The sequence below is a fragment of the Pseudomonas spartinae genome (assembly GCF_965197125.1).
Classification (GTDB): Bacteria; Pseudomonadota; Gammaproteobacteria; order Pseudomonadales; family Pseudomonadaceae; genus Aquipseudomonas; species Aquipseudomonas composti_A.
In genome coordinates this window covers 1-451,542 of record NZ_CBDAMB010000002.1, presented here as the reverse complement: position 1 = coordinate 451,542, position 451,542 = coordinate 1, and the positions used below count along the sequence as shown (strand labels likewise).

At 64.0% G+C, this 451,542-nt stretch carries 425 protein-coding genes, 1 tRNA gene, 1 other RNA gene, 4 pseudogenes and 1 riboswitch (1 of these 432 only partly in view); of the genes and pseudogenes, 260 read left to right on the top strand and 171 right to left on the bottom strand.

The genetic code is table 11. The features are described from left to right. Both ACN8M7_RS05960 and pbpG read left to right on the top strand, forming a co-directional pair. Positions 1-466, top strand: partial view of a choline sulfate utilization transcriptional regulator gene (locus ACN8M7_RS05960; protein WP_490260102.1) — the 3' portion only. It extends 455 nt beyond the left edge of the window; the window shows 466 of its 921 coding nt (coding positions 456-921); its start codon lies beyond the left edge, outside the window; the stop codon is at positions 464-466. 88 nt (positions 467-554) lie between these two features. Beyond that, positions 555-1,457, top strand: coding sequence for a D-alanyl-D-alanine endopeptidase (gene pbpG / locus ACN8M7_RS05955; RefSeq protein WP_490260101.1), 903 nt, complete (start codon positions 555-557; stop codon positions 1,455-1,457). Between the two features lie 142 nt (positions 1,458-1,599). Here the strand turns inward: pbpG and ACN8M7_RS05950 are convergent, their stop codons facing one another. Together ACN8M7_RS05950 and ACN8M7_RS05945 are read right to left on the bottom strand one after the other, a co-directional pair. Further along, complete coding sequence (locus ACN8M7_RS05950) at positions 1,600-2,493, bottom strand: LysR substrate-binding domain-containing protein (RefSeq protein ID WP_490260100.1); 894 nt, start codon at positions 2,491-2,493, stop codon at positions 1,600-1,602. A gap of 85 nt (positions 2,494-2,578) precedes the next feature. Further along, positions 2,579-3,322 (bottom strand): SDR family oxidoreductase, encoded by a 744-nt coding sequence (locus tag ACN8M7_RS05945; protein WP_490260099.1) that lies wholly within the window; start codon positions 3,320-3,322, stop codon positions 2,579-2,581. Positions 3,323-3,526: 204 nt separating this feature from the next. Between ACN8M7_RS05945 and ACN8M7_RS05940 the strand changes: the two genes are divergently transcribed. Both ACN8M7_RS05940 and ACN8M7_RS05935 read left to right on the top strand, forming a co-directional pair. Further along, a complete protein-coding gene (locus ACN8M7_RS05940; RefSeq protein WP_490260098.1) occupies positions 3,527-4,969 on the top strand; it encodes a SulP family inorganic anion transporter in 1,443 nt (480 codons plus the stop codon). Between the two features lie 203 nt (positions 4,970-5,172). Further along, positions 5,173-6,669, top strand: coding sequence for a YdgA family protein (locus ACN8M7_RS05935; RefSeq protein WP_490260097.1), 1,497 nt, complete (start codon positions 5,173-5,175; stop codon positions 6,667-6,669). Between the two features lie 125 nt (positions 6,670-6,794). Here ACN8M7_RS05935 and trpA read toward each other — a convergent pair whose 3' ends face one another. Then, the gene (gene trpA / locus ACN8M7_RS05930; RefSeq protein WP_490260096.1) at positions 6,795-7,604 is read right to left on the bottom strand and encodes a tryptophan synthase subunit alpha; all 810 of its coding nucleotides are present in this window, start codon (positions 7,602-7,604) and stop codon (positions 6,795-6,797) included. Further along, complete coding sequence (gene trpB / locus ACN8M7_RS05925) at positions 7,601-8,812, bottom strand: tryptophan synthase subunit beta (RefSeq protein ID WP_490260095.1); 1,212 nt, start codon at positions 8,810-8,812, stop codon at positions 7,601-7,603. Before trpB ends, trpA begins: the two co-directional genes overlap by 4 nt. Positions 8,813-8,936: 124 nt before the next feature. Between trpB and ACN8M7_RS05920 the strand changes: the two genes are divergently transcribed. The 7 genes from ACN8M7_RS05920 to ACN8M7_RS05890 all read left to right on the top strand — a co-directional run bounded on the left by ACN8M7_RS05920 (position 8,937) and on the right by ACN8M7_RS05890 (position 15,977). Continuing rightward, positions 8,937-9,827, top strand: a complete 891-nt coding sequence (locus ACN8M7_RS05920; protein ID WP_490260094.1) for a LysR family transcriptional regulator — start codon at positions 8,937-8,939, stop codon at positions 9,825-9,827. 121 nt (positions 9,828-9,948) lie between these two features. After that, positions 9,949-10,815, top strand: coding sequence for a methylenetetrahydrofolate reductase (locus ACN8M7_RS05915; protein ID WP_490260093.1), 867 nt, complete (start codon positions 9,949-9,951; stop codon positions 10,813-10,815). 170 nt (positions 10,816-10,985) lie between these two features. Then, positions 10,986-11,492 carry a sigma-70 family RNA polymerase sigma factor gene (locus ACN8M7_RS05910; protein ID WP_490260092.1) on the top strand — a complete coding sequence of 169 codons (507 nt, stop codon included), beginning with the start codon at positions 10,986-10,988 and terminating at the stop codon, positions 11,490-11,492. Next, positions 11,489-12,430: a FecR domain-containing protein gene (locus tag ACN8M7_RS05905; RefSeq protein ID WP_490260091.1), complete on the top strand. Its 942-nt coding sequence runs from the start codon at positions 11,489-11,491 to the stop codon at positions 12,428-12,430. Before ACN8M7_RS05910 ends, ACN8M7_RS05905 begins: the two co-directional genes overlap by 4 nt. A 96-nt stretch (positions 12,431-12,526) precedes the next feature. Continuing rightward, positions 12,527-14,935, top strand: coding sequence for a TonB-dependent receptor (locus tag ACN8M7_RS05900; protein WP_490260090.1), 2,409 nt, complete (start codon positions 12,527-12,529; stop codon positions 14,933-14,935). A gap of 132 nt (positions 14,936-15,067) precedes the next feature. Further along, a complete protein-coding gene (locus ACN8M7_RS05895; RefSeq protein ID WP_061238904.1) occupies positions 15,068-15,283 on the top strand; it encodes a dodecin in 216 nt (71 codons plus the stop codon). Between the two features lie 112 nt (positions 15,284-15,395). Beyond that, positions 15,396-15,977 (top strand): hypothetical protein, encoded by a 582-nt coding sequence (locus ACN8M7_RS05890; RefSeq protein ID WP_490260089.1) that lies wholly within the window; start codon positions 15,396-15,398, stop codon positions 15,975-15,977. A 9-nt stretch (positions 15,978-15,986) separates the two neighbouring features. On the opposite strand, the gene ACN8M7_RS05885 is transcribed toward ACN8M7_RS05890, so the two are convergent. From ACN8M7_RS05885 to ACN8M7_RS05870, 4 genes are all read right to left on the bottom strand, one after another. Then, a complete protein-coding gene (locus ACN8M7_RS05885) occupies positions 15,987-17,216 on the bottom strand; it encodes a nucleoside recognition domain-containing protein (RefSeq protein WP_490260088.1) in 1,230 nt (409 codons plus the stop codon). 132 nt (positions 17,217-17,348) lie between these two features. Beyond that, positions 17,349-17,810 (bottom strand): inhibitor of vertebrate lysozyme family protein, encoded by a 462-nt coding sequence (locus ACN8M7_RS05880; protein WP_490260087.1) that lies wholly within the window; start codon positions 17,808-17,810, stop codon positions 17,349-17,351. 10 nt (positions 17,811-17,820) lie between these two features. After that, the gene (locus tag ACN8M7_RS05875; protein WP_082768045.1) at positions 17,821-17,985 is read right to left on the bottom strand and encodes a DUF1328 domain-containing protein; all 165 of its coding nucleotides are present in this window, start codon (positions 17,983-17,985) and stop codon (positions 17,821-17,823) included. 19 nt (positions 17,986-18,004) lie between these two features. Beyond that, complete coding sequence (locus ACN8M7_RS05870) at positions 18,005-18,202, bottom strand: hypothetical protein (RefSeq protein ID WP_490260086.1); 198 nt, start codon at positions 18,200-18,202, stop codon at positions 18,005-18,007. A 374-nt stretch (positions 18,203-18,576) separates the two neighbouring features. On the opposite strand from ACN8M7_RS05870, the gene ACN8M7_RS05865 reads away from it, so the two are divergent. Continuing rightward, positions 18,577-18,981 carry an acyl-CoA thioesterase gene (locus ACN8M7_RS05865; protein ID WP_061238909.1) on the top strand — a complete coding sequence of 135 codons (405 nt, stop codon included), beginning with the start codon at positions 18,577-18,579 and terminating at the stop codon, positions 18,979-18,981. A gap of 62 nt (positions 18,982-19,043) precedes the next feature. Here ACN8M7_RS05865 and ACN8M7_RS05860 read toward each other — a convergent pair whose 3' ends face one another. Next, positions 19,044-20,144: a TRAP transporter substrate-binding protein gene (locus ACN8M7_RS05860; protein ID WP_490260085.1), complete on the bottom strand. Its 1,101-nt coding sequence runs from the start codon at positions 20,142-20,144 to the stop codon at positions 19,044-19,046. Positions 20,145-20,387: 243 nt separating this feature from the next. Between ACN8M7_RS05860 and ACN8M7_RS05855 the strand changes: the two genes are divergently transcribed. The 3 genes from ACN8M7_RS05855 to ACN8M7_RS05845 all read left to right on the top strand — a co-directional run bounded on the left by ACN8M7_RS05855 (position 20,388) and on the right by ACN8M7_RS05845 (position 23,306). Further along, positions 20,388-20,933: a TRAP transporter small permease subunit gene (locus tag ACN8M7_RS05855; protein WP_061238911.1), complete on the top strand. Its 546-nt coding sequence runs from the start codon at positions 20,388-20,390 to the stop codon at positions 20,931-20,933. Continuing rightward, a complete protein-coding gene (locus ACN8M7_RS05850; RefSeq protein ID WP_490260084.1) occupies positions 20,926-22,302 on the top strand; it encodes a TRAP transporter large permease in 1,377 nt (458 codons plus the stop codon). Before ACN8M7_RS05855 ends, ACN8M7_RS05850 begins: the two co-directional genes overlap by 8 nt. A gap of 104 nt (positions 22,303-22,406) precedes the next feature. After that, the gene (locus ACN8M7_RS05845) at positions 22,407-23,306 is read left to right on the top strand and encodes a D-hexose-6-phosphate mutarotase (protein ID WP_490260083.1); all 900 of its coding nucleotides are present in this window, start codon (positions 22,407-22,409) and stop codon (positions 23,304-23,306) included. On the opposite strand, the gene ACN8M7_RS05840 is transcribed toward ACN8M7_RS05845, so the two are convergent. From ACN8M7_RS05840 to purE, 6 genes are all read right to left on the bottom strand, one after another. After that, positions 23,303-23,767, bottom strand: a complete 465-nt coding sequence (locus tag ACN8M7_RS05840) for an FAD/FMN-containing dehydrogenase (RefSeq protein ID WP_490260082.1) — start codon at positions 23,765-23,767, stop codon at positions 23,303-23,305. The two genes, ACN8M7_RS05845 and ACN8M7_RS05840, sit on opposite strands and share 4 nt — an antisense overlap. 31 nt (positions 23,768-23,798) lie before the next feature. After that, positions 23,799-24,332, bottom strand: coding sequence for a DUF3299 domain-containing protein (locus tag ACN8M7_RS05835; RefSeq protein WP_490260081.1), 534 nt, complete (start codon positions 24,330-24,332; stop codon positions 23,799-23,801). 64 nt (positions 24,333-24,396) lie between these two features. Further along, positions 24,397-24,642 (bottom strand): GlsB/YeaQ/YmgE family stress response membrane protein, encoded by a 246-nt coding sequence (locus ACN8M7_RS05830; RefSeq protein WP_017676370.1) that lies wholly within the window; start codon positions 24,640-24,642, stop codon positions 24,397-24,399. Positions 24,643-24,707: 65 nt separating this feature from the next. Next, complete coding sequence (locus tag ACN8M7_RS05825) at positions 24,708-25,469, bottom strand: substrate-binding periplasmic protein (RefSeq protein WP_490260080.1); 762 nt, start codon at positions 25,467-25,469, stop codon at positions 24,708-24,710. Between the two features lie 55 nt (positions 25,470-25,524). Next, positions 25,525-26,610: a 5-(carboxyamino)imidazole ribonucleotide synthase gene (locus ACN8M7_RS05820; RefSeq protein ID WP_490260079.1), complete on the bottom strand. Its 1,086-nt coding sequence runs from the start codon at positions 26,608-26,610 to the stop codon at positions 25,525-25,527. Positions 26,611-26,757: 147 nt separating this feature from the next. Continuing rightward, positions 26,758-27,249, bottom strand: a complete 492-nt coding sequence (gene purE / locus ACN8M7_RS05815; protein ID WP_061238918.1) for a 5-(carboxyamino)imidazole ribonucleotide mutase — start codon at positions 27,247-27,249, stop codon at positions 26,758-26,760. Positions 27,250-27,524: 275 nt separating this feature from the next. Here purE and adhP point away from each other — a divergent pair, with 275 nt between their 5' ends. The 4 genes from adhP to ACN8M7_RS05795 all read left to right on the top strand — a co-directional run bounded on the left by adhP (position 27,525) and on the right by ACN8M7_RS05795 (position 30,954). Then, a complete protein-coding gene (adhP, locus tag ACN8M7_RS05810) occupies positions 27,525-28,547 on the top strand; it encodes an alcohol dehydrogenase AdhP (protein WP_061238919.1) in 1,023 nt (340 codons plus the stop codon). Positions 28,548-28,665: 118 nt separating this feature from the next. Then, the gene (locus ACN8M7_RS05805; RefSeq protein ID WP_490260078.1) at positions 28,666-29,460 is read left to right on the top strand and encodes a hypothetical protein; all 795 of its coding nucleotides are present in this window, start codon (positions 28,666-28,668) and stop codon (positions 29,458-29,460) included. A 72-nt stretch (positions 29,461-29,532) separates the two neighbouring features. Next, on the top strand, positions 29,533-29,880 hold the full coding sequence (locus ACN8M7_RS05800; protein ID WP_061238921.1) for a hypothetical protein: 348 nt from the start codon (positions 29,533-29,535) through the stop codon (positions 29,878-29,880). An 81-nt stretch (positions 29,881-29,961) separates the two neighbouring features. Further along, positions 29,962-30,954, top strand: a complete 993-nt coding sequence (locus tag ACN8M7_RS05795; protein WP_490260077.1) for an AraC family transcriptional regulator — start codon at positions 29,962-29,964, stop codon at positions 30,952-30,954. Between the two features lie 393 nt (positions 30,955-31,347). Here ACN8M7_RS05795 and ACN8M7_RS05790 read toward each other — a convergent pair whose 3' ends face one another. From ACN8M7_RS05790 to ACN8M7_RS05770, 5 genes are read right to left on the bottom strand one after another with little or no spacing between them, the layout of a single operon-like run. Next, positions 31,348-33,384, bottom strand: a complete 2,037-nt coding sequence (locus ACN8M7_RS05790) for an LTA synthase family protein (RefSeq protein ID WP_490260076.1) — start codon at positions 33,382-33,384, stop codon at positions 31,348-31,350. Then, positions 33,381-33,968: a hypothetical protein gene (locus ACN8M7_RS05785; RefSeq protein ID WP_490260075.1), complete on the bottom strand. Its 588-nt coding sequence runs from the start codon at positions 33,966-33,968 to the stop codon at positions 33,381-33,383. Before ACN8M7_RS05785 ends, ACN8M7_RS05790 begins: the two co-directional genes overlap by 4 nt. After that, positions 33,961-35,241, bottom strand: coding sequence for a sialidase family protein (locus ACN8M7_RS05780; protein WP_490260074.1), 1,281 nt, complete (start codon positions 35,239-35,241; stop codon positions 33,961-33,963). Before ACN8M7_RS05780 ends, ACN8M7_RS05785 begins: the two co-directional genes overlap by 8 nt. Positions 35,242-35,251: 10 nt before the next feature. After that, entirely contained in the window at positions 35,252-35,554 is a 303-nt protein-coding gene (locus tag ACN8M7_RS05775; RefSeq protein ID WP_490260073.1) for a PepSY domain-containing protein, read from the bottom strand. A 53-nt stretch (positions 35,555-35,607) separates the two neighbouring features. After that, positions 35,608-35,877: a PepSY domain-containing protein gene (locus tag ACN8M7_RS05770; protein ID WP_490260072.1), complete on the bottom strand. Its 270-nt coding sequence runs from the start codon at positions 35,875-35,877 to the stop codon at positions 35,608-35,610. Positions 35,878-36,089: 212 nt separating this feature from the next. On the opposite strand from ACN8M7_RS05770, the gene ACN8M7_RS05765 reads away from it, so the two are divergent. The 3 genes from ACN8M7_RS05765 (at position 36,090) to ACN8M7_RS05755 (ending at position 41,531) form a co-directional block, all read left to right on the top strand. Continuing rightward, positions 36,090-37,118, top strand: coding sequence for a histone deacetylase family protein (locus ACN8M7_RS05765; protein ID WP_490260071.1), 1,029 nt, complete (start codon positions 36,090-36,092; stop codon positions 37,116-37,118). Positions 37,119-37,244: 126 nt separating this feature from the next. Further along, the gene (locus ACN8M7_RS05760) at positions 37,245-38,339 is read left to right on the top strand and encodes a polyamine ABC transporter substrate-binding protein (RefSeq protein WP_061238929.1); all 1,095 of its coding nucleotides are present in this window, start codon (positions 37,245-37,247) and stop codon (positions 38,337-38,339) included. 327 nt (positions 38,340-38,666) lie between these two features. Continuing rightward, positions 38,667-41,531, top strand: a complete 2,865-nt coding sequence (locus tag ACN8M7_RS05755; RefSeq protein WP_490260070.1) for a M48 family metallopeptidase — start codon at positions 38,667-38,669, stop codon at positions 41,529-41,531. A 130-nt stretch (positions 41,532-41,661) separates the two neighbouring features. Here ACN8M7_RS05755 and ACN8M7_RS05750 read toward each other — a convergent pair whose 3' ends face one another. Further along, positions 41,662-42,183 carry a DUF2127 domain-containing protein gene (locus ACN8M7_RS05750; RefSeq protein WP_061238930.1) on the bottom strand — a complete coding sequence of 174 codons (522 nt, stop codon included), beginning with the start codon at positions 42,181-42,183 and terminating at the stop codon, positions 41,662-41,664. Positions 42,184-42,375: 192 nt separating this feature from the next. On the opposite strand from ACN8M7_RS05750, the gene ACN8M7_RS05745 reads away from it, so the two are divergent. Then, the gene (locus tag ACN8M7_RS05745; protein ID WP_061238931.1) at positions 42,376-42,696 is read left to right on the top strand and encodes an EthD family reductase; all 321 of its coding nucleotides are present in this window, start codon (positions 42,376-42,378) and stop codon (positions 42,694-42,696) included. 94 nt (positions 42,697-42,790) lie between these two features. Here the strand turns inward: ACN8M7_RS05745 and ACN8M7_RS05740 are convergent, their stop codons facing one another. Then, positions 42,791-43,687, bottom strand: a complete 897-nt coding sequence (locus tag ACN8M7_RS05740) for a LysR substrate-binding domain-containing protein (protein WP_061238932.1) — start codon at positions 43,685-43,687, stop codon at positions 42,791-42,793. Between the two features lie 215 nt (positions 43,688-43,902). Between ACN8M7_RS05740 and aspA the strand changes: the two genes are divergently transcribed. Both aspA and ACN8M7_RS05730 read left to right on the top strand, forming a co-directional pair. After that, on the top strand, positions 43,903-45,327 hold the full coding sequence (aspA, locus tag ACN8M7_RS05735) for an aspartate ammonia-lyase (RefSeq protein WP_490260069.1): 1,425 nt from the start codon (positions 43,903-43,905) through the stop codon (positions 45,325-45,327). A 131-nt stretch (positions 45,328-45,458) separates the two neighbouring features. Beyond that, positions 45,459-46,712 (top strand): dicarboxylate/amino acid:cation symporter, encoded by a 1,254-nt coding sequence (locus tag ACN8M7_RS05730; protein ID WP_490260068.1) that lies wholly within the window; start codon positions 45,459-45,461, stop codon positions 46,710-46,712. Between the two features lie 120 nt (positions 46,713-46,832). On the opposite strand, the gene pdxR is transcribed toward ACN8M7_RS05730, so the two are convergent. Next, entirely contained in the window at positions 46,833-48,299 is a 1,467-nt protein-coding gene (gene pdxR, locus ACN8M7_RS05725; RefSeq protein ID WP_490260067.1) for a MocR-like pyridoxine biosynthesis transcription factor PdxR, read from the bottom strand. Between the two features lie 97 nt (positions 48,300-48,396). Between pdxR and ACN8M7_RS05720 the strand changes: the two genes are divergently transcribed. From ACN8M7_RS05720 to ACN8M7_RS05710, 3 genes are read left to right on the top strand one after another with little or no spacing between them, the layout of a single operon-like run. Next, positions 48,397-49,029, top strand: coding sequence for an FMN-binding negative transcriptional regulator (locus ACN8M7_RS05720; RefSeq protein ID WP_490260066.1), 633 nt, complete (start codon positions 48,397-48,399; stop codon positions 49,027-49,029). 17 nt (positions 49,030-49,046) lie between these two features. Continuing rightward, entirely contained in the window at positions 49,047-49,487 is a 441-nt protein-coding gene (locus ACN8M7_RS05715; RefSeq protein ID WP_490260065.1) for a GNAT family N-acetyltransferase, read from the top strand. Further along, positions 49,487-50,158 carry a GNAT family N-acetyltransferase gene (locus ACN8M7_RS05710; RefSeq protein ID WP_490260064.1) on the top strand — a complete coding sequence of 224 codons (672 nt, stop codon included), beginning with the start codon at positions 49,487-49,489 and terminating at the stop codon, positions 50,156-50,158. The genes ACN8M7_RS05715 and ACN8M7_RS05710 overlap by 1 nt, the downstream gene beginning before the upstream one ends. Positions 50,159-50,318: 160 nt before the next feature. Here the strand turns inward: ACN8M7_RS05710 and ACN8M7_RS05705 are convergent, their stop codons facing one another. After that, positions 50,319-51,137 (bottom strand): helix-turn-helix domain-containing protein, encoded by an 819-nt coding sequence (locus ACN8M7_RS05705; RefSeq protein ID WP_490260063.1) that lies wholly within the window; start codon positions 51,135-51,137, stop codon positions 50,319-50,321. Between the two features lie 158 nt (positions 51,138-51,295). On the opposite strand from ACN8M7_RS05705, the gene ACN8M7_RS05700 reads away from it, so the two are divergent. The 3 genes from ACN8M7_RS05700 (at position 51,296) to ACN8M7_RS05690 (ending at position 54,325) form a co-directional block, all read left to right on the top strand. Next, positions 51,296-52,735, top strand: a complete 1,440-nt coding sequence (locus ACN8M7_RS05700; RefSeq protein WP_061238940.1) for an alanine/glycine:cation symporter family protein — start codon at positions 51,296-51,298, stop codon at positions 52,733-52,735. Between the two features lie 129 nt (positions 52,736-52,864). Continuing rightward, the gene (locus tag ACN8M7_RS05695; protein WP_490260062.1) at positions 52,865-53,854 is read left to right on the top strand and encodes an asparaginase; all 990 of its coding nucleotides are present in this window, start codon (positions 52,865-52,867) and stop codon (positions 53,852-53,854) included. A 27-nt stretch (positions 53,855-53,881) separates the two neighbouring features. Next, positions 53,882-54,325 carry a GNAT family N-acetyltransferase gene (locus ACN8M7_RS05690; RefSeq protein WP_490260061.1) on the top strand — a complete coding sequence of 148 codons (444 nt, stop codon included), beginning with the start codon at positions 53,882-53,884 and terminating at the stop codon, positions 54,323-54,325. Between the two features lie 6 nt (positions 54,326-54,331). Here the strand turns inward: ACN8M7_RS05690 and ACN8M7_RS05685 are convergent, their stop codons facing one another. Both ACN8M7_RS05685 and glsB read right to left on the bottom strand, forming a co-directional pair. Next, positions 54,332-54,727 carry a RidA family protein gene (locus tag ACN8M7_RS05685; protein ID WP_490260060.1) on the bottom strand — a complete coding sequence of 132 codons (396 nt, stop codon included), beginning with the start codon at positions 54,725-54,727 and terminating at the stop codon, positions 54,332-54,334. 68 nt (positions 54,728-54,795) lie between these two features. Then, positions 54,796-55,704, bottom strand: coding sequence for a glutaminase B (gene glsB, locus ACN8M7_RS05680; RefSeq protein ID WP_490260059.1), 909 nt, complete (start codon positions 55,702-55,704; stop codon positions 54,796-54,798). 381 nt (positions 55,705-56,085) lie between these two features. On the opposite strand from glsB, the gene ACN8M7_RS05675 reads away from it, so the two are divergent. Continuing rightward, a complete protein-coding gene (locus ACN8M7_RS05675; RefSeq protein ID WP_490260058.1) occupies positions 56,086-57,015 on the top strand; it encodes an AEC family transporter in 930 nt (309 codons plus the stop codon). Here the strand turns inward: ACN8M7_RS05675 and ACN8M7_RS05670 are convergent. Next, positions 57,005-57,646 carry a hypothetical protein gene (locus ACN8M7_RS05670; RefSeq protein ID WP_490260057.1) on the bottom strand — a complete coding sequence of 214 codons (642 nt, stop codon included), beginning with the start codon at positions 57,644-57,646 and terminating at the stop codon, positions 57,005-57,007. The two genes, ACN8M7_RS05675 and ACN8M7_RS05670, sit on opposite strands and share 11 nt — an antisense overlap. 408 nt (positions 57,647-58,054) lie before the next feature. Between ACN8M7_RS05670 and coxB the strand changes: the two genes are divergently transcribed. From coxB to ACN8M7_RS05650, 4 genes are read left to right on the top strand one after another with little or no spacing between them, the layout of a single operon-like run. Further along, complete coding sequence (gene coxB / locus ACN8M7_RS05665) at positions 58,055-59,179, top strand: cytochrome c oxidase subunit II (RefSeq protein WP_197432162.1); 1,125 nt, start codon at positions 58,055-58,057, stop codon at positions 59,177-59,179. A gap of 4 nt (positions 59,180-59,183) precedes the next feature. Then, complete coding sequence (gene ctaD, locus ACN8M7_RS05660; protein WP_061238948.1) at positions 59,184-60,767, top strand: cytochrome c oxidase subunit I; 1,584 nt, start codon at positions 59,184-59,186, stop codon at positions 60,765-60,767. 10 nt (positions 60,768-60,777) lie between these two features. After that, a complete protein-coding gene (locus ACN8M7_RS05655; RefSeq protein WP_061238949.1) occupies positions 60,778-61,326 on the top strand; it encodes a cytochrome c oxidase assembly protein in 549 nt (182 codons plus the stop codon). Positions 61,327-61,337: 11 nt separating this feature from the next. Next, entirely contained in the window at positions 61,338-62,225 is an 888-nt protein-coding gene (locus ACN8M7_RS05650; protein ID WP_061238950.1) for a cytochrome c oxidase subunit 3, read from the top strand. 7 nt (positions 62,226-62,232) lie between these two features. Here ACN8M7_RS05650 and ACN8M7_RS05645 read toward each other — a convergent pair whose 3' ends face one another. Then, the gene (locus ACN8M7_RS05645; protein ID WP_490260056.1) at positions 62,233-62,436 is read right to left on the bottom strand and encodes a twin transmembrane helix small protein; all 204 of its coding nucleotides are present in this window, start codon (positions 62,434-62,436) and stop codon (positions 62,233-62,235) included. A gap of 69 nt (positions 62,437-62,505) precedes the next feature. On the opposite strand from ACN8M7_RS05645, the gene ACN8M7_RS05640 reads away from it, so the two are divergent. From ACN8M7_RS05640 to ACN8M7_RS05620, 5 genes are read left to right on the top strand one after another with little or no spacing between them, the layout of a single operon-like run. After that, positions 62,506-63,237 (top strand): SURF1 family protein, encoded by a 732-nt coding sequence (locus ACN8M7_RS05640; RefSeq protein WP_061238952.1) that lies wholly within the window; start codon positions 62,506-62,508, stop codon positions 63,235-63,237. Beyond that, entirely contained in the window at positions 63,212-63,790 is a 579-nt protein-coding gene (locus tag ACN8M7_RS05635) for a hypothetical protein (protein ID WP_490260055.1), read from the top strand. Before ACN8M7_RS05640 ends, ACN8M7_RS05635 begins: the two co-directional genes overlap by 26 nt. 55 nt (positions 63,791-63,845) lie before the next feature. Beyond that, positions 63,846-64,904, top strand: a complete 1,059-nt coding sequence (locus ACN8M7_RS05630) for a COX15/CtaA family protein (RefSeq protein ID WP_490260054.1) — start codon at positions 63,846-63,848, stop codon at positions 64,902-64,904. Positions 64,905-64,932: 28 nt separating this feature from the next. Then, a complete protein-coding gene (gene cyoE / locus ACN8M7_RS05625) occupies positions 64,933-65,823 on the top strand; it encodes a heme o synthase (protein WP_490260296.1) in 891 nt (296 codons plus the stop codon). An 8-nt stretch (positions 65,824-65,831) separates the two neighbouring features. Beyond that, positions 65,832-66,464, top strand: coding sequence for an SCO family protein (locus ACN8M7_RS05620; protein WP_061238956.1), 633 nt, complete (start codon positions 65,832-65,834; stop codon positions 66,462-66,464). Positions 66,465-66,578: 114 nt separating this feature from the next. Here the strand turns inward: ACN8M7_RS05620 and ACN8M7_RS05615 are convergent, their stop codons facing one another. Next, a complete protein-coding gene (locus tag ACN8M7_RS05615; RefSeq protein WP_490260053.1) occupies positions 66,579-67,529 on the bottom strand; it encodes a homoserine kinase in 951 nt (316 codons plus the stop codon). Between the two features lie 17 nt (positions 67,530-67,546). Beyond that, entirely contained in the window at positions 67,547-67,831 is a 285-nt protein-coding gene (locus ACN8M7_RS05610) for a DUF2782 domain-containing protein (RefSeq protein WP_061238958.1), read from the bottom strand. Between the two features lie 215 nt (positions 67,832-68,046). Between ACN8M7_RS05610 and polA the strand changes: the two genes are divergently transcribed. Beyond that, positions 68,047-70,842 (top strand): DNA polymerase I, encoded by a 2,796-nt coding sequence (gene polA / locus ACN8M7_RS05605; RefSeq protein ID WP_490260052.1) that lies wholly within the window; start codon positions 68,047-68,049, stop codon positions 70,840-70,842. Positions 70,843-71,277: 435 nt separating this feature from the next. On the opposite strand, the gene yihA is transcribed toward polA, so the two are convergent. Beyond that, complete coding sequence (gene yihA, locus ACN8M7_RS05600) at positions 71,278-71,925, bottom strand: ribosome biogenesis GTP-binding protein YihA/YsxC (RefSeq protein ID WP_061238960.1); 648 nt, start codon at positions 71,923-71,925, stop codon at positions 71,278-71,280. Between the two features lie 241 nt (positions 71,926-72,166). On the opposite strand from yihA, the gene ACN8M7_RS05595 reads away from it, so the two are divergent. From ACN8M7_RS05595 to ACN8M7_RS05575, 5 genes are all read left to right on the top strand, one after another. After that, positions 72,167-72,457 carry a c-type cytochrome gene (locus ACN8M7_RS05595; protein ID WP_061238961.1) on the top strand — a complete coding sequence of 97 codons (291 nt, stop codon included), beginning with the start codon at positions 72,167-72,169 and terminating at the stop codon, positions 72,455-72,457. A gap of 50 nt (positions 72,458-72,507) precedes the next feature. Next, on the top strand, positions 72,508-73,113 hold the full coding sequence (locus ACN8M7_RS05590; RefSeq protein WP_061238962.1) for a c-type cytochrome: 606 nt from the start codon (positions 72,508-72,510) through the stop codon (positions 73,111-73,113). A 154-nt stretch (positions 73,114-73,267) separates the two neighbouring features. Continuing rightward, a complete protein-coding gene (locus ACN8M7_RS05585) occupies positions 73,268-73,894 on the top strand; it encodes a thiol:disulfide interchange protein DsbA/DsbL (RefSeq protein WP_061238963.1) in 627 nt (208 codons plus the stop codon). Between the two features lie 19 nt (positions 73,895-73,913). Beyond that, the gene (locus tag ACN8M7_RS05580; RefSeq protein WP_490260051.1) at positions 73,914-74,786 is read left to right on the top strand and encodes an endonuclease/exonuclease/phosphatase family protein; all 873 of its coding nucleotides are present in this window, start codon (positions 73,914-73,916) and stop codon (positions 74,784-74,786) included. 5 nt (positions 74,787-74,791) lie between these two features. Beyond that, a complete protein-coding gene (locus ACN8M7_RS05575) occupies positions 74,792-76,669 on the top strand; it encodes a diguanylate cyclase (RefSeq protein WP_490260050.1) in 1,878 nt (625 codons plus the stop codon). A 33-nt stretch (positions 76,670-76,702) separates the two neighbouring features. On the opposite strand, the gene ACN8M7_RS05570 is transcribed toward ACN8M7_RS05575, so the two are convergent. Continuing rightward, positions 76,703-78,241: a nucleobase:cation symporter-2 family protein gene (locus ACN8M7_RS05570; protein ID WP_490260049.1), complete on the bottom strand. Its 1,539-nt coding sequence runs from the start codon at positions 78,239-78,241 to the stop codon at positions 76,703-76,705. Positions 78,242-78,470: 229 nt separating this feature from the next. Here ACN8M7_RS05570 and ACN8M7_RS05565 point away from each other — a divergent pair, with 229 nt between their 5' ends. Next, positions 78,471-79,061, top strand: coding sequence for a MarC family protein (locus ACN8M7_RS05565; RefSeq protein WP_490260048.1), 591 nt, complete (start codon positions 78,471-78,473; stop codon positions 79,059-79,061). Then, positions 79,058-79,840 carry an N-acetylmuramoyl-L-alanine amidase gene (locus ACN8M7_RS05560; RefSeq protein ID WP_490260047.1) on the top strand — a complete coding sequence of 261 codons (783 nt, stop codon included), beginning with the start codon at positions 79,058-79,060 and terminating at the stop codon, positions 79,838-79,840. Before ACN8M7_RS05565 ends, ACN8M7_RS05560 begins: the two co-directional genes overlap by 4 nt. Before the next feature lie 3 nt (positions 79,841-79,843). On the opposite strand, the gene ACN8M7_RS05555 is transcribed toward ACN8M7_RS05560, so the two are convergent. Both ACN8M7_RS05555 and ACN8M7_RS05550 read right to left on the bottom strand, forming a co-directional pair. Continuing rightward, entirely contained in the window at positions 79,844-80,248 is a 405-nt protein-coding gene (locus ACN8M7_RS05555) for a DUF1330 domain-containing protein (protein ID WP_490260046.1), read from the bottom strand. Between the two features lie 224 nt (positions 80,249-80,472). Next, a complete protein-coding gene (locus ACN8M7_RS05550) occupies positions 80,473-80,865 on the bottom strand; it encodes a response regulator (RefSeq protein WP_490260045.1) in 393 nt (130 codons plus the stop codon). A 131-nt stretch (positions 80,866-80,996) separates the two neighbouring features. On the opposite strand from ACN8M7_RS05550, the gene ACN8M7_RS05545 reads away from it, so the two are divergent. From ACN8M7_RS05545 to ACN8M7_RS05520, 6 genes are all read left to right on the top strand, one after another. After that, positions 80,997-84,494: a response regulator gene (locus ACN8M7_RS05545; protein WP_490260044.1), complete on the top strand. Its 3,498-nt coding sequence runs from the start codon at positions 80,997-80,999 to the stop codon at positions 84,492-84,494. Beyond that, a complete protein-coding gene (locus ACN8M7_RS05540) occupies positions 84,494-85,303 on the top strand; it encodes a CheR family methyltransferase (protein WP_061238972.1) in 810 nt (269 codons plus the stop codon). Before ACN8M7_RS05545 ends, ACN8M7_RS05540 begins: the two co-directional genes overlap by 1 nt. Beyond that, positions 85,300-85,911, top strand: coding sequence for a chemotaxis protein CheB (locus tag ACN8M7_RS05535; RefSeq protein WP_061238973.1), 612 nt, complete (start codon positions 85,300-85,302; stop codon positions 85,909-85,911). Before ACN8M7_RS05540 ends, ACN8M7_RS05535 begins: the two co-directional genes overlap by 4 nt. Next, positions 85,905-87,092, top strand: a complete 1,188-nt coding sequence (locus tag ACN8M7_RS05530; RefSeq protein WP_490260043.1) for a hybrid sensor histidine kinase/response regulator — start codon at positions 85,905-85,907, stop codon at positions 87,090-87,092. Before ACN8M7_RS05535 ends, ACN8M7_RS05530 begins: the two co-directional genes overlap by 7 nt. Before the next feature lie 175 nt (positions 87,093-87,267). Next, positions 87,268-87,582 (top strand): hypothetical protein, encoded by a 315-nt coding sequence (locus ACN8M7_RS05525; protein ID WP_490260042.1) that lies wholly within the window; start codon positions 87,268-87,270, stop codon positions 87,580-87,582. Between the two features lie 18 nt (positions 87,583-87,600). Beyond that, positions 87,601-87,786 carry a PA3371 family protein gene (locus ACN8M7_RS05520; RefSeq protein ID WP_490260041.1) on the top strand — a complete coding sequence of 62 codons (186 nt, stop codon included), beginning with the start codon at positions 87,601-87,603 and terminating at the stop codon, positions 87,784-87,786. A 95-nt stretch (positions 87,787-87,881) separates the two neighbouring features. On the opposite strand, the gene ACN8M7_RS05515 is transcribed toward ACN8M7_RS05520, so the two are convergent. Together ACN8M7_RS05515 and algB are read right to left on the bottom strand one after the other, a co-directional pair. Then, entirely contained in the window at positions 87,882-89,678 is a 1,797-nt protein-coding gene (locus ACN8M7_RS05515; RefSeq protein ID WP_490260040.1) for an ATP-binding protein, read from the bottom strand. 13 nt (positions 89,679-89,691) lie between these two features. Next, the gene (gene algB, locus ACN8M7_RS05510; RefSeq protein ID WP_490260039.1) at positions 89,692-91,044 is read right to left on the bottom strand and encodes a sigma-54-dependent response regulator transcription factor AlgB; all 1,353 of its coding nucleotides are present in this window, start codon (positions 91,042-91,044) and stop codon (positions 89,692-89,694) included. 212 nt (positions 91,045-91,256) lie between these two features. Here algB and ACN8M7_RS05505 point away from each other — a divergent pair, with 212 nt between their 5' ends. The 17 genes from ACN8M7_RS05505 (at position 91,257) to ACN8M7_RS05425 (ending at position 109,099) form a co-directional block, all read left to right on the top strand. After that, positions 91,257-92,087: a BON domain-containing protein gene (locus tag ACN8M7_RS05505; RefSeq protein ID WP_490260038.1), complete on the top strand. Its 831-nt coding sequence runs from the start codon at positions 91,257-91,259 to the stop codon at positions 92,085-92,087. 64 nt (positions 92,088-92,151) lie between these two features. After that, a complete protein-coding gene (locus tag ACN8M7_RS05500) occupies positions 92,152-92,586 on the top strand; it encodes a PA2169 family four-helix-bundle protein (RefSeq protein WP_490260037.1) in 435 nt (144 codons plus the stop codon). Between the two features lie 908 nt (positions 92,587-93,494). Continuing rightward, a complete protein-coding gene (locus ACN8M7_RS05495; RefSeq protein WP_490260036.1) occupies positions 93,495-94,463 on the top strand; it encodes a PstS family phosphate ABC transporter substrate-binding protein in 969 nt (322 codons plus the stop codon). Between the two features lie 185 nt (positions 94,464-94,648). Next, entirely contained in the window at positions 94,649-96,934 is a 2,286-nt protein-coding gene (locus ACN8M7_RS05490; RefSeq protein ID WP_490260035.1) for an ABC transporter permease subunit, read from the top strand. A 221-nt stretch (positions 96,935-97,155) separates the two neighbouring features. Further along, a complete protein-coding gene (gene pstA / locus ACN8M7_RS05485) occupies positions 97,156-98,772 on the top strand; it encodes a phosphate ABC transporter permease PstA (protein WP_490260295.1) in 1,617 nt (538 codons plus the stop codon). A 66-nt stretch (positions 98,773-98,838) separates the two neighbouring features. Beyond that, positions 98,839-99,672 (top strand): phosphate ABC transporter ATP-binding protein PstB, encoded by an 834-nt coding sequence (gene pstB / locus ACN8M7_RS05480; RefSeq protein ID WP_061238983.1) that lies wholly within the window; start codon positions 98,839-98,841, stop codon positions 99,670-99,672. Between the two features lie 162 nt (positions 99,673-99,834). Further along, on the top strand, positions 99,835-100,563 hold the full coding sequence (gene phoU, locus ACN8M7_RS05475) for a phosphate signaling complex protein PhoU (protein WP_061238984.1): 729 nt from the start codon (positions 99,835-99,837) through the stop codon (positions 100,561-100,563). A 135-nt stretch (positions 100,564-100,698) separates the two neighbouring features. Continuing rightward, on the top strand, positions 100,699-101,607 hold the full coding sequence (locus ACN8M7_RS05470) for a response regulator (RefSeq protein WP_490260034.1): 909 nt from the start codon (positions 100,699-100,701) through the stop codon (positions 101,605-101,607). Between the two features lie 161 nt (positions 101,608-101,768). Then, entirely contained in the window at positions 101,769-102,665 is an 897-nt protein-coding gene (locus tag ACN8M7_RS05465; protein WP_490260033.1) for a peptidoglycan DD-metalloendopeptidase family protein, read from the top strand. Positions 102,666-102,965: 300 nt separating this feature from the next. Further along, positions 102,966-104,261: a flagellar filament capping protein FliD gene (gene fliD, locus ACN8M7_RS05460; RefSeq protein ID WP_490260032.1), complete on the top strand. Its 1,296-nt coding sequence runs from the start codon at positions 102,966-102,968 to the stop codon at positions 104,259-104,261. Next, on the top strand, positions 104,261-104,659 hold the full coding sequence (fliS, locus tag ACN8M7_RS05455; RefSeq protein ID WP_490260031.1) for a flagellar export chaperone FliS: 399 nt from the start codon (positions 104,261-104,263) through the stop codon (positions 104,657-104,659). The genes fliD and fliS overlap by 1 nt, the downstream gene beginning before the upstream one ends. Continuing rightward, positions 104,643-104,960: a hypothetical protein gene (locus ACN8M7_RS05450; RefSeq protein ID WP_061237108.1), complete on the top strand. Its 318-nt coding sequence runs from the start codon at positions 104,643-104,645 to the stop codon at positions 104,958-104,960. Before fliS ends, ACN8M7_RS05450 begins: the two co-directional genes overlap by 17 nt. A 3-nt stretch (positions 104,961-104,963) precedes the next feature. Next, on the top strand, positions 104,964-106,037 hold the full coding sequence (locus ACN8M7_RS05445) for a flagellar hook-length control protein FliK (protein WP_490260030.1): 1,074 nt from the start codon (positions 104,964-104,966) through the stop codon (positions 106,035-106,037). Between the two features lie 28 nt (positions 106,038-106,065). Continuing rightward, positions 106,066-106,536, top strand: coding sequence for a flagellar basal body-associated FliL family protein (locus ACN8M7_RS05440; RefSeq protein ID WP_061237112.1), 471 nt, complete (start codon positions 106,066-106,068; stop codon positions 106,534-106,536). Between the two features lie 16 nt (positions 106,537-106,552). After that, a complete protein-coding gene (locus tag ACN8M7_RS05435; protein WP_061237114.1) occupies positions 106,553-107,287 on the top strand; it encodes a FliA/WhiG family RNA polymerase sigma factor in 735 nt (244 codons plus the stop codon). 1 nt (position 107,288) lies between these two features. Then, positions 107,289-108,161, top strand: coding sequence for a flagellar motor stator protein MotA (motA, locus tag ACN8M7_RS05430; RefSeq protein ID WP_061237116.1), 873 nt, complete (start codon positions 107,289-107,291; stop codon positions 108,159-108,161). After that, the gene (locus tag ACN8M7_RS05425; RefSeq protein WP_061237118.1) at positions 108,158-109,099 is read left to right on the top strand and encodes a flagellar motor protein MotB; all 942 of its coding nucleotides are present in this window, start codon (positions 108,158-108,160) and stop codon (positions 109,097-109,099) included. Before motA ends, ACN8M7_RS05425 begins: the two co-directional genes overlap by 4 nt. A gap of 10 nt (positions 109,100-109,109) precedes the next feature. Here ACN8M7_RS05425 and ACN8M7_RS05420 read toward each other — a convergent pair whose 3' ends face one another. The 10 genes from ACN8M7_RS05420 to glcD all read right to left on the bottom strand — a co-directional run bounded on the left by ACN8M7_RS05420 (position 109,110) and on the right by glcD (position 120,624). Beyond that, positions 109,110-109,586 (bottom strand): hypothetical protein, encoded by a 477-nt coding sequence (locus tag ACN8M7_RS05420; RefSeq protein ID WP_490260029.1) that lies wholly within the window; start codon positions 109,584-109,586, stop codon positions 109,110-109,112. After that, entirely contained in the window at positions 109,583-110,419 is an 837-nt protein-coding gene (locus tag ACN8M7_RS05415) for a winged helix-turn-helix domain-containing protein (protein ID WP_490260028.1), read from the bottom strand. Before ACN8M7_RS05415 ends, ACN8M7_RS05420 begins: the two co-directional genes overlap by 4 nt. A 325-nt stretch (positions 110,420-110,744) precedes the next feature. Beyond that, positions 110,745-111,644 carry a lateral flagellin LafA gene (gene lafA, locus ACN8M7_RS05410; protein ID WP_037004255.1) on the bottom strand — a complete coding sequence of 300 codons (900 nt, stop codon included), beginning with the start codon at positions 111,642-111,644 and terminating at the stop codon, positions 110,745-110,747. A gap of 192 nt (positions 111,645-111,836) precedes the next feature. Then, the gene (locus ACN8M7_RS05405; protein ID WP_003242223.1) at positions 111,837-112,004 is read right to left on the bottom strand and encodes a rubredoxin; all 168 of its coding nucleotides are present in this window, start codon (positions 112,002-112,004) and stop codon (positions 111,837-111,839) included. 113 nt (positions 112,005-112,117) lie between these two features. Next, a complete protein-coding gene (locus ACN8M7_RS05400) occupies positions 112,118-113,818 on the bottom strand; it encodes an L-lactate permease (RefSeq protein ID WP_061237125.1) in 1,701 nt (566 codons plus the stop codon). A 268-nt stretch (positions 113,819-114,086) separates the two neighbouring features. Further along, positions 114,087-116,264 (bottom strand): malate synthase G, encoded by a 2,178-nt coding sequence (locus ACN8M7_RS05395; RefSeq protein WP_490260027.1) that lies wholly within the window; start codon positions 116,262-116,264, stop codon positions 114,087-114,089. Positions 116,265-116,374: 110 nt separating this feature from the next. Next, positions 116,375-116,773: a heme-binding protein gene (locus ACN8M7_RS05390; RefSeq protein WP_490260026.1), complete on the bottom strand. Its 399-nt coding sequence runs from the start codon at positions 116,771-116,773 to the stop codon at positions 116,375-116,377. Positions 116,774-116,848: 75 nt separating this feature from the next. Continuing rightward, a complete protein-coding gene (glcF, locus tag ACN8M7_RS05385) occupies positions 116,849-118,066 on the bottom strand; it encodes a glycolate oxidase subunit GlcF (RefSeq protein ID WP_490260025.1) in 1,218 nt (405 codons plus the stop codon). 3 nt (positions 118,067-118,069) lie between these two features. Then, complete coding sequence (gene glcE, locus ACN8M7_RS05380; protein ID WP_490260024.1) at positions 118,070-119,125, bottom strand: glycolate oxidase subunit GlcE; 1,056 nt, start codon at positions 119,123-119,125, stop codon at positions 118,070-118,072. Further along, entirely contained in the window at positions 119,125-120,624 is a 1,500-nt protein-coding gene (gene glcD, locus ACN8M7_RS05375) for a glycolate oxidase subunit GlcD (RefSeq protein WP_490260023.1), read from the bottom strand. The genes glcE and glcD overlap by 1 nt, the downstream gene beginning before the upstream one ends. Positions 120,625-120,861: 237 nt before the next feature. Here glcD and glcC point away from each other — a divergent pair, with 237 nt between their 5' ends. Then, entirely contained in the window at positions 120,862-121,635 is a 774-nt protein-coding gene (glcC, locus tag ACN8M7_RS05370) for a transcriptional regulator GlcC (protein ID WP_061237137.1), read from the top strand. Between the two features lie 115 nt (positions 121,636-121,750). Here glcC and flgA read toward each other — a convergent pair whose 3' ends face one another. Further along, positions 121,751-122,365, bottom strand: coding sequence for a flagellar basal body P-ring formation chaperone FlgA (flgA, locus tag ACN8M7_RS05365; protein WP_490260022.1), 615 nt, complete (start codon positions 122,363-122,365; stop codon positions 121,751-121,753). Here flgA and ACN8M7_RS05360 point away from each other — a divergent pair. From ACN8M7_RS05360 to madM, 24 genes are all read left to right on the top strand, one after another. Continuing rightward, positions 122,364-122,558 (top strand): hypothetical protein, encoded by a 195-nt coding sequence (locus tag ACN8M7_RS05360; RefSeq protein ID WP_231740091.1) that lies wholly within the window; start codon positions 122,364-122,366, stop codon positions 122,556-122,558. The genes flgA and ACN8M7_RS05360 overlap by 2 nt on opposite strands. Positions 122,559-122,647: 89 nt before the next feature. Beyond that, positions 122,648-123,001, top strand: a complete 354-nt coding sequence (gene flgB / locus ACN8M7_RS05355) for a flagellar biosynthesis protein FlgB (RefSeq protein WP_061237139.1) — start codon at positions 122,648-122,650, stop codon at positions 122,999-123,001. Positions 123,002-123,003: 2 nt separating this feature from the next. Further along, on the top strand, positions 123,004-123,432 hold the full coding sequence (flgC, locus tag ACN8M7_RS05350) for a flagellar basal body rod protein FlgC (protein ID WP_490260021.1): 429 nt from the start codon (positions 123,004-123,006) through the stop codon (positions 123,430-123,432). Further along, positions 123,432-124,109 (top strand): flagellar hook assembly protein FlgD, encoded by a 678-nt coding sequence (gene flgD, locus ACN8M7_RS05345; protein ID WP_490260020.1) that lies wholly within the window; start codon positions 123,432-123,434, stop codon positions 124,107-124,109. The genes flgC and flgD overlap by 1 nt, the downstream gene beginning before the upstream one ends. Before the next feature lie 36 nt (positions 124,110-124,145). After that, positions 124,146-125,333, top strand: coding sequence for a flagellar hook protein FlgE (gene flgE / locus ACN8M7_RS05340; protein WP_490260019.1), 1,188 nt, complete (start codon positions 124,146-124,148; stop codon positions 125,331-125,333). Positions 125,334-125,342: 9 nt separating this feature from the next. Beyond that, positions 125,343-126,074, top strand: a complete 732-nt coding sequence (locus tag ACN8M7_RS05335) for a flagellar basal body rod protein FlgF (RefSeq protein WP_490260018.1) — start codon at positions 125,343-125,345, stop codon at positions 126,072-126,074. A gap of 109 nt (positions 126,075-126,183) precedes the next feature. Continuing rightward, on the top strand, positions 126,184-126,969 hold the full coding sequence (gene flgG, locus ACN8M7_RS05330; RefSeq protein WP_061237150.1) for a flagellar basal-body rod protein FlgG: 786 nt from the start codon (positions 126,184-126,186) through the stop codon (positions 126,967-126,969). Positions 126,970-126,974: 5 nt separating this feature from the next. Further along, a complete protein-coding gene (gene flgH, locus ACN8M7_RS05325; RefSeq protein ID WP_490260017.1) occupies positions 126,975-127,637 on the top strand; it encodes a flagellar basal body L-ring protein FlgH in 663 nt (220 codons plus the stop codon). Between the two features lie 9 nt (positions 127,638-127,646). Further along, entirely contained in the window at positions 127,647-128,741 is a 1,095-nt protein-coding gene (locus tag ACN8M7_RS05320) for a flagellar basal body P-ring protein FlgI (protein WP_061237153.1), read from the top strand. 3 nt (positions 128,742-128,744) lie between these two features. Further along, entirely contained in the window at positions 128,745-129,869 is a 1,125-nt protein-coding gene (locus ACN8M7_RS05315; protein WP_490260016.1) for a lytic transglycosylase domain-containing protein, read from the top strand. 3 nt (positions 129,870-129,872) lie between these two features. Continuing rightward, positions 129,873-131,240 carry a flagellar hook-associated protein FlgK gene (flgK, locus tag ACN8M7_RS05310; RefSeq protein ID WP_490260015.1) on the top strand — a complete coding sequence of 456 codons (1,368 nt, stop codon included), beginning with the start codon at positions 129,873-129,875 and terminating at the stop codon, positions 131,238-131,240. 23 nt (positions 131,241-131,263) lie between these two features. Further along, a complete protein-coding gene (flgL, locus tag ACN8M7_RS05305) occupies positions 131,264-132,181 on the top strand; it encodes a flagellar hook-associated protein FlgL (protein ID WP_082767984.1) in 918 nt (305 codons plus the stop codon). Between the two features lie 15 nt (positions 132,182-132,196). Beyond that, a complete protein-coding gene (locus ACN8M7_RS05300; RefSeq protein WP_490260294.1) occupies positions 132,197-133,222 on the top strand; it encodes a hypothetical protein in 1,026 nt (341 codons plus the stop codon). Between the two features lie 302 nt (positions 133,223-133,524). Continuing rightward, positions 133,525-134,307, top strand: a complete 783-nt coding sequence (locus ACN8M7_RS05295; protein WP_490260014.1) for a type IV pili methyl-accepting chemotaxis transducer N-terminal domain-containing protein — start codon at positions 133,525-133,527, stop codon at positions 134,305-134,307. A gap of 78 nt (positions 134,308-134,385) precedes the next feature. Beyond that, positions 134,386-135,357: a sensor domain-containing diguanylate cyclase gene (locus tag ACN8M7_RS05290; RefSeq protein ID WP_490260013.1), complete on the top strand. Its 972-nt coding sequence runs from the start codon at positions 134,386-134,388 to the stop codon at positions 135,355-135,357. 105 nt (positions 135,358-135,462) lie between these two features. Further along, complete coding sequence (mdcA, locus tag ACN8M7_RS05285; RefSeq protein ID WP_490260012.1) at positions 135,463-137,124, top strand: malonate decarboxylase subunit alpha; 1,662 nt, start codon at positions 135,463-135,465, stop codon at positions 137,122-137,124. Continuing rightward, entirely contained in the window at positions 137,124-138,002 is an 879-nt protein-coding gene (locus tag ACN8M7_RS05280; RefSeq protein ID WP_490260011.1) for a triphosphoribosyl-dephospho-CoA synthase, read from the top strand. The genes mdcA and ACN8M7_RS05280 overlap by 1 nt, the downstream gene beginning before the upstream one ends. Before the next feature lies 1 nt (position 138,003). After that, on the top strand, positions 138,004-138,303 hold the full coding sequence (locus ACN8M7_RS05275; RefSeq protein WP_275546606.1) for a malonate decarboxylase subunit delta: 300 nt from the start codon (positions 138,004-138,006) through the stop codon (positions 138,301-138,303). Continuing rightward, a complete protein-coding gene (locus ACN8M7_RS05270; protein WP_490260010.1) occupies positions 138,296-139,147 on the top strand; it encodes a biotin-independent malonate decarboxylase subunit beta in 852 nt (283 codons plus the stop codon). Before ACN8M7_RS05275 ends, ACN8M7_RS05270 begins: the two co-directional genes overlap by 8 nt. 2 nt (positions 139,148-139,149) lie before the next feature. Further along, positions 139,150-139,956, top strand: a complete 807-nt coding sequence (gene mdcE / locus ACN8M7_RS05265) for a biotin-independent malonate decarboxylase subunit gamma (RefSeq protein WP_490260009.1) — start codon at positions 139,150-139,152, stop codon at positions 139,954-139,956. 9 nt (positions 139,957-139,965) lie between these two features. After that, positions 139,966-140,598: a malonate decarboxylase holo-ACP synthase gene (locus ACN8M7_RS05260; protein WP_490260008.1), complete on the top strand. Its 633-nt coding sequence runs from the start codon at positions 139,966-139,968 to the stop codon at positions 140,596-140,598. Then, positions 140,595-141,521, top strand: a complete 927-nt coding sequence (mdcH, locus tag ACN8M7_RS05255; RefSeq protein WP_490260007.1) for a malonate decarboxylase subunit epsilon — start codon at positions 140,595-140,597, stop codon at positions 141,519-141,521. The genes ACN8M7_RS05260 and mdcH overlap by 4 nt, the downstream gene beginning before the upstream one ends. Positions 141,522-141,583: 62 nt before the next feature. Continuing rightward, positions 141,584-141,985 (top strand): malonate transporter subunit MadL, encoded by a 402-nt coding sequence (gene madL / locus ACN8M7_RS05250; protein ID WP_061237175.1) that lies wholly within the window; start codon positions 141,584-141,586, stop codon positions 141,983-141,985. Between the two features lie 5 nt (positions 141,986-141,990). Further along, entirely contained in the window at positions 141,991-142,755 is a 765-nt protein-coding gene (gene madM / locus ACN8M7_RS05245) for a malonate transporter subunit MadM (protein WP_061237374.1), read from the top strand. A 90-nt stretch (positions 142,756-142,845) separates the two neighbouring features. Here the strand turns inward: madM and ACN8M7_RS05240 are convergent, their stop codons facing one another. Beyond that, positions 142,846-143,523 (bottom strand): RraA family protein, encoded by a 678-nt coding sequence (locus ACN8M7_RS05240; protein ID WP_061237177.1) that lies wholly within the window; start codon positions 143,521-143,523, stop codon positions 142,846-142,848. Between the two features lie 645 nt (positions 143,524-144,168). On the opposite strand from ACN8M7_RS05240, the gene dctP reads away from it, so the two are divergent. The 14 genes from dctP (at position 144,169) to ACN8M7_RS05170 (ending at position 157,563) form a co-directional block, all read left to right on the top strand. After that, positions 144,169-145,155, top strand: coding sequence for a TRAP transporter substrate-binding protein DctP (dctP, locus tag ACN8M7_RS05235; RefSeq protein ID WP_490260006.1), 987 nt, complete (start codon positions 144,169-144,171; stop codon positions 145,153-145,155). A gap of 15 nt (positions 145,156-145,170) precedes the next feature. After that, positions 145,171-145,692 (top strand): TRAP transporter small permease, encoded by a 522-nt coding sequence (locus tag ACN8M7_RS05230; RefSeq protein ID WP_490260005.1) that lies wholly within the window; start codon positions 145,171-145,173, stop codon positions 145,690-145,692. Continuing rightward, positions 145,689-146,477 (top strand): TRAP transporter large permease, encoded by a 789-nt coding sequence (locus ACN8M7_RS05225; protein ID WP_490260004.1) that lies wholly within the window; start codon positions 145,689-145,691, stop codon positions 146,475-146,477. The genes ACN8M7_RS05230 and ACN8M7_RS05225 overlap by 4 nt, the downstream gene beginning before the upstream one ends. A gap of 8 nt (positions 146,478-146,485) precedes the next feature. After that, positions 146,486-146,986 (top strand): TRAP transporter large permease subunit, encoded by a 501-nt coding sequence (locus ACN8M7_RS05220; protein WP_490260003.1) that lies wholly within the window; start codon positions 146,486-146,488, stop codon positions 146,984-146,986. A gap of 4 nt (positions 146,987-146,990) precedes the next feature. Further along, positions 146,991-147,929 (top strand): SMP-30/gluconolactonase/LRE family protein, encoded by a 939-nt coding sequence (locus tag ACN8M7_RS05215; RefSeq protein WP_490260002.1) that lies wholly within the window; start codon positions 146,991-146,993, stop codon positions 147,927-147,929. A 136-nt stretch (positions 147,930-148,065) separates the two neighbouring features. Next, positions 148,066-148,770 carry an IclR family transcriptional regulator gene (locus ACN8M7_RS05210; protein WP_061237185.1) on the top strand — a complete coding sequence of 235 codons (705 nt, stop codon included), beginning with the start codon at positions 148,066-148,068 and terminating at the stop codon, positions 148,768-148,770. A 340-nt stretch (positions 148,771-149,110) separates the two neighbouring features. Beyond that, a complete protein-coding gene (locus ACN8M7_RS05205) occupies positions 149,111-150,091 on the top strand; it encodes a hydroxyacid dehydrogenase (RefSeq protein WP_490260001.1) in 981 nt (326 codons plus the stop codon). Between the two features lie 133 nt (positions 150,092-150,224). Then, positions 150,225-151,196: a Bug family tripartite tricarboxylate transporter substrate binding protein gene (locus tag ACN8M7_RS05200; RefSeq protein ID WP_490260000.1), complete on the top strand. Its 972-nt coding sequence runs from the start codon at positions 150,225-150,227 to the stop codon at positions 151,194-151,196. Then, the gene (locus ACN8M7_RS05195) at positions 151,193-151,669 is read left to right on the top strand and encodes a tripartite tricarboxylate transporter TctB family protein (RefSeq protein ID WP_490259999.1); all 477 of its coding nucleotides are present in this window, start codon (positions 151,193-151,195) and stop codon (positions 151,667-151,669) included. The genes ACN8M7_RS05200 and ACN8M7_RS05195 overlap by 4 nt, the downstream gene beginning before the upstream one ends. Positions 151,670-151,684: 15 nt before the next feature. Then, on the top strand, positions 151,685-153,169 hold the full coding sequence (locus ACN8M7_RS05190; RefSeq protein ID WP_490259998.1) for a tripartite tricarboxylate transporter permease: 1,485 nt from the start codon (positions 151,685-151,687) through the stop codon (positions 153,167-153,169). Positions 153,170-153,171: 2 nt separating this feature from the next. Next, a complete protein-coding gene (locus tag ACN8M7_RS05185; protein WP_061237194.1) occupies positions 153,172-153,972 on the top strand; it encodes an amidohydrolase family protein in 801 nt (266 codons plus the stop codon). A gap of 597 nt (positions 153,973-154,569) precedes the next feature. Next, entirely contained in the window at positions 154,570-155,550 is a 981-nt protein-coding gene (locus tag ACN8M7_RS05180; protein WP_490259997.1) for a Bug family tripartite tricarboxylate transporter substrate binding protein, read from the top strand. Positions 155,551-155,605: 55 nt separating this feature from the next. Beyond that, complete coding sequence (locus ACN8M7_RS05175; RefSeq protein WP_490259996.1) at positions 155,606-156,049, top strand: tripartite tricarboxylate transporter TctB family protein; 444 nt, start codon at positions 155,606-155,608, stop codon at positions 156,047-156,049. A gap of 11 nt (positions 156,050-156,060) precedes the next feature. Further along, positions 156,061-157,563, top strand: coding sequence for a tripartite tricarboxylate transporter permease (locus ACN8M7_RS05170; protein WP_061237200.1), 1,503 nt, complete (start codon positions 156,061-156,063; stop codon positions 157,561-157,563). Positions 157,564-157,575: 12 nt separating this feature from the next. Here ACN8M7_RS05170 and ACN8M7_RS05165 read toward each other — a convergent pair whose 3' ends face one another. Beyond that, on the bottom strand, positions 157,576-158,487 hold the full coding sequence (locus ACN8M7_RS05165; protein ID WP_490259995.1) for a LysR family transcriptional regulator: 912 nt from the start codon (positions 158,485-158,487) through the stop codon (positions 157,576-157,578). Between the two features lie 340 nt (positions 158,488-158,827). Here ACN8M7_RS05165 and ACN8M7_RS05160 point away from each other — a divergent pair, with 340 nt between their 5' ends. The 9 genes from ACN8M7_RS05160 (at position 158,828) to ACN8M7_RS05120 (ending at position 173,887) form a co-directional block, all read left to right on the top strand. Beyond that, the gene (locus ACN8M7_RS05160) at positions 158,828-159,433 is read left to right on the top strand and encodes a glutathione S-transferase (RefSeq protein ID WP_490259994.1); all 606 of its coding nucleotides are present in this window, start codon (positions 158,828-158,830) and stop codon (positions 159,431-159,433) included. 449 nt (positions 159,434-159,882) lie between these two features. Further along, entirely contained in the window at positions 159,883-162,654 is a 2,772-nt protein-coding gene (locus ACN8M7_RS05155) for a bifunctional glycoside hydrolase/polysaccharide deacetylase family protein (RefSeq protein WP_490259993.1), read from the top strand. Then, complete coding sequence (locus ACN8M7_RS05150; RefSeq protein WP_490259992.1) at positions 162,632-166,234, top strand: tetratricopeptide repeat protein; 3,603 nt, start codon at positions 162,632-162,634, stop codon at positions 166,232-166,234. The genes ACN8M7_RS05155 and ACN8M7_RS05150 overlap by 23 nt, the downstream gene beginning before the upstream one ends. A 27-nt stretch (positions 166,235-166,261) precedes the next feature. Beyond that, the gene (locus ACN8M7_RS05145) at positions 166,262-166,780 is read left to right on the top strand and encodes a penicillin-binding protein activator LpoB (protein WP_490259991.1); all 519 of its coding nucleotides are present in this window, start codon (positions 166,262-166,264) and stop codon (positions 166,778-166,780) included. Positions 166,781-166,785: 5 nt separating this feature from the next. Continuing rightward, positions 166,786-168,153: a PelD GGDEF domain-containing protein gene (locus ACN8M7_RS05140; protein ID WP_490259990.1), complete on the top strand. Its 1,368-nt coding sequence runs from the start codon at positions 166,786-166,788 to the stop codon at positions 168,151-168,153. Next, on the top strand, positions 168,131-169,120 hold the full coding sequence (locus ACN8M7_RS05135; RefSeq protein WP_490259989.1) for a HEAT repeat domain-containing protein: 990 nt from the start codon (positions 168,131-168,133) through the stop codon (positions 169,118-169,120). The genes ACN8M7_RS05140 and ACN8M7_RS05135 overlap by 23 nt, the downstream gene beginning before the upstream one ends. Then, on the top strand, positions 169,117-170,643 hold the full coding sequence (pelF, locus tag ACN8M7_RS05130; protein WP_490259988.1) for a GT4 family glycosyltransferase PelF: 1,527 nt from the start codon (positions 169,117-169,119) through the stop codon (positions 170,641-170,643). Before ACN8M7_RS05135 ends, pelF begins: the two co-directional genes overlap by 4 nt. Continuing rightward, a complete protein-coding gene (gene pelG, locus ACN8M7_RS05125; RefSeq protein WP_061237215.1) occupies positions 170,644-172,014 on the top strand; it encodes an exopolysaccharide Pel transporter PelG in 1,371 nt (456 codons plus the stop codon). It abuts the gene before it with no gap. 289 nt (positions 172,015-172,303) lie between these two features. After that, positions 172,304-173,887 (top strand): aldehyde dehydrogenase (NADP(+)), encoded by a 1,584-nt coding sequence (locus tag ACN8M7_RS05120; RefSeq protein ID WP_490259987.1) that lies wholly within the window; start codon positions 172,304-172,306, stop codon positions 173,885-173,887. Positions 173,888-173,999: 112 nt separating this feature from the next. Here ACN8M7_RS05120 and ACN8M7_RS05115 read toward each other — a convergent pair whose 3' ends face one another. From ACN8M7_RS05115 to paaF, 24 genes and pseudogenes are all read right to left on the bottom strand, one after another. Continuing rightward, complete coding sequence (locus tag ACN8M7_RS05115) at positions 174,000-174,194, bottom strand: hypothetical protein (protein ID WP_490259986.1); 195 nt, start codon at positions 174,192-174,194, stop codon at positions 174,000-174,002. 278 nt (positions 174,195-174,472) lie between these two features. Next, entirely contained in the window at positions 174,473-175,030 is a 558-nt protein-coding gene (locus tag ACN8M7_RS05110; protein ID WP_490259985.1) for a cytochrome C, read from the bottom strand. Positions 175,031-175,045: 15 nt separating this feature from the next. Further along, positions 175,046-175,567 carry a methylamine dehydrogenase light chain gene (locus tag ACN8M7_RS05105; RefSeq protein ID WP_061237223.1) on the bottom strand — a complete coding sequence of 174 codons (522 nt, stop codon included), beginning with the start codon at positions 175,565-175,567 and terminating at the stop codon, positions 175,046-175,048. Between the two features lie 16 nt (positions 175,568-175,583). After that, positions 175,584-176,195 (bottom strand): methylamine dehydrogenase accessory protein MauD, encoded by a 612-nt coding sequence (mauD, locus tag ACN8M7_RS05100; RefSeq protein WP_490259984.1) that lies wholly within the window; start codon positions 176,193-176,195, stop codon positions 175,584-175,586. 3 nt (positions 176,196-176,198) lie between these two features. After that, positions 176,199-176,738, bottom strand: coding sequence for a MauE/DoxX family redox-associated membrane protein (locus ACN8M7_RS05095; protein ID WP_490259983.1), 540 nt, complete (start codon positions 176,736-176,738; stop codon positions 176,199-176,201). Between the two features lie 9 nt (positions 176,739-176,747). After that, positions 176,748-177,905 (bottom strand): amine dehydrogenase large subunit, encoded by a 1,158-nt coding sequence (locus ACN8M7_RS05090; RefSeq protein WP_490259982.1) that lies wholly within the window; start codon positions 177,903-177,905, stop codon positions 176,748-176,750. A gap of 256 nt (positions 177,906-178,161) precedes the next feature. Beyond that, positions 178,162-178,917: a methyl-accepting chemotaxis protein gene (locus tag ACN8M7_RS05085; RefSeq protein ID WP_490260293.1), complete on the bottom strand. Its 756-nt coding sequence runs from the start codon at positions 178,915-178,917 to the stop codon at positions 178,162-178,164. Between the two features lie 102 nt (positions 178,918-179,019). Continuing rightward, positions 179,020-180,012: pseudogene (locus ACN8M7_RS05080) on the bottom strand (methyl-accepting chemotaxis protein); the annotation flags it as partial. A 341-nt stretch (positions 180,013-180,353) separates the two neighbouring features. Continuing rightward, positions 180,354-181,679, bottom strand: a complete 1,326-nt coding sequence (locus ACN8M7_RS05075; protein ID WP_490259981.1) for an alginate export family protein — start codon at positions 181,677-181,679, stop codon at positions 180,354-180,356. 224 nt (positions 181,680-181,903) lie between these two features. Continuing rightward, the gene (paaZ, locus tag ACN8M7_RS05070; protein WP_490259980.1) at positions 181,904-183,964 is read right to left on the bottom strand and encodes a phenylacetic acid degradation bifunctional protein PaaZ; all 2,061 of its coding nucleotides are present in this window, start codon (positions 183,962-183,964) and stop codon (positions 181,904-181,906) included. A 58-nt stretch (positions 183,965-184,022) separates the two neighbouring features. Further along, positions 184,023-185,255: an OprD family porin gene (locus ACN8M7_RS05065; protein WP_490259979.1), complete on the bottom strand. Its 1,233-nt coding sequence runs from the start codon at positions 185,253-185,255 to the stop codon at positions 184,023-184,025. Between the two features lie 28 nt (positions 185,256-185,283). Next, positions 185,284-186,927, bottom strand: a complete 1,644-nt coding sequence (locus ACN8M7_RS05060; protein ID WP_092379229.1) for a cation acetate symporter — start codon at positions 186,925-186,927, stop codon at positions 185,284-185,286. Continuing rightward, positions 186,924-187,232: a DUF485 domain-containing protein gene (locus ACN8M7_RS05055; RefSeq protein WP_490259978.1), complete on the bottom strand. Its 309-nt coding sequence runs from the start codon at positions 187,230-187,232 to the stop codon at positions 186,924-186,926. The genes ACN8M7_RS05060 and ACN8M7_RS05055 overlap by 4 nt, the downstream gene beginning before the upstream one ends. 164 nt (positions 187,233-187,396) lie before the next feature. After that, positions 187,397-188,473, bottom strand: coding sequence for a 1,2-phenylacetyl-CoA epoxidase subunit PaaE (gene paaE / locus ACN8M7_RS05050; protein WP_490259977.1), 1,077 nt, complete (start codon positions 188,471-188,473; stop codon positions 187,397-187,399). A 51-nt stretch (positions 188,474-188,524) separates the two neighbouring features. After that, positions 188,525-189,049: a 1,2-phenylacetyl-CoA epoxidase subunit PaaD gene (gene paaD, locus ACN8M7_RS05045; protein WP_061237242.1), complete on the bottom strand. Its 525-nt coding sequence runs from the start codon at positions 189,047-189,049 to the stop codon at positions 188,525-188,527. Beyond that, positions 189,036-189,797, bottom strand: a complete 762-nt coding sequence (gene paaC, locus ACN8M7_RS05040; protein WP_061237244.1) for a 1,2-phenylacetyl-CoA epoxidase subunit PaaC — start codon at positions 189,795-189,797, stop codon at positions 189,036-189,038. The genes paaD and paaC overlap by 14 nt, the downstream gene beginning before the upstream one ends. A 10-nt stretch (positions 189,798-189,807) precedes the next feature. Next, positions 189,808-190,089 (bottom strand): 1,2-phenylacetyl-CoA epoxidase subunit PaaB, encoded by a 282-nt coding sequence (gene paaB, locus ACN8M7_RS05035; protein ID WP_061237246.1) that lies wholly within the window; start codon positions 190,087-190,089, stop codon positions 189,808-189,810. Between the two features lie 50 nt (positions 190,090-190,139). Next, positions 190,140-191,132, bottom strand: coding sequence for a 1,2-phenylacetyl-CoA epoxidase subunit PaaA (paaA, locus tag ACN8M7_RS05030; protein ID WP_092379239.1), 993 nt, complete (start codon positions 191,130-191,132; stop codon positions 190,140-190,142). A gap of 416 nt (positions 191,133-191,548) precedes the next feature. Next, the gene (gene paaK, locus ACN8M7_RS05025) at positions 191,549-192,865 is read right to left on the bottom strand and encodes a phenylacetate--CoA ligase PaaK (protein WP_490259976.1); all 1,317 of its coding nucleotides are present in this window, start codon (positions 192,863-192,865) and stop codon (positions 191,549-191,551) included. A gap of 171 nt (positions 192,866-193,036) precedes the next feature. Continuing rightward, complete coding sequence (gene pcaF / locus ACN8M7_RS05020) at positions 193,037-194,257, bottom strand: 3-oxoadipyl-CoA thiolase (protein ID WP_490259975.1); 1,221 nt, start codon at positions 194,255-194,257, stop codon at positions 193,037-193,039. Continuing rightward, a complete protein-coding gene (paaI, locus tag ACN8M7_RS05015) occupies positions 194,250-194,699 on the bottom strand; it encodes a hydroxyphenylacetyl-CoA thioesterase PaaI (RefSeq protein ID WP_061237255.1) in 450 nt (149 codons plus the stop codon). The genes pcaF and paaI overlap by 8 nt, the downstream gene beginning before the upstream one ends. Then, positions 194,686-196,209 carry a 3-hydroxyacyl-CoA dehydrogenase PaaH gene (paaH, locus tag ACN8M7_RS05010; protein WP_061237257.1) on the bottom strand — a complete coding sequence of 508 codons (1,524 nt, stop codon included), beginning with the start codon at positions 196,207-196,209 and terminating at the stop codon, positions 194,686-194,688. The genes paaI and paaH overlap by 14 nt, the downstream gene beginning before the upstream one ends. 4 nt (positions 196,210-196,213) lie before the next feature. Further along, entirely contained in the window at positions 196,214-197,005 is a 792-nt protein-coding gene (gene paaG, locus ACN8M7_RS05005; RefSeq protein ID WP_061237259.1) for a 2-(1,2-epoxy-1,2-dihydrophenyl)acetyl-CoA isomerase PaaG, read from the bottom strand. Between the two features lie 41 nt (positions 197,006-197,046). Beyond that, positions 197,047-197,820 carry a 2,3-dehydroadipyl-CoA hydratase PaaF gene (paaF, locus tag ACN8M7_RS05000; protein WP_490259974.1) on the bottom strand — a complete coding sequence of 258 codons (774 nt, stop codon included), beginning with the start codon at positions 197,818-197,820 and terminating at the stop codon, positions 197,047-197,049. 397 nt (positions 197,821-198,217) lie between these two features. On the opposite strand from paaF, the gene paaN reads away from it, so the two are divergent. The 5 genes from paaN (at position 198,218) to ACN8M7_RS04975 (ending at position 203,119) form a co-directional block, all read left to right on the top strand. After that, positions 198,218-199,927 carry a phenylacetic acid degradation protein PaaN gene (gene paaN, locus ACN8M7_RS04995; RefSeq protein ID WP_490259973.1) on the top strand — a complete coding sequence of 570 codons (1,710 nt, stop codon included), beginning with the start codon at positions 198,218-198,220 and terminating at the stop codon, positions 199,925-199,927. Then, a complete protein-coding gene (gene paaY / locus ACN8M7_RS04990) occupies positions 199,914-200,513 on the top strand; it encodes a phenylacetic acid degradation protein PaaY (protein ID WP_061237265.1) in 600 nt (199 codons plus the stop codon). Before paaN ends, paaY begins: the two co-directional genes overlap by 14 nt. 91 nt (positions 200,514-200,604) lie before the next feature. Further along, on the top strand, positions 200,605-201,528 hold the full coding sequence (paaX, locus tag ACN8M7_RS04985) for a phenylacetic acid degradation operon negative regulatory protein PaaX (RefSeq protein WP_061237267.1): 924 nt from the start codon (positions 200,605-200,607) through the stop codon (positions 201,526-201,528). A gap of 74 nt (positions 201,529-201,602) precedes the next feature. Further along, positions 201,603-202,523 (top strand): transcriptional regulator FeaR, encoded by a 921-nt coding sequence (gene feaR / locus ACN8M7_RS04980; protein WP_061237269.1) that lies wholly within the window; start codon positions 201,603-201,605, stop codon positions 202,521-202,523. Positions 202,524-202,732: 209 nt separating this feature from the next. Next, on the top strand, positions 202,733-203,119 hold the full coding sequence (locus ACN8M7_RS04975) for a c-type cytochrome (RefSeq protein WP_061237271.1): 387 nt from the start codon (positions 202,733-202,735) through the stop codon (positions 203,117-203,119). A gap of 111 nt (positions 203,120-203,230) precedes the next feature. Here ACN8M7_RS04975 and ACN8M7_RS04970 read toward each other — a convergent pair whose 3' ends face one another. The 3 genes from ACN8M7_RS04970 to ACN8M7_RS04960 all read right to left on the bottom strand — a co-directional run bounded on the left by ACN8M7_RS04970 (position 203,231) and on the right by ACN8M7_RS04960 (position 206,395). Continuing rightward, positions 203,231-204,718, bottom strand: coding sequence for an aldehyde dehydrogenase family protein (locus ACN8M7_RS04970; protein ID WP_490259972.1), 1,488 nt, complete (start codon positions 204,716-204,718; stop codon positions 203,231-203,233). Positions 204,719-204,860: 142 nt separating this feature from the next. Then, on the bottom strand, positions 204,861-205,922 hold the full coding sequence (locus ACN8M7_RS04965; protein WP_092379276.1) for an extracellular solute-binding protein: 1,062 nt from the start codon (positions 205,920-205,922) through the stop codon (positions 204,861-204,863). A gap of 396 nt (positions 205,923-206,318) precedes the next feature. Beyond that, a tRNA-Arg gene (locus ACN8M7_RS04960) sits at positions 206,319-206,395 on the bottom strand. Between the two features lie 346 nt (positions 206,396-206,741). On the opposite strand from ACN8M7_RS04960, the gene gabD reads away from it, so the two are divergent. Both gabD and gabT read left to right on the top strand, forming a co-directional pair. Further along, the gene (gabD, locus tag ACN8M7_RS04955) at positions 206,742-208,193 is read left to right on the top strand and encodes an NADP-dependent succinate-semialdehyde dehydrogenase (protein ID WP_061237276.1); all 1,452 of its coding nucleotides are present in this window, start codon (positions 206,742-206,744) and stop codon (positions 208,191-208,193) included. Positions 208,194-208,349: 156 nt separating this feature from the next. Next, on the top strand, positions 208,350-209,630 hold the full coding sequence (gabT, locus tag ACN8M7_RS04950; protein ID WP_061237278.1) for a 4-aminobutyrate--2-oxoglutarate transaminase: 1,281 nt from the start codon (positions 208,350-208,352) through the stop codon (positions 209,628-209,630). Between the two features lie 204 nt (positions 209,631-209,834). Here gabT and ACN8M7_RS04945 read toward each other — a convergent pair whose 3' ends face one another. The 3 genes and pseudogenes from ACN8M7_RS04945 to ACN8M7_RS04935 form a co-directional block, all read right to left on the bottom strand. Further along, a complete protein-coding gene (locus tag ACN8M7_RS04945) occupies positions 209,835-210,203 on the bottom strand; it encodes a CZB domain-containing protein (protein ID WP_490260292.1) in 369 nt (122 codons plus the stop codon). Between the two features lie 27 nt (positions 210,204-210,230). Further along, positions 210,231-210,503, bottom strand: a pseudogene (locus tag ACN8M7_RS04940) (methyl-accepting chemotaxis protein); the annotation flags it as partial. 582 nt (positions 210,504-211,085) lie between these two features. Then, entirely contained in the window at positions 211,086-211,445 is a 360-nt protein-coding gene (locus ACN8M7_RS04935; protein ID WP_490259971.1) for a cupin domain-containing protein, read from the bottom strand. A 255-nt stretch (positions 211,446-211,700) separates the two neighbouring features. Here ACN8M7_RS04935 and ACN8M7_RS04930 point away from each other — a divergent pair, with 255 nt between their 5' ends. Then, positions 211,701-213,194, top strand: a complete 1,494-nt coding sequence (locus tag ACN8M7_RS04930; RefSeq protein ID WP_061237284.1) for an aldehyde dehydrogenase — start codon at positions 211,701-211,703, stop codon at positions 213,192-213,194. A gap of 194 nt (positions 213,195-213,388) precedes the next feature. Next, complete coding sequence (locus tag ACN8M7_RS04925; RefSeq protein WP_490259970.1) at positions 213,389-214,546, top strand: MFS transporter; 1,158 nt, start codon at positions 213,389-213,391, stop codon at positions 214,544-214,546. Between the two features lie 6 nt (positions 214,547-214,552). Here ACN8M7_RS04925 and ACN8M7_RS04920 read toward each other — a convergent pair whose 3' ends face one another. Next, complete coding sequence (locus ACN8M7_RS04920) at positions 214,553-216,007, bottom strand: aminotransferase-like domain-containing protein (RefSeq protein WP_490259969.1); 1,455 nt, start codon at positions 216,005-216,007, stop codon at positions 214,553-214,555. A 182-nt stretch (positions 216,008-216,189) separates the two neighbouring features. Here ACN8M7_RS04920 and ACN8M7_RS04915 point away from each other — a divergent pair, with 182 nt between their 5' ends. Beyond that, complete coding sequence (locus ACN8M7_RS04915; protein ID WP_061237290.1) at positions 216,190-216,414, top strand: DUF1127 domain-containing protein; 225 nt, start codon at positions 216,190-216,192, stop codon at positions 216,412-216,414. Positions 216,415-216,478: 64 nt separating this feature from the next. Here ACN8M7_RS04915 and ACN8M7_RS04910 read toward each other — a convergent pair whose 3' ends face one another. Next, complete coding sequence (locus tag ACN8M7_RS04910) at positions 216,479-217,792, bottom strand: NAD(P)/FAD-dependent oxidoreductase (RefSeq protein ID WP_490259968.1); 1,314 nt, start codon at positions 217,790-217,792, stop codon at positions 216,479-216,481. A gap of 250 nt (positions 217,793-218,042) precedes the next feature. Here ACN8M7_RS04910 and ACN8M7_RS04905 point away from each other — a divergent pair, with 250 nt between their 5' ends. After that, a complete protein-coding gene (locus ACN8M7_RS04905) occupies positions 218,043-218,396 on the top strand; it encodes a YkgJ family cysteine cluster protein (protein WP_061237294.1) in 354 nt (117 codons plus the stop codon). A 16-nt stretch (positions 218,397-218,412) separates the two neighbouring features. On the opposite strand, the gene dadR is transcribed toward ACN8M7_RS04905, so the two are convergent. Further along, entirely contained in the window at positions 218,413-218,901 is a 489-nt protein-coding gene (dadR, locus tag ACN8M7_RS04900) for a transcriptional regulator DadR (RefSeq protein WP_013713454.1), read from the bottom strand. A gap of 156 nt (positions 218,902-219,057) precedes the next feature. Between dadR and dadA the strand changes: the two genes are divergently transcribed. The 6 genes from dadA to ACN8M7_RS04870 all read left to right on the top strand — a co-directional run bounded on the left by dadA (position 219,058) and on the right by ACN8M7_RS04870 (position 225,436). Next, positions 219,058-220,356 carry a D-amino acid dehydrogenase gene (gene dadA, locus ACN8M7_RS04895; RefSeq protein ID WP_061237296.1) on the top strand — a complete coding sequence of 433 codons (1,299 nt, stop codon included), beginning with the start codon at positions 219,058-219,060 and terminating at the stop codon, positions 220,354-220,356. Between the two features lie 39 nt (positions 220,357-220,395). After that, positions 220,396-220,743 (top strand): RidA family protein, encoded by a 348-nt coding sequence (locus tag ACN8M7_RS04890; RefSeq protein ID WP_490259967.1) that lies wholly within the window; start codon positions 220,396-220,398, stop codon positions 220,741-220,743. A 171-nt stretch (positions 220,744-220,914) separates the two neighbouring features. Continuing rightward, positions 220,915-221,988, top strand: coding sequence for an alanine racemase (gene alr, locus ACN8M7_RS04885; RefSeq protein WP_061237298.1), 1,074 nt, complete (start codon positions 220,915-220,917; stop codon positions 221,986-221,988). 103 nt (positions 221,989-222,091) lie between these two features. Continuing rightward, positions 222,092-222,640 (top strand): cupin domain-containing protein, encoded by a 549-nt coding sequence (locus ACN8M7_RS04880; RefSeq protein WP_061237300.1) that lies wholly within the window; start codon positions 222,092-222,094, stop codon positions 222,638-222,640. Positions 222,641-222,753: 113 nt separating this feature from the next. Continuing rightward, positions 222,754-223,176 carry a c-type cytochrome gene (locus ACN8M7_RS04875; protein WP_490259966.1) on the top strand — a complete coding sequence of 141 codons (423 nt, stop codon included), beginning with the start codon at positions 222,754-222,756 and terminating at the stop codon, positions 223,174-223,176. Between the two features lie 127 nt (positions 223,177-223,303). Continuing rightward, positions 223,304-225,436 (top strand): acetyl-CoA hydrolase/transferase C-terminal domain-containing protein, encoded by a 2,133-nt coding sequence (locus ACN8M7_RS04870; RefSeq protein ID WP_490259965.1) that lies wholly within the window; start codon positions 223,304-223,306, stop codon positions 225,434-225,436. A gap of 10 nt (positions 225,437-225,446) precedes the next feature. Here the strand turns inward: ACN8M7_RS04870 and ACN8M7_RS04865 are convergent, their stop codons facing one another. The 3 genes from ACN8M7_RS04865 to rep form a co-directional block, all read right to left on the bottom strand. Continuing rightward, the gene (locus tag ACN8M7_RS04865; protein ID WP_490259964.1) at positions 225,447-226,019 is read right to left on the bottom strand and encodes a xanthine phosphoribosyltransferase; all 573 of its coding nucleotides are present in this window, start codon (positions 226,017-226,019) and stop codon (positions 225,447-225,449) included. Between the two features lie 144 nt (positions 226,020-226,163). Continuing rightward, positions 226,164-226,646 carry a UPF0158 family protein gene (locus ACN8M7_RS04860; protein WP_490259963.1) on the bottom strand — a complete coding sequence of 161 codons (483 nt, stop codon included), beginning with the start codon at positions 226,644-226,646 and terminating at the stop codon, positions 226,164-226,166. 127 nt (positions 226,647-226,773) lie between these two features. Beyond that, a complete protein-coding gene (rep, locus tag ACN8M7_RS04855; protein ID WP_061237310.1) occupies positions 226,774-228,783 on the bottom strand; it encodes a DNA helicase Rep in 2,010 nt (669 codons plus the stop codon). A 270-nt stretch (positions 228,784-229,053) separates the two neighbouring features. Between rep and ACN8M7_RS04850 the strand changes: the two genes are divergently transcribed. Further along, positions 229,054-230,733, top strand: a complete 1,680-nt coding sequence (locus tag ACN8M7_RS04850; RefSeq protein WP_490259962.1) for a putative bifunctional diguanylate cyclase/phosphodiesterase — start codon at positions 229,054-229,056, stop codon at positions 230,731-230,733. A 20-nt stretch (positions 230,734-230,753) separates the two neighbouring features. On the opposite strand, the gene ACN8M7_RS04845 is transcribed toward ACN8M7_RS04850, so the two are convergent. After that, entirely contained in the window at positions 230,754-232,139 is a 1,386-nt protein-coding gene (locus ACN8M7_RS04845) for a NorM family multidrug efflux MATE transporter (RefSeq protein WP_490259961.1), read from the bottom strand. 139 nt (positions 232,140-232,278) lie between these two features. Here ACN8M7_RS04845 and ACN8M7_RS04840 point away from each other — a divergent pair, with 139 nt between their 5' ends. The 3 genes and pseudogenes from ACN8M7_RS04840 to ACN8M7_RS04830 all read left to right on the top strand — a co-directional run bounded on the left by ACN8M7_RS04840 (position 232,279) and on the right by ACN8M7_RS04830 (position 235,332). Beyond that, complete coding sequence (locus ACN8M7_RS04840) at positions 232,279-233,193, top strand: LysR substrate-binding domain-containing protein (RefSeq protein ID WP_490259960.1); 915 nt, start codon at positions 232,279-232,281, stop codon at positions 233,191-233,193. Positions 233,194-233,355: 162 nt separating this feature from the next. Beyond that, positions 233,356-234,474, top strand: a pseudogene (locus ACN8M7_RS04835) (Cache 3/Cache 2 fusion domain-containing protein); the annotation flags it as partial. Continuing rightward, the gene (locus ACN8M7_RS04830; protein WP_490260291.1) at positions 234,472-235,332 is read left to right on the top strand and encodes a methyl-accepting chemotaxis protein; all 861 of its coding nucleotides are present in this window, start codon (positions 234,472-234,474) and stop codon (positions 235,330-235,332) included. The pseudogene ACN8M7_RS04835 and the gene ACN8M7_RS04830, both read left to right, overlap by 3 nt. A 1-nt stretch (position 235,333) precedes the next feature. Here ACN8M7_RS04830 and ACN8M7_RS04825 read toward each other — a convergent pair whose 3' ends face one another. Next, a complete protein-coding gene (locus ACN8M7_RS04825; RefSeq protein ID WP_490259959.1) occupies positions 235,334-236,827 on the bottom strand; it encodes a YifB family Mg chelatase-like AAA ATPase in 1,494 nt (497 codons plus the stop codon). Between the two features lie 102 nt (positions 236,828-236,929). Beyond that, positions 236,930-237,190 (bottom strand): accessory factor UbiK family protein, encoded by a 261-nt coding sequence (locus ACN8M7_RS04820; protein WP_037052746.1) that lies wholly within the window; start codon positions 237,188-237,190, stop codon positions 236,930-236,932. A gap of 409 nt (positions 237,191-237,599) precedes the next feature. Between ACN8M7_RS04820 and glnK the strand changes: the two genes are divergently transcribed. The 4 genes from glnK (at position 237,600) to sutA (ending at position 240,446) form a co-directional block, all read left to right on the top strand. Then, positions 237,600-237,938 carry a P-II family nitrogen regulator gene (gene glnK / locus ACN8M7_RS04815; protein ID WP_003096476.1) on the top strand — a complete coding sequence of 113 codons (339 nt, stop codon included), beginning with the start codon at positions 237,600-237,602 and terminating at the stop codon, positions 237,936-237,938. A gap of 332 nt (positions 237,939-238,270) precedes the next feature. Further along, positions 238,271-239,521: an ammonium transporter gene (locus ACN8M7_RS04810; protein ID WP_490259958.1), complete on the top strand. Its 1,251-nt coding sequence runs from the start codon at positions 238,271-238,273 to the stop codon at positions 239,519-239,521. A 98-nt stretch (positions 239,522-239,619) separates the two neighbouring features. After that, complete coding sequence (locus tag ACN8M7_RS04805; protein WP_061237317.1) at positions 239,620-240,045, top strand: secondary thiamine-phosphate synthase enzyme YjbQ; 426 nt, start codon at positions 239,620-239,622, stop codon at positions 240,043-240,045. Between the two features lie 77 nt (positions 240,046-240,122). After that, on the top strand, positions 240,123-240,446 hold the full coding sequence (gene sutA / locus ACN8M7_RS04800) for a transcriptional regulator SutA (RefSeq protein ID WP_490259957.1): 324 nt from the start codon (positions 240,123-240,125) through the stop codon (positions 240,444-240,446). A 187-nt stretch (positions 240,447-240,633) separates the two neighbouring features. Here the strand turns inward: sutA and ACN8M7_RS04795 are convergent, their stop codons facing one another. From ACN8M7_RS04795 to lptM, 6 genes are read right to left on the bottom strand one after another with little or no spacing between them, the layout of a single operon-like run. Next, on the bottom strand, positions 240,634-241,335 hold the full coding sequence (locus ACN8M7_RS04795; RefSeq protein WP_490259956.1) for an HAD family hydrolase: 702 nt from the start codon (positions 241,333-241,335) through the stop codon (positions 240,634-240,636). Then, positions 241,332-242,234 carry a tyrosine recombinase XerC gene (gene xerC, locus ACN8M7_RS04790; protein ID WP_490259955.1) on the bottom strand — a complete coding sequence of 301 codons (903 nt, stop codon included), beginning with the start codon at positions 242,232-242,234 and terminating at the stop codon, positions 241,332-241,334. The genes ACN8M7_RS04795 and xerC overlap by 4 nt, the downstream gene beginning before the upstream one ends. 57 nt (positions 242,235-242,291) lie before the next feature. Further along, the gene (locus ACN8M7_RS04785) at positions 242,292-242,990 is read right to left on the bottom strand and encodes a DUF484 family protein (RefSeq protein WP_061237321.1); all 699 of its coding nucleotides are present in this window, start codon (positions 242,988-242,990) and stop codon (positions 242,292-242,294) included. Continuing rightward, positions 242,987-243,817, bottom strand: a complete 831-nt coding sequence (dapF, locus tag ACN8M7_RS04780) for a diaminopimelate epimerase (protein ID WP_061237322.1) — start codon at positions 243,815-243,817, stop codon at positions 242,987-242,989. The genes ACN8M7_RS04785 and dapF overlap by 4 nt, the downstream gene beginning before the upstream one ends. Before the next feature lie 10 nt (positions 243,818-243,827). Next, positions 243,828-245,075, bottom strand: coding sequence for a diaminopimelate decarboxylase (lysA, locus tag ACN8M7_RS04775; protein ID WP_061237323.1), 1,248 nt, complete (start codon positions 245,073-245,075; stop codon positions 243,828-243,830). 13 nt (positions 245,076-245,088) lie between these two features. Then, positions 245,089-245,214 carry an LPS translocon maturation chaperone LptM gene (lptM, locus tag ACN8M7_RS04770; RefSeq protein WP_017361215.1) on the bottom strand — a complete coding sequence of 42 codons (126 nt, stop codon included), beginning with the start codon at positions 245,212-245,214 and terminating at the stop codon, positions 245,089-245,091. A gap of 170 nt (positions 245,215-245,384) precedes the next feature. Between lptM and ACN8M7_RS04765 the strand changes: the two genes are divergently transcribed. From ACN8M7_RS04765 to ACN8M7_RS04745, 5 genes are all read left to right on the top strand, one after another. After that, positions 245,385-246,422, top strand: coding sequence for an AraC family transcriptional regulator (locus ACN8M7_RS04765; RefSeq protein ID WP_490259954.1), 1,038 nt, complete (start codon positions 245,385-245,387; stop codon positions 246,420-246,422). A 70-nt stretch (positions 246,423-246,492) separates the two neighbouring features. Continuing rightward, positions 246,493-246,825 carry an iron donor protein CyaY gene (gene cyaY, locus ACN8M7_RS04760; RefSeq protein WP_490259953.1) on the top strand — a complete coding sequence of 111 codons (333 nt, stop codon included), beginning with the start codon at positions 246,493-246,495 and terminating at the stop codon, positions 246,823-246,825. Then, a complete protein-coding gene (locus ACN8M7_RS04755) occupies positions 246,815-247,012 on the top strand; it encodes a DUF1289 domain-containing protein (protein WP_490259952.1) in 198 nt (65 codons plus the stop codon). The genes cyaY and ACN8M7_RS04755 overlap by 11 nt, the downstream gene beginning before the upstream one ends. Before the next feature lie 117 nt (positions 247,013-247,129). Then, complete coding sequence (rnk, locus tag ACN8M7_RS04750; RefSeq protein ID WP_061237327.1) at positions 247,130-247,537, top strand: nucleoside diphosphate kinase regulator; 408 nt, start codon at positions 247,130-247,132, stop codon at positions 247,535-247,537. Between the two features lie 57 nt (positions 247,538-247,594). After that, the gene (locus ACN8M7_RS04745) at positions 247,595-248,395 is read left to right on the top strand and encodes a lipase family protein (protein ID WP_061237328.1); all 801 of its coding nucleotides are present in this window, start codon (positions 247,595-247,597) and stop codon (positions 248,393-248,395) included. On the opposite strand, the gene ACN8M7_RS04740 is transcribed toward ACN8M7_RS04745, so the two are convergent. From ACN8M7_RS04740 to argH, 8 genes are all read right to left on the bottom strand, one after another. Continuing rightward, positions 248,392-251,250: a class I adenylate cyclase gene (locus ACN8M7_RS04740; RefSeq protein ID WP_490259951.1), complete on the bottom strand. Its 2,859-nt coding sequence runs from the start codon at positions 251,248-251,250 to the stop codon at positions 248,392-248,394. The two genes, ACN8M7_RS04745 and ACN8M7_RS04740, sit on opposite strands and share 4 nt — an antisense overlap. A gap of 118 nt (positions 251,251-251,368) precedes the next feature. Continuing rightward, positions 251,369-251,623: a TIGR02647 family protein gene (locus ACN8M7_RS04735; protein ID WP_061237330.1), complete on the bottom strand. Its 255-nt coding sequence runs from the start codon at positions 251,621-251,623 to the stop codon at positions 251,369-251,371. Further along, complete coding sequence (locus tag ACN8M7_RS04730; RefSeq protein WP_490259950.1) at positions 251,620-252,438, bottom strand: substrate-binding periplasmic protein; 819 nt, start codon at positions 252,436-252,438, stop codon at positions 251,620-251,622. Before ACN8M7_RS04730 ends, ACN8M7_RS04735 begins: the two co-directional genes overlap by 4 nt. Before the next feature lie 86 nt (positions 252,439-252,524). Further along, a complete protein-coding gene (locus tag ACN8M7_RS04725; RefSeq protein ID WP_061237332.1) occupies positions 252,525-252,800 on the bottom strand; it encodes a hypothetical protein in 276 nt (91 codons plus the stop codon). A 27-nt stretch (positions 252,801-252,827) separates the two neighbouring features. Continuing rightward, the gene (locus tag ACN8M7_RS04720; protein WP_490259949.1) at positions 252,828-253,580 is read right to left on the bottom strand and encodes an endo alpha-1,4 polygalactosaminidase; all 753 of its coding nucleotides are present in this window, start codon (positions 253,578-253,580) and stop codon (positions 252,828-252,830) included. Positions 253,581-253,647: 67 nt separating this feature from the next. Continuing rightward, a complete protein-coding gene (locus ACN8M7_RS04715; protein WP_490259948.1) occupies positions 253,648-254,133 on the bottom strand; it encodes a GNAT family N-acetyltransferase in 486 nt (161 codons plus the stop codon). A gap of 19 nt (positions 254,134-254,152) precedes the next feature. Further along, a complete protein-coding gene (locus ACN8M7_RS04710; protein WP_490259947.1) occupies positions 254,153-254,395 on the bottom strand; it encodes a hypothetical protein in 243 nt (80 codons plus the stop codon). A 37-nt stretch (positions 254,396-254,432) separates the two neighbouring features. Then, positions 254,433-255,827, bottom strand: a complete 1,395-nt coding sequence (argH, locus tag ACN8M7_RS04705; protein WP_490259946.1) for an argininosuccinate lyase — start codon at positions 255,825-255,827, stop codon at positions 254,433-254,435. 385 nt (positions 255,828-256,212) lie between these two features. Here argH and ACN8M7_RS04700 point away from each other — a divergent pair, with 385 nt between their 5' ends. The 8 genes from ACN8M7_RS04700 (at position 256,213) to ACN8M7_RS04665 (ending at position 263,695) form a co-directional block, all read left to right on the top strand. Beyond that, positions 256,213-257,295, top strand: a complete 1,083-nt coding sequence (locus tag ACN8M7_RS04700) for a sensor histidine kinase (RefSeq protein ID WP_061237336.1) — start codon at positions 256,213-256,215, stop codon at positions 257,293-257,295. Next, on the top strand, positions 257,292-258,038 hold the full coding sequence (locus tag ACN8M7_RS04695) for a LytR/AlgR family response regulator transcription factor (protein ID WP_013713492.1): 747 nt from the start codon (positions 257,292-257,294) through the stop codon (positions 258,036-258,038). Before ACN8M7_RS04700 ends, ACN8M7_RS04695 begins: the two co-directional genes overlap by 4 nt. Positions 258,039-258,171: 133 nt before the next feature. Beyond that, positions 258,172-259,110, top strand: a complete 939-nt coding sequence (gene hemC, locus ACN8M7_RS04690; RefSeq protein ID WP_490259945.1) for a hydroxymethylbilane synthase — start codon at positions 258,172-258,174, stop codon at positions 259,108-259,110. After that, positions 259,107-259,877, top strand: a complete 771-nt coding sequence (locus ACN8M7_RS04685) for a uroporphyrinogen-III synthase (protein WP_490259944.1) — start codon at positions 259,107-259,109, stop codon at positions 259,875-259,877. The genes hemC and ACN8M7_RS04685 overlap by 4 nt, the downstream gene beginning before the upstream one ends. A gap of 12 nt (positions 259,878-259,889) precedes the next feature. After that, a complete protein-coding gene (locus ACN8M7_RS04680) occupies positions 259,890-261,023 on the top strand; it encodes a uroporphyrinogen-III C-methyltransferase (RefSeq protein WP_490259943.1) in 1,134 nt (377 codons plus the stop codon). Then, positions 261,020-262,267, top strand: coding sequence for a heme biosynthesis HemY N-terminal domain-containing protein (locus ACN8M7_RS04675; protein WP_490259942.1), 1,248 nt, complete (start codon positions 261,020-261,022; stop codon positions 262,265-262,267). The genes ACN8M7_RS04680 and ACN8M7_RS04675 overlap by 4 nt, the downstream gene beginning before the upstream one ends. 151 nt (positions 262,268-262,418) lie before the next feature. Continuing rightward, complete coding sequence (locus tag ACN8M7_RS04670) at positions 262,419-262,910, top strand: disulfide bond formation protein B (RefSeq protein ID WP_061237341.1); 492 nt, start codon at positions 262,419-262,421, stop codon at positions 262,908-262,910. A gap of 311 nt (positions 262,911-263,221) precedes the next feature. Next, a complete protein-coding gene (locus ACN8M7_RS04665) occupies positions 263,222-263,695 on the top strand; it encodes an Rsd/AlgQ family anti-sigma factor (RefSeq protein WP_061237342.1) in 474 nt (157 codons plus the stop codon). A 59-nt stretch (positions 263,696-263,754) separates the two neighbouring features. Here ACN8M7_RS04665 and ACN8M7_RS04660 read toward each other — a convergent pair whose 3' ends face one another. Next, positions 263,755-264,402 (bottom strand): FKBP-type peptidyl-prolyl cis-trans isomerase, encoded by a 648-nt coding sequence (locus ACN8M7_RS04660; RefSeq protein ID WP_490259941.1) that lies wholly within the window; start codon positions 264,400-264,402, stop codon positions 263,755-263,757. A 136-nt stretch (positions 264,403-264,538) separates the two neighbouring features. Here ACN8M7_RS04660 and ACN8M7_RS04655 point away from each other — a divergent pair, with 136 nt between their 5' ends. Further along, positions 264,539-265,483 (top strand): AlgP family protein, encoded by a 945-nt coding sequence (locus ACN8M7_RS04655; protein ID WP_490259940.1) that lies wholly within the window; start codon positions 264,539-264,541, stop codon positions 265,481-265,483. On the opposite strand, the gene ACN8M7_RS04650 is transcribed toward ACN8M7_RS04655, so the two are convergent. Beyond that, on the bottom strand, positions 265,480-265,923 hold the full coding sequence (locus tag ACN8M7_RS04650) for a TIGR02444 family protein (protein WP_490259939.1): 444 nt from the start codon (positions 265,921-265,923) through the stop codon (positions 265,480-265,482). The genes ACN8M7_RS04655 and ACN8M7_RS04650 overlap by 4 nt on opposite strands. 38 nt (positions 265,924-265,961) lie before the next feature. On the opposite strand from ACN8M7_RS04650, the gene ACN8M7_RS04645 reads away from it, so the two are divergent. The 6 genes from ACN8M7_RS04645 to ACN8M7_RS04620 all read left to right on the top strand — a co-directional run bounded on the left by ACN8M7_RS04645 (position 265,962) and on the right by ACN8M7_RS04620 (position 272,137). Further along, positions 265,962-267,875, top strand: coding sequence for an ATP-binding cassette domain-containing protein (locus tag ACN8M7_RS04645; RefSeq protein ID WP_490259938.1), 1,914 nt, complete (start codon positions 265,962-265,964; stop codon positions 267,873-267,875). Then, on the top strand, positions 267,875-268,414 hold the full coding sequence (locus tag ACN8M7_RS04640; RefSeq protein ID WP_061237347.1) for a mechanosensitive ion channel family protein: 540 nt from the start codon (positions 267,875-267,877) through the stop codon (positions 268,412-268,414). Before ACN8M7_RS04645 ends, ACN8M7_RS04640 begins: the two co-directional genes overlap by 1 nt. A gap of 74 nt (positions 268,415-268,488) precedes the next feature. Further along, positions 268,489-269,121, top strand: a complete 633-nt coding sequence (locus ACN8M7_RS04635) for a LysE family transporter (protein WP_490259937.1) — start codon at positions 268,489-268,491, stop codon at positions 269,119-269,121. 158 nt (positions 269,122-269,279) lie between these two features. Next, positions 269,280-271,175: an FTR1 family protein gene (locus ACN8M7_RS04630; RefSeq protein ID WP_490259936.1), complete on the top strand. Its 1,896-nt coding sequence runs from the start codon at positions 269,280-269,282 to the stop codon at positions 271,173-271,175. A gap of 124 nt (positions 271,176-271,299) precedes the next feature. Next, positions 271,300-271,635 (top strand): enhanced serine sensitivity protein SseB C-terminal domain-containing protein, encoded by a 336-nt coding sequence (locus ACN8M7_RS04625; protein WP_490259935.1) that lies wholly within the window; start codon positions 271,300-271,302, stop codon positions 271,633-271,635. A 52-nt stretch (positions 271,636-271,687) separates the two neighbouring features. After that, positions 271,688-272,137, top strand: a complete 450-nt coding sequence (locus ACN8M7_RS04620; RefSeq protein WP_490259934.1) for a YaiI/YqxD family protein — start codon at positions 271,688-271,690, stop codon at positions 272,135-272,137. Positions 272,138-272,230: 93 nt separating this feature from the next. Here the strand turns inward: ACN8M7_RS04620 and ACN8M7_RS04615 are convergent, their stop codons facing one another. Together ACN8M7_RS04615 and elbB are read right to left on the bottom strand one after the other, a co-directional pair. Continuing rightward, the gene (locus ACN8M7_RS04615; protein WP_490259933.1) at positions 272,231-272,698 is read right to left on the bottom strand and encodes a thioesterase family protein; all 468 of its coding nucleotides are present in this window, start codon (positions 272,696-272,698) and stop codon (positions 272,231-272,233) included. A gap of 187 nt (positions 272,699-272,885) precedes the next feature. Next, positions 272,886-273,545, bottom strand: a complete 660-nt coding sequence (elbB, locus tag ACN8M7_RS04610) for an isoprenoid biosynthesis glyoxalase ElbB (RefSeq protein WP_490259932.1) — start codon at positions 273,543-273,545, stop codon at positions 272,886-272,888. Positions 273,546-273,709: 164 nt separating this feature from the next. Here elbB and ACN8M7_RS04605 point away from each other — a divergent pair, with 164 nt between their 5' ends. Continuing rightward, the gene (locus tag ACN8M7_RS04605; protein ID WP_490259931.1) at positions 273,710-274,954 is read left to right on the top strand and encodes a sterol desaturase family protein; all 1,245 of its coding nucleotides are present in this window, start codon (positions 273,710-273,712) and stop codon (positions 274,952-274,954) included. On the opposite strand, the gene ACN8M7_RS04600 is transcribed toward ACN8M7_RS04605, so the two are convergent. Next, positions 274,922-275,476, bottom strand: a complete 555-nt coding sequence (locus tag ACN8M7_RS04600) for a DedA family protein (RefSeq protein ID WP_061237355.1) — start codon at positions 275,474-275,476, stop codon at positions 274,922-274,924. The two genes, ACN8M7_RS04605 and ACN8M7_RS04600, sit on opposite strands and share 33 nt — an antisense overlap. 413 nt (positions 275,477-275,889) lie before the next feature. Here ACN8M7_RS04600 and hemB point away from each other — a divergent pair, with 413 nt between their 5' ends. Continuing rightward, a complete protein-coding gene (gene hemB, locus ACN8M7_RS04595; protein ID WP_061237356.1) occupies positions 275,890-276,903 on the top strand; it encodes a porphobilinogen synthase in 1,014 nt (337 codons plus the stop codon). 19 nt (positions 276,904-276,922) lie between these two features. Then, positions 276,923-279,106 (top strand): polyphosphate kinase 1, encoded by a 2,184-nt coding sequence (gene ppk1, locus ACN8M7_RS04590; protein ID WP_061237357.1) that lies wholly within the window; start codon positions 276,923-276,925, stop codon positions 279,104-279,106. A gap of 230 nt (positions 279,107-279,336) precedes the next feature. Here ppk1 and ppx read toward each other — a convergent pair whose 3' ends face one another. The 6 genes from ppx to ACN8M7_RS04560 all read right to left on the bottom strand — a co-directional run bounded on the left by ppx (position 279,337) and on the right by ACN8M7_RS04560 (position 284,279). After that, a complete protein-coding gene (gene ppx / locus ACN8M7_RS04585) occupies positions 279,337-280,839 on the bottom strand; it encodes an exopolyphosphatase (protein WP_490259930.1) in 1,503 nt (500 codons plus the stop codon). A gap of 85 nt (positions 280,840-280,924) precedes the next feature. Beyond that, positions 280,925-281,437 carry an ureidoglycolate lyase gene (locus tag ACN8M7_RS04580; protein WP_490260290.1) on the bottom strand — a complete coding sequence of 171 codons (513 nt, stop codon included), beginning with the start codon at positions 281,435-281,437 and terminating at the stop codon, positions 280,925-280,927. A 5-nt stretch (positions 281,438-281,442) separates the two neighbouring features. After that, positions 281,443-282,174 carry an amino acid ABC transporter ATP-binding protein gene (locus ACN8M7_RS04575; protein ID WP_490259929.1) on the bottom strand — a complete coding sequence of 244 codons (732 nt, stop codon included), beginning with the start codon at positions 282,172-282,174 and terminating at the stop codon, positions 281,443-281,445. Beyond that, positions 282,161-282,811, bottom strand: coding sequence for an amino acid ABC transporter permease (locus ACN8M7_RS04570; protein WP_197432113.1), 651 nt, complete (start codon positions 282,809-282,811; stop codon positions 282,161-282,163). Before ACN8M7_RS04570 ends, ACN8M7_RS04575 begins: the two co-directional genes overlap by 14 nt. After that, positions 282,808-283,473: an amino acid ABC transporter permease gene (locus tag ACN8M7_RS04565; protein WP_490259928.1), complete on the bottom strand. Its 666-nt coding sequence runs from the start codon at positions 283,471-283,473 to the stop codon at positions 282,808-282,810. Before ACN8M7_RS04565 ends, ACN8M7_RS04570 begins: the two co-directional genes overlap by 4 nt. Positions 283,474-283,493: 20 nt before the next feature. After that, entirely contained in the window at positions 283,494-284,279 is a 786-nt protein-coding gene (locus ACN8M7_RS04560) for a transporter substrate-binding domain-containing protein (protein ID WP_490259927.1), read from the bottom strand. A 287-nt stretch (positions 284,280-284,566) separates the two neighbouring features. Between ACN8M7_RS04560 and ACN8M7_RS04555 the strand changes: the two genes are divergently transcribed. The 17 genes from ACN8M7_RS04555 (at position 284,567) to ACN8M7_RS04475 (ending at position 307,800) form a co-directional block, all read left to right on the top strand. Beyond that, complete coding sequence (locus ACN8M7_RS04555) at positions 284,567-285,271, top strand: FadR/GntR family transcriptional regulator (protein ID WP_490259926.1); 705 nt, start codon at positions 284,567-284,569, stop codon at positions 285,269-285,271. Between the two features lie 96 nt (positions 285,272-285,367). Next, entirely contained in the window at positions 285,368-285,694 is a 327-nt protein-coding gene (trxA, locus tag ACN8M7_RS04550) for a thioredoxin TrxA (RefSeq protein ID WP_003458627.1), read from the top strand. Between the two features lie 310 nt (positions 285,695-286,004). Next, positions 286,005-287,264, top strand: coding sequence for a transcription termination factor Rho (gene rho / locus ACN8M7_RS04545; protein ID WP_061237364.1), 1,260 nt, complete (start codon positions 286,005-286,007; stop codon positions 287,262-287,264). A gap of 133 nt (positions 287,265-287,397) precedes the next feature. Beyond that, the gene (gene ubiD, locus ACN8M7_RS04540; protein ID WP_490259925.1) at positions 287,398-288,864 is read left to right on the top strand and encodes a 4-hydroxy-3-polyprenylbenzoate decarboxylase; all 1,467 of its coding nucleotides are present in this window, start codon (positions 287,398-287,400) and stop codon (positions 288,862-288,864) included. After that, positions 288,864-289,829, top strand: a complete 966-nt coding sequence (locus ACN8M7_RS04535) for a CDP-6-deoxy-delta-3,4-glucoseen reductase (RefSeq protein ID WP_490259924.1) — start codon at positions 288,864-288,866, stop codon at positions 289,827-289,829. The genes ubiD and ACN8M7_RS04535 overlap by 1 nt, the downstream gene beginning before the upstream one ends. A 576-nt stretch (positions 289,830-290,405) precedes the next feature. Continuing rightward, complete coding sequence (locus tag ACN8M7_RS04530) at positions 290,406-292,052, top strand: ShlB/FhaC/HecB family hemolysin secretion/activation protein (RefSeq protein WP_490259923.1); 1,647 nt, start codon at positions 290,406-290,408, stop codon at positions 292,050-292,052. Between the two features lie 33 nt (positions 292,053-292,085). Further along, a complete protein-coding gene (locus ACN8M7_RS04525) occupies positions 292,086-299,054 on the top strand; it encodes a two-partner secretion domain-containing protein (protein WP_490259922.1) in 6,969 nt (2,322 codons plus the stop codon). 35 nt (positions 299,055-299,089) lie between these two features. Further along, entirely contained in the window at positions 299,090-299,428 is a 339-nt protein-coding gene (locus tag ACN8M7_RS04520; RefSeq protein ID WP_490259921.1) for a hypothetical protein, read from the top strand. Positions 299,429-300,159: 731 nt separating this feature from the next. After that, a complete protein-coding gene (locus tag ACN8M7_RS04515; RefSeq protein WP_490259920.1) occupies positions 300,160-300,378 on the top strand; it encodes a hypothetical protein in 219 nt (72 codons plus the stop codon). Beyond that, positions 300,375-300,614 (top strand): hypothetical protein, encoded by a 240-nt coding sequence (locus ACN8M7_RS04510; RefSeq protein WP_490259919.1) that lies wholly within the window; start codon positions 300,375-300,377, stop codon positions 300,612-300,614. Before ACN8M7_RS04515 ends, ACN8M7_RS04510 begins: the two co-directional genes overlap by 4 nt. Positions 300,615-300,914: 300 nt before the next feature. Beyond that, positions 300,915-302,606, top strand: a complete 1,692-nt coding sequence (locus ACN8M7_RS04505; RefSeq protein ID WP_490259918.1) for an Hsp70 family protein — start codon at positions 300,915-300,917, stop codon at positions 302,604-302,606. A 1-nt stretch (position 302,607) separates the two neighbouring features. Beyond that, on the top strand, positions 302,608-304,146 hold the full coding sequence (locus tag ACN8M7_RS04500; RefSeq protein WP_490259917.1) for a hypothetical protein: 1,539 nt from the start codon (positions 302,608-302,610) through the stop codon (positions 304,144-304,146). A 386-nt stretch (positions 304,147-304,532) separates the two neighbouring features. Next, a complete protein-coding gene (locus ACN8M7_RS04495) occupies positions 304,533-304,991 on the top strand; it encodes a hypothetical protein (RefSeq protein WP_082768034.1) in 459 nt (152 codons plus the stop codon). Between the two features lie 115 nt (positions 304,992-305,106). Next, positions 305,107-305,802, top strand: a complete 696-nt coding sequence (locus tag ACN8M7_RS04490) for a transposase (RefSeq protein WP_490259916.1) — start codon at positions 305,107-305,109, stop codon at positions 305,800-305,802. A 90-nt stretch (positions 305,803-305,892) separates the two neighbouring features. Next, entirely contained in the window at positions 305,893-307,068 is a 1,176-nt protein-coding gene (locus ACN8M7_RS04485) for a hypothetical protein (RefSeq protein ID WP_490259915.1), read from the top strand. A gap of 124 nt (positions 307,069-307,192) precedes the next feature. Beyond that, positions 307,193-307,552: a DNA/RNA non-specific endonuclease gene (locus ACN8M7_RS04480; RefSeq protein ID WP_490260289.1), complete on the top strand. Its 360-nt coding sequence runs from the start codon at positions 307,193-307,195 to the stop codon at positions 307,550-307,552. Beyond that, positions 307,474-307,800, top strand: coding sequence for a hypothetical protein (locus tag ACN8M7_RS04475; protein WP_490259914.1), 327 nt, complete (start codon positions 307,474-307,476; stop codon positions 307,798-307,800). Before ACN8M7_RS04480 ends, ACN8M7_RS04475 begins: the two co-directional genes overlap by 79 nt. A gap of 62 nt (positions 307,801-307,862) precedes the next feature. On the opposite strand, the gene ACN8M7_RS04470 is transcribed toward ACN8M7_RS04475, so the two are convergent. Further along, entirely contained in the window at positions 307,863-307,985 is a 123-nt protein-coding gene (locus ACN8M7_RS04470; protein WP_082768031.1) for a SymE family type I addiction module toxin, read from the bottom strand. Between the two features lie 220 nt (positions 307,986-308,205). Further along, positions 308,206-309,186, bottom strand: coding sequence for an NADPH:quinone oxidoreductase family protein (locus ACN8M7_RS04465; RefSeq protein ID WP_490259913.1), 981 nt, complete (start codon positions 309,184-309,186; stop codon positions 308,206-308,208). Positions 309,187-309,341: 155 nt separating this feature from the next. Here ACN8M7_RS04465 and ACN8M7_RS04460 point away from each other — a divergent pair, with 155 nt between their 5' ends. Further along, a complete protein-coding gene (locus tag ACN8M7_RS04460) occupies positions 309,342-309,746 on the top strand; it encodes a flagellar basal body-associated FliL family protein (protein ID WP_061238633.1) in 405 nt (134 codons plus the stop codon). Between the two features lie 87 nt (positions 309,747-309,833). On the opposite strand, the gene ACN8M7_RS04455 is transcribed toward ACN8M7_RS04460, so the two are convergent. From ACN8M7_RS04455 to ACN8M7_RS04435, 5 genes are all read right to left on the bottom strand, one after another. Further along, a complete protein-coding gene (locus tag ACN8M7_RS04455; RefSeq protein WP_490259912.1) occupies positions 309,834-310,958 on the bottom strand; it encodes an ABC transporter permease in 1,125 nt (374 codons plus the stop codon). Then, entirely contained in the window at positions 310,958-313,663 is a 2,706-nt protein-coding gene (rbbA, locus tag ACN8M7_RS04450; protein ID WP_490259911.1) for a ribosome-associated ATPase/putative transporter RbbA, read from the bottom strand. Before rbbA ends, ACN8M7_RS04455 begins: the two co-directional genes overlap by 1 nt. Next, the gene (locus ACN8M7_RS04445; protein WP_490259910.1) at positions 313,660-314,727 is read right to left on the bottom strand and encodes an HlyD family secretion protein; all 1,068 of its coding nucleotides are present in this window, start codon (positions 314,725-314,727) and stop codon (positions 313,660-313,662) included. Before ACN8M7_RS04445 ends, rbbA begins: the two co-directional genes overlap by 4 nt. A gap of 68 nt (positions 314,728-314,795) precedes the next feature. Continuing rightward, positions 314,796-316,652, bottom strand: a complete 1,857-nt coding sequence (locus ACN8M7_RS04440; protein WP_490259909.1) for a sensor domain-containing diguanylate cyclase — start codon at positions 316,650-316,652, stop codon at positions 314,796-314,798. 49 nt (positions 316,653-316,701) lie between these two features. After that, positions 316,702-317,151 (bottom strand): EVE domain-containing protein, encoded by a 450-nt coding sequence (locus ACN8M7_RS04435; RefSeq protein ID WP_061238628.1) that lies wholly within the window; start codon positions 317,149-317,151, stop codon positions 316,702-316,704. Between the two features lie 195 nt (positions 317,152-317,346). Here ACN8M7_RS04435 and ACN8M7_RS04430 point away from each other — a divergent pair, with 195 nt between their 5' ends. After that, positions 317,347-317,478, top strand: a complete 132-nt coding sequence (locus ACN8M7_RS04430; RefSeq protein ID WP_256579501.1) for a hypothetical protein — start codon at positions 317,347-317,349, stop codon at positions 317,476-317,478. A gap of 54 nt (positions 317,479-317,532) precedes the next feature. Here ACN8M7_RS04430 and ACN8M7_RS04425 read toward each other — a convergent pair whose 3' ends face one another. From ACN8M7_RS04425 to ACN8M7_RS04410, 4 genes are all read right to left on the bottom strand, one after another. Further along, entirely contained in the window at positions 317,533-318,129 is a 597-nt protein-coding gene (locus ACN8M7_RS04425; RefSeq protein ID WP_490259908.1) for a 5-formyltetrahydrofolate cyclo-ligase, read from the bottom strand. A gap of 49 nt (positions 318,130-318,178) precedes the next feature. After that, positions 318,179-318,357, bottom strand: a non-coding RNA gene (gene ssrS, locus ACN8M7_RS04420) — 6S RNA. 65 nt (positions 318,358-318,422) lie between these two features. Next, on the bottom strand, positions 318,423-318,728 hold the full coding sequence (locus ACN8M7_RS04415; RefSeq protein ID WP_061238626.1) for a cell division protein ZapA: 306 nt from the start codon (positions 318,726-318,728) through the stop codon (positions 318,423-318,425). Continuing rightward, positions 318,725-318,934, bottom strand: a complete 210-nt coding sequence (locus ACN8M7_RS04410) for a TIGR02449 family protein (protein ID WP_003458652.1) — start codon at positions 318,932-318,934, stop codon at positions 318,725-318,727. The genes ACN8M7_RS04415 and ACN8M7_RS04410 overlap by 4 nt, the downstream gene beginning before the upstream one ends. 190 nt (positions 318,935-319,124) lie before the next feature. Here ACN8M7_RS04410 and ACN8M7_RS04405 point away from each other — a divergent pair, with 190 nt between their 5' ends. From ACN8M7_RS04405 to ACN8M7_RS04345, 13 genes are all read left to right on the top strand, one after another. Then, positions 319,125-319,679, top strand: coding sequence for a YecA/YgfB family protein (locus ACN8M7_RS04405; protein ID WP_490259907.1), 555 nt, complete (start codon positions 319,125-319,127; stop codon positions 319,677-319,679). An 18-nt stretch (positions 319,680-319,697) separates the two neighbouring features. Further along, positions 319,698-321,032 carry a Xaa-Pro aminopeptidase gene (pepP, locus tag ACN8M7_RS04400; RefSeq protein WP_490259906.1) on the top strand — a complete coding sequence of 445 codons (1,335 nt, stop codon included), beginning with the start codon at positions 319,698-319,700 and terminating at the stop codon, positions 321,030-321,032. A 4-nt stretch (positions 321,033-321,036) separates the two neighbouring features. After that, the gene (gene ubiH / locus ACN8M7_RS04395) at positions 321,037-322,221 is read left to right on the top strand and encodes a 2-octaprenyl-6-methoxyphenyl hydroxylase (protein WP_490259905.1); all 1,185 of its coding nucleotides are present in this window, start codon (positions 321,037-321,039) and stop codon (positions 322,219-322,221) included. 16 nt (positions 322,222-322,237) lie between these two features. Beyond that, positions 322,238-323,455 carry a 2-octaprenyl-3-methyl-6-methoxy-1,4-benzoquinol hydroxylase gene (locus tag ACN8M7_RS04390; RefSeq protein ID WP_490259904.1) on the top strand — a complete coding sequence of 406 codons (1,218 nt, stop codon included), beginning with the start codon at positions 322,238-322,240 and terminating at the stop codon, positions 323,453-323,455. A 39-nt stretch (positions 323,456-323,494) separates the two neighbouring features. After that, positions 323,495-323,806, top strand: a complete 312-nt coding sequence (locus ACN8M7_RS04385) for a YceK/YidQ family lipoprotein (protein WP_490259903.1) — start codon at positions 323,495-323,497, stop codon at positions 323,804-323,806. Positions 323,807-323,899: 93 nt separating this feature from the next. Then, the gene (locus ACN8M7_RS04380) at positions 323,900-324,901 is read left to right on the top strand and encodes an extracellular solute-binding protein (RefSeq protein ID WP_490259902.1); all 1,002 of its coding nucleotides are present in this window, start codon (positions 323,900-323,902) and stop codon (positions 324,899-324,901) included. A 126-nt stretch (positions 324,902-325,027) separates the two neighbouring features. After that, entirely contained in the window at positions 325,028-326,644 is a 1,617-nt protein-coding gene (locus ACN8M7_RS04375; protein ID WP_490259901.1) for an ABC transporter permease, read from the top strand. 298 nt (positions 326,645-326,942) lie between these two features. Further along, the gene (gene gcvT / locus ACN8M7_RS04370; protein ID WP_490259900.1) at positions 326,943-328,025 is read left to right on the top strand and encodes a glycine cleavage system aminomethyltransferase GcvT; all 1,083 of its coding nucleotides are present in this window, start codon (positions 326,943-326,945) and stop codon (positions 328,023-328,025) included. Positions 328,026-328,253: 228 nt separating this feature from the next. Continuing rightward, the gene (gene gcvH / locus ACN8M7_RS04365; RefSeq protein WP_061238619.1) at positions 328,254-328,643 is read left to right on the top strand and encodes a glycine cleavage system protein GcvH; all 390 of its coding nucleotides are present in this window, start codon (positions 328,254-328,256) and stop codon (positions 328,641-328,643) included. A 377-nt stretch (positions 328,644-329,020) separates the two neighbouring features. Then, a complete protein-coding gene (locus ACN8M7_RS04360) occupies positions 329,021-329,335 on the top strand; it encodes a metalloregulator ArsR/SmtB family transcription factor (protein WP_490259899.1) in 315 nt (104 codons plus the stop codon). After that, a complete protein-coding gene (locus ACN8M7_RS04355; RefSeq protein WP_490259898.1) occupies positions 329,332-329,766 on the top strand; it encodes a YeeE/YedE family protein in 435 nt (144 codons plus the stop codon). Before ACN8M7_RS04360 ends, ACN8M7_RS04355 begins: the two co-directional genes overlap by 4 nt. Positions 329,767-329,768: 2 nt before the next feature. Continuing rightward, positions 329,769-330,188 (top strand): DUF6691 family protein, encoded by a 420-nt coding sequence (locus tag ACN8M7_RS04350; RefSeq protein ID WP_490259897.1) that lies wholly within the window; start codon positions 329,769-329,771, stop codon positions 330,186-330,188. 14 nt (positions 330,189-330,202) lie between these two features. Beyond that, entirely contained in the window at positions 330,203-330,391 is a 189-nt protein-coding gene (locus ACN8M7_RS04345; RefSeq protein ID WP_061238615.1) for a YgaP family membrane protein, read from the top strand. Positions 330,392-330,474: 83 nt separating this feature from the next. Here the strand turns inward: ACN8M7_RS04345 and aguA are convergent, their stop codons facing one another. The 5 genes from aguA to ACN8M7_RS04320 all read right to left on the bottom strand — a co-directional run bounded on the left by aguA (position 330,475) and on the right by ACN8M7_RS04320 (position 336,224). Next, positions 330,475-331,581: an agmatine deiminase gene (gene aguA, locus ACN8M7_RS04340; protein WP_490259896.1), complete on the bottom strand. Its 1,107-nt coding sequence runs from the start codon at positions 331,579-331,581 to the stop codon at positions 330,475-330,477. 70 nt (positions 331,582-331,651) lie between these two features. After that, complete coding sequence (gene aguB / locus ACN8M7_RS04335) at positions 331,652-332,533, bottom strand: N-carbamoylputrescine amidase (RefSeq protein WP_490259895.1); 882 nt, start codon at positions 332,531-332,533, stop codon at positions 331,652-331,654. Positions 332,534-332,769: 236 nt separating this feature from the next. After that, complete coding sequence (locus ACN8M7_RS04330) at positions 332,770-333,411, bottom strand: TetR/AcrR family transcriptional regulator (RefSeq protein WP_061238612.1); 642 nt, start codon at positions 333,409-333,411, stop codon at positions 332,770-332,772. Between the two features lie 197 nt (positions 333,412-333,608). Then, positions 333,609-334,667, bottom strand: a complete 1,059-nt coding sequence (locus ACN8M7_RS04325; RefSeq protein WP_490259894.1) for a polyamine ABC transporter substrate-binding protein — start codon at positions 334,665-334,667, stop codon at positions 333,609-333,611. A 177-nt stretch (positions 334,668-334,844) separates the two neighbouring features. Continuing rightward, positions 334,845-336,224, bottom strand: a complete 1,380-nt coding sequence (locus ACN8M7_RS04320) for a glutamine synthetase family protein (protein ID WP_061238610.1) — start codon at positions 336,222-336,224, stop codon at positions 334,845-334,847. Positions 336,225-337,024: 800 nt separating this feature from the next. Between ACN8M7_RS04320 and ACN8M7_RS04315 the strand changes: the two genes are divergently transcribed. The 7 genes from ACN8M7_RS04315 (at position 337,025) to ACN8M7_RS04285 (ending at position 345,448) form a co-directional block, all read left to right on the top strand. After that, on the top strand, positions 337,025-338,383 hold the full coding sequence (locus ACN8M7_RS04315; protein ID WP_061238609.1) for a glutamine synthetase family protein: 1,359 nt from the start codon (positions 337,025-337,027) through the stop codon (positions 338,381-338,383). 85 nt (positions 338,384-338,468) lie between these two features. Continuing rightward, entirely contained in the window at positions 338,469-339,836 is a 1,368-nt protein-coding gene (locus ACN8M7_RS04310) for an aspartate aminotransferase family protein (RefSeq protein WP_061238608.1), read from the top strand. A gap of 137 nt (positions 339,837-339,973) precedes the next feature. After that, positions 339,974-341,071, top strand: a complete 1,098-nt coding sequence (locus tag ACN8M7_RS04305) for a polyamine ABC transporter substrate-binding protein (protein ID WP_490259893.1) — start codon at positions 339,974-339,976, stop codon at positions 341,069-341,071. A gap of 205 nt (positions 341,072-341,276) precedes the next feature. Beyond that, positions 341,277-342,368, top strand: a complete 1,092-nt coding sequence (locus ACN8M7_RS04300) for a polyamine ABC transporter substrate-binding protein (protein WP_061238606.1) — start codon at positions 341,277-341,279, stop codon at positions 342,366-342,368. Between the two features lie 53 nt (positions 342,369-342,421). Continuing rightward, positions 342,422-343,576, top strand: coding sequence for a polyamine ABC transporter ATP-binding protein (potA, locus tag ACN8M7_RS04295; protein ID WP_490259892.1), 1,155 nt, complete (start codon positions 342,422-342,424; stop codon positions 343,574-343,576). Between the two features lie 23 nt (positions 343,577-343,599). Further along, a complete protein-coding gene (locus ACN8M7_RS04290; protein WP_490260288.1) occupies positions 343,600-344,481 on the top strand; it encodes an ABC transporter permease subunit in 882 nt (293 codons plus the stop codon). A gap of 82 nt (positions 344,482-344,563) precedes the next feature. Further along, positions 344,564-345,448 carry an ABC transporter permease subunit gene (locus ACN8M7_RS04285; RefSeq protein ID WP_061238603.1) on the top strand — a complete coding sequence of 295 codons (885 nt, stop codon included), beginning with the start codon at positions 344,564-344,566 and terminating at the stop codon, positions 345,446-345,448. Positions 345,449-345,565: 117 nt separating this feature from the next. Here ACN8M7_RS04285 and ACN8M7_RS04280 read toward each other — a convergent pair whose 3' ends face one another. After that, positions 345,566-346,930, bottom strand: a complete 1,365-nt coding sequence (locus ACN8M7_RS04280; protein WP_490259891.1) for a CYTH domain-containing protein — start codon at positions 346,928-346,930, stop codon at positions 345,566-345,568. A gap of 112 nt (positions 346,931-347,042) precedes the next feature. On the opposite strand from ACN8M7_RS04280, the gene ACN8M7_RS04275 reads away from it, so the two are divergent. The 4 genes from ACN8M7_RS04275 to argA all read left to right on the top strand — a co-directional run bounded on the left by ACN8M7_RS04275 (position 347,043) and on the right by argA (position 351,776). After that, on the top strand, positions 347,043-347,720 hold the full coding sequence (locus ACN8M7_RS04275) for a TIGR00153 family protein (RefSeq protein WP_061238601.1): 678 nt from the start codon (positions 347,043-347,045) through the stop codon (positions 347,718-347,720). A gap of 39 nt (positions 347,721-347,759) precedes the next feature. Then, on the top strand, positions 347,760-349,031 hold the full coding sequence (locus tag ACN8M7_RS04270; RefSeq protein WP_061238600.1) for an inorganic phosphate transporter: 1,272 nt from the start codon (positions 347,760-347,762) through the stop codon (positions 349,029-349,031). Positions 349,032-349,245: 214 nt separating this feature from the next. Further along, a complete protein-coding gene (gene argE, locus ACN8M7_RS04265; RefSeq protein ID WP_061238599.1) occupies positions 349,246-350,412 on the top strand; it encodes an acetylornithine deacetylase in 1,167 nt (388 codons plus the stop codon). 65 nt (positions 350,413-350,477) lie between these two features. Beyond that, positions 350,478-351,776, top strand: coding sequence for an amino-acid N-acetyltransferase (argA, locus tag ACN8M7_RS04260; protein WP_490259890.1), 1,299 nt, complete (start codon positions 350,478-350,480; stop codon positions 351,774-351,776). A gap of 113 nt (positions 351,777-351,889) precedes the next feature. On the opposite strand, the gene rmf is transcribed toward argA, so the two are convergent. The 4 genes from rmf to ACN8M7_RS04240 form a co-directional block, all read right to left on the bottom strand. Further along, positions 351,890-352,081: a ribosome modulation factor gene (gene rmf, locus ACN8M7_RS04255; RefSeq protein WP_061238597.1), complete on the bottom strand. Its 192-nt coding sequence runs from the start codon at positions 352,079-352,081 to the stop codon at positions 351,890-351,892. 217 nt (positions 352,082-352,298) lie between these two features. Further along, positions 352,299-353,879, bottom strand: coding sequence for a glutamate--cysteine ligase (gshA, locus tag ACN8M7_RS04250; protein ID WP_490259889.1), 1,581 nt, complete (start codon positions 353,877-353,879; stop codon positions 352,299-352,301). A 102-nt stretch (positions 353,880-353,981) separates the two neighbouring features. Then, entirely contained in the window at positions 353,982-354,368 is a 387-nt protein-coding gene (locus ACN8M7_RS04245; RefSeq protein WP_061238595.1) for a PaaI family thioesterase, read from the bottom strand. After that, positions 354,365-356,692, bottom strand: coding sequence for a Tex family protein (locus ACN8M7_RS04240; protein WP_490259888.1), 2,328 nt, complete (start codon positions 356,690-356,692; stop codon positions 354,365-354,367). Before ACN8M7_RS04240 ends, ACN8M7_RS04245 begins: the two co-directional genes overlap by 4 nt. 204 nt (positions 356,693-356,896) lie before the next feature. Here ACN8M7_RS04240 and ompR point away from each other — a divergent pair, with 204 nt between their 5' ends. The 3 genes from ompR to ACN8M7_RS04225 all read left to right on the top strand — a co-directional run bounded on the left by ompR (position 356,897) and on the right by ACN8M7_RS04225 (position 362,891). Further along, positions 356,897-357,634, top strand: coding sequence for an osmolarity response regulator transcription factor OmpR (ompR, locus tag ACN8M7_RS04235; protein WP_061238593.1), 738 nt, complete (start codon positions 356,897-356,899; stop codon positions 357,632-357,634). A gap of 85 nt (positions 357,635-357,719) precedes the next feature. Beyond that, on the top strand, positions 357,720-359,036 hold the full coding sequence (locus tag ACN8M7_RS04230) for an ATP-binding protein (RefSeq protein ID WP_490259887.1): 1,317 nt from the start codon (positions 357,720-357,722) through the stop codon (positions 359,034-359,036). Between the two features lie 96 nt (positions 359,037-359,132). After that, a complete protein-coding gene (locus ACN8M7_RS04225; RefSeq protein ID WP_490259886.1) occupies positions 359,133-362,891 on the top strand; it encodes a bifunctional diguanylate cyclase/phosphodiesterase in 3,759 nt (1,252 codons plus the stop codon). A 6-nt stretch (positions 362,892-362,897) separates the two neighbouring features. On the opposite strand, the gene ACN8M7_RS04220 is transcribed toward ACN8M7_RS04225, so the two are convergent. Genes ACN8M7_RS04220 through rimB form a run of 3 tightly spaced genes read right to left on the bottom strand, consistent with a single transcriptional unit; the run spans position 362,898 to position 365,163 of the window. Continuing rightward, positions 362,898-363,794: a S66 peptidase family protein gene (locus tag ACN8M7_RS04220; RefSeq protein ID WP_490259885.1), complete on the bottom strand. Its 897-nt coding sequence runs from the start codon at positions 363,792-363,794 to the stop codon at positions 362,898-362,900. After that, positions 363,791-364,696, bottom strand: coding sequence for a 30S ribosomal protein S6--L-glutamate ligase (gene rimK / locus ACN8M7_RS04215; protein WP_061238589.1), 906 nt, complete (start codon positions 364,694-364,696; stop codon positions 363,791-363,793). Before rimK ends, ACN8M7_RS04220 begins: the two co-directional genes overlap by 4 nt. Continuing rightward, the gene (gene rimB / locus ACN8M7_RS04210) at positions 364,693-365,163 is read right to left on the bottom strand and encodes a retropepsin-like aspartic endopeptidase RimB (RefSeq protein ID WP_490259884.1); all 471 of its coding nucleotides are present in this window, start codon (positions 365,161-365,163) and stop codon (positions 364,693-364,695) included. The genes rimK and rimB overlap by 4 nt, the downstream gene beginning before the upstream one ends. Before the next feature lie 113 nt (positions 365,164-365,276). Between rimB and ACN8M7_RS04205 the strand changes: the two genes are divergently transcribed. Next, positions 365,277-365,708 carry an RNA-binding S4 domain-containing protein gene (locus ACN8M7_RS04205; RefSeq protein WP_061238587.1) on the top strand — a complete coding sequence of 144 codons (432 nt, stop codon included), beginning with the start codon at positions 365,277-365,279 and terminating at the stop codon, positions 365,706-365,708. 123 nt (positions 365,709-365,831) lie between these two features. Here ACN8M7_RS04205 and ACN8M7_RS04200 read toward each other — a convergent pair whose 3' ends face one another. Beyond that, entirely contained in the window at positions 365,832-366,626 is a 795-nt protein-coding gene (locus tag ACN8M7_RS04200; protein ID WP_490259883.1) for a phosphatase PAP2 family protein, read from the bottom strand. Positions 366,627-366,842: 216 nt separating this feature from the next. On the opposite strand from ACN8M7_RS04200, the gene hslO reads away from it, so the two are divergent. The 3 genes from hslO (at position 366,843) to ACN8M7_RS04185 (ending at position 371,537) form a co-directional block, all read left to right on the top strand. Further along, positions 366,843-367,730, top strand: coding sequence for an Hsp33 family molecular chaperone HslO (gene hslO, locus ACN8M7_RS04195; RefSeq protein WP_061238585.1), 888 nt, complete (start codon positions 366,843-366,845; stop codon positions 367,728-367,730). A gap of 168 nt (positions 367,731-367,898) precedes the next feature. Continuing rightward, positions 367,899-369,440, top strand: a complete 1,542-nt coding sequence (locus ACN8M7_RS04190; protein ID WP_061238584.1) for a phosphoenolpyruvate carboxykinase — start codon at positions 367,899-367,901, stop codon at positions 369,438-369,440. Positions 369,441-369,608: 168 nt separating this feature from the next. Then, positions 369,609-371,537 carry a RecQ family ATP-dependent DNA helicase gene (locus ACN8M7_RS04185; protein WP_490259882.1) on the top strand — a complete coding sequence of 643 codons (1,929 nt, stop codon included), beginning with the start codon at positions 369,609-369,611 and terminating at the stop codon, positions 371,535-371,537. 6 nt (positions 371,538-371,543) lie between these two features. On the opposite strand, the gene ACN8M7_RS04180 is transcribed toward ACN8M7_RS04185, so the two are convergent. From ACN8M7_RS04180 to ACN8M7_RS04160, 5 genes are read right to left on the bottom strand one after another with little or no spacing between them, the layout of a single operon-like run. After that, positions 371,544-372,143 (bottom strand): ABC-type transport auxiliary lipoprotein family protein, encoded by a 600-nt coding sequence (locus ACN8M7_RS04180; protein WP_490259881.1) that lies wholly within the window; start codon positions 372,141-372,143, stop codon positions 371,544-371,546. Continuing rightward, positions 372,140-373,057, bottom strand: coding sequence for an MlaD family protein (locus ACN8M7_RS04175; RefSeq protein WP_061238581.1), 918 nt, complete (start codon positions 373,055-373,057; stop codon positions 372,140-372,142). Before ACN8M7_RS04175 ends, ACN8M7_RS04180 begins: the two co-directional genes overlap by 4 nt. Next, positions 373,058-373,843 (bottom strand): ABC transporter ATP-binding protein, encoded by a 786-nt coding sequence (locus tag ACN8M7_RS04170; protein ID WP_490259880.1) that lies wholly within the window; start codon positions 373,841-373,843, stop codon positions 373,058-373,060. Then, positions 373,840-374,979, bottom strand: coding sequence for an ABC transporter permease (locus tag ACN8M7_RS04165; RefSeq protein ID WP_490259879.1), 1,140 nt, complete (start codon positions 374,977-374,979; stop codon positions 373,840-373,842). Before ACN8M7_RS04165 ends, ACN8M7_RS04170 begins: the two co-directional genes overlap by 4 nt. Positions 374,980-375,025: 46 nt before the next feature. After that, positions 375,026-375,502, bottom strand: a complete 477-nt coding sequence (locus tag ACN8M7_RS04160; protein ID WP_490259878.1) for a hypothetical protein — start codon at positions 375,500-375,502, stop codon at positions 375,026-375,028. Positions 375,503-375,610: 108 nt separating this feature from the next. On the opposite strand from ACN8M7_RS04160, the gene ACN8M7_RS04155 reads away from it, so the two are divergent. The 4 genes from ACN8M7_RS04155 to ACN8M7_RS04140 all read left to right on the top strand — a co-directional run bounded on the left by ACN8M7_RS04155 (position 375,611) and on the right by ACN8M7_RS04140 (position 379,870). After that, complete coding sequence (locus ACN8M7_RS04155) at positions 375,611-377,095, top strand: flavin-containing monooxygenase (RefSeq protein WP_490259877.1); 1,485 nt, start codon at positions 375,611-375,613, stop codon at positions 377,093-377,095. Between the two features lie 145 nt (positions 377,096-377,240). Further along, positions 377,241-377,408 carry a hypothetical protein gene (locus tag ACN8M7_RS04150; protein ID WP_197432151.1) on the top strand — a complete coding sequence of 56 codons (168 nt, stop codon included), beginning with the start codon at positions 377,241-377,243 and terminating at the stop codon, positions 377,406-377,408. 235 nt (positions 377,409-377,643) lie between these two features. Next, positions 377,644-378,564 (top strand): aldo/keto reductase, encoded by a 921-nt coding sequence (locus ACN8M7_RS04145; protein WP_490259876.1) that lies wholly within the window; start codon positions 377,644-377,646, stop codon positions 378,562-378,564. Position 378,565: 1 nt separating this feature from the next. Then, the gene (locus tag ACN8M7_RS04140; protein WP_490259875.1) at positions 378,566-379,870 is read left to right on the top strand and encodes an NTP/NDP exchange transporter; all 1,305 of its coding nucleotides are present in this window, start codon (positions 378,566-378,568) and stop codon (positions 379,868-379,870) included. Here the strand turns inward: ACN8M7_RS04140 and ACN8M7_RS04135 are convergent, their stop codons facing one another. Further along, positions 379,871-380,788, bottom strand: coding sequence for a LysR family transcriptional regulator (locus tag ACN8M7_RS04135; protein WP_490259874.1), 918 nt, complete (start codon positions 380,786-380,788; stop codon positions 379,871-379,873). 298 nt (positions 380,789-381,086) lie between these two features. On the opposite strand from ACN8M7_RS04135, the gene ACN8M7_RS04130 reads away from it, so the two are divergent. The 6 genes from ACN8M7_RS04130 to ACN8M7_RS04105 all read left to right on the top strand — a co-directional run bounded on the left by ACN8M7_RS04130 (position 381,087) and on the right by ACN8M7_RS04105 (position 387,851). Further along, positions 381,087-382,328 (top strand): 3-hydroxyacyl-CoA dehydrogenase, encoded by a 1,242-nt coding sequence (locus ACN8M7_RS04130; protein ID WP_490259873.1) that lies wholly within the window; start codon positions 381,087-381,089, stop codon positions 382,326-382,328. Beyond that, entirely contained in the window at positions 382,325-384,115 is a 1,791-nt protein-coding gene (locus ACN8M7_RS04125) for an acyl-CoA dehydrogenase C-terminal domain-containing protein (protein WP_490259872.1), read from the top strand. Before ACN8M7_RS04130 ends, ACN8M7_RS04125 begins: the two co-directional genes overlap by 4 nt. A 129-nt stretch (positions 384,116-384,244) precedes the next feature. Next, positions 384,245-385,408 carry an iron-containing alcohol dehydrogenase gene (locus tag ACN8M7_RS04120; protein ID WP_490259871.1) on the top strand — a complete coding sequence of 388 codons (1,164 nt, stop codon included), beginning with the start codon at positions 384,245-384,247 and terminating at the stop codon, positions 385,406-385,408. Positions 385,409-385,494: 86 nt separating this feature from the next. After that, a complete protein-coding gene (locus ACN8M7_RS04115; RefSeq protein ID WP_490259870.1) occupies positions 385,495-385,929 on the top strand; it encodes an acyl-CoA thioesterase in 435 nt (144 codons plus the stop codon). A gap of 93 nt (positions 385,930-386,022) precedes the next feature. Then, positions 386,023-387,087, top strand: a complete 1,065-nt coding sequence (locus tag ACN8M7_RS04110; protein WP_490259869.1) for a DUF2157 domain-containing protein — start codon at positions 386,023-386,025, stop codon at positions 387,085-387,087. Further along, positions 387,084-387,851, top strand: coding sequence for a DUF4824 family protein (locus ACN8M7_RS04105; protein WP_490259868.1), 768 nt, complete (start codon positions 387,084-387,086; stop codon positions 387,849-387,851). Before ACN8M7_RS04110 ends, ACN8M7_RS04105 begins: the two co-directional genes overlap by 4 nt. On the opposite strand, the gene ACN8M7_RS04100 is transcribed toward ACN8M7_RS04105, so the two are convergent. Together ACN8M7_RS04100 and ACN8M7_RS04095 are read right to left on the bottom strand one after the other, a co-directional pair. Then, complete coding sequence (locus ACN8M7_RS04100; RefSeq protein WP_490259867.1) at positions 387,845-388,288, bottom strand: glycine zipper domain-containing protein; 444 nt, start codon at positions 388,286-388,288, stop codon at positions 387,845-387,847. The two genes, ACN8M7_RS04105 and ACN8M7_RS04100, sit on opposite strands and share 7 nt — an antisense overlap. 112 nt (positions 388,289-388,400) lie before the next feature. After that, entirely contained in the window at positions 388,401-389,489 is a 1,089-nt protein-coding gene (locus ACN8M7_RS04095; RefSeq protein WP_490259866.1) for a substrate-binding domain-containing protein, read from the bottom strand. A 197-nt stretch (positions 389,490-389,686) separates the two neighbouring features. On the opposite strand from ACN8M7_RS04095, the gene ACN8M7_RS04090 reads away from it, so the two are divergent. From ACN8M7_RS04090 to lysM, 6 genes are all read left to right on the top strand, one after another. Next, on the top strand, positions 389,687-390,181 hold the full coding sequence (locus ACN8M7_RS04090; protein WP_061238565.1) for a formate dehydrogenase subunit gamma: 495 nt from the start codon (positions 389,687-389,689) through the stop codon (positions 390,179-390,181). Next, entirely contained in the window at positions 390,178-391,749 is a 1,572-nt protein-coding gene (locus ACN8M7_RS04085; RefSeq protein ID WP_490259865.1) for a formate dehydrogenase beta subunit, read from the top strand. The genes ACN8M7_RS04090 and ACN8M7_RS04085 overlap by 4 nt, the downstream gene beginning before the upstream one ends. Positions 391,750-391,764: 15 nt before the next feature. Next, on the top strand, positions 391,765-394,599 hold the full coding sequence (gene fdhF, locus ACN8M7_RS04080) for a formate dehydrogenase subunit alpha (protein WP_490259864.1): 2,835 nt from the start codon (positions 391,765-391,767) through the stop codon (positions 394,597-394,599). 100 nt (positions 394,600-394,699) lie between these two features. Then, positions 394,700-394,948, top strand: a complete 249-nt coding sequence (locus ACN8M7_RS04075; protein WP_061238562.1) for a formate dehydrogenase subunit delta — start codon at positions 394,700-394,702, stop codon at positions 394,946-394,948. A gap of 70 nt (positions 394,949-395,018) precedes the next feature. Further along, positions 395,019-395,846 (top strand): formate dehydrogenase accessory sulfurtransferase FdhD, encoded by an 828-nt coding sequence (gene fdhD, locus ACN8M7_RS04070; RefSeq protein ID WP_490259863.1) that lies wholly within the window; start codon positions 395,019-395,021, stop codon positions 395,844-395,846. 74 nt (positions 395,847-395,920) lie between these two features. Further along, complete coding sequence (gene lysM, locus ACN8M7_RS04065; RefSeq protein WP_490259862.1) at positions 395,921-396,358, top strand: peptidoglycan-binding protein LysM; 438 nt, start codon at positions 395,921-395,923, stop codon at positions 396,356-396,358. A 93-nt stretch (positions 396,359-396,451) separates the two neighbouring features. Here the strand turns inward: lysM and yrfG are convergent, their stop codons facing one another. Further along, positions 396,452-397,117: a GMP/IMP nucleotidase gene (gene yrfG / locus ACN8M7_RS04060; protein ID WP_490259861.1), complete on the bottom strand. Its 666-nt coding sequence runs from the start codon at positions 397,115-397,117 to the stop codon at positions 396,452-396,454. Between the two features lie 124 nt (positions 397,118-397,241). Here yrfG and nudE point away from each other — a divergent pair, with 124 nt between their 5' ends. Both nudE and cysQ read left to right on the top strand, forming a co-directional pair. Continuing rightward, entirely contained in the window at positions 397,242-397,808 is a 567-nt protein-coding gene (gene nudE, locus ACN8M7_RS04055) for an ADP compounds hydrolase NudE (RefSeq protein WP_061238558.1), read from the top strand. Continuing rightward, positions 397,805-398,629, top strand: coding sequence for a 3'(2'),5'-bisphosphate nucleotidase CysQ (gene cysQ / locus ACN8M7_RS04050; protein WP_490259860.1), 825 nt, complete (start codon positions 397,805-397,807; stop codon positions 398,627-398,629). The genes nudE and cysQ overlap by 4 nt, the downstream gene beginning before the upstream one ends. Positions 398,630-398,733: 104 nt before the next feature. On the opposite strand, the gene ACN8M7_RS04045 is transcribed toward cysQ, so the two are convergent. The 8 genes from ACN8M7_RS04045 to gshB form a co-directional block, all read right to left on the bottom strand. After that, positions 398,734-400,641 carry a beta-ketoacyl synthase gene (locus ACN8M7_RS04045; RefSeq protein WP_490259859.1) on the bottom strand — a complete coding sequence of 636 codons (1,908 nt, stop codon included), beginning with the start codon at positions 400,639-400,641 and terminating at the stop codon, positions 398,734-398,736. Positions 400,642-401,069: 428 nt separating this feature from the next. Next, positions 401,070-402,341: a dihydroorotase gene (locus ACN8M7_RS04040; protein WP_490259858.1), complete on the bottom strand. Its 1,272-nt coding sequence runs from the start codon at positions 402,339-402,341 to the stop codon at positions 401,070-401,072. Further along, a complete protein-coding gene (locus tag ACN8M7_RS04035; protein WP_011920651.1) occupies positions 402,341-403,348 on the bottom strand; it encodes an aspartate carbamoyltransferase catalytic subunit in 1,008 nt (335 codons plus the stop codon). Before ACN8M7_RS04035 ends, ACN8M7_RS04040 begins: the two co-directional genes overlap by 1 nt. 11 nt (positions 403,349-403,359) lie before the next feature. Continuing rightward, complete coding sequence (gene pyrR, locus ACN8M7_RS04030; RefSeq protein WP_278620352.1) at positions 403,360-403,863, bottom strand: bifunctional pyr operon transcriptional regulator/uracil phosphoribosyltransferase PyrR; 504 nt, start codon at positions 403,861-403,863, stop codon at positions 403,360-403,362. 30 nt (positions 403,864-403,893) lie between these two features. Next, positions 403,894-404,331, bottom strand: coding sequence for a Holliday junction resolvase RuvX (gene ruvX, locus ACN8M7_RS04025; RefSeq protein WP_156458571.1), 438 nt, complete (start codon positions 404,329-404,331; stop codon positions 403,894-403,896). Further along, positions 404,328-404,897 carry a YqgE/AlgH family protein gene (locus ACN8M7_RS04020; protein WP_490259857.1) on the bottom strand — a complete coding sequence of 190 codons (570 nt, stop codon included), beginning with the start codon at positions 404,895-404,897 and terminating at the stop codon, positions 404,328-404,330. The genes ruvX and ACN8M7_RS04020 overlap by 4 nt, the downstream gene beginning before the upstream one ends. Before the next feature lie 176 nt (positions 404,898-405,073). Continuing rightward, positions 405,074-405,970, bottom strand: coding sequence for an energy transducer TonB (locus ACN8M7_RS04015; RefSeq protein ID WP_490259856.1), 897 nt, complete (start codon positions 405,968-405,970; stop codon positions 405,074-405,076). A gap of 88 nt (positions 405,971-406,058) precedes the next feature. Beyond that, entirely contained in the window at positions 406,059-407,015 is a 957-nt protein-coding gene (gene gshB / locus ACN8M7_RS04010; protein WP_490259855.1) for a glutathione synthase, read from the bottom strand. Positions 407,016-407,258: 243 nt separating this feature from the next. On the opposite strand from gshB, the gene pilG reads away from it, so the two are divergent. From pilG to ACN8M7_RS03970, 8 genes are all read left to right on the top strand, one after another. Further along, the gene (gene pilG / locus ACN8M7_RS04005) at positions 407,259-407,666 is read left to right on the top strand and encodes a twitching motility response regulator PilG (RefSeq protein ID WP_003458788.1); all 408 of its coding nucleotides are present in this window, start codon (positions 407,259-407,261) and stop codon (positions 407,664-407,666) included. A 47-nt stretch (positions 407,667-407,713) separates the two neighbouring features. Then, positions 407,714-408,079 carry a twitching motility response regulator PilH gene (gene pilH / locus ACN8M7_RS04000; protein ID WP_013713612.1) on the top strand — a complete coding sequence of 122 codons (366 nt, stop codon included), beginning with the start codon at positions 407,714-407,716 and terminating at the stop codon, positions 408,077-408,079. 42 nt (positions 408,080-408,121) lie between these two features. Further along, positions 408,122-408,661 (top strand): chemotaxis protein CheW, encoded by a 540-nt coding sequence (locus ACN8M7_RS03995; RefSeq protein ID WP_061238548.1) that lies wholly within the window; start codon positions 408,122-408,124, stop codon positions 408,659-408,661. Between the two features lie 81 nt (positions 408,662-408,742). Continuing rightward, positions 408,743-410,779 (top strand): methyl-accepting chemotaxis protein, encoded by a 2,037-nt coding sequence (locus ACN8M7_RS03990; protein ID WP_490259854.1) that lies wholly within the window; start codon positions 408,743-408,745, stop codon positions 410,777-410,779. Between the two features lie 60 nt (positions 410,780-410,839). After that, positions 410,840-411,700, top strand: a complete 861-nt coding sequence (locus ACN8M7_RS03985; protein WP_061238637.1) for a protein-glutamate O-methyltransferase — start codon at positions 410,840-410,842, stop codon at positions 411,698-411,700. A gap of 25 nt (positions 411,701-411,725) precedes the next feature. Next, positions 411,726-418,994, top strand: a complete 7,269-nt coding sequence (locus ACN8M7_RS03980) for a hybrid sensor histidine kinase/response regulator (protein ID WP_490259853.1) — start codon at positions 411,726-411,728, stop codon at positions 418,992-418,994. Then, entirely contained in the window at positions 418,991-420,010 is a 1,020-nt protein-coding gene (locus ACN8M7_RS03975) for a chemotaxis protein CheB (RefSeq protein ID WP_061238545.1), read from the top strand. Before ACN8M7_RS03980 ends, ACN8M7_RS03975 begins: the two co-directional genes overlap by 4 nt. A gap of 10 nt (positions 420,011-420,020) precedes the next feature. Continuing rightward, positions 420,021-420,491, top strand: coding sequence for a chemotaxis protein CheW (locus ACN8M7_RS03970; protein ID WP_490259852.1), 471 nt, complete (start codon positions 420,021-420,023; stop codon positions 420,489-420,491). 79 nt (positions 420,492-420,570) lie between these two features. On the opposite strand, the gene ACN8M7_RS03965 is transcribed toward ACN8M7_RS03970, so the two are convergent. The 3 genes from ACN8M7_RS03965 to ACN8M7_RS03955 all read right to left on the bottom strand — a co-directional run bounded on the left by ACN8M7_RS03965 (position 420,571) and on the right by ACN8M7_RS03955 (position 424,516). Beyond that, positions 420,571-422,052 (bottom strand): alanine/glycine:cation symporter family protein, encoded by a 1,482-nt coding sequence (locus tag ACN8M7_RS03965; RefSeq protein WP_490259851.1) that lies wholly within the window; start codon positions 422,050-422,052, stop codon positions 420,571-420,573. Between the two features lie 211 nt (positions 422,053-422,263). Continuing rightward, positions 422,264-422,983, bottom strand: a complete 720-nt coding sequence (locus tag ACN8M7_RS03960) for a 16S rRNA (uracil(1498)-N(3))-methyltransferase (RefSeq protein ID WP_490259850.1) — start codon at positions 422,981-422,983, stop codon at positions 422,264-422,266. 129 nt (positions 422,984-423,112) lie between these two features. Beyond that, complete coding sequence (locus tag ACN8M7_RS03955) at positions 423,113-424,516, bottom strand: adenosylmethionine--8-amino-7-oxononanoate transaminase (protein WP_490259849.1); 1,404 nt, start codon at positions 424,514-424,516, stop codon at positions 423,113-423,115. A 256-nt stretch (positions 424,517-424,772) separates the two neighbouring features. On the opposite strand from ACN8M7_RS03955, the gene ACN8M7_RS03950 reads away from it, so the two are divergent. Together ACN8M7_RS03950 and ACN8M7_RS03945 are read left to right on the top strand one after the other, a co-directional pair. Then, positions 424,773-425,318 carry a cytochrome b gene (locus ACN8M7_RS03950; protein ID WP_061238540.1) on the top strand — a complete coding sequence of 182 codons (546 nt, stop codon included), beginning with the start codon at positions 424,773-424,775 and terminating at the stop codon, positions 425,316-425,318. Positions 425,319-425,376: 58 nt separating this feature from the next. Further along, on the top strand, positions 425,377-425,952 hold the full coding sequence (locus ACN8M7_RS03945; RefSeq protein WP_061238539.1) for a YceI family protein: 576 nt from the start codon (positions 425,377-425,379) through the stop codon (positions 425,950-425,952). A 233-nt stretch (positions 425,953-426,185) separates the two neighbouring features. Here ACN8M7_RS03945 and rhlE2 read toward each other — a convergent pair whose 3' ends face one another. The 5 genes from rhlE2 to ahcY form a co-directional block, all read right to left on the bottom strand. Beyond that, positions 426,186-428,090, bottom strand: coding sequence for an RNA helicase RhlE2 (gene rhlE2 / locus ACN8M7_RS03940; protein WP_061238538.1), 1,905 nt, complete (start codon positions 428,088-428,090; stop codon positions 426,186-426,188). A 202-nt stretch (positions 428,091-428,292) separates the two neighbouring features. After that, positions 428,293-429,036 carry a substrate-binding periplasmic protein gene (locus ACN8M7_RS03935; RefSeq protein WP_061238536.1) on the bottom strand — a complete coding sequence of 248 codons (744 nt, stop codon included), beginning with the start codon at positions 429,034-429,036 and terminating at the stop codon, positions 428,293-428,295. 52 nt (positions 429,037-429,088) lie between these two features. Then, the gene (gene ppnN, locus ACN8M7_RS03930; protein WP_490259848.1) at positions 429,089-430,462 is read right to left on the bottom strand and encodes a nucleotide 5'-monophosphate nucleosidase PpnN; all 1,374 of its coding nucleotides are present in this window, start codon (positions 430,460-430,462) and stop codon (positions 429,089-429,091) included. Between the two features lie 82 nt (positions 430,463-430,544). Further along, the gene (metF, locus tag ACN8M7_RS03925) at positions 430,545-431,390 is read right to left on the bottom strand and encodes a methylenetetrahydrofolate reductase [NAD(P)H] (RefSeq protein ID WP_061238532.1); all 846 of its coding nucleotides are present in this window, start codon (positions 431,388-431,390) and stop codon (positions 430,545-430,547) included. Between the two features lie 77 nt (positions 431,391-431,467). Continuing rightward, on the bottom strand, positions 431,468-432,874 hold the full coding sequence (gene ahcY, locus ACN8M7_RS03920; RefSeq protein WP_156458566.1) for an adenosylhomocysteinase: 1,407 nt from the start codon (positions 432,872-432,874) through the stop codon (positions 431,468-431,470). An 8-nt stretch (positions 432,875-432,882) separates the two neighbouring features. Further along, a riboswitch (S-adenosyl-L-homocysteine riboswitch) is annotated at positions 432,883-433,035 on the bottom strand. Between the two features lie 182 nt (positions 433,036-433,217). On the opposite strand from ahcY, the gene ACN8M7_RS03915 reads away from it, so the two are divergent. The 3 genes from ACN8M7_RS03915 (at position 433,218) to ACN8M7_RS03905 (ending at position 434,729) form a co-directional block, all read left to right on the top strand. Then, positions 433,218-433,607, top strand: a complete 390-nt coding sequence (locus tag ACN8M7_RS03915; RefSeq protein ID WP_490259847.1) for an acyl-CoA thioesterase — start codon at positions 433,218-433,220, stop codon at positions 433,605-433,607. Between the two features lie 125 nt (positions 433,608-433,732). After that, positions 433,733-434,119, top strand: a complete 387-nt coding sequence (locus ACN8M7_RS03910) for an MAPEG family protein (protein WP_490259846.1) — start codon at positions 433,733-433,735, stop codon at positions 434,117-434,119. A gap of 160 nt (positions 434,120-434,279) precedes the next feature. Beyond that, positions 434,280-434,729 carry a c-type cytochrome gene (locus ACN8M7_RS03905; RefSeq protein WP_061238526.1) on the top strand — a complete coding sequence of 150 codons (450 nt, stop codon included), beginning with the start codon at positions 434,280-434,282 and terminating at the stop codon, positions 434,727-434,729. On the opposite strand, the gene ACN8M7_RS03900 is transcribed toward ACN8M7_RS03905, so the two are convergent. Further along, entirely contained in the window at positions 434,723-435,118 is a 396-nt protein-coding gene (locus ACN8M7_RS03900; RefSeq protein WP_061238525.1) for a DUF1090 domain-containing protein, read from the bottom strand. The two genes, ACN8M7_RS03905 and ACN8M7_RS03900, sit on opposite strands and share 7 nt — an antisense overlap. A gap of 83 nt (positions 435,119-435,201) precedes the next feature. Then, a complete protein-coding gene (ligB, locus tag ACN8M7_RS03895) occupies positions 435,202-436,899 on the bottom strand; it encodes an NAD-dependent DNA ligase LigB (RefSeq protein WP_490259845.1) in 1,698 nt (565 codons plus the stop codon). Positions 436,900-436,989: 90 nt separating this feature from the next. On the opposite strand from ligB, the gene ACN8M7_RS03890 reads away from it, so the two are divergent. Then, the gene (locus ACN8M7_RS03890) at positions 436,990-437,208 is read left to right on the top strand and encodes a hypothetical protein (RefSeq protein WP_061238522.1); all 219 of its coding nucleotides are present in this window, start codon (positions 436,990-436,992) and stop codon (positions 437,206-437,208) included. 62 nt (positions 437,209-437,270) lie between these two features. Here the strand turns inward: ACN8M7_RS03890 and metK are convergent, their stop codons facing one another. The 3 genes from metK to ACN8M7_RS03875 all read right to left on the bottom strand — a co-directional run bounded on the left by metK (position 437,271) and on the right by ACN8M7_RS03875 (position 440,418). Then, complete coding sequence (gene metK / locus ACN8M7_RS03885; RefSeq protein WP_490259844.1) at positions 437,271-438,461, bottom strand: methionine adenosyltransferase; 1,191 nt, start codon at positions 438,459-438,461, stop codon at positions 437,271-437,273. Beyond that, on the bottom strand, positions 438,462-439,463 hold the full coding sequence (locus ACN8M7_RS03880; RefSeq protein ID WP_061238520.1) for an ArsR/SmtB family transcription factor: 1,002 nt from the start codon (positions 439,461-439,463) through the stop codon (positions 438,462-438,464). It abuts the gene before it with no gap. A gap of 73 nt (positions 439,464-439,536) precedes the next feature. Continuing rightward, positions 439,537-440,418 (bottom strand): LysR family transcriptional regulator, encoded by an 882-nt coding sequence (locus tag ACN8M7_RS03875; RefSeq protein WP_490259843.1) that lies wholly within the window; start codon positions 440,416-440,418, stop codon positions 439,537-439,539. Between the two features lie 109 nt (positions 440,419-440,527). Here ACN8M7_RS03875 and ACN8M7_RS03870 point away from each other — a divergent pair, with 109 nt between their 5' ends. The 7 genes from ACN8M7_RS03870 (at position 440,528) to fba (ending at position 447,942) form a co-directional block, all read left to right on the top strand. Continuing rightward, positions 440,528-441,682, top strand: a complete 1,155-nt coding sequence (locus ACN8M7_RS03870; RefSeq protein ID WP_490259842.1) for a TDT family transporter — start codon at positions 440,528-440,530, stop codon at positions 441,680-441,682. 109 nt (positions 441,683-441,791) lie between these two features. Next, positions 441,792-443,792 carry a transketolase gene (tkt, locus tag ACN8M7_RS03865; RefSeq protein ID WP_490259841.1) on the top strand — a complete coding sequence of 667 codons (2,001 nt, stop codon included), beginning with the start codon at positions 441,792-441,794 and terminating at the stop codon, positions 443,790-443,792. 104 nt (positions 443,793-443,896) lie between these two features. Further along, positions 443,897-444,952 (top strand): erythrose-4-phosphate dehydrogenase, encoded by a 1,056-nt coding sequence (gene epd / locus ACN8M7_RS03860; RefSeq protein WP_490259840.1) that lies wholly within the window; start codon positions 443,897-443,899, stop codon positions 444,950-444,952. A 12-nt stretch (positions 444,953-444,964) separates the two neighbouring features. Next, on the top strand, positions 444,965-446,125 hold the full coding sequence (locus tag ACN8M7_RS03855) for a phosphoglycerate kinase (RefSeq protein ID WP_490259839.1): 1,161 nt from the start codon (positions 444,965-444,967) through the stop codon (positions 446,123-446,125). 104 nt (positions 446,126-446,229) lie between these two features. Continuing rightward, the gene (locus ACN8M7_RS03850) at positions 446,230-446,415 is read left to right on the top strand and encodes a hypothetical protein (protein WP_061238514.1); all 186 of its coding nucleotides are present in this window, start codon (positions 446,230-446,232) and stop codon (positions 446,413-446,415) included. A 12-nt stretch (positions 446,416-446,427) separates the two neighbouring features. Next, positions 446,428-446,754, top strand: a complete 327-nt coding sequence (locus ACN8M7_RS03845; RefSeq protein WP_061238513.1) for an MliC family protein — start codon at positions 446,428-446,430, stop codon at positions 446,752-446,754. A gap of 123 nt (positions 446,755-446,877) precedes the next feature. Further along, positions 446,878-447,942, top strand: a complete 1,065-nt coding sequence (gene fba, locus ACN8M7_RS03840; protein WP_490259838.1) for a class II fructose-bisphosphate aldolase — start codon at positions 446,878-446,880, stop codon at positions 447,940-447,942. An 86-nt stretch (positions 447,943-448,028) separates the two neighbouring features. Here the strand turns inward: fba and ACN8M7_RS03835 are convergent, their stop codons facing one another. Then, positions 448,029-448,712, bottom strand: a complete 684-nt coding sequence (locus ACN8M7_RS03835) for a polysaccharide lyase family 7 protein (protein WP_490259837.1) — start codon at positions 448,710-448,712, stop codon at positions 448,029-448,031. A gap of 359 nt (positions 448,713-449,071) precedes the next feature. On the opposite strand from ACN8M7_RS03835, the gene ACN8M7_RS03830 reads away from it, so the two are divergent. From ACN8M7_RS03830 to ACN8M7_RS03820, 3 genes are read left to right on the top strand one after another with little or no spacing between them, the layout of a single operon-like run. After that, positions 449,072-449,548: a hypothetical protein gene (locus ACN8M7_RS03830; RefSeq protein ID WP_490259836.1), complete on the top strand. Its 477-nt coding sequence runs from the start codon at positions 449,072-449,074 to the stop codon at positions 449,546-449,548. Between the two features lie 13 nt (positions 449,549-449,561). Continuing rightward, positions 449,562-450,662, top strand: a complete 1,101-nt coding sequence (locus tag ACN8M7_RS03825) for a PQQ-dependent sugar dehydrogenase (protein WP_490259835.1) — start codon at positions 449,562-449,564, stop codon at positions 450,660-450,662. Positions 450,663-450,701: 39 nt separating this feature from the next. Further along, complete coding sequence (locus ACN8M7_RS03820) at positions 450,702-451,202, top strand: YgjP-like metallopeptidase domain-containing protein (protein WP_490260287.1); 501 nt, start codon at positions 450,702-450,704, stop codon at positions 451,200-451,202. Between the two features lie 42 nt (positions 451,203-451,244). Here the strand turns inward: ACN8M7_RS03820 and ACN8M7_RS03815 are convergent. Further along, positions 451,245-451,379 (bottom strand): annotated as a pseudogene (locus ACN8M7_RS03815) (DUF2789 family protein); the annotation flags it as partial. Further along, a partial coding sequence (locus ACN8M7_RS03810) for an integrase core domain-containing protein (RefSeq protein ID WP_490260286.1) occupies positions 451,376-451,542 on the bottom strand: 167 nt, incomplete at its 5' end. The gene ACN8M7_RS03810 and the pseudogene ACN8M7_RS03815, both read right to left, overlap by 4 nt.

Sequence of the window (451,542 nt, the reverse complement as noted above, 5' to 3'; positions counted from 1 at the left end):
CCGCTTCAAGCACGGCGAGGCGCACCTGCTGTTTCGCGAGGAGGTGTTCCCGGTGTGCAGCCCGCGCCTGCTCGGCGAGCGTCAGCCGCCCCTGCCGGTCGCGGCGCTGGCTGACCTGCCGTTGCTGCACCTGCGCCCGGAGCACCGCTCACGCTGGTTCGACTGGGATGGCCTGTTCCGCGCCCTGGGTATCGCCGGCTTGCCGACGCCCGGCGCGCTGCGTTTCGACAATTACACCCTGCTGATCCAGGCGGCGATTGCCGGGCAAGGCGTGGCCATCGGCTGGCGCCATCTGGTGGATGAACTTCTCGCCCAGGGACTGCTCTGTCGTCTGGGGGACGCCGAGGCACATTCGGCACTGGGCTATTACCTGGTGCTGCCCGAGCGCAAACGTCGCCAGCGCCTGACCGCGCGTTTCGTCGACTGGTTGCAGGCCGAGCTGGATTCGCCAGCAGCGAGCGTTTGATCGGGCCATACTGCAAGAGCGCAGGCGGAGTCCCTATACTGGACGCCGCCGTCTCCTCGGCTTTCTCAGACAACCGGTGAAGTGAACCGTGAAACTCCGTCATTCGATTTTGGGCCTGCTGCTGTGCGGCAGCCTTGTTGTTTCGAACCTCCAGGCCGCGCCGGCCCAGTCCAAGCAGGAGCTGGCCGCCGGTAGTGCGCTGCTGATCGACCTGAAGACCGGCAAGGAGCTGTATTCCAGCAACCCTGACCTGCGCCTGCCGATCGCTTCGGTGACCAAGCTGATGACCGCCATGGTGACCCTCGACGCCAAGCTTTCGCTTGATGAGAGGCTGCCCGTCAACATCCGCGACACCAAGGAAATGCAGGGCGTGTTCTCCCGTGTGCGCGTGGGCAGTGAACTCAGCCGCCGCGACATGCTGCACCTGGCGCTGATGTCCTCGGAGAACCGCGCGGCTGCCAGCCTCGCCCACCATTATCCGGGCGGCCAGGCTGCGTTCATCAAGGCGATGAACGCCAAGGCGAAGGCGCTGGGTATGAACCACAGTCACTTCGTCGAACCAACCGGCCTGTCGGAAGAGAACGTTTCCACGGCTCGTGACCTGGCGCTGATGGTCAAGGCGGCGGCTCAGTATCCGCTGATCCATCAGTTCACCACCGACTCGGAGGCTACGGTCGCGTTCCGCAAGCCGAATTACACATTGGGTTTTCGTAACACCAATGCGCTGGTACGCAAGGCCGACTGGAACATCAACCTGAGCAAGACCGGCTTCACCAATGCCGCTGGTCGCTGCCTGGTGATGGCCACCACCATCGCCAATCGTCCGGTGGCCTTCGTGGTGCTCGGCGCCTTCGGCAAGTACACCCACATGGCCGATGCCAACCGCCTCAAGCGCTGGATGGAAACCGGCAAGGTCACCCCGGTGCCGGCCGCTGCGCTCAGCTACAAGCAGCAGAAGCTGGCCGAATGGAGCCTGCAGGCCAAGCAGTGATCTGCACCGATGCACGAAGGGCGACTCGATGAGTCGCCCTTTTTCGTTGTGCTGTCATGTGGCCCGGATGCAATCCGGGGCAACAGTCACAAGGCCGCGGATTGCATCCGGGCTACGCTCAATCTTTCTCAGTCGTGGTGCGTCAGCGCGGGCCGCCCAGCCTTTCGCTGAGGAAATCGAGAAAACAGGTGATGCGCGAGGCCAGCGCGGTGTTGCGGTAGTACACCGCATTGATCGGCTGGCGCACCTCGACGCGCTGCTCGGCCAGCACCTCCACTAGCGCGCCGCTGGCGCGGGCGGCATCGGTCATGAAGTCCGACAGGCACACCAGCCCTTCACCGGCCAGGGCCAGTTCGAGAACAGTGTCGCCGCTGGAGGCGCGCAGGCTCGGGGTGATGCGCCAGCGCTCGCCCAGGGCATGGCGCAGCGGCCATTCGTTGAGGCTGTCCGGCTCGGTGAAGCCAATCAGGGCGTGCCCGGCCAGCTCTTCGGTGCGCGTCGGGGTACCGTGCTGGCGCAGGTACTCCGGGCTGGCCAGTACGCGGCGGCGGCTGTGGCACAGCGGCCGTGCATGCAGGCTGGAGTCCGGCAGGTTGCCGATACGGATGGCCAGGTCGGTACGCCGCTCCAGCAGATCGATGATGCGGTCGTCGCTGTTCAGCTCCAGCTCGATCTGTGGGTAGAGTGCACGAAACTCGCCGATCAGCGGCACGATCACATGCAGCATGAAGGGCGAGGCGGTGTTGATGCGCAGGCGCCCGGCCGGTGCCTGGCGGCGCAGGGCCATCTGCTCCTCGGCTTGCTCGACACTGATCAGGATGCGCCGCGCCTGCGCCAGGAACACCTCGCCCTCCTCGGTCAGCTCCAGGCGCCGGGTTGTGCGGCGCAGCAGGGTGACGGCGAGCTTCTCCTCCAGCCGGCTGAGGGCACGGCTGACGCCAGACGCGGTTTGTTCGAGCTGCTCGGCGGCGGCGCTGATCGAGCCGCAGTCGACCACGCTGACGAAGGCGAGCATTTCTTCCAGGCTGGTCTTCATTGTTGATCTTCAGTCACAGGCGTCAGCAAATTTGCTGAGGTTTCGAGCAAGAGTCTGCCGAGCACGGCCAGTGCCGGCAACTCGGTCAGCGTCCACCGGCGATGTCGATCAGGGCGCCGGTGGTATAGCTGGATTTGTCATCGAGCAGCCAGACGATGGCCTCGGCGACCTCTTCGGCACGCCCGGCGCGACCCAGTGGCGTGGCCTTGCCCAGGCGCTCGGCGCGATCCGGCTGGCCGCCGCTGGCGTGGATCTCGGTGTCGATCAGCCCCGGTCGCACGGCGTTGACCCGTACGCCCTCGCCACCCAGTTCCTTGGCCAGGCCGCGGGTCAGCACGTCCATGGCGCCCTTGGCGCCGGCATAGTCGACGTACTCGAAGGGCGAGCCAAGACTGGCTGCCACAGATGACACCAGCACCATCGAGCCGCCCTCGCCGCCACGGCTGCGGGCCATGCGCCGGGCACCTTCGCGCGCGGTCAGGTAGCTGCCCAGCACGTTGACGTCGAACATGCGCTGCAGGCGTTCGCCGCTCATCTCCAGCAGCGGCATGGGTGGGGCGACTATGCCGGCATTGATCACCAGCGCGTGCAGCGGGCCGAGCGTGTCCATGGCCTCGAACAGGCGCCATACATCGTCTTCCTCGGCGACGTCGCCCCGTATGGCGATGGCCTTGCCGCCCATGGCTTCGATCTGCGCCACCACCTCATCGGCGGCGGCGCGGTCGCTGCGGTAGTTGATGCCGACCGTCCAGCCCTGAGTGGCTGCCAGCAAGGCGGTGGCGCGACCGATGCCGCGGCTGGCACCGGTAATCAGCAGGTTCTTGCTCATCAGGCTGACTCCTCTTCGTTGTGGTCATCATGCGTAGGGTGGACGACGCTTCACCCGTCCACCACTTGGCGAGCCAGAAGGTGGACAAAAACAGCGTTGCCCACCCTACGGCAGAGGCTCGCCGGGGACCAGTGGGCAGGGCGGGTGGCCGCCAGCGGACACGGGGGTTACCATGCGCGCCCCTTTAGCGATCTGCACCTGCTCATGAAACCTGCACGCCTGCGCGCCGACCTGCTGGCCGGCCTGACCTCGTCCTTCGCTCTGGTACCGGAGTGCATCGCCTTCGCTCTGGTGGCCCAGGTCAACCCGCTGATGGGCCTGTACGGCGCCTTCATCATCTGTACCCTCACCGCCCTGTTCGGTGGCCGCCCCGGCATGATTTCCGGCGCCGCCGGCTCGATGGCGGTGGTGATCGTCGCCCTGGTGGTGCAGCACGGCGTGCAGTACCTGCTGGCCACGGTGCTGCTCGGTGGCCTGATCATGCTCGCGTTCGGCCTGCTACGCCTGGGCAAGTTGATCCGCATGGTGCCGCATTCGGTGATGCTCGGTTTCGTCAACGGCCTGGCGATCATCATCGCCCTGGCCCAGTTCGAGCACTTCCAGCACGACGGCCACTGGCTGCAGGGCAAGGCGCTGTACCTGATGCTCGGTCTGGTGGCGCTGACCATGTGCATCGTCTACCTGCTGCCGCGTGTGACCCGTGCGGTGCCACCGGCGCTGGTGGCGATTCTTGGCATCGGCGCGATGGTCTACCTGCTGGATCTGCCGACGCACACCCTCGGCGATATGGCGCATATCGCCGGCGGCCTGCCGAGCCTGGTACTGCCGGACATTCCATGGACGCTGGACACCCTCGTCATCATCGCCCCTTACGCCGTGCTGATGGCCATGGTCGGTCTGCTGGAAACCCTGCTGACGCTGAACCTCACCGACGAGATCACCGCCACGCGCGGCCACCCGGATCGCGAGTGCGTGGCGCTCGGCGTGGCCAACATGACCTCCGGCCTGTTCGGCGGCATGGGCGGCTGCGCGATGATCGGCCAGACCGTGATCAACCTCAGCTCTGGCGGGCGCGGGCGGCTGTCTGGCGTCGTCGCCGGGGTGATGATCCTGCTCTTCGTGCTGTTCCTCTCGCCGCTGATCGAGCGCATCCCGCTGGCGGCACTGGTGGGGGTGATGTTCGTGGTGGCGCAGCAGACCTTCGCCTGGGGCTCGCTGCGCGTGGCCGGCAAGGTGCCGGCCAACGACGTGCTGGTGATCGTCGCGGTGACCGCCATCACCGTGGCCACCGACCTGGCCACGGCCGTACTCTGCGGCATCGTCATCGCTGCGCTCAACTTCGCCTGGCAGCACGCCCGCGAGCTGTATGCCGACAGCGATATGCAGGCCGACGGCAGCAAGCTGTACCGCGTGCACGGCACGCTGTTCTTCGCCTCCTGCACCACCTTCCTGGCGCAGTTCGAACCGGCCGACGATCCGCAGCAGGTGACCCTGGACTGCCGTCACCTGAGCTTCGTCGACTACTCGGCCATCGCCGCGCTGAAGACCCTGCGTGAACGTTACGAGCGCGCCGGCAAGCACCTGCGCGTGACCCACCTGTCCGAGCGCTGCAAGCAGCTGCTCAAGCGCGCTGGCTCGGACCACTGAGTCGCTAAGCAGCCGGGCGCGGCCGCTGGCCGACGCCTGGTCTGCCAGGTAGCGCCGGCCTCGCCCGGGGACAATTGCCGGCAACTGTGATCACCGTCACCCTGCCCTGTGGAATGGTAGCAATACGCCTGCTAGCATCCGCCGCCCAACGCATAATCGGTCGACAGGACGCGCCCGTACGGCCACACACGCAAGGACTCAGCATGAAAAAGACTACCCTGGCCGTTGCCATTCCCCTCGCTATCGTCGGCGTCTCCGTTGCCGGCGCCTGGTACACCGGCACTCTGGTCGAACAGCAACTGCAGGCCGCCGTCAGCCAGGCCAATGCCTCGCTGGCCGAGGAGGTGCCGCACCTCAAGGCCCAGGTTCAGATGGTCGAATTCGAGCAGGGCGTCTTTTCCAGCCGTGCTCGTTACACTTTCAGCTTTGCCACCGGGCCCAATGAGGAGCCGCTGATCCTGGCCTTCAGCGACAAACTCGAGCATGGCCCGTTTCCGCCCTCGCGGCTGGCTGCCGGCAAGCTCGCTCCGGTCATGGCGCAGAGCCACTTCAGCCTGGAGCAGAATGAGCTGACCGCGCCGCTGTTCGCAGCGGCCGGCGGTAAATTGCCGTTAACGGGTGAAGTCGCGCTGAATTATGACCAGAGCCAGAGTGGCCGCATCGACTTGGCTGCGCTGCAATACAGCGACAGCAAGGGCACCCTGCGTACCTCCCCGGCGGGCCTGGACATCAGCGTTTCCGGCGACAGGAAACGCGTCAACCTCAGCGGGCAACTGGCCGAATTCGATTTCGACATTGCCGAGAGCCGCAACGACCGGCCGGTCAGCCTGAAAGTGCGTGACCTGAGTATGCAGGCTGAAAAGCAGAAAAACGCCAGCGGCTTTGCCCTGGGCCCGAGTTCAGTCACGATCAGGAGCATGACGATCCAGTCATCTCCAGAGATGCAGATCGAACTGCAGGACGCGGTGATCGAGGAAGCCCTGACCCAGAACGGTGGCAGCCTGGATCAGAGCATGGCCTATCGCATTGATCGGGTGTTGGTGCAGGAGCAAGAGGTCGGCGGCGTGAAGCTGGCCCTCAGCGCCCGTCATCTCGACGAGACCGCGCTCAAGGCGCTCGAGGACGCCTATAACCAGCTGATACTGAGCAGCCTGGAAGGTCAGGAGCCTGGTAGCGACATCGGGGAAGAATTCAAAGGCCTCACCCTGGCCCTGTTGGAAGGCGCCCCGGTGCTGGCCCTGGACGAGTTCTCGCTGAACACTGCCAACGGCCAGGGTAAGGCCGCGCTGTCGTTCAACCTGCGCAAACCCGCAGACGATGCCAGCAGCCCGCAGGAGCTGGCGCAAAGCGCGCTGGCCGCTCTGAAGGCCGATTTCAAGCTGGACAAGGCGGTGATCGGCGATCTGGCCAGGGTGCAGGGCACACTGGAGGGCGCGGCCAGCGGCGCTGTTGACCCGCAAGCCCTCGCTCAGCAAGCGGAAATGATGACCGAGATGTTCAGTGGCATGGCGCTGGCCTCGCAGTGGGTGGTGGAAGACGGCAATGCCCTGCGTGGCTCGCTGACCTATGCGGACGACCAGGTGACCTTCAACGGCAAGGCCATGAGCGTCGCCGAGTTCATGGCCTTCGCCATGGGCAGTGGCCCGGGTATGAACGGTCTGGACGACGACAGCGAACTGGAGCAGTACGGCCAGGAGTAACGCCGGTTCGCCTGCAAGCGCCCGCTTCAACGCGGGCGTTTTTGTTTCTGCCCGAGGCTGATGTCGGGCAACAAAAAACCGCTGACAGCCCAGGCCATCAGCGGTTTTTGTATGGCCTGCGTTGCTCAGCGGCGCGCGTTGCGCACACCCTCGGCCAGCTCGCGGCACAGGCCTAGTACGCCGTCGATGGCCTGCTGCGGGCTTTGCGCCTCGGCGATCTTGTCGATCAGCGCCGAGCCGACCACCGCGCCCTCGGCGCGCTTGGCCACTTCGGCGGCGTGCTGCGGGGTGCGGATGCCGAAGCCGATGCACACGGGCAGGTCGGTGTGGCGACGCAGGCGCGCCACGGCTTGCTCGACGTGATCCATGGTCGCCGCGCCGGCACCGGTGACGCCGGCCACCGACACGTAGTAGACGAAACCGGAGCTGCCGGCCAGTACGGTGGGCAGGCGCTCGTCGTCGGTGGTCGGCGTGGTCAGGCGGATGAAGTCGATGCCTGCACTCTGCGCCGGCTCGCACAGCTCGTCGTTGTGCTCCGGCGGCAGGTCGACCACGATCAGGCCGTCGACGCCAGCTTCCTTGGCGTCACTGATGAAACGCTCGACGCCGTAGCAGAAGATCGGGTTGTAGTAGCCCATCAGCACCAGCGGCGTGCTCTGGTTGCCGGCGCGAAATTCGCGAACCATCTGCAGGGTCTTCAGCATGTTCTGCTTGCCGTCCAGCGCGCGGATGTTGGCGAGCTGGATGGCTGGGCCGTCGGCCATAGGATCGGTGAAGGGCATGCCCAGCTCGATCACGTCGGCGCCGGCTTCCGGCAGGCCCTTGAGGATTTCCAGCGAGGTGGCGTAGTCGGGATCACCGGCGGTGATGAAGGTGACCAGCGCGGCGCGGTTTTCCGCCTTGAGTTCGGCGAAGCGGTTGTGCAGGCGGCTCATGCGTGTTTCTCCTGTTCGCCCATGTGGTGCATCACGGTTTGCATGTCCTTGTCGCCACGACCGGACAGGTTGACCACCATCAGGTGATCCTTGGGCAGCTTGGGTGCGCGTTTGAAGGCTTCGGCCAGTGCATGGGCGCTTTCCAGGGCCGGGATGATGCCTTCCAGGCGGCAGCAGTGGTGGAAGGCTTCGAGCGCTTCGTCATCGCTGATCGGTACGTACTCGACACGCTTGATCTCGTGCAACCAGGCGTGCTCGGGGCCGACGCCAGGGTAGTCGAGGCCGGCGGAAATCGAGTGGGCATCGGTGATCTGGCCGTCCGCGTCCTGCAGCAGGAAGGTGCGGTTGCCGTGCAGCACGCCCGGCGCGCCGCCGGCCATGCTCGCCGCATGCTTACCGGTGTCGATGCCGTGGCCGGCCGCCTCGACGCCAACGATCTGCACGCCTTCGTCATCGAGGAAGGGGTGGAACAGGCCGATGGCATTGGAGCCGCCGCCGATGCAGGCCACCAGCGAGTCGGGCAGGCGCCCTTCCTTGTCGAGGATCTGCTCACGTACCTCATTGCCGATCACCGACTGGAAGTCGCGCACCATGGCCGGGTACGGGTGCGGGCCTGCGGCAGTGCCGATCAGGTAGAAGGTGTTGTGCACGTTGGTCACCCAGTCGCGCAGGGCCTCGTTCATCGCATCCTTGAGCGTGCCGGTGCCGGCGGTGACCGGGATCACCTCGGCGCCGAGCAGCTTCATGCGGAAGACGTTGGCCTGCTGGCGGTCGATATCGGTGGTGCCCATGTACACCACGCACTGCATGCCGAAGCGCGCGGCCACGGTGGCGGTGGCCACGCCGTGCATGCCGGCGCCGGTCTCGGCGATGATGCGCTGCTTGCCCATGCGCTTGGCCAGCAGGATCTGGCCGATGCAGTTGTTGATCTTGTGCGCGCCGGTGTGGTTCAGGTCTTCGCGCTTGAGGTAGATTTTCGCCCCGCCGAAGTGCTCGGAGAGACGCTCGGCGTAATACAGCGGGCTGGCGCGGCCGATGTAGTCGCGCTGGAAATAGGCCAGCTCTTCGAGGAAGGCCGGATCGTCCTTGGCCTTCTCGTATTCGGCGGCCAGCGAATTGATCAGCGGCATCAGGGTTTCGGCGACGAACTGACCGCCGAAGCGGCCGAACAGGCCGCGGGCGTCGGGGCCGGTGCGAAATGAGGTCATGGCGTGCTCCTTGTCGACAGCGCGTAGCTGGCAGGGCGAGTGAGTGATGGGGCCATTCTACCTCTGGCCGACTCGGGGAAAAGCGATTAGATTGCAGTGAAATGTCAGGAAAAGTCACGTATCGATGAGTCGAGAACTGCCCCCGCTCAACGCCCTGCGCGCCTTCGAGGCCTCAGCCCGCCTACAGAGCATCAGCAAGGCGGGTGAAGAGTTGCACGTCACCCACGGTGCCATCAGCCGGCAGATTCGTGCGCTGGAAGAACACCTTGGCCTGAGTCTGTTCGACAAGGACGGGCGCGGCGTGAAACTCACCGATGCCGGGTTGCGCTTGCGTGATGTCACCTCCGAGAGTTTCGAGCGCCTGAGTGGCGTCTGCGCCGAGCTGCGCCGCGAAACCCAGGAGCGCCCTTTCGTCCTCGGCTGCTCGGGCAGCCTGCTGGCGCGCTGGTTCATCCCGCGCCTGGATCGCCTGCAGCGCGAGCTGCCGGATCTGCGCTTGCAGCTGTCGGCCAGTCAGGGCGAGCTGGATCCGCGCAGCGCCGAGGTGGATGCCACCCTGCTGTTCGCTGACCCGCCCTGGCCGAGCGATATGCATGTGTTCGAGCTGGCGCCGGAGCGCATCGGCCCGGTGCTCAGCCCGCGCTACGCCAACCATGGGCAACTGCGCGCGGCCAGTGTCGAAGCGCTGTGTGCCGAGCCACTGCTGCACACCACCTCGCGCCCGCAGGCCTGGCCGCAGTGGGCGCAGGCCCGGGGGCTGGCCACCGGGCGGCTGCGGCTAGGGCAGGGGTTCGAGCACCTCTACTACCTGCTGGAGGCGGCAGCTGCCGGGCTCGGCGTGGCCATCGCGCCGCAGACGCTGGTGGCCGATGACCTGCGTGCCGGTCGTCTGGTCGCGCCCTGGGGCTTCGTCGAGACCAGCGGCTGCCTGGCGCTGTGGACGCGCCGCGCCGACCCGCGCAGCGAGCGCCTGGCGCACTGGTTGACGAAGGAACTGGCGCCAACTCCGGACTGATCGGCCAGGTCGCCTCTGCGGCACGCCACGACGCTACCAGCGACGTGGCGTGCGAGGTCGCTTGCTAGCATCACGCGACTTTCATCCGCATAGCGGCCTGGCCGGTTCAGACGAGGCGCCAATGTCCAACCTGTGCAACAGTTCAGTCGGTTTCGCCCCCTATACGCTGGAGGTCACGGGCAAGGGTATCCACGAAGTCGAGCAGGCGCGGGCGGCGATACCGGCGGGCACACCGATCAACATTGCCTTTCTCGGCAATGAGGACCATGCCCTGCGCATCCGTGCGGCGCAGGTCATCCGGGCCTGTGGCGCCGAGCCGGTGCCGATCATTTCCTCACGCCGACTGCGCTCCGAGGCGGACCGCGACGAACTGCTCGGCGCGCTGGTCGCCCAGGCCGCGCCGAAGCGCTTCATGTTCGTTGGCGGCGATCCGGCCACGCCGGCCGGGCCGTATCAGGATTCCCTGGCGTTGCTGGCCAGCGGCGTGCTGGAGCGCCACGGCATCGAGCAGGTGGTGATCACCGGTTACCCGGAAGGACACCCGAAGATCGACAGCAGCGAGCTCATGCGCGCGTTGAAGTGGAAGCTGGATTTTCTCCGTGAAACCGGCTGCGCGGCGGAGATCACCACGCAGTTCGGCTTCGATGCCGAGGCAGTGGTGCGCTGGATCGAGCAGCTGCGCCAGCAGGGCATCGACACCCCGGTGCGCATCGGCGTGCCTGGCCCGGCGGATGTCGGCAAGCTGCTGCGCTTCGCCCGTCAGTTCGGGGTGGCGACCTCCGCGTCCATCCTGCGCCGCTACGGATTGTCGATGACCAACCTGATGCAGCGCGTGGGCGCCGAGCGCTACTGGGATCAGTTGCAGGCTGGGCTGGGTGGCCGGCAACTGGGCCGCATCGGCTGGCACCTGTATCCCTTTGGCGGGGTCGAGGATGGCGTCAACTGGATCAATGCCCGTTTGGGCGGCCTGGACGAGTCGAGGCGCTAACAGGCCGGTGCAAAACCACCTCGGCTTTGGCTTCCTGTATCACTCTGCCTCCTGCATCCCTGCAGTCGTGGTCTAGGTTTGCAACGGTCTGTTATGCGGCGGGAAGATTGCCAAATTGGCCCGGCAAAGATGACAATGCAATTCATTGTCATTTGATATGAAGTCGCGCCATGCCTGCCGAAGCCCAGGTGCTGCATACCCTTTACCGTGATCATCACCGCTGGCTGCAAGGCTGGCTGCGGCGGCGCCTGGGCAACCGTTGCGATGCCGCCGATCTGGCGCAGGACACCTTCGTGCGCCTGCTGCGTGCCGGCAATGCCGCAAGCATCCGCGAACCGCGTGATTACCTGGCCACCGTGGCGCGCGGCTTGATGGTCGACTTTCTGCGCCGGCGCTCGCTGGAGCAGGCCTACCTCGAGGTACTGGCCAGCCAGCCGCACGCCGAGCAGCCCAGCGCCGAGCAGCAGGCGCTGCTGCTGGAAGCGCTGATGGAGGTCGATCGCATGCTCGCCGGCCTCGGCCACAAGGTGCGCGAGGTGTTCATCCTGTCCCAGCTCGATGGCCTGACCTATGCGCAGATCGCCACTCGTCTGGGTATTTCCCTGCGCAGCGTGAACAACTACATGGCCCGCGCCGTGGAGCATTGCTGCCTGCTGCAGGCCGGCTGGCAGTCGTGACCGAGGCCCAGCGCGCCGCTCTCAAGGCCGCCAGTGGCTGGTACGCGCGACTGTGCTCCGGCGCCAGCGATGCCGACGAGCAGCAGGCCTGGCAGTGCTGGTATGACGCCGACGCGCTTCATCGCCAGGCCTGGCAACAGATCGAGAAGCTGCGCGAGCAACTGGGGCTGCTGCCCGGCCCCATCGCATCATCCACCCTGCGCGGCGTCGACCATGGCCGTCGGCGCCTGCTCGGCAGCCTGGCTCTGCTGGCAATGGCGTTGCCGCTGGGCTGGTTCGCCTGGCACAGCGATACCCGCCGCTACTGGCTGGCCGACTACCGCAGTGGTGTGGGCGAGCGCCGCCAGTGGCAACTGAGCGACGGCAGCCGGCTGATGCTGGGCACGGCCAGCGCCGCGCAGTGGCATGCCGACGGGCAGCGACGGGTGTTGCGTCTGCTCAGTGGCGAGGCGCTGCTTGATAGCGTCGATGAGGCGCGACCGCTGCTGCTGGAAACCCGCTACGGCGTGGTGCGCAGCCATGGCGCGCGCTTCTGCGTGCGCAGCGACGCGCACCATTGCCAGGTCGCGGTGTTGCAGCAGCGCGTGGAGGTTGCGCCTTTGCACCATCTGCACGACATGCACACGCTGGCCGCCGGGCAGCAGCTGCGCTTCGATGCCGAACGACTCGGGCCGCCACGCGCCAACGATGCTGCCACGACGGCCTGGACGCAGGGCAGCCTGCTCGCGCTGGATCGGCCGCTGGGCGAGGTAATCGCTGAACTGGCGCGCTATCGCCACGGTGTGCTGCGCCTCGACCCGGCTCTGGCCGGGTTGAAGGTGTCCGGCAGCTTCCCCTTGGCCGATACCGATCGTGCCCTGGCGGCGCTGGAACACAACCTGCCGCTACGTGTGGTGCGGCGCAGCGATTACTGGGTGACGCTGGTGCCAAAGGTCTAGCTGGTAAATATATTCAGTGTTGTTTGCACTTTTTTCTCGACTGGCGCGGCCCTCCTGAAAAACCGGCTACAGGCCTTCAACCTTCAGGGGAAATCCATGCGTCATCCTTGCTGCAAACTGCATTCGCTGAGCGCCGCCATTCAGGCCGTGCTGCTTTGTTCCTCCCTGTCACTGCTGGTGCCGGTGGCCAGTGCCGCATCAGCAGAGCCCGCCGTACAGCAGCAGTCCTTCGACATTCCCGCTGGCTCCCTGGCCGAGGCGCTCAACCAGTATGCCAGCGCGGCCGGCGTCGCCCTCTCGTTCGATGCCGGGCTGCTGCAGGGGCACAGCAGCCCGGGCCTGCAGGGCAGCTATCCGCTCGAGGAAGGCTTCGCCCGTCTGCTGCAAGGCAGTGGCTTGCGCGTGGTGCGCCAGGCGCCGGGGGTCTATGGCCTCGAGGCGCTGCCGGCGCAGCGTAAGACGGGTAGCGATGTGCTGCAGCTGGATGCGATGACCGTCAGCACCCTGCGCAGTGACAGTGCCGTGGGCGAGACCAGCCAGCGTGTGACGGTCATCGACCGCCAGCAGATCGAACAGCAGCTGGCCCTGAGCAGCGATCCGGGCCAGGTGCTGAGCAACCTGATTCCGTCCTACTCGCCGAGCCGGCAGAAGATGTCCAACGCCGGTGAAACGCTGCGTGGCCGTACCCCGCAGTTCCTCGTCGACGGCGTGCCGCAGGCCAGTTCGATTCGTAACGACGGGCGCAGCAGCTACACCATCGACCTGGCGCAGATCGAGCGCATCGAGGTGATCCATGGTGCCTCGGCCGAGCATGGCGGCGGCGCCACTGGCGGTATCGTCAACTTCATCAGTCGTCGCCCCGAAGGCAACGGCATCAGCCAGCACGCCGGGGTCAGCCTGGAGAGCGATGACCGTTTCAGCAAGGACGGCCTGGGCTACAAGCTGAACTACCGGCTCAGTGCCCAGCAGGGTGACTGGGAAACCCTGTTCGGTGCTACCTGGCAGGAGCGTGGTGCCTTCTACGACGCCAATGACGAGCTGATCGGCGTCGCCTACCCCGGCGAGATTCAGGACACCCGCGACCACGACCTGATGTTCAAGCTCGGTTACTGGCTCGACGATGTCCAGCACCTGCAGTTCAGCGCCAACCACTATGAGCTCCGGGGCAACAACGACTACGTACCGGTGCTTGGCGACCGCGCCGCAGGCATCCCCTCCACGGCGCGCAAGGGTGATCCGCAGGGCGACCCGGCATTCAACGAGAACCGCCAGTACAGCTTCAGCTACAGCAATCAGGACCTGTACGGCAACGTGCTCGACCTGCAGCTTTATCACCAGCGCTATCGCGGTCAGTTCGGCGCGCTGCTTTCGGGCTCGTTCCAGGATCCGAACATCGCCCCGGTCGGTACCCTGTGGGAGCAAAGTCGCAGCGATTCGGAAAAGTGGGGCGGCAAGCTGACCCTGCGCCGCAAAGGCCTGTTCGACGGGCTGCTCGACCTGAGCGGTGGCGTCGATCTGTTGCGCGACAAGGGCGAGCAGGTGCTGGTGCAAACCGGTCGCAGCTACGTGCCGCCGTCCACCTACGATAACCAGGCCGGCTTCCTCCAGGGCGACCTGCACCTGACCGACAAGCTGACCCTGATGGCCGGTGTGCGCCGCGAGCATGCCGAGCTGGATGTGGATGACTTTCACACCGTATGGGGCACCAACAACGCCGGTGGGGTGAGCGTCAGCGGCGGCAAGGTGTCGTTCGGCAAGACCCTGAGCAACTATGGCTTCACCTACCAGGCCACTGACTGGGCGCAGCTCTACGGCGGCTACTCAGAAGGCTTCGGCATGCCCGACATCGGCCGTGTGCTGCGTGGCCTCGACGAGCCGGGGCAGGACGTGGAGAGTCTGCTGGAGCTGGAGCCGATCATCACCCGCTCGCGCGAAGTGGGCCTGCGCCTGAGCTTCGAGCGGGTGGACATGGAGCTGAGCTACTACGAGTCCTTCTCCAACCTTGGCGAGCGCCTGTCGGTGAGCGCCGACGGTAACTACATCGCCAATCGCGAGCGGGTCGAGATCCAGGGCTACGAGCTGACCGGCAACTGGCACCTGAACGAGCGTCACAGCCTGCGCGGCAGTTACGCCCACAGCCAGGGCAAGTCCGACACCGATGATGACGGCAAGGTGGACACGCGCCTGACCGGCCTGAACATCGCGCCGGATCAGTACAGCCTGGGCTGGCAGGCCAACTGGAGCGACGACTGGTCGAGCTACCTGCAATACAACTACTACGTCAGCCGCAGCTTCGACGATCCGCGCCTGGACTTCGACGGCTACGCCCTGCTCTCGGCCAGCGTCAGCCGCCGTCTGCCAGTGGGCAGCCTGTCGCTGGGCATCGACAACCTGCTCGACGAGGATTACTTCAGCTACTACTCGCAGTCGGCGCGCATCGCCGATGACTACAACTTCAAGGGGCGGGGTCGCACCTTCACCCTTGGCTATCAGCTGGACTTCTGAGGTCAGCGTGCGTGCTGGAGCCTGCGTTGTGGTTTCCAGCGCGCCATCGGCATCCGGGTGAGGGCGATACAGATGACACTTATGCGCGGCGGGCTAGTCTGAACAAGAACCTTCAAGACACAGGAGTCTTCCATGTCCAGCCACCACACCTACAAGAAGATCGAGATCGTCGGCTCGTCCCCCACCAGCATCGAGGAGGCCATCGAAAATGCCCTGGCCGAATGCGCCAAGAGCGTACACAACATGGACTGGTTCGAAGTGGTCGACACCCGCGGCCATATCGAGAACGGCAAGGTGGCGCACTACCAGGTCACGCTCAAGGTCGGTTTTCGCCTGAGCGGTAGCTGAGGCGTCGATGTGCTGAGCGAGGCTGTGGCACCGCGCACAGCGGCGATGGCTGCCGCTGGCGGGGGGCGGCGCATTCGGGCAAGCTGCCTGCGCCAATTCAGGGAGGAATGTCATGTTCAGACTCATGCTGCTGATCAGCCTGCTATCGCTCGCAGGCTGTATCGACAACAAGCCGCCCGTCGCCGAAGAGCGCCGTCTGCTGCTCAGTGGCGAGGATTTCGCCGCCTACGAGGCACCGCAGGGTGGCCGCTACGAAAAGCTGGTGACCTACGCTGCGCGCAGCATCGACCTTAGTTTCGAGAGTAGCGATAGCGACTGGTTCTACCTGTACAGCGGCGTCTCGCTCTACCCGCGCGCCGGTGATGCCTTGATGACCAGCTACGCCGAAACCTTCGGCGCCTCGTTCGGCCTGCGTGAGAGTGGCTTGGCGCAGCAGGATCTACCGCTGGAGACCGAGTTGGCCAGTCGCGTCAGCCTCAAGCTGCTGACCCAGGACGGCGAGCCGGTGGGCAACCTGTTCTATGCCACGGTGGGCAACAAGTCGATGTTCACCATCTTCACCGGGGTGTACTTCGAGCAGGCCGAGGATTTCGAGGCGTTCATCGCGCCCAAGCTGCGGCAACTGCGAGCGTACCAGCACACCGATCCGGTGTTGGCCTGGGCCGGCGACAAGCTCGGTTTCGGCGCTGACTGAGCCCAGTGCTCAGCCGAAGAACCAGTAGGTGACGCTGATCGCGGCGATGACCCCCGCCAGCTCCGCCAGCAGGGCACAGCCGACCGCGTGGCGAGCTCGCTGGATACCCACCGCGCCGAAGTACACGGCCAGCACGTAGAAGGTGGTCTCCGTGCTGCCCTGGACGATTGCCGCGGCCAGCGCCGGGAAGCTGTCCACGCCATGGGTCTGCATGGTCTCGATCAGCATGGCGCGTGCCGCGCTGCCGGAAAATGGCTTGACCAGGGCGGTGGGCAGGGCATCGACGAAGCGCGTGTCCCAACCGAAGGTTTCCACCAACCAGCGGATGCCGTCGAGGCCAAATTCCAGGGCCCCGGACGCGCGTAACACACCGATGGCGCAGAGCATGGCCACCAGATACGGCAGCAGGCTCTTGGCGATATCAAAGCCCTCGCGCGCGCCCTCGATGAACTGTTCGTAGACCTGGACCTTGCGCAGTGCGCCGACTACCAGGAACGCCAGGATCACGCCGAACAAGGTCAGGTTGCCGAGCAGCGAGGACAGTGCGGCCAGGGCGGTGGCGCTGAGGCCTGCGAGCAGAGCCATGAACCCGCCGAGCAGCAGCGCCCCGGGGATCAGGTACGCCAGCACCACCGGGTCCCACAGGCGCAGGCGCTGCATCAGCGCGACCGACAGCAGGCCGACCAGGCTGGAGGCGCTGGTGGCCAGCAGGATCGGCAGGAATATCAGGGTCGGATCCTCCGCTCCCTGCTGCACGCGGTACATGAAGATCGACACCGGCAGCAGCGTCAGCGATGAGGCGTTGAGTACCAGAAAAAGAATCTGCGCATTGCTCGCCACCAGCTTGTTGGGGTTGAGCTCCTGCAAGCTGCGCATGGCCTTGAGGCCGATGGGGGTGGCCGCGTTGTCCAGGCCCAGGCCGTTGGCGGCGAAGTTCATGGTGATCAGGCCCAGCGCCGGATGGCCGCGTGGCACTTCCGGCATCAGCCGCGCGAACAATGGGCCCAGTACGCGTGCCAGGGCATCCACCAGGCCCGCCTGTTCGGCGATGCGCAGCAGGCCGAGCCACAGGGTCATGGTGCCGAACAGCAGCACCATCACTTCCACCGACAGCTTGGCCATGGCGAACAGGCTCTCGACCATGGCGGCGAACACTGCCGGGTCATCGCCTATCAGCCAGCGGGAGAAGCCCGCGACTGCTGCCACCAGGAAAAAACTCAGCCACAGGCCATTGAGCATGCCGCACCCCCTCGTCGTTCTGGCGGGGGATGATAACGCGTCGTCCCTTCGCATGGGACGCCTGGCACACTGCCGTCAGCCGGCGGTGCGGCGGTCAGGTCGCTTCGCTGCCTCGAGCAGCGGGTTCCGTCCCTAGTACCAGTTCGGGTCGCTGCGCAGCTGTTCCATCAGCATCTGCTGGACTTCCTCGTCCGGCTCGCCCAGCCAGCGCAGGCTGGCGTGTTCACTGGGGGCGCGATCCTCGGGCAGGCCATCCGGTACCTGCACGTATAGCGCATAGGCGTCGTCGTCTTCCCATTCGAAAGCGACATAGGCGCGTTGCCCGAAACACCGCTGCGCTTCGCATATCTGGCCAACCAGGTAGCGATCACTGTCGGCCTCCACGGCCTGCATGGGGGTGGACAATCCACTGAGATTGATCAGCCACTCCGGCAGGCGTTCTTCATCCTCTACCAGATCCTGCCAGGCTTCGCGGTACTCGGCATTGCTGGTGAGCAATTCGCCTGGATGGAAGCTGGCGTCACGGTCGGCGGCCTGAGCCGCCAGGGCGCCGCCCATCAGCAGGGCGGCGGCAATGGCGTGTATCGACTGCATCTATGGCTCCCTACATGCGTGGGCGACGGCCCATGATGAACGAGACGATGAACAGCACCAGGAACACCACGAATAGAATCTTGGCGATACCCGCAGCGGTGCCGGCGATACCACCGAAGCCCAGTACAGCGGCGATGATGGCGATGATCAGGAAAGTGACTGCCCAACTAAGCATGGTGTTTCTCCTTGGTGGATCAGTGGGTAATGGCCCAGGCAGGCCAGGGGTTTTGCGCGTTGCTCGGGTTCGCAGGCCGGGGCGTGGTGCCCGTTGGCAGCTCCAGCTCTGCAGTATTCCGGTTTGCACGCAGGGTATGGCCTGGCAGCACGACGCTGGCGAGCGTCAGGCTGAGCAGAAGTGGCAAGGTGGCGAGCACCAGAGCGACTGTCCACATGGCGGTTCTCCTGTTGCGTGCAGGACGGATGGCGCGTGTCGCTGGCATATCCGTCTGTTGCTTTTCTTGCATCGCGACCGGCGCATGACCGGTTGCCCACTGAGAACATTGCAGCGCCCGTGCCAGACTTTTGCTTTATGTAAAAGCCATTAAAATCATTGGCTTACATTATTTTGATGGCATTCTGGGGCAGGCATACTGCCCGAATGGGGCTTGCGCGGTCGTGCGTTTTGCCCGACGGACGCAGCTAGAGCGGGGCTTTGCGGCCCACCACAGTGGTCGCCCCTCGACCGCGCAGTCGGTATACTCGCTGCACCCGTGTGCCCTGCGGGTTCCGCGCCCAGAACAACAACCGCGCCGCGAGTCTCGAACCGATGAACGACTACGAACAGGAAGACCCGATTCCCCAAGGTGACCTCGCTCTGCAGATCACCGCGTTGCCGCGTGAGACCAATGGTTTCGGTGATATCTACGGCGGCTGGCTGGTGTCGCAGATGGATCTCGCCGGCACGGCCATGGCCAACAAGGTTGCCGCTGGCCGCGTGGCGACCGTGGCCATCGATCGCATGGCCTTCCTGGTGCCGGTGGCGGTGGGAGCGCAGCTGTCGTTCTATACCCAGACGCTGGAAGTGGGGCGCAGCTCGATTCAGATGATGGTGGAAGTGTGGAGCGACGACCCATTGTCCAACGAATGGCGCAAGGTCACCGAGGCGGTCTTCGTCTTCGTCGCCATCGATGGCAGCGGTCGTACCCGTCCGGTACCACCGCGTCGCGGCTGACAGGCTACGCAGCAACGAAAACGCCGGCTTAGAGCCGGCGTTTTGCTGTGCGCGCTGCGGGTTTAGCCGCGGATGTTGTAGATATCCTTGTCGGCGACTTCCGCGTAGGCGTACAGACGATCGAGATAGGCCTTCTGGTGCTCCCAGACCTTGGCTGCGGCCGGATCGGCTGCGGCGCTGGCCTCGACCACTTCAGCAGATACTTCCTTGAGGCGCGCCAGTACGTCGTCCGGCAGGCGGCGAACTTCTACACCGTCGGCCTTGAGCTGCTCCAGGGCTTCCATGTTCTTCGCGTTGTAGTCGTCGAGCATGTCGCCGTTGACGTCACGCGCGGCGGCGCGAACGATGGCCTTGAGATCGGCCGGCAGGGTTTCCCAGGCCTTGAGGTTGACGTCCAGTTCGAACAGAACGCTCGGCTCCTGCCAGCCTGGGGTGTAGTAGTACTTGGCGGCTTTGTGCAGGCCCAGGGCCAGGTCGTTGTATGGACCGATCCACTCGGTGGCGTCGATGGCGCCGGTCTGCATGGCGGTGAAGATCTCACCGGCCGGCATGTTGACCACGGTACCGCCCATCTTGGTCAGCACTTCGCCGCCCAGGCCCGGGGTACGCATCTTCAGGCCCTTGAAGTCGTCGACCGAGTTCATTTCCTTGTTGAACCAGCCGGCGGTCTGCACGCCGGTGTTGCCGCAGGCCATCGGCAGCACGCCGAACGGCTTGTAGACCTCTTCCCAGAGGGCTTGGCCGCCACCGTAATGCAGCCAGGCGTTCATTTCCTGAGCATTCGGGCCGAACGGCAGAGCGCAGAAGAACTGTGCGGCCGGTACCTTGCCCTTCCAGTAATACGGTGCGCCGTGACCCATCTCGGCGGTGCCGCGAGAGACTGCATCGAACACTTCCAGCGCTGGTACCAGTTCGCCGGCTGCGTACACCTTGACCTTCAGGCGGCCGTTACTCATTTCATCGACCAGCTTGGCGAAGCGTTCGGCCCCCACGCCGACGCCCGGGAAGTTCTTCGGCCAGGAGGTAACCATTTTCCAGATGAAGGTCTGGGAACTCGAACCCTCTTGGGGTGCGGCGGCGCTCTTGGAATCTTCTTTGCAGCCAGCCAGTGCGGTTGCTGCAAGGCCTACGCCCGCTGCGGCGAGTATGTCGCGACGTTTCATGCAATGCTCCTTCTTGTTGTATTGGTCTTACCACGGGATCGCCGAAGGTAGACCGGGCGTGAATAACATAGGGTGTCGTGACCTACAAGCCTAGCTATTACGACTAAAGTTGTACGGGCATTGCTGCATTACCGGTAGCCTGCCTAGAATCGCCGGCCTGCGGCCCACAAGGACGCGGGCGGCGTGACGTGTAGCCAACCGGTTTGCCGTCCTGTCTCCTACTCATAACGATAAGGACTCACTATGTCCGACAAGCCTTCACTTCCCCTTGCTCTTGCATATCTGATCGATGCCATCAACGCCTGGTTTGGTAAGGCTTGCGCCTGGCTGACCGTGTTTCTGGTGATCGGCACCGCCATCGTCGTGGTGCTGCGTTACGGTTTCGGTATCGGCGCGACCGCCCTGCAGGAGGCGGTGCTCTACGCTCATGCGCTGGTCTTCATGGGCGCCGCGGCCTGGGTGCTGCAGCGCAATGGTCACGTGCGCGTGGACATTTTCTACCAGAAGTTCAGCGGCCGCCGTCAGGCGCTGGTCGAGATTCTCGGTAACCTGCTGTTCCTCCTGCCGGTGGCACTGTTTCTCGGCTGGGCCAGCTGGGACTACGTCAGCAACGCCTGGTCGACGTTCGAAGCGTCCAGCGAATCCGGCGGCCTCAAGTTCGTCTATCTGCAGAAAAGCATCATTCTGGTGCTGGTCGTGAGCCTGGTAATGCAAGGTATTTCCAATCTGATCAAGGCACTCTACGTCTTCAGCGGTCGCCTGCCGGCTCCGGAGGTGAAGCATGGCTGAGTTGATGGCGATTCTGCTGTTCATCAGTATCTGTGCGGCCCTGATGGCCGGCTTTCCGGTGGCGTTCACCCTGGCCGGCGTTTCCCTGCTGTTTGCCGCGCTCGGCGTGGTTACCGGCACGTTCGACCCGGGCTACCTGAGCGCCCTGCCGAACCGCCTGTTCGGCATCATGAACAACCAGACCATGCTCGCCGTGCCGCTGTTCGTGTTCATGGGAGTGATGCTGGAACGTTCACGGGTGGCCGAGGATCTGCTCGAGTCCATGTCGCGTCTGTTCGGCACCCTGCGTGGCGGCCTGGCGATTTCCGTGTGCGTGGTCGGTGCGTTGCTGGCCGCGTCCACCGGCATCGTCGGGGCCACCGTGGTGACCATGGGCCTGCTGGCGCTGCCGACCATGTTGCGTCGCGGCTACGATCCGGCCATCTCCACCGGCACCCTGGCGGCTACCGGTACGCTGGGGCAGATCATTCCGCCGTCGATCGTGCTGGTACTGCTGGGGGACGTGATGTCCAGCGCCTATCAGCAGGCGCAGCTGAAGATGGGCATCTTCTCGCCGAAGACCGTTTCGGTTGGTGACCTGTTCGTCGGGGCGCTGCTGCCCGGCCTGCTGCTGGTCGGCCTGTACATTGCCTACATCATCTTCGTCGCGATCTTCCAGCCGAAGAAACTGCCGGCGCTGCCGCAGGAGGAGCTCGGCCCGATCGAATGGGGCAAGCTGGCCAAGGCGCTGATTCCGCCGCTGATCCTGATCGGTGCGGTACTCGGCTCCATCCTCGCCGGCTATGCCACACCGACCGAAGCTGCCGCGCTGGGCGCTGTGGGTGCCATGCTGCTGGCGCTGAGCAAGAGCAAGCTGAACTTCGGTCAGCTCAAGGAAGTGGCCTATGGCACCACCGAAATCAGTGCCATGGTCTTCATGATCCTGATCGGTGCCTCGCTGTTCTCCCTGGTGTTCCGCGGCTTCGGTGGTGAGGTACTGATCGAGGACGTGTTCGCCCAGCTGCCTGGCGGTGTGCTCGGTGCATTCTTCCTGGTGATGCTGGTGATCTTTCTGCTCGGCTTCATCCTCGACTTCATCGAGATCACCTTCGTGGTGGTGCCGATCGTCGGTCCGGTGTTACTGGCGATGGGGCTCGACCCGATCTGGCTGGGCGTGATGATCGCGCTGAACCTGCAGACGTCCTTCCTCACGCCGCCATTCGGTTTCGCGCTGTTCTACCTGCGTGGCGTGACGCCCCCGAGCATTCCCACCAGCACCATCTACAAGGGTGTGTTGCCGTTCATCCTGATCCAGATTCTGCTGCTGGTGATTGCCTATATCTTCCCTGGGCTGATCACTTGGCTGCCGGAACAGGTCTATGGTCCATAGGTCATAACATGCAGTGAGCAGACGCCCGTCCCTGTGACGGGCGTTTTGCTTTATGTGCATGGCATGCTTCAAATAGACGTTACTCAACGGAGCGAGAGGCCCTCATGAGCAAAACCCAAGTCGAACGCGTGGAGCTCGATCAGCTCACCTGCTGGCGCATACGGGCGCAGCACAGCGAGCTGCTGGTCGCCCAACAAGGCGCGCAGATTCTCAGCTATCAGCAAGATGGCCAGCCGCCGTTGATCTGGTTGAGCCCCGATGCGGCCTATCGACGTGGCCAGAGCGTGCGTGGCGGTGTGCCCATTTGCTGGCCCTGGTTCGGTGACCTGCGGCGCAATCCGCAGGCGGTGCAGGCGCACTATCAGCTGGACGAGGCCCCCGCCCATGGCCTGGTGCGCAATTTGGACTGGCAGTTGCTGAGCATTGCCGAAGAGGAGGACGGGGTCAGGCTGCGCTTTGCCTTCGACGCACGCGAACGACCATTGCCGGGTTGGCCGCGCGATGCCTGCGTGCACTTCGAAATCGGCCTGGGCGACGATCTGCAGCTGCGCCTGGAGACCGAGAACCGCAGCGATCACCCGCTGGTGCTGAGCCAGGCCCTGCACACCTACTTCGCCGTCAGCGATGTGCGCCAGGTTGAGGTGCAAGGCCTGCAGAGCTGCCGCTATATCGACACCCTGCAGGATTGGCGCGAGCTGCGCCAGGAAGGGGCTGTCGGGTTCAGCGGCGAGACCGATCGCATCTACCGCGACACCGCGGCGCGCCTGAGCATCATCGACCCCGCCTGGCAGCGGCGCATCCACCTGGATGCCCGTGGCTCACGTTCGGCGGTGCTGTGGAATCCCTGGATCGACAAGGCCAAACGCCTGTCGCAGTTCCCTGACGATGCCTGGCAGAACATGCTGTGCATCGAGACGGCCAACCTGCTGGATGACGTCGTGCAGTTGCAGGCCAGGCAACGGCACAGCCTGGAGCTGCGTCTGTCCAGCGAGTCGCTGAGCTAGTCTGCCTGTTGCAGTGCCTGGCGCAGCGCCTGCGCATCGCGATAGGTGCGCTGCTGGGCCAGCTTGCCATCCTCCAGCTGCAACCACAGCACCTCGCCCTCGCCCGCCGGATAGCGCGGGGCGATGCGCGCGTCGCGGTCGAGAAGGATGCGGTAGTTGTAGTCGCGCATCTTCGGCAGGGCGAAGAGGCTGGCGATGATGCGGGGCATGCGGCTGACATCGGCGAGGAAGACCGCCTGGCGTTGTTCCAGGTAACCCTTGGGCTGGCCTTCCAGCGCAGCGTTGACCAGCTTGGCACCGTCCATGTCGCGGGCGACCAGCAGGATCCGGGTCTCGTCATTCAGGGTGTAGGGCGCGTCGAACTGATCCAGCAGCGTCCAGGGTGCCAGGCGTTCGCCGGGCTCCATGGCCAGTGCAGCGGTGGACAGCAGGCACAGCAACATCAGGGCAGCAGCTTTCATGCTGGAACTCCTAGCGGGGGAATGGAGGCGGTTAGAGGTCTTCGTCGGTCACCAGGCGTACTTCGCCGGCGTCCATGGCATAGGCGGCGTCGGCTAGGTCGTTGCTGATCGCTTCCACCTTGAGTTTGCCGCTGACCCAGATGGGCGCGTAGATGTCGTCGAGCACGATGCCCTTGGGGTAGCGCACCAGTACCAGCTGGTTCGGTGGCGGTGGTGGAACGTGGATGCAGGCACCCGGGTAGGGCACCAGGAAGAACAGCGTGCTGTTGCCTTTCTCGTCGTTCTCCAGCGGTACCGGGTAGCCACCCAGGCGGATGGCCTTGCCGTCGAGTGCAGCGACGGTCTTGGCCGAGTACATCACCGCCGGCAGGTTCTTGTCCTGCTGGCGCAGGCCGCCTTCGCTGTAGAAGGTGCTGTCGCCTTCCGGGCTGTCGTGGCTGATCTCGGGCATCTCCTCCAGGGCTTTGCGATCCTCGGGGGGCATCAGGGTGAGCCAGTCGGTTTCCGGCAGTTCGGCGTGGGCCAGGCCGGTACAAAGGAGCAGGGCGAGCAGCAGGTGGCGCATGGGGTATGGCATCTCGTGGCGGCGTTAGCGAGGAGCCGAACTTTCGGCTCCTGATCCGGGCCTGTCAGCCCTTCTTGATTGCCCCGTAGATTACCAGCAGAACGATGGCGCCGATCACCGCGCCGATAAAACCGGCAGCCTGACCAGCCTGGTAGATGCCCAGCGCCTGGCCGCCGTAGGTGGCCGCGATGGAGCCGCCGATGCCGAGCAGGATGGTCATGATCCAGCCCATGCTGTCATCCCCAGGTTTGAGAAAACGTGCGATCAGACCGACGATCAGGCCGATGAAGATGGTGCCGATTATGCCCATTGGCGTGTCTCCTTGATGAGTGCCGCTTGTGCGGCAGGCTCTGCATGGGACAGGCTGGTGAGGTGTCAGTTCGCCTCATCCGGTGGTTTGACCCCATAGCGCTGGTAGATCAGGGTGATCTCGCCATTCTCGCGCATGCGCTCGAGCTCCGCGCCCAGGCGGTCGTAGAGTTTACGGCGGTCACGCTGGTAGCGCTTGAGCGATGCGCCGAAGTGATTGCCCAGTACCTGCTGGTGGGTGTAGTGAGCGTAGCTGTAGTCGCGAAAATCCATCGCCTGGAATTGCGCCTCCATCGGCGCGATGTCGAGCACGGCGATGGTGTCCAGGCGCCCGGCGCGGAACATCGCTGCCAGTTGCGCATCGTCGCTGGCATAGACGCGGCCCAGCAGGTCATCGCTATCGAACGGCTCGAAATAGGCTGTGCCGCGCTTCACGCCGAGTGACAAGTCATACAGATCGTCGTAGCGGCTCAGTCTGGCCTCTTCGCCTGGGTGCACGATGAAGCGTACGTTGAGCGGCTGGCTGCCGATACTGGGCAGGAAGTGAATGTACTGGCGGCGTGGCTCGGTGAGCAGAACGCGTGGCACCAGGTCGACGCGACCTGAACGCAGGTCGTCGAGGCTACGCAGGAAGGGGGCTTCGCGCCAGTGCAGGTCTATGCCAATGCGGTGTGCCGCGGTCTCCAGCACGCTGATCAATGGGCCGCTGGGCAGGCCATCGACTGCGCGCATTTCCGGTGGCCGCTCACGGAAGTCGACACGCAGTACGTCGTCGCCAACGCAGGTCAGTGCGAACAGCAAGGACAGCAAGGAAAGGAGCAGTTTCATGGCCAGGCTCTTGAGCGACCACCGTCGTTCAAGAGTCTAGCTGCGAATTGTCCGGTTAGCCTTTTGCTATCAGTGCCTGAACGGCTGCGATGCCGCTATCGAGGCTGGCGCGATCGGCACTGCGCAGGGTGGCATGACCGACCTTGCGCCCGGCCTTGAAGGCTTTGCCGTAGTGGTGCAGGTGGCAATCGGCGATGCTGATCACCTTGTCTACCGGCGGTACTTCGCCAATGAAGTTGAGCATGGCGCTCTCGCCCAGCTTGGCCGTCGAGCCCAGCGGCAGGCCGGCGACGGCGCGCAGGTGGTTCTCGAACTGGCTGCACTCGGCGCCTTCGATGGTCCAGTGCCCGGAGTTGTGTACGCGCGGGGCGATCTCGTTGGCCTTCAGGCCGCCGTCGACTTCGAAGAATTCGAAGGCCAGCACGCCGACGTAGTCGAGCTTGTCCAGCACGCGGCCGACGTAGTCCTCGGCCAGCGCCTGCAGCGGGTGATCGGTGCTGGCGATGGACAGGGCGAGGATGCCGCTATCGTGGGTGTTGTGTACCAGCGGGTAGAAGCGTGTTTCGCCGTCACGGGCGCGCACGGCGACCAGCGATACTTCGCCGGTGAAGGGCACGAAACCTTCGAGAATGCACGGCACGCTGCCCAGTTCGGCGAAGGCGCCGGTCACGTCCTCGGCCCTGCGCAGGACCTTCTGACCCTTGCCGTCATAGCCCAGGGTGCGGGTCTTCATCACCGCCGGTAGGCCGATGCTGGCCACGGCGGCATCGAGATCGGCCTGCGACTGAATGTCGGCGAACTCCGGAGTGGGAATGCCCAGCTCGCGGAACATGGATTTTTCGAACCAGCGGTCACGGGCGACGCGCAGGGCTTCAGCGCTCGGGTAGACCGGCACGAACTGCGAGAGGAAGGCCACGGTTTCCGCCGGCACGCTCTCGAATTCGAAGGTCACCAGGTCGACCTCATCGGCCAGCTGGCGCAGGTGATCCTGATCGCCGTAGTCGGCGCGGATATGTTCGCCCAACGCCTGCGCGCAGGCGTCCGGCGCCGGGTCGAGAAAAGCGAAGTTCATGCCCAGCGGGGTTCCCGCCAGGGCCATCATGCGGCCCAGCTGGCCGCCACCGATCACACCGATTTTCATAACAAAGCCCCTTTTCAGCAGGTGGCGAGACCAAGCAGTTGAACGCTGCCCGCAGCGCAGGAAGCGGAGTTTACGCCGGTAAATGAGCATTCCGAGCAGCGGACAGGGTGCCAATGCGCCGTGTCGCAGCCCTTGATGGAATGGGCTTCAGGCCTCGCGCGGATCCGGGTTGCTCAGCACGGTATCGGTCTGCTCCTGGCGGAACTGCTTCAGCGCTGCGTGGAACTGCGGGTGCTGGTGACCGAGGATGCTGGCCGCCAGCAGCGCCGCGTTGACCGCGCCCGCCTTGCCGATGGCCAGGGTGGCGACCGGAACACCGGCCGGCATCTGCACGATCGACAGCAGCGAGTCGACGCCCGAGAGCATGGACGACTGTACCGGCACGCCGAGCACCGGCAGGTGGGTCTTGGCCGCGCACATGCCCGGCAGGTGGGCTGCACCACCGGCACCGGCGATGATCACCTGGATGCCGCGTGCTTCTGCCTCTTCGGCGTACTGGAACAGCAGGTCCGGGGTGCGGTGGGCGGAGACCACCTTGACCTCGTGGGGAATGCCCAGCTTGTCCAGCATTTCGGCGGTGTGGCTAAGGGTGGACCAATCGGACTTGGAGCCCATGATCACGCCAACCAGTGCGCTCATCGTCGTGCCTCTTCTCTCGGGCGCCTCGCGGCGCGTCAAAAACCAACAAGCCACGCGGGCGGGCCAGCGTGGCTTGTCATGATTCGTTGGCCGGGTGCTGCCGGCCGAAGGCCGCGCAGTATAACGCAAAGCCAGCGGTGTCGGGCAGTGGCGATGACCGTTCGTCATGCAGGCGCTGGCAGTGAGGCAAAACCGCGCAAACCTTGCTCTGGAGCAATGCTCACATGGGCTGTGCGCACACACTGGGCGGACACTCGCATGGAAGAGGAACAGTGATGAACCAGACCATGAAAGCTGCAGTGGTCCACGCCTTCGGCGAACCCCTGCGTATCGAAGAGGTAAAAGTCCCTCTGCCAGGCCACGGCCAGATTCTGGTGAAGATCGAAGCCTCGGGGGTATGCCATACCGACCTCCACGCGGCTGAGGGCGACTGGCCGGTGAAACCGAGCCTGCCCTTCATTCCAGGCCACGAAGGGGTTGGCTACGTGGCGGCGGTCGGCAGCGGCGTGACCCGTGTGAAGGAAGGCGATCGCGTCGGCGTGCCCTGGCTCTATACCGCCTGCGGATGCTGCGAACACTGCCTGACCGGTTGGGAAACCCTCTGCGCAAGCCAGCAGAACACCGGCTATTCGATCAATGGCGGTTATGCCGAATACGTGCTGGCTGACCCCAATTACGTCGGCATCCTGCCGAAAAATGTCGACTTCCTCGAGATCGCGCCGATCCTCTGCGCCGGGGTGACGGTGTACAAGGGGCTCAAGCAAACCCAGGCGCGCCCTGGCCAGTGGGTGGCCATCTCCGGTATCGGTGGCCTTGGTCACGTTGCCGTGCAATACGCCCGCGCCATGGGGCTGCACGTGATCGCGGTGGACGTCGACGACGCCAAGCTGGAGCTGGCGCGCAAGCTCGGTGCCAGTCTGACCATCAACGCGCGCAAGGAAGACCCGGCCGAGGTGGTGCAGCGCGATATCGGCGGCGCCCATGGCGTGCTGGTCACCGCAGTGTCCAACGCCGCCTTCGGCCAGGCCATCGGCATGGCGCGCCGGCATGGCACCGTGACGCTGGTCGGCTTGCCGCCGGGCGACTTTCCGACGCCGATCTTCGACGTGGTGCTCAAGGCCATCACGATTACCGGCTCCATCGTCGGTACTCGTGCCGATCTGCAGGAAGCGCTGGACTTCGCCGGTGAAGGCCTGGTCAAGGCCACGGTGCACAGCGACACGCTCGATAACATCAACGGCATCTTCGAGCAGATGCGTGGCGGTCAGATCGAGGGGCGCGTGGTGCTGCAGTTCTGATTCGAAAAGGGCCTCGGACGAGCCGATTTCCTACAGAACGGACGCGGACGGGCGCACAGATCGATGCCAGGTCGCTGGCTATACTGTGCGCCCTTCATCCGTACAAGGAAGTGTCGTCATGAAACAGTACGTTTCGCTCGTTGCCCTTTCCCTGCTCTCCCTTCAAGCCGCTGCGCTGGATCTGGCCAAGCATCCGCAGGTCTTCGATGCCGGCCAGGGCGTCAGCCTGGCGCTGGCCCCTTCTGCCGATGGCAAACAGGCCCTGGTGCAGGTACGCGGCATCAACCATCCGCTCGACGAGGTGGTGTTTCTCACCGAGGTCCGCGAGCTGGGCAACGAGCAGCGCGACTACGGCATCCGTCTCGATGGCCGCGACTACAACCTGCTGAACAAACGCCGCGCCTGGGGTGGTGAGAGCTACCAGCTCAACCTGCCCAACACTCAGGGCTTCGAACTCAGCTACGACGAAGACAGGAGCAAGGCGCTCAAGCCGGCCGAGTTGCTCGCGAGCTACCAGAAGCAGGAAAAGGATGGCGTGCAGGCGCGCCTGGCCGCCTTCGATCGCAAACAGCGTGTGGCGGACTACAGCGCACGTCTGCAGGACGCGGATGGCGAAGCCAGCAAGGCTTGCGGCACCCCGCTGGCGACCAAGGTGGACTGGAGCGCGCTCAGCGATGAGCAGCTGATGAGCCTCAGCGTGCCGAGCTTCTGTGGCGAGGTGGTCAACCAGATGGCCTACCTGTGCGGCAAGGACGACCGCTACAAGGCCGAGGCCAAGACCCTCAAGGGCGTCGACTGCCGCTTCGGCGAGGCGATGAAACTGCGCGAGCAGGATGGGCAACTGCAGTTCACCACTCGCTCGGATGAAGCCAACCAGGGCGACTTCATCAACGCCATCCTGCGTAACCGCTGAGCCTGACGCCGGGGCGAGATTGGCCCCGGCCGCGCTGAACCTATCCTGCAACTAGCAAACCAACGGGTCACTATGAAATACACCAAACTGTTCGCTCCCATCCTTCTCGCCGGCTTGGTCAGCGGTTGTGCTTCGGTGGCGGTCAGCGACAATGTGCTGAGCCAGCGCACTTCGCTGGCCTTGGGCCTGACGCCGGATCAGTTCACCATCAGCAATCGCGTCGACGGCGGTGTTCGCACTGACTACAACGTGAAAACCCGTGACGGTAAGAACTATGCCTGCTACGTGACAGGCAGCGTCTCCGTTCTGGGGCCGGTAGTATCGGACGCCTTGTGCAACACCATGGGTGGCAACGATCAGCCCGCCCAGCCAGTCAGCAACTCCTGCAATGCCTTGCTGAAGGCAGCCGGACGTTGCTGATAGCTGCTATGTACGCTGCCTGTTAAAGGCAGCGGCATATTTTTTGCGTTCCTTTCCTCGTTTGCACCCATGGAACGCATCATGCTGCACGCCTCGCTGACCACCCTGCACGTGGTTTCCCTGATCCTGCAACGCTTCGCCGACCAGCCCGAGCTTCACCCGCAATTGCTGGCCGGGAGCGGGATTGGTGCGGCTGATCTGGACAATGCCGACGTACGCATCACCCGGGTGCAGGAGCAGCAGGTCTGCGCCAATGCCCTGGCCCTGCGTGCAGACATGGGGCTGGAGCTGGGGCGCAGCCTGCATGTTTCCTCCTATGGGCTGCTCGGTTACGCCGCGCTGTCCGCTGATACCCTTGGTGACGCCCTGCGTCTGCTGTTGCGGTACCCGGCGTTACTTGGCACCTATTTTCGTCTGGAACTGTTGGTAGACGGGGAGCTGGCCTGGATAAGTGCCAGCGACTACAGCGATCACGCAGCGCTGGAAGCTTTCAACGTGGAAATGTGCCTGGCCTCCATGAGGCTCACCTGCGATGAGTTGCTTGGCCAGCCGCTACCCGTGAGCCTGGCCTGCTTTCGTCACCTACGTCCAGGTTATGCGGCGCGCTATACCGAGAGCTTTCCCTGTCCGCTGCACTTCGAGGCGCCGCGCAATGCGTTCGCCTTTCCCGCCGCCTTATTGGAGCGCCGCCTGCCGCTGGCCGACAGCGTCACCCATGTCGACATGGTGGAGCGTTGCCGCCGCCTGAATACCGAATTCAGCAGCCGCCAGGCCTGGCTGGAGCGCGTGCGACAGCTGCTCGCTGCGCAGATGGCCGAGCCGCCGGGACTGGAGAATCTGGCGCAGCAGATGCACTGCTCACCGCGCACCCTGCGTCGCCACCTGCAGGAGCTGGGCACCAGCTATCAGGGCCTGCTCGACGAGCTGCGCTTCGAGCGCGCCAAGACGCTGCTCGGCGAGGAGCAATGGCCGGTATGTCGCATCGCCGAGGTACTCGGCTTCAGCGAGACGGCCAGCTTCCGTCATGCTTTCCAGCGCTGGAGCGGCGTGCCGCCGAGTCGCTTTCGCGCGTAGCCCGGATGCAATCCGGGACTATCCGGCACCTTTTCCCCAGGTTTAGTCCGGGTTACCGGCGATCACTGCGGGAGCGGCTTCAGCCGCGATAAAAGCTCGCCGCTGAAGTGTCTCCTACAGGTCGGGCTCATTTCTCTGCTTGCACGTTGCGGTACATCTGCTGCCCGTAGCCCGGATGTATTCGGGCTACGGGCGATCACCGTAGGAGCGGCTTCAGCCGCGATAAAAGCTCGCCGCTGAAGCGGCTCCTACAGGTCGGGCTCATTTCTTCGCTTGTACGTTGCGATACGTCGCTGCGCGTAGCCCGGATGTATTCGGACTACGGACGATCATCGTAGGAGCGGCTTCAGCCGCGATAAAGGCTCGCCGCTGAAGCGCCTCCCACAGGCGGGCTCATTTCTCCGCTTGTACGTTGCGGTACATCTGCAAGCGTGCGGCCTCATGCAGGCCGCGGCTCAGCGCCAGCAGGCGCTGGAATTCCTCGGGGTGACGTTCGGCGACGTTGTCGCGCGGTGTCGGCGAGCGCAGGTCGTGCAGGGTCGGCGAGCTGCCGTCGTGTTGCATCTGCACAAGAAAATCACGGGTCACTGCGCCGATCACCGGGAAGGTGCCTTCCTGCAGCACCAGCGGCACCACGCGTTCGCCTTCCGGCGCGGGTCGTTGCAGGTCGCGACCCAGCCCGCCGTTGTCGAAGGGTACGCCGACCAGTCCGGCCACGCTTGGCAGCAGGTCGGCCAGGCCCACGGCCTCATCGAACTCGCGCGGCGCCAGCCATTTCGGTGCGTGAATCAACAGCGGCACGTTGTTGCTCTCCAGCCCCAGTTGCTCGAAGGCCGGCGCCATGTGCGGGATCTGGCTGATACGGGTGTTGTGGTCGCCGAAGAAGACAAAAATGCTGTCGTCGTAGAAGCCGTGCTCCTTGGCCAGCTCCATCAGCCGACCGATATTGAAGTCCAGCAGACGCACGGCGTTGTACTGCTCGACGCTGCGCGAGCCGGCCTGCTGCACCTGTTCCAGCGGCAGGTCGAGCGCCTCGAAGCCGTCGTTGTCTTTGGGGATGGTGAAGGGGCGGTGGTTGCCGGAGGTCTGCAGGTAGGCGAAGAAGGGTTTGTCCTTGGGCAAGGCGCCCAAGATGCGCGTGCTTTCCTTGAAGAAATCCAGGTCGGAGATGCCCCACACGTCCACCTGCGGCGACTGCCAGTGGCGTTCCTCATAGAGCTGCACGTCGTCGATGCTCTGGCGGATCAGCGCATTGATATTGGCCCAGCCGGCGTTGCCGCCAATCATGTAGAACTTCTCGTAGCCATCGAGTGCGTTGATCAGCGTGCGCTGGCGGGCGATCAGCGGGTTGCGCGTGGCCGTCTCCTGGCGCGACACGTCGGGAATGCCGGTGATGCTCGCCCACACCGTCTTGGCGGTGCCGGTCACCGGCACGTAGAAGTGGCGGAAGAACCAGCTCTCCTTGGCCAGACGATCGAGATTCGGTGTCGGGTTCAGCGGATTGCCGTAGGCGCCCACGGCGCTGGTGCCGAGGGATTCGAGCATGACGAAAATCACATTGGGCTGGCGCTCGGCCTGGATGCGGTGGGGCTGCAGCGGCTGCTGGCGGAAGAAGTTCAGCCCTTGCGCATCACGTTCGCTGACGCCCAGATAATCGGCCACCACCTCGTAGTGCTCACGCGTGGCCGCCACGTCGAAGGCGGCGGGTTCGAGCTTGAGGGTGTCGAAGAGAAACAGCGCCGGGTTGATCCCGAGTGCGCCCACCTGGCTGTTGCCGCTGTAGAAGGCATCGCTCCAGCGCAGCGGCACCGGGTTCTCCAGATTCAGCGCGCTGGCGCGACCGAGCAGACCGAAGAACACCAGCACGCTCACCAGCGCCGCGCCGCCAAGGGCCGGCAGCACGCCGACCCTGCCGCTGGCGGGGCGATCCAGGGTGGCGCGTTCCAGGCGCAGCAGCGCCCAGGCCCACAGCACCACACCGGCCAGCCAGGCGAGGGTTATCCACAGCACCGGGTAGGTTTGCCAGAGCATGCCGGCGGATATCTGCGCATCGTCGGCAAAGCGCAGCACTGTGGCGTTGAGGCGCACGCCCAGATAGGCGTAGTGGCCGAAGTCGAGGATGTACAGCAGACCCAGCGCCGCCACGGCCAGCAGCAGGTAGCCGCGCAGCAGCCAGCGCACGGCGCGAAAGCGCGCGAGGCGCAGTTTGGGCAGCGCCAGCAGGATGCCCACCGGCAGCATCAGCAACAGGGCCAGGCGCAGGTCGAAGCGCAGGCCAATGCCAAGGGTGTGCAGCACGTCCGGGTCGCTGAGGCTGTCGACAGCGGAGAAGCCCAGCAGAAACACCCCACGCAAGGCGGCGAAGAGCGCGAACAGCAGCGCCGTCAGGCCTGCCAGGTAATGCAGGCGGCGCGATTTCAGCCAGCTCATGCGAGGTTCCTTGTACGAAGCAGCAGCCAGCGTCCGCCTGCCAGAAGCAGCGCGCCGAGGCTATAGAGGGCCAGGTAGGGGTCGATCAGGTAATCCCAGTAGTTTTCCGAGGCGCCCAGGCGCAGGGCAAAGGCCAGGGTCGCCAGCACCAGCGTCAGGGCGCCGAGCCAACTGCGCTGAACGATCAGCACCGCGCACAGCAGGCCCAGCACCAGCAGCATGGGCCGTGGCTCGAAGCCGAGCTGGTAGGGGTCGGCGTAGCTCAGGCCCAGTGCCGCCGGGTAGAGCAGCACGGCCATGCCGGCGAACAGTGCCAGGCTGGCCAGACGATCACGGGCGCCGGCAGGTGCCACGCCGAAGCGGCACAGGGTCGCCCAGCCGAGCAGCACCAGGCTGGGCACCGACAGGTCGCCGATATAGGTGCGCAACTGCAGCGCCAGGCTGATGCCCTGCACTGGCACCAGGCTGAGCAGCAGGCAGGTCAGTAGCTTGACCACTTGCTGCGGGCGGCCGCGGCCAAAGGGGGCCAGCACGAGGAAGGCGAGCAGGGTGAAGGACAGGTGCGGCAGCCAGAAGTCAGTCATGCGGGCGGCGCTCCGACAGCCAGGCTTCGTTGAAGGCCAGGTGCTTGATGAACATGTCGTTCCACGAATAAACGAGGTGATAGGTGCCCTCACGGTCGCGGGCGAAGTAGGGGTACTCGTAGTCGAAGGTGCAACCCTCGGCGCTGCACATGCGCGCGGTCACCCGTTCGAGGAACTGCGCCTGCTGCTCGGGCTTGCCGCCGCTGGCGCGGAACTTCTCGCTGACCACGGCGGGGAAGTCGCCTGGCGCGATCGGCTCGCCCCAGGGGTTGGGGCTCTCGTCCAGCTCGCCAAGGGTGTGCCAGTTGCCCAGCTTGGCGTCGGTGGCGTAGAGGGTCAGGCGAAAGCGCCCGTCCTCCAGGTCGTTCATCGCCACCAGCAGGCTGCCATCGGGGCGGCCCACCGCCGCCAGGGACGAGTTGGGGTTGCTCGGCTCCACCGGCTCTGGCCGGCTCCAGCTACGCCCGGCGTCCTCGCTGTAGCTGGCCAGCACGCGATGGTGCTGCTCGCCGGCATAGCGCAGCAGGGCCACGGCCCGGCGCTCGTCCAGCGCCACCACGGTCGGCTGCAGGGAATAGCGGCCCTTGCCGATGCGGTACTTGCCCAGTACCTCGCCGCTCGCGCTCAGGTGCAGGTACTCGGGAAACTTGCCGAGGAACTCGTGGTACACCGGCAGGCCGATGCTGCCGTCGGCATGGAACACCGGCGCGGCGCGTACCAGGGTGCTGATGTTGAGAAAGGGGCTGGTGACGAGCTGCCGGGGGGCCGACCAGGTCTTGCCGAGGTCATCGGAGACCATGGCGTTGACCGCGCTACCGGCCCAGCCGCCGAGCGATACCGAAACGTAGAACAGCCACAGGCGGTTGTCCGGCGCCAGGCTGATCACCGGGTTGCCCAGCTTGCGGATGTGCTTGCCGACCGCGCGCTGGGTCGACTCGCGGCTGGCCAGTACGCGTTCGGCACTCCACTGGCCGCTGGCGGCATCGTAGCGCGCGGCGCGGATCTGCACGTCAGCCGCTCCTTCACGGCTGCCGGCGAACCAGGCGGCCATCAGGTCGCCGCCGGGCAGGCCAGTGATCGAGGCGGAGTGGACGAAATCCTCCAGGTCGGAGGAGGCGAAGTGCGCGGCCAGGGTCGGAGTCGCATCGCTCGCAGGTGGCGCCGGCTGGTTGGCGAAGGGTGCCAGGGCATGGGGCGCGGCGCCGAACCAGGCGCAGGCGAACAGCGTGGCCGCGCCCAGCAACAGGGCGCAGGTCTTGAAGGTCGAGGTCATGGTCGGTGCGTCAGGGATGGCTGGGATGCGCCAGGCGCGAGGTGGCGACTTCTTCTACCGGGTGGGCGTCGACCGGGTCGTAGTAGACCTCCAGCTTGTGCCCTGCGGCGTCGAAGCCGTAGATCTCGTAGCAGTGGCCGGGGGTGATGCGGAACTTGGTGATCTGCACGCCCTGGCGCTTCATCTGCTCGCGAAACTGCGACTCCGGCATCCAGGCGCTGCGGTCGGGACGGGCGCAGTCGGTGTCTGCCAGCAGCGGCGCGGCGCCGAGCAGCAGCAGGCCGCCCAGCGTGATTCGGGCAAAAAGGGGCATGGAGGCGCTCTCGTCACGAGGCGCCGGCCGCCAGGGCCGGCGCTGGGCTGCGATCAGTCTTCGATCTCGGTCTTCACGGCCTTGCCGCTGACCGGGTCGTGGTAGATCTCGACCTTGCGGCCTTCCTTGTCGAAGCCGTAGATCTCGTAGCAGTTGCCGTCGGTGACCTTGAACTTGTTGATCTTGTAACCATCGGCCACCAGCTTGGCCTGGAACTGCTCGGGGTCTTGCCAGGTGGAGCGGTCGGCCGTGGTGCATTCGGTCTTGGCGAAGGCCGGCGCGGCGCAGGCGAGCAGGGCGGGAACGAGCAGTAGACGACGCATGGTGAGGCTCCTGATGGGGTTCGGTGCCGTCACCTTCGGCGTGCTGGCTTAACGAAAACTTAAGGCTCACACCCCGTTACATCTTGCCGTCGGGCATCGGGGTGGCAGGGCAATTTGGCCATTTCGATCCCCTTTTGGCCGTTGTCAGCGTTCTCCCGTGAGCTGCAGCAAGCGAACAATGCAGGCACAACAACGAGCCTGGAGCGCTTTGCATGCTCACCTACTACAGCGACGACCACCACCTGCACCACGGCAAATGCGAGCTGATCGACGGGCAACTGATGCCCTGCTTCGAGAAGCCGCAGCGCGCCGACCACATCCTGCAACGGGTCAAGGATCGCCAGCTCGGCGACGTCCTTGCGCCCAGGGATTTCGGCCTGGCGCCCATCGAACGCATCCACAGCAAGGCCTATCTGGAATTCTTCAAGAGTGCCTGGGCGCGCTGGCAGGAACAGGGTGGCAAGGGCGACCTGCTGCCGTTCACCTGGCCGGCGCGCACCCTGCGGCGGATGATCCCCAATGACCTGCACGGCCAGCTCGGCTACTACAGCTTCGACGGCGGTGCGCCGATCACCGCTGGCACCTGGCAGGCCGCCTACAGCGCCGCACAGGTGGCGCTCAGCGCCCAGCAGGAGATCGCCAATGGCGCGCACAGCGCCTTCGCCCTGTGCCGTCCGCCAGGCCACCACGCCGCTGGCGACGTGATGGGCGGCTATTGCTACCTGAACAACGCTGCCATCGCCGCCCAGGCCTTCCTCGACCAGGGGCGCAAGAAGGTGGCCATCCTCGATGTCGACTACCACCACGGCAACGGCACCCAGGACATCTTCTACCAGCGCAGCGACGTGCTGTTCGCCTCGATCCACGGCGACCCCACCGAGGAATTCCCGTTCTTCCTCGGTTATGCCGACGAACTGGGTGAAGGCGCGGGCGAGGGCTACAACTTCAATTACCCACTGCCCATGGGCAGCACCTGGGACACCTGGAACGCCGCGCTGGAGCAGGCCTGCCAACGCATCGTCGAATACGGCGCCGAGGTGGTGGTGGTGTCGCTGGGTGTGGACACCTACATGGAAGACCCGATCTCGCAGTTCAAGCTCGACAGCCCGGACTACCTGACTATGGGCCGGCGCATCGCCGCGCTGGGCCTGCCGACGCTCTTCATCATGGAAGGCGGCTACGCGGTGGAGGCCATCGGCGTCAACGCGGTCAACGTACTGGAAGGCTTCGAAGGCGCCTGATCGGCGCGTAGGGTGGACGACGCTTTTTTCGTCCAGCGTCATGCGCACGGTAGGCGGATGAGCGTCAGCTGCGCGCTCCGGGCCACCCAACCAAAAGACCAACAACGACACTTCAGGGGTGAAACGATGAAAGCCATCAAACAGATGCTCGGCGCCGCCTTGTGCGGCGCCACCCTGCTTAGCGCTGCGGTGCAGGCCAAGGAACTGCGTGTGTACAACTGGGCCGACTACATCCTGCCGTCGGTGCCCAAGGACTTTCAGAAAGAGTCCGGTATCCAGATCACCTGGGACACCTTCGAGACCAACGAGGCGCTGGAGGCCAAGTTGCTCACCGGCAACTCCGGCTATGACCTGGTGATCCCCTCCAACCAGTTCCTCGAAACCCAGATCAAGGCCGGCGTCTTCGCCAAGCTGGACAAGTCCAAGATTCCCAACTGGAAGAACCTCGATCCGGCGCTGCTCAAGCTGCTGGAGAAGAACGACCCGGGCAACCAGTACGGCGTGCCCTACATGTACGGCACCGTGCTGATCGGCTACAACCCGGACAAGGTCAAGGCTGCACTCGGCGACGACGCCCCGGTCAACAGCTGGGACCTGGTGTTCAAGCCCGAGTACATGGAGAAGCTGAAATCCTGCGGCGTGGCCATGCTCGACTCGCCTACCGAAATCATCCCCATCGCCCTACACTACCTGGGCCTCGATCCCAACAGCAGCAACCCGGCCGACTATGACAAGGTCACCGAACTGCTGCTGAAAGTGCGCCCCTACGTGGCCTACTTCCATTCGGCCAAGTACATGACCGACATCGCCAACGGCGACATCTGCGTGGCCATCGGTTATTCGGGCAGCTTCTACCAGTTCGCCAACCGCGCCAAGGAAGCCGGCAACGGCGTGAAAATCAACTGGCGCCTGCCGAAAGAAGGCGCGCCGATCTGGTTCGACACCTGGGCCATCCCCAAGAGCGCGCAGAACAAGGATGAGGCGCTTGCCTTCATCAACCACCTGCTCGAACCCAAGGTCATCGCGCCGATCAGCGATTTTCTCGGCTACCCCAACCCCAACGTGCCGGGTATGGAACTGGTGAGCAAGGAAATCGCCGCCGACCCCGATCTGACTCCGACCCCGGAGATGCAGAAATCGCTGTATGTAGTGCAGCCGCTGCCGCAGAAGATCGAGCGCGTACGTACGCGTGCGTGGACGTCGATCAAGTCGGGCAAGTGATTCGTCACTAACGGCTCGCGGCTGAAGCGGCTCCTACAGACCCAGCACGAGCATACCGATGGTGCCCACGCTCTGCGTGGGTGCCTTCGAAAAAGCACTCAGCCGAAGCGGAGCGCGCACCTGCAGGTGCGCGTTTTTCGTTGTGCTCACCCTCTGGCTTTGCGCTGTGCTTCAGCTGCCAGCCGATGAATGGCCATGCAAAAATAAGTCGAGCGTCACACCAGGCCCTGGACGAATCGCATCCGACTGGTAAAAACTCTCGCCCTGCAACCCCCTGTGCAATGGACGCCCTTGAATGCCGAACAGGCTTCGAGACAAGGACACGATATGGAAGATCTCTACCCCGCCGGGCCCAGCGATGTGCCCGCAACGCTGACCCGCCCCAGTTCCGTCTACAAACGCCAAGCCTGGCTCGCCGTCGGCAGTCTGGCCTTGTTCGTCGCGCTGTATTTTGCTTTGGCAGGCTGGTTCGGCTGGACCGCCTGGCGCCTGATCAGCAGCGGCCTGGCCGGCAGTGAAGACGCGATCGTGCATTTTCTGGTTGGTGGCTGCTCCGCCTTTCTCTGTGTGTTCATGCTCAAGGCCTTGTTCTTCGTGGAGCGCGGTGGTGCGTCGAATCACGTCGAACTGCGCCCTGAAGAGCAGCCACAGCTCTTCGCCTTTCTCTACCGGCTGGCTGACGAGGCCGGTGCACCGCGGCCGCATCGCGTGTATCTATCGGCGCGGGTCAATGCGGCTGTGTTCTATGACCTGTCGATCCTCAACCTCCTGTTTCCCTCGCGCAAGAACCTGGAGATTGGCCTGCCCCTGGTCAATATCCTCACCTTGAGTGAGTTCAAAGCAGTGCTGGCCCACGAGTTTGGTCACTTCGCTCAGCGCTCCATGGCCATCGGCAGTTGGGTCTACATCGCCCAGCAGATCGCGTCCCACATCATCGCCAAACGTGACGCGCTGGATAAGCTGCTGCGCGTGCTGTCGAAGTTCGACCTGCGTGTTGCCTGGATCGGCTGGCTGCTGTCGTTGATCGTCTGGTCGATTCGTTCGCTGCTCGATACCGTGTTCCGCCTAGTGGTGCTGGCGCAACGCGCCTTGTCACGGCAGATGGAGTTCCAGGCCGACCTGGTCGCGGTTTCCCTGACCGGCAGCGACGAACTGGTGCATGCCCTGCACAAGCTGCAAGCCGCCGACGAGGCATGGGATCGCACCCTGGCCTTCGCCAACAGCGAATACCAGCGGGGCCGCTCGGTGCAGGATCTGTTCAGCATCCAGACCCAGGTTCTCGAGCGGGTCACGCAGATTCTCAACGACCCCTGCTATGGCAAGGTTCCACCTCGTTCCTGCCCTTCCCCGGAACAGCACCGCGTCTTCGTTTCTGGTTTTGCCCAGCCGCCGCAGATGTGGTCGACTCACCCGGCCAACAGCGACCGCGAAGAAAATGCCAAGCGCCTGTATCTGCCCGCTCCTCACGACGCGCGTAGCGCCTGGGTGTTGTTTGACGAGCCGACAGCGCTGCGCCAGCGCCTGACCAGTGACTTCTTCCACGGCGCGCAGCTTGAGCCCGTTACTCTGGAAGAATCCCTGCGCAACCTGGCCGACCGCTACGACATGCTGCAATACGCCCCCGACTACCAGGGAGCCTATCTGGGTCGCAGCCTGACGCGTCATGCCGAGCAAGCCGCCGAGCTCTATCAGGATTCGACGTCCATTACCGACCTACACGGCGCGCTGCAGGCACTGTACCCGCTCAGCCTCAGCCAGCAGCTCAACCAGCTGCGCGCCCTGGAAGAAGAGCGCGGCATGCTGCAGGCGCTGCGGGACAAAGTCTACAAGGCGGCCGGCGGCAGCATCGTGTTTCGCGGCAACAGCGTTGCACGCCGCGATCTGCCGCACCTGATCGAGCAGGTCAACGACGAGGCCGAAGCCCTGCGCCAGGCGATTCTCGGTCATGATCGACGCTGCCGGGCCACCCATCTGGCCATAGCCGAGCAGTTCGGCAATGGCTGGCCGACCTACTTGATCGGCCTGATCGAAGTGCTGCATTACGCGGAGCACAGTCTGGCCGATCTACGCGATGCTCAGGGCTTGCTCGCCAATGTGACCTCGGTGGTGCTGGCCGACGGCAAGGTCAGCTCCCGCGAGCTCAAGCGCCTGCTGCAGACGGCCAACGAGCTGCATCGGGTGATGTCCACCATCCACCAGGACAAACAGCTCGTGCTGCTCGATCAGCCCCTGCTGGTGCGCCTGGGTATCGAATCCTGGGCGGCCTCGCTGGAAGACTTCACCCTGCCCCAGGCGAGCACCGACAACGTCAACGAATGGATGCAGGTGATCGATGGCTGGGGCAACAGCCTCGCCGCCCAGTTGTCAGGGCTGTGCAGCGCCACCCTGGAGCAGTTGCTGCACAGCGAAGCCGAACTGGCGCGCCATCTGCGGCAGAACAGCCAGCCCGAAGCGGCGCCAACACCTACGCGCACCCCGCAACGCTACGCCGTGCTCCTGCCCGGGCAGGAGCGCAAGCGCCAGTTGAAGCTGGATTGGTGGGATCGCTTTCAGATCGCCGATGGTGCCTTGGCCACCACCATGCGTTTGCTGGTTGCAGCGCTGATTGTCGGCGCCGTGCTCGGCTTTGGCAGTTTGACCGGCGTGGATACCAGGGTCGCGGTCTACAACGGTCTGGGCACTAGCGTACAGGTACACATTGGCAAGCAGAGCGCGGTTGTCGGGCCCTACTCGTCCACCGAGCTCAAGACCGAGTTCACCCGTGACACTCAGGTGAGCGCCCGCACCTCCGATGGACAGTTGATCGAGACTTTCACCCCCAACCTGGGCAACCCGGGGCTGCATTACGTCTACAACGTTGCCGGCGCCAGCCCTCTGGTTGTCTGGACAGCCTCATATGGCAATGCCGCCGAGGAAGAACCGCGCGTTCTCGGTGCGCCGCGCTGGCTCGACGCCCATGTCGACTTCTTCTTCACCGACCCACCCGAGTCCATCAGCAGCAAGAGCGGTGGTGCCACGCGCCACATTCTCAGTGGCATGGGAGACAGCACACCCGAGGAGATTCTCAAGCTGGCCGGCAACGACGCCCAGGCGCAACAGATCATCCAGGCACATGTGCGCTGGGATGCGCAGAACGCGCCCCATGCCAGCCTCTGGAAAGCCTATGCCCAAGAGCCCGGCAAGACGCCTTGATTACAGAAGCAGGTAGCAGGCTGGAGCGAAGAGGGCGCCTAGCCTGCATTGGCGATCAGGGGCGAGCACGTAGCCAAACCCTATCGCGAATGAATTCGCTCCTACAGGTCTTTGCCATCGACACGCCTGGCTAGCGATTCTCGCTCGGCTCGTTGGCCTTGCCTGCTCCGGCCAAAGTCGTCGCGTCCTCCGTATGGTGTACCTGCCGCTCGCTACGCAACACAAAGGCCATATAGCCAACCACGATGACGTTGAGTGCGAACACGGCAGCGCTCAGCGCGCTGGTGTGGACCACCATTTCATAGATCTCGAACGGCAAATAGATCGCCCCGCTGGCCAAGGCGAACCACTCCGTCCAGACCAGTCCTTTCCATAGCCCGTAGGCTTCGACCAGGCGAATGATGGCGTAGGCGACTGCGCCTATGGCCAGTAGCGACAGGTCGATATCGGGTAGCGAACTCACGGCATGCATGAAGATACCGGGCAGGTGGCTGGCCGGGTTCAGGTGCGCATGGCTGACCAGTGTTTCGGCCAGTTGCTGCAGATTGCGACCGGCCAGCTCATGCAGACCAAGCGCCACTGCAAGTGAAATCAGGCCTTTGAAGGCCTCTATTGCCGCAATGATCCGAAGACCACTTGTTGTTGATGCCATCGTCTTCTCTAGAGTGCCAGGCGTCGGGGTGAAGGCCGCCTCGGGTTGGACATGCTGAGTCACGCGACGCAATTGCTCAAGCGGAGCCGCAGTGCTGGATAAATGAGTCTGCCTCCTCCTCGCTTCAGCTATCTTTTCTGGCGCGCCAGGCAAACGCAGTCGAGGCGTGACACAGGCGCTCAGGAGAGATGAATGATCAAGGTCAGTGTGATGTATCCCAACCAGCCGGGGTCGCGTTTCGACCACGACTATTACCGCGACACGCACATGCCGCTGGTCAAGGCCAGAATGGGTGAAGCGTGCTTGTTCTACACCGTCGACAGGGGGCTGGCCGGTGGCTCGCCCGGCGATCCGCCCGCCTACGTCGGCATGTGTCATATCTATGCGGACTCCATCGAGGCCTTTCAAGCCGGCTTCGCGCCCCATGCACAGGAGATTCTCGCGGATATCGCCCATTACACCGACCTGAGCCCGATCATGCAGATCAGCGAGGTGGTAGTGGGGCCGCCCTAGTGGCGGCCTTGTGACGCGGGCTTGTCGGCAGGCCTGCTGAACCGAACAGGTCAACTGTGAACGGGGGCGGGACACGGCCCTCGTTCTTTGCCGCCTATTTTCCCGCTTCCAGCTTGCGCCAGAGCAAGCGTACCGCCGCTTTGCGTACGAGCGCGCAGCGGTACAGGCGAATCTCCAGCGGGATCTGCCAGTGTTCGCCACCGCAGATTGCCAGTTCGCCGCGCGCCAGCTCGGCGGTGACCGACAGGCGCGGCACCCAGGCCACGCCCATGCCCTGCAGGGCCATGCTCTTGAGGCTGTCGGCCATGGCTGTTTCGTACACGGTGGTCGAGCGCAGGGCACGCTGGCGCAGCAGCAGGTTGACCGAGCGGCCGAGGAAGGCGCCAGCACTGTAGGCCAGCAGCGGCACGCTCTGTCCAGCGTCGAGATCGAACAGCGGCGCGCCCGCCTCGCTCACCGCGCAAACCGGCAGCATCGAGGTGGCGCCCAGGTGCAGCGAAGGGAAGATCTCCGGGTCCATCTGCAGGGCCGCGTCGGGGTCGTAGTAGGCGAGGATCAGGTCGCAAGCGCCTTCACGCAGCGAGTGCACCGCTTCGCCGACGTTGGTGGCCACCAGCCGGGTGGTCAGCGGCAAGCCCTCGCGGCGCAGGCGGGCGATCCATTCGGGAAAGAAACCCAGGGTCAGCGAGTGGGCAGCGGCGATCGACAGCACCTCGCCGCGTTGCCCCTCCAGGTTGTGCAGATGGCGTACCACCTCGCCGAGCTGTTCCACCATGCTCCGCGCCGTGACCAGGAACAGCCGGCCCGACTCGGTCAGCTCGACAGGGGTGCAGGAGCGGTCCACCAGGGTCAGCCCGAGCATGGCTTCCAGGCTGCGGATGCGCCGGCTGAACGCCGGCTGCGTGACGAAGCGCTTGTCGGCGGCCTGGGAGAAACTGCGGGTGGCGGCCAGGACGATGAAGTCTTCCAGCCATTTGGTTTCCAGATTCATCGAGTCTCCGTGGCCGGGCGAGGTTGCGCAGGTGCGGTGGATCAAAGAAGCGTCATCCACCCACAGTCATACGTTGTGAGCGCAGTGGGCGTCACATCCACATTATGCCGATTGTGCATGGGGCAGCAACTAACGGCATTGGTCGCAAAGCGGGACGAGGCCATATTCTATGGGCATCGCGGCACTCGCCGTATTTCCCAAGAGCTATCGCCATCATGTCCTCTGCTGCATCTGTTCGCGTCGAAAAAGACCTGCTCGGCACCCTCGAAATCCCGGCTGAAGCCTATTACGGTATTCAGACCCTGCGTGCGGTGCAGAACTTCCGTCTGTCCGGTGTGACCCTGTCGCACTACCCGAAACTGGTGATCGGCCTGGCCATGGTCAAGCAGGCCTCGGCTGATGCCAACCGCGAGCTGGGCCACCTGAGTGCGGCCAAGCACACGGCGATCAGCACTGCCTGTGCGCGCATCATCCAGGGCGAGTTCCACGATCAGTTCGTGGTCGACATGATCCAGGGCGGCGCCGGCACCTCGACCAATATGAACGCGAATGAAGTCATCGCGAATATTGCGTTGGAGGCCATGGGGCATGAGAAGGGCCAGTACCAGCACCTGCACCCGAACAACGACGTGAACATGGCGCAGTCGACCAACGACGCCTACCCGACCGCCATCCGCCTGGGCCTGCTGCTGGGCCACGAGAGCCTGCTCAGCGCGCTGGACAAGCTGATCCAGTCGCTGGCGGCCAAAGGCCTGGAGTTCGGCCACGTGCTGAAGATGGGCCGCACCCAGCTGCAGGATGCCGTGCCGATGACCCTCGGTCAGGAGTTCCAGGCCTTCTCCACGACCCTCGGCGAAGACCTGCAGCACCTGAAGATGCTCGCGCCGACCCTGCTGCACGAGGTCAACCTGGGCGGCACCGCGATCGGTACCGGCATCAACGCCGACCCGAAATATCAGGCCCTGGCGGTCAAGCGCCTGGGTGTGATCAGCGGTCACCCGGTCAAACCGGCTGCCGACCTGATCGAGGCCACCAGTGACATGGGCGCCTTCGTGCTGTTCTCCGGCATGCTCAAGCGCACCGCGGTGAAGCTGTCGAAGATCTGCAACGACCTGCGCCTGCTCTCCAGCGGCCCGCGTACCGGCATCAACGAGATCAACCTGCCGGCGCGCCAGCCGGGCAGCTCGATCATGCCGGGCAAGGTCAACCCGGTGATTCCCGAGGCGGTCAATCAGGTGGCCTTCGAAGTGATCGGCAACGACCTGGCGCTGACCATGGCGGCCGAAGGTGGCCAGCTGCAGCTGAACGTCATGGAGCCGCTGATCGCCTACAAGATCTTCGACTCGATCCGCCTGCTGACCCGCGCCATGGATATGCTGCGCGAACTGTGCATCGACGGCATCACGGCCAACGAGGCGCATTGCCGCGCACTGATGGAGAACTCCATCGGCCTGATCACCGCGCTCAACCCCTACATCGGCTACGAGAACGCCACGCGTATCGCCAAGGTCGCACTGGAAAGTGGTCGTGGTGTGCTGGAGCTGGTGCGCGAGGAGCAGTTGCTGGATGAGGCCACCCTGGCCGACATCCTGCGCCCGGAAAACATGATCGCTCCGCGCCTGGTACCGCTTCAGAGCTGATTCAATCCGCTATATCGGCGCCGCCCTCATTCGAGTGCGGCGCCTTTGTTTACGCCCTGTGGCCGGCCGCGTGGTAGTGCTCGAGGTCGGGTAGAGGACCCCACAACAATGACAATTCGGGTGATAACCACATGAGTCAGAGCAACACCCCTTCTCCTTCTTTCCTTGCGCGCGTGCCCTTGTGGCAGCAGATCATCGCCGGCCTGATACTTGGCGTAGTCGTCGGCATGCTGTTCAAGGGCGCAGCCCAGGCGCTGGCGCCGGTTGGTGCGCTGTTTCTCAACGCGATCAAGATGCTTATCGTGCCGCTGGTGTTCATCTCGCTGGTAGCGGGCATCACCGCCATGAGCGACAGCGCCAAGCTCGGCCGCATCAGCGTCAAGACCATCGCCATCTACCTGGTCACCACCGCCTTCGCGGTCAGCATCGGCCTGGCGTTCGGCACCCTGTTCAGCCCCGGCGAGAGCATGCACATGGTCGCCAGCGGCAGCGAAGAGGCCAAGCAGGCGCCGTCGTTGATACAGATTCTGGTGGGCCTGGTTCCGACCAATCCGGTAACCGCCTTCGCCGAAGGCAACATCCTGCAGATCATCGTTTTCGCCATCGCCCTGGGCGTGAGCATGAATCTGGTCGGCGAGAAGGCGGCACCGGCGATTCGCCTGTTCGACAGCCTGGCCGAGGTGCTCTACAAACTCACCGATCTGGTGATGCGCTTCGCGCCCATCGGCGTGTTCGCGCTGATTGCCGGGGTGGTGGCGTCCCATGGCATCGAGGTGCTGTTGCCACTGGCCGGGGTGATCGGGGTGATCTACCTGGCCAGCATCGCCCACATGCTGGTGATCTACGGTGGCCTGATCGGCGGCCTGGCGCGCCTCAGCCCGCTGCGTTTCTTTCGCGGTATCGCGCCGGCGCTGGCGGTGGCCTTCAGCACCTCGAGCAGTTCCGGCACGCTGCCGGTGTCCATCGAGTGCGCGCGCAAGAACCTCGGCGTGTCGCAAGGCGTGGCCGGGTTCGTGCTGCCGGTCGGCGCGACCATCAACATGGACGGCACCGCCATCTACCAGGGCGTGCTGGCGCTGTTCATCGCCCAGGCCTTCGGCATCGATCTGAGTGCCGGTCAGTACCTGACCATCATTCTCACCGCCACGCTGGCGTCGGTAGGCACCGCCGGCATCCCGGGCGCAGGCCTGATCATGCTGGGGCTGGTGCTGAGCTCGGTCGGCCTGCCGCTGGAAGGTGTGGCGCTGATCGCCGGTATCGACCGCATCCTCGACATGGCACGCACCACGGTGAACGTCACCGGTGACCTGATGACCACCACGCTGATCGCGCGTAGCGAGAACGAACTCGATCGCGATGTGTTCAACAGCGACAACGCGGCCTGAGTCTCCCGAGCCAGGTTATCCACAGCCTGGCGCAGCGAATTTCATAGGAGGCCTTCACCAGCCTCGACCTTCAGGGATGGCCTCGGCCATCCCTTTTTTTGCGCGTGATTTGGCCAGGCGCTACAAGCGCCAGGCGCGACGGAGTTGCTGTAGCGCTTCGACGATCTGCGCCTCCGGCACTGCGGCAAAGCCCAGCACCAATCCGGCGCGGGCATCCTCGGGCGTTTCGCTACCGGGCAGCCAATAGTCGCTCAAGGGGTTCATCTCGATGTCGGCTGCACGGGCCGCGGCGATCAGCTCATGCTCACGCGCGCGAGTCGCGACCTTGATGCTCAGGTGCAGGCCCGCTTCCACGGCCGGCAACGGCGAGCAGCCTGGAATGGACTGCGGCCAGGCCTTGAACAAGGCATCGCGGCGACTGCGAGCGACCTGGCGCATGCGCCGCACATGGCGCTGGAAGTGCCCGGCGGCAATGAATTCGGCCATCACCGCCTGGCTGCCGACCTCCAGGTGGCGCAGCTCCAGTGCCTGGCGCCGGGCGAAGGGCTCGGCCAGCGCTGGCGGCAGCACCAGATAGCCCAGGCGCAGCGCCGGAAAGGCAAGCTTGCCGAAGGTGCCGACGTAGATCACCCGCTGCTGATCGTCCAGCGCTGCCAGCGGCGCGAGCGGCGTGCCGCTGTAGCGGTACTCGCCGTCGTAGTCGTCCTCGATGATCCAGCCATCCACGCGCTTGGCCCACTCCAGCAGCGCCAGGCGTCGCGGCAACGACAGGGTCACGCCGGTGGGGTACTGGTGCGCGGGCGTGACATAGGCCAGCCGGCAATCGTTGAGACGCTGCAGGGCGGCGACATCCAGGCCTTCGCCATCCACCGCGATGCCGCACAGCTGCGCGCCCGCCACCGCGAAGGCGTGGCCGGCAGCGCGGTAGCCGGGATTTTCCAGCGCCACCCGCGCGCCGGGTTGCACCAGCAACTGGGCACAGAGGCTGATGGCCTGCTGCGAGCCGCAGGTGATCAGTACCTGCTGCGCCGTGCAGGTCAGGCCACGGCTGTTGCGCAGGTAGGCGGCGATCAGCTCGCGCAGCTGCATGTCACCGGCCGGATCGCCGTAGCCCAGCCGTGCTGGCGATGGTTTGCGCCAGAAGCGCGCCTGCAGCCGCGCCCAGGTTTCAAAGGGGAACAGATCGAAGGCGGGTACGCCGATGCGAAAGGCACGCGGTGCGCCCGCGGCGGGGGTGGCCAGGTGGTGGCTGTGCACCAGCTGCAGTGCCGGGCTGGTGGCAGCAGGCGTGGCTGCGGCGTTGACCACGGGCTGGCTGCGCGGCAGTTCGGCGACGTAGGTGCCATCGCCGACCCGCCCGGCTACGTAGCCCTCGGCATACAGCTGGTCCAGTGCGCGGGTCACGGTGTTGCGCGAGATGCCAAGCCGCGCGGCCAGCTCACGGCTCGCAGGCAGGCGTGTGCCACCCGCCAGGCGCCCGTCGAGGATGCGCTCGCGCAGCGCCTGGTAGAGCTGGCGCGCCAGGCCCCGACCGGGTTGCAGATGAATGCCGGAAAGATCGAATGGCAAGGCGGGCGAGCGGTTCATGATCGAAGAATTGGCTCTATGAAAGTCGTCAGGAATGGATCTTACATCAGGCCAATATCCTGCCTAGCATGAGCCCATCACGCCAGGAGATACCGCCATGTACTGCCCCGCCGCCTTCCGTCAGAACGACCTGCTCACCCTGCAGGCGCAGATTCAGGCCACGGGTCTGGGCGTCCTGACCAGCAGTGGCGAACAGGGCCTGCACGCCAGCCATCTGCCACTGCTGCTCGAGCCGGGTGAGGGCGAGTTCGGCACCCTGTACGGCCACTTCGCGCGTGCCAATCCGCATTGGCGCGATCTGGCGAGCGGCGCCGAGGCCCTGGTGGTGTTCAGCGGTGCGGATGCCTACGTGCATCCCGGCTGGTACGCGGCCAAGGCCGAGCACGGCAAGGTGGTGCCGACCTGGAACTACATCGCCGTGCATGCCTGGGGCCAGGCCGAGGTGTTCGACGACCCCGAGCGCCTGCTGCAACTGGTCAGCCGTCTCAGCGAGCGCCATGAACAGGGCCGCACCCAGCCCTGGGCGGTCAGCGATGCACCAGGCGACTACATCGACGCCATGCTGCGCGCGATCGTCGGCTTTGCCCTGCCGATCCGCCGCATCGAGGGCAAGTGGAAGCTCAGCCAGAACCGTTCGGCCAGCGACCAGGCCAGCGTGCGCACCGGCCTGGCGGAGTCGGCCCGTGCCAGCGACCGCGAGCTGGCCCAGCAGATGAATCCAACCGACTGAGACACGAGGAGTGCCCAATGCTCGACATTCGCCCTGTAAGCGCCGACGACCATGCGGCCTGGCTGCCGCTCTGGCAGGCTTACCAGCGCTTCTATCAGGCTGACATCGCGGCTGAAACCAGCGCCGTGACCTGGCAGCGCTTTCTCGATCCGGCCGAACCCATGCACGCTGCGCTGGCCTGGCAGGATGGCGAGGCCGTCGGCCTGGTGCACTTCATCTACCACCGCAGCTGCTGGACCACCGGCGACTACTGTTACCTGCAGGATCTCTATGTCGCCGAGCAGATTCGCGGTAGCGGTATCGGTCGTGCGCTGATCGAGCACGTGTACAGCGAGGCGCGCGCCGCCGGTGCCAGCCGCGTGCACTGGCTGACCCAGGAAACCAACTACCGGGGCCGCATGCTCTACGACCGCATCGGCGATCGCTCCGGTTTCATCCAGTACAGGAAGCTCTTCTGATGACCACCGATCTCGCTCAATGGCAACCCCGTCCGCAACCGGACCAGCGCATGCTGCAGGGGCGTTTCGTGCGCCTCGAGGCGCTGGATGTCGAGCACCATGCCGATGATCTGTGGCGCGCGTTGCAGGGGCCGGACCCGGCGCTGTGGAATTATCTGCCCTACGGCCCATTCATCGAGCGTAGCGATTTCGATGCCTGGCTGAGCGGCAACGCCGACAGTCGCGATCCGCTGTTCTATGCCGTCATCGATCAGGCCGAGGGTCGCGCCCTGGGGCTGTTCAGCTACCTGCGCATCAGCGCGGCCGATGGCAGCATCGAGATTGGCCACGTCGCCTTCGGCGCGCCCATGCAGCGCACGGCCGGTGCCACCGAAGCCATCTACCTGCTGGCGCGCCATGCCTTCGACGACGTTGGCTACCGGCGACTGGAATGGAAGTGCGACGCGGCCAATGCCCGCTCCATGCGCGCCGCCGAACGCTTCGGCTTCACGTACGAGGGGCTGTTCCGCCAGCACATGGTGCGCAAGGGACGTAACCGCGACACCGCCTGGTTCTCCATCATCGACGGTGAATGGCCGGCCTGCCGTGCAGCCTTCGAGCACTGGCTGGCTGTGGACAACTTCGACGAGCGAGGCCAGCAGCGGCAGCGCCTTGAGGCGCTGCGCGAATGAACGATTGGTGGAAAACCGGCAACGCCAGGCGCCGCGATCGGCGGCAGTGACGGCCAGAAGCGTGAATCACCGCGCCGAGAAAACGGAGCTGGCGAGCTGCAAGTGAGCTTTTCGAGGCTGTTCTTGATGAACGCAGGCGGTTTTCAACGACCTGAAGCACTCACTCCATCTCGAACAGGCCATCACGCAGCTGTGCACCGCCCAGGCGTTCGCGGATGTCGTCGTCGATGCGCGGGTCGTCGGGGGCGTAGAGCATCAGCTGGCGATAGGCGTTGACCCGGTTGATCTCGCTGCCCAGGTACTGCCAGACCACGCGGGTGCAGGCCGGCGTGCGACGGTCACCGCTGGAGACGCCGGTCTTGATGCCGTTGAGGCGAATGATGCGGCTCTTGAAGCTGGGGATCAGAATGGTCTGGCTCATCTCGTTGCCGGTGAGCGACTCGTAGTCCACCAGAAACAGGCGGTCCTGCAGGAAGAACGCTGTACCCAGGTAGCGGCAGCGTACCCAGTCCTCGCTGCCGCCGCGCGCGGTTTCCTGGCGCTCCTGACGTTCCTGGCGCTCGAACAGGTAGTTGCCGCGCTCCTCGCGCAGGTGCACCAGCGACAGCAGCACGTGCCCCGGTACCGACATGCAGTTGGAGTATTCGAAGTAGTAGCCGCAATAGCGGTCCATCGGGCTGGCCTGCCGGCGTAGCGGCGCGAACAGCTCCAGCAGTGGATCGTTGCCACTGTGTTGCTGGGCATCGCCGCTGCGCGCGCCGATCAGGCGGGCGAACTGCTCGGCGGGCATCGCCAGCTCGAACGGCTCGACGCCGAAGAAGTCACCGATGCGTTTGAGGTTGTGCGTGGTCGGTCGGCTCTGCCCGGCCAGGTAGCGATTGAACTGCGCGCGGTTGATCGACAGCTTGCGGCAGACCTCGGCAATCGAGCGGTAGTGGCTGCAGAGCAGTTTCAGGTTGGCGCCGAGGGAATCGGACATATGGCCGCTCCAGCTGATGCGAATGACGCGATTCTAGCATCAACTCGCATCAGATCGCCGCGACCTGCGAAATTGTCCCGCGCCGAGCCTTCACCAAAGATTGCGCCACCCGCCCTCGGGGCGCATTCCCATTCAGAACAACAAGAGAGAAAGCCTCCATGCTAGATCTGCTCAATGACCTCATCTGGAGCAAGCTGCTGATCGTGATGCTGATCGGTCTCGGCCTGTACTTCACCATCGCTTCGCGCTTCGTCCAGTTCCGCTACTTCAGCAGCATGTTCCGCATCTTCAGCGAAGCCTTCCAGCGCCAGCCGGGCCAGCTCAGCTCGTTCCAGGCCCTGATGCTGTCGGTCGCCGGCCGCGTCGGCGCCGGTAACATCGCCGGCGTATCGGTGGCGATCATGCTCGGTGGCCCAGGCGCCATCTTCTGGATGTGGGTCGTGGCCCTGGTCGGCATGGCCACCAGCTACTTCGAGTGCTCGCTGGCGCAGCTGTACAAGCGTCGCGAGGCGGATGGCGGCTACCGTGGTGGCCCGGCGTTCTACATCCAGCACGGTCTTGGCCAGCGTTGGCTGGGGATCGTCGTATCGATCCTGCTGCTGGTGACCTTCGGCTTCGGTTTCAACGCCGTGCAGTCGTTCACCGTCGCCAGCTCCCTGCATGACACCTTCGGTATCCCGACCCTGGCCAGTGGCATTGCCCTGACCGTGGTGATCGGCCTGATCATCTTCGGTGGCATCAAGCGTATCGCCCAGTTCGCCGACGTACTGGTACCGGTCATGGCGTTCTCCTACATCGCCATGGCGCTGCTGGTGATCGGCATGAACATCAGCGAAGTACCGGCTACCTTCGGCCTGATCTTCAACAGCGCGTTCGGCCTCGAGCCGGCCTTCGCCGGCGGTATTGGCGCGGCCATCATCATGGGCGTCAAGCGCGGTCTGTTCTCCAACGAAGCCGGTCTGGGCAGCGCGCCGAACGTGGCCGCGGTCGCCGAGGTCAAGCACCCGGCCGCGCAGGGCATCGTGCAGTCGCTCAGCGTGTTCATCGACACCCTGATCCTGTGCAGCTGCACCGCGCTGATCATCCTGCTGTCGGGCGTCTATCAGCCGGGCATGGAGCAGGCCGGTGTGGTCCTGACCCAGAGCGCCGTTGCCGCCGTGGTCGGCGAGTGGGGCCGTGTGTTCATCAGCCTGGCGCTGCTGCTGTTCGTCTTCACCACCCTGATCTACAACTACTACCTGGGTGAGAACGCCCTGGGCTTCTTCAGCCAGAAGCGTGGCCCGGTGATGATCTACCGCGTGCTGGTGGTTGGCCTGGTGCTGTGGGGTTCGGTGCAGGACCTGGGCACGGTGTTCGCCTTCGCGGACGTGACCATGGGTCTGCTGGCGATCTGCAACCTGATTGCCCTGGCCCTGCTGTTCAAGGTGGGCGTGCGCCTGATGCGCGACTACGATAACCAGATCAAGGCGGGTGTGAAGTCGCCGGTGTTCGACGCCAAGCAGTTCGCTGACCTGGACCTGGACCCTGCCGTATGGGGCAGCCAGCCAGGCAGCGCCGACAATCCGGCAGAGATCGGTGATCGCGCCTACCAGCGTTGATTTGACTCAGATGGGAAGAGGGGGCGATGCCCCCTTTTTCTTGGCCTGCCATCTCTGGCGGCCATCCTTCGGGCAGTCGTAAGCGACGTTGCAAACGTCCCGTTTGCCCGCGATATGCGAGGAGAGTCCATGGCGACCCCAGAAAAACTCCTGGTGCTGTACACAGGCGGCACCATCGGCATGCAGATGAGCGCAGACGGCCTGGCGCCGGCTTCGGGTTTCGAGGCGCGCATGCGCGCGCAACAGGCCCAGGAGAATGCCAGCGAGCTGCCGCAGTGGCACTTTCGCGAGCTGCTGCCGCTGATCGACAGTGCCAACATGAACACCGGCCACTGGCTGACGCTGCGCAACGAGATTGTCACCGCCGTGCAGACGCATGGTCACGACGCCGTGCTGGTGCTGCATGGCACCGACACCCTGGCCTACAGCGCTGCAGCACTGAGTTTCCTGCTGCTCGGCCTCGAGGTGCCGGTGGTCTTCACGGGGGCCATGCAGCCGGCAGGTGCCGCTGGCGGCGATGCCTGGCCCAACCTGTTCGGCGCGATGCGCGCCTTGTATCGCGGTGTGGCGCCAGGCGTGCACCTCTACTTCAACGGCCAGCTGTTGCACGGCGCGCGCTGTTCGAAGTTGCGCAGCGACGCCTTCGACGCCTTCCAGGTACTGCCGCGTCAGCGCCAGGCGGAACGTGCCACGGTCGATGCACAAATCGACTTCCGCCAGCCGCGTCAGGCGGTCAATCTCGCGGTGCTGCCGCTGCATCCGGCCGTGCAGGCCGGGCATCTTCAAGCCCTGTTCGACAGCGGTGTGCAGGGCCTGCTGCTGGAGTGCTATGGCAGTGGCACCGGTCCGGCCGGCGATGCGCAGTTGATGAGCGCGCTGCGCCAGGCGCACCAGCGCGGCGTGGTGCTGGCGGCGATCAGCCAGTGCGCGCAGGGACATGTGCAGTTCGGCGTCTACGCGGCCGGCAGCCGTCTGGCCGAGGTCGGTCTGGTGTCCTGCGGCGGCATGACCCGCGAGGCTGCGCTGGGCAAGCTGTTCGCCCTGCTCGGCGCCGGTTTGCCGCAGGCACAGGTCGAGCACTGGCTGGCGCGCGATCTCTGTGGTGAGATGAGCGACTGATCCACCTGCCCAAACAGAGGAAGGACGATGAGTATCGACATTCGCCCTGTAGTCGCTGCCGATCACGAAGCCTGGTTACCGCTATGGCAGGGCTACCAGCGCTTCTACATGACCGAAATCCCCGCTGACGCCAGCGCCACCACCTGGCAGCGGTTTCTCGACCCTGGCGAACCCATGGGTGCTGCCCTGGCCTGGCAGGGTGACCGCGCCATCGGCCTGGTGCACTGGGTCATCCACCGCTCGACCTGGACCAGTGGCGACTACTGCTACCTGCAGGATCTGTTCGTCGCCAAGGGCGAGCGCAGCGGCGGTGTCGGGCGCAAATTGATCCAGCATGTGTTTGAGCAGGCGCACGCCGCAGGCTGTTCGCGGGTGCACTGGCTGACTCACGAGAGCAACAGCCAGGCCAAGCTGCTGTACGAGCGCATCGGCGAGCGCTCGGGGTTCGTGCAGTACCGCAAAATCCTGTAGCCAGCCTCAGGGCCGGCGTGCGATGAAATCGATCTCCACCAGCGCATGGCGTGCCAGGCCCGTGGTGCCGATGCAGGTGCGCGCCGGGCGCTTGCCTTCGGGGAAGTAGCTGGCGTACACCGTGTTGAAGCGCGCGTAATCACCGTGGAAATCGGTGAGAAACGCGCGCGCAGACACCACGTTTTCCAGGCCCAGGCCAAGACCATTCAGCACCACCAGCAGGTTGTCGAAGGTCTTGTGCGTCTGCGCCTCGATGCCTTCGGGCAGCGGCGCCGCTTCGTTGCCCGGGTCGATGGGCAACTGGCCGGTGATGAACACCCAGCCATCGGCTTCGCAGGCATGGGAGAACGGCGCGACCGGTGCGGGCGCAGCGGCGAACATGTGGTATTCGGGCATCGACATGGGCACTCCTGGTCATCGAGTCAGTGGCCGCACGACAGCGCGGCCTGCTGCGACCATACCCTATCGAATCAGAATACCGACCAGCCGATGCGCTCGCTGAGCAGCTCCAGCGCCTTGATCCCAGCCAGGGAGTTACCTGCCGCATTGAGCTCCGGGGACCACACGCAGACGCTGAACTGCCCCGGTACTACGGCGACAATACCGCCGCCGACGCCGCTCTTGCCTGGCAGGCCGACGCGATAGGCGAAGTTGCCGGCTTCGTCGTACAGCCCGCTGGTGGCCATGATCGCGTTGATCTGCTTGGTCTGGCGCGGCGACAGCACCTGTTCGCCGCTGTGCTGGCAGAAACCCTCGTTGGCCAGGAAACCGAAGGCGCGCGCCAGGTCGACGCAACTCATGCGCAGCGCGCAGCAGCTGAAGTAGCTGCGCAGCACGGCCTCGACCTCGTTGTGGAAATTTCCGAACGACTGCATCAGGTAGGCCGCTGCGGCATTGCGGGCGCGGTGCTGGTACTCGGATTCGGCAACGTGATTGTCCACCGTCACTTCGGGGTTGCCCGACAGGCGCCGGACGAAATCGCGCATCGACAGTGCCGGCGCGGCGTAACGCGACTGGTTGATGTCACAGATCACCAGGGCACCGGCGTTGATGAACGGGTTACGCGGCTTGCCCCGCTCGAATTCGAGCTGCACCAGCGAGTTGAACGGCTGCCCGGACGGTTCGTGTCCCAGCCGTTGCCAGATGCTCTCGCCGCTGTGACCGATGGCCTGGACCAGGCTGAACACCTTGGAAACGCTCTGGATGGAGAAGGGCGTGCGCGCATCGCCGGCAACGTGTAACTGACCATCGTTGCCATACACGGCGATGCCTAGCTGATCGGGCACCACACTGGCCAGTGCGGGGATGTAATCGGCCACCTTGCCCTGGCCGATCAGCGGGCGGACTTCATCGAGAATTTCGTTCAACAGCGCTTGCATGCGTAGAGCCTGTTCAAAGTCTCGCGAGCTGGAGCCATACAAGGCGCAACGACCAGCGGGAGTGACAGCCAAGGGCTGGCCCGAAGGGTGAGCGCCAGCGAATCAAGCAGGCGAGGATCGGTCGGAGTCGCGCTCGACTTTACGAGCTGTAAATGAGCATTTTTGACGGGGCCTAGCCTGGGCTGGCGCTCAGTCTGTTTTTAACGCGGCATGGCCTACGCGCAGCAGAGTCTGGGCTGGCTGTCAGGCTCTCGGCGGCGCTAGGTTCACCCAGCATGTCAGTGCTAGACGCCGCTGGATACGCCGGAATCACAGCCCATGACTTGCCCTCGGCGGCCAGCGCCCCTAGGCTCGGTCCTCCCCTGTCGTTGGCCTGGTTCGATGTCCACGGTTCTCAATGTCCTGCTACCCATCTTCGGCCTGATTCTGGTTGGTTTCATCTGCCGGCGAAGCAATCGCCTGGGGCCGACTGCGGCATCGGAGATGAACCGTTTCGTGGTCTGGCTCGGTTTGCCGGCCTTGCTGTTCAGCCTCACGGCCAAGGCAGACTGGGCGCAGATCTGGCAGCCCGGTTTCCTGCTCGCCTTCACCGGCGGCATGCTCGCGGTTTTTCTGGTCACGCTGGTGTATCGCTGGCGCAGCACCGGCAGCCTGGTCGACGCCAGCATCGATGGCCTCAGCGCCGGTTACGCCAATACCGGTTACATCGGCATTCCGTTGTGTGTCCTGGTGCTCGGCGAGGACGGCATGGCGCCGGCCCTGATCGCCTCGCTGATGGTGGTTTGCGTGCTGTTCGGCCTGGCGGTGGTGTGCATCGAGGTGGGCCTGCAGAGCAAGAAGGGTCTGGGCGGCGCCATCGTTCAGGTGATCATGGCGCTGCTGAAGAACCCGTTGGTGGTCGCGCCGTTGCTCGGTGCCGCCTGGGCCGTGGGTGGCGTGCAGATGCCGGCGGCGCTGGACGAGTTTCTCCGCTTGCTGGGCGCCGCCACGGTGCCCTGTGCGCTGGTATCGCTGGGGCTGTTTCTGGCGCAGCGCCAGAGTGGACCGAGCGAAGGCGCCTGGCCTTTGGTGGTACTCAAGCTGGTTTTGCAGCCACTGGTGACCTGGTTCATCGCTTTCGTGCTGCTCGACCTGCCGCCGTTCTGGGCGCACGCCGCGTTGCTGCTCAGCGCCCTGCCGACTGGCACCGGACCATTCATGCTTGCCGAGTATTACCAGCGCCAGGCGGCGCTGGTTTCGCGGGCGATCCTGTTTTCCACCCTCGGCTCGCTGCTGACCTTGACCCTGATCCTGCTGCTGATCACGCCTTGAGCTGCAGCTCCACGCCCAGTTGTTGCGACAGGCAGGGCCAGCGCCGCCAGGACGATGCGGTATCCGGTGCGGCCAGGTGCTCACGATAGGCCTGCACCGAGGGCTGGTCGAAGCTGGCGTCATCGAGCATGCCGGCCAGTGCGTGGTGCACCGCCTCGTCGAGCTGATTGGCGAAGGGTTCACCGATCAGCTGGTGGGCGATCAGGTTGGCGCGGGTGGTATCCAGCGGGATCAGTGGCTGGCCGAGGTGAGCGATGTAGCGGTCGTTGACCTCCTCCACCAGGCGATGCGCCAGATAGGCCTCGTCGAGCAGACCTTCGAGGCCTTCATGGCCCTCCATCAGGGCCGGTGGTTGCAGGAAGAAATGCTCGGCGATCTGCAGCACGGGCTTCACCGCAGCCTCGATTCCCGCTTCGCGTGCTACTTCGGCGGCGGCGTCGAGCACGTCCGGCACTTCTTCGATATAGGCGATGACGAAGGCGGTCAGCGCCCCTGGCGCGTCGGCCTCGGGCAGGCGAATGGACGGGTGCAGGCGATCCAGCTGGGTCTGCAGGAAGTGAGTGAGTGCCTGGCTGCCACTTTCCTGCTGGCGAGCCTGAGCGATGAGTTGACGAAGCGCGGCGGTGTTCATGACTGCTCCTACCTATCAGGACATGGACGTGAACCTTAGCCGGCTGATCGGGCTGGCTAAGACGCGATTGTCATAACTTTTTCATACTTATGCGAGTCCGCTATATCTACCTGTATCAGAACGGCTACACCCCGCGCCGCGCGCGGCCTTTGCCATCGGCGTCGAACAGGCTTGGTGACTGCCCTGCTCACATTGCGGGCTGAAAGTGGCCGTCTATACTCGATTTCGAAAGGCAGTACCTGATGGAACCGGACGAGCTTTGGCACGGAAAGGTTCGACATGTAGTCGCCAGCAGTCAGGAGTGGGTGTTCAGGCAGCGTGCGCCAGCACCCAGCTCCACAAGGCAGTCGATCCCTTAGCCGCAGGCTCAGCCGGCGGGATAACAAGAACAATCAAGGGGAACCCGCAATGATGCGACATCCACGAGTCTGGATGGGCCTCCTGCTGTGGCTGGCAATGGGCTCGGCGCATGCCCAATGGACGGTCAACATGGCGCCCGGTGTAACCGACGTCAGCCGTTCCGTGTTCGACCTGCACATGACCATTTTCTGGATCTGTGTCGTGATCGGCATATTGGTCTTCGGCGCCATGTTCTGGTCGATGCTCCTGCACCGCCGTTCCACCGGCCAGAAACCCGCGCACTTTCACGAAAGCACCACCGTCGAGATTCTCTGGACCGTCGTGCCGCTGGCGATTCTGGTGGTGATGGCGATTCCGGCAACGAAGACGCTGATCGATATCTACGACACCACCGAGTCCGAGCTGGATATCCAGATCACCGGCTATCAGTGGAAGTGGCACTACAAGTACCTGGGTCAGGATGTCGAGTTCTTCAGCAACCTGACCACGCCACGCGCGCAGATCAACAACCGCGAAGCCAAGGGCGAACATTACCTGCTCGAAGTGGATGAGCCGCTGGTGGTGCCGGTGGGTACCAAGGTGCGCTTTCTGATCACCGCTGCCGACGTGATCCACTCCTGGTGGGTGCCGGCGCTGGCGGTGAAGAAGGATGCCATCCCCGGTTTCATCAACGAGTCCTGGACCCGCATCGAGGAGCCCGGCATCTACCGCGGCCAGTGCACCGAATTGTGCGGCAAGGATCACGGCTTCATGCCCGTGGTGGTAGAAGCCAAGTCCAAGGAAGACTTCGCTGCCTGGCTGGCCGAACGCAAGCAGGCGGCTGCCGCCGAGCGCGAGCTGACCAGCAAGGAATGGACCATGGAAGAGCTGATGGCGCGTGGCGAGAAGGCCTACAACACCACCTGCGCCGCCTGCCACCAGCCCACCGGTGAAGGCCTGCCGCCGATGTTCCCGGCACTCAAGGGCTCGTCCATCGCCACCGGGCCGGCCGAAGGCCATATCAACATCGTCTTCCACGGCAAGCCGGGCACCTCCATGGCGGCGTTCGGCAAGCAGCTGTCGCCGGTCGACCTGGCCGCCATCATCACCTACGAGCGCAACGCCTGGGGCAACAGTGTCGGTGACATGGTCACGCCCAAGGACATTCTCGATTTCTCCAAGGCGCAGGAGTAAGGACATGAGTGCAGTGATCGACCACGGTCATACTGACCACCACCATGGCCCGGCCAAGGGCCTGATGCGCTGGGTGCTGACCACCAACCACAAGGACATCGGCACGATGTACCTGTGGTTCAGCTTCTGCATGTTCCTGCTGGGCGGCTCGATGGCCATGGTCATCCGCGCCGAGCTGTTCCAGCCGGGCCTGCAGATCGTGCAGCCGGAATTCTTCAACCAGATGACCACCATGCACGGCCTGATCATGGTCTTCGGTGCGGTGATGCCGGCCTTCGTCGGCCTGGCCAACTGGATGATCCCGCTGATGATCGGCGCGCCCGACATGGCCCTGCCGCGCATGAACAACTTCAGCTTCTGGCTGCTGCCGGCGGCCTTCGGCCTGTTGATCAGTACCTTGTTCATGGAGGGCGGCGGGCCGAACTTCGGCTGGACCTTCTATGCGCCGCTGTCGACGACCTATGCGCCGGAGAGCACCACCTTCTTCATCTTCGCCATTCACCTGATGGGCATCAGTTCGATCATGGGGGCGATCAACGTGATCGCCACCATCCTCAACCTGCGTGCCCCGGGCATGACCCTGATGAAGATGCCGCTGTTCGTCTGGACCTGGCTGATCACCGCCTTCCTGCTGATCGCGGTGATGCCGGTACTGGCCGGCTGCGTGACCATGATGCTGATGGACATCCACTTCGGCACCAGCTTCTTCAATGCCGCTGGTGGTGGTGATCCGGTCCTGTTCCAGCATGTGTTCTGGTTCTTCGGCCACCCCGAGGTGTACATCATGATCCTGCCCGCCTTCGGTGCGGTCAGCTCGATCATCCCGGCCTTCGCGCGCAAGCCACTGTTCGGCTACACCTCGATGGTCTATGCCACCGCGTCCATCGCTTTCCTGTCGTTCATCGTCTGGGCGCACCACATGTTCACCGTCGGCATCCCGCTGACCGGCGAGCTGTTCTTCATGTACGCCACTATGCTGATCGCCGTGCCCACCGGGGTGAAGGTGTTCAACTGGGCCAGCACCATGTGGCAGGGCTCGATGACCTTCGAGGCGCCGATGCTGTTTTCGGTGGCCTTCGTCATCCTCTTCACCATCGGCGGATTCTCCGGGCTGATGCTGGCCATCGCCCCGTCGGACTTCCAGTACCACGACACCTACTTCGTGGTGGCGCACTTCCACTACGTGCTGGTACCCGGTGCGATCTTCGGCATCTTCGCCTCGGCCTACTACTGGCTGCCCAAGTGGACCGGGCACATGTACGACGAAACCCTGGCCAAGCTGCATTTCTGGATGAGCTTCATCGGCATGAACCTGGCGTTCTTCCCGATGCACTTCGTCGGCCTGGCCGGCATGCCGCGGCGTATTCCCGACTACAACCTGATGTTCGCCAACTTCAACATGGTCTCCAGCATTGGCGCCTTCATGTTCGGGGCGACCCAGCTGCTGTTCCTGTTCATCGTCATCAAGTGCATCCGCGGCGGCAAACCGGCTCCGGCCAAGCCCTGGGACGGTGCCGAAGGCCTGGAGTGGACGGTGCCGTCACCGGCGCCCTATCACACCTTCAGCACGCCGCCGGAAGTGAAATAGGAGGTCTGCCGTGAGCGAGGTCATCGCGACGCGTCGCCTGGTTACCCGTCTGCTGATCGTGGTGGCGGTGATGTTCTGTTTCGGCGTCTTCGTTCTGCCGCCGTTCTATGACGCCATGTGCCGGGTATTCGGGATCAACGGCAAGACCGCAGGGCCCTATCAGGGCGAGCAGGTGATCGACGAGGTGCGCCAGGTGCGCGTGCAGTTCCTCGCCACCAACTCTGCCGAGATGGTCTGGGAGTTCGCGCCCAAGGCCGACGAGTTGTTGGTTCACCCAGGGGAGACCCGCGACATGTTGTTTGTCGCCTACAACCCCAGCGACCACCCGATGACCGCGCAGGCGATTCCCAGCATCTCGCCTTCGAAGGCAGCGGCGTTCTTTCACAAGACCGAGTGCTTCTGCTTTACCCAGCAGGTGCTGCAGCCGGGTGAGCGCATCGAGATGCCGGTGCGCTTCATCGTCGACCGCGACCTGCCGCAAGACGTGAAACATCTGACACTGGGCTACACGCTGTTCGATATCACCGCGCGCAAACCGCCGGTGGCACAGGCTCCATAAGGAGAACAACAATGTCGAGTCACGAGCACTATTACGTTCCGGCCCAGAGCAAATGGCCGATCATCGCCACCCTCGGGATGCTGGTCAGCGTCTTCGGCGTCGGTACCTGGTTCAATGACCTCTCGGCCAATCGCGCGGACTCCAATGGCCCGCTGATCTTCTTCGTCGGCGGCCTGATCCTCGCCTACATGCTGTTCGGCTGGTTCGGCAATGTGATCAAGGAGAGTCGCGGCGGCCTATACAGCCCGCAGATGGATCGCTCGTTCCGCTGGGGCATGAGCTGGTTCATCTTCTCCGAGGTGATGTTCTTCGCAGCCTTCTTCGGCGCCCTCTTCTACGTCCGTACCTGGGCTGGCCCCTGGCTGGGTGGCGAGGGCGACAAGGGCGTGGCCAACATGCTCTGGGAAGGTTTCGAATACAGCTGGCCGCTGTTGCAGAACCCCGACTCCAAGCTGTTTCCGCCGCCCAGCGGGGTGATCGACCCCTGGCATCTGCCGTTGCTCAACACCATCCTGCTGGTGTCATCGAGCGTCACCGTGACCTTCGCTCACCATGCCCTGAAGAAGAACAAGCGCGGCCCGCTCAAGGCCTGGCTGGCGGCCACCATTTTGCTTGGTGTGGCGTTCCTGTTCTTCCAGGTCGAGGAATATATCGAGGCCTACAGCGAGCTGGGTCTGACCCTGGGCTCGGGCATCTACGGTGCAACCTTCTTCATGCTCACCGGCTTTCACGGTGCCCACGTGACCATGGGGGCGCTGATTCTGACGGTGATGCTGGTGCGCATCATGCGCGGCCACTTCGATTCGGAGAAACACTTCGGTTTCGAGGCCGCGTCCTGGTACTGGCACTTCGTCGACGTGGTCTGGCTGGGGTTGTTCGTCTTCGTTTACGTCCTGTAGCGCAGCCTCACCAGGTGGCGTGAGACACCAGTTGCCCTGAGTAGAAGCCCCAGGCGATCAGGGCGACGGTGATGGCGGTCAGCACGACACGGACTGTCAGTGCATTGACCACGCGGGTACTGTGGCTGTCGTCCTTGACCAGGAAGAACAGGCCGCTGAACAGACTGGCGATGGTAGCCAGCAACATGAGGACGATCGCGGCCTTGAGCATGCGAGACTCCGGGGGAGTGGGTATGCATCGCAGTATAGCCAGCCCGTCTGTGGTTCGCGGAGGCGCGCAATGAGCGGCTTTCGTCCCGGCTGGCTGCCCAGCATTCTGGTGTTGCTGCTGACGCCTGGCTTGCTGAGCCTGGGCTTCTGGCAGCTGCAGCGGGGCGAGGAAAAGCGCCAGCTGCTGGCCAGTTTCGAGGCACGGCGCCAGGCCGAGCCGATCAGCCTCGAACAGCTCGAGCCGCTGCGTGACCCCGGCTACCGCCGCGTTCACCTGCGCGGGCAGTTCGACCCCGAACACAGCCTGCTGCTGGATAGCCGCATCCGCGACGGCCATGCCGGCGTCGAGCTGCTGCAGCCCTTCTACGATCAGGCCAGCGGTCTCTGGGTGTTGCTCAATCGTGGCTGGCTGCCCTGGCCGGATCGGCGCACGCCTGTGCAGTTCGATACACCCGATGGCGTGTTGCAGCTCAATGCCTGGATCTACGTGCCGCCATCCGGCGGCCTGAACCTGAGATCCGGTGCGGCTTCGGAGGGCTGGCCGCGGCTGATTACCCAGGTCGAGGCCGATAGCCTGTGGCACCAGTTGGGCCGTGGCGGCCTACCCTTCGAGACACGCCTGGAGCCGGGGCCTGCCAGCTATCGCGTCGATTGGCCGATCGTGGCCATGAGCCCCAGCAAGCATCTGGGTTATGCCGTGCAGTGGTTCGCCTTGGCTGGCGCACTGCTCGGTCTGTTCATCTATCTCGGAATTCACAATGCACGGGAGCATCGTCATGAACCCAGCCATCGCCATGCCTGAGGCGCCCCGCAAGGGCCGGGGGCGTTTGCAGCTTCTGCTGATTCTGGCCATCACCATCGGCCCGATGTTCCTGGCCAGTGCTATGTACCAGTGGCGCTTCTGGGTGCCGGAGACGCGCAATTACCACGGTGTGCTGATCGGCGATGGTCGCACCCTGGCCGATCTCGGCGTGCAGGGCGAAGTGGAGCCGCAGTGGCAGATTCTGGTGACGACTCCCGGCGCGTGCGAGGCGGACTGTCAGCAACTGGTTTACCTGGCGCGGCAGATCCAGATCGGCCTCAATCGCGAGACCTCGCGGGCCAGCCATGGCCTGGCCCTGGCCGAGCCGCTGAGCGCCGAGTACGACGCCACGCTCAAGCGCGAGTACCCGCAGCTTGGTCGTTACCAGCTGGATGTTCAGGCCTACGCCAAGGCCGCCGAGGCGGTGCCGGGCGCGCAGCTGTGGCTGGTCGATCCGCACGGCAATCTGGTGCTGCGGTATCCGGCCGGCAGCGACGGCAAGGCCATTCTCGATGATCTGCGCTACATGCTGAAAATTTCCCTGATCGGTTGAGCGTGCGCCCTGTCCATAACGACAGGGCGTCAAGCCCCGTGCCCAAGGAGTCGACATGCACAAGCCTGGTTACCGTCTAGCGTTGTTCGCGACCCTCCTGACCGTGGTGGTGGTGCTGCTGGGCGCCTACACCCGGCTGACCCATGCCGGCCTGGGCTGCCCGGACTGGCCAGGCTGCTACGGCTTTCTCGGTGTGCCGATGAGCGAGCACAAGCAGGCCATCGCCGAGGCGCGCTTTCCCGAGGCACCCGTTGAGGTCGCCAAGGGCTGGTACGAGATGATCCATCGCTACTTCGCCGGCGCTCTGGGCTTGGTAATCCTGGCCATCGCCGTCCAGGCCGTGCGTCGCCGCGAAGACCCGGCGCAACCGCTGAAGCTGCCGTTGGCGATCCTCGCGCTGGTGATCCTGCAAGGGGCGTTCGGCATGTGGACGGTCACCCTGCAGCTGTGGCCGCAGGTGGTCACCGCACACCTGCTCGGCGGCTTCGCCACGCTGAGCTTGCTGACCCTGCTCACCTTGCGCCTCTCCGGACGCTTCGCCCCGCTACAGCTGCCGGGGCGCCTGCGGGCGCTAGCAGCCGCCTGCCTGCTGCTGGTGATCGGGCAGATCGTGCTCGGCGGCTGGGTCAGTTCCAATTACGCCGCTGTCGCCTGCGTCGACCTGCCCACCTGCCACGGTGAATGGTGGCCGGCCATGGACTTCGGCAAGGGTTTTCATCTGACTCAGCATATCGGCCCCAATTACCTCGGCGGGCAGCTCGACAGCGATGCGCGCACAGCCATCCACATGAGCCACCGCCTCGGCGCGCTGCTGGTCACAGTGGCATTGCTGGCGCTGGCCTGGCAGCTGCGCGTCGCCAAGCTGCCGCGTCTGGCCGGGCTGCTTGTGCTGGCGCTGGCTCTGCAGGTCAGCCTGGGCATCAGCAACGTGGTCTTCCATCTGCCGCTGCTGGTGGCGGTGGCGCACAACGCTGGTGGGGCGGCTCTGCTGCTGACCATGGTACTGGTCAACTATCGGCTCAGGGCCGTATCTGCGGTGACACGTGATGCATCCGATCGCATCGGTACGCGTGCGGTGACCGCTACCCACGCGCTGCTGCAGGCCGGCAAATAACTTATCAAGGAGAAACGCCATGGCGACCATGCTACGAGCTCACTCCGAACACGCCTCCTGGCGTGACTATCTGGAACTGACCAAGCCGCGGGTGGTGATGCTGATGCTGATCACCTCGCTGGTCGGTATGTTCCTCGCCACGCGTGCTGGCGTGCCCTGGACCGTGCTGCTGTTCGGCAACCTGGGCATCGGCTTGTGCGCAGGCGCCGCGGCTGCGGTGAACCATGTGGTGGACCGTCGTATCGACTCGATCATGGCGCGTACGCACAAGCGTCCGGTCACTGCCGGGCGCGTCTCGCCAGTGGCGGCGCTGGCCTTTGCCCTGCTGCTGGCCATCGCCGGGATGAGCCTGCTGCTGCTGTTCACCAATCAGTTGGCCGCCTGGCTGACCCTCGCCTCGCTGCTCGGTTATGCGGTGATCTACACCGGCTTTCTCAAGCGTGCCACGCCGCAGAACATCGTGATCGGTGGCCTGGCGGGCGCCGCTCCGCCGCTGCTGGGCTGGGTCGCCGTTACCGGCCACATGAGTGCCGAGCCACTGCTGCTGGTGTTGATCATCTTCGCCTGGACGCCGCCACACTTCTGGGCCCTGGCCATTCACCGCAAGGAGGAATACGCCAAGGCCGACATCCCCATGCTGCCGGTGACCCACGGTGAGCACTACACCAAGATGCATATCCTGCTCTATACCCTGGCCATGTTTGCGGTGACCTTGCTGCCCTATGCCATTCACATGAGCGGGCCGTTGTATCTGGTCTGTGCCCTGTTGCTGGGCGGACGCTTCCTGCACTGGGCCTGGGTGCTGTACCGTGACAGCAAACCGCACGCCGCGATCAACACCTTCAAGTACAGTATCTGGTACCTGTTCCTGTTGTTCATCGCGCTGCTGGCGGATCACTACCTGCTGCTGAATATCTAAGGTTTTTCATGACGCGTACCCACACAACGGTTTTCGTTCTTGTCGCTATCGTGGCCCTCGTGCTGGGGCTAACCGTCAACAAGGTGCTCAGCAGCAAGAGCCAGGGCGACCCGGCGGCGTTGCTCGATGCCGGCATCGTCCTGCTGCCGCAAAGCCGCAGCCTGCCGGCGCTGAGCCTGATCGACCAGGATGGCAAGGAAGTCGCGGTGGATCAGCTCAAGGGCGACTGGAAGCTGCTGTTCTTCGGCTATACCTTCTGCCCGGACATTTGCCCTGCCACCCTCGCCCAGTTGCGCCAGTTGCAGACTCAACTGCCCGAGGAAACCCGCGCGCGCTTGCAGGTGGTGATGGTCAGCGTCGACCCGCACCGCGACACCCCGGAGCAACTGAGCAAGTACCTGGGCTTCTTCAGTGCGGGCTTCAAGGGGCTGACCGGCGAAGAGGAAACCCTGCAGAAATTCGCCAATTCGGTGAGCATCCCCTACATCCCTGCCGATACCAGCAAGGAAAACTACACCGTCGATCACAGCGGCAACCTGGTGATCATTGGCCCGGATGGCACGCAGCGTGGCTTCATCCGCGCGCCAATCAACAACGCCAAACTGGCCGAGCAATTGCCGGGGCTGGTTTCGGGCAGCTGACGGCGAGGCCGGTTCCTCGCCGCTAACGGTAAGCCTCAGGCTGCGTAGGGTGGATGACGCTCTTTTCATCCACCGCTGGGCACGCCACGGTGGACCGGTGACGTGTGGCCCAGCCTACAGCGCGAACGGCAGGGGCAGGTTGACCTGCTGACGCTGTGCCAGGCGTCGCTGGAATTCACCCGGATCATGAATCAGCACTTCCTGCCCGGCGAACGATTCGGCGGCGATCAGTCGCGACAGCCAGAAACGCACGCAAGCCACGCGCAGCATGGCCGGCCACAACTCGGCTTCGGCGGCACTGAAGGGGCGTTGCGCGGCATAGGCGCCGAGCAGTGCGCGCGCGCGCGCGCCGTCGAGGCTGCCATCTTCATGCGAGCACCAGTCGTTCAGGGTGATGGCCAGGTCATAGAGCATCGGCCCGGAGCACGCATTGTAGAAATCGATCACCCCGGCCAGGTGATTGCCGTCGAACAGGACGTTGTCGCGGAACAGGTCGGCATGCAGGTTGGCGCGTGGCAGGGCGAGGATGCGCGGCTTCAGCTCGGCAATCTCGTCCAGAGCGGCGCGTAGCAGCGGCGATGCCTCGTCCGCGAGTTTCAGTGCCTGCTTTGCACCTTCGGCCAGCATCCAGTCCAGGCCGCGGTCGCTGCGACGCTCTACCGGTCGTTCGCGCGTCGCCAGGTGGATGCGGGCCAGCAGATTGCCCACCTCCTGGCAGTGATGTGCGTTGGCTTCATGCACATGCTTGCCGGACAGCCGCGGCTGCAGCAGCGCCGGTTTCTCGGCCAGGCTGCGCAGCGCCTCGCCGTCCTGCGTGCGCAGGGCGTAAGGCACCGGCAGGCCGGCATCGTGCAGCACATCGAGTAGCTCGATGAAGAATGGCAGGTCGGCCACCGGACCGCGCTCGACCAGGGTCAGAACGTATTCGCCCTGCTCCAGGCTGACGAAGAAGTTGCTGTTTTCGCTACCTGCAGCAATGCCCTGGAAGTCACGCAACCGGCCAAGTCCATAAGGCGCCAGGAAAACTTCGAGCTGATGACGCTCCAGGGGGGTGAATACCGACATATCAGACCTTAATTGCCTTACCAGCTAAAGATTTCCCATGAGGGGATCAACATGTCCGGATCGTCCGAACGTATGAAGTTGCCGTCGCTGCCATCGGCGCGAACCAGAAAATAGGGTTTGCCGTTCTTCGGAGTGACCTTGATGGCGTAGAGAAAGCCATTGACCCGGTATTCCTGAATGGTGCGATCGCCGTCCTGGCGGATGGTCACGTCTGGATCGGCGGACACCGGATCCTCGGCGTGACTGGCAAGTGGGACGCAGGCCAACAGACCGACCAGCAAAAGGCGATTCAATGTACCCATGATAACCTTGCTCCTTGATATTCACCGATGCAGCCATTCTAACAGGCCGCTGAAAAACTACCTGCGTTGCCATTGCTGCGTTAAAACAGGCTCGGAATGCTCATTTACAGCTTGTAAACTCCGCTTCCTCGCCTGTTTTAGCCTTGCACTGGCTACCTCGCCCACGTTTTTCAACTACCTGTTAGCTGCACCCGCCGAAAAGGTTGATCTCGCGCATGAGCCAAGCCCCCCTCGTTCTGGTCGACGGTTCCTCGTACCTGTACCGCGCCTTCCACGCCCTGCCGCCGCTGACCACCTCCAAGGGCCTGCCCACCGGAGCGGTAAAGGGTGTGCTGAACATGCTCAAGAGCCTGCGCAAGCAGTACCCGAACAGCCCCTTTGCCGTGGTCTTCGACGCCAAGGGTGGCACCTTCCGTGACGAGCTGTTCGCCGAGTACAAGGCCAATCGCCCGTCCATGCCGGACGAGTTGCGTGTTCAGGTCGAGCCGCTGCACGCCAGCGTGCGCGCCCTGGGGCTGCCGCTGCTGTGCGTGGAGGGTGTTGAAGCTGATGACGTGATCGGCACCCTGGCACGCCAGGCGGCCGCGGAAAAACGCGACGTGGTCATCTCTACCGGCGACAAGGACATGGCGCAGCTGGTCTGCCCGCACGTTACGCTGGTCAACACCATGACCGGAAGCGTCTATGACGAAGGTGGCGTAAAGGAGAAATTCGGTGTCGGTCCCGAGCTGATCATCGATTACCTGGCCCTGATGGGGGACAAGGTCGACAACATCCCGGGCGTGCCTGGCGTCGGCGAAAAAACCGCGCTCGGCCTGCTGGTCGGCATCGGCGGCGGCCTCGATGTGCTCTACGCCAACCTCGACAAGGTGCCCGAGCTGCCGATCCGCGGTGCCAAGGGTTTGCCGGCCAAGCTCGAGGAACATCGCGAGATGGCCTACCTGTCCTATCAGCTGGCGACCATCAAGACCGACGTGCCGCTGAATATCGAGATCGACTCGCTGCACCCGGGTGAGCCGGATCAGGCAGCGTTGGTCGAGCTGTACGGCCTGCTGGAGTTCAAGAACTGGCTGGACGATCTGCTGCGCCAGAACAAATCGCTGGCAGCCAAGGCTGCTGCGCCGGCCGGTGATCTGTTCGCCGAGCCGGCTGGCGAAGCCGCCGAGGAGGCGCCTGAGCCTGCGCCGGCAAGCACCGGTGACTATCAGCTGGTGCTGGAGCAGGCGCAGTTCGACGCCTGGCTGAAGAAGCTGGAGCAGGCCGAGCTGATCGCCTTCGACAGCGAGACCACCAGCGTCGATGCGCAGCAGGCGCAACTGGTCGGTCTGTCCTTCGCGGTCAAGGCCGGCGAGGCCGCCTACGTGCCGCTGGCCCACAGCTACATGGGCGTACCGCAACAGCTTGACCGTGATGCCGTGCTCAAGGCGCTCAAGCCGATCCTCGAAGATCCGGCCAAGGCCAAGGTCGGCCAGCATGCTAAGTACGACATCAATGTCCTGGCCAATGCCAGCACGCCCATCGCCGTGCAGGGCGTGGCCTTCGACACCATGCTCGAATCCTACGTGCTGGACTCGACCGCCACCCGCCACGACATGGACAGCCTGGCGCTGAAGTACCTGAACCACAGCACCATTCGCTTCGAGGACATCGCCGGCAAGGGCGCCAAGCAGCTGACCTTCGACCAGATTGCCCTGGAGCAGGCCGGCCCCTACGCTGCCGAAGACGCCGACGTGACCCTGCGTCTGCATCAGGAGCTGTGGCGCCGGCTCGAAGCCGTGCCGTCGCTGGCCAAGGTGCTGTGCGACATCGAAATTCCCCTGGTGCCGGTGCTGGCGCGTATCGAACGCAACGGCGCATTTGTCGATGCCAAGCTGCTCGGCGAGCAAAGCGTTGAACTGGGCGACAAGCTGGTGGAGCTGGAGCGCAAGGCCTTCGACATCGCCGGCGAGGAGTTCAACCTGGCGTCGCCCAAGCAACTGGGCGTGATCCTCTACGAAAAACTCGGTTACCCGGTGATCAGCAAGACCGCCAAGGGCCAGCCTTCCACCGCCGAGGCGGTGCTGGCCGAACTGGCCGAGCAGGACTTCGAACTGCCCAAGGTGCTGATGCAGTACCGCTCCCTGAGCAAGCTCAAGAGTACCTACACCGACAAGCTGCCGGAGCAGATCAACCCGCGCACCGGGCGTATCCACACCAGCTACCACCAGGCTGTGGCCGCCACTGGCCGCCTGTCGTCGAGCGACCCGAACCTGCAGAATATCCCGATCCGCACCGCCGAAGGCCGACGCATCCGCCAGGCCTTCGTCGCGCCCAAGGGGTACAAGCTGATGGCGGCGGACTACTCGCAGATCGAACTGCGGATCATGGCCCACCTGGCCAAGGATGAAGGTCTGCTGGATGCTTTCCGCCATGACCTGGACGTGCACAAGGCTACGGCCGCCGAGGTCTTCGGCGTGGCACTGGACGAAGTGAGCAGCGATCAGCGGCGCAAGGCCAAGGCGATCAACTTCGGCCTGATCTACGGCATGAGCGCCTTTGGCCTGGCCAAGCAGATCGATGTCGAGCGCAAGGAGGCGCAGGCCTACATCGACCGTTACTTCGCCCGCTATCCGGGCGTGCTGACCTACATGGAACGCACCCGTGCCCAGGCCGCCGAGCAGGGTTACGTGGAGACGGTCTACGGCCGTCGCCTGTACCTGCCCGAGATCCATGCGCAGAACCAGGCCATGCGCAAGGGCGCCGAGCGCGCGGCGATCAACGCGCCGATGCAGGGCACCGCAGCGGACATCATCAAGCGCGCCATGATCGCCGTGGATGGCTGGTTGCAGGATAGCGGCATCGATGCGCGCATCATCCTGCAGGTGCACGACGAACTGGTGCTGGAGGTGCGTGAGGAACTGATCGACGAGGTCAGCGCCAAACTCAAGAGCCTGATGAGCGGCGCTGCCGATCTGGAGGTGCCACTGCTGGTGGAAGTGGGCGTCGGTGCCAATTGGGACGAGGCACACTGAGGACCTGTGCCGCGGCGCAAAGCCGCGGCCGCTCTAGCGTCGGGTTTTCAGGTAATCAAACGGCGCTTTCTTATTGCAAATAGTTTTTAAGAAGGCGATGAACTTTCCGCAAATCCACCCGGTCAGAGTTCATGAATGGCCGTTAAGCCGTTCAATGCTCCTTTGTTGTGTTAAGTGTTGGCAGACATCTGAACCCCGCCCTAGCGGTTCAGACCTTGAACCCCGAACTTCTCCCTCCCCATACGAAGCTCGGGGTTTTTTTTGCCTATAGAAAACTGCCGCTAGCGGCATTCTGATGACCCTCTCCCTCAGGGAGAGGGTGCCCGAAGGGCGGGAGAGGGGGCGGATTGCACCGGCTACATGGCTGTGATTCCGTAGGGTGCGTGCGCACCGACTATTCCCAATGGTCACTGTGCGCACAACACACCCTACGACTTATTCCTCTGCGGCTTCCTCATCCTCTTCCGGCAACAGATCCAGCCAGCCGGCCAGCACCATCTGCGCCTCTTCCACGCCCATGCGTTTGGGTGCCGAGAACAACTGGATGCTGATGCCCTCGCCCCACTGCTTGCGAATGTCCTGACGCACCTTGAGCAGCGCGTTCTTCGCTGCGCCGAACGCCAGCTTGTCGGCCTTGGTCAGCAGGATATGCAGCGGCATGCCGCTGGCCACCGACCAGTCCAGCATCATGCAGTCGAACTCGGTCAGCGGATGGCGGATGTCCATCATCAGCACCAGGCCGCACAGGCTCTCGCGGCTGCCCAGATAGGCTTCCAGATGTTTCTGCCAGTGCTGCTTGAGCGGGATGGGCACCTTGGCATAGCCGTAACCGGGCAGGTCGACCAGGCGACGCTCGTCATCCAGGCGGAAGAAGTTGAGCAGTTGCGTGCGTCCCGGCGTCTTCGAGGTGCGTGCCAGGCTGGCGTGGGTCAGGGTGTTGAGCGCACTCGACTTGCCGGCGTTGGAACGGCCGGCGAAGGCGACTTCCAGGCCGCTGTCCTCGGGGCACTGATCGACCTTGGCGGCACTGATGAGGAAGCTGGCCTGCTGGCACAGACCGATGATGGGATTCTTCGGGAGCATGGGGGTATCCGGTGGAAGCCTCGAATCCCGTTCAGTGGTTCGAGGACTTGCGACATTTCCGCGCACCTGCTGCACGCCAGGTGGCGCGGCAAGCGGCGTCGTTTCCGTTTCAGCATTGCCAGTATATAATGCCGCAGATTTTGTGTGCGCTTTGTCCCACCCGCAGGACCCGATTGCCAGGAGCGATTACATCTCTGCTCGATAGAAAGCAGGACGTTCCTCCCCTGATGAGGTTGATCTGATGAAGAAAATGCTGCTCGCTGCTGCCGTTATGGCCCTGTCTTTCAACGGCTATGCTGCTCAAGATGCGCAAGCTGTATTCGACCGCACCTGTGGTGTTTGCCACAATGGCCAGCTTCCCATGGCGCCCAAGAAAGGCGACAAAGCCGCATGGGAGCCGCGCCTGGCCAAGGGCATGGATACACTGGTGCAGAGCGTCACCAATGGTTTGAATGCCATGCCGCCGCGCGGTATGTGCATGGACTGCACGCCAGAGGATTACCAGGCGGTCATCAAACTGATGTCCGAATGAGTAAGCCCGGCCGATAACCCTTTCTCTCTTAGCCGTAGTTGGATTAGCTGATGAACAAAGTACTCGTGAGTCTGCTGTTGACCCTGGGCCTCACCGGCGTGGCTCAGGCCGCCGGCGATGCCGAAGCCGGTCAGGGCAAAGTCGCTGTCTGTGGTGCCTGCCATGGTGCCGATGGCAACAGCCCCGCGCCAAACTTCCCCAAGCTGGCCGGTCAGGGCGAGCGTTACTTGCTCAAGCAGCTGCACGACATCAAGTCCGGCAATCGCCAGGTCGTCGAGATGACCGGCCTTCTGGACAACCTCAGTGATCAGGATATGGCCGACATCGCCGCCTATTTCGCTAGCCAGAAGATGAGCGTCGGCGCTGCCGATCCCAAGCTGGTCAAGCGCGGTGAAGAGCTGTTCCGCGGTGGCAAGCTGGAAGAAGGCATGCCGTCCTGCATCGGTTGCCACTCGCCCAACGGCGCTGGCCTGGCTGCCGCAGGCTTCCCGCACCTGGGGGGGCAGCATGCCCAGTACGTGGCCAAGCAGTTGACCGACTTCCGCGAAGGCAACCGCACCAACGACGGTGACGCAATGATCATGCGCTCCATCGCTGCCAAGCTGAGCAACAAGGATATCGAAGCTGTGTCCAGCTTCATCCAGGGTCTGCACTGATAGACCGCCGTTGCTTTTGGCAAGACAAAGGGTGGCTTCGGCCGCCCTTTTTCATATGCGTCATGGCTACAATGGGCGGAACCGGCCCAGCGCTAGCAGGTCATAGTTTCGAATCGCCACTAGGGCGACGCTTATCCAGTCAAGGAGTACCCCCATGCGTAACCTGATTTTCGGCGCCGCTCTGGCGATCAGCAGCCTGTTCGGCCTAACTGCCCATGCCGAACCGGTGGCCGGCCAGCAGTACGTGGAGCTGAAGAGCCCGGTACCGGTGTCCAAGCCTGGCAAGGTCGAAGTGGTCGAGCTGTTCTGGTATGGCTGCCCGCACTGCTATCAGTTCGAGGCGACCCTCAATCCCTGGGTCGAGAAGCTGCCGGAAGACGTCAATTTCGTTCGCGTACCGGCACTGTTCGGGGGTATCTGGAACGTACATGGCCAGGCGTTCATTACCCTGGAAATGATGAAGGTCGAAGACAAGGTGCATGACGCCGTGTTCAACGCCATCCACCAGGAGAGGAAGAAGCTGGCCTCGGCTGAAGAGTTCGCCGACTTCGTCGCCACTCAGGGTGTCGATCGTGATGCCTTCCTCAAGACCTTCAATTCCTTCGCCGTCAAAGGCCAGATGGAAAAGGCCAAGAAGCTGGCCATGGCCTACCAGGTCACTGGCGTACCGGTCATGATCGTCGGTGGCAAGTATCGCTTCGACCTGGGCTCGGCCGGTGGCCCGCAGCAGGCCCTTCAGGTTGCTGACTACCTGATCGGCAAGGAGCGCGAGGCGCTCTAGGCGGCCGTAGGCGCCAAGCATGCTGCGCCGCTGGCGAAAGACACGTGCGGTTGGTCTGTGCGATCCACAGATCAACCCGCACTGCTCGCCCCATACCGACTGGCCAGCCGACGGCCTGCTGCGTCTGCTCAGTTTCAACGTCCAGGTCGGCATCAATACCCAGCGTTATCACCACTACCTGACTCGCAGCTGGCAGCACCTGTTGCCCCACGCCGGCCGCGCCGGCAATCTGCAGCGCATCGGTGATCTGCTCACCGATTTCGATCTGGTGGCCTTGCAGGAGGTCGATGGCGGCAGCCTGCGTTCGGGCTACGTCAATCAGGTCGAATACCTGGCCCAGCAGGGCGCCTTTCCCTTCTGGTATCAACAGCTCAACCGCAACCTCGGGCGCTTGGCCCAGCACAGCAACGGCGTCCTCAGTCGTTTGCGTCCCAGTTTGCTGGAAGATCATCCACTGCCAGGGCCGCCTGGGCGGGGTGCGATTATCCTGCGCCTGGGCGAGGGAGAACATGCCCTGGGGGTAGTGATGATGCATCTGGCGCTGGGCGCCCGCACCCGCACTCGGCAACTGGCATACATTCGCGAGCGCGTCAGCGAGTTTCGCCATCTGGTGCTGATGGGCGACATGAACACTCATGCAGTCGACCTGCTGGAGAATTCCCCGCTACGCGATCTGGGTCTGCTCGCTCCACAGGTCGAGGCGACCTTTCCCAGCTGGCGCCCACAACGCTGTCTCGATCATATTCTGCTCAGCTCCGAGCTCGAGCTGGGGCGCGTCCACGTCCTCAGTCAGCCGATTTCCGACCACCTTCCCGTGGCCGTGGAAATCCGTTTGCCGGAAGCACAGAATGGCGCGCGAATGCCTATGCTGAAGACGCCATTTCCCGAGTAAGCCGTATGAGCGATGACGCGCAACGCTGGAAAGACAAGTACCTGAGCCGCCTGGAGCAGCAGGAGAAGCTCGACCGCCGTTGGGAGTCGCGCCTGGACCTGCTGCGTCGTGGCCTGGTTCGCAGCAGTCTGGCGGCCGAAGGTGCCGATAAGGCAGTCGATCAGTGCATGCAGGAGATGCGCGAGATCCTTCGGCGTGACGATATGGACGTCGCTCTGGACGGCCTGATTCCGCGTTTGGAAAGGGCCGTGCTGGATTCCGAGCAGCGCCGCCAGCAGCGTGCCGATGAAGCGGCCGCCGCGCTGGCTGCCTTGATCGAACAACTGCAGCGCCTGCAGCCGCCGCGGGAGGTGCGCAAGGCCCTCAAATCACTGGGCAAGCAGCTACAGGACGCCACCAGCCATCAGTATCTGTTGCCGGCAGTGCTCAGCCAGCTGAGTAACCTGCAGGGCCAGGCGCTGCAGGTGCTGCAGGTGCCCGTGCAGGAGCAGCCGGGCCTGTTGCAGCGTTTGTTCGGTTCGCGCGCAGATAACAGCGACGCCAGCGACGATTCGTCGGGTCGTGTCGCCGAAAGCGCTACCATCGACGAGACGCCCCCGCCAGCCTCTGCGCCAACGCCAACGCCAACGCCAACGCCGGCACCTGTGACTGCGGCTGCGCCTTTGCTTTCAGCGAGTGAACTGCCTCCCAGCGCACCTGGGGTTGCCGCGGCAGTTGGCCAGCACCAGGTCCACGATGCCTCGCCCGTGCTCGACAGCCTGCCGTTGCCGCCGGGTCTGGTGCCGCAGGAGGAGGTTGGCGACGGTCCTTTCTCCCTGCCCAGCAGTGAACCCGGTTACAGCGCCGTGGCGCCGCATATCGCCAGCAGCTTGCGCAATCTGCTCGATGAGCTGGAGCTCCCGGCGCGTCATCAGCCGCAGGGTGAAGCGCTGCGCCTGCGTCTGCAGGGCAACCTCAACTGGTACGAACTGGTGCCGGTGCTGGACGATCTGGCGGTGTTGGTGCTGGCCGTCACCGACAGCGGTCAGCGCGAGTTCGCCGGTTACCTCAAGCAACTCAACGAGCGCCTGGCCGCCTTCATCGAAACCCTCAGCCAGGCGCATGAGGGTTACAGCGCCTCGGCCGAGAGTGCGCGCAGCTTCAACCAGCAGTTGCGTGATCAGGTCAGCGACCTGCAGAACAGCGTGCAGGAAGCGGCCGACCTGGAATCGCTCAAGCAGGCGTTGGAACAGCGTCTGGAAGGTTTGCTACAGAGTGTCAGCAAGCATCAGCGTCAGCGCGACACCAGTGAGGAAGATGTGGCCGAACGGCTGCAGGGTTTGGTCAAGCGTGTCGCCGAGATGGAGGCGGAGGCGCAGCAGTTCCGCCAGCATATCGAGGAGCAGCGCCAGAAATCCCTGCTGGACCCGCTCACCGGCCTGCCCAATCGTGCCGCCTGGAGCGAGCGCCTCGACCTGGAAGTGGCCCGTCGCCAGCGCTACGGCGGTCAGCTGCTGTTGGCCGTGCTGGATATCGACCACTTCAAGCGGATCAACGATGGCTACGGTCATCTGGCGGGTGATCGGGTGCTGAAGATCATCGCCGGCGAGCTCAACAGGCGCCTGCGCAAGACCGACTTCATCGCCCGTTTCGGTGGTGAGGAGTTCGTTCTGCTGATTCCCGCCACGCCGATGGAAGGCGGTCTTCAGCTCCTGGAGACGCTGCGGGCCGCGATCGAAGCGTGCCCGTTTCACTTCAAGGGCGAGCCGGTCACCATCACCTTGTCCGCCGGTATCGCCGAGTTTCGCAATGACGAGGCTGCCGAGGTCACGTTCGAGCGCGCCGATCAGGCGCTGTACCGTGCCAAGGGCGCCGGGCGTAATCGAGTCGAGCAGGCCGTCTGAGCCCGCAGCTTATGCTGCGGCTCGCCATCATCCCTAGGACGTCGCTTTTGCCGAGCGCTGGCTCGCCGTTGAGGCAGACCGTGTCCGTGGGGCATGGTCGTCCTCATCTTGCAATGGAACCTCGTTGCCCTGCGCGTCATACAGCTTGCCGTCGATGAAATGGTCGCCGTCGTGCAGGGCGGCAATGTCGTGATAGCGCAGGCTGCGCTCGGTGCCGGCGACGAACACCGACTGTTGATCCGAGTTGCCGGTGGTGAAGTGGTTGAACAACAGGTTGAGCAGGATCGCCATGATCGCCGCCGAGCTGATACCCGAGTGGAAGATGGTTTCGAACCAGGCCGGGAAGTGGTGGTAGAAGCCCGGCATGGCGATAGGGATCATGCCGAAACCAATGGAGGTGGCGACGATGATCAGGTTCATGTTGTTGCGGTAATCGACCTTGGCCAGGGTGCGGATACCGCTGGCGGCCACGGTGCCGAACAGCACGACCCCGGCACCGCCAAGCACGGCGGTCGGCACGGCGGCGATCAGGCGCCCCATCACCGGCAGCAGCCCGAGAGTGACCAGAATCAGTCCGGCGGTAGCGACCACGTAGCGACTCTTTACACCGGTCACCGCCACCAGGCCAACGTTCTGAGCGAAGGCACTCTGGGTGAAGGAGCCGAACAGCGGGGCGAACATGCTGGAGATCATGTCGGCGCGCAAGCCGTTGCCCAGGCGCTTGGCGTCCACCTTGGTGCCGATGATCTCGCCGACCGCGAGGATATCGGCCGAGGTTTCCACCAGGGTTACGATCACCACGATAACCATCGACAGGATCGCCGCGACCTTGAACACCGGCATGCCAAAGTGCAGAGGTTCGGGCATGGCCAGCAACGGCCCGTTCAGCACCTGGGAGAAGTCCGCCATGCCCAAGGCCACGGCAACCAGGGTGCCGATGATCATCGCCAGCAGGATCGACAGGCGCGAGATGCTCGCGCTGCCGACCTTGCTCAGCAACAACACGGTGGCCAGGGTGAAGGCGGCCAGGCCGATGTTGGCCATGCTGCCGAAATCCGCGGCACTGCTGTTACCGCCCATGGCCCAGCGCGCCGCCACTGGCATCAGCGTCAGGCCGATGGTGGTGATGACGATACCGGTCACCAGCGGTGGGAAGAACTGGATGATGCGGGAGAACGCGGGCGTGATCAGCAGCCCGATCAAGGCCGCGGCGATCACCGAGCCGAGCACCACCGGTATGCCTCCGGCACCATCGCCGCCGATGATCGCGATCATGGTCGCCACCCCGGCGAAGGAAACCCCCTGTACCAGCGGCAACTGACAGCCGAAGAAGGGCAGGCCGAGGGTTTGCAGGAGGGTGGCCAGGCCTCCGGCGAACAGCGATGCGGCGATCAGCAAGCCGATGTCGGCGGGCAGCAGGCCGGCAGCCTGGCCGATGATCAGGGGCACCGCGACGATTCCGCCGTACATGGTCAGGACATGCTGCAAACCATAAGCAACGTTTGCGCTGATACCGAGATTCTCATCCTCAGGACGCTGGGTGGCGGGCGTGCTGTTGGGGCTGGAAGTCATGGGAAAACTACTCGCTGTTGTTCTTGTGCGGTCAATTTAGACATTTTGTTGTCATTATGGCTACTGCTTTGTATACATTTTTGCGAATGGTAGTTTTCAGAACCGATACAGGCGTACGAGTCATAAAGTTGTCTGTTTCGACAAGGTTGCTCGAGTCTGACCGTCTTGCCGACTCGCGAGGCGACCCCGCCAGGCCCTAGACTATGCAGACTCGTCAGCGGAGATACCCATGGACATCTTCAGCATCGCCGTGCTGATCTTTTTGGTCACCGATCCTTTCGGCAATATCGCCATCTACATCGCTGCATTGAAGAACGTCGAGCCACGCAGGCGGCTGTGGATTGCCGCGCGCGAGCTGCTGTTCGCCCTCGGTCTGCTGCTGTTGTTCCTCACCTTTGGTGACAAATTCCTCAGCAGCCTAGGGCTGTCGCGGGAGGCAACGGCGATTGCCGGCGGTATCATCCTGTTCGTCATCGCCATGCGCCTGATCTTCCCCAGCCCGCAAGGCCTGCTCGGTGACGTGCCGGACGGCGAGCCGATGCTGGTGCCGCTGGCCACGCCGGCGGTGGCCGGGCCCTCGGCTCTCGCGGTGCTGATGACGCTGCGCAATACCCACACCGGGCCCCTCTGGGAACTCTATCTCGCGTTGATCCTGGCCTGGGCGGCGACGGCATTCATCCTGTTGCAGGCATCGTTTCTGCAACGGTTTCTTGGTAATCGCGGGTTGATGGCGGTGGAACGTCTGATGGGCATGTTGTTGATCATGCTCAGCGTCGACATGCTGCTGGATAACCTGCAGAGCGTATTCGGTCACGCATGAAGTCTCTCTGCCTCACCCTCGTTCTCGTTCTGCTGGCCGGTTGCACCGGTGGGCTGCGTATCGACGACAGCCACACGGCAACTGGCCAGAACAGCCGCGTGCAGTACATCGTGTTGCACTACACCTCCGCTGACCTACAGCGCTCGCTCGAACTGCTGACGCAGACCGAGGTGAGCAGTCATTACCTGATTGGCGACGCGCCGCCGACGGTCTATCGCCTGGTGGACGAAAATCGGCGTGCCTGGCATGTCGGCGTCAGCGAATGGAAGGGACGCACCTGGCTCAACAGCACCACCATCGGTATCGAGCTGGTCAACCAGGGTTACTACCAGACGCCGACGGGCCGCTACTGGCAACCCTTCGCGCCACAGCAGATCGATACCCTGATCGTGTTGCTCAAGGACATCGTCAAGCGTCACCAACTGCCATTGGGGTCGATCATCGCGCACAGCGATGTGGCGCCGCAGCGCAAGGTCGATCCGGGGCCGCTGTTTCCCTGGAAACGTCTGGCGGACGAAGGGCTGGTGCCCTGGCCGGACGAAGACGCCGTGGCACGTCAGCAGGCGCTGTTCAACAGCAGCCTGCCCAGCGTGCAGTGGTTCCAGGAGCAGTTGGCGCAGAACGGTTACACGGTGCCGCAGAACGGCGAGCTGGACGAGCAGACGCGTAACGTCATCGCCGCCTTTCAGATGAAATATCGCCCGGCCAACTATGATGGCCAGCCGGACGCCGAAACCGCCGCGCGCCTGCTGGTGCTCAATCTGCAGGCCACGCGATAGTCATCAGCTGGGCGTCGTACCGATCAGCCGAGAGTCGGCCAGCGCCGCGCTGCGGTGAACGGTGGCGGCCTGGTATTCGGGGTCTGCGAGCATGCTGAGAAAGGCCGCTGACGAGGGGTAGCGCACCAGCAGAAGCAGATCCCAGTGCTCGTCCTTCGGCGCGATCAGCGCCAGGTGCACGTCAGCCATTACCTGCACCTCACCGCCCACCCCTCGGACCTTGCTCAGCGCAGTGCGGCTGTAACGCGCATAGGCTTCGCGCCCGCTGCACGGCGCATGCTGGCTGTCCGCGTGGTATTCGGCCTGGCTGTTGAAGCGAAGCAGATTGAGCATCAGGATCGGCGCATTGCTGGGCATGCGCTCGGCGAACGCCAGCAGGTCCGCTGGGTCAGGGTTGATGCTGGGCATGGACTGTCCTCGGCTGGCTTTTTGCTGAGCCTCTCGCCTGCGCTCGGGCACGGCAAGTGCTATCGATTTGCCTGATAGCCGATCATCGGTTCAGCCCAATGCGCCGCCGCGACTTGGCCGCGCGATGCCGCCAGGCATGGGGTCATGCGCTGGCTCGAATGTGGATCGGTTGCCTGCTGCCGGTCTCCAGCCCTGGAGTGCGGCCCTTGCGGACCGCTGTTGCGCTAGCCCGCCAGCTCGCTCAGGCGTTGCCCCAGTAGCTTGAAGTCGTAGGGTTTGACGATGCTGTTGGTGGCCGCCGCGCTGTCGCGGGCACGCACTTCTTCGAGCAGCTCCCGCTCGTTGTAACCGCTGGCGAACAATACCGGCAGTGTCGGTCGCAGCAGGCGCGCGGCGGCTACCAACTCGCGTCCGTCCATTCCGGGCAGGCCGATATCGCTCATCAGGAGATCGAAGTGCTGCTCGCTGCGCAGCAGTTCCAATGCACTAGGGCCGTCACGCAGGGCGTGGACGTGATAGCCGAACTCCCCGAGCACTTCAGCGGTGAGTTGGCGCACGACATCGTCGTCCTCGACCAACAGAATGGTCTTGGTGGCAGCACAAGTGGTTTCGGTCATCGGCGTCTCTGTTTTCGCGCGCAGAATGCGCAAATGTTTGGCAAACTTCGGTGAATGCGCGCGGTCAGTGTGCCATACGCCTTCCCCGGATAGACAAGAAGAAGCGAGACAATCATCGAATGGACGTCCCAATGTCGAATGAGTCCGCAATGGACGAGATGGGTTTTCGCCGAATTCTCAATCGCAACGTAGGCCTGCCGCTTGGCCTTGGTCTGGTTGGCGCGTTGTTCTTCGCGGTGCTGATCGGCTACCTGCTCACGGCGATCCGCTGGGTCGAGCACTCCGACCAGGTGCTCAATCGGGCTAGCGAGATCTACAAGCTGACGCTGGATATGGAGACCGGCATGCGTGGTTTCCTGCTCAGCGGTGAAGAGGTGTACCTCGCACCCTATGAGCAGGCGCGGGGGAAGTTTCGTCCGCAGACCGAGCAACTCGTCGACTTGGTGTCTGACAACCCTCCGCAGGTGCAGCGTCTCGAGCGCTTGCTGGCCATGCAGGAACAGTGGGATCTGTACGCTCAGGAAGTCATTGGCAGCCGTCGCGAGGGCGGCAACTTCATGGCGGATGTAGGGCGTGGCCGTGGCAAGAATCTCACCGATGGCATGCGCCGGGAACTCGATACCTTCATCAACAGCGAGCGTGAATTGCGCCAGCAGCGTAATGCTGAAGTAAGCAGCACCACGCTCTGGGGGGCTGGCATCTATCTGGTGGTCAGCATCCTGTTCAGTGCGTTGCTGGCGCTGTTCGGACGCCGTGAGCTGCTGAACCTTTCGCAGACCTATTCGCGGGCAATGGCCAGGCAGACCGAGTATGCCGATGAGCAGCAGCGCCGCGCCTGGCTCGGTGGTGGCCAGACGCTGTTGGCGGAGCGCCTGCTGGGCCAGCCGCAGGTACAGGAGCTGGCCGACCGCACGCTGGAGTTCTTTGCCGAGTACCTCGATTGCATGGTCGCGGCCCTGTATCTGCGCGATGCCAGCACCGGCGACTTGAAGCGCGTTGCCGGCTACGGCTTCAGCGAGGACGCCAGCCTCAAGGAGCACTTCTATCGCGGTGAGGGCCTGATCGGACAAGCCGCCCGCAGTCGTCGTCTGGTCTGTTTGGACAACTTGCCTGCGGATTACATCAAGGTCGCCTCGAGCCTGGGTGAAGGCCAGCCCGTCAGCGTCGCGCTGGCGCCGCTGCAGTTCGAAAACAGCGTCAACGGCGTGGTCGAGCTGGCGTTCATGCGTGCACTGGAGCCGCGCGAGCGCGAGTTTCTCGAAGCCATCACCAGCAGTGTCGGCACGGCCCTGGAGGCTGCGCGTTATCGCCAGCGCCTGCAGGAGGTGCTGGATGAAACCCAGCAGCTCAACGAGGAATTGCAGACCCAGCAGGAGGAACTGCGCGCCGCCAACGAGGAACTGGAGCAGCAGGCCCGCGTGCTCAAGGAGTCCCAGGCTCACCTGGAGACCCAGCAGGCCGAGCTGGAGCAGACCAACGAGAAGCTCTCCGAGCAGGCTCAGGTCCTCGCCGACCAGCGCGACGAGCTGGATCAGCGCAATACCACCCTCGGTCGCATCCAGGCGCAGCTGGAGGAGCGTGCCGAGGAGTTGCAGCGCGCCAGTCGCTACAAGTCCGAGTTCCTCGCCAACATGAGCCATGAGCTGCGCACGCCGCTCAACAGTTCGCTGATCCTGGCCAAGCTGCTGGCGGAAAACGCCAATGGCAACCTCAACGACGAACAGGTGAAGTTCGCCGAGTCGATCTACTCGGCCGGCAACGACCTGCTCAACCTGATCAACGATATTCTCGACATCGCCAAGGTCGAGGCCGGCAAGCTCGAAGTGCGGCCCGAGCGCACGCCGCTGGGCAACATGCTCGAAGGCCTGCGCGATGTGTTCATGCCGCTGGCTGGCGAGCGCAGCCTGAGTTTCGAGATCGAGCAGCAAGACCAGCTGCCGCAGGTGTTGTTCACCGACCGTCAGCGCGCCGAGCAGGTTCTGCGCAACCTGCTGTCCAACGCCTTCAAGTTCACCGATCGCGGCGGCGTGACCCTCAGCGTGTCGCGCCATGACGATCATTATCTGGCATTCGCCGTGCGTGACACCGGTATCGGTATCGCTGCAGATCAGCAGCAGGCGATCTTCGATGCCTTCCGCCAGGCCGATGGCACCACCAATCGCCGCTATGGCGGCACGGGCCTCGGCCTTTCCATCTCGCGAGACCTGGCCGGATTGCTCGGCGGCTCCATCACCGTCAGCAGCGTGCCGGGCGAGGGCAGTACCTTCACCTTGCTGCTGCCGGAACGCATGCCTGAGATCGGCGCTAGCAGGCCGGCGGCCGCCCCTGTCGCGGCCATGCAGGCGACGCTACCCGCAGCGCCTGCGGCCGCCGTTGTGCCGCCGCCGATGCCAAGGCAGCGGGCATCATTCGCCGATGATCGCGAGCACCTGAGTGAGCGCGGTGGGCGCCGCGTGCTGGTGGTGGAGGACGAAGTGCGCTTCGCCCGCATTCTCTTCGACCTGGCGCACGAACTGGGTTACGCCTGCCTGGTCGGCACGTGCGCCGACGAAGGCCTGGAGCTGGCGCGGCAGTACCGCCCGGACGCCATCCTGCTCGACATGCGCCTGCCCGATGGCTCCGGCCTCGGTGTGCTGCAACGTCTGAAAGACGATGCGCAGACTCGCCACATCCCGGTTCACGTGGTCTCGGTCGAGGACCAGAGCGAGGCCGCGTTGCACCTGGGGGCGGTCGGTTACGCGCTCAAGCCCACCAGCCGTGATCAGCTCAAGGAGGTCTTCGGCAAGCTCGAGGCCAAGCTCAACCAGCAGGTCAAACGTGTGCTGCTGGTCGAGGACGATCCGCTGCAGCGTGACAGCGTTGCCCGCCTGATCGGCGACGAAGACATCGAGATCACCGCTGTTGCGCTGGCCGGCGAAGCACTGGAGAAACTGCGCGACACCGTGTTCGACTGCATGATCATCGACCTCAAGCTGCCCGACATGCAGGGCAACGAACTGCTGCGGCGCATGGCCGAGGAGGACATCTGCTCCTTCCCTCCGGTGATTGTCTATACCGGGCGCAACCTGACCCGTGACGAAGAGGCCGAGCTGCTCAAGTACTCGCGCTCGATCATCATCAAGGGCGCGCGCTCGCCGGAGCGCCTACTGGATGAGGTGACCCTGTTCCTGCACAAGGTCGAGGCCGAGCTGTCCAGCGAGCACCAGAAAATGCTCAAGACCGCGCGTAGCCGCGACAAACTGTTCGAAGGTCGCCGCCTGTTGTTGGTGGACGATGACGTGCGCAACATCTTCGCTCTGGCCAGTGCACTGGAGCAGAAGGGGGCCACGGTCGAAGTCGCCCGCAACGGCCACGAAGCTCTGGCCAAACTCAAGGAGTGCGAAGACATCGACCTGGTGCTGATGGACGTGATGATGCCGGAGATGGACGGCTACGAAGCCACCCGGCTGATTCGTCTGGAGCCGCGCTGGAAGAACCTGCCGATCATTGCGGTGACGGCCAAGGCGATGAAGGATGACCAGGAGCGTTGCCGTGAAGTCGGCGCCAACGACTACCTGGCCAAACCCATCGATCTGGATCGTCTGTTCTCTCTGATTCGTGTGTGGATGCCCAAGCTGGAGCGTCTCTGATGCCTGACGAAATCGAGCTGCGCCTGCTGATTGAGGCGATTTACCTGCGTTACAGCTACGACTTTCGCGATTACTCGAAAGCCTCGCTCAAGCGCCGCGTGAGCCAGGCGCAGGCTCAGCTCGATTGCGCGACCATCTCGGCATTGCAGGAGCGCATCCTGCACGAGCCGCAGGCGTTCATGCAGCTCTTGCAGTACCTCACCATTCCGGTCAGCGAGATGTTTCGCGACCCCGAGTACTTCCTGGCCCTGCGCGAGCAGGTGGTACCGCTGCTGCACACCTACCCGTCGCTGAAGGTCTGGGTGGCTGGCTGCAGCACCGGCGAAGAGGTGTATTCCCTGGCCATCCTGCTGCACGAGGAAGGCTTGCTCGAACGCACCATGATCTATGCCACCGACATCAATCCGCATTCGCTGGAGAAGGCCGAACAGGGCATCTTCGCGCTCGACCAACTGCGTACCTACACCCAGAACTACCAGCTCTCCGGTGGCAAGCGAGCGTTCTCCGACTACTATTCGGCGGCCTACGACCGGGTGCTGTTCGACAAGTCGCTGCGGGCCAACGTGACCTTCGCCGATCACAGCCTGGCCACCGACAGCGTGTTCGCCGAAACCCACCTGGTGTCGTGCCGCAACGTGCTGATCTACTTCAATCGCGATCTGCAGGATCGTGCGCTGGGCCTGTTTCACGATTCCCTGTGCCATCGCGGCTTCCTCGGCCTGGGCAGCAAGGAAAGCCTGGATTTTTCCGCCTATGCCCGGCAGTTCGAAGCGGTATCGCGCCCCGAACGGATTTTCCGCAAACGATGAGCCGCCAATCGATCAACCTGCGCGGTCAGGTTCGGGCTCCCCTGCAGGCGTTGCTGATCGGTGCGTCGGCCGGTGGCGTCGAGGCGTTGCTGACCCTGCTCGAGGACCTGCCGCTGGACTACCGGCTACCGGTGGTCTGCCTGCTGCATCAACCGGATCGCAATGACAGCCTGCTCGCCGATCTGCTCGAGCGGCGCCTGACCTTGCCCGCCAAGGAGGCCGAGGACAAGGAATACCTGCGTCCAGGTTGGGTTTACGTGGCGCCAGCCGGCTACCACCTGTCCATCGAGACCGATCGCAGCTTCTCCCTCAGTCGCGAGGAGCCACGGCATTTCTCGCGGCCGTCCATCGACATTCTTTTCGAGTCCGCTGCCGATGCCTATGGCGCGCAGCTGGCCGCGGCCTTGCTCACCGGTGCCAACGAGGATGGCGCGGCCGGTCTGCTGGCGATCAAACAGGCCGGTGGCCTGACCCTGGTGCAGGACCCAGCCGACGCGCAGGTGCCCACCATGCCCAATGCAGCCCTGGCGCTGCTGAAACCGGATTTTCTCCTGCCTATCAATGCCATGCGCCTGCTGCTGGCCGAACTGGATGCCCTGCCATGCTGAGGAAGATTGATGCCAAGGTGCTGATCGTCGACGATCTGCCGGAAAACCTGCTGGCCCTGAGCTCGCTGATCCAGACCGAGGATCGCATCATCTTCCAGGCCAGCAGCGCCGACGAAGCGCTGTCGCTGTTGCTCGAACACGAATTCGCCCTGGCCATTCTCGACGTGAAGATGCCGGGCATGAACGGTTTCGAGCTGGCCGAGCTGATGCGCGGCACGGAGAAGACCAAACACATTCCGATCATCTTCGTCAGCGCCGTGGGCCGCGACATGGACTACGCCTTCCGTGGCTACGAAAGCGGCGCGGTGGATTTCCTGCACAAGCCGCTGTCGCCCTTCGAGGTGCGCAGCAAGGTGGCGATGTTCGTCGAGCTGTACCGCCATCGCAAGGCGCTGAGCCTGCAGCTGGAGGTGGTCGAGGCCGCGCGTCGTGAGCAGGAGGCGTTGCTCGTCGAGTTGCGCGAGACGCAGGGCGAACTGCAAAAGGCAGTGCAGATGCGCGACGTGTTCATGTCCATCGCCTCGCATGAGCTGCGCACGCCACTCAACGGTCTGATCCTCGACGTGCAGCTGCGCAGGCTGCGCCTGGAACAGGGCCGCATGGAGGCCTTCACCCCGGACAAGCTGCTGGACATGGTGGCCCGTGACGAGCGGCAGATTCGTAGCCTGAGCCGTCTGATCGACGACATGCTGGATGTCTCGCGCATTCGTACCGGCAAGCTCTCCGTGCGCCCTGAGCCGGGTGATCTTGGTGTACTGGCCGGCAATGTGGTGGAGAGTCTGATGTCGCAGTTCGCCCATAACGGCAGCCGTATCGAACTGCAGGTCGACGGTCCGGCGCCGGTGATGATGGACGAATTCCGTATCGAGCAGGTGCTGGCCAACCTGCTGACCAACGGCCTGCGCTACGGCGGCGGTAAGCCGGTGTCGGTGCGCGTGTGGGTGGATGGCGACACAGCACGTGCCGAGGTCCGCGATCAGGGCCTGGGCATTTCCGAAGCCGATCAGCAGCGGGTGTTCGAGCAATTCGAGCGCGTTTCCGGCAACAGCGTCGCTCAGGGCCTGGGCCTCGGCCTGTTCATCAGCGAGCAGATTGTCCAGGCACATGAGGGCCGTATCGAGCTGAGCAGTCGCCTCGGCGAGGGTTCCTGTTTCTGCGTCGTGCTGCCGCTGCACGGTTGATCGTGCAAATTGCACGCACCTGAATTCATGCATCTTGCAAAGTGCATGGGGAAGGCGATTTGACATTGGTTTAAGTGTTTGATTTATAAGGATTTTATCCGAATAAGGATGTTGGCATGAGCGCTGCAGTATCAGTCATGTAAGTCCCCGACTGACCTGCTGATGGAGAAGCGTCATGAACAACGTCGTCCGGCTGAGCCTGTTTTGCGTCGCTGCATTGCTGGTCAACGGGGCTTACGCCAAGGATTTCACGGGTTCGGCTGGCGCCAGCGCCAAGACCGCTGAGTTCACCATTTCCAACTCGCCGGTGTGGGAGTCGCGTGTCGCAGTGCGCCAGCAAGGCGACATGGCGCAGCGCTCCCAGCCGACCCGGGCGGTCGGTGCCATCGGTGACGACGCTCAGTGGCTGCGTATTTCCGATGATGGCGGCGCTGTGCCCGCCAGCCGTGAGCCGCGCCTTGCCAACAACACCCCGCGCTGGGTGTTCTGACCGACAAGGAGTCTCGCCATGTCCAGAAGTGCCATCCTGTTGTTGATCATGACCTTGTCGAGCCTCGCCGTGCTGTGGTTGAGCCCGGGTCTGGAAGAGGGGGTCGCCATGTTGCTCAAGGGCGCTAGCGTTATTTTCGGCCTGGGTTTTCTGGGTGCACTGATGGCCGGTCGGCGCATCAAGTTCGACCCGGTATTGCGCTGAGCCTGCGCCACAGCGCTGCCCTCGAAGATAAGAACGCCGCGAAGATCGCGGCGTTTTTTATTGTCCGGGTTTCGTTGGCTCGCGCGGTGTGACCTTCACACCGGCAGACTGAAGTAGAAGGTTGCGCCTTCACCTGGACGTGAATGCACGCTGAGCTTACCGCCATGCAGTTGCGCGATCTCCCGCGCCAGGGCCAGGCCCAGGCCGACACCACCCTTGCGCCGGCCGACCTGAACGAAGGGCTCGAAGATCCGCGCCTGCTGCTCGAACGGGATGCCTTCGCCCTGATCCTGCACGCTGACGATCACCTGCTCGTCATGGCGGCGTACCTGCAGGCGAACCGTGTCACCCGGATTGCTGTAGCGCAGCGCATTGTCGGTCAGGTTGGTCAGCAGCCGTTCCAGCTGTGCGCTGTCGAGGCTGAGGTGCGGCAGCGGTTGCTGGATGTCGCAGAGCAGTGTCACGTCCCGTTCTGCGGCTTTTTCGGCAAAGCGCAGAGGCATCTGTTGAACCAGCTCGCCGAGGTCGCAGGGGCGGCGCTGCAAGGTCTGTACGCCGTTCTGGTAGCGCGAGAAGTTGAGCAGGTCGTCGATCATTCGCACCAGGCGATGCATCTCCTCGTCGACCGTGCGCATCAGCTCCTGCTCGCGCCCGCCCGACGGCAGGGTGATGCGCTCGCGCAGCAGGCTGAAGGCCATGTGCATGCCGGTGATGGGTGTGCGCAGCTCATGGGAGGCACGCAGGATGAATTCGCTGCGCACGCGCTCGAAGGCGCGTTGCTTGGTCACGTCTCGCAGCACCATGACGGCGCCCAGGCTGCCACCCTCGCGCACCTGCACCGGTGTCAGGGCCCAGGCCAGCACTCGGGTTTCACCGTCACGTTCGATCTGCAGGTCGGCCGGTGGCTCCTGCAGCAGTTCGCCTGCCAGCACCTGATGCAGTGCCTTGTCCACCGCGTGCTCAGGTAGCAGCTGGCCAATCGGCTGGCCCTGGATATCGGAGTCTTGAGACAGCTGGCGCAACGCCACTGGGTTGGCGTGTTCGATGTGGCCTGCGGCATCGAGGATGATCAGGCCATCGTCGATGCTGTCGAGCACCGCCTTCAGGCGGCCCTCGCTGCTGAGCAACTGGTTGAGGTTGCTCGAATGGTATTTGCGCAGGGCTTCGGTCATCAGGCCGAAGCGGCGGCTCAGCACGGCCAGTTCGAGCACCGGCGAGACCGGTAGTACCACGTCGTATCGGCCTTGGCCGATCTGGTCGGCGGCACGCGCCAGCATGTCGATCGGTGTGCCGAAGCGGCGCGCGATGCCATGGGCGGTGAGCACACCGATCGCCAGCACTGCCAGGCCGGTCAGCACCAGCAGCCCGACGATCAGCTGGGAGCGTTCGCCAGCCTTGCTCTCGGCCGCGATGACCCACGCCACGACCTGATCCTGTTGCCCCAGCAGGTGGTCGCGCAGGCGCTGGAAGGCTTCGGTAAAGGGTTTGTAGGAGCCCAGGCCGTACGGCGTCTCGCCAGGTGGGGAGCCGTTGCTGGCCGCCTCTTCCATCTCGTCGTAAAGCGTCGCGGCGCGTTCCAGGCCGCGAGCGTAGTCGGGGCCGAGGTCGGAGTCGATTGCTGCCTCGAGCGTGGCGCGGAACGACTGGCGGGCAGTCTCGAGGCGCTGTGGATCAGGCTGCTTGTCGAGCAGCACGATCAGTTCGTCGCCGAGGTGCTGGCGCAGCCTCTGGCCGATCTGTACGGCATCGAAGCCGCGCTGGATCAGTTCGCTCTGGCTGCGCGCCATCTGCGTCACGCTGAACAGGCCGAGTAGCAGGCCCAGCAGCGCCACGGTGATCAGCGCGGAGATGCTAAGGAACAGTCGCGTGCGAAGCTTCATCGACAGCTTCATGGAGATCCCGTGGTCAGAGGTTGTACTGCTTGCGTTTGCGGTACAGGGTCGAGGTATCGATACCCAGCGTCTTGGCCGCCATGTCGAGGGTGCTGCTGCTGGCCAGCACGGCGGCGATATGTGCCTTCTCCAGCTCTTCGAGGCTCATCGCAGCACCGACCCGCACGGCGCTGTTGGGCGCCTCGCTGCTGCCGCCAAGGCCGAGGTGGCTGACCTCCACGGTCTCGCTCTGGCAGATGATGCTGGCGCGTTCGATGACGTTACGCAGTTCGCGGATGTTGCCTGGCCAGTGATAGGCCTGCAGGGCGGCACTGGCCTCGGCGCTGAAGCCGCAGGCAGGGCGGCCGTAGTCACGGACGAAGCGGACGAGGAAGCGTTCGGCCAGGGACATCACGTCCTCGTGACGCTCGCGTAGCGGCGGCAGCTTGAGAGTGATGACATTGAGGCGGTACAGCAGGTCTTCGCGGAAGCGCCCCTCACGCACCATCTCGTCGAGGTCCAGGTTGGTAGCGGCGACGATGCGTACGTCGGCGCGGCGGGTCACCGGGTCGCCGACGCGCTCGTATTCCTTGTCCTGAATGAAGCGCAGCAGCTTGGGTTGCAGGGCCAGCGGGAAGTCACCGATCTCATCGAGGAACAGGGTGCCGCCATCGGCCTGGCTGACGCGGCCCTGGGTGCTCTCGCTGGCGCCGGTGAAGGAGCCGCGGGCATGGCCGAACAGCTCGCTTTCCATCAGCTCGGCCGTCAGCGACGGACAGTTGATGGTCACGCAGGTGCGTTTGGCGCGGCGGCTCCAGCCGTGGATGGCGCGGGACAGCTCACCCTTGCCGGTACCGGATTCGCCGAGGATGAGGATATTGGCGTCGGTGGCGGCGACCTGACGCGCGGTTTCCAGAATCGCCATCATCGCCGGGCTGTTCGAGTCGAGCCCGTCCTTGACCTTGCGTACCTCGCCTTCCAGGGCTTCCAGGCGTGCGGCCAGGGTGCGTACTTCGAGCTGCTTGGCCGCAGCCAGGCGCAGTTGATCCGGGGTGCAGGGTTTGACCAGGTAATCGGCGGCGCCGGCTTGAATCGCGTCGACCGCGGTATCCACCGCCGAGTGCGCGGTGACGATGACCACGCGCATCCATGGCGCCTGAATACGCATCTGCGCCAGCAGGTCCAGGCCGTTGTCCTCACCCAGACGCAGGTCGAGGAAGCACAGGTCGAACACCTGACGATGCAGCAGCGCTTCGGCCTGCGCCGCACTGCTGGCGCCGGCAACGTCATAGCCTTCGTCTTCCAGGCAGTAGCGGAAGGTCCGCAGGATTGCCGCTTCGTCGTCCACCAGCAGAATTCGTCCGCTGGTCTGCTCTGAAACTGCCATGTATGTGCTCCGTCTGACTGGTCAATGCAGCTTAGTCAGGTAAAAACCATGCAAGTTGCACGGCCTGACTGCGTCAATACTGCACCCTGCATGCAGGCAGGATGCCTTTGATTTTGTTAAGTGTTTGTTTTTAAGAGATTTTATTTGTATCGGTCGGCTGGCACGGGGCTTGCGATATTCCTTCACATCGTCTCACGAACAGGAGTGACGCAATGCCCCCGTTCAAACCCTTGTTACTGGCCGCCGGTACCGCGCTGATGCTCGGGCTGACACCGCTGGCCAGCCACGCTGCCGAAGGCCAGCTGTCATCGCAGCTCGAGGCTGCACGCCAGGAAGGCTCCATCTGGACCGCCTTCGCCCTCAACCGTCACCTCAACCCGTTCAAGCTCGACATCGCTGTGGAGGATGGCGAGGCCACCCTCAGCGGCAAGGTCGAAAGCGAAGTCCAGAAGGATCTGGCCGAGCAGGTGGCGCTGAGCATAGAGGGCATCGACGCGGTGGACAATCGCATCGAGGTTGTCGGTGAATCAGCCGAAGGCAATCCCCCGGGTCTGGTCCAGCGTCTGGAAGACGCCAGCCTGGCGGCCACGGTGAAGTCCAAGCTGCTGTGGAACAGCAATACCCGCGGCCTGGATATTCAGGTCAAGAGCGAGACCGGCAACATCACCCTCAGTGGCCATGCCCAAACCCCGGCGGCCAAGGAACTGGCAGGCCAGCTGGCGGCCAACACCGATGGTGTGCGCGAGGTGTTCAACCACCTCAGCATCAGCACCGCTGACAGCTCCAGCAGCGAAGTGCAGACCTCCCTCGACGAGGCGCGCGAGAACATCAGCGACGGCTGGATCACCAGCAAGGTCAAGGCCAGCTTCCTCTATAGCCGCAACCTGGATGCGCTGAACATCTCGGTGAACACCGACGACGGCCTGGTCAGCCTGCGCGGTAGCGTGCTGAGCAGTGCCGAGAAGCGTCTGGCGGTCGAGATCGCCCGCAACATTCGCGGTGTACGGGGAGTCGATGCCGACGCCCTGCGCATCAGCAGCTGAATTCAATCATCGTGGCCGCTTAGGCGGCCGCAATCCGCAAGTCCCATCGCCAAGGAGTCATTCCATGAGCAGCAAGACCGCACAACTCAATGAACTGATCGAAATCACCCGTGACGGCAAGCGTTTCTACGAGCACGCTCACGAAGAGGTCAAGGACATCCGCCTGCAGGCGCTGTTCCGTGACATGGTGCGAGCCAAGACCGAAGTGATCGACGCCCTCAGCGTCAAGGTCGCGGCCAACCAGAGCGAGCCGGCGTCCGGTGGCACCATGCTGGGCAAGATGCGCCAGATGTATGCCGATACCCGCGCCACGCTGGCCAAGGATGAAGATGCCACCTACGTCGCCCAGTTGGAGGAAGCCGAGGACCGCATCCTGCACGCCTTCGAGGACGCCCTGGAGGATTCGGACAATGATGTCCGTGCGCTGCTGGCAGTGGAGATGCCCAAGGTGCGTGCCTGCCATGACCGCATGCGCGCGCTGAAGCAGAACATGCAGTAATAGCTGCTGCGCTGTTCCGAGCCCCTGCACGCGATGCGTGCGGGGGCTTTTTATTGGGGCTGGGCAGGCCGGACTGGCAAGCTTGTGTGCGTATTGCTCACTGGCTTAGCACTATCCGTTAGCGCGTCGTCTGAACGTTTGGGTTGCGCCCCTTACGGGCGCCACACCTTTCTTGCTTGCCCAAGAAAGGTGTGCCAAAGAAGGGCACCCCGACATCCGGGTTTCGCTGCGCGAAACTTCCCTCGCTCCGATGCTGCTCCGGGGCCGGCTTACAAGGGCCATCCATGGCCCTTTAAGCCTCTCGCCGCATCCATGCGGCTCATCCCCCTACGCAACACCTCCGCTCGGCCTCCTGAAGGGGACCGGACCGCGAGCTTGCGAAATCTCCGGAAGATCAAAGTCGGTAGCGTTTGGCTTTTGCTCTTGAAGTGCGATCTCACAGACGACGCCCAAGTCCCCTTCAGGAGGCCGAGTGGAATCGCCACGTAAGGGGTTGAGCGACATGGATGTCGCGAGAGCTGCGATGGGCCAGGGATGGCCCTTCGCAGCGTGCCCCTGGAGTGGTGATGGAGCGAGGGAACCCCGGCGCAGCCGGGGCTGGATGGTGGGGTGCCCTTCTCTTTGGTTACTTTCTCTTGGGCAAGCAAGAGAAAGTAACTCGCCCGTAAGGGGCGAAACCTAAACGTTCAGACGACGCGCTAACGGATAGTGCCAGCACCGAAAGCACACACTTATTTGCCAGTCCGGTATCCCCCGCACTTCCCCCAACCCATGCGAAGCGCTTTTGTCAGCCACACCCGAAACTCGTCGACGTTCATTTAACTGTCACATTCGTTTCATAGAGTAGTCACGTGGCCTGCAGATACTTGGGCCCGTTCCATCCAACACTATCCTGCTAGGAGCAAGGCATGAAACTGAAGCGTTTGATGGCGGCCCTGACTTTCGCCGCCGCTGGCGTAAGCGCCGTATCTGCTGTAGCCGCCGTCGACCCGGCTCTGCCGAACTACGAAAAGACTTCCGGTGTGTCGGGCAACCTGTCCAGCGTCGGTTCCGACTCGCTGGCCAACCTGATGACCCTGTGGGCAGAAGAGTTCAAGAAGAACTACCCCAACGTCAACATCCAGATCCAGGCCGCCGGTTCTTCCACCGCGCCACCCGCGCTGACCGAAGGCACCGCCAACATGGGCCCGATGAGCCGTCCGATGAAGGACAGCGAAATCCAGGCTTTCGAAGAGAAGTACGGCTACAAGCCGACCGCCGTTCCGGTAGCCATCGATGCCCTGGCGGTATTCGTGCACAAGGACAACCCGGTCAAGTCGCTGACCATGCATCAGGTCGATGCGATCTTCTCCAGCACTCGTCTGTGCGGTGAAGACAAGGACCTGAAAACCTGGGGTGACGTTGGTCTGACCGGCGAGTGGGCGAGCAAGCCGATCCAGCTGTTCGGCCGTAACTCGGTATCCGGCACCTACGGTTACTTCAAGGAAGAAGCGCTGTGCAAAGGCGACTTCCGCTCCAACGTCAACGAGCAGCCGGGTTCGGCTTCCGTGGTGCAGTCGATCTCCAGCACCCTGAACGCCATCGGTTACTCGGGTATCGGCTACAAGACCTCCAGCGTTCGCGCCGTGCCGCTGGTCGACAAGAACGGTCAGGTCGAAGAAGCCAACGAAACCAACGCGCTGTCCGGCAAGTACCCGCTGGCTCGCTTCTTCTACGTTTACCTGAACAAGGCGCCGAACCAGCCGCTGAGCCCGCTGGACGCCGAGTTCGTCAAGCTGGTGCTGTCCAAGCAGGGTCAGGAAGTGGTGGTCAAGGATGGTTACATCCCGCTGCCGTCCAAAGTGGTCGAGAAGACCATGAAGGAGCTGGGCCTGTAATTTCAGAGCCTGACGATGTCGGCCAACTGATTTTCATCTGACGGTCGGCACTGCCCGCCACTCCTTGTGAGTGGTGGGCTTCGTCATGTCAGGCGACTGTAACCTTTCTGTCATACAAGCTCGCTAGATTGACAAGCCTGGACAGCCCTATGCGCTGCACTTGAGCCCGCGCAGAGACTTCTCGCATGAATGACTTGGCAAACGAATCCGTGAATCGCTCACAGAACCCGCTGGGGATCGATTTCAACACCCCCGCCCTGCAACGCAAGCGTCGCCTGCGTGCCCTCAAGGACCGCATGGCGCGCTGGTACGTCTCGGTCGGCGGCCTGGCCGTGCTCGGTGCGATCACCCTGATCTTCTTCTACCTGGCGCATGTGGTGCTGCCCATGTTCCAGGGCGCCGAACTCGATGCCCGCAAGGTGCAGCAGCCTGCCTGGCTGGCGGATGCTCCGGCGCCGCTGATGCTGGCTATCGAGGAGCAGAACCAGGTGGCCATGCGCCTGGACGCCAGCGGGGCGGCGCAGTTCTTCGATCTTAAGAGTGGCGAAGCGCTGCAGCGCGTACAGCTGCCGTTGCCGGCAGGCGTCAGCGTAGCTTCTGTGGCGCAGGACCAGCCGGGCAGTCGCCGCGTGGCGTTGGGCCTGAGCAATGGCCAGGCGCTGGTCATCCAGCACAACTACAAGATCACCTACCCGGACAACGTGCGCACCATCGCGCCGAGGATCGACTATCCCTACGGCGAGACGCCGATCGAGGTCGATCCGCAGGGCCGCCCGCTCGAGCATGTGGCGCTGAACCTCAATAGCGGCACGCTGATGCTGGCCGGCTCCACCGGAACCGAATTGCACCTGATCAGTCTCGGTCGCGAGGAAAACCTGTTCACCGGTGAAGTGAGCGTCAGCGAGGAACGCATCGACCTGCCGCAGATCGGTGCGCCGATCAATCAGTTGATCCTCGACCCGCGCCAGCTGTGGCTGTACGTCCTCAACGGCGACTCCAACGCCGATGTCTTCGACCTGCGCAAGCGCAGTCTGAACGGCCACTACGAGCTGCTCAAGGGCGGTTCCAATCGCGTGACCAGCGCCACCAGCCTGCTCGGTGGCATCTCGATCATGATCGGCGATGCCAAGGGCGGCATTCAGCAGTGGTTCATGGTGCGTGACAAGGACGGCAAATCCACCTTCCAGTCGATCCGCAGCTTCCAGCTGGGCAGCAGCGCGGTCACCCAGATTCTTCCCGAAGAGCGCCGCAAGGGCTTCATGGCGCTCGACGAAAGCGGCCTGCTTGGCATCTTCCACAGCACCGCGCACCGTACCCTGCTCAAAGAGCAGGTCGCCGAGGGCAAGGCCATTGCCGCCCTTTCGCCGCGTGCCACCCGTGTGCTGGTGGAGTCCGATGGCAAGCTGCAGCGTTTCGTGGTCGACAACCCGCACCCGGAGATTTCCTGGAGCTCGCTGTGGGGCAAGGTCTGGTACGAGAGCTATCCGGAGCCTGACTACGTCTGGCAGTCGACGTCCGCCAACACTGACTTCGAAGCCAAGCTGAGCCTTTCGCCGCTGGCCTTCGGTACCCTCAAGGCGGCCTTCTACGCCATGCTGCTGGCTGCACCGCTGGCTGTGGCAGCGGCGATCTACACCGCCTACTTCATGGCGCCGCGCATGCGCACCAAGGTCAAGCCGGTGATCGAGCTGATGGAGGCGTTGCCGACGGTGATTCTCGGCTTCTTCGCCGGTCTGTTCCTCGCGCCGTTCCTGGAGAACCACTTACCCGGAATCTTCAGCCTGTTGTTGCTGACGCCTGTAGGTATCCTGGCGTTCGGCTTCCTGTGGACCAAGCTGCCCGAGTCGGTGCGCCACCGCGTACCCGAAGGCTGGGAAGCTGCGCTGCTGATTCCGGTGGTGATCGCCGTGGGCTGGTTCTCCATCGCCATCAGCGGTCATCTGGAAAACTGGCTGTTCGGCGGCAACATGCGCCTGTGGCTGTCCAACGACCTGGGCATTCCCTTCGACCAGCGTAACGCCCTGGTAGTTGGCCTGGCGATGGGCTTCGCGGTGATCCCGAACATCTACTCGATCGCCGAAGACGCCGTGTTCAGCGTACCCAAGAGCCTGACCTTCGGCTCGCTGGCGCTCGGCGCGACGCCCTGGCAGACCCTGACCCGCGTGGTGATCCTCACCGCCAGCCCCGGCATCTTCTCGGCGCTGATGATCGGTATGGGCCGCGCGGTGGGCGAGACCATGATCGTGCTGATGGCCACCGGCAACACGCCGATCATGGACGTCAACATCTTCGAAGGCATGCGCACCCTGGCGGCCAACGTCGCCGTGGAAATGCCCGAGTCGGAAGTCGGCGGCACCCACTACCGCGTGCTGTTCCTGGCGGCGCTGGTGTTGCTGCTGTTCACCTTCGTGATGAACACCCTGGCCGAGCTGATCCGTCAGCGCCTGCGCACCAAGTATTCGAGCCTGTAAAACATGGCCTGCGCAGCAGGCCCAACTGATGACCCTCGCCCATTTATGGGAGAGGGTGCCCGCAGGGCGGGAGAGGGTGGCGTGACATCACCAGCCCTCGCCCCCGACCCCTCTGCCGCAAGCGGGAGAGGGGAGGTAAAGAACGATTTCATTCAAGGTGTGATGCCGTGAAACAGAACAACCTGAAATCCTGGTACAAGAGCGGCGCTCCGGGCGTTTGGATGAGCGGCGGGGCTGTAGCCATCGCCATCATCATGACCCTCGGCCTGCTGGCGGTGATCGCCACGCGCGGTCTGGGGCACTTCTGGCCGGCGGATATCATCGAGGCCGACTATCAGGTGCCGGGGCAGGAAGCCCGTGTGATCCTGGGTGAGGTGGTCCAGGCCGAGGAAGTGCCGCGCGCTCGTCTGGCCGCGGCCGGCTTGCCGGTCGCCGAGGCAGGCGGGGAGTTCATGACCCGTGAGCTGCTCAAAGTGGGTAACCGCGAGCTGTTCGGAGCCGACTTCACCTGGGTGGTGGGCGAGTGGCTGAGCAACACGCGCACGCCGGCCAACGTCACCGTGCTGGAGCGCCGCGAATGGGGCAACTTCTACGGCAACCTGGTCAACGTCAAGGAAAGTGGCCAGGTCGTGGCCGAGGGCGACGCCGCCTGGCCGGCGTTGCAGGAGCGCCTGGACCGCGTCGACGGCCTGCATGCGCAACTGGTACGTCTGGAGAAGCGTGACATCGGTCGCATCAACCACGGCCTCGAACGTATTCGTCTCGAGGGTCGCAAGCTGCAGCTGCAGGGCAAGCTGGACGCTGCCGCGCAGGCCAGCATGGATGCCCGCCGCGATGCGTTGAACGAAGAGTACAAGGTGCTCGAAGAGCGCATGGTGGCGCTGACCCAGCAGATCAATCGTGACAGCGTGACCCTGACGGCCAGTGACGGTCGCCAGACCGAGATCGCCCTGGGCAAGATCGTTCGTGCCTATCGTCCGAACGCCATGGGCATCGTCGACAAGCTCGGCTTCTACGGCATGAAGCTGTGGGAGTTCGTCAGCGACGAGCCGCGTGAAGCCAACACTGAAGGTGGCATCTTCCCGGCAATCTTCGGCACCGTGCTGATGGTCATGCTGATGGCGGTGATCGTCACCCCATTCGGCGTGATCGCTGCGGTATACCTGCGTGAATACGCGCACCAGGGTGCACTGACCCGGGTCATTCGCATCGCGGTGAACAACCTGGCCGGCGTGCCGTCGATCGTCTACGGCGTATTCGGCCTGGGCTTCTTCGTCTACGTGCTGGGCGGCTCGATCGACCGCCTGTTCTTCCCCGAGTCAGCACCTGCGCCGACCTTCGGTACACCGGGCCTGATGTGGGCCTCGCTGACCCTGGCGATCCTCACCCTGCCGGTGGTCATCGTCGCCACCGAGGAAGGCCTGGCGCGTATTCCGCGTGCAGTACGTGAAGGTTCGCTGGCGCTTGGCGCGACCAAGGCCGAGACGCTGTGGAAGGTGGTGATTCCGATGGCCAGCCCGGCGATGATGACCGGTCTGATTCTCGCCGTGGCACGTGCCGCTGGCGAGGTGGCACCGCTGATGCTGGTGGGTGTGGTGAAACTGGCACCGACCCTGCCGCTCAACGGCAACTACCCTTACCTGCACCTGGATCAGAAGATCATGCACCTGGGCTTCCACATCTACGACGTCGGCTTCCAGAGCCCCAACGTCGAGGCCGCACGCCCGCTGGTCTATGCCACTGCGCTGCTGCTGGTGATCGTCATCGCCCTGCTCAACCTGACCGCGGTCTATATCCGTAACCACCTGCGCGAGAAGTACAAGGCGCTGGATCACTAACGCAGCTACGAGTCGCGCACCGCCGGTGCGCAGCTTGCAGCTTGTAGCTACGAACGGAGTGAGTTTATGCAACACGAAGCCCATACCCACGGTATCGATCTGGCCGCCCTCGGTCGCGACAAGCAGAGCCTGAGCCTGGCCAACGAGACCACGGCCATCGAAGTGCCGGGTCTGAACCTGTACTACGGCCAGAAACAGGCGCTGTTCGACGTCAAGATGGAGATTCCCAAGCAGCGCGTGACCGCCTTCATCGGCCCGTCCGGCTGCGGCAAGTCGACCCTGCTGCGTACCTTCAACCGCATGAACGACCTGGTCGACGGTTGCCGCGTGGAAGGCGAGATCAACATCGATGGCCGCGACATCTACCGCAAGGGCGAGGATGTGGCCGAGCTGCGTCGCCGCGTCGGCATGGTGTTCCAGAAGCCCAACCCCTTCCCCAAGAGCATCTACGAGAACGTGGTGTATGGCCTGCGCATCCAGGGCATCAACAGCAAGCGCGTGCTCGACGAGGCGGTGGAATGGGCGCTCAAGAGCGCGGCGCTGTGGGACGAGGTCAAGGACCGTCTGCACGATTCGGCGCTGGGCCTGTCCGGTGGTCAGCAGCAACGTCTGGTGATCGCCCGTACCGTGGCGGTGCAGCCGGAAGTGCTGCTGCTCGACGAACCCTGCTCGGCACTCGACCCGATCTCCACGCTGAAGGTCGAAGAGCTGATCTACGAGCTCAAGAGCAAGTACACCATCGTCATCGTCACCCACAACATGCAACAGGCGGCGCGCGTTTCCGACTACACCGCGTTCATGTACATGGGCAAGCTGATCGAGTTCGGTGACACCGACACCCTGTTCACCAACCCGGCCAAGAAGCAGACAGAAGACTACATCACCGGTCGCTATGGCTAAGGCCATGGCAAATACTCCCTGGCTTTGTCGGGCGCCGTACTGTCAGTGCACGCCCTTCGCGCCAGAGAGCATTTTCCAAGGGCCTTAGTGCTGAAACTCAACGTGTAGGGTGCGTTGTGCGCACCATGGCCAACCAAGCCGGCAGCTTTCGCGGAGCGAAACATGATCAACAAAGACAACCTTACTCAGCACATCTCCCAGCAGTTCAACGCCGAACTGGAAGAAGTGCGCAGCCATCTGCTGGCCATGGGCGGCCTGGTGGAAAAGCAGGTCAACGACGCCGTCACCGCGCTGATCGAGGCCGACTCCGGCCTGGCCCAGCAGGTGCGCGAGATCGATGACCAGATCAACCAGATGGAGCGCAACATCGACGAGGAATGCGTGCGCATCCTCGCCCGTCGCCAGCCGGCGGCCTCCGACCTGCGCCTGATCATCAGCATCTCCAAGTCGGTAATCGACCTCGAGCGCATCGGCGACGAGTCGACCAAGATCGCCAAACGCGCCATCCTCCTCAGCGAGGAAGGCGAGGCGCCGAAGGGCTACGTGGAAATCCGCCACATCGGTGACCAGGTGCGCAAGATGGTGCAGGACGCCCTCGACGCCTTTGCCCGGTTCGATGCCGACCTGGCCCTGGCGGTCGCCCAGCATGACAAGACCGTCGACCGCGAATACAAGACCGCGCTGCGCGAACTGGTCACCTACATGATGGAAGATCCGCGTTCGATCTCCCGCGTACTCAACGTGATCTGGGCGCTGCGCTCGCTGGAGCGCATCGGCGATCACGCACGCAACATCGCCGAACTGGTGATCTACTTGGTGCGTGGCACCGACGTTCGCCACATCGGCCTGACCCGTATGCGTGAAGAGGTCGAAGGCAAGTCCAGGGACTGACGCCTGCTGTATGCCAACGGCCCGGGCTTTCCCGGGCCGTTTCGTTTGCGCGATTTGTTGTACGTCCGACGTTTTCCGTTGGCCTTAGGCCAGTGGCCGTGACTATGCTTAGTGCCATTCGTACAGGAGTGGCCGATGAGCAAAGTTAGTGTGCTGGTGGTGGATGACGCGACCTTTATCCGTGATCTGGTCAAGAAAGGGCTGCGTGATCACTTCCCCGGCGTACAGATCGAGGAAGCGATCAATGGCCGCAAGGCCCAGCAGATGTTGAGCCGTCAGGTGGTCGATTTGATTCTCTGCGACTGGGAAATGCCTGAGATGTCCGGCCTCGAACTGCTGACCTGGTGCCGCGAGCAGGACAGCCTGAAAACCACGCCCTTCATCATGGTCACCAGCCGTGGTGACAAGGAAAACGTGGTGCAGGCGATCCAGGCCGGCGTCTCCGACTACATCGGCAAGCCCTTCTCCAACGAGCAGTTGGTGACCAAGGTGAAGAAGGCCCTGAGCCGTGCCGGCAAGCTGCAGGCGCTGGTCGCCAGCGCGCCCCCGAAGATGCTCAGCTCCGGCGGTTTCGCCAACGATTCGCTGGCCGCGCTCACCGGCGGCAAGGCCGAGGTGGTCAAACCCAGCGCTCCGACGCCGGCACCTGCCGCCGCGCCTGCTGCCAGCGCCGCACCGGCGCCGGCTGCCGCAAGCAAGGCGCCGGCCGGTCGTGGTCAGGGCCAGTTGCGTCTACCGAGTGGCAGCACCGCCTGCGTGATCAAGGCGCTGAGCCTCAAGGAGGCGCTGCTGGTGGTCAGGCGCGCTGAACCGCTACCGCAAGTGCTGGAAAGCGCGGTGCTCGATCTAGAGCAGGGCGAAGCGGCGGAAACCGCGCGACTCAACGGCTATCTGCACGCGGTGGCGGCCTTCGAGCCCAAACCCGATAGCGAATGGCTGCAGCTGACCTTCCGTTTCGTCGACCGCGACCCGCAGAAGCTCGACTACCTGTCACGCCTGATCGCCCGCGGCACCGCGCAGAAGCATTTCAGCCCCGGCGCCTGATGGCGGCGCCTTGCGCTCTACCAGCGTTCAGGAAACCTGGCGTGGACCGACCGGTGACGGTGAGCCGGTTCACAGCCTGACGGCCGGTACCTCGCATGTGCCGTGCTGCGCTGCTAGTCTTCCTAACCCGGATGTCAAAAAGCCATAAGATCCGAGTCGTTATGCTAGGGCGTTTCATCATTCTCTGCAGTCTGCTGGCCGTTTGCGGCCAGGCCGCTGCGTTGACCATCTACAAGTACGTCGACAAGAACGGCGTGGTGACCTATAGCGACCAGGCCGCACCTGGTGCGCAGGTGTTCGTCTTCAACGACCGCATGGTCGAGCGCCTGGACAATCAGGTGAAGCTGGAAACCAAGAAGCACGAAGCCGGCGAAACCCTGCTGGTGCGTAACGACCTCTATGCCCCGGTGGAAATCGAGCTGAAGCTCGAACAGGTACAGAACGCCATCGGCGCGCCGGAAAAACCGATTCGCTGGGTGTTGCCGCCGCGCAGCAATATCCGTCTGGCGACCCTCACCGCGCAGGACACCTCCAAGCCACTGCGCTACAAGCCCAGGTTGCGTTACGCCCTCGGCGACCCACGCCTGCAGCCGAGCATCCATCGCTATCCGCTGCCCTGGCGCGGCGGCCCCTTCCGCCAGACCCAGGGCGCCAACGGCACCTACAGTCACTTCACCGCCAAGGGCCGCTACGCGGTGGATATCGCCATGCCCGAAGGCACCCCGATCGTCGCCGCGCGCGCCGGCGTGGTGGTGAAAACCGAGAACCAGCAAAGCGGACGCGGCAACAACCCGGCCGGCAACTTCGTGCGCATCCTGCATGACGACGGCACCATGGGCGTCTACCTGCACCTGATGAAAGGCTCGGTCAGCGTCCGCGAAGGCCAGCGCGTGGAGACTGGCAGCTTGCTGGCGCGCTCCGGCAACACCGGCAACAGTACCGGCCCGCACCTGCATTTCGTGGTGCAGCGCAACGTCGGCCTGGCGGTCGAATCCATTCCCTTCAGCTTCCGTCAGCCGGTCAATAGCCTGCCTAACTTCGCCGTCGGCGGCGAATAAGCGGCAGGTTTTGGAAGGCTTCAGTTGCGCTTACTCAAGTCGCGGCTAAAGCCCCTCCCACGATTCGGCGCGGTCTTCTTTCCCGCCTTTCCCTTAAGCCATGGCGCTGCTGTGTCGCCTGGGTAAGAAGCACGTCCGTCTTTTGCGCGATGCGGGCGGAAGCAGGTCTTCCGCTCGTCGTTCGTTGCCCAGTGAGCGGAAAGGATCTTTCACCTGGCGGTTCTCGGAAACCCCTCTAGATCAAGGGTTTCAGCTGTTGGCACCGCTATTGCTATCTCTCAGGAAAACGGGTGTCCGACTATGGCTATCGACTCAGATTACGTTCAAAGCATGGCGACCCAGCTGGCCCAGTATGAAGTTCAGGGCCAGTTGGCCAAGGCCAATCGCAACGAGGCGGCATACAAGGCGCAGCTAGGCGCTCTGACCACCCTGGACACCGCATTGAAGACCTTCAAGACGGCTGCCAGTGGCCTCAAGCTGGCTGGCAGCAGCATGTTGGTCAACAGTGCGAGCTTCAGTCAGGAAGGCTATGCCAGCGCCACCGTAGGCACCAAGGCTGTGGCCGGCAGTTACGACTTCTTCGTTCAGCAGCTGGCCAGCAAGAGCCAGGTGGCCTTGCAAGGCCTGCAGGACGGCAGCCTGGGCAGCGGTAGCCTGACCATCGGCCAGGGCGGCGACTCGTTCAATATCGACCTCGGCTCCGTCGCCACCCTCGACGAACTGGCCGCGGCCATCAATGGCGCCGATGGCAATAGCGGCGTCAAGGCGACGCTGGTGCGCAGCAATGGCCAGGTCAACCTGGTGCTGACCAGCGAGAAGACCGGTGCCGACCAGGCCATCAACCTGAGCGCTGCGGGCAACGGCGCATTCGAGGGCGCGGTCGCCGCGCGTCAGGAGCTCTCGGTCGCCAAGGATGCCATCGTGCGTCTTGGCGGCGAGGCGGGCATCGAGCTGACCAGCACCAGCAACACCTTCGATAACGTCATCGACGGCGTCAGCCTGACCTTCAACAAGACACACAAGAGCGGTGACGCACCGCTGACCATGGAGGTTGGCCAGGACCAGAAAGCCACCAAGGAGAAGGCGCAAACCTTCGTCAGCGCTTTCAACGCGCTGATGACCAGTTTCGACACGCTCACCGCCAGTGGCGGCGAGAGTGGTACCCGTGGGGTCCTGGCCGGTGATGCCAGCATTCGGGCTATCGAGAGCATGCTCAACCAGCTGGTGCGCACGTCCTTCGGCGGCGTCAGCCTGACCGAGTTCGGCATGGTCGCTGACCGCAACGGCAAGTTGACCATCGACAACGCCCGCTTCGAGAAGGCCGTGGCCGCCAATCCGGAAGGCTTCGAGAAGCTGTTCACCGACAAGGGCAACCTGCTCGACACCCTGGACAAGAACCTGGCGGTTTACACCAGCAGCGCCGGTGGCCTGCTGAGTAACCGCAAGGACACCCTCAACAGTCAGCTGCGGCGTGTCGATCAGCAATTCGACACCATCCAGAAGCAGTACGACTCCTACTACAGCCGCTATCTCCGTCAGTACACCAGTCTCATGCAGACCATGGCGGCGATGGAGCAGACCTACGGAATGTTCTGATGAGTGCCTACAACTTCAACGAAAGTTACGACAGCTATCGCACCGTGGACCTCGAGGCACGCGCCGCCTCGGCCTCGCCATACGAGCTGGTGCTGGTGCTGTTCGACGGCCTGCTCGATGAGCTGGCGCGTGCCCGTGGCCATATCGAGGCCAAGCGCTATCAGCAGAAAGGCCAGTCGCTGGAGAAGTGCCTGAACATCCTCAACGGCCTCAATGGCGCCCTCGATTACGAGAACGGCGGTGAGCTGGTACAGGGCCTGGCACGGCTCTACGACTACTGCATCTATCGCCTCTCCGACGTCAGCGTCAGCCTCTCGCTGGAAGGGCTGGATGAAGTGGTCGGCCTGCTCGGCGTGCTGCGTGAAGGCTGGGAAGGCGTGAATGCAACGCGCAAGTGAATTGCGTGCGCTGCAGCAGTTGCACGGCCAGCTGGCCGAAGCCCTGCAGCAGGGCGACTGGGCGCGACTCGGCGAGATCGATTCGCTGATCCGCACCTGCCTGAAGCTGCTGGCCGGGCTGCCGAGCCTCAGCGACGAGGTGCGCGAGGCCAGGGAGCAGTTGCGGCAGTTGCACGGGCAGGCGCGTATCGCCTGCGCCGAGGAATGCGAGCGGGTGCGTCGGCTGTTGCTGACGCACCTGGAATACGCCGAAGGGCGCAGCGCCTACATGCGCGTCGATCTGTACCAGGGTGGGAGATAAAGGGTGCTGCAACCGATCAATAGCAACGCTCAGGTCAACCTGAACGAGGCCGCCGGGCAGGAGCTGCCGGCTGGCTTCGCCCAGGCTCGGAGTAGCGCCGACGCGTCAGCGACCTTCGATCTGCAGCTGGCCGTGCAGGCGTTCAGCGTCGCCGAGGTACAGGCCCCGCTGGGTGAAGATGGCGCTCCTGCTGCGTTCACTCTCAGTGAGGCCGATGCCGAACAGTGGCTGGCCAGCGTGCTGAACCAGCAGGCGGCGCGTATCGAGGCCCGCGAATCGCCGGAGACGGCAGCGCATGAGCGCACGCATCAAGAAGAACAGGCCGAAGCCGTCGCACAATCGCCAGTCGCACCGCTAGGCCTGCCGCAGCTGTTGCCGCGCGAGCAACTGCTGGCTGATTCAGCGCCTGTGGCGTCAGTGGCCGGTCAGCGCGCAATGCTCCCGACGACTCAGACCCTGGCTGCTCCGGCCACGCAGATGCCCGTCGAGGCCATGCTTCAGGCAGCCTTGCCAGCCGCTGCGAGCGACACGATCGATGCGACCACCCTGGAGCGACTGCCGAGCACGGCTGCCGAAGGCGACCGGTCCGCGCCAGTGACGGCCACCTCCAGCCAGGCGACGCCTGCACCGCTGACTGCCGAGCGCCACCTCAAGCTACAGGCGCCGCAGGCGCAGTGGGGGGAGCAGATGCTGGCCAGTCTGCGTGAGCATGTCGACCTGCAGATCAATCAGCGCATCCAGAACGCGACCATCCGCCTCGACCCTCCGGAGCTGGGCAGCCTGGAAATCTTCCTCAGCCACGAATCCGGCCGTCTGAGCGTGCAGCTGTCGGCCGCCAATGCCGATGTCGCCCGCCTGCTGCAGCAGACCAGTGAGCGCCTGCGCCAGGAGCTGGTCGGGCAGAACTTCGTGCAGGTCAATGTGCAGGTCTCTGCCGATGCCCAGGGCGGCCGCCAACAGGGCCAGCCGCGTCAGGCCTGGCCCGCAGAAGAGCCGGTGCAGGCCGCGAGTGTGGCTGCATCAGGCCGCGAGCGCGGCAACCCGGATTCCACCAGCGACGTGCTGGTCACCGTTTAACCCTTTGCAAGTGGATCGAGAATCAACCATGACCATGCCGCGCATCATCCTGTTGCTGCTGATCTTCAACACCCTGGTGGTGATCGGCGGTAGCGTCTTCAACTACGCGATGCTGCGCTCGATGCAGTCCGGGCAGCCGCTGCTCGGTCTGTCCACGGGCAGTGGCGAGGCCGAGGAAGCGACCAGCGAATACCGCTTCTTTCCCATCGAGAAGGTCATCGTCAGCCTGAAGGGCGAAAGCCGCGAGCACTACTTCGTGCTCGACCTGGTGCTGCAGGCCGACCTCGAAACCGATCCCAAGAAGCTCGAGCAGATCGATCCGATGGTGCGCAATTCGGTGGTCGCCCACCTGTCCGCGATGACCTTCGAGAGCCTGCGCGCGATGCCCATCCCCGAATTGCAGGGCAAGCTGGAAAGCGCGCTGTTCGATGACTTCGCCAGCAAGAAGCTGGCGATACCCTTCGCCAACGTGCTGGTCAGCAAGCTGATCGTCCAGTAGAGAGCAGGGCCTGCCCATGAACGCCAACTGCGCCGTCGACTACCGCTATGCCGCCGAACAGGGCGGTGCCGCGCTGTTCGCCCCCGGAGCCGAGCAGAAATGGCTGCTGCAGTACCTGCCGCTGGTCAAACGCATCGTCAGCCAGCTGGCGTTGCAGGCCAACCAGGTGCTCGATCGCGAGGACATGGAGCAGATCGGCCTGATGGGCCTGCTCGACAGCCTGCGCCGCTACGGCACGCCGGACGAGCAGTTCGGTCGCTTCGCCGCGCTGCGCGTACGCGGCGCGATTCTCGACGAGCTGCGTCGCCAGGACTGGCGCCCGCGTCAGGTGCGCCAGCAGACCCACAGGATTCGCGATGCCATCCGCCAGCTGGCGCGGCAGTTGGGCCGCGCGCCGCAGGAAGAGGAAATTCTCCAGGCCGCCGGCATCAGTGCCAAGGACTACCAGGAGTTCCTCCAGGCCGACGCCTGCGAGGCCATCGAGAGCCTCGACGAGCTGCTGCAGAACGGTCATGAGGGCTTCGCCTGTGGCGCCAGCGGCGTCGAGGATCGCGTGCTCAAGGAGCGCCTGCTGGCCCAGGCACTGAGTCAGCTCAGCGAGCGTGAGCGGCTGGTGCTGACCCTTTACTACCAACACGAGCTGAGCCTCAAGGAAATCGCCCTGGTGCTGGAGCTGAGCGACGCCCGCGTCTGCCAGCTGAGCAAGCAGGCGATCGCCAAGGCCAGCCGCTACCTGAACGAGAGAGGCTAGGGTGCAGAAGTTATTAGGTGCATTGATCATCGTCGCCTGCGTGCTCGGGGGCTACGTCATGGCCCATGGCGAGCTGGCCATGCTCTGGCAGCCGGCCGAGGTGATCATCATCGTCGGCGCAGGCTTTGGCGCCCTGGTGGTGGCCAACCCCAAGGACGTGCTGATCGAGATGCTGCATCAGATCAAGGGTGTGTTCGTCTACAAGAAGCGCGGCGAGGAGTTCCAGCGCCAACTGCTGATGCTGCTCTATGAGCTGCTGGAGATGGTCGACGTCGGCGGTCTCAAGGTGCTCGACGCGCATATCGAGGAGCCGGAGCAGAGCGATCTGTTCGCCAAGTACCCGTTGATCCGTCAGGAAAAGAACCTGATGGCCTTCATCGCCGACAACTTCCGCCTGATGGCCATGGGCAAGATCAGCGCGCACGAGCTGGAGGGCTTTCTCGAGCAGGAACTGGAGGCCATGGAGCATGTGCTGCTGCAGCCTTCGCGTTCGCTGCACAAGATCGGCGAAGCCATGCCGGGCTTCGGCATTCTTGCGGCGATCCTCGGCATCGTCATCACCATGGGCAACATCGGCGGCTCGGTAGCCGAGATCGGCGCCCACGTGGCGGCAGCGCTGGTCGGCACCTTCCTCGGTATCTTCATGTGCTATTGCGTGATGGAGCCGCTGTCGAGCGCCATGGGGCAGTGCATCAAGACCGAGATGTCGGCGCTCGAATGCGTGCGCACCACCCTGGTTGCGCATGTCGCCGGCAAGCCCACGCTGCTGGCGGTGGATGCCGGGCGCAAGCTGATCGAGCAGGACGTCAAACCGGCCTTCAAGCAGTTGGAGGTCTGGGTCAACCGTTACGAAGATGAAAGGGACGCTGCATGAAACCGCGCGGCGGCGAAGGCCACGAGATCATCATCAAGCGGCGTGGCAAGAAAGGTGGCCACGACGAGCATGGCGGTGCCTGGAAGGTGGCCTTCGCTGACTTCACCATGGCCATGATGGCGTTGTTCATGGTGCTGTGGATCATCCAGCCGCAGACCCAGGATGCCAGCCGCGCCAATGCCGATATGCTGAACAACCCGTTGGTCGATGGTGGCGCCGGCATCTTCGACGGGACCAGCACCACGCCGCTGGACCTCGATGGCGTGCCGGTGCAGGTCGCCCCGCGTCGCGACCCCGAGAACCGTGCACGCACGCCGCAGGAAGATCCTGGCGCGGCCCTGGGCGAGGGCCAGCCCGGCGAGCCGCGGCGCCCGCACTTTGCCGAGCCGCTGCAGATGCAGGAGCTGGCCAAGCTGATGGAAGAGCTGGCGCTGCAACTGGATGCCGAGGCCAATATCGAAGTCCAGGTGGTACCGCAGGGTCTGCGCATCCTGATCAAGGATGACCAGCAGCGCTTCATGTTCTCCCGCGGCAGCGCCCGTCTCGATCCACATTTCGAAAAGCTGCTGCAGCGTCTGGCCGGCATTCTGGGGCGGGTGGAAAACCATCTGATCATCAGTGGCCACACTGACTCCATGCCCTATCGCGGCGTGGTCGGCGGCTACAACAACTGGAACCTCTCCGGTGACCGTGCGCTACGGGCGCGCAATGTGCTGGTCGAGGCTGGCCTGCCGACCGGCCACGTGCTGCAGGTGGCCGCCCAGGCCGACGGCATGCCCCTTCTGCCGGATGACCCGGAGAACGGTGCCAACCGGCGAATCGAGCTGCTGCTGCTGACCAGCCAGGCCGAAGGCCTGTACCGCGAGTTGTTCGGTGAGGCGCAGGTGCGGGCGGAATATCGAAGCGATGGCGCCCGTTTCAGTGCGCCGGACGCCTGACATGTGCCCGTTACAGGTGCTTAGCGCCGGGAGCGGGGCAATAGATCTGGCGCGTTTCCAGGGCGTAGAGGCAGTCGTTGAAGCGGGTCAGGCGAATGGTCGAGCCCTTGTGCCGGCCATAGAGCAGATTGAACACCAGCTCGTCATCGGTTTCGCTGGACAGTCCGGTGACCTGGCCGTCCCTGACGCGCAGGCGGTAGTTGCCGAGAAAGCCGTAATCCACCACGCCCGAGGTCTCCAGAATACTCGCGCCCTGACGGGTCATGGCGTAGAAGCGGCCGTTGCTGACCTGCAGGCTGTGGCTGATGTCCAGCACCTGGCCGTTGCTCAGTTGCACCTGGCCGCTGGACTGGTAGCGGCCATCGAGCTCGGTGCTGGACATGAAGCTCAGCCACAGGGCGAGCATGCCCAGCAACATCGCAATGGCCATGGCCAGTACGCTCAGCAGCCAGCCTCGGCGCAGTCCTCGGTGCATGCAGGAGGTCATGGCAGGCACCTGCTCAGCTGGGCGTCGGCCACCTGGTCGAGCTGGCTTTCGTGCAGCATCAGTGAGCGCACCGAGCCGTTATCTTGCTGGCAGAGCAGTTCGTAGAAGTCTCCGCGCAGGCTCAGTAGCAGATGGCTGGGTTTGTGCGCCAGCGCCGTCAGGCGACTGGTCAGGCCGTGAGTCTGCAGGATCAGTTGCTGCAGCCGTTGCGGGTCTCGATCGATGTACTGCACGTTGAGTGTGCCCAGGTTCATTTCGCTGCTGTGCAGATCCTCCGGTTTGCTGATCTGCTGGAGGAAGAGGAACTGGCCGATGCCCAGCACGCTGAACAGCGAGAGCAGCATGACCCAGGACGCGCGCTGGGTGCCATGACGATGCAGGAAGGCCGGTTGCGGCGGGTTTTGCTCGGCCGGATCGGCCACCTCGCCGATGTCGTCGATATTCGGTGGGTAGACCAGGTAATTGGGGTTGAGCAGGTAGCCTCGGCGCGGCAGGGTCTGGATGATTTCGCGACTCTTCTCGTCGCCGAGTACCTGGCGCAAGGTGTAGACCTGCTGATTCAGGCTGCCCTGGCCGACCACGCGATCAGCCCAGGCATGGCTCATCAGCTCTTCCCGCGACACCACTTCACCGGGTTCCTGCAGCAGGCGCTCGAGCAGGCGACTGCCGGAGTAGCCGAGATCGATCTTCTCCTCGATGCCGCCTTTGACCAGGGTGAGCTGGTACAGCGCTGGGTAGAAGTGCGCATAGCAGTCGCTGCGCCCGGTCTTGATGATCAGGCAGGCGATGCTGCTTCCCGGCTCGGCGGGTGGCGTATCGGCGCGGGAGTTCATGCGGTCCTTGAGGCGAATGGCATTCCGTTGGGAAAAATCCGGGGCGATAGGTGGTCGGCATTCTGGCGCCAGAAAAATGCAGTCGCAAGTCTTGTGCCAGCGATGGCTAGCCTGTAGCGACCTTGGCAGTCGCCCATGAGTCGATACTCGTCGGGCTTGGAACGCGCCGCAGAGGGTTGCCGGAACCTGGACGAGCATGCGCCATCGGCGTGACGGTTGATCGCGAGCCGGAAGCAGGAGCGCTGGCCGAGCGGCCATGAGAAACGCCCCGCAGAGGCGGGGCGTAGAGGGGTGGCGCAGTCCGTTGCGCCCGGATGACGCGGGATCAGCCCAGTAGGGACATGACCATGCCCGGCATCTGGCCGGCTTGCTTGAGCATGGAGATGCCGGACTGCATCAGCATGGAGTTCTTGCTCATGTTGGCACTTTCCTTGGCGAAGTCGGCATCCATGATGCGACCCTTGGCCATGTCGGTGTTGTCCTTCATGTTGTTCAGGTTGTTGGCGGTGTGGTTCAGGCGGTTGATGTTTGCACCAAACTGGGCACGCAGTTCGCCGATGCTGTCCAGCGCGTCGCTCAGAGTGTCGATCATGCCGTTGGCCGCGGTGCCGTCGGCGCCGGCGATCTCGGTGCCCGGAGTGGTGCTGTCCGGCGTAGCGTACTGAGCGGACAGGCCGTCCAGAGCGGTGGCCAGGTCGCCCAGCGGGGTGGTGACGTCCAGGGTCAGGGTCTCGGCGGCACTGGCGCCGATCTGGAAGTCCATGGCTGCGCCAAACTTGCCGGCGGTGCCGTCGGTAGTGGTGCCGTCGCTGAACAGGTTCTCGCCAGCGTACTTGGTGTTCTTGACGATGTTGCCCAGTTCCTGACCCAGTTGGTCGTACTCGGATTGCATCGCGTCGCGGTCTTTTTCGCTGGCAGTGGCGTTGGCCGCCTGGGTGGCCAGGTCTTTCATGCGCTGGACGATGTCGGTCATCTCGGTCAGCGCGCCTTCGGCGGTCTGCAGCAGGGAGACGGAGTCACCGGTGTTGCGGATGGCTACATCCATACCGCGCGATTGAGCGTTCAGGCGGGTGGCGATCTGCAGGCCAGCAGCGTCGTCGGCGGCGGAGTTGATGCGCAGGCCGGTGCCCAGGCGCTGCTGGTTGGTGCCCAGAGCGTTGTTGGTCTTGCCGAGGTTGGTCTGGGTGATCAGCGAGGAATAGTTGGTATGAATCGACAGAGCCATGATGATGTTCCTTCAGTTGAGTGAAGCTGGCTGTGATTGCCTGCTGTAAGTGAAGGGCGACCGGCTTATGGCGCTGATTAAATGGCGCTGAGGTTTTTTTCGCTGTCCGGCCAGTGGCCGCTCTGGCACGGGACGTCGGCCAATGAAAAACGGCGACCCTGGGGTCGCCGTTGTGTTGAAAAGCAGGCGTGATCAGCCGATTTCGATCATCTCGAAATCCATCTTGCCAACGCCACAGTCGGGGCATAGCCAGTCTTCCGGCACGTCTTCCCAGCGGGTGCCGGGAGCGATGCCGTCATCCGGCCAGCCCTGGCTCTCGTCGTAAATCAGTCCACAGACCACGCATTGCCACTTCTTCATATAACCCTCAGGCGTATCTCACGGTAGTGCGCGACGAACGCTACCGTAATTGCACCGATGCGCCAAGCAGGCGGGCGACGATCGTCGCCCGCCAGAGGCCAACCAAAGTAGGGTCATCCCGCGGCCAGCAGTGGGTCGCTGATGCCCATGACGTACATGCTGACCAGCGCGATACAGCCCGCAGCAGCGAGGTAGTAGAGCGTCGGCAGGATGGTTTTGCGCAGGGTGATGCCTTCGCGTCCCAGCAGGCCGACCGTCGCCGAGGCCGCCACCACGTTGTGGATGGCGATCATGTTGCCCGCTGCCGCCCCCACCGATTGCAGCGCCACCATCATCGCCCCGGATACACCCAGCAGCTCGGCAGCGTTGAACTGGAACTGCGACAGCATCAGGTTGGACACCGTGTTGGAACCAGCGATGAACGCGCCCAGCGCGCCCACGGCCGGGGCGAAGAACGGATAGATGCTACCGACGCTGTCGGCCACCAGTTGCGCCATGGCCACCGGCATCGAAGCCAGGTCGCTGCCATTGACCCCCGAGTTGATCAGGATACGCACCATGGGAATGGTGAAGATCAGCACGAAGCCGGCGCCGAGCAGGGTCTTGCTCGATTCGCCTACCGCCGCCTTGAGCTCGGAGAAGCGCATGCGATGGAGGAAGAAGGTCACCAGCACCACCATGCACAGGATGCCCCCCGGCAGGTACAGTGGCTCGATGGTGCCGGATACGCCGGTCTCACCGAGGATGTCCTTCCAGCCGAAGCTCAGGCTCATCAGCGCGGCCTTGAGTTCGGGGAAGATCCGCGACAGCACCAGGAACACCGCCAGCAGCAGGTACGGCGCCCAGGCCATGGGCACCGAGATCGGCGCCTTGCCGGCCACGTCGTCGAGTTTCATCTCGATCTTGCCCATCCACTCGGCCGGCCAGTCCTTGGCATCGGCGAAGTCCCAGGTCTCTTTCGGCAGCAGGAAGCCGGCCTTGGCTGCCGGTACCACGATGGCCAGGCCAACCAGGGCGCCGATCATCGAGGGGAATTCCGGGCCGAGGAACACGCCGGCCGCCATGTACGGCAGGGAGAAGGCGAAGGCGGTGAAGATGGCGAACGGCGCGATGGCCAGGCCTTCTTTCCAACTGCGGTTCTTGCCGAAGAAGCGGGTCATGATCATCACCATGATCAGCGGCATCAGCAGGCCGATCACGCCATGGGTGATGGCCACCCGCGAGTAGATCAGATGGAAGAAGGTCTCCCAGGTGCTGCCGGTGGCCACCAGCTGTTCGGTGATGCCGGTCCTGTCCAGGCCGGCGCCGACACCCACCAGGATCGGGGTGCCCACCGCGCCGAAGGATACCGGCGTGGATTGCACCATCATGCCCAGCACCACGGCGGCCAGGGCCGGGAAGCCGAGGGCGACCAGCAGCGGTGCGGCGACGGCGGCCGGGGTACCGAAGCCGGAGGCGCCTTCGATGAAGCAGCCGAACAGCCAGGCGACGATCAGCGCCTGCACGCGGCGATCCGGGCTGATATTGGAGAAGCCCCGGCGAATCGCCGCAATACCGCCAGAGTGCTTGAGCGTGTTCAGCAGCAGGATCGCGCCGAAGATGATCCACAGGATCGAGGCCGTGAGAATCAGCCCCTGCAGGCTGGAGGCGATGACCCGGTTGAGGGACATATCCCAGGCCAGCAGGCCGATCAGGGCGGTGAGGACGAACACCAGCGGCATCGCGTACTTGGCTGGCCAGCGAAAGCCGATCAGCAGCACACCCGCTAGCACCAGCGGCACGAAGGCCAGGATGGACAGCAGCGTTTGACTCATGGGTTGGTTCCTTCTTTTTCTTGTGAACCACAGTTTTCCGGGGCTTACCCGGCGCCACGCATCTGGAAGGGCCGGGCGCCACGGCACCGACCTTTCCGTGAGCCGCGACGGCTGGGATCTCCAGCGTCGCGCTCATGCCCGAAAGCCCCGACGGCCAGAAGCCGTCAGGGCTTGGTACTGCTCAGTGGGAGGGGCTGGGCGGTATCCCGCTTCAGCCGCGAGCTGTTTGTAGTGGGTTTGTCGCGGCTGAAGCCCCTCCCACAGTCGTTCAAACCTCCTCTTTGAAGCGCAGACGCCAGGCGTGCAGCAGCGGCTCGGTGTAACCGGACGGCTGCTCGCGGCCCTTGAACACCAGATCGCTGGCGGCGCGGAAGGCGTGCGATTGCTCGAAGTTCGGTGCCATAGGCCGGTAGGCCGGATCGCCGGCATTCTGTCCGTCGACCACCTGGGCCATGCGCTGCAGCGTCTCGCGCACCTGGGCCTCGTTGACCACGCCGTGGTGCAGCCAGTTGGCGATGTGCTGGGCGGAGATGCGCAGGGTGGCGCGGTCTTCCATCAGGCCGACGTTGTGGATATCCGGCACCTTGGAGCAGCCCACGCCCTGTTCGACCCAGCGCACCACGTAACCGAGGATGCCCTGGCAGTTGTTGTCCAGCTCCTGCTGGATGTCTTCGGCGCTCCACGGCCGCTCGGCGCTGACCGGCACGCTGAGCAGGTCACCGAGCAGGCTGTCGCGCTGGCTGGCCAGGTCGATCAGTTCCAGCTCGCTCTGCACCGCCTGCACGTCGATCTGGTGGTAGTGCAGGGCGTGCAGCACGGCGGCGGTTGGCGACGGCACCCAGGCGGTGTTGGCGCCGGCTTTCGGATGGCCGATCTTCTGTTCGAGCATGGCCGCCATCAGGTCCGGCATGGCCCACATGCCCTTGCCGATCTGCGCCTTGCCACGCAGCCCGCAAGCCAGGCCGACCAGCACGTTGTTGCGCTCGTAGGCCTGGATCCAGGCGCTGGACTTCATGTCGCCCTTGCGCAGCATGGCGCCGGCTTCCATCGCCGTGTGCATCTCGTCGCCGGTGCGGTCGAGAAAGCCGGTGTTGATGAAGGCCACCCGCGCGCTGGCCGCCTCGATGCAGGCCTTGAGGTTGACGCTGGTACGTCGCTCCTCGTCCATGATGCCCATCTTCAGGGTGTTGGCCGGCATGCCCAGCAACTGCTCGACGCGGCCGAACAGTTCGTTGGCGAAGGCCACTTCGAACGGGCCGTGCATCTTCGGTTTGACGATATAGACGCTGCCGGTGCGCGAGTTGCCGCGGCGCTGCAGGTCATGCAGAGCGATCAGGCTGGTGACCACGGCATCGAGGATGCCTTCGGGGATCTCCTGGCCTTCGCCGTCGAGAATCGCCGGGTTGCTCATCAGGTGACCGACGTTGCGCACGAACAGCAGCGAGCGGCCGTGCAGGGTCAGTTCGCTGCCATCGGCTGCGGTGTAGACGCGGTCCGGGTTGAGGCGACGGGTGATGCGCTTGCCGCCTTTTTCCATTTCCTCGGCCAGATCACCCTTCATCAGGCCCAGCCAGTTGCGGTAGACCACCACCTTGTCGGCTGCGTCGACGGCGGCCACCGAGTCCTCGCAGTCCATGATGGTCGACAGCGCCGCTTCCATCAGCACGTCCTTCACGCCTGCGCCGTCGGTGCGGCCGATGGCGCTGCCCGCGTCGATCTGGATCTCGAAGTGCAGGCCGTTGTTCTTCAGCAGCACGGCGCTCGGTGTGGCGCCATCGCCCTGGTGGCCGAGGAATTTTTCCGGCTGCGCCAGGGAAGTTTGCGCGCCGCCGTTCAGGGTCACCTGCAACTGGCCGGCGACCACGGTGTAAGCGCTGGCGTCGGCGTGCGAGCCCTGGGCCAGCGGCGCGGCCTGGTCGAGGAAGGCGCGGGCGAAGGCGATCACCTTGGCGCCACGGACTTCGTTGTAGCCGGGGCCTTTGCTGGCGCCGCCTTCCTCGCTGATTGCGTCAGTGCCGTAAAGGGCGTCGTACAGCGAGCCCCAGCGGGCGTTGGCGGCGTTCAGCGCGTAGCGCGCGTTCATCACCGGCACCACCAGCTGCGGACCGGCCTGGCTGGTGATCTCGCTGTCGACGCCTGCGGTACTCGCCTTGACCTGTTCCGGCTGCGGCAGCAGATAGCCGATGGAGCCGAGGAAGCTGCGGTAGGCGTTCATGTCACGGATCGGGCCGGGGTTGGCGCGATGCCAGGTATCCAGCTCGCTCTGCAGGCGGTCACGCTCGGCCAGCAGGGCGCGGTTGCGCGGCGCCAGGTCATGCACCAGGGCGTCCAAGCCGTTCCAGAAGGCCGCAGCCTCGATACCGCTGCCGGGCAGCACTTCGTTGTCGATGAACTGCTTGAGCTCGGCGGCTACCTGCAGACGCTGGCATTGCACGCGTTCGGTCATTTTCCTGTTCTCCTGTCTGCATCCGGTTGCCTGGGATGCCTATGAATTTCGTCTCGCCTCAATCAGTCCCCTCTCCCGCAAGCGGAAGGGGAGAAAACGATGCGCGCTGCTTACAGCGCTGCGATACCTGCCTTGGCCACCTGCGCGTCCTGTTCGGCCTTGACCCCGGACACGCCCACGGCGCCGACTACCTGGCCTTCGACCATGATCGGTACACCGCCTTCCAGCGAGGTGATCAGTGGCGCGCTGAGGAAGGCGCTGCGCCCGCCGTTGACCATGTCCTCGTAGCCCTTGGTTTCGCGGCGGCCGATGGCGGCGCTACGGGCCTTTTCGGTGGCGATGTAGGCGCCGATGGGGGCGCAGCCGTCGAGGCGTTCCAGCGCCAGCGGGTGGCCGCCGTCATCGACCACGGCGATGGCCACGGCCCAGCCCTGTTGTTGTGCTTCGTTGCGGGCGGCCTGGAGGATCTGGGCGACTTCGGTCTGGCTGAGTACGGCTTTGCTGTGCATGGCATACCTCATATTCGTAGCTTTTCTCCCCTCTCCCGCTTGCGGGAGAGGGGCCGGGGGAGAGGGTTCAGGCTTTCAGCCCATCGCCTCTTCGACGATCTCGATCCAGTGCCTTACCGGCGTACGTCCGGCGCCGTCCAGATGGGTCTGGCAGCCGATGTTGGCGGTGACGATGGCGTCGGGCTTGCCGCTTTCCAGGGCGTTCAATTTGTTGTCGCGCAGCTGGCGTGACAGCTCCGGTTGGGTCAGCGAATAGGTGCCGGCCGAGCCGCAGCACAGGTGGCCATCCGGCACGGCGGTGAGGCCGAAGCCGAGGCGCGTCAGCACGCCTTCCACCGCGCCGCCGAGTTTCTGCGCGTGCTGCAGAGTGCAGGGGCAATGGAAGGCCAGGCGCTGTTCGGCGCGCACCTGCAGCTTTTCCAGTGCTTCGCCCTGCAGCACCTCGACCAGATCCCTGGCCAGGGTGCTGACCCGCGCTGCCTTGGCGGCGTAGGCCGAATCGTTTGCGAGCAGGTGGCCGTAGTCCTTGACGAAGGCGCCGCAGCCGCTGGCGGTCTGCACGATGGCCTCAATGCCAGCCTCGATGGCCGGCCACCAGGCGTCGATGTTCTGCCGGGCGCGTTGCAGGCCGGCTTCCTGGGCGTTGAGGTGGTAGTCGACGGCGCCGCAGCAGCCGGCTTCGCGGATCGGCGTGACGCTGATGCCGAGGCGATCCAGCACGCGCGCGGTCGCCGCGTTGGTGTTGGGCGACAGCCCTGGTTGCACGCAGCCTTCGAGCATCAGTACGCGGCGCGTGTGCTGCGTGGTCGGGCGCGACTTGGCTGGGCGCACCTCGCGCGGCAGCTTGGCCTTGAGCGCCGCCGGCAGCAGCGGGCGCAAGGCCAGGCCGGTCTGGGTCAGCGCCTTGAACAGCGCCGGGCGCGGCACCACGGCGCGCAGGCCCTGGCGCAACAGGCGCTCGTTCAGCGGCCGCGGCACCGCCTGCTCGACCACTTCGCGGCCGATGTCCAGCAGGTTGTGGTACTGCACGCCGGAGGGGCAGGTGGTCTCGCAGTTGCGGCAGGTCAGGCAGCGATCCAGGTGCTGTTGGGTCTTGGCGGTGACCTCGCCGCCTTCGAGCATCTGCTTGATCAGGTAGATGCGCCCGCGCGGGCCGTCCAGCTCGTCGCCGAGCAGCTGATAGGTCGGGCAGGTGGCGTTGCAGAAACCGCAGTGCACGCAGGAGCGCAGGATGCGTTCGGCTTCCTCGGCGCGCGGCAGGCGTTTGGCCTGTTCACTCAAATTGGTCTGCACGTCTTATACCTCGGCGTACATGCGGCCAGGGTTGAAGATGCCCTGGGGGTCGAGTTGGTTCTTCAGCTGGCGCTGGTAGCGCAGCAGCGGTGCCGCCAGCGGCTGAAACGGCTGGGCGTGACCGGCGGCGAAGCAGGTGGCATGGCCGCCGAGCTTGGCCGTCACGCGCTGGATCAGCTCGCCGTCGGCGTCGGTTTTCAGCCAGCGTTGTGCGCCGCCCCAGTCGATCAGTTGGCGGCCGGGCAGGTCGAGCAGGCCACTGTTGGCCGGCAGCGACAGACGCCACAGCGTGCCGCTGGCGCTGAAGAACGGCAGGCGCTGTTCGCGCAGCTCATGCCAGTAAGCGTTGTCGATTTCCTCGCCACCGAGGCGCTGGCGCGCGGCCTGCACCGATCCTTCGCCGCCTTCCAGGCGCAGGTGCAGGGCCGCACCGTCATGGCTGGCGGCGCTGATCGGCAGCGGTTGCTGGCCCCATTCGGCGAGCGTGTTCAGTGCATGCAGGGCGTCCACTTCCAGGCGCAGGCTGAGCACCTGGCGCGGCTTGGGCAGCACCTTGATCGATACTTCGGTGAGCAGGCCCAGGCAGCCGAAGCTGCCGGCCATCAGGCGCGACAGGTCGTAGCCGGCGACGTTTTTCATCACCTCGCCACCGAAGCGCAGCAGCTTGCCCTGGCCGGTGATCACCCGGGTGCCAAGCACCTGGTCACGCACCGAGCCGGCCCAGGGGCGGCGCGGGCCGGACAGCCCGGCGGCGACCATGCCGCCTAGGGTGGCGCCGTCGCCCAGGTGCGGCGGTTCGCACGGCAGCATCTGGTTATTGGCCTGCAGCGCCGCCTCGATCTCGGCCAGCAGCGTGCCGGCACGAGCGGTCAGTACCAGCTCGGTTGGGTCATAGCTGACGATGCCGCGGTGCATGCGGGTATCGAGCACTTCGCCGGTGGTGGAGCGGCCCAGATGAGCCTTGCTGCCACTGCCCTGGATACGCAGAGGCGTGGCGCTGTTGAGTGCGTGGTTGACCTGTTCCAGCAGCGCGGCGCTGGCGTCGAAATCATGCGACATCAGAAACGCTCCAGTTCCGGGAAGGGCAGTTGGCCGTGGTGCACGTGCATGGCGCCGAATTCGGCGCAGCGGTGCAGGGTGGGGATGTTCTTGCCCGGATTGAGCAGGCCGCTGGGGTCGAACGCCGCCTTCACCGCGTGGAACAGGGTGATCTCGTCGCTGTTGAACTGCGCGCACATCTGGTTGATCTTCTCGCGGCCGACGCCGTGCTCGCCGGTGATGCTGCCGCCGACCTTGACGCAGAGTTCGAGGATCTTGCCGCCGATGGCTTCGGCGCGCTCCAGCTCGCCGGGTACGTTGGCATCGAAGAGGATCAGGGGGTGCATGTTGCCGTCGCCGGCGTGGAACACGTTGGCCACGCGCAGGCCATATTCCTCGGACAGCTCGGCGATGCCGCGCAGCACGCCCGGTAGCTCGCGGCGCGGAATGGTGCCGTCCATGCAGTAGTAGTCCGGCGAGATGCGCCCGACCGCCGGGAAGGCGTTCTTGCGCCCGGCCCAGAATTTCACCCGTTCGGCTTCGTCACGGGCCAGGCGCACTTCGGTGGCGCCGGCTTTCTCCAGCACCTCGCGCACGCGCTCGCAGTCATCGGCGACGTCGGCTTCCACGCCGTCCAGCTCGCAGAGCAGAATGGCTTCGGCCTCCACCGGGTAGCCGGCGTGGATAAAGTCTTCGGCGGCGCGAATGGCCAGGTTGTCCATCATCTCCAGGCCGCCGGGGATGATGCCGGCGGCGATGATGTCACCGACCGCGCGGCCGGCCTTTTCCACCGAGTCGAAGGCGGCCAGCAGGACCTTGGCCACCTGCGGCTTGGGCAACAGCTTGACCGTCACCTCGGTGACGATACCGAGCATGCCCTCGGAGCCGGTGAACAGCGCCAACAGGTCGAACCCCGGCGCGTCCAGCGCGTCGCTACCGAGGGTCATGAACTCACCTTCGACGGTGAGGATGTCGACCTTGAGCAGGTTGTGCACGGTCAGGCCGTATTTCAGGCAGTGCACGCCGCCGGCGTTTTCGGCGACGTTGCCGCCGATGGAGCAGGCGATCTGCGAGGACGGGTCGGGGGCGTAATACAGCTCGAAGGGCGCGGCGGCCTGGGAGATCGCCAGGTTGCGCACACCGGGCTGGACCCGGGCGAAGCGGCCTTCGCGGTTGATCTCGAGGATCTGGTTGAAGCGCGCCATCACCAGCAGGATGCCTTTCTCCAGCGGCAGCGCGCCGCCGGACAGGCCGGTGCCGGCGCCGCGCGCCACCACTGGCACGCCGCGGGCATGACAGAGCTTGAGCAACTGCTGCACCTGCTCGATGCGCTCGGGCAGCACCACCAGCATGGGCGTGGTGCGGTAGGCGGACAGGCCATCGCACTCGTAGGGCTTGAGGTCTTCCTGGGTGTGCAGGATGTCGAGACCGGGCAGGCACTGACGCAACTCCGTCAGCAGGGCGGCCTTGTCGACCTCGGGTAGCGCGCCGTCGACGCGCTCGTCGTACAGAATGCTCATGGCAGGCTCAATCGTGAACGTTGTTTTTATGGATGGTCATGCTGCGACCATGCGCAGCATCTTCAGCCTGCCTTCGTCTATCAGTCCATCGTCTTCCATACTGGTAGGACCAGTTTCTTTCTCCAGGCTTTCACACCAAAGTCTCTAAAGTGCTTATTCTCTTGAGCCTTGCTGGTCGATCCAGGGCGGATCGGGCAGGGTTGTTGAACTGGTACGACCAGTTATGACGAGGGTGAAATGGACGCGAATCTGAACGCCGCACGACGGCAGGTGAGTGATGTGGTCGCCGAACGTATCGAGCGGCTGATCGTCGATGGTGTGCTCAAGGTCGGGCAGCCGCTGCCATCGGAACGGCGCCTGTGCGAGAAGCTGGGCATTTCCCGCTCGGCGCTGCGCGAAGGGCTCAAGGTGCTGCGCGGGCGCGGCATCATCGAGACCGCGCAGGGCCGCGATTCACGTGTGGCCAAGCTCAGCGGCGAGCGCGACGCCAGCCCGCTGATGCATCTGTTCGGTTCGCAGCCGCGCACGCTCTACGACCTGCTGGAGGTACGCGGCTTGCTCGAAGGCGAGTCGGCGCGGCTGGCGGCACTGCGTGGCACCGATGCGGATTTCGTCCTGCTGACCCGGCGTTACGAAGAGATGCTCGCCGCGCACACCCAGGAGAACCCGGTCGACCCGCGCGAGCATGCGCGTCTCGACCATGCCTTCCACCTGGCCATCTGCGAGGCGTCGCACAACCCGGTGCTGGTGCACACCCTGCAGTCGCTGACCGACCTGATGCTCAGCACCGTGTTCGCCTCGGTGAACAACCTCTATCACCGCCCGGCGCAGAAGCGTCAGATCGACCGCCAGCACTCGCGGCTGTACCACGCGGTGATCGAACGCCTGCCGGAGCAGGCCCAGCGCGCCGCACGCGATCACATCAACAGCATTCGTGACAACCTACAGGAGATCGAGCAGGAAGAGCAGCGCCTGGTGCGCGCCACCATGCGCCTGGAAGGCTGGGCGTAGGAGGGGTGAAACCCGCCCTACATCTTTGTGGGAGGGGCTTTTTTGTGGGAGGGGCTTTAGCCGCGACCCGCCAGAGCGGCTCGCCGCTGAAGCGCCTTCCAGGTGGTGTGGCACTCTACCTGAAGGTGCTGGTCACCACGCCTTCTTCCACCACCTGCGCCTCGATCACTTTCTGGCTGCCGAGGTTGCGCACGCGGATCACTTCGCCTTCGCGACCATTGGCCAGCGCCTCGCCGGTGGCCGAGGCGGAGATACCGTCCTGGCTGGCGACGATGGTCACCTGCTGGCCACGGCGAACCAGCAGCGGCGCGGCCAGCAGGTTCGGCGCGATCAACTGGCCGGCGCGCACCCGGCGCTTGGCGCCCTGACCGATGACATCGGCGGCGTCGCTGTAGAAGCCGCGCGGCGTCTTGCCGATATTCACCTCCTGCATCTGCAGTTGCTCGGCCGTGATGGTCTGGCCGCGCTCGATCACGCGTGCGGCATGCACCACTGGCAGGAATACGCTGGCCTGCACCAGTGCGGTGACGCTCCAGCCCGGGTTGTCGGCGCAGCTCAGCTCCAGACGTTGGCGTGACAGCGGCGAGGGATCGCTGCTGCTGGCCGTCACGCTCGGCATCTGGCTGCAGGCTGGCAGGCGGTCGGCGTTATTGAGCAGGCTGGTGTCGAGCCTGTGGCGTTGGCCTTGCCAGGCCTGGCGACTGGCTTCTTCGGCGAGCTTGTCCCGCATGTACGTGGCCACCGCCTGGTCGATCTGGCTGGCAGCTGTCGCCTCGACCTGCGCGGTCGCCGAGGTGCATACGGCGAAGAGGAAAAGCAGCGACGCGCAGGCGGAAAAAACCTTTCCGCTTTTATTCCTGGCGCCTGCTCGATGCGGAAAAAGGGCGACACAGAAGCCCCTGATTGATCTTGAAAATCCCTGATAAATCAATGGAGTACGGCTCTCTCATGGGTTGGGCACGCTTTGTGCTCAAGGCACCTGGGCACAACCTTGGGTTAAGGGTACCGGTGAATGAGTATACGGATTGATGACGTGGTGGGCCTGCACTCGCGGGCCATCGAGCTGCGCATGCAGCGCAGCGAGATTCTCGCCGCCAACCTGGCCAACGAAGACACGCCGGGCTTTCTCGCCCGTGACATCGACTTCGCCGGCGAGATGCAGCGCCTCGACCCGCAGCAAGCGTTCACTGCCAGCACGGCGGATCTCAAGTACCGCGTGCCGACCCAGCCGTCGCAGGACGGCAATAGCGTCGAGTTGAGTGTGGAACAGGCCGCGTTCTCCAAGAACAGCATGGACTTCCAGACCAGCCTGACCTTTCTCAGCATGAAATTCCGCGGTCTGAAACAGGCCATCGAGGGACGCTGATCATGGCTTTCGACTCCATCTACCGTATCGCCGGCTCGTCGATGAATGCGCAGACCGTGCGCCTCAACACCGTCGCCAGCAACCTGGCCAACGCCGACTCGGCCGCGGCCAGTGCCGATGACGTTTACCAGGCGCGCAAGCCGGTGTTCGCCGCCGTCTACAACAACGACCAGCTGACCCGCAGCGCCGGTATGGGCGGCGCGCATGTGCAGGTGCTCGATGTGGTCACGGCCGGTCGTGAGCCGGTACGCCGTTATGAGCCGGACAACCCGCTGGCCGACGATCAGGGCTACGTGTTCTACGCCGATATCGACCAGATCGAGGAAATGACCGACATGATGTTGGCCACCCGCAGCTTCGAGACCAGTGTCGAGGTGCTCAACCGCCTGAAAAGCATGCAGCAAGGTCTGCTCAAGCTCGGAGAGTCCTGATGGCAGCGGTCAGCAACAACAGCCAGAACAACCCTGCCTACGGTATCGACGAGGCGGTGAAACAGTCGGTCAACGTCAGTGACGCGACCCAGCTGGAAAACAACTTCCTCACCCTGATGGTCGCGCAGATCCAGAACCAGGACCCGACCAAGCCGGTGGACAGCACCGAGTTCCTCAACCAGTTCGCCGCCATGAGCCAGGTCAAGAGCCTGGAAAACATGGCCTCGCTGAGCAAGAGCAACCTGGTGCTGCTGGACAACCTGCAGACCCTCACCGCCTCAGGCCTGGTCGGCCAGGAGGTGAAGGTGGCGACCGAGCAGCTGGAGCTGAACCAGGACAAGGTCAGGGGCGAGATCAACCTGGAGCATGCCGCCGGCGCGTTGGCTCTGGTGCTGACCGATAGCAACGGCGTGAAGAAGGAGATCGCCCTCGGCTCTCAGGCGCCTGGGCGCGTCCCCTTCGAGCTGGACCCCAAGGCCCTTGGCCTGGCGCCGGGCAGCTACAAGGTCGAGGTCAAGAGCGACAGTGGCGAGTACCCCAAGGTCGAGGTGGCCGGGCGCGTTACCCAGGTGCGCGTCAGCGCCGAAGGCCCGGTACTGGAAGTCGTCGGCGTTGGCTCCGTGCCTTTTTACAACATCACCGAATTCGGCCAGACGCAGACCGCCGGTCTGCTCTGAACCTTCCCGCTCGTTCAATTCAAGGGTCCAGTCGCCATGAGTTTCAATATCGCCATGACCGGCCTCAGCGCCGTCAACGAACAGCTCAACACCATCAGCCACAACATCGCCAACGCCGGCACCACCGGTTTCAAGTCGTCGCGCACCGAGTTCGGCAGCATCTACGCCGACAGCCAGGCAATGGGCGTCGAGGTGCTGGCCACCACCCAGAGCATCAGCCAGGGCGGTTCCCTGGTGACCACCGGGCGCAGCCTGGACCTGGCGATTTCCGGCGGCGGTTTCTTCGTCACCCGCGACACCAACGGCGACCTGAGCTACACCCGCGCCGGCGTGTTCGGCGCCGACAAGGACAACAACATCGTCAACGCCGCCGGGCAGACCCTGCAGGGTTATCCGGTGGACGCCGCCGGCAACCTGCTGGTCGGCGCCATGGGCGACCTGCAACTGCAGAACGCCAACCTGCCGGCCCGCGCCACCGACACCCTGGCCTTTGTCATGAACCTGGACTCCAACCAGACGGTGCCGGCCACTGCGCCGTTCGACCCGACGGACGTCAACACCTACAACTCCACCTATACCACCAAGGTGTTCGACTCCCAGGGCAAGGAACACACCCTCACCCAGTACTTCGTGAAGACCGGTGACAACACCTGGGATGCCCATTACTACCAGGGCAACACTGCCGTCGGCGGCCCGCAGGCGTTGACCTTCGGCACCAACGGCACGCTGACCGCGCCGGCCGGCCCGGTCAACGTCGGTTTCGCCCTGCCCGGTGTCGACCCGATGGCGATCGCCATCGACTACAGCAACTCCAGCCAGTACGGCTCCGATTTCGTCGTCACCAGCAACCGCGCCAGCGGTTATGCCGCGGGCGAGCAGACCGGCCTGTCGGTGGAGAAGGACGGCATGGTCTACGCCAACTACAGCAACGGCCAGCGCATGCTCCAGGGTCAGGTGGCGCTGGCCACCTTCGCCAATGCCGGCGGCCTGAAGAACATCAGCGGCACCGCCTGGGTGGAGACCGCAGATTCCGGCGCCGCGCTGATCGGTGTGCCGGGTGTCGGCCCGTTCGGTGAGCTGGTGGCCGGTTCGCTGGAGAACTCCAACGTCGACCTGACGCAACAGTTGGTCGGCCTGATGGAGGGCCAGCGCAACTACCAGGCCAACACCAAGGTGCTGACCACCAACAAAGAACTCACCCAAGTGCTGTTCGGCGCGATCTGAGGCTGACCCATGGACCGTCTCGGCTACACCGCCATGACCGCTGCCAGCCGCACCATGAGTTCGCTCACGGTGCGCGCCAACAACCTGGCCAACGTCAACACACCGGGTTTTCGCGCCGATCTGGAACAGGCCCAGGCCGTTGCGGTGGAAGGCTACGGCTACGACAGCCGGCACCTGGCGCGGGTCAAGAACAACGGCGTCAACCTGGCGCCCGGTGAGCTGATGGCCACCGGCCGTGACCTCGACGTGGCGATCCAGGGCCGTGGCCTGTTCGCCGTCGAGGGCGATGACGGCGCCGAGCGCTACACCCGCAACGGCGCGCTGCAGGTCGATGCCGAGCTGCGCCTGACCCTGAACGGCCGCGCCGTGCTGGGCGAGGGTGGCCCCATCGTGCTGCCCGAATACGACAGCCTGCATATCGGCCGTGACGGCACCGTGTCGGTGATCCCGCGCGGTGATTTCGTGACCGCCGAGGTCGACCGCATCCGCGTGGTCGACGTCGATGCCGCCGAGCTGAGCAAGGATGCCAGCGGCCTGTTGCTGCGCAGCGATGGCCAGCCGGCCGAGGATATGGAGGCGCCGGTACTGGTGTCCGGCTACCTGGAAGCGAGCAACGTCGGTGCCATCGACCAGCTGGTGGCGACCATGAGCCTGAACCGGCTGTTCGAGACCCAGGTGAAGATGATGAAGGCCGCCGAGGACCTGTCCGAAGCCGGCAACCGGATGATTCGCGGCAGTTGATGGGGACGGCCGTAGGGTGGGTTTCAGCCCACCGGCTCGCCCTGGGCTTGAAAGCACACGACGAGTAGCCCGGATGCAATCCGGGATACAGGTACACAGGAGACAGCACATGAGTTCCGCACTTTGGGTCAGCAAGACCGGCCTGGCCGCTCAGGACAAGGCCATGAGCGCCGTGGCCAACAACCTGGCCAACGTCAACACCAACGGCTTCAAGAGCGACCGCGTGGTGTTCGAGGACCTGTTCTACGCCATCGAGCTGCAGCCTGGCGCGCAGGCTGATGAGGTCAACACCGTACCCTCGGGCATCCAGCTCGGCAGTGGCGTGCGCGTGGCCGGTACGCAGAAGGTGTTCACCGAAGGCAGCATCCAGACCACCGGCCAGCCGATGGACCTGGCGATCATCGGTGCCGGTTTCTTCCAGGTGGAAGCGCCCAACGGCGACATCTACTACACCGAGAACGGCCAGCTGCAGCTCAACGCCGAAGGCATGATCGTCAACTCCCAGGGCCTGCCGCTGACCCCGGCCATCGAAGTACCGGCCGGTAGCAGCCGCTTCACCGTGGGCAGCGACGGCATCGTCACCGCCGTGCTGGCGGGCGACACCCTGCCATCGGAGCTGGGCCAGATCACCCTGGTCAACTTCACCAATCCGGGCGGCCTCGAAGCCCTCGGCGGCAACCTCTACCGCGAGACGGTGGCCAGCGGTGAGCCGGTCGAAGGCGTGCCAGGGGAAGAGGGCCTGGGCAATCTCAAGCAGGGCGTGCTCGAAGGCTCCAACGTACAGGTGGTCGAGGCCATGGTGGCGATGATCTCCATCCAGCGCGCCTACGAGGCCAACGCCAAGGTGCTCGACGCCGCGTCGGGCATGCAGCAGTTCCTCAACCAGACCGTGTGATCGCCATGAAGCGCCTGATCCCGCTCGCTCTGCTTCTGGCCCTCGGCGGCTGCGCCAGTTTCAACGAGATGCTCCCCGACGAGGACTCCAGTCATTACGAGCCCCTGCCGCTGGACTACAGCGTGCCGCCGACCACCGGCGGCGGGCTGTTTCGCAGCGGCTACAGCGGCTCGCTGATCGGCGACAGGCGTGCGGTGCGGGTTGGCGACATCCTTACCGTGGTGCTCGACGAGTCCACCCAGTCGAGCAAGAGCGCCGGAACCAGCTTCGGCAAGAAATCCGGGGTTTCCGTGGGCATCCCTACCGTGCTCGGCAAGCAGTACGACCAGCTGGAAAGCGCCGCCGAGGCCGAGCGCGACTTCAACGGTTCGGCGCGCAGCTCGCAGCAGAACACCCTGCGTGGCTCCATCGCCGTGACCGTGCACCAGGTACTGCCCAACGGCACCCTGCTGATCAAGGGCGAGAAGGCCCTGCGCCTGAATCAGGGTGACGAGTACATCCGCCTGGTCGGCCTGGTGCGCATGGATGACATCAACCGCGCCAACCAGGTGTCCTCGCAGAACGTGGCCAATGCGCGCATCTCCTACGCCGGCCGTGGCGTGCTCAACGACAGCAACTCGGCGGGCTGGCTGACGCGCTTCTTCACCCATCCGCTGTTCCCGCTCTGAGGCCCGAACATGCTCAAACGCACACTCGTCGTCCTGCTCCTGACCTGGCCGCTGTCGACCAAGGCCATACCCCTGATGGACCTGGTGGACGTCGAAGGTATCCGTGGCAACCAGTTGATCGGCTACGGTCTGGTGGTCGGTCTCGATGGCACCGGGGACAAGAATCAGGTCAAGTTCACCAGTCAGTCGGTGACCAACATGATCAAGCAGTTCGGCATCAACCTGCCGCCGAACGTCGATCCGAAGCTGAAGAACGTCGCCGCCGTCACCGTCACCGCGGAAATTCCGCCGTCCTACAGCCCGGGGCAGACCGTGGACATCACCGTTGCCTCGCTGGGCGATGCCAAGAGCCTGCGCGGTGGCCAGTTGCTGATGACGCCGCTGCAGGGCGTCGACGGCGAAACCTATGCCCTGGCCCAGGGCGCCATCGTCGTCGGTGGCCTCAATGCCACCGGGCAGAGCGGCTCCAGCGTGGCGATCAACTCCGCCAACAGTGGCCGTGTACCCAATGGCGCCACCGTCGAGCGGATGATCCCCAGCGATTTCAGCACCCGTGACGAGGTCATGCTCAACCTGCGCCAGCCCAGCTTCCAGACTGCCGCCAAGGTGGTCGAGGCGGTCAACGGCCGTTTCGGCAGCGGCACAGCCAGTGCCCTGAACTCGACCAAGATCGCCATTCGCGCGCCCGTCACCAGCACCCAGCGCATCGGTTTCATGGCCATGCTCGAAGGCCTGGAGGTGGAAGAAGGCCGCGAGCGGCCGAAGGTGGTGTTCAACAGCCGCACCGGCACCGTGGTGGTCGGCCAGGGCGTGCGGGTCAAGGCCGCCGCTGTGGCCCATGGCACCCTGACCGTGACCATCAGCGAGAACCCGCAGGTCAGCCAGCCCAATGCGTTCTCCGGCGGCCAGACCGCCATCACGCCGAGCTCCGACGTGGCCGTCAGCCAGGACAAGAACGCCATGTTCAAGTGGCCCGAAGGCGCCAGCCTGGACAGCATCATCAACACCGTGAACAGCCTCGGCGCCACCCCGGACGATGTCATGAGCATCCTCCAGGCGCTGGAACAGGCCGGTGCCCTCAACGCTGAACTGATCGTGATCTGAGCCATGAGCATCGTTTCCCTCGCCCAACACATGAACAGCCATCGTGGCAGCGCCGACGGCATCGGCACCGCCCGTGAGCAGCAACTGCAGGCCGCCGCCGAGCAATTCGAGGCGCTGTTCCTGCAACAGATCCTCAAGCAGATGCGCAAGGCCAGCGACGTGCTCGCCGAAGGCAACCCGATGCGCAGCCGCGAGATGGACACCATGCGCGACTTCTACGACGAAGTGCTGGCCGAGACCCTGGCCGGACGCAAGCAGACCGGTATTGCCGACATGCTGGTCAAGCAGCTGTCCGCTGGCGGCGACAGCGCGGCAGACCTCAACGCGGCGGCCGCCGCTGCCCGTTCGGCGGAACTGCCGCAGCGCTCTTCCAGCAGTCTGCTGGAGCCGCTGCGCAGCACCTGGCAGCGTGGAGTCGACAGCCTCGGCAAGATCCTGGGCAAGGGCTCGGCGGGTTTTGTCGCACTGGTCGATCGCGTCATCCAGCAGGAGTCGGCCGGCCGTGTCGACGCTGTTTCGCCCAAGGGCGCGCGCGGCCTGATGCAGCTGATGCCGGACACCGCGCGGGAAATGGCCGCCGAACTCGGTCTGCCGTTCGACGAGACGCGCCTGACCTCGGACGCCGCCTACAACAAGCGCCTCGGCAGCGCCTACCTGGACAAGATGCTGCAGCGCTACGACGGCCATCAGGCGCTGGCGCTGGCGGCCTACAACGCCGGCCCTGGCCGGGTCGACGAGTGGCTGAAGGTCAATGGCGACCCGCGCACCGGCGAGATCGCCACCGGCGCCTGGATCGAGCGCATCCCCTTTCAGGAAACCCGCGACTACGCGCGCAAGATCCTCGGCGATCTGGCCAGAACCGAGATGCCGACCAACAACGATGCTCAGGCCAGCAGCCCGCTCAGCGCGCAGACCCGCCAGCAGTTGGCCAGCGCGCTGAGCGCCGACAGCGGCCTGCTGCTGGGCGCCGTTGCCGGCAAGCAGGTACTGGCGCGCGACGAATTTAAGTCCGGCGACGATTCCGTCGCCCTGTCTTCGGTAACAGCCCAATTCGCTGCCGACGACGCCCGTGCGCCGCGTCTGGCGGCCTTCGCTCAGCCGATGCGCTTCGAGCGTCAGGAGTCCTGATTCGTGAGCATCCTCAACCAGATCGCCTACAGCGGTGTGCGTGCCAGCCAGGTAGCCCTGGCCTCCACCGGGCAGAACATCGCCAACGTCAACACGCCGGGCTTCAGCCGTTTGCAGACCATCACCGGCTCGCTGGCCGGGCAGGGCGGTCTGAGCGTCGGTGGCGGTGTCGAGGTGATCAGCATCCGTCGCATGACCAACGAATTTCATAACCAGCAGCTATGGCGCGCGACCACCGAGCAGAATTTCTACGGCGCCTCGCAGCAGTACCTGACTGCGCTGGAGGCGCTGATGTCCGGCACCGGTTCGAGCATCAGCGCCGGCCTCGACCAGTTTTTCGCCGCGCTCAGCGAAGCCAGTGCCACGCCAGGCTCGATTGCCCTGCGCCAGCAGATCATCAGCGAGGCTGGCAACCTGGCGCAGCGCTTCAACGGCCTGAGCAGCAACATCGACGCGCAGGTCAAGGCGCTGCAGGAGCAGCGCACGGCCATGGCCACCGAGATCAACGGCCTGACCGAGAACATTGCGCTGCTGAACAAGAAGATCGTCGAGACCGAGTCGGTCAAGGGCGACAGCACCGCGCTGCGCGATCATCGCGAAAGCCTGATCGGTCAGCTCAGCCAGTTCGCCAAGTTGCGCATCAACGAAGTGCCGGATGGCTCGGTCAGCGTTGCCCTGTCCAATGGCCAGCCGCTGGTGGCCGGCCCGACCGCCGGCCAGCTCAAGGTGGCGATGACTGCGAGCGGCGAGCAGGAAGTCAGCCTGGCGTTTGCCGGCACCAGCTTCCCGCTGCGTCAGGACGGCTTCGGTGGCGCCTTCGGCGGGCTCTACGATGTCGAGTACAACAGCCTGCGGCCGAATCAGGACGCCCTGCACGACATGGCCAGCCAGCTGGCGCAGATGGTCAACGACGTGTTGGCCAGCGGCTTCGACCTCGACGGCAACCCCGGCCAGCCGCTGTTCGTCTACGACCCCAGCAGCACCACGGCGCTGCTGCGCGTCGAGCCCCTGAGCGCCGAGCAGCTGGCGTTCTCCTCGGCGGCTGGTGAAACCGGTAACAACGAGGTGCTGCTGGACCTGCTCGGCCTGAAGAACCAGACCATCACCCTGAACGGCAGCCAGGTCACGCTCAACGATGCCTACGCCGGCCTGCTTGGCCAGGTCGCCAGCGACAGCCGGCAGAACCAGGCCGATTTGAAGTCCGCCACGGCCGTGACCCAGCAGGCGCAGTCGCAGCGCGACAGCGTCAGCGCGGTGAGCCTGGATGAGGAGGCGGTCAACCTGATGACCTACCAGCAGGCCTACCAGGCCAACATGAAGGTGATCAGCACCGCCAACCAGTTGTTCGACGACATGCTTTCCGCGTTCTGACGCGGCTTCGGAGAGATCCAGCCATGATGCGCATCACCAACTCGCAGATCACCTCGATGATGCACAGCTCGATGAACGCCAGTTCCGCCGAGCTGGGCAAGCTGATGCAGCAGATGGCGACCAGTCAGCGCATCCTGCTGCCATCCGATGACCCCATCGCCAGCGTGCGGGTGCTGCGCGTGCAGCGCGAAGAGGCGAGCCTGGAGCAGTTCCGCAAGAACATCGCCAACGTCTCCGGCAGCCTGTCGACCCAGGAGGCGAACCTCAAGTCCACCTCCGACGCCATGCTCAACGTGCGTGATCTGCTGCTGTGGGCGGCCAACGGCTCCAACACCAGCGAGGACCTGTCCGCCATGGCCGGTGAGCTGTCGATCATCGAGGACACCATCTTCAGCTTCGCCAACGTGCGTGACGAGGAGGGCCGCTATCTGTTCTCCGGCACCTTGAGCGACACCCCGGCGCTGGCCTTCGACGCTGCGACCCAGAGCTACAGCATCACCGGCAACGACAAGCACCGCCAGGCCGCCGTGGCCAATGGCGTGCTGGTCGACGAGAACGTCACCGCCGCCAGCGTTTACGGCGCGGGCGTGGGCGTGCTCAACGAGTTGCGCGGCCTGATCAACACCCTGCAGGACCCGGCGCTGGACGTCACCGACCCGGCCGTACGCCAGCAGATCGTCGCGACCCTGGGCGCTCTGGACGAGGCGCATGGGCGCGTGATGGGCTCGATCACCGAGCTGGGCGGTCGGCAGAATGCCCTGACCCTGCTGACCGACAGCAACGAGGACGTGTCGCTGGTCAACCAGAAGATCGAAGGCGAGCTGTCGCAGCTGGACTATGCCGGCGCCACCATCGACCTGAACAACTACCAACTGGCGCTGGGGGCGACGCAGAAGACCTATCTGAAGATCAACCAGATGTCGCTGTTCAGCCTGCTGTAAGGAGTGACATTGGTGATCAAGGTCGATAAGCAGCTTCCGCTCGTCACCGCGCTCGATCCGCAGGCGCGCCGGCCCGTGCAGGGCGAGCAGGCCGTGCAGCGCCAGCGCAAGCAGGCGCCGGCTGCCGAACAGGCGCCGCCGCCGCGCGCCAAGAGCGCCACCTTCAACCTGCAGCTCAACCAGCAGCTGACCTCGATGCAGGCCGCCGACAGCTACCTGGGCGAGCTGGCCGGGCGCCTCGGTCAGCTCAAGCTCAGCCTCAGCCGTGAATTGAGCAATGCCCAGAGCGGCGAGCGTGAGGGGCTCAAGCGCGAACTGGAGCAGGTGCGCAAGCTGCTCGCCGAGCGCGGTCAGCGCTCCGCCGAGGCGCTGGATGCGGGCTTCAAGTTGCGTCTCAACGAGCCGGTGCGCAGCCGCTTCAGCCTGCAGGGCCTGGACTCCATCGCCACAGTGCAGCAGGCAGGCAAGGAAACCCTGCTGTTCAGTGCCGGTCGCAAGCTGGCCGAGCCGTTGGCGGTGGTGCTCGATGAGGGCCTGAGCGAGCAGCAGATTCTACGTCGCTTCAATGCCGGCCTCGGCCCGGCGGGTATTCGCGCCGAACTCGATAGCGGCGGTGCGCTCAGGTTCAGCGCCCGTGAAAGCGAGTGGCAGAAACTCAAGGGCGAGCTGCGCGTGCAGGGCGAGGGCAAGCTGGCGCCGCCGGGTGCCGCGCCGCTGGCCAGCCAGGAAGAACAGCTGTTGCGCCTGCCCGATGCCGCGCGCCTGGAAGGTGCGCGTGAACTGCGGCGGGCACTGGATGAGGTGGTTACCGCGCTGGACAGGATCGGTGCGCTGCGTGAACAGCTCAGCCATCGCCAGGAGGAGATTCGCGAATTTCTCGCCCGCCATGCCGAGCAGAACGAGCGCGAGTGGGCGCGGGATTTTGCCGGCGAAGTGTTCAACCTGATGCGCCGCAGCCCCAGCAGTTATGCCGCAGTGACCCAGACTGTGGTGGCTCAGGCCAATATCAGCCGTTCCAGCGTGGTCAGTCTGCTGTCCTGACCGCTGCAATTTCGACTTCTGGCCGCCAGTCGTTTCCCCCTTGCTTCACGACGACTGACGGCTTTTTTATTCGCGGCCGCTGCTGAGGCGGACGACCGGTCGTCCGCTTCATGACTGGTCGCACAGAATGATGGCGTTATACCAGCTATCATCGCGCCCTTTTTCGCAGCATCTGGGCCGTGCGCCCGTCGAAACTGCCCTCCCGCATTCCAATAAAAAACCCCGCATTCAAGGGTTCAACCCGTTACCGGTGGCGCGTGCCTCCGGTGCATTGCCTCGTTCTCGAATTTTGGAGTACCGACGTGTTGAAGAAGTACCTGCCCCTCATTCTGCTGGCCTGCTCAATGCTGGTCAGCACGCCCGGCCTGGCGCAGTTGAGCGATTCCGAGGCCATGAACATGGCCGGCCTGCAGCGCTCGCTCGGCCAGCGCATGGCCAAGGACTACCTGATGATCGGCGCCGACGTGCGCGTGGACGCTGCGCAGCGTCAGCTGCAGGAAACCGTTCAGCGCTTCGATGCCAGTCACAAAGCGCTCAGCGAATACGCCCCCAACGCCGAGATCAAGGCTGCGCTGGCTCAGGTCGGCGCCACCTGGGCGAACTATCGCCTACAGGTCGAGGCCAAGCCGGATCACGCCAAGGCCGCTGAGTTGCTGGCCAACGCCGAAACCCTGCTGCAGCAGACCCAGGCCGTTACCGACGCGATGGCCAAGCACCTCGGCGAGATGGGCGCCACCGTCAATCGCAGCGGCTGGGCACGCGTACAGACCCAGCGTATCGCCATGCTCTACATGGCCAAATCCTGGAACGTGCAGTCACCGGATCTGGATGCCAAGCTGGACACTGCGGTGAACGACTTCGAAACCATCCTCAAGGAGCTGGAAGCCCGCGGTACGCCGAACGATGAAATCGCCAACGCACAGCGACGCGCTCGCGCCCACTGGGGCTTTACCCTCAAGGGTATCGACCTGCACGCCAAGCAGGACTTCGTACCGACCGTTATCACCGTCAGCACCGACTCGCTGTTCCGCCAGCTCAACGAGCTGACCCGCCTGTACGCCGGTCTGAAGGCCCGCGAGTCCTGATAGCCATTCGCCGGCTCGTCACCTTGGTTACCTGATTTTGCGTTATAAACAAACGCAATTCGGGCTGAGGTGACGGGTATGAGCGAGGCAACTGATCAGGAGGTTTACAAGACCCTGCTGGAGTCCACCCGGGCAATTCCCTGGAAGATCGACTGGAAGACCATGACCTTCGCCTACATCGGCCCGCAGATCGAAACGCTGCTGGGCTGGTCGCAGGCCAGCTGGGTCAGCGCCGAGGACTGGGCGACGCGCATGCACCCGGATGATCGCGAGAAGGTGGTGGAATTCTGCATCTCGCAGTCGCAGAACGGCGTCGATCACGAAGCCGACTACCGGGCGCTGACCGCCGCTGGCGGCTACGTGTGGATTCGCGACGTGGTGCATGTGGTGCGCGACGACACCGGCGAGGTGGACTCGCTGATCGGTTTCATGTTCGACATCAGCGAACGGAAGAAGACCGAGGAGCAGTTGCTGACCCTGCAGAAGCAGCTGGAAGAGTATTCCTACAAGGACGGCCTCACCGGCGTGGCCAACCGGCGCATGTTCGACACGGTGCTGGCCAGCGAGTGGGCCAATGCCCAGCGCACCCGGCAGCCGCTGTCATTGATCCTGCTGGATATCGATCACTTCAAGCAGTTCAACGACCACTACGGCCATATTCAGGGTGATGACTGCCTGAAGAGCGTCGGCCAGGCCCTGAGCCACGCGGTCAGCCGGCCACGGGATTTCGTCGGCCGTTTCGGTGGCGAGGAGTTTGTGCTGGTGCTGCCGGAGACCGACGAAGCGGCCGCCCGCCATATCGCCGAGCGCTGCCGCCAGCAGGTGCGTCAGCAGCGCATTCCCCACGAACGCTCTGCGGTTTCACCGATGCTCACCGTCAGCCTCGGCGTGGGCACCATAGTGCCGGGCGCGGGTGACCGTTCGCTGGATTTTCTCAACAGTGTCGACAAGCTGCTTTACCGGGCCAAGCAGCGCGGGCGTGATCGACTGGAGGTGGCCAGGATGCCCTCCCACTCGACTCATGACGACACCGAAGACTCCCGTGCTTGAGCAATCGTTAATCTAAGCGTAACGATTGCGCTGGCTGCTTGATTGATGACTCCAGCGTCACGCTCCTAATGTGCCTCCACGACAGCGGAACTCGTGGAGTCTTCAATGACAACAACAATATCCCCACCGCCGCAGTGGTCGCGCCGGCGCGCGGAAAAAGCGCGGCGACTCGATCAGGTGCGCAATCTCGCCGATGGCGTGGTGCTGCCCAGCGACCAGATAGTCGCCGCCCTCGAAGCGTTGATCGCCCCCGGCGATCGCGTGGTGCTCGAAGGCAACAACCAGAAGCAGGCGGATTTTCTTTCCCGCTCGCTGGCCAAGGCCGACCCCGGCCGCCTGCACGACCTGCACATGATCATGCCCAGCGTCAGTCGCGCCGAGCACCTCGATCTGTTCGAGCGTGGCATCGCCCGCAAGCTCGACTTCTCCTTCGCCGGGCCGCAGAGCCTGCGCATTGGCCAACTGCTCGAAGACGGGCAGATGGAAGTCGGCGCCATCCACACCTATATCGAACTCTACTCGCGCCTGCTGGTGGACCTGATTCCCAACGTCGCGCTGGTCGCCGGCTTTCAGGCCGACCGCCACGGCAACATCTACACCGGCCCGAGCACCGAGGACACCCCGGCGCTGGTCGAACCCACTGCGTTTTCCGACGGCATCGTGATCTTCCAGGTCAACGAGATCGTCGACGAGCTGCCGCGCGTCGACATCCCTGCCTCCTGGGTCGACTTCGTGGTGGTGGCGGACAAGCCGTTCTATATCGAGCCGCTGTTCACCCGTGATCCGCGCCATATCAAGCCGGTGCACGTGCTGATGGCGATGATGGCGATCCGCGGCATCTACGAAAAACACAACGTGCAGTCGCTCAACCACGGCATCGGTTTCAACACCGCCGCCATCGAGCTGATCCTGCCCACCTACGGCGAATCGCTCGGGCTGAAGGGCAAGATCTGCCGCAACTGGACGCTCAACCCGCACCCGACGCTGATCCCGGCCATCGAGACCGGCTGGGTCGAGAGCGTGCACTGCTTCGGCACCGAACTGGGCATGGAGAACTACATCGCCCAGCGCCCGGATGTGTTCTTCACCGGCCGTGACGGCTCGATGCGTTCCAACCGCATGATGTGCCAGCTGGCCGGGCAGTACGCGGTCGACCTGTTCATCGGCGCCACCCTGCAGGTGGACGGCGATGGCCATTCTTCCACCGTGACCCGTGGCCGCCTGGCCGGCTTCGGCGGCGCGCCGAACATGGGTCATGACCCGCGTGGCCGGCGTCACTCGACACCCGCCTGGCTGGATATGCGCCCGGGCGACAGCGAAGCGCCGCTGCTCGAGCGCGGCAAGAAGCTGGTGGTGCAGATGGTCGAGACCTTCCAGGAAGGCGGCAAACCGACCTTCGTCGAGCAGCTCGATGCGGTCGACGTGGCCAAGAAAGCCGGCATGCCGCTGGCGCCGATCATGATTTACGGCGATGACGTCACCCACCTGCTCACCGAGGAAGGCATCGCCTACCTGTACAAGGCGCGCACCCTGGAAGAGCGCCAGGCGATGATCGCGGCGGTGGCCGGCGTTACCGCCATCGGCCTGCGCCATGACCCGAAAGAGACTGCACGCATGCGCCGCGAGGGTCTGATCGCCCTGCCCGAAGACCTCGGCATCCGCCGCACCGATGCGACCCGCGAACTGCTCGCGGCCAAGAGCATCGCCGAGCTGGTCGAGTGGTCGGGCGGCCTGTACAACCCGCCTGCCAAGTTCAGGAGCTGGTGATGAATGCACTGACTGCAATTCAGCCAACGCTCTCTTTAAGCGATTGGTTGGCCGACCTGGCGGTCGACGCGCTGATCGACGAGGCCGACCTGTCGCCCAAACCGGGGCTGGTCGACCGGCGTGGCAGCGGCGCCCACACCGACCTGCACCTGGGCCTGATGCACGCCTCGGCGCTGGCCCTGTGGCCGAGCTTTAAGGCCATGGCCGAGGCCGCGCAGCAATCTGGTGAGATCGATCAGGCGTTGCGTGAGGACGTTGGTCGCATCGGTCGCGAAGGCGAGGTGGAGATGCTGCGCGTCACCGGCGGCGTCAACACCCATCGCGGCGCGATCTGGGCGTTGGGGCTGATCAGCAGCGCCGCCGCGTTGGACGTCAGCGCGTCGGCAGCGGAGCAAGTAGCCCTGCGCGCCGCGCGTCTGGCCCTGCTCAATGACCGCGCGGCGCCCGTCACCGGCGACAGCCATGGCGCCCAGGTCTGTCGTCTGTACGGTGTGCATGGGGCGCGCGAAGAAGCGCAGCTGGGCTTCCCATCGGTGATCCAGCAGGCGCTTCCGCAACTGGCGCGCAGCCGCGCTGCCGGGGCAGGGGAGCAGAACGCTCGCCTCGACGCGTTGCTGGCGATCATGACCCAGCTGGCCGACACCTGCGTGCTGTATCGCGCCGGTATGGCCGGGCTGACCCGCATGCAGAGCGGTGCCCGCGCGGTGCTCGCCGCTGGCGGCTGCGCCAGCCTCGACGGTCGCCGCCTGCTGCGTGATCTGGAACGCGACATGCTGCACCTGCGCGCCTCGCCTGGCGGCGCGGCCGATCTGCTCGCCGCCACCCTGTTCCTCGACCGCCTGCAGCTTGGCCTGCCGGCGCAGCTTGGGAGTCTGTGAAATGGAAACCCTGTCTTTTCAATTCCCCGCCGGACAACCGGCCAAGGGCCGCGCGCTGGTGGGTTGCGTCGGCTCCGGCGACCTGGAAGTGATGCTCGAACCCGGCCAGGCCGGCACCCTCGCCATCGAAGTGGTCACCTCGGTCAACGGCAGCGCGCCGCGCTGGCAGCTGCTGTTCGAGCGCATGTTCGGCGAGCAGCAACTGCCCGCACTGAATATCGCCATTCATGATTTCGGCGCCACGCCCGGCGTGGTGCGCCTGCGCCTGGAACAGGGCCTGGAGGAACTGAATCATGGCTGAGCAGAACATTGCGCGCCTGTTGGCGCAGCGCAGCTTCACTGAACTCGGTGCCCGCGAGCGCGCCCGTGCATTGCTCGATGATGGCAGCTTTCGCGAGCTACTCGATCCCTTCGCCCGGCTGATGTCGCCCTGGCTGCCCAAGCAGGGCATCGTGCCCCAGGCCGATGACGGCGTGGTGGTGGCCAAGGGATTGATCGACGGTGCGCCTGCGGTGGTGATTGCCATCGAAGGCGCTTTCCAGGGCGGCAGCCTCGGTGAAGTGGGCGGGGCGAAGATCGCAGGCAGCTTGGAGCTGGCCGCTGAAGACAACAAGAGTGGTACGCCGACCCGCGCCGTGCTGCTGCTGGAAACTGGCGGCGTGCGCCTGCAGGAAGCCAACCTGGGCCTGGCGGCGATTGCCGAGATCCAGGCCGCCATCGTCGAGCTGCGCCAGTACCAACCGGTGATCGGCCTGGTCGCCGGCCCGGTCGGCTGCTTTGGCGGCATGTCCATCGCCGCCGGGCTGTGCAGCTACCTGCTGGTGACCCGCGAGGCGCGCCTGGGGCTCAACGGCCCGCAAGTGATCGAGCAGGAAGCCGGGCTGGACGAATACGACTCGCGCGACCGTCCCTTCATCTGGAGCCTGACCGGCGGCGAGCAGCGCCACGCCAGCGGCCTGGTCGACGGCTATGTCGGCGATGACGTCGAGGCGATTCGCGGCGAGCTGCACCGTTTGTTTGCCCAAGGCAAACCGGAGATCGAGCGCAGCCGTCGCCACGCCTGGTTCCTGCGGCGCCTGGCTGATGTCGACACCGCCGTCCAGGCCGATGCCGCTGCCGTACGCAGCGCCTACCAGGGAGCATGAACATGAGCACAGTCCAAGAACAACGTGGCCTGCACTGGTTCCAGGCCCTGGCAGGCGATGCCCGGCCGCAACAGGGTTTGCCAGCCTCGCTGCGCGTAGCCGATGGCGAACTGGCCGGTCAGGCGGTGCGCTATCTGGCGGTGATCGCCGATGCCGACAATCCCTTTCCCCGTGCCCGCAATGGCGAGGTCGGCCTGCTTGAAGGCTGGGGCCTAGCCCAGGCGGTGGACGAGGCTATCGAAGCCGACCGCGACCAGGTGCACAAGCGCGCGCTGATCGCCATCGTCGATGTGCCGAGCCAGGCCTATGGTCGCCGCGAGGAGGCCTACGGCATCCACCAGGCGCTGGCTGGCGCGGTGGATGCCTATGCCCGTGCTCGCCTGGCCGGGCATGCGGTGATCGGTTTGCTGGTCGGCAAGGCCATGTCCGGCGCCTTTCTCGCTCACGGCTACCAGGCCAATCGGCTGATCGCCCTGCGCGACGCCGGGGTGATGGTGCATGCAATGGGCAAGGCCGCCGCCGCGCGTATCACCCTGCGCTGCGTCGATGAGCTTGAAGCGCTGGCCGCCACGGTGCCGCCGATGGCCTACGACCTGGACAACTACGCCTCGCTCGGGATGCTTTCGGAGGTGCTCGATGTGGAGCAGGTGACGCAGCCGAGCGGCGCTGATCTGGCCCGCGTGCAGGACGCCCTGGGCCGCGCCCTGGCCGATATCGCCGGCAGCCCGCGCGATCTGAGTAACCGCCTGGGCGCTGCCAACCGCGCGGCGTCTTCGCAAGTGCGCGAACTGCTGCGCGCGCAGTGGTAGGAGCCGATCATGCATACCCCCCGTCCACATGACCTGCTCTGGGGCCTACGCCCCGAGCAACTGCCGCAGGAGGCGCCGGCCTGGGCTCGCGCCGCCCTGGGTGCGCATGTGCCGGTGGTGGTGCGCCGTGCTCCGGCCGAGCCAGGCTGGGTCGCGGTGGGTGTCCGTGGCGCTGCGCGTGAACAGCGGCACGCCAGCTGGATGCGGGTGAGCGAAATCAGCCGGCTGGTCAGCCCGCAGGCGGTGGCACGGGCCGGACGCTGGCGCAGTCACGCGCAGCCACACTGGCCGGCGTTGCGCGCCCTGGGCCAGCTGGCGCCGCATCTGGATGCCCTGGGCCTGGCCTGGGGCGTCACCGGCAGCCTGGGTTTCGAGCTGGCCAGCGGCATCACGGCGGCGCACCCGGACAGCGATCTCGACTTGTCGTTACGTGCGCCCGATCTGCTTTCTCGCGCCGAGGCGCGGACATTGTGCGTGCTGCTGGACGCCGCGCCGGGGCGTATCGATCTGCAACTGGAAACCCCATATGGCGCCGTGGCCCTGCGTGAGTGGGCCGGCCAGGCGCCACGTGTTTTGCTGAAAACCCAGCACGGCCCGCTGCTGGTCAGCGACCCTTGGCAATCGCAGCAGGTGGCCGCGTGAGCACGCTCTGGGCCTTTCCCGGCCAGGGCGCTCAGCAGCCCGGCATGCTGCATGCCTTGCCCGAGGCCCCGGTGGTACAGGCCTGTATCGAGCAGGCCAGCGCCGCCCTGGGTGAAGACGTGCGTCTGTTGGACTCGCCCGAAGCGCTGCAAGATACCCGCGCCGTGCAACTGTGCCTGCTGATTGCCGGTGTGGCGGCTTCGCGTCTGCTCAGCGAGCGCGGGCATCGCCCCGACTACGTCGCCGGCCTGTCCATCGGTGCCTATGCCGCCGCCGTGGTAGCCGGTGCGCTGGACTACGCCGATGCCGTGCGCCTGGTCGCCCTGCGTGGCGAGCTGATGCAGCGCGCTTATCCTGATGGCTACGGCATGACCGCCATCCTCGGCCTCGACCAGAGCAGCATCGAGCGCCTGCTGGCCGAAGCCGACGGCCCGGTGTACCTGGCCAATATCAATGCCGAAACCCAGCTGGTGATCGCCGGCAGCGAGGCAGCCATGGCCGCCGTCGCCGAACGTGCCCGTGCGCTGGGGGCGGGTGCGGCGAAACGCCTGGCCATGAGCGTGCCGTCGCACTGCGAACTGCTCGATGCACCGGCTCGGGAGTTGGCGTCAGCATTCGCCAAGGTCGAGCTGCGGGCACCGCAGGTACGCTACCTGAGCAGCAGCTCGGCGCGCCTGATCCGTGATCCTGAAGCCCTGCGCGACGACCTGGCCTGCAACATGAGCCGCGTCGTCGACTGGCAGGCCACCCTGGTCACCGCCTATGAGCGCGGCGTGGGCCTGCACCTGGAACTGCCGCCCGGTGGCGTGCTGACCGGGCTCGCCCGCCGCGTATTCGAACCCGGCCAGGCCATCGCCTTCAGCGGTGCTCGTCTGGATACACTCGACGCCATGTTGCGTCAGGAGGTAAGCCGCGACCGCTGAGCCGTAGCGTTTACCGAAGCACAAGAACAACAACTTCGATACGTAAGACGAGGACAACAACAATGATCATCTACGGTGTCGCCTTTCTGGCGTTCTGCACCCTGGCAGGAATCTTTATCGGTTCACTGCTGGGACAACTCATCGGCGTGCCCGCCAATGTCGGCGGTGTCGGCATCGCCATGCTGCTGCTTATCTTCCTCGGCAGTTACCTGAAAAAACGTGGCCTGTTCGTCGGCAAGTCGGAACAGGGCGTGGAGTTCTGGAGCGCCATCTACATTCCCATCGTGGTCGCCATGGCAGCTCAGCAAAACGTCTACGGCGCGCTCAGCGGTGGGCCGATGGCGATCATCGCCGGGACTGCCGCCGTAGTGGCTGGCTTCGCCCTGGTGCCGGTGCTCAGCCGGATCGGGCAAAAGAAGCCTGAAACCGATGCCACTTCCCCTCTGACCAAAGCGCCACGGTGATCAGCATGTACGAATCTCTGCTCAAGGTAGTCACCAGCTACGGCCTGCTCAGCGGCTTCGCCATCATCGGCATCACCATGTGGGTGTCCTACTGGATCTCCGACAAGTTCACCAAGGGCCGTTTGCACGGCTCGGCCATCGCCATCCTGCTCGGGTTGTTGCTGTCGTATATCGGCGGTGCCTATACCGGTGGGCAGAAGGGCCTGGTGGATATCCCGCTGTTCGCCGGCATCGGCCTGCTCGGCGGCGCCATGCTGCGGGACTTCGCCATCGTCGCCACCGGTTTCGGGGTCAGTGTCGAGGAGCTCAAGCGCGCCGGTGTCGCCGGGGTGCTGGCCTTGTTCGTCGGGGTGTTTTCGTCCTTCATCGCCGGTGTGGCGGTGGCCATGGCCTTCGGCTACACCGACGTGGTCAGCCTGACCACCATCGGCACCGGCGCGGTGACCTACATCGTCGGCCCGGTTACCGGTGCAGCACTCGGCGCCAGCTCCGACGTGATGGCACTGTCCATCGCCGCAGGGCTGATCAAGGCGATTCTGGTGATGGTGGCGACGCCTTTCGTCGCGCCCTACATCGGCCTGGACAATCCGCGCAGCGCGGTGATCTTCGGCGGTCTGATGGGGACTTCCAGTGGCGTGGCCGGCGGCCTGGCGGCAACCGATCCGAAGCTGGTGCCTTATGGCTGCCTGACCGCGGCGTTCTACACCGCTCTGGGCTGCCTGCTCGGCCCATCCCTGCTCTACTTTCTGATGCGCGGCCTTCTGGGCTGACACTTCGCCCGCCTTCAAGGCGGGCTTTTTTTATTCGCTCATCGTGGCGCGCCCTGCCTGTGCCAGGCGTACAGGCAGGGGCAGGCGACCTTATTCGGGCAGTTGGCAGCCCTTCTGACGCAGCGATTCGATGACCCATCTGCGGTCGTTCTGGCCGGCGGCGATGCGCTCGAGCTGCGCAATTTCCGCGCGGTTCTTGGCGTCGGCGCGTTCATACACACCGGCGACTTCGTCGTAGGGCACGCACAGCAGGCCATCGTCGTCGCCGATCAGCAGATCGCCCGGCTCGATGACCATGCCGTCGATGGCGATCGGTACATTGATTTCACCCGGGCCGTCCTTGTACGGGCCGCGATGGGTGATACCGGCGGCGAACAGGGGGAAGTCACCGGCGCGGATGGCTGCTGCATCACGGATCGCCCCGTTGATGACGATGCCGGCAACTCCGCGCGTGGCGGCGTAGGCCACCATCATTTCGCCGATCAGGGCGTTGCTCAGGTCACCGCCAGCGTCGACCACCACCACGTCGCCGGGTTCGGCGATATCCAGTGCATGGTGCAGCATCAGGTTGTCACCCGGACGGGCCTTGACCGTCAGCGCCGGGCCGGCCAGGACGCCGCCGCCATGCATCGGACGCAGACGTGAGCCACCGGCGGTCATCCGGTTCATCGAGTCGCTGACGCAGGCGACAGGAACGTGGCGGAAACGCTCGACCCACTCCGCGCTGACTTTGCGAGCGGCAGGCAGGACCCTGAATCCGATGGACATGAATTGATACCTCGTGACGATGATGGTTATGTGGTTTTATGAAATGCCATTTCATAAATATCATTGAGAGGTACGGGTATACAACAGTGCACAGGCGATTGCTGGTTCAATCTGGGTGTTTTTGGGTCGTCTCACGGGTGAAGGGCCTGTGCATGGCCGATTGTCGTCAGGAAAAAAGCACTTATTGAAATGCCATTTCTTTATGCTAGTCTGGATTGACCGTCGCCGGGCTGCCTCCCGGAAGCAGACGAACCAACAAGAACAAGGTACGCACCATGACTCGAAGCACCCTGGGCACCAGCCCGGCGCTATCGCCATCTGCCATGGCCTTTGCCGCCGAAGCGGCCGTCAAGCGCCCTGCGATCCGGCCCCATGGGCTGTCCGCCGAACTTTCCGCCCCCATCGCCGCTGACCAGTCTTGGGCTGTCACCGCCCGCCTGGGAATGGTCAGCCCTGAGTTGCCCTGCGCATCGCGCTCGCCCTTGCCGCGAAGTCACGCGCCCCGCGCCAATCGCGCAAGGCACTGACCCCGTTCGATTACAACAAGACGGCTTTTCGCGGTTGGCGGACGGCGCGCAGCTCTGCGCGGCGCTCTGGCACCTCGTCAGGCCCTGGCCATACAGACGTTGTCACGAGGAACTGATCATGGGATTCGCCAAACGCTATCTGCTTTTCAGCCTGGTACTGATCGGTAGCGCCGCTGCCGCTGTGGCGCACGCCGCCAACTGGACCGGCTATACCTATTCCGCCGTATCCACCACTGCCGCGGTGCAGGGCATGGAGCGGATTTCCCAGCGCATCAAGGCGGATACCGACGGAGACCTGTCGATCACCCTGCACCTGGGCAAGACCCTGCAGATTTCGTCGACCGATATCACGCAGGCTGCCGGTGACGGTATCGTCGATTTCGCCGCGGACCTGTTCTTCTCCGGCAACGTGCAGATCGCGCGCATCCTCAACCTGCCGATGCTGATCAACAACGCCGAGGAATGGGACAAGGCCTACAAGGTCATGGAGCCTTACCTCAAGGAGGGTTTCGCCAAACAGGGCGTGGCCTATCTGGGCAGCTACCGCTACCCGCAGCAGACCCTGTTCACGCGTTTTGAGATGCACGGCCTGGACGACCTGGCTGGGCGCAAGATTCGCGTCACCTCGCCGGAGCAGGGCGCCTTCGTCGAGGCCTTCGGTGGTTCGGCGATCACCCTGGCCGGCACCGACGTGCCCAGTGCTCTGGAGCGCGGGGTGATCGACGGTGTGCTGACGGCCAGCGCGGGTGGGGCGAAGAACTGGCACGAATTCCTGCCGAACAACTACCGCCTGCCGGTCAGCTACGCCTTCAGTGCGCTGATCGCCAATCAGGATTCCTACGACGATCTGTCCGACGCCACCCGCGCCAAGCTCGATGCCATCGTCGCTGACGAAATCATCAAGATCGACCAGGGTTTCATCGAAGACGAGGAAGTGCAGAAGCAGAGCCAGGCCAAGGCCGGGATGAAGATCGTCGAGGTCGATGCGGCGACCGTCGCTGCCGCGCAGCAGAAGCTGGCGCCGTTCTGGCGTGAATGGGCCAAAGGCGCTGGCCCGCAATACGAGAAGGTCCTCGGTGAAGTCCTGCAAGCCCTTGGTAAGTAAGAGCCGGAGCCGACCATGAGCGAAGTAGATCTGCAGGCAGGGCAGCCGGTTTCGGCTGGCCGCCTATTCGATGGCGTGGCCGCGCTGGTGCGCTTCACCACCGGCCTGGCGCTGGTCTCGCTGGTGCTGCTGGTGTGCGCGGAGATTGTTTCGCGCTCGTTCTTCAGCTACTCGCTGAAGGTCATGGAAGAGCTGGCGGGTTACCTGGTCGTCGGCCTCACCCTGTTCGGCGCCAGTCTCAGCCTGCGCAGCAATAGCCTGTTCCAGGTCGGCTTCGTTCTGCATGCGCTGCCGGCAGCTCTGCAGCGCGCGCTCAACCTGTTGTTCCAGTTGATCTCGCTGGGCGTGTGCGCGGTGCTGATCTGGCAGACCGGCAAGCTGGTGCTGAGCTCCTATGCGCGTGGCAACGTTGCCCCCACCACGCTGATGACGCCGCTGTGGATTCCACAACTGTTGGTGCCGCTGGGCCTGTCGATGATTGCCATCTTCATCATCGAACAGCTGATCGTCACGCTGCGCGCCAAGAGGGCTGAATGATGGATGCTGCCATCGCTTTCATCGTGCTGCTGGTGCTGATCATCGGCGGTCTGTGGGTGCAGTTCGCGGTCGGCGCGGCGGCGCTGATCTACCTGTTCCTGTTCAAGGGCGTTGCTGGCTGGAAGGCACTCGGCCTGGTCAGCTGGGGTTCGGCCAACAGCTTTACCCTGGCTGCCATTCCACTGTTCATCCTGATGGCCGAGATCCTGCTCGCCAGTGGCCTGAGCGGGCGTCTGTACAACGGCATCGCGCCGTTCGTTAAGCGCCTGCCTGGCGGTCTGCTGCACACCAATATCGTGGGTAGCGGCGTATTCGCCGCAGTGGCCGGTGGCAGCGCGCCGACAGCGGCGGCCATGTCTACCGTGGCCTTGCCGGCGTTGTCCGCGCGCGGTTACAACCGCCGGCTGGTGGCCGGTTCGCTGGCCGCTGGCGGCACCCTGGGGATCCTCATCCCGCCGTCGATCACCATGATCATCTACGCCACTTTCACCGAAACCTCGATCGCCAAGCTGTTCGCTGCCGGTCTGATCCCGGGCATTCTGCTCGGCGCCTGCTACAGCCTGTTCATCATGGCGCGTGCGCTGCTCAACAAGGATCTGGTGCCGCGCGACACGCAACAGCGCTCGCTGCGCGATTACCTGCAGGCATTGAGCGACGTGCTCCCCTTCGGCCTGTTGATCCTGATGATCCTCGGCAGCATCTACAGCGGCCTGGCCACCCCGACCGAGGCCGGGGCACTGGGCGTGGTCGGCGCGATGTTGATTGCCGCGCTGTACGTCGGCTGAATCTGGCCATGCTGCGCTCGGCCATGTCGCGCACCCTGCTGATGAGCGGCAACGTGCTGTTCATCGTGTTCATCTCGATGATCTTCGCCTACGCCACCGCGCTGTCCGGGGTGGGTGAACAGATGGTCGACTGGGTGGCGCAGGCTGGTCTGTCCAAGGTCGGCCTGCTGCTGATCCTGATGCTGGTGTTCGCCATTCTCGGCTGCTTCATGGAAGGCCTGGGCATGATCGCCATCATCGTTCCGGTGATTTTCCCGACGCTGATGGCCATGGGCGTGGATCCGATCTGGTTCGGCATCTTCGTTGTCGTGCTGGTGGAGCTGGGCCAGCTGACCCCGCCGCTGGGGGTGATCCTGTTCGTGGTCGCCGGTTCGGACAAGGACACCAGGGTGGAAGATGTGGTGATGGGCGTGCTGCCCTATTTCATCATCATCCTGGCCTTCCTGTTGCTGCTCATCGCGCTGCCCGACATCGCGCTGTGGTTCCCCAATCTGACCGTTGGAGGTTGATAGCATGGCCTTTCCCCATCCCGATCCGCTGTTGATCGAGGCCGAAGTCTTCACCAGTTTGCCGCCGGCGCTGCGCCGCCCCGCTGCGCGCTCCTACTGGGCCGACAAGAATCGTCGCGGCGCACCGGTGGACAGCTTTATCGAAGGGCCGTCGTTCGATCTGCAGGGCAACCTGTGGTTCGTCGACATCCCCTTCGGGCGCATCTTCCGCGCCTCGCCGGGTGGTGAGGTGGAACTGATGGCCGAGTACGACGGCCAGCCCAACGGCCTGAAGATCGATGCTCGCGGGCGCATCTTCATCGCCGATTTCCGCAACGGCATCATGAGCCTTGACCCGGCCAGCGGTCAGGTCGAGACCGTGCTCGGTGATGCCGACAGCGAAGGCTTCAAGGGCTGCAACGATCTGCACTTCGGCCCTGATGGCGCGCTGTATTTCACCGATCAGGGGCAGACCGGCCTGCAGGACCCCAGTGGCCGCGTCTATCGCTGGTACCCGGACAGCGGCCGCCTGGATTGCCTGATCGACAAGGTGCCGAGCCCCAATGGCCTAGTGCTCGATAGCAGCGGGCACACCCTGTACGTGGCGGTGACCCGCGCCAATGCGGTCTGGCGTCTGCCGCTGTCGCAGAGCCAGCGGGTGGTCAAGGCTGGGCTGTTTCTGCAGTTCTCCGGCGGCCGCGCCGGGCCGGACGGCCTGGCGCTGACCCGCGACAACGGCGTGGTGGTGTGTCAGACCGGCATGGGCCTGGTTTGGGTGCACGATGCCCTCGGCATTCCGATTGCGGTGGTGCGCTCGCCCAAGGGGTTGGGCACCACCAATTGCGCCTTCGGCGGTATCGACGGGCGCACGCTGTACATCACCGAGTCCGACTCGGGCTCCATTCTGCGCGCCGAGCTGCCGGTGGCGGGGCAGCCGATGGCCTCGGGCTGGGGCCTGCGCTAGGTCATCGTGCCGTCGCCAGGAGGGGGCGCCGCGCGCCTCATCTTCACGCCATGCGCTACAAATGTGGCGCATCCGGTCGTCGGGGCTCGATAATGCTCGGCAAACTGCTAAATCGTCTGTCGATGAGGAACTCTTGATGATCAAAACACGCCCTCGCCCGGCCGTCAGTGGCGTCGCTTCGGCCGACCGCGTTCTGACCGTGTTGACCGCGTTTCAGGTGGGTGATGTTTCGTTGGGGCTGGTCGAGCTCGCCGAGCGCACCGGCCTGAACAAGAGCACCATCATGCGCCTGACGGTATCGCTGGAAACCTTCGGTCTGATCAATCGCATGGCCGATGGGCGCTACCAGCTGGCCAGCGAGGTCATGCGCCTGAATGCCGTCTACCAGGACGCCCTCGACCTGGAGCGGCATGTCATGCCGGTGCTGCAGGCGCTGACCGACGAAACCGGCGAAACCGCCTCGCTCTACGTGCGCCATGGCGCCTATCGCCTGTGCCAGTATCGGGTCAACTCGCCGCATCGCCTGCGTCTGCACCTGCAGCCAGGCGACATGCGGCCTATGGACAATGCTGCCGGCGCCCAGGCGCTGCGTACCAGCATCGACAAGGCGCGAACCCTCACCGAGCCGTTCTACTCCAGCGGGGTCACCGACCCACATGCGGCGGCCATGGCGCTGCCGATCTTCGGCGCGGGTGATGAGATGGTCGGTGCGCTGATGATCTCCGGGCCTGCCAGCCGGCTCACCGAGGAGCGTGCCGGCATTCTGCGCGAGGCGTTCTGCAAGGCAGCGGCCGATCTGGCTCGCAGCCTGGGTTGCAAGGTCGATTTCACCTGGGGCTGAAGGCGGCTGAGCTGTCGTGGTGCGTCGGTCTGTCTGACCGCGTGCAGCCCATGAGTAAGCGGATACTCCGCGAAATGCTCCTCTGGCCCATGGCCTTGCTGAGTTAGGGTCGGCAGGCCATACGCCTTGTCATTTATCGAAATGGCGTTTCTTTTTTGTATATTTAATTGCGCTGACCTCGCCATGATCCTGGGGTTTTTGCCCGGTTTTGTCGGGATTTTGCTGGGCCCTTCTTTTGCTTTTTCTTATTTTTGAAATGGCATTTCTTTATGGTAGTCTGTCTACTGCTCCGGTGGGGTAGCCCCGCCGTTGGTGAACATAAAAGAACAAGGTACGCACCATGAATCGAAGCATCCTGGTTACAGGTCCGGCGTTGTCGCCTTCTGCCATGGCCTTCGCCGCCGAACAGGGCGTCAAGGTCATTCCGACCCGGCCTTACGCGCCGCTCGACGAGCTCCTCGCCATCATCGCCAGCGAGCAGCCGGGTGCGGCCATCGTCCGTCAGGGCAAGTTCGGTCGCGAACTGATCGACGCTGCGCTCGATCTGAAGATCATCGCCAAGCATGGTGTGGGCTACGACACCATCGACATTCAGGCTGCAGCCGCACGCAATATCCCGGTGACCATCGCCCTGGGTGCCAATGCCCAGTCGGTGGCCGAGCATGCCTTCGCCCTGATGTTCGCCGTGGCCCGCCAGGTGGCCTGGCTGGACGGCCGTATGCGCGCCGGTCACTGGGACAAGGCCACCGCCAAGGGCGTGGAGCTGTCCGGCAAGACCCTGGGCCTGGTCGGCCTGGGCTCGATTGGCGGGATCCTGCTCGACCTGGTCGCGCCGCTGAAGATGCAGGTGCGTATTTTCGATCCTTACCTGAAGCATCTGCCTGAGCGTGACAACGTCAGTCGCGAGAGCGACTTCCAGCGCCTGCTCGAAGAGTGCGACGTGATCAGCCTGCACTGCCCGCTGACCGCCGATAACCGCCACCTTATCGGCGCCGAGCAGCTCAAGCTGATGAAGCCCGAGAGCATTCTGGTCAACACGGCGCGTGGTGAGCTGATCGACAGTCAGGCGCTGGCCGCCGCGCTGCGCGCCGGCGAGATCGGCGGTGCCGGCCTGGATACCTTCGAGCAGGAGCCGCCGGCAGCCGACAGCGAGCTGTGGTCGCTGGGCAATCTGGTGGCGACCCCGCATGTGGGGGCCAACACGCAGGCGTCGCAGGATCGCGTAGGCCTGCTTGCGGTGCAGCAGATCGTCGCCCACTGGGCCGGCGAAGCGCTGGAGCCGCGCTGCGTGGTCAACCGCCACCTGCTGCCAGGGGTCTGAGCGGCACTGCGGGCCGTTGACACAAGCTGGCCCGAGCTGGCTCGCTAGCGCCCCGAACTGACACCCAGCTTCACACTGAGCGCCGCATGCGTGCGGTGTTCGCTATTCCCACAATAAAAACAAGGGAAAGCTCATGAAAACGCTGCTTGCGAAGGTTGCACTTCGCCATGGCCTTCTGGCTGCCACTGCCCTGCTGATGTCGCTGCTGCTGCCCATGGCGCAGGCAGCGGACTATCCGAGCCGAGCCATTTCGCTGATCGTGCCCTACGGCGCGGGTGGTACCACGGATATTTCCGCCCGGCGTCTGGCGGCTCTGGCCGAGCCGTTGCTGGGCCAGCCAGTGGTGGTGGAAAACCGCCCCGGTGGCGGTGGCATCAATGCCATGCGTGCGTTGGCGGCGGCCAAGCCCGATGGCTACGCGCTGATCGCCACCACCTCGTCGCCGCTGTTCGTGACCCCGGCGCTGCGTCCGGTCGGCTATGACCCGATTGCCGATTTCGTCTCGCTGATGAATTACTCCGGCCCCTATCACGGTGTGCTGGTGCGGGCCGACAGCCCCTATCACTCGCTGGATGAGCTGATCCGCGCGGCAGCTTCCGGCAAGCGCCTGACCTACGGTACGGCGGGGGCGCTGAGTGGTCCGCGCCTGACCTTCACAGCGCTGGCGCGCAAAGCCCAGGCGGACCTGCAGCACGTGCCTTTCAGCAGTGCTTCCAGTGTCACCGCGGCGCTGCTCGGCGGGCATATCGACATCGCTCTGGTGCCGGCTTACCGCGATATGGTCAGGAGCGAGCGCCTGCGTCTGCTGGGTGTGCTCGACGACAGTCGCGACCCGGATTTTCCGCAGATTCCGACCCTGACCGAGGCCGGCTATGCCATCGAATTTCCCTCCATCGTCGGCCTGATGGTGCCGCGTGGTGTGCCGCCCGAGCGCGTCGAGCGTCTGCGTGCAGCGTTCGCCGAAGCGGCGGCGTCGGAATCCTTCGCCCGTGACATGGACAAGCTCAGTCAGCCGGTACGGATCATGTCCGGCGCGCAGATGGACGAGGTGATCGAGCGCAATCTGCTGGTCTACCGCAACCTGGCCGAGGAGCTGAAACGATGAGTGCCAAGCTATCCGGCGGTGCGTCCGCCAAACCCTGCCGTTTCGGCCTGCAGAGCCTGGCTACCCTGGTCATTCTGCTGCTGGCGCTGGCCGGCTTGCTGGCCCTGCAGAGCCAGGTGCTGGTGTTCGACTTCGGCGACAGCGGCCCGGATGCGCGCTTCTTTCCACGGTTGATTCTCGCCTTGCTGGTGCTGGCCGCCGGTCTGCGTCTGTGGTTGCGGCGAAGTAGTGTCGAGGATGCCCCCGGCCCGGTGCTGCACTGGGGTCGTGTGCTGCTGATCGGCCTGCTGATCGCAGGCGCCGTGCTGGCCATGGATGCGCTGGGTTTTCTGCTTTGCGCGGCGGCGGTTGGTGTGCTGCTGGCCTGGGTGCTGGGCGAGCGGCGGCTGCTGCTAGGCGTGCTGCTGCCGCTGGTAGTGGCCGTGCTGGTCACCTTCGGTGCGCGCTACGCACTGAACATTCCCCTTCCCTGACTGGCGGAGCCTGCCATGCTTCTCGAAGCCTTTTACGCATTGTTCGACATATGGGTGCTGGTCGCGGCTGTCTGCGGTGTCGTCGTCGGCATCATCATCGGCGCCATTCCGGGCCTCGGCCCGACCATGGCCATCGCCCTGCTGATTCCGGTGACCTTCGGCATGTCGCCGGTTCCGGCGATCATCCTGCTACTGGGGGTCTACCAGGGCGCTATCTTCGGCGGCTCGATCTCCGCCATCCTGCTCAATGTGCCCGGTACACCGTCCTCGGCGGCCACCGTGCTCGACGGTTACCCCATGGCGCGTCAGGGGCGCGCCGGCCAAGCGCTGCGCGTGGCGCTGTATTCCAGCGTGTTCGGCAATCTGTTCAGCTGTGTGGTGCTGATCCTGCTGGCGCAGCCGCTGGCGGCCTTCGCCCTGGACTTCGGCCCGGCGCAGATGGCCGCGCTGATGTTCTTCGCGCTGTCGATCATCGTACTGTTCGGCGGTGGCTCGAAGCTCGACTCGGCGATCATGGTGCTGGTCGGTATCGCCGCCAGCATCGTGGGTCTCGACCCCATCGAAGGCCTGCCGCGCTTCACCTTCGGCAGCTTCGCCGCCGAGGATGGCCTGCAGCTGATTCCGGTATTGATCGGTCTGTTCGCCATGTCTGAGGTGTTGCAGCAGGTGTTCGAGCGTCGCCGTGGCGAGCGCGCGGCGGTCGAGCCGGTTTCGGTGGATAGCGGCAAGGTGGGCTTTCTGGCCATGTGGCGGATGCGCAGCACGCTGCTGCTGTCGTCGTTGATCGGCACCTTCGTCGGCATCCTGCCGGGCATCGGCTCCACCGTGCCGGCGTTCGTCAGCTACAACCTGGCGCGCTCGCGTTCGCCACGCAAGGAGGCCTTCGGCAAGGGTGAGGCAGGGGGCGTGGCCGCGCCGGAAGCAGCCAACAATGCCGTGACTGGCGGGGCGCTGGTGCCGACGCTGGCGCTGGGTATTCCTGGCGACGCGGTGACGGCGGTGATCCTCGGCGCCTTCATGCTGCAGGGCCTGACCCCGGGGCCGTTCCTGTTCCGTGATCACGGCGTGGAAGTCTATGCGATCTTCCTGGCGCTGATCCTGCTGTCGATTCCCTGCATCATCTTCGGCCTGGCGATGTTCCGTGGCGCGGTGCACGTGATCCGCATCCAGGCTCGTCACCTCTATCCGTTGATCACCATTCTCGCGCTGTTCGGCGCCTACTCGGTGAACAACAGCCTGTTCGATGTCGGCGTGATGCTCGCGGCCGGTGGTGTCGGCTTCGCCTTGCGCCGTGCCGGGTTCCCGCTGCCGCCGTTGCTGATTGGCCTGATCCTCGGTCAGTCGCTGGAGCAGAGCCTGCGTCAGGCATTGCTGGCCGGTGGTGGCAGTGCCGACATCTTCCTCAACTCGCCCATCGTCCTGGCGCTGCTCGGGGTGACCCTGCTGTGCGGGCTCGGTGCCGCCTGGCAGCACCGGCGCCAGGCCGTTCGAGGAGCTTGAGCATGCGTCCGCCCGTTGCAGCGCCGCTGTGCGATTGCCACATTCATGTGTTTTCGCCGGATCGCGTCTATGCCGAGGCCAGCTACCGGCCGCCGCGCAAGAGCATCGAGGCGTTTCGCCGGGAGGCGCAGGTTGCAGGCATGGGCCGTGCGGTGCTGGTGCAGGCGTCGATCGATGGCAGCGATAACAGCCATCTGCTCGAGGTGCTGCGCAATACCACGGATATCGAGTTGCGCGGCGTGGCGATGATCGACGAGCACAGCCAGAACCTCGCTGAGCTGGATGCTGCCGGCGTGCGCGCGATCCGCATCCAGGATCGCAGTCGTCTCGGTATCAACGACCTGCCACGCCTGCCGGCGCTGGCTGCGCGGGCGGCCGAGCAGGGCTGGCATGTCGAGCTGAATACCGAGCCGCAGCGCTACGCTGCGCTGCAGGCAAGGCTCGGCGAGCTGCCGGCAGGGCAGGCGCTGGTGCTCGATCACTTCGGCCAGATCGCTCCGGACAGCACTGCAGATCTCGCCGGCCTGAGTCGCCTGCTCGACAGCGGGCGGGTCTGGGTCAAGCTGGCGCCGACCCGTGTCAGTCGTCAGCCTGGCCGGTATGACGACCTCGCCGCGCCGTTGCGTCATCTGCTCACGCAGTACACCGAGCGCTGCCTGTGGGGCAGTGACTGGCCGCATGTGATGACGGCCGAACCGCTGCCGCAGTCAGCGGACATGCTGGCGTTTCTCCAGCGCGAGCTGGACGCGCGTCAGTTACAGGCCTGCCTGGTGGACAATCCGGCGCGACTCTATCGTTTCTAAGATCTTATTTAATAGAACGATATTTCTATTTATAGATTTTAAAGCCCGCGGCTGGAGTCGCCTTTGGCTCGCTTCAGGCGGTCGCGGCTGAGAGCATGCCGAGAAAGCACACAGTTTACGGTGCTTTTTAGAGCTATTTATCGCTGTTTGAGTGCGTGGTGACGCACTCTGCAGCATTTTTCAGGGTGTGAGCTGGGTGAAGCTGAAATGGCATTATTGAAATGACATTTCTATATGTTAGGCTTCAGCCTATTCGCGGCAGGCCTGACCTGCCCCTGGTGAAGTAGAACAACAAGGTCCGCACCATGAGTCGAAGCATCTCCCTGCCGGGCGCCTGGCTGCGTCCCTGCATCCTGCCCCTCGGCGCGACTGCGCCAGGTTTTCAGCTCCGCACCTCATTCGTCTTTTGCCTGGCGCCGCTGCCTGTGTCGGCCGCTGCCCGGCCGGCCCATGCCTATTTCGGTTCGACTGCCTGATCGGCCTGCCTGCCGATCGTCAAAACGGCGCCCCGGGTTTTGCGAGGCGCCACTGTGTAGAGAAGAAGAGCCAAGGCAGCAGTGCCGCGGCTATCAGGAAGCCCCAACGAGGATCGTCCCCATGATCGGCAAAATCACAAGAAAGCTAACCGCCAGTGCCCTGGTTGCCCTGGCCATGTCGACTCTCCCGGCTCACGCGGATGATTATCCGCAGGGCAACATCGGTTTCATCGTGCCGTTCCCGCCTGGCGGTGGCACCGATATCTCCGCGCGTCAGCTGACCCAGCAGATCGGTGAAAGCACCGGCTGGACCTTCGTGGTCGAGAACCGTCCCGGCGCCGGCGGCAACATCGGCCTGGCGCAGCTGGCCCGGGCCAAGGCCGATGGCCTCAGCCTGGCCATCGGCCAGACCTCCAACCTGGCGGTCAACCCCAGCCTGTACAAGGACATTCCCTACGACCCGCTGAAGGACTTCCGCCAGATTGCGGTGATCTCCACCCAGCCGATGGTCATCGTTACCCGCAGTGATTCGCCGATCAAGGATCTGCCCAGCTTCCTCGCCGATGCCAAGGCCGAGCCGGGTAGCCTGCTGTTCGGCACGCCGGGCTCGGGCACCGTGGCTCATCTGTCGCTGGAGCTGCTGCAGAGCAAGGCCGGCATCGAGCTGACCCATGTGCCGTACCCGGGCATCGCCCAGGCCATCAGTGACGTGATGGGGGGCGTGGTCGACATCTACATCGGCAGCATGCCCAGCGTCCTGCCACATATCCGCGCCGGCTCGCTGCGGCCGCTGGCCGTGACTTCGGCGCAGCGCAGCCCGATCCTGGCGGACGTGCCGACGGTGGCCGAGAGCGGCTTCGCCGGCTTCGAGACCGCCGACTGGAAAGCCGTGGTCGGCCCTGCCGGGCTCTCCGACGAGCGTGTTGCCCAGCTCAATCAGGTGATCAATGAAGCCCTGCGTTCGGACAAGGTGCGCAAGGCCATGGAAGCCGAGGGCAGCACCGTGCTCAACGAAGACAGCGCCTACTTCACCACTTTGCTGGGTGAGGAAATCGAGCGCTGGCGCGAAGTGATCAAGGTCTCCGGCGCCACCGTCAACTAAGGCTGCAACTGCCGGGGGCTGCCCGTCTAGCTCCTGGCCTTTCGAGGAATTCGCAATGTCACAGCGTAACTATCAGGACGCGATCAGCGGCCTGCTGATTGCGGTGTTCGGCGTGGTGATCGCGCTTTACGCGGTCAACCACTACAACATCGGCAGCATTCAGCGCATGGGCCCGGGCATGTTCCCGGTGGCCATGGGCAGCGTGCTGGCGGTGCTCGGCGCGTTGCTGGCCCTGTTCGCCTGGCTGCGTCCGGGGCTGCGCGAGGGCATGCCGGTGCAGTGGCGCCCGGCGCTGCTGGTGCTTGGCGCCATCGCGTTCTTCGCGCTGGCGGTGACCTACTCCGGCCTTATCCCGGCCGTGCTCTGCGTGGTGCTGATCTCCTCTATGGCCGATCGCAAGACCCGCGCGAAACAGGCGTTGCTGCTCAGCGCCGCGCTGGCGCTGCTCGCTTACCTGATCTTCCAGCTCGCGCTGGATATGAACTTCGACCTGTTCTGATAGGTGCCGGAATGTCCTTCGCTGACAATCTGCTGATCGGCATGGAGACCGCCTTCTCCTGGTACAACCTGTTCTATTGTTTCGTCGGAGTGTTCATGGGCACCCTGCTCGGGGTGATTCCGGGCATTGGCGTGCTGGCGGCCATCTCCATGCTGTTCCCGATGACGTTCCACCTGGAACCCACCGCCGCGCTGATCATGCTCGCCGGCATCTGGTACGGCACCAGCTACGGCGGCAGCACGGCTTCGATCCTGCTCAACGTGCCGGGCACGCCGTCCAGCGCGGTAACCTGCCTCGACGGCTACCCGATGGCGCAGCAAGGGCGCGGCGGTGTGGCGCTGCTGATGACCACCGTGGCGTCGTTCTTCGGCGGTTCGTTCGGCATCATCCTGCTGATGAGCCTGGCCTCGACCATCAGCCACTACGCCCTGAGCTTCTCCTCGGCGGAGTACTTCGCGTTGATGCTGCTGGGCCTGGTGGCGGCCTCGAACATTTCCGGCGGCTCGCTGCTCAAGGGCCTGATCATGGTGGCCTTCGGCATCCTCTTTGGCACTGTCGGCAGTGACATCTATACCGGCACGCGGCGCTTCGATTTCGGCGTGCTCGACCTGGCCGACGGCATCAATCTGGTGGCGCTGGCCATGGGGCTGTTCGGTGTCGCCGAGGTGATCGCCAGCATCGGCAAGGTCGACGGCGGCCAGGTCGATCGCAAATCCCTGCGTCTGGCGGCGATGAAGCCCACCCGTGACGACCTCAAGCGCTCCTGGTGGCCGATGTTGCGTGGCTCGAGCATTGGTTCGTTCTTCGGTACGCTGCCGGGCACTGGCCCGTCCATCGCGGCGTTTCTCGCCTATGCCACCGAGCGTCGTCTGGCCCGTGAGCCGGAGCGTTTCGGCAAGGGCGCCATCGAGGGCATCGTCGCGCCGGAGTCGGCCAACAATGCGGCCGACCAGACCGCCTTCATCCCCACCCTGGCATTGGGCATCCCCGGCAGTGCGACCATGGCGCTGATGCTCGGTGCGCTGATGATCCATGGCATCGCCCCCGGCCCCCAATTGATGACTGACCAGCCGTCGCTGTTCTGGGGCCTGGTGATCAGCTTCTGGATCGGCAACCTGCTGCTGGTGATCCTCAACGTGCCGCTGATCGGCCTCTGGGTGCGCCTGCTGATGGTGCCTTACCACCTGCTGTTCCCGGCGGTGCTGATGTTCGTCTGCATCGGCACCTACAGCGTCAACCACAGCGCCTTCGACGTGCTGGTGGTGACCCTGTTCGGCGCCTTCGGCTACGCCATGCGCGTGCTTGGCTTCCCTGCCGCGCCGCTGCTGCTGGGTTTCGTCCTCGGGCCGATGATGGAGGAGCACTTCCGCCGCGCCATGCTGCTGTCGCGTGGGGATTTCATGACCTTTGTCGAGCGGCCGATCAGCGCCACCGTGCTGGCCTTTACCGTCCTGGTGTTGCTGCTGGGCTTGCGCCCGCTGTTAATGGCCTGGCGCAAGCCCCGCTCGGCCTGACCACCTGGTGTTTTACGACTGCCGGCTATACATCCGGCATTCGGCCAGCAGCGCCAGCAGGTTCGGGTCACGCTCCTTGGCCTTGAGGAAGACCACGCCGATATGCTGCTGCAGGTGGTACTTGGCCTGCAGCGGGATCAGTTTCACCCGGTTTTCGTACACCGCCGCCACGCGCCCGGGTAGCAGGGCATAGCCGACGCCTGAGCTGACCATGCTGAGCAGGGTGAAGATGTCCTTGACCTGCATCGCCACCTTGGGCTCGAAACCGGCCTGCTGGAACACCCGCTCGCCGTCGCGGAAGGTGGCGTAACCCTGGGTCAGGGTGATGAAAGTGTCGTTGCGCAGGTCGGCCAGGTCGACTTCGGTGTGATCGGCGAAGGGCGAGTCGTTGGGCGCGGCGAGAAAGATGTCGTCGGAGAACAGCGCCAGCTGTTCGCAGTCCGGGTCGCTGATGCTGTCGTCGAGGGCGATCAGAATCGCGTCCAGCTCCATGTTCTTCAGCTTGTACAGCAGGTCGACGTTGGAGCCGAGCACCAGGTCGATGTTCAGCTCGCTACGGCGCAGCTTCAGGCCCATGATCAGTTGCGGCACGGTCTTCACCGTCAACGAGTAGAGCGCGCCGAGCTTGAAGCGTTCGGCGCCGAAGCCGGCTGCCTCACGGGTCAGGCGCACCATCTCCTGAGCGTCGTGGATCAGCTTCTGGGCTTTCTCTTCCAGCACATAGGCGCTCTCCAGCGGAATCAGGTTGCGCCCCTCGTGCTTGAACAGTGGGCAGCGCAGCGCGCTTTCCAGCGAATGGATGGCGCGGTGCACGCTGACGTTGCTGGTTTGCAGTTCGCTGGCAGCACGCGCCAGATTACCGCTGCGCATGAAGGCCAGGAAAACCTCCAGCTTCTTCAGGGTCAGTTCTTCATCGATCAGCATCGGCCAGTCCTTTTTCAGCGATGGCTGATTGTGCCGTATCCGCGTGGCGCGGCGGGGTGCGACTTTGGTTGCAGGGCCGTGGTGTCGGGAACGCCTCTTTATCTGTAATCCTAATAATGCTGATGTGATCAGTGGTCGGGGCCGCCGTATCAGCAGTCCAGTGATGACGGATTTCGCTTCTCTGCCTGCGATATCAGACCTGAAAGCCCTGCAGCCTTGATGCGCGGTGAGCTACCGGCACTACCCATCGGCGAGGCCATGGGATATTCGCGCTGGATGACGTGACGCTCAGCCTGGGGCGTCAACCAGCCTCCTCACAACCTGACACAGGAACACGCGCATGCAACTGATCTACGCCGCCGCTTCACCCTTCGCCCGCAAGGTTCGTGTGCTCGCCCATGAGACCGGCCTGCTGGAACGTATCGAGTTGCTCGACACCGCCGTACTGCCGACCACGCTCAACGAGCGGGTCAATGCGCTCAATCCGCTGGGCAAGATTCCGGTGCTGCTGAACGGAGAAGGCGAGGCGCTGTACGACAGCCGAGTGATCTGCGAGTACCTCGATACCCTGCATCAGGGCCAGAAGCTGCTGCCGGACGGGGCTTCGCGCTGGCAAGTGCTGCGCCTGGCCGCGCTGGCCGATGGACTGATGGATGCGGCCCTGCTAGCGCGTTACGAGCGCGGTGTGCGTCCGGAGCAACTGCAGTGGGCGGCCTGGCTGGATGGCCAGTTGGGCAAGGTGCAGCGCGCCCTGGCCGAGCTGGAGCGCCAGGCCGCGCAGTTGCAGGGGCCGCTCGACCTGGCGCAGATCGGTGTGGCCTGCGCCCTGGGCTATCTGGATTTTCGCTTTGCCGACCTCGACTGGCACGCCGCGCATCCGCGCCTGACCGCCTTCCAGCAGGCTTTCGCTCTGCGCGCGTCGATGCAGGCCAGCGAGCCGGTGTGAGCTTTTGTGCTCCGGCGCTGCCTTCCCGGCAATGTGCCGGCGTCCTGCTAGGCTGCATTTGGGGGGGGCGTTCTTGAGGTTGCCCGCTACCGTCCGTCGGCGGAACGAACAGTGGTGTGCTCATTTTTTGCCCTCTCGGCATGCTTCTGGCGCCCGCTTGTGGTGCGCCTTTGTTGTTGATATCAAAGGGCTATCTCAAGTGGGATGTCCGTCACATCGGGTTTCGCCGTTAATTTGACTGATTTTCGTGGTGTTCGATTTTGCGTACATCGAATGATCAAAAAATTGACATATCAAGGGCCGGTTGATTCAATGCGCAGGCTTTTTGATGTCAAGTTTCTCCTTGGTTCCCGTCTGTTGGGGCCGGTTTCCTGACGTTGTGGGGGAAGTATCATCATCGGCTTCTATCAAGCAGTAAGCGCGCATGCGCTATTTCAGTGCAGTGGGTTATGCAGGTGAAGTTCTCAACGGGAATTGCCAGACTTTTCGGTCTGGCCTTAGCATTTTTCGCTTCTACGCCATTTGCCCAACCTGCCAGCGTGGCCTTCTGGTACGCCGATCAGTTGCCCCTGCCTGAGTTGTCGCAGTTCGAGTGGGTGGTCGTCGAACCGGACCATGTATCGCCAGGCGATCTTGCTTACCTCCAGAAGCAGGGCAGTGAGGTCTTCGCCTACCTGTCCATTGGCGAGTTCGCCGGTGATGTTGCCCAGGCTGGTTTGAGCGAGGCCACCAGCGCTGTGCGCAACGATGCCTGGAACAGCCAGGTCATGAACCTGGCCTCGCCGGTATGGCGTGAACATCTTTTCAAGCGCGCCAGTACCCTGCGCCAGCAGGGTTACACGGGCCTTTTCCTCGACACGCTGGACAGTTTCCAGCTGCAAGCACAGGACCTTCAGGGTAGCCAGCGTGAGGCGCTCAAGAGCCTGCTGAGCGAACTGCATCGGCGTGAACCGACACTCAAGTTGTTCTTCAACCGTGGTTTCGAGGTACTGCCGGAACTGCCGGGCGTTGCCTCCGCGGTCGCCGTCGAGTCCATTTATGCGGGTTGGGACGCGGGCGGTGGTTACAAGGAGGTTTCGCAGGGGGATCGTGACTGGTTGTTGCCGCGCCTCGATGCGGTGCGCAAACAGGGTGTTCCAGTGGTGGCGATCGAGTATCTGCCGCCCGAGCAGCGCGAACAGGCACGCAAGCTGGCTACGCGCCTGACCCAGGAGGGCTTCATTCCCTATGTAACGTCCCCGGCGCTGGATGCCATCGGCGTTGGCGGCGTGGAAGTCCAGCCTCGGCGTATCGCGCTGGTCTACGATGCGCGCGAAGGTGAGCTCGAAGATAACCCGGGGCACGTGCACCTGGGCGGTTTGCTCGAGTATCTGGGCTACCGGGTCGACTATTGGCCGGCCGACACCACGTTGCCGCAGCGTCCTCTGAAAGGGCTCTACGCCGGTATCGTGGTGTGGATGACCAGCGGCTCGCCAGTGGATCGCGATTACTTCGAGAACTGGTTGGGCCAGCGACTCGATGAGCAGGTACCGCTCGCCTTTATGGCTGGGATGCCCACCGAAAACGACAGCCTGCTGGACCGTCTGGGCATTCGCACGCGTTCGCAGCCGGTCGGCCAGGATGCTGTGCTGCTGTCCCATGACGCTGCGCTGGTCGGTGGCTTCGAAGCTCCGCTGCGCTTGCGCACGCGGGATGTCCCGCCGCTGACCGTAACCGCCCCCGAGCGTACCCAGGCCGCGCTTTCCCTGCAGAGCGATGACCGGGTCTATGTGCCGGTGGCGACCGGGGACTGGGGCGGCTATGCGTTGGCGCCTTATGTGTTCGAAGAGGGGCTCGATCATCGGCGCTGGGTGCTCGATCCCTTTGCCTTCATTTCCCGTGCCTTCAAGCTGCCGGCGTTGCCGCGTCCCGATACCACGACGGAGAACGGCCGCCGCATCGCCACCGTGCATCTGGATGGCGATGGCTTCGTGTCCCGCGCCGAAGTCCCCGGCTCACCTTACTCGGGTATCCAGGTACTTGAGGATTTCATCAAGCCATACCCACTGCTGACCTCGGTGTCGGTGATCGAGGGCGAAGTCGGCCCACGCGGCATGTACCCGCATCTTTCGCGCGAGCTGGAACCCATCGCCCGCGAGATCTTCGCCAACCCCAAGGTCGAGGTCGCCAGTCATACCTTCAGTCACCCGTTCTTCTGGCAGCCGGAAAAGGCTACGAAACGGGAGAACTTCGAGGCGGAGTACGGCTACATGATGGCCATCCCGGGGTACAAGACGCTGGACATGCAGCGCGAGGTCGTCGGCGCGCGTGACTATATCAATCAGCGCCTGACCACCCCGAAGAAGCCAGTGAAGATGATCTTCTGGTCCGGCGATGCCATGCCCAGCGCCGAAACCATCAAGCTGGCCTATGACAGCGGGCTGCCGAACGTCAACGGCGGCAACACCGTACTGACCAAGGCCTATCCCTCGCTGACCGGGCTCTATCCGCTGATCCGACCGACCACTGGCGGTCTGCACTTCTATGCCCCGGTGATCAACGAGAACGTCTACACCAACCTGTGGACCGGGCCGTACTACGGCTTCCGTGACGTTCAGGACACCTTTGCACTGACTGACAGTCCGCGCCGCCTGCGTGGCTTCCACCTCTATTACCACTTCTACTCGGGGACCAAGCAGGCCTCCATCCGGGCCATGCGCCAGATCTACCAGACCATTCTCGATGGCCAGCCGCTGTCGTTGTGGATGAGCGATTACATCAAACGGGTCGAGGGGCTGTACCGCGCGAGTCTGGCCATGCGCAGTGACGGAACCTGGCAGGTCAAGGGCCTGGTGGGCATGCGCACGCTGCGTCTCGATCCTTCCCTGGGCTGGCCTGATCTGGCTCGCTCCCAGGGGGTTGCCGGTGTGCGTGATCTAGCACAGGGGCGTTATGTCCACCTGACCGGCGCCGATGCGGTGCTGGCGTTGCGTGAGACCCGTGACCCGCGTCCTGCGTTGGAAGAGGCCAATATTCCACTGACCGGCTGGCGTTATCTGGATGACAAGCGCGTGACGTTCTCTTTCCAGGGTGAGTTCCCGCTCAGTTTCAGCGTGCGCTCGGCCGGAGCGTGCCACGTGACGGCGGGGGGCGGCCGGTTCAGCGGTACGCATGACAATGGCGTATGGCATTTCGAATTGCCGATGAGGCAGGTGAGCGATGCACAACTCGTCTGCAACTAAGAAGAACGTACCGCGTACGCGCTTGCTTAACCCCTGGATGATCCTGCTGGTTGCCGGGTTCGTGGTGGCCTTGCTGGCGCTGTCCTACAAGAGCGAGGAGGTGTTCCTGCCGAGCGCGGACGATACGCCGGACGCCGTCGCCATCAGCTATACCGAACTGCTGATCAAGGCTCACCCGGAAGACGACAAGCTCAAGCTGCGCCTGATCGATCAGCTGATCCAGGTCGGTGACTTCACCCGTGCTCGCGAGTACCTCGAACAATTGCAGGGGCGCCTGCTGGCCGTTACCCCCTTCTACTCGGCGATGCTCGATGTGCTGCGTGCCCAGGCAGACCCTGAAGGGATCAGCGACGAGCAGCGCGCCGCGCTGGTAGACGAACTGCGTAGCCTGAAAATCGCCGATCTGGACAATGGCATGCTGGAGCGCCTGGCGCGCTACTCGCTGGAAATCGGCGGGCTGGATGTCGCCGTAGTGGCGTACCGGGAGCTGGCCGAGCGCGACAGCGAGCGGCGCAAGCACTGGCTGGACGAGGCGGCGATCTGGAGTCTGGCCAATAACGACCAGAGTGGCGCGGCGCAGATCTACCAGCAGCTGGCGACCGAAGAAAGCGACCAGCAGGCGCGCATGGGCTACCTGCGAGAAGCGTTCGATGCCCTGCTTGCGGCGGGTCATCCCGATCAGGCGGCGCAACTGCTGGCTCAGCACCTGGACGAACTCGACGCGCAACAGGCATCCCTCGACTGGCTGGCAGCCGGTGTCGATGCTGCCCAGGGTGGGCTCCGTTATGACCTGGCGGAGACCTTCATTCAGCGCTGGCTCAGCCTGAAGAGGGATGACCCGCGTGCACTGACCGCCGATTTCCACCTCAGCCTCGCCTCCGGTGCGGTCGACCGGGCGTGGCAGTTGGCGCCTGAACTGCTGGCGCTGACGCCCGATGACTATGACATGGTGGCGGAAGTTGCGCGCCTGGCCGAGTGGACCGGGCACACCCAGCAGGCGCTGAGTTACTGGATGCAGATGCTGGCGCAACGTGAAGATCCGGAGCTGCGTGACCGGGTCTGGCGTTATGCCCTGCAACTGTTCGATTTCGATCAGGTGATCGCAACGCTTTCCACTATCGAGGCGCATCGGCAGATGAGCGATGTGGAAATCGATACCCTGGTCTACAGCCATGAAACCCGAGGCACTCCAGAGCAGGCTGAAGCCTGGCTGCGGGCCTACCTGCAACGCTATCCCAACCATCTGTTCGCGCGTCAGCGCCTGCGCATGCTGCTGGAAAACACTCAGCAGTTCAGGAAAGAGGTCGAGCAGTGGCAGGCCCTGGCTGCCCGCGGGCCGCTGACGATCAAGGAGCGTATCCGCTGGGCCAAGGTGCACTGGAATCTGTTCGAGCCGGACCAGGCCTGGCAGGTACTGACGGCGGCCGACTCACCCGAGGTCGACGATCCCGAGTTCTGGAAGCTGCGCGCCAATCTGGCCTGGGAGCTCGAACAGGATGCAGAGGTGCGCGCTTCGTACGATCATCTGCTGAGCCTCAACGTGGCGCTGGGCCTGGAGGATGAGGACCGCCTGATTCGTCTGTACTGGGATCTCGATCCCAAACGTTCCCTGCAGATTCTGGTCGATAGCTGGCAGCGCACCGGCAGGGTCACGCGTCTGATCGTCGCGCTGCAACTGGCCGAGACGTTGCGTGACTGGGACACCTTGAGATCGCTGCTGGCCGACGCGGAGAAGTCGCCCAACGGACGCGACAACTCGCAGTACTGGATTGCCCGGGCCGCGCTGGCCTCCCAGGACGGCAATTACGACCAGGCACAGGCCTACTACAAACAGGCCCTGGCACTGTTCCCCGACGACAATCTGGTGCGTCAACGCATCCTGTGGTTCTACATCGACAACGCGCAGCGGGACTCGCTGGCGCAACTGTTGCCGGAATGGCGCGCCCGGGCCGTCACGGACAGCCGGCTGTGGTTGCCCTATGCCACCGGCTACATGTTGCTCAACAACACCCAGGAAGCCTTGCGCTGGTTCCGTCAGCACCTCAAGTCCAATCCAAGCGATCGCCTGGTGCTCGCGGCCTATGCCGATGCTGCCGAGGCCGCTGGCTACGAGGACCTGGCCTGGCGTCTGCGCCGCCAGCTGCTGCGTGACTTCAATCTGCAGCGTGTCACCTCGACCCCCGAGGGTTATGCCATGTACCTGCGTCTGCTGGCTGGTTCGCAGGGTACGCTGACTTCACTGGCACAGGCCAAACGTCTGTGGAACGGCGAGCCGGCGACGTTGCAGCTATGGTTCGAACATTTCCTCGAGCGCCTCGACGCTGGTAACCAGTCGGCGCTGAAGGACGACTGGCTGGCCTGGGGCGCGGCACGCGGTCTGAAAGCCGGCAACTATGACGAGATCCAGCAGGCGCTGCGCAACGACAACCACGCGCAGATGCAGCGCCTGCTCGAGCATGGCGGGCTCGATGCCGCGCATACGGTGGAAGTACTCTCGCGTCTCGGTCATGAGGGTGAGGCACTGGCCTCGGGGCTCAGCAGTCAGGGCGATGAGCAACCCGATTCGATTCGCCAGCAATTGCTCTACCAGACCACCGGGATGCTCGAGAGCTCACCGCAGGGCCTGCAACTTGGCTGGCGCAAGACGGACTACGGCGACCTCGACTTCAAGGGACCGCGCCTGCAGGTGGCCCGTCACCTGGGTGACGACTGGTATGCCGATCTGCAGCTCGAGCAGGGGCGCTACAACAGCTCGAACCTGAACAGCGCGGTGCTCGGCAACGAGCGCAACGTCAAGCTGGAAGCGCGCCGCAAGTTGGATGATGGCGACCTGCGCTTGATCGTCGACAGCAGCCTGCGTGACGACTATGACCGCCACGGCCTGGGTATCGAGCGCAGCTGGCGCCTGAGCTCGCGTGATGAACTGGGGTTGGCTTTCGACTGGCATCGTGAGGCCGAGGACACCGGCCTGCTGCGTGCTTTGGGCATGCGCGATGGCGTGCGTCTCAGAGGGCAACATGGTTTCTCTGCGCGTGACCAGTTGACCTGGTCGCTGACGCACAATCGCTATAGTTCCAGGCAGGGCGACGCCATTGGCAGCGGCCAAGGCGCATCGCTGGAATGGGGCCACATGGTGTTCTTCGATGACCCGTCCTGGTTGCTGCGTTCCGGTGTGGATTACCAGCGCAACAGCGCGAAGAGCACGGTTGCCGATGATCTGCTCAGTGCCAATGGCGGTGCCTACATTCCGTTCGACGATGATCCCGAGGCGACGATTCGGGGCGACGAACTGCTGCAGAGCCGCTATGGCCAGCTTTATGTCGCCAGCACCTGGCGTCGTGGCTTCCCTGGCGCCCTGAACAGAACCCGGCCGCAGTTCACCTGGATGATCGACACCGTCGCTGGCTGGCAGTGGACGGAGCGGCAATTCAACTACGGCATTAACGTTGGCGTCGGCGTCGAACTGTTCGGCGACGATGAATTGGCCCTGACCCTGGGTTACCAGTCCGCGCCCAGAGGCGGGGAAGGTGATCCCGGTGGTTCGCTCGGTATTACCTACAGCACCCGTTTCGGGCGCTAAGCAAGGATTCTCAAAGGAGGAATGAAGATGCAAAGCATACGTTGCCTGGCCCTGGTGGCCATTGCACTGGTCGTCGCGGGTTGCTCCAGTTTCAGCGGCGGTGGTAGTTCAACCTTGTCACGTGATGCCTCGTGGGGCGTCGCGCCGCTGGTCAACTTCGCGCAGGCGCCGCAGGCTGGCGAACGCGCCGAGCAGATCCTGATCAGCATCCTGGCTGAACAAGGCGTAACCCCGCTGATGTACCCGCAGCAACCGCAGAAGGACCTGCTGCTGCAGGACGACCGTGAGCGTCAGAGCCAGGCGCTGGCCTGGGCGCGTGAGCAGAAGCTGGCTTACGTGATCACCGGCAGCGTGGAAGAGTGGCAGTACAAGAACGGCCTGGACGGCGAGCCGGCAGTCGGCATCAGCCTGCAGATTCTTGAGCCGGCTACCGGGCGTGTGGTCTGGAGCTCCAGCGGCGCACGTGCCGGCTGGTCGCGTGAGAGCGTTGCGGGTGCTGCCCAGAAGGTTCTGCGCAAGCTGGTAGGTAACCTCGACTTCGAGTGATAACGATGCAGTCTGCCCATAAGGATTTCAATCTTGCGCCAAGGGCCAGCGGTCGCGTTTCCTGGTGGGAAACTTCGCTGCTGACGCTCCTGGCCCTCGGTTTCGGTTACTGGTTGTCGCCGGCTGACCCGCTGCTCGTGGCAGCGTCATTCCCCTGGATGATCCTGGTACCGATACTGCTCGGCGTGCGCTACGGATTCCTGCAAGGGCTATTCAGTGCGGCGCTGCTGATCGCCGCGCTATTCGTGCTGCGCATCGCAGGGCACGAGTTGTATGCCGATACACCCGCCTCCTTCATCGTGGGCATGCTGCTGTGCAGCATGCTGGTCGGCGAGTTCCGCGATATCTGGGAACGGCGCCTGGAGCGTCTGAGCCTGGCCAACGAATACCGCCAGTTGCGTCTCGACGAGTTCACCCGTTCCCACCATATCCTGCGCATCTCCCATGATCGCCTGGAGCAACGCGTGGCGGGCAACGACCAGAGCCTGCGCAGCTCGCTGCTCGGCCTGCGCCAGCAATTGCGTGCGCTGCCGGGGGATCAGGATGCGCTGAAGTCGCTGGCCGATACGGTGCTGTCATTGCTCGGCCAGTACGGTTCGCTAAGGATCGCGGGGCTCTATCGGGTCATCGACAACCAGCGTATCGCGCCACAACCGCTGGCCGTGCTGGGCGAGATGGGCGAGCTCAAGGGCAACGACATCCTGTTGAAACAGTGTCTGGAACGTGGCGAGCTGGTCAGTGTGCGCTCCGAGGTGCTCGACCGCGGCGAGGGTGCGCGTCACTCGGTGTTGCAGGCCTGTGTGCCGCTGATCGATACCGAGGATCGCATCCTGGCGGTGCTGGCCATTCAGCAAATGCCGTTCTTCATGTTCCATGAGCGCAGCTTCAGCCTGCTGGCCATCCTCGCCGGGCATATCGCCGACCTGCTGATGAGCGATGCGCAGGCCCTGCAGCTGCCGGATGCCGATGCCCAGCAGTATTCGCAGCTGCTCAAGCGCTCGCTCACCGATGCACGTGACCACCGCCTGCCCGCCAGTCTCTTCGCCTTCGAGCTGGCCGAGGACACTGGCGAGGAGGTCCAGCGTCTGCTCGAGAGCAGTCAGCGTGGCCTGGACGTGCAACTGAAGGTCATCAACGGGCGCGGCAGTCGCCTGGTGCTGGTGTTGCTGCCGCTGACCTCGGGTGAAGGCTCCAAAGGCTATCTGGTGCGTCTGAAACAGCTCTTTGCCGAACGCTTCGGCCAGGGACGCGAGCTGGAGTCCCTGGGCGTGCAGACCCATCAGTTCCTCTTCGAGGGCGGCGCCGAGCGTGATGCGCTGCGCCATTTCCTGTTCAACGAGTGTGCCCTGAATGATCAGCAAGTGGCTGTTTAGCGGCGCCGCGCTGCTCGAACTGGGCAGTTGGGCCAGTGCGGTCAGCGATCTGCCGGCACACCAGGCCGCGCTGTTGTATGCCTCTGCCCATGGCCTGGGCAGCGCCATGCTGACAGCTGGTATCTGGCTGTTGCTGCCTCGGCGCTATCGCTTTCCGTTGCCCTGGAGCCCGCTGTTCATCTTCAGCCTGTCGTTCTTCATTCCGCTGATCGGCATGATCGGCGTGGCCCTGGCCCTGTTCCCCGCGCTCTACCTGCCGCGCAAGCGCAAGGTCCAGCCCTGGGAGGCGACAGCAGTACCCGACCTGCCTTTTCGTCCTCGGGAGCGTACGCGCGAGCTGATGTTCAACGATGGCGGCCTGCAGGACGTGCTGCGCCATGCGCAGGACCCGGACCAGCGTCTGACGGCGATCTTCGCCACGCGGCGCATGCGCAGCAAGGAAGCCATCCCGATTCTCAAGCTGGCGCTGCGTGATCCGTCCGATGACGTGCGGCTGCTGGCCTACTCCATGCTCGATCAGCGTGAAAGCCGCATCAACCAGCGTATCGAGCAGGCGCTGGCAAGCATGGAAACCACCAAGGCCGACCGCAAGTTTGCCCAGCATGGCCAGCTGGCGCGCTGGTACTGGGAGTTGGCCTACGTCGGCCTGGCCCAGGGCAGTGTGCTCGAGCACGTGCTGCAGCAGGCATGGAGCCATGTCGGCAGCGCGTTGCAAGGCGAGCCCAGTGGCGAGCTGCACCTGCTGGCCGGGCGGATTGCCATGGAGCTGGGCAACCTGGACGAAGCGTCTGCGCAGTTCGAGCAGGCGGCGCAGACCGGTACGGGCCCCGCGCAGCTGGCGCCCTATCAGGCCGAGATCGCGTTCCGCCGACAGCGTTACGACGACATCCCGCAGATGCTGGCCAGCATGCCGGCCGACATGTTGCAACGTCCCCCCTTCGCGGCATTGGCAAGATACTGGCTATGACTGAGAAAACTCCTGTTCCCGACGTGCCGAGCGTCGATGTCTGCCTGTTGCTCGAAGGTACCTGGCCATACGTGCGTGGCGGCGTTTCCAGCTGGATCAACCAGCTGATTCTGGGCTTGCCGGAACTGACCTTCTCGGTGCTGTTCATCGGCGGCCAGAAAGAGGCCTACGGCAAGCGCCACTACGCCATTCCTGACAACGTCGTGCACATCCAGGAGCACTTCCTCGAGGACGCCTGGAGCGCCATGCCTGCGACCAGCTCGCGGGCGACGCCGGAGCTCGCCGAGCTGATGATGGACGTGCACCGCTTCCTGCACTACCCGGACGAGCCGGGCCGCGAGCAAGGCGATGCCTTCGTCGATACCCTGGCGGTGGGACGCATCGGCCGCGAGGCGTTCCTGCAGAGCCGGGCCAGCTGGGACGCCATCGTCGATGGCTACACCCAGCACTGCGCCGACCCTTCGTTCGTCAACTACTTCTGGACCCTGCGCTCCATGCAGGCGCCGCTGTTCATGCTCGCCGAGGTGTCCAGAAGCCTGCCGCGGGCGCGCATGCTGCATTCGATCTCCACCGGTTATGCCGGCCTGCTCGGCAGCGTGCTGCAGCGCCGCTGGGGTTGCCACTACCTGCTCAGCGAACACGGCATCTACACCAAGGAGCGCAAGATCGACTTGGCTCAGGCGGGCTGGATCGCCGAGAGCCCGGACGAGCGCCTGAGCACCGGCCTGGATGCGGAGGTGAGCTACATTCGCCGCCTGTGGATCCGCTTCTTCGAGCGCATCGGCCTGATCACCTACCGCTCGGCACATTCGATCATCGCCTTGTACGAAGGCAATCGGCTGCGTCAGGTCAGCGATGGTGCGCCGGCCGAGCGTACCCGGGTCATTCCCAACGGCATCGACCTCGACAGCTGGGACCAGGCGCTGGCCAACCGCCCCGAGGGCGTACCTGCGGTAGCGGGGCTGGTCGGGCGCGTAGTGCCGATCAAGGACGTCAAGACCTTCATCCGCGCCATTCGCGGGGTGGTCAGTGTCATGCCGGAGGCCGAAGGCTGGATCGTCGGTCCGGAAGAGGAAGACCCCGACTATGCCGCCGAATGCCATAGCCTGGTGGCGAGTCTCGGCCTGCAGGACAAGGTGCGCTTTCTCGGTTTCCGCCAGGTGCGCGAGGTCGTCCCGCAGCTGGGCGTGATGGTGCTGACCTCGATCAGCGAAGCGCAGCCGCTGGTGGTGCTGGAAGCCTGGGCGGCCGGTACGCCGGTGGTGACCAGCGATGTCGGCTCCTGTCGCGAGCTGGTCGAGGGCTCCAGCGCGGAGGATCGACAGCTCGGTACGGCCGGCGAGGTGGTGGCGATTGCCGACCCCCAGGCCACTTCGCGGGCCATCCTTTCCCTGTTGCGCGATCCGCAGCGCTGGCACGCCGCCCAGGCGGTCGGGCTCGAGCGCGTGCGGCGTTACTACACCGAAGAACTGATGCTCGCCCGTTACCGCGAGCTGTACCGCGAAGGCACGGAGAGCGCATAGATGGCAGGCATAGGTTTTGAACTGAGGAAGATCCTGTCCAAGGACTCCTACACCTCGACGATGCGTGCGTACCTGTATGCCGGCCTGATCAGCTCCGGCCCCTGGGTGCTGTCGATCATCAGCGTGATGCTCATCGGGGTGCTGAGCCTGGGGGCGGTGCTGCCGGAAACGCTGATCGGCCAGTTCCTGGTCACGGTGACCTACCTGATGGCCTCCTCGCTGATCCTGACCGGCGGCCTGCAGCTGTTCTTCACCCGCTTCGTGTCCGATCGTCTGTTCGAAAACCGTCTGGACATGATCCTGCCCAACTTGCTGGGCATCCTGCTGCTGGTGACGGTGTTCTCCGGGCTGCTGGCCATCGTCGTGCTGAGTCTGCTGTTCGACCAGGGGTTTTCCTACCGCCTGCTGGTGATGGCCAACTTCGTGGTGCTGTGCAACCTGTGGCTGGTGATCATCTTCCTGTCCGGGATGAAGGCCTACAACCGCATCCTCGGCGTGATGTTCCTCGGCTACTCGCTGATGGTGGCCTCGGCCTACCTGCTGCGTTTCCTCAACATCGACGGCCTGCTGCTGGGCCTGCTGATCGGCCACTCCAGCCTGTTGTTCATCTTCCTCTTCGACATCCTGCGCGAGTACCCCGCCGAGCGCCTGGTGGCCTTCGACTTCCTCAAGCGTCGCCAGGTGTTCGTCAGCCTGCTGCTGACCGGCCTCTGCTACAACCTGGGCATCTGGATCGACAAGTTCATCTTCTGGTTCAACCCGGCCACCTCGGAAGCGGTGATCGGCCCGTTGCGTGCTTCGATCCTCTACGACCTGCCGATCTTCCTCGCCTACCTGGCGATCATCCCCGGTATGGCGGTGTTCCTGGTGCGCATCGAGACGGATTTTGCCGAGTGGTACGAGCGTGTCTACGACGCCATCCGCGGCGGTGAAACCCTGCAGCACATCGGCTGGCTCAAGGAGCAGATGATCCTGGCGATCCGTCAGGGGCTGATGGAAATCTGCAAGGTACAGGGGCTGACGCTGGTGCTGTTGTTCCTGCTGGCGCCGCAACTGCTGTCGTGGCTGGGCATTTCCCACTACTACTTGCCGTTGTTCTACATCGACGTGATCGGGGTGAGCATCCAGGTTGTGTTCATGGCCCTGCTCAACGTGTTCTTCTATCTGGACAAGCGCGCCATCGTGCTCGAACTGTGCGTGCTGTTCGTGCTGGCCAACGGCGCGCTGACCCTGTTCAGCCAGATGCTCGGCCCGACCTTCTTCGGCTACGGCTTTACCCTGTCGCTGCTGCTGTGCGTGTTGCTGGGGCTGTACCGGCTCAATGACGCGCTGGAAGATCTGGAGTTCGAGACCTTCATGCTCGGTCGCTGATCAGGTCCCCTCGATAGCCCCGGGCAGGCCACGCCAGTGGCGCTGCCCACCTGCCTGCCGCCAGCTCGGCCACAAGGCCGTGCGGCGCATCCGTCAGCTCTCACGCCCCTGAGCCGCGCGTCTGATCGCGCGCAGAAGCCCCCAGCGATAGATCGAGGACGACAAAAGCTTGGTCGTCACTTATCATACGTCCTACAACTGCGCAGGCGGTTGTGAATCCCGGCGCCGCAGCCGGGCCTCATTCATTGTCCTGGGGCGGCGCCGCCGTCCCTCCTGACAGGAGAACGCCATGCTGAGTCTGACTGGCCACAATTACATCGGTGGTGAGCGCCGCGCCGCCGGCACCGTGCAGCACAAAAGCCTCGACGCCAGCAGCGGTGAAGCGCTGCCGTACACCTTTATCCAGGCCACGCCGGAAGAAGTCGACGCTGCCGCCCAGGCTGCCGCTGCCGCTTATCCGACCTACCGCAACCTGTCGGCCGTACGCCGTGCCGAGTTCCTCGAGGCGATTGCCGACGAAATCGATGCCCTGGGCAATGACTTCGTGGCCCTGGTCACCCGTGAAACCGCACTGCCGGCTGCCCGCATCCAGGGCGAACGTGGTCGTACAAGTGGCCAGATGCGTCTGTTCGCCAAAGTACTGCGTCGCGGTGACTTCTACGGTGCGCGCATCGACCGCGCCCTGCCGGATCGCCAGCCACTGCCGCGTCCGGATCTGCGTCAGTACCAGATCGGCGTTGGCCCGGTTGCCGTGTTCGGCGCCAGCAACTTCCCGCTGGCGTTCTCCACTGCCGGTGGTGACACCGCCTCGGCCCTGGCTGCCGGTTGCCCGGTGGTGTTCAAGGCGCACAGCGGCCACATGGCCACCGCCGAGTGCGTGGCCGATGCGATCATCCGCGCCGCCGAGAAAACCGGCATGCCCAAGGGCGTGTTCAACATGATCTTCGGCGGCGGCGTTGGCGAGATCCTGGTCAAGCACCCGGCCATCCAGGCAGTCGGCTTCACCGGCTCGCTGAAAGGCGGTCGCGCCCTGTGTGACATGGCCGCTGCCCGCCCGCAGCCGATTCCGGTGTTCGCCGAGATGTCCAGCGTCAACCCGGTGATCGTCCTGCCAAGTGCCCTGAAGGTTCGCGGCGCCGCCGTCGCCAGGGAGCTGGCAGGCTCGGTGGTACTGGGTTGCGGCCAGTTCTGCACCAACCCGGGCCTGATCATCGGCATTCGCAGCGCCGAGTTCAGCGAGTTCGTCGCCGGCCTGGCCGACGCCATTGCCAGCCAGCCGGCGCAGACTATGCTCAATGCCGGCACCCTGCGCAGCTACACGGGCGGCCTGGCTCTGCTCAACGACCACGCCAAGGTCACGCACCTGGCGGGTAACGAGCAAACCGGCAACCAGGCGCAGCCGCAGCTGTTCAAGGCTGACGTGAGCATGCTGCTCGAAGGCGACCACCTGCTGCAGGAGGAAGTCTTCGGCCCGACCACCATCGTCGTCGAAGTCGCCGACAGCGCCGAGCTGAGCCGTGCCCTGCAGAGCATGCACGGCCAGCTGACCGCCACGCTGATCGCCGAGCGTGACGACCTGATCGCCTTCCGCGACCTGCTGCCGCTGCTGGAAGTCAAAGCCGGCCGTGTGCTGCTCAACGGTTACCCGACTGGCGTGGAAGTGTGCGACGCCATGGTCCATGGCGGCCCGTACCCGGCCACCTCCGACGCCCGTGGTACTTCGGTCGGCACCCTGGCGATCCACCGCTTCCTGCGGCCGGTCTGCTACCAGAACTACCCGGACGAAGTGCTGCCAGAAGCCTTGCAGGACGCCAACCCGCTGGGCATCCAGCGTCTGGTCGACGGCGTGCACAGCCGTGACGCGCTGAGCTGATCCGAGCGCTGTAACGAACAATGCCGCACCCTGGGGTGCGGCATTGTTCGTTCAGGCGACTGCAACCGTGCAGGCGTTGAGGCTGGGAATGATCTGAGGCGAGGCCGGTGGATCAATCACCACCGCCGCCGCCCCCATCGCCGCCCCCACTGTAGTCGAAGCCCCCGTCACTGAAACCTGAGCCGGAGTCCTGTCCGTTCAGGCCGCTGCGCTTTCTCTTGCGCGTTAGAGGCTTGGGACGTGAGCGTCGCCAGGAATAGATGAAGAGCACCACGAAGGCGACGGCGATCAGTAACAGAATGTCCATAAGTGCTCCTTGCAGGATCGGGCGCTCACATCCTATGGGGGAATGACGCGCGAAGTAAGCACTGAAAGACCGCTAAACGCGTGGAAAGCCGCACGATCTACAGATCACCCGCTCTCTACGCTGACTGACGGCCCGTGGCGATGGGGCAGGAATGCGAAGTGACGAGAGAAAAGGCCAGCGCGAAGTGCTCGCAATGATCAGTAGCACCGAAGTCAGCAGCGATCTGCTCATGTCATGAGCAGATCGCTGCTTGCAGGTCACCGTCCACAAACAACGGCCTATTTCAGACTTCCCTGGGTGGTGGGATCTGACGGCGGATGTGCCATGCCGTCGTCGATTTCGATGGACTGTTCGACCATCTGATGGATCAAGCCGGCCCGTACATCAGGCAGGTTGAGCAGCGAAGCCTTGCGGACTCTGGCCACCTCTTCCTCGGTATAGGGCTGGTAGTGCTCCGGCATGCTGGCACCCGCCATGCCGTTCTTGTCCAGCAACCAGTTGAGCAGGTCGGCCAACTGCGCATTGTTGAGCGCAGATTGCGACATGCCGGGTACGCGCACCAGGAACTCACGCCCGCCCTCGACCTTGAGGAAGTTGCCGACGAAACCCTTCATCTTCGGCGTGTCGTTGGCCTTGGAGCCGGTGCCATCGCTGAGATGGCAACCGGCGCATTGCAGTTGATAGTTCACCGGCGTGCTGTAGCCCGCTTGTGAAATAGGCTTCTGCGGTGCTTCGTTACCTGGCGCGTGCTTCTGATTCGGATCCGGAATGGCACGTGCCATGGCCTGTGGAAGGGCCATGGCAGAGGCCAGCGCAATGATCAGTGGCAAACGCATGGCAGTGCTCCTGGCTCAGATTGCCACGCCACGGATGATCGAGACCGTGCAGTGGTAAATGTGCGACTTGGCCGCGAGGCACCAGTTGACGTCGTTGTTGTTGAACGGTCGATACAGCGGTTCCTCACTGTCGTTGCGGGTACAGGCGCATTGGGCACAGCTGTGCTTACCGCAGCAGTCGTTGTAGGAAATGATGTAGTCCTTGCCGTCCGCCGGGTTGCGGCAGGTGCCGATCCAGGTCACCTGAGAGGCTTCGGTGCCCGGTGGGCAGGAGGTGACGGAGCCGCCGCAGCAGCTGCAGAGGAAACCGTCGATGGAGCAGTAGCGCCAGTAGTCGCAGCTATTGGGGTCGCCCGGATCACCGGCCTGCGGGTTTTCGGCGGCCAGGGCCTTGCTGGTGCGGTCGATGGGCAGCAGCACGGGCAGGGCGGCGCCGGCCACCATCATTGAGCCGAGGCGACCGAGGAAGTTACGCCGCGAGGTGGTGTCGGCCACGTGGCGAGTGGAGCGTTCGAACAAGCGATCTAGCAATTTCATGTCAGGGCTCCCTGGCTCAGTGGTTGTGCGCGCCGTGGGCGTGCTGGCTGTTGTGCAGGTACTGCTGGAGGGTGGCGCTGCCCAGGTGCTCGGTCTCGAACAGGCTGTCGAGGTGCTCGCGGGAGTTGACCAGGCCCTTGGCGCGCAGCACGCCGGCGTTATCGATCAGGGCGGCGTAGGGCAGCTTGCCGATCTGGTAGGTCATGCCCACTTCCGGGCCGACCACGTAGGTGGCGTCTTCGAGCTTGTGCTCGGCGATCAGCGCCTTCTGCGCGTCCATGTCACCGTCGCTGACGTAGATCACGTCGAGGCGATGAGCCTGTTCCTTGGCGATGGATTTGATCGACGGCAGCAACGACTTGCAGATCGGGCAGGTGGGCGAGAGGAAGAACAGCAACTGCGCCTTCTCGCCGGCATAGCCGAAGTTCACCGGGCGACCACTGCGGTCGGCAGCCGTCACTTGCGGGGCGGGCTCGTTGACGGCCACGCCCTTGTCGACCATCAGCGCGCCGGCGGGCGCCAGGCGGCCATGCAGCACGCCGATCTGGCGTACCAGGCCCATGACGGCGAAGGCCAGAGCGATCAGCAGGCACCACAGCAGAATGTTAGAAACGATCAGAGCTTCCATGATTCACCTTCCGATGAGTTTGAGCAGACGGGGACCGTTGGCCAGCAGGCCTTCGGCGGTGGCGTAGATGAGCAAGGCCACGGCACTGGCGGCGATGACGACGAAAGCGTCGAACAGGCCCAGGCTGCGGCTCAGTGGCGGCAGGCTCGCAACCAGCGCCAGACCTACCAGAACGGCATTGCGTGCCAGCAGCACCGGGCGGATTGGCTGAGCTTGCTCCGGGCCCGAGCAGCCGCAGTCGATATCGCGCCGGCCGCGCCACAGGTTGATGGCGATGGCCAGCGCGTAACTGGCCAGCAGTGCGGCGGCGCCGAGTGCCGCCAGGTGGCGAGTGGCCGGAACCAGCAGAGCGAAAGCCAGGGTGGCCTCGATCCAGGGCAGTGTCCGGGAAACCGGACGTACCAGGGCCGAAGGCAGCAACTGGTAATCCTCCAGCTGATTGGCGAAGCGGGCTGGCGCACGCAACTTGTGGGTCGCGGCGCTGGCCAGGATCACCGTCACGGTGAGCGCGGCGGTGATGATGAAGATCGGATCAGGTTGCATGGGGGCACCTCACCAGTGGCTGAGGATCTGAGTCGCGGTCTTTTGGATACCTTCCATGGTGCCGGTATGTTTGCCACTTTTCAGATCGAAGACTTCCAGGCCGCCGCTGATGTTGGTGCCGAGCAGCAGGGGCTTGTCGTCGTTGGTGGCGTTCAGGCTCCAGATCGGGTTGGGCGCCTCCAGTGTGCCGACACGTTTGTGCGTCTTGAGGTCGAAGGCCCAGATGACCGTGCTCGGGTCTTCCCATTTCATCGGCTCATGGGCGTCGTGCATCAACACGTAGAGACGATTGAGCTTGGGTGCCACGGTGATCAGTTGCCAGCCGCCCGGCGCCCAGCCAGCCTTCTTGTCGGCGGCGTCGGTCACCAGTTCCCAGGCTGGCAGAATCTTCGGCTTGTCGCCGGAGAAGTCCACGCCGCGCACGGTGCCGGTGGTGCTGACGAAGTAGTAGGTGTCGCCTACCGCGTAGGCGCGCTCCACCAGCTTCTCGGCGTTGGGGTCGAAGAAGGCGGTATTGCTGCGGGCGATCTCCTTGCCTTCGTCGTTCAGTGTCACTACCTGCAGGTTGCCATCACCGCAGAGGGCGGCGAAGCGGCGCTTGCCGACCGGGTAGTTGAGCACGCAGCCGGGCATCGCGATCTCGCCCGCAACGACCTTGGCCTTGCTATCCACCACGGTCACCGAGGTGGACGGGGTGAAGTTGAAGACGTAGACGAAGCGGTCATCGCTGCTGGTGCCCAGGGAATAGCGCTGGGTCAGAGCCTGGATGCGTTTGCTGGGGATCACCACCTCCCAGTCCGGGGACAGAGTGCTGGTATTCCAGGCGGTGAGCACGTCGGTGCGTGTGCCACGTGTGCCACGTGAATAGAACAAGTCGGCGGAGTACAGGTACTTGCCATCCCGACTCAAGGTCGAGGGCGCGGCGAAGCCGGTGCTGACCATCCCGAGCATTTTCTTCTTGTCCGGGTCGACGACAACCACACGACCGGTCACGAAGTTATCGAACTCGACATCGACGATATAGGCGCGATGAGGCTCGGGGGGGAAAGGGAGGGTGGTCTGTCCTATACCTAGGTCAGCCGGTAACTCGGCGTGGGCATTTCCCAGGCCGATGAGCGTGATGCTCATTGCAAGCGAGGCGTGGGTGAGGATCCTGTTTATTCGCATAGGGGGGCTCCCTGATTTTTTGAATGGATCACGACGGCGAAGTGGGGCCGCTAGTTTTCAGTATGCTGCTGGCCCTCTTTTCGAGTTTTAGTGTCCGTGCCATTCACTTGCGCGCTTGTGCCAAGACTCCAGCTCCAAGGCGCGCTCAGTCACCTGCCCAGGCCAGTGGGGCTTTACTGGCGCAACGGGGGCATTGCAGCCCCCGTTGGTTTCCGCCTGAAATCAGGATGTCAGGTTCCATCCATTCTAGTCGCGCTCAGGTGCGGAACTGTTGCATCAGTTCCTGCTGGTGGTTGGCCAGTTCGTTGAGTTGCTGACTGACATGAGCCGACTGCTCGGCCTGACCGGACAGGGACTCGGTGACGTTGCGGATCGCCTCGACATTGCGGTTGATTTCCTCGGCCACGCTGCTTTGTTCCTCGGCGGCGCTGGCGATCTGCAGGTTCATCTCGGTAATGAGGTTGACGGCCTTGTCGATGCGCTCCAGCGCGGCCACGGCCTGTTGCACCTGGCTGACGTTGCGCTGCGCCTGGCCGTGGCTGGCTTGCATGCTCTGACTGACTTCATGGGTGCCGTTCTGCAGGTTTTCGATGACCTGGCGGATCTCTTCTACCGAGTCTTGCGTGCGTTTGGCCAGGTTGCGTACTTCATCGGCGACCACCGCGAAGCCGCGGCCGGCCTCACCGGCACGGGCCGCTTCGATGGCGGCGTTGAGGGCCAGCAGGTTGGTCTGCCCGGCGATCGAGAGAATCACCTCCAGCACCGAACCGATCTGTTCGCTGCTTTGCGCCAGGTTCTGCAACTGCAGCATGCCCTCGCTCATTTCCCGGGCCTGGGCCTGAATCGCTTCGGTGGTCTGGATGATCACCCCCAGTCCTTCGCGACTGGCCAGGTCGGCATTACGCGCCGCCTCGGCTGCCTGCGCCGCGCTCTGCGCCGAGGTGTTGGCCGTGGCGGACATCTCGTGCAGGGCGGTGGCGACCTGGTCGATCTCGCGAAACTGTTGCTGCATGCCTTCGCTGGTCTGGTGCGCGATCTGTGCCGATTGGTCGGCGGTTTTGCGGGCATCGCGCACCGAGCCTTGAACCTTGGCAATCACTGGCTGCAGCTTGTCCAGGAAGCGATTGAAGGCCAGGGCCAGCCGGCCGAGTTCATCGTTGCGCGCGTAGCTCAGACGGCGGGTCAGGTCGCCCTCACCGTCGGCGATGTCTTCCAGCATCCCTGCCAGGCGCAGCAGTGGGCGAGTGATCCCGCGTGCGGCCAGCCAGATGATCACCACACCCAGCAGCGCCGCGGCCAGGCCCAGGGCGAACTCCAGGATAGAGCGCTGCACCAGCTCCTGTTCCATGCGCACCTTCATGGCTTCGGCAGGCGCCTGAAGAACCTGCTCGGGGACTTCCAGCAGCACGCCCCAGGGCTTGCTGCCGGTCACCGGGATCAGAGGTTGAAGCACGCCGAGACGGCCATTCAGCGAGAGGGTCTGCGGTTGGTTCTTGGCCAGTGCGGAAAACACTTCGCTCGCCTGGTCTGGCAGCACCTCCTGCAAGGTCTTTCCCAGCTGTGCAGCATCCCGGCTATGGGCGGCCAGCAGGCCGGAGGGACTGATGATGCTGACCGATCCGTGGCCTTCGTACAATTCGCTGCTGGCGGTCAGGGCGTCCTGCTGCAGGCTGTCGAGGCTGATGTCGAGGCCGATCACTGCCACGACCTTGCCGTTCTCCAACAGCGGAAAGGCGATGCTGGTGACCAGTCTTCGGGTGCCTGATGAGTCGTCGAAATAGGGCTCCAGCAGGCAGAGTTGGCCGCTATCTCGCGGGCATGTGAAGAACGCGTTGAACGGTGCGCCGCTCGGGCCGGGGGAGGTATCGGCCAAAAGCGACTCGTCGCCCATTATGGGCTGCAGCTCTCCGGGTTTGGCCTGCAGCCAGTAGAGGGCGAATCGCCCCGCATCGTTGCTGCCCAGATCGTTCTGCCCGCGGAACTGGCCGTCCTGGCCATCGAGGGCGTCGGGCTGGAAGATAAGAAACAGGCCGAGCAGCTCCGGGCGCTGTTCCAGGGCCTTGCGCAGCTCGCTGGTCAGCCGGCTGCGCAGTTGCTCGGCGGGCATCTCGCCCTGTGCTGCCAGCTCGCGCAGGTACATCAGGTGCCGTGCCAGGCCCAGGCCGTATTCGTGAGTGCGAGTGAAGGTACGCTGGATGCGCAGCGCCTGTGCCTGACCCTGCGCCTGCAGGTTCAGGCGCGCGGCCTCGGCGAGCATCTCCGAGCTGGACTCCTTGACTCGTTCAGTGCTGGCGCGTGTCTCATAAAGAGACAAACCCACCAGCATGGCCACTATCAGAATCAGGCAAAAGCTGACTAGCAGGGTGATCTTGCTTTGGATGCTCAAATTGGTTCCGGGCATTTTGGAGCGCTCCGCAAGAGCGCGGGGCGTAAGCGCCCCGCATACAGTCAGAATTGAGTGACGAACACCAGTTGGCTATAGAGGTTGCGGTTGTCGTTGCCGAGCTGGGTACCACCCTGGTTTGCCTGGCGGTCCGGTTGGTACAGGCCCACCACCGGCATCACGATCAGGTTGTCGCTGACGGCCCACTCCGCATAGAAATCTAGTTCACGTCCGTCGAAATTACCCAGGCTGCGGTCCAGGGTCTTGAAGTCGAACCAGAGGGCGCCGATGCTGAGGTTCTCCAGCGGCGACACCTTGACGGCCACGTGATGGACCTGGGTATTGCTGTTGAATGGCCCGGAGTAGTTGGCCGCGACTTCGCCCTGGAACCAGGTGCCATAGCCCCGGCTGAAACCGAAGAACAGCGGGTCGTAGCCTTCCGAGAAGCGGCTGTAGCGGTAGTTTACGCTGGGGCTCCAGGCCACGTCGGAAAAGGTCCAGCCGGCTTCCAGGTACCAGGCGTCTTCCTTGCCGCCGCTCTTCCTGTCCTGCCAGGCATATTCGCCGGAGAGGAACAGGTCTTTGACCCCTGCATTGCCCTGGCCGCGCACGCTGTAGGTCTTCATGCCGTCACGTCCGAGTTGCGCGGGCGAGGCGTACTGCTTGTCGATATCGCGAATATCGATCACGGTCAGGCCCAGGGTACCAGCGTCGGAAACATGCTCCAGGGTGCCCACCAGCATTTCCGGCTTGGCCTGGGCACGGTTGTCCGACTTGAGCCACATCAGGTCGCCACGCAGGCCCTGGTTGCCGCCCAGGCGCAACACGGCGGTCTGGTCGAAGGCCTTGCGCGCCGCCAGCCAGTAGGCGCCGCCACGGTCGTACTCGCCATCGGCCAGGCCGTTGCCCAGGTTCAGGGCGTCGCCATTGATCAGGAAACCATCGCCGACGCGGACGTTCTGGCGGCCGAAAGACAGATCCACGCCGTCTTCGCCGAGGGCCTCGAAGAGGTTGCCCGAACGCCAGCCCAGGTAGGCGTCCTCGATCTTGGTGGTGCGCTCGGAGCCGTCGGTGAAACCGGCGGCATCACCGTCGCCCCAGGTGCCCGAACTCAGCAGGTTGAAGGCGCCGTAGCCGGTTCCCGAACCGGCCAGGCCCTGGTCGAAGCTGATGCCGTACTTCACGTAGCCTTCACGCCAGGAGGACGAGCCCGCGTTCTTGCTGCCGCTGGTGGCGTAGTTTTCCCGGCTGTGGAACAGGCCGAAGGCGGCTTCGAGGTTGGCGTTCAGATGAGTGTCATCGTCCGCATATAGCTCGTAGGCGCTGGCTTGAGTCGCGGTGCCGATCAGAAGGGCGAGAGAGGAGAGTCGTAGTAGACGGGACGTGTGCATGGCGGCTTCCTTTTTTTCTTAGTATGAGTGGAGGTGTGTGGCTCTGACTCGATACTAAGACGTTGTGAAGAACCCACCTTGTGCGTCTTTGCCAAGGACTTGATCCTCTGTGCCAGATTAGCCTAGCAGGGCGTGGGTGAGAGCATGGCGAGCCTGCTCGATTGAGGGTGCGCGCGATGCAGAAACCGGCCCGAGGGCCGGTTGTTCAGCGGTTGTAACCTGCGTTACTGCGCCTGTGGACGTTTCAGTACCAGGGTCAGGATGTCGTAGCTGGCAACCAGCTCGCCGAGCTGGTTGCTGACTTCCACATCCCAGGCCACCACGCCCTGAGGCTCGCCTTTGGGGCTCTTCTTGCCCTGGTCGATCTTGCGTTTGCAGGTCAGGCGCGCCTGGATGGTGTCGCCGATGCCCACCGGGTTGATGAAGCGCAGGGTGTCCAGGCCGTAGTTGGCCAGTACCGGGCCCGGTGCCGGGGAGACGAACAGGCCGGCGGCAGCGGAGAGCACGAAGTAGCCGTGGGCGATGCGTTTGCCGAACTGCGACTCCGTGGCCGCCAGCTCGTCGAAGTGCATATAGAAGTGATCGCCCGACAGGCAACCGAAGTTGACGATGTCCGCTTCGGTGACGGTGCGGCGGTGCGTCAGCAGGGATTCGCCGATCTGCAGTTCGTCGAAGTAACGGCGGAACGGATGCACCTCGCTCTCGATCACCTGGGCACCGCGCACATGCTCGCGGGTCACCGCGGCCAGCATGCTCGGCGAGCCCTGGATGGCGGTGCGTTGCAGGTAATGCTTCACCGCACGCACGCCGCCCAGCTCCTCGCCGCCGCCGGCCCGGCCCGGGCCGCCATGCTTGAGCACTGGCAACGGTGAGCCGTGGCCGGTGGATTCGGCAGCGGCCTCGCGGTCGAGGATGTGCACGCGGCCATGCAGGGCGGCCATCACCGGCACTGCACGGGCGGCGACGGCGGGATCCTTGGTGACCAGGCTGGCCACCAGGCTGCCCTTGCCGCGGGCGGCCAGGGCGATGGCTTCGTCCAGGTCGTCGTAGGCCATCAGGGTGCTGACCGGGCCGAAGGCCTCGATGTCGTGGGCACCGCCTTCGGCGTGCGGATCGCGTGCACGCAGCAGGGTGGGGGCGAAGAAGGCACCTTCGCTGACGCCCTCGCCACGGGGGGCGAAGCCGTCCTGGGCGCCGAACAGCAACTCGCTACCGGCCAACAGGGCTTGCAGGCGCTCGCCAACGTCAGCCTGCTGCGCGTGGGAGGCCAGCGCGCCCATCTTCACGCCCTCCACCGAGGGGTCGCCCACCACTACCTTGGCCAGGCGCTCACGCAGGCGCTCGGCCACGGCGTCGATGTGTTTCGCCGGGACGATGGCACGGCGGATGGCGGTGCACTTCTGCCCGGCCTTGACGGTCATCTCGCGGGCCACTTCCTTGACGAACAGGTCGAACTCCGCATCGTCCGGGGTGACCTCCGGGGCGAGGATGGCGCAGTTCAGCGAGTCGGCCTCGGCGTTGAAGGGGATCGAGTTGCGCACCAGGTTGGCGTTGACCCGCAGCTTGGCGGCGGTGTCGGCGGAGCCGGTGAAGGTCACCACGTCCTGGCCTTGCAGGCGGTCCAGCAGGTCGCCGGTGCCGCCGATGATCAGTTGCAGGCTGCCTTCGGGCAGCAGGCCGGACTCGTGCATCAGGCGCACCGTGGCTTCGGTCAGGTAGCTGGTGGCGCTGGCCGGTTTGATGATGCAGGGCATGCCGGCGAGGAAGGTGGGGGCGAACTTTTCCAGCATCCCCCAAATGGGGAAGTTGAAGGCGTTGATGTGCACGGCCAGGCCGCCGCGCGGCACCAGGATGTGGCTGCCGGCGAACAGGTTCTGCTTGCCCAGGGGCATGACCGGGCCTTCGTGGACGATGTTGCCGGAGGGCAGCTCACGGGCGCCGACGCCGGCGTAGGCGAACAGGGTGCCGGTGCCGCCCTCGATGTCGATCCAGCTGTCGGCACGGGTGGCGCCGCTGTGCTGGGAAATGGCGTAGAGCTGTTCCTTGCGCTCGTTGAGGTACAGCGCCAGGGCCTTGAGGCGCGCGGCGCGCTGCTGGAAGTCCAGGGCCATGAGCGCCGGGATGCCGCGCGAGCGACCGAAGTCCAGGGCTTCGGCGAAGTCCAGCGCCTCTTCGTGGGTGCGGAACAGGGGCTGGCCGTTGACCGCGCTGCGCAGTAGCTGGGCGCCGTGTTGGCCGATCCAGCGGCCACCGATGAAGCTTTGCAGGGTGGGGGCGTTGCTCATGGGAATTCTCCGTGACAAAGGCCAGCACCTGGGGTGCCGGCCGGGGTTCGTGGTTGGCCTACCAGAGGGCGAGGGTGTAGCCGAGGATCAGGCGGTTCTCGTCGAGGTCGGTGCTCAGGCCGTTGCCCGAGCGGAAGGTGACGTTGCGCCAGCGCAGGCTCAGGCCCTTGAGGGCACCGCCCTGGATGACGTAGGCGAGGTCGCTGTCGCGTTCCCACTCTTCGCCGTGATCACCGCTGGCGGTCTTGGCGTTGCGGCCGTCGACGTAGCGGGTCATGAAGCTCAGGCCCGGCAGGCCAACGGCGGCGAAGTCATAGTCGTAGCGCAGTTGCCAGGCGTCCTCCTCGGCGCGGGTGAAGGTGTTGTAGGTCACCAGGTTCACCACGTAAGGGTCGCCGCCGTTGAGGAAGGGAAAGCCGCTACTGCCGGACATGCGCTGGAACGCGGCGCTGATGCGGTGCCCACCCTGGCTCAGGCTGAACATGGCGTTGAGGTTGCGGTTGTCGATGCGCCCGGCACGTGCGGCGCCGTCGCCCCGGCTGTCGAAGTAGCGCAGGTCGCTCTTCAGGCTGAAGCCGCCGGGCAGCGGCAGGCTGTGCACCAGGCCGGCGAACTGCTGACGGTAGATGTCGTCGAGCTTGCCGTAGTAGTAGCTGGCCGCCAGCTGCGGGCTGATGGCGTAGGTGCCGCCGGCGAAGTCGAAGGCATCGCTGCTGGCGGCGCCGTAGCCGATGTCGTCACGGCCGGAGGAGTCGCGCAGGTTGACGCGGGTCAGGCGGCCGCCGTTGAGGGTCAGACCGTCGATCTCCTGGCTGGTCAGCATCCCGCCCTGGAAGGTGGAGGACAGCAGTCGGGTGTCGTTGTAGCTGACCACCGGTAGCTGCGGCTGCAAGGTGCCCAGGCGCAGCACGCTGTTGGCGGCGCGCAGCTTGGCGGTCAGACCCAGTTCGCTGTAGTCGTCCACCGGCTGCTTGTCGGCGGGATCGAAGGGCAGCAGGCCGGTGCCACGGCGGTCGCGGCTGGAATCCAGCTTGACGCCCAACTGGCCGATGGCGTCGAGGCCGACGCCGACGCTGCCTTCGGTGAAACCGGAGCTGATCCGCGCGGTGAAGCCCTGGGCCCATTCCTCGGCCTTGGACTGGCCCGCACCGTGCTGGCGGAAGTCGCGGTTGAGGTAGTGGTTGCGCAGCTCCAGGCTGGCCTTGCTGTCGTCGATGAAGCCGGCCAGGGCCGGCGTGGCCAGAGGCAGGGCCAGGGTGGCGAGTAGTGCGGTGGTGCGGTTGAGGTTCATTGTTGTTGTGTCCGTCAATCCGTTGGAGTCAGTGGCGGCTGGCAGCACTGGCGCCGATGCCGGTCATGGAGCGGATGAACTGCGCCAGGTAGCGGCCGCGTTCCTGCCGGGCGCGCTCGGAGGTGTCGGTCACCGAGAGCAGCCAGGCACTGAAGAAGGCCAGGCTCATGGAGAACAGCGCCGGGTTGGCGTAGGGGAACAGCGGCGTCTCGTGGTGCAGCACGTTGACCCACACCGCCGGGCTCAGCACCAGCAGGACGATGGCCGAGAGCAGCCCGGCGAGGCTGCCGGCGACCGCGCCCCGAGTGGTCAGGCCCTTCCAGAACATGGAGAGGAACAGCACCGGGAAGTTGACCGAGGCGGCGATGGCCAGCACCAGGCCGGAGAGGAAGGCGATGTTCTGCGACTCGAAGAGCAGGCCGAGGATCACCGCCAGCACGCCGATGCCGAGGGTGGCGATACGTGAGACGCGCATTTCCTCGCGCTCGCTGGCCTTGCCCTTGCGCAGCACGCAGGCATACAGGTCGTGGGACACCGCCGAGGCACCGGAGAGTGCCAGCCCGGCCACCACGGCGAGGATGGTGGCGAAGGCCACGGCGGAGATGAAACCGAGGAACAGGCTGCCGCCCACCGCCTGGGACAGGTGCACTGCCACCATGTTGCCGCCGCCGATGATGGCGCCAGCGGCGTCGCGGAACTCGGGATTGGTGCCGACCATGACGATGGCGCCGAAGCCGACCACGATCAGCAGCAGATAGAAGTAACCGATGAACCCGGTGGCGTAGAACACGCTCTTGCGCGCTTCACGGGCGTCGCTGACGGTGAAGAAACGCATGAGGATGTGCGGCAGACCGGCGGTGCCGAACATCATGCCCAGGGCCAGGGAGATGGCGTCGATGGGGTTCGACAACAGTCCGCCCGGGGCCATGATCGCGCTGCCCTTGGCGTGCACCTCGGTGGCGGCGGCGAACATTGCCTCGGTGCTGAAACCGAAGTGGCGCAGCACCATGAAGGCCATGAAACTGGTGCCGGAGAGCAGTAGCACGGCCTTGATGATCTGTACCCAGGTGGTGGCCAGCATGCCGCCGAAGGTCACGTAGAAGACCATCAGCACGCCCACCAGCAGCACGGCTTGCAGGTACGACAGGCCGAACAGCAGCTCGATCAGCTTGCCGGCGCCGACCATCTGCGCCACCAGGTAGAGCAGCGCCACGGTCAGGGTGCCGAAGGCGGCGGTGATGCGGATCGGGCTCTGCTCCAGGCGGTAGGACACCACGTCGGCGAAGGTGTACTTGCCCAGGTTGCGCAGGCGTTCGGCGATCAGGAACAGAATGATCGGCCAGCCGGCGAGCACGCCCAGGGCGTACAGCAGGCCGTCGTAGCCGTTCATGAACATCATCGCCGAGATGCCCAGGAAGGACGCCGCGCTGATCATGTCGCCGGCGATTGCCAGGCCGTTCTGGAAGCCGCTGAGGCCGCCGCCGGCGGTGTAGAAGTCGGCGGTGGAGCGGGTGCGCAGCGCGGCCCAGCGGGTAATGCCGAGGGTGAACAGGACGAAGGCCAGGAACATGTAGATGGCCGTCCAGTTCAGCGGGCGGCCGCTGTCGGCGGCGAAGGCCAGCGGCGAAGCCAGCAGGCCGGCGCCGAGCAGCAGGGAAGTGAGTGCTTTCATGGGGCGAGCACCTCTTTGACCTTGTCGTTGAGCGGATCGATGACGCTGTTGGTCTGCGCGACGTAGATGCCGGTCAGGGTGAACGACAGCAGGATCACGCCGACGCCCACCAGCATGCCGACGCTGGTGACGCCGCCGCTGAGGGACTGGCCGAGCGCGCCGGGGGCGAAGGCCACCAGCAGCACGAAGCCGTAGTAGATGACCAGCATGGCGGCGGTGAGGGACCAGGTGAGGCGCTGCTTGCGCCGTACCAGCTGGATGAAGTCCGGGTGCTGGCTGATGCGTTCGAGGTCGTGCGGGCTCATGTTTGCTCTCTCTTGTTGTGGTTGTAGAGGCGGTGCGACGCAGGTGAAGCGGGTGGAGTCCTTTGTAGGAGCGAGCTCTGCTCGCGAGCGAACACATGTTCAAGCCAACGTTTCGCCAGCAGAGCTCGCTCCTACGATTCGGGTGAGGCCCTGGCAGGGCGCTGTCAGAGTTGGTCGAAGTCGAGGACGACCTTTTCGCTGACCGGATAGGACTGGCACGAGAGCACGTAGCCGGCGGCCACCTCGTAGTCCTCCAGGGCGAAGTTGCTGTCCATTTCCACCTCGCCTTCGATGACCTTGCACTTGCAGGTGGAGCACACCCCGGCCTTGCACGAGTAGGGCAGTTCCAGGCCCTGGGCGTTGCCGGCGTCGAGCACGCTCTGGGTGTTGCGTGGCAGCTCGAAGTTCAGGGCGCGGCCGTCGCTGATGACGGTGATCTGGCTGCTGACGCTGTCGGCGCTGCGGGCTGCCTCGCGTGCTTCGCGGCGAGCGGCGCCGCCTTCGCTGGCGAACAGTTCGAAGTGGATGCGCTCGCTGGGCATGCCGTGCTCGCGCAATTGCTCCCGCACGGTTTCGGTCATGCTCTGCGGGCCGCAGATAAAGGCGGCGTCCAGCGCATCGACCTGGATCCAGCGGCTGAACAGCTGGCTGCATTTGCCGGCATCGATATGACCGTTGTACAGATCCACGTCCTGTTGCTCACGGCTGAATACGAAGATCAGGTTGAGGCGTTGCAGGTAGCGGTTCTTCAGATCCTCCAACTGCTCACGAAACAGCGCCGAGGCGCTGGAGCGGTTGCCGTAGAGCAGGGTGAAGCGGCTTTGCGGTTCGCGCTCGAGGGTGGTCTTGATGATCGACAGGATCGGCGTGATGCCGCTGCCGGCGGCCACGGCCAGGTAGTTGCCGCGACGGCTGGGCTCGATGGGCACGAAGAAGCGGCCATCCGGCGGCATGACTTCGAGCTGCTGGCCGACCCGTAGCTGGTCGTTGGCATAGCTGGAGAAACGGCCACCGGCTACGCGCTTGATGGCCACCCGCAGCTCGCCATCGCCGGTGCCGGTGCAGATGGAGTAGGAGCGCCGTACTTCCTCGCCGTCCAGCTCGGTGCGCAGCACCAGGTACTGGCCCTGGGTGAAGTGGAAGGCGTCGGCCAGGTCGCCGGGAACGTCGAAGGCGATGGACACCGCGTCACGGGTTTCGGCGCGGACGTCCTTGATGGTCAGGCTGTGGAACTTGCTCATTGTTGTTCTCCGGCGGAGAAACATTGCGCTCGCGACGTTTCTCCCGCTCCTCTAGATGCACTTGAAGTAATCGAATGGTTCCAGGCAGTCCTTGCAGCGGTGCAGGGCCTTGCAGGCGGTGGAGCCGAATTCGCTGAGCCGTTCGGTGTGAGCGCTGCCGCACTGCGGGCAGCAGATCTCCACCTCTTCGCCGAGCAGGCTGCGCTTGCTGGCGCTGCCCTGTGGCGGGGCGATGCCGTAGGCGCGCAGCCGTTCACGGCCTGCGGCGCTGATCCAGTCCGTGGTCCAGGCGGGCGTCAGGCAGCGCTCCAGGCGCGGGGCGAAACCCGCCTGCAGCAGCGCCTGCTCGATGTCCCGTTCGATGACCTCGGTGGCCGGGCAGCCGGAGTAGGTGGGGGTCACCAGCACATGCAGGGTGCCGCCGTCGGGGCTCAGCGCGCGCACGATGCCGAGGTCGACCACGCTGACCACCGGGACTTCCGGGTCCATCACCGCGTCCAGTACCTGCCAGGCGCGATCGACGTCACCGGCCCCCAGGGGCGCGCGATCGCTGGCGATCAGCTCACCAGCTGGCATCGGGGTAGGCCCGCTGAAGGAACTGCATTTCGGCCAGCAACAGGCCCAGGTGCTCGGTATGCAGGCCGCGGCGCCCGGAAAGGTAGAAGTGGCTGGCCGCTTCCGGCACGGGCAGGGTGGCGCGGGCGAAGGTGTCGGCCACCTTGGCTTGCCAGCCGGCGGTGACGTCCTGCTGGGCGGGCGCGATGCCGGCCTCGCACAGGCGCTGCTCGAGGTCGTCGGCATTCACCAGCTCGACGCTGAAGCGCCACAGTTCCTGCACGGCGGTGAGCATGCGCTGGTGGCTGTGCTCGGTGCCGTCACCCAGACGCTGCACCCACTCGCTGGAGCGGCGCAGGTGGTAGGTGACTTCCTTGAGGGCCTTGGCGGCGATGCCGGCGATGCGTGCATCCGTGGAGCTGGACAGGCCGTGCAGCACCTGGAAGTGCCAGGCGTCGTAGAGGAACTGCTTGGTCATGGTGACGGCGAAGTCGCCGTTGGGTTGCTCCACCAGCAGCAGGTTGCGGTAGGCGCGCTCATCGCGGCGGAAGGCCAGATGATCGGCATCGCGGCCATCGTTGAGCAGTTCGGCGGCATATTCCAGCCAGTTGCGGGCCTGGCCCACCAGGTCGAGGCCGACGTTCATCAACGCCAGTTCCTCTTCCAGGGCCGGGGCGCGGCCACACCATTCGCACAGGCGCTGGCCCTGGATCAGGGCACTGTCGCCGAGGCGCAGGAGGTATTCGATCAGATCGTGCTGGGCGGTCATGGCTGGTGCCTCACATGTGGCCGACTTCGGCGGGCAACTCGTAGAAACTGGCGTGGCGGTAGACCTTGTCCTGGGATGGGTCGAACAGCGGCTCTTTTTCGTCCGGGGAAGAGGCGGTGATCAGTGCCGAGGGCACCACCCACAGGCTCACGCCCTCGTTGCGTCGGGTGTACAGCTCGCGGGCGTTCTCGATGGCCATTGGCGCATCGGCGGCATGCACGCTGCCGACATGCTTGTGGTTGAGGCCGTGCTTGCTGCGGACGAAGACCTCGAAAAGGGTCCATTCACTCATGTGCGTATCTCCTCGCGCTGGCCCGCATTGGCGGGGCAGGGGTTGTCGGTTCAGGCGGCGTCGCGCTTGTGTTGTTGTTTGCGCGCATAAGCCACGGCGGCTTCACGCACCCAGGCACCGTCTTCGATGGCCTTGCGGCGGGTGGCGATGCGTTCGTGGTTGCAGGGGCCGTTGCCCTTGAGCACGGCGTAGAACTCGCTCCAGTCGATCTCGCCGAAGTCGTAGTGGCCGCGTTCTTCGTTCCACTTCAGGTCGGGGTCGGGGGCCGTGCAGCCGAGCAGTTGCAGTTGCGGCACGGTCTGGTCGATGAAGCGCTGGCGCAGCTCGTCGTTGCTCTGGCGCTTGATCTTCCAGGCCATGGACTGGGCGCTGTTGGGGGAGTCGGCATCGCTCGGGCCGAACATCATCAGGGCCGGCCACCAGAGGCGGTTGATGGCGTCCTGCACCATGTCCTTCTGCGCTTGGTTACCGTGACGCATCATGTGCAGGAGGATTTCGTAGCCCTGGCGCTGGTGGAAGGACTCTTCCTTGCAGATGCGGACCATGGCGCGCGAGTAGGGGCCGTAGGAGGTGCGTTGCAGCACCACCTGATTGACGATGGCAGCACCGTCCACCAGCCAGCCCACGGCACCCATGTCGGCCCAGTTCAGGGTCGGGTAGTTGAAGATGCTCGAGTACTTCACCTTGCCGGCATGCAGCTTGGCGATTTCCTCGTCACGGCAGGCGCCCAGGGTTTCCATGGCGCTGTACAGGTACAGGCCGTGGCCGGCTTCGTCCTGGATCTTGGCCATCAATTGCAGCTTGCGCTTGAGGGTCGGGGCGCGGGTCACCCAGTTGCCTTCGGGCAGCATGCCGACGATTTCCGAGTGGGCGTGCTGGGACATCTGCCGGATCAGCGTCTGGCGGTAACCGTCGGGCATCCAGTTCTTCGGTTCGATCTTGATTTCAGCGTCGATCTTTTCCTGGAAGGCGCGTTCCTCGGGAGGCATTTCCTCCAGCGTCTTCACGCGCTTCACGCCGGTCTCAACCAATTGTGCGTACATGCCGTTCTCCAGCTGTGCGGGGTTCGTGGGGTGGCGTTGCCATGGTGATATTTTTAAATGATACGTAAAAAAATATCAAACACTAAAATGTGTATCAAATTAGATTTTTGTATCGTATCTGAAGGCCGTCCTCATGCTTTCTGGTCATGAGCGAGGAAGGGGCAGGCGCCATGAATGCGCTTGGAGACCGATAGTTTCTCGCGTCAATAGAATTTTTCGTGGCGTAGATAGCGCCCGGAGTCGTGGCACGGGATGCTCTATAAAGAGATACGAAAATGTATTCTTGTTTTATATTTTGGTTTTGTTTGGCGAGCGAGTGCAGCCGTGAGGCAGTCGGCTGCATCTCGGGTTGTTGTCGCTGATAGGGGGTAGGCGTGCGAGGCGCTGGCAATGCAGCGCCTCGCACAGTGGTGCGCTTACTGGTTGCGCTTGTCGTACACGTGGCAGGCCTTGCCCTCGGAGCGTTTCAGCGAATAGCTGGGACGCAGGACGATGCGCGAGCTGATGCCAATGTAGGTCTTGATGTGCTTCGACAACTCGTTGCACAGGGACTGCTGCTGGGCTTCGCCCAGGCCATCGTGCTCGTGCTTGAGTTCGACATGGATCTCGATGCTGTCCAGATTGCCGTTGCGGAACAGGTGGATCTCGTAGTTCTCGGAGAGCTGGCGAACCTTCAGCACCTGCTCTTCGATCTGGGTCGGGAACACGTTCACGCCACGGATAATCAGCATGTCGTCGCTGCGGCCGGTGATCTTGTCCATGCGCCGCATTGGGCGTGCGGTTCCAGGCAGCAGGCGGGTGAGGTCGCGGGTGCGGTAGCGGATCATCGGCAGCGCCTCCTTGGACAGGGAGGTGAACACCAGCTCGCCGTACTCGCCGTCCGGTAGCACCTGGCCGGTCACCGGGTCGATGATCTCGGGGTAGAAGTGGTCTTCCCAGATGGTCGGGCCGTCCTTGCTTTCGGCGCATTCCATGGCGACACCTGGCCCCATGATTTCCGACAGGCCGTAGATGTCCAGGGCGGTGATGCCCAGGCGTTCCTCGATGGCCCGGCGCAGCTCGGCCGTCCAGGGTTCGGCGCCGAAGATGCCGAGGCGCAGCGCCAGCTTGTGCGGGTCGATGCCCTGGCGCTCGATCTCGTCCGCCAGGTTCAGCATGTACGACGGCGTGACCATGATGATGTCGGGCTGGAAGTCGCGGATCAGTTGCACCTGCTTCTCGGTCTGGCCACCGGACATGGGGATCACGGTGCAGCCCAGGCGCTCGGCGCCGTAATGCGCGCCGAGGCCGCCGGTGAACAGGCCGTAGCCGTAGGAGACATGCACCTTGTCGCCCTTGCGCCCGCCGGCTGCGCGAATCGAGCGCGCCACCACGTTGGCCCAGGTGTCGATGTCGTTCTGCGTGTAGCCCACCACGGTTGGTTTGCCGGTGGTGCCGCTGGAGGCATGGACGCGCACGACCTCGCTCTGTGGCACGGCGAACATGCCGAAGGGGTAGTTGTCGCGCAGGTCACCCTTGCTGGTGAAGGGGAACTTGGCCAGGTCGTCCAGTGACTTGAGGTCGTCCGGGTGTATGCCGGCTTCGTCGAAGCGGCGGCGGTAGAGTGGCACGTTGTCGTAGGCGTGTTTCAGGCTCCAGCGCATGCGCTGCAGCTGGTGCTGGCGCAGTTCATCGACGCTGGCGGTTTCGATCGGGTCAAGCAGGGCACGTTGGGCATCATGGTACATGTTCATGGTTTCACTCGAGTTGTTCTTGTACGCCAGCCCGGCAGGGGCCGCGAGTGTCATGAGGGAGCATAGCGCTCCCGGTTCTTGGGGTAGTTCGCGCTCCGTGTCAGAGTCTTTGCTGTGCCTGCCAGTCCGTCGTTTTCACGATGAATGGCAGGGCGTGCGCTCCTTCGTGAGTCAAATTCGTTCGATGATCAGGGCGATGCCCTGGCCTACGCCGATGCACATGGTGCACAGGGCGTAGCGGCCACCGCGTTCTTCCAGTTCATGCAGGGCGGTGGTGACCAGGCGGGCGCCGCTCATGCCCAGCGGATGGCCGAGGGCGATGGCGCCGCCGTTGGGGTTGACCCTGGCATCGTCGTCGGCCAGGCCCAGTTCGCGCAGTACGGCCAGGCCCTGGGCGGCGAAGGCTTCGTTGAGTTCGATCACGTCCATCTCGGCCAGGGACAGCCCGGTCAGCTCCAGCACCTTGCGGGTGGCCGGCACCGGGCCGATGCCCATGATGCGTGGCTCGACTCCGGCGCTGGCCATGCCGACCACTCTGGCGCGAGCCTTCAGCCCGCGCTGGCGGGCGGCGGCGGGGCTGGCCAGGAGCAGGGCGCAGGCGCCGTCGTTGACGCCCGAGGCGTTGCCGGCGGTGACCGAGCCGCCGGCGCGGAACGGCGTGCCCAGTCTGGCCAGTTGCTCCAGGGTGGTGTCGCCACGCGGATGTTCGTCCTGGCTCACTACCTTGGGTGGCCCTTTGCGCTGGGCAATCTCCACGGCGACGATCTCTTTCGCCAGGCGCCCGTTGGCCTGGGCGGCGGCGGCGCGCTGCTGGCTGCGCAGGGCAAAGGCGTCCTGGTCGGCGCGGGAGATGGCGAATTGCGCGGCGACGTTTTCGGCCGTCTCCGGCATGGAGTCGATGCCGAACTCGGCCTGCATCAGCGGGTTGACGAAGCGCCAGCCGATGGTGGTGTCGAACAGCTCGGCCTGGCGCGAGAAGGCGGTTTCCGCCTTGCCCATAACCAGTGGCGCGCGGGACATGGACTCGACGCCGCCAGCGATCATCAGTCCGGCCTCGCCGCAGCGCAGGGCGCGCGCCGCGCTGCCCACAGCATCGAGGCCGGAACCGCACAGGCGGTTGAGGGTGGTGCCGGGCACGCTCTGCGGCAGGCCGGCGAGCAGCGCGGCCATGCGCGCGACGTTGCGGTTGTCCTCGCCGGCCTGGTTGGCGCAGCCGTAGATCACGTCGTCCACCGCGTTCCAGTCCAGCTCCGGGTGGCGCTCGCGCAGGGCGCGAATAGGGATGGCGCCGAGGTCGTCAGCACGCACGCTGGCCAGCGCGCCGGCATAGCGGCCAATGGGGGTGCGCACGGCGTCGATGATCAGGGCATCGTGCAGTTGGGCGTCATTCATCAGGGGTCTCCTGCGCCAGCACTGTGCCGCGCACTCTGTAGGATTTGCCGTGGAACAGGGCGATCAGTTGCCCGTTCTGGTTCTCGATACGCACGTCGTAGTTGCCGGTGCGTCCGCTGCGGCTCTGCTCGCTGGCCTGGGCGGTAAGGGTGTCACCCAGGCTGGCCGGGGCCACATAGTCGATGCTGCAGCCGATGGCCACGGTGGCCTCGTTATAGCTGTTGCAGGCAAAGGCGAAGGCCGAGTCGGCCAGGGCGAACAGGTAGCCGCCGTGGCAGGTGCCGTGGCCCTGGACCATGTCGGCGCGCACGCTCATGCCGACCTGTGCCTGGCCGGGTGCCACGGAGATCAGGCGCATGCCCATGGCCTGGCTGGCGCTGTCGCGCTCGAACAGCGCGCGGCCGCACTCCACTGCCAATGACAGTGCTTCATAGTTGGTCATGGAAGACCCTCCCTTCGACGGCATGACGCCGCAGCAGCAGTGATGGGCGGTAGCGGGTTTCGCCGTAGGCCGCCTGCAGGTTGTCGAGAATGCGCAGCACGCTCGGCAGGCCGATGGCGTCGGCCCAGGCCAGCGGCCCCCTGGGGTAATTGACGCCGGCCTGCATGGCCAGGTCGATGTCCGCCGCCGAGCCAACGCCTTGCAGCACGGCATCGGCGCCCTCGTTGGCGAGCATGGCGACGGTGCGCAGTACGGCGAGGCCCGGCAGGTCGGCCAGCGGGCTGGCCGTGATGCCGGCGCGTTGCAGCAGCGCCACGGCCTGGTCGCGGGCGAGTTTGGAGGTGTCGGCTGCCCAGCTGATGCCGAGGCGGCTGGCCTTGGCGTAGTCCAGGGCCAGATCCAGCAGCACCAGGTTGGCCAGGCCATCCTCGCGGGCACGCTGGCTGGCCAGGCGCCCATCGGAGAGTGCCAGCACCGCGTCACCGACCCGCAGCAGGCCGGCGCCGTCACGCCGGGTCACAGCCAGACCGGCGGCCTGCAGGCGTGCCAGCAGCGGCTCGGCCGCACCCAGGTCGCCCTCCACCACGCAGCCGTCGACGCTCAGGTCGCTGCTCAACTCGCTGGCGTTGGGGCGCTGGGCACCTTCGGCGTAGTCGTAGAAGCCGCGACCGCTCTTGCGGCCCAGGCGGCCGGCGTCGACCAGTTCCTTCTGGATCAGCGAAGGCTGGAAGCGGAAGTCGCCGTAGTAGGCGTCGAACACCGAGCAGGTGACGGCGTAGTTGACGTCATGGCCGATCAGGTCGGTGAGCTCGAAGGCGCCCATGCGAAAGCCACCGGCATCACGCAGCAGCGCATCGAGCGTGGCGCAGTCGGCGGCGCCTTCCTGCAGCAGGCGCAGGCTTTCGGCATAGAAGGGGCGCGCCACGCGATTGACGATGAAGCCCGGAGTGGAGCGGGTGTGCACCGGCTTCTTGTTCCAGGCTTTGGCGGTGGCATGCAGGCTGTCGGCCAGCGCAGGGTCGCTGTCCAGGCCCGATACGATCTCCACCAGAGCCATCAGCGGTGCCGGGTTGAAGAAGTGCATGCCGATCACCCGACCAGGGTGCTTGAGGCCGGTGGCCAGGCTGGTGATCGACAGCGACGAGGTGTTGCTGGCGAGGATGCAGGTGGGGGCGCACAGCGCTTCCAGTTCGCGCAGCAGGCTGCGTTTGACCTCCAGGTTCTCGACTATGGCTTCGATCACCAGGTGGGCATCGGCCAGCTCTTGCAGTGCGTCTGCAGGTTGCAGGCGAGCGACGATGGCACGTTGTGCGTCGGCGTCGAGCTTGCCTTTCTCGACCAGGCGAGCGAGCTGGCGGGCGATGCCCTCCACGGCCTGGGCGGCGGCGCCGGGGCGGTTGTCATAGAGGCGCACCGGATGGCCGGCCTGGGCCGCCACCTGGGCGATGCCGGCACCCATGGCGCCGGCGCCGATGACGGCGACGAGTGAGGTGTTGGGCAGGGCAGGCATGGGCTCAGCGTCCTTTGAAGGCAGGGGTGCGTTTGGCCATGAAGGCGCTGACGCCCTCGCGGTAGTCCTCGCTGCGACCGGCCAGGCGCTGCAGATCGCGCTCCAGTTCCAGTTGCTCGTCGAAGCCGTTGTTCAGGCTGGCGTTGAGGCTGCGCTTGATCAGCGCCAGGCCGTAGGTGGGCTGGGTCGCCAGATGGCGGGCCAGCTTGAGGGCTTCGTCGCGCAGCTCGGCGTCGTCCACCACGCGGTAGATCAACCCCCACTGCTCGGCCTGCTCGGCGCTGAGGCGCTCGCCCAGCAGGGCCAGGGCCTTGGCACGGGCCATGCCGACCAGGCGTGGCAGGGTCCAGGTGCCGCCGGAGTCGGGGATCAGGCCGATCTTGCAGAAGGCCTGGATGAAGCTGGCGGAACGGGCGGCCAGCACCAGGTCGCAAGCCAGGGGGATATTGGCTCCGGCGCCGGCGGCGACGCCGTTGACCGCGCAGATCACCGGCATGGGCAGGTCGCGCAGGGTGCGGATCAGCGGGTTGTAGAACTGCTCGATGGAGGCGCCCAGATCCGGCGCGGCGCTGTCCGGCGCGACGTTGCGGTCGGCCAGATCCTGACCGGCGCAGAAGCCACGGCCCTCACCAGTCAGCAACAGGACGCGAACCTCCGGGTTCTGGCGTACCTGCTTGAGGGCTTCGCGGACTTCGCCGTGCATCTTGGCGTTGAAGCTGTTCAGTTGCTCTGGGCGATTGAGGCTGAGGGTGGCGACACCCGCCTCGATGGCAAAGAGGATGTGGTCGAAGGTCATGTTTCGGGCGCTCCGGTGCGGCGGGAGAGGGTGGCCAGTGGTCACTGGCCGGTGAAGTCGGGACGACGCTTTTCCTGGAAGGCGCGGATGCCTTCGTCGCGGTCGCGGGTGCCGGCGAGCAGGGTGAAGGCGTGGCGCTCGAAGCGCAGGCCGCTGGCCAGGTCGGTGTCCTCGGCCTTGAGCACGGCCTCTTTCGCCAGGCGCACGGCCAGCGGCGCCTTCTGGGCGATCAGGCGGGCGATGGCCATGGCCCGCTCGACCGTGAATTCAGGCTGGGTCACTTCGCTGACCAGTCCGGCACGCAGGGCGTGGCGGGCGTCGATGGACTCGCCACCGAGCACCATCTGCATGGCCAGGGATTTGCCCACCGCGCGTAGCAGGCGCTGGGTGCCGCCAGCGCCGGGCATGATGCCGAGGTTGATTTCCGGCTGGCCGAAGCGCGCGTCCTCGCCGGCGATGAGGATGTCGGCGTGCATGGCCAGCTCGCAGCCTCCGCCCAGGCAGAAGCCATTGATGGCGGCGATCAGCGGTTTGCTGAAGCGGGTGATGCGCTGCCAGTGCGCCAGGCGTGGGTCATTGAGGATGCCCACCAGATCGCGCTCGGCCATTTCCTTGATATCGGCGCCGGCGGCGAATGCCTTGCGGCTGCCGGTGATGACCACCACGCGGGTGTTGATGTCCTGCTCGGCGAGATCCAGTTCGCTGGCCAGCTCGGCGAGCAATTCGGTGTTCAGCGCATTGAGCGCCTCGGGGCGCTGCAAGGTGATCAGGCGGACGCCCTGCTCTGGCTGCAGGACGGCAAGGGTACGAGGCATGGCGAACGTCCTCTGCTGCACGCGCGGCTTGGTGCCAGCCGCTCTTATTGATTAGTGGCTCGGGGCGGTGCCCTTCGCGGAGGCGAGCCGCTAGTTCACGGCTCGACCTGGCTTCGAGTATATGCACGAAGCGATACAAAACAAGAGTAAAAAATAATATTTACGTGTCTTTTTGTGGTGGTAATGGCGCGGGCATGCGGTCGTTGGATTGCCCTGGCCATGCTAAAGCCTGGCTTTATTCGGCGTTCTTGACGTGTTTGTGGGGTTTGCGCAGGGGTGTCTGGCATCCGATACAGAAACTTGCGCTTTTCTATATTTTTCTTATGTGATACAAAAAATGAAACAAAGCGTGTTTATTTGCGCCATTTCAAGGCCTGTATGGGTCGAGGAGTTCTTCATGTCCACGCAAGCCCAGGTTGCCGCTATCGAGTTGTTCGAGCGTCACCGCCCGACCCTGCAACGTGCCGTCGAGGCCATTGGCGAGCGGGGCTACTGGTCGCCGTTCCCCGAGAGCCTCAAGCAGTACCCGGAGGCCTCGGTGCAGAACGCACAGGCGCAATTCGAGGCGCTGCTGGGGCGGCATTTCGAGCTGGAAGGGCCGGACCCGCTGGCGCGAGTAGGGAGCGAGCGCTCCCCTTATGGGCTGGAGCTGGGCGTGAGCTACGACCAGTACGATGCCGATGCGCTGATGACGCGCCTGCAGGCGGCTCTGCCGGCCTGGCGTGATGCCGGGCCGCGCGCGCGCCTGGGGGCCTGCATGGAAATACTGCAGCGTCTCAATGCGCTGAGCCCGACGCTGGCGCATGCCGTGATGCATACCAGTGGACAGGCTTACATGATGGCGTTCCAGGCTGGCGGGCCGCATGCCCAGGATCGTGCTCTGGAGGTGCTGGCCTATGCCTGGCAGGCCATGGCCGCGGTGCCGGAGACCGCCAGTTGGATCAAGCCACAGGGCAAGCAGGCGCCGCTGCTGTTGAACAAGCGCTGGCACATCGTGCCGCGCGGCCTGGCGTTGGTGATCGGCTGTTCCACCTTCCCGACCTGGAACACCTACCCCGGGCTGTTCGCCAGCCTGGTCAGCGGCAACCCGGTCATGGTCAAGGCGCACCCTGGCGCCATCCTGCCGCTGGCGATGAGCGTCAAGGTGGCGCAACAGGTGCTGGCTGAGCTGGGCTTCGATCCGGCCCTGGTCAGTCTTGTGGTCGATACTCCCGAGGCCCCCGTGAGTCAGCGCCTGGCGCTGGATGCGCGGGTGAAGTTGGTGGATTTCACCGGCTCCAGCGCCTTCGGCAACTGGCTGGAGGCCAATGCGCGGCAGGCTCAGGTCTTCACCGAGAAAGCTGGCATCAACAGCGTGATCATCGACAGCGTGCGGGATTTCCAGGCCGTGGCGCGCAACCTGGCGCTCTCTCTGAGCCTCTATTCCGGGCAGATGTGCACCACCCCTCAGGCCATCTATGTGCCGCGCGGCGGTATCGCCACTGCCGACGGCCAGCTGTCCTTCGCTGAGGTGGCCGAGGGGCTGGCCAGCGCCATTCGGGACTTTCTCGGCGACAACGAGCGCGCCTGCGCGGTGCTCGGCGCCATCCAGTCGGACGCTACTGCCGAGCGTATCCAGGCTTGCCGGAGGCTGGGTGAACTACTGCTCGACAGCGAAGTTCGCGAGCATCCGCAATTTCCGGGGGCGCGCGTGCACACGCCGCTGCTGTTGCAGGTCGATGCCAGCGCCAGGGAGGCCTATGGCGAAGAACGTTTTGGCCCCATCGCCTTCGTCATCGCCACCGACGACAGTGCCCACAGCCTGCAACTCGCCGGTGAGCTGATCGCCGAGAAAGGCGCCCTGACCCTGGGCGTCTACAGCACCGACGACAAGGTGCTGGAGCGTGCCGAAGCGCTGTCCCAGGAGGTGGCGGTGGCATTGTCGATCAACCTCGATGGCGGCGTGCTGGTCAACCAGTCGGCTGCCTTCAGTGATTTTCATGCCAGCGGCGGCAACCCGGCGGCGAACGCCTCGATTACCGACATGGCCTTCGTCGTGCGGCGTTTCGTCGTGGTGCAGAGTCGCCGTCATGTCGCTGCCTGGGAGCGTGCCGATGACCTGCTATAGCCTCGATGGCCTGGTGCCTGTGGTGCACCCCACGGCCTACGTACATCCCAGCGCGGTGTTGATCGGCGACGTGATCATCGGCCCGGGCTGCTATGTCGGGCCGCTGGCCAGTCTGCGTGGCGATTTCGGCCGGATCATCCTCGAAGAAGGCGCCAACATCCAGGACACCTGCGTCATGCATGGCTTTCCCGACAGCGACACCGTGGTCGGGCGCAATGGCCATATCGGCCACGGCGCCGTGCTGCATGGCTGCCAAATTGGCGAAGACGTACTGGTGGGCATGAATGCCGTGGTGATGGATGGCGCCGAGATCGCCGCGCGCTCCTTCGTTTCTGCCACTGCCTTCGTCAAGGCAGGTTTCAGCTGCCCCGAGCAGTCACTGGTGATGGGCGCGCCGGCGCAGGTCAAACGCAGCCTCAGCGATGAGGAAGTGGCCTGGAAACGCACAGGCACCCATGAATACCAGGTGCTGGCTCGGCGTTGCATGGAGAGCCTCGCGGTCTGCGAACCGCTGCCGGCCGTCGAGGCGCAGCGGCCACGCATCGCCGACCGGGGACTGCGGCCCAAGGGGAGTTCGTCGCCATGAGCCCGCTGAACTCGAAACGGCGCCCCGCGCCGATGGTCATGCCGAAGTACCAGCGGGTATATTCGGCATCTTTTCCGCTTCCAGAATGCCCATGACTTCGCTTGCTCCCTTGGACCAACTCATCACCCGCTTCCAGCAGCAGACGCCGATTCGCGCCAGCTCGCTGATCATCACCCTGTACGGCGATGCCATAGAACCCCATGGCGGTACCGTGTGGCTGGGTAGCCTGATTCAGTTGCTCGAGCCCATGGGCATCAACGAGCGGCTGATCCGCACTTCGATCTTTCGTCTGACCAAGGAAGGCTGGTTGAGCGCCGAGAAGGTCGGGCGGCGCAGTTATTACAGCCTAACCGGCGCCGGTCGGCGCCGCTTCGAGAAGGCCTTCAAGCGGGTCTACAGCTCCAGTGTGCCGGTGTGGGACGGTGCCTGGTGCCTGGTGGTGCTTTCGCAGTTGTCGCAGGACAAGCGCAAACAGGTGCGTGAAGAGCTGGAGTGGCAAGGTTTTGGTGCAATCGCGCCGACGGTGCTGGCCAATCCCCGCTGCGACCGGGTCGACGTCAGCGCGACGCTGCAGGAGCTCGATGCCCTGGACGACAGCATCATCTTCGAGACCCGTACCCAGGATGTCCTGGCTTCGAGAGCGCTGCGCGCCCAGGTTCGCGAGAGCTGGAACATCGATGAGCTGGGCAGGCATTACAGTGAATTCATCCAGCTGTTCCGCCCGCTGTGGAAGGAGTTGAGGGAGCAGGAAAGCCTGAAGCCTGCAGACTGCTTTCTGGCGCGAACCTTGCTGATCCATGAGTATCGCCGGTTGCTGCTGCGCGATCCGCAGTTGCCGGATGAACTCCTCCCGGGCGACTGGGAAGGGCGTGCTGCACGTCAGCTGTGTCGCAATATTTACCGTCTCATCTATTGCAGTGCCGAGGCCTGGCTGAATGCCACGCTGGAAACGGCCGATGGCCCTCTGCCTGATGCCAGTGAAAGTTTCTATCAGCGTTTCGGAGGGCTAAAGTAGTAACTGCTGACGGTAACAATCTGGCACAGCGGCAACCTATAACAAGATCCAGCCGAGTGTGAGGCTCTAAAGCCATGACGATCTTACGAGCAGAAATAGCCGGCCGCTTCGATGGCTGGCTGCATGACGTCAATCAAGTGTGCGGGCATTTCGATGCCCAATGCCTGGGTGAAGGATTCTCCGGCTCCATCCGTGAGCACCAGACGGGTGCGCTGAGATTGAGTTTCGTTGACATTACCCAGGCGCGCCTGTTTCGCTCGTCGAAGGAAATAGCGCAGAGTGACTGCAAGCATTTCTACCTGGTGTCCCAGTTGTCGGGGCGTGCAGGCATGGAGCAAGCGGGTAACTGCGTGGAAATGCAGCCAGGCGATATCACCCTGATCGACTCCAGCGTGCCGAACAATTTTCTCTACGAGGATTCTTCGCGGCAGATCTCCCTGATCCTTCCGCGCCACCTGCTTGAGCAGAGTCGGCGCTTCACCGAAGTGCATTGCGCTCAGCGCATTCCCGCCAGCGCGCCGATGGCGGCAATGGCCAACCGCCTGATTCTCGAGTCGACCCAGCAGGGTGCGTTGAGCGTCAGCGAGAGCGAGGCGACCCTCGAGGCATTGGTCAGCCTGTTGCGGCCCGTGTTGTGTGCCAGCGATAGCGTTCCCGACGCCCACGAGCGGCTGTTCCGCAAGACGCTGCGTTTCATTGACGAACATATCTGCAGCGAGGAGCTCTGCCCGGAGGCCATCGCCCGGGAGGTGGGTGTTTCGATGCGGGGTCTGTATCGCATGTTCGCCAAGAAGGGCCTGGTCGTGGCGCAGTACATCAAGAACCGGCGCTTGGACTTCTGCGCCGAGACGCTGCGTCAGGCCGGCAGCGAGCAGAAGCTCTCGGCTCTGGGCTACGAATGGGGTTTTACCGACTCCAGCTACTTCTCCACGGCCTTCAAGGCGCGCTTCGGGGTATCCCCGAGCGATTACCGCAAGCGCTACAGCGGGCGCTAGGCGCAGCCTGTATCAGTCGTGCGCGTGGCCGCCGGCCTCTGTCAGGGGCTGGCGCGGCGCTTTTCCCATTTTGGCAAGTTGGCAAAGGGGCCTGGCACAGGCAATAAAACCCCCTCGCTGCCGAGCGAGGACAATCCAGAGGGCAAACGGCTGAGTTTGGCGACATCGCCGCTGGCCTGTTCAGAAACTGGATGATGTGAGGTTCTGCTTTGAAAACCCTAACCAAGCTGGCCGGCCTTGGCTGCCTGCTGCTGTCTGCGCCTGTGTTCGCGGCGCAATGCACCACTGCGCAGCAGCACAAGGGTGAGGCGCTGTTTACCAGCGAATGCTCGGTGTGCCATTCGGTCGCCGTGGGCGGTGCCACCAAGATGGGGCCGAATCTCAAGGGCCTGTTTGGTCGAACCTCGGGGAGTCTGCCTGGTTTCAGCTATTCCCAGGCGATGAAGGCGAAGGCGGTCGAATGGCAGATGCAAAGCCTGGAGCAGTTCATCGCTTCACCTCAGGCATTCGTGGCCGGTACCTACATGCCCTACATGGGCCTGGCGAATGCCGAGGATCGCCAGGCAGTGGCGTGCTTCCTGAGCACGCAGAAGTAACCCGAGCAGCGGGCACTGCAGCGCAACTGCCCGTCGTTTCAATCTCATCGGCTGCACCCGCGCGCATGCAGCAAGGCGCCCGACCAGCGAATCTGGCCGGGCGCCCTACCCTCAGTAGCGAATGAGCACCGACTTCAGCTCGGTATAGTCATCGATGAAGGCGCTGCCGAACTCGCGCCCCATGCCGGATGCCTTGATGCCGCCGAAGGGCACCGATGGGTCGAGGAAGGTGTGCATGTTGACGTAGACCGTGCCTGCCTCGATCTGCGGGATCAGGCGCAGCGCGCGGGACAGGTCGTTGGTCCAGATGCTGGCGGTGAGGCCGAAGGGCGAGTCATTGATCAGTGCCGGCAGTTCATCCACTTCGTCGTAAGGCACTACGCAGAGAATCGGGCCGAAGGTTTCCTCGTACAGGAAGCGATCCTGCGGGCCGTTGGCCAGGAGCACGGTGGGTTCGACGTAGAAGCCCGAGCCCGCAAGCGGGTTGCCGCCACAGATGACCTGGTTGTCATGGCGGGCCGCGGCGAGAAATTGCGACACCTTGTCGAACTGCGGCTTGTTGGCCAGCGGGCCGAACTGCACGCTCTCGTCCAGTGGCGAGCCAATGCTCATGCCCTTCACCGCTGCGGCGAACTTGGCCAGGGTTTCATCGAGCTGCGAGCGGTGCACGTAGATGCGCTCCGGCGAGGCGCAGACCTGGCCCTGGTGCACGTAGCCCGTCTGGATCAGGCCGGCCACGGCGGCATCGATATCCGCATCGGGCAAGAGTGCTGCGGCGTTCTTGCCGCCCAGCTCCAGGGTCACGCGGGTCAGGTTGGCGGCCATTGCGCTCTGACCGACTTTGAGGCCCGTTGGAACCGAGCCGGTGAACGAAACCTTGGCTACCTTGGGGTGTTCGATCAGCTGTGCACCGACTTCACCCGTACCGTTGACCACGTTCAGTACGCCTGCCGGTAAGCCTGCTTCTATGGCCAGTTCGGCCAGGCGCAGCAGGGTGATCGGGGTGAATTCGCTCGGCTTGAGGATCAGCGTGCAGCCGGTTGCCAGGGCTGCGCCGAGCTTCCAGATGGCGATCATTACCGAGAAATTCCAGGGCACGATGCCCGCGACCACGCCGACTGGCTCACGGCGCGTCATAGCGGTGTACTGCTCGCCGGCCATGGACGGGAACGACGGGGTCATGGTCTCGCCGCTGATCTTGGTGGCCCAGCCGGCGTAGTAGCGCAGGAACATCGCGCTTTGACCAACCTCGAACATGCGCGACAGCTGAATATGCTTGCCCGAGCACTGGGTTTCCAGTTGCGCCAGTTCCTCGCCGTTGGCCTCGATGAGGTCGGCCAGACGATTGAGAATCAGGCCGCGTTGATAGGGCGACGTCTGCGCCCACTCGCCACTGAAGGCGCGTCGGGAGGACAGGCAGGCCTCTTCGACCTCACTGGCTGTCGCGCCATTGACCTGTGCGATGACCTCGCCATTGGCGGGGTTGACGACGGGAATACGCTTGTCGCCGCTGCCGCTACGGTACTGGCCGTCGATGAAGTGGCCGTGATCGCGTTGCAGGTATTGGCGTACTTTGGGCAGTAACTGAATTTCGCTCATGGGGTCTCCTGAGGGGCTTGAGTGGCCCGAGCTTGTTGGTATTGGCGGGGCCTCGTAGGGGAATTTGCTGCTTTGTCGCTGTGCTGCTTGCCGCGCCCTATCCAGGGCGCGCATGCCGAGAGCGCCTCAATCGCCTGGGGCTTCAATAGCGGTTCCTCTTCAGGTCCTGCCAGGCTTCATCGAGGATCTTGCGTTGTGAGGTGGGCACGCTCTCGAGCAGATAACTGCGTCGTCTTTGATCGGTCGTCAGCACCTGTGCCGGGTGCGCTTTTGCGAAGCTCTGCATGGCTGGCGTCTCGTTAGGCAGCGGTGCATAGAAACGAGAGTTGAGCGCGTTGCGCAGTGCGATTGGTGGGTCGATCAGGAAATCGAGCAGGCGGTAGGCCAGTTGCGGGTTGGCGGCATCGCTCGGGATCGCCAGGGTATCGATGAAGATCGCCGCGCCTTCTTCCGGAATGCGGTAGACGAGCTTCGGATTGTCCTGCATCGCACGCACGGCATGGCCGCTCCAGGCCATGGCCAGACACAGCTTGCCGTTTATGAGGTCGTCGACGAAGTCCCAGTTGTTCATCGTGCGAATGAACGGCGTGACGGCCTTCAATCCGTCCAGTTGCTTGATCAACTGGCGGTTGGTGATACGCGACAGGCGCCGCCCGCGGTAGTTGAGCAGCACTGATGAGGTCTCATCGGAAGCGTCCAGCATCGCTACGCCGCATGTGCTGAGCCGTTCTGTTTCGGCGGCCTCGAACATCAGCTTCCAGCTGTTGGGCGGGGGAGCGCCGTAGCTGGCTTGCGCCAGGTCTGGGGCGATTACCAGCCCGGTGGAGCCCCATAGATAGGGCACTGCGTAACGGTTGGCCTGTGGCAGACCGGCGAGAATCGTCAGCAGCCAGGGGTCGAGTTCGGCGTAGTGCGTCAGTTGCCTGGTATCCAACGGCGTGAGGCGCTGCTCCTCGATCAGTTGTTCGAGCATGAAGTGGCTCGGCATCACCAGGTCATAGTGCGAGCCATCACTGAGCGCCTGGCGCAACTCGTCGGTGCTGGTATAGGTCTGGTAATCGACGGTAATACCGGTTTGCTGCTGAAAATCTCTGAGCACGTCAGGGGCCAGGTAGTCCTTCCACCCGTATACGCGCACCACCTGTTCGGCATGCGCCTGAGCGATGGTTGCCAGCAGAGCGAGCAAGGCAAGCAGTACTTTCATCGGGCACCTCCGCAGGCATTGACGTTCGTCCAGCGTTCAAACTGCCGAGTGCTGGACTTCTGCAAGCCATTTAAGCCAGATCGGCCCGCTGGAGTTTGCTTCTGGGTGCCAAGTTCTGGTGTCGGTGTGCCAAACGATCACGGGCTGTGGCCGGGGCGATAAGCACCTGCATGCGGGCAGGCCAATGCGCGTGCGGCCCAGTTGCTGCTTCTGGAGAATGAGCGAGCTGCTTTGGTATGGCGGTAGCCGGAACGAGCAGGAGATGGGCAACGAGTTAAAAGGCGCGTCGCGGGCGGATCTCATCTTTGCCGTATGACGTCTATCAGACGGCGCCTTGAGTTGAGTGGCTGCAGAAACAAAAAGGCCCCAGATTTTCATCTGGGGCCTTTCGTTATCTGGCGCACTCGGCGGGATTCGAACCCACGACCCCTGCCTTCGGAGGGCAGTACTCTATCCAGCTGAGCTACGAGTGCGTTGCGGGGCGCAATCATACGCATCTCGGCGGTTAGCGTCCATTCTGCATGACTGTGCATTATTTAAAACGCACTTTACACTTTTGCGCTGCCAGAACGGCCTTCTGAGAAGTTTTTGCCATTATTTTATGGATTTTCCTTGGCCGCCTATTGCCCTTTACCCTTGCCGATCCTAGGATTCGTTTGAGATTTCAAACGGCGTGTTCAGTCATTCTGAACCCTCGCACGTTCAACGGTTCTGAATCAATTATCAGGCCCCGCACGGCTCGTTTCGACCTTGCGGGCTCTGCCCGTGACTCCAACGACTTACGCCGACGCCCGGGTGTCGGAACTGAAGGAGACTGCCATGCAACTGAAAGACCCCCAGCTGCTGCGCCAACAGGCTTATATCGATGGCCAGTGGTTGGACGCCGACAGCGGTCAGACCATTGCCGTGAACAATCCGGCCACTGGCGAGATCATCGGCCATGTGCCGAAGATGGGCCGTGCTGAGACCCGCCGCGCCATCGAGGCCGCTGAGAAAGCGCTGCCGGCCTGGCGTGCGCTGACCGCCAAGGAGCGTGCGAACAAGCTGCGTCGCTGGTTCGAGCTGCTGATGGAAAACCAGGATGACCTGGGCCGCCTGATGACCCTGGAGCAGGGCAAGCCGCTGGCCGAAGCCAAGGGCGAGATCGCCTATGCCGCGTCGTTCATCGAGTGGTTCGCCGAAGAGGCCAAGCGCGTCTACGGTGACGTGATCCCCGGCCACCAGCCGGACAAGCGCCTGATCGTGATCAAGCAGCCGATCGGCGTCACCGCGGCCATCACGCCGTGGAACTTCCCTGCCGCGATGATCACCCGCAAGGCCGGCCCGGCACTGGCCGCCGGTTGCACCATGGTGATCAAGCCGGCTTCGCAGACCCCGTTCTCCGCCCTGGCCCTGGTCGAGCTGGCCGAGCGCGCCGGAATCCCGAAAGGTGTGCTGAGCGTGGTCACCGGCAGCGCCGGCGAAGTGGGTGGCGAGCTGACCAGCAACCCGATCGTGCGCAAGCTGTCCTTCACCGGCTCGACCGAGATCGGTCGCCAGCTGATGGCCGAATGCGCCCAGGACATCAAGAAGGTGTCGCTGGAGCTGGGTGGTAACGCGCCGTTCATCGTCTTCGATGACGCCGACCTGGACGCTGCCGTCGAAGGCGCGCTGATCTCCAAGTACCGCAACAACGGCCAGACCTGCGTCTGCGCCAACCGTATCTACGTGCAGGACGGTGTCTACGAGGCCTTCGCCGAGAAGCTGATCGCCGCCGTGGCCAAGCTGAAGATCGGTAACGGTCTGGAAGACGGCACCACCACCGGTCCGCTGATCGACGAGAAGGCCGTGGCCAAGGTTCAGGAGCACATCGCCGATGCCGTGAACAAGGGCGCCAAGCTGGCCCTGGGCGGCAAGCCGCACGCCCTCGGTGGCACCTTCTTCGAGCCGACCATTCTGCTCGACGTGCCGAAGACCGCCGCCGTGGCCAAGGAAGAGACCTTCGGCCCGCTGGCGCCGCTGTTCCGCTTCAAGGACGAGGCCGAGGTGGTCGCCATGGCCAACGATACCGAGTTCGGCCTGGCCTCCTACTTCTATGCCCGCGATCTGGGCCGCGTGTTCCGCGTGGCCGAGGCGCTGGAGTACGGCATGGTGGGTATCAACACCGGCCTGATCTCCAACGAAGTCGCGCCGTTCGGCGGTGTGAAAGCTTCCGGCCTGGGCCGCGAAGGCTCCAAGTACGGGATCGAGGACTATCTCGAGATCAAGTACATGTGCCTCGGTGGAATCTGATTCGGAAATCGCTGATTTCCAAGACGGGGCAAGGTGCGAAAGAGCGTGCGGCGCCCCGGTTGTAAGTCGTAACCCTATTGAGTCCCTCGCGGCCCGGTTCAGTCGATCATCGCATGCTGAACCGACCACCCGCTGGGGGGCGACCATGAGGACACCATGAGCAAGACCAACGAATCCCTGCTGCAACGCCGCCAGGCCGCCGTACCGCGCGGTGTCGGTCAGATCCACCCGATCGTCGCCGAGCGCGCCGAGAACGCCACCGTGTGGGACGTCGAAGGCCGCGAGTACATCGACTTCGCCGGCGGCATTGCGGTGCTGAACACCGGCCACCTGCACCCGAAAGTGGTCGCCGCCGTTCAGGAACAGCTGACCAAGCTGAGCCACACCTGCTTCCAGGTGCTGGCGTACGAGCCCTACATCGAGCTCTGCGAAGAGATCGCCAAGCGCGTGCCGGGTGACTTCGCCAAGAAGACCCTGCTGGTCACCTCCGGCTCCGAAGCCGTGGAGAACGCCGTGAAGATCGCCCGTGCCGCTACCGGCCGCGCTGGCGTGATTGCCTTCACCGGCGCCTATCATGGCCGCACCATGATGACCCTGTCGCTGACCGGCAAGGTGGTACCGTACTCCGCCGGCATGGGCCTGATGCCCGCTGGCGTGTACCGCGCCCAGGCGCCGTGCCCGCTGCATGGTGTGAGCGAGGACGAGTCCATCGCCAGCATCGAGCGCGTCTTCAAGAACGACGCGCAGCCGCAGGACATCGCCGCGATCATCATCGAGCCGGTGCAGGGTGAGGGTGGCTTCTACGTCAACTCCAAGCCGTTCATGCAGCGCCTGCGCGCCCTGTGCGACCAGCACGGCATCCTCCTGATCGCTGACGAAGTGCAGACTGGCGCCGGCCGTACCGGCACCTTCTTCGCCACCGAGCAACTGGGCGTGATCCCGGACCTGACCACCTTCGCCAAGTCCGTCGGCGGCGGCTTCCCGATCTCCGGCGTATGCGGCAAGGCCGAGATCATGGACAAGATCGCCCCTGGTGGCCTGGGTGGCACCTACGCTGGCAGCCCGATCGCCTGCGCCGCGGCCCTGGCCGTGCTCAAGGTGTTCGACGAAGAGAAGCTGCTGGAGCGCTCCAACCTCGTCGGCGAGAAGCTCAAGGCGGGCCTGAACAAGATCGCCGAGAAGCACAAGGTGATCGGTGATGTGCGCGGCCTGGGTTCGATGGTCGCCATCGAGCTGTTCGAAGGCGGTGACCACAGCAAGCCGGCTGCCGAGCTGGTTGGCAAGATCGTCGCCAAGGCGCGCGACAAGGGCCTGATCCTGCTGTCGTGCGGCACCTACTACAACGTCATCCGCTTCCTGATGCCCGTCACCATCCCTGACGCGCAGCTGGAGAAGGGCATCGCCATCGTTGCCGAGTGTTTCGACGAACTGGCCTGAGTCGTTCCTGCTGTACCTGCGTCCGTGGCTGACCGCACCGGGCGCACCTGAGACCCGCCGCGTGCGGGTCTTTTTGTCTGGAGCCAGGGGCTTCGGCCCTGGCCAGTCGCCGCTGAAGCGCCTGCCACAGGTGCGCTACAGCCTGTGGGAGGGGCTTTAGCCGCGACGGATTCCCTACCCGCTGCATCCGGGCTACGGCTGGGCTCAGTGTCCTCGGCTCAGCGAGTCGAGTTGCTGGCTGACGTCATGGCTGGCTCGCTCCATCTGCGCTACAGCCTGCAGGGTGCGCGACCAATCCTGGTTCTGCGCGGCGTGCAGGGCTTCGTGCGCAGCCTCATGCACCTGGCGATGTGGAGCCTCCAGTTGCTGATAACCGCGCGTCTTGCCGTAACGAGCGACGGTTTCGCCATCCTGATACCAGCGGCCCAGGCGGCAGCTCTGGTGGTCGGTCATCCCGGTATTGCTGTCGTTGCGCAGCAGGCGTTGGTAAACCTCGAACTTGAACAGCAGGTGGTCGAGTTTGACCGCTTCGCAGAAGGAGCCGAGGGCGATGCGCTCGATCAGGGCATTCATGTGCTCGCCCAACTCGACCATCCGATCTAGTGTGCTCGCCGACTGCGAGACGTCACCGGACAGCCGTGAGGCCTCGTTGGACAGTTGACCGATGGCACTGCTGGCGCGCTCGGTTTCCTGGTTGATGCTGGCGACGAGCTGGCTGATCTCCTGGGTGGCCTGATGGGTGCGCTGCGCCAGGGCCCGCACCTCATCAGCGACCACGGCAAAGCCACGACCCTGCTCGCCGGCGCGGGCCGCTTCGATGGCGGCGTTGAGGGCCAGCAGGTTGGTCTGGTCGGAAATGGCCTTGATCAGCTCGACGATGCGGCTGATGTCGCCGACCCGCCCCTGCAACAGTTCGACGCTCTGCACGCTCTGCACGCCCTGCTCGGACATGCCGCCGAGTGCGTTGGAAAAACCGGCGAGCAGGGTCGAGGTTTGCTGGAACACGCCTTGGTGCTCACGCTGCTTTTCGACCTCGACACGCAACTGTTCCGCTTGCGCGACTACGCCGTCACGGGTGGCCGAGAGTGACTCCTGGAAGTTGTTCAGTTCGACCTGCAGTTGCTCGCGAAAGCGGCTCATGGCGTTGAGTCGATGCTGCTCCTGCTGCGTCTGTCGCTGCAGTTCGCGGGCATCCTCCAGCTCGCGCTGCATGGCCTGCTTCTCGGCAACAAGACGCTCGACCTGATTCTGTAGGTCTTGGCATTGCTGGCGCAATTTACGGTCGAACATGGGGTGCTACTCCAGGCGGGAAACTACGGATGACGTTGGTCTTTGTTATCGGTATCAAATTATCGAGCTGTAGCCCGTACGCCGCATTGACGCCGAGCAGGCGCAGACGGAAAAAAGCCCGCACATGGCGGGCTAGAGGGAGACACGCAACTGGAGTTCGGGAACTTACTTGGGCTCGAAGATTACATACACCTTGCGGCAGGTTTCGAGTACTTCCCAGGTGCCGGAGAAACCGGAGGGAATCACGAAACGGTCGCCAGCGCGTACGGTCTTGGCATTGCCGTCGGCGTCACGCAGTACGGAAACGCCCTGGAGAATCTCGCAGTATTCGTGTTCGGTGTAGCTCACCTTCCACTGACCGACTGCGCCTTCCCAGATGCCGGTGCTGAACTGGCCGCACGGGCTGCTGTAGTGATTGCGCACGCTTTGCTCGGGGTCGCCCTTGAGCACCTTTTCCGGCGCCGGGCGGTAGTGTTCGGCGGCCGTGCCGGCCTGGGCGAAGTCGACGATCTGCTCGATGTTCATCTGGCTGTTCCGTGGTTTCGGTGGCGGCTACCGCGTGATCGGCAGGGCGGCCGCGGGTGAAATCGTGGTAGCAGTCTATGTTTAAAAAAACGAACATGACAAGGGCTTTTGCCAGTCTTTGTCAAAAATATTGAAAAGCCACAGCCCTCTGGTTTAGTGTGGCGGACAGGATTTGGCCAGCGATCTGGCCTTGCAGAATTATTGACAGTGCGCGCTCCTTTGGGCGCCGCTTCCACCCATTGAGAGGATGCCGGAATGACTAGCCTGACTCGTGCCGACTGGGAACAGCGTGCCAAGACCCTGACCATCGAAACGCGTGCGTTCGTACATGGTGAGTACCGTGCCGCCGCGTCCGGCGCCACCTTCGAATGCATCAGCCCGGTCGATGGCCGCCTGCTCGGCCTGGTGGCCAGCTGTGACCAGGCCGACGCCGACCTGGCGGTCAAGGACGCCCGCGCCACCTTCGACTCTGGCGTGTGGTCACGCATGGCGCCGGCCCAGCGCAAGAAGGTGATGATCCGTTTTGCCGCGCTGATCGAGCAGCATGGCGAAGAGCTGGCTCTGCTGGAAACCCTGGACATGGGCAAGCCGATCAGCGATTCGCTGAGCATCGACGTCAGCAGCGCGGCCAATGCCATTCGCTGGAGCGGCGAGGCCATCGACAAGGTCTATGACGAAGTCGCCGCCACGCCGCATGACCAGCTCGGGCTGGTTACCCGCGAGCCGGTGGGTGTGGTCGCCGCTATCGTGCCGTGGAACTTCCCGCTGCTGATGTCCTGCTGGAAGCTCGGCCCGGCGCTGGCCACCGGTAACTCGATCATCCTCAAACCGTCCGAGAAGTCGCCGCTGACCGGCATCCGTGTCGCCCAGCTGGCCATCGAGGCGGGTATTCCGGCGGGCGTATTCAACGTGCTGCCTGGCTTCGGCCACACTGTGGGCAAGGCTCTGGCCCTGCACATGGACGTCGACACCCTGGTGTTCACCGGGTCGACCAAGATCGCCAAGCAACTGATGGTTTACGCCGGCGAGTCGAACATGAAGCGCGTCTGGCTGGAAGCCGGCGGCAAGAGCCCGAACATTGTCTTCGCCGACGCGCCGGACCTGCAGGCCGCTGCCGAGTCAGCCGCCAGCGCCATCGCCTTCAACCAGGGCGAAGTGTGCACCGCCGGCTCGCGCCTGCTGGTGGAAAACAGCATCAAGGACCAGTTCGTGCCCATGGTGGTCGAGGCGATCAAGGCCTGGAAACCGGGCAACCCGCTGGACCCGGCGACCACCGTTGGCGCGCTGGTCGACACCACGCAGATGAACAACGTGCTGAGCTACATCCAGGCTGGCCATGACGATGGCGCCAAGCTGGTGGCCGGCGGCAAGCGAGTGCTGGAAGAGAGCGGCGGCACCTACGTCGAGCCGACCATCTTCGACGGTGTGAACAACGCCATGCGCATCGCCAAGGAAGAGATCTTCGGCCCGGTGCTGTCGGTGATCGGTTTCGACAATCAGGACGAAGCCATCGCCATCGCCAACGACACCGTCTACGGCCTGGCCGCAGCGGTATGGACCAGCAATCTGTCGCGCGCCCATCTGGTCGGCAAGGCGCTGCGCGCCGGCAGTGTGTGGATCAACCAGTATGACGGCGGCGACATGACCGCACCGTTCGGTGGCTTCAAGCAGTCCGGTAACGGCCGCGACAAGTCGCTGCACGCGTTCGACAAGTACACCGAGCTGAAGTCCACCTGGATCAAGCTGTAACGTTAGCGGGGCGATCTACTGGTCGTCGGTCCAGCAATCGGCTTCCCTCTCCCATTTATGGGAGAGGGGCAGGGGGAGAGGGCCGAGAGCGCAGCGACACTGCCGGCTATCTTGCTCCCGAAACCTGCGGCCGGGCTCCCTTAGGGAGTCCGGCCGTTGTCTTTGCAGCCGCTCGTCAACCAAGGAAATTGGCAATGCGTTGGGGCACCTATTTCGCCGTCTGTTCGGCAGTCATCAGCATCGGTCTGGCACTGGGCGTGACCATGCCACTGGTTTCGCTGCGCCTGGAAAGCTGGGGCTACGACTCCTTCGCCATTGGCGTGATGGCGGCGACTCCGGCCGTCGGCGTGCTGCTCGGCGCCTTGCTGGCCGGTCGCCTGGCGGCGCGCTTCGGTACCACCGTGCTGATGCAGCTGTGTCTGCTGCTGGGCGCGCTGTCGGTGGCAGGGCTGGCGCTGGTGCAGAACTACGCGGTGTGGGTCGGCCTGCGCCTGTTCATCGGTGTGGCCCTGACCGTGGTGTTCATCCTTGGCGAAAGCTGGATCAACCAACTGGCCGTGGAGAAGTGGCGCGGTCGGCTTGTGGCGCTGTACGGCACCGGTTATGCCCTCAGCCAGCTCAGTGGGCCGTTGTTGCTGACGGCGCTCGGTACGGCCACCGACGCCGGTTTCTGGACGGGCGTATGCCTTTTGATCGGCGGCTCGCTGATTCTGCTCGGGCGCAGTGGCGCACCCCAGGTGGACGCGCACAGCGCTTCGGGGCGCGGGTTGCTGGTGTTCTGCCGCAAGCTGCCGGCGATTGCCTGGGCGGTGATGCTGTTCGCTGCCTTCGAAGCCATGATGCTGACCCTGCTGCCGGTCTATGGCCTGCGTCAGGGTTTCACCCAGGAGGTGGCGCTGTTCATGGTCAGCGTGGTGGTGGTCGGCGATGCGGTGTTGCAACTGCCCATCGGCTGGCTGGCCGACCGCATGTCGCGGCAGTTACTGTTCCGCGCCTGCGGCAGTGTGCTGCTGGTCTCCAGTCTGGCGATCCCGCCGTTGCTGCATACGCCGATCATCTGGCCAGTGCTGGTGGCCTTCGGGGCCAGTGCGGGCGGTCTGTTCACCCTGTCGTTGATCATGATCGGCGAGCGTTATCGCGATGACGAGCTGGTGCGCGCCAATGCCCATGTCGCCCAGCTGTGGGGCCTGGGCTGCCTGATCGGGCCGCTGACCACCGGCGCGGTCAGCCAGTGGCTGAGCGGCCACGCGCTGCCGCTGCTGATGGCTGTTGGCGCCTTCGTGTTCATCATCCTCGCCAGCCGGCAGGGCGCCTTCAGCGAGATGGAAACGGCGGGCGCGGCGCGCTCCTGACGCGGCTCAGCGCCACTGCCCGAGGTCCTGCGTCTGCTGCAGGTCGGCCTCTTCGATCAGCTCGGCGATGGTCGCACCGATCTGCTTCACCGCCGCCTCGATCACTTCGCTCGGCGGTTCGGCGTAGTTCAGGCGGATGCAGTTACGGTATTTGCCCGCCGCAGAGAAGATGCTGCCCGGCGCGATCTGGATCTTGTGCGGCAGCAGGGCGCGATTGAGCTTCAGGCTGTCGAAACCCTGCGGCATCTCCACCCACAGCATGAAGCTGCCCTGCGGGCGACTGACCCGCGTGCCGGCCGGGAAGTAGCGACTGACCCAATCCACCATCAGGTCGCGGCTGCGCAGGTACTGCGCGCGCATTCGCCGCAGGTGCGGTTCGTAGTGCCCGTCCTTGAGGTACTCGGCGATGGCCAGCTGCGGCAGTTGCGCGGTGCTGCCGGTGCCCAGGTACTTCATGTGCACCACCTGCTCCAGATAACGCCCGGGGGCGATCCAGCCGACGCGCAGGCCCGGTGCCAGAGTCTTGGAGAACGAGCTGCAGAACAGTACGCGGCCGTCCTCGTCGAAGGACTTGATGCTGCGCGGGCGCGGGTAACTGTAGGCGAGGTCGGCGTAGACATCGTCCTCGATGATGGCCACGTCGAAGCGCTGCGCCAAAGCCACCAGGGCGCGCTTGTTGGCGTCGGGCATGATGTAGCCGAGCGGGTTGTTGCAGTTCGGAGTGAGCTGGATGGCCTTGATCGGCCACTGCTCCAGGGCCATTTCCAGGGCGTCGAGGTTGATCCCGGTGAGCGGATCGGTGGGCAGTTCCAGGGCCTTCATGCCGAAGCCCTTGAGCGCCTGCATCACGCCATGGAAGCTCGGCGAGTCGACCGCGACGATGTCGCCGGGCTGGCAAATGGCACGTACCGCGGCCGACAGCGCCTCGTGGCAGCCGGTGGTGATCACCAGGTCCTCGGCGGCCAGCCGGCAGCCAGAGTCGAGCATCAGCCGGGCGATCTGTTCGCGCAGGCGGATATCGCCACGAATACAGCCGTAGGTGAGCACGTCCGGATCCTGCCGGCGCGCCTGACGCGACAGGTTGCGCAGCAGCGGTTTCAGCGTTGGGCCGCCTATGTCCGGGCGACCGCGACCCAGCTGCAGTATGTCGTGCTGCGGTGAGCTGCTGATCAGCTCCAGCACGTGGTCCCACTGCGATACCTCGACCGGCCGCTGCGCTGCCCGGCTGATCTGCGGCAGTGCGGGCATCTGTCGCCCCAGCGGTACGAAGTAGCCGGACTTCGGCCGTGGCGAGGCCAGGCCCATGTCCTCCAGATGGCGGTAGGCCTGCTGCACCGTGCTGAGGCTGACGCCATGCTCCTGGCTGAGGCTGCGTACCGACGGTAGGCGGTCGCCAGGGCGGTACAGCCCCTGCTCGATGCGGGTGCCGAGCAGCTCGGCCAGGTTCAGATAGAGCGTCATGACAGTCGTCCGGTTGGCGTGGGGTATGTGAGCTTGGACCAGTACAGATCAGTGCGAAAATTCCCATTCAGGGAAAAAAAGCGAAATCTGTATGGAGTTAATAAGAGTTTTTTGGATCTGTCATGGCTTTTCTGCTGACGGCATTCTGATCTCCCATGACAGAAGGCTAGGGGAGCGCAAAGATGACTGGGTTCAGCAAGACAGATTTTGCCGCAGCGGGTGAGCTTGTACGGGGCGCGACAGGGCAGGGCGAAGCTCGCTACTTCGGGCGCGACTGGCCGGCCTTCTGGCGGCGCCTGAACACCCGCCGTGTGCTGCTCAAGCTCAACGACCAGCAACTGCGCGACATCGGCCTCAGCCGCGCGCAGGCCGAGCGCGAGGCGAACCTGCCGTTCTGGAAGTTGTAGCCCGGAAGCAAGCCGGGTTGCGTCGCTGCATCGCCTGCGTAGGAGCGGTTTCAGCCGCGAATCCCTACAGCAGCTCTTTCAGCCGGTGCCAGGCCATGCCCAGCGCCAGCAGTGGCGAGCGCAGGTGCTTGCCGCCAGGGAAGGTCATGTGCGGCACCTGAGCGAACAGCTCGAAACCGCTGCTTTCCTGGCCGGCGATGGCCTCGGCGAGCAGCTTGCCGGCCAGGTGCGTGGCGTTGACGCCGTGGCCGGCATACGCCTGGGCGTGGAACACGTTGGGCTGCTCCTTGAGTCGGCCGATCTGCGGCAGGCGGTTGGCGCCGATGCCGATCATGCCGCCCCACTGGTAGTCGATGCGCACGTCGGCCAGCTGCGGGAAGACCTTGAGCATCTTCGGTCTCATGTAGCCGGCGATATCGGCCGGATCACGCCCGGAATAGTGGCAGGCGCCGCCGAACAGCAGGCGCCGGTCGGCGGAGAGGCGGTAGTAGTCCACCGTCACGCGCTGGTCGCACAGCGCCATGTTCTGCGGGATCAGTTGGCGCGCCTGCGCTTCGGAGAGCTGTTCGGTAGCGATGACGTAGCTGCCGGCCGGGAGCACCTTGCCGCTGAGGGTCGGGTTGAGGCCGCTGATATAGGCGTTGCAGGCCAGCACCAGGTACTTGGCGCGCACCTGGCCATTGGCGGTGTGCACGCGCACTTCGTTGCCGTAGTCGATGCGGGTCACCGCTGACTCTTCGAACAGCTGTACGCCCAGCGACTGGGCGGCGGCGGCTTCACCGAGCGCCAGGTTGAGCGGGTGCAGGTGGCCCGAGCCCATGTCGATCATGGCGCCGTGATAGTTGTCTGAGCCGACCACCTCATGAATGCGCTCCTTCGGCAGCATGCGCAGCTCGTGACGATAGCCGAGGCTCTCCAGCTCGGCCTTGTCTTCGGCGAAGCCCTCCAGATGCGCCGGCTTGTTGGCCAGGTCGCAGTAGCCCCAGGTCAGGTCGCAGTCGATCTGAAAGCGCTCGACGCGCTCACGCACGATCTCCACTGCCTCCAGTCCCATCAGCTTGAACTGGCGCACGCCGTCCTTGCCCACCACCGATTCGAACTGCTCGACATCATGGCCGACGCCGCGAATCAGTTGCCCGCCGTTGCGGCCGCTGGCGCCCCAGCCGATCTGGCGTGCTTCCAGAAGCGCCACCGACAGGCCTTTCTGGGCCAGTTCGATGGCCGTGTTCAGGCCGCTGAAACCGCCACCGACGATGCACACGTCCACCTGCAGCTCACCACCCAGGGGCGGGTAGGCCTGCTGGCGGTTGACGCTGGCGGCGTAGTAGGAGGCGGCATGCTGCGGGCTGTGGACGGGCTGGTGAACGCGGGCGTTCATGTGCGAAATCCTGATTTCGTTGTGTGGAAAATTCAACGCAGGATAAGCGCGTGATCCGTCCGACGCCAAGAGACAAGGAGAAAAAAGCCTGCTGCGACTGCTCGTGCATGCGGCCTGCCGGCGCTGAAACGTCTCCCACATACTGCGCCACGGCGTTGTGGGAGGGACTTTAGCCGCGACCAGACAGATCGCATTGCATTCGGGCCTGCGTGGCGCAGTAAACTGCCGCCTTCGCCTCAGGACGACACCGATGAGTTGCACCGACCGCAAGATCGACTACCTGCGCCGGCAGATTCCGCGCTTCGACTGCATACCTGGCTGTCACGACTGCTGCGGGCCGGTTACGGCTTCTTCCGAGGAGCTGGCGCGCCTGCCGGTCAAGAGCGATGCCGAACATGATGCGGCGCTCGCCGAGTACAACTGCGTACACCTGGGGCCCAATGGCTGCGAGGTGTATGACCAGCGTCCGCTGATCTGCCGCCTGTTCGGCACTACGCCAAAGCTGCCCTGCCCGCATGGCCGTGGACCTGAGCAGCCCATCGAGCCGGCAGTGGAGCGTCAGGTGCACCGCCTGATCGCCAGCACGCGGCAGCGTCTGGTGTAAACGTCCCGCCTAGCGCTCACTCCGGCACCGGCAGCGCCAGGCTCTCCTTCACCTCTTCCATGACGATATAGCTCTTCGACTCGCGCACGTGCGGCAGCTTGAGCAGGATGTCGCCGAGCAGCTTGCGGTAGCTGGCCATCTCGTTGATGCGCGCCTTCACCAGGTAGTCGAAGTCGCCGGACACCAGGTGGCATTCCAGTACGTGCGGCAGCTTGAGCACGGCGCGGCGGAATTCCTCGAAGGTGTCGCCGGACTTGTAGTCCAGGCTGATCTCGACGAACACCAGCAGGTTGGCCTTGAGGTGCTGCGGGTTGAGGCGGGCGTGGTAGCCCATGATGATGCCCTCGCGCTCCAGGCGGCGTACGCGCTCGGTGCAAGGCGTGGTCGACAGTCCCACACGCTCGCCCAGCTCGGTGAAGCTGATGCGCCCGTCCTCCTGCAGGATGCGGAGGATGTTGCGGTCGATCTTGTCCAGTTCACGACGGCTTTGATGCTGGGTTCTCATGGTGAATCCGCCTCTGTAAAACGGCTTTTTGCCAAGAATTCTCGCCAAATATAGCCGTGTATATGGTGAAAAGCACTGCACGGCTCTTCCTATACTGCGCCCATCGACAACAATGGCCTGTAACGCACGTGCCTTGGGCGCGGCGGGGAGAAAAACATGCGTGTTCTGGTTCTCGGCAGCGGTGTAATTGGTACCGCCAGTGCTTACTACCTCGCCCGTCAGGGTTTCGAGGTGGTGGTGGTCGACCGTCAGAACGGCCCGGCGTTGGAAACCAGCTTTGCCAACGCTGGCCAGGTTTCCCCCGGCTATGCCTCGCCCTGGGCCGCACCGGGCGTGCCGCTGAAGGCCATCAAGTGGTTGCTGCAGAAACATGCCCCGCTGGCGATCAAGGCCACCGGTGACGTCGACCAGTACCTGTGGATGGCGCAGATGCTGCGCAACTGCACCGCCAGCCGCTATGCGATCAACAAGGAGCGCATGGTGCGCCTGTCCGAGTACAGCCGCGACTGCCTCGACGAGCTGCGTGCCGAGACCGGCATCGCCTATGAAGGTCGCCAGCTCGGCACCACCCAGTTGTTCCGCACCCAGGCCCAGGTCGATGCCGCCGCCAAGGACATCGCCGTGCTGGAAGCCTCCGGCGTGCCGTTCGAGCTGCTCGACCGCGACGGCATCGCCCGCGTCGAACCGGCCCTGGCTGGCGTCAAGCACAAGCTGGCCGGCGCCCTGCGTCTGCCCAACGACCAGACTGGCGACTGCCAGATGTTCACCACCAAGCTGGCGGACATGGCCAAGGCGCTGGGCGTCGAATTCCGTTTCGGCCAGAACATCCAGCGTCTGGACGCCGTGGGCGACCGTATCAATGGCGTGTGGATCGATGGCAAGTTGGAAACCGCCGACCGCTACGTGCTGGCTCTCGGCAGCTACAGCCCGCAACTGCTCAAGCCGCTGGGCGTGCGCGCTCCGGTCTATCCGCTCAAGGGCTATTCGCTGACCGTGCCGATCGTCAACGCCGAGATGGCGCCGAACTCCACCATTCTCGACGAGACCTACAAGGTTGCCATCACCCGTTTCGATGGCCGCATCCGCGTCGGTGGCATGGCCGAGATCGCCGGTTTCGACCTGTCGCTCAACCCGCGTCGTCGCGAGACCCTGGAGATGATCACCGCCGACCTCTACCCGGAGGGCGGCGACCTGCAGCGCGCCGATTTCTGGACTGGTCTGCGTCCGGCCACGCCCGATGGCACCCCCATCGTCGGCGCCACCGCGTACCGCAACCTGTTCCTCAATACCGGTCACGGCACCCTGGGCTGGACCATGGCCTGCGGCTCCGGTCGCCTGCTTGCCGACCTGATGGCCAACAAGCGCCCGCAGATCAGCGCCGACGGCCTGGATATCTCGCGTTATTCGCGCACGGCGCGTGAAGTGCAGGGCGCACCGCAGCCGCTGCGCACCTGATAGCCTTCGCGCTTTCGCAATCCAAGGAGCTTTACCCTTATGTCGATCCAGCGCCTGCATGTGGCCAAACGCTACAGCGAAGTGGTGATCCACAACGGCACCATCTATCTCGCCGGCCAACTGGCCGATGACTTCGACGGCGACATCCGCGAGCAGACCCGCCAGACCCTGGCCAACATCGACAAGATGCTGGCCGAAGGTGGCAGCGACAAGAGCAAGATCCTCTCGCTGACCATCTTCCTCAAGGACATGGCCGACTATGACGGCCTCAACGCCGAGTACGACGCCTGGGTCGTCGACGGCCATGCGCCGGCTCGTGCCTGCGTCGAGGCGAAGATGTACAAGCCCGAAGTGCTGGTGGAAATGTGCGTGGTGGCTGCCGTCTGAGGCGGCCATAGCCTCTATTTGTGTTGGCTTTTCACCCGGCTCCCCCGCCGGGTTTTTTTTGAGTGACGACGTACCTGCATGTAGCCCGGATGCAATCGGGGTGCCTCTGCCGGAATGGCCCCGGATTATATCCGGGCTACCCAAAAATGAACGATTGAGAAATAGCGAACCATGCGTCCTGCCCGTGCCCTGATCGACCTCGATGCCCTGCGTCATAACTACCGCCTGGCCCGCGAAATGAGCGGCGCTCGCGCCCTCGCTGTGGTCAAGGCCGATGCCTATGGGCATGGTGCGGTGCGCTGTGCGCAGGCACTCGAAGCCGAGGCCGACGGTTTTGCCGTGGCCTGCATCGAAGAGGCACTGGCGTTGCGCGAGGCGGGGATTCGCGCACCGATCCTGCTGCTTGAAGGTTTCTTCGAGGCCGACGAGCTGACGCTGATCGACCAGCATGACCTGTGGTGTGTGATTCACGCGCAGTGGCAGATCGAAGCCGTCGAGCAGGCCCGGCTGAGCAAGCCGCTGACCCTCTGGCTCAAGCTCGACAGTGGCATGCATCGCGTCGGTCTGCATCCGGCCGACTACCAGGGCGCCTATCGGCGCCTGCTGGCCAGCGGCAAGGTCAGCAAGATCGTGTTGATGAGCCACTTCGCCCGCGCCGACGAGCCCGAATGCGAACGGACGGCCGAGCAACTGGCGCTGTTCCAGCAGGCGCGCGAAGGTCTGAGCGCCGAGGTCAGCTTGCGCAATTCGCCGGCCGTGCTCGGCTGGCCACAGGTGCCAAGCGACTGGGTGCGCCCTGGCATCATGTTGTACGGTGCCACGCCGTTCGAGCAGGCTCAGGAGCAGGCCGCGCGTCTGCAACCGGTGATGACTCTGGAATCGAAGGTCATCAGCGTGCGTGAACTGCCGGCCGGTGAGCCGGTGGGCTACGGGGCGCGTTTCGTGTCCGAGCGGCCGACCCGTGTCGGTGTGGTTGCCATGGGCTATGCCGACGGTTATCCGCGCCACGCGCCGACCGGGACCCCGGTGCTGGTCGACGGCCAGTTGACCCGTCTGATCGGCCGGGTATCGATGGACATGCTCACCGTCGATCTGACCGATCTGCCGCACGCCGGCCTCGGCAGCCATGTCGAATTGTGGGGCAAGCGGGTGCTGGCCAGCGAAGTGGCCATGGCGGCCGGCAGCATTCCCTATCAGATTTTCTGCAACCTGCGGCGAGTGCCGCTGCTCTATTTCGGGGGCTGAGCTTGCCGTGTAGGCGAAGGGTGAACGCAAGTGTTGTAAATTCCGAACGCTATGCCATGATACGGACACTTTTCCGTCTCATGTCCCAAGGGGGATTCCAGCATTGGACGTCGGCGTTCGACTGCAATCGATTCGTAAGCTCAAAGGTCTATCCCAGCGTGAACTCGCCAAACGTGCGGGGGTCACCAACAGCACCATTTCCATGATCGAGAAAAACAGCGTGAGCCCCTCGATCAGTTCGCTGAAAAAGGTGCTCGGCGGTATTCCCATGTCGCTGGTGGAATTCTTCTCGCTCGACATGGAGCAGGAAAACCAGATTCAGGTGGTCTATCGGGCCTCCGAGCTGACCGATATCTGCAGTGGCGCCATCACCATGAAGCTGATCGGCAAGGCTCACCCGAGCCGCGCCATCTCCTTCCTCGATGAGACCTACCCGGCGGGTAGCGACACCGGCGACGAAATGTATGCCCACGAGGGCGAGGAAGCCGGCATGCTGGTCGAAGGCAAGCTGGAGCTGACCGTCGGCAACGAGGTGTTCGTCCTCGAACCGGGCGACAGCTACTATTTCGAAAGCAGCAAGCCGCATCGCTTCCGCAACCCGTTCGATGTGCCGGCGCGTCTGATCAGCGCCACCACTCCGGCGAACTTCTGATCAATAACCCTGCGACAATCTGGGTTGTTTCGGCCAGGCCCGCTTGCCGTTATACTGTCGCCCGCTCGCGAAACCGTGGCCGCGGGCGTGACTAGCCACGAAGAGGGTGTACCGTGAATCTGATGAAGAAAATGCTGGCAGTACCGGCTGCCGTATTGGCCCTGTGGGCAGTGACTGCTCAGGCCACGACCGATGAAGCCATCGCCGAGCGCCTCAAGCCGGTCGGTGACGTGTGCATCATGGGCGAAGAGTGCAAGGGCGTGGAAACCGTCGCTGCAGCCGCCAGTGGTGGTGCACGTAGCGCTGATGACATCATCGCCAAGCACTGCAACGCCTGTCATGGCTCTGGCGTGCTGGGCGCACCGAAGATCGGTGACACCGCTGCCTGGAAGGACCGTGCCGACCACCAGGGCGGCCTCGACGGCATCCTGGCCAAGGCCATTTCCGGCATCAACGCCATGCCGCCGAAAGGCACCTGCGCGGATTGCTCGGAAGACGAACTGCGTGAAGCGATCAAGAAGATGTCCGGTCTGTAAGACTCGCCTCTTCCCTGAAAAAAACCGCCCTCCGGGCGGTTTTTTCGTTTTCGCCAGAGGCATGCAACCATGCCGGCGGCTATACAGTCCAAGCAGCATTCGCCATGGATGCCGCGAGGAGCGCCAGATGCCGCACGCCTGTACCCTCGAACAAGCCGTCGACCGCGTATTGAGCGAAATCGACGGGCCGATTCATCTGGGCCTGCCACTGGGCCTGGGCAAGCCCAATCGATGGGTCAACGCGCTCTATGCCCGAGTGCGGGAAACGCCCGAGCGCCAGATGACCATCTACACCGCGCTGTGCCTGGCACGTCCACGCGCCGACCAGGACTTGCAGCAGCGCTTTCTCGAGCCTTTCGTCGAGCGGGTCTACGCGGATTACCCCGAGCTGGATTTTCTCGCTGATCTGCACGCGGACAAGCTGCCGGCTAACGTGCGCGTCGAACAGTTCTTCTTTCAGCCGGGTAGCCTGCTCGAGTGCGAGCCGGCGCAGCAGGACTACATCAGCAGCAACTACAGCCACGTCGCACGCGACCTCAATGCCAAGGGGCTGAATCTGGTCGCCCAGCTGGTCGCCGTCGACGCCGCGCAACCCGGACACTTCAGCCTGAGCTGCAACCCCGACGTCACCCTCGACCTGCTGCCGCTGCTGGAGCGCCGTCGTGCGGCCGGTGAAACCGTGCTCAGCGTCGCCCAGGTGCACAGCGACCTGCCGTACATGGCTGGAGATGCCAGTGTGCCGCGCGATACCTTCGATATTCATATCGTCGAGGACGAGAGCAGCAGGCTGTTCTCCACGCCGAACCTGCCGGTGACCCTGCAGGATCACTGCATCGGTCTGCTCGCCAGCACCCTGGTACGTGACGGCGGCACCCTGCAGATCGGCATCGGCGCGATGGGTGATGCATTGGCCTCGGCCCTGCTGGCCAGGCAGGACGACAATGATCGCTACCGTGCACTTGTGCAGGCGCTGTGTGCGGAGCAATGGTCTGGGGAAATTGCCGCCAATGGCGGCCTGGCGCCCCTTGAGCGGGGGCTGTATGGCTGCAGCGAAATGTTCGTCAACGGCCTGCTGGTGCTGGCCGAGGCCGGCCTGGTGCGCCGCCGGGTCTACCCGGATCTGCTTCTGCAGCGCCTGGCCTGCAGCGGGGCGCTGGATGAGCGGGGCCGGCCACATAGCGTGCAGGCACTGCTGGATGCCGGGCTGGCCGCAGCGCTGCAGCCGAGTGACCTGGCCTGGCTGGGCGACAACGGTCTGCTACGCGGCGATCTGCGACTGCAGGCGGGTGAGTTGCACCTGCCCGACGGTAGCCGAGTTGCGGCAGATCTGCGCGATCCGCAGACGCAGGCACGCCTGAACGACCATCTGGGCGCTGCCGAGGGTGGCGTGGTGCTACACGGTGGCTTCTTCCTTGGCCCGGAAAGCTTCTACCAGCGCCTGCGTGAACTGGACGAGGCCCAGCGTCAGCGCTTCGCCATGACCGGCATTCGCTACATCAACGAGCTGTACGGCGAGGAACAGCTCAAGCGCCTGCAGCGCCGCGATGCGCGCTTTATCAACACGGTGTTCACCATGACCCTGCTCGGTGCCGGTGTGGCTGACCAGTTGGAAGACGGCCGCGTGCTCAGTGGCGTCGGCGGGCAATACAACTTCGTCGCTCAGGCCCATGCGCTGGAGGATGCGCGCTCGATCCTGCTGCTGCGCAGCTGGCGCGAGTCGGCTGGTGAGGTGAACTCGAACATCGTCTGGGAGTATGGCCATGTCACCATCCCTCGGCACCTGCGTGACATCGTCGTTACCGAGTACGGCATCGCCGATCTGCGCGGCAAGACCGATGCCCAGGTGATCGAGGCGCTGCTCAAGATCAGCGATTCACGTTTCCAGGGCGAGCTGATCGAGCAGGCGCAGCAGGCCGGCAAGCTGCCCATGGACTTTCGACTCGACGAGCGCTTCGGCAACAACTTGCCCGAGCGGCTGCAAGCGCTACGCGCGGAACATTCATCGCTCTTCGCCGAATACCCGCTGGGCAGCGATTTCAGTGCGGTGGAGCAGGACCTGCTGCGGGCGCTGAGCTGGCTCAAGAGCAAGCTGCGCCTGAGCGAGGTGCTGGAGCTGGGCAAGGCCGCGCTCGATGCGCCGGAGCCGGCAGCCTATCCCGAACACTTGCGGCGCATGAGTCTGGAGGCGCCGGACGGTGCGCGTGAGGTCCTGTACCAGCGCCTGCTGCTGGCTGGTCTGCAGGCCAGCGCTTCGTCCTAGGACGAAGCGCTCAATCGAGGAAGCGTACCTGGCCGTCCTCCAGCGCCGCGACACGGGCCAGTGACTCGACGCGGTAGCCTTCGCTCTGCAGCAGGTTGCGGCCGTCCTGAAAGGACTTCTCGATGACGATGCCAATACCGGCGATTTCGGCGCCGGCCTGCTGGATCAGGTCGATCAGCGCTTTGGCGGCATGGCCATTGGCGAGGAAGTCGTCGATCACCAGCACACGGTCCGCTGCGCTCAGGTGGCGGGCAGAGATGGCGATGGTGCTTTCGGTCTGCTTGGTGAAGGAGAAGACCTTGGAGATCAGCAGGTCGTCCTTGAGCGTCAGCGACTGGAACTTGCGCGCGAAGATCACTGGGATGCCCAGTTCGAGGCCGGCCATCACCGCCGGGGCAATGCCCGAGGCCTCGATGGTGACGATCTTGGTGATGCCCTGGCCGGCGAAACGCTGGGCGAACTCGTGGCCGATCTCCTGCATCAGGCGGGGATCGATCTGGTGGTTGAGAAAGGCATCCACCTTGAGTACATGCTCGGACAGCACGATGCCTTCGCTGCGTATCTTTTGTTTCAACGACTCCACGGCCGATCCTCTGGGTTGAGCAGAAAAGCTGCCGATTTTCGCTCAAAACGCCCTGCATTGTGTAGTGATACCTGAGGCGGGCCGACGATTGCAGCTGTCTGACCGGTCAGACAGGTTGTCTGGTCTGGCCACGCCGGCATGTGTCTAAGCGCTCTTGGTCAGGCGCCGCAGGATGTCTTTGGGAATGCCCCGTGTGTCGAGCGGCAGCTTGTCCGGCGCCGGCTCCAGGCCCAGTTCGTACAGCCAGTTGAGCGTGTATTCGCGCAGCTGCTTGAGCGCATAGGCCTGCCACTGTTCACGAATTGCCGGCAAGGACTCGATCTCGTAGTCGAACGCACGCAGCGGCCTGCGCCCGGTCAGCGCGGCGCTGAGCAGCGGGTGCGCATGCACATCGTCGAGGGTGAACAGGAAGGACTCACGCAAGGCCACGCGCTGGGGAATATCGAGATTGGGGATCTGGATATAGCGCTCCGGCTCCAGCTCGACCTGCTGGTGCTCCTCGCTGTGCGGGTCGTCCGCCGACAGGGTCAGGACACTGCCGCTTTCCAGATCCAGCCAGTTCTCTTGTGGCTCGCGGCTGTTGATCAACTGAGTCAGGGCGTCGAGGTCGAGCGTGAATGTGCGCATGGTTTCAGTCCCTGTGTCCGAACGATGTCTTCTTCTGACTGGCAAATATGACGAGGGTGCCGGAGGCATTGAAGGGGTGGGCCGGGCGGCGATCCGCTCAAGCCCACCAGACCGCAAGCCCCAGGCTTCAGCGCTTGAGCATTGCACGCATATTGGCCAGCGCGTCGTTGCCACGGGCGGCCTTGGCCTCCACGGGCGCCTCTTCAAGGCCTTCCCAGACCAGGTCTTCGGGCGGCAATTCGTCAAGGAAACGGCTCGGTGAGCAGTCGATGATTTCACCATACTGCTTTCGCTTGGCGGCGAAGGTCAGCGCCAGGTTGCGCTTGGCGCGGGTGATGCCGACGTAGGCCAGGCGGCGCTCCTCCTCGATGGTGTCGGCCTCGATGCTGGAGCGGTGGGGGAGAATCTCCTCCTCGAAGCCGATGATGTACACCGAGGGGAATTCCAGGCCCTTGGAGGCGTGCATGGTCATCATCTGCACGCCTTCGGCGCCTTCCTCCTCTTCCTGCTGGCGCTCGAGCATGTCGCGCAGCACCAGCTTGCCGATGGCGTCCTCGATGGTCATGTCGCCGTCTTCGTCGCGCTCCAGGGTGCCTTTCAGGGCCTCGACGAGGAACCAGACGTTGCCCATGCGCGCCTCGGCGACCTTGTCACTGGAGGCGTTCTGGCGCAGCCAGTTTTCGTAGTCGATGTCCATGACCATGCTGCGAATGGCGGCGATCGGGTCGTTCTGCGCGCATTCCTGGCGCACGCGATCCATCCACTTGGTGAAGCGTTGCAGGCGCTCGGTGAAGCGCGCGTCGAGGTGCTCGCCGAGACCGATCTCGCCGGCGGCGGCGTACATGCTGATCTTGCGCTCGTTGGCGTAGTTGCCGAGCTTTTCCAGGGTGGTCGAGCCGATCTCGCGGCGCGGCACGTTGATCACGCGCAGGAAGGCGTTGTCGTCATCCGGGTTGACCAGCAGGCGGAAGTAGCTCATCAGGTCCTTCACCTCCTGGCGGGCGAAGAAGCTGGTGCCGCCGGACAGGCGATAGGGAATCTGGTGGTGCTGCAACTTCAGCTCCATCAGCTTGGCCTGGTAGTTGCCGCGATAGAGGATGGCGAACTCGCTGTAAGGGCGCTGAGTACGCAGATGCTCGGTGAGGATCTCCAGCGCCACCCGTTCGCACTCGGCGTCTTCGTTGCGGGTGCGGATCACGCGGATCTCGTCGCCCATGCCCATCTCGCTCCACAGCTGTTTCTCGAACACGTGCGGGTTGTTGGCGATGAGGATGTTGGCGCACTTGAGGATGCGGCTGGTGGAGCGGTAGTTCTGCTCCAGCATCACCACCTTCAGCGACGGGTAATCCTCTTTCAGCAGCATCAGGTTTTCCGGACGCGCGCCGCGCCAGGCGTAGATCGACTGGTCATCATCGCCGACCACGGTGAACTGGTTGCGCATGCCCACCAGCATCTTCACCAGCAGGTACTGGCTGGCGTTGGTGTCCTGGTATTCGTCGACCAGCAGGTAGCGGATGCGGTTCTGCCACTTCTCCAGAATGTCGGCGTGCTCCTGGAAGAGTTTGACCGGCAGCAGGATCAGGTCGTTGAAGTCCACCGCGTTGTACGCCTTGAGCGTGCGCTGGTAGTGCAGGTAGACGATGGCGGCGGTCTGCTCCTTGGGCCCGCGTGCGTTGGCCAACGCTTCGTCCGGCAGGATCAGGTCGTTCTTCCAGCTGTCGATGAGGTTCTTCACCTCGTCGGCGCCATCATCGCCGGCGTATTCCTTCTGCATGATGTCGGTGAGCAGCGCCTTGATATCGCCGTCGTCGAAGATCGAGAAGCCTGGCTTGTAGCCCAGGCGCGCGTATTCCTTGCGGATGATGTTCATGCCCAGGTTGTGGAAGGTCGACACGGTCAGGCCGCGCGCCTCGCTGCCCTTGAGCAGGGTGCCGACACGCTCCTTCATCTCGCGCGCAGCCTTGTTGGTGAAGGTCATGGCGACGATGTGCTGGGCACGGATGCCGCAGTTCTGCACCAGATGGGCGATCTTGCGCGTGATCACGCTGGTCTTGCCGGAGCCTGCACCGGCGAGCACCAGAAGCGGGCCGCCGACATAGTTCACGGCCTCTTGTTGCCGGGGGTTCAGTCGGGACATGGGATTGTTCGCAGAAAAAGGGCCGCGCATTTTAACAGGCCTGATGCGTTCTGCCGCGACCGTCCGGAACTGTGGCCTGGCGCACGGAATTGGATGTTGCTGCGCCAGAGCGTGGGGAACGATGCAGTACTCTGGTACCACTTGCCGGTTTGACGGCTATACCTCAGGATGTGCATCACTTTTCACCCGGATGTGATTGATTAGACGCCGATTACGGCGCGTTTAGGCGAGGCAGATCGCCATCATTCTTGTGGTAATTGGGGGGATTGCTTGTCCACGCTCGTCGAACCCATGCGGTTGGTCCTGCTGGCAGACTCGTCAGACTGGGCCGAATTGCTGCGCGAGCAGCTGGGCGCCCTAGAGAGCTCCTTCCCGCTGATTACCGCTCCGTCCTGGGAGGCGGCCAGCAGCCTGTTCGACGACCACGCCAGTGGCCTGCTGCTGGCGACGCCGGATCGGCTTCCCCCCAGTAATCAATGCCCGTTGCCGATGGTGCTGCTGCTCGAGGACGAACCCGTCGAAGAACCGGTCGGGATCAGTGATTGGCTGGTACGCAGTAGCCTCAATCCCGATGTACTACGCCGCTGCCTGCGTTATGCACGTGAGCAGGGCAACCTCAGGCATACCCTGCAGCGCCTGGCCGAACAGGATCCATTGACCGGCATCGCCAACCGTCAGGGCTTCCAGACCCTGCTCGCTGCGCGCCTGGGCGAATGCAACGGCCGCGGCCTGGTGCTGGGGCATCTCGATCTGGACAACTTCCGTCACGCCAACGACGCGCTGGGCTACCAGGCCGGTGATCGCCTGATCCTGCAGGTGGTGGCGCGTCTGAAGAACCTGCTGCAGCCCTGCGACCAGATCGCGCGGCTGGGCAGCGACGAATTCGCCCTGCTGCTGGATGTACGGCGCGATCCGCAGCGCGTCGAACGCCTGGCCGAACGCGTTACCGAGGAACTGGGCGAGCCCTACTGGGTGGACGGCGAGAGCCTGCTGATCGGCTGCAGCCTGGGCCTGGCACATGCCCGTGCAGGCGAGGGCGCCGACCCGCTGCTGTGGCACGCGCATACCGCCATGCAGCAGGCTAAGCGGCAGCAGGGTTGCGTATTTCATGTCTACGACGAGCGGCTCAACGGCAGCGCGCGCAATCAGGCCGATCTGGAAGGCGAGTTGCGCAGGGCGTTACGCCGTGACGAGCTGGAACTGCATTACCAGCCGCGCCTGTGCCTGAAGAGCGGACGCATCGTCGGCCTGGAGGCGCTGGTGCGCTGGCAGCACAGCGAGCGCGGGCTGCTGGCGCCCAACGAGTTCGTGCCCTTGGCCGAGGAAACCGGGCTGATCGTGCCGCTCGGTTACTGGGTCATCTCTCGTGCCCTGCGCGATATGCAGTGGCTGAGTGGGCGCGGCCTGCCGCCGCTGCACATGGCGGTCAATCTGTCGTTCCGCCAGTTTCAGGACAGCCAGTTGCTGTCGACCCTCAGCCGTTTGATCGAAGAGCGTGGGGTCGATGCGCAGCGGCTGGAGTTCGAGCTGACCGAAACCGCAGTCATGCGCCGCAGCGATCAGGTACAGCAGACCATGCTGGCGCTCGGGCGGCTCGGCGTACGCTTCTCGCTGGACGACTTCGGCACCGGGTTTTCCTCGTTCGTCCACCTCAACAGCCTGCCGATCACCCTGCTCAAGATCGACAGGAGCTTCGTCGGCGGCATGGGTGAGCGCGCCGAGAATCGCCAGCTGGTGCGGGCAATGATCAACCTGGCGCACAACCTCAACCTCGAGGTGGTGGCCGAGGGGGTGGAGAATATCGAGCAACTCGACATGCTGCGTCAGTTCGGCTGCGATCAGGTGCAGGGCTACCTGATCAGCAAGGCCGTTCCGCTGGCCGAGTTGGCGCGCTTTCTGGTGTTCGGCATGCGTCAGCCGCTGCTGAGCGGCGCGCCGCCCTCGGCCTGACGCAACTCCAGGCCGGTGGGTCAGGACAGGCAGGCTTCGCCTGTCAGCGCGCCCGGCCGTTGCAGGCGTGCCGTCTTCCACTGGAAGCCCAGTACCAGGCCGGTGGCCGTGACGGCCAGCCCGGCCGCCAGTCCCCACCACACGCCATGTGCACCCCAGCCGAGCGCGAAGGCGAACAGCCAGGCCAGCGGTGCACCGATGCACCAGTAGCCGGTCAGGCCAATCAGCAGCGTGGTGCGGCCGTCGTTGAGCCCGCGGATCGCGCCCATGGCGATGCTCTGCAGACCGTCGAACAGCTCGAACCAGGCCGCGATCGCCAGCAGGCTCACCGCCAGGGTGACGATCTCGGCGAAGGCCGGGTCGTGACGGTCGAGGAACAGGCCGATGATCCATTCCGGCACTAGCCAGAACAGCAGGGCGAACAGCAGCATCAGCACGGCGCCCACGGCCATGCCCAGGTGTCCGGCCAGCCGTGACAGGTGCAGGCGGTCGGCGCCATAGTGCAGGCCGACGCGGAAGGTCACGGCATAGGACAAGCCCTGCGGCACGATGAACGCCAGCGCCACCGTCTGCATGGCGATCTGATGCGCTGCCAGTTGCACGCTGCCCAGTGCGCCCATGCACAGGGTGGCGAAGGTGAACAGCCCTTGCTCGGCGGCGTAGGTACCGCCGATGGGCAGACCAAGGCGCATCAGGGCGCGCATCTCCGCTCGCTGAGGGCGGCCCATGCCGCGCCGCAGCCTGTAACGCTGGTAGGTCGGCGAGAACAGGATGTACAGCGCCAATGCCAGTGCCATGGCACTGCTCACCAGCGCGGTGGTCATGCCGATACCGCTCAGGCCCAGGCTGGGCAGGCCGAACCAGCCCTTGATCAAGGCGTAGTTGATGACGAAGTTGGCGACCGTGCCGACGATGCTGATGGCCATGACCGGGCCAGGATGGCCGATGGCGCTGGTGAAACCGCGCAGCGCCATGAAGCACAGGTAGCCGGGCAGGGCCAGCGACAGCGGACGCAGGAACGCCATGGCCTGGCTGGCTGCGTCGGGCTCCTGGCCCAGGTGTGGCAGCAATGGGCCCAGGCCATTGAGGCACAGGGCGCTGACGACACCCAGCAGCAGGGCCAGCCACAAACCGTTCTGGATCAGGCGGGTGACGCCGTTGGCGTCGCCCGCGCCGTGGCGAATGGCAACCAGGCTGCCCACTGCGGCGATCACCCCGGTGCAGAAGATCGAGAAGATGAAATAGCAGGTCGCCCCGAGTGCGCCACCGGCCAGCTGCTGCGGGCCAAGCATGGCCATCATCAGCGTGTCGGTGAAAATCATCAGCGCGTGGGCCAATTGGGCGGAGATCAACGGGCCGGCGAGGCGCAGCAGCGCACTCAGCTCGTGGCCAAGGGAATTTTTCATGATGAGTAAAACTTCGGCAGGGTAAGCATCCCCAGACTGTCGGTGGATGAGCAATGACCGCTATTCTCTGGTTTGAGCCGGATACCCACAAAAGGAAAAAAACCATGCCAGGCATGATTAAAACTCATGGATTGATGCCGTGACCCGTCGTCTGCCGCCGCTCTATGCCCTGCGCGCCTTCGAGGCCGCTGCACGTCATGCCTCGTTCACCCGTGCCGCCGAAGAACTGGCGATCACCCAGAGTGCGGTGAGCCGGCACATCCGCACGCTGGAGACGTACTTCGCCTGCCGCCTGTTCGAGCGTCGTGGTCGCAGCCTGCAACTGACCGATCCTGCTCGCGCCCTGTTGCCAGGGCTGAGCGATGGTTTCGATGCGCTGGAGCGTGCCAGCGCCGCCTTGCGCCTGGATGACGAGGTACTGCGCCTCAAGGCGCCCTCGACCCTGACCGTGCGCTGGCTACTGGCGCGCCTGTCACACTTTCGCCTAGCCAACCCGGACAGCGAGGTGCAGCTCACCAGCGCCTGGATGGATGTGGACAAGGTCGACTTCCGCCACGAACCCTTCGACTGCGCCGTGCTGCTATCCGATGGCCAGTTCCCGGATGAGTGGGAGAGCGTGCTGCTGTTCGAGGAGTGGCTGATCCCGGTGTGCGCTGCGCTCGATGCCGGCCCCTGGTCGCTGGCGCGGCTGCAGGCGGCGGAGCAACTGCATCCGACGCCGGATCGCCGTGACTGGCGACGCTGGCTGCAGGCCACCGGCTTGGCTGAACAGGTGCCTCTGAAGACCGGCCAGTTGTTCGACATGCTGGAGCTGGGCATCGTCGCAGCGGGGCGAGGTTATGGCGTATCGATCGGCGATCTGTTGATGGTCGCGGAGGACGTCAGCAGTGGGCGCCTCGGGCTGCCCTGGCCCACGGCCGTCTACAGTGGTGAAAGCTATTATCTGGTATGGCCGCGCGGGCACAGGGCCCAGGCGCGCCTGCAACGCCTGCGCGACTACCTGTTGACGGAGGTGGCAGCCATGCAACTGCCATCGGTGGAGAGAGTGCTTTAGCTGCCGATACAGGTTTCTGATAACAAAGGATGGCCATTCGGCATCTGCCGATTGACCAAGCATAATAGTCGGGTATCCTCCTGCGCCCTCCATGAGGTCGTACGATGACCTTGCCTTGTCCATTTGTCGCCTGCCGCCTCGCGCCAGGCCAGAGAGGCCTACATGACCCCTCCTCGTTCTCGCATTGCTTTGCAGCTGGCCGTAGCCCTGGCGTTGATGTTGGTCGTGCTGATCAGCCTCAGCACGGTATTTGCGCTGCGCTCGCTGAACAACGCCAACCTGGTGACCCGTGCCGAGCATCTGGGCAGTGAGGCACGCCTGTTGGCCGATCAACTGGAAACCTTCCACGGTAGTCTGCGCGACAGCACCCAGCGCCTGGCCGGATTGTTCGAGCAACGATTCAGTGGCGGCATGCAGGTGCGCAATGACGAGCGTGTTGCCGTTGGCAGCCTGCAGACCCCGGCGCTCTATCTGGGGGCGACCCGGCTCAACAACGATTTCAGCGAAGTCGACGATTTCACCCGCATGACCGCAGGCGTCGCCACGGTGTTCGTGCGCGACGGCGAGGAGTTCGTGCGCATCACCACCTCGCTGACCAAGCAGGACGGCGCCCGCGCCCTGGGCACCGTGCTCGACCATCAGCATCCGGCCTATCAGAAACTGCTGGCGGGCCAGGGTTACGTCGGCCGCGCGGTATTGTTCGACCGCTTCTACATGACCCAGTACACCCCGGTGCGCGATGGCGCCGGGCGGGTCATCGCCGTGCTGTTCGTCGGCTTCGACTACACCGACGCGCAGAACCTGCAGATGCGCAACCTGACCGACTTCCGCATCGGCAGTACCGGCTCGCTGGCGCTGCTCGACGAGCAGGGCAAGTGGCTGGTGGCGCCGGCCGGTGCCGCCGCCATGAGCAGCCTGCCCGAATCGCTTACCGAACTGATCGCCAACCCTGGCGAGGGCGGTTTCTGGAGCGATGGTCGCGACGAGTTCTACAGCGTCGCCATGCCCTTTGCCGGTGGCCCATGGGCGGTGCTGGCGAGCATGCCGCGCGAGGAAATTCAGGCTGTCACCTGGCGTGTCGGCACCCAGCTGGCCATCGGCAGCGCGCTGACCCTGCTGCTGGCGGTGATCGCCGTGGTCTGGCTGCTGCGGCGCAAGCTGCGGCCGCTGGGTGATCTGGTGCGTCAGGCCCAGGCACTCGGTGCTGGTGATCTCGGGGCACGTATGGCGCAGTCCAGCGAAGATGAAATCGGCGAGCTGGCGCGCAGCTTCAACCACATGGGCGAGGCCCTGGCGAACATGGTGGCGGGTATTCGCAGCGCCGCGCAGGATGTCAGTGCGCGCTCGCAGGCGATGTCCACCCTGTCGCGTGATGCCTACCAGGGTATCGATCAGCAGTCGGGCGAGATCAGCAGCATGGCTGGCGCGGTGGAAGAGTTCAGCGCGACCTCGCAGAACATCGCCGACAACATGCGCAGCACCGAGCGCCTGGCCAACGCCAACGCCCAGCAGACCCGCATCGGCCGCACCTCGATGGATCAGGCCTCCGAAGCGCTGGTGCAGATCGCCGAGGCGCTGGAGCAGACCTCAACGGCCATCAACGGTCTTGGCCAGCGTTCCCAGGAGATCGGCGGCATCGTCAGCGTGATCACGGCGATTGCCGATCAGACCAACCTGCTGGCGCTCAATGCTGCCATCGAGGCGGCGCGCGCCGGCGAGCAGGGGCGTGGCTTCGCCGTGGTCGCCGATGAGGTGCGCAGCCTGGCCGGGCGTACCCGCGAGGCGACCAACGAGATTTCCACCATGATCGGCAGCATCCAGAGCGAGACCAGCAGTGCCATCGCCACCATGGAGCAAGGCCGGCAACTGATGCAGGACGGTCTCGAGCGCAACGCCAAGGTCGCTTCAGCGCTGGCGCAGATCAGCGAGCAGAGCGACGCGGCTGGCGAGCAGTTCGCCGCCATCACCACCGCCACCAGTGAGCAGAGCAGCACCGCTACGGTGCTCAGCAGCAATCTGCAGAGCATCGCCCAGGCCAACGGCGAGCAGCGCGAAGTGGTGGCCAACCTGGCCGACACCGCGCGCGAGCTGGATCGCCTGGCCGCGCAGTTGCGTCAGGAGGTCGAGCGCTTCCGCTGAGTCAGCCTGCGGCAGGGCGATACTGCAGCGCTTCAGCCAGGTGTGCGCGGCTGATCTGCTGTTCGTCCGCCAGGTCGGCCAGGGTGCGCGCGACCTTGAGTACGCGATGGGCGGCGCGCAGGGAGAGTCCCAGGCGTTCGCAGGCACTCTCCAGCCACTGGCGGTCCACATCGCTCAGTGCGCAATGCTGACGCAAGCCGGGCAGGTCGAGAAAGGCGTTGGCCACGCCCTGGCGCTGCAACTGGCGTTGGCGTGCGCGCGCAACCTTGGCGGCCGCCAGGGCCGTGCTTTCGCCAGCCTGTGGTGGGGCATTGAGGGCCGTGGTTTCGCGTGCGACCGTCAGGTGCAGGTCGATGCGGTCCAGCAGCGGGCCTGACAGTTTGGCGCGGTAACGCTGGATCTGCTCCGGCGTGCAGCGACAGCGGTTGCTCGGGTCGCCGAGATAACCGCATGGGCAGGGGTTCATGGCGGCGACCAGCTGGAAACGCGCGGGAAACCGCACCTTGTCGCGCGCCCGGGCGATGACGATATGGCCGCTCTCCAGTGGCTCGCGCAGCACCTCCAGGACCTTCCTGTCGAACTCCGGCAACTCATCGAGAAACAGCACCCCCATATGCGCCAGGGTGATTTCGCCTGGCTGTGGGCGACTGCCGCCACCTACCAGTGCCGGCCCGGACGCGCTGTGGTGCGGGGTGCGAAAGGGTCTCTGTGGCCAGTGCTGCAGCGGCGTGTGGCTGGCCACCGAATGGATCGCCGCGACCTGCAGGGCTTCGCCTTCCTCCAGCGGCGGCAGCAGGCCGGGCAGGCGGCTGGCCAGCAGTGTCTTGCCGGTGCCGGGCGGGCCGCTGAGCAACAGGTTGTGCGAGCCGGCGGCGGCAACCAACAAAGCACGCTTGGCAGCCAGCTGGCCCTGCACTTCGGCCAGGTCCGGGTAGGGCAGGCTCTGCCTGAGCAGGCCCTGGGCGGCGTAAGGTTCGAGAGGCGCACTGCCATTGAGGTGCGCAGCGATCTGCAACAGGTGCTCCACGGCAATCACCTTCAGCCCTGATGCCAGGCTCGCCTCTTCGGCATTGGCTTGTGGCACCAGCAGGGTGCGCCCGGCCGCGCGCGCGGCCAGTGCCGCTGGCAGAACGCCCTGCACCGGGCGCACGGCGCCCGACAGGGCCAGCTCGCCCAGGCACTCGTATTCGTCCAGGGCCTGGGCAGGCACCTGACCGCTGGCGGCGAGAATGCCGAGGGCGATAGCGAGGTCGAAGCGGCCACCGTCCTTGGGCAGATCGGCAGGGGCCAGATTCAAGGTGATGCGCTTGCTGGGGAATTCGAAGGCGGCATTGAGGATGGCGCTGCGTACGCGATCCTTGCTTTCCTTGACCGCGGTTTCCGGCAGACCCACCAAGGTCAGGGAGGGCAGGCCGTTGGCCAGGTGTGCCTCGACGGTAACCGCCGGCGCTTCGACGCCGACCTGGGCGCGGCTGTGGACGATGGCCAGGGACATGATCACTCCTTGATCAGGCCCGCCTGGGCGGTCATTGAAAACGCTCTGCATTGGGGCAAGGCGTTAAACCGCCTTTGCCTGCGCTCTCAATGTTCCGATGGTTCAGTCGGCGGGCGGGTTCAGTTTGGCTTCCAGTTCGGCGACCTTGGCTTCCAGCGCCTCGAGGCGGGCGCGGGTGCGGGCCAGTACCACCATCTGGCTGTCGAATTCTTCACGGCTGACCAGCTCGAGCTTGCTGAATCCACTCTGCAGAAGGGCTTTGAACTGCGCTTCCAGCTCAGCGCGCGGCAGCGGGCTGTCGCCACTGAAAAGACGTGAGGCATGGCTACTGAGGGTATCGAGCAGGGCTTTCGGCGGCAGCATGATCAGGTTCCGTAAACAGACGGTCGGCAGTGTAGCACGCAGCCACCGGCAGGTCGGTCGAGGGTGGGTTGCACACTTTTTGAGCATTCGATGATACGTGGGCGCACCAAATTCGTGCGTTGCATTTGGCTTGAATGACCGGTCACTGTAGCTCGAAGTATGTGAAGGCCTTGTGGATCGGGCTTTTGCGCGAGATGGCAAGCTTTCTGCTTATACCCCTGCGACGCATGCATCGACGCAGTTTCGGTGCGGCAGGCGAAGCGGGGAGTGTTTCGTTGGAAGCGGTTGGTGGGTATCGACCACGCCAGGCTGGAGCGGTCGGTGCATTACAAAAGCCAGACACTGCGCTTAGACTTGAGCCGGGTTCGCAATTCCTGGGGCAAGTCCACCTTACACGGGAGAGAGTTTCATGAAGCTAGTCACTGCCATCATCAAGCCGTTCAAGCTGGACGACGTGCGCGAGTCGCTGTCGGAGATCGGCGTGCAGGGCATTACCGTCACCGAGGTCAAAGGCTTCGGCCGCCAGAAAGGCCATACCGAGCTGTATCGCGGTGCCGAGTACGTGGTCGACTTCCTGCCCAAAGTGAAGATCGACGTGGCCATCGCTGACGATCAACTGGATCGCGTTATCGAGGCGATCACCAAGGCTGCCAACACCGGCAAGATCGGTGACGGCAAAATTTTCGTAGTCAACCTGGAACAGGCGATTCGTATCCGTACCGGCGAAACCGATACCGACGCGATCTAAACAGCCTCCGAACCCCACGCCCCAGGAGTAAACCCATGACTCTGCGAACTTTCGCAGGGCTAGGAGCCTTTTTGTCCTCGAATTCTGGCCTAGCGCTGTTTTCGGGGGCGAATGCCGGAGCTGGCGATGCCTCGCCGCTCTGCTGTGCCAGACCCTCTTCAGGTCTCGTGCTCGGCCTAGTGATGGGAATACCTGGTCGCCTCACGGCGCAGGGTTCCGGTGATCCAGAGCGAGCGTAGCAACGACCTGTAAAGCATGCGGAACGCGTCCGGCGCCAACCTGGACGTTTTAACCGAACAGCGCACAACAAAAGCGCCGGCAAGAGGTGAAAAATGGATAACACAGCATTGACTGCATTGCAGTACGGCTTCGATACCTTCTACTTTCTGATCTGTGGTGCCCTGGTGATGTGGATGGCAGCTGGCTTTGCCATGCTCGAGTCCGGCCTGGTGCGCGCCAAGAACACCACTGAGATCCTGACCAAGAACATCGCGCTCTACGCGGTGGCCAGCGTCATGTATCTGGTGATCGGCTACCACATCATGTACTCCAGCCCGGAAGGCGGCATCTTCCCCAGCCTGGGTTTCCTGATCGGTGACGAGAACAGCGTCGAAGCCGTGCTGGCTGGTGGCGACGATGCGCCCTACTACTCGACTCGTTCGGACTTCTTCTTCCAGGTAGTGTTCGCCGCGACCTGCATGTCGATCGTCTCCGGTGCCGTTGCCGAGCGTATGAAGCTGTGGGCCTTCCTGGCCTTCGCCGTGGTCATGACCGGCTTCATCTACCCGGTACAGGGCTTCTGGAAATGGGGTTCGGGCTTCCTCAACGAAGCCGGCTTCCTCGACTTCGCCGGTTCCGGCGTGGTGCACATGGCCGGCGCTGCTGCCGCTCTGGCCGGTGTGCTGCTGTTGGGCGCTCGTAAAGGCAAGTACGGCGCCAATGGCCAGGTCAACGCCATTCCGGGCTGCAACCTGCCGCTGGCGACCCTCGGCACCTTCATCCTGTGGATGGGCTGGTTCGGCTTCAACGGTGGCTCGCAGTTGAAGATGAGCACCATCGAAGACGCCAACGCCGTGGCTCAGGTGTTCACCAACACCAACATGGCCGCTGCTGGTGGCCTGATCGCCGCGCTGATCGTCGCCCGCATCCTGTTCGGCAAGGCCGACCTGACCATGGCGCTCAACGGCGCCCTGGCTGGCCTGGTGGCCATCACTGCCGAGCCGCTGACCCCGAGCGCCCTGCAGGCGACCCTGATCGGTGGCGTCGGTGGCGTGCTGGTGGTGTTCTCCATCCTCGGCCTGGACAAGCTCAAGCTCGACGATCCGGTCGGTGCCATCTCCGTACACGGTGTGGTCGGCATCTGGGGCCTGCTGGCCGTCTGCCTGACCAACAGCGATGCTTCGCTGGGCGCTCAGCTGCTGGGTATCGGCAGCATCTTCGCCTGGGTATTCGTCGCTAGCCTGATCGTCTGGAGCATCATCAAGGCGGTGATCGGTCTGCGCGTCAGCGAAGAAGAAGAATACGAGGGTGTGGATATCGCCGAGTGCGGTATGGAGGCCTACCCGGAATTCACCAACAAGTGATCCTCCGGTAAATCGCAAAGGGCGCCTTCGGGCGCCCTTTGTTTTTTCTGGCAGCGCGCTAGAATGCGCGCGCTGGAGCCATCGAGAGTGAGAACGGCATGTGGCAGCAACGCATCATCAGCCTGCGTCCGCGTGAGCGCGGTTTTCATCTGGTGACCGAGGAGGTGCTGGCTGCATTGCCGGAACTGGCGCAGGTGCGTGTCGGTCTGTTGCATCTGTGGCTGCAGCACACCTCGGCGTCGCTGACGGTGAACGAGAACGCAGATCCCGCGGTACGCCGCGATTTCGAGCGTTTCTTCAACCGTCTGGTGCCGCAGGGTGAGGCGGGCTACGAACACGATTACGAAGGGCCGGATGATTTGCCGGCACACTTCAAGGGCAGTCTGCTGGGCTTTCAGCTTCAGCTGCCGATACAGCATGGGCAGCTGGCACTCGGGACCTGGCAGGGCATCTATCTCGGTGAGCATCGCGATCATGGCGGTGCTCGGCGAGTGGTGGCGACCCTGCATGGCGAGGCTATTTGATTTTTTTCCAGTGGTGCGGTGCACATCGCGCGACTGGGCTATAACTAACCTGCTTTTCGCAAGTCATGAGGTTGAACATGAGCGACGAAGACCTGGAACAAGACGATCTGGATGGGGCTGACGAGGACGAGGGAGAGGAGCTGGCTGCTGCCGATGACGGTGACAGTGGCGACGACGAAAGCGATGGCGAGGTCGTAGCCAGCGGCAAGAAGAGCAAGGCCAAAGCCGTTGAAGTCGACGAGATGCCCAGCGTCGAAGCCAAGCAGAAGGAGCGTGATGCTCTGGCCAAGGCCATGGAGGAGTTTCTCTCCCGTGGCGGCAAGGTGCAGGAGGTGGAGCCCAATGTGGTCGCCGACCCACCCAAGAAGCCCGACAGCAAATACGGCAGCCGCCCCATCTGAGGACGGCTCGCTGCAAGGAACCCGCCCCTGCGGCGGGTTTTTTGTGCCTGCCATCCCGGTTGCCAACCTTCGGGCCGTCGCTGCGCGACGTGAGGAATTGCTCCCTCAGTGGTGCGGTGTCGCGTAGGGACCAATCTTGTCGTGTATCAGGCGGTGCGCATGGCGCACCCTGCGCACCCTGCGGGCACTAACGCATCCAGCTACCCAGCAGCGCGGGCAACTCGGCCAGGCTGCTGATCTGCGCATCTGGTGTCGTTTCACCCTCCCAGGCTCGCCCTTGCGGGTTGAACCAGATAGCGCGCATCCCGGCCGCCTGGGCGCCGGCAATGTCGTCACTGGGGTGATCGCCGATATGCACGGCACGCGCGGCCGCCACGCCCCCGGCGCGGCTGAGCGCTTCACGGAAGGGCTTGGGGTCGGGTTTGCCGATGCCCAGCTCTTCTGCGCACAGGGCGAAGCGGAAATACTCAGACAGGCCCAGGCGGCGCACATCGGCGTTGCCGTTGGTGATCACGCCAAGCATGAAGCGCTCGGCCAGTGCCTCCAGCGTCGGGTGCACCTCGGCGAACAGGGCGACCTGATGGCGGGCGCTGAGAAATACCTGGAACCCGGCTTCGGCCAGCGTCTGCGCCTCGCTGTGCGGGTAGCCGGCGTCTTCCAGGGCATGAAACAGAATGCGTCGACGCAGCTCGCTGAGGCGATGCTTGAGCATCGGCTCGGCGTCGAGCAGACGGCTGCGCACGGCCCACAGGTGCTCGATCGGTACCGCACCCAGGCGCGGCGCATGCAAGGCCAGCCAGTTGCGTAGCGCTGCTTCGGCGTCCTGTATCACCGGCGTGACGTCCCACAGCGTGTCGTCGAGGTCGAAGGTGATCAGTTCAATGCTCATTCGGAACCGCCTTTGCGTTTGGCCCTGGGGTGGGCCTGGTCATAGACATTGGCCAGGTGCTGGAAGTCCAGGTGGGTGTAGATCTGCGTGGTGGCGATGTCGGCATGGCCGAGCAGCTCCTGCACCGCGCGTAGATCCTGCGAGGATTCCAGCATGTGGCTGGCGAAACTGTGGCGCAGCATGTGCGGATGCAGGTGCTGACCCAGCTCGCGCACGCCCGCCTGGCGCACGCGTAGCTGTACCGCACGCGGCCCGAGGCGTCGGCCTTGCTGGCTGATGAATACGGCGCCGTCGGCGGGGTTGGCCAGCTTGCGCAGTGGCAGCCAGCGTTCCAGCGCCTCGCGCGCCTGGCTGCCGACCGGCAGCTCGCGCACCTTGTTGCCCTTGCCGCGCACGCGTACCAGGCCGGCAGGCAGGTCCAGACCATCGAGGTCCAGCCCAACCAGCTCGGAAAGGCGCAGGCCTGAGGAGTAGAACAGCTCTAGCATGGCCTGGTCGCGGCGGGCGATGAAGTCGTCCTCCACCGCGCCGTCGAGCAGTTGCGCACTGCGGTCGGCGTCCAGGGTGCGCGGCAGGCGTCGTTCGCGCTTCGGCGGGCTGAGGCCGGTGGCCGGGTCGTGGCGACACAGGCCTTCACGCAGCAGGTATTGATAGAGGCCACGGGTGGCCGAGAGCAGGCGTGCCAGGCTGCGGCTGGACAGGCCCTGCTGATGCAGGCGGGCGACCAGGCGGCGCAGGTTGCGTGTATCCAGCCCGGCCCAGTCGCTCAGGCCTTCGGCCTCGCAGAATGCCAGCAGCTTGCCCAGATCGCGGCGATAGCCGTCGAGGGTATGCACCGACACCTGGCGCTCGCGGCGCAGGTGTTCGAGGTAGGCATCGAGATGGGTTTCAAGTGTCACGTGCCGGATTCCGAGCAGGTCGAGGGTGGATGAGCTTGGTCATCCACCCTACACGACCTAGCGTACCGAACGCAGCGGTGTGGCGAAGCTGGGCAGAACACGCGCCAGGACTTCGGCGATGTAGCCGAGGAACAGCGTGCCCAGCGAGCTCTTGTAGTGCTGCGGATCGACACTGCCAATGGCGAGAATGCCATGTAGGCCCTGATGATTGAGGCTGACTACGGCGGCAGAACCGACCTGCGCGGCGTCTTCCTTGCCGAACAGGAATTCCAGCTCGTGCGGGCGCAGCACGCCGCAGATGGTCTTGCCGCCACTGAGCAGACCGCCGACCTGTTGATGGGCTTCGGCGGAGCTGACCGAGCGCCCGACCGGCAGCTTGTTGTCGCTGAACAGGATCAGGCCGACGAAAGGCACCTGGAACTCGTGGCGCAGGCTGTCTTCGACAATGCCGACCACTTCTTCCAGGCTGCCGGCATCGAGCAGGTCGAGTACCAGGCGCCGGGTCTTGTCGAACAGGCGGTCGTTGTCGCGCGCCACGTCCATCAGTTGGCCGAGGCGATGGCGCATCTCGATGTTGCGCTCGCGCAGCAGCTTGACCTGGCGCTCGACCAGCGACACGGTATCGCCGCGCTGATGTGGAATGCGCAGCTCGGGAATCAGTTCATCGTGGTCGATGAAGAATTCCGGGTGCAGGCGCAGATAGGCGGCGACCGTCTCCGAGTCGAGCGGCTTGGGCGAATCCTGCTGGTCGGTCATAGGCGAACCTGTCCTTCGTATACGCGGGCAGCGGGGCCGGTCATCATAACCGGCTGACCTTCGCCTGCCCATTCGATGGACAGTTTGCCGCCCGGCAGCTCCAGTTGCACGGGCGAATCCATCCAGCCCTGACGAATCGCTGCCACGGCTGCGGCGCAGGCGCCGGTGCCGCAGGCCTGGGTTTCACCGGCACCACGCTCCCACACGCGCAGACGCGCCTGCTTGCGGTTCTGCACCTGCAGGAAGCCGACGTTGACCCGCTGCGGGAAGCGCGGATGGTGTTCCAGCTTCGGCCCGAGCGTATGCACCGGGGCGTTGTCGACGCTGTCGACGCGCAGCACGGCGTGGGGGTTGCCCATTGACAGCGCAGCCAGCTCGACGCCCTGGCCGTCGACCTCGACGCGATAGTTCAACGCCGCCTGTTCGGCCTGGAACGGCACCTGTTCCGGCTGCAGGCGCGGTGCGCCCATGTTGACGCAGACCTGCCCGTCGTTCTGCACGCGCAGCTCGATGATGCCGCTCTTGGTCTCGACGCGAATGACCTTCTTGGTGGTCAGACGCTTGTCCAGCACGAAGCGCGCGAAGCAACGCGCGCCGTTGCCGCACTGCTCCACTTCCGAACCGTCGGAGTTGAAGATGCGGTAACGGAAGTCGACGTCCGGGTGGCTCGGCGGCTCGACGATCAGCAACTGATCGAAGCCGACGCCGGTGTGGCGGTCGCCCCACTGCTTGGCGTGCTTGGGCTGCACGTGGGCGTGCTGACTGATCAGGTCGAGAACCATGAAGTCATTGCCCAGGCCGTGCATCTTGGTAAAGCGCAATAGCATGACGTCGCCCTCAGGCCGGCAGCAGGCTTTCGCCAGCGTAGAGCTCTTGGACGGTCTCGCGACGACGCACTTCATACGCCTGCTCGCCATCGACCAGCACCTCGGCGGCGCGGCCGCGGGTGTTGTAGTTGGAGCTCATGACGAAGCCGTAGGCGCCGGCCGAACGCACGGCCAGCAGGTCGCCTTCTTCCAGCACCAGTTGACGATCCTTGGCGAGGAAGTCGCCGGTCTCGCAGATCGGTCCGACCAAGTCGTAGTTACGCGCTTCGCCTTGACGTGGCTGCACCGGCGACACGTCCATCCAGGCCTGGTAGAGGGCAGGACGGATCAGGTCGTTCATCGCCGCATCGATAACGGCGAAATCCTTGTGCTCGGTGTGCTTGAGGTATTCGACCTGGGTCAGCAACACGCCGGCATTGGCGACGATGAAACGGCCCGGCTCGAACACCAGCGACAGGTCACGACCGGCCAGGCGCTTGCGCACGGCGGCGATGTAGTCGCCGGCCAGCGGTGGCTGTTCGTCGCGGTATTGCACGCCGAGGCCGCCACCGAGGTCCAGGTGCTTGATGATGATGCCGCGCGCGGCCAGCTTGTCGACCAGCAGCAGCAGGCGATCCAGCGCATCGAGGAAGGGCTCGAGGGTGGTCAGCTGCGAACCGATATGGCAGTCGACGCCGATCACTTCCAGGTTCGGCAGTTCGGCAGCGCGGGCGTAAACCGCCTCGGCCTGCTCGATGTCGATGCCGAACTTGTTTTCCTTGAGACCGGTGGAAATGTACGGGTGAGTACCGGCGTCCACGTCCGGGTTGACGCGCAGCGAGACCGGCGCCTTGACGCCCAGTTCGGCGGCGACCTTCTGCAGGCGCTCCAGCTCGACGCTGGACTCGACGTTGAAGCAGTGCACGCCGACTTCCAGCGCGCGGCGCATGTCGTCGCGGCTCTTGCCGACGCCGGAGAAGACGATGCGCTGCGGTTCGCCGCCAGCGGCCAGGACGCGCTCCAGCTCACCGCTGGAAACGATGTCGAAACCGGCGCCGAGGCGTGCCAGAACGTTCAGTACGCCGATGTTGGAGTTGGCTTTGACCGCGAAGCAGACCAGGTGCGGCATGCCGGCCAGGGCATCGGCATAGGCGCGGTACTGGCCCTCGATGTGGGCGCGGGAATAAACGTAGGTGGGCGTGCCGAAGCGCTGAGCCAGCGCAGACAAGGCAACGCCTTCCGCGAACAGCTCGCCGTCGCGGTAGTTGAAGGCTTCCATGGGGCAGCTCCTGTCAGAGTTCGAAACGGTCTCGGCTGTTGCCGGCGTTGTCATCGCCCGGCAGGTACAGCGGGCCTTTCTGACCGCAGCCGGCCAGCAGGCAAACGGCGGCGAGGAGCGCGAGGGTCAGTCGCTTCATGGGACGGTCCTTGAAAATAAGCGTGAATTGCGCCGGAGTATACCGACCCCCTGCCACCTTGCCTATGCGCCAGGCGCCCGCCTGGCGGGGCGCTGGCTCGATCTGCGTCTGCGCATCGGAGGCATTCGTGCTGGCTTGGGTTAGCATGCGGCGAGTAACGAGGAGCCTCGATGGACAATCCCGCGATTCTGGCCGGTTCGGTCTCGGTGGCCTACCTGCAAGGTCTGATCGAACACCTGCAGCGCCAGGGGCTCGCCCCCGAGGCCTTGCTCGCCCACGCCCAGCTCGGCCCTGAAGTGCTGAGCCAGCGCGATCAGCGTGTCGCGGCGAGTGCTTACCTGACGCTGCTGGGCGAAGGCGTGCGCCTGACAGGTGATCAGTGCCTCGGGCTGCACCTGGGGGAGTCGGTACGGCCGGGTTATTACGGTGTGCTCGGTTACCTGATCATGAGTTGCGCAACCCTGGCCGATGCGCTGCATCGCCAGGCGCGCTATGCCTCGCTGGTCGGCAATCTGGGGCTGGTGGTGCTCGACGATGAGCCCGCGCGGCCTGGCTGCGAAGCGCTGGTAGCCCACAGCTGGCAGCCATTGCTGGCGCAGCAGCAGCGGCAACTGAGCGAGGAAACCCTGGCCGGCTGGGTCAGCTTCGGGCGTTGGATCAGCGGCTTGGACATTGCGCCGACCGAGGTGCGTTTCCAGCATTCGGCGCCGGCCGATACCTCGGAGCACGCGCGCATCTTTCGGTGTCCGGTGCTGTTCGATCAGCCCGACAATGCCCTGATCTTCCCCAAACGTCTGTTGGCGGTGCCGCTGAACCAGGCCGATGCACAGGTGCGCGGCATGCTCGATACCTATGCCGATCGCCTGCTGGCCGAACTCAACCGGGGCAACAGCGTGCTCGATCGCGCGCGCCTGGAACTGGCCCGTCAGTTGCCGGAGCAAGGGCCGGACCTGGAGGCCATCGCTGTGGCCCTGGCGCTGAGCCCGCGAACCTTGCAGCGACGTTTGCGTGAGGCAGGACTGTCGTTCAGCCAACTGGTCGACGAGACGCGTCAGCAGCTGGTGCTGCATTACCTGCGCGACCCGGCGCTGGAGCTGGCGGAAATCGCCTTTCTGGTTGGTTTCAGCGAGCCGGGTTCACTGGCGCGCGCATTTCGTCGCTGGACGGGAGCGAGTCCGGGCGAGTACCGTCGCCACCTTTGCGCCTAGGCCAGTTATTCTGGCCTGGCGTTCAACGCCAATTTTTTCTGCAGTTGCTGCAACTTGTGAGGACACCCCGATGAGCCTGAGCGAAGCCCGCTTTCACGACCTGGTCGATGCCACCCAGCAGGCGGTGGAGGACATCTTCGACGACAGCGGTCTGGACGTCGATCTGGAAAACAGCGCCGGTGTGCTCACGGTGCGCTTCGACAATGGCAGCCAGCTGATCTTCAGCCGTCAGGAGCCGATTCGTCAGCTGTGGCTGGCGGCGCGCTCCGGTGGTTTCCACTTCGATTACGACGAGGCCGATGGTCGCTGGATCTGTGACACCAGTGACGAGCAGTTGGGCGAGATGCTGGTGCGCATCACCTTCGAGCAGTGCGGCACCGAGCTGGAGTTCGATGAGCTCTGAGCCGGACGAGGCGCTGCAGGCCTCGCCATGCCGGCGCCAGTGCTGTCTGGACGAGCACGACCAGTGCCTCGGCTGTGGGCGTACCCTGCAGGAGATTCTCGACTGGGGTAAGGCTGACAATGCGCAGCGCCGCGTGATCTGCCAGGCGGCGCAGCAGCGTTTGCAGCACCGCCAGCAGGGCCGTTGACCGGGCGGTCTTGTTTATTTGTCCGGCTGTGTTAGGGTCGACAAGACATTCAGCTGAACCCCGCCTTCGGGCGGGGTTTTGCTTTTTATGGCTCAAGCGAGGAGATCGCCCGGCATCATGAACAGCACACCTACCATCACCATTACCCGCCTCGATCTGCAGCGCCTGGAGCGCCTGCTCGACAGCCTGGACGAGTTCGGCCCTGGCGCCGAGGCGCTGCAGGCCGAGCTGGATCGTGCCGAAGTGGTGGGGCATGACGAGGTGCCGGCAGGGGTGGTGACCATGAATTCGCGGGTGCACTGCCGCGAGGAAAGTAGCGGCAAGGACTATCACCTGACCCTGGTCTACCCGCAGGATGCCGGTGGTGAAGGCAAGGTCAGCATTCTCGCGCCAGTCGGCAGCGCCTTGCTCGGCCTGTCCGTCGGCCAGCACATCGACTGGTCTGCGCCGGGCGGCAAGCAGCTCAAGTTGACCCTGCTGGAAGTCGAATACCAGCCGGAAGCCGCAGGCGAATACGACCGCTGACGCCTTTCCCAGGCTGGGCTAGAGTGAGGCTTTCGCCAATGGCAAGGAGGCCCCGCCATGTCCAGTCTGCCGCTGTATTTCCCGCCGTCCTACCAACTGCCGCGCGCCTTGCTCTGCGCCGAGCTGCTGATGGCTGCCTACGACCAGTACGAACAATGGCTGGCGCAGCAGCGCCCGCGCGTGCCCGGGCACTTTCATTGGCAACAGCCTGAGCTGGAGGGCTGGCAGCTCTCCGCGCCAATCTGGAGTGTGCTCAGCGAGTGGTATGTGCTCAACGAGTCCGAGCCCTTTGGCTTCGCCGCCCGTGATCCGCAGGGCGATTGCTACCTGGTGTTTCGCGGCACCGAGTCGGTGCAGGACTGGCTCGATGACCTCGACCTGGACCAGCGCGACTACCCCTGGCAGGCCGAAGCCGGTCTGGTGCATGACGGCTTTCTGAAACTCTACACATCGCTGCGTGACCAGGCCCTGCTGGCACTGGACGACCTGCAGCCGCAGGCTCGGCTCTGGGTCTGTGGTCACAGTCTGGGCAGCGCCCTGAGCACGCTGGCGGTGCCCGATCTGTTGCAGCGCTGGCCTGCGCTGGCGCTGCAGCATTACAACTTTGCCAGCCCGCGTCTGGCTTCCCCGGCGTTCGCCAACTACTACAACGAACTGGCCGTGCCGACATACCGGCTGGTCAACGACAGCGACCTGGTGCCCGAGGTACCGCCGGCGGACAGCGATCGCTGGTTCTATCAGCACCTGGGCTTGCCAGTGACCTTCACTGCCAGCTACGGCGGTGTCGCCGCCAACCACAGCATGGGCGACTGCTACCTCTATGCGCTGAACAATCCGCAGGCGCCGATGAAGGGCTAGACCTGCTGCAGCGCTGCATTGAGCGCATCTTCCAGTTCGCTCTTGTAGCGCAGGTAGTGCACGGTCTGCGCCTGTTGGCCGGCCAGCACGGCAGACAGGTCGAGGTCGGTGATATAGCAGGGGTAGCGTTCACCGCCGGCTCGCTGGGCGAGGATGTGCTGAGCCACGGCCCGATACAGTTCGCGGCCGTACTCCAGTTCGGAGAATTCGCGATGGTTGCAGTACAGCGTGACGTGGCGCTGGCGACCGTCACCGGGTTCGACAATGGCCTGCACGTCGTAGAACGGGTGGCTGACCTGCGCCTCGGGCGGCGGCCGGCGCTCGAGGCGCTGGGCGCGCAAGGGGGCATCTGGCAGCAGCTGGTAGTAGAGGATTTCCAGTGGCGGCTCGTTGTCCTGACCATCGAGCGGCAGTATCGCGTTGCGCCTGTACAGCAACGATTGCAGGAAGCGCTGGATGGGTGTCAGCAGGCTCTGCTCGTCACGAAACGGCAGGCGCCGACGCCAGAGCGCGTTGTGTTCATCGAGCAGGGTCAGTTCGGCCTCGCCACTGGTTTCGTGCAGGCGATAGAACAGCTGAATGCACTGCGGCCGGCCCATGGGCAGGATCAGCGCCAGGTCGTCGCCATCGAGCGCATGGCGATCCAGATGCAGCGGGCTGTAGAGGCCCTGCTCGGCGCCAAGGTGCTCGAGCAGCGCCGGCATATCCCCAAGGACCGCGTGGCTGACCTGGCCGGGTGTCAGCTGCAGCACGTGGTAATGCTGGCGCACCTGCACCAGATAGCGTGACTGGCGCCCTTCGGCATAGGTGGCGAGCAGGTCTCGCAGCAGTTCGTCGACGCGCTCGGCAATCGGTTGCGCCCGGTTGCGGCAGTAGCAGCGCACCTGCACCTTGGGCTGCGGGCCGCCGACCGGCAGGCTGTTGAGCAGGTCGCGCAGGCAGTCGAGCAGGGCGTCGTGGCCGTCATAGCGGCTGACCTGCAGCTCGTTCCAGCTGTTGAGCACGACCTGATCCAGGGTCAGCACCAGGTTTTCTCGTACACCGGAATAGCCCAGCGCATCGGTGCGCCCGGAGGTCATGTGCACGTTCATCTGGCTGTGCTGCTTGAGCGGGTCGACCCCGACATTGACCAGCAGCAGCACCTGGCTGGGAATGCTGGCGCGCAGCAGGGCGGCCTCTGTGACGCTGGGCTGCGGCAAGGGGAAGCCTTGCTGCAGGCTGGCGATCAGGTTCAGCAGTTCGAAGTCGGTGAGGTCACTGCTGCCCGGGTGCAGCGACAGGCGCGTGCTGCTGTCGATCACGCCGTTGCGGTGGCACCAGGCGAGCAGCTCGATCAGTTCGCGCGAACGCTTGAGCGGGGCGAAATCGCTCCATTCCTGCGCGCCCAGGCTGCCATTGAACAGGGCCCACTGGTATTCGCTGGGCGCCTCGGGGCTGGGGTGCTGGACCAGGGTCAGGGTGTCTTCGGCCAGATCCGGGGCAATGCCGGGGTTGATGAACTCCACCTTGCCCGCCTTGCGTTCGAAGGCGGCGTACAGGCGGCGGCCCAGCACGTTGAGGTCACGGTTGTTCAGCGAACTGCCGGCCTCGGCGCTGCGGGCGAATTGGGAAAGAAAGCGATAGCTGTAGGTCAGCTCGTTGACCAGCACGCGGCGCTCGGCCGCGACCTGGCGCACCTTCCACTGGCTGCGGCTGTCGAGCACGTTGAGTTGCCGGGCCTGCCAGCCCCAGTCCGCCGTCAGACGCTCCAGCAGCAGGCGCTGCCAGCTCTTGCTGCGACCGCGTGTCGGCGGACGGCTGATCTTCTTGTTGACCTTTAGGTACAGGCAGCGGCGGATCAATTCGAGCCTTTCGTGGTCACCCCGCGCGCTCAGGTATTCCTCCAGGCGGCGGTAGACGACGATGTAGGGGTCGAGCTCGTCCAGATCCAGTCGGCCCTCGAACACCGCCTGCTTGAAACGCAGCGCCAGGCACTCGACCTTGGGATGTTCGCTGGCGTAGACCTCAGTGAGCAGCAGCTTGAGCGCGGATTTGTAGGGCGACTCGATTCCCTTGTACAGCTGCCACATGCCGGCGCCGATGAACTCTTCCGGTGGGATGCGCGCCAGGTTGCCGAGGTCGAGTACGTCCTCGGCGCGCACGAAGCGCTTGCTCAGCAGGGTGCGGCAGTAGTCGTGGTAGCGCGCCTCCTCGTATACCGGTACCAGCCACCAGATCGGCGTGCGGCCGCCAAGCCAGATGGCGGTGCGGTAGAACTCGTCGAGCAACAGATAGTGCTGGGTGGTGCCGCAGTCGTCCGAGGTCAGCTGCGCCTCGCGTGCGCCTTTAGTGAAGCGCTGCGGGTCGACCAGAAAGACATGCACCTCGGCGCCCTGGGTGGCGGCCCAGCTTTCCAGCTGGTCGCACTTCTTGCGCAGGTCTCGCAGTTCCTGCGCAGTGAAATTGGGTGAGTGGCACAGCCACAGGTCCATATCGCTCTGTTCGGCCTGCGCCACGGTGCCCAGGCTGCCCATCAGGAACAGGCCATGCAGGGGCGCGGCGCCCTGACCACGGCGTGGCTTGTAGACGAAGGAGCGGGTCAGGCGCTGGACTTCGGCGAGGCTGGCATCGTCCGGCTCGAAGCCGCTGAGGCCGGCCGGGGTGCTGGCCGAGACGTAGCCGGGCAACAGCGGGTGGTTGACATGCAGCAGCAGCGGCAACAGCTTGAGGACCAGCTGCTGGCGCGTGGACAGCGCCTCCATGGCCCGCTGCAGGCGACCCTGATTGATCTGCAGGAAACGGGCACGCAGCTGCACCAGCACCTTGCGGTCGATGCCGTCATCGATATCGGGGCGTATTTCCAGGGTGCGCGTCATGCTCGAACTCAACTGCGAATGCTGCAAGCCTATCAGCGGCGTGCTCGCCAGTGCAGTGCCTTGACGCTATATCGCCCGCCGCGCCTATCCCTTAAGGACGGCCGGCGGGCGACTGAGATTAAGCGGGGGTGGGCTGGCGAGCCGAGAGGATGGTCAGCAGCGCTTGCGCGTGCTCGGCCGCATCGATGCCCAGGCTGGTCAGGTAACCGCCATCAGCCTGGCTCACCAGGCCTTTTTCGTGGAGGCGAGTAATGGCGCCCTGTGCCTTGAATGAAGCGTTGTTATGCACCTTCAGCCCTTCCTGATGATTGTCCAGGTTGTACAGGGCGAGGATTTCCAGCTCGTCGATCAGGTCAGCGGTGAATGACTTCATGGTGACTCCATCTTGTTGTTGTGGCGCTCTTGCAGTGTAGAGCCATGCGCAGGGCTCTGCCCATCGGTGAGTTGCCAGTTGGCGAGAATTCTTTGGTAGGTACCGTTTTGCCGGATCTGCCGCATGCCCGCGTCGAAGTCGCGCAGCAGGGCCTCGGCCTGTGGGTGGTGGCGGGAGAAGGTCAGGTAGAGCTGCGGGCGATGCACCCTGGCCACGGCTTTGAACTGGCCGGCCAGCTTGGGATTGTCGCGCAGCAGCGCCTCGGTGGTGCCGCGAAAGGCGATGACGTAGTCCACGCGGTCACGCTGCAGCATGAGAAAGCCATTGATATCGCGCCGCACCGGGATGCGCTGGATATCCGCATAGCCGTCGAAGTATTCGCCATAGGTATAACCGATGGTGACCGCCACGCGTTTGCCGCGAATGCTGTCCAGGTCATCGATCGCGTCCGCGCCTGTGCGCCCCCAGAGCAGGATGTCGTCGCTGAACAGGACCTCCTGCGGCAGCAGAAACGCTGCGCGGATCTTCGTATCGGGCGTGGTATTGAAGCAGCCCGCCAGAGTGCCAGAGCGCGTTAGCTCCATGCAGCGTGAGTAGGGGTAGGGCGCCAGCTCTACGGATGCGCCGCTGGCGCTGAAGGCGGCGCGGACGATATCGGCCGACATGCCCTCGATGCGGCCATTGCGCCAGGCCGTGTAGGGGTACCAGGCGTCCTCGGCACCGATACGCGGCGTGTCCGCTTGCGCACTGCCAACTGCGCACAGCCAGAGGGCGCAGACCAGCACAGCGATGAGTCTAGGCAGCGTACAGGCCATCGAAGGCGGTACCTTCTGGGTCGGGGTTGGCTGTGACAGTAGCAATCTGCCTGCCAATCCGACCAGTGGCCTGGGTCAATCCACCTTCAGTTTTCTTCCGGCAGCTCCGGCAGGGCACGCAGGGCCTGTTCATACCAGGCGCCGTCGAAGGGGCGATCATCACGCAGCATGGCGTCGACTTCATGGGCGAGTACCAGGGCCATGAGCTCGAGAATCTCCTCGCGCTCGTAGCCCACCAGCGTCAGCTTGTTGTACACCGCCTGGGCGGCAGCGGGTTCACCGCTCTGCAATTGGTTCTCGATGGCCTGGACCAGAGTGGCCTCGGCGAAGGCCTCGTCTTCGTGTTCGCTGTTGTCGCTCATGGTGCCTCTCGGTGTGGGTTGGCAGATTCAGTCGCAGGGGATGCCGACGGTCTTGAGGCTGCGCTTGAAGTACTGCAGGCGGAAGCCTGAAGCCGCGGCCTGCTTGCAAAGTTTGTCGCTGAAGGTGCGATATTCGGCGATGAAGATGGCTTTGCCCTGGCTGCGCATGTGGTCGTAGCCGTCGCACTCCTTGTAGCGGTAGCAGCTTTCGTTGATGGCGAAGTCGAAATGCTCGCCGAGCGCAGGGAGCAGTTCCACGGCATTCTTCAGTCCGACATTCAGGTTGCGGCTGCGCGCCTGTTCGGCCAGCCAGCGATTGAAGTCGATCTGCTGCTCCGGGGTCAGGTCGAGGCCGTTGTCGTTGCTGTAGCCATCCACGTTGTCCGGGTCGACGCCGTCGCAGCCCTTGGCGACGGCCAGGTCCAGGCGGTTGGCGAGCAACTGGCGTACGTCGTCGCGGCGATAGTCCAGCCAGCGTTCGCCCGGCCAGTCCGCCAGCTCCTTGCCCAAGGCTTCCTGCGGATAGCTGGCGGCATCGCTGCGCCAGTCTTCCCAGGTGCCGGCGCTGAAATAGCAGATCACGATGCGGCCGCCGCCCTTGAGCGCGGTGATGGTTTGCGTCGGTGTGTCGTACAGGTCGATGTCGTAGACCTGTCGATTGGGCGTCTGCAACTTGCCGTCGAGCTGCATGTGCCAGGAGGCATTGGCTGGAATGGGGATAGGGCTCGCCGGGGCTAGTGCAGGGGCGAGGATGCTGATCAGGGCGATAAGGGTACGCATGATGTTCTGCACTCCGTGGCGGAAACTGTAATCACCATAGGCCAGGGGTAGGCCCACAGCCAGCGGGTTACTGTGAACTGGCCGCGAAATCCAGCAGCGCCTGACCGGTCAGGCGATAGGTGGTCCATTCGCTCTGCGGACGGGCGCCGAAGGATTCGTAGAACTCGATGGCCGGGGTGTTCCAGTCCAGCACCGACCATTCGAAACGACCGCAGCCGCGCGCCACGGCCAGTTGCGCAAGTTGGCGCAGCAGGGCCTTGCCGGCGCCCAGGCCACGGGCCTCGGGGCTGACGTAGAGGTCTTCGAGGTACAGACCGTGCTTGCCCAGCCAGGTGGAGTAGTTGAAGAAGTACACCGCATAGCCGATGGCCTGGCCATCGCGCTCGCAGATCAGGCCATGAGCGCTGCTGTCCTCGGCGAACAGGCTGTCACGGATGCCGGCGGCATCGGTCTTCACCTCGTGCTCGGCCTTCTCATAGATGGCCAGTTCGGTGATCAAGCGCAGGATCAGCTCGGCGTCGTCAGGGGTGGCGGGGCGGATGGTGAGGGGCATGTGATCGCTCATCGAGGTGTCAGCTATATGTGATGGTCAGCCAGGCGAGCGGCAAGCCCACCAGGCAGAAGAAACCGAATGCAGCGACCCAGGCCGCGCGCGAACCCAGCGGATCGTCCACGCGCAATGGCAGGTTCGGGTAGCGCCCCAGCGTCAGCAGGCGCAGGGCCAGCCAGCCGGTGATGTACAGGACGTAGCCGACGACCACCTCGAGTACGATTGCGGCGAGTAGCGCCAAGCCACGCAATAACAATTCGGCCATGGGAATTCCTTTTCCCTGATGATTTCTTTGGCGTCGCTCAGCGAGCGGCCAGCAGTTCGCGGCCTCGTACCACCGCAGCGCGCACCTGATTCGGTGCGGTACCGCCGATATGGTCGCGAGCGTTGACCGAGCCTTCCAGGGTCAGTACGGCGAACACGTCCTGCTCGATCTGATCGCTGAACTGGCGCAGCTCGTCCAGGCTCATCTCGGCCAGGTCCTTGCCGCTGTCGACGCCGTATTTCACCGCGTGGCCGACGATCTCGTGGCAGTCGCGGAACGGCAGGCCCTTGCGCACCAGGTAGTCGGCCAGGTCGGTGGCGGTGGAGAAGCCTCGCAGGGCCGCCTCGCGCATGATCTCGCGCTTGGGCTTGATCGCCGGGACCATGTCGGCGAAGGCGCGCAGGCTGTCGCGCAGGGTGTCGGCGGCGTCGAACAGCGGCTCCTTGTCTTCCTGGTTGTCCTTGTTGTAGGCCAGCGGCTGGCCCTTCATCAGGGTCAGCAGGCCGGTCAGGGCGCCGAATACGCGGCCGGTCTTGCCGCGTACCAGCTCGGGTACGTCGGGGTTCTTCTTCTGCGGCATGATCGAGCTGCCGGTGCAGAAACGATCCGGCAGGTCGATGAACTGGAACTGCGCGGATGTCCACAGCACCAGCTCTTCGGAGAAGCGCGACAGGTGCATCATCGCCAGCGAGGCGGCGGCGCAGAATTCGATGGCGAAGTCGCGATCCGACACGCCGTCCAGCGAGTTGCCGCCCACGGCATCGAAGCCCAGCAGTTCGGCGGTGATTTCACGGGCGATCGGGTAGGTGGTGCCGGCCAGTGCGGCCGAGCCCAGCGGCATGCGGTTGGTGCGCTTGCGGCAGTCGAGCAGGCGCTCGTGATCGCGCGACAGCATCTCGAACCAGGCCAGCAGATGGTGGCCGAAGGTCACCGGCTGCGCGGTCTGCAGGTGGGTGAAGCCGGGCATGATGGTGTCCGCCTCGGCTTCGGCCAGGCCGAGCAGGCCCTGCTGCAGGCGGGTGATCTCGGCGAGGATCAGGTCGATTTCGTCACGCAGCCACAGGCGGATGTCGGTGGCCACCTGATCGTTGCGCGAGCGGCCGGTGTGCAGTTTCTTGCCGGTGACGCCGATGCGGTCGGTCAGGCGCGCCTCGATGTTCATGTGCACGTCTTCCAGATCGACGCGCCAGTCGAACTGACCGGCTTCGATCTCGGCCTGAATCTGTTTCAGACCGTCGATGATCGCGTCACGCTCGGCGTCGGTGAGCACGCCGACCTTGGCCAGCATGCTGGCGTGGGCGATGGAGCCCATGATGTCGTGACGATAGAGGCGCTTGTCGAATTCGACCGAGGCGGTGAAACGGGCGACGAAGGCGTCGACGGGCTCGCTGAAGCGGCCGCCCCAGGATTGGTTGGTTTTTTCGCTGCTCATGATTTGGGCTCGGGATCGGGCAGGCCACTTTCTCGAACCGTGTGAAAACTGCTGCGCTCGGCCATGCGGCGTTAAAACAGGCTCGGAATGCTCATTTACCACTTGGAGAGTCGAGCGCGACTCCGAGCGTTCTTCGCCTGTTTTTGCCTGGCCTTCGCTCGCGACGTTTTCACACGGCCTGTTCGGCGGCCGGCATGGCGGACAAAGTGCGTCGATAATAACAGGGTCGGCAGGCGTTTCGCCGCGCCGCGTTTGCCGTCGGGCAGGGCACGGTGGTGTCGGCTACTTCACAAATCTATCGCGAAGGTGGCATTTCGGTGCTTTATTTTGTCCGGCTGGAGCTGTCTGGCTTGCCGGCCAGCAGGGCGACACGGAAACTGCGTCGATGCACACACAATCCTTTGCCAAGAACAAACCCAAGGCCACGGTCGACGACTTCTTCGTCCCTGAGCTGTGCCAGCCCGAAGCCCTGCTGAGCATGGTGCTGATGGCCGAGCTGCTGGTATTGGTGCTGGTCCTCGCCGAGCCCATGACGCCGGGTTTCGACTGGGTGCGCCTGGCCCTGACCTCGTTGTTCGTGCAGTGGATCGTGCTGCTGTCGGCTGCCGTGCTCTGTCGCCTGCGACCTGTGCTGGCGCGTTTGCGCCCGGCGTTGGCCGGCTGTCTATGCTCTGCGCTGGTGGTACTGCTGACCCTGAGTTGTACGGCCGTGGCCGACTACTATGACCTCGGTGGGCCGCTGCCGCGCAGTGGTGAGGTGAATCTTTATCTGCGTCATGCTCTGATCAGCCTGATCATGTCCGCACTGCTGCTACGCTATTTCTATCTGCAGAGCCAATGGCGTCGGCAGGAGCAGGCCGAGCTGCGAGCGCGCATCGAATCGTTGCAGGCGCGGATTCGGCCGCATTTCCTGTTCAACAGCCTCAACAGCATCGCCAGTCTGGTCACGCTCGATCCGTACAAGGCTGAGCAGGCGGTGTTGGATCTGTCCGATCTGTTTCGCGCCAGCCTGGCCAAACCTGGCACGTTGGTGCCGTGGAAGGAGGAACTGGAACTGGCGAAACGATATCTGTCGATCGAGCACTATCGGCTCGGCGAGCGACTACAGTTGCAGTGGGAGGTCGAAGGTGTGCCGGAGGATCTACCGATTCCCCAGCTGACCTTGCAGCCTCTGTTGGAGAATGCGCTGATCTATGGCATCGCGCCACGTATCGAAGGTGGCCTGGTGCGGGTCGAAGCGGATTACCAGGATGGTGTGTTCAGCTTGTGTGTCAGCAATCCGTATGAAGAGCGGGGCGAGCAGCACCCGTCGCGGGGAACGCACCAAGCGCTGAGTAATATCGATGCGCGCCTGGCGGCACTTTTTGGGCCGCGCGCGAGTCTCAGCGTGGAGCGCCGTGACGGCCGTCATTACAGCTGTCTACGCTATCCTTGTGCGAGACTCACGCAGGAAGCCAGAGCAATATGAATGTCCTGATCGTCGATGACGAACCCCTCGCCCGCGAGCGCCTGAGCCGCATGGTCGGTGAGCTCGAGGGTTACCGGGTCCTGGAGCCCGCCGCCAGCAATGGCGAGGAAGCTCTGACCCTGATCGATAGCCTCAAGCCGGACGTGGTCCTGCTTGATATCCGCATGCCCGGGCTTGATGGCCTGCAGGTCGCTGCCAAACTGTGCGAGCGTGAAGCGCCGCCAGCGGTGATCTTTTGCACGGCCCACGACGAGTTCGCCCTGGAAGCTTTCCAGGTCAGTGCGGTGGGCTACCTGGTCAAACCGGTGCGCCCCGAAAGCCTCAGTGAGGCGCTGAAGAAGGCCGAGCGACCCAACCGTGTACAGCTGGCGGCACTGACCCGGCCTGCGGCTGAAACCGGCGGCGGCCCGCGTACCCATATCAGTGCGCGTACCCGCAAGGGGATCGAGCTGATTCCGCTGGATCATGTGGTCTATTTCATTGCCGACCACAAGTACGTCACCCTGCGCCACGAGGGCGGTGAAGTCCTGTTGGACGAGCCGCTCAAGGCGCTGGAAGACGAATTCGGTGACCGCTTCGTGCGCATCCATCGCAATGCGCTGGTCGCGCGTGAGCGCATCGAGCGCCTGCAGCGCACGCCGCTCGGGCATTTTCAACTGTTCCTCAAGGGGCTGGAAGGCGATTCGCTGGTGGTCAGTCGGCGTCACGTGGCCGGTGTGCGCAAGTTGATGCAGTCACTCTGACGCCCTGTCCTGCGCGCCAGGGCGTCATCCTCTTCGCAGTGACCGACACACCTGCGGCCTATGGCCGCCTCGTTCCGCCGGCGCCGGGCGAGCCTGTTATGATTCGCGGCAATCCGTTTTCTGGAATTGCCCCATGTCCCGCGAAATCCGCATCGCCACCCGTAAGAGCGCCCTGGCCCTGTGGCAGGCCGAATATGTCAAAGCCCGCCTGGAACAGGCCCACCCTGGTCTGAAGGTCAGCCTGGTGCCCATGGTCAGCCGCGGCGACAAGCTGCTCGACGCACCACTGGCGAAGATTGGCGGCAAGGGTTTGTTCGTCAAGGAGCTGGAGACCGCACTGCTGGAAAACGAGGCCGACATTGCCGTGCACTCGATGAAGGACGTGCCGATGGACTTTCCCGAAGGGCTCGGTCTGTACTGCATCTGCGAGCGTGAAGACCCGCGCGACGCTTTCGTCTCCAACACCTACGACAGCCTCGATGCACTGCCCGCTGGCAGCGTGGTCGGGACTTCCAGCCTGCGCCGTCAGGCCCAGTTGCTGGCGCGCCGGCCGGACCTGAAGATCCAGTTCCTGCGGGGCAACGTGAATACCCGTCTGGCCAAGCTCGATGCTGGCGAGTACGACGCCATCATCCTCGCCGCTGCCGGCCTGATTCGTCTGGGCTTCGAGGATCGCATCCGCAGCTCGATCAGCGCCGAAGATAGCCTGCCGGCTGGCGGCCAGGGCGCGGTGGGCATCGAGTGCCGCAGCGCCGACAGCGACGTACACGCCTTGCTGGCGCCGTTGCATCATGGTGAGACCGCGTTGCGCGTCACTGCCGAACGCGCACTGAACAAGCATCTCAACGGTGGCTGCCAGGTGCCCATCGCCTGTTACGCGCTGCTGGAAAATGACCAGCTGTGGCTGCGTGGCCTGGTCGGCCAGCCCGACGGAGGCCTGCTGCTGCGTGCCGAAGAGCGCGCTGCCAGCAGTGATGCCGAAGCCCTGGGTGTGCGTGTCGCCGAGGCGCTGCTGGCGCAGGGGGCTGACGCCATTCTCAAGGCCGTTTACGGTGAGGCCGGTCACCTTTGAGCAACTGGCGCCTGCTGCTGACCCGTCCTGCCGAGGATTGTGCGGTGCTGGCGCAGACCCTGGGTGTCCGGGGCGTCGTCAGTCACTGCATGCCTTTGCTGGCCATCGAAGCGCTGGATGAAACGCCCGAACAGCCTAGCGCCTTCGCCGAGCTGCAGCGCTACTGTGCGGTGATCGTGGTGAGCAAGCCGGCGGCTCGGATTGGCCTGCGGCTCTTGAGGCAATCTGCGGCGCCGACAGCCGATCTGCCCTGGTTCAGCGTGGGGGCCGCCACCGCCGCCGTGCTCGCCGAGCACGGCCTGCGTGTATATTTCCCTGATTCGGGCGATGACAGTGAAGCGCTGCTCGCCCTGCCCGCGCTACATCGCGCCATTGCAGCGGCATCCGCACCGCGCGTTCTGATCCTGCGTGGCGAGGGTGGCCGAGAATTCCTTGCAGAACGCTTGCGCGGCCAAGGTGTGACGGTCGACTATCTGCCACTGTATCGCCGCATACTGCCGCAGTATGCGGCGGGCGAGCTGAACCGGCGGGTGCTAGCGGAACGCCTGAATGGCCTGGTTGTCAGCAGTGGACAGGGTTTCGAACATCTGCTGCAGCTTGCCGGCGATGACTGGCCGGCGTTGGCTCGGCTACCCTTGTTCGTACCCAGCCCGCGCGTCGCCGAGCAGGCGCGCAATGCGGGTGCGGAGATCGTTGTGGACTGTCGTGGCGCCAGTGCCGCGGCCTTGCAGGCAGCCTTGGAGCAGTTTCCGGCTGCCGCCCTCTAAAAGGACGGATACGTGAGCGAAGCATCCACCCCGAACACGCCAGAAGAAAAACCGGCCAGCGAAGCCGTGAAACCCACCCCTACACCGCCACCGGCGAAGGCATCGCGCAGTGGTGCTGGTAGCGGCCTTGCCGCATTCGCGCTGCTGGTTGGCCTGGCGGGAGCCGGGGCAGGCGGTTGGAGCCTCTGGCAACTGCATGCGATGCAGAGCCGCGATCAGCAGCAGGCCGACGACCTGCAACGCACCCGTGACGCCAGCGCCAAGCAGGTGACGGACTTGTCCCGGCAGGTCGATAGCCGTCTCGCCGAGTTGCCCAGTGCCAGCGAACTGGACGAGCGTCGTCGCCTGCTGGCCAACCTGCAGAGCGATCAGCAGCGCCTGAGCCAGCGACTGGAGTCGGTGCTCGATGGCAGCCGCCAGGACTGGCGCCTGGACGAGGCCCAGCACCTGCTGCGTCTTGCGATTCTGCGCCTGTCCGCCCTGCAGGATGTGGCCAGCGCCGAGGCGCTGGTATCTGCGGCTGACGACATCCTTCGCGATCAGGACGACCCCGCCGCCTTCGCCGCCCGCGAGCAGCTGAGCCGCAGCCTGGAAGCGCTGCGCACCACGGCGCGGCCGGATCGCGTCGGTCTGTTCCTGCAGTTGGGCGCCCTGCGTGAGCAGGCCGCGACGCTCAACCCCCTGGCACCGACTCTCGAGGGGCAGGGTGACGTACTCTCCGAACTGGCAGCCGAAGGCGATGGCAATGTCTGGTGGCGCGAGTGGCTGAAGAAGCTTTCCGACTACTTCCGCATAGAATTCGACGCAGATCGCAATGTGCGTCCGCTGCTATCCGGGCAAAGTCTGTCGCAGGTTCGCCTGAGCCTGTCGCTGGCGCTGGAACAGGCACAGTGGGCTGCGCTGCATGGCCAGACCGGCGTCTACCAGCAGTCGTTGAAGCAGGCCGAGGAAATCCTCGACGCCCACTTCAATCTGGACAACCCCGACAGCCGTGCCCTGCGCCAGCGCTTCGCTGAGTTGGCCGACGCCAGCGTCGAGGTCAAGGTGCCGGATCTGAGCGAGTCGCTCGATGCGCTGCAGGCCTATCTGCAACGCAAGCACGCGCAACGTCGGCAGGGGGCCGCTGCGGCCGGGGAGGCGCAATGAAACGCCTGATCTGGCTCCTGCTGTTTCTGGCCGTCGCCGCCGGGCTGTATCTGCTCGGCCTGGCCATCGAGGCTGACCGCGGTTATGTACTGTTCGCCTACAAGGGTTTCCGTTACCAGTCCGGCCTGTGGGCGTTCCTTGGTCTGCTGGTGGTCGTCGTGGTGCTGTACTACCTGATCAAGTGGACGCTGCGTCTGTTGCTCAGCTCGACGCGCCTGGCCAATCCCTGGTCGCGTCTGCATCGCAATCGTCGCGCTCGCCTGGCCTCCGAGCAGGGCATGCAGGATCTGGCCGAAGGCCGCTGGGCGCGTGCGCAGCGCCAACTGACCCGGGCTGCCGAAGCCGATGACCGGCCGTTGATGTATTACCTGGGTGCCGCGCGGGCCGCCGGCAAACTTGGCCAGCACGAGCAGAGCGACGCGCTGCTTGAGCGCGCATTGAACAAGCAGCCCCAGGCCGAACTGGCGATTGCCCTGACCCACGCCGAGCTGCAACGCAATCGTGGCGACAGCGAGGCGGCGCTGGAAACCCTGCAGGCCATGCGCGAGCGCCACCCGGGGCACCACCTGGTGCTGCGTCAGCTCCAGCGACTGTACCTGCAGCGGCACGACTGGTCGGCGCTACTCGGGCTGCTGCCTGAGCTGCGCAAGGAGAAGGCGCTGCCAGCCGCTGAACTCGACGAGCTGGAGCGCGAGACCTGGCGCGGTCGCCTGGCGGACGCCGGACAGGCAGGCCAGGGCAACGCGGAAACCGCTCTGCAGCCGCTGACACAGGCCTGGCAGCAGTTGTCCGCGCCGCTGCGCCAGGAGCCGGAACTGATCGCCACCTATGTCGAGCAGTTGCGTCGTCTCGGTGCGCAGGAAGAAGCCGAAGAGGTTCTGCGCAGTGCGCTCAAGCGGGGCTACGACAGCCGTCTGGCACGCTTCTACGGCGTGCTGCGGGGTGCCGATCCGGCCCGTCAGCTGCAAATCGCCGAGCTTTGGCTCAAGGAGCACCCGCAGGACCCGGCCCTGCTGCTCACGCTCGGTCGCCTCTGCCTGCAGAACCAGCTGTGGGGCAAGGCGCGTGACTACTTCGAGACCAGTCTGAAGCTCGAACGCCACCCGGAAACCTGTGCCGAGCTGGCGCGCCTGCTGGCGCAGCTGGGCGAGCTCGAGCGTAGCAATCAACTGCTGCTGGAAAGCCTCGGGCTGCTGCATCAGGGCCTGCCGCCGTTGCCGCAGCCGCAGGCTGTGAGCGCCTGAACGATTGCGGCAGATTGCCGCGGTCGGCCCCGCGTGCGGACAGGGGGGCGTTCCCGCATGATGAACTGTCAGCTTTGAGCACGAGGGCGCCTTGAAAGGCGCCCTCGCTTTCCTCTACCGTACTGCCCTCGATTTCCTTCCCGGAGCCACCATGCACTTGGCCAGTCCGCGTCCCCTGTTTTTCCTGGCATTCATCGGCTGCGTACTGCTGATGGCGGCTGCGCTTTACCTGGAACACGTCGTAGGGCTTGAGCCCTGTCCGATGTGCGTGCTGCAACGTATCTGTGTGGTTCTCTTCGGGGTGGTCTGCCTGATTGCCGCGATTCACGGCCCGGGCCGCGTGGGCCGCCGCGTCTACGCCGTGCTGGCGCTGCTGTTCGCGGGAGCCGGTGCCGCTACCGCCGGCCGCCAGATCTGGTTGCAGAGCGTACCGGCCGATCAACTCGAAGCCTGCTTGCCGAGCCTGGAGTTCATGATGGAAGCCCTGCCGATGCAGGACATCGTGCGCCTGGTCTTCCAGGGCAGTGCTGATTGCGCCGAGGTGAAGTGGACACTGTTCGGCATGAGCATCCCCGAGTGGAGCCTGCTGGGCTTCATCGGCATGCTCGGGTTTTGCCTGTTCCAGCTTCTGCGCCGCGATTGAGAATGCGAATTGCACGAGGCTGCGCCGGTCGTGGCTTCGGGATCAAACGCTCGTATGAAGTTTTCTCGCGACCATGCCTTGATGGTGGGTGCCCACGAGCATAATCTGGCTCGCAAGCACCATCGGAAAACGCCATTTTTTTGGTTGTTTCTTCAGGTTTGGGTGTCGACTGACAAAAAGTCGTCGGAAAAAGGTTGCCAATGTCGCGCTGCGACGGCCCAAAGGATGGCTACCAAGGAAGGCAGGCCATGAAAAACGTCTCGGGAACGGGCGTATAACAGGCAACAGCGATAAGGGAAGCGAGGTTCATCATGCTTGATAGTTGTCGGAACGCACAGGAACGTTGGGGCGGGGTTCACCAACTGATCGATCGCTGGCTGGGTGAGCGCCGCGAATTGGTGCTGGCCTACACCACCCTTACCCAGTCACCACAGGCGCCTGCCATCAATTGCGAGTCCCTGCAGGGGTTTTGCGAGTTGCTGGTCGACTATGTGTCGGCGGGGCATTTCGAGGTCTACGAGCAGCTGACCAATGAAGCCAAGGCCTTCAATGATCAGCGTGGTCTGGAGCTGGCCAAGCAGATCTATCCGCGCATCGAAGCCATCACCGCGGTGGCACTGGCCTTCAATGACCACTGCGACAACGGCGATTGCCGTGACAGCACCTCGCTGGTGGCAGAGCTCAATCAGCTGGGGCAGCTGCTGCACGAGCGCTTTGAGCTGGAAGACTGCCTGATCGAGGTGTTGCACAACTCCCATCAGGAACAGGCCGCCGAGGCGCTCTGAACGCTTGATGCAAATGGCCCGGACAAGTCCGGGCCATTTTTCATGGGGCAGGCCTGAGCTCAGTCGGTCACGTCGAGCAGGCGCAGATCGAATACCAGTGGTGCGTGGGGTGGTATCAGATCACCTGCACCTTCTTCCCCGTAAGCCTGATTTGATGGAATCACCAGGCGCCAGTGAGCGCCTTCCGGCATTTGCAGCAACGCACTGCGCCAGCCGGCGATCAGGCTGTCCAAGCGAAACCACTGCGGTGTGCTGCTTTCATCGAAGATGCTGCCGTCGGCCAGTTCGCCACGGTAACTCACCTGCACGCGGCTGCGGGCTGTAGGCCTGGGGCCGCTGCCTGGGCTCAGCTCCGTCACCAGCACGCCATTGTCCAGCGCACGTACATGCGGGCGCCGACCTTGCTCGGCGAGAAAGCGCTGCTCGGCCTCTATGGCCTTGGTGTGGCGTTGCGGCGAGGCTTCGATGCGGGCTTCGTGTTCGTCGAGCAGCTGTTCGATACGGTTGGCTTCGAGCCGCAGGGGCTTGCCTTCGTAGGCTTGGCGCAAACCTTCGAGCAGCTCGTTCAGCGGCAGGTCGGGCACCTCTTCGTGCAGGCGCTCGCCAAGGCGCACACCGAGGCTGTAGGCCAGGTCCTGCTGATGCTGGTCGGCCTGCACGCCCAGGCTGCAACAGATAGCGAAGGCGGCTATTACGGCGCGGCTCATGACGATGTCTCCCGATCAAGATGCTGGCGATTATGCCAGGCGAACAGCGCCTTTGCTGCTGTGGCCAAAAGGCCTATGGCGGGGCCTCGCGGCTGCGACTAGTATGGGCGCATCCACATCCGCCTGGAGGCGCGCCATGTCGGCCAAGAAGAAGTCCATTACTACCCCGCTGCACCTGTTGCACCAACTGTCTGCCAGCCTGCTCGAGCACCTGGAAAATGCCTGCTCGCAAGCGCTGATCGACGCCGAAAAACTGCTCGCCAAGCTGGAGAAACAGCGTGGCAAGGCGCAGGAAAAACTGCACAAGGCCCGCAGCAAGCTGCAGGACGCCGCCGTTGCCGGCAAAGCCAAGGCGCAAGCCAAGGCCAAGGATGCAGTTGCCGAGCTGGAAGAGCTGCTCGATGCGCTCAAGGCCCGTCAGAGCGAAACCCGCTCCTATATCGCCCAGCTCAAGCGCGATGCTCAGGAAAGCCTGAAACTGGCCCAGGGCGTTGGCAAAGTGAAGGAAGCCGCTGGCAAGGCGCTGGATACGCGCGAAGCCAAAGCTGCCGCGCCAGCTGCCAAACCAGCCAGCAAGCCGGCTGCTGCTAAGAAGCCTGCTGCTGCAAAAGCGCCGGTGACGAAAGCGCCAGTCAAACCAGCTGCCGCCAAGCCGGCGAGCAAGCCCGCAGCCAAACCCGCAGCCAGTAAGCCAGTGGCCAAGCCGGTAGCCAAGCCGGTAGCGGCCAAGCCAGCTGCGCCTAAAGCAGCCGCCAAGCCCGCTGCCGCCAAGCCTGCTGCGAAACCCGCTGCTAAGCCAGCTGCGGCGAAAGCGCCGGCCAAGCCCGCCGCTGCCAGTAAGCCCGCCGCGAAGCCTGCTGCAGCCAAACCTGCGGCCAAGCCGGCCGCCAAGGCTGCGCCGGCCAAGCCTGCGAGCAAGCCAGCAGTCGCGAAGAAGCCTGCCGCTGCGAAGGCTCCGGTGAAAAAGGCTCCCGCCAAGCCTGCGGCGACCAAGCCAGCTGCTGCTCCGGCTCCGGCCGCTCCGGCCGCTCCAGCAGCCCCTGCGGCACCTGCTGCGAGCAGCACCCCGGGCGCTTCCTAAGGCGAACTGACGGCGCCGCGCAGCACCTGCAGCGCGGTGCCGTTCCCTCCGCCCAGGCGGCCTAGCCAGTCGTCGTCGACTGACTCACCTGGCCAGCCACCGGCCAGCGCCTGCAATCGTTCGAGCAATACCCGCTCGGCCCGCAGTTCCAGTTTCTTGATCTGTTCGCGCAAGGCGGCCAGCTCCGCATCCTGATTGGCGGTACTGCGCCAGTCGCGGCGCGTCTGACGCAAGGGTGAAATCACCTCGCGTTGCCAGGGGCCAGCCAGTTCCTGCATGGCATGCAAGCGCTCATCCAGGCAGCGCACACCGCGTTGCTGCAGCCAGGCGCCGGTCAGCAACAGGCAGACGTCGTTACCTGAGTCCTGCAGTTCCAGGCAGGCCTGTTCCACGCCGTTTCTGGCGTAGAGCTCTAGAGCGAAATTCCACAGATCCTGCACGCGGCCTCCGGGGCGATTTGGTAGACTCCGCCGCCATTATGATCCGACTCCAGAACCTCACTCTACAGCGTGGTCCGCAACGCCTGCTCGAAGGCGCCGAGCTGACCCTGCACGCCGGTCACAAGGCCGGCCTGATCGGTGCCAACGGCGCCGGCAAATCCAGTCTGTTCGCCCTGTTGCGTGGTGAGCTGACGCCAGACGCCGGCGATTGCCTGCTGCCGGGTGATTGGCGCATCGCGCACATGCGTCAGGAGGTCGATGACCTCGAACGCTTGGCGGTGGACTACGTGCTCGACGGCGACCACCACCTGCGCCGCGTGCAGGCCGAGCTGGCCGCTGCCGAGCAGGCGCATGACGGTGCGGCCATCGCCCGTCTGCACAGCGAGCTGGATAGCGCCGACGGTTATACCGCCGACGCCCGCGCCCGCAAGCTGCTGGCAGGTCTGGGCTTCGAGAACGCGCAGATGGATCGCCGTGTCGGCGACTTCTCCGGCGGCTGGCGCATGCGTCTGAATCTGGCCCAGGCGCTGATGTGTCCGTCCGATCTGCTGCTGCTCGATGAGCCGACCAACCACCTGGATCTGGATGCCATTCTCTGGCTCGAAGGCTGGTTGCAAAGCTACCCCGGCACCTTGTTGCTGATTTCCCACGACCGCGATTTCCTCGATGCCGTGGTCGATCACGTCGCCCATGTCGAGCAGCGCAAGCTGAACCTGTATCGCGGTGGTTACACCGCCTTCGAGCGTACCCGCGCCGAGCGCCTGGCTCAGCAGCAGCAGGCCTACGAGAAGCAGCAGGCACAGCGTGCGCACATGGAAAAGTACATTGCCCGCTTCAAGGCCCAGGCCACCAAGGCGCGCCAGGCGCAGAGCCGGATCAAGGCCCTGGAGCGCATGGAGGAGCTGAGCGCGGCGCATGTCGACTCGCCGTTCGACTTCGTCTTCCGCGAGGCCGACAAGATCTCCACGCCGCTGCTCAGCCTCAGCGAAGGGCGCCTCGGCTATGGCGACAAGACCGTGCTGCAGCAGGTCAAGCTGAGCCTGGTGCCCGGTGCGCGCATCGGTCTGCTCGGCCCCAACGGCGCGGGCAAGTCGACTCTGATCAAGAATCTCTCGGCTGAACTGCAGCCGCTGGGCGGCAGCCTGACCCGTGGTGAGAATCTGGTGATCGGCTACTTTGCCCAGCACCAGCTCGACGCGCTGGACGACAAGGCCAGCCCGCTGCTGCACCTGCAGCGCCTGGCGCCGAGCGAGCGCGAGCAGACCTTGCGCGATTTCCTCGGTGGCTTCGATTTTCGCGGCGCACGCTGCGACGAGCCGGTGGTGAATTTCTCCGGCGGCGAGAAGGCGCGCCTGGCCCTGGCGCTGATTGCCTGGGGCAAACCCAACCTGCTGTTGCTCGACGAACCGACCAACCACCTCGACCTGGAAATGCGCCTGGCCCTGACCATGGCCCTGCAGGAATTCGCCGGTGCCGTGGTGGTGGTCTCGCACGACCGCCATCTGCTCAAGAGCACCACCGACGAGTTCCTGCTGGTTGCCGAGGGCCGTGTTGTGCCCTTCGACGGCGATCTCGACGACTACGCGCGCTGGCTGGTCGATTACCGTCAGCGCCAGGCACCACCGAGCGCGCCGGTCGAAGGCGCGGCAGACAAGACCGACAAGCGCGCCCAGCGTCAGGCTGCTGCTGCGCTGCGTCAGCAACTGGCGCCGCACAAGAAGCAGGCCGACAAGCTCGAACAGGAACTGGGCAAGGTCCAGGAGAAGCTCGCCGGCGTGGAAGCCCAGCTGGGCGACAGCGGCCTGTACGAGTCTGCGCGCAAGGATGAGTTGCGCCAGCGCCTGGCCGAACAGGCGCAGCTCAAGGCCCGCGAGGCCGAGCTGGAGGAAGCCTGGCTGCTGGCACTGGAAACCCTGGAGGCGCTGCAGCAGCAACTGGAGGAAGCCGAGTAATGGAACAGCTTGAGCTGCTGGCAGCCTGGCGCGACCCGCTGGTTCGCGCGGGGCAGGTGCTGCTGATCATCCTGCTGGCCTGGATCGCCCAGCGCATTCTCACCCGCGCCATCAGCCGTCTCGGCGCCCGCTACAGCCTGCTCCCGGCGGAGGTGCTGCAGCCGCTGCGCGGCCTGGTGCGCTGGCTGATCATGGGCAGCGCGCTGCTCATGGTGCTGGAGCGCCTGGGTGTATCGGCAACCGTGCTTTGGACAGCGCTGACCGGCTTCACCGCCGTTGCAGCGGTGGCTTTCTTCGCCATCTGGAGCGTGCTGTCGAACATGTTCTGCGCGCTACTGATCTTCACCATGGGGCCGTTTCGCCTGGGTGACACGGTCGAGGTCATCGAGAGTGCGGACAAACCAGGGGTCAAGGGCAGGGTGATTTCCATCAATCTGTTCTACACCACGCTGCAGGATCTTAGCGAGGACGCGGTCGGCGCCGTGCTTCAGGTGCCCAACAGTCTGTTCTTCCAGAAGTCGGTGCGCCGCTGGCGCTGAGTCACTGGTCGAGGCGCTGATGCAGGAGTACGCTGTAGCGCTTTTCCCGATTTCAGCTTCTCGAGGTACGCATCATGGCTCTGGAAACCTGGCTCGCTTTCTTCGTCGCCTGCTGGGTCATCAGCCTGTCGCCGGGTGCCGGTGCCGTGGCCTCGATGTCGGCTGGTATGCAATACGGCTTCTGGCGCGGTTACTGGAACGCACTTGGCCTGCAGCTCGGTCTGGCGCTGCAGATCGCCATCGTCGCAGCCGGTGTAGGCGCCATCCTTGCCACTTCTGCCCTGGCGTTCAGTCTGATCAAGTGGTTTGGCGTGGCGTATCTGGCCTTCCTCGCCTACAAGCAATGGGTTGCCCTGCCCAGCGATCTGGATACCGGGGCCGCCGAGCGCCCCATCGGACGGCCGCTGACCCTGGTGTTGCGCGGCTTTCTGGTCAACTTCAGCAACCCCAAGGCCATCGTCTTCATGCTCGCGGTGTTGCCGCAGTTCATCAATCCGCATGCACCGCTGGTGGCGCAGTACCTGGTGATGGGCGTGACCATGATCATCGTCGATCTGATCGTCATGGCCGGTTACACCGGTCTTGCCTCGCGCGTCCTGCGCCTGTTGCGTACACCCCGTCAGCAGCGCGTGATGAATCGCAGTTTCGCTGCGCTGTTCGCCGCCGCTGCCGGTCTGCTGGCGACGGTCAAGCGCGCGGCCGTCTGAGCCTCGTTCGCATCGGTCAGCAACTGATCGGTGCCGCTCCGGGGCTGGCCGCAACACTCCGTTCGGCTGATTGTTACCAGATATTTCAGATTGTTCTTGTGCTCCGCCGTTAGGCCGGCAACAATTTAATGCCACCCATTCTCGTTTGGGATGCATTAATGATCCGCTTTCGTTTCTCGCTTTCCTGGTTGATGCTGCCGTTGCTGGCCAGCCTCAGCTTTTTCGCCCTGGCCGAGCCCCTCGACGGTGCCGCTCAGGCGCTGCACCTGATCGGTTATATCGGCGCTGACTACCCGGCCACCGTCGCCGACGGCCAGGTAGTCGATGCCGGTGAGTATCAGGAACAGCTGGAGTTTCTCGATGTACTGCAGGGCCTGATTGTCGCCCTGCCTGCTCAGGCTGGGCGTGCCGAGCTGGAGCAGGGCGTTGGCGAGCTGCATCAGGCGATTGCCGAGCGCCAACCTGGCGAGAAAGTCGCTGGCGCCGCGCGCAAGCTGGGCGCACGTCTGGCCCAGCTCTATCAGGTCGCGCAAGCCCCGGTGCTGACGCCTGACCCGGAGCGTGGTGCGCCGCTCTATGCCCAGCACTGCTCGGTGTGCCACGGCGACACCGGCCTGGGTGATGGACCTGCCGGTATCGGTCTGGAGCCGGCCCCGGCCAATCTGCGTGATGCCGCGCGTCTGGATCGGTTGAGCCTCTACGACCTCTACAACACGCTCGGTCTGGGCATCGAGGGCACCGACATGCCGGCGTTCGCCGATCAGCTCGACGAGCGCCAACGCTGGGATCTGGCCACCTATATCGCCGGCTTTAGCGCCGCGCCGGCACCGGGGCAGGCACAGACACGCTTCGCCATGAGCGAACTGGCCGGCCGCACGCCTGCCGAGATTGCCGCCGCCGGGGGCGATGTCGCCGCGTTTCGTGCCCAGCGTGCGCATCCGGTGCTGGAGCAGCGCGGTCCGCAGCAACTGATCGGCTACACCCGCTCCACGCTGGAGCACAGCCTGCAGGCCTACCGCGATGGCGATCGCGAGCAGGCCTATGATCTTTCCGTCGGTGCCTACCTGGAAGGTTTCGAGTTGGTCGAGGGTGCCCTCGACAACCTCGATGCGGTACAGCGCAAGACCACCGAGCGCGCCCTGATGGCCTACCGGCAGGCGCTGCAGGATGGTGCCAGCGTCGCGCAGGCGGCCCAGGCGCTGGAACGGGCCAAGGCCGAGCTGGACAAGTCTGCGGCGCTGCTGGCCGATGGCGCCATGGACGATAGCCTGAGCTTTTTCGCCAGCCTGCTGATTCTGCTGCGCGAAGGCCTGGAAGCCATCCTGGTGCTGGCGGCAATTCTCGCCTTCCTGCGTAACACCGGACAGGATCAGGCCGTACGCAGTGTGCACATCGGTTGGGGGTTGGCGTTGCTCGCCGGTGTCGCGACCTGGGCGGTGGCGGCCTACCTGATCGACATCAGCGGCGCCCAGCGCGAGTTGCTCGAAGGCGCCACGGCGCTGTTCGCCAGCGTGGTGCTGCTGTGGGTCGGCGTGTGGATGCATGATCGGCGCCACGCTGCGGCCTGGCAGGACTACATCAAGAGCAGCCTGGTCGGTGGCGGTGGCCGTTTCGGCTTCGCCGTACTGGCGTTCTTCTCGGTGTATCGCGAGCTGTTCGAAGTGATCCTGTTCTATGAAACCCTCTGGCTGCAGGCGGGCCCTGCCGGACATGGCGCCGTGCTGGCTGGCGCCGCGGCCGCACTGGTGCTGTTGATCGGTCTGGCCTGGGTGATCCTGCGTGGCTCGCGCAAGCTGCCGCTGGCGACCTTCTTCGGCGTCAACGCGGTGCTGCTGTGCGTGCTTTCCGTGGTCTTTGCCGGCCACGGTGTCGCCGCGCTGCAGGAGGCCGGCGTGCTCGGCACCCGTCCGGTGGCGTTCTTCGAGTTCGACTGGCTGGGTATCCATGCCGATGCCTGGAGCCTGTCGGCGCAGGGGCTGGCGCTGGCCGGCATCGCCCTGCTGTACGGGCGCAGCCTGCTGGGCGAACGACGCCGCGCAGCGGCTCAGGCCTGAGCCTGGGCAAGGCGTGAACGGGGGCGACATTGCTCGCCCTCGTTGCACGATAGCGTGAACCGCTGCCACGACAGCGGGTCTCAGTGCGCCTAGGCTGGCTCCAATTTCTCTGCCGAGTGCGCGCATGTCTTCCTCGATCCACTCCACTCACTACGCCGACAGTCCCGATCTGGCGTTGGCTGCTCTGCGGCATCCCTCCCTGGAACAGGCCCTGTCTGCGGCCTGCGCCCAGCTTGCCGTGCGCGAGGCGTTCCTCGCGGCGTTGCGCGATCCGGCCATTGGTCCGCAGCCGCGCCTGCTGCTGGCGATTTCCGGCGCCGATGTGCACGCTCAGCGGCGCCTGGCGGCGCTGGTGGCCGAGCTGCTGCCCGATGAGCTGGAGCTGGATCTGATCGAACTGGCCGACGACAACCTGTCGCGCGCCGTGCGTGAGCGCTGCGAGCCGTTCTACAACGCCTGAGTCATTCGTCTGCTGGCATACTGGGCGCTGATTGTTCTGCGGAAGTTGCTGCATGCGTGTATGGATCGACGCCGACGCCTGCCCGCGGGCGGCGCGGGATCAGGTGGTCAAGTTCGCCCTCAAACGAGGCTTCGAGGTGGTGCTGGTGGCCGGTCAGGCCGTGGCCAGGCCGAATTTCGCCTGCGTGAAGCTGATCGTGGTGCCCAGTGGGCCGGATGCGGCCGACGATCATCTGGTCGAGCACGCCGTGCCCGGTGAGCTGGTGATCTGCAGCGACGTGCCCTTGGCCGACCGCCTGGTGAAGAAGGGCGTTGCCGCGCTCGACCCGCGTGGTCGCGAATTCGACGAACGCAACATGGGCGAGCGCCTGGCGGTGCGCAATCTGTTCACTGACCTGCGTGAACAGGGGCAGGTGGGCGGCGGTCAGGCGCCGTATTCGGAAAGGGACCGCCAGGCCTTCGCCAATGCGCTGGATCGGATTCTCACGCGTTTGAGTCGTTAGCCAGGCTACGCACCGCTTATGTGGGAGGCGCCTTAGCGGCGATCAAGGTGGCGCCAGTCGCGGCTGAAGCCCCTCCCACAATGTGCGGGGTCGCTACCCACACAGATAAGTGCCGGTTCCCACCGCCACCAGCACGCCCTCGTCGTTATGCAGCTCCATGCGGATCACCGCCACCTTGTTGCCGGCGCGCAGCGGCGTGGCCGTGGCGGTAAAGCGCTGGCCACGGCCAGGACGCAGGTAGTCGATGCGCAGGTCGATGGTGCCGAGCTTGGACAGCTTGCTCATGCGTTCGGCAGCTGGCAGGTGCTGGTGATTGGCGAAGGCGCCGATCAGTGCCATGGCGCCGCCACATACGTCGAGCAGGGAGGAAATGACCCCGCCGTGCAGGATGCCGTGGACGAAGTTGCCGATCAGTTCGGGCTTCATCGGCAGGTGCATGGTCACCCGCTCGGGGCTCAGCTCATCGAGCTCGATACCGAGCGCCTGATTGAAGGGGATGCGCTGGAAGAAGCCCGCCACGGCCTGTTGCAGGTCGTGGCTGAGGACGAAGGGCTGAGACATGGCAGGGGCTCCGGTGAGTTCTGCTGTCACGCTGCCGCAGCCCGCACGGCTTGACCAGCGGCGCGGCCGGACTGCCCTGGCCAATGACCGAAGCGCCCTGCAATGGGCGCTATCACCGAGCAGTGACGACGGGCTGAAGCCTGCCCCACAGAACCCCGCTGCCAGTCAAAGCGCAAAGCCAGCCAGATCAGTGGTGGGTCAGCTCCAGCACGCGGTCGACCAGCTTGTTGATGCCCGAGGCCGCTTCGGCGATGGACTGGGCGATCATGTAGGCCGGCGTGGTCACCAGCTTGCGCTTGCTGTCTTCGATGATTTCGCTGACTTCGCATTCATGGTGCTCGGCGCCCATCTGCGTCAGCGCACTGGCGGTATCTGCGTCATTGCCGATGGTGCACACCACGCCGGCGCCGAAGATCTTCGCCGCCAGCGCCGGGGCGATGCACATCAGGCCAACCGGCTTGCCGGCATCGACGAACGCCTTGCAGGCGGCCAGCACGTCCGGCTGCACGCTGCAGCCAGCGCCGCTGGTGGCGAAGTCGGAGAGGTTCTTCGCCACACCGAAACCGCCTGGGAGGATCAGTGCGTCGAAGTCTGCCGCGTGCAGCGCCTTCACGTCCTTGATCTGGCCTCGGGCGATACGTGCGGATTCCACCAGGACGTTGCGCGTCTCGTTCATCTCGTCGCCGCTGTAGTGGTCGACCACGTGCAGCTGCGGCACGTTGGGGGCGAAGCACTGGACCTCGGCGCCACGCTGGTCGAGGCGCAACAGGGTGATCACGCTTTCATGGATTTCGGCGCCATCGTAGACGCCACAGCCGGACAGGATCACTGCCACTTTCTTGTTCATGCTCGACTCCTGGTGAGGAAAGACGCGGCCCCGAAGTGGGCGCGGGTGTTACCAATCTCGGTGATGTCGCCAAATGCCACTCGGGCTGTCATTTGCCGCCGCGAAATCTGGCCAGGCTGGGCATAGGATGAATAACAGCCCATTCCCGACACAAGTACAACGATATGGCGTTCGTTCTCTACGCAGTACCCTTCTTCTTCCTGCTGATCGGCCTGGAATTGCTCGCTGACCGCTGGCGCGGATTGCGCACCTATCGCCTGGCCGATGCCCTGGGCAGCCTCGGCGCCGGCGTGCTGTCGCAGGCCACCGGTGTGCTGACCAAGGTGGTCGGCCTGCTGACCTACGCCTTCGCCTGGGAGCATCTGGCATTGTTCGAACTGGCCGAAGACAGCCTCTGGGTATGGCTCTTCGCCTTCGTCTTCTATGACCTCTGCTACTACTGGAACCACCGCCTGGGCCACGAGCGCAACGTGCTCTGGGCAGCCCATGCCGTGCATCACCAGAGCGAGGACTACAACCTCTCCACCGCCTTGCGCCAGACCAGTACCGGGTTCATCTTCGGCTGGATCTTCTATCTGCCGATGGCGTTGGTCGGCGTACCGCCGCTGGTGTTCCTGAGCGTGGGGGCGCTGAATCTGCTCTATCAGTTCTGGGTGCATACCCGCCATATCCCCAAGCTGGGCTGGTTCGAGTGGCTGTTCATCACCCCGTCCAACCACCGCGTGCACCATGCACAGAATCCTCTCTACATGGATCGCAATTACGGCGGCGTGTTCATTGTCTGGGATCGAATTTTCGGCACCTACCAGGAAGAACTCGACGAGGAACCGGTGATCTTCGGCGTGACCGTGCCGCTGGCCAGCTGGAACCCGTTGTGGGCCAACCTGCAGGTTTACGCCGGGCTGTGGCACGACGCCAGGCGTGCCGGCTCCTGGTGGGACAAGGTGCGCCTCTGGTTCATGCCCACCGGCTGGCGCCCGGCTGACGTGGTGGCGCGCTATCCCCAGGCCAAGGCGGACCTGAGCAACTTTCGCAAGTTCGAGGTTCCGCTGGGGCGTGCGGCTCAGGTCTACGCGTTGCTGCAGTTCGTCTGCTACCTGCTGGCCGGTGTATGGCTGCTGGCGCAGGGTGATTCGCTGGCGCTCAGTGCCGTGCTGCTGGCGTGTCTGTGGATGGCGTTGGGCCTGTGCAGCATCGGCATGTGGCTGGAGAATCGCCGCAATGCCTGGGCTATGGAGTGCCTGCGTCTGGCGAGCAACCTGCCGGCACTCTGGCTGGCCGGCGAATTCGGCATGCTGACGCCGGGTGCCAGTGCCTGGATCTGGCTGATCGGCTACAGCCTGCTCAGCCTGTTGGGTATCTGGCTGGCTCGCGGCTCAGCCGCGCCGGCGCTGACGCCACCGGTTTAGCCAGGCGAGGGCAAGCAGCAGCACCACGGCCGCGAGCAGGATGACCTGATAGTTGCGCAACTCGTCGAGCAGGCCGCCCATGGCGTTGCCCAGGCTGTAGGCCAGCAGGCTGATACCACCGGCCCAGACGCCGGCACCGATGGCGTCGAGCAGCAGGTAACGGCGCCACGAATAGCCGGACAGGCCGATGGTCAGCGGCATCACCGTACGCAGGCCGTAGAGGAAGCGAAAGCACAGCACCCACAGGTCCGGATAGTGCTGGATCAGTGCGCTGGCACGGTCGCCCAGCGGCTGCCAGCGTGGCTTGCGTGCCAGCAGCGCGCGGCCGTGGCGGCGGCCCAGGTAGTACCACAGCTGGTCGCTGGCGAAGGTACCGAGAAAGGCGCACAGCGCCACCCATTCGATCTCCAGTACGTTGCGCACGGCCATGTAGGCCGCTAGCAGCAATGACACCTCACCTTCGAGGAAGGTGCCGAGTACCAGTGCCGGGTAGCCAAACTGGCCGATCAGGTCTTGCAGCATGCCGTGCGCTCGATGAAGGGGTGCTGAAGACTACTCTGACCACGAGCAAGCCGGAAGGTGGCGCGTCATGCCACAATGGTCAGGTTTCGTGGCATTGCCGCCGCCCTGGCTGCGACCCGCAGTCGCATCGCGTCATGCCGCTGTCATCATTTGGTCATAATGTTCGTAGAACCTCTCCACGATCTGCCGCGCGTCGGCTCTGCTGCGTTAAAAACAGGCTCAGACAGCCGCTTGCGGCTAACGCACTAATCAGTGCGGCCCCGAAGGGGCGAGCGAAGTGAGTCATGCTCATGTGCTGGAGCACGCTCCGCCTACTCACCTGTTTTTGCCTTGCACAGCTCTAGCTCGCGAAATCGTGAACAGGTTCTATAACCTGTCACACTGGCCCGCCTGTGCGGGCTCTGGAGTCTGCCGTGAGCGTTACCCCCGCCAATCGTCTGTTCCCTGCCACTCGCCTGCGTCGCAATCGCCGCGATGATTTCTCCCGCCGCCTGGTGCGCGAGAACCGCCTGAGCGTCGATGACCTGATCCTGCCGGTGTTCGTCCTCGACGGCGAAAACCGTCGTGAAGCCGTGCCCTCGATGCCGGGTGTCGAGCGCCTGTCGATCGATCTGCTGCTCAAGGAAGCCGAGCACTGGGTAGCGCTGGGCATTCCGGCGCTGGCGCTGTTTCCGGTCACGCCGCTGGAGAAGAAGTCGCTCGACGGTGCCGAGGCCTGGAACCCGGACGGCATCGCTCAGCGCGCGATTCGTGCCCTGCGTGAGAAATTCCCCGAGCTCGGCGTGATCAGCGATGTGGCCCTCGACCCCTTCACCACCCATGGTCAGGACGGCATCCTCGACGAGTCCGGCTACGTGCAGAACGACATCACCGTCGATGCGCTGGTCAAGCAGGCGCTGTCGCATGCCGAGGCCGGTGCCCAGGTGGTGGCGCCGTCGGACATGATGGATGGCCGCGTGCAGGCGATCCGCGAGGCGCTGGAGTTGGCCGATCACGTCAACGTACGCATCATGGCCTACTCGGCCAAGTACGCCAGCGCCTACTACGGCCCGTTCCGCGATGCAGTGGGTTCGGCCGCCAACCTCGGCAAGGGCAACAAGCTCGGCTACCAGATGGACCCGGCCAACGGCAACGAGGCGCTGCATGAAGTGGCCGCCGACCTCGCCGAAGGCGCCGACATGGTCATGGTCAAACCGGGCATGCCCTACCTGGACATCCTCTGGCGCGTGAAGGATGCCTACAAGGTGCCGACCTTCGTCTACCAGGTCAGTGGCGAGTACGCCATGCACATGGCCGCGATCCAGAACGGCTGGCTCAGCGAGGCCGTCATCCTGGAGTCGCTCACCGCCTTCAAACGTGCGGGTGCCGATGGCATCCTCACCTATTTCGCCGTACGGGCGGCAGAACTGCTAAAACAAGGGCAATGACGCCCTCAGGAACCCAGCAATGAACAGCGAAGGACTCAACAGCGAAGTGCTCGACAACAACCCGCCTCCGGCCGAGGTGGTCGCCGAGACGCCAGTGGTGGAAACCCCGCCGCCGGCACCGATTCCCGGCCTGGATGACAGCAGTCTGTACATCCACCGTGAACTGTCGCAGCTGCAGTTCAACATCCGCGTACTGGAACAGGCGCTGGACGAGTCCTATCCGCTGCTCGAACGTCTGAAGTTCCTGCTGATCTTCTCCAGCAACCTCGACGAATTCTTCGAAATTCGCGTCGCCGGCCTGAAGAAGCAGATCAACTTCGCCCGTGAACAGGCCGGCGCCGACGGCCTGCAGCCGCACCAGGCGCTGGCGCGTATCAGCGAGCTGGTGCACGAGCAGGTCGAGCGTCAGTACGCCATCCTCAACGACACGCTGTTCCCGGCGCTGGCCAAGCACAACATCAACTTCATCCGCCGCCGTTACTGGACGACCAAGCTCAAGGCCTGGGTGCGCCGTTACTTCCGCGACGAGATCGCGCCGATCATCACCCCCATCGGCCTCGACCCGACGCACCCCTTCCCGCTGCTGGTGAACAAGAGCCTGAACTTCATCGTCGAACTGGAGGGCGTCGATGCCTTCGGTCGCGACTCCGGTCTGGCCATCATCCCGGCGCCGCGTCTGCTGCCGCGCATCATCCGTGTGCCGGAAGAAGTCGGCGGCCCGGGCGACAACTACGTGTTTCTCTCGTCGATGATCCACGCCCACGCCGATGACCTGTTCCAGGGCATGAAGGTCAAGGGCTGCTATCAGTTCCGCCTGACCCGTAACGCCGACCTGTCGGTGGATACCGAGGACGTCGAAGACCTGGCGCGCGCCTTGCGCGGCGAGCTGTTCAGCCGTCGTTACGGCGATGCGGTGCGTCTGGAGGTGGTCGACACCTGCCCGAAACACCTGCGCGATCACCTGCTCAAGCAGTTCGGCCTGACCGAGGGTGAGCTCTATCAGGTCAACGGCCCGGTCAACCTGACCCGCCTGTTCAGCATCACCGGCCTGGATGGCCACCCGGACCTGCAGTACGCGCCGTTCACCCCGGTGATCCCCAAGCTGCTGCAGAACTCGGAGAACATCTTCAACGTGGTCAGCAAGCAGGACATCCTCCTGCTGCACCCCTTCGAGTCCTTCACGCCGGTGGTCGACCTGCTGCGCCAGGCGGCGAAAGACCCGCACGTGCTGGCGATCAAACAGACCCTGTATCGCTCCGGGGCCAACTCGGAGATCGTCGACGCGCTGGTCGAGGCCGCGCGCAACGGCAAGGAAGTCACCGCGGTGATCGAGCTGCGTGCACGCTTCGACGAGGAGTCCAACCTGCAACTGGCCAGCCGTCTGCAGGCGGCCGGTGCGGTGGTGATCTACGGTGTGGTGGGCTTCAAGACCCACGCCAAGATGATGCTGATTCTGCGCCGAGAGAACGGCGAGATCGTGCGCTACGCGCACCTCGGGACCGGTAACTACCACGCCGGCAATGCCCGGCTGTACACCGACTACAGCCTGCTGACCGCCGACGTGGCGCTCGGTGAGGACGTGGCCAAGCTGTTCAGCCAGCTGATCGGCATGGGCAAGACCCTGCGCATGAAGAAGCTGCTGCACGCGCCCTTCACCCTGAAGAAGACCTTGCTCGACCTGATCGCCAAGGAAACCGCCGCGGCAGCGGAAGGCAAGCCGGCGCAGATCATCGCCAAGTTCAATTCGTTGACTGATCCGAAGATCATCCGCGCGTTGTACAAGGCCAGCCAGACCGGGGTGAAGATCGATCTGGTGGTGCGTGGCATGTGCTGCTTGCGCCCGGGCATCGCCGGGGTCTCGCACAACATCCAGGTGCGCTCGATCATCGGCCGCTTCCTCGAGCACACGCGGGTGTTCTACTTCCTCAACGGCGGCGACGAGAAGATCTACCTGTCCAGCGCCGACTGGATGGAGCGAAATCTCGACAAGCGCGTGGAGACCTGCTTCCCGGTGGAAGGCAAGAAGCTCATCACCCGCGTGAAGAAGGAGCTGGAAAGCTACCTGACCGACAACACCCAGGCCTGGGTGCTGCAGTCCGATGGTCGCTACCTGCGTCAGCAGCCTACCGGCAACCAGAACCCGCGCAGCGCGCAGTCCGGCCTGCTGGAGAAGCTCACCGCACCGGTAATCGTGACGCGCTAAAAAGGCCGCTTGCGGCGATCTGATGACCCTCTCCCGCTTGCGGGGCGAAGAGGTGCGTTTTTGGAAGCACTGCTTCCTGCGCCGATGAGCACCTGATCGCTGGCGATCAGGCCGGAGGAGAGGGCTTTGCGGTCTTGGCGGGTTGCACCCGCCCTACAGGCTTACCGCCGAAACACCGGTGCGCACGGCGCACCCTACGGGGTTGATAGCGGGTTTGCCTCAGAAGGTGATCAGCACACGCTCAGGGTCAGGTCGATACGCTTGAGCCACTCGGCTTCGGCTTCGAAGTCCGCCTGGGTCAGCGGGTTGGCGGTCAGCCAGCCTTCGGGGAAGAGAATCTCCAGGCTGTTTTCGCCCACCTTGAACTTCACCTCGGGCATGCTCTGCGTGCCGCGAATGTGGTGGAAAAGGATGGCGAAGCGCAGCAGTACGCACAGGCGCATCAGCTTCACGCCTTCCTCGCCGAAGTCGGCGAACTTGTCCTTGGGAATGTTGCGGCGGTGGCCGCGCACCAGCAGGGCCAGCATCTGCTGGTCCTGGCGGGAGAAGCCGGCCAGGTCGGAGTGCTCGATCAGGTAGGCGCCATGCTTGTGGTACTGGTAGTGGGCGATGTCCAGGCCCACTTCGTGGACTCGGGCGCCCCAGCTGAGCAGCTCGCGGTGCCAGTCGTCGGTCAGCCCCCAGTCGGTCGCCACCTTGTCCAGCGCCGACAGCGCCTTGGCTTCGACCCGTGCGGCCTGATCGACATCGACGTGATAGCGCTCCATGAACGCCGCCAGGGTACGCTCGCGCACGTCCTCATGCTGGTGCCGGCCAAGCAGGTCGTACAGCACGCCTTCGCGCAGGGCACCCTCGGAGTGGCTCATGCGCTGGATGTCGCAGGCATCGAAGATGGCTTCGAGAATCGCCAGGCCGGCCGGGAAGATGCCGCGCCGATCCGGCTTGACACCGTCGAGGTCGATCTTCTCCACGTCACCCAGCTTGAACAGCTTGCGCTTGAGCCAGGCCAGGCCCTCGACCGTGATCTCGCCATTGCTCAGGCCGGCGGCCTTGGTCGTCAGGCCGATGGCCTTGATGGTGCCGGACGCCCCGACGGCATCCTCCCAGCCGAGACGGCGCAGGCCCTGCTCGATGCCCATCAGTTCCAGACGAGCGGCGGTGTAGGCCTGGGCATAGCGCGCCGGGGTGATCTTGCCGTCCTTGAAGTAACGCTGGGTGAAGCTGACGCAGCCCATCTGCAGGCTTTCGCGCAGCAGCGGCTCGAAACGCTGGCCGATGATGAACTCGGTGCTGCCGCCGCCGATGTCGGCGACCAGGCGCTTGCCGGGGGTGTCGGCGATGCTGTGCGAGACGCCGAGGTAGATCAGGCGCGCTTCTTCGCGCCCGGAGATCACCTCGACCTGATGGCCGAGAATCTCCTCGGCGCGGCGAATGAACACGGCGCGGTTGCGCGCTTCACGCAGGGCGTTGGTACCGACCACACGCACCGCACCCTCGGGCAGGGTGGTGGTGAACTGGGCGAAGCGGCGCAGGCAATCCAGGCCACGTTGCATCGCCTCCTCGCTGAGCTGGCGCTCGTCATCCAGGCCGGCAGCCAGCTGCACCTTGTCGCCAAGGCGCTCGAGGATACGAATCTCGTGACTGTCGGCCTTGGCCAGAACCATGTGAAAGCTGTTCGAGCCCAGGTCGATGGCGGCGATCAAGGGAAAACTCTCGGCAGGGGCTTGGGGCATGATTGCGGCATCTCGTTCGATTTCCGCGCATCCTGCCACGACTGAGCGGATGAGCCAACGCATACGGATGTCGCAGCAAACTGGTCTAGACCTGTGATAGGCGCAGGTTAATCACACTAAATGGCTGTTTCAGCAGCTGTTCATCGCAGTTGTGGCCGTCGCCACCGCGGTCCACGACAAGGAAACGGCCGGGGTGTTGCAGGCACAGCAGCGGGTGGTGCCAGGTGCCGCGCGTGTAGTTCACACCCTGGTCCGGCGCGCTGATGAAGGCGCGGATTGTCGACTCGTCCAGTTCACCAGGCGGGGCGACGACGATCAGCATGCGCCCGCCATCCACCGGATAGAACGCCTGGCTGCCCAGCGGGTGGCGTTCGAGCATGCGGATTTCGAACGGTGCGTGCCAGGCCTTGCCTTCGAACAGGTTGACCAGGGTGCGCGGCGATTCTCCGGCCAGTTCCACCTGCGCCAGGTCGTGATAGCGCGTGGTGGTGCCAGCGTTGATCGGGAAGGCATGGGCACCGGCGGTTTCGATCACCTCGCCGAAGGGGGCGAAGGCTTCGCGGGTCAGCGGCTCAATACGCAGCGGCAACGGAATCATGACGTTCACAGGTTCACCGAGCCGATGAAGTTGCGCAGCTCTTCGGTCTGCGGGGTGGCGAACAGGGCTTTCGGATCGCCGATCTCGTGCACCTTGCCCTGGTGCATGAACACCAGCTTGTCGCCGACTTCGCGGGCGAAGCGCATCTCGTGAGTGACCATGATCAGGGTCATGCCCTCGCTGGCCAGCTGCTTGACCACCGCCAGCACTTCGTTGACCAGCTCCGGGTCAAGCGCCGAGGTGATCTCGTCGCACAGCAGCACCTTGGGCGACATGGCCAGGGCACGGGCGATGGCCACGCGTTGTTGCTGGCCGCCGGAGAGGCGCTCGGGGTAGGCGTCGAACTTCTCTGCCAGGCCGACGCGTTCGAGCATCTGCCGGGCAACTTTCTCGGCTTCGGCGCGTGGCGTCTTCTTCACCACCTGCGGTGCCAGCATGACGTTCTCGCCGACGGTCAGGTGCGGGAACAGATTGAACTGCTGAAACACCATGCCGACCTTCTGCCGCAGGCTGCGCAGGTCGGCGCGGGCGGCGTCGATGTATTCGCCGTCGACTTCGATCACGCCGTCGTTGATCGACTCCAGGCCGTTGAGGGTGCGCAGGAAGGTGCTCTTGCCCGAGCCGCTGCGACCGATGATGGCGACCACTTCGCCTTCCTCGACGGCCAGGTCGATGCCCTTGAGCACGTGGTTGTCGCCGTAATACTTGTGCAGGGCGGTGACGTTAAGCAGTGACATTCAGCCTCCTTTCCAGGCGGTATGCAGCGAGCGAGAGCGGGTAGCAGAGCAGGAAGTAACCGAGGGCGACGAAGCCGTAGACCATGAACGGCTCGAAGGTGGCGTTGGCCAGCATGCTGCCGGTCTTGGTCAGCTCGGTGAAACCAATGATCGAGGTCACGGCGGTGCCCTTGACCACCTGCACCGAGAAGCCGACGGTGGGCGCTACGGCGATGCGCAGCGCCTGCGGCAGGACGACGTGGCGCAGGGTTTCCAGGCGGCTCATGGCCAGGCTTTCAGCCGCCTCCCACTGGCCGCGCGTGATCGACTCGACGCAGCCGCGCCAGATCTCGGCGAGAAAGGCGCTGGTGAACAGCGTCAGCGCAGTGGCTGCCGCCAGCCAGGGCGAGACGTCGAGGCCGAGCAGGGCGATGCCGAAGAACACCAGGAACAGCTGCATCAGCAGCGGCGTGCCCTGGAACAGTTCGATATAGCCACGGGCGAGGATGCGCGGCGCCGACAGCGGCGACAGCCTCGCCAGCAACACCAGCAGGCCGGCGATGCCGCCGCAGACGAAGGCCACCAGCGACAGCAGCAGGGTCCACTGCAGGCCGGTCAGCAGGTTGCGCAGGATGTCCCAGAGGGTGAAGTCCATCAGCGCTCTCCCATGATGAAGCGCCGGCCGACCCAGGCCAGCAACTGGCGAATCAGGATGGCCATGAGCAGGTACAGCGCGGTGGTCAGCAGGTAGGTCTCGAAGGCGCGGAAGTTGCGCGACTGGATGAAGTTGGCGGCGAACGACAACTCCTCGGTGGAGATCTGCGAGCACACCGCCGAACCCAGCATGACGATGATGATCTGGCTCGACAGCGCCGGCCAAACCTTGCCCAGCGCCGGGCGCAGGACCACGTGGCGGAAGGTCTCGAAGCGGCTCATGGCCAGCGCCGCAGCGGCTTCGAGCTGTCCGGATGGGATCGCCTGGATGCCGGCGCGGATGATTTCCGTCGAGTAGGCGCCGAGGTTGATCACCATCGCCAGCACAGCGGCCTCCCACTCGCTCAGGCGCACGCCGAGCGAGGGCAGGCCGAAGAAGATGAAGAACAGCTGGACGATGAATGGCGTGTTGCGGATCAGCTCCACGTACACGCCGAAGAGGCGGTCGAACGGGCGGATGCGCCAGGCGCGCAGGATCGCCCCGACGATGCCGAGAGCGACGCCCAGCAGGGTGCCGATCGCCGTCAGGCCGAGGGTGAAGGCCGCGCCCTGCAGCAGCAGGTCGCTGTGCTGCAGGACGGCGGCGAAGTCGAACTGGTACGCCATGGCTTGGCTCCCGGCGCGGCTCAGAGGTCAGCCGGCAGTGGCTGCTTCAGCCACTTCTGGCTGATCGCGTCGAGGCTGCCGTCGGTCTTGGCGGCGGCGATGATGGCGTTGATCTTTTCCAGCAGCGCGGCCTGATCCTTGTTCACGCCAACGTACACCGGCGAGTCCTTGAGCTTGAGTTTCATGCTCGGCACGCGCTTGGGGTTCTTCTCGGAGATGGCCACCATCACCACGTTGCCGCTGGCGATCAGGTCGACCTGACCCGACAGGTAGGCTGCGATGGTCGAGTTGTTGTCCTCGAAGCGCTTGATGGTGGCGCCTTTCGGCGCGACGTTGCTCAGTTCGATGTCCTCGATGGAGCCACGGGTGACGCTGATGGTCTTGCCGTCCAGATCATCGAGGCTGGTGACGGCGGCATCTTCCGGGCCGAACACGCCGAGGTAGAAGGGCGCGTAGGGCGCGGAGAAGTCGATCACCGCTTCACGCTCGGGGTTCTTGCCCAGGCTGGAGATCACCAGGTCGACCTTGCCGGTGGTGAGGAAGGGAATGCGGTTGGTGCTGTTGACCGGGGTCAGCTCCAGCTTCACTGCCAGCTTGTCGGCCAGCAGCTGTGCGGTGTCGATGTCCAGGCCGCGCGGTTTGAGGTCCGGGCCGACCGAGCCGAACGGCGGGAAATCCTGCGGCACGGCGACTTTCAGTACGCCGGCCTTGCCGATGTCTTCGAGTGCATCGGCGTGAACGGTGCTGGCTCCGAAGGCCAGGGCGGCGAACAGGGTACCCAGCAGGGTGCGGTGAAATTTGCGCATGTCGAACTCCCGATGAATGAACAAAAACTGAAGCGTTTTGCGTGAGTTGTGCAGTGCATCGCTTGTGCCAAGTTCAATGAAATCAGGCGTTTCACCGTCTCAGGCACGTGAAAACAAGGTCTTACTGGTCTGAACAGTTGGTATTGCTGACCATTTGATCAGAAGTATTTGTGGGCCATCTCGGTGCGTGCGTGGAACGGGCCGTTCCACAAGGGGGCGTCGCTTGCCTGGAGTGTGCTTATGGCCGTACAAAGGCGGCTTGACTGGACTGACCGGCCCGAACAGCCATGAATGCTTCTGCTCCTCGCGCGGTACCCGAATATGCCCTGCAGGCGATCCGTCGCCTGATCGAAGACGAGGGCTATCGCCCTGGCGATGCGCTGCCGTCGCAGCGCGACCTGGCCGAGCGCCTGGGCGTCAGCCGTGCATCACTGCGTGAGGCGCTGTCTTCGCTCAGCGCCTTGGGCCTGGTCAGTGTGCAGGCGGGCAAGGGCGTGTTCGTGCAGGAGCCCAGCAAGGTGGAGACAACGGGTTCGTTCGTCTGGCCCTTCGCGGCCCAGGTGTCGGCGGCCGATACCTTTCAGCTGCGCTTTGCCCTGGAGGGCTTTGCCTGTGGTCTGGCGGCCGGGGTGATGACCGCCGAGGAGCTGGATATTCTCGAAGACAACGTTGAGCAGATGCGCCGTGAACTGCGTGCCGAGAACTTCGAGCAGGCGACGCGGCTGGATTTCGAGTTCCACCAGCGTATTCTCGCGGCCAGTGGCAACCAGGCGATGTTCGCTCTGGTGACCTCCAGTGCCGATATCTTTCTGGAGAGCCAGAAGCTGCCGTTCATCCGCCCGGAGCGGGCGATGGAGACCTGGCAGGAGCATCGCAAGATTCTCAAGGCCCTGGCCCGGCATGCTGCCGGCCCGGCGCAGAAAGCCATGCAGCAACACATCCGCGCGGCGGCGCTGCGCACGGGGATCGCCTTCATCACGCTGGGTGATTGAAACTATTGAGTGGCTCAATCGCCAGTGCCTTTCGGTGTCAGGCAAGCCGGGCTATGATGTCGCCACTTTTTGCTTCCGAATATACGGAGACTCCTCATGAGCGAATTCATCACCAACGTCAGCGACGCCAGTTTCGACCAGGACGTCATCCAGGCTGAAGGTCCGGTTCTGGTCGATTACTGGGCTGAGTGGTGCGGCCCGTGCAAGATGATCGCGCCGGTGCTCGACGAGATCGCCAAGGAATACCAAGGCAAGCTGAAGATCTGCAAACTGAACATCGACGAGAATCAGGAAACCCCGCCGAAGTACGGCGTACGTGGTATCCCGACACTGATGCTGTTCAAGAACGGCAACGTCGAGGCGACCAAGGTCGGTGCACTGTCCAAGTCGCAACTGGCTGCGTTCCTCGACAGCAATATCTGAGTCGTAAGCGTTAGGGTGGATCAGGCTTCATCGATCTACCATGGCATCGCAAGTGGTGGATGAGAAAAGCGTCATCCATCCTGCGTCGCCTGGCGAAGACCCCGTTATTTGCGGGGTTTTTTCGTTTTCGGGGCTAGACGCTGTTTTTTCACGGTGTTAAATTCGGGTTCGCTGCATCCTCCATGCAGCTTTCTGCACGCCGTCGCCGATTCATTCCTATACGAATTCGTTCGCGATCCTGTCGCCTTCTCTGCGGCGCGGCCTCTCAAGCTAACAGCTTTCTTCCCCTCTCGATGATCACGTCATTCCTATGAATCTGACCGAACTCAAGCAAAAGCCGATTGCCGAACTGCTGGACATGGCCGAACAAATGGGCCTGGAAAACATGGCCCGTTCGCGCAAGCAGGACATCATCTTCGCCCTGCTTAAAAAGCATGCCAAAAGCGGCGAGGAGATTTCCGGCGACGGCGTGCTGGAGATTCTCCAGGACGGTTTCGGCTTTCTGCGTAGCGCCGACTCTTCTTACCTGGCCGGCCCCGACGACATCTACGTCTCGCCGAGCCAGATCCGCCGCTTCAACCTGCGTACCGGTGACACCATCGTCGGCAAGATCCGTCCGCCGAAGGAAGGCGAGCGTTACTTCGCTCTGCTCAAGGTCGACAGCATCAACTTCGACCGTCCGGAAAACGCCAAGAACAAGATCCTGTTCGAGAACCTGACGCCGCTGTTCCCTACCAAGCGCCTGACCATGGAAGCCGGTAACGGCTCCACCGAGGACATCACCGGCCGTGTGATCGACCTCTGCGCGCCGATTGGCAAGGGCCAGCGCGGCCTGATCGTCGCCCCGCCGAAAGCGGGCAAGACCATCATGCTGCAGAACATCGCCTCAAACATCACCCGTAACAACCCCGAGTGCCACCTGATCGTTCTGCTGATCGACGAGCGCCCGGAAGAAGTGACCGAGATGCAGCGCACCGTGCGCGGCGAAGTGGTCGCGTCCACCTTCGACGAGCCGCCGACTCGCCACGTGCAGGTCGCCGAGATGGTGATCGAGAAGGCCAAGCGCCTGGTCGAGCACAAGAAGGATGTGGTCATCCTGCTCGACTCCATCACCCGTCTGGCGCGCGCCTACAACACCGTGATCCCGAGCTCCGGCAAGGTGCTGACCGGTGGTGTCGATGCCCACGCCCTGGAGAAGCCCAAGCGCTTCTTCGGTGCCGCACGTAACATCGAAGAAGGCGGCTCGCTGACCATCATCGCCACCGCGCTGGTGGAAACCGGCTCGAAGATGGACGAAGTGATCTACGAGGAATTCAAGGGCACCGGCAACATGGAGCTGATCCTCGATCGCCGCGTGGCTGAGAAGCGCACCTTCCCGGCCATCAACATCAACAAGTCGGGCACCCGTCGCGAAGAGCTGCTGACCGGTGAGGAAGAGCTGTCGCGCATGTGGATTCTGCGCAAGCTGCTGCACCCGATGGATGAGATCGCCGCCATCGAGTTCCTGATCGACAAGCTGAAAGCGACCAAGACGAACGATGAGTTCTTCCTGTCGATGAAGCGCAAGTAAGCGTTGCGCTGTGCCAAAAGGCCGGGGAAACCCGGCCTTTTGCTGTCCGTCACTTTCATGGGCGCTTCTGAAAGCCCGACTTCGGCGCTAAACTTTGCGGCCGACTCTAGCCTGTCCGACACGAGGCTCCTGCATGCAGTATCGCGACCTGCGCGACTTCATCCGTGAACTGGAAAAGCGCGGCGAACTCAAGCGTATCCAGACCCCGGTCTCGCCCGTTCTGGAAATGACCGAAATCTGCGACCGCACCCTGCGTAAGGGTGGGCCGGCGCTGCTGTTTGAAAAGCCCAGCGGCTTCGACGTGCCAGTGCTCGGCAACCTGTTCGGCACCCCCAAGCGCGTGGCGCTGGGCATGGGCGCCGAGGAGGTGTCGGAGCTGCGCGAGATCGGCAAGCTGCTGGCCTTTCTCAAGGAGCCGGAGCCGCCGAAAGGCCTCAAGGACGCCTGGAGCAAGTTGCCGATCTTCAAGAAGGTCATTTCCATGGCGCCCAAGGTGGTCAAGGACGCGCCCTGCCATGAAGTGATCGAGGAAGGCGACGACGTCGACCTGGGCAAGTTGCCGATCCAGCACTGCTGGCCAGGCGACGTGGCGCCGCTGATCACCTGGGGCCTGACCATCACCAAGGGCCCGAACAAGGAACGGCAGAACCTCGGCATCTACCGTCAGCAGGTGATCGGCCGCAACAAGGTGATCATGCGCTGGCTCAGCCACCGTGGCGGCGCGCTGGACTATCGCGAGTGGTGCCAAAAGTACCCGGACAAGCCCTATCCGGTCTGTGTCGCGCTTGGCGCGGACCCGGCGACCATTCTCGGCGCCGTCACCCCGGTGCCCGATACGCTGTCCGAATACGCCTTCGCGGGCCTCTTGCGTGGTCATCGCACCGAGCTGATCAAGGCCGTCGGCAGCGAGCTGCAGGTGCCGGCCAGTGCCGAAATCGTGCTCGAAGGCGTGATCCATCCGGGCGAGATCGCGCCGGAAGGCCCCTACGGCGACCACACCGGCTACTACAACGAGGTCGACACCTTCCCGGTGTTCACCGTCGAGCGCATCACCCGCCGCCGCGAGCCGATCTACCACAGCACCTACACCGGCCGGCCGCCAGATGAGCCGGCGATTCTCGGCGTGGCGCTGAACGAAGTGTTCGTGCCGATCCTGCAGAAGCAGTTCCCCGAGATCACCGACTTCTACCTGCCGCCGGAAGGTTGTTCCTACCGCATGGCGGTGGTGACCATGAAGAAGCAGTACCCCGGTCACGCCAAGCGCGTAATGCTCGGGGTGTGGTCGTTCCTGCGACAGTTCATGTACACCAAGTTCGTTATCGTCACCGACGACGATATCAACGCACGGGACTGGAATGACGTGATCTGGGCGATTACCACGCGCATGGATCCCAAGCGCGACACGGTGATGATCGACAACACACCGATCGACTACCTCGACTTCGCCTCGCCGATCTCCGGCCTGGGGTCGAAGATGGGCCTGGACGCCACCCACAAGTGGCCGGGCGAAACCACTCGCGAGTGGGGCCGCGCCATCGAGAAGGACCCTGCGGTGGTGGCGCGCGTCGACGCGCTGTGGAGCGAGCTGGGAATCGATTGATGAACGTCACCCTGCAACCCTCCGGCATCACCCTCGCGCTGCAGCCGGGCGAGCGCATCCTCGATGGTGCCCGACGCCTGGGCTATGACTGCCCGCAGAGCTGCCGCAACGGCAACTGCCATATCTGCGCCGCCTTGCTGGTGGAAGGGCGTGTGCGTCAGTCCGGTGTCGAGCTGGACCATGGCGAGCTGTTCACCTGCCTGGCCGAGCCGCTGGAAGACTGCGTGCTGCATTGGGATGGCGTGCTGGCACCGGGCGAGTTGCCGGTGCGCGAGTTGAATTGCCAGGTGATCGAGTGCCTGGATGTTGGCGGTGATGTCCATCGCCTGCGTTTGCGTACACCCGCTGGCAAGGTGCCGCGTTATCACGCCGGGCAATACCTGTTGTTGCAGCGCCCGGATGGCGAAATGTCTGCCTTTTCCCTGGCCTCGGCGCCGCATGCCGGCCGCGAGCTGGAGCTGCACATCCTCGCCCGAGAGGAGGGCAGCATCGCTTTGCTGCAGCATTTGCGCAGCACCGGCATGGCCCGCGTGCAGATGCCCTACGGGGATACCCACCTCGCCGACCTGCCCGACGGTCCGCTGGTGCTGATCGCCGCCGGCACCGGCATGGGCCAGATGCACAGCCTTATCGAACACTGCCGCGCCGCCGGTTTCGCCCATCCGGTGCACCTGTACTGGGGCGCCCGGCGCCCCGAAGACTTCTATCAGCTGCCACACTGGGCCGAGTGGCAGCAGCTGGACAATCTGCACCTGCACCAGGTGGTCAGCGACCAGTGCGGCTGGCAGGGCCGTTGCGGCCTGCTGCACGAAGCCGTACGCGAGGACTTCCCCAACCTCAAGGCCTTGCACGTCTACGCCAGCGGCTCGCCGGCGATGGTCTACGCCACGCTCGACGCGCTGGTGGAAGCCGGCATGGACGCGCACCAGATGCGCGCCGACGTGTTCGCCTACGCGCCGCGTTAGAGCCCAGAGCTATCAGGCAAGCGTGCCAAGGCCTGACGCCAGTCAGTTAATTCCGTACGCGCTTGGTTCCCCTCTCCCTGGTCTTCTCCCCTGAGGGAAGAGGGGGCCAAACGTGTTCGATGACCGCATTATTCCAATGCTTCCGAGCCCCTCCCTGGGGCGAAGCGTTCGTTGCGCCACCCACCTGGCGGCAAAGCGTCGGGCTGTCACAGGGTGACTTCAAGAATGCTTCCGGCATGTTTCCGAGTTCACCTAGCCGTTGTTCGCGGCAAGGCGCCGCACCTGAACAGGCGGTCCGTCTCATTTTTAGGTTTCGCCAGGTGCCGTTTATCGGGGGGGCCGGAGTAATGTCCCCAAGCGTGACGTTGTTCATTTTTTAGGCATTTGATGGCAAGAGGCCACGTGTTCTAATTCGCGTCGATTTTCCGCCGCTGTTTTTCCGCTATTCAAAGGACTGAAAGCATGCCTTTCCGTATTAGCCCTTTATGCCCTGCCATCCCTGGCGGCCACCCTGCGGGCCGTCGCTGCGCGACGTTAAAAGCGACTCCCGGCCTTTTTTGGGCCGTATGGCTGTGTTTGTTCCTTCCCACTCTCGCGTTGGCGCAGACGCCGGGTGACCGTGAGTTGATTCGTGAGCGCCAGGAGCGCCTGCTGCAGGAGCAGCAGCGCCGCCTCGATGAGCTGCAGCAACTCCCAGGTGAAGCGCCCAGGCTGCAAGCCGCTCCGGTCGACGACGAGCGCTGCTTCGACATCGAGCAGATCCGTCTGGAGGGCGCCACTCTCCTCGCTGAGGACGACCAGCAAGCCATTGTTCAGCGCTTCGCTGGCGAGTGCCTGGGTGTTGGTCAGCTCAACGAACTGCTCAAGGCGATCACCCAGTTCTACATCGATCACGGCTACGTCACCTCGCGCGCCTACTTGCCGCAGCAGGATCTGTCCTCGGGCGAGCTGCGCGTCATCGTGGTCGAAGGCCGCCTGGAAGGGCTGGACAGCTCTGAGCTGGCGAGCGATCGTGAACTGGCCATGGGCTTTCCCGGCCAGCCAGGCGAAGTGCTGGATCTGCGCGAACTGGAGCAACTGGTCGACCAGCTCAACCGCCTGCCTTCGCGCCAGGCCCAGCTTGAGCTGGTGCCTGGCGAAGCCGTCGGCGGCAGCCGCGTCAAGCTGCAAGGTCAGCGCGACAAGCCCTGGCGTGCCGGCCTCAGTCGCCATAACGACGGGCAGTTGAGCACTGGCGAGCAGCAGTGGGGTCTGAGTTTCGATTGGGACAGCCCACTCGGCCTGGCTGACCAGCTCAGCCTGCGCGCCAATCGCGATGCGGTGAGCGACAGCTATCGCCATTCTCACAGCCAGAGCCTGATCTATCAGGTGCCCTACGGCTGGTGGAACTTCAGCTACAGCTACAGCCAGAGCTACTACCGCACCCAGAGCGAGGGCAATGGCTTTCTCTTCGATCAGGACGGCGACAGCAAGACCCACGCCTTGCGCGGCGAGCGTGTGCTGCACCGCGATAGCGTCAGCAAGACCGCATTCAACCTCGGCGTCAGCCACCTGCGTAGCAACAACTTCATTCTCGGCAACCGCATCGACACCTCCAGCACGCGCCTGTCCGAAGCGCAGCTGGGCTTCAACCATGGCCGTCGTATTGGCAGCGCCTTCGTCAACGCCGATATCGGCTGGCAACGCGGTATTGGCGCCTTCGACGCCCAGCGTGCCGGCGACCCGCAAGGCAGTCAGCCGGTGGCGCGCTACAACAAATACACCCTGGCCCTGAGCTACCTGCAGCCATTCACGCTGTGGGGCGAGTCCTTCAGCTTCGACAGCCTCGCCTATGGCCAGAAGAGCGAAGACGTGCTGTTCAGCCCGCAGCGCATCAGCATCGGCGGCCTCAGCTCGGTACGCGGCTTCAAGGACCAATCCCTGTCCGGCGACACCGGCGGTTACTGGCGCAACCAGTTGCGCTGGCGGCGTCCAGTGACCTGGGATGCGCTGCGCCCCTTCGTCCACGAATACAGCCTGGCCTTCGCCTATGACGTCGGCGTGATCCACGGCGGCCGGTACAACCCCGAGCAACGTGGCCGTATGAGCGGCAACGCCATCGAACTCGCCCTGCGTGGTCAGCACCTGGCTGCCTCGGTGAGCTTCGCCCATGCCCTTGAGCGCCCGAGCGCCATCGAGCATGACGAGCGCCCGGTTTATTTCCGTTTCGACCTGTTTTTCTGATTACCCGGCCGGTTGGCTGGTTGGAGTATCGACATGGACGTACGCAGTCCTCTGTTTCAGAACATCGCCCTCATCGTTGCCGGCGTGCTGTTTCTCAACCCCATCGTCGCCACGGCGGCGCAACTGACGGTTGACCAGGCCGCAGGCGGCAACACCGCCGTGACCCAGGCGCAGAACGGTGTACCGATGGTCAACATCGCCACCCCTAACGGCAGCGGCCTGTCGCACAACAAGTTCACCGACTACAACGTTGGCCAGCAGGGCCTGATCCTCAACAATGGCGATCAGGCCCTGAGCAAGACCCAGTTGGGCGGCTACGTGGTCGGCAACCCGAACCTGAAGAACGGCGCTGCCGGGCTGATCCTCAACGAAGTCACCGGTGGCAACGCCAGCCAGCTCAGGGGCTACACGGAAGTGGCCGGGCGCTCGGCGGCGGTCATCGTCGCCAACCCGCATGGCATCACCTGCGATGGTTGCGGCTTCATCAACACCCCGCGCGTCACCCTCAGCACCGGCACGCCGGTCATCGAGGACGGCCGCCTGCAGCGTTTCGACGTCGACGGCGGACAAATCTCCATCGAGGGTCAGGGCCTCAACGCCGGTAATGTCGACCAGTTCGACCTGATCACCCGCAGCGCGCAGATCAACGCCGAGCTGCACGCGAAGAAGCTCAACATCATCACCGGCCGCAACGAAGTGGATGCCAGCACCCTGGCCGCAACCGCCAAGGCCGACGACGGTTCGGACAAACCCATGCTGGCCATCGACAGCTCGGCCCTCGGCGGGATGTACGCCGGCGCCATTCGCCTGGTGGGCACCGAGCAGGGCGTGGGCGTGAAACTGGCCGGCGACATGGCCGCCAGTGCCGGGGATATCCAGATCGATGCGAATGGCAAGCTGAGTTTGAACCGTGTGGCCGCCAGTGGTGACGTTGCTCTCAAGGCCAGCACCATCGACCTGAACGCTGACACCTACGCAGGTCGTAACGCCACTATCGAAGCGCAGCAGGTCGAAGTGCGGGAAAGCCTCGCCGCTGGCCAGCGCTTGGCCGTGCAGGCTGATCAACTGAACAACGCCGGCATTATCGAGGCCGGTGTGGCTGCCAATGGCAGCGTCAGCAGCGCGGGCCATCTGCAGCTCGACGGCGGCAAGGTACGTAACGCCGGGCAGATGACCAGCCATGGCAGCATGGCGACCGACCTGCAAACACTGGACAACCAGGGCGGCAAGATAGCCACCGCAGGCAGTGCCACGCTCAAGGCTGAGCAACTCGACAACCGCGAAGGTGAGATCCTCGCCCAGGGCAACCTGACACTTGACGCTGAAAGACTGGACAACCGCGCCGGCAGCGCGTTGGCTGGTCAGGCCTTGACCATCGAGGGCGAGGCTGTCGACAACGCAGCCGGCACACTGGCAGCGGGTGGCAGCATTCAGGCCGAGGTGAGCGAGCGCCTCGACAACAGCGCAGGCCTTATCGAAGCTGGCGGCCAGGTAAGTCTGCAGGCGGGTGCACTGGATAACCGTAGCGGCCAGCTTCGCGCTCTTGGGAGTGCTGGCGAGAGTCGTCTCGCGGTCGATGAGCAGTTGAACAACCAGGCTGGCCAGATCGAAATCGGCAGTGCCAGCCTGGCGGTCGAGTCCGGCAACCTGATCAACAAGGACGGCCTGATTCGCCATGTCGGCGCGCAAAAACTGGACATGAGCCTGGAGCAACTGGGCCAGGCCGGTGGCCGCATCCAGACCAACGCACAGCTTGATCTGCAAGCCGACAGCTGGACCAACACCACCGAACTGCAGGCCGGGCGCATCTCGCTCGATATCGCAGATCTCACGCAAACGGCAGGTGCCGCGTTGCTGGCCCGCGACAACATTGAGGCCAAGGGCAACGCCTGGCGCAACGATGGGCGCATCGAAACCGATGGTAGCCTCAGTCTGGAGCTGGAAGATACTTACGCAGGCGATGGCACTCTCATCGCTCAGGGCGACCTGAATGTCAGCGCCGCTGCAGCCGAGTTGGGCGCCAATGCCAAGTGGCTCGCTGGTGGCTCGTCGAAGCTGAGCGTGCTGGGTGATCTGGTCAGCCGTGGTCAGATGACTGCGGGTACCTGGCTGCAGCTTGCCGCGCAGAATCTGCGCAACAGCGGCACCATCGGTGCAGCAGGTCAAATGTCACTGCAGGCGGCGGATATCCGCAACGAAGACGGCTTCCTGTTCAGCGGCGCCTCCATGCTGCTGGAGGCGGATCGCTTCACCAACCAGCGCGGTGACCTCTACAGCGTAGGTGACCTGCAGTTCGTCGCCAACGAGGAGGGCGATGCCCCTGAGCTGTTCGCCAACCTGTCCGGCGTGGTGGAAAGCGAAGGCAACATCACGATTCGCGCGAAGCAAATCACCAATGCCCATGAAGTCGAGAACCTGATCGTCAGCCGCAAGATCGCGGCGCTGTTCTACAACCCGGATTGCACCGACTGCAGTGGCGACAAGGAAAACGTGCGCTACCGCCTGCGTCAGATCGACCGTACCGAAGCCACCAGTGATGTGCGTACCGCCTCGCTGCTGGCTGGCGGTGATCTCACCCTTAGCGGCCAGGCCATCAACAACCGCTACAGCATGCTCGCGGCCAACGGGGCGGTGCGTATCACGGGCGACACCTTCACCAGTGTCGGCGCCGAGACCGGCGAGTATGTTTCCGAAGACCGTGCCACCAGCGAGCGTGAGAAATCCCAGGGCTGGATTCACGACAACGTGAGGTGGTTCAACTCACGCAACTGGCCCACGGGCAGTGCCACTATCGAGGCCGACCTCAACAACATCCTTACAAACACCCTGAAAGGCAGCTTCGAGCATTTCGGCACCACCTACACGCCAGACGCCGAGCAGAGCTATGCGGCCATCGTGCAGGCCGGCGGCGATGTCACCATCAATGCCACACAAATCGGCAATGCCAGCATTCGCCCGTCGTTCAGCTTCGTGAATGGCGGCACGCGGGTGGATACCGGTGCGCCGGGCAGCGATATCGCCACCTTCGTCACCCTCAATCCACAACTGCCGCCCGACCTGCAGCAGAAGGCCGTCGACCCGCTGTCGCTGCCGGGCTTCGCCCTGCCTAGCGGGCAGAACGGGCTGTTCAGCCTGAACAACAACCCGGGCCATCGCTACCTGATCGAAACCAACCCGGCCTTTGCCAATCTGGGCAACTTCCTCAACTCCGACTACATGCTCGGCCTGCTGGGCTTCGATCCGGACGAGATGCAGCGCCGCCTGGGCGATGGCTTCTACGAGCAGCGCCTGGTGCGCGAAGCCGTGCGTGCGCGTACCGGCCAGCGCTACCTGGCAGGGCTGGACAGCGACGAGGCGCAGTTCAAGTATCTGATGGACAACGCCCTTGCCAGCAAGGAGGCCTTGAACCTCAGTCTGGGCATTGCCCTGAGCGCCGAACAGGTCGCGGCCCTGACCCACGATATCGTGTGGATGGAAGAGCGCGAAGTGCAGGGGCAGAAGGTTCTGGTGCCGGTGCTCTACCTGGCGCAGGCCGAAGGGCGCCTGGCACCTGGCGGTGCGCTGATCCAGGGGCGCGACGTGGCGCTGATCTCTGGCGGCAACCTGATCAACAGCGGTACCTTGCGTGCGACCCAAAACCTGACCGTGACCGCTCAGCAGAGCATCGCCAATAGCGGCCTGATGCACGCCAATGAACGCCTGTCGCTGCTGGCCGGCGACAGCATCCGCAACAGCCAGGGCGGCATCCTCAAAGGTCAGGACGTCAGCCTGGTTGCGGTAGCCGGAGATGTGGTCAACGAGCGCACAGTCAGTACCCATCACAGCACCACGCGCCATACCGACCGCCAGCAGAGTTTCGTCGACAGCGCGGCGCGCATCGAGGCCGGTAATGAGCTGCTGGTTAGTGCCGGCAACGATATCCGCAACATCGGCGGCGCCATCAGCGCAGGCGGGGATGCCACGCTGCAGGCGGGCAACGACCTGATTCTCGGCTCGGCCGAGGCCGAGAACCGGCAGAACAAGTGGGACCGCAAAGGCCACTCCTACAAAACCGACATCACCCAATACGGCAGCGACGTACAGGTGGGTGGTGACCTGACGGCCGTTGCTGGTCGTGATCTGCTAGTGGTTGGCAGTACCGTCAAGGCCGGTGGAAACATCGACCTTGGCGCTGGCGGCGATATGACCATCGCCTCGGCGGCGAACGAGAGCAGCTCCGACTACTACCGCAAGAGTGGCGGCAAGAAGGTCATCGCCCAGGAGCAGCACGTCAAGCAGGTTGCGTCGGTCATTGAGGCCGGAGGCAATCTCGACATGCGCGCCGATGGCAATCTGCTGCTCTCCGCCAGCCAGCTCAAGGCGGGTAACGAAGCCTACCTGTATGCCGGGCAGCAACTGGCCCTGCTGGCGGCGCAGAACAGCGACTACTCGCTGTACGACAAGAAGAAAAAAGGCGGCTGGGGCAGCAAGGAAACCCAGCGCGACGAAGTCACCACCGTGCGCAACGTCGGCAGCTCCATCACCACGGGCGGCAACCTCAGCCTGATCAGTGAGGGCGACCAGCTTTATCAGAAGGCTCGCCTGGAAAGCGGTAACAACCTGACCCTGGACAGTGGCGGCGCGATTACCTTCGATGCCGTCAAGGATCTGGATCAGGAGAGTCATGAGAAGAGCAGCAACAGCTGGGCCTGGACCTCTGCCAAGGGTAAAGGCAAGACCGATGAAACCCTGAAGCAGAGTGAGCTGATCGCCAAGGGCGACCTGGTGATACAGGCCGTGGACGGCCTGAATATTGATATCAAGGAGGTCAATCAGCAGAGCGTCAGCCAGACCATCGACGCCATGGTCAAGGCCGACCCCGAACTGGCCTGGCTCAAGGAGATGGAGCAGCGCGGTGATGTCGATTGGCGCCGCGTGAAGGAGGTGCATGACTCCTTCAAGTACAGCCATTCGGGGTTGGGCGGTCCGGCGATGATCATCATCGCGATCATCGTGACGTACCTGACGGCAGGGGCGGCCAGTGGTGCTATAGGCACTATGGCGGGAGCAGGGGCTGGTAGTGGTTCAGCCATGGCTGCAGCAGGAACGGTAACAGCCACTAGCGCGGCTGGAGTTACAACAACTACCGCCGTCGCAGCGGGCTGGGGTAACGTCGCTTTGACTGCCGTTGCCACCTCAGCAGCCAGCAATGCAGCCATTAGCACCATTAACAACCGGGGTAACCTGGGCGCGGTGCTCAAAGACGTCACGTCCAGCGATAACCTTAAAGGCTATACCTCCTCGGCCCTAACCGCGGGCATTACCGCTGGCGTGCTGGACAGTGCCTTTGGTGTAACCGGTGATAACGTCAACAAGGTCACCAAGGGTTTTGATCTTAGTAAACCGAGCGACCTGGCCAAGTTCGGTTCCTATCTCGGAGCGCAGGGTGCGGTGCAGGCCGCAGCCCAAACCGCGATCCAGGGCGGCAGCCTGGGCGGCAATCTGCAAACGGCATTGACCGGCCAGATGCAGCACCTGCTGCAGGCCGGTGTCTTCAATGCGGTGGGTGATTTCGCCGGCGGTAAGTTGGTGGAAGGCATCAACTGGGCGGACGGTAGCCCGGAGAAGATTGCCCTGCATGCTGTGGTTGGTGGATTGCTCAGCGAAGCGACTGGTGGCGATTTCAAGACTGGGGCATTGGCTGGTGGTGCCAACGAACTGCTGATCGAGCGCCTGTCTGGTGTTCTCAAAAGCGACAAAGGCCTGGAGCTGGTGGTGTCGCAACTGATCGGCGTGGCGGCGGCGACGGCTACCGGTGGCGACCCGGCCAAGGCAGCGGAGCTGGCGAAGAATGCGACGGCTTATAACAGGCAGTTGCACAGTGCCGAAGCCAAACTCCTGGATGAATTGGCACAACGTGATCCCGAGAGAGCCAGAGCATGGGATGCAGCTGCTTGTGCGCTGGTTTCCTGTGCTGCTGGTATACCGCCCAGTGATCCCAACTATGAATTTCTTACCGCCCTGCAAGCGGAGGGGGCGCAGTACCCAGAGCTTCAAGTCAGTCTTCAGGAAAGTGGTTTGTTTAGCTACTCCCTTGATGAGCGGTTTAACGACGCGGTTTCCAGTCGTGGGGAGGGGCTTTACTACACCAGCGCTGCAGGCAGTGTCATTGGAGGTGCTGGCGGAGCCATCGTCTCAGGTGTCGGAGGAGCGGGCGCTTGTACTGTTTCCTTCGGGGTCGGGTGTGCACTCGGAGCAGCTGGTGTCGTGGGTGGCATCTCGGAGTACAGCGACGGCTTGGATCGTATTAGCAACGGCTATACCTCCACGGAAGGCCAGAAGGTTATAGACTCGTTTAGGCCGGGAACACATCCGGGCGATGTGAGCTTGGCCGAAAAAGCGGGTGACTTTGTAGTATCTGCAGCAGCTGATCTTGTGTTGCAGCGTGTTGGCGGTAAAGTTATTGACCGTGTTGCCAAGGTCGTTGACGGGAAGCTGAATGTTCCCAAAACGGACTCTGGTGCTGTGGGTGGGGATGGTCCAAAAGGAGACGGCTCCGAGACTCCGTACAATCCGCAAACCACCCGGAATGAGCTTGAGTCTACTTATGGGCGCGACAATGTTCTTTCCACTACGGTCCCGCCAGTCGATGGTCGAAATGTGCATCTTGCAGGGCAGCGCCATCCGGTAACGGGGGTCGTATTCGATAACAGGGGCTTCCCTATATTTGATGATGTGGCTGCATTTGATACACGAATATCAATTGATGCCTTCAAATCTACGAGCTATGAAGGGCAGATGAAACTTGCGACCAAAGATTTGTTAGGGGCGATACAGCAAGGTCAAGTGAAAGCATCAAGTTTTACTGCTAAGCAGCTTCAGCAGATTAACTCAGGGGCAAAGAAAATTGATGGCTATACGTGGCATCACCATCAGGATAGTGGGCGAATGCAGTTAGTCCCTGAACTGATTCATTCAAAGACGGGGCACATCGGTGGCGAAGCCATGGGGGGTGGAATGTGAGTCTGAGTGAGACTGGTTGCTTCAGCGATGAGCTGATGGCGTTCGTTATCACCTGTCTTTTTTGTGGGGCTATAAGCAGGGATGAGCTTAATACGTGGTGCGCTCAAGTATTATCGCTAGATGACGCCCCTGTGTTTTTGTACGACTTGATGGATTTTCATGATGAAATTTTTAAGATATATCAGGTAATTGGCTATGTGCCCCATTGGGAACATGCGAAAGATGACGAGTATGCCTTGTATGGTATTGCTGTCCGTCGAGGGTTTGAGCCTTATGACATGCCTTTGACGCCGGATAAAGCACTTGCGTGTCTTGAGGTAAGGCCAGATATTCAGCGGCTGTTTGGTAAAGTTTTTGACTTTATTAAACTGTAGGACGGAAAAGGGGACACGGAAAAGGGGGCAGATTTATTTTTCGGTGACGAGGTTGCCTCATAAATAAATCTGTCCCCTTTTTTGACCGTCCCCTTTTTTGACCGCTCAAGGAGTTGTTAATGAGATTCTCAAGCATCCTGACGCAACCTATAGAAACTTGAGTCGGGGCGAATGAAAAAGGGGACAGATTCTGAGGAATCCCCACAAAAATCCCATTTTTATCAATGGGATAGCTTGAAGAAGCCTGCATGAGTCGGGCAGTTTGGTAGTCGCCAAACAAACCAACTCCCGAGACTCATGAACAATAGGGGACAGACCACGATTAATTTCTTCGTAAATCGTGGTCTGTCCCCTATTGTTTTTCAAAATGGTAGGTGACTTTGCCTCAAAACAATTGGGAGAGGCCGTCAGAACGGGTGATAGCGCAGGCGTCGCACTATGGAGGGAGGGCGGCGCAGCTCGTACTGCGATGCATGCTGCTATTGGCGGCATGGTCTCATCCGCTATGGGCGAAGAATTTGCCACTGGTGCTATTGCGGCGGGTGCCAGCCAAGCGTTGGCAGGGGTATTGAACGATACCTTTGGCGGAACAATAGCGGAACAATAGGGGACAGACCACGATTAATTTCTTCGTAAATCGTGGTCTGAGAATCCTCTAGCCGGCCTCCTCACTCCCGAGTAGGCGCAAAATTCAAAGTGCGAACATTGTCTTTTGCTGTGAGGAGGCCGTGATGAAATTCTGTGGCATAGACCTGCACTCGAACAATAGTGTGGTGGTAATCACCGACGAAATGGATCGGATTTTGGTCAGTCGACGCTACCCCAACGACCTGCGCAAAATCATCCAGTTACTCGAGCCTCACCGTACCGAGCTGGAGGGTGTAGTGGTCGAGTCCACTTACAACTGGTATTGGCTGGTCGATGGACTAAAAGAGGCCGGTTCGACGTGAAGCTGGCCAACACCGTGGCGATGAAGCGTTATGACGGTTTGAAGCACTCCGATGATCAGGATGATGCGGCCTTCCTGGCGCATTTGCTGAGGCTTGGCATTCTGCCCACCGGGTACGTTCATCCGCCACAAGAACGAGCACTGCGCGACCTGGCACGAAAGCGTATTCAACTGGTGCGTAGTCGAACCCAACATATCCTGGCTGTGGAAAACATCAGAACAATAGGAGAACAATAGGGGACAGACCACGATTAATTTCTCCGTAAATCGTGGTCTGTTCCCTATTATTCTTCAGTGCCGCTGCGAGAACTTTTACTGAGCCAGGCACTTCGTCCGGTCACTGACCTATGCGTGGCTTGTTGCTTGGGGAGTCTGGGCTGTATCACCCGCCCGCGACGACCTTATCTGGGCTGATTTGCGGCTCAACATTTATCACGCCTCCCTCTGTACAGCTATTGGGGGCGGCTACGAACATTTAATATCACGCCGTTCAGGGCATGGGGCCCTGTTGTAGCGCCACGGAGGCTAGGCACAAGCATGATCATCGGAATCGACCTGGGTACCACTAATAGCCTGGTTAGCGTCTGGGATGGCGAGACGGCGCAACTGGTACCCAATGCCCTAGGTCGCATGTTGACCCCCAGTGTTGTCGGTCTGGACGACCAGGGGCAAATGGTCGTCGGGGACGTCGCCCGCGAACGCTTGCAAACCCATCCGCATCTCACGACTGCACTCTTCAAGCGACATATGGGGAGTGCGCACAGTAGCTCGCTTGGATCGCACCGTTTTCGTCCCGAGGAGTTGTCGGCTCTGGTGCTGCGCAGCCTCAAGGAAGATGTCGAGCGAGCCTATGGCAAGGCTGTCACTGAGGCAGTCATCAGTGTGCCGGCGTATTTCAGTGACGCGCAGCGCAAGGCGACGCGTATCGCCGGTGAGCTGGCAGGCCTCAAGGTCGAGAAGCTGATCAACGAGCCCACTGCTGCCGCGCTGGCTTATGGGGTGCACCATAAGGGCGATACCTCGTTTCTGGTGTTCGATCTCGGTGGTGGAACCTTCGATGTGTCGGTGCTCGAACTCTTCGATGGGGTGATGGAGGTTCGTGCCAGTGCCGGTGACAACTTTCTGGGCGGTGAGGATTTCGACGACGCGATAGTCGCTCATGCTGTGAGTGCGTTACGCGCTCTGGGGATGCCTGATGTGGAGCGCCCCGCCATGCATCACCGCCTACGCCGTGAGGCGCAGCGTGTGCGGCATGCGCTCGGGCAGCAGAGTGAGGCGGTTTTTCAACTGAGCGAGGATGGGCGAGAGTGGTCTGTACCCCTGACTCAGGAAAAACTGCTGGAAATCTGCGAGCCTCTTCTTGAGCGCCTGCGTGCTCCCATCGAGCGGGCATTGCGAGATGCGCGTATCAAGGTGGCTGATCTGGACGAGGTGCTGCTGGTCGGTGGTACTACACGCATGCCGCTGGTGCGCAAGCTGGTGGCCAGTCTCTTCGGGCGTTTTCCCGCGATGCATTTGAATCCTGACGAAGTAATCGCGCAGGGTGCTGCAATCCAGGCGGCGCTCAAGGCTCGCGATGCCTCGCTGGAAGAGGTGGTGTTGACGGATGTGTGCCCTTACAGCCTGGGCGTGGAGGTATCCAATAACGTCGCTGGGCAACTGCAGGGTGGGCATTATCTGCCCATTATTGAGCGCAACTGCGTGGTGCCGGTGAGTCGGGTGAAGAGTGTGCAGACGCTGCGTGACGGTCAGCGGCAGGTCAGTGTACGTATCTTCCAGGGCGAGAGCCGATTGGTGGCCAACAATATCTTCCTGGGGGAGTTGGAGGTTGATGTCCCGCCTCGGCCTGCAGGTGAGGTGTCGCTGGATATCCGGTTTACCTATGACATAAACGGTCTGCTCGAGGCTCAGGTGGATACCCCGCTGACCGGCCAGAGCTGCACGCTGGTCATCGAGAACAATCCGGGCGTGCTGACGCCGCAGGAGATTGCCGAGCGTTTTGCTGCCTTGCAGGCACTGAAGATCCATCCTCGCGACCAGCAGGTCAACAGCGCTCTGATGGCGCGTCTGGAGCGCTTGTATCAGGAGTGTCTGGGCGAAGTGCGTGAGCATGTCGGTGCTTTGGCCGGGCACTTTGCTGGTGTGCTTGAACGCCAGGACGAGCGAGAGATCCGTGAGGTGCGGCTGGAGGTTTCGGCTCGTCTGGATGCTATCGAGAGCGGCTATTGAGATGGGCATCTGGAGCATGTTGGGGTTGAGTCCCGATGCTGATGTGCGCAGCATCAAGCGCCGCTACGCCGAGTTGCTGAAAACGACCCGTCCTGATGACGATGCCGAGGCGTTCCAGCGCTTGCGCGATGCTTATGAGCAGGCATTAAGCATTGCGCGAGCCGAGGCCGAAGGAGCTCAGGTGTTCAGGCATGAGCGTGCGCCGGACGAGCTGCCTGCACCTGTACCAGTGAGGGCGGTTGTAAGGCCAGATGTGCAGTCTGAGCAGATCTCGTGTCTTGTCGAATCCGCCGCTTCGCTCGACGCTGCACTGCAGCATGCCGTCGAGCTGCGGCTAGAGCGCGAGTTTCAGCTTTATCTGCTCGCTCACTGTAGCTCTCTGAATGAGGCGGATGGCAAGGCCTGCCTGCTCTGGGCAATGAAACAGTTGCAATGGCTCTCGCCCTGGCAGGCAGACTACCTGCCACAGGCGAGGCTCGACATGCTGGCGACCAGATTGCTCGCCCAGGAGCTTCAAGCGCAGGAGGCGCTCCTACGTGCGGGAGAGGAGCGCGCCGCTCTGGAGCAACTCGTTGAGCTCAGTCAGAGAGACTGGTTGCAACCCTTCGAGCGACGCCTGCAGTTTCAGGAAGGCGTGTTGTGCTTGCTGGAACGGAGTGAAGAATGGTCGCCGGCTTTCTTCGAGCGCTTGGCTGATCGGCTTGGTTGGAACGAAGAACAGGGGCAATTGCCTTGCCCGCTCGAACGGTGGGAGCGCTTGTGCAGGCGTTGCGAATGCCAGGTGCTTAAGCAGCGCTTGCTCAAGCACATGCGCGAGCCCTGGCCGTTGAATGCTGAGCAGCGCGCGGTCTGGTTATTGCTCAAACCAATGAACCCGCAGGATCGACGTTATCTGGTCGACCGTTTTACCGAGGAGGATTGGTGGGCTTGCGAGTCACTCGATAGCCAGTTGCGGCATGGCTTTGCGGAGCTCCCCAGCCAGCTCGGGATGGCTGCCTGGCAGGACTGGCAGGACTGGCAGGACTGGCAGCGCTGGCAGCCGCGCAAGTGGGCATCTGCCGCAGCCTTATATGCATGGTTGTTACTGGCTACTGCCATGCTGCTCGACTTGCTGTACAGCGATGCGCCGCGAGAGATGGCAGCACGTGCCAAGGGCCTTCAGGGCTCAGTGGTGGTAACACTGGTTTCCAGCTTGATGATTATCGGTTTGCTGGTCAGCCTGGTGAGAGGTTGGAGTTGGTTGACGCGCTATATGGTGCGAGCCGACCTACCGCTTAGTCGCATGCTGCTACCGCCCAACTGGCATGACGATGGGGCGGGGATGCTGGTGTTGCGTCACTGCGTACCTGCGGCAGCGTTCGCCTTTCTCGTTGCGGTGTTCGATCCCTGGGACTTCGGTTGGGCGCTTGCGGCTGGTGTCTTCGTTCTGGCGCTGTTGTTCCTGGGGCGAGTCGGCAGCCGGCGTGCAGCCTGGCCACGGTTGGCTACGGGCTTGCATGGATTGTTCAAGGTCGATTACAGCCGCAAGGCGGAGTGGTGAGCATGATGACGTCTAGAACAATAGGGGACAGACCACGTTTATTGGTCTAGGGTTATGGAATTCCATGGAAGGAGGTCTGTATGCCACGTCGAGCACGCATATCACTGCCAGGCGTTTCAGTTCATTTGATTCAGAGAGGGAACAATCGCTCAGCCTGTTTTTACGCTGACGAGGACTATCTTTTTTATCTGGATGTATTGATGGAACAAGCAAAGGAACAATAGGGGGCAGACCACGATTAATTTCTTCGTAAATCGTGGTCTGTCCCCTATTGTTTCTTTAATAAAATCAATTCCATCTCTAAAGTTAATAATCCAACTTTGTACGAGGCAGGATTGATTCGCGGTGCTGAACTGTTGAAGAAAGTCGGGTATGAGGGTTTTTAGATGGCGAAGAAAGTGAAGCTGGGAGATGTTTTGCAAATTTTGACGTCGCATGGAGTTGCGTATGCGCAAGTTACGCATAGGCATCCTGAGTTTGGCTATTTGATACGGGTGTTTTCTGGTTTTTACGAGAGGATACCATCAGATTTCTCTACTGTTGTTAAGAGTGAGGTTCAGTTTTCCGCTTTCTTTGTTGTTCAGAGTGCCGTTAATCAAGGACTGCTTTCCGTAGTTGCCAATGTGCCAGTTGCTGATAACTTGCAAGCATTCCCCACGTTCCGTTCCAGGAACGGAGGCTCAGGCGGCTCTATCTGGTTGTGGAGTGGTGGCGATGCTATACGGCTGGAGCGTGATCTGAGTTTGGAGGAGCAGAAGCACTCCACTAGAGGAATTATCAGCGCGCCCTTATTGGTTGAAAGAATTGAAAATGGCTACAGGGCAGAGGCGCATGAGGTATGGTAGAGGCGAAGAAGGGAACAATAGGGGTAGGCCCTAAAGGAACAATAGGGGACAAACAATAGGGGACAGACCACGTTTATTGGTCTAGGGTTATGGAATTCCATGGAAGGAGGTCTGTATGCCACGTCGAGCACGCATATCACTGCCAGGCGTTTCAGTTCATTTGATTCAGAGAGGGAACAATCGCTCGGCCTGTTTTTACGCTGACGAGGACTATCTTTTTTATCTGGATGTATTGATGGAACAAGCAAAGAAGCATGGATGTGCGATCCATGCCTGGTGTCTGATGACCAACCATGTTCATTTGTTGGCCACGCCCGAAAGCCCTGATAGTGCAGGGCTCATGATGAAGGGGCTAGGGCAGCGTTACGTACAGTATGTTAATCGCACATACCGCCGTAGCGGGACGCTGTGGGAAGGTCGTTTCCGCTCTTGCCTCATGCAGGAGGAGGCTTATGTGTTGGCTTGTTACCATTACATTGAGATGAATCCTATCCGCGCAGGCATGGTTGAGCACCCGGCTGAATATCGCTGGTCGAGCTACCGGGCCAACGCGCAAGGTGAGCCCTCAGTGCTGCGCTGTCCACACCCTCTCTATCAGACCCTGGGTCGAGATGAGATGCTCAGGAATGAGGCTTATAGAGAATTGTTCCGCTATCAGCTAGATCCAGGGCTTGTTGATCAGATACGTGCCGCGACAAATGGAAACTACGCACTGGGAAGTCCGAAGTTTTCTGCCGAAGTTGAGGCAGCGTTGGGGCGAAGAGTCACAAGAGGCAAGCCAGGGCGTCCCAAGAGTGCGCCAAATATTTAGTAAAACGTGGTCTGTCCCCTATTATTTTGTCCCCTATTATTTGATCAAGCCAACACTGATTGATAGTCAGGGTGACTTTAGGAGGCTTGAATGAGTAAATACTTCCTAACTTTTGGATTTCTGCTTATGTTGCTAAGCGGTTGCAGAAGTTATCAAATGGAATATGGGGTGGTGGAGAATGGAGTGGCTTTTTATCCCCTGTGCGAAAGAGCAAAGCGGCGCATCACCGATATGCAGCGTATCAGTTTTGAATTACCGTTCTTGTTTAGGCAGGCCTCCTGTCGTAATTGGCCTGACTATAGCTATGACTCTCGAATCGACAGTCTATCTGTAGAGGTTCCCGGTGTTATTGCCAACGAATCCCAGATGACTGTTGGCGGTGTCTACTCTATGCTCTTTCGCGCGGGGCACGCGCGCGCAGAATACTATTTGCCGCCTGACGAATTTTTTGAGGATTACAAAGAATACCTAAGTGAGCACAGTTCTATTTCCCGTTTGGTTACTGCAGGTTGGGTGGACTGGCAAGGTGGGCGCTGTGCGCGTTTTTACTCGGATAACGATACCGGTCTTTTCGTGCGCCGAGTGCTCGACTATTTCTGCTGGGAGTCTGTTAGCGGTTCGGGTTTCCCAATACATATTGGTGCCAGCGAAAAATTACCACCAGGTCATGTAGTAGCCAACCTGGATAAGGAGTTAATCGAGCCAGTATTGGCGAGCTTACAGATCAACCCTGTTCCAGAGCAGCGTTTAGCTCTGTGGGACAGTTATCGTGCTGACTTTTGCAAGGGGCTGAAGGAGAGCTACGATAACAAGACAGCTATGCGCAGATTTCGCGACAACCTCAACCGCCAGCGCGCTATTCTTTTCTTACGCGAGTGCGGTTATCAAGTGCCAGACCCGGTTGGGCCAAGAAGCTGGGCAGAGCTCTTAAGGCCCAATGGGCAGTTGATTGGCAGGCCCGATGGAGAGCGTACATTGCGTAAAATAACTCATGCGCAGTTTGCAGAGCTAGAAGCCAAATTAATGTCCTTGCAACTCAAACCTGGTAAGCGCCCCGAAATCCGATCTTCTCGACTGTCAAGAGATGGTAATGTTCTGGTTGAAAACTATAGGGCTACTGGTTCCTACGCTGGTGAGTGGTTCCTGGTTCCACCTTCTTACAGTGAGCAGAACGGAGTCGGTATTCGTAATGATCCGGTATTGGGTCGAGTGATAGATTTACACCTAATGGACTTCCCAATAGGACTAAGAATTGTAGGTGAGTAAAAACGACGGCTGCAGAGGTTGGCGATAGAGTAAAGAGGGGCGCCCATTAGCCGGCCAGGAACAATAGGGGGCAGACCACGATTAGTTTCTCCGTAAAACGTGGTCTGTCCCCTATTGTTTCCCTATTGTTTATGAAGGTGGTCACTTGATCGCCAGTATATTTAATGGTCCTGGCGAACGTCTAAACTTGCTGCCTGTGAATGGGAATCTCAATAAGGGCGCTTGGAAGACGATGGAGAATCAATGGGCTTCTGCGCTTAAAGAAGGAAAGTCGGTGGGTGTAAAAATTGAACCGGTGTACACGGGCGGGTCTGTAAGGCCTGAGAAATTTACTGTGACATATCAGATAGTTTCGGAACGCCCAATAAGAGAAACTTTTGTCAATTCTCCGGGTGGGATATTAGTGTGGATGATGAGATTTATCAAGGCATTGGTGAGGTTTTGGTTACGATCTCTCCTGCTGATGCCGAAGTGGTACTGGTAGAGGCCGAACTTTCTCCGGAGGGGGACCACTGTAAGTTGTTATTTGATTATGTTGGCCCCTCTGGAACCAAACAGTGGTTTTTGCCAAGTAGCGCGAAGGTGGATAGTGATTTGCTGGATCTTTTTGTTCGGCTTAGAAGCTTCTTCGAGTCAAATGGGCTTTATGCGGAAGGTAAGCCATGGAAAGGCTGTATTGTCGAGCTATGCCTGCGCAGCATGAAGATAAAAATCGACTTTAAGTATGAATAACTAACCTGCATTTCTGTCCCGCTTGAATAAAAATAGCCCCGGCACTGCTGGAGCTATTTGTTTCACTCGGCCGTAATCACCAAACAGCCCTGCATCACCCGAATCCTTATCCGTTCGTTGACCTCGAACCCGGCCTGTTGGGGAAAAAGGGGACACCCATTAGCCGGCCAGGCGTCAAGACTCAAAGCAACCCGCTCTGCTTTTTAACGGCAGAGTTTCTCCAGTGCCGAACCTGATGGGCTGTCCCGGTCGAGTCCGTTTCCTCGTTATTGGCTGCGATCGAGTCGCGCCAGTTATCCATAGGGATCAAACGGCGGTTGAAACCCCGCGCGGCGTTGGCAAAAGGCCGCCCCGAGGGCGGCCCTGTTTACGTCATTGCGAATAGCTTCGGTGCGCGCGGCGCCCCTAGCGGATTTCTACCACTACCTTGCCCACCGCCTTGCGCTGGCCGAGCGCATCGATCGCTTCGCCGCCGCGCGCCAGCGGGAAGGTCTGCGAGACCAGTGGCTTGAGTTTGCCTTCGGCGTGCCAGGCGAACAGTTGCTGGAAGTTGTCGGCGTTGTCTTGCGGTTGGCGCTGGGCGAACGAGCCCCAGAACACGCCGACCAGGGCGGCGCCCTTGAGCAGCGGCAGGTTGGCCGGCAGGGCAGGGATGCCGCCACCTGCGGCAAAGCCCACCACCAGGAAGCGGCCGTTCCAGGCGATGCTGCGGAAGGCTTCCTCGAACAGTGTGCCGCCCACCGGATCGTAGATCACGTCCACGCCCTGGCCGCCGGTGAGTTTCTTCACCTCGTCCTTCAGGCTCTGCTCGCTGTAGTTGATCAGCTCGTCGGCGCCGGCGTTACGCGCCACTTCCAGCTTCTCGGCGCTGCTCGCGGCGGCGATCACTTTCGCGCCCATGGCCTTGCCGATTTCCACTGCGGCCAGGCCGACGCCGCCCGAGGCGCCGAGCACCAGCAGGGTTTCGCCGGGTTGCAGGTTGGCGCGCTGCTTGAGGGCGTGCATCGAGGTGCCGTAGGTCATGCCGAAGGCCGCAGCCGTGGTCAGGTCCATGCTCTTGGGCACCGGCAGCACGTTGTAGGCAGGCACCGCGACCTCTTCGGCGAAGCCGCCCCAGCCGGTCAGCGCCATGACCCGATCGCCAGCGCGCAGGTGGCTAACTTTTTCGCCCACGGCCTTGACCACGCCGGCCACCTCACCGCCCGGGGCGAAGGGGAAGGGCGGCTTGAACTGGTACTTGCCTTCGATGATCAGCGTGTCGGGGAAGTTGACCCCGGCAGCCTGCACCTCGATCAGCACCTCGTTCTTTTTCGGCTCGGGGCTCGGCAGGTCTTCCAATACCAGGGTGTCGGCGGGGCCGAAGGCTTTGCACAGCAGGGCTTTCATGAAGGTCATTCCTCTTGCAGGGTGCCTTGCAGTGTAGAAAGCGCCCGCCGAGGGTCAACGAGCATGCCGCAGCCTGATAGGTCGGCATAAGCGCCGGGCTTGGGTGCTGGCCTGTGGATGGCTATGCTAGGCACATCCCTGATGGAGTGCCGAACGTGAAACTGTTGACCGCCCTGCTGCTGAGCCTGTCGATCTGCCTGCCTGCCCTGGCGTCTTCGGAGAAGAAGGAAGAAGTGCCGACGACGCTCTACTACAACCTGACGCCCGCGCTGATCGGCAACCTGGCCGACTCCGGTAACCGCCTCAAGTTCTTCAAGGCCGATGTGTCGCTGCGAGTCACCGGCACCGAGGCCGAGGAGAAGATCAAGCTGCATGAGCCGCTGATCCGCCATCAGATGGTGATGCTGTTCTCCGCCCAGACCAGCGAGACCATCAACGCTCCCGATGGCCGCGAGAACCTGCGCCTGGAGGCGCTGAAGAAGGTGCAGGACGCGATCAATGGCGAAGAGGGCAAGCCCATCGTCGAAGACCTGTTGTTCAACAACCTGATCATTCAGTAACCGTTAGCCCTGTAGGCTCCACGAAGGCCGCATGCAGTGGCCTTCGCGGCTGAAGCGGAGTGCCGCCCAGCCGCTCCTACAGATTGCTTACGCCATCTGCGCCAGGGTCTTGCGAAACCGGCTCAGCGCCGCGATGAAGAACAGCGCGCCGATGCCGGCGATGGCCAGCATGTGGGGCCAGACGATCGCGAACCCTGCACCGCGATAGAGAATGGCCTGGGCCAGCGCGACGAAGTGGGTGGTCGGCGCCGCCAGCATGATCTGCTGTACCAGTTCCGGCATGCTTTCGCGCGGTGTGGTGCCGCCGGAGAGAATCTGCAGCGGCAGTAGCACCAGGATGATCAACAGTCCCAGTTGCGGCATCGAGCGCGCCACGGTGCCGAAGAAGATACCCATCGAGGTGGTGGCGAACAGGTGCAGCGCCGCACCAGCCAGGAACAGTGCGATGGAGCCCTCGATGGGCACCTGCAGCCAGCCCTGTACTACCAGCAGCAAGGACAGCGCCGCTGCCGTCAGCACTACCAGCCCCATCGACCAGACCTTGGCCAGCATGATTTCCAGTGGCGTTACCGGCATCACCAGCAGGTGTTCGACGGTGCCGTGCTCGCGCTCGCGGATCAGGGCGGCGCCGGTGAGGATGATCGACAGCATGGTGATCTGGTTGATCACCTCCATCACCGAGCCGAACCAGGCGCGCGTCAGGTTGGGATTGAATTGCACGCGCAGCGCCAGTTCGGCCGGCTGTTGCAGCTCGCCCCGGTAGCGGCGGACGAACTCGGCCACCTCGCTGGCGCCGATGTTCTGGATGTAGCCGGCGCCGGTGAAGGCCATACTGACCTGGGTGGCATCGACGTTGAGCTGGATCGCCGGGCTGCGGCCGGCGAGCACGTCGCGCTGGAAGTTCGGCGCAATGTTCAGGGTGAAGGTGTAGCGTCCGGAGTCCATGCCGCGATCCATCTGGCTCAGGTCGATGCGCTCCGGCGTACGGAAGTAGGGCGCCTGAAAGGCCTGGATCAGCCGCTCGGAGAGTTGCGACTGGTCTTCGTCGACCACCGCGATGGCGGCGTTGTGCAGGCTTTCCGGCAGGCTGGTGGCCGCCGAGTAGATGCCCATGCTGAAGGCCCAGAGGATCAGCAGCACCAGGGCCAGATCGTGCTGCAGGCTTCGCAGTTCCTTGATGCCGAGGTGCAGGATGTTGGCCAGGCGTTCCATCACACCTCCTGTTTGCGCAGCAGGCTGGCGCTGAGCAGCGTCAGCAGCGGGATGGTCAGGGCCAGGGCGATGAAGTAGCCGGCCAGATCCTGCAGCTCCAGTGCCTTGGAGAACAGACCACGGCTGATCACCAGAAACTGCGAGGTCGGGTAGAGCTGCCCAATCACGGCGCCTGCGCCCTCCAGTGAGGCCACCGGGTAGATCAGCCCGGAGAACTGGATGGCTGGCAACAGGGTGACGATGGCGGTGCCGAACACCGCGGCAATCTGGCTTTTGGTGAAGGTCGACATGAGCAGGCCAAGGCCGGTGGCGCAGGCCAGGTAGAGCAGGGCACCGGCCAGCAGGGTCAGCGGGTTGCCCTTGAGCGGCACGTCGAACACGGTGACCGCCAGCAGCACCAGCAGGATGAAGTTGAACAGGCCCAGGGCGATGTAGGGCAGTTGCTTGCCGAGCAGGAACTCCAGCCGGGTGACCGGGGTGACGTAGAGGTTGATGATCGAGCCCAGCTCCTTCTCGCGCACCACGCCGAGCGCCGTGAGCATCGCCGGAATCAGCATCAGCAGCAGTGGTATCACCGCCGGCACCATGGCCTTGAGGCTTTCCACGTCCGGGTTGTAGCGGTAGCGCACTTCCAGCTCGGCGGCGTTGGCCGCCTGGGGCTGCGGCGAACGCCGCGCCAGCTCGCTCAGGTAGTGCTGATGCAGGCCGGTGACGTAGCCCTTGATGGTTTCGGCGCGGGTCGGCATGGCGCCGTCGATCCACATGCCGATCTGCGGGCTGGCGCCGCGTTTGAGGTCGCGGCCGAAGTGTGGCGGAATCTCCACCGCCAGGCTGATATCGCCATTGCGCAGGCGTTGCTCCAGCTCGTCGTAGTCGGATAGCGGCGCCTTCTCCAGGAAGTAACGCGAGCCGGACAGGTTCAGGTGGTATTCCTGGCTGGTGGTGGTTTGGTCACGATCCAGCACGGCGAAGGTCAGGTCTTCGACGTCGAGGCTGATGCCGTAGCCGATGATGAACAGCAGCAATACCGTGCCGAGCAGCGCCATGCCACCGCGGATCGGGTCGCGGCGCAGTTCCAGCGCTTCGCGCCGGGCGTAGCTGAGCAGGCGGCGCAGGCTGAACAGTTGGCGCTGCGGCGCAGGGGCCTGTTCCAGCGGTGGCGCCTCGCTTGCTGGCTGCTCGCCGACTGCCTCCTGCAGGTAGGCGATGAAGGTGGCCTCCAGGCTGTCCAGCCCGCGCTTGTCCATCAGGCCTTGCGGTGTGTCGCTGTCGAGCACCTTGCCGGCGTGCATCAGCGAGATGCGGTCGCAGCGCTGCGCCTCGTTCATGAAGTGGGTGGAGATGAAGATGGTTACGCCGTCGTGGCGCGACAGGTCGAGCATCAGTTGCCAGAAACCGTCGCGGGCGACCGGGTCGACCCCCGAGGTCGGTTCGTCGAGGATCAGGATCTCCGGTTTGTGGATCACCGCGACAGCCAGCGACAGGCGCTGGCGGATGCCCAGCGGCAAACGCTCGGGCAACAGGTCCATGACTTCGCCGAGGTCGAAGCGCGCGGCCATCTGCGCCACGCGCGGCCCGATCTCATCGGCCGGTACATGGAACAGCTGGGCATGCAGCACCAGGTTCTGCCGCACCGTCAGTTCGCCATACAGGGAAAACGCCTGGGACATGTAGCCGACCCGCTTGCGCGTGGCCATGTCGCGCGGGTCGACTGCCTGGCCGAACAGCAGCGCCTCGCCCTCGCTGGCTGGCAGCAGGCCGGTGAGCATCTTCATGGTGGTGCTCTTGCCGCAGCCATTGGAGCCGAGGAAGCCGAAGATTTCGCCACGGCGGATGCGAAACGACACCGAGTCGACGGCAACGAAGTCGCCGAAGCGCATGGTCAGGCCCTTGGCCTCGATGGCGATCTCGTTGCTGCCTTGCAGGGGCGCCATCACCACCTGCTGGTGGCCGCGGCGGCGTTCCTCGGGCAGCAGGGCGATAAAGGCCTGTTCCAGGCTGGTGGTTTCGGTGCCCGCGCGCAGTTCGGCCGGGCTGCCTTCGGCCAGCACGCGGCCGGCATCCATCGCCACCAGATGGTCGAAGCGCTCGGCCTCCTCCATGTAGGCGGTGGCCACCAGCACGCTCATCTGCGGGCGCTGCGTGCGGATGCGCTCGATCAGCTCCCAGAACTGGTTGCGTGACAGCGGATCGACGCCGGTGGTCGGCTCGTCGAGGATCAGCAGATCCGGGTCATGGATCAGCGCGCAGCACAGTCCGAGCTTCTGCTTCATGCCGCCGGACAACTTGCCGGCTGGGCGTTCGCGGAACGCCGCCATGCCGGTGCTGCGCAGCAGGTCATCGATGCGCCGCTCGCGCTCGGCGGCGTCCTGGCCGAACAGGCGGCCGAAGAAATCCAGGTTCTCGAACACCGACAGCGTCGGATAGAGGTTCTTGCCCAGGCCCTGCGGCATATAGGCGATGTGCGGGCAGACGTTGCGCCGGTGGCGTGCATCGGCCATGTCGCCGCCGAGCACCTCGACCTGGCCATCTTGCAGCTTGCGCGCCCCGGCGATCAGCGCCAGCAGACTGGACTTGCCGACGCCGTCGGGGCCGATCAGGCCAACCATGCAGCGAGCTGGCAGCGTCAGGTCGACTTGCTGCAGGGCATGGGTCTGGCCGTAGCGCAGGCCGACGCCGGCCAGGCGTGCGACCGCCGCGTTCATTGCGGAACCTTGATCGCCAGGTGTGCCGGCCACTCGGCCTCGGGATCAAGGCGCAGGTAGGCCATGCCGGGCACGCCGGTCTTCACCTGCTGCAGGTGTTTGCTCAGCAGCTCGGGGTCGATGCGTGCCTTGACCCGGAACATCAGCTTCTCGCGTTCGCTGGCGGTTTCCACGGTCTTGGGCGTGAACTGGGCGACGCTGGCGACATAGCTGACCTTGGCCGGGATCACGTACTGCGGCGCGGCATCGATCACCAGGCGCACCTCGCTGCCCAGGGCGACGCGGCCGGCCTGGCGCTCGGGCAGGAAGAAGGTCATGTAGACATCGGTAAGGTCCACCAGGTTGAGCAGCTTGCCACCGGCTGGCAGCACTTCACCGGGCTGGGTCACCCGGTACTGCACGCGGCCGGCGCGAGGCGCGCGCAGCAGGCTGTCGTCGATGTCCGCTTGCAGGCGCTCGACGCCCGCCTGGGCGGCCTCTACCGCCGAGCGGGCTTCCTCGACCTGAGCCTGGGCCGCGCTGATACCGGCGTCAGCGGAGATGACCTGGGCATTGGCCGCTGCCAGCGCCGCCTGAGTGCTCTGCAGGCGGGCCAGGTCATCGTCCAGGGTCTGCTGTGGCAGCGCGTTGCGCTTGACCAGGGTGGCACTGCGCGCGTGGCGTTTCTGCGCGGCATTCAGCTCGGCCTGGCGCTGGCGCACCACGGCGGCGGCGCTGACTTTCTCGCTTTCGCGCAGGGCGACCTGAGCGAGCGCGGTGCGCGCGGCGTTCTGCGCCTGGCGCACCTGAGCCCGAGCCTGTTGCAGCTGCGCTTCGAGCACCTGGGTGTCCATGCGCGCGAGAATCTGGCCGGGTTCGACGAAGTCGCCCTCATCGACTTCGATGCGGGTGATGCGCCCGGCCAGCTTGGTCGCCACATCCACCTCGGTGGCTTCGATGCGTCCGTTACCGCTGGCGAAGCCCTCGGGCAGGCCATTCGGGCGCAACTGCCACCAGGCCGCAAGCGCCAGCAGGGCGGCGCCGGCAGCGAGCAGGTAGGGTAGGCGACGCTTTGCGTTGATCATCTCGGCTTCCCTGTAGAGCCCCGAAATCAGGGGCCTTCACGACAGGTCCATTGTCGGCCGGATGCACCTCAGTGGGCTTGATTCAGGTCAAGCTCAGGCGGCTGCCACAGGCAGGTGCGATTGCGCCCCTCATGTTTGGCGCGGTACAGCGCCTGATCGCTCTGGGCGAGCAGTGCGCCTGGCTGTTCGTCGCTGACCGGGTCGACCACGATCAGGCCGATGCTCAGGGTCAGGTGACCGAACGGGCTGGCCGGATGGGCGATATCCAGGTTGGCGATGGCTGCGTGGATGCGCGCAGCAACCTGTTCGGCGCCGTCCTGGCTGGTATTGGCCAGGATGATGGCGAACTCCTCGCCGCCGTAGCGGCAGGCCACGTCGCCTTCACGTTGCAGGCTCTCGCGCAGGGCGGCACTGACCCGGCGCAGCGCGTCGTCGCCGGCCAGGTGGCCGAGGGTATCGTTGTAGGCCTTGAAGTGGTCGATATCCAGCATCAGCAGGGCCAATGGCGCGCGCAGGCGGCGCAGGCGCCGCCATTCGGAGAGCAGCTGCTGATCGAAATAACGCCGGTTGTATAGCCCGGTCAGACCGTCGAGTTGCGACAGGCGCTGCAGTTGCGCCTCCAGCTGCAGGCGCTCGCTATTGTCGCGGGAAACGGCGATCAGGTACTCGCGATCGTGCAGCTGCACCAGTTGCGTGTTGATCTCTGCCGGTTGGCGGCTGCCGTCGCGGCGAATCAGCTCGCACTGAAATATCCGCGAAAGGTTGTCACTTTGCGCCTGGCACGCTTGCTCGAGCCAGCGATGGAAGCCTGGCATGAGCTTCTCCGGGGCATCGCGCAACAGCTCGGCGAACTGTTCGGGACGATAGCCGAGTGTGGCGTAGGTGGCCTGGTTCATGTGCAGCAGCTCGCGGCTGTCACTGTCGAAGATGAACAGGCCGTCATGGCTGGAGTCGGTCAGATCGAGCACCAGTTGCAGGCGCTCGCGATTCTCACGCAGGCGCTGCTCGGTTTCCTCGCGGCGCTCGGCCTCCTGCTTGAAGCGACGGTTGGCCAGTTGCAGGGCATGAGCGCGGCGACTGTTCTCCAGTGCCAGCGCCAGGGCGGCAACCAGCAGCAGGCTGATCGCCAGGCTGGCACCGAGTACCACGCCGGGAAGGGGCGACTCCAGTTGGTCGAGCAGCTGCGCGGTGGGGCTCAGGCGCAGGCTGAAGTCCTGGTTGTTGAGCAGGCGCAGGCCCAGTTGCAGGCTGTGCTTGGCGTCAGCGTCGGCGGCGCCATGACGAAACAGGCTACTACCGTTCTCCAGCAGCTCGAGGTTGAAGGCGTTCTGGTCGATCTGGTTGAGCAACTGCAGCATCAGCGGCTCGACGCGAAACACCCCCTGCAGGAAGCCGTCGAAAACCTTGCTGCCATTCTCTTCGCGGTAAAGCGGTGTATAGAGAACGAAGCCGCGGCCTCCCTGCACCAGGTCGAAACTGTTGGAAAAACGCTGCTCGCCGCTCTCGCGGGCCTCCATTGCCAGCGGGTAGTTGGGATGCTCGGGATACAGGCGAAAATTCAGCGCCGCTTCATTGCCGGCTACCGGCAGCAGCCAGCGCATGTGCAGGTCGGGGCCGACCCATTGGATCGACTGGTAGGCGGGAAAGCCCTGCAGTGCGAGCTCCACTTCCTCGTCCCAGCTGGCGCGCGGCAGACGCCCCAGGCTGTTCCACAAACGGGCGATGCGTTCGAGGCTGGCCACCTCCAGGTGCAGCGTACTTTCCAGCTGACGTGCCAGGCTGCGCGCCTGATAGCTGACCCGCTCGTCGACGCGCTGTTGCTGCACCGCCTCGATCTGGCGCCAGAGCAGCACGCTGGCGCCGCTCAGCACCAATAACAGTAACGCCAGCGCAAGGCGCGCTGGCCAGGCGGAGGATGCTGGCATGGATAACTCCCTAGGCTTGCTGTGGTGATAGCACAGTGCCGTGAGTGGCTCAACGCATGGCGAGAATCGCCGTCCACTCGGGCTCGCTCACCGGCATCACCGACAGGCGGCTACCGCGTTGTACCAGTGCCAGGTCGGCCAGCAGCGGATTGTTCTTCAGATGCTGCAGCGCCACGACCTCGTCGAAGGCTTCGACGAACTCGACGTCCAGGGCGCTCCAGGGGTTCTTCTCGGCGCTGGCCTTGGGGTCATGATAGTGGCTCTGCGGGTCCAGCGCGGTTGGGTCCGGGTAGACCTCGCCGGCAATCCGTGCGATGCCGGCAATGCCCGGTTGCGGGCAGCTGGAGTGATAGAAGAAGAACAGGTCGCCCGCTTGCATCGCCCGCATGAAGTTGCGCGCCTGGTAATTGCGCACGCCATCCCAGCGGGTTTTGCCCAGGCGCTGCAGATCGTGAATGGATAGTTCGTCGGGTTCGGACTTCATCAGCCAATAAGGCATGAACTTTGCTCCTGCAGGTCTGTCCGTAAGCGGACGCTTGTTTGAGTGAAACTCTCCGACGGTCGGTTGGCGCCGGAAATTGCGCAGTGCCTGGCAGTGGCGGAAAATACCCGGCTAAACGCTTGGCGCTGTCTTGTTGTACACAACAATAACGCGCGACCAACGCGCGCATTGCCTTGAAGGGGGAGGCAATAAATGAAACGCAAGCCAGATCTTTTGTGGGTTCTCGTCGTACTGTTCAGCCTGGGCGTGGTTACCACGGGTTACACCCAGAGCCTCTGGGAGCGTCAAAACGACGCTTCGGTCAATGTAACGCAGCAGCCCTGATTCGCGGGTTGTACGCGTAAGCGCCGCAGGGAACGCGGTGCCGCTTCCTTCGCTTCAATACCACGCCCTGTCCGTTACCGTGGCCTGCAAAGGCACGTCCCAACTGGCCATTGCCAGTTCATCCACTCGCTGGCACTCGTGCGCCAGGCCCAGCAGCGTCGGCATGTGCCAATTTTTGCGCCTGTGCAGATAGGCCAGGCTGCGGTCGTAGAAACCACCGCCCATGCCCAGGCGTCCACCGCGATCATCGAAGCCCACCAGCGGCAGCAGCACCAGATCCAGTGCCCAGATCTTGCGCTGGCGTTTGCTCTGCGGGCGCGGTTCGAGGATGCGGAAGCGATTGCCCGCCAGTTTCTCGTGCTGGGTGACGCGCTGGAACACCATCTTGGTGCGCGGCCAGGCACTGAGCACCGGCAGATAGGTGCGCTTGCCGCGCTTCTGCGCAGCGGCCAGCAGCGGCCGGGGATCGATTTCACCGTCGTTGGGCAGGTACAGGGCGATGTGCCGAGCGCGACGAAACTGCGGGCTCTGTACCAGTTGGCGATACAGGTTGCGCGCGGCGGCACGTTGCTGGCTGCGGCTGAGCGCACGACGACGCTGACGCAGCACGCGGCGCAGTTGCGGGCGACTGGGGAAAGTAGAAGTGGTCATGTCAGGAGGGTAGAGCAAGTCAGGTAGCGGCGGCTACCAGGGGGGAGAGTGACTTCCCAGCGTGCCGCTGTCGGTTTAGCCCTTGAACCCGAAAGTTCAAGGTGGAGGTTGCAGGAGGCGTTAAGGCTTTCCGTCAGGCGGACATGCACACCGGCCCCAACGTGCAACCCCCGTGGTTGTGCGTATCGGCTCAGGGACATCACCGACTGGCGCACACCCCAGGAAGTTGCGCCCAGTATACCCGAATGGAGCGTCTGCGGGGCGGCCTGCGACGAACAGGCAGGCATGTCGGCTCAGGGGGCCGTGTCGTCGGTCAGGGCCTGATCGACGCGATCGAGCAGGTCACGAACCTGCTGGCGGGTAGAGTTGGCGTCCTGATCCAGGCGTTGCTGCTTGTGCAGCAGGTCGTGGGTGATGTTCAGTGCGGCCATCACGGCAACGCGGTCGGCACCGATCACTTTGCCGCTGGTGCGAATCTCACGCATCTTGCCGTCCAGGTAGCGGGCAGCGCTTTCCAGATTGGCGCGTTCATCCTGCGGGCAGGCGATGCAATATTCTTTGTCCAAAATATGGACGGTCACGGTGTTCGACTGGGTCATGAGTCCTGCTCCAGGGCTTTAAGGCGCGAAATCATCGATTCGACCTTGTGCCGGGCCATTTCGTTCTTTTCGATCAGATGGGCGCGTTCCTCACGCCAGGCCTGTTCATTCGCCAGCAGGAGTCGGTTGTGAGCCTTTAGCTGCTCGACACGCTGGATCAGGAGCTCCAGCTTGGCGGTCAAGGCGTGCAGATCGGCGTCTTCCATGGGCTCTCGCTACGGGATGGCTGGCTGGACTATATAGGCCTGTCCCGGCTAGGGGTCAAACCCAGATGGCAATGGTGTGATGCAGATGATGTCATCACCGCGGCGGCCTCGGATGGTCTTGCCGCGTCTGCCGGTGCTAGGATACGAGGCCTCCATTCTAGAGATTGCGCCGCCTGGCGCCTAGCTATCTATGTCGATTCCAAGCTCTCCCTACGCCGCCTTCACCGCTCTGTTGACCAGCGCCGGGCATTCCGTTTCCCCTGCTGAACTGCATGGCCTGCTGCTCGGTCGCAGCTGCGCGGGTGCCGGCTTCGACGCCGATGCCTGGCTGCTCGACGCTACCGACCTGCTCGGTGGCGAGCCGCAGGACAGCGTGCGCCAGGCGTTGATCGGCTTGCAGGAGATGGTCAAGGGCGAGCTGTGCAGTGAAGACATCACCGTGGTGCTGTTGCTGCCGGATGACGAAGCGCCGCTGGCGCAGCGAGCTGTCGCGCTCGGGCAGTGGTGCCAGGGCTTTCTCGGTGGCTTCGGCCTGACCGCCCGCGACGGCGCGCTGAGTGCCGAGGCCATGGAGGTGCTGCAGGATCTCTCCGCCATCGCCCAGGTGCAGAGCGCCCTGGAAGAATCGGAAGATGGCGAGAGCGATTACATGGAGGTGATGGAGTATCTGCGGGTCGCCCCGTTGCTGCTGTTCACCGAGTGCGCCAAACCTGCTGCGCCTGCCGCCAAACCGTCCCTGCACTGAATTTCGCCGGAGCCTGCCGTGATCAGCATCCCCAAGTCCGAATATGCCCGTCGGCGCAAGGCGCTGATGGCGCAGATGGAACCCAACAGCATCGCCATCCTGTCGGCGGCGCCGGTGTACATCCGCAACCGCGACGTCGAGCATGTCTACCGTCAGGACAGCGACTTCCAGTACCTCACCGGCTTCCCCGAACCCGAGGCCGTGATGGTGCTGATCCCGGGGCGCGAGCATGGCGAGTACGTGTTGTTCTGCCGTGAACGTGACCCGGAGCGTGAGCTGTGGGACGGCCTGCGTGCCGGTCAGGACGGTGCGATCAGCAAGTTTGGCGCCGATGACGCCTTTCCCATTGGCGATATCGACGACATCCTTCCGGGGCTGATCGAAGGACGCGAGCGCGTCTACTACGCCATTGGCTGCAACCAGGAGTTCGATCATCGGCTCATGGAATGGGTCAATCACATCCGCGCCAAGGCCCGTCAGGGCGCGACGCCGCCGAATGAATTCGTCGCCCTCGACCACCTGCTGCACGACATGCGCCTGTACAAGTCGGCGGCCGAGGTGAAGGTGATGAAGGAGGCCGCCGAGATCAGTGCGCGAGCCCATATCCGTGCCATGCAGGCCAGCCGGGCCGGCCTTTACGAATACCACCTCGAAGCCGAGCTGGATTACGAATTCCGCAAGGGTGGGGCGAAGATGCCGGCCTATGGCAGCATCGTCGCGGCAGGCAGGAATGCCTGCATCCTGCACTACCGCGAAAACGACGCGCCGCTCAAGGATGGCGACCTGGTGCTGATCGACGCCGGTTGCGAGATCGACTGCTACGCCAGCGACATCACCCGCACCTTCCCGGTCAGCGGCACCTTCTCGCCCGAGCAGAAGGCCATCTACGAGTTGGTGCTGGCGGCTAACGAGGAAGCCTTCAAGCACATCGCCCCAGGCAAGCACTGGAACGAAGCCCATGAGGCCACCGTGCGGGTGATCACCGCTGGGCTGGTGGAGCTGGGGTTGCTCAGCGGCGATGTCGACGAGCTGATCGCCGGCGAGGCCTACAAACCCTTCTATATGCATCGCGCCGGCCATTGGCTGGGCATGGACGTGCATGACGTCGGCGACTACAAGGTCGGCGGCGAGTGGCGCGTGCTCGAACCGGGCATGGCGATGACGGTCGAGCCCGGCATCTATATCGCGGCGGACGACGACAGGGTCGCCAAGAAGTGGCGCGGCATTGGTGTGCGCATCGAAGACGACGTGGTGGTGACCCGCAAGGGTTGCGAGGTGCTCACCGGTGGTGTGCCCAAGACCGTCGCCGAGATCGAGGCGCTGATGGCTGCTGCTCGAAGCGAGGCGGCCTGAGCCCATGTCCCGTGTGAACCTGGCGATCATCGGTGGTGGCTTGGTGGGAGCCAGCCTGGCGCTGGCCCTGCAGGACACTGCGCGTCAGCGTGGTTGGCGCATTGCCCTGATCGAGCCCTTCGCTCCGGGCAGCGAATATCAGCCCAGCTACGACGCGCGCTCCACCGCGCTGTCTTACGGCAGCCGGCTGATCTACGAGCGCCTCGGTCTGTGGCAATGCATCGCCCAGCGCGCCGAGCCGATTCAGCAGATTCATGTTTCCGACCGTGGCCGCTTTGGCGCCGCGCGGCTGCAGGCCATCGAAGAAGGTGTGCCGGCGCTTGGCTACGTGGTGGAGAACGCCTGGATCGGCCATTGCCTGTGGCAGGCGCTGGATGCGGATGTGATCGAATGGCGCTGCCCGGCTGAAGTGGTCGGCATGCAGCGTGTCGACGATGGCTATCGCCTGACCCTCAACGATGAGACCTGCCTCGATTGCGACCTGGCGATTCTCGCTGACGGTGGGCGTTCCGCTCTGCGCGAGCAGCTCGGTATCGTCGTCAGTAGCAAACCCTATGGTCAAAGCGCACTGATCGCCAACGTCAGTCCGCTGGAAGCGCATCGCGGCCAGGCCTTCGAGCGCTTCACCGATGACGGCCCCATGGCCATGTTGCCCCTGAGCGACAACCGCTGTGCGCTGGTCTGGACGCGCGCCAGCGCCGACGCCGAGCGCTTGTTGCGCGTCAGCGAGGCAAACTTTCTCGCTGAGTTGCAGCAGGCCTTCGGTTACCGCCTGGGCGCCTTGCAGCAGGTCGGTGCGCGACATCTCTATCCGCTGAGCCTGGTCGAAGCGCAGGAGCAGGTGCGCGCGCATCTGGTGGTACTCGGCAATGCGGCGCACAGCCTGCACCCGATTGCCGGCCAGGGCTACAACCTGTCGTTGCGCGATACGCTGGCATTGGCCGAGGTGCTGATCGCTAGCGACGCCCCCTTGGGTGACTTCACCACCCTGCAGCGTTATCAGCAGCGTCAGCAGCGCGACCAGAATATGACAGTCGGTTTCTCCGATCAGGTGACACGTCTGTTCAGCAACGCCCAGCCGCTGCTGGCCACCGGGCGCAACCTCGGCCTGCTCGGCCTCGATCTGTTGCCGCCGGCCAAGCGCTGGTTCGCCCGCCAGGCGATGGGCATGGGCACGCGAAGTCTCTGACAGCCAAGGAATGAATATGCGAGCGGATCTGATCATCGTCGGCGCCGGAATGGTCGGCAGTACCCTGGCTCTGGCGCTGGAGCACAGTGGCCTGGACATCCTGATCGTCGATAGCAGCCCGCTCAGCGTGTCACCGTTCGCTGCGCAGGCGTCGTTCGAGCCGCGCGTCAGCGCGCTGTCGATGGCCAGCCAGCGCATCCTCGAACGCCTGGGCGCCTGGCAAGGTATCGCCGCGCGGCGCGCCTGCCCTTATGGCGAAATGCACGTGTGGGACGGCTCCGGCACCGGCAGCATTCATTTCGCCGCCGCCAGCGTGCATGCCGATACGCTGGGCCATATCGTCGAGAATCGCGTGGTGCAGGACGCCCTGCTCGAACGCCTGCATGACAGCCAGATCGGCCTGCTGCCCGGGGCACGCCTTGAGCAACTGCGCCGCAGCGGTGACGACTGGCTGCTGACCCTTACCGATGGTCGCCAGTTGCGTGCACCGCTGCTGGTGGCTGCCGATGGCGCCAACTCCGCGGTAAGACGCCTGGCCGGTTGCGCCACCCGTGAGTGGGACTATCTGCATCACGCCATCGTGACCAGCGTGCGTTGCGAGCGCCCGCATCAGGCCACGGCCTGGCAGCGCTTCACCGACGATGGCCCTCTGGCGTTCCTGCCACTGGCCGGGCCGGCGGACGAGCACTGGTGTTCGATCGTCTGGTCGACCGTGCCGGTGGAGGCCGAGCGCCTGATGGCGCTGGATGACGAGGCGTTCTGCGTGGAGCTGGGCAAGGCCTTCGAGTCGCGCCTGGGCAAGGTGCTGCATGCTGATCGTCGTCTGTGCATCCCGTTGCGCCAACGCCACGCCAAGCGTTACGTGGAGCCTGGGCTGGCGCTGATCGGCGATGCTGCGCACACCATCCATCCGTTGGCGGGGCAGGGCGTCAACCTGGGCTTTCTCGATGCGGCCGTGCTGGCCGAGGTGCTGCTGCATGCCGCTGCGCGAGGCGAGAACCTTGCTGAGGAGCGGGTGCTGAGCCGTTTCGAGCGTCGGCGCATGCCGCATAACCTGGCGATGATGGCCGCGATGGAGGGGTTCCAGCGTCTGTTCCAGGCCGACCCGCTGCCGCTGCGCCTGCTGCGCAACGTCGGCCTCGATCTGGTGGATAGCCAGGCAGAAGCCAAGGCGCTGTTCGTGCGCCAGGCCCTTGGGCTGTCGGGTGATCTGCCGGAGCTGGCCAGGGCCTGACCAACGCTTTACCTGTCATGGATGAATGAGGAGTGTGCAATGAAGCACCTACTGCAATACCTGGTTGTGGCGGCATTTTCACTTTCTGCAGGCTGCGGGACCATGGTCGGTCGTGGCGGCGCCGCAGTGCCGACGCCAGTGGAGACCTACAAGGGCGTCAACGGCGATCTCCATCTGTTGGGATTGCGCCCTGGTCCCAGCGGTAGCGGCAATGCCGGGGCGGTGATCTGTCTGATTAGCATCGTCTGTCCGCTCATAGTCGTGGTGTCACTGCCAGTCGATGCGGTAATCGACACGCTGTTGTTGCCGGCAGATCTGCTGGCAGCCCGTGAGCCCGAAAATACCTTGTAATAACTGCTGCGTTTCGCGTTGTTGTTTACGTTGAGAAGGCAAATAACATTCACTACTATTCAGCCACTTTGTTATCCACAAGAGGCTGGTCCCATGAAGGCTCGCAACACGCTCCTCGCCGCATTCACTCTCGGCACCCTGGCAACTGCCGTCCAGGCTGCCGATGAGGTGGTGGTCTACTCCGCTCGCATCGATGAGTTGATCAAGCCAGTGTTTGACGCCTATACCGAGAAAACCGGGGTCAAGGTGAAGTTCATCACCGACAAGGAGGCCCCGCTGATCGCCCGCCTCAAGGCCGAAGGTGCCAATACCCCGGCCGATCTGCTGATCACCGTCGATGCCGGCAACCTCTGGCAAGCCGAGCAGGAAGGCGTGCTGCAGCCGACCAAGTCCGACATCATCGACGCCAATATTCCGGCCCAGTACCGCTCCAGCACCGACAGCTGGACTGGCCTGTCGCTGCGTGCGCGGACCATTTTCTACTCCACCGAGCGGGTCAAGCCGCAGGAGTTGTCCACCTACGAAGCCCTGGCGGACAAGAACTGGGAAGGCCGCCTGTGCCTGCGCACCAGCAAGAAGGTCTACAACCAGTCGCTGACCGCCACCCTGATCGAGGCTCATGGCGTCGAGAAGACCGAGGAAATCGTCAAGGGCTGGGTCGACAACCTGGCGACCGATGTATTCGCCGATGACACCGCGCTGCTGCAGGCCATCGACGCCGGCCAGTGCGATGTGGGCATCACCAACACCTACTACTATGGCCGCCTGCACAAGCAGAACCCGGATCTGAAAGTGAAGCCGTTCTGGCCGAACCAGGCTGACCGTGGTGTGCACGTCAACCTGGCCGGTGCCGGCGTGACCAAGCATGCACCGCATGCCGAGCAGGCCAGGAAGCTGCTGGAGTGGATGACCACCCCGGACGCGCAGAGCATCTTCGCCGGCGTCAACCAGGAATACCCGGCCAACCCTGCGGTGCAGCCGTCCGCCGAGGTAGCGTCCTGGGGCACCTTCAAGGCCGATACCGTGGCCACCGAAGTGGCGGGCAAGCGCCAGGCCGAAGCGACCATGCTGATGGATCGCGCTGGCTGGCAGTAAAGAGGATCGTGCCCACGCTCCGGCGTGGGTGCGATCATCGTACCTTCGGCGATCCGCCCTGCTGCCGTTATACTGCGACGCCCCGCCTAGCCGGGGCGTCGTCTTTTCCGTAGTCGAGGAATCCGCGTGCCGCATCCCGTCCAGCGTCGCTGGTACCCCATCGTCCTTGCCGTCGCCGTTCTGGTGCTGATGCCGTTGTCGGTGCTGCTGCTGAGCTGGCACGAGGTGGATCAGCAAATCTGGGCGCACCTGTGGCAGACGCAGATGGCACGCCTGATCGGCAACACGCTGACGCTGGTGGTCGGGGTCGGCGTAGGGGTGACGTTGCTGGGGGTGAGCCTGGCCTGGCTCACCAGCCTCTGCGAGTTTCCCGGCCGGCGCTGGCTGGACTGGGCGCTGATGCTGCCTTTCGCCATACCCGCGTACGTGCTGGCGTTCGTCTTCGTCGGTCTGCTGGATTTCGCCGGCCCGGTGCAGACGCTGTTGCGCGAATGGTTCGGCAGTGGCCTGCGGCTGCCGCGCGTACGCTCGACCGGTGGCGTGATCATCGTACTGGTGCTGGTGTTCTACCCTTACGTCTACCTGCTCGCCCGTGGCGCCTTCCTGGCTCAGGGCAAGGGTTTGATGGAGGCGGCGCGGGTGCTCGGGCAGGGCCCCTGGCAAGCTTTCTGGCGCGTGGCGCTGCCCATGGCGCGGCCGGCCATCGGCGCTGGCCTGGCGCTGGCGATCATGGAGACCCTGGCTGATTTCGGTGCGGTATCGGTGTTCAATTTCGACACCTTCACCACGGCGATCTACAAGACCTGGTACAGCTTCTACAGCCTGACCAGCGCCACGCAGCTGGCCAGCCTGCTGTTGCTGGCTGTCGCTCTGGTGCTCTACGGCGAGCGCCGTGCGCGCGGCGCAGCGCGGCCGGCCAACGAGCGGCCACGCGGCAAGGCGCTGTATCACCTGCACGGCTGGAAGGCCCTGGCCGCCAGCTCCTGGTGTGGTCTGGTGTTCGCCTGCGCCTTCGTCATTCCGCTGCTGCAACTGCTGGCGTGGTTCTGGCAGCGCGGGCGTTTCGATCTCGACGAGCGCTACGCCGGTCTGATCCTGCATACCCTGTACCTGGGCGGCATGGCGGCGCTGATCACCGTCAGTGTGGCCATGCTGCTGGCTTTCGCCCGGCGTCAGGCGCCGAATCGTGGTGTGCGCTTCGGTGTAGCGCTGGGCAACATCGGTTATGCCCTGCCGGGCTCGGTGCTGGCTGTGGCGATCATGCTGGCGTTCAGCTTCCTCGATCGTGAACTGGTGATTCCGCTGTCCACAGCGCTGGGCGGTGCCGGCAAACCCTTGCTGATGGGCAGCCTGGCGGCGTTGCTGGTGGCCTACCTGATCCGCTTCATGGCGGTGGCCTTCGGCCCGCTGGAGACCAGCCTGGCGCGTATTCGTCCGTCTCTGCCGGAGGCGTCTCGCAGCCTTGGCGTCGGCGGCCTCGGCCTGTTCTTCAAGGTCTACCTGCCGCTGCTGCTGCCAGGCACGCTGTCGGCTGCGTTGCTGGTGTTCGTCGACGTACTCAAGGAAATGCCGGCGACCCTGCTGATGCGTCCGTTCGGCTGGGACACGCTGTCGGTGCGGGTCTTCGAGATGACCAGCGAAGGGGAGTGGGCGCGCGCTGCGCTGCCGGCCCTGACGCTGGTGCTGGTCGGCCTGCTGCCGGTGATTCTGCTGATTCGGCGTTCGGCCCGTAGCTTCGGCTGAAAGCCTCTGGTTCCGGCCCTGGGCTGAGGCATATCCCGGCTCGGCTCACTGCGCGACCTTTGGTCAGATGACCCCCGCCGACCTTGCGGCTACAATGCGCGCCATTCGCGAGCCGGCCCATCCGGCAGACGTATCGAGAAGCGTAGGCGAGGCGGCCAGTGCAAGGCGCAGCCAGGCGAAAAAGCGGAGTGTGCTTTTGCACATGAGCATTTTGAGCCTGGCTGTAACGCAGCAATGGCAACGCAGCTAGCTTCTCGGGGGTCTGAATCGCTTCGCCAAGCCCGGAAGGAGATAACCCATGGGACAGCGCACCCCCCTCTATGACCTGCACCTGGCACTGGGGGCCAAGATGGTGGATTTCGGCGGCTGGGACATGCCGCTGCACTACGGTTCGCAAGTGGAGGAGCATCATCAGGTGCGCCGCGAGTGCGGCGTGTTCGATGTCTCGCACATGTGCGTGCTGGACGTCGGCGGCAGCCAGGCGCAGGCCTATCTGCAGCGTTTGCTGGCCAACGATGTGGCCCGTCTGGATAGCCCGGGCAAGGCGCTGTACAGCGCAATGCTCAATGAGCAGGGTGGGGTGATCGACGACCTGATCGTCTACCTCACCGAAGGTGGTTACCGCCTCGTGGTCAACGCCGGCACCCGTGACAAGGACCTGGCCTGGATGCATGCGCAGGCGGCTGATTTCGATGTGCAGCTGCAAGAGCGCCGCGACCTGGCCATGCTCGCCATCCAGGGCCCCAAGGCGCGTGCGCGTGTCGCCGAGCTGCTGAGCCAGGCCCGCGCCGCGCTGATCCATGAGCTCAAGCCGTTTCAGGGGCTGCCCGAGGGCGACTGGTTCATCGCGCGTACCGGTTACACCGGTGAGGACGGTTTGGAGATCGTGCTGCCGGTGACCGAGGTGGTGTCCTTCCTCAACGATCTGGTCGGTGCTGGTATCTCACCCATCGGCCTCGGCGCACGCGACACCCTGCGCCTGGAGGCGGGCATGAACCTCTACGGCCAGGACATGGACGAGCAGGTCAGCCCACTGGCCGCCAACATGGACTGGACCATCGCCTGGGAGCCTGCCGAGCGCGACTTCATCGGTCGCGAGGCGCTGCAAGCGCAGCGCGCCGCTGGTTGCCCGAGCAAGTTGGTAGGCCTGGTGCTGGAAGAGCGCGGTGTGCTGCGTGCGCATCAGGTGGTACGCGTCGACGGCCTTGGCGAGGGCGAGATCACCAGCGGTAGCTTCTCACCCACGCTGAACAAATCCATTGCGCTGGCGCGTGTGCCGGCAACCACCGGGGACCGTGCCGAGGTGGAGATACGCGGCAAGTGGTACCCAGTACGCGTGGTCAAGCCGAGCTTCGTTCGCCACGGTAAAACCCTTATCTGAGAAGCTGACTACGATGCGCTGCGCGCCAGCGTTACAAGCAAGCTTGTACAAAGTACACAGCGCCTGCGCACCTGGTTTTGCAGGCCCGATATCGGTATTGCATGGCCCTGGCTCGCAATATCGTGGTCACGCTCTTTTTTTGTTCGCGGTGCTGGCTTCTCCTGACGCCGTGGCCTGCTAAATTGTCCTGACGGTCCACTTGCCGTCACCGTTTACGAGGAATCAAACATGAGCAATATCCCCGCCGATCTGCGTTATGCCGCCAGCCACGAGTGGGCGCGCCTGGAGGCTGACGGTAGCGTGACCGTGGGCATTTCCGACCACGCCCAGGAAGCCCTCGGTGACGTCGTGTTCATCGAGCTGCCGGAAGTTGGCAAGCAACTCAACGCTGGCCAGGAGGCGGGTGTGGTGGAGTCGGTCAAAGCGGCCTCCGACATCTACGCACCGGTTGCTGGTGAGGTCATCGCCATCAACGAATCGCTGGCCGACAGCCCGGAAAGCGTCAACAGCGACCCGTACGGCAGCTGGTTCTTCAAGCTCAAGCCGAGCGACGCCAGCGAGCTGGACAAGCTGCTCGATGCTGCGGCCTATCAGGCCGCTGCTGACGCCGACGCCTGATTCACCTGGCTTCGACCCGGAAACCCGCTACGGCGGGTTTCTGCGTTTCTGGGCTGGTGATTATTGCTTGTGTGCGTATCGCCAGTGAGTGCACTTGCATGGCGTCAGTGGTCGCCCGGATGTAATCCGGGGAGATCTGTGGATTCGGCGAGATTGTTGACGATACCCTTTGTGGGAGGCGCTTTAGTGGCGAGCTCTTGTCGCGGATAGAGCCCCTCCCTCTATTTGTGCTGTGCACGGTTGGGCGGTTTTTCGCAGTTGCAGCCGCTCCTGCAAGGCGGCCTGTGCAGTCCCCCTCCTACCGCCGGTCAGTTGCGCTAACACTTTTTCAAAATACAATATATAAAAATACATATTGTATTGAGTGAAGGTGTCTCATGGCCGAAACCATCGATATCCAGCAGCTGCGCGCCAATGCCGACGCCGCCGGGCAACTGCTCAAGACGCTGGCCAATCCGGATCGTCTGCTGCTGCTCTGCCAGCTGTCGCAGGGCGAGCGTAACGTCAGCGAACTGGAGGCACTGCTCGGTATCCAGCAGCCCACGCTGTCGCAGCAACTGGCAGTGTTGCGTCGTGAAGGGCTGGTGGAGACCCGTCGCGACGGCAAGCAGATCTTCTATCGCATCAGCAGTCCGGCGGCGCTGGCGGTGATCGAGACGCTCTATCGTCTGTTCTGCGAGGGCCGGCAATGAACGTCGACTGGGCCAGCTTCACCCCCTGGAGCGCCCTGGCCGGTGGTGCGCTGATCGGCCTGGCGGCGTCCATGTTCGCCCTGGCCAATGGCCGCGTGGCCGGCATCAGTGGCTTGCTCGGTAGCCTGCTGCAGCGTGGGGGCGAAGGGCGCGGCGAGAAGGTCGCCTTTGTCCTTGGTCTGCTGCTGGCGCCCCTGCTCTGGGGGCTATTCGCGACGTTGCCCACGCTTCATTTCGAGACCGGCAGCCTGGGGTTGATCGTGGCCGGCCTACTGGTCGGTGTCGGTACCCGCTATGGCTCGGGTTGCACCAGTGGCCATGGCGTCTGCGGTATTGCCCGCCTGTCGCCACGCTCGCTGTTGGCCACGCTGTGCTTCATGGCCTCGGGTTTCGCCTGCGTATTTGTCCTGCGTCATCTGTTGGGAGGTTGAACGTGGTCAGACTCAGTGCATTCGTTTGTGGCCTGCTGTTTGGTCTCGGTCTGTTGCTGGCAGGTATGGCCGACCCCGGCAAGGTGCTGGCTTTCCTCGACCTGGCCGGCAACTGGGACCCGTCGCTGGCGCTGGTGATGGCTGGCGCGATTGGCGTTGCTGCGTTGCCGCTGAGCCTGGCACGACGGCGCGCCAAGGCGCTGCTTGGTGGTGCCATGCAGCTGCCCACGCGGCGCGATCTGGATGCCCGGCTGATTGGTGGCAGCCTGCTGTTCGGTGTTGGCTGGGGGATCGCCGGTATCTGTCCGGGGCCGGCCTTGGCCGTCCTGCTGACCGGGTACTGGCAGGCCGCGTTGTTCGTCGCCGCGATGCTTGCCGGAATGTTGATCTTTACTGCGCTGGAAGGCCGGCGTGGACGATGACCTGGAGAACCTCGATGAAAGCCAATGTTGGAACCCTCGACCGTAGCCTGCGTATCGCCGCAGGGCTGATCCTCATCGCGCTGAGCCTGGCCGGTGTCATCGGCCTGTGGGGCTGGATCGGCTTGGTGCCGCTGGCCACCGGCATCTTCCGCTTCTGCCCGGCCTATCCGCTGCTGGGGATCAATACCTGCAAGATGAAGTGACGCCTGTCCGCCTTCGAGAGGGAACGAAAACGCCCGGCACAGGCGGGCGTTTTCATGGCGACTTGTGCAGCGAACCGTCAGGTTCAGGCACCCTGCGGGGCTGGTTGCTGCTGGGTGATGCAGTGGATATTGCCGCCGCCCAGGAGGATTTCGCGGCCCGGTACCATCACCACGCGATGCTCGGGGAAGATGCGCTGGAGGATGGTGCAGGCCTCGATGTCCTTCGGGTCATCGAAGCTCGGCGCGACGATGCCGCCGTTGACGATGAGAAAGTTGACGTAGGAGCCGGCCAGACGAACGTCCGGGCTACGCTCCTGGCTGCCTTCGACCATATCGACGCCTGCGCACTCTTCGGCGGTGGCGTACATCGGGCCGGGAATCGGCATCTTGTGCACGGTCAGCTGCCGGCCCTTGGCGTCGCGCGCGTTCTCCAGCACGCGCATGGCGGCCTGGCAGCGCGGGTAGTTGGGGTCGTTCTGATCTTCGGTCCAGGCCAGCAGCACTTCACCGGGGCGCACGTAGCAGCAGAAGTTGTCGACGTGGCCGTCGGTCTCGTCGTTGTACAGGCCGTCCGGCAGCCAGATCACGGTGTCGATGGCCAGGTGCTCGCGCAGCATGGCTTCGACCCCTTCGCGGGTCAGGTGCGGGTTGCGGTTGTTGTTCAGCAGGCACTCTTCGGTGGTGATCAGGGTGCCTTCGCCATCGACATGAATCGAGCCGCCTTCAAGCACGAAGCCTTCGGTGCGGTAGCGTTTGCAGCCTTCGATTTCGAGGATCTTGCGCGCCACCTGGTCGTCACGTAGCCATGGCCAGTACAGACCACCGTCGAAGCCGCCCCAGGCATTGAATGCCCAGTCCACACCGCGTACTTCGCCGCTGTCATTGATCACGAAGGTCGGGCCGGTATCGCGCACCCAGGCGTCGTCGGTGGTGATTTCCACCAGGCGGATGTTGCTGTCGTCCAGGCGTGCACGGGCGTTCTCGTATTGCGCTGCGCTGACGCAGACGGTCACCGGCTCGAACTGGGCGATGGCCTTGGCCACGGCGACGAAGGCGGCCTGGCCTGGCTTGCCGCCGTTGCGCCAGTTATCGCTGCGTTCGGGCCAGACAATCCAGGTCTTGCTGTGGGTTTCCCATTCCGCCGGCATGCGGAATCCATCGGCGCGTGGAGTGGTGTTCAGCGTGGTCATGTTTCACCTGTAGCCCGGATGCAGTCCGGGGTGTCGTGAGAAAAATCCCCGGATTGCATCCGGGCTACGTTCACTCGCAGAGGTTTTCGCCATCGAGTGTGGAAAGCGGCCAGTATAGGTTCGGCCGGCGGTCGCGGAACACACCCCAGGCGCTACGCACCTTCTCCAGAGTCGTCAGGTCGAAGCTGTGCACCAGGATGCCTTCCTCGGTCTGGTTCAGTTCCTTGACCTTTGCACCGAACTGGTCGGCGATGAACGAGCTGCCATAGAAGGTGATGTCGTAACCGTCCTGTTCTTCGCGACCGATACGGTTGCTGGCCACCAGCGGCATCACGTTGGCGCCGGCATGGCCCTGTTGCACGCGCTGCCAGTGCTCGCGCGAGTTGATGCCTGCATCGTGCGGCTCGCTGCCGATGGCGGTCGGGTAGAAGAGGATTTCCGCGCCCATCAGCGCCATGCTGCGTGCGCACTCGGGGAACCACTGGTCCCAGCAGATGCCTACGCCGATACGCGCATAGGCGGTGTCCCAGACCTTGAAGCCGGTATCGCCTGGGTTGAAGTAGTACTTCTCGTGGTAGCCGGGGCCATCCGGGATATGGCTTTTTCGATAAATCCCGAGGTTCGTGCCGTCGGCGTCGATGATGGCGATGCTGTTGAAGCGGGCGCGGCCAGCGCGTTCGAAAAAGCTGATCGGCAACACCACCTTCAGCTCCGCGGCAACGTTCTGAAAGTGCGCAATGGCCGGATTTTCTTCAACGGAGGTCGCCAGCTGGGTGTAGTCGGCGTTGGGTTTCTGGCAGAAGTAGGGCGCCTCGAACAGCTCCTGGATCAGGATGATCTGCGCGCCCTGGGCTGCGGCCTGGCGCACCAGCCTTTCTGCGTTGGCGATATTCGCGGCACTATCCCAGGAGCAGGCCATCTGGGTCGCGGCGACGGTAACGATACGGGACATAAAGCACCTCTTGGCTCGTTCACAGGCCGTACCGGGTTCGCCGGAGGCCTTTTCGCAGTGCCGTGGCTAAACATCGACCAAGGCGGGATGGTCGATTTATATCCGATAAATATCGATATTAGAAGTTTATTCTGTTCGCCAAAGTGAAATTAATCCGATTTTTATCGAGATAAAGGGGTGCGGGCGAGGAGCGCGCCGTGTTTGACGGTTGTTGCGAGACGAGACGGGCGTGGGGATTATTCCAGCGGGGTGGGGCGCTTCGGCAGCGCGGCAGGCAGGTAGAGCCCCAGGTAGGCGTCGAATACGCGCATGCCTTCTTCGGCCAGGCGTGGCGTGATTTCGCCGTGCAGCTGTACCGCGCGGGCGTACACGCGATCACCCAGGGACATGGCCAGGGTGAATACATCGATATCCGTCGGTAATTGCGGCAGGGGGAAATGCCGTTCGAACAGCGCTCGCATCAATCGACCCAGTTCCAGGTCGTGCTGGTGGTCAGCCTGGGTCACCTCGGCCAGACCATGCTGCGCAAGGATCAGCTGGCGAGCGGCGGCGTCCTGGGCGTAGATGCTCAGCATGCGCTGTTCCACCAGGCGCGAGAGGTCGTGCCAGGTGCGCAAGGCGGCATGGTCGACCGGTTCCAGCAGGCTGCCGCGAAAGGCAGCGTGCACGTCAGCGGTCAGACCCTCGAGCAGAGCGGGCACGCTGGCGAAAAAGTGATACACCGACGACGGTGGAATGCCCGCCCGCTCGGCCACCGCGTAGATCGACAGGTTGGTCATGCCTTGCTCGGCGAGCAACTCGCGGGCAGCGCCGAGGATGACGGCGATGCGAGCCTGGCTGCTGGCGCGCGGCTTGCGGGTGCTGGCGGGGCGCGACATGGCGGGGCTCCTCGTGGGTCGAGGTGCTATTGGACGTCAGCAGGCGGCGGCGAGGCAATCGCATAAACGGTGTAGGAGCGAATTTATTCGCGATTTCATCGCGAATTTCGCGGATAAATCCGCTCCTACAAGAGCTCTGCCATTCCCGGAAGGAGGTAAAAGAGCCTCATGCGATTGCCTTGGCCTCGCCAGGCCTTTCAGCCGCCATCGAGGAAGCGTTGCCAGACGTTGCTGCGCACCTGTGCGTGTTTCTCCGGAAGCACTTCCAGTGGATACAGGCGGCGCTTGGTGTCCTGATCCGGGTACAGGCCGGGTTGTGCCAGCAGGGCGCTGTCGATGAATTGCGCCGAATCGGCGTTGCCGTTGGGGTAGAGGGTCTCGGCGGTAACCTGGGCGATTACCTGCGGTTGCATCAGGTAGTCGATGAAACGATGGGCAAGGTCCGGGCGGGCAGCGCTGGCGGGGATCACCAGGTTGTCGATGAACAGTACCGAGCCTTCGTCCGGCACCACGAAGCTGACCGGTTGCCCGGCCTGCGCAGCGGCGAGGGCGTCGCCGACCCAGGCCATGGCCAGGCACAGGCGACCATTGTTGAGGTCGTCGATATAGCGCTCGCTGTCGACGTAGCGCAGGTTCGGGCGCAAGGCCTCGAGTACGTTGCCGGCGCGTTCGACCCGGCTTGGGGCGCTGCGCGCGAGGCTGCGGCCCTGGTAGTTGAGCAGCAGTGACAGGGTTTCATCCGAGGCATCCAGCACGCTGATGCCGCAGCTGGCCAGGCGCTTGCTCTGTTCGGGGTCGAACAGCAGGCTCCAGCTGTGCGGCAGTGGTCCGCCGTAGGCGGCTTCTGCCTGCGGCGTGTTGATCGCCAGGCCGACCGCGCCCCACAGGTAAGGCACGGCATGGCGATTCTGCGGGTCTACCGCCGCCAGCTTGCTCAGCAGTTGCTTGTCCAGATGGCTGCGGTTGGGTAGCAGGGTGAAGTCCAGAGGGCGAATGCGGCCGCTGGCGATCAGTCCTGGTAGTGCATTGTGCGAGGGCACGGCGATGTCGATGGCCTGGCCGCTTTCCAGTGCGGCGTTCAGTTCCTCGGCACTGCTGAAGGTGTGGTACTCGACTTCGATCCCGGTGTCGCGGGTGAAGTTTTCCAGTACCTGTGGCGCGATGTAATCGTTCCAGTTGTAGACACGGATGCTGTCGGCTGCCTGAGCCAGGCTGGAAATCAGGCCTAGCAGGACGGCGGCAAGAGCGCGTTGCATGAGTAGCTCCCTGAAGGATGAAGGCAACAGTATCCGGCGGCCTCGGCCGCCGGGGGTTGATTCATGTCAGCGGGGTCGCCGTGCGGCGAACCACTGGCTCCGAGGCCAAGCGCCGGAGCTGTCGGTTGGCAGTTGGCAGGCAAAAAGAAGCCGGCTCTGCGGCCGGCTTTCTCGGGGTCACACGGTGTGCAGGTACCAGTTGTACTCGAGGTCGGAGATGGTGGTCTCGAACTCCTGCAGCTCGGCTTCCTTGCACGCGACGAAGATGTCGATGTACTTCGGATCGATGTACTTGTTCAGTACTTCGCTGTCGTCCAACTCACGCAGGGCATCGCGCAGGTTGTTCGGCAGGCTGGGCTCGAGCTGCTCGTAGGAGTTGCCCTCGATCGGCTCGCCCGGCTCGATCTGATTGGTCAGGCCGTGGTGAATACCGGCGAGGATCGAGGCCAGCATCAGGTAGGGGTTGGCATCGGCACCGGCGACGCGGTGTTCGATACGCACGGCATCGGCGCTGCCAGTAGGCACGCGTACGGCCACGGTGCGGTTGTCCAGCGCCCAGCTCGGCGCGTTGGGCACGTAGAACTGTGCGCCGAAGCGGCGGTAGGAGTTGACGTTGGGGCAGAGGAAGGCCATCGACGCCGCCAGGGTGTCGAGGATGCCGCCCACGGCATGGCGCAGCGAGGTGTTCTCCAGCGGATTCTCGGCCGCGAAGATGTTCTTGCCGGTCTTCTTGTCGAGCAGCGAGATGTGCACGTGCAGGCCGTTGCCCGCCTGGCCCGGATAGGGCTTGGCCATGAAGGTGGAGTCCATCTCATGGTCGTAGGCGATGTTCTTGATCAGGCGCTTGAGCAGCAGTGCATAGTCGCAGGCCTTGATGGCGTCTTCGACGTGGTGCAGGTTGACCTCGAATTGCGCCGGGGCGCTCTCCTTGACGATGGCGTCGGCCGGGATGTCCTGCTCCTTGGCGGCTTCGAGCATGTCCTGCAGGCAGTCGACGTACTCGTCGAGATCGTCGATCAGGTAGACCTGGGTCGAATGCGGGCGCTTGCCCGAGATCGGCGAGCGTGGCGGCTGCGGGCGGCCGTTCACGTTCTCCTGGTCGATCAGGTAGAACTCCAGTTCGAAGGCTGCGCAGATACGCAGGCCCAGTTCGTCGAACTTCTGCACCACCTGGCGCAATACCTCGCGCGGGTCGGCGAAGAAAGGCGTGCCGTCCAGCTCGTGCATGGTCATCAGCAGTTGCGCGGTGGGGCGCTTCTGCCAGGGTTCGTTGCACAGGGTATTGGGGATGGGAAAGCAGATACGGTCGGCATCGCCAATGTCCAGGCCAAGGCCGGTGCTTTCGACGGTGGAACCGTTGATGTCGAGAGCGAAGAGCGAGGCCGGCAGGTTGATGCCTTTCTCGTACACCTTGTGAAGGGCGTTTCGATCGATGCGCTTGCCGCGCACCACACCATTCATATCTGCAATAAGAAGGTCGACGAACTGGACCTCGGGATGTTCCTTGAGGAACGCGTTCGCTTCGTTAAGCTGAACGGCACGCGGGGGTACCGACATGATGCAACACCTTTTTGTTAAATATATCAATCATGCGAATGCACGGGTGTGAGTCAATCCGAAACGCACTTTACTGTCAAGCTGGCCTGATAATGCCCTGTCATGGGGCGTCATGGCCAATTTTGGGGCATTTCCAGGCCTTTCAGGCGGCTTCAACCGGAGTCTTTCCGGGGTGCTCAATGGGGTGTGTTCAATTTTTTACAGAGCTATTGTGTAAAAAAATGAACAACGCTAAGCTCGGTCGAAACCCATAACAGCAATAATACGGGTGTCTCATGTTTTGCCTGCCGAGCATCGGCGTCAGCGCTTGTGCCATAACCAACGGTCACGCTACCTCTACTGTCCTCGTTCGCGAGGCTGGCCTGCACATCATGCTGGCCCCCGCGCTGAGCATGCCTGGCGACGCCGCTACACGGCAGCTTTTTTCCTCGGCGGCATCATCGCCGCTCGGTCTGTGCCATCAGGCCTTTCGTTCACCCAATACCCTGCACGATAGCGCACGCGGCTGCGCAGCGCCCCTTGCTGTGCCCGGTGGCTCGCGTCCTGCAGTGTGCAAGTCGTTCGTCGGCTCTGTTGGGCTCGCGCTATGCCGCGAGCTAGAGGGGGCGGGGTCGATTGACAAGAGCGGGCGATTTTCTTTCGGTGGAGTGATAAGTCAGGTGTCGGAGGTGCCGTACCCCTAGTAGCATCCACCCGAATATCTCGCTTTCTTCCAGGCCTTTGGTGAGGCTTGCAGGGAGAAGGCGGGGCAACGCTGAACCAGCTATAACCCTAGTTGGTTCTACAACCCTGAGGTCTCTATGAGTACCAAGTTAGACCAGCTCACGAGCTGGCTGAAAGAACGCAAAATCACCGAAGTTGAATGTCTGATCAGCGACCTGACCGGCATTGCCCGCGGCAAGATATCGCCGACCAACAAGTTCCTTGACGAGAAGGGCATGCGCCTCCCTGAGAGCGTGCTGCTGCAGACCGTGACCGGCGACTACGTCGAGGACGACATCTATTACGACCTGCTGGACGAGGCGGACATCGACATGTTCTGCCGTCCGGACGCTAATGCTGTTTTCGTCGTGCCCTGGGCCATCGAGCCCACCGCCATGGTGATCCACGACACCTTCGACAAGCAGGGCAACCCTATCGAGCTGTCGCCGCGCAACATCCTCAAGCGCGTGTTGCAGATGTATGCAGACAAAGGCTGGAAGCCCATCGTCGCGCCGGAGATGGAGTTCTACCTGACCAAGCGCAACAGTGACCCGGACTTCCCGCTGGTGGCACCCATGGGCCGTTCCGGCCGTCCGGAAGTAGGCCGGCAGTCATTCTCCATCGACGCTGCCAACGAATTCGACCCATTGTTCGAGGACGTTTACGACTGGTGCGAGCTGCAGCACCTGGATCTCGACACGCTGATCCACGAAGACGGCCCGGCGCAGATGGAGATCAACTTCCGCCATGGCGAGGCGCTGCACCTGGCCGACCAGATCACCGTGTTCAAGCGCACCATGCGCGAGGCCGCGCTCAAGCATGATGTGGCGGCCACTTTCATGGCCAAACCGATCACTGACGAGCCTGGTAGTGCCATGCACATTCACCAGAGCGTGGTGGATATCAAGACCGGTAAGAGCCTGTTCTCCAACGAGGACGGCACCATGAGCCAACTGTTCCTGCACCACATCGGTGGCCTGCAGAAGTACATCCCCGAGCTGCTGCCGCTGTTCGCGCCCAACGTCAACTCGTTCCGCCGTTTCCTGCCCGATACCTCGGCGCCGGTGAACGTCGAATGGGGCGAGGAGAACCGTACCGTGGGCCTGCGCGTGCCGGAGGCCAGCCCGCAGAACCGTCGTGTGGAGAACCGTCTGGCCGGCGCCGACGCCAACCCCTACCTGGTGCTGGCGGCGTCCCTGCTGTGTGGCTATATCGGCATGGTCGAAGGCATCAACCCCGGTGCACCGGTCAAGGGCCGTGGCTACGAGCGCCGCAACCTGCGCCTGCCGCTGACCATTGAAGCGGCGCTGGAACGCATGGAGGCGTGCAAGACTGCCGAGAAGTACCTCGGCGAGAAGTTCATGCGTGGCTATGTCGCGGTCAAGCGTGCCGAGCACGAGAACTTCAAGCGCGTGATCAGCTCCTGGGAGCGCGAGTTCCTCCTGCTGTCCGTGTAATGGGCTACCGGCCGCGCCTGGCGCGGCCGCTGCCACGAATCTCTGCGTAGCGCCGCTGGCGCTGCGTGCTAGCAAGGTGTTGGTAATGAACAAGCAAGCGAACAATCCCAAGACTGCTCAGTGGCAGGCCCTGAGCCAGGCTCACCACCTGGCGCCGTTCAGTGATTACAAGCAGTTGGCCGAGAAAGGCCCGCGCATCATCACCGAGGCCAAAGGCGTGCACCTGTGGGACAGCGAGGGCAACAAGATACTCGACGGCATGGCCGGCCTGTGGTGTGTGGCCGTCGGTTATGGCCGCGAGGAACTGGTCGAAGCCGCGAGCGCGCAGATGCGTCAATTGCCGTTCTACAACACCTTCTTCCAGACTGCCCACCCGCCGGTGCTGGAACTGGCGCATGCCATCTCCCAACTGGCGCCGGCCGGCATGAACCATGTGTTCTTCACTGGTTCGGGTTCCGAAGGCAACGACACCATGCTGCGTCTGGTACGCCACTACTGGGCGTGCAAGGGCCAGCCGAGCAAGAAGATCATCATCGGTCGCGACAATGGCTATCACGGCTCCACCGTGGCCGGCGCCAGCCTCGGCGGTATGAAATTCATGCACGAGCAGGGCGACCTGCCGATCCCCGGCATCGCCCATATCCCGCAGCCGTACTGGTTCGGTGAAGGCGGCGACATGACCCCGGAAGCCTTCGGCATCTGGGCTGCCGATCAGCTGGAGAAGAAGATTCTCGAGCTGGGCGAAGACAACGTTGCAGCCTTCATTGCCGAGCCGATCCAGGGCGCCGGCGGCGTAATCATCCCGCCGCAGAGCTACTGGCCGCGCATCAAGGAAATCCTCGCCAAGTACGACATCCTGTTCGTCGCCGACGAAGTGATCTGCGGATTCGGCCGTACCGGGGAGTGGTTCGGCAGCCAGTACTACGATCTCAAGCCCGACCTGATGACCATCGCCAAGGGCCTGACCTCAGGTTACGTGCCGATGGGCGGGCTGATCGTCAGCGACAAGGTGTTCGAGGTGATCGAGGCGCACGGCGACTTCAACCACGGCTTCACCTATTCCGGGCATCCGGTGGCGGCGGCAGTGGGTCTGGAGAACCTGCGCATTCTCAAGGAAGAAGGCATCGTCGAGCGGGTGAAAGCAGAAACGGCACCGTATTTGCAGCGTCGTCTGCGTGAGCTGGCGGATCACCCGTTGGTGGGTGAAGTACGCGGTATCGGCATGCTCGGCGCTATCGAATTGGTGCAGGACAAAGCGACGCGCAAACGTTATCCGGGTGACAAGGCGGTAGGCATGATTTGCCGCGGCCACTGCTTTGATAACGGTCTGATCATGCGCGCCGTGGGCGACACCATGATCATCGCGCCGCCTCTGGTGATCAGCCAGGCGGAAGTGGATGAACTGATAGAGAAAGCGCGCAAGTGCCTGGATCTGACTCAGCGTGACCTGTAGGTCTGAAAGCCCGCAGCCACGGAAAGTTGTCAGCGGTGCCATGACCTTGCCAGACTGCGCCAGAGTGCGTGAGCCAGCCTGATTCGAACGGCTTGCGCGACCTCTGGAATATCGACACAACAACAGGAGCTGTACGCATGAAAACATTCGGCAAGACCCTTCTCGCGTTGTCCCTGACCGCGGCCGTGGCAGGCGCTGCTCAGGCTGACGACAAGGTGCTGCATGTCTACAACTGGAGCGATTACATCGCCGAAGACACCCTGGCCAATTTCGAGAAGGAAACCGGCATCAAGGTCGTTTACGACGTCTTCGACAGCAATGAAGTGCTGGAAGCCAAGTTGCTGGCCGGCAGCTCCGGTTACGACGTGGTGGTACCGTCCAACCCGTTCCTGGCCAAACAGATCAAGGCTGGCGTGTTCCAGAAGCTGGACAGGTCCAAGCTGCCGAACTGGTCGAACCTGGACAAGGACCTGCTCAAGGCCCTGGAGCCAAGCGATCCGGGCAACCAGTATTCCATCCCCTACATGTGGGGCACCATCGGCATCGGCTACAACGTCGAGAAGGTCAAGGCGGTGCTCGGCGACGACGCGCCGGTCGATTCCTGGGACCTGGTGTTCAAGCCGGAAAACATGGAGAAGCTGAAGTCCTGTGGCGTTTCCTTCCTCGATTCGCCGACCGAGATCCTGCCGGCTGCCCTGCATTACCTGGGCTATGCCCCGGACAGCAGCGACAAGGGTGAGCTGAAGAAGGCCGAAGAGCTGTTCATGAAAATTCGTCCGTCGGTGGCCTACTTCCACAGCTCCAAGTACATCTCCGATCTGGCCAACGGAAACATCTGCGTCGCCATTGGTTACTCGGGTGACATCTATCAGAGCAAGGCGCGCGCCGAAGAAGCGAAGAACGGCGTGCAAGTGGGCTACAACATTCCGAAGGAAGGCGCCGGTTCGTTCTTCGACATGCTGGCCGTGCCGGCCGACGCCAAGAACGTCGAGTCTGCACACGTCTTCCTCAATTACCTGATGAAGCCTGAGGTGATGGCCAGCATCACCAACTACGTGCAGTTCCCCAACGGCAACGCTGCCGCCACTCCGCTGGTGGATGAAGCACTGCGTACCGATCCGGGCGTGTATCCGACTCCGGAAGTGCTGAAGAAGATCTACACCTTCCCGGACCTGGCGCCTGCCGTGCAGCGCAACATGACCCGCAGCTGGACCAAGATCAAGTCCGGTCGCTGATCGTAGAGGCAGTACCACCTGGCGGGCTTGCCCGCCAGGTTCCAAGGGACACTTTACAGGGCCATGACGGCCGTCGATATGCGCGTCCTCGAGTCTGCAGACCGAGGTGGTACCGGTGCGGCTTGATTTGGCAGTCGCTGATTCCCAACGCGTTTTTCTATAAAGTGCCGCGCTTTTTTAGCGGCCACTAAGCGAGGATGAAACTGTGCGAGTAACCCTGCCCAAGACTCTTATCGCCCTGGCAGCTGCTAGCCTGAGTGGAGCCGCCCTGGCTCAGCAGACGGTGCACATCTACAACTGGAGCGACTACATCGGCGAAGAGACGCTGGCCAAGTTCGAAGCGAAAACCGGTATCAAGCCGATCTATGACGTGTTCGACTCCAACGAAACCCTCGAAGGCAAACTGCTTGCTGGTCGTAGCGGTTACGACGTGGTGGTGCCTTCCAACCATTTCCTCGGCAAGCAGATCAAGGCCGGCGCCTTCCAGAAACTGGACCGCGCCAAACTGCCCAACTGGAATAACCTCGATCCAGCGCTGCTCAAGCAGCTGGAAACCAACGACCCGGGTAACCAGTACGCCGTGCCCTACCTGTGGGGTACTAACGGCATCGGTTACAACGTCGAGAAGGTCAAGGCCGCGCTCGGCGTCGAGGAGATCGATTCCTGGGCCGTGCTGTTCGAGCCGGAGAACATCAAGAAACTGAGCGAGTGCGGCGTTGCCTTCCTCGATTCGGGCGACGAAATGATCCCGGCCATGCTCAATTATCTGGGGCTGAACCCCAACAGCACCAACCCCGACGATTACGCCAAGGCCGAAGCCAAACTGCTGGAAGTGCGCCCCTACGTCACCTACTTCCACAGTTCCAAGTACATCGGTGATCTGGCCAACGGCAACATCTGCGTGGCAGCCGGTTTCTCCGGCGACATCCTGCAGGCCGCCGACCGCGCCGAAGAAGCCGGCAAGGGTATCGAGATCGCCTACAGCATTCCCAAGGAAGGCGCCAACCTCTGGTTCGACATGATGGCCATTCCCGCCGACGCAGCGAATGCCGACCAGGCCCACGCGTTCATCAATTTCCTCCTCGAGCCCGAAGTGATCGCCGAAGTCAGTGATTACGTCGGTTACGCCAACCCCAATATCAAGGCGGACGAGTTCATGGATCAGGAGGTTCGCAACGACCCGTCCGTGTACCCGCCGCAGGCCGTACTGGACAAGCTGTACATCTCCGCTGAATTGCCAGTGAAGGTGCAGCGCCTGATGACTCGCACCTGGACCAAGGTCAAGTCGGGTCAGTAATCGTTCCTGCCCGGCCCTGGGGGTCGGGCACAATCTTCCGGGAGTTCTCCTAAATGGCTGTTGCCTCCAGCGCCTACAAAAAAGCCCTCGAGGGGGATCAGACACCGAAAGAGGTGCTGGTCAAGATCGATCGGGTAACCAAGAAGTTCGATGAGACCGTAGCCGTCGACGACGTTTCGCTGACCATCAACAAGGGCGAGATCTTCGCTCTGCTTGGCGGCTCCGGCTCAGGCAAGTCGACCCTGCTGCGCATGCTCGCCGGCTTCGAACGGCCGACCGAGGGGCGCATCATCCTCGATGGCGTGGACATCACGGACATGCCGCCGTACCAGCGTCCGATCAACATGATGTTCCAGTCCTATGCCCTGTTCCCGCATATGACCGTGGCGCAGAACATCGCTTTCGGCCTGCAGCAGGACAAGCTGCCCAGGGCCGAGATCGACGAGCGTGTAGCGGAGATGCTCAAGCTGGTGCACATGACCCAGTACGCCAAGCGCAAGCCGCACCAGCTTTCCGGTGGTCAGCGTCAGCGTGTGGCCCTGGCCCGTTCTCTGGCCAAGCGTCCGAAGCTGCTGCTGCTCGACGAGCCCATGGGTGCACTGGACAAGAAGCTGCGCTCGCAGATGCAGCTGGAGCTGGTGGAAATCATCGAACGCGTCGGCGTGACCTGCGTGATGGTGACCCACGATCAGGAAGAGGCCATGACCATGGCCCAGCGCATCGCCATCATGCATCTGGGCTGGATCGCTCAGACCGGCAGCCCGATCGACATCTACGAGACGCCGACCAGTCGCCTGGTGTGCGAGTTCATCGGTAACGTCAACCTGTTCGACGGCCAGATCACCACTGATGAGGTCGACCACGCGGTCATCGACTGCCCGCAACTGGACAAGCCGATCTACATCGGTCACGGCGTCAGTACCCGCGCCGAGAACAAGTCCGTCAGCTACGCCCTGCGCCCCGAGAAGCTGCTGATGGCCACCGCGCTGCCGGAAGATCACGAGCATCCCGAGTACAACTGGTGCAATGGTCACGTGCATGACATCGCCTATCTGGGTGGCCACTCGGTGTACTACGTCAAGCTTACCTCCGGGCAGGTGGTGCAGTGCTTCATCGCCAACGCCGAGCGCCGCGGCAAGCGTCCGACCTGGGACGAACCGGTGGTGGTGTATTGGGAAGACGACAGCGGCGTGGTACTGCAATCATGAAAATGAGCAAACTGGCGCGCTATCTGCCCAGCGGGCGGCATGCCGTGATCGGCATACCCTTCCTGTGGTTGTTCATGTTCTTCCTGCTGCCCTTCATCATCGTGCTGAAGATCAGCTTCGCTGAAGCCGACGTGGCGATTCCGCCGTACACGGAAATCTATGAGTGGGCGGACAACAAGCTGACGCTGTTGCTGAATCTCGGCAACTACATCTTCCTCACCGAGGACGCCCTGTACCTCTCGGCCTATCTCGGCTCGTTGAAGGTGGCGTTCTTCAGCACCCTGTTGTGCCTGCTGATCGGCTATCCGATGGCCTACGCCATCGCCAGGGCACCCAAGTCGCAGCAGACCGTGCTGTTGTTGCTGATCATGATGCCGACCTGGACCGCGATCCTGATCCGCGTCTATGCCTGGATGGGCATTCTCGGCAACAACGGGCTGCTCAACAGTCTGTTGATGAGCATCGGCCTGATCGACTCGCCGTTGCAGATCCTCAACACCAATACCGCGGTCTACATCGGCGTCGTCTATTCGTACCTGCCGTTCATGATCCTGCCGCTCTACGCCAATCTGGTGAAGCATGATCTGAGCCTGCTGGAAGCGGCCTCTGACCTGGGTTCGAGCAACTTCAACAACTTCTGGAAGATCACCGTGCCGCTGTCGAAGAACGGCATCATCGCCGGCTCCATGCTGGTGTTCATTCCAGTGGTCGGTGAGTTCGTCATCCCCGAACTGCTTGGTGGCCCGGAGACCCTGATGATCGGCAAGGTGCTGTGGCAGGAGTTCTTCAACAACCGCGACTGGCCGGTGGCGTCTGCTCTGGCGGTGGTAATGCTGGCGATCCTGATCGTGCCCATCATCCTGTTCAACCGTAACCAGGCGAAAGAGCTGGAGGGCCGGCCATGACTGAGCTAATCGCAATGAGCCCGTCATCCTGTTCAACCGGCTTTTTAACCAGAAGCGTGGCGAAAGAACTGGAGGGACGGCCATGAAGCGTTTCAGTTTCTCCAGCCTGATGCTCTGGGCGGGGCTGGTGTTCATCTACCTGCCCATGGTCATTCTGGTCATCTACTCGTTCAACGCCTCGCGGCTGGTAACGGTGTGGGGCGGCTGGTCGGTGAAGTGGTACGTCGGCCTGCTGGACAACACACAGCTGATGAACTCGGTGATGCGCTCGCTGGAAATCGCCTGCTACACCGCCATTGCGGCGGTGGCGCTGGGCACCCTGGCGGCCTTCGTGCTGACCCGCATCACCCACTTCAAGGGGCGCACCCTGTTCGGTGGCCTGGTCACCGCGCCGCTGGTGATGCCCGAAGTGATCACCGGTCTGTCGCTGCTGCTGCTGTTCGTGCTGATGGCGCAGCTGATCGGCTGGCCGATGCAGCGTGGCATGACCACCATCTGGATCGCTCACACCACCTTCTGCTCGGCCTATGTGGCGGTCGTGGTGTCGTCGCGTCTGCGTGAGCTGGACATGTCCATCGAAGAGGCGGCTATGGACCTGGGCGCGCGGCCGTGGAAGGTGTTCTTCCTGATCACCGTGCCGATGATCGCGCCGTCGCTGGCGGCGGGGGCGATGATGTCCTTCGCCCTGTCGCTGGACGACCTGGTGCTGGCCAGCTTCGTTTCCGGTCCGGGTTCGACCACCCTGCCGATGGAGATCTTCTCCGCCGTGCGCCTGGGGGTTAAACCGGAGATCAACGCGGTAGCCAGCCTGATCCTGTTGGCGGTGTCATTTGCCACCTTCCTGGCCTGGTTCTTCGCTCACCGCGCCGAAGAAAAGCGCAAGAAGGCCATGCAGCAGGCCATGGACGAGACGACCAAGCCATCCTGGCAGCCCGTCGTCGACAGTCGCTCCAGCGCCGACAATTGAGTGCTGCGCTGAAATGAAAAACGGGCCCCGCGGGGCCCGTTTTTCATGGTGTGTGGCAGGTGACTCAGTCGCGACCAAAGGCTCGCCGCGAAAACGCCTCCCACAGTGCTGTGGTCGTTACTTCACCAGCGCTTTCCAGGCCTTGAGGCTTTGCAGGATTTGCGTCTGCGTCGGGCGCAGCTGACGTTGCTCGTCATCCAGCGCCTGCTGGGCCAGGCCGTACAGCTTGTTCAGCTCGCCATACAGGCGGTCGACTTCGGGCACTTCCAGTACGCCACGTGCCAGGCGCAGCCAGACCAGCAGGCGCTCCAGGCGCGGCATCTGCTCGGCCAGGTCTTCCGGCTGTTGCTGGTAGCGGCGCAGCTGCAGGGCAGCGCCTTCTTCGCCCAGCAGGGTAGGCAGCCAGTTGCCCAGGGCCGCGCTGCCCTGGCGGTTGCCACGGTTGTTACGCTCCAGCGTCCAGTTGCGCTGCAGCAGCCAGTAAGACAGCTTCAGCGACAGCAGGCCCCAGCGGCAGCCATCGAGCTCGGCGGCGAACAGTGCCGGCGCATTGCGCCGCATGCTGTCGTCGTCCTGCCCGGCTGCCAGGCGCGGGCGCCAGTCTTCGAGCAGTGCATCGAGCGCTTCGCGCAGTTCACGAGAACTGGCGCGCGGCGCGGCCTGACCGAGGCTGGCGAGCAGGGCGCGCAGATCGATCAATTGCTCCAGCCATTGCTGCAACAGGCTCCAGTGACCATTCCAGCGATACTGTTCGGCGAGGCGCTGGCTGGCGCCGAGCAGGTGCCAGGCGAGCGCGGCAAAGGCGTCGTCGAGGGACAGCTCGGCGTTCAGCTCGGGGGCCGGCAGGCTGAGGTTGTAGCTGCCGGCGTCGAACAGGCGATACCCACGTTCGGCCTTGCTGATGTCACAGGGCATCAGCGGCAGTTCGGCGGCCAGCTCACAGGCCAGCTCCAGCAGTGCGGCGGGTTCGCCCTGGCGCAGCTCCAGCTCCAGCTCGCAGATTTCCTCTTCGCCTTCGCCAGCGATGACCTTGCCCAGATCCAGCGCGGCCTCGATCACCACTTTGGCCTTGCCGCGGCCCCAGGCGATCTCGGCTTTCTCGCGGACGAAGTCGGTGGTGAACAGTGGCTGCAGGGTGTTCTTGTCCAGCTCGGCCAGGCTGGCCGGCCAGCACTGGTCATCGAGCTTGCCGAGGTCGAGCTCGGCGGTATCCAGGTACCAGTCCCATTCGTTGCGTTCGGACAGGCCGGCGACGCTCTGGCCGCGGCTCTTCAGGGTCTGGATGAACTGCTCGCCGTCACGCCGCAGGCGTAGGGCGACCTTGGCACTGGCCAGCTCGCGCTGCGGGGTGTCGTAGTACTGGTTGAACAGCTCGCCGCGCTGCCAGCCGCTCTTGTTGCGCTTTTTCAGCAACGGATGTTCGCGCAGTGCGGCCAGGGTGGCGCGGCTGGCGCGCAGTTTGATTTCGGTTTCTTTGACCATGGTGGAGAGCTAGATAGCCTTTTATGAAAATGTGACAGACCGATGACGCGTGCTGGCGGATGACGAAGCCGGTCCCTATACTTGCGGCCTTCTCAAAACGGGGGCTTACCCTATGCCTATCAATCCCTTTGTCAGCCTGTTCGGCCGTTCACCCATCGGCCCGATGCAACAGCATATCGCCAAGGCCCATGAGTGCGCGGCGAACCTGGTGCCTTTCTTCGAAGCCGTGATGGCCGAGGATTGGGCCAAGGTGGAACAGGTACAACAGGAGATGTCCCGGCTGGAGCACGAAGCGGACAAGCTGAAGAAAAGCGTACGTCTGCACCTGCCCAAGAGCCTGTTCCTGCCGGTGCCGCGTTCGGACCTGCTGGAACTGCTCAGTGTACAGGACAAAGTCGCCAACCGTGCCAAGGACATCGCCGGCCTCATGCTTGGCCGGCAGATGGCCATTCCACAGCCGCTGCAGCCGCTGATGCGTACCTACGTGCAACGCAGCGTGGACGCCAGCGCCCAGGCGCTGAAGGCAATGAACGAACTGGATGAGCTGCTCGAGACCGGTTTCGCCGGCCGTGAAGCTGTGCTTGTGGAAACCCTGATCGAGGAGCTCGGTTCGATCGAAAACGATACCGATCGCCTGCAGATCGAGGTGCGCCGCAACCTGTTCAAGCTGGAGAAGGACCTTCCCCCGGTCGATGTGATGTTCCTCTATCAGATCATCGACTGGGTCGGCGATGTCGCCGACCGTGCCCAACGAGTGGGCAACCGACTGGAACAACTGCTGGCGCGCTAAGCGCCAGTGTCCTTTCTGGGATCTACGGAAACTTATTTTATGTCTCTGATTGCGGACTACGGGCTGGTGCTGCTCGTTCTTGCCTGCCTTTTCGGTTTTTTCATGGCCTGGGGTGTTGGAGCCAACGATGTAGCCAATGCTATGGGTACATCCGTTGGCTCGCGTGCACTTACCATCAAACAGGCGATCATCATCGCCATGGTCTTCGAGTTCGCCGGTGCCTATCTGGCTGGCGGGCAGGTGACCGAAACCATCAAGAACGGCATCGTCGATGCCAATCTGATCAGCCCCAATCTCATGGTGCTGGGCATGATGTCGGCGTTGCTGGCGGCGGGCACCTGGCTGCTGGTGGCCTCGATGCGCGGCTGGCCGGTGTCCACCACCCATACCATCGTCGGTGCGGTGATCGGCTTCGCCGCCGCCGGTGTGTCGATGGATGCCGTGCACTGGAGCGGCGTCGGCCCCATCGTCGCCAGCTGGGTGGTCACGCCGATGCTTGCCGGGATCATCTCCTTCTGCCTGTTCGTCAGTGTGCAGAAACTGATCATCGATACCGACAACCCTTTCATGAACGCCAAGCGCTACGTGCCGCTGTACATGTTCATCACCGGCTTCATGATTTCGCTGATGACCATGACCAAGGGCCTCAAGCATGTTGGTCTGGACCTCTCCAGCACCGAGGGCTTCATGCTTTCGATCGGGATCGGCGTGCTGGTCATGCTGATCGGTATCGCGCTGCTGAGCCGCATCCATGTCGATGCCGAGGCTGACAAGGCCTTCCACTTCTCCAGTGTGGAGAAGGTGTTCGCCATCCTGATGATCTTCACCGCCTGCTCCATGGCTTTCGCTCACGGCTCCAATGACGTGGCCAATGCCGTTGGTCCGCTGGCGGCCATCGTCGGTGTGATCCAGAGCGGTGGTGAACTCGCCGCTGGCGAGAAGTCGCTGGTGCCAGGCTGGATCCTGCTGCTGGGCGCGCTGGGCATCGTGGTTGGCCTGGCCACCTACGGTTACAAGGTCATCGCCACCATCGGCAAGGAAATCACCGAGCTGACCCCCAGCCGTGGTTTCGCGGCAGAACTGGCCGCTGCCACCACCGTGGTCAGCGCTTCGGGCCTGGGCCTGCCGGTGTCCACCACCCACACCCTGGTGGGGGCCATCCTCGGCGTCGGCCTGGCGCGTGGTATCGGTGCTTTGAACCTGGGCATGATCGGCAAGATCTTCCTGTCCTGGATCATCACCCTGCCGGCCGGTGCGATCCTCTCGATCTTCTTCTTCTTCATTCTGCGCGCGCTGTTCGGCGGGGTCTGATTCCACTTCGGCGGTTTCAGGTCAGGGTGCCTCTAAAAACGTAGGCGAGGCGGTCAGCGCAAGGAGAAGGCAGGCGAAGAAGCGCAGTTTACGAGTTGTAAATGAGCATTCTGAGCCTGCTTTCAACGCCGCGATGACAACGTAGGTAGTTTTTAGAGGTGCCCTCTGAGGTTCGATGCCCCTATCATGGGGCATCGTTTTTTGGAGATCGCCGATGCCCCTGCCGTCCTTTCAAGAGCAGTTCGCTGCGCTGATTGCAGCGCCATCGGTGAGCTGCACCCAGCCCAATTGGGACCAGAGCAACGCGCCTGTCATCGAGCTGCTCGCTGCCTGGCTCGGCGACCTGGGCTTTACCTGCGAAACCCAGCAGATCGCGCCCGGGAAATTCAACCTGCTTGCCAGCTATGGCTCCGGCCCCGGCGGCCTGGTGTTGGCCGGTCACAGTGACACCGTACCCTTCGACGCCGCCCTGTGGCAGAGCGACCCACTCAAGCTGACCGAAGTCGGCGACCGTTGGGTCGGCCTCGGGAGCTGCGACATGAAGGGGTTCTTCGCCCTGGCCATCGAGGCCGTGCGGCCGCTGCTCGATCAGCCCTTCAAGCAACCGCTGCTGATCCTCGCCACCTGCGACGAGGAAAGCTCCATGGCCGGTGCCCGTGCTCTGGCCGAGGCCGGCCGTCCGCTCGGCCGCGCGGCGGTGATCGGTGAGCCGACGGGGCTCAAGCCGATCCGCCTGCACAAGGGCGTGATGATGGAGCGCGTCGATATTCTCGGGCAGAGTGGCCATTCCTCCGACCCGGCCCTCGGGCATAGCGCCCTGGAGGCGATGCAGGACGTGATGGGTGAGCTGCGCGGCCTGCGCGCGCAGTGGCAGCGCGAGTTCAACAACCCGCAATTCAGCGTGCCGCAGCCGACGCTCAACCTGGGCTGCATCCATGGCGGTGACAATCCCAACCGCATCTGCGGCCAGTGTGCGCTGGAGTTCGATCTGCGCCCGCTGCCTGGTATGGATCCTGATGTGCTGCGCGAAGCGATTCGCGGCAAGCTGCAACCGCTGGCGCTCAAGCATCAGGTGCGTATCGACTACGGTCCGCTGTTCCCCGCCGTGCCGCCGTTCGAGCAGAGCGCGGACGCGGAGCTGGTGCGCGTGGCCGAGCGCTTGACCGGACACACGGCCCAGGCGGTGGCATTCGGTACCGAAGCGCCTTATCTTCAGCAACTTGGCTGCGAGACCCTGGTGCTCGGCCCCGGTGATATCGACTGTGCCCACCAGCCCGGGGAACACCTGGAGCTGGCCCGCATCGAACCTACTGTGGCGCTGCTGCGCCAATTGATCCAACACTACTGCCTGACCCGGAGTGACGACGTGCAGCGACGATGAGAGCGACTCTTTAACCGAACACGACGGCCATGCCCGTCTAACGTCTCGACGCTAATGGATTGCTCATGCACGACTACGTCACCTGGTTACGCCACGCTTCGCCTTACATCAACGCCCACCGCGACTGCACCTTCGTGGTCATGCTGCCGGGAGAGGGCGTTGCCCACCCCAATTTCGCCAATATCGTCCACGACCTGGTGCTGTTGCATAGCCTGGGCGTGCGTCTGGTGCTGGTGCACGGTTCGCGTCCGCAGATCGAGACGCGTCTCGCTGCCCGTGGCCTGACTCCGCATTACCACCGTGACCTGCGAATCACCGACGCGCCCACCCTGGAGTGCGTGATCGACGCCGTCGGCCACTTGCGCATCGCCATCGAAGCGCGCCTGTCGATGGACATGGCCGCCTCGCCGATGCAGGGCTCGCGCCTGCGTCTGACCAGCGGCAACTTCGTCACTGCACGGCCGATCGGCGTGGTCGATGGCGTCGACTATCACCACACCGGCGAAGTGCGCCGCATCGACCGCAAGGGCATCAATCGCCAGCTCGACGAGCGCAGTATCGTGCTCCTGTCGCCGTTGGGTTATTCGCCCACCGGGGAAATCTTCAACCTGGCCTGCGAGGATGTCGCCACCCGCGCCGCCATCGACCTGGGCGCGGACAAGCTGCTGCTGTTCGGCGCTGAGGACGGTCTGCTCGACGATAACGGCAAGCTGGTGCGCGAGCTGCGCCCGCAGCAGGTGCCGGCGCATCTGGCGCGCCTGGGCAGCAACTACCAGGGTGAGTTGCTCGATGCCGCCGCCGAGGCTTGCCGAGGCGGGGTCAAGCGCAGTCACATCGTCAGCTACGCCACCGATGGTGCGCTGCTCAGCGAACTGTTCACTCGCACCGGCAACGGCACCCTGGTGGCGCAGGAGCAGTTCGAGTCGTTGCGTGAGGCGAGCATCGAGGACGTCGGCGGCCTGATCGAACTGATTAGCCCGCTGGAGGAGCAGGGTATTCTGGTGCGCCGTTCGCGTGAGGTGCTGGAGCGCGAGATCGAACAGTTCAGCATCGTCGAGCGTGAGGGCCTGATCATCGCCTGTGCGGCGCTGTATCCCATCGCCGATTCGGACTGTGGCGAATTGGCCTGCCTGGCAGTCAATCCCGACTACCGTCACGGTGGCCGTGGTGACGAGTTGCTCGAGCGCATCGAGGCGCGGGCGCGGGCGCAGGGGATCAAGACCCTGTTCGTACTCACCACTCGCACTGCCCATTGGTTCCGCGAGCGCGGCTTCGAGCCCAGCAGCGTCGAGCGCATGCCCACTGCGCGGGCGTCGCTGTACAACTATCAGCGCAATTCCAAGGTGTTTGAGAAGGCGTTGTAGGCTGCGGCGTCTGTCCAGCGAACTGTAGGAGCGGATTTATCCGCGAGCTTCGCGGCTGAAGCGGAATGCCGCCCAGCCGCTCCTACGGAATTGATGGCAATCGCAATTGTTCGTCAGGCGCTGTGCTGCTGCAGGCGCATCTGTTCGAAGCCATCGTCCCAGCCGGCCTCCCAGGCAGCTGCCGGGATTTCGTCGGGGTACGGCTGGCGGGCTCTGGGCTGGCCGGTGAGGCCGGCCATATAGCCTTGCTGGTAGGCCTTGGTCAGGCTTTCCAAGCTCCATTGCGGCGTGGCGTCATCGGCCATGGGCGCTGCTCGTCTATCGTCCTTTACCCGGCAATGCTAGCTGGCTGGGCGAGTGCGGGGGTGGCCGCCCATCCTGGCTTTTGCTCCGCTGGCTGGCTTTGTGACGCAGTCGACGAATCGCGATCTTCCGTCCAGTGGCGCACACCCAGGCTACGCACGTGCGCCGTGCGCACTACGCGTAACCTGATTGGCATGGGGGTGTGCGGCCCTGCTGGCTTTACCCGGCCAGGGTGAGGATGCTCGCCTGGTAGGCCGCAACGAAGGCATCGAAATCCTCTTCGGGCTGCGCCTCCAGCTCCGCTTGGCCGGCCAGCGAGTCATGCGCGGCCTGTTCGAAGGCCTGTTGCTGTTCAGCGCCAAGTGGTTGCCCACGGAAGTACTTGGCGTGGCGTAGGCTCTGCTGCAGGGCGAACTCGGTGAAGCTCTTGCCCTGGCGCAGAACGGCCAGCACTTGGGCCGACGGCGTCATTGCCACATCCGCGACCTTGGCCTGTTGCTGCGCCAGTGCCTCGACATGCGTGTGGTTGCCCTGGCTACGGTCGAGCAGTTCGGCCAGCGGCAGGATGCGTTCGAGCAACTCGCTGGCCCAGGCCTTGAGTTCCACCTGCTGGTTGCCTTGCTGCAGGTGCAGGCCGGGGCGGCGTCCTTCCGTGACCACCTTGAGGAAGTTGCGGGTGCAACTGCTGCACTCGCCGTTTTCCAGCAGCGGGCTGTCCTCCAGCGCGCAGAACAGCAGGAAGGCGTCGATGAAGCGCGCCTGCGCCACGTCGATACCCAGCGGCAGGAAGGGGTTGATGTCCAGGCAGCGCACTTCCACGTACTGCACGCCACGGCTGCTCAGCGCCTGAATCGGGCGCTCACCGCTTTGCGTCACGCGTTTCGGGCGGATGCTCGAGTAGTACTCGTTCTCGATCTGCAGGATGTTGGTGTTCAGCTGCAGCCACTCGTCGCCGCGCTTGGTACCGGCTTCGACGTAGGCCGGGTAGGGCGTGCCGACTGCCAGGCGCAGGCTGTCGGTGTAGCTGGCCAGGTCGTTGTAGCAGGGCGTCAGACCGGACTGCGCGCTGCTCTGGTAGCCCAGGTCGCTCATGCGCAGGCTGGTGGCGTAGGGCAGGTACAGGGTGTTGGGGTCCAGCTCCTGCAGCTGATGCGGGCGGCCGCGCATGAAGCCCTTGTCCAGCGCCGGGGAGGCACCGAACAGGTACATCAGCAGCCAGCTGTAACGGCGGAAATTGCGGATCAGCGCGATATAGCGCGCCGATTGATAATCGCGCTCGCTCTGCGTGCTGCCTTCGGCCTGGCGCTGCAGTCGCCACAGCTGCTCGGGCAGGGAGAAGTTGTAGTGGATGCCGGCGATGCACTGCATGGTCTTGCCGTAACGCAGTGCCAGGCCCTTGCGGTACACGTACTTGAGGCGGCCAATGTTGGAGCTGCCGTAGCGGGCGATGGGGATGGTCTCTTCGTCCGGCAGCGCGCAGGGCATCGACGGGCTCCACAGCAGTTCAGCGTCGAGCTTGTCGTAGGCGAAGCGGTGGATGTTTTCCAGTTCGTCGAGGGTGGTGGCTGGATCGGTGGCCGTGCCGGTGATGAACTCCAGCAGCGACTCGGAGTAATCGGTGGTGATCTGAGTGTGGGTCAATGCCGAACCCAGCCCTTGCGGGTGCGGGGTCAGGGCCAGTTGACCGTCACGATCGACACGCAGGCATTCGCGCTCGATACCGTGCAGGCATTCACCCAGCAGGGACAGGTTGGCCGGCTCGCCGAGCTGGGCCAGGCGGCGTGAGAGAAGGTTGCTCAAGATGCAATTCCTAACTGGGCAGTCGCCACAATATGGGGATCGCCCCTGCACTCTGCAAGGGGCGACGATGCTCTCACGTTAGACGAGATCGAACCCGGACGATTACACGCAGGCGAAGGTGCCTTGTGCCTTGGCGACCAGTTTGTCGCCCTGCAACACCTCGGCCTCGACCACCTGAGTGCGGCGTCCGGCGTGCAACACCTTGGCATGGCACAGCACGCTGCCCTCGGATACCGGGCGGATGTAGTTGATCTTGCACTCCAGGGTCACGCTGCTCGGGCCGCCGTCGCCCAGGCTGTGACTGGCCTGGCCCATGGCGGTATCGATCAGCGAGAACAGCGCGCCGCCGTGCAGCTTGCCGTGCAGGTTGCGCAGATCGTCGGTCAGGGTCAGGCGTACGCGCGCCTCACCGCCGCCGGCCTGGAGAATCTCCAGACCGAGCAGGCGGGAAAAGGCGCTGCTGGCGCCGACGTTGGCTTCCGTACTCATTTCTTCAACTGCTTGGCGTTGGCGAACAGGGCGGCCATGCCGCCGGTGGCCGGTGCCGGCTTGTCCTGGCTGGAATGGCGCTCGCTGCGCGGCGTATTGCCGCCACGGTTGCCGCCACGGGACTGCCCGCCGCGTGCACCTTCGACTTTCTCGCCGGGGATGTCGCCCATGCGCATGGACAGGGCGATGCGGTTACGCGGGATGTCCACTTCCATCACCTTGACCTTGACCACGTCGCCGGCCTTGACCGCTTCGTGAGGGTCCTTGATGAACTTCTCCGACAGCGCGCTGATGTGCACCAGGCCGTCCTGATGCACGCCGATGTCGACGAAGGCGCCGAAGTTGGTGACGTTGGTCACCACGCCTTCGAGCATCATGCCCAGCTGCAGGTCCTTGAGGGTTTCCACGCCTTCCTGGAACTCGGCGGTCTTGAACTCCGGGCGCGGGTCGCGGCCGGGCTTGTCCAGTTCCTTGAGGATGTCGCCGACCGTGACCTGGCCGAAGCGCTCGTCGGTGAACTTGGCCGGATCCAGGCGCTTGAGGAAGCCCGAGTCGCCGATCAGCGAGCGGATGTCGCGGCCGGTGTCCTGGGCGATGCGCTCGACCAGCGGGTAGGTTTCCGGGTGCACTGCCGAGGCGTCCAGCGGGTTGTCGCCGTTCATCACGCGGAGGAAGCCGGCGGCCTGCTCGAAGGTCTTCTCGCCCAGGCGCGGGACCTTCTTCAGCGCCGCGCGCGAGGTGAAGGCGCCGTTGGCATCGCGGTACTGCACGATGTTCTGCGCCAGGGTCGCGTTGAGGCCGGAGATGCGTGCCAGCAGGGCGGCGGAGGCGGTGTTGACGTCCACGCCGACGGCGTTCACGCAGTCTTCGACCACGGCGTCCAGCGAGCGCGCCAGCTTGAGCTGCGAGACGTCGTGCTGGTACTGGCCGACGCCGATGGATTTCGGGTCGATCTTCACCAGCTCGGCCAGCGGATCCTGCAGGCGGCGGGCGATGGAGACGGCGCCGCGCAGGGACACGTCGAGATCGGGGAATTCGCGCGCGGCCAGTTCCGAGGCCGAGTACACCGAGGCGCCGGCCTCGGAGACCATCACCTTGGTCAGCTTCAGGCCCGGCACCTTCTTGATCAGTTCGGCGGCCAGCTTGTCGGTCTCGCGGCTGGCAGTGCCGTTGCCGATGGAGAGCAGGTCGACGCCATGCTTGGCGCACAGCTTGGCGAGGATGGCCAGGGTGCCGTCCCAGTCATTGCGCGGCGCGTGCGGGTAGACGGTGGCGGTTTCCAGCACCTTGCCGGTGGCATCGACCACGGCCACCTTGCAGCCGGTACGCAGGCCGGGGTCGAGCGCCAGGGTGGCGCGCGGGCCGGCCGGGGCAGCCAGCAGCAGGTCGTGCAGGTTGCGCGCGAACACGGCAATCGCCTCGTCCTCGGCCTTCTCGCGCAGCTCGCCGAGCAGGTCGGTTTCCAGGTGGTTGTACAGCTTGACCTTCCAGGTCCAGCGCACCACCTCGCTCAGCCATTTGTCGGCGGCGCGGCCTTTGTTCTCCAGGCCAAAGCGCTCGCCGATCATCAGCTCGCACGGGTGCAGGGTGCCGGGCAGCTCTTCGCCGACCTTGAGGCTGGAACTGAGGATGCCTTCGTTACGCCCGCGGAAGATCGCCAGCGCGCGGTGCGACGGCACGCCCTTGAGGGCTTCGTCGTGCTCGAAGTAATCGCTGAACTTGGCCCCCTCGTTTTCCTTGCCCGGCACCAGGCGGGCGCTGAGGGTGGCGTTGTCCTTGAGGAAGCTGCGCAGCTTGTCGAGCAGCGCGGCGTCTTCGGCGAAACGCTCCATGAGGATGTACTTGGCGCCTTCGAGCACGGCCTTGACGTCGGCGAAGCCCTTCTCGGCGTCGATGAAGCGCTCGGCTTCCTGCTCGGGGGCCAGGCTCGGATCGTTGAACAGCGCATCGGCCAGCTCGCCGAGGCCGGCTTCCAGGGCGATCTGGCCCTTGGTGCGGCGTTTCTGCTTATAGGGCAGGTAAAGGTCTTCGAGGCGCGTCTTGGTGTCGGCCAGGTCGATTTCACGCTTGAGTTCGGCGGTCAGCTTGCCCTGTTCCTCGATGCTGGCGAGGATCGCCACGCGGCGTTCGTCCAGCTCGCGCAGGTAGCGCAGGCGCTCTTCCAGGTGGCGCAACTGGGTGTCGTCGAGGCTACCGGTCACTTCTTTGCGGTAACGGGCGATGAAGGGCACGGTGGAGCCTTCGTCGAGCAGGGCCACGGCGGCGGCGACCTGTTGCGGGCGCACGCCCAGTTCTTCAGCGATGCGGTTGTTGATGCTGTCCATAAATATAAAGCTACCCACTGAGCGACAGGGTGGCGGCAAGAATGCCGGCCAGACACGAAAGCGGCGCATTATAAACACCGCACCCGCTCATGCTGGGAACCGTTCGGGGAAAAATCTGCTAACAATGGCTGAAGCGCCCAGGCATGCGCCTGAGCGATAATGCCGCCACTTGCCGTCCACAGTACGGCTGTCCAAGGAGACGCCATGACCCAGTCCGCTGCCCCTGCCGCCGAAGGCGAGAAGATTCTCATCGTCGATGATGACGCCCGTCTGCGCCGCCTGCTCGAACGTTTCTTCGACGAGCAGGGCTACCGGGTTCGTGCGGTGGAGAACGTCGAGCAGATGGATCGTCTGCTGGCGCGCGAACTGTTCAACCTGGTGGTCCTCGACCTGATGCTCCCGGGCGAGGATGGTCTGTCTGCCTGCCGCCGCCTGCGTGAGTCGAACAACCAGATCCCGATCATCATGCTCACTGCCAAGGGCGATGAGTCCAGTCGCATCCAGGGCCTGGAACTGGGCGCTGACGATTACCTGGCCAAGCCCTTCAACCCGCGTGAACTGCTGGCGCGGATCAAGGCCGTGCTGCGCCGTCAGGCACCGGTGGTACCGGGCGCGCCGGGCTCCGAGGACGAGAGCGTCAGCTTTGGTGAGTACGAGTTGTCACTGGCCACCCGCGAGCTGAAGAAGGGCGAGGAGGTGCACATGCTCACCACCGGCGAGTTCGCCGTGCTCAAGGCACTGGTGCAGCATGCACGCGAGCCGCTGACCCGCGACAAGCTGATGAACCTGGCACGCGGTCGCGAGTGGGATGCGCTGGAGCGCTCCATCGACGTACAGATCAGCCGCCTGCGCCGCCTGATCGAGCCGGACCCGTCCAAGCCACGTTATATCCAGACCGTCTGGGGTGTGGGCTACGTTTTCGTGCCGGATGGCAACAAGTGAGGCAGCAAGCGGCGAGCCACAAGCTGCCGTGGATTGCAGCGCGGGCGGCTTTTTCTTGCGGCTCCAAGCGTGAGGCCTGTCGCTCGTGAAGGCACCTGTCTGGTTCCCGCAAAGCTTCTTCGCCCGCACCCTCTGGCTGGTGCTTGTCGTCGTGCTGTTTTCCAAGGCGCTGACCCTCATTTATCTGATGATGAACGAGGATGTGTTGGTCGACCGCCAGTACAGCCACGGCGCGGCGCTGACCCTGCGCGCCTACTGGGCGGCCAACCCCGATGACCGCGACCATATCGCCCAGGCCGCCGGGCTCAAGCGCATCCCGCGCGACAAGGTGCCGGCCAGCGAGCAGCACTGGCCCTACAGCGAAATCTTCCAGCGGCAGATGCAGACCGAACTCGGCCCGGATACCGAAACCCGCGTGCGCGCGACCACGCCGCCGGCGCTGTGGGTGCGTGCGCCGAGTCTCGGCGAGGGCTGGGTGCGGGTACCCATGTATCCGCATCCGTTGCGCGGCCAGCGCATCTGGAGCGTGCTCGGCTGGTTCCTCGGTATCGGCCTGTTGTCCACGGCCGCGGCCTGGATCTTCGTGCGCCAGCTTAATGCGCCGCTCAAGCGACTGGTCTTCGCCGCGCGCCAGCTCGGCCAGGGGCGCAGCGTACGGTTGCCGGTGAGCGATACGCCGAGCGAGATGACCGAGGTGTACCGCGCCTTCAATCAGATGGCCGAGGACGTCGAGCAGGCCGGGCGCGAGCGCGAACTGATGCTGGCCGGGGTTTCCCACGACCTGCGCACACCGCTGACGCGCCTGCGCCTGGCGCTGGAATTCATGGACAACGATTCCGAGCTGGCCGAAGACATGGTGCGCGACATCGAAGATATGGACGCCATCCTCGATCAGTTCCTCGCCTTTATCCGCGACGGTCGCGACGAGCCGGTGGAGGAGGCCGATTTTCCCGAGCTGGTGCGCGAAACGCTGGCCCCCTACAACCAGGGCCGCGAGCGGGTGCGTCTGTGCCTGGAAGAGATCCCGCCGTTTCCGCTGCGCCGGGTGTCGACCAAACGCCTGCTCACCAACCTGGTGGAGAATGCCCTCAATCATGGCGGTGGCGACGCGGTCGAGGTGGTGGCCAGCCTGGCGGGTGACCACAGCGCGCCTTATGTGGTGCTGAGCGTGCTGGATCGTGGCAACGGCATCGACCCGGCCGAGCTCGACAGCATCTTCAACCCCTTCATTCGCGGGGATCGCGCCCGTGGTGGGCGTGGCACCGGCCTGGGCCTGGCCATCGTCAAGCGCATCGCGGCGCTGCACGGGGGCAGCGTCGAGCTGCGCAACCGCAGTGGTGGCGGCCTGGAAGCGCGGGTACGGCTACCGCTCGGCCTGCTTTTGCCGCGCGACGCGGTATAACCAAACGTCCTATTACCTTCCTCGGGTGCTGGCAATATGCTGCCAAGCACTTTGGGGCTGGGCTATGCTGTGCCAGCGCATCGATTCGAGGCCTGCATGTCCGCCGCGTTCCCTGACCGCTTGCCCAGTTGGACCTGGTGGCTGCCGCTGCCGATTCTGCACCTGGCAACCTGGATTTCCCTGGCGACCCGCCTGAGCGACGGGGTGGCGTTGTGTTACCTGCCTCTGGTGCTGGGGCTCGCCTTCTGCCTGTGGTGGGGGCCGCGCGTGCTGCCGGCGCTGTACCTCAATGCCCTGTTCAGCGTGCCGCTATGGGGCCTGCCCTGGCAGTGGGGGCCGCTCTACGCCCTGCCTGAAACCGCTGCCATAGCGCTAGGCTGGTGGTTGCTGCGCCGCCAGCCTTTCGATCCGGCCCTGGGTCGTCTGAGCGACTTGCTGAGGTTTCTCGCCTTCGCCGTATTGATGCCGAGCACCCTGGTGGCGCTCGGCCTGCAAAGCAACCTCTGGCTGACCGGCTTTCAGGTCGATGAACGATGGGCGCAGGCCAGCCTGGCTGTGTGGTTGAGCGATACCATCAACCTGCTCGCCCTGACGGCGCCGCTGCTGGCGTTCGGCACCCCGTTGCTGCGGGATCGCGGCTGGCTTCGGGATCGGGGCGCGAGCAGTGCGCCGACGTTGAGCATCAGCCGTTCGCCGGGTGGTTGGCTGTTGGCGTTGGGTGTGTTCCTGGCGTTGATGCTGCTCAGCGCCAGCTTGCCGGCCCAGCTCGCCCTGCCGCTGCTGGGTTTGAGCATGCTGGTGTTGGCGTTGCGACATGCCTTCGCTGGCGCCCTGTATGGGGTGTTGCTGGTGTACGCGGCGACCCTGCCGCTGCCCTTGCTGCGCGGCAGCCTGAGTTTCAGTGAGCTGGACATGCAGCGTAACCAGCTGCACTTCGCCGTCGTGCTGCTGATGGGTGCTACCTTGTTGGTAGGGCGTGCAATCAGCGATCTGCGTCAGGCGCTGGCGCGTAGCGCGCAGATGCAGCAGCAACTGGCTCGCGCCAACCTGGCGATGGAGGCCAGCCCACTGGGCATGACCATCGCCGATGCGCGCCAGGCCGATTTGCCCCTGGTCTACTGCAATACCGCGTTCAGCCAGATGACCGGTTACAGCGCCGATGAGGCGCTGGGGCGCAACTGCCGCTTCCTGCTCGGCGAAGAGCGTGCCCAGTTGGAGCTGCAGGCACTGCGCAATGCGCTGCGTGACGGCCGCAGCGGCCACGCCGTGGTGCGCAACTACCGCAAGGACGGCAAGCCGTTCTGGAACGAGGTGGTGCTGGCGCCGATGCGTGACGAGCAGGGCATCAGTCATTTCCTCGGGTTGCAGCACGATGTCACCGAGCGCGTCGAGCTGGCGGCCAAGGTCGAGCAGCAGCGTTCCCAATTGCTGCGCCAGAGTCATCTGTTCAGCCAGACCGAGGACATCGCCAACCTGGGCGGTTGGGTGCTGGAGATCAGCGATTACGGCATGTTCTGGAGCGATGGCTGCTACCGCATCGTCGAGCGTGACCTCCACCTGGGGCCACCTTCTCTCCAGCAGGCGCTCGATTACTTCGACACACCGAGTCAGACGTTGATCATGCAGACCCTGCAGGCAGCGCTGGGAGGGCTCGAGGAGCTGGACGTCGAGACTCGCCTGGTCGCGCGTCTGGGAGGGCGGCTGCTGCGTTTGCGTGGTATTCCCGAACGCAATACCGATGGCAGCCTGGTGCGCATCTATGGGGTCGTTCAGGACATCAGCGAGCGCAAGCGCGCCGAGTCGCAGCTGCGAGAACGCGACGAGCGTTTGCGCCTGTTCTTCGAAGCGCCGCTGATCGGCATGGCGCTGACCACTCAGAGCTTTGCCTGGGAAGAGGTCAACCAGAAGCTGTGCAGCATCCTCGGCTTCGATCGCGAGGAGCTGCTCGCCAACAGTTGGCGGCAGTTGTCGCACCCCGATGATCTGCCTGCCGAGCAGGCTCATGTGGAGCAGGTTCTGCGCGGTGTCAGCGACGGCTTCGAGATGGACAAGCGCTTTCTGCGCGCCGATGGCCAGGTGGTCTTTACCCGCGTTAGCCTGCGCGCCGTGCGCAGCGGACGGCAGACGCTGTTCCTGTTACTGGTCGAGGACATCAGTGCCCGTCGCGAAGCCGAGGCTCGCTATCGCACCCTGGTCGAGCATGCGCCGGAGGCGATCCTGCTGTTCAATCCGGACGGCGGTATCGTCGAATGCAACGCGAATGCCCTGAGCCTGTTCCGCTACCCTCGCGATGAGCTGATCGGCCGGTCGATTCAGAGCATCAGCCCGGTGCGCCAGAGTGACGGTCGCCCGTCCGCCCGCGCCGGTAAACAGTTCCTGCGTCGCGCCGTTGCCGGTGAAGCGCCGGTATTCGAGTGGACCCACCGGGACAGCGCCGGCCGCCAACTGCCGTGCGAAGTGCGCCTGGTGCGCATGCCGGGCGAACAGCTGCTGATCCGCGCCAGCATCACCGACATCTCCGAGCGCCAGCGCTATCAGCGCGAGATCGAGCGCCTGGCCTACAGCGACGAGCTGACCGGCCTGCCCAATCGCCGCCTGCTGCTCGATCGCTTGCAGCACGCCATGGATCGGGAGGGCCGTGAGGGCAGCCTGGGCGCCTTGCTGTTCATCGACCTGGACCACTTCAAGACGGTCAACGACAGTCTCGGCCATCTGCTCGGTGACGCCCTGCTGGTCGAGGTGACGGCACGCCTGGCTGCCGAGCTGCGCACCGAAGACACCCTCGCGCGTCTCGGCGGGGATGAGTTCGTGGTGCTGCTCGAAGCCCTGGGTCACGAGCCGCAGGCCGTTGCCGAACATGCAGCCGCAGTGGGAGAGAAGCTGCTGCGCGGCCTGCAAGGCAGCTGTCTGATCGACGGCCATGAGTTGGCGATCAGCGCCAGCATCGGCATCGCCCTGCACCCTATGGGCCTGCAACAGGCTTCGGACATTCTCAAACAGGCCGACACCGCCATGTACCGGGCCAAGCATGCCGGGCGCAACGCCTTGCATTTCTTCGCCCCGGAGATGCAGGCGGCCATCGATCAGCGCCTGCAGTTGCAGGGCGAGCTGCGTCAGGCCATCGCCCGTCAGCAGCTGCATCTGGTGTTCCAGCCACAGCTGATGCTGGCTGACGGTTCGCTCGCCGGTGCCGAGGTGCTGTTGCGCTGGATGCACCCCGAGCGCGGCGAAATCGGCCCGGATCAGTTCATCCCGCTGGCCGAGGAAACCGGCCTGATCCAGGACATCGGTCATTGGGTGCTGGAGCATGCCTGCGCCGCTTTGGCGCGCTGGCAGGCGCAGTGGCCGCAACTGGTGCTGGCGGTCAATCTCAGCCCGCGCGAGCTGCGCCAGGTGGGCTGCGTGGAGCGTGTCGAGCGTTGCCTGCGTGATCACGGCGTACCGGCGCACTCCCTCGAGCTGGAAATTACCGAGGGTGTGCTGCTCGAAGACGTCGAGCGCTGCATCGGCAACATGCAACGCCTCAAGCAGCAGGGCGTGCGCTTTGCCATCGACGACTTCGGCACCGGCTACTCGTCGCTGACCTACCTCAAGCGCCTGCCGCTGGACCGGTTGAAGATCGACCGCAGCTTCGTCGCCGATCTGGATGGCGAGGCGAGCGGACGCATGCTGGTACAGACCATCCTGATGATCGCGCGCAACCTGGGCCTTGAATGCGTGGCCGAAGGGGTCGAGCGCGAGAGTCAGCTGGCGCTGCTGCGCGAGCAGGACTGTGCATTGGGGCAGGGTTATCTGTTCGGCCGGCCGATGATGGAAGCGGAGTTTCTCGCCTGGATGCAGGCGCGCCAGCGCTGAGCAGGGTTACCAGCTCAGGCTGTTGCCACTCAAGCGCGCCCGCTGGCCATAGGGCCAGGGATAATTGACGTCACCGTGGCCACTGGGTAAGTCGCCGTACAGTGCGACGCCCAGCGGCGCCAGGTACTCGCCGACGATCTGCTCCAGGCTGTGGTGCACGCCGCGTTGCGGGCAGTCGGTGAAACTGCCCAGGCATACGGCGCGTGGTCGCTTCCCGGCGAAGCTGTGCAGCAGCTGCCAGAGGCTGCGTTCGAGTCTGTAGTAGGGCTCGCCGACGTCTTCCAGAATCAGGATCGAGTCCTCGGCCAGGCGCATCGCCGCGTCAGTGCCGCATGCGCTGGCCAATGCCGTCAGGTTGCCGCCTTGCAAGGTGCCTTCGATGGCTAGTTGCGGGCCGCTGATGTGACGCAGGAGTAGCTGGCGGTGCTGGCCCTTGAGCAGACTCCACAGCGCCTGCATCGAGGCCAGGCGCTCGCGCTGGCCACCAGGGGCAGACAGCGCTTGATGACCGAGCGCTGTGGCCACCGGGCCGTGAATGGCCGGCAAGCCTCGTTGCTGAAAGGCATCGAGCAGGATCGACAGGTCGGAAAAACCGATCAGTGGACGCGGGCTGGCCTGACTCAGCAGCGCCCAGTCGATGTCTGCCACCAGTTGTGCGCAACCGTAGCCGCCGCGCAGGCACCAGACGGCGCAGATATCAGGCAGGCTGAAGGCCTGGTGCAGGTCTTCCAGGCGCTGCTCCGGCGTGCCGGCCAGGTAGCGGTGGCGGGCGCGCACGTGCCGGCCCAGGTGATAGCGGATGCCCAGCACATCGAGCTGCGCCAGGGTCGCTTCCAGTACCTCCTCGGCAATCGCCGCGGCGGGGGCGATCAGCGCCAGGCGGCCGTCGAACGCTTGGCTCATCCGCGGCCTCGGGTGCGAGTCTGGCCGGGTTCGGCGTTCTTCTCCAAGTGCTGGATGATCATCCCGGCGACGTCCTTGCCGGTGGTGGTCTCGATGCCCTCCAGACCTGGCGAGGAGTTCACCTCCATCACCAGTGGGCCATGGTTGGAGCGCAGGATGTCGACCCCGGCCACGTTCAGGCCCATCACGCGGGCGGCGCGCACGGCGGTCATGCGTTCCTCCGGGGTGATCTTGATCAGGCTGGCGCTACCGCCCCGGTGCAGGTTGGAGCGGAATTCGCCGGCCTTGGCCTGGCGTTTCATCGCCGCGATCACCTTGTCGCCGACCACGAAGCAGCGGATATCGGCACCGCCGGCTTCCTGGATGTATTCCTGGACCATGATGTCCTGCTTGAGACCAAGGAAGGCCTCGATCACCGATTCGGCCGCCTTGTGCGTCTCGGCCAGCACCACGCCCATGCCCTGGGTGCCCTCCAGGACCTTGATCACCAGCGGCGCACCGCCGACCATCTGGATCAGGTCGGGAATGTCGTCCGGCGAGTGGGCAAAACCGGTGACCGGCAGGCCGATGCCCTTGCGCGAGAGCAGTTGCAGGGCACGCAGCTTGTCGCGCGAGCGGCTGATGGCCACCGACTCGTTGAGCGGGTAGACACCCATCATCTCGAACTGACGCAGCACCGCGCAGCCATAGAAGGTCACCGAAGCGCCGATGCGCGGGATCACCGCATCGAACCCCTCCATGGCCTGGCCGCGATAGTGGATCTGCGGCTTGTGGCTGGCGATGTTCATATAGGCGCGCAGGGTATCGATCACCACCATTTCGTGGCCACGCTGCTGGCCGGCCTCCACCAGTCGGCGGGTGGAATACAGACGCGGGTTACGCGACAGCACGGCGATCTTCATTGGGCACCTGGAAGGGCAGAGGAGAGTGAGGGTTTGTCCTGCACGTAGCTGAGAGCAGGGTTGACCACCAGTTGGCCGGTGATCAGCGCCTTGGAACCGAGCAGTACGCGATAGCGCATGGTCTTGCGGCAGGCCAGGGTGAATTCAACCGGCCACAGGCGATCGCCCAGGGCCAGGTGGGTACGAATCACGTAGCGGCTCTGCGCCTGACCGTTGGAGCTCTTGATGCGTTTGACCGAAACCAGCTGCGCCTCGCAGCGGTGGCGCCGCTGCACCTGGGTGCCGAGGTAGGCGGTGAAGCGCACCCAGTCTTCGCCATCGCGCTGGAACGGCTGAATGTCGCTGGCGTGCAGGCTTGAGGTGCTGGCGCCGGTGTCGATCTTGGCACGCAGGCCGATGATGCCGAGCTCGGGCAGATTGATCCACTCACGCAGGCCGATCACGTTGAGCTGGTCGAAAGTCTTCAAGGTGGGAGTGTCCCCTGCGGCCGACAACGCCTATGATTCCGCGCATTCTAGTTGTGTCGTGTGACAACTGCATCCGCTGCGCGTGCGAATGCCAAACCCCTTCAGAGTATTAGATGAGCGAAAAAGACGACGACAAGGTGCGCCTGGACAAATGGTTGTGGGCGGCGCGCTTCTACAAGACCCGAGCCCTGGCCAAGGCGGCTATAGAAGGTGGCAAGGTGCACCACCGCGGTGACCGATGCAAGCCGGGCAAGGAGCCCAGGGTCGGTGATGAATACGTGTTGCGTACCGGTTTCGACGAGCGCACCGTGGTTGTGCTGGCGCTGTCCGCCGTGCGCCGTGGTGCGCCCGAGGCGCAACTGCTCTACCGTGAAACCGAAGAGAGCATCGCGCGCCGCGAACAGGCTGCGGCGATGCGCAAGGCCGGTGGCCTCGGCGTACAGACCGACGGTCGTCCGAGCAAGAAGCAGCGCCGACAGATCCACCAGTTCAACGAGCAGCAGGATGGCGGCTTGCGCCACCCCTGGGCGGACGAGGACGAATAGGGCTACCTGCCCGTAGGATGTGCTGTGCTGCGCACCGCCCCTACACCGACCGATGTTGGCGCAGCCTTGGGCTGGCGGGGCAGCACGCTTGCCTGTAGCCCGGATTGCTCCGGGCTACTTCGTTCAGCGTCCGCTGACGATGCTCAGGCGGCCCAGCAGGGGGAGTTTGCTCAGGCGCGAGGTGATCGGCAGGGTGATCTTCTCCAGCCATTCGCTGGCGTGATAGCCCAGAGGGGTGTAACAGCTCCAGGCCAGCGCCAGCAGGCTGAGGAATACGCCGCCGACGAAGGCGTCTGCCCCCCAGTGAGCGCCCGCCACCAGGCGCGGCAATATGCCGATCACGGTAATGCCCCAGACCAGCAGCAGACGCCAGCCGCGGGCGAAGAAGCTCATGAAGTAAGCCCAGATCAGCAGCACGGAGGCGTGGTCACCGGGGAAGCTGCGGCTGGCGCTGTCCTTCAGGTCCCAGCGTTCTTCCCAGGCCGGGAACATTTCGGTCAGGCGCGCGCTGCCTTCTACCACCAGGGACGGACTGGCGTGCTGCCAGCCCATGTATTCGACCAGATCGGAAAACAGCACGCGTATCAGCAGCATCACCACCAGGGCGACCAGGAAGGCGAACAGTGCCCGGCGCACCTGCGGCCCGGTGAACACCAGGTCGGCCTTGAGCATGACCGCCAGCATGACCACGCCAACGCCCGCATCGACCGGGCGCATGCTGCCGATGGCCCAGATGTGTGCCCACAGGCCGCCAGCGTGTACCGGGTCGTTGAGCAGCTTGAACAGCCACAGGTCGAAGTGGTTCCACAGCTCGCGCGTGGGTTGCCATAACCAGCTGACGAGCAGCACGACGGCCACGAGGTGGCAGACCAGCAGGGCGCGTGGTTGCCAGTGGCGATTGATGAACGTGCTCGACATGAGAAGTCCCTTTGCAGATTTATGACAGACCCTTTCGGGCGCGCGGATGATAGGCACTCTTGGCGACAGTGCAAGGCCATCTGTGCCGCTGTTCAGTCCAGGTTCAGGGCTGAATCCGTTTTTTGTGAGCGCGCGCACATGACGTTCGGGCCTTGGTTGTGCCGGCATTTGTGCATAAAATCGCCAGCCTTTTTTACAGACCCTGGGCCACCCGCCATGAACGACTTCAGTCAACGCTTTCTCTTCGACGACACCGATGTGCGTGGTGAGATGGTCGCTCTGCGCGAGAGCTACGCTCATGTGCTGGCCAAACACGCCTACCCGCAGCCGGTGGCACAGCTACTCGGCGAGATGATGGCCGCTGCCGCGTTGCTGGTCGGTACCCTCAAGTTCGACGGCCTGCTGGTGCTGCAGGCGCGCTCCGAAGGCCCGCTGTCGCTGCTGATGGTGGAGTGCTCCAGCGCCCGTGAGCTGCGCGGCATTGCCCGTTACGACGGCGAGCAGATCGGCGCCGATGCCGACCTGCAGAGCCTGATGCCCCAAGGTGTGCTGGCAATCACCATCGATCCGACCCGTGGCCAGCGCTACCAGGGTATCGTCGACCTGGACGGCGTGGACCTGGCGCAGTGCCTGTCCAACTACTTCGCCAGCTCCGAGCAGTTGCCGACGCGCTTCTGGCTCAAGGCCGACGGCCAACGTGCGCGCGGTCTGCTGCTGCAGCAACTGCCGGTGCACCACCAGACCGAGCCCGAGGCACGCGCCGAGAGCTGGAACCACGTGCTGACCCTGGCTGACACCCTGAGCGCCGAAGAGCTGCTGGGCCTGGACAATGCGACGCTGCTGCATCGCCTGTACCACGAAGAGAACGTGCGTCTGTTCGACGAGCAGCCGCTGCAGTTTCGCTGCAGCTGCTCGCGTGAGCGCTCGGCCAGTGCCCTGGCCAGCCTCGGTCAGGCCGATGCCGAGCTCTTGCTGGCCGAGCAGGGCGGTAGCGTGGTGATCGACTGTCAGTTCTGTAACGAACGCTATGCCTTCGATGCCGCCGACATCGCCCAGCTGTTTGCCGGAGCCGGTAGCGAGGCGCCGTCGCAGACCCGTCACTGATGAACCTCTCGCGCCAATAGACTGTCACTATCGGGGCAAGATCGGATCGGAGGCTGCCAAGCTGATCGCTTTTCTGGCATACTCCCGCGACTTTTTTACCGTGTAGCGCAGTTGCCCCTGTACTACACAACGTTCGGAAGACTCGGCCAGCGGCCGACGGGGACCCTCATGACGCAAGCCAACAACGCCGTGTACACCGACATCAGCGCCGCGCAACTGGTCGAAGAAGCCATTCGCCGTGGTGAAGGGGAACTGGCCGCCAACGGCGCGCTGGTCGTACGCACCGGTCATCGCACTGGCCGCTCGCCGGCTGATCGATTCATCGTTCAGGAGCCGAGCACCGAGGCACAAATCGCCTGGGGCAACATCAACCGTCCGTTCCCGGCCGACAAGTTCGCTGCCCTGTGGGAGCGTGTCGAGGCCTTCAACGCCGCTCAGGATCACTTCGTTTCCTATGTTCACGTCGGCTCCGCCGAAGAGCACTACCTGCCGGTCAAGATGACCACCGCTACCGCCTGGCAGAACCTGTTCGGCCGTCAGCTGTTCATCAACCCCGAGTCCTACAACCCGGGCGCCAAGGCCGAGTGGCAGATCCTCAACGTCGCCAATTTCGAGTGCGTGCCTGAGCGTGACGGCACCAACTCCGACGGCTGCGTGATCATCAACTTCGCGGCGCGCAAGGTGCTGATCGCCGGCATGCGTTACGCCGGTGAAATGAAGAAAGCCATGTTCTCCGTGCAGAACTTCCTGCTGCCGGAAAAAGACGTGCTGCCGATGCACTGTGCCGCCAACATCGGCGAAGAAGGCGACGTGACCCTGTTCTTCGGTCTGTCCGGCACCGGCAAGACCACCCTGTCCGCCGACGAGTCGCGTTACCTGATCGGTGATGACGAGCACGGCTGGGGCGAGGGCGTGGTGTTCAACGTCGAAGGTGGCTGCTACGCCAAGTGCATCGACCTGTCCGAGAAGAACGAGCCGGTGATCTGGAAAGCCATCCAGTTCGGCACCGTGCTGGAAAACGTCGTGCTCGACGACAGCCGTACTCCGGATTACGCCGACGACAGCCTGACCCAGAACAGCCGCGCGGCCTACCCGCTGGAGTACGTCGAGAAGCGCAGCGAGAAGAACCTGGGCGGCGAGCCGAATGCCGTGATCTTCCTGACCTGCGACCTGACCGGCGTACTGCCGCCGGTGTCGATCCTCAACAACGAGCAGGCGGCCTACCACTTCCTGTCCGGCTACACCGCGCTGGTTGGTTCCACCGAAATGGGTTCGGGCGGCGGCATCAAGTCGACCTTCTCCACCTGCTTCGGCGCGCCGTTCTTCCCGCGTCCGGCTGGCGTCTATGCCGAGCTGCTGATCAAGCGCATCAACGCCTTCGGCTCCAAGGTCTACCTGGTCAACACCGGCTGGACTGGCGGCGGCTATGGCGTCGGCAAGCGTTTCAACATCCCCACCACCCGTGGCGTGATCGCGGCCATCCAGAGCGGTGCGCTGATCGGTGCCGAGACCGAGCACCTGCCGATCATCAACCTGGACGTGCCGAAGGCCGTGCCGGGCGTCGACACCAACCTGCTCAACCCGCGCAACACCTGGGCAGACAAGAATGCCTACGACGAAGCCGCCAAGGGCCTGGCCAAGCTGTTCATCGACAACTTCGCCAAGTTCGATGTCAGTGAAGCGATCAAGAACGCCGGCCCGCAGCTGTAAGCTCAGCCGTGTTCTCTGACAAAGCCGCCTTCGGGCGGCTTTGTCATTCATGGGGTAGGGTGCGCCGAGCGCACCGGCTTCATCGGTCAATACGGCGGTGCGCATGGCGCACCCTATGCGACCGCGCTATGGTCATGGGCCATTCAGCGGTCAACGGAGTGACAGCGCATGTCCACCCTCAAACGTGTCTTCGGCTTCGATCGTCTGCGCCCCGGTCAGGAGGCGGTGATCAGTGCCGTGCTCGCTGGCCGCTCGGCGGCGGCGATCTTCCCCACCGGCTCGGGCAAGTCCCTGTGCTACCAGTTGCCGGCGTTGCACCTGCCGCACCTGACGCTGGTGATTTCCCCGCTGCTGGCGCTGATGCAGGATCAACTGGCCTTCCTGCATGCCCATGGCATCGCGGCGGCCAGCATCGACTCGGCGCAAAGTCGCGAGCAGGCTGCCGAGGTGATGAACCGCGCCCGCAGCGGCGAGCTGAAGATCCTGATGATCTCGGTGGAGCGCCTGAAGAACGAGCGTTTTCGCAACTTCATCGCCCAGGTGCCGATCTCCCTGCTGGTGGTCGACGAGGCGCACTGCATCTCCGAATGGGGCCACAACTTCCGCCCGGACTACCTCAAGCTGCCGGACTACCAGCGCCAGTTCGGCATCAATCAGGTGCTGCTGCTCACCGCTACGGCGACGCCCAAGGTGATCGCCGACATGCGCGAGAAATTCGCCATCACCGAGGCGGACGTGGTCACCACCGGCTTCTATCGACCCAACCTCAATCTGTTGGTCGAGCCGGTGCCCGGCGGCGCCAAGTTGCGGCGCCTGCAGGATTGGCTGGCACCGCGTCGTGGCCAGGCGAGCATCGTCTACGTCACCCAGCAGAAGAGCGCCGAGCAGGTCGCCGAACGCCTGGCGCGCGATGGTCTGGCGGTCAGCGCCTACCACGCCGGTATGGCGCACGAGGCACGCGAGTCGATCCAGCGCCGTTTCATGGCTGGCGAGCTGGAATGTATCGTCGCCACCATCGCTTTCGGCATGGGCATCGACAAGCGTGACATCCGCAATGTGGTGCACTTCGACCTGCCCAAATCGGTGGAGAACTACAGCCAGGAGATCGGCCGTGCCGGGCGCGATGGCCAGCCTTCCGACTGCCTGGTGCTGGCCAGCCGCGACGGTCTCAGCGTGCTGGAAAATTTTGTCTATGGCGACACGCCAGAACTCTCCGGCATTCGCGCCGTGCTCGACGACCTACGCGCGGTCGGCACGGGTGGGCAGTGGGAGCTGATGCTCAATCAGCTGGCGGATCTGAGCAATATCCGCGCGCTGCCGCTCAAGACCCTGCTGGTGCAGCTGGAGCTGCGTGGCGTCATTGCGCCGCGCTATGCCTACTTCGCCGAGTACCGCTTCAAGTTGCTGCTCGATGACGAGGCGCTGCTGGCCAAGTTCGACGGCGAGCGCCGTCTGTTCGTAGAGTCCATCCTGTCCAGCTCTCGCCGCGCGCGGACGTGGAATACCCTGGATTTCGATGTGCTGTACCGCGATCACGGCGCCGAGCGTGCGCGGGTGGTCAAGGCGCTGGATTACTTCCAGGAAAAGGGCTGGCTGGAGCTGGAAAGCAAGCAGATGACCGAGGTCTATGCCGTGCTCGACGGCGACTTCGATGTGGCGGTGCTGGCCAATGATCTGCACGCGCACTTTCGCGCCCATGAGAGCAGCGAAATCGCCCGCATCCAGGCCATGCTCGCCCTGTTCGAGAGCCGTGAATGCTTGAGCCGGCGGCTGGCGCTGTACTTCGGTGATGAGCAGGCGCCCGAGCATTGTGGGCATTGCTCGGTATGCCTGGGACGTGTCGCCACCCTGCCGCAACCGCCAGAGCTGCCGCCGTTGAGCGCTCGTGATGCGCAGGCGCTATGCGCGGCCTTCGTCGAAAAGCATCTGCAGCACGCCGGCGAAAGACCGAGCCATGAGTGCCTGACGCGCTTTCTCTGTGGTGTGACCACGCCGCTGTTGACCAAGCTCAAGGCGCGTCAGCTGGCCGGCTTCGCTGCGCTGGAGGATTACCCTTACGCTGAAGTGCGAACCTGGCTCGAGACGTCGATCTCGTAGCGCATCCTACGGGATGGCGCGCTGTCCTTCGGCCAGTGTCCAGTCCACCAGCTCACGGGACAATTGATCGCCGGCCTGACCGAAGGCCGTCACCACCGAGGCAATCGAGGTGTCGCGTGCCGGCTGGCTGACGCTGAAGCGGCGGCTGGCGAGGATGCGTTGGTCGCGTGCGTCGACCAGGCGCACATCGAGCTGGATCAGCGCCTCGGCAACACCGTCGCGGTACTGGCTGTGGAAGCTGCGCAGGTCGCTGACCAGCTCGAGGTCGGCCTGCAGGCGCTGTTCCTCGTTGCTCAGTGCCTGAATCCGTCCGTCGTCGTGGAAGGCGTCGAGCAGGCGGCCGCGCAGCAACTGCGGGGTGCGCTCGCTCCAGCGTACGCCCTGATAGGTGTTGATCCGGCCCGGCTCGGGCAACACGATGATGCGCGTGCCGTCGAGCATCTGGTTGCTGCTCGGGCTGTCCACCCGCAAGGACCAGTCCAAGCGCTGGGTTTGCGCCGGCAGCGTGGCGCCCGGCAGCAGGTAGATATCCAGCGGTTCGCTCTGCGGCAGGATCGAGCAGGCGCCGAGCAGGCTGGCGGCCAGCAGCAGGGACAGACGCTTCATGGTTGGAACTCCTTGATGCTGTCGTTACGCAGCAGGTAGCCGGTGGGGTCCTGCTCCAGGCGACGGGAGAAGCCGCGCAGGGCACTGAGGGTGTCGTGCAGTTCGCCAATCGCCGGGCCCAGCTCGGCGAGGCCCTGCATGCCGTTGTCCAGCGCACTGCGATTGCTCTGCAGCAGCTCCTCGATAGTGCGGCTGCTGCGTTCCAGCGAAGCCATCAGACGCTCGGCATTCTCCAGTACCTGGCTGCCCTGGCCATCGAGCAGGTGATTGGCGGTGCGCATCAGCTCGGCCGCTTCGCGGGTGGCGGCACTGGTCTGGCGCAGGACTTCGCCCAGCTCACCGCGTTGCTCGGCGATACCTGCGGTGGCCTGCTCCAGATTCTCCAGGGTGCGCGACACGCGCTCGGCGTTCTCGCGCGACAGCATGCGGTTGGCGCGGTTGAGCAGGCGCGTGATGTTGACCACCAGGTCTTCGCCGTTGGCCATCAGCCGCGACAGTGGTGAACGGTCGGCGATGATGATGCCGGGCTTTCCATTCTGGCTTTCCAGCGCCGGGCTTTCCGGGCTGCCGCCATGCAACTGGATGACCGCCAGGCCGGTGATGCCGGTGATCGACAGGCGCGCGCGGGTGTCCTGTTTGATGGGGGTATTGCCGACGATGCGAATACGTGCGCGCACGGTGCGTGGGTCGTCCGGGTCGAGCCCCAGTCTGATCACGTCGCCGACCTTGATACCGCTGTACTGCACGGCGCTGCCCTGTGACAGGCCGGTGACTGCCTCGTTGAAGATCACCTCGTAGTCGGTGAAGGCGCGGTCCGCTCCAGCCTTGCTCAGCCACAGGCCGAACAGCAGTGCCGCGCCCACCGTGAGCACGGTGAACAGGCCGATCAGCACATGATGGGCTCTGGGTTCCATTCATTGACTCCCTGCCGCCGCAGCGGTCTGTGCGGCCGCGCGTCCACGCGGGCCGTGAAAATATTCCTGAATCCAGGCGTCGTCGGTGGCCGCCACCACGTCCAGGCGATCGGCCACCAGCACCTTCTTCTGCGCCAGCACCGCGACCCGGTCGCAGATGCTGTAGAGCGTGTCCAGGTCGTGGGTCACCAGAAACACGCTCAAGCCCAGGCTGTCGCTCAGGGTGCGGATCAGTTGGTCGAAGGCCGCCGCGCCAATCGGGTCGAGGCCGGCGGTGGGCTCGTCGAGAAACAGGATGTCCGGGTCCAGTGCCAGGGCGCGGGCCAGGGCGGCGCGCTTGACCATGCCGCCGGACAGCGAACTGGGATACTTGCTGCCGGCGTCCTGCGGCAGGCCGGCCAGGGCGATCTTGACCCGCGCCAGGCGCTCGGCGGCGGCGCGCGACAGGCCAGCATGCTCGATCAGCGGCAGGGCGACGTTCTCGCTGACGGTCAGCGAGGAGAACAGCGCACCGCGCTGGTAGAGCACGCCGAAACGCCGTTCCAGCTGCGAGCGCTTCTCGGCCGGCAGGCTCAGTAGCTCGTCGCCGAAAACGCGCACGGTGCCGGCATTGGGCCGGCGCAGGCCGACGATGCTGCGCAGCAACACCGACTTGCCGGTGCCGGAGCCGCCGACCACGCCGAGAATCTCGCCACGGTACAGGTCGAAATCCAGGTGTTCGTGCACCACCTGGCTGCCGAAGCGATTGCACAGGTCGCGTACCTCGATGACGCTATCCCGGCTCACCAGCCCATCTCCATCAGGAACAACGCTGCCAGGGCATCGAGGAGGATTACGACGAAGATCGACTGCACCACCGCCGAGGTGGTGTGCTCGCCCACCGATTGCGCGCTGCCGCTGACCTTGAAGCCTTCCAGGCAGCCGATCAGGGCGATCAGGAAGGCGAAGATCGGCGCCTTGAGCAGGCCCACCAGAAGGTGCCGCAGCAGGTCACTGTCTTGCAGGATCGACAAATACATGGCGATTGGAATATCCAGCGACAGGGCGCAGACCAGGGCGCCGCCGAGCATGCCGCTGAGCATCGCGATGAAGGTCAGGATTGGCAGGGCGATGAGCATGGCGAACACCCGCGGCAGCACCAGCAGCTCGATGGGGCTCAGGCCGAGGGTGCGAATGGCGTCGATCTCCTCGTTGGCCTTCATCGAACCGATTTGTGCGGTGAAGGCGCTGGCTGTGCGCCCGGCCATGAGAATGGCGGTGAGCAGCACGCCGAACTCACGCAGGAAGGAGAAGGCGACCAGGTTCACCGTATAGATGGTGGCGCCGAAGTCGGCGAGGATGGTGGCGCCGAGAAAGGCCACCACGGCGCCCACCAGAAAGGTCAGCAGGGCGACGATGGGCACCGCATTGAGCCCGCATTGTTCCAGGTGTGCGGCCAGCGAGGTCAGGCGCCAGCGCGCTGGGCGCACGGTTATCGCCAGCATGCTGGTCAGGGTAAGGCCCATGAAACCGAGCAGAGCGCGGCCCTGGTGCCACAGGTTTTCGACCACTTCACCGATATGCCCGAGCACCTCGCGCAGCACCGACGGCTCCGCTGCGGTCTGCGTCTCGCTGCTGCCGGCCATGGCGTTGGCCACCGTCAGCAACAGGGCGCGGTGTTGTTCGTCGAGCTGTGCCTGTTGGATCAGCCGGCGCAGACGTTCACTGCCGAACAGCTCCACCAGCAGGGCCGCACCTGCGGTATCCAGGGCCGCCAGCTGACTGAGGTCGACGGGCTCCTCGCCCTGGATCCGTTCGCGCAGGGCCAGAACCTGGGGCTCGAGTCGGTTGTAGTGGGCCAGCGTCCAGTCGCCACCCAGCCGCAAGCCGCTGGCGGCCTCCGTGCTGCTGGTCTGCTGCGTGGTCAGGTAGGGTGTGGTCATCGCCACAGCTTAGCGCCGCACGGGCGCATCCGACCAGTCGTGTGGTTCACTCGGCATTGCGCGCCTCTTCTAAGGCCAGTTGCTGGATATAGGCAGCGAATCCCGGGTCTTCACCGCGCAACAGTTGCGGCAGGCGTTCGCGGAAATCCTCGCGGCGGCTCCATTCGCGCATGTAGTCCTCCCAGGAGTGCCAGCGGCGTCGGCGTTTCTCGTCCATCTTCGGCTCGTAGAGCAGCAGGTAGGCGCGCTCGAACAGCGACACCAGCATGTCGAAGATCACCAGCATGCGCTCCTGCTGCTCGTCGCTGAGATCGGCCGTCGCGCGTTGGCTGCGCAGGCGCAGGTCGGGGTTGGCCAGTACCACTTCGAGAAAGTCGATGTAGGCGTCGGATACCTGCTGCCAGGTGGCGTCCTCTTCGTTCTGCCGTTCCTTGCGCTGTTCGAAGAGAAATACGGCGATGGCAAACGGCAACGCCACCACGGTGACGATGTAGGACAGCAGTTCCCAGTTGGCCGTGTTCATGAGTGCTCTCGCCGGTTATTCCTGAGCCACTCTAGCCACACTAAAGAACGGATGACAGCGCTCTCGACTAGGGTGAAGCTCAGCGTTCATCTCTAGCGAGTGTGTCTCATGTCCGTGGAACACCTGGATGTTCTGATCATCGGCGCTGGCCTGTCCGGTGTCGGCGCCGCCTGCCACCTCAAGCGCCAGTGCCCGGGCAAGCGTTTCGCCGTGCTGGAAGGGCGCGAAGCCATGGGCGGGACCTGGGATCTGTTTCGCTATCCGGGCATCCGCTCCGACTCGGACATGTACACCCTCGGCTACAACTTCAAACCCTGGAGCGCCCCCCAGGCCATCGCCGATGGCCCGTCGATTCGCCGCTATATCGAGCAGACCGCCGCCGAGCAGGGTATCGAGCGGCTGATCCGTTATCGCCACAAGGTGCTCAAAGCCGATTGGTGCAGTGCCAGCGCCACTTGGCAACTGCTGGTGCAGCGCGGTGACGACAGCGAGCCGCTGCACATGAGCTGTCAGTTCCTGATGATGTGCACCGGCTACTACCGCTACGAGGCCGGCTACACCCCGGATTTTGCCGGGCGCGATGACTATCAGGGCACCTTCATCCACCCGCAGGAATGGCCGCAGGGGTTCGACTGCAGCGGCAAGCGCGTGCTGGTGATCGGCAGTGGCGCCACCGCCGTGACCCTGGTGCCGGCGTTGGCCGAGCAGGGCGCGCAGGTCACCATGCTGCAGCGATCACCCAGCTATGTGATCAACTTGCCGCAGCGCGATGGGTTGTCCAATGCGCTGCGCCGTGTTCTGCCCGAGACGTGGGTGTATCGCCTGGCACGCGGCCGCAATGTGACCCTGCAACTGGTCTTCTACAAACTGGCCAAGCGCTTTCCCAATCTAGTGCGCCGAGTGCTGCTGGGTTTGGTGCGGCGGCAACTGGGCGACGTCGATCTGCGCCACTTCAGCCCCAGCTACAAGCCCTGGGACCAGCGCGTCTGCGCGGTGCCTGACGGCGATCTGTTCCGCGTGCTGCGCCAGGGCAAGGCGCAGGTGGTGACGGCCGAGATCGAGCGCTTGACCGCGCAGGGGATTCGCCTGAAGAACGGTGAGGAGCTGGCAGCGGATGTGATCGTCAGCGCCACCGGCCTGCAATTGCAGCTGTTCGGCGGTATCGCCGTGAGCGTCGATGGTGCGCCCTTCGAAGCGCCGAAGAGCATGGGTTATCGCGGCATCATGTTGCGTGATCTGCCCAACCTGGCGGTGGTGATGGGCTACACCAATGCCAGCTGGACGCTCAAGGCCGATCTTTCCAGCGAGTACTTCTGCCGCCTGATCAATCACATGCAGCGCATCGGCATGCGTCAGGTGACGCCGCGCGATAGCGACGGCAAGGTGCGGCCAGAGCCCTTTCTCGACCTGCAGTCGGGCTATATCGAACGCGCCTCGCACCTGCTGCCGGCTCAGGGCGACCGGGTGCCATGGAAGCTGCACCAGAACTACCTGCTGGATCTGGCGCTGCTGCGCTACGGCAGGTTGGAAGACGATTATCTGCTGTTCTCCACCCCGCAGCGCGCGGAGCAGGGGGCGTTGACGCAGCCTTGATGGCAACACGGCTATAGCGAATGTCCTACAAAAAAATGCAGAATTGCGCCGCTTTATTTCCTGGCACTGCGCCACTACTATTTTGCGAAGTGCGTCACGGATGAGCTGGTGGGTGCTGGGCACCCCATATAACGAGAGGTCGGCCATGAAGGAACAGCGCCATTTACCGGCACTGCGTGCTCACATCGAGCAACTACTGAACAAGGGTTGGAGCATTTCCAGCCGTAACCCCCTTACCCTGCAGAACGGCCATCGTTGCTATCTCGTCTCCCACGGGATGCTGATCAGCGAGTCGGCTGCGCGCGCTGCCTGATCACTGTTTCCCGACCGTTGCGCCTTTATCCCCTGTGGCGCAGCGGCGTTTTTGGTTACCGGATATTGCGTCCGGGGCCTGCCCTATTTCCTCTGTCGCTACCGTCATCGCCGCGCTGCAGCGGTTTTCCTCTCGACTTGCCTCGTTCGATCTCGTTCCGCCAGTGGATGTAACGCCTTGGCCCTTGCGTGGTCAGTGCCTATAACCAATCGGTCACTGTTCGAGGAACCACGTCATGCCCAGTCGTCGTCGAGTCCTGCAAGGCAGCGCCAGTCTGGCGGCGCTGGCCGCCCTGATGCCCTGGTTACCGTCTTTCGCTTCCGTCTCCGAGACCCTGCTGACCCGGGCCATTCCCAGCAGCGGCGAGCAGTTGCCGGTGATCGGCCTGGGAACCTCACGCACTCATGATGTAGCCATGACCGACGAGGCCCTGCAGCCACTGCGCGACGTGCTGCGGGAACTGGTCAACGGCGGTGCCAGCCTGGTGGATACCGCGCCCAGCTACGGGCGTGCAGAAGCGGTATGCGGTGCCCTGGCTGCTGAAGACGACATGCGCAAGAAGTTGTTCCTGGCCAGCAAGGTGTCCTCCACCGGGCGCGCTGCCGGTGAGCGCCAGGTTCAGGCCAGTTTCGCCGCGCTGCGCACCGACACCATCGACCTGATGCAGGTGCACAACCTGCAGGACACCAGTACTCAGCTCGGCCTGTTGCGCGATCTCAAGGCGCAGGGGCGGGTGCGTTACATCGGCGTTACCCACTATCTGGATTCCGCCCACGATCGTCTGCTCGAGGTCCTGCGCACGGAGCCGGTGGATTTCGTTCAGTTCAACTATTCCATCGGTGAGCGCAACGCCGAGCGTGAGCTGTTGCCGTTCTGCGCCGACAAGGGCATCGCCGTGCTGATCAACCGGCCATTTCAGCGCGCGGCGCTATTCGATCGGGTCAAGGGCAAGAGCCTGCCTGACTGGGTGGCGATGGAGCTGGGAGCCACCTCCTGGGCACAGGTCATGCTCAAGTTCATCCTCGCCAACCCGGCGGTGACCGCAGTGATTCCGGCCACCTCCAACCCCCGTTATATGGCTGACAACATTCTCGCCGGGCAGGGGCGCTTGCCCGACGCGGCGCAGCGCCAGCGCATCATCGAACTGTTCGCCTGAAATGCAGGCTCTGACCCGGCGCCTGGCGCGGGCGATCAACGCCGAGGACCAGGAGCTGGCGGCGGTGCTGGCCGGGTTCGCCCTGTTCTTCTGCCTGTTCGCCGGTTATTTCATGCTGCGGCCGATCCGCGAGGCGATGGGCATCACCGGCGGAGTGAACAACCTGCAGTGGCTGTTCAGCGCCACCTTCGTCGCCATGTTGCTGGCGGTGCCGCTGTTGGCCTGGCTCAACTCGAAGGTCCCGCGCATCCATTTCATCGACTGGGTATACGGTTTCTTCTGTCTCAACCTGCTGGTTTTTGTCCTGCTGTTTCGCCTCGATCACGACAGCCTGTGGCTGGCGCGGGTGTTCTACGTGTGGATCTCGGTCTACAACCTGTTCGTCGTATCGGTGGCCTGGAGCCTGATGGCCGACGTGTTCGACGGCGCCCAGGCGCGTCGTCTGTTCGCCTTCATCGCAGCGGGCGCCAGCGTCGGTGGGCTCTGCGGGCCGCTGCTGAGCGCGCTGCTGGTGGGGATTGTCGGTGAATCCGGATTGATGCTGATGGCGGCCGTACTGCTGGGCGCGGCCATGGCGCTCAAGCGTTACCTGATGACTTGGCGCGAGCGCCAAGGCGCTGGTCGGCCCGGGGCGGTGAGCCGCGAAAATCCGCGCCGCCCGGTGCCGGGCAACCCCTTCAGCGGGCTGACGCGCATGCTCGGCTCGCGTTACCTGCTCGCCATTGGCGCGTTCATCCTGCTGCTGACTTCGGTCAGCACCTTCCTCTACTTCGAGCAGGCGCGCCTGGTGGCCGAACTGTTTCCGGATCGCGCCGCGCAGGTGCGGGTGTTCGGCGTGATCGATTTCGTCGTGCAGGCCGGTGCCTTGACCGCGCAGTTGTTCATCACCGGCCGGGTGGCGCAGAAGCTCGGCGTGCGCGTGCTGCTGTCGATCGTGCCGGCGTTGGTTTGCCTGGGCTTCGTCGGCCTGGCGCTGGCGCCGACCTTTGCCATGCTGGCGGGGCTGATGATCGTGCGCCGTATCGGTGAATACGCCTTGGTGCGGCCGGGGCGGGAAATGCTCTTCGCGCCGCTGGATGCCGAAAGCAAGTACAAGGTGAAGAACTTCATCGACACCGTGGTCTATCGCGGCGGCGATGCCCTCAGCGGCTGGGCCAAGGCCGGCCTGGACATGCTCGGCCAGGGTGCCTGGCTGGTCGCCATGGTCGGGGCACTGTGCGCTGCGCTATGGGGCGTGCTCGGCTGGTATCTGGGTGGGCGTGCGGATCGGGACGCCGAGCGACAGGCGCGCGCGGAACCATCCTGATCACCCTCGCGGCGCAGCCTCAGTATCGGCTACCGCGATGATTTCCTCGATCAGCCATTGCAGCGCCGCATCGCGCTGGCGCTGCGCCAGGCTGACCACTTCCAGGTGGAAGGGGCCGAGGCTGAAGGGCAGTTCGAACAGTTGCAGCGGCAGCAGCGTGGCGAAATGCCGGGCCAGGGCGGTGGGCAGCACGGCGGTCAGCTCGCTGCCGGCGACGATATGCGCGGCCTGCAGGTAGTTCGGCGTGGTGTAGAGAATCTGCCGCGACAGGCCCTGCTCGCCCAGCCACTGATCGACCATGCCGCGGGTCTGGCCGCCATGTACCCAGAGGTGGCGCAGGCGCAGGAACGTGGCCAGGTCCAGATGCCCGTGCAGCAGCGGATGGTCGCTGCGCGCCGCCAGTTTGAGTGTCTCGCTCATCCAGTGGCGGCGAGCGAAGCGCGCGGGGATCTCGTCGAAGCGACCCAGCACCAGATCCAACTCGCCCTTGTCCAGTGCCTCCATCGGCAGGCTTGGGCTGAGGTGGCGGATATCGATACCGATGCCCGGCGCCTTCTGGCTCAGACGGTCGAGCAGGCGCGGCATGCACACCAGCTCCACGTAATCGGTGACGGCGATGCGAAAGCGCTGGCGGCTTTCACCTGGTTCGAAGCTCTCCCCGGCGCTCAGGCTCTGTTCCAGCTGGCGCAGGGCGCTGCGGATCGGTGCCTCCAGCGCCAACGCCCGTGGTGTCGGTTGCATGCGCCGGCCCACGCGGACCAGCAGCGGATCACCGAGCAGTTCGCGCAGGCGATTCAGTGCATTGCTCACGGCAGGCTGGCTCAGGGCCAGGCGCTCGGCGGCGCGCGAGACGTTCTGTTCGCGCAGCAGGGCGTCGAGTACGCGCAGCAGGTTGAGGTCGAAGTTGATGAAATTCATATGCTGAATATGTCGTATCACAAGACTAAATTTCAAAAATAGTAGCGGCTTGCTTATGGTGACCCAAGCTTCTGGGTGCCTTTAAAAACGTAGGCGAGGCAGTCAGCGCAAGGCGAAAACAGGCGAAAAAGCGGAGTTTACGGGTTGTAAATGAGCATTTGATTCGCTTCGCTCACCCCCTTCGGGGCCGCGCTAAAGCGCGTTCAGCCTTCGGCTGTGAGCCTGTTTTTAACGCAGCGATGACAACGCAGGTAGTTTTTAAGGGGGCCCAGCCTGTTCGTGCACGAGAGGAACAACAATGAATAAAGTCGTCTCGCCGCTTCGCTGTGCCGCCGTGATCGGCGCCGGCACCATGGGCCGCGGTATCGTCATCAGCCTGGCCAATGCCGGCCTGCACGTACTGTGGCTGGACAACAACCCGCAGATGGTCGAGGCCGGCCTCGTCATGGCCGAGGAAACCTGGGCGCATAACGTGACCAAGGGGCGTATCGATTCAGCCGAAGCGGCGGCGCGGCGCGCTCGTATCGCGGCGGTGGACGGCTATGCCGCGCTGGCCGATGCCGACCTGGTGATCGAGGCGGTGTACGAGAACCTCGAACTCAAGCAGAGCATCTTCCGCGAGCTGGATACAGCGATGAAGCCCGGCGCCATCCTCGCCAGCAACACCTCGGCGCTGGATATCGATGCCATCGCTGCCGTCACCGCGCGGCCGGAGGCGGTACTGGGCCTGCACTTCTTCAGCCCGGCGCACATCATGAAGCTGCTGGAAATCATCCGTGGTGCCAGGACCGCGCCCGCCGTGCTGCAGGCCGCCAAGGAGCTCGGCGCGCGCATGGGCAAGGTGGCGGTGGTGGCCGGCAACTGCCACGGCTTCATCGGCAACCGCATGCTGCACACCTACGTGCGCGAGGCGCGCATGCTGCTGCTCGAGGGCGCCTGGCCGCATCAGGTGGATGCCGCGTTGCAGGGCTTTGGCTTCGCCATGGGGCCGTTTCGCATGTATGACGTGGTCGGCATCGACCTGGAATGGCGTGCCCGTGAACTGGCCGGGCAGGGCCAGGACGACCCGGCGGTGCAGGTGGATAACCGCCTGTGCGAGTTGGGGCGCTTCGGCCAGAAGAGCGGCAAGGGTTACTACCTGTATGCGCCAGGCAGCCGTCAGGCCGAACATGACCCGGCCGTCGACGGGTTGGTGCAGATGCAGTCGGAGCGCCTGGGCTTCGTCCGCCGTGAGATTGGCAACGAGGAGATCGTCGAGCGCTGCCTGCTGGCATTGGTCAACGAGGGGGCGAAGATTCTCGAGGAGGGCATCGCCAGCACCAGCCACGACATCGATCTGGTCTATCTCAACGGCTACGGCTTTCCCGCCGAGCGCGGCGGCCCGATGAGCTGGGCCGATGGCCAGGGTGTCGGCGCCATTGGTCAGCGCCTGCTGCGACTGGCCGAGCGCTTCGGCAGCCACTGGCAACCAGCGGCGCTGATCGAGCGCCTGGCGGCGGCGAACAAAGGCTTTGGTGATGTTGAGGAGGGCAAGCTATGAGCTATCAGGCGCCATTGCGCGATATGCGCTTCGTACTGCATGAACTGTTCGATGCCGCTGGTCACTGCGAACGCCTGGGCAACGGCCTGGATCGCGAGCTGATCGACGGCGTGCTGGAGGAAGCTGCAGCCTTCGCTGCCGGTGAGATCGCACCACTCAATCGCAACAGCGATGAAGAAGGTTGCCAGCTGAGCGACGGCGCGGTGAGCACGCCCAAGGGCTTTCGTGAGGCCTATCAGCAGTACGTGGACAACGGCTGGGCGAGCATGACCGGGCCGATGGAATACGGTGGTCAGGGCTTCCCGCAACTGGTGGCCTGCGCTTTCCACGAGATGTTGATGGGCGCGTCGCTGTCGTTTCGCGTCTACTCCGGGCTGACCGAAGGCGCGGTGCTGGCGCTGCACAAGCACGGCAGCGAAACGCTCAAGCAGCAGTATCTGGGCAAGCTGGTCAGCGGCCAGTGGACCGGCACCATGTGCCTGACCGAGCCGCAGGCCGGCACCGATCTGGCCTTGCTGCGCACTCGCGCCGAGCCGCAGGCCGATGGCAGCTATCGGGTCAGCGGCAGCAAGATCTTCATCAGCGGCGGCGAGCAGGATCTGTCGGAAAACATCGTCCATCTGGTACTGGCGCGTTTGCCGGACGCTCCAGCGGGGGTGAAGGGCATCAGCCTGTTGCTGGTGCCGAAGTTCATCGCCGCAGCCGATGGCACCCCCGGCGAACGCAACACCCTGTCGTGCGGCGCCATCGAGCACAAGATGGGCATCAAGGGCGCTTCCACCTGCGTGATGAACTTCGACGGCGCCACCGGTTGGTTGGTGGGCGAGGCTAGCCAGGGCCTGGCCTGCATGTTCACCATGATGAACGACGCGCGCTTTCAGGTCGGGTTGCAGGGCCTGGGGATCGGCGAGGCGGCGTTCCAGGGGGCGCTGCGGTATGCCCGCGAGCGTCTGCAATCACGTGGCCTGGCGGGTGTGCAGGCGCCGGACAAGGCGGCCGACCCGATCATTGTTCATCCCGACGTACGGCGCATGCTGCTGACTCAGAAGACCCTGGTCGAAGGCAGCCGCATGCTCGCTGCCTACACCGCGCGCCAACTCGACCTTGAACATGGCGCCGACGCGGCCGAGGCGCGCCAGGCAGCCGGCAAGCGCGCGGCGCTGCTGATTCCCATCGTCAAGGCGTTCTTCACCGACATGGGCCAGGAGGTCGCCAGCCAGGGCGTGCAGGTCTATGGCGGGCACGGTTTCATCCGCGAGTGGGGCATGGAGCAACTGATGCGCGACAGCCGCATCACCCAGCTCTACGAAGGCACCAATGGCATCCAGGCGCTGGACTATATCCGGCGCAAACTGCTGGGCGACGGCGGTGCCGAGTTGTCTGCCCTGCAGGCCGAGTTCAGCGCGCTGTGCGATACCCAGGCCAAGCGCCCGGCCCTGACGCACATGGCGGCCGTGGTGCAGGCGCGTCTCGGCGAATGGCGTGAGCTGAGCAGCGCCGTGATCGCTGCCTGCCAGCGCGACCCGCAGGAGATCGGCGCCACCTCGGTGGATTTTCTCCAGTACTCGGCGTATCTGCTGCTGGCCGGTTTCTGGCTGCAGGCGGCGGCGCGAGCGCAGGACGAACTGGAGGCGGGCAACGCTGAGGCGGCGTTCTACCAGGCCAAGCTGCACAGCGCCGAGTTCTACCTGCGCCGCATACTGCCGCGTGCCAGCGCGCACCGTGAAGCGCTGCTGGGCGGCGCGCAGTGCCTGATGGCCATGGACGAGGAGAGCTTTGCGTTCTAACACACTCTCCATCAACCCTCTCCCGTAAGCGGGAGAGGGGAGCGATGGCGCCGACTCAGGTCTGGCGCCTATCGCACGGGACAGGGCCGATCCCGGATCGCATCCGGGCTACAACAAGAGGAGCACTGCATGCATCCCTTCAGTTTCGCCACCACCGCGCAGATTCTCTGCGAATCCGCCGCCAGTCTGCGCTTGGCCGAACTCTGCCGCGAACGCGGCGCCCGCCGCGTGCTGGTCGTCACCGACCCCGGCATCACCCGCCTGGGGCTCTTGCAGCCGCTGCTGCCGGGTTTCGTCAATGCCGGGATGACGGTGCAGGTGTTCGATCAGGTGCTGGCCGACCCTCCCGAGGCGGTGGTGTTGGCCGCCGTGGCCCAGGCCCGTGAGCTGCAGGCCGAACTGGTGGTCGGCTTCGGCGGTGGCAGCTCGATGGATGTGGCCAAGCTGGTGGCGCTGCTGGCTCATCCCGACTGCGCCCAGGCCCTGAGTGACATCTACGGCGTGGGTAATGCCCGTGGTCGACGCCTGCCACTGATCCAGGTGCCGACCACCGCCGGCACCGGCTCCGAGGTCACGCCGATTGCCATCGTCACCACGGGCGAAACCACCAAGATGGGCGTGGTCTCGCCGCTGCTGCTGCCGGATCTGGCCCTGCTCGATGCCGATCTGACCCTCGGTCTGCCGGCCTCGGTCACTGCCGCCACCGGTATCGATGCCATGGTGCATGCCATCGAGGCCTACACCAGCGCGCTGAAGAAGAACCCGCTTTCCGACCTGCTGGCACGCGAGGCCCTGCGCCTGCTGGCGGCCAACCTCGATGAGGTGGTGCACAACGGCAGTAATCGCGAGGCGCGGCAGGCCATGCTGCTCGGCGCCTGCCTGGCCGGCCAGGCATTCGCCAACGCTCCGGTGGCAGCCGTGCATGCGCTGGCTTACCCCCTGGGCGGGCACTTCCATATCCCCCATGGGCTGTCCAATGCGTTGGTGCTGCCGCAGGTGCTGGCCTTCAACGCTCCGGTGGCTGCACCGCTGTATGCCGAGCTGGCGCCGCTGGTGCTGGGTGAGCGTTTAGCGGCAGGCAGTGCGATGGCTCAGGCCGAGCAACTGATCGAGGCGTTGGCCGCGTTCAGCCAACGCAGCGGCCTGCCGACGCGGCTGCGTGATGCTGGCGTGGGCGAGGCGATGTTGCCCACGCTGGCAGCGGACGCCATGCTGCAGCAGCGCCTGCTGGTGAACAATCCGCGTGAGATGAATGAGCAGCAGGCGCTGGCCATTTACCAGGCCGCCTACTGATTCAGGTTGCGGCTAAATCCCCCTCCCACAGACGCTCGCAATCTTGTAGGAGGGGCTTTAGCCACGATGACAATTGAGGACCAGCGATGAGCCAACCCCAGCATCTGCGTGGCGATTACCGCCACTTCCAGTCGATCAGTACGCGCTGGCACGACAACGATATCTATGGCCACGTCAACAACGTGACCTACTACAGCTACTTCGACAGCGCGGTGAATGCCTACCTGATCGCCGAGGGTGGCCTGGATATCCACGACGGTGCGGTGGTCGGCTTCGTGGTCAGCTCGGCTTGCGATTACTTCGCCTCCATCGCCTTTCCCGATGCCATCGAAGTGGGGCTGAGGGTCGGCAAGCTGGGCAACAGTTCGGTGCAGTACGAGTTGGCAGTCTTCAAGGCGGGTGAAGAGCAGGCGTGCGCCGCCGGGCGTTTCGTGCATGTCTTCGTTGACCGGGCGAGCAATCGTCCAGTGGCCATTCCAGCGTCGCTACGTGCGGCGCTGGCGGCATTGCTGGTGGAGTGAAAACACGGCGTACGGCGCAGCCTCTGCGGTGTTGCATACCGCTTGAGGGCGCTCACTGCTAGGCTGTGGGCAGTCATTCGCCAGGGAGTGCCCATGTCCGCTCTTGAGCGTGAGCAGGCGCAGCAACGCGCTGCTCGCATCGCTGCTTTTCGCGAGGAACTGGCCGAGCTGCGCCAGGAGCAGGTGTTGCAGCTGAGCGAGGCGCAGGAGCAGGCCGTCGCCAGCCACCATCGCCAGTTGCTGACGCACTTTCGCCAGACGCTGGATATCGACGCCGATGCCCGTGCTCGCCAGCTGTCGCTGGGGATGCGCCTGGCTTCGTTGTTCGGCGCACTGGCGCTGGCGGCCGCACTGTTCTTCCTGTTCTATCAGTTCTGGGGCCTGTTCGACGTCATCGCGCAGGTCGCCATCCTCCTCGGCAGCACCCTGGGTAGCCTGCTGGCGTGCTTCTGGTTGCAGGCGCGTGACGCCTCGGGCTACTACGCCAAGCTGGCCGCTGTGCTGGCGTTCGTCTGCTTCGTGCTCAATCTGTCGATGCTCGGGCAGATCTTCAACATCACCCCATCGGACAAGGCGCTGTTGCCCTGGTGCGCGCTGGCGCTGCTGCTGGCCTACCAGTGCCGCCAGCGCCTGCTGCTGGTGGTGGCGCTGCTGTGCTTCGGTCTGTTCGTGGCGGCCCGCCTGGGCGACTGGGTGGGCTGGCACTGGTGGTCGCTGGGCGAACGGCCGGAGCTGTTCATGCCGCTGGTGGCGCTGCTGTTCGTGCCGCAGTGGTGGGATCAGCGGCGCTATACGGGCTTTGCCGCCTGCTATCGGGTGCTCGCGCTGCTCTACCTGCTCGGCCCGGTGCTGGTGCTGTCCTACTGGGGTGGCGGCAGCTACCTCAAGTGGTCGACGGGGTCGATCGAGGCCTTATACCAGGTGCTCGGTTTCGTCCTGGCTGGCGCAACGATCTGGCTGGGCGTTCGCCGTGGCTGGGGCGAGGTGGTCAATACCGGGCTGGTCTTCGCCTTGATCATGCTGTTCGCCAAGCTGTTCGACTGGTGGTGGCAACTGCTGCCGCGCTACCTGTTCTTCCTCCTGCTCGGTCTGATCGCAGTACTGCTGCTGATGGTGTTGCAGCGCTGGCGGCGCAGTGCGACGGGAGGTGGGCAATGAAGCGGGCCGTGTGGCTTGGTTTCGGCGTGGTGCTGCTGAGCAATGCGCTCGCCCTTGGCGGCGTCTGGTACAACCGCAGTGGCGAGCCTGAAGCGCGGTTGCTGCTCAGCGAACGCGAATTACAGCGCGTGCCGGGTGGCTGGCTGCGTGAAGAGGGCGACGGCGTAATGCGCCTGCAACTGAGCTGGCAGCGTCCTGGTGAGGGGGGGCGATTGCCCTGGCTGGACGAGGCCAAGCTGCACGAGCTGGGTTTCGACGCGGGCGCCGGGCAAGCCCAGAGCCGTCAGCCGGCACGCGAGGTCTGGTTGGTTCTGGAGCTGGATGGGGCGCTCTACCGACGTCAGGTCGAGCAGGCCCGAGAGGCATTGCTCGCCGCTGAAGCGGAGCTGCAGGCCAGCCCCGGGAGCGAGACGTTGCGCCAGGCGCGCGATGAACGCCAGCAGCGCCTGCAGTTTGTCGAGCAGCAGGCCAGCCGCCTGATGCTGGTGGATGCGGGAGTCGATGCCCTGTCACTGCGCCAGCGTTGGCCGGATCGGCAACGCCAGGTGCTGATGGCCGGGCGTATCGAGCCTTATCGCAACGGCACGGAGGCCGGTTATGGCGCGACCATTCGCCTGGAGAATGACCGCCTGAGCGTTCCCTACGCCTATCGTGAGCTGGCGCGTGGCTGGGCACGCAGCTATCAGCGGACAGGGTTCAAGGCGCAGGTCGACGTGGCCTTCGGCCGTCGTCATGAACCCTGGGTGCTCGGCATCCGTCAGTGACGGCGCCAGTGCTTGTGATGTTTCTTGTGCTTCTTGCCGTGGTGCTGACGATGCTTGCCACGACGATCATCGTCGTAGCTGGCATTGCCCATGTAGTTACCCAGTGCGCCACCGGCGCCGCCGCCCACTGCGGCGCCAACCAGGCCGCCCGTGTTGCCGCCGACCTGCTGGCCGACGACGTTGCCGCCGGCTGCACCCAGCGCACCGCCGATGGCGGCTTCGGTACGGCTGCGACGATCAGCGCCCACCATGCTGCCTGCAGCGCCGCCGAGGCCGGCGCCGACCGCGGCACCGGTGTTGCCACCGACCTGCTGGCCAACCATCGCACCCACCGCGCCACCCAGGGCGCCGCCCAAACCTGCTTCGGTGCTGCCGGCAAAGGCGACACCGCCGCTGCTCAGGCCAAAGGAGAGGAAGAGAAATTGTAGGGACTTCATAGGCTTCTCGATCACGGGAGCCGCTTTGCGGCGGGAGTTGCTCCATTGACCCAAGCGGTGCACCCGTGGTTCCCCGTTGCCCGGCCGCCCGTCGGATGGCCTTGGGCAACGCTCACAGCAACGGTTCGCGTCCCCATTGCTCCAGCGCCTGGGCCAGCGGCAGCACCTCGCCGGGGCGGCTCAGGGCATAGCCGGGCAACTGGCTGATGCGCGCCTGGAACTCCGGGTTCTGCAGCACTCGAAGGAGAGCGGCCATGGCCGGCAGTTCGAGGCTGTCCTCGCGGCACAGCAGGCAGTAGTGCTCGCGTGCCATGGGGATGAAGTCCAGACCGAACTGACGCGCTGCAGCCTCGACGCCGAAGCCGACATCGGCCATGCCGCTGGCGACGTAGGCGGCCACTGCCGCGTGGGTGAACTCCTCGTTGTGGAAATCCCTGATGTTCGTGCTGTCCAGGCCATCGCGTTGCAGCAGGTCCTGCAGCAGCAGGCGTGTGCCCGAACCCAGTTCGCGATTGACGAAGCGCAGTCTGCCGCTGGCCAGGTCCTTCAGGCCTTGCACGCCGAGCGGGTTGCCCGGGGCGAGCATCAGGCCCTGGGTGCGGACGACGAAGGTGATCACCCGCTGCGCGGGGCGCAGCCAGGGCTGGATGCGGCTCATGCTCAGCGCGCCGAGTGGCCCGGCCGGTACGTGCAGGCCGGCCACCTCGCAGTCATGGCGCTGCAGGGCGATCATTGCCTCGTTGCCACTGCGAAACTGCACCTCCCACTGCCAGCTGGGGTCGCTCTCCAGCCACTCGCGCAGCGCTGCCACGGCGAAACCGTGGCTGGCATGGATGCGCAGGCCCGGATTGCTGGCCTGCAGCACCCGGTTCAGTTCCAGTTCCAGTTCGCTGGCCAGGTTGTCCAGCTGGGGCGACAGTCGCGCGCGAATGCGCTGGTCGGCCCACAGCAGTTTTTCCCCCAGTGGCGCCAGGCGCGCGCCCTTGCCGCGCTCCAGGTCGATCAGCGGGCTGCCGAAGAACGCCTGCCACTTGCCCAGGAGGTTCCAGGCATGGCGGTAGGAGTAGCCGACGCGAGCGGCGGCCTCGGTCAGCTTGCCGGTGTCGTGCACGGCCTGCAGCAACTCCAGTCCCTGCGGGTCGAGGCTGCTGCCGTCGCGTTGATGAAAGCGCCAACGCGGCTGAATATCGATACGGATCATATGTTCAAGGCTTCATATTTGTTCGGCCGATTACCCATGCTAATTTGCAGCACATGGGCGCTTTGCGGCCAAGTATAAGAACTTTATTTCATATGTGGCGAGCCTTGCGGCTCCGCCTGGGATAAGCGCCCATTAGCCGTGAGTGTGGCGCTTGTCTCCTGACCGTACCGGTATAGCCGCCGGCTGGAGCATCGAACATGGCCCTTCTTCCCCAGCGCTTCGCCCCTGAGCAGTGCGAGGCCGTCGCCCGCGAGGTGCTTGCCGCCCACCGCGGTCAGGCCGGCGCCCTGCTACCCATCCTCCACGATATCCAGGACCGTCTCGGCGCCGTACCGCCCGAGCTGTTGCCGCTGATCGCCGAGGACCTCTGCCTGTCGCGTGCCGAAGTGCACGGGGTGGTGAGCTTCTATCATGACTTCCGTGCCACCCCGCCCGGTCGCCAGGTGCTCAAGCTGTGTCAGGCCGAGGCCTGCCAGTCGATGGGCGTCAAGGCGCTGACCGCTGAACTCGAGACCAAGCTCGGCCTGCCGCTGGGCGAGACCCGCGAGGACGGTAGTCTAAGCTTCGAGGCGGTGTACTGCCTGGGCAACTGCGCCTGTGCACCGAGCGTGATGCTAAATGGCGAGCTGCACGGTCGTGTCGACGCCGAGGAAGTGCTGGCGCTGCTGGCGGAACAGGAGGCCCAAGCATGAGCGAGTCCATTACCGTTTACGTCCCGCGTGATGCTACCGCGCTCAGTCTGGGCGCCGACAAGGTGGCCCGCGCCATCGTCGCCGAGGCCGCGGCGCGCAACGTCGAGGTGAAGCTGGTACGCAACGGCTCGCGTGGGCTGTTCTGGCTCGAGCCGCTGGTCGAAGTGGCCACGCCGGCTGGCCGTGTCGCCTATGGTCCGGTCAAGGCGCGTGACGTGGCCGGTCTGTTCGATGCCGGTTTCCTCGAAGGCAAGGCGCATGCGCTGGGCCACGGCCTGACCGAGGAAATCGATTACCTCAAACGCCAGGAGCGTCTGACCTTCGCCCGCGCCGGTATTACCGACCCGCTGTCGCTGGAGGATTACATCGCTCATGACGGCTATCGCGGCCTCAAGCGCGCCCTCGGCATGACGCCCGAGGCGATCGTCGCCGAGGTCACCGAGTCCGGCCTGCGTGGCCGTGGCGGTGCCGCGTTCCCCACCGGCATCAAGTGGCGCACCGTACTCAACTGCCAGGCCGAGCAGAAATACATCGTCTGCAACGCCGATGAAGGCGACTCGGGCACCTTCTCCGACCGCATGGTGATGGAGGACGATCCCTACGTACTGATCGAGGGCATGACCATCGCCGGTCTCGCCGTCGGTGCCAACAAAGGCTACATCTACCTGCGTTCGGAGTACCCGCACGCCGAGGCGGTACTGCTCGAGACCATCGCCCGTGCCACAGCGGCCGGTTACCTCGGCGACGACGTGCTCGGCAGTGGCAAGGCCTTCCATCTGGAGCTGCGCCGTGGCGCTGGCGCCTACATCTGCGGTGAGGAAACCGCGTTGCTCGAGAGCGTCGAGGGCAAGCGCGGCACCGTGCGGCCGAAGCCGCCGCTACCGGCCATCGAGGGTCTGTTCGGCCAGCCGACGGTCATCAACAACGTGATCTCGCTGGCGTCGGTGCCGGTCATCCTCGACAAGGGCGGCGCCTACTACAAGGATTACGGCATGGGTCGCTCGCTCGGCACATTGCCTATCCAGCTGACCGGCAACATCGCCCGTGGTGGCCTGATCGAGAAGGCCTTCGGCATCACCCTGCGTGAGCTGCTCTACGAATACGGCGGCGGCTCGGCCAGTGGCCGACCGATTCGCGCGGTGCAGGTCGGCGGCCCCCTCGGCGCCTACCTGCCCGAATCGCAGTTCGACACCCCGCTCGATTACGAGTCATTCGCTGCCCTCGGCGCGGTGCTCGGTCACGGCGGCATCGTGGTGTTCGACGACACCGTCGACATGGCCGACATGGCGCGCTACGCCATGGAGTTCTGCGCGGTGGAGTCGTGCGGCAAGTGCACGCCCTGCCGGATCGGCTCGACCCGCGGCGAGGAACTGCTGTCGCAGATCATCGTGGCTCGCTCCGAAGGCCCGCAGCCGGGGCGTATCGAACTGCTCAAGAGTCTCTGCGATACCATGCTCGGCGCCTCGCTCTGCGCCCTTGGCGGCATGACCCCGTACCCGGTGATGAGCGCCATCAACCACTTTCCCGAGGACTTCGGGGTGTCGCAAGACGCCGCCGAAGCCCGCTGACCCGGAGGCGTCCCCATGGCCCTGTATCGTGAACTCGACTATGGCACCCCTGCTCGCAGCGGTGCCCCGGTAACCCTGGAAATCGACGGCACCGCCATCACCGTGCCGGCCGGCACCTCGCTGATGCGCGCGGCCCAGGAGGCCGGCATCGCCGTGCCCAAACTCTGTGCCAGCGATAGCCTGGAGCCGTTTGGCTCGTGCCGCCTGTGTACGGTGGAAATCGAAGGTCGCCGTGGCTTCCCGGCATCCTGCACCACCCCGGTCGAGCCGGGCATGGTGGTGCGCACGCAGAGCCCAAAATTGGCCGAACTGCGCCGCGGCACCATGGAGCTGTATATCTCCGATCACCCGCTGGACTGCCTGACCTGCTCGGCCAACGGCAACTGCGAACTGCAGGACATGGCAGGCGTGGTCGGTCTGCGTGAAGTGCGCTACGACCCGGTGAAGACTCATCTGGCCGAGACCAAGGATGAGTCCAACCCCTATTTCAGCTACGACCCGTCCAAGTGCATCGTCTGCAACCGCTGCGTGCGCGCCTGTGAAGAAGTGCAGGGTACCTTCGCCCTGACCATCGACGGCCGTGGCTTCGATTCGCGCGTGGCCGCTGGCCAGGCCGAGGACTTCCTCGACTCCGAGTGCGTGTCCTGCGGCGCCTGCGTCAATGCCTGCCCGACTGCCACGCTGATGGAAAAGTCGGTGATCGAAATGGGTCAGGCCGAGCGTAGCGTCACCACCACCTGCGCCTACTGCGGCGTAGGTTGCTCGTTCAATGCCGAGGTCAAGGGCAACACCGTGGTGCGCATGGTGCCGAACAAGAACGGCCACGCCAACCACGGTCACGCCTGCGTCAAGGGCCGCTTCGCCTGGGGCTACGCGACCCACCCAGACCGCATCAAGACGCCGATGATCCGCGACAGCATCCATGAGCCATGGCGCCCGGTCAGCTGGGACGAGGCCATCGGTTACGCCGCCAAACGCTTCAAGGATATTCAGGCGCAGTACGGCCGCAATGCCGTCGGCGGTCTGACCTCCTCGCGCTGCACCAACGAAGAAACCTACCTGGTGCAGAAACTGGTGCGCGCGGCCTTCGGCAACAACAACGTCGACACCTGCGCTCGCGTCTGCCACTCGCCGACCGGCTATGGCCTGAAGGTGACCCTCGGCGAGTCCGCCGGTACCCAGGACTTCGATTCGGTGCTGTCCGCCGACGTGGTGCTGGTGATCGGTGCCAACCCCACCGACGGCCACCCGGTGTTCGGCTCGCAGCTCAAGCGCCGCCTGCGCGAGGGCGCCAAGCTGATCGTCGCCGACCCGCGTGGTATCGACCTGGTGCGCAGCCCGCACATCAAGGCCGAGCACCATCTGCAACTGCGTCCGGGCAGCAACGTGGCCCTGCTCAACAGCCTTGGTCACGTGGTCGCCACTGAAGGACTGATCAACGAAGCGTTCGTCGCCGAGCGCTGCGAGAGCGAAGGCTTCGAGCAGTGGCGTGCCTTCGTCAGCGAAGAACGCAACAGCCCCGAGGCGATGGAAGCGCTGACTGGCGTACCGGCTGCCTCGGTGCGCGCCGCCGCCCGTCTGTACGCCACCGGTGGCAACGCCGCGATCTACTACGGCCTGGGTGTCACCGAGCACAGCCAGGGTTCGTCCACCGTGATCGCGATTGCCAACCTGGCCATGGCCACCGGCAACATCGGTCGTCCGGGCGTCGGGGTCAACCCGCTGCGTGGGCAGAACAACGTGCAGGGTTCCTGCGACATGGGCTCCTTCCCCCATGAGCTGCCGGGTTACCGCCACGTCTCCGACCCGGTGGCGCGTCCGCAGTTCGAGGCTGCCTGGGGCGTCAAGCTGCTCGACGAGCCGGGCTTGCGTATTCCCAACATGTTGGCTGCCGCGCATGCCGGCACCTTCAAGGGCATGTACATCCAGGGCGAGGATCCGGCACAGTCCGACCCCGATACCCAGCACGTCACCGATGCGCTCAAGGCCATGGAGTGCGTGGTGATTCAGGATCTGTTCCTCAACGAAACCGCCAAGTACGCCCATGTGTTCCTGCCTGGCGCCTCCTTCCTGGAGAAGAACGGCACCTTCACCAACGCCGAGCGTCGTATCTCGCCGGTGCGCAAGGTGATGCCGGCGCTGGCTGGCAAGGAAGACTGGGAAGTGACCATGGCGCTGTCCAACGCCCTCGGTTACCCGATGAGCTATGGTCATCCGTCGGAGATCATGGACGAGATCGCCGCTCTGACGCCGACCTTCACTGGCGTCAGCTACGAAAAGATCGAGCGTCTGGGCAGCATCCAGTGGCCGTGCAACGACGAGGCGCCGGACGGTACCCCGATCATGCACGAAGACGCCTTCGTTCGTGGCAAGGGCCGTTTCGTGGTCACCGAGTTCATCCCGACCGAGGAGCGCACCTCGCGCAAGCGTCCGCTGGTACTGACTACCGGGCGTATCCTCTCGCAGTACAACGTCGGCGCGCAGACCCGGCGTACCGCCAACAAGGCCTGGCATGCCGAGGACATTCTCGAGCTGCACCCGGTTGACGCCGAGGACCGTGGCATCAAGGACGGCGACTGGGTCGGCATCAACAGCCGTGCCGGCGAGACGGTGATGCGCGCCAAGGTTACCGAGCGCATGCAGCCGGGGGTGGTGTACACCACCTTCCACCATCCGGAGTCCGGCGCCAACGTGATCACCACCGACAACTCCGACTGGGCCACCAACTGCCCGGAGTACAAGGTCACGGCGGTGCAGGTGCGCAAGGTCGAGACGCCGTCCGACTGGCAGCAGGAGTTCGATGCCTTCACCCGCGAGCAGGTCAACCTGCTGCCGGTGGTGCAGCTATGATGAGGCTCGCGCCGGCATCGGAACCCAGGGTGCGCCTTGCGCACCACTGCCACGCTCGCCTGTCACTGGCGGCTTTTCGGTCAACCAGCGGAGCAAAGCCATGGGCATGAACGCCACGCAACTGATCAAGATGGCTAACCAGATCGGCGCCTTCTTCGCTTCCCAGCCCAACCAGGAGCAGGCGCGTACGGAGTACGCCCAGCACCTCAAGCGGCAGTGGGATCCGCAGATGCGCACGGCGCTTTACGCTCACCTGGACGCCAGCGGTGGCGAAGGGCTGAGCGAGTTCGTGCTGCAGGTGTTGCGTGATCTGCGCGGGCAGATCGCGCCGCAGGCCGCTGCTGTCTGAGTGCGGCAATCTGGCTGCTGCGCAGGGTGCCGCCAGGCACCCTGCGATCATCGCGAGGAATCCGCATCACATGACCCATCGTCACACCCGTCCACTTGCCGATGAATACGCCGCCAGCCCAGCGCCGGACGGCTATGCCTATGTCGAGCTGGACGAAACCGCGAGCGCGGGGCATGCGGTGCTGGCCGAGGAATGCGCGCTGGCCATTGCCTACAACGGCATCAGCCATGCGGTGATGATGGTTTCGCCCAGTGCGCTGGAGGATTTCGTCGTCGGTTTCAGCCTGACCTCTGCAGTGGTCGGGGCGGCCGAGGACATTTACGACATCCAGCTGAGGCGCGCGGGCGAGGCGTTCAGCGCCGAGGTGCAGATCGCCAGTCGAGCCTTCTGGGCGCTCAAGCAGCAGCGACGCAATCTGGCCGGTACCAGTGGCTGCGGGCTGTGCGGCGTGGAAGCGCTGGAGCAGGCGCTTCCACAACTCGATACCCTGAGTGTGAACCCGCTGCCACCGGCTTTGCACCTGGACAATCTGCGCACGCGCATCGGCGAGGTGCAGAAGCTGGCGCGTCATAGCGGCGCCCTGCATGCCGCTCTGTTCGTCGATGAGCATGGCGAGATCATTCTGTGTCGCGAAGACATTGGCCGGCACAACGCGCTGGACAAGCTGATCGGTGCGCTGCGCCGCGAAGGCCGTGACGCACGCCGCGGTTTCGCCGTGGTCACCAGTCGCTGCAGTCTGGAGCTGATCCACAAGGCGGTGCGCGCCGGTTTCGCCAGCCTGGTGAGCCTGTCCGCGCCGACTGACCTGTGCGTGCGCTGGGCGCGTCGGCACCGTCTCAATCTCATCCACCTGCCGCACCACAGCCCGCCGCGCGTATACAGCCCCGCGCCGGCCTGAGGCTGGCGTTGTCGTCGTCCCCCCATGGTCTAGACTTGCATTCCGGTCATCCACACGGAACGAGAGGCATCACCATGGGAATGTTCGCTTTTGTCAAAGAAGCTGGGGTCAAGCTGTGGGAATCGCTGGTCGGCCAGGAGGCGCAGGCTGCCGAATCGCTCAAGGAACATGTGGCCAATGTTGGCCTGGGCAACCCGAACATCCAGATCAGCGTTGACGGCGATAAAGTGATCGCCGCGGGTGAGGTGGCCAGTCAGGAAGAGAAGGAGAAAGTGCTTCTGGCCCTGGGCAACGTCGCGGGTGTCGCCGAGGTGGAGGATCGCATCACTGTCGTCACGGCTGCGCCCGAGGCGCGCTTCGTCACGGTGAAGAAGGGCGATACCCTCAGCGCCATCGCCAAGGCCGAGTACGGTAATGCCAACGCCTACATGAAGATATTCGAGGCGAACAAACCGATGCTCAGCCACCCGGACAAGATCTATCCCGGTCAGGTGTTGCGTATTCCCGGGTGACCGAGCATTGGCGGGAGGCTCTTTCGGCTGCGACATTCTGCAGTTCATGCAACTGCGAGGGTCGTAGCCAGGGCCTCCCGCATTGCATGCGGGTTAGCCGATATCGCGCAACAACGCCCGGTAGTCCTCCACCGCGGCGAACTCCTCGGTGTCTTTCGGCCCGGCCTGGCTGTCGGGCTGGCGCACGGCAAGCAGGTGGGCGACACCGAACTGACCGGCGCTGCGCAGGATCGGCAGGCTGTCGTCGATGAACAGGCTGCGCGTCGGGTCGAAGCCGACGTCCTGGTGCAGGGCGAACCAGAACTGCTGGTCTTCCTTGGGAAAGCCATAGTCGTGGGAGCTGATCAGGCGCTCGAACCAGGGCGCCAACTCTACGCGCTCCATCTTCAGCGACAGTGAATCGCGGTGCGCGTTGGTGATCAGTACCACGCGTTTGCCGGCCTCGCGCAGGGCGCGCAGAAATGCTTCGGCATCTTCGCGCAGGGCGATCAGGTGGGCCACCTCGCGCTTGAGATCGCGGATCGAGAGTTGCAGCTCGCGACTCCAGAAGTCCGTGCAGTACCAGTTCAGCGTGCCGGCGTGCTGGCGAAACAGCGGCAGCAGCTCGGCTTCGGCCAGTGCCAGGCTGATGCCATGGTGCTCGGCGTAGCGCTGCGGCAGGTGCTTGAGCCAGAAGTGATTGTCGAAGTGCAAGTCGAGCAGTGTGCCATCCATATCCAGCAGGACGGTGTCGATCTGATGCCAGGGAAGTGAAGGCATGGGTGCGCCTGGTGATGAAAGTCGTGAATCTGCCGGCGTGCGTCGCGAACGCGCAATCTGCGCCGGGGATAATCGCAAAAGCCGCGGTATGATAACCCGCCAGGTCACGCCAAGGAGTCGCCCCATGCGTCAGAAGCCCACGGTACTCGCCCGTGAAATAGTCGCCAGCAGCCGTCTGTTTCGTGTCGAAGAAGTGCAGTTGCGCTTTTCCAACGGCACGGAGCGCACCTATGAGCGACTGGTCGGCAAGGGTGTCGGTTATGGTGCGGTGATGGTGGTGGCGATGCTCGATGCCGAGCACGCTGTGCTGATCGAGGAATACTGTGGCGGCACCGACGACTATCAGTTGTCGCTCCCCAAGGGCTTGATCGAGCCGGGGGAAGACGTGCTGGTGGCCGCCAATCGCGAGCTCAAGGAAGAGGCGGGCTTTGGCGCGCATGAGCTGGAGTACATCACCGAACTGAGCCTGTCGCCCGGCTACATGAGCCAGAAGATTCAGGTGGTGCTGGCGCGCAATCTATACGAGGAGCGCCTGCCTGGTGACGAGCCGGAGCCGATGCGGGTCGACCGTATCAACCTGCGTGAGTTGTCCAGCCTGGCCCAGCACGCCCAGTTCAGCGAGGGCCGCGCCCTGGCTGCGTTGTACCTGGTGCGCGACCTGTTGAGCCAGCGCGGGGAGTTCGTGCAGTGAGTCATCCCTATATTCCCCAGGTGATCGAACTGGTGCGTGCCGCCGGCGCGGCGATCCTGCCGTACTGGTGCAGCGACGTGGCGGTGACGGAGAAGGCCGATGCCTCGCCAGTCACCGCCGCCGACCTGGCTGCGCACCATATCCTGCTCGATGGCCTGCAGGCGCTGGCGCCGGAGATTCCGGTACTGTCGGAAGAAGCAGCGGATATTCCCTTGAGCGAGCGCTCGGCCTGGACGCGCTGGTGGCTGGTCGATCCGCTCGATGGCACCAAGGAATTCATCGCCGGCTCGGAGGAGTTCACCGTCAACGTCGCCCTGGTCGAGCGTGGTCGCGTGGTTTTCGGTGTAGTCGGGATTCCCGCCAATGGGCGCTGCTATTACGGTGGCGCCGGCTTGGGGGCCTGGTGCAGCGACGCGCCTGGCGAAGAGCAGCCGATCAGCGTGCGTCTGGCACCCGCGCAGGGCTTTACCCTGGTGGCCAGCAAGCGCCATTCGAGCCCGGCACAGGAAACCCTGCTCGCCGGTCTGGCCGAACGTTTCGGCGAGCCGGCGCTGGCCAATATCGGTAGCTCTCTGAAGTTCTGCCTGCTGGCCGAAGGTAATGCCGACTGCTACCCACGCCTGGCGCCTACCTCGCAGTGGGACACCGCCGCCGCGCAGGGTGTGCTTGAGGGGGCGGGGGGCGAGGTGCTGGATCTATCTGGTGAGGCGCTTACCTACGAGGCACGCGAGTCCTTCCTCAACCCATCTTTCCTGGCGCTGCCGGCTGCTGCCGAGTGGCGTGGCGAGCTGATCGAGCTGGCGCGCAATCTACGATTTTGAGGCGCTTCTTGCCGGAGTAGGAGCGGCTTCAGCCGCGATCCGTCCCCAAGAGACGGCGTGCGGCAAGCTTCGCGGCTGAAGCCGCTCCTACAGCCTGTGCATCCTCAATCGAGCATATCGCTGTAGCGCGCGTCCTTCTTGAACACCAGTGGCTGGTCGAAGCCCGGCACCTTCACTTCTTCGGTGGTGATGGAGATCGCCTGGTCGTCGATCATGTCGTTACCGAAGTTGTAGATGATGTCCAGCTTGCCCTGCAGCGCCTGCTGGTCGTAGGCGGCGGCTGCGGCGCGGGTGCCCTCGCGGCGTGCCAGGTAGGCGTCGAACGCGGCCTGGCCATGACGTTTGCGCAGCATGCGCTCGGCGACATGCGGGGCCAACACCAGGGCGCTGGCGTTGTTGCCGCCGAAGCCCTTGGAGTTGATGAAGGCCACATCCAGCGCCTGCTCGCCCATCTTGCGGTCGTCGGTGGACAGGCTCAGGTGATCCTGATGCACGTCAGCGGCGACGGCGTCGATGGTCTTCACGCCCGGCACGATGCCGTACTTGAAGGCGCCGAGGGCGGCGATCACCTGGTCACCGCTGGCGGTGGCCAGGGAGTGACCGACGAACGCCTTCACCGCCGTGACCGGCCATTGCTCGATGCCGAAGGCGGCGGCGACGCGGTCGAGAATCTCCGACTCGGTAACGCGGTTGGCCGGGGTGCTGGAACCGTGAGCGTGGACGAAGCTGCGGCTGCGTACCGCGTCCAGGCCGAGCAGTTGCACGGCGCTGGCCACGGCCTTGGCCACGGTCAGGTAGTTACCTGGGCCGGGTGCGGAAATGGACTTCTTGAAACCATCGGCGTTGATGAATACGTCCGGTACCGCGCCGTGGATGTCGGCGCCCAGCTCCAGAGCCAGCTCGTCGTCCATCAGCACCACGAATTGGCAGGCCTCGGCCAGGGTGAAGCCGCAGTTGTCACCGAATGGACGACTGGCGCGGCGGAAGTCCACCTCGCTCTTGCCTTCGATCTGGCGCAGGCCTTCCTCGGTCGCCAGTGCGCCCATGGCGCCGTAGCCCTCGATGCACTCCTGGTTGATCGGCGCTTCGCTGCTGCCGACGATGACCACGCGGGCCTTGCCCGAGGCGATCTGCTCGATGCCTTTTTGCAGGTTGTAGAGGAAGGTGGCGCAGGCGCCGGTGATGCTGCCGGTGGTGCCGACGCTGCCAAGCACGTAGGCATTGATGAAGTCGGCCGGCATGGTGTTCAGGCCCAGAGCCAGCTGCTTGGCGGTGACGCGACCGCCTTTGAGGCGTGACTGCATCATGCCGCCGAAGCCGTTTTCGTCGAGTTGGCTCATGATGCAGCTGGCGAACACGGCGATTTCGTCCGGCGCCACGTGCTGGACGATGCGCTGCCAGTCGATGCCTACCGAACGCAAGGCATCGGTGACGCCGACCACGGTCATGGACAAGCCGCGAGGGTGAAAACGCGCGTTGTACAACTCGCTCGGCTCGAAGCCGGTAGGCAGTTGGCCGGCGGACTTCACTGCCAGCGGGCGGTAGCTGTCCACCTTGAATTCGCAGCTGTCGTGCAGGGTGACGCGCACCTCATTGCCTTCGAGCTCTTCGAGCGACCAGTTGGCCGGCAGCGGCTCGGGCAGTTGCTTGCGCTGGGTGATGAAGCTGAGGCTGGTGCCATTGCTCGGAGCGACGCCGATGTTTTTCTGCCAGTGGGCTGCGTCGGGGTCCAGGTGCTGCTTCTCGATGCGGCGCACCAGGGTGCCGGCGAGGATGTCCTTGGCGTAGCGGCTCTCGATTTCGGCCAGGCTCAGCGGCTGGCCGTCCTGGTCCTGGTACTGGCCGTCGACCACGCGCACCAGTTTCATCATCTGTGCCAGCCCGGCCAGGGTTTCCTGGCGTGCCTGAGGCTCCAGCGACTCCTGCACGATGCGTCGGAAGCCGTGGTGGAAGGAGCTACGCCCGGCTGCGTTGTAACCCCCAAAACCCACGATCACAGGTAAGCGCGACATAACTCAAAAGCTCCTGAACAAGGCCAGCGCGACGCCAGGCCGGCGCCAGTGGGCGCGGGCGGGGTCAAAGGGCGGTGGCGTTTGGAAAATTTCGGCTGCCTAACCTGACGTGGATCATGACTGTCGAGTCACTCATTCGTCCAATGTCGTGGCGAGTTCCAGCTGTGTCGCGGATGAGACAGGTCGTCTTCGGATGCCAGATGCACCAGACATATCGCGTCATTCGGTGCGCTGCCTAAAGGCCTGAGAAGAGCGAGCCCGCCGCCTCAGGCTGTGTGAAATCTGCTGCACTTGGTCATGCAGCGTTAAAAACAGGCTCAGAATGCTCATTTACAGCTCGTAAACTGCGCTTCTTCGCCTATTTTTGCCTTGCCTGACCTTCGCTCGCTACGTTTTCACACGGCCTGGCCTGGCGGGCTCGTCGTGGTTCAGCTCTGGTAGCTGAGGTGTCCATTGACCAGCGTGTAGCGCACCGCGCCAGGCAGGCAGTGACCGATGAACGGGCAGTTGCTGCCCTTGGAGTACCACTGCTCACCGGCCACGGTCGAGGCTTGCGCGTCGAACAGCACGATATCGGCAGCGCTGCCGACGTTCAGCGTGCCGGCCGGCAGGCGCAGTGCGGCGGCGGGGCCGCTGGACAGGCGCGCCAGCAGCGTCGGCAGGTCCAGCAGGCCGTCCTGCACCAGGCTCAGGGCCAGCGGCAGCAGCAACTGCACGCTGCTGATGCCGGGCTCGGTGGCGGCGAAGGGGGCCAGCTTGGCATCGCGCTCGTGTGGCTGGTGGTGGCTGGCGATGGCCGAGATGACCCCGGCCTTCACTGCCTCGCGCAGGCCGTCGCGATCGCGGCGCGAACGCAGTGGTGGTTGCACGTGGTAGAGGCTGGAGAAATCGATCAGCGCCTCGTCGGTGAGGATCAGCTGGTACAGCGCGACATCGGCGGTGACCGGCAGGCCACGGGCCTGGGCGTCGGCGATCAGCTCGGCGCCGCGGGCGCTGGTGATCTGGCTGAAGTGCGCGCGCACGCCGCTCTGTTCCACCAGCAGCAGGTCGCGGGCCAGGGCCACGGTCTCGGCGGTTTCCGGGATGCCGGCCAGGCCGAGGAAGCTGGCGGTCGGGCCTTCGTGCGCCAGGCCGCCTTCGGCCAGGTCGAGGTCCAGCGAGTGGAAGATCACCTGCAGGTCGAAGGTGGCCGCATACTCCAGGGCGCGACGCAGGGTGCGACTGCTGCGGAAATTGTTCAAGCCATTGCCGAAGGCGACGCAGCCTGCGTCGCGCAGGGCCACGAGCTCTGCAAGCTGCTCGCCGGCGAGATTCTTGCTCAGCGCGCCGATGGGGAAAACCTTGGTGTGCCCGGCTTCGCGGGCGCGGTCGAGGATCAGCTCGGCCACCGCCGTGGTATCCAGCACCGGTTTGGTAAGTGGCGGACAGCACAGGCTGGTGACGCCGCCGGCCGCAGCGGCCAGGGTCTCGGTGGCGATGCTGCCCTTGCGGCTGTAGCCCGGCTCGCGCAGGGCTACCGACAGGTCGACCAGGCCGGGCGCGGCGATCAGGCCCTGGGCGTCGAGGGTCTTGTCGGCAGCGAAAGCGGACGGCGCCTGGCCGATGGCGGCCAGCTTGGTGCCATCGATATAGAGGTCTGTGGTCTGATCCAGGCCGCTGGCCGGGTCGATCACGCGGGCACCGAGGATTGCGGTACGCATCAGTTGGCCTCCTCGGCGTTGAGTTGACGTTGGGCGTTCTGCCCGCTCATGGCCATCGACAGCACGGCCATGCGGATGGCGATGCCGTAGGTGACCTGGTTGAGGATCACCGACTGCGGACCGTCGGCCACCGCCGACTCGATCTCCACGCCGCGATTGATCGGACCCGGGTGCATGACCAGGGCATCCGGCTTGGCCAGCTTCAGGCGTTGCTCGGTGAGGCCGAACAGGCGGTAGAACTCGCCTTCGCTGGGCAGCAGGCCACCCTGCATGCGTTCACGCTGCAGGCGCAGCATGATCACCACGTCGACGTCCTTGAGGCCTTCGTTGGCATCGCTGAACACGCGCACGCCGTAGCTTTCTTCCAGGCCGATGGGCAACAGGGTCTTCGGTGCGATCACGCGGATGTCCGGGCAGCCCAGGGTTTTCAGCGCCAGCATGTTCGAGCGCGCCACCCGTGAGTGCAGGATGTCGCCGACGATGGCCACCGACAGATTCTCGAAGTCGCCCTTGTGCCGGCGGATGGTGAGCATGTCGAGCATGCCCTGGGTCGGGTGCGCGTGGCGGCCGTCGCCACCGTTGATGATCGCCAGGTTCGGGCACACGTGTTCGGCGATGAAATGCGCGGCGCCGGAGTCGGCATGGCGCACGACGAAGATGTCGGCGGCCATGGCTTCGAGGTTGCGCAGGGTGTCGAACAGCGTCTCGCCCTTGCTGGTGGAACTGGTCGACACGTTGAGGCTGATGACGTCGGCCGACAGGCGCTGGGCAGCCAGTTCGAAGGTGGTGCGGGTGCGCGTGGAGTTCTCGAAGAACACGTTGCACACGGTCTTGCCGCGCAGCAGCGGGACTTTCTTCACCGCGCGCGCGCCGACTTCGAGGAAGGAGTCGGCGGTGTCGAGGATTTCGGTCAACAGCTCGCGGGGCAGGCCGTCGAGTGAGAGGAAGTGGCGCAACTGACCTTGGTCGTTCAGTTGCAGCGGGCGCTTGGCGGCGAGTGGCGTCATCGCGGGGAGTCTCAGTTGGCGAGCGTCTGGAGTTCGAGGGTCAGCGGCGTAGGGCCGGACAATTTTACCCGCTCGTTGGTCGCCAGCGACAGGGTGGCGCCGACCACATCCGGGCGGATCGGCAATTCGCGGGCGTTGAGATCGAGCAGGCTGACCAGGGTCACGCTGGCCGGGCGGCCGTAGTCGAACAGTTCGTTCAGGGCGGCGCGGATGGTGCGGCCGCTCATCAGTACGTCGTCGATCAGCACCAGGTGCTGGCCTTCGATCTCGAACGGCAGCTCGGACGGCTGCACCTGCGGGTGCAGACCGTTCTGGGTGAAGTCGTCGCGGTAGAAGGACACGTCGAGGATGCCCAGTGCGTCATCGCGCCCCAGGGCGGCAAGCAGGGCCTGAGCGACCCAGACGCCGCCGGTGCGGATGCCGATGAAGCGCGGCTCGCTGATCTGCCGTTGGTTGAGGTGCTGGGTCAGGGCGCTGGCCATGGCCGGCAGCAGGTCGTTGGGATTGGGTAGCATGGCGAAACTCCTTGGTGCGGGCCGATTCGCTCAGCCCGTGCAGTTTTCCTCTAGCCAGCCCTGCAGCAGCAGGGCTGCGGCAATGGCGTCGACGGGGCGCTCGCGGTAGCCGCCGCTCTGGCCTTCGCGCAGGCGCTGGCCCTTGGCCTCGAAGGTGGTCAGGCGTTCGTCGTGGGTGTAGGCCGGCAGGTTGAAGCGGCCATTGAGGCGGCGGGCGAATTTCTCGGCACGGGCGCTCATCTCGCTGGGCGTGCCGTCCATGTTCAGCGGCAGGCCGACCACCACGGCGTCCGGCTGCCATTCCTTGATCAATGCTTCGACGCGACTCCAGTCCGGCACGCCGTTCTGCGCCTTGAGCACGCACAGCTCGCGGGCATGGCCGGTGATGACTTGGCCGACGGCGACGCCGATCTGTTTGCTGCCGTAGTCGAAGCCCAGCAACAGGCGCAGTGGCTTGTCACTCATCAGGCGTGCCCGGCCTGGGAGGTGAGCAGGCTGAGGTTGATGCCGAGGCAGGCGGCAGCGGCATTCAGGCGTTGATCGAAGGGCAGGTCGAAGAGAATGCTGCTGTCGGCGGGGCAGGTCAGCCAGGCGTTGTCGGCCAGTTCGGCCTCCAGTTGCCCGGCGTCCCAGCCAGCGTAGCCGAGGGTGATCAGGTACTTGTCCGGGCCGCTGCCGTCGGCGATGGCGAACAGCACGTCCTGTGAAGTGGACAGGCCCAGTTCGCCCAGCTCCAGGGTGGCCTGGTACTGCGGGCCGGCCGGGTGCAGGACGAAACCACGGTCGGTCTGTACCGGGCCGCCGGAAAAGATCGGCAAGCTGTGGCACAGCGCGGCAGGCTCTTCGTCGGGACGCAGCTGTTCGAGCACGTCAGCCAGATTGAGGCCATTGGGCTTGTTGATCACCAGACCCATTGCGCCCTGCTCGTTGTGTTCGACCAGGTAGGTGACGGTCTGCGCGAAGTTCGGATCGGCCATGTGCGGCATGGCGATCAGAAAGTGGTGCTTGAGCGAGGTGGGGGCTGAGGTCTTCATGCCGGCTAGTTTCAGCTTTAAGGCGCCGGGCTTCAAGCTGTAGGGCGGTTCAGCTGCAGAGCGGGCTGGGGCGACATGCCGGTAGCCCGGATGAAATCCGTGGGGCGGTGGTGAAATTCGCGGATTTCATCCGGGCCACGGAGAGCGACCCAGGTGCCGCCGCGCGTACCTCGGGGCTAGTTGCTCGACAGTCGGTCGCCGCGTTCGAAGCGCCAGGTACGGATGATTTCCAGGCGGTCGATATCCGCCAGGTCGCCGGTGAAGGGGGCGTAGGGCGCGGCCAGGCGCACGATACGCTGGGCGGCCTGATCGAGCACGGCATGGCCCGAGGACTCCAGCACCTGCACTTCATACAGCGAGCCGTCGCGGTTGATCGACACCAGCAGACGCAGGCTGCCGTAGATGCGCTGGCGGCGGGCGTCGTCCGGGTAGTTGAGGTTGCCGATGCGCTCGACCTTCTTGCGCCACTCGTCCTTGTACCAGGCGCCTTTGTCACGCATGGTCGAGGCGGCGTTGAGGCGGTGGATCTTCGGACGCTTGGCGTACTGCTGAACTTCTTGCGCCAACTCGGCTTCCAGGCTGGCGATCTCAGCTGACAGCTGAGCGGAGTCGAACACCGGCGCAGGCTGTGTCTGCGGCACGGGCTTGCTCTCTTCACGCTTGACCGGGGTTTTCTGCTGCTGTGGTGCCCGTGTGGCGACGGCAGCCTTGGGCGCTTGCTGTTTGGTGGCAGGCGGCTGCGGGGTGGCGGGCGGCGTGACCTTGCGCACTTCGCTGTCCTGGAAGGGCGCCTGTTCGGTGGTCTTCGGGGCGGCGGCATGTTCCAGGGTGCCGCTGCCCTGCTGGTTGTCCTGAGCGAGGAAGTCCGCCTCCTTGGGCTTTTCTTCGCTCTTGAAGGTGGACAGGGTGATTTCCAGCGTCTTGCTGATTTCCGGCGGTGACTCCAGGCTGAAGCCGACGCCAAGGATCACCGCCACGTGCAGTGCGGCAGCGATAAACAGGGTGAACCCCAGGCGATCCACCGGTCGGACGGTGGCGGAGGAGCTGGTCGGTGGGGTGGCTGCTGCGTTCATCGCGTATCGGGTCTGCTTTCGAATGTCGCGCAGTCTGCCGGGTAGCAGTAGGCGCCTGCAAGTTGCAGGCGCCAGGCTGCCACTTGCGTCAAGCTTTTAGTCCGCGCTTGCTCGCGATGCAGTCCATCAGGCGCTCGCCGATGCGGGTGTCGAAGGCAGCATCGATTTCGCGGATGCAGGTCGGGCTGGTGACGTTGATTTCGGTCAGATTTTCGCCAATTACATCGAGTCCGACGAAGATCAGCCCTTTTTCACGCAGGGTGGGGCCGACTGCTGCGGCGATCTCGCGATCACGCTCGGTCAGCGGGCGGGCTTCACCGCGTCCACCTGCGGCCAGGTTGCCGCGCGTTTCCCCTGCCGCTGGAATGCGCGCCAGGCAGTACGGTACGGGTTCGCCGTCTATCATCAGAATGCGCTTGTCGCCGTCCTTGATGGCCGGCAGGTAGGCTTGCACCATGATCTGCTGCTGGCCGTGCAGGGTCAGCGCCTCGAGAATCACCGAGAGATTCGGGTCGCCGGCGCGGTGGCGAAAGATCTGCGAACCGCCCATGCCATCAAGGGGTTTGAGAATGATGTCACGGTGCTCATCGGCAAACTGGCGCACAATGTCTGCGCGCCGGCTGACCAGTGTCGGTGGCGTGTATTGGGGAAACTGGGTGGCGAAGAACTTTTCATTGCAGTCGCGCAGGCTCTGCGGCCGATTGACCACCAGTACGCCGTCGCGCTCCGCCTGCTCGAGCAGGTAGGTGGAGTAGACGAATTCGTTATCGAAGGGCGGGTCCTTGCGCATCAGGATCACGTCCAGCTCGGCGAGCGGCGTGTCCTGTTCCATGCCAAGGGTGAACCAGCGCTGCGGGTCGTTGAACACTTCCAGCGGTCGCAGGCGGGCACGAGCCTCGCCGCGAATCTGGTAGAGATCCTGCTGCTCCATATAGAACAGTGACCAGCCGCGTGCTTGAGCGGCCAGCAACATGGCCAGCGAGCTGTCCTTCTTGAAGGAAATGCTGGCAATCGGATCCATGACGATCCCGAGACGAAGGCTCATGGGGGTTAAATCTCCGCGAGATAGAGGGCAGGGGCCGGACTGGCCATGCTGAACGATGGCTGTCAGGGTGGCTTCGGCCGCGGCCTTGGTCAAGGGCTGGGGCTGCCCTGGCAGCCTTGTAGCTTGCATGTTGAGAGTGTGCTAAAAAGGCCCGACGATTGGGTCAAGACCCATCGGCGACTAGGCCTCAGGCATACTGATAACGCGAATATAACGACTCACCGAGGCGATGGTAGGGCGAACATGGAACAGCATTCCGAGGGTTTGAAAGTGATGGTGATCGACGATTCGAAAACGATTCGTCGCACCGCTGAAACTCTGCTGAAAAAAGTGGGTTGTGATGTCATCACCGCGGTCGATGGCTTCGATGCCCTGGCCAAGATTGCCGACACTCACCCCAGCATCATCTTTGTCGACATCATGATGCCGCGTCTCGATGGGTATCAGACCTGTGCCCTGATCAAGAACAACAGTGCCTTCAAATCCACCCCGGTGATCATGCTGTCCTCCAAGGATGGCCTGTTTGACAAGGCCAAGGGACGCATCGTCGGCTCCGATCAATACCTGACCAAGCCCTTCAGCAAGGAAGAGTTGCTCGGTGCGATCAAAGCCCACGTGCCGGACTTCACTCCGGTGGAACAAGCCTCCTGATGTAGCGGTCTCGCGGCCCCTACGTCTCTTCTGTATTGGGAAACACCATGGCTCGAATTCTGATTGTTGATGACTCCCCAACCGAGATGTACAAGCTGACCGCCATGCTGGAAAAGCACGGCCATCAGGTACTTAAAGCGGAAAATGGCGCCGATGGCGTGGCTCTGGCCCGTCAGGAAAAGCCGGACGCAGTCCTGATGGACATCGTCATGCCCGGTCTCAATGGTTTTCAGGCGACTCGTCAACTGACCAAGGACGCCGAAACCAGCCACATCCCGGTGATCATCGTCACCACCAAGGATCAGGAAACCGACAAGGTCTGGGGCAAGCGCCAGGGCGCCAAGGACTACCTGACCAAGCCGGTCGATGAAGACACCTTGCTGAAAACCCTCAACGCGGTACTGGCCGGCTGATGCCGTGCCGTCCGCGTATTAAATAAGAAGGCCTCGGCTGGCATGTCGGATGCGCAGACTCCTTTCCAGATACTCCTCGAGATCGACCAGCGTTGCCGAGCCCTGGCGGCCGGCCTGCCATCGCAACAAGCGGCGGTACAGACCTGGAGCGGTATCGGCTTTCGCATGGGCGAGCGATTCTTCGTCGCGCCGATGGGGGAGGTCGGCGAGGTACTGCATGAGCCGCGCTACACCCTGCTGCCGGGCGTCAAGGGCTGGGTAAAAGGGGTGGCCAACGTGCGTGGCCGCCTGCTGCCGATCATGGACCTGTGCGGGTTCTTCGGTAATGAACTGTCGCCGCTGCGCAAGCTGCGGCGAATTCTGGTGGTCGATCACCAGGAAATCTTCGCTGGCCTGACGGTCGACGAAGTTTTCGGCATGCAACATTTCCCCGTGGATGCATTTTCAGAACAACTGCCGCCTCTCGAGGCGAGCATTGCGCCGTTTATCCACGGTGTCTTTCAACGCGAACAGCCCTGGTTGGTGTTCAGCCCTCATGCGCTGACGGCCGATCCGGGCTTTCTCGATGTGTCCTATCAATAGATTTTCGGTTGGGCCGGTTCTTCCGGCTCTTTGGCGTTACATGGGAACCCTAGTGCGGTCGGTCCAGGCGGGGGCCAGATAATGAAAAAACTCAATGCAGGCAATTTGTTGGCGGGGGCACGCAGCAGTACGCTGATCGCAGCGCTGTTCGTCGTCCTTATCGTTTCCATCGTGCTGTTGTTCGCGAACTTCGCCTACATCAACACCCAGTCCAACTACGATACCGAGTACATCGGTCACTCCGGTGAGCTGCGCGTACTGTCCCAGCGTATCGCCAAGAACGCCACGGAAGCGGCGGCCGGTACGGCCGAAGCCTTCGGTCTGTTGCGCGATGCGCGTAACGACTTCCAGCAGCGCTGGGGCTACCTGACCGATGGCGACGCCAGCAGCGGCTTGCCGCCGGCGCCGGCGTCGGTGCAGGCGCAGATGGCTGCAGTACAGCAAGACTGGGACAGCCTGCGGCAGAACACCGACGCCATTCTCGCCAGTGAGCAGACCGTACTGTCGTTGCACCAGGTAGCCGCCACCCTGGCGGAGACCATCCCGCAGTTGCAGGTCGAGTACGAAGAGGTGGTCGACATCCTGCTGGAGAGCGGTGCGCCGGCGGCCCAGGTTTCCGTGGCCCAGCGCCAGTCGCTGCTGGCTGAACGTATCCTCGGTTCGGTGAACAAGGTACTGGCCGGTGACGAAGACTCGGTACAGGCTGCCGACATGTTCGGCCGTGACGCCAGTTTGTTCGGCCGTGTACTGGCCGCAATGCTCGAAGGCAACGCGGCGATGGAGATCAGCCAGGTGACCGACGATGAGGCGCTCGAGCGTCTGTCCGAGATTTCCGAGCTGTTCGAATTCGTATCTGGTTCGGTGGACGAGATTCTCGAAACCTCGCCGGAACTGTTCCAGGTGCGTGAGTCTGCGAACTCCATCTTCACCGTTTCGCAGACCCTGCTGGACAAGGCATCCGATCTGGCCGGCGGCTTCGAAGAGCTGGCTGACGGTCGCGCCATCAACACCCTGTTCGGCTATGTGCTGGGCGCCCTGGCGCTGGGTTCGATCATTCTCATCGGCCTGGTGATGGTGCGGGAAACCAACCGTCGTCTGGCCGAAACCGCCGAGAAGAACGAGCGTAACCAGGCGGCGATTCTGCGTCTGCTCGATGAAATCGCCGACCTCGCCGACGGTGACCTGACAGTGGCCGCAACGGTAACCGAAGACTTCACCGGTGCCATCGCCGACTCCATCAACTACTCCATCGACCAGCTGCGTGACCTGGTAGCCACCATTAACCTGACCGCCGTTCAGGTAGCTGGTGCAGCCCAGGAAACCCAGGCAACGGCGATGCACCTGGCCGAGGCTTCCGAGCACCAGGCGCAGGAAATTGCCGGTGCCTCCGCGGCGATCAATGAAATGGCCGTGTCGATTGACCAGGTATCGGCGAACGCCTCGGAATCCTCCGCGGTAGCGGAACGTTCCGTAGCCATCGCTAACAAGGGTAACGAAGTCGTACACAACACCATCACCGGCATGGATAACATTCGTGAGCAGATCCAGGACACCTCGAAGCGGATCAAGCGCCTCGGTGAATCGTCCCAGGAGATCGGTGACATCGTTAGCCTGATTAACGACATTGCCGACCAGACCAACATCCTCGCACTGAACGCCGCGATCCAGGCGTCCATGGCCGGTGATGCGGGCCGCGGCTTCGCCGTGGTAGCGGACGAGGTACAGCGCCTCGCAGAACGTTCCTCGGCGGCGACCAAGCAGATCGAGGCACTGGTAAAAACCATTCAGACCGACACCAACGAAGCCGTTATCTCCATGGAGCAGACGACTTCCGAAGTGGTGCGCGGTGCCCGCCTGGCGCAGGACGCCGGTGTGGCACTGGAAGAGATCGAGAAGGTATCGAAGACCCTCGCGGCCCTCATCCAGAACATCTCCAACGCCGCCCGTCAGCAGGCCTCTTCGGCCGGCCACATTTCCAACACCATGAACGTGATCCAGGAGATCACCTCGCAGACGTCCTCGGGTACCACCGCCACCGCCAAGAGCATTGGTAACCTGGCCAAGATGGCCAGTGAGATGCGCAAGTCGGTGTCCGGCTTCACCCTGCCAGACGCCTGATAAAGGAGCGCGGTGGCTGATGCTGGCCACCGCAACACAGCCATGACTCAGGGCGAAGGTATGCAGTCAGCGGGCGTTTGGGCATTGCGCCCGGTGGCCGATATGTCGCAAGCCGATTTCCAAGACTGGCAGACGCTTCTCGAGGCGCGCACCGGTGTGGTGATCAGCGAGCAGCGTCGTGCCTTTCTGCAGACCAACCTGAGTACGCGCATGCGTGAACTGGGCGTCACGGACTACGCCAGCTACTACCGTCAGGTCACCGACGGGCCGCGTGGCGCGGTGGAGTGGTCGACCCTGCTGGATCGTCTGACCGTGCAGGAAACCCGCTTCTTCCGCCACCCGCCGTCCTTCGAAGTGCTTTCGCAGTATCTGCAGGAACGCCTGGAGGCGGGCCTGGGTAAGCCCTGGGAGTTGTGGAGCGTAGGCTGTTCCAGTGGTGAAGAGCCTTATTCGCTGGCGATTCAGGCCGCCGAGACGCTGCAGGGCAGCGAGCTGCCCGAGCACTTCGCAGTGACCGGGACCGATATCAGTCAGGGCGCGTTGAGCAAGGCCCGCGAGGCCTGCTATTCGACGCGGCGCCTGGAGCAGGTGAGTGACGAGCTGCGCGAGCGCTATTTCATCGCGCAGGCCGATGAACGTTTCAAGGTGGTACCGAGTCTGGCTGCGCGAGTGTGCTGCGCCCGGCTCAATGTGCTGGAACTGGCCAAGGCGCCTATGTCCGGCATGGATGTGATTTTCTGTCAGAACTTGCTGATCTATTTCCGCCGCTGGCGTCGCCGCGACATCCTCAACCGCCTGGCCGAGAGCCTGGCGCCGGGTGGCCTGCTGGTCGTAGGCGTAGGCGAAGTAGCCGGTTGGCAGCACCCGCAACTGGTGCCGGTAGCCGATGAGCGAGTTCTGGCGTTTACCCGCAAGGGATAAGGCCAAGTTTATGAGTGGAGTGGCTATGGGTGATCGGCATGATTATGTCGCCCTGGAGTGGGTCAAAGGCGAGATCGGGGAAACCCTGAAGCAGGCGCGACAGGCCCTGGAGGCGTTCGTCGAGAACCCGCAGGACCCCACGCGCATGCGCTTCTGTCTGACCTACGTGCACCAGGTTCACGGCACCTTGCAGATGGTCGAATTCTACGGCGCAGCGTTGCTCGCCGAAGAAATGGAGCAACTGGCCAAGGCGTTGATGGAAGGTCGCGTGGCCAACCAGGGTGAAGCCCTGGAAGTGCTGATGCAGGCCATCCTGCAGTTGCCGGTGTACCTCGACCGTATCCAGACCGCTCGCCGCGACCTGCCGATGGTCGTGCTGCCGCTGCTCAACGACCTGCGCGCCGCCCGTGGCGAGAAGCTGCTGTCGGAAACCAGCCTGTTCTCCCCTGATATGTCCGTGCGCCTGCCAGCGTTGCCCGAAGGCAGCATGGCGCGCCTGCGCACCGCCGAGTTGCCGGTGTTGCTGCGCAAGCTGCGGCAGATGCTGCAGATGTCACTGGTCGGGGTGATCCGCAACCAGGATCTGGGCACCAATCTCGGTTATATGGCGCGCGTCTTCGCCCGCCTGGAAAGCCTGTGCAAGGACGCCCCGCTGGGCGGCCTGTGGCAGATCGCCTCCGGCATGGTCGAAGGTCTGGCCAATGGCAGCGTGGTCAATGGCACCTCCGTGCGTACTTTGCTGCGTCAGGTCGACAAGGAGCTCAAGCGCCTGGTCGAGCAGGGCGCCGATGGCATCAACCAGTCCGCGCCCGATGAGCTGACCAAGAACCTGCTGTTCTACGTGGCCAAGGCTCCGGCGCAGTCGCCACGCATTAGCGCGCTGAAGGAACAGTACCGTCTCGATGAAGCGCTGCCCGATAACGAAGTAGTCGACGAAGAGCGTGCTCGCCTGGCCGGCCCAGACCGCGATGCCATGCGTTCGGTGGTCGCCGCGCTGTGCGAGGAGCTGGTGCGGGTCAAGGACAGCCTCGACCTGTTCGTACGCAGCGATCGCAGTCAGCCGGGTGAGCTGGACGCTTTGCTGGCACCGCTCAAGCAGATCGCCGACACCCTGGCTGTGCTCGGTTTCGGCCAGCCGCGCAAGGTGATTCTCGATCAGATCGACGTCGTCCACAGCCTGTCACTCGGCCAGCGTGAGCCGAACGATGCAGTGCTGATGGATGTCGCCGGTGCGCTGCTCTATGTCGAAGCGACGCTGGCCGGCATGGTCGGCCCGAGCGAGGACAATCAGAATGAGCAGAGCCGTCTGCCGACCACCGATGTGGGGCAGATCCATCAGCTTGTCATTAAAGAGGCGCGCAACGGTCTGGAACAGGCCAAGGACGCGATCATCGAGTTCATCGCCTCGCAGTGGAACCACGAGCACCTGGCCCGTGTTCCCGAACTGCTGACCCAGGTCCGTGGCGGCCTGGCGATGATTCCGCTGCAGCGCGCTGCCGATCTTCTCAACGCCTGTAATCGCTACATCCAGGAGCAGCTGCTGGCGCGCAAGGCCGTGCCCAACTGGCAGAGCCTGGACACCCTGGCCGATGCCATCACCAGCGTCGAGTATTACCTCGAGCGTCTGGCCGAGGACCACGGCACGCAAGGTGATCTGATTCTCGATGTCGCCGAGGAAAGCCTGGAAAACCTCGGTTACCCGCTCACGGAAAAACCGTCGATCCTCGACCGCGTCGAGCCGCAGGAGGAAAGCCTGGCACCACTGGCTGACCCGCTGCAGGAAATCGAACTGCTGGGCGCGGAAGACGAACAGCTCGAAGAACCCCTGGCCGAAATCGAGACGCTGACATTCGACGCGCCCGAGTCGCCCAGTGATGAGGTTGCGGATGTGCACTCGCTCGATGCCGAGCCCGAGCTGCCGGCAACCCAGGAGCCTGCCGATACCTTCACCTTCGAGCTCGATGATCTCGAAGAGCTGCCTGCGCAGCAGAACGAAGAAACCGTTGCCGCGCGGTTGCTCGATGCCGAACCCGAGCTGGAACTCGAAGAGCTGAGCCTGGATCAGCTGGCCGAGGTTCCGCAGTGGGACGAGCTGGAGTTGGCCGAGCTGGAACTGCCGGAAGTCGAGCTGCCCAGCGCGCCGGACGTAGCGGAGCAGATTGCGCAGCCCGAGGCAGAGAAACCCTTGTCGATGGCTGACGTGATGGCCGCCCCGGTACAGGCGATCAATCCGCCTGCTGCCGACGTGCCGCCGAGCCTGTTGCCGCCACCTGCCGACGAAGAGCCGGTGGACGAGGAACTGCTGGAAGTCTTCATCGAAGAAGCCGGCGAAGTGCTGGAAACCATCGCCGAGTACCTGCCGCAGTGGCAGGCCAATACCGACAACAAGGATGCGCTGATCGAGGTTCGTCGCGCCTTCCACACCCTCAAGGGCAGTGGGCGCATGGTCCGCGCACTGATTATCGGCGAGCTGGCCTGGTCCATCGAAAACCTGCTCAACCGCGTGCTCGATCGCAGCATCGAACCGAACGCATCTGTGCAACAGGTGGTGCTGGATGTCGTTGCCCTGATGCCGGCGCTGGTCGATGAGTTTGCCGCCAAGGCGCAGCGCCAGCGTGACGATGTCGACCTGCTGGCAGCCACCGCACACGCGCTGGCCAAGGGGCTGACGCCCCCAAAATCTGACGCCCCGGCCGCCCAGCAGGTAGCCGAGCCCGAGGGCGTTGACGAAGCTACCGAGGTCACCAAGCAGGTTGCTTCGAGTGACGACGAAGCGCTCGAAGGCGAGCCACTCGATCCACAGTTGCTGGAGATTTTCCGCAACGAGGCGGAAACCCATCTCGATACCCTGGTGGGCTTTCTCGCCGACTGCGCGCAGGAGCTGCCACAGCCGGTCACCGATAACCTGCAGCGTGCCCTGCATACCCTCAAGGGCAGCGCCTACATGGCCGGTATCCTGCCGGTGGCGGAGATCGCCGCGCCGCTGGAGAAACTGGTCAAGGAGTTCAAGACCAACCTGATTCAGGTTGACCTGAGCGCCGCCGAGCTGCTCAGTCGTGCCGAGCAGTTGTTCCGTGTCGGCCTGGAAAATCTGGAAAGCCAGCCCCTGGCGCCGATCGAGGGCGCCGCGGAGTTCCTCGCCCGCGTGCAAGCGCTGCACCAGGAGCGCCTGGCCAGTGCCGAAGACGAGCGTCTGGGGCAAAGCGGTGAAAGTCGCGACCCGCAACTGATCGGCATCTTCCTCGCCGAGGGCATGGATATCCTGCTGGACGCCGAGGACCTGCTGCGCAAATGGCGCGAACACCCGTCCGAGCGCCAGGAGCTGTCTGCACTGCTGGAAGAACTGACCACCCTCGGCCGTGGGGCCGAAATGGCCGAACTGCCGCAGATCGACGAACTCTGTGAAGCCCTGCTGGACCTCTATGGTGCAGTCGAGGAAGGTAGCCTGGCGGTCAGCGAGCGCTTCTTCGATGAGGCGGAAAAAGCCCACGAAGCTCTGATCGGCATGATGGATCAGGTCGCCGCCGCCCTGCAGGTCAGCGCGCAACCCGAGCGCGTGCAGGCACTGCGTGACCTGCTCAGCGAGGCCATCGATCCGCAGACCCTGGCCTTGCTGGCGCCGGGTGCCGAGGGTATGGAAATCATCGAGCTGGACCAGGCCACTGCCGAGCTCGAACAAGCCGAAGTCGAGCCGCCGCAGCCGGACGAAGAGTCCGTCGAGGCTCACGTCGTCGAGAGCGATGACATCGAACTGCAGGCCGAGGCAGAGGCCGAGCTGGGGTTCAGCCCTGCCGACGCTGATCTCGATGAGGAAATGGTCGAGATCTTCCTCGAAGAAGCCGTGGATATTCTCGAAAGCGCCGGTCAGGCGCTGGAACGCTGGCTCGGCGAGCCGGACAACACCCTGCCGTTGTCCTCGCTGCAACGTGACCTGCACACCCTCAAGGGTGGTGCGCGCATGGCCGCGATTCGCCCGGTCGGTGACCTGGGCCACGAGCTGGAGTCGCTTTACGAAGGGCTGGTCGATCGCCGTTACAGCTACTCGCCGGCATTGGGCAGTCTGCTGCAGCAAAGTCATGACCGTCTGGCGCAGATGCTTGATCAGTTGCAGGCGCGCCAGCCACTGGTCTCCGGAGATGACCTTATCCAGGCCATCCGCCAGTTCCGTCAAGGTGGTGTGCCGCAGAGTCTGTCCGCTGCTGCCGCTCAGGTTGAGCCGCAAGCCGATGAGGCGCCCGTCGACCTGATCGAGCCGGAAGCGGACAGCGCCGAGCTGCCTCCGCTGGCTCTGGTCGAAGACGAGATCGTGTTCGACGAAGAGCCGCAGGCAGAGGCCGATTTGCCTTTGAGCGATGAAGTCGAGCCGGTAGTGGCGGCAGATGAATCGCCCGCGCTGAATGAAGTTACAGTCGAGCCCGAGCCCGAGCCCGAGCCTGAGCCCGAGCCGCAGAGCGCGCCGTTGGCCAATTGGCACGATGAGCGTGACCCCGAGCTGGTGGAAATCTTCCTCGAGGAAGGTTTCGACATCATCGACAGCGCCGGTGCCGCACTGCAGCGCTGGATGGCCAATGTCGACAACAGCCTCGAACTGGAAGCCCTGCAGCGTGACCTGCACACCCTCAAGGGTGGTGCGCGCATGGCCGAGATTCGCGAGATCGGCGATCTGGCCCATGAGCTGGAGTTCCTTTACGAAGACCTCGGTGCCGGCCGTCTGCGCGCCAGCCCCGAGCTGTTCACCCTGTTGCAGGCCTGCCACGACCGCCTGGCCGAGATGCTCGAAGCTGTGCGGGGTAAACGTGTCGTGCCGCAGGGCGATGCCCTGATCGAGACCATCAAGCGCTTCCGTGCCAACCCGGACGAGCAGCTGAGCATGCCCTCGGCCGTGCAGCTCAAAGCTGTGGTCGAGAACGATGAGGCGGACGAGGCCGACAGCGACATCCTCGATATCTTCCTCGAAGAGGGCGACGACCTGCTCGAAGCGATGGAAACGGCCGTCGGTCGCTGGGAAGAGCAGCGTGACGATGTCAGTGCCATCGACGAGATGCTGCGCATTCTGCATACCCTCAAGGGTGGTGCACGGTTGGCCGGGCAGAAGCGCCTCGGCGACATGAGCCACGACCTGGAGCAGCATCTCAGCGAGGCGTTGCTCCAGGGGGCGCCCTGGCCGGAAAGCCTGTTCCTCGATGTGCAGTCCGGTTTCGAAGGTCTGCAGCAGGAACTCGACGTACTGCGTCAGCGCCTCAGTGCCAGCCTGGCCGACGAAGCGGCGGCGCCGGTCAGCGAGGCCGAGCCAGCAGCGCCGGCGATTGCCAATCTGCGTAATCCCATCGTTGCCGCCAGTGAAGTGCCGACTCAAGTGCAGGCGCTGAAGGTGCTGCCATTCGTGCAGCGTGCGCAGGAGGCTGCTCAGGAAGCGGCCGCGCGTCGTGCGCCGCAGGAGCTGGTCAAGGTGCCGGCCGAGCTGCTCGAAGGCCTGGTCAACCTGGCCGGTGAGACCTCGATCTTCCGTGGCCGTGTCGAGCAGCAGGTCAGCGATGTCAGCTTCACTCTGAGCGAGATGGAAGCGACCATCGACCGTGTGCGCGACCAGTTGCGCCGTCTCGACACCGAGACTCAGGCGCAGATTCTCAGCCGCTACCAGGCCGAGGCCGAGCGCGCTGGCTACGAAGATTTCGACCCGCTGGAGATGGACCGCCACTCGCAACTGCAGCAGCTGTCCCGTGCGCTGTTCGAGTCCGCGTCCGACTTGCTCGATCTGAAGGAAACCCTGGCGGCGAAGAACCGCGACGCCGAGACCCTGTTGCTGCAACAGGCGCGGGTCAACACCGAGTTGCAGGAAGGCCTGATGCGCACGCGCATGGTGCCTTTCGACCGCCTGGTACCACGTTTGCGCCGTATCGTTCGTCAGGTGGCGGGTGAGCTGGGCAAGCAGGTGGAGTTCGTCGTCGGCAACGCCGAAGGGGAAATGGACCGCACCGTGCTCGAGCGCATCGTTGCGCCACTGGAGCACATGCTGCGTAACGCCGTCGACCACGGTATCGAGCCGTCCGATGTGCGCCGTGCTGCGGGCAAGTCCGACACTGGCACCATTCGCCTCAACCTCGGTCGCGAGGGTGGCGATATCGTCCTGGTGCTGGACGACGATGGCGGTGGTATTCGTCTCGAAGCCGTGCGCCGCAAGGCCATCGAGCGCGGTCTGATGGATGCCGACAGCGACCTGAGCGATCACGAGGTGTTGCAGTTCATTCTCGAGGCGGGTTTCTCCACCGCCGAGAAGGTCACGCAGATTTCCGGCCGCGGTGTCGGCATGGACGTGGTGCACTCGGAGGTCAAGCAGCTTGGCGGCTCGATGAGTATCGACTCGACGCTGGGCCAGGGTACGCGCTTCACCATCCGCCTGCCGTTCACCGTGTCGGTCAACCGTGCGCTGATGGTGTATTCCGGGGAAGACCTCTACGCCATCCCGCTGAACACCATCGAAGGTATCGTGCGGGTTTCGCCGTTCGAACTGGAGGCTTACTACGCGCCCGACGCGCCGCGCTTCGAATACGCTGGTCAGGCCTACGAACTGAAGTACCTCGGTGATCTGCTGAACAATGGCCAGCAGCCCAAGCTGGTCGGGCAGAGCCTGCCGCTTCCGGTGATCCTGGTTCGTTCCAGTGAGCACGCCGTGGCGGTGCAGGTGGACAGCCTGGCCGGCTCACGCGAGATCGTGGTGAAGAGTCTTGGCCCGCAGTTCGCCGGGGTGCATGGCATCTCCGGTGCGACCATCCTCGGGGACGGTCGCGTGGTGGTGATTCTCGATCTGCTGGCGACCATCCGTGTGCTGCACGCGCACCTGCAGAATCAGCTGGTACCGCGCCTGGCTTCGCGTCAGACGGTGGCCAAAGAGGAAGTGGAAGCGGACCGTCCGACGCTGGTCATGGTGGTCGACGATTCGGTCACCGTGCGCAAGGTCACCAGTCGTCTGCTCGAGCGTAACGGCATGAACGTGGTCACCGCCAAGGATGGTGTCGACGCTATCGCCCAGCTGCAGGAACACAAGCCCGACATCATGCTGCTGGACATCGAAATGCCGCGCATGGACGGCTTCGAGGTGGCCACGCTGGTGCGCCACGACGAGCGCCTGAAGGACTTGCCGATCATCATGATCACCTCGCGTACCGGTGAGAAGCACCGTGAGCGGGCCATGACCATCGGCGTCAATCAGTACCTCGGCAAGCCCTATCAGGAATCCTTGCTGCTCGAGACCATTGCACAGTTGGTGGATAGCCACCGGGTCAAACGGATATGACGGACAAATCTGCAGCGCGTATTGCAGTAATCGCTGACACCTCGCTGCAGCGCCACGTGCTGCAGCAGGCCTTGACCGGCGGCGGCTATCAGGTGGTGCTCAACAGCGATCCGGCGCGCCTCGACGAGCAGGCCCTGGCGGCCTGCGAAACCGATCTGTGGCTGGTGGATCTGGCCCAGTCGGAAGATTCGCCGCTGGTCGACAGCCTGCTGGAGCGCGCCAGTGCGCCAGTGCTGTTCGGTGAGGGGCATGCGCCGGAGCGTCATTCGGAGAACTATCCGCGCTGGGAGCGCAGTCTGTTCGGCAAGCTCAAGCGTCTGGTCGGCGATCCGGCCCAGGCGGTCGGGCCGAGTCTGCAGGCATTGCTCGATGAAGCACAGCGCCCGACTCGCCTGGAGTTGCCGCAGGCACTGGCCGATACGCCGCTGAAAGCCGGCGAGCCGGCGCGCCAGGTATGGTTGCTGGCTGCGTCGTTGGGTGGCCCGGCGGCGGTCAAGGCGTTTCTCGATGCGCTGCCGGGCGGCTTGCCGATCGGTTTCATCTACGCCCAGCATATCGATGCCAGCTTCGAGGCGGCATTGCCGCAGGCCGTCGGTCGACATAGCCAGTGGCATGTCAACGCAGCGCGACATGGCGACCCGGTGCGCTGCGGGGAAGTGGTGGTGGTGCCGATCAGCCGCGAGCTGGGCTTTGCCGAGGACGGCGCGATGCAGATCGCCGAACGCGGCTGGCCGGAGCCCTACAGCCCGTCCATCGATCAGATGATGCTCAACCTGGCGCAGCAGTTCGGTGCCCAGTGTGGCGTGATCGCCTTCAGCGGCATGGGCAGCGATGGCAGCGCCGCCGCTGCTTACGTCAAGCGCCAGGGCGGCATGATCTGGACCCAGCGCGCCGATAGCTGCGCCAGTCCGAGCATGCCGGACAGCCTGCGTGAGGGGGGCTACAGCAGTTTCAGCGCGGACCCGCGCGAGCTGGCCATAGCCCTGGTCAATCACCTCACCGAACATTGCAGTTGAGGACGTTTCAATGAGCCAAGCCGTCGCCACCCAGAACAGCGCCACCGGTCTTACCAGCGTGCTGGTACCACTGACCGACCGAACCCTGCTGTTGCCCAACGTGGCGTTAGCCGAGTTGATTCCCTATCGCGCACCGCAGGTCAGCGAAGGCACTCCCGAGTGGTTTCTCGGCCAGATCGCCTGGCGTGATCTGCGTTTGCCGCTGCTGTCCTTCGAGGCTGCCAGCGGCGGTCAGGTACAGGTTGCCAATGGCGCTCGCGTGGCGGTGATCAATGCCCTGGGTGGTCGGCCCAAGGTCAAGTTCATCGCCTTGCTGGTGCAGGGCATTCCACGTTCGCTGAAGGTCGGTAGCGACCTGCAGGCGGCCGATGTGGAGCTGGCGCCGCTGGAGTTGGGTGCAGCGCGCGTTGGTGAGGACGTGGTACGTATTCCCGACCTGGCCGCCCTTGAGCAGTTGCTCGCCGATGCCGGCCTGATCTGAGTTCGGCCCGCGCTCGAAGTTGCACCCATGAAAAAGCCCCGGCACTGGCCGGGGCTTTTTCGTTACTGCCGCCGAGCTATCAGCGCTGCGTTTGCTGCGCGTCGGCTTTCTCTGCGGTCAGGTTGTCTTCCGAGGTGCTTGAGCCCCAGTAATCGGCATTCTTGATGCCGAGCTTCTCGGGGTGGAAGACCGGGTCCTTGCCCTCGTCCAACTGCTGCTCATAGTCCTTCAGGCACTTGTAGGCGACCTTGTGCATGAGCAGGATGGCGATGATGTTCAACCAGGCCATCAGACCAACGCCCAGATCACCCAGGTCCCAGGCGAAGGTGGCGGTGTGCACGGTGCCGTAGACGGTGGCGGCGATGATGCCGAACTTCAGCAGCAGGGTGAGGATGGGGCGCTTCACCTTGCGGTTGATGTAGGCAATGTTGGTCTCGGCGATGTAGTAGTACGCCAGGATGGTGGTGAAGGCGAAGAAGAACAGGGCGATGGCGACGAAGGCGTTGCCGAAGCCGGGCATCATGTTCTCCATCGCGGTCTGTACATAGCCCGGACCTGCGGCGACACCGGCGATACCGGTGAACATCGCACTGCCATCCGGCGCCTGCACGTTGTACTGACCAGTGATCAGCAGCATGAAGGCGGTGGCGGAGCAGACGAACAGGGTATCGATGTAGACCGAGAAGCCCTGTACCAGACCCTGCTTGGCCGGGTGGCTGACAGCGGCGGCGGAGGAGGCGTGCGGGCCAGTGCCCTGGCCGGCCTCGTTGGAGTAGACGCCGCGCTTGACGCCCCACTGGATCGCCATGCCGACGATGGCGCCGAAGCCAGCCTCGAGGCCGAAGGCGCTCTTGACGATCAGCATCACCACTTCCGGCAGTTTGCCGATGTTCAGCAGGATGATCACCATGGCCACCAGGATGTAGCCCAGGGCCATGAACGGCACGACCACCTGAGTGAAGTGGGCGATACGCTTGACGCCACCGAAGATGATCAGACCGATCAGCACGGCCAGCACGGCGGCGGTGACGTTCGGGTCGATGTCGAAGGCGGTTTTCACGCTGGAGGCGATGGAGTTGGCCTGTACGCCCGGCAGCAGCAGGCCGCAGGCAAATACGGTGACGATGGCGAACAACCAGGCGTACCACTTCAGACCGAGGCCGCGCTCGATGTAGAAGGCTGGGCCACCGCGGTATTCACCGTTGAGCTTTTCCTTGTACACCTGACCGAGGGTCGACTCGACGAATGCCGAGCTGGCGCCGAGGAAGGCCACCATCCACATCCAGAACACGGCGCCCGGACCACCGAAGGTGATCGCGGTGGCCACACCGGCGATGTTGCCGGTACCGACGCGACCGGCGAGGGTCATGGTCAGAGCCTGGAAGGAGGTGATGCCGTGCTCATCGGTCTTGCCGGTGAACATCAAGCGGATCATTTCTTTGAAGTGGCGAACCTGGAGAAAGCGGCCGCGCAGGGAGAAGTAGAGACCAACGCCGAGACAGAGATAGATCAGCGCGGGGCTCCAGACCAGACCGTTTAGGGTCGAGACCAGTTCGTTCATGCAATGCTCCTGGGCATGCGGCCGCCTTATGGGCGGGGCCGAAGCCCGTTGTTTGTTATTGGAAGAGGAACGGCGCTCTGGGCGCCGGCCTCGGCCGCGCGCGGGTGGCTGGTGAGCGGGTCGCGCGTGCGGCGCGCAGAGCATGACAAAGACTGTTGCTCTTGCAATCTCTTGAGGTCACATTTTGTTACGCCAAGGCGACATTCCCGCCTTACAGGTCGCCCCAGAGCTGTTGTGCGACGCTGAGGGCCACCACGGGAGCCGTTTCCGTGCGCAGGACACGTGGTCCGAGGCGGGCGGCGTGGAAGCCGGCGTCCTTGGCCTGCTCGACTTCAGCCTCGCTCAAACCGCCTTCCGGGCCGATCAGAAACGCCAGCGAGCGCGGTGCGGCGTGACCGCTCCAGGGCTCGGCAACCGGGTGCAGCACCAGTTTCAGGTCCGCTTCGACCTGTTGCTGCCAGGTGGCCAGTTCCAGTGGCGGGTTGATCACCGGCAGTACCGAGCGACCGCATTGCTCGCAGGCGCTGATCGCCACCTGGCGCCAGTGAGCCATGCGCTTGTCGGCACGCTCATCCTTGAGTCTGACTTCGCAGCGCATCGAGACGATCGGGGTGATCTCGCTGACCCCCAGCTCGGTGGCCTTCTGGATCGCCCAGTCCATGCGTTCGCCGCGTGACAGACCCTGGCCGAGGTGAATGCGCAGCGGGGATTCGTCGAGCCCGGCGATCGCCTCACGCAGCTCGACGCGTACGCTCTTCTTGCCTACTTCGATGAGCTCGCCGAGATACTCCTGGCCGCTGCCGTCGAACAATTGCACGGCATCGCCCGCTGCATGGCGCAGCACGCGGCCGATGTAGTGGGCCTGGGCCTCGGGCAGTTGGTGTTGACCGAGGGAGAGCGGGGCATCGATGAAAAAACGGGATAGGCGCATAAGGGCAGCTGCAGGCGGCAAGTTCGAAGCGGCAAGTTTAAAGCGCTGCTGCGCGCGGCGCACCCTGCGGTCGAGGCGCCGCTGTTCCGCAGGTTGCGCTGTGCGTATCGCTCTTTGGGCGTGGTTCGCTCAACCCGGATCGCGATGATCGGGGTAGCGGTTATCCACTGCCACACTGACCGACTCGCGGCTGGCGATATCGATGCCTTCGCTGGCTACCTCGGCAAGGAAGTCGATCTCCTGCGGGGTGATCACGTAAGGCGGCAGGAAATACACCACGCTGCCCAGTGGGCGCAGCAGGGCGCCGCGCTCCAGGGCATGCTGATAGACGCGCAGGCCACGACGTTCCTGCCAGGGGTAGGCGGTCTTGCTGGCCTTGTCCTGCACCATCTCGATCGCCAGGGCCATGCCGGTCTGGCGCACTTCGGCGACATGCGGGTGATCGGCCATGTGTGCGGTAGCGCTGGCCATGCGTGCTGCCAGGGCCTTGTTGCGCTCGATCACGTCGTCGTCACGGAAGATGTCCAGGGTCGCCAGCGCGGCGGCGCAGGCCAGCGGGTTACCGGTATAGGTGTGCGAATGAAGGAAGGCGCGCAGGGTCGCGTAGTCGTCGTAGAAGGCGCTGTAGACATCATCGGTGGTGAGCACGGCAGCCATCGGCAGGTAGCCGCCAGTCAGCGCCTTGGACAGCACCAGGAAGTCCGGGGTAATGCCGGCCTGCTCGCAGGCGAACATGGTGCCGGTGCGGCCGAAGCCGACGGCGATCTCGTCGTGGATCAGGTGTACGCCATAGCGGTCGCAGGCTTCGCGCAAAAGCTTGAGGTAGATCGGGTGGTACATGCGCATGCCGCCCGCACCCTGGATCAGCGGCTCGACGATCACCGCGGCGACTTCGTGATGATGCTCGGCCAGGGTCTGCTCCATGTGGGCGAACATGACGCGCGAATGTTCCTCCCAGCTCACGCCCTCGGGGCGCAGGTAGCAGTCCGGGCTGGGCACCTTGAGGGTGTCGAGCAGCAGCGCCTTGTAGGTGTCGGTGAACAGCGACACGTCGCCCACCGACATCGCCGCCACGGTTTCACCGTGATAGCTGTTGGTCAGGGTCACGAAGCGCTTCTTCGCCGGCGCGCCGCTGTTGAGCCAGTAGTGAAAGCTCATCTTCAGCGCCACTTCGATGCCCGATGAGCCGTTGTCGGCGTAGAACACCTTGTTCAGGCCCGCCGGGGTGATCTGCACCAGGCGCTCGGACAGTTCGATGACCGGCTGGTGGGTGAAGCCGGCGAGCATCACGTGTTCGAGGTTTTCCAGCTGTTCGCGAATGCGTGCGTTGATACGCGGGTTGGCATGGCCGAAGACATTGACCCACCAGGAGCTGACGGCATCGAGGTAGCGCTTGCCGTCGAAATCCTCCAGCCATACGCCAGAGGCCTTGCGGATCGCCACCAGCGGCAGGCGCTCGTGATCCTTCATCTGGGTGCAGGGGTGCCACAACACGTCGAGGTCGCGTTGCATCCAGTGGTCGTTGAGGCTCATGAGAAATCTCCCTGTGTGCGGGCGGCCAGCCTACCAGAAGCGGCACCCAGTACGCTGACGGCGCCGCTGGTCTGGCGTTGTATACCGCCTGTGCGCCTGTCGCTGAACTTTGCGCTGCGTGTCGGCACTAAGCCGGTCGACTAAAAAGTCCGTGATGAGCTATCGCATTTCTCGATGTTTCATAGCGAAAAAATTCGCTTTAAATCGATATATTTGCCGTTAGTCTTGCTCGGACACTGGATCAGGGAACCCACCCATGCAATGGCGCAACACCCCCGCTACTTATGGATTCGTCAGCGTGCTGCTGCACTGGCTGGTGGCGCTGGCCGTATTCGGACTGTTCGCCCTCGGCTTCTGGATGGTGGGGCTCAGCTATTACGACCCGTGGCGCCAGAGCGCGCCGGATCTGCACAAGAGCATCGGCATCGTGCTGTTCGCCGTCATGCTGCTGCGCGTGCTGTGGCGTCTGTTCAACCCGTCACCGGCGGCTCTGAGCAGCCACGGCCAGCTCACTCGCCTGGCCTCCAAGTTGGGTCATGGCGTGCTCTACCTCGGCTTGTTCGGCGTGATGATCTCCGGCTACCTGATTTCCACCGCCGACGGCCGTGGCATCGAGGTGTTCGGCCTGTTCAGCGTGCCGGCAACCCTGAGCGGAATCGCGCAACAGGAAGACATCGCCGGGGCGATCCACGAATACCTGGCCTGGGGGTTGGTGATATTCGCCGGCCTGCATGGCCTGGCCGCACTCAAGCACCATTTCATTGACCGTGACAGCACCCTGCTGCGGATGTTCGGGCGCTGACGCAATTCATCATCGGGCCCATGCCCATCTAGATCGACAACTCGCAAGGAGAACACCCATGTTGAAGAACGCCCTCGCTGCACTGGTTCTGGGCTCGGCTCTGATCGGCGGCCAGGCCATGGCGGCCGACTACGTCATCGACAAGCAAGGCCAGCACGCCTTCGTCAATTTCAAGATCAGCCACCTGGGTTACAGCTGGCTGTACGGCACCTTCAAGGACTTCGATGGCAAGTTCAGCTTCGACGCCGCCAACCCGGAGGCGAGCAAGGTCAGCGTGACCCTGAAGACCGCCAGCGTCGACACCAACCACGCCGAGCGTGACAAGCACATCCGCAGCGCCGACTTCCTCAACGCGAGCAAGCACGACACCGCCACCTTCGAATCCACTTCGGTCAAATCCACTGGCGAAGGCACCGCTGACATCACCGGTAACCTGACCCTCAACGGCGTGACCAAGCCGGTGGTGATCGCTGCCAAGTTCATCGGTGAAGGCAAGGACCCGTGGGGCGGCTACCGTGCCGGTTTCGAAGGCACCACCACGCTGAAACTGAAGGACTTCGATATTTCCAAGGATCTCGGCCCGGCTTCGGAAACCGTCGAGCTGATCATCTCGGTCGAAGGTGTTCGCCAGTAAGGAAAGCGGCCGCTAGCTGGCGGCCGTCTGATGACCCTCTCCCATTCATGGGGCGAAGAGGTGTGTTGTCGGAGGCATCGCCTCCTGCGCCGATGAGCGCCTGATCGCTGGCGACCAGGCAGGGGCGCGCAGTGGGGGGCCGAAGGGCGGGGGAGACGTGCTTCTCCACTCGCCTTTTCCCCTAAACAAAAACGCCGCCCTCAGGGGCGGCGTTTTTGTTGGTGCGTCAGCGCTTACTCGTCGCGGTTGCGCGTCAGCAGTGCTGGCTTCTCGCCGCGCGGACGGGTGCTGTTGCTCAGCTCGTCGAGTTGCTCGGCAGTCGGGAAGCGGTCCAGGCGCGAGCCCTTGTGCATGATGATCGGCTGCTTCTCGCGCGGGCTGCGCACGGCCGCTTCGGCGCGTGGCAGCTCGTCACGATCGAGCGAGGTGACACGACCGTCATTGGCTGGACGACCGCGACCGCGGTTGCTGCCGTTGCGCCCCTGGCCGCCTTGGCCTGCTTGACCGCTGCCCTGGCGACGGTTCTTGTTCGCGCCATTGCTGCTGCCGTTGCTACTGCCATTGTTGTTGCGCGGAGCCTTGCCGCTCTGCCGCGGCTGGCCTGACGCTGCGCCGTTGGCCGGTGCTGTACCGGAGCGACGGCCGCGACCCTGCTGCTTGTTCTGGTTCGGACTGACATAGTCGACACGGTTGCCGAAGTTGTCGATCTCATCGTCGAGGAATTCCTCGGGATCACGATCCGGGGGCAGCGGTGGGATCGCCGCTGCAGCGGAGCCCTGGGCATTGCTGCGCTGGCTCTGGCCGCGGCGGTTCTGACCTTGCGGCTTGGCTTTCTGCTCCTTGCCGCTGTCCTTGCCCTTGTCCTTGCGGCCACCGCCGTGGCGATCGCCCTTGGGCTTGTCGCCGCCTTCGCCCTTCGGCTTTTTCTGCTGACCGGCGTTGCGCGGCTGGCGCGGCTCGCGTACTTCGGGGCGCTCGGCTTCCACGGCGCTGGCATCGAAGCCCATCAGATCGCCATCAGGGATCTTCTGCTTGGTCATGCGCTCGATGCTCTTGAGCAGTTTTTCCTCGTCCGGCGCGACCAGCGAGATCGCCTCACCACTGCGCCCGGCGCGGCCGGTACGGCCGATGCGGTGTACGTAGTCTTCCTCGACATTGGGCAGCTCGAAGTTGACCACGTGCGGCAACTGGTCAATGTCCAGGCCGCGGGCGGCGATGTCAGTCGCCACGAGGATGCGCACCTTGTTCGCCTTGAAGTCGGCCAGGGCCTTGGTGCGTGCGTTCTGGCTCTTGTTGCCGTGAATCGCGGCAGCCGGCAGCCCGTGCTTTTCCAGGTACTCGGCCAGGCGGTTGGCGCCGTGCTTGGTGCGGGTGAACACCAGCACCTGTTCCCAGGCGCCCTGGGTGATCAGGTGGGCGAGCAGAGCACGCTTGTGGCTGGCGGCGAGATGGAAGACGCGTTGTTCGATGCGCTCGACCGTGGTGTTCGGCGGCGTGACCTCGATGCGCTCGGGGTTGTGCAGCAACTTGCCGGCGAGGTCGGTGATGTCCTTGGAGAAAGTCGCCGAGAACAGCAGGTTCTGGCGCTGTGTCGGCAGCTTGGCCAACACCTTCTTGACGTCGTGGATGAAGCCCATGTCGAGCATGCGGTCGGCTTCGTCGAGCACGAGGATTTCCACGTGCGACAGGTCGATGGCCTTCTGGTTGGCCAGGTCGAGCAGACGACCCGGGCAGGCCACGAGGACGTCGACGCCCTTGGCCAGGGCTTGAACCTGCGGGTTCATGCCAACGCCGCCGAAGATGCAGGCGCTGACGAATTTCAAATCGCGGGCATAGACCTTGAAGCTGTCATGCACCTGGGCGGCCAGTTCGCGAGTGGGGGTCAGTACCAGCACGCGCGGCTGTTTCGGGCCGTGGCGTTGTTCGCGATCCGGATGACCGCCCGGAAACAGGCGTTCGAGGATCGGCAGGGCGAAACCGCCCGTCTTACCTGTACCCGTCTGGGCCGCCACCATGAGATCGCGACCTTGCAACACGGCGGGAATGGCCCGCTGTTGCACCGGAGTGGGCTGGGTGTAGCCGGCGGACTCGACCGCACGGACTAGAGCCTCGGAGAGACCGAGGGAGGCAAAGGACATGAGCAATCCTGTACTAAGTGAGGGCGTGGCCCTTGGGGTGTAGAGCCTGGCTTGAATCACACGTGGGGCGCATGATCCCGTCCGGTACTGCTGGCTTCTGGGAGCTAGCATCCGGGCGCAAGCCTGGCGGGAAGGCCCGAGTATAACAGAGCTGAGCGTCTGCGCAGCTACCAGCCTGACGGTTGGTTCACGGCCTGGCGTATCAAAGGGTCGCGTAGCGTTGCTGCAGCTGGGTGTAGGCGGGTTCGTGTTTGAAGCGGCGCAGCTCGGCAGTGAAGCTCTCGGCCAGGCGCGCCAGCCTCGGGTCATGGCGCAGCGCCAGGTAGAGGCGGTCGTGGCCGACAGGCTTGCGGTTGTAGTCGACCTGCTCCTGCAGGCCCATCTGGGCGCTCAGGTAGAGTCCGGCGCGACGGTCGCTGACCGCCAGGTCGATGCGATGACGGATCAGCTTGCCCAGGTTGGCCTCGTGAGAAGGCGCTTCTTCACGGCTGAACAGGGTCGAGGTGCGGAACGCTTCGTCGTTGTACCAGTAGCCAGGCGAGACGCCGATCACCAGACCGCGCAGGTCTTCCAGCCTGTCGTAGGGGTAGGGGCGGTTGCGGGCGTAGAACAGTACCAGCTCCACTTCGCTGAGGGGCTCCTCGACGAAGAGCATGCTCGCCTCGCGTTCGCGCCGGTGGAAGATATCCAGGATGCCGTCGACATGGCCTCGCTCCAGCTCCATCAGGCAGCGCTTCCAGGGCATGAACTGCAGATCCAGCTTCACGCCCAGGCGGCGCAGTACCTCGCGACTGATCTCGTAGTCGAGCCCGGCGGGTTGGCCATTTTCTTCATAGACGTAAGGCGCCCAGGCGTCCGTGACCAGGCGCAACGTCTCGGCGCGAGCGCTGAGCGCAAGGCTGCAGAGTAATAGAGTGGCGATAATCTGGCGCTGGAATAATGGCATTGCGCCAGATTAGCGATTTTGTCCGGGTCGTTAAAGTGCGTTGTGAGCAGCTTCAGTCGACGACCCGGTAGCAGGGCTCATAGGCGCTGCCGCCTGGCAGTTTCATGCGGTGCTGTTCGACGAAGGACTGCAGCAGGCGATCGAGTGGACGCATGATGGTCGCCTCGCCGCGAATCTCGTACGGACCGTGCTCTTCGATCAGGCGGATGCCGTTCTCCTTGACGTTGCCCGCGACGATGCCGGAGAAGGCGCGGCGCAGGTTGGCAGCCAGGTGATGCAGTGGCTGCTCGCGGGTCAGGTTGAGGCTGGCCATGGCTTCGTGAGTCGGCTCGAAGGGGTGCTGGAAGCTCTCGTCGATCTTCAGCAGCCAGTTGAAGTGGAAGGCGTCGTTGCGTTCGCGGCGGAAGTGCTCCACCTCGCTGATGCCGACATGCATCTGGCGGGCGACCTCGGCCGGGTCGTTGACGATCATGCTGTAGCGCTGCTGCGCCGCCTCGCCCAGGGTCGCGCCGATGAACTCGTGCAACTGTTGCAGGTAGGTGGCGGCGCTCTTCGGCCCGGTGAGGATGACCGGGAAGGGCAGGTCCTTGTTGTCCGGGTGGGTGAGGATACCCAGCAGGTAGAGGAACTCCTCGGCCGTACCGGCGCCGCCCGGGAAGATGATGATGCCATGGCCGACGCGAACGAAGGCCTCCAGGCGCTTCTCGATGTCCGGCAGGATCACCAGCTCGTTGACGATCGGGTTGGGTGCTTCGGCGGCGATGATGCCGGGCTCGGTCAGGCCCAGGTAGCGACCCTTGAGATTGCGTTGCTTGGCGTGGCTGATGGTGGCGCCCTTCATCGGCCCCTTCATCACGCCCGGACCGCAGCCGGTGCAGATGTCCAGGCCGCGCAGGCCCAGCTCGTGACCGACCTTCTTGGTGTACTTGTATTCCTCGGTGCTGATCGAGTGGCCGCCCCAGCACACCACCATCTTCGGCTCGACGCCGCTGCGCAGGGTGCGTGCGTTGCGCAGCAGGTGGAATACGTAGTCGGTGATACCCTCCGAGCTGTCCAGGTCGATGCGCTTGTTCTCCAGCTCGCTCTGGGTGAAGACGATGTCGCGCAGGGCGCTGAACAGCATCTCACGGGTGCTGGCGATCATCTCGCCATCGACGAAGGCGTCGGCCGGGGCATTCAGCAGTTCCAGGCGGATGCCGCGATCCTGCTGGTGGATCTTCACTTCGAAGTCCGGGTAGGCCTCGAGAATGGTCTTGGCGTTGTCGCTATGCGAACCGGTGTTGAGGATCGCCAGGGCGCACTGACGGAACAGGCGATAAACGCTGCCCGAACCGGTTTCGCGCAACTGCTGCACTTCACGTTGGGAGAGGGTCTCCAGGCTGCCCTTGGGGCTGACGGAGGCGTTGATCTTGGTGCGTTTGAGCATGAGGGGCGATCCTTCGGCGGCGAGGCGGGAGGGTAAAGCGGACAGGCTGCCCGGGGTGGGCAGCCTGTGAGTAAGCGGCCTGTTAACGCGGCAGCTTGAGGTTGTTCCAGATGGACAGGCTGGGGCCTGCCAGGTTCATGCTGTAGAAGTGCAGGCCAGGCGCGCCGCCTTGCAGCAGGCGCTCGCACATCTCGGTGATGACCTGCTCGCCAAAGGCACGAATGCTGTCGCTGTCGTCGCCGTAGGCTTCCAGTTGCTTGCGCACCCAGCGCGGGATCTCTGCGCCGCAGGCATCGGAGAAGCGCGCCAGCTTGCTGTAGTTGGTAATCGGCATGATGCCCGGCACCACGGGGATGTCCACGCCCAGCTTGCGCACGCGCTCGACGAAGTAGAAGTAGCTGTCGGCGTTGAAGAAGTACTGGGTGATGGCGCTGTCGGCACCGGCCTTGGCCTTGCGCACGAAGTTGGCGACATCGCTCTCGAAGTTACGTGCCTGCGGATGCATCTCCGGGTAGGCGGCGACTTCGATGTGGAAGTGATCACCGGTTTCGCTGCGAATGAACTCGACCAGCTCGTTGGCGTAACGCAGTTCACCGCTGGCCAGGCCCATGCCCGACGGCAGGTCGCCGCGCAGCGCGACGATGCGCTTGATGCCGGCTTTCTGGTACAGGTTGAGCAGCTCGCGCAGCTCGGCCTTGCTGTCGCCGACGCAGGACAGGTGCGGTGCGGTGGGCACCTTCACTTCGCCATCGAGCTGCAGCACGGTGTTGAGGGTGCGGTCGCGGGTCGAGCCGCCCGCACCATAGGTGCAGGAGAAGAAATCGGGATTGTAGGCCGCCAGTTGGCGCGCCACATCCATCAGTTTTTCATGCCCGGCTTCGGTCTTTGCGGGAAAGAACTCGAAGCTGTAGCGGCGTTCTTGTGACATAGCAAAATTCCGTAGGGTGGCCCGGCCACCGAGGTTCTTGGCAGGCAGGGTGCCTTGCACCCTGCCTGTCCCGCTGATCAGTAGCGGTAGGTGTCGGGCTTGAACGGGCCTTCGACGGTGACGCCAATGTAATCGGCCTGCTGCTTGGTCAGCTGGGTGACCACGCCACCGAAGCCCTTGACCATCTCCAGCGCGACTTCTTCGTCGAGCTTCTTCGGCAGCACTTCGACGGTCAGGCGCTCGGCCTTCTTCTCGGCGGACAGATCAGCGAACTTCTGCTCGAACAGGAAGATCTGCGCGAGTACCTGGTTGGCGAACGAGCCATCCATGATGCGGCTCGGGTGGCCGGTGGCGTTGCCCAGGTTCACCAGACGGCCTTCGGCCAGCAGGATCAGGTAGTCGTCGTTGGCCGGATCGAAGGTGCCAGCGCCGGTGCGGTGGATCTTGTGCACCTGCGGCTTGACCTCTTCCCAGGCCCAGTTCTTGCGCATGAAGGCGGTGTCGATCTCGTTGTCGAAGTGACCGATGTTGCACACCACGGCGCGCTTCTTCAGAGCCTTGAGCATGCCGGCGTCACAGACGTTGACGTTGCCGGTGGTGGTGACGATCAGGTCGATCTTGCCCAGCAGTGCGGCGTCGACGCTCGCTTCGCTGCCGTCATTGATGCCGTTCTTGTACGGCGAGACCAGCTCGAAGCCGTCCATACAGGCCTGCATGGCGCAGATCGGATCGACTTCGGAGACCTTGACGATCATGCCTTCCTGACGCAGCGACTGCGCCGAGCCCTTGCCCACGTCACCGTAGCCGATGACCAGCGCCTGCTTGCCCGACAGCAGGTGGTCGGTGCCGCGCTTGATGGCGTCGTTGAGGCTGTGGCGGCAGCCGTACTTGTTATCGTTCTTGCTCTTGGTCACGGCGTCGTTGACGTTGATCGCCGGAACTTTCAGGGTGCCGGCCTTGAGCATGTCGAGCAGACGGTGCACGCCGGTGGTGGTTTCTTCGGTCACGCCGTGGATGCGCTCGAGCATCTGCGGGTATTTCTTGTGCAGGATTTCGGTCAGGTCACCGCCGTCGTCCAGCACCATGTTGGCGTCCCACGGCTGGCCATCCTTGAGGATGGTCTGCTCGATGCACCACTCGTACTCTTCTTCGGTCTCGCCTTTCCAGGCGAACACCGGGATACCGGCGGCGGCGATGGCGGCAGCGGCCTGATCCTGGGTGGAGAAGATGTTGCACGAGGACCAGCGCACTTCGGCGCCCAGGGCGGTCAGCGTTTCAATCAGCACGCCGGTCTGGATGGTCATGTGGATGCAGCCGAGGATCTTCGCGCCTTTCAGCGGTTGGCTGGCGGCGTACTTGCGACGCAGGCCCATCAGGGCCGGCATCTCGGATTCGGCGATGATCAGTTCCTTGCGGCCCCAGTCGGCCAGGGAAATGTCGGCGACCTTGTAGTCGTTGAAAGCGCTCATGCAGTAACTCTCCATTCGTTGTCTGCGAATGGGCGCCGTTGATGCGTTTGGATAACGCCCCGGGCGAGCCTGACAGCCTGGAAGGTTGATTCGAATCCGCCGCGAAGCACTGCTGGAATGCGGAGCTTGCGGATTCGAAACAGATCTTTCAGGTTGCTGCAGCGCCCCTCGACCGGGTGGCGGGAGCGACCGGAGCGGTGCCGGTCGCGTGAAACTGGCCGATTATAGCGAGCCGAGCGGCGGCGCCCAAGGTTTTCCGTCGCTTTCGCGTCGCAATGCACGCCACAGATGGCCGCGCCGCGACAAGCGTAATGCTGTCGGCGCATCATGGGGACCCATTCAATACGGAGGACAATGCATGAATTTCCACACCCGCAAGTGGATCAAGCCCGAGGACCTCAACCCCAATGGCACGCTGTTCGGCGGCAGCCTGCTGAGGTGGATCGACGAAGAGGCGGCGATCTACGCCATCGTCCAGCTCGGCAATCAGCGCGTGGTGACCAAGTTCATCTCCGAGATCAACTTCGTCAGTTCGGCGCGGCAGAGCGACATCATCGAACTGGGCATCACTGCCACCGAGTTCGGTCGTACCTCCATCACCCTGTGCTGCGAGGTGCGCAACAAGGTCACCCGCAAGAGCATCCTGACCATCGACAAGCTGGTGTTCGTCAACCTCGGCGAGGACGGCTTGCCGGCGCCTCACGGCAAGACAGCGATCACCTACGCCAAGGATCGTTTCCCCGGCTGAACCACGCTGGCAAAGATGGCCGCAGGCTTGGCCGAAGCGCCGGCATCATCGGTGGCGGCAGTCATGGACGTGGGCGGGGTGCTCGCGCAGGCTTGGCTTCCCGTTCCCAACCGTGAAAGCCCGTCATGACCCTTGCCTACTGGTGCGTACTGATCGCCATCTTCCTGCCCTACCTGGGCACCGCTGCCGCCAAGTTTCTCGGCCCTGGTTACGGCCCGCGGGCCAACCAGGATCCACGCGCCTTTCTGGGCACGCTGCAGGGCTGGCGCCAGCGGGCCAACAACGCCCAGCTCAATGGTTTCGAAGTCACGCCGGCATTCGCGGCGGCGGTGATCATCGCGCACCAGGCCGGAGGTGCTGCGCAGGCGCTGCTCGACCAGTTGGCGCTGGCCTTTATCGTCAGCCGCGTGCTGTATTTCATCTGCTACCTGGCCGACTGGGGACCTGTGCGGTCGCTGGTATGGTTCGCCGGGATGGGCCTGATCGTCGCCTTGTTCGTGGTCTCCGCCTGAGCGCGTCTGCCTGGGCGAACAGCCCCGCCTTGCCAGGGTGTCTAGCTGAACCCTGGCTGACTGGCGCACGTGAAACGCCAGGGTTGTGACAAGAGGTCGCTTGGCCAGGCCGGATCGAGCCGCGATACTGGCGACCCTTTTCCCTGTGGAAGTCGTGTCGATGACGCTGAAGAAACTCCTGCTGCTCGGCTGCGTCTGCCTGAGTCTGGCTGCCTGTGGTGGGGTTGACCCCAACTCGCCGCTGGGCAAGCGTCAGGCGGCGTTCAAGGAGATGCTCAAGGTCAGCGAAGATCTAGGTGGAATGCTGCGTGGTCGTATCGTCTACGACGAAGCCGGCTTCATTGCTGGCGCCGCGCAGCTGGAGCGACTGTCGCATGAGCCCTGGCAGCATTTTCCGCAAGTGCGTGATGACGAGCGCAGCAAGGCCAATCCCGAGGTCTGGGAGCGCCATGAGCAATTCCAGAAAATGGCCCGCGACCTGGAGCAGGCCACTGCGGCGCTGGTGCAGGCTACGACCGCGCCGCCGCTACGTCGCACCGAACTGGAGCCGGCGATGCAGGCCGTCGAGGACAGTTGCGAGGCTTGCCACAAGGCGTTTCGCGCCTACTGATCGACGCGTGCTTCGGCCTCGGCCTGCTGCAGTTCGGCGCGCGCCTCGGCCAGTTTGGCCTGACGCTTGGCGATCTTCTCCTGATCGCCCTTGCCGATGGCTTCGCGCAGATCCATCTCGCGTTCCTCTACTTCCTGGCGGGCTTGTTCGACGCTGGCGAGGCGCTCGCTGTGCAGCGTGTCGTCATCGCAATTGGCTGCCACGTTGCCCAGCGCCCTTTGCAGTCCATCCAGCTCGTGCGCGTTGCCATTCTGGCGGGCGGCTTCGATCTTTTTCTCGATGACCTGGCGTTTGGCCGCGCAGCCACTGTCAGCTTCGGCGGCGAGGATGGGCGTGGCGTTGAGGTTGGCGGCCAGCAGCAGGCCGAGCAAAGCGGTTTGACGAATCATGGTCTGTCCTCGTGAGTGTCTATTCGAAGTGACCACGGTTACTGCATGAGGTTCGACCCGTGCGCGGCATCGGCTGATCTGGATCAGCCGTGGGGTGGAGTGTCCCGGCGTTGAAAGCCCTCGACCCCGGCGCGCTGCAGTTGTGTCGCCAGCTGCTGGACCTCCGGATGGCTGAAGAACGCCAGCAGCCGCTCGGCACTCTTCTGGCTCACCCCGGGTTGGCGTAGCCATTCGGCGTGGCTGCGCGCCTGCAGAGTCGTCCAGTCATCGTCCGCACGCAGGTTCAGGCCCGGCGGGGCGCCGAGCGCCTGCAGCCATTGCTGCAGCGAGCGCTGCTGGGCCTGGGCGAAGGCGTGCTGCAACTGGGTGGCACGCCGCGCGCCGACGCCCGGCAGTTGTTGCAGTTGCTCGTTGTCGAACTCCAGCCAGTCGAGCAGGCCGTGCAGGCGCTCACCCGCCAGCAATGTGCGCCAGGTACCGGGGCCTACGCCGGGCAGGTTCAGGCCCTGCTTGCTGCTGAGCCAGGCCAGGCGGGCCTGGAATTGCTGCTGGCAGGATGGCGTACTGCGCCAGCAGCTCAGGGCGTGGTAGTCCTCGGCATGCGGTACGTCCACTTCGGCGCGTTGCTGGCTGCGCCAGACCACCTCGTCGAGGCGCGGGATGGTGAGGCCGGAGAGGCGAATGGCGACCTGATCGCCGGGGCGGATGTCCAGTTCTTGCCAGCGCTGCAGCGAGCCGACTGCGACTCGGCTGATACGCCGGTCGTCGAGCAGTACAGGCTGCAGTTCCAGCACTGGATTGATGCGGCCGGTGCGACCAATGTTGAACTTCACTCTCTGCACCACGGCCAGCGCCTGGCTGGCCGGGTATTTCCAGGCTACTGCCCAATGTGGTGGTTCGGCCTGCCAGCGCTCGCCCGCAGGCCGTTGGCCCTGACGCAGCACCACGCCATCGCTGGCGAAGGGCAGGGCACTGCGATACCAGTGCTGCCGCCATTCAGCTGCTTGCGCCAGGTTTTCGACCGGGCGGCTGTAAGTGTGGCTGTCCTGCAGGCCCAGGCGCTGCAGGACAGCCAGGCGTTCTTGCATATCGGCCGGGCCATCTGGCCAATCCCAGACGAACAGGCCAATGCCGGCCGCTTCCTCGACGGATATCGTCTGTCTTGCCATCAGTCCTGCCACTTTGCCGCGTGCGCCGGCACTGCCGTCGCGGGCCTGCTGGTGGCTGTCCAGGCGCCAGTACAGCTCGCCCTGCAGGATGGCGTTCAGCGGCTGGGGCAGTTGTTGGGGGATGGCCGGCAGTTCGCGGGCGCGAGCTGTCCAGGCCTGCCCGCTGCGTCCATCGCCGCGGCTGATGGCCTGCCGCAGGTGGCCCTGGCGATAGACCAGGGTCACGGCGACGCCGTCGACCTTGGGCTGAATCCAGGCATCGGTGCGACCGGCTAGCCACTGGCCGATGCCGGCTTCGTCGAGCTTGCGCAGGCCGGTTTGGGCTATGGGGTGAGGCAGTTCGGTGCTCGCGCCTGCCAGAGCAGCGTCTGGTGCCTGTTGCGCTTGGCCGAGACATGTCTGCCATTGGCTCAGGCGGACGCGGGCCTGATCGTAGAGCTCATCAGCAATCAGGCTGCGGCCCTGGTTATGGTAGGCGTCGTCCCAGGTGGCGAGCTGGGCCTGCAGGGCGGTCAGCTCATGCGTGGCTTGTGCGCTGGACCAGTCGGGGCAGGGTGTGGCAAGGCTCGACATGGATGCGAGCAGTGCGGCGAATGCCAGAGCGTTGCGCATGGTTCCTCCTTGAACCCTTTCGTGCTGTTGCTTTTCCTGGGGGCTGATATATTTCGCGCCCCAACTTCTACTCTAGCCAAGGAATGGTAAATGGACGTGATCGGTTTTCTCCTCGCGTTGGCAGCCTGGATCTGGTCTGTGGCGCGTGGCGTCCAGGTGTCGCTGATCTGCGTTGTGCTCAACTTCCTGTTTCCGCCCGTCTCGCAGGGGATCTTCGCCCTGTACGAGCCGCCCATGCGTGCGCCGTTGCTGTTCATGGCCATTGGGCTGGGGATGATGTATCTCGGCGGCAGTCTCCAGATTTCCTGAGGCGCACAAAGCGAAAAAGCCCCGCACTGCTCAAGCAGGCGGGGCTTTTTGGCGGGCGTCGCTTACAGGCCGGCAGCGGCGCGCAGGTCGGCAGCCTTGTCGGTGCGCTCCCAGGTGAAGGTGGTGAAGCTGTCGTCGCCGACGGTCTTGGACTGCGGCGTGCGGCCGAAGTGACCGTAGGCTGCGGTGTCCTGATACATCGGGTGCAGCAGGTCGAGCATGCGCGTGATGGCATAGGGGCGCAGGTCGAATATGTCGCGCACCAGCGCGATGATCTTGTCTTCGGCGATCTTGTGGGTGCCGAAGGTGTTGATCGAGATGGAGGTCGGCTGGGCCACGCCGATGGCGTAGGACACCTGGATCTCGCAGCGCTCGGCCAGGCCGGCGGCAACGATGTTCTTGGCCACGTAGCGGCCGGCGTAGGCAGCCGAACGGTCGACCTTGGACGGGTCCTTGCCGGAGAAGGCACCGCCGCCGTGACGGGCCATGCCGCCGTAGCTGTCGACGATGATCTTGCGCCCGGTCAGGCCGCAGTCACCCACCGGGCCGCCGATGATGAACTGGCCGGTCGGGTTGATGTGGAACTGGGTGTCGGCGTGCAGCAGTTCGGCCGGCAGCACGTGCTTGACGATCAGTTCCATCACGCCGTCGCGCAGGTCGTCGTATTTCACTTCCGGGTTGTGCTGGGTGGACAGCACGACCGCGTCGATGGCGGCGACCTTGCCGTTCTCGTAGCGGCAGGTGACCTGGGATTTGGCATCCGGGCGCAGCCACGGCAGCAGGCCGGACTTGCGCGCTTCGGCCTGGCGCTCGACCAGGCGATGCGAGAAGCAGATCGGCGCCGGCATCAGCACGTCGGTTTCGTTGCTGGCGTAGCCGAACATCAGGCCCTGGTCGCCAGCGCCCTGATCTTCCGGCTTGGCGCGGTCGACGCCCTGGTTGATGTCCGGGGACTGCTTGCCAATGATGTTGAGCACGCCGCAGGTGGCGCCGTCGAAGCCGACGTCGCTGCTGGTGTAGCCGATATCGCAGATCACGTCGCGGACGATCTGCTCCAGGTCGACCCAGGCGCTGGTGGTGACTTCGCCGGCGACGATGGCCACGCCGGTCTTGACCAGGGTTTCCACCGCCACGCGGGCGTGCTTGTCCTGGGTGATGATGGCGTCGAGCACCGCATCGGAAATCTGGTCGGCGATCTTGTCCGGATGCCCTTCGGACACGGACTCGGAAGTAAACAGGGAATATTCGCTCATCTATCGGTTCCTTTCTTGCCGGAGGCTGAAGGCGCTGTGCGCATCGGGTTTGGCAAAGTGCCGTAATTGAATCTGAAAGCCGTTTTTCAGGCCTATGTACAGGCTTTCACCGGGCGTCAGGCCGGCGGCCGTCGCCCAGTGCGCCAAGTCTTCCTGCTCGAAGCCCAGCCACAGGTCGCCGCAGGCTTCGCGCGCCCAGCTCTGGTCGTGGCTGCACAGTTCGCTGAGCAGCAGGCTGCCGCCCGGGGCGACCAGGTCAGCCAGCTTGCGAAAGGCCTCGGCCGGGGCGGCGAAGTGGTGCAGAACCATGTTCAGCACCACGCAATCGGCCGTGACTGGCGCGTCCTGCAGCGCATCGGCCAGTTTCAGCTCGACGTTGTCCAGCCCTTCGGCGGCGCAGCGCTGGCTTGCCAGTTCGAGCATAGCCGGGCTGTTGTCCAGTGCCGTGACCTGGGCAAAGCGCTGCGCCAACTCGGGCAGGAAGGCACCGTCGCCAGGGCCGATTTCCACTGCGCTGGCGCTGGGGGCGAAGTGCAGGGCATCGAGCAGGGCCAGCAGGCTGTCGCGGTACTGCGGCAGGCCGGCGATCAGGTCCTGCTGGGCCTGGAAGTTGCTTGCCATGCGGGCGAAGAAGTCGCGGCTGACGGTGGCGCGCTGCTGATGCACGGTGGCGATACGGGCCTGCACATCTGCAGGCAGCGGCAGTTCATCGATATCGTCGAGCAAGGCGGCATGCAGGCGACCGTTGGGCAGGGCGCGGCGGTAGAAGATCGCGTTGCCTTCACGGCGCGTGGCCACCAGGTCGGCCTGGGCCAGGACCTTGAGGTGGTGGCTCATGCCCGACTGGCCAATGGCGAATATCTGCGCCAGCTCCAGCACGCCGAAGGAGTCGTTGCTCAGGACGCGCAGGACGTTCAGGCGCAGCGGATCGCCGCCGGCCTTGCACAGGGCGGCGAGCTCGTCGCAGGGGTCGAATTCCAACTCAGGTGCGCGCAGGGTCATGGTGGCGCAGTCTAGTCGGTCAGTTTTCATACAGCAATACCAATATCAAAAAGTTTTGATATTGGTATTGCTGTCATTCCGACGCCTGGCTCAGCTCGAGAAATGCCGCAGGGGCCGGGCTCAGGCTGGCGCCCAGGCGCCACAGGACATGCAGCTCGCGCTCGATCTGCAGGTCCTGGACGGGCAGATGGCGCAGTTCGCCGCTGGCCAGTTCGCGCTCCACCACCCGCTGCGACAGCCAGGCAATGCCCTGGCTGTCAGCGAGCAGGCGTTTGAGCGCCTCGGTGCTGCCGATGGCCATGCCCGCGCGGGGTTCGAGCCCGTGTGCGTGGTAGGCCTGTTCGATGCTGACGCGTGCGCCGGAGCCCGGCTCGCGCATGTACAGCGGGTAGTCCTGCAGTTGCACTGCCATGAGCCTAGGGCTGGCGACCAGCGGGTGGTGCGGCGCAACCACCGGGAGCAGGGCGTCGCGCGCCAGCAGGCGATGGGCATAGTCGGCGTGTGCGAAGGGGCCTTCGACGAAACCGAGGCTGATGCGGCCTTCGTCCAGTTGCCGGGTCACCACGTCGGTATTGCTCACTTCCAGGCTGACGAATATCTGTGGGTGCAGGGCGCGAAAGCGGGTGAGCAGGGGGGGCAGCAGGTAGGAGCCGAGCGTGGCGCTGGCACCCAGGTGCAGTTCGCCCTGCTCGAGTTGGGCGAAGTCTCGCAGATCACGTTCGGCGGCACGTTCCAGGCTGAAGATGCGCTGGGCGTAGTCGAGCAGGCGCAGCCCGCCTTCGGTCAGTTGTACGCCTCGCGGCAGGCGGTCGAACAGGCGCAGGTCGAGGCTGGCCTCGAGGTCGCGAATCTCCCGGGTGACCGCAGGCTGGCTGATATGCAGGCGTTCGGCGCCGGCGCTGATGCTGCCGGCGTCTGCCACGGCAAGGAAGACTTTGAGGTGATGAAGGTTCATGAGCATGCATAAACAAAAGGCATTCATTAGATGCTGAATATGTATTTTTCATATGGCAAGCCAATTCTTAACCTTGAGCTGTCACTCATCTCACGGGACAACTCGATTCATGCTGCGCCCTTTCAGTCGCCTGCCCGAGCCGCTCGCCTTCATTCGTCACTTCACGCCCAACTGGTTCGCCATGACCATGGGGACCGGTGTGCTGGCGCTGGTGATCGGCCATCTGCCCTGGCAGCTGCCAGCCCTGGCGATGCTGGCCGAAGGGTTGTGGTTCTTCGCCGTGGCGTTGTTCGCCCTGTTCAGCCTCCTGCTCCTGCTGCGCCTGGCGCTGTTTGGCGACACCGTCTGGCCGATGCTGCTGCATCCGGTGCAGTCGATGTTCCTCGGTGCCATCCCGATGGGCCTGGCGGTGCTGATCAAGGGGCTGTTGCTGTTCGGCGTGCCGCGCTGGGGTGACGGCGTCTATGCGCTGGCCCATGCCCTGTGGTGGCTGAATGCGGGGCTGGCGCTGCTCGGTGCCTTGCTGGTGCCCTATCTGATGTTCACCCGGCAGCATCATGCGCTGGAAAAACTGACCGCAGTCTGGCTGCTACCTATCGTCGCACCCGAGGTGGTCGCCAGCTCGGCGGGGGCGCTGGCGCCGCACCTGGACGCAGCGGCTGCGCAGCAACTGCTGGTGGTGGGGTTCGTGCTGTGGGGGCTGTCGCTGTCGCTGGCCTTCTCGCTGATCACCCTGGTGCTGCTGCGCCTGGCCTTGCACAAATTGCCGGATACCGACTTTGCCGCTACCAGCTGGCTGCCCCTGGGGCCGCTGGCCACCGGCTGCCTGGGGCTGCTGAGCATGGGCCAGGCAGCGCCGCTGGCTTTCGCCGGTACGCCTCTGGTCAGTGCCGCCGAGCTGGCCCGCGATCTTGGCCTGATCGGCGGCCTGGCGCTGTGGGGCGCGGGGCTCTGGTGGTTGGTGATCGCGACCCTGTTCACTCGCCATTACATCCGCGACAACATGCCGTTCAACCTCGGCTGGTGGGGCTTTACCTTCCCGCTGGGAGTGTTCGCCCTGGCGACCTTCGAGCTGCAGGCGCTGACCGGGCTGGCCTTCTTCGCTCTGGTCGGGCTGGTGCTGGCTGTCCAGCTGGCCGCCGTGTGGGCGCTGGTGTTCAGTCGCACGCTCGCCGGCGTCTGGCATGGCGAGTTGTTCCAGGCGCCGTGCCTGGGCGGGCCGGGCAGCCCTGCGGTGAGCGTTCTGAGCGAGCAAACCAGCTGATTTGCGCTCTACGACTATCTGTCATTGCCCCACGGGGCCCGGCTGGGCGAAAATGGCACCCTTTTTTCGCCCCCTTCATTCAGAAGCAGCCCCCGTAGGAGATTCAGCGATGCCCAGCCGTCGTGAGCGAGCCAATGCCATTCGTGCCCTCAGCATGGATGCTGTGCAGAAAGCCAACAGCGGCCACCCCGGTGCCCCCATGGGCATGGCGGACATCGCCGAAGTGCTGTGGCGCGACTTCCTCAAGCACAACCCGAGCAACCCGAACTTCGCCGATCGTGACCGCTTCGTGCTGTCCAACGGCCATGGTTCGATGCTGATCTACTCGCTGCTGCACCTGACCGGTTACGACCTGTCGATCGACGATCTGCAGAACTTCCGTCAGCTGCACAGCAAGACTCCGGGCCACCCAGAGTACGGCTACACCCCAGGCGTCGAGACCACCACTGGCCCGCTCGGCCAGGGCATCGCCAACGCCGTCGGTTTCGCCATCGCCGAAAAGGTGCTGGGCGCGCAGTTCAACCGTGAAGGCCACGCTATCGTCGACCACAACACCTACGTGTTCCTCGGTGACGGCTGCATGATGGAAGGCATCAGCCATGAAGTCTGCTCGCTGGCCGGTACCCTGGGCCTGGGCAAGCTGGTCGCCTTCTACGACGACAACGGCATCTCCATCGACGGTGAAGTCGAGGGCTGGTTCACCGATGACACGCCGAAGCGCTTCGAAGCCTACGGCTGGCAGGTGATCCGCAACGTCGACGGCCATGATGCCGAAGAGATCAAGATGGCCATCGAGACCGCGCGCAAGAGCGTGGATCAGCCGACCCTGATCTGCTGCAAGACCACCATCGGCTTCGGTTCGCCGAACAAGGGCGGCAAGGAAGAGTGCCACGGCGCGCCGCTGGGCAATGACGAGATCGCTCTGACCCGCGCCGCGCTGGGCTGGAACCATGGCCCGTTCGAAATTCCTGCCGAGATCTACGCCGAGTGGGACGCCAAGGCCGCCGGCGCTGCCGCCGAAGCCGCCTGGAACGACAAGTTCGCTGCCTACGCCGCCGCTTTCCCCGAGCTGGCTGCCGAGTTCAAGCGCCGCATTGCCGGTGAACTGCCGGCCGATTTCGCCGAGAAAGCCGCCGCCTACATCAAGGACGTCGCCGAGAAGGGCGAAACCATCGCCAGCCGCAAGGCCAGCCAGAATGCGCTGAATGCCTTCGGTCCGCTGCTGCCGGAGTTCCTCGGCGGTTCCGCCGACCTGGCCGGCTCCAACCTGACCCTGTGGAAGGGCTGCAAGGGTGTGTCTGCCGAAGACGCTTCCGGCAACTACATGTTCTACGGCGTGCGCGAATTCGGCATGAGCGCGATCATGAACGGTATCGCCCTGCACGGCGGCTTCGTGCCCTACGGTGCGACCTTCCTGATCTTCATGGAATACGCGCGCAACGCCGTGCGCATGTCCGCGCTGATGAAGAAACGCGTGCTGTACGTGTTCACCCACGACTCCATCGGCCTGGGCGAAGACGGCCCGACTCACCAGCCGATCGAGCAGCTGGCCAGCCTGCGTGGCACGCCGAACCTCGACACCTGGCGTCCGGCCGATGCCGTGGAGTCCGCCGTGGCCTGGAAATACGCCATCGAGCGCGCCGACGGCCCGAGCGCCCTGGTGTTCAGCCGCCAGAACCTGCCGCACCAGCCGCGTGATGCCCAGCAGCTGGCTGACGTCGCGCGCGGTGGCTACGTGCTCAAGGACTGCGGCGGCGAGCCGGAGCTGATCCTGATCGCCACCGGTTCGGAAGTCGGCCTGGCCGTTGCCGCCTACGACAAGCTGACTGCCGCCGGTCGCAAGGTGCGCGTGGTATCGATGCCGTCGACCAGCGTGTTCGACCAGCAGGACGCCGCCTACAAGCAGGACGTGCTGCCGCTGCAGGTCGGTGCGCGCATCGCCATCGAGGCCTCGCACGCCGATTACTGGTACAAGTACGTCGGTCTGGAAGGTCGCATCATCGGCATGACCAGCTTCGGCGAGTCGGCCCCGGCTCCGGCGCTGTTCGAGGAGTTTGGCTTCACCGTCGACAACGTGGTCGGCACCGCCGAAGAACTGCTCGACGCCTAAGCGAGAGCGACGCCGTAGGGCGGGTGACGCTGTTTTCACCCGCCGTTACACCGACGGTGGATCGATGAAGCGCGATCCACCCTACGGATCATACGAGACCGCCCATGTCCAATCGCCCTTATCGTGTCGCCCTCAACGGCTACGGCCGCATTGGCCGTTGCGTGCTGCGTGCGCTGCACGAGCGTGGCAATGCCGCGGGCCTGGAAATCGTCGCGCTGAACGATCTGGCCGACCAGGCCAGCATCGAATACCTGACCCGCTTCGACTCTACCCACGGGCGTTTTCCCGGCGAGGTGAAGGTCGATGGCGACTGCCTGCATATCAACGGCGACTGCGTGAAGGTCTTGCGCCAGAGCGAACCCGAGGGTATCGACTGGGCTGGGCTGGACATCGATCTGTTGCTGGAATGCTCCGGGCAGTACGTAACCCGTGACCAGGCGCAGCGTTTCATCGACGCTGGTGCGCCGCGCGTGCTGCTGTCGCAGCCGATGGCCAGCGAGGCGGATATCGACGCCACCATCGTCTATGGCGTCAATCAGGATGGCCTGACGGGCAGCGAGCGGCTGGTGTCGAATGCGTCCTGTACCACCAACTGCGGCGTGCCGCTGTTGAAACTTCTCGATGAGGTGGTGGGTCTGGAGTACGTCTCCATTACCACCATTCACTCGGCGATGAACGACCAACCCGTGATCGATGCCTACCACCACGAAGACCTGCGCCGCACGCGCTCGGCCTTCCAGTCGGTGATCCCGGTGTCCACCGGCCTGGCGCGTGGTATCGAGCGCCTGCTGCCGGAGTTGGCCGGGCGTATTCAGGCCAAGGCCATTCGCGTACCGACGGTGAACGTCTCCTGCCTGGACATCACCCTGCAGACCGCGCGCGACACCTCTGCCGAGGAAATCAACCGCGTGCTGCGACAGGCGGCGCACAGCGGCCCGCTCAAGGGGCTGCTGGCGTATACCGAGCTGCCGCACGCCAGCTGCGACTTCAACCATGATCCGCACTCGGCCATCGTCGACGGTAGCCAGACCCGCGTGTCCGGCCCGCGCCTGGTCAACCTGCTGGCCTGGTTCGACAACGAGTGGGGGTTCGCCAACCGCATGCTCGATGTCGCCGAACATTTTCTCCTGCAAGCCAATAAAGCCAATCCTGCTCCGTGAAGGACTGAATCTATGACCGTTCTGAAGATGACCGAACTCGACCTCGCTGGTAAGCGCGTGCTGATCCGCGAAGACCTCAACGTCCCGGTGAAAGATGGCGTGGTCAAGAGCGACGCGCGCATCCTCGCCTCCCTGCCGACCATCAAGCTGGCGCTGGAGAAGGGCGCAGCCGTGCTGGTCTGCTCGCACCTGGGCCGCCCGGAAGAGGGCGTCTACAGCGAGGAAGACAGCCTGGCGCCGGTCGCGGCCTACCTGAGCAAGGCGCTCGGTCGTGACGTGCCGCTGGTCAAGGACTACCTCGGCGGTGTCGAGGTCAAGGCCGGCGAGCTGGTGCTGCTGGAGAACGTACGCTTCAACAAGGGCGAGAAGAAGAACACCGATGAGCTGGCCCAGCAGTACGCCGCCCTGTGCGACGTGTTCGTGATGGACGCCTTCGGCACCGCCCACCGCGCCCAGGGTTCGACCCATGGCGTGGCCAAGTTCGCCAAGGTGGCCTGCGCCGGCCCGCTGCTGGCCGCCGAGCTGGATGCCCTGGGTAAGGCTCTGGACAAGCCGGCCCGGCCGATGCTGGCCATCGTCGCCGGCTCCAAGGTGTCGACCAAGCTCGACGTGCTCAACTCCCTGGCCGATATCTGCGACTCGCTGATCGTCGGTGGCGGTATCGCCAACACCTTCCTCGCCGCTGCCGGCCTGCCGGTGGGCAAGTCGCTGTACGAGGCCGATCTGGTCGACACCGCCAAGGCCATCGCGGCCAAGGTCAGCGTGCCGCTGCCGGTCGACGTGGTAGTGGCCAAGGCTTTCGCCGAAGACGCCGAAGCCACCGTCAAGGCGGTCAAGGACGTGGCCGAGGACGACATGATCCTCGACATCGGCCCGCAGACCGCCAAGCAGTTCGCCGAGATGCTCAAGGCTTCGCAGACCGTCCTGTGGAACGGCCCGGTCGGGGTGTTCGAGTTCGATCAGTTCGGTAACGGCACCAAGGCCCTGGCCCTGGCCATCGCCGAAAGCCCGGCGTTCTCCATCGCCGGTGGTGGCGATACCCTGGCGGCCATCGACAAGTACGGCGTAGCCGACAAGATTTCCTACATTTCCACCGGTGGTGGTGCCTTCCTCGAGTTCGTCGAGGGCAAGGTGCTGCCGGCCGTGGAAGTGCTGGAGCAGCGCGCCAAGTAAAGGCCTGCTAGGGTGAAGCGACTCACCCTGCGCCCTGGCTGATTAAACCCTGACGCGAACGGGTGGTCTGTAGAAAACCGGATCATCGAACAAGGAGTCGTGTCATGGACAAGTTAGCCGCCTTGAGCGTCATTGGTATGTTGCTGGCCGGTTGTGCCAGCGGTGGTCGGGAGGCCGCCTGCGAGGTATTCAGCCCTGCGCAGATCGAAACCCCGACCACTCAGGATGATCAACGTGTTGATGAAAGCACTGGCCAGTCCGCTGGCCCAGCGCCGGAACAGCGTTGCTGACGAGGAGAAACAATGATCGGGATCAGACTCGCGGGGCTCGCTGCTAGCGCTCTGTTGCTTGCGGCCTGCAGCAGTCAGCCGCAGGTGTCGGATCAGTGGAATCGCTGGGTGTGCGACAGCCAGGCCGAGGTGTTGTGGCGTTTTGCCAATGGCAGCGCCGACCAGGTGGATGTGCGCCTGGGTGGCGATGACATCGTCCACCGCCTGACCCAGGAACCTGCTGCATCCGGCGCGCTGTACAGCGACGGGCGCCTGTCCTTCCACACCAAGGGTGAGGAAGGGCTGGTCTACTGGACCGCCACCGATGACCTGATCGGCCGCGGCTGCAAGGCTCCGTAACACCTTCGGCGATGCCGAGACGAGCTGTGGGCGCAGGCCCCGGCTCGACGAAACTTGAACAACGTCGGCCCCTGCGGCAGGCTTGCACGACTAACGAACTCCAAATTGGGAGACAGTGACACCATGGCACTTATCAGCATGCGCCAGATGCTCGACCACGCCGCCGAATTCGGCTACGGCGTGCCGGCCTTCAACGTCAACAACCTCGAGCAGATGCGCGCCATCATGGAAGCCGCCGACAAGACCGATTCGCCGGTCATCGTCCAGGCCTCCGCTGGTGCCCGCAAGTACGCCGGTGCGCCGTTCCTGCGCCACCTGATCCTGGCTGCCATCGAAGAATTCCCGCACATCCCGGTGTGCATGCACCAGGACCACGGTACCAGCCCTGACGTCTGCCAGCGCTCCATCCAGCTGGGTTTCTCCTCGGTGATGATGGACGGCTCGCTCAAGGAAGACGGCAAGACCCCGGCCGACTACGACTACAACGTTCGCGTGACCCAGCAGACCGTGGCCTTCGCCCACGCTTGTGGTGTCTCCGTCGAAGGCGAGTTGGGTTGCCTGGGCAGCCTGGAAACCGGTATGGCCGGAGAAGAAGACGGCGTTGGCGCCGAAGGTGTGCTGGACCACAGCCAACTGCTGACCGACCCGGAAGAAGCCGCTGCCTTCGTCAAGGCTACCCAGGTCGATGCGCTGGCCATCGCCATCGGCACCAGCCACGGCGCCTACAAGTTCACCAAGCCGCCAACCGGCGACGTGCTCTCCATCGAGCGCATCAAGGAAATCCACAAGCGCATCCCCAACACCCACCTGGTGATGCACGGTTCTTCCTCCGTTCCGCAGGAATGGCTGAAGGTGATCAACGAATTCGGCGGCGACATCAAGGAAACCTACGGTGTGCCGGTCGAGGAAATCGTCGAAGGCATCAAGCACGGCGTGCGCAAGGTCAATATCGACACCGACCTGCGCCTGGCCTCCACCGGCGCGATCCGCCGCATGATGGCCGAGCACCCGAGCGAGTTCGACCCGCGCAAGTTCTTCGCCAAGACCATCGTTGCCATGCGTGACATCTGCATTGCGCGCTACGAAGCCTTTGGCACTGCCGGAAACGCCTCGAAAATCAAGCCGGTGTCCCTGGAAGGCATGTTCCAGCGCTACGCCAGCGGCGAGCTCAACGCCAAGGTCAACTGATCCGCGGCGGGCGCAGGCCTGCAGCGCTCAGCTGAAAGCCGCGACTGCGCAAGCGTCGCGGCTTTTTCATGCCTGGCGTTCGGGGCTCAGGGCGCTGCGCTGAGTAGCGCGCGATGTTCGATGCTCAACTGGTCGAAACGGGCGGCGCCGGCTTCGGTTTCGTAGCCGGTGTTGTCCTGGGTGTAGACGCCGGCCTTGAAGTACAGCGGTTTTGCCGCCCAGGAGGAATCCAGGCGGGTGCTCCAACGGGTCCTGTCAAGGTCGATCACCAGGGTGCCGTCGGGCTTGAGGTTGATCGCATAGCTGAACGCCTGACCGAGCACGATGCCGCTGACTACGGTGATCGTCTGAATCTCGGCGGTCGGTGTCATGCGCACCTTGGCGACGATGTTGCCGCTGGCGGTCTTGGTCTTGTACTGGTACTCCAGCTTGAGTAGCGGCATCGAGCTCTGGTAGGCGTGGATCTGGCCAATGACGATCTTGCCGGTCGAGGGCACCTGGTTGACGCTGAGGGCGGCCCGCAGGAAATGATCGGCGCTCGGATAGGTCCAGTTGCGCAGGCGACCATCGGAATAGGTCTCACGCAGCTCGCAGCGGGGGTACTTGGCGCTTTCGGTGGTGGTGCCATTGACCGGCGCCCAGAAGAAGATGGCGCCATCCTTGGACTGGAAGTAGTGGTCCTGATAGCCACCAGCCAGAACTCGGGTTTCGATGGTGGTCGCGGGGACGCCGACCGGGATGCTGAGGTTCCACATGGCGAGTTCGATCATGTTCAAAGCTCCTGAAAGACGGAAACTTCTGTCGGGGCGCATCTCATCCAGGAGTCAGTAACGGCTTACTTGGCGTTCCGGCCAGTGACGCGCGAGCGAGAAGGTGGCTGTCACGAGCGGTGGGTGTGCTCGTGGCGCGCTCTATAACGGCAGCCCGGGTGAAAGCCTGATAACCGTCTGTCGTATTATTGGCGCCAATATAAAGTCATTATCATTGGCGTTTTCGCTCCGCTGCGCAGTCCTAACTGGCGCGGCTGGTGCGCCGTCCGTCACAGGTAAAACCCTGTAAAACACCTGGGGCATAACGGCCGGTGGGGTGCGCCATAATTCGTGCACTGTCGTTCCGGGAACTGCCCTCCATGTCCAGCAAGCCGCGCCTGTTGCTCGCTTTCATCCTCGCCGTGTTGCTGGCCTCGCTGCTTGCCTCGATCTTCCAGACCCAGACCAACCTTGCCGCGCTGCAGGCGCTGGGTGCGCCGATGCCGCTGGATGTGCGCGTCGGCACCACGTGCCTGGATCTGCTCGGTTTCGCCCCGACTTTCGCCTTGCTCAGTGCATTGGGATTTCTTCTCGCCTTGCCGCTGGCAGCCGGGTTGGCGCGGCGCATGCCGGCGTTGCGTTGGCTGATCTTCGTGCTGGCTGGTGCGGCCGCGATCTGGACGGCCCTGGCCCTGGCCAATGCGTTGGCGCCGATGCCGACCCTGATCGCTGCCGACCGCGACCCCTTCGGTACGCTCGGGCTGATGGCCTGCGGCAGCGTTGGTGCGCTGTTGTTCGGTCTGCTCGGCCGGCGTGTGCGCTACCGGGTGCAGCCGACTTCTTCCGACTCCCTGTGACAAGGCGCTATCCATGTTGAGATGCTCTCGCGCGCTGCTGCTCGGCGCCCTGTTGGTCAGCACGCCGCTGCTGGCCCTGGACTACCGTGTCGAAACCCTCAGCGAGGGGCTGGAGAATCCCTGGGCGCTGGCCTTTCTGCCCGATGGGCGCATGCTGGTCACCGAGCGTGTCGGGCGTTTGCGTATCGTCGAAGCCGATGGCCGTGTCGACCCCGAACCGGTGGCGGGCCTGCCCGAAGCGTTCATCGCTGCCCAGGCCGGGCTGATGGAGGTGGCACTGGACCCGGACTACGGTGAAAACCGCTGGCTGTATCTGACCTATGCGCACGGCTCGCCGGAGGCCAACAACACCCGTCTGGCCCGGGCACGCCTGGTGGATGACGAGCTGCGTGACTTCGAGGTGTTGTTCACCGCCCAGCCGCTCAAGGCCGGGGCCGCGCATTACGGTGGACGTATCGCCTTTCTCGCCGACAAGACCCTGGTGCTGACCCTGGGCGACGGTTTCGACTGGCGTGAGCAGGCGCAGAACCCCGCCAACCACCTGGGCAAGATCGTGCGCCTCAACCGCGACGGCAGCGTGCCGTCGGACAACCCACTGGTCGGCCAGCAAGGCGCTGCGCCGGAGATCTACAGCCTCGGCCATCGCAACGTGCAGGGCATCTTCTTCGATGCCGAGCACGAGCGCCTGTACAGCCACGAGCACGGGCCGCGCGGCGGGGACGAACTCAACCTGATCGAGGCCGGCAACAACTACGGCTGGCCGCTGGCAACCTTCGGCATCGACTACACCGGCGCGCGTATCAGCCCCTACACCGAGCTGCCGGGGCTGACCGCGCCGCTGCTGCACTGGACGCCGTCGGTGGCGCCGTCGAGCCTGACGCTGTATCGCGGCGAGCGCTTCCCCGACTGGCAGGGCGACCTGTTCGTGGCCACCCTGGCCGAGCGCAGCGTGCGACGCATCCGGGTGCGTGACGGCATGCTGGCGGGGGAGGAAATTCTCTTCGAAGAGCTGGGCGAGCGGATTCGCGATGTGCGCAGTGGGCCCGACGGCGCGCTCTATCTGCTCACCGATAACCCGCAGGGGCGCCTGTTGCGCGTGGTGCCCAGCGAATAGCCTGGCATCCGTTACACTGGCGGTCCTGATGAAGACGGGATCGTAGCGTTGAAGTATCTACAGGGTTATCCGGTGGCCTTGCAGCAGCAGGTTCGTCAGCTGATCGCCGATGATCGGCTGGGCGACTACCTGGCGCAGCGCTATCCGGGCCGGCATGAGGTGCAGAGCGACAAGGCGCTTTACGGCTACGTGATGGCGCTCAAGCAGGAGCACCTGAAGAACGCGCCGGCCATCGACAAGGTGCTCTACGACAATCGCCTCGACCTCACGCACCGCGCACTGGGGCTGCACACGGCGATCTCGCGGGTGCAGGGCGGCAAGCTCAAGGCGAAGAAGGAGATTCGCGTCGCCTCGCTGTTTCGCGATGCGGCGCCGGCCTTTCTGCAGATGATCGTGGTGCACGAGCTGGCGCACCTGAAAGAGAGCGACCACAACAAGGCGTTCTACAAGCTGTGCGACCACATGCTGCCGGGCTATGCGCAGATCGAATTCGATCTGCGCATGTACCTGACCTGGCGCGAGATGACCGGCTCAGGCTGAATCGCGGGTGTGCGGCCTGGCCTCTGCGAGGCCTGGGACGTCCTAGCCGCGCAGGCGCACGTTGAGCTGGTCGACCACTTCCGCCCAGTCGGCATCCTCGAGAATTTCCTCGCGCAGGAAGGCGGCCTGCGCCGGGCTCCAGAAGGCGGCGTCGGCCAGCTTGCGATCATCGGCTAGCTGTGTAAACCCAGTACGTTGTTCAGTGGAAGCGGCGCTCTGCTGATCGGGGGCAGGTATCCGAGGCTGGCGTGCAGTCGGTGCCAGTTGTAGTGATGCAGCCAGGGCAGCAGGTGCGCTGCTCGCTGCTGTGAAGTGTCGTAGCTGCGGGCATAGGCCCATT

Coding starts and splice junctions, on each gene's coding strand:
- ACN8M7_RS04745 (WP_061237328.1), top strand. CDS start 247,595: ATGTCCAGTCTGCCGCTGTATTTCCCGCCGTCCTACCAACTGCCGCGC.
- ACN8M7_RS05700 (WP_061238940.1), top strand. CDS start 51,296: ATGCTAGATCTGCTCAATGACCTCATCTGGAGCAAGCTGCTGATCGTG.
- ACN8M7_RS05290 (WP_490260013.1), top strand. CDS start 134,386: ATGAGCGAGGCAACTGATCAGGAGGTTTACAAGACCCTGCTGGAGTCC.
- fdhD (WP_490259863.1), top strand. CDS start 395,019: ATGACCCATCGTCACACCCGTCCACTTGCCGATGAATACGCCGCCAGC.
- ompR (WP_061238593.1), top strand. CDS start 356,897: ATGACCCAGTCCGCTGCCCCTGCCGCCGAAGGCGAGAAGATTCTCATC.
- ACN8M7_RS04310 (WP_061238608.1), top strand. CDS start 338,469: ATGAACAAGCAAGCGAACAATCCCAAGACTGCTCAGTGGCAGGCCCTG.
- ACN8M7_RS04200 (WP_490259883.1), bottom strand. CDS start 366,626: ATGTCGAGCACGTTCATCAATCGCCACTGGCAACCACGCGCCCTGCTG.
- glcD (WP_490260023.1), bottom strand. CDS start 120,624: ATGAGCATTCTGTACGACGAGCGCGTCGACGGCGCGCTACCCGAGGTC.
- ACN8M7_RS04455 (WP_490259912.1), bottom strand. CDS start 310,958: ATGGAACGCCTGGCCAACATCCTGCACCTCGGCATCAAGGAACTGCGA.
- alr (WP_061237298.1), top strand. CDS start 220,915: ATGCGTCCTGCCCGTGCCCTGATCGACCTCGATGCCCTGCGTCATAAC.
- dadA (WP_061237296.1), top strand. CDS start 219,058: ATGCGTGTTCTGGTTCTCGGCAGCGGTGTAATTGGTACCGCCAGTGCT.
- ACN8M7_RS05095 (WP_490259983.1), bottom strand. CDS start 176,738: ATGCAACCTGATCCGATCTTCATCATCACCGCCGCGCTCACCGTGACG.
- ACN8M7_RS04345 (WP_061238615.1), top strand. CDS start 330,203: ATGAAAGCCAATGTTGGAACCCTCGACCGTAGCCTGCGTATCGCCGCA.
- paaK (WP_490259976.1), bottom strand. CDS start 192,865: ATGAACATGTACCATGATGCCCAACGTGCCCTGCTTGACCCGATCGAA.
- pilH (WP_013713612.1), top strand. CDS start 407,714: ATGGCTCGAATTCTGATTGTTGATGACTCCCCAACCGAGATGTACAAG.
- ACN8M7_RS03975 (WP_061238545.1), top strand. CDS start 418,991: ATGACGGACAAATCTGCAGCGCGTATTGCAGTAATCGCTGACACCTCG.
- ACN8M7_RS04500 (WP_490259917.1), top strand. CDS start 302,608: ATGGGCATCTGGAGCATGTTGGGGTTGAGTCCCGATGCTGATGTGCGC.
- ACN8M7_RS05085 (WP_490260293.1), bottom strand. CDS start 178,917: ATGCAGCAACAGTTTCGCGAGATCGACCAGGTCGCCACCGCCCTGCAC.
- ACN8M7_RS04720 (WP_490259949.1), bottom strand. CDS start 253,580: ATGCGTACCCTTATCGCCCTGATCAGCATCCTCGCCCCTGCACTAGCC.
- ACN8M7_RS05465 (WP_490260033.1), top strand. CDS start 101,769: ATGCTAGGGCGTTTCATCATTCTCTGCAGTCTGCTGGCCGTTTGCGGC.
- ACN8M7_RS03880 (WP_061238520.1), bottom strand. CDS start 439,463: ATGACCCTGCGCGCACCTGAGTTGGAATTCGACCCCTGCGACGAGCTC.
- rimK (WP_061238589.1), bottom strand. CDS start 364,696: ATGAAGATCGCCGTGCTGTCGCGTAACCCGCGTCTGTATTCCACCCGC.
- ACN8M7_RS04305 (WP_490259893.1), top strand. CDS start 339,974: ATGAAAACATTCGGCAAGACCCTTCTCGCGTTGTCCCTGACCGCGGCC.
- ACN8M7_RS04740 (WP_490259951.1), bottom strand. CDS start 251,250: ATGACGCGCACCCTGGAAATACGCCCCGATATCGATGACGGCATCGAC.
- ACN8M7_RS05545 (WP_490260044.1), top strand. CDS start 80,997: ATGTCGAATGAGTCCGCAATGGACGAGATGGGTTTTCGCCGAATTCTC.
- ACN8M7_RS03830 (WP_490259836.1), top strand. CDS start 449,072: ATGTCCAGCAAGCCGCGCCTGTTGCTCGCTTTCATCCTCGCCGTGTTG.
- ACN8M7_RS04240 (WP_490259888.1), bottom strand. CDS start 356,692: ATGGACAGCATCAACAACCGCATCGCTGAAGAACTGGGCGTGCGCCCG.
- ACN8M7_RS05630 (WP_490260054.1), top strand. CDS start 63,846: ATGCACAAGCCTGGTTACCGTCTAGCGTTGTTCGCGACCCTCCTGACC.
- gcvT (WP_490259900.1), top strand. CDS start 326,943: ATGGGACAGCGCACCCCCCTCTATGACCTGCACCTGGCACTGGGGGCC.
- ACN8M7_RS03985 (WP_061238637.1), top strand. CDS start 410,840: ATGCAGTCAGCGGGCGTTTGGGCATTGCGCCCGGTGGCCGATATGTCG.
- yihA (WP_061238960.1), bottom strand. CDS start 71,925: ATGCTCCCGAAGAATCCCATCATCGGTCTGTGCCAGCAGGCCAGCTTC.
- ACN8M7_RS04190 (WP_061238584.1), top strand. CDS start 367,899: ATGACGCAAGCCAACAACGCCGTGTACACCGACATCAGCGCCGCGCAA.
- ACN8M7_RS05580 (WP_490260051.1), top strand. CDS start 73,914: ATGCTGCGCCGCTGGCGAAAGACACGTGCGGTTGGTCTGTGCGATCCA.
- ACN8M7_RS05715 (WP_490260065.1), top strand. CDS start 49,047: ATGCTCGACATTCGCCCTGTAAGCGCCGACGACCATGCGGCCTGGCTG.
- ACN8M7_RS05805 (WP_490260078.1), top strand. CDS start 28,666: ATGAAACAGTACGTTTCGCTCGTTGCCCTTTCCCTGCTCTCCCTTCAA.
- ACN8M7_RS05530 (WP_490260043.1), top strand. CDS start 85,905: ATGCTGAGGAAGATTGATGCCAAGGTGCTGATCGTCGACGATCTGCCG.
- ACN8M7_RS05845 (WP_490260083.1), top strand. CDS start 22,407: ATGAGCAAAACCCAAGTCGAACGCGTGGAGCTCGATCAGCTCACCTGC.
- ACN8M7_RS05270 (WP_490260010.1), top strand. CDS start 138,296: ATGGCTGAGCAGAACATTGCGCGCCTGTTGGCGCAGCGCAGCTTCACT.
- pilG (WP_003458788.1), top strand. CDS start 407,259: ATGGAACAGCATTCCGAGGGTTTGAAAGTGATGGTGATCGACGATTCG.
- dadR (WP_013713454.1), bottom strand. CDS start 218,901: ATGAGAACCCAGCATCAAAGCCGTCGTGAACTGGACAAGATCGACCGC.
- ACN8M7_RS05320 (WP_061237153.1), top strand. CDS start 127,647: ATGCTCAAACGCACACTCGTCGTCCTGCTCCTGACCTGGCCGCTGTCG.
- trxA (WP_003458627.1), top strand. CDS start 285,368: ATGAGCGAATTCATCACCAACGTCAGCGACGCCAGTTTCGACCAGGAC.
- ACN8M7_RS04115 (WP_490259870.1), top strand. CDS start 385,495: ATGAGCCAACCCCAGCATCTGCGTGGCGATTACCGCCACTTCCAGTCG.
- paaG (WP_061237259.1), bottom strand. CDS start 197,005: ATGACCTTCGACCACATCCTCTTTGCCATCGAGGCGGGTGTCGCCACC.
- potA (WP_490259892.1), top strand. CDS start 342,422: ATGGCTGTTGCCTCCAGCGCCTACAAAAAAGCCCTCGAGGGGGATCAG.
- pelF (WP_490259988.1), top strand. CDS start 169,117: ATGACTGAGAAAACTCCTGTTCCCGACGTGCCGAGCGTCGATGTCTGC.
- ACN8M7_RS05165 (WP_490259995.1), bottom strand. CDS start 158,487: ATGCTGATCGATGAAGAACTGACCCTGAAGAAGCTGGAGGTTTTCCTG.
- ACN8M7_RS04655 (WP_490259940.1), top strand. CDS start 264,539: ATGTCGGCCAAGAAGAAGTCCATTACTACCCCGCTGCACCTGTTGCAC.
- glcE (WP_490260024.1), bottom strand. CDS start 119,125: ATGTCGCATGATTTCGACGCCAGCGCCGCGCTGCTGGAACAGGTCAAC.
- ACN8M7_RS04635 (WP_490259937.1), top strand. CDS start 268,489: ATGGCTCTGGAAACCTGGCTCGCTTTCTTCGTCGCCTGCTGGGTCATC.
- ACN8M7_RS04620 (WP_490259934.1), top strand. CDS start 271,688: ATGCGTGTATGGATCGACGCCGACGCCTGCCCGCGGGCGGCGCGGGAT.
- argH (WP_490259946.1), bottom strand. CDS start 255,827: ATGAGCAGCGAAAAAACCAACCAATCCTGGGGCGGCCGCTTCAGCGAG.
- ACN8M7_RS03990 (WP_490259854.1), top strand. CDS start 408,743: ATGAAAAAACTCAATGCAGGCAATTTGTTGGCGGGGGCACGCAGCAGT.
- ACN8M7_RS04600 (WP_061237355.1), bottom strand. CDS start 275,476: ATGCTGCAAGACCTGATCGGCCAGTTTGGCTACCCGGCACTGGTACTC.
- flgL (WP_082767984.1), top strand. CDS start 131,264: ATGATGCGCATCACCAACTCGCAGATCACCTCGATGATGCACAGCTCG.
- ACN8M7_RS04915 (WP_061237290.1), top strand. CDS start 216,190: ATGACTGGGTTCAGCAAGACAGATTTTGCCGCAGCGGGTGAGCTTGTA.
- ACN8M7_RS04130 (WP_490259873.1), top strand. CDS start 381,087: ATGAATAAAGTCGTCTCGCCGCTTCGCTGTGCCGCCGTGATCGGCGCC.
- ACN8M7_RS05520 (WP_490260041.1), top strand. CDS start 87,601: ATGTCCAGAAGTGCCATCCTGTTGTTGATCATGACCTTGTCGAGCCTC.
- ACN8M7_RS05065 (WP_490259979.1), bottom strand. CDS start 185,255: ATGAACCTCAACCGCACCACCGCACTACTCGCCACCCTGGCCCTGCCT.
- ACN8M7_RS04100 (WP_490259867.1), bottom strand. CDS start 388,288: ATGAAGTCCCTACAATTTCTCTTCCTCTCCTTTGGCCTGAGCAGCGGC.
- ACN8M7_RS05140 (WP_490259990.1), top strand. CDS start 166,786: ATGCAGTCTGCCCATAAGGATTTCAATCTTGCGCCAAGGGCCAGCGGT.
- sutA (WP_490259957.1), top strand. CDS start 240,123: ATGAGCGACGAAGACCTGGAACAAGACGATCTGGATGGGGCTGACGAG.
- yrfG (WP_490259861.1), bottom strand. CDS start 397,117: ATGCCTTCACTTCCCTGGCATCAGATCGACACCGTCCTGCTGGATATG.
- paaN (WP_490259973.1), top strand. CDS start 198,218: ATGTCCACGCAAGCCCAGGTTGCCGCTATCGAGTTGTTCGAGCGTCAC.
- ACN8M7_RS04125 (WP_490259872.1), top strand. CDS start 382,325: ATGAGCTATCAGGCGCCATTGCGCGATATGCGCTTCGTACTGCATGAA.
- ACN8M7_RS05420 (WP_490260029.1), bottom strand. CDS start 109,586: ATGACCTCCTGCATGCACCGAGGACTGCGCCGAGGCTGGCTGCTGAGC.
- ACN8M7_RS04440 (WP_490259909.1), bottom strand. CDS start 316,652: ATGCCAGCATCCTCCGCCTGGCCAGCGCGCCTTGCGCTGGCGTTACTG.
- flgD (WP_490260020.1), top strand. CDS start 123,432: ATGGCAGCGGTCAGCAACAACAGCCAGAACAACCCTGCCTACGGTATC.
- ACN8M7_RS04415 (WP_061238626.1), bottom strand. CDS start 318,728: ATGACCCAGTCGAACACCGTGACCGTCCATATTTTGGACAAAGAATAT.
- ACN8M7_RS04110 (WP_490259869.1), top strand. CDS start 386,023: ATGTCCGCTCTTGAGCGTGAGCAGGCGCAGCAACGCGCTGCTCGCATC.
- ACN8M7_RS04360 (WP_490259899.1), top strand. CDS start 329,021: ATGGCCGAAACCATCGATATCCAGCAGCTGCGCGCCAATGCCGACGCC.
- lysM (WP_490259862.1), top strand. CDS start 395,921: ATGGGAATGTTCGCTTTTGTCAAAGAAGCTGGGGTCAAGCTGTGGGAA.
- ACN8M7_RS05720 (WP_490260066.1), top strand. CDS start 48,397: ATGTACTGCCCCGCCGCCTTCCGTCAGAACGACCTGCTCACCCTGCAG.
- ACN8M7_RS04380 (WP_490259902.1), top strand. CDS start 323,900: ATGAAGGCTCGCAACACGCTCCTCGCCGCATTCACTCTCGGCACCCTG.
- ACN8M7_RS04605 (WP_490259931.1), top strand. CDS start 273,710: ATGGCGTTCGTTCTCTACGCAGTACCCTTCTTCTTCCTGCTGATCGGC.
- ACN8M7_RS03935 (WP_061238536.1), bottom strand. CDS start 429,036: ATGCCATTATTCCAGCGCCAGATTATCGCCACTCTATTACTCTGCAGC.
- ACN8M7_RS03910 (WP_490259846.1), top strand. CDS start 433,733: ATGACCCTTGCCTACTGGTGCGTACTGATCGCCATCTTCCTGCCCTAC.
- ACN8M7_RS03945 (WP_061238539.1), top strand. CDS start 425,377: ATGTTGAAGAACGCCCTCGCTGCACTGGTTCTGGGCTCGGCTCTGATC.
- ACN8M7_RS04485 (WP_490259915.1), top strand. CDS start 305,893: ATGAGTAAATACTTCCTAACTTTTGGATTTCTGCTTATGTTGCTAAGC.
- ACN8M7_RS05105 (WP_061237223.1), bottom strand. CDS start 175,567: ATGAAATTGCTAGATCGCTTGTTCGAACGCTCCACTCGCCACGTGGCC.
- pelG (WP_061237215.1), top strand. CDS start 170,644: ATGGCAGGCATAGGTTTTGAACTGAGGAAGATCCTGTCCAAGGACTCC.
- ACN8M7_RS04920 (WP_490259969.1), bottom strand. CDS start 216,007: ATGACGCTCTATCTGAACCTGGCCGAGCTGCTCGGCACCCGCATCGAG.
- ACN8M7_RS04245 (WP_061238595.1), bottom strand. CDS start 354,368: ATGAGTACGGAAGCCAACGTCGGCGCCAGCAGCGCCTTTTCCCGCCTG.
- ACN8M7_RS05560 (WP_490260047.1), top strand. CDS start 79,058: ATGAAGTCTCTCTGCCTCACCCTCGTTCTCGTTCTGCTGGCCGGTTGC.
- ppk1 (WP_061237357.1), top strand. CDS start 276,923: ATGAACAGCGAAGGACTCAACAGCGAAGTGCTCGACAACAACCCGCCT.
- ACN8M7_RS05875 (WP_082768045.1), bottom strand. CDS start 17,985: ATGCTTAGTTGGGCAGTCACTTTCCTGATCATCGCCATCATCGCCGCT.
- ACN8M7_RS05120 (WP_490259987.1), top strand. CDS start 172,304: ATGCTGAGTCTGACTGGCCACAATTACATCGGTGGTGAGCGCCGCGCC.
- ACN8M7_RS03835 (WP_490259837.1), bottom strand. CDS start 448,712: ATGATCGAACTCGCCATGTGGAACCTCAGCATCCCGGTCGGCGTCCCC.
- ACN8M7_RS05060 (WP_092379229.1), bottom strand. CDS start 186,927: ATGAAAGCACTCACTTCCCTGCTGCTCGGCGCCGGCCTGCTGGCTTCG.
- paaB (WP_061237246.1), bottom strand. CDS start 190,089: ATGAGTGAATGGACCCTTTTCGAGGTCTTCGTCCGCAGCAAGCACGGC.
- ACN8M7_RS04755 (WP_490259952.1), top strand. CDS start 246,815: ATGAGCTCTGAGCCGGACGAGGCGCTGCAGGCCTCGCCATGCCGGCGC.
- ACN8M7_RS05155 (WP_490259993.1), top strand. CDS start 159,883: ATGCAGGTGAAGTTCTCAACGGGAATTGCCAGACTTTTCGGTCTGGCC.
- ACN8M7_RS05090 (WP_490259982.1), bottom strand. CDS start 177,905: ATGCGAATAAACAGGATCCTCACCCACGCCTCGCTTGCAATGAGCATC.
- ACN8M7_RS04925 (WP_490259970.1), top strand. CDS start 213,389: ATGCGTTGGGGCACCTATTTCGCCGTCTGTTCGGCAGTCATCAGCATC.
- gshB (WP_490259855.1), bottom strand. CDS start 407,015: ATGAGCCTTCGTCTCGGGATCGTCATGGATCCGATTGCCAGCATTTCC.
- ACN8M7_RS04145 (WP_490259876.1), top strand. CDS start 377,644: ATGCCCAGTCGTCGTCGAGTCCTGCAAGGCAGCGCCAGTCTGGCGGCG.
- ACN8M7_RS05885 (WP_490260088.1), bottom strand. CDS start 17,216: ATGCTCAATGGCCTGTGGCTGAGTTTTTTCCTGGTGGCAGCAGTCGCG.
- ACN8M7_RS03850 (WP_061238514.1), top strand. CDS start 446,230: ATGGACAAGTTAGCCGCCTTGAGCGTCATTGGTATGTTGCTGGCCGGT.
- ACN8M7_RS04135 (WP_490259874.1), bottom strand. CDS start 380,788: ATGAATTTCATCAACTTCGACCTCAACCTGCTGCGCGTACTCGACGCC.
- ACN8M7_RS05210 (WP_061237185.1), top strand. CDS start 148,066: ATGATCAAAACACGCCCTCGCCCGGCCGTCAGTGGCGTCGCTTCGGCC.
- ACN8M7_RS04320 (WP_061238610.1), bottom strand. CDS start 336,224: ATGTCGGTACCCCCGCGTGCCGTTCAGCTTAACGAAGCGAACGCGTTC.
- ACN8M7_RS05390 (WP_490260026.1), bottom strand. CDS start 116,773: ATGCACAGCAAAGCCGTACTCAGCCAGACCGAAGTCGCCCAGATCCTC.
- ACN8M7_RS05315 (WP_490260016.1), top strand. CDS start 128,745: ATGAGCATCGTTTCCCTCGCCCAACACATGAACAGCCATCGTGGCAGC.
- flgA (WP_490260022.1), bottom strand. CDS start 122,365: ATGCGGGACAAGCTCGCCGAAGAAGCCAGTCGCCAGGCCTGGCAAGGC.
- ACN8M7_RS03980 (WP_490259853.1), top strand. CDS start 411,726: ATGGGTGATCGGCATGATTATGTCGCCCTGGAGTGGGTCAAAGGCGAG.
- ACN8M7_RS04075 (WP_061238562.1), top strand. CDS start 394,700: ATGGGCATGAACGCCACGCAACTGATCAAGATGGCTAACCAGATCGGC.
- ACN8M7_RS05670 (WP_490260057.1), bottom strand. CDS start 57,646: ATGAACACCGCCGCGCTTCGTCAACTCATCGCTCAGGCTCGCCAGCAG.
- ACN8M7_RS04970 (WP_490259972.1), bottom strand. CDS start 204,718: ATGAGCGAAATTCAGTTACTGCCCAAAGTACGCCAATACCTGCAACGC.
- ACN8M7_RS04040 (WP_490259858.1), bottom strand. CDS start 402,341: ATGCGTACCGCAATCCTCGGTGCCCGCGTGATCGACCCGGCCAGCGGC.
- ACN8M7_RS05590 (WP_061238962.1), top strand. CDS start 72,508: ATGAACAAAGTACTCGTGAGTCTGCTGTTGACCCTGGGCCTCACCGGC.
- feaR (WP_061237269.1), top strand. CDS start 201,603: ATGACGATCTTACGAGCAGAAATAGCCGGCCGCTTCGATGGCTGGCTG.
- ACN8M7_RS05280 (WP_490260011.1), top strand. CDS start 137,124: ATGAATGCACTGACTGCAATTCAGCCAACGCTCTCTTTAAGCGATTGG.
- ACN8M7_RS03950 (WP_061238540.1), top strand. CDS start 424,773: ATGCAATGGCGCAACACCCCCGCTACTTATGGATTCGTCAGCGTGCTG.
- ACN8M7_RS04670 (WP_061237341.1), top strand. CDS start 262,419: ATGCACTTGGCCAGTCCGCGTCCCCTGTTTTTCCTGGCATTCATCGGC.
- ACN8M7_RS04810 (WP_490259958.1), top strand. CDS start 238,271: ATGGATAACACAGCATTGACTGCATTGCAGTACGGCTTCGATACCTTC.
- argA (WP_490259890.1), top strand. CDS start 350,478: ATGCACGACTACGTCACCTGGTTACGCCACGCTTCGCCTTACATCAAC.
- ppnN (WP_490259848.1), bottom strand. CDS start 430,462: ATGCTCAAACGCACCAAGATCAACGCCTCCGTCAGCCCCAAGGGCAGC.
- ACN8M7_RS05205 (WP_490260001.1), top strand. CDS start 149,111: ATGAATCGAAGCATCCTGGTTACAGGTCCGGCGTTGTCGCCTTCTGCC.
- ACN8M7_RS05425 (WP_061237118.1), top strand. CDS start 108,158: ATGAAACCGCGCGGCGGCGAAGGCCACGAGATCATCATCAAGCGGCGT.
- ACN8M7_RS05890 (WP_490260089.1), top strand. CDS start 15,396: ATGTTCAGACTCATGCTGCTGATCAGCCTGCTATCGCTCGCAGGCTGT.
- ACN8M7_RS04045 (WP_490259859.1), bottom strand. CDS start 400,641: ATGTCGCGCTTACCTGTGATCGTGGGTTTTGGGGGTTACAACGCAGCC.
- ACN8M7_RS04520 (WP_490259921.1), top strand. CDS start 299,090: ATGGCGTTCGTTATCACCTGTCTTTTTTGTGGGGCTATAAGCAGGGAT.
- ACN8M7_RS05640 (WP_061238952.1), top strand. CDS start 62,506: ATGAGCGGCTTTCGTCCCGGCTGGCTGCCCAGCATTCTGGTGTTGCTG.
- ACN8M7_RS05570 (WP_490260049.1), bottom strand. CDS start 78,241: ATGACTTCCAGCCCCAACAGCACGCCCGCCACCCAGCGTCCTGAGGAT.
- paaI (WP_061237255.1), bottom strand. CDS start 194,699: ATGACCAACTATGAAGCACTGTCATTGGCAGTGGAGTGCGGCCGCGCG.
- ACN8M7_RS05770 (WP_490260072.1), bottom strand. CDS start 35,877: ATGCGTCGTCTACTGCTCGTTCCCGCCCTGCTCGCCTGCGCCGCGCCG.
- ACN8M7_RS05675 (WP_490260058.1), top strand. CDS start 56,086: ATGTCCACGGTTCTCAATGTCCTGCTACCCATCTTCGGCCTGATTCTG.
- ACN8M7_RS05895 (WP_061238904.1), top strand. CDS start 15,068: ATGTCCAGCCACCACACCTACAAGAAGATCGAGATCGTCGGCTCGTCC.
- ACN8M7_RS04735 (WP_061237330.1), bottom strand. CDS start 251,623: ATGAAGTCATTCACCGCTGACCTGATCGACGAGCTGGAAATCCTCGCC.
- ACN8M7_RS05405 (WP_003242223.1), bottom strand. CDS start 112,004: ATGAAGAAGTGGCAATGCGTGGTCTGTGGACTGATTTACGACGAGAGC.
- ACN8M7_RS05830 (WP_017676370.1), bottom strand. CDS start 24,642: ATGGGCATAATCGGCACCATCTTCATCGGCCTGATCGTCGGTCTGATC.
- ACN8M7_RS05470 (WP_490260034.1), top strand. CDS start 100,699: ATGAGCAAAGTTAGTGTGCTGGTGGTGGATGACGCGACCTTTATCCGT.
- ACN8M7_RS05400 (WP_061237125.1), bottom strand. CDS start 113,818: ATGAGTCAAACGCTGCTGTCCATCCTGGCCTTCGTGCCGCTGGTGCTA.
- ACN8M7_RS05565 (WP_490260048.1), top strand. CDS start 78,471: ATGGACATCTTCAGCATCGCCGTGCTGATCTTTTTGGTCACCGATCCT.
- ACN8M7_RS04910 (WP_490259968.1), bottom strand. CDS start 217,792: ATGAACGCCCGCGTTCACCAGCCCGTCCACAGCCCGCAGCATGCCGCC.
- ACN8M7_RS04935 (WP_490259971.1), bottom strand. CDS start 211,445: ATGAACATCGAGCAGATCGTCGACTTCGCCCAGGCCGGCACGGCCGCC.
- ACN8M7_RS05225 (WP_490260004.1), top strand. CDS start 145,689: ATGATGGATGCTGCCATCGCTTTCATCGTGCTGCTGGTGCTGATCATC.
- ACN8M7_RS04175 (WP_061238581.1), bottom strand. CDS start 373,057: ATGGAACCCAGAGCCCATCATGTGCTGATCGGCCTGTTCACCGTGCTC.
- ACN8M7_RS04525 (WP_490259922.1), top strand. CDS start 292,086: ATGGACGTACGCAGTCCTCTGTTTCAGAACATCGCCCTCATCGTTGCC.
- ACN8M7_RS04120 (WP_490259871.1), top strand. CDS start 384,245: ATGCATCCCTTCAGTTTCGCCACCACCGCGCAGATTCTCTGCGAATCC.
- ACN8M7_RS04640 (WP_061237347.1), top strand. CDS start 267,875: ATGGAACAGCTTGAGCTGCTGGCAGCCTGGCGCGACCCGCTGGTTCGC.
- fba (WP_490259838.1), top strand. CDS start 446,878: ATGGCACTTATCAGCATGCGCCAGATGCTCGACCACGCCGCCGAATTC.
- ACN8M7_RS04725 (WP_061237332.1), bottom strand. CDS start 252,800: ATGAGCGACAACAGCGAACACGAAGACGAGGCCTTCGCCGAGGCCACT.
- ACN8M7_RS04965 (WP_092379276.1), bottom strand. CDS start 205,922: ATGAAAGTACTGCTTGCCTTGCTCGCTCTGCTGGCAACCATCGCTCAG.
- ACN8M7_RS03955 (WP_490259849.1), bottom strand. CDS start 424,516: ATGAGCCTCAACGACCACTGGATGCAACGCGACCTCGACGTGTTGTGG.
- algB (WP_490260039.1), bottom strand. CDS start 91,044: ATGGCAGTTTCAGAGCAGACCAGCGGACGAATTCTGCTGGTGGACGAC.
- ACN8M7_RS04445 (WP_490259910.1), bottom strand. CDS start 314,727: ATGATCAACGCAAAGCGTCGCCTACCCTACCTGCTCGCTGCCGGCGCC.
- ACN8M7_RS05135 (WP_490259989.1), top strand. CDS start 168,131: ATGATCAGCAAGTGGCTGTTTAGCGGCGCCGCGCTGCTCGAACTGGGC.
- fdhF (WP_490259864.1), top strand. CDS start 391,765: ATGGCCCTGTATCGTGAACTCGACTATGGCACCCCTGCTCGCAGCGGT.
- ACN8M7_RS04085 (WP_490259865.1), top strand. CDS start 390,178: ATGAGCGAGTCCATTACCGTTTACGTCCCGCGTGATGCTACCGCGCTC.
- ACN8M7_RS04185 (WP_490259882.1), top strand. CDS start 369,609: ATGTCCACCCTCAAACGTGTCTTCGGCTTCGATCGTCTGCGCCCCGGT.
- ACN8M7_RS05450 (WP_061237108.1), top strand. CDS start 104,643: ATGCAACGCGCAAGTGAATTGCGTGCGCTGCAGCAGTTGCACGGCCAG.
- ACN8M7_RS05800 (WP_061238921.1), top strand. CDS start 29,533: ATGAAATACACCAAACTGTTCGCTCCCATCCTTCTCGCCGGCTTGGTC.
- ACN8M7_RS05170 (WP_061237200.1), top strand. CDS start 156,061: ATGTCCTTCGCTGACAATCTGCTGATCGGCATGGAGACCGCCTTCTCC.
- ACN8M7_RS05505 (WP_490260038.1), top strand. CDS start 91,257: ATGCCCCCGTTCAAACCCTTGTTACTGGCCGCCGGTACCGCGCTGATG.
- pdxR (WP_490260067.1), bottom strand. CDS start 48,299: ATGAACCGCTCGCCCGCCTTGCCATTCGATCTTTCCGGCATTCATCTG.
- ACN8M7_RS05860 (WP_490260085.1), bottom strand. CDS start 20,144: ATGAAACGTCGCGACATACTCGCCGCAGCGGGCGTAGGCCTTGCAGCA.
- ACN8M7_RS05915 (WP_490260093.1), top strand. CDS start 9,949: ATGTCCAACCTGTGCAACAGTTCAGTCGGTTTCGCCCCCTATACGCTG.
- ACN8M7_RS05820 (WP_490260079.1), bottom strand. CDS start 26,610: ATGAAAATCGGTGTGATCGGTGGCGGCCAGCTGGGCCGCATGATGGCC.
- ACN8M7_RS04515 (WP_490259920.1), top strand. CDS start 300,160: ATGAAATTCTGTGGCATAGACCTGCACTCGAACAATAGTGTGGTGGTA.
- pyrR (WP_278620352.1), bottom strand. CDS start 403,863: ATGCTACCCAATCCCAACGACCTGCTGCCGGCCATGGCCAGCGCCCTG.
- ACN8M7_RS05710 (WP_490260064.1), top strand. CDS start 49,487: ATGACCACCGATCTCGCTCAATGGCAACCCCGTCCGCAACCGGACCAG.
- ACN8M7_RS04180 (WP_490259881.1), bottom strand. CDS start 372,143: ATGAAGCGTCTGTCCCTGCTGCTGGCCGCCAGCCTGCTCGGCGCCTGC.
- rho (WP_061237364.1), top strand. CDS start 286,005: ATGAATCTGACCGAACTCAAGCAAAAGCCGATTGCCGAACTGCTGGAC.
- ACN8M7_RS04275 (WP_061238601.1), top strand. CDS start 347,043: ATGCCTATCAATCCCTTTGTCAGCCTGTTCGGCCGTTCACCCATCGGC.
- ctaD (WP_061238948.1), top strand. CDS start 59,184: ATGAGTGCAGTGATCGACCACGGTCATACTGACCACCACCATGGCCCG.
- paaZ (WP_490259980.1), bottom strand. CDS start 183,964: ATGAGCAACGCCCCCACCCTGCAAAGCTTCATCGGTGGCCGCTGGATC.
- madM (WP_061237374.1), top strand. CDS start 141,991: ATGTACGAATCTCTGCTCAAGGTAGTCACCAGCTACGGCCTGCTCAGC.
- purE (WP_061238918.1), bottom strand. CDS start 27,249: ATGAGCGCACTGGTTGGCGTGATCATGGGCTCCAAGTCCGATTGGTCC.
- ACN8M7_RS04390 (WP_490259904.1), top strand. CDS start 322,238: ATGCGAGCGGATCTGATCATCGTCGGCGCCGGAATGGTCGGCAGTACC.
- ACN8M7_RS05840 (WP_490260082.1), bottom strand. CDS start 23,767: ATGAAAGCTGCTGCCCTGATGTTGCTGTGCCTGCTGTCCACCGCTGCA.
- lptM (WP_017361215.1), bottom strand. CDS start 245,214: ATGAAGCGACTGACCCTCGCGCTCCTCGCCGCCGTTTGCCTGCTGGCC.
- ACN8M7_RS05850 (WP_490260084.1), top strand. CDS start 20,926: ATGGCTGAGTTGATGGCGATTCTGCTGTTCATCAGTATCTGTGCGGCC.
- ACN8M7_RS03915 (WP_490259847.1), top strand. CDS start 433,218: ATGAATTTCCACACCCGCAAGTGGATCAAGCCCGAGGACCTCAACCCC.
- ACN8M7_RS04715 (WP_490259948.1), bottom strand. CDS start 254,133: ATGCCCCTCACCATCCGCCCCGCCACCCCTGACGACGCCGAGCTGATC.
- ubiH (WP_490259905.1), top strand. CDS start 321,037: ATGTCCCGTGTGAACCTGGCGATCATCGGTGGTGGCTTGGTGGGAGCC.
- ACN8M7_RS03855 (WP_490259839.1), top strand. CDS start 444,965: ATGACCGTTCTGAAGATGACCGAACTCGACCTCGCTGGTAAGCGCGTG.
- paaY (WP_061237265.1), top strand. CDS start 199,914: ATGACCTGCTATAGCCTCGATGGCCTGGTGCCTGTGGTGCACCCCACG.
- ACN8M7_RS03970 (WP_490259852.1), top strand. CDS start 420,021: ATGAGCCAAGCCGTCGCCACCCAGAACAGCGCCACCGGTCTTACCAGC.
- gabD (WP_061237276.1), top strand. CDS start 206,742: ATGCAACTGAAAGACCCCCAGCTGCTGCGCCAACAGGCTTATATCGAT.
- ACN8M7_RS05750 (WP_061238930.1), bottom strand. CDS start 42,183: ATGGCATCAACAACAAGTGGTCTTCGGATCATTGCGGCAATAGAGGCC.
- ACN8M7_RS04015 (WP_490259856.1), bottom strand. CDS start 405,970: ATGAACGCAGCAGCCACCCCACCGACCAGCTCCTCCGCCACCGTCCGA.
- ACN8M7_RS04315 (WP_061238609.1), top strand. CDS start 337,025: ATGAGTACCAAGTTAGACCAGCTCACGAGCTGGCTGAAAGAACGCAAA.
- ACN8M7_RS05435 (WP_061237114.1), top strand. CDS start 106,553: ATGAACGCCAACTGCGCCGTCGACTACCGCTATGCCGCCGAACAGGGC.
- ACN8M7_RS05335 (WP_490260018.1), top strand. CDS start 125,343: ATGGACCGTCTCGGCTACACCGCCATGACCGCTGCCAGCCGCACCATG.
- pstB (WP_061238983.1), top strand. CDS start 98,839: ATGCAACACGAAGCCCATACCCACGGTATCGATCTGGCCGCCCTCGGT.
- paaE (WP_490259977.1), bottom strand. CDS start 188,473: ATGAGCAAGTTCCACAGCCTGACCATCAAGGACGTCCGCGCCGAAACC.
- ACN8M7_RS04930 (WP_061237284.1), top strand. CDS start 211,701: ATGACTAGCCTGACTCGTGCCGACTGGGAACAGCGTGCCAAGACCCTG.
- ACN8M7_RS04285 (WP_061238603.1), top strand. CDS start 344,564: ATGAAGCGTTTCAGTTTCTCCAGCCTGATGCTCTGGGCGGGGCTGGTG.
- mdcE (WP_490260009.1), top strand. CDS start 139,150: ATGAGCACAGTCCAAGAACAACGTGGCCTGCACTGGTTCCAGGCCCTG.
- ACN8M7_RS05215 (WP_490260002.1), top strand. CDS start 146,991: ATGGCCTTTCCCCATCCCGATCCGCTGTTGATCGAGGCCGAAGTCTTC.
- ACN8M7_RS04410 (WP_003458652.1), bottom strand. CDS start 318,934: ATGGAAGACGCCGATCTGCACGCCTTGACCGCCAAGCTGGAGCTCCTG.
- ACN8M7_RS05785 (WP_490260075.1), bottom strand. CDS start 33,968: ATGACTGACTTCTGGCTGCCGCACCTGTCCTTCACCCTGCTCGCCTTC.
- ACN8M7_RS04435 (WP_061238628.1), bottom strand. CDS start 317,151: ATGCCTTATTGGCTGATGAAGTCCGAACCCGACGAACTATCCATTCAC.
- trpA (WP_490260096.1), bottom strand. CDS start 7,604: ATGAGCCGCCTGCACAACCGCTTCGCCGAACTCAAGGCGGAAAACCGC.
- rmf (WP_061238597.1), bottom strand. CDS start 352,081: ATGGCCGATGACGCCACGCCGCAATGGAGCTTGGAAAGCCTGACCAAG.
- ACN8M7_RS04150 (WP_197432151.1), top strand. CDS start 377,241: ATGAAGGAACAGCGCCATTTACCGGCACTGCGTGCTCACATCGAGCAA.
- ACN8M7_RS03900 (WP_061238525.1), bottom strand. CDS start 435,118: ATGATTCGTCAAACCGCTTTGCTCGGCCTGCTGCTGGCCGCCAACCTC.
- ACN8M7_RS04160 (WP_490259878.1), bottom strand. CDS start 375,502: ATGAACACGGCCAACTGGGAACTGCTGTCCTACATCGTCACCGTGGTG.
- ACN8M7_RS04575 (WP_490259929.1), bottom strand. CDS start 282,174: ATGTCACTGCTTAACGTCACCGCCCTGCACAAGTATTACGGCGACAAC.
- paaH (WP_061237257.1), bottom strand. CDS start 196,209: ATGCCTGCCCTGCCCAACACCTCACTCGTCGCCGTCATCGGCGCCGGC.
- ACN8M7_RS05730 (WP_490260068.1), top strand. CDS start 45,459: ATGAGTCAGAGCAACACCCCTTCTCCTTCTTTCCTTGCGCGCGTGCCC.
- trpB (WP_490260095.1), bottom strand. CDS start 8,812: ATGACCTCATTTCGCACCGGCCCCGACGCCCGCGGCCTGTTCGGCCGC.
- ACN8M7_RS03995 (WP_061238548.1), top strand. CDS start 408,122: ATGTCGGATGCGCAGACTCCTTTCCAGATACTCCTCGAGATCGACCAG.
- ACN8M7_RS05620 (WP_061238956.1), top strand. CDS start 65,832: ATGACGCGTACCCACACAACGGTTTTCGTTCTTGTCGCTATCGTGGCC.
- ahcY (WP_156458566.1), bottom strand. CDS start 432,874: ATGGAGAGTTACTGCATGAGCGCTTTCAACGACTACAAGGTCGCCGAC.
- ACN8M7_RS04870 (WP_490259965.1), top strand. CDS start 223,304: ATGCCGCACGCCTGTACCCTCGAACAAGCCGTCGACCGCGTATTGAGC.
- ACN8M7_RS05440 (WP_061237112.1), top strand. CDS start 106,066: ATGACCATGCCGCGCATCATCCTGTTGCTGCTGATCTTCAACACCCTG.
- ACN8M7_RS04820 (WP_037052746.1), bottom strand. CDS start 237,190: ATGCTGCCGCCGAAAGCCCTGCTCGATACCCTCAGTAGCCATGCCTCA.
- aguB (WP_490259895.1), bottom strand. CDS start 332,533: ATGTCCCGTATCGTTACCGTCGCCGCGACCCAGATGGCCTGCTCCTGG.
- ACN8M7_RS03875 (WP_490259843.1), bottom strand. CDS start 440,418: ATGAACCTTCATCACCTCAAAGTCTTCCTTGCCGTGGCAGACGCCGGC.
- cyoE (WP_490260296.1), top strand. CDS start 64,933: ATGCTACGAGCTCACTCCGAACACGCCTCCTGGCGTGACTATCTGGAA.
- ACN8M7_RS03890 (WP_061238522.1), top strand. CDS start 436,990: ATGGACGTGATCGGTTTTCTCCTCGCGTTGGCAGCCTGGATCTGGTCT.
- ACN8M7_RS04035 (WP_011920651.1), bottom strand. CDS start 403,348: ATGACGCCACTCGCCGCCAAGCGCCCGCTGCAACTGAACGACCAAGGT.
- ACN8M7_RS04220 (WP_490259885.1), bottom strand. CDS start 363,794: ATGAGCCAAGCGTTCGACGGCCGCCTGGCGCTGATCGCCCCCGCCGCG.
- ACN8M7_RS04205 (WP_061238587.1), top strand. CDS start 365,277: ATGAGCGAAAAAGACGACGACAAGGTGCGCCTGGACAAATGGTTGTGG.
- ACN8M7_RS05825 (WP_490260080.1), bottom strand. CDS start 25,469: ATGAAACTGCTCCTTTCCTTGCTGTCCTTGCTGTTCGCACTGACCTGC.
- ACN8M7_RS04020 (WP_490259857.1), bottom strand. CDS start 404,897: ATGAAGACCTCAGCCCCCACCTCGCTCAAGCACCACTTTCTGATCGCC.
- ACN8M7_RS04905 (WP_061237294.1), top strand. CDS start 218,043: ATGAGTTGCACCGACCGCAAGATCGACTACCTGCGCCGGCAGATTCCG.
- ACN8M7_RS05690 (WP_490260061.1), top strand. CDS start 53,882: ATGAGTATCGACATTCGCCCTGTAGTCGCTGCCGATCACGAAGCCTGG.
- glcC (WP_061237137.1), top strand. CDS start 120,862: ATGGACGCGAATCTGAACGCCGCACGACGGCAGGTGAGTGATGTGGTC.
- ACN8M7_RS04700 (WP_061237336.1), top strand. CDS start 256,213: ATGCACACACAATCCTTTGCCAAGAACAAACCCAAGGCCACGGTCGAC.
- ACN8M7_RS05695 (WP_490260062.1), top strand. CDS start 52,865: ATGGCGACCCCAGAAAAACTCCTGGTGCTGTACACAGGCGGCACCATC.
- ACN8M7_RS05220 (WP_490260003.1), top strand. CDS start 146,486: ATGCTGCGCTCGGCCATGTCGCGCACCCTGCTGATGAGCGGCAACGTG.
- ACN8M7_RS05360 (WP_231740091.1), top strand. CDS start 122,364: ATGTACGTGGCCACCGCCTGGTCGATCTGGCTGGCAGCTGTCGCCTCG.
- phoU (WP_061238984.1), top strand. CDS start 99,835: ATGATCAACAAAGACAACCTTACTCAGCACATCTCCCAGCAGTTCAAC.
- ACN8M7_RS04140 (WP_490259875.1), top strand. CDS start 378,566: ATGCAGGCTCTGACCCGGCGCCTGGCGCGGGCGATCAACGCCGAGGAC.
- ACN8M7_RS05685 (WP_490260060.1), bottom strand. CDS start 54,727: ATGTCGATGCCCGAATACCACATGTTCGCCGCTGCGCCCGCACCGGTC.
- pstA (WP_490260295.1), top strand. CDS start 97,156: ATGAGCGGCGGGGCTGTAGCCATCGCCATCATCATGACCCTCGGCCTG.
- mdcA (WP_490260012.1), top strand. CDS start 135,463: ATGACAACAACAATATCCCCACCGCCGCAGTGGTCGCGCCGGCGCGCG.
- ACN8M7_RS05740 (WP_061238932.1), bottom strand. CDS start 43,687: ATGAATCTGGAAACCAAATGGCTGGAAGACTTCATCGTCCTGGCCGCC.
- ACN8M7_RS03870 (WP_490259842.1), top strand. CDS start 440,528: ATGCTGCGCCCTTTCAGTCGCCTGCCCGAGCCGCTCGCCTTCATTCGT.
- rep (WP_061237310.1), bottom strand. CDS start 228,783: ATGTCCCGACTGAACCCCCGGCAACAAGAGGCCGTGAACTATGTCGGC.
- ACN8M7_RS05920 (WP_490260094.1), top strand. CDS start 8,937: ATGAGTCGAGAACTGCCCCCGCTCAACGCCCTGCGCGCCTTCGAGGCC.
- ACN8M7_RS05180 (WP_490259997.1), top strand. CDS start 154,570: ATGATCGGCAAAATCACAAGAAAGCTAACCGCCAGTGCCCTGGTTGCC.
- ACN8M7_RS05540 (WP_061238972.1), top strand. CDS start 84,494: ATGCCTGACGAAATCGAGCTGCGCCTGCTGATTGAGGCGATTTACCTG.
- dapF (WP_061237322.1), bottom strand. CDS start 243,817: ATGCTATTGCGCTTTACCAAGATGCACGGCCTGGGCAATGACTTCATG.
- ACN8M7_RS04795 (WP_490259956.1), bottom strand. CDS start 241,335: ATGAGCATTGAACTGATCACCTTCGACCTCGACGACACGCTGTGGGAC.
- ACN8M7_RS04860 (WP_490259963.1), bottom strand. CDS start 226,646: ATGCGCACATTCACGCTCGACCTCGACGCCCTGACTCAGTTGATCAAC.
- ACN8M7_RS04405 (WP_490259907.1), top strand. CDS start 319,125: ATGTCGATTCCAAGCTCTCCCTACGCCGCCTTCACCGCTCTGTTGACC.
- ACN8M7_RS04845 (WP_490259961.1), bottom strand. CDS start 232,139: ATGAAAAATTCCCTTGGCCACGAGCTGAGTGCGCTGCTGCGCCTCGCC.
- ACN8M7_RS05880 (WP_490260087.1), bottom strand. CDS start 17,810: ATGCAGTCGATACACGCCATTGCCGCCGCCCTGCTGATGGGCGGCGCC.
- ACN8M7_RS04560 (WP_490259927.1), bottom strand. CDS start 284,279: ATGCGCAAATTTCACCGCACCCTGCTGGGTACCCTGTTCGCCGCCCTG.
- ACN8M7_RS05795 (WP_490260077.1), top strand. CDS start 29,962: ATGCTGCACGCCTCGCTGACCACCCTGCACGTGGTTTCCCTGATCCTG.
- ppx (WP_490259930.1), bottom strand. CDS start 280,839: ATGCCCCAAGCCCCTGCCGAGAGTTTTCCCTTGATCGCCGCCATCGAC.
- madL (WP_061237175.1), top strand. CDS start 141,584: ATGATCATCTACGGTGTCGCCTTTCTGGCGTTCTGCACCCTGGCAGGA.
- aguA (WP_490259896.1), bottom strand. CDS start 331,581: ATGACCACGCTGAACACCACTCCACGCGCCGATGGATTCCGCATGCCG.
- ACN8M7_RS03825 (WP_490259835.1), top strand. CDS start 449,562: ATGTTGAGATGCTCTCGCGCGCTGCTGCTCGGCGCCCTGTTGGTCAGC.
- ACN8M7_RS05145 (WP_490259991.1), top strand. CDS start 166,262: ATGCAAAGCATACGTTGCCTGGCCCTGGTGGCCATTGCACTGGTCGTC.
- ACN8M7_RS05935 (WP_490260097.1), top strand. CDS start 5,173: ATGAAAAAGACTACCCTGGCCGTTGCCATTCCCCTCGCTATCGTCGGC.
- ACN8M7_RS05900 (WP_490260090.1), top strand. CDS start 12,527: ATGCGTCATCCTTGCTGCAAACTGCATTCGCTGAGCGCCGCCATTCAG.
- ACN8M7_RS05755 (WP_490260070.1), top strand. CDS start 38,667: ATGGAAGATCTCTACCCCGCCGGGCCCAGCGATGTGCCCGCAACGCTG.
- metK (WP_490259844.1), bottom strand. CDS start 438,461: ATGAGCGAATATTCCCTGTTTACTTCCGAGTCCGTGTCCGAAGGGCAT.
- ACN8M7_RS05160 (WP_490259994.1), top strand. CDS start 158,828: ATGCAACTGATCTACGCCGCCGCTTCACCCTTCGCCCGCAAGGTTCGT.
- ACN8M7_RS05760 (WP_061238929.1), top strand. CDS start 37,245: ATGAAAGCCATCAAACAGATGCTCGGCGCCGCCTTGTGCGGCGCCACC.
- ACN8M7_RS05635 (WP_490260055.1), top strand. CDS start 63,212: ATGAACCCAGCCATCGCCATGCCTGAGGCGCCCCGCAAGGGCCGGGGG.
- ACN8M7_RS04495 (WP_082768034.1), top strand. CDS start 304,533: ATGGCGAAGAAAGTGAAGCTGGGAGATGTTTTGCAAATTTTGACGTCG.
- ACN8M7_RS04490 (WP_490259916.1), top strand. CDS start 305,107: ATGCCACGTCGAGCACGCATATCACTGCCAGGCGTTTCAGTTCATTTG.
- mauD (WP_490259984.1), bottom strand. CDS start 176,195: ATGGAAGCTCTGATCGTTTCTAACATTCTGCTGTGGTGCCTGCTGATC.
- paaD (WP_061237242.1), bottom strand. CDS start 189,049: ATGCCAGCTGGTGAGCTGATCGCCAGCGATCGCGCGCCCCTGGGGGCC.
- ACN8M7_RS04385 (WP_490259903.1), top strand. CDS start 323,495: ATGAAGCACCTACTGCAATACCTGGTTGTGGCGGCATTTTCACTTTCT.
- ACN8M7_RS04785 (WP_061237321.1), bottom strand. CDS start 242,990: ATGACCGACCAGCAGGATTCGCCCAAGCCGCTCGACTCGGAGACGGTC.
- ACN8M7_RS04270 (WP_061238600.1), top strand. CDS start 347,760: ATGTCTCTGATTGCGGACTACGGGCTGGTGCTGCTCGTTCTTGCCTGC.
- ACN8M7_RS05515 (WP_490260040.1), bottom strand. CDS start 89,678: ATGAAGCTGTCGATGAAGCTTCGCACGCGACTGTTCCTTAGCATCTCC.
- ACN8M7_RS04660 (WP_490259941.1), bottom strand. CDS start 264,402: ATGAGCCGCGCCGTAATAGCCGCCTTCGCTATCTGTTGCAGCCTGGGC.
- ACN8M7_RS05910 (WP_490260092.1), top strand. CDS start 10,986: ATGCCTGCCGAAGCCCAGGTGCTGCATACCCTTTACCGTGATCATCAC.
- lysA (WP_061237323.1), bottom strand. CDS start 245,075: ATGGAAGCCTTCAACTACCGCGACGGCGAGCTGTTCGCGGAAGGCGTT.
- ACN8M7_RS05650 (WP_061238950.1), top strand. CDS start 61,338: ATGTCGAGTCACGAGCACTATTACGTTCCGGCCCAGAGCAAATGGCCG.
- ACN8M7_RS05615 (WP_490260053.1), bottom strand. CDS start 67,529: ATGTCGGTATTCACCCCCCTGGAGCGTCATCAGCTCGAAGTTTTCCTG.
- tkt (WP_490259841.1), top strand. CDS start 441,792: ATGCCCAGCCGTCGTGAGCGAGCCAATGCCATTCGTGCCCTCAGCATG.
- ACN8M7_RS04695 (WP_013713492.1), top strand. CDS start 257,292: ATGAATGTCCTGATCGTCGATGACGAACCCCTCGCCCGCGAGCGCCTG.
- ACN8M7_RS04675 (WP_490259942.1), top strand. CDS start 261,020: ATGAAACGCCTGATCTGGCTCCTGCTGTTTCTGGCCGTCGCCGCCGGG.
- ACN8M7_RS04565 (WP_490259928.1), bottom strand. CDS start 283,473: ATGGCGTACCAGTTCGACTTCGCCGCCGTCCTGCAGCACAGCGACCTG.
- ACN8M7_RS05645 (WP_490260056.1), bottom strand. CDS start 62,436: ATGCTCAAGGCCGCGATCGTCCTCATGTTGCTGGCTACCATCGCCAGT.
- rbbA (WP_490259911.1), bottom strand. CDS start 313,663: ATGAACGCGGCGGTCGCACGCCTGGCCGGCGTCGGCCTGCGCTACGGC.
- ACN8M7_RS04890 (WP_490259967.1), top strand. CDS start 220,396: ATGTCGATCCAGCGCCTGCATGTGGCCAAACGCTACAGCGAAGTGGTG.
- aspA (WP_490260069.1), top strand. CDS start 43,903: ATGTCCTCTGCTGCATCTGTTCGCGTCGAAAAAGACCTGCTCGGCACC.
- ACN8M7_RS05185 (WP_061237194.1), top strand. CDS start 153,172: ATGCGTCCGCCCGTTGCAGCGCCGCTGTGCGATTGCCACATTCATGTG.
- paaF (WP_490259974.1), bottom strand. CDS start 197,820: ATGCCTCGTACCCTTGCCGTCCTGCAGCCAGAGCAGGGCGTCCGCCTG.
- ACN8M7_RS04535 (WP_490259924.1), top strand. CDS start 288,864: ATGAACGTCACCCTGCAACCCTCCGGCATCACCCTCGCGCTGCAGCCG.
- ACN8M7_RS05575 (WP_490260050.1), top strand. CDS start 74,792: ATGAGCGATGACGCGCAACGCTGGAAAGACAAGTACCTGAGCCGCCTG.
- ACN8M7_RS04325 (WP_490259894.1), bottom strand. CDS start 334,667: ATGCAACGCGCTCTTGCCGCCGTCCTGCTAGGCCTGATTTCCAGCCTG.
- ACN8M7_RS05055 (WP_490259978.1), bottom strand. CDS start 187,232: ATGAGCCCGCACGACCTCGAACGCATCAGCCAGCACCCGGACTTCATC.
- flgC (WP_490260021.1), top strand. CDS start 123,004: ATGGCTTTCGACTCCATCTACCGTATCGCCGGCTCGTCGATGAATGCG.
- ACN8M7_RS05415 (WP_490260028.1), bottom strand. CDS start 110,419: ATGAACTCCCGCGCCGATACGCCACCCGCCGAGCCGGGAAGCAGCATC.
- ACN8M7_RS04765 (WP_490259954.1), top strand. CDS start 245,385: ATGGACAATCCCGCGATTCTGGCCGGTTCGGTCTCGGTGGCCTACCTG.
- pcaF (WP_490259975.1), bottom strand. CDS start 194,257: ATGAATGACGCCCAACTGCACGATGCCCTGATCATCGACGCCGTGCGC.
- ligB (WP_490259845.1), bottom strand. CDS start 436,899: ATGCGCAACGCTCTGGCATTCGCCGCACTGCTCGCATCCATGTCGAGC.
- flgE (WP_490260019.1), top strand. CDS start 124,146: ATGAGTTTCAATATCGCCATGACCGGCCTCAGCGCCGTCAACGAACAG.
- lafA (WP_037004255.1), bottom strand. CDS start 111,644: ATGGCTCTGTCGATTCATACCAACTATTCCTCGCTGATCACCCAGACC.
- gabT (WP_061237278.1), top strand. CDS start 208,350: ATGAGCAAGACCAACGAATCCCTGCTGCAACGCCGCCAGGCCGCCGTA.
- ACN8M7_RS04625 (WP_490259935.1), top strand. CDS start 271,300: ATGTCTTCCTCGATCCACTCCACTCACTACGCCGACAGTCCCGATCTG.
- ACN8M7_RS04730 (WP_490259950.1), bottom strand. CDS start 252,438: ATGGCCTGTACGCTGCCTAGACTCATCGCTGTGCTGGTCTGCGCCCTC.
- fliD (WP_490260032.1), top strand. CDS start 102,966: ATGGCTATCGACTCAGATTACGTTCAAAGCATGGCGACCCAGCTGGCC.
- rnk (WP_061237327.1), top strand. CDS start 247,130: ATGAACAGCACACCTACCATCACCATTACCCGCCTCGATCTGCAGCGC.
- ACN8M7_RS05595 (WP_061238961.1), top strand. CDS start 72,167: ATGAAGAAAATGCTGCTCGCTGCTGCCGTTATGGCCCTGTCTTTCAAC.
- ACN8M7_RS04425 (WP_490259908.1), bottom strand. CDS start 318,129: ATGACCACTTCTACTTTCCCCAGTCGCCCGCAACTGCGCCGCGTGCTG.
- flgB (WP_061237139.1), top strand. CDS start 122,648: ATGAGTATACGGATTGATGACGTGGTGGGCCTGCACTCGCGGGCCATC.
- ACN8M7_RS04665 (WP_061237342.1), top strand. CDS start 263,222: ATGCTTGATAGTTGTCGGAACGCACAGGAACGTTGGGGCGGGGTTCAC.
- hslO (WP_061238585.1), top strand. CDS start 366,843: ATGAACGACTTCAGTCAACGCTTTCTCTTCGACGACACCGATGTGCGT.
- ACN8M7_RS04280 (WP_490259891.1), bottom strand. CDS start 346,930: ATGGTCAAAGAAACCGAAATCAAACTGCGCGCCAGCCGCGCCACCCTG.
- ACN8M7_RS05790 (WP_490260076.1), bottom strand. CDS start 33,384: ATGAGCTGGCTGAAATCGCGCCGCCTGCATTACCTGGCAGGCCTGACG.
- ACN8M7_RS04105 (WP_490259868.1), top strand. CDS start 387,084: ATGAAGCGGGCCGTGTGGCTTGGTTTCGGCGTGGTGCTGCTGAGCAAT.
- ACN8M7_RS03845 (WP_061238513.1), top strand. CDS start 446,428: ATGATCGGGATCAGACTCGCGGGGCTCGCTGCTAGCGCTCTGTTGCTT.
- flgH (WP_490260017.1), top strand. CDS start 126,975: ATGAAGCGCCTGATCCCGCTCGCTCTGCTTCTGGCCCTCGGCGGCTGC.
- ACN8M7_RS05230 (WP_490260005.1), top strand. CDS start 145,171: ATGAGCGAAGTAGATCTGCAGGCAGGGCAGCCGGTTTCGGCTGGCCGC.
- ACN8M7_RS04155 (WP_490259877.1), top strand. CDS start 375,611: ATGTCCGTGGAACACCTGGATGTTCTGATCATCGGCGCTGGCCTGTCC.
- ACN8M7_RS04825 (WP_490259959.1), bottom strand. CDS start 236,827: ATGTCCCTGGCCATCGTCCACAGCCGCGCCCAGGTCGGCGTCGAAGCG.
- glsB (WP_490260059.1), bottom strand. CDS start 55,704: ATGCAAGCGCTGTTGAACGAAATTCTCGATGAAGTCCGCCCGCTGATC.
- ACN8M7_RS05075 (WP_490259981.1), bottom strand. CDS start 181,679: ATGCACACGTCCCGTCTACTACGACTCTCCTCTCTCGCCCTTCTGATC.
- ACN8M7_RS05275 (WP_275546606.1), top strand. CDS start 138,004: ATGGAAACCCTGTCTTTTCAATTCCCCGCCGGACAACCGGCCAAGGGC.
- ACN8M7_RS05150 (WP_490259992.1), top strand. CDS start 162,632: ATGCACAACTCGTCTGCAACTAAGAAGAACGTACCGCGTACGCGCTTG.
- ACN8M7_RS04095 (WP_490259866.1), bottom strand. CDS start 389,489: ATGATCCGTATCGATATTCAGCCGCGTTGGCGCTTTCATCAACGCGAC.
- ACN8M7_RS04710 (WP_490259947.1), bottom strand. CDS start 254,395: ATGGCCGAATTGTTATTGCGTGGCTTGGCGCTACTCGCCGCAATCGTA.
- ACN8M7_RS04330 (WP_061238612.1), bottom strand. CDS start 333,411: ATGTCGCGCCCCGCCAGCACCCGCAAGCCGCGCGCCAGCAGCCAGGCT.
- ACN8M7_RS03905 (WP_061238526.1), top strand. CDS start 434,280: ATGACGCTGAAGAAACTCCTGCTGCTCGGCTGCGTCTGCCTGAGTCTG.
- hemC (WP_490259945.1), top strand. CDS start 258,172: ATGTCCCGCGAAATCCGCATCGCCACCCGTAAGAGCGCCCTGGCCCTG.
- ACN8M7_RS05745 (WP_061238931.1), top strand. CDS start 42,376: ATGATCAAGGTCAGTGTGATGTATCCCAACCAGCCGGGGTCGCGTTTC.
- ACN8M7_RS04615 (WP_490259933.1), bottom strand. CDS start 272,698: ATGTCTCAGCCCTTCGTCCTCAGCCACGACCTGCAACAGGCCGTGGCG.
- metF (WP_061238532.1), bottom strand. CDS start 431,390: ATGTCACAAGAACGCCGCTACAGCTTCGAGTTCTTTCCCGCAAAGACC.
- coxB (WP_197432162.1), top strand. CDS start 58,055: ATGATGCGACATCCACGAGTCTGGATGGGCCTCCTGCTGTGGCTGGCA.
- ACN8M7_RS05610 (WP_061238958.1), bottom strand. CDS start 67,831: ATGGGTACATTGAATCGCCTTTTGCTGGTCGGTCTGTTGGCCTGCGTC.
- ACN8M7_RS05950 (WP_490260100.1), bottom strand. CDS start 2,493: ATGAAGACCAGCCTGGAAGAAATGCTCGCCTTCGTCAGCGTGGTCGAC.
- ACN8M7_RS05200 (WP_490260000.1), top strand. CDS start 150,225: ATGAAAACGCTGCTTGCGAAGGTTGCACTTCGCCATGGCCTTCTGGCT.
- ACN8M7_RS05500 (WP_490260037.1), top strand. CDS start 92,152: ATGAGCAGCAAGACCGCACAACTCAATGAACTGATCGAAATCACCCGT.
- ACN8M7_RS05495 (WP_490260036.1), top strand. CDS start 93,495: ATGAAACTGAAGCGTTTGATGGCGGCCCTGACTTTCGCCGCCGCTGGC.
- ACN8M7_RS05175 (WP_490259996.1), top strand. CDS start 155,606: ATGTCACAGCGTAACTATCAGGACGCGATCAGCGGCCTGCTGATTGCG.
- ACN8M7_RS05550 (WP_490260045.1), bottom strand. CDS start 80,865: ATGACCGAAACCACTTGTGCTGCCACCAAGACCATTCTGTTGGTCGAG.
- dctP (WP_490260006.1), top strand. CDS start 144,169: ATGGGATTCGCCAAACGCTATCTGCTTTTCAGCCTGGTACTGATCGGT.
- ACN8M7_RS05190 (WP_490259998.1), top strand. CDS start 151,685: ATGCTTCTCGAAGCCTTTTACGCATTGTTCGACATATGGGTGCTGGTC.
- fliS (WP_490260031.1), top strand. CDS start 104,261: ATGAGTGCCTACAACTTCAACGAAAGTTACGACAGCTATCGCACCGTG.
- ACN8M7_RS05555 (WP_490260046.1), bottom strand. CDS start 80,248: ATGCCCAGCATCAACCCTGACCCAGCGGACCTGCTGGCGTTCGCCGAG.
- ACN8M7_RS05110 (WP_490259985.1), bottom strand. CDS start 175,030: ATGCGTTTGCCACTGATCATTGCGCTGGCCTCTGCCATGGCCCTTCCA.
- adhP (WP_061238919.1), top strand. CDS start 27,525: ATGAACCAGACCATGAAAGCTGCAGTGGTCCACGCCTTCGGCGAACCC.
- ACN8M7_RS05195 (WP_490259999.1), top strand. CDS start 151,193: ATGAGTGCCAAGCTATCCGGCGGTGCGTCCGCCAAACCCTGCCGTTTC.
- ACN8M7_RS05535 (WP_061238973.1), top strand. CDS start 85,300: ATGAGCCGCCAATCGATCAACCTGCGCGGTCAGGTTCGGGCTCCCCTG.
- ACN8M7_RS05490 (WP_490260035.1), top strand. CDS start 94,649: ATGAATGACTTGGCAAACGAATCCGTGAATCGCTCACAGAACCCGCTG.
- ACN8M7_RS05775 (WP_490260073.1), bottom strand. CDS start 35,554: ATGCCCCTTTTTGCCCGAATCACGCTGGGCGGCCTGCTGCTGCTCGGC.
- ACN8M7_RS04430 (WP_256579501.1), top strand. CDS start 317,347: ATGAAACGCAAGCCAGATCTTTTGTGGGTTCTCGTCGTACTGTTCAGC.
- paaC (WP_061237244.1), bottom strand. CDS start 189,797: ATGACCGCCCAGCACGATCTGATCGAATACCTCCTGCGCCTCGGCGAC.
- ubiD (WP_490259925.1), top strand. CDS start 287,398: ATGCAGTATCGCGACCTGCGCGACTTCATCCGTGAACTGGAAAAGCGC.
- ACN8M7_RS05780 (WP_490260074.1), bottom strand. CDS start 35,241: ATGACCTCGACCTTCAAGACCTGCGCCCTGTTGCTGGGCGCGGCCACG.
- paaX (WP_061237267.1), top strand. CDS start 200,605: ATGACTTCGCTTGCTCCCTTGGACCAACTCATCACCCGCTTCCAGCAG.
- ACN8M7_RS04555 (WP_490259926.1), top strand. CDS start 284,567: ATGAATGCTTCTGCTCCTCGCGCGGTACCCGAATATGCCCTGCAGGCG.
- ACN8M7_RS04830 (WP_490260291.1), top strand. CDS start 234,472: ATGGGCGAGGCCCTGGCGAACATGGTGGCGGGTATTCGCAGCGCCGCG.
- ACN8M7_RS05765 (WP_490260071.1), top strand. CDS start 36,090: ATGCTCACCTACTACAGCGACGACCACCACCTGCACCACGGCAAATGC.
- ACN8M7_RS05115 (WP_490259986.1), bottom strand. CDS start 174,194: ATGGACATTCTGTTACTGATCGCCGTCGCCTTCGTGGTGCTCTTCATC.
- ACN8M7_RS05940 (WP_490260098.1), top strand. CDS start 3,527: ATGAAACCTGCACGCCTGCGCGCCGACCTGCTGGCCGGCCTGACCTCG.
- ACN8M7_RS05835 (WP_490260081.1), bottom strand. CDS start 24,332: ATGCGCCACCTGCTGCTCGCCCTGCTCCTTTGTACCGGCCTGGCCCAC.
- argE (WP_061238599.1), top strand. CDS start 349,246: ATGCCCCTGCCGTCCTTTCAAGAGCAGTTCGCTGCGCTGATTGCAGCG.
- ACN8M7_RS04465 (WP_490259913.1), bottom strand. CDS start 309,186: ATGAAAGCCCTGCTGTGCAAAGCCTTCGGCCCCGCCGACACCCTGGTA.
- gcvH (WP_061238619.1), top strand. CDS start 328,254: ATGAGCAATATCCCCGCCGATCTGCGTTATGCCGCCAGCCACGAGTGG.
- ACN8M7_RS05870 (WP_490260086.1), bottom strand. CDS start 18,202: ATGTGGACAGTCGCTCTGGTGCTCGCCACCTTGCCACTTCTGCTCAGC.
- cyaY (WP_490259953.1), top strand. CDS start 246,493: ATGAGCCTGAGCGAAGCCCGCTTTCACGACCTGGTCGATGCCACCCAG.
- ACN8M7_RS04355 (WP_490259898.1), top strand. CDS start 329,332: ATGAACGTCGACTGGGCCAGCTTCACCCCCTGGAGCGCCCTGGCCGGT.
- ACN8M7_RS03965 (WP_490259851.1), bottom strand. CDS start 422,052: ATGAACGAACTGGTCTCGACCCTAAACGGTCTGGTCTGGAGCCCCGCG.
- nudE (WP_061238558.1), top strand. CDS start 397,242: ATGCGTCAGAAGCCCACGGTACTCGCCCGTGAAATAGTCGCCAGCAGC.
- rhlE2 (WP_061238538.1), bottom strand. CDS start 428,090: ATGTCCTTTGCCTCCCTCGGTCTCTCCGAGGCTCTAGTCCGTGCGGTC.
- ACN8M7_RS05945 (WP_490260099.1), bottom strand. CDS start 3,322: ATGAGCAAGAACCTGCTGATTACCGGTGCCAGCCGCGGCATCGGTCGC.
- ACN8M7_RS04580 (WP_490260290.1), bottom strand. CDS start 281,437: ATGATTCCGTTGCCGCTGCGTATTGAGCCGCTGACCCGCGAAGCCTTC.
- ACN8M7_RS05865 (WP_061238909.1), top strand. CDS start 18,577: ATGAACGACTACGAACAGGAAGACCCGATTCCCCAAGGTGACCTCGCT.
- ACN8M7_RS04165 (WP_490259879.1), bottom strand. CDS start 374,979: ATGACCACACCCTACCTGACCACGCAGCAGACCAGCAGCACGGAGGCC.
- paaA (WP_092379239.1), bottom strand. CDS start 191,132: ATGTACGCACAATTGGTTGAGACCGGCGTGAAGCGCGTGAAGACGCTG.
- ACN8M7_RS05705 (WP_490260063.1), bottom strand. CDS start 51,137: ATGTCCGATTCCCTCGGCGCCAACCTGAAACTGCTCTGCAGCCACTAC.
- ACN8M7_RS04645 (WP_490259938.1), top strand. CDS start 265,962: ATGATCCGACTCCAGAACCTCACTCTACAGCGTGGTCCGCAACGCCTG.
- flgG (WP_061237150.1), top strand. CDS start 126,184: ATGAGTTCCGCACTTTGGGTCAGCAAGACCGGCCTGGCCGCTCAGGAC.
- elbB (WP_490259932.1), bottom strand. CDS start 273,545: ATGAACAAGAAAGTGGCAGTGATCCTGTCCGGCTGTGGCGTCTACGAT.
- ACN8M7_RS04945 (WP_490260292.1), bottom strand. CDS start 210,203: ATGAATGCCCTGATCGAGCGCATCGCCCTCGGCTCCTTCTGCGAAGCG.
- ACN8M7_RS04505 (WP_490259918.1), top strand. CDS start 300,915: ATGATCATCGGAATCGACCTGGGTACCACTAATAGCCTGGTTAGCGTC.
- epd (WP_490259840.1), top strand. CDS start 443,897: ATGTCCAATCGCCCTTATCGTGTCGCCCTCAACGGCTACGGCCGCATT.
- ACN8M7_RS05260 (WP_490260008.1), top strand. CDS start 139,966: ATGCATACCCCCCGTCCACATGACCTGCTCTGGGGCCTACGCCCCGAG.
- ACN8M7_RS04805 (WP_061237317.1), top strand. CDS start 239,620: ATGTGGCAGCAACGCATCATCAGCCTGCGTCCGCGTGAGCGCGGTTTT.
- ACN8M7_RS03960 (WP_490259850.1), bottom strand. CDS start 422,983: ATGCGCCTATCCCGTTTTTTCATCGATGCCCCGCTCTCCCTCGGTCAA.
- ACN8M7_RS04630 (WP_490259936.1), top strand. CDS start 269,280: ATGATCCGCTTTCGTTTCTCGCTTTCCTGGTTGATGCTGCCGTTGCTG.
- ACN8M7_RS05585 (WP_061238963.1), top strand. CDS start 73,268: ATGCGTAACCTGATTTTCGGCGCCGCTCTGGCGATCAGCAGCCTGTTC.
- ACN8M7_RS05395 (WP_490260027.1), bottom strand. CDS start 116,264: ATGACCGAACGCGTGCAATGCCAGCGTCTGCAGGTAGCCGCCGAGCTC.
- ACN8M7_RS04225 (WP_490259886.1), top strand. CDS start 359,133: ATGTCCGCCGCGTTCCCTGACCGCTTGCCCAGTTGGACCTGGTGGCTG.
- glnK (WP_003096476.1), top strand. CDS start 237,600: ATGAAGCTAGTCACTGCCATCATCAAGCCGTTCAAGCTGGACGACGTG.
- ACN8M7_RS05525 (WP_490260042.1), top strand. CDS start 87,268: ATGAACAACGTCGTCCGGCTGAGCCTGTTTTGCGTCGCTGCATTGCTG.
- polA (WP_490260052.1), top strand. CDS start 68,047: ATGAGCCAAGCCCCCCTCGTTCTGGTCGACGGTTCCTCGTACCTGTAC.
- ACN8M7_RS05855 (WP_061238911.1), top strand. CDS start 20,388: ATGTCCGACAAGCCTTCACTTCCCCTTGCTCTTGCATATCTGATCGAT.
- ACN8M7_RS04090 (WP_061238565.1), top strand. CDS start 389,687: ATGGCCCTTCTTCCCCAGCGCTTCGCCCCTGAGCAGTGCGAGGCCGTC.
- ACN8M7_RS05240 (WP_061237177.1), bottom strand. CDS start 143,523: ATGTCCATCGGATTCAGGGTCCTGCCTGCCGCTCGCAAAGTCAGCGCG.